399 protein-coding genes, 6 tRNA genes, 6 rRNA genes and 5 pseudogenes (2 of these 416 running past the window's edge) are annotated in these 461,373 nt (G+C 52.3%); 199 read left to right on the top strand and 217 right to left on the bottom strand.

Going from position 1 to position 461,373, the window contains the following annotated elements; genetic code table 11:
- The 7 genes from ugpE to BJJ97_RS05955 all read right to left on the bottom strand — a co-directional run.
- Positions 1 to 143 carry the beginning of a sn-glycerol-3-phosphate ABC transporter permease UgpE gene (ugpE, locus tag BJJ97_RS05985; RefSeq protein ID WP_095995326.1) on the bottom strand. 703 nt of this gene lie to the left of the window's left edge, so only the first 143 of its 846 coding nucleotides appear in the window; the start codon lies at positions 141 to 143; its stop codon lies off the left edge, out of view.
- 25 nt (positions 144 to 168) lie between these two features.
- The gene (ugpA, locus tag BJJ97_RS05980) at positions 169 to 1,056 is read right to left on the bottom strand and encodes a sn-glycerol-3-phosphate ABC transporter permease UgpA (RefSeq protein WP_095700950.1); all 888 of its coding nucleotides are present in this window, start codon (positions 1,054 to 1,056) and stop codon (positions 169 to 171) included.
- 72 nt (positions 1,057 to 1,128) lie between these two features.
- On the bottom strand, positions 1,129 to 2,463 hold the full coding sequence (ugpB, locus tag BJJ97_RS05975) for a sn-glycerol-3-phosphate ABC transporter substrate-binding protein UgpB (protein WP_095700951.1): 1,335 nt from the start codon (positions 2,461 to 2,463) through the stop codon (positions 1,129 to 1,131).
- 132 nt (positions 2,464 to 2,595) lie between these two features.
- Positions 2,596 to 3,078: a GNAT family N-acetyltransferase gene (locus tag BJJ97_RS05970; RefSeq protein ID WP_095993370.1), complete on the bottom strand. Its 483-nt coding sequence runs from the start codon at positions 3,076 to 3,078 to the stop codon at positions 2,596 to 2,598.
- Positions 3,069 to 3,347: a type II toxin-antitoxin system TacA family antitoxin gene (locus BJJ97_RS05965; RefSeq protein WP_125460916.1), complete on the bottom strand. Its 279-nt coding sequence runs from the start codon at positions 3,345 to 3,347 to the stop codon at positions 3,069 to 3,071. The genes BJJ97_RS05970 and BJJ97_RS05965 overlap by 10 nt, the downstream gene beginning before the upstream one ends.
- Positions 3,348 to 3,457: 110 nt before the next feature.
- Positions 3,458 to 3,874 carry a hypothetical protein gene (locus BJJ97_RS05960; protein WP_095993368.1) on the bottom strand — a complete coding sequence of 139 codons (417 nt, stop codon included), beginning with the start codon at positions 3,872 to 3,874 and terminating at the stop codon, positions 3,458 to 3,460.
- 103 nt (positions 3,875 to 3,977) lie between these two features.
- Entirely contained in the window at positions 3,978 to 4,196 is a 219-nt protein-coding gene (locus tag BJJ97_RS05955; RefSeq protein ID WP_095993367.1) for a SymE family type I addiction module toxin, read from the bottom strand.
- A 130-nt stretch (positions 4,197 to 4,326) separates the two neighbouring features.
- Here BJJ97_RS05955 and BJJ97_RS05950 point away from each other — a divergent pair, with 130 nt between their 5' ends.
- Positions 4,327 to 4,518 carry a toxin-antitoxin system HicB family antitoxin gene (locus BJJ97_RS05950; RefSeq protein WP_048263132.1) on the top strand — a complete coding sequence of 64 codons (192 nt, stop codon included), beginning with the start codon at positions 4,327 to 4,329 and terminating at the stop codon, positions 4,516 to 4,518.
- Between the two features lie 99 nt (positions 4,519 to 4,617).
- On the top strand, positions 4,618 to 5,244 hold the full coding sequence (locus BJJ97_RS05945; RefSeq protein ID WP_095993366.1) for a sce7726 family protein: 627 nt from the start codon (positions 4,618 to 4,620) through the stop codon (positions 5,242 to 5,244).
- Here BJJ97_RS05945 and BJJ97_RS05940 read toward each other — a convergent pair.
- The 4 genes from BJJ97_RS05940 to ygbI form a co-directional block, all read right to left on the bottom strand.
- Positions 5,227 to 6,258: a beta family protein gene (locus tag BJJ97_RS05940; RefSeq protein WP_095993365.1), complete on the bottom strand. Its 1,032-nt coding sequence runs from the start codon at positions 6,256 to 6,258 to the stop codon at positions 5,227 to 5,229. The genes BJJ97_RS05945 and BJJ97_RS05940 overlap by 18 nt on opposite strands.
- Positions 6,259 to 6,262: 4 nt before the next feature.
- Positions 6,263 to 6,805 carry an ImmA/IrrE family metallo-endopeptidase gene (locus tag BJJ97_RS05935; protein ID WP_095993364.1) on the bottom strand — a complete coding sequence of 181 codons (543 nt, stop codon included), beginning with the start codon at positions 6,803 to 6,805 and terminating at the stop codon, positions 6,263 to 6,265.
- A 2-nt stretch (positions 6,806 to 6,807) separates the two neighbouring features.
- Complete coding sequence (locus tag BJJ97_RS22245) at positions 6,808 to 7,518, bottom strand: hypothetical protein (protein WP_227003566.1); 711 nt, start codon at positions 7,516 to 7,518, stop codon at positions 6,808 to 6,810.
- A gap of 254 nt (positions 7,519 to 7,772) precedes the next feature.
- Complete coding sequence (gene ygbI / locus BJJ97_RS05925) at positions 7,773 to 8,534, bottom strand: DNA-binding transcriptional repressor YgbI (RefSeq protein WP_095993363.1); 762 nt, start codon at positions 8,532 to 8,534, stop codon at positions 7,773 to 7,775.
- Positions 8,535 to 8,872: 338 nt separating this feature from the next.
- On the opposite strand from ygbI, the gene ltnD reads away from it, so the two are divergent.
- The 9 genes from ltnD to BJJ97_RS05880 all read left to right on the top strand — a co-directional run bounded on the left by ltnD (position 8,873) and on the right by BJJ97_RS05880 (position 22,598).
- The gene (gene ltnD / locus BJJ97_RS05920; RefSeq protein ID WP_095993362.1) at positions 8,873 to 9,787 is read left to right on the top strand and encodes an L-threonate dehydrogenase; all 915 of its coding nucleotides are present in this window, start codon (positions 8,873 to 8,875) and stop codon (positions 9,785 to 9,787) included.
- Complete coding sequence (gene otnK / locus BJJ97_RS05915) at positions 9,784 to 11,058, top strand: 3-oxo-tetronate kinase (protein ID WP_095993361.1); 1,275 nt, start codon at positions 9,784 to 9,786, stop codon at positions 11,056 to 11,058. Before ltnD ends, otnK begins: the two co-directional genes overlap by 4 nt.
- Positions 11,055 to 11,711 (top strand): 3-oxo-tetronate 4-phosphate decarboxylase, encoded by a 657-nt coding sequence (otnC, locus tag BJJ97_RS05910; protein ID WP_095993360.1) that lies wholly within the window; start codon positions 11,055 to 11,057, stop codon positions 11,709 to 11,711. Before otnK ends, otnC begins: the two co-directional genes overlap by 4 nt.
- A gap of 31 nt (positions 11,712 to 11,742) precedes the next feature.
- Positions 11,743 to 12,531, top strand: coding sequence for a 2-oxo-tetronate isomerase (gene otnI, locus BJJ97_RS05905; protein ID WP_095993359.1), 789 nt, complete (start codon positions 11,743 to 11,745; stop codon positions 12,529 to 12,531).
- 184 nt (positions 12,532 to 12,715) lie between these two features.
- Positions 12,716 to 14,074, top strand: coding sequence for a GntP family transporter (locus BJJ97_RS05900; protein WP_095700957.1), 1,359 nt, complete (start codon positions 12,716 to 12,718; stop codon positions 14,072 to 14,074).
- 306 nt (positions 14,075 to 14,380) lie between these two features.
- Positions 14,381 to 16,060 carry a methyl-accepting chemotaxis protein gene (locus BJJ97_RS05895; protein WP_095993358.1) on the top strand — a complete coding sequence of 560 codons (1,680 nt, stop codon included), beginning with the start codon at positions 14,381 to 14,383 and terminating at the stop codon, positions 16,058 to 16,060.
- A gap of 278 nt (positions 16,061 to 16,338) precedes the next feature.
- A complete protein-coding gene (locus BJJ97_RS05890) occupies positions 16,339 to 18,009 on the top strand; it encodes a methyl-accepting chemotaxis protein (protein ID WP_095993357.1) in 1,671 nt (556 codons plus the stop codon).
- A gap of 680 nt (positions 18,010 to 18,689) precedes the next feature.
- A complete protein-coding gene (locus tag BJJ97_RS05885) occupies positions 18,690 to 20,360 on the top strand; it encodes a methyl-accepting chemotaxis protein (protein ID WP_095993356.1) in 1,671 nt (556 codons plus the stop codon).
- Positions 20,361 to 20,951: 591 nt separating this feature from the next.
- Positions 20,952 to 22,598: a methyl-accepting chemotaxis protein gene (locus tag BJJ97_RS05880; RefSeq protein ID WP_095993355.1), complete on the top strand. Its 1,647-nt coding sequence runs from the start codon at positions 20,952 to 20,954 to the stop codon at positions 22,596 to 22,598.
- 93 nt (positions 22,599 to 22,691) lie between these two features.
- Here BJJ97_RS05880 and BJJ97_RS05875 read toward each other — a convergent pair whose 3' ends face one another.
- The 6 genes from BJJ97_RS05875 to BJJ97_RS05850 form a co-directional block, all read right to left on the bottom strand.
- On the bottom strand, positions 22,692 to 23,882 hold the full coding sequence (locus BJJ97_RS05875) for an aminotransferase-like domain-containing protein (protein WP_095993354.1): 1,191 nt from the start codon (positions 23,880 to 23,882) through the stop codon (positions 22,692 to 22,694).
- Between the two features lie 128 nt (positions 23,883 to 24,010).
- Positions 24,011 to 24,712: a high-affinity branched-chain amino acid ABC transporter ATP-binding protein LivF gene (gene livF / locus BJJ97_RS05870; RefSeq protein ID WP_039485268.1), complete on the bottom strand. Its 702-nt coding sequence runs from the start codon at positions 24,710 to 24,712 to the stop codon at positions 24,011 to 24,013.
- Positions 24,713 to 24,717: 5 nt separating this feature from the next.
- On the bottom strand, positions 24,718 to 25,488 hold the full coding sequence (livG, locus tag BJJ97_RS05865) for a high-affinity branched-chain amino acid ABC transporter ATP-binding protein LivG (protein WP_095700963.1): 771 nt from the start codon (positions 25,486 to 25,488) through the stop codon (positions 24,718 to 24,720).
- The gene (locus BJJ97_RS05860; RefSeq protein ID WP_039485273.1) at positions 25,485 to 26,759 is read right to left on the bottom strand and encodes a high-affinity branched-chain amino acid ABC transporter permease LivM; all 1,275 of its coding nucleotides are present in this window, start codon (positions 26,757 to 26,759) and stop codon (positions 25,485 to 25,487) included. Before BJJ97_RS05860 ends, livG begins: the two co-directional genes overlap by 4 nt.
- Positions 26,756 to 27,682, bottom strand: coding sequence for a high-affinity branched-chain amino acid ABC transporter permease LivH (gene livH, locus BJJ97_RS05855; RefSeq protein ID WP_039275912.1), 927 nt, complete (start codon positions 27,680 to 27,682; stop codon positions 26,756 to 26,758). Before livH ends, BJJ97_RS05860 begins: the two co-directional genes overlap by 4 nt.
- 158 nt (positions 27,683 to 27,840) lie before the next feature.
- Positions 27,841 to 28,953 (bottom strand): branched-chain amino acid ABC transporter substrate-binding protein, encoded by a 1,113-nt coding sequence (locus BJJ97_RS05850; protein ID WP_095700964.1) that lies wholly within the window; start codon positions 28,951 to 28,953, stop codon positions 27,841 to 27,843.
- Between the two features lie 404 nt (positions 28,954 to 29,357).
- Here BJJ97_RS05850 and panM point away from each other — a divergent pair, with 404 nt between their 5' ends.
- Positions 29,358 to 29,804 (top strand): aspartate 1-decarboxylase autocleavage activator PanM, encoded by a 447-nt coding sequence (gene panM, locus BJJ97_RS05845; RefSeq protein WP_095700965.1) that lies wholly within the window; start codon positions 29,358 to 29,360, stop codon positions 29,802 to 29,804.
- Positions 29,805 to 29,887: 83 nt separating this feature from the next.
- Here panM and rpoH read toward each other — a convergent pair whose 3' ends face one another.
- From rpoH to ftsY, 4 genes and pseudogenes are all read right to left on the bottom strand, one after another.
- Positions 29,888 to 30,745: an RNA polymerase sigma factor RpoH gene (gene rpoH / locus BJJ97_RS05840; protein WP_010681389.1), complete on the bottom strand. Its 858-nt coding sequence runs from the start codon at positions 30,743 to 30,745 to the stop codon at positions 29,888 to 29,890.
- A 354-nt stretch (positions 30,746 to 31,099) separates the two neighbouring features.
- A complete protein-coding gene (ftsX, locus tag BJJ97_RS05835; protein ID WP_095993353.1) occupies positions 31,100 to 32,068 on the bottom strand; it encodes a permease-like cell division protein FtsX in 969 nt (322 codons plus the stop codon).
- The gene (gene ftsE / locus BJJ97_RS05830) at positions 32,058 to 32,729 is read right to left on the bottom strand and encodes a cell division ATP-binding protein FtsE (RefSeq protein WP_010306560.1); all 672 of its coding nucleotides are present in this window, start codon (positions 32,727 to 32,729) and stop codon (positions 32,058 to 32,060) included. Before ftsE ends, ftsX begins: the two co-directional genes overlap by 11 nt.
- A gap of 5 nt (positions 32,730 to 32,734) precedes the next feature.
- Positions 32,735 to 34,185: pseudogene (gene ftsY / locus BJJ97_RS05825) on the bottom strand (signal recognition particle-docking protein FtsY).
- A gap of 349 nt (positions 34,186 to 34,534) precedes the next feature.
- Between ftsY and rsmD the strand changes: the two are divergent.
- Together rsmD and BJJ97_RS05815 are read left to right on the top strand one after the other, a co-directional pair.
- Positions 34,535 to 35,110: a 16S rRNA (guanine(966)-N(2))-methyltransferase gene (gene rsmD, locus BJJ97_RS05820; protein WP_095993352.1), complete on the top strand. Its 576-nt coding sequence runs from the start codon at positions 34,535 to 34,537 to the stop codon at positions 35,108 to 35,110.
- A 29-nt stretch (positions 35,111 to 35,139) separates the two neighbouring features.
- Positions 35,140 to 35,415 carry a DUF1145 family protein gene (locus tag BJJ97_RS05815; protein ID WP_162274786.1) on the top strand — a complete coding sequence of 92 codons (276 nt, stop codon included), beginning with the start codon at positions 35,140 to 35,142 and terminating at the stop codon, positions 35,413 to 35,415.
- Between the two features lie 3 nt (positions 35,416 to 35,418).
- Here the strand turns inward: BJJ97_RS05815 and BJJ97_RS05810 are convergent, their stop codons facing one another.
- Both BJJ97_RS05810 and BJJ97_RS05805 read right to left on the bottom strand, forming a co-directional pair.
- Positions 35,419 to 35,778 carry a DUF2500 domain-containing protein gene (locus tag BJJ97_RS05810; protein WP_095993351.1) on the bottom strand — a complete coding sequence of 120 codons (360 nt, stop codon included), beginning with the start codon at positions 35,776 to 35,778 and terminating at the stop codon, positions 35,419 to 35,421.
- Positions 35,778 to 36,098 (bottom strand): DUF1820 family protein, encoded by a 321-nt coding sequence (locus tag BJJ97_RS05805; protein WP_095993350.1) that lies wholly within the window; start codon positions 36,096 to 36,098, stop codon positions 35,778 to 35,780. The genes BJJ97_RS05810 and BJJ97_RS05805 overlap by 1 nt, the downstream gene beginning before the upstream one ends.
- 191 nt (positions 36,099 to 36,289) lie before the next feature.
- Here BJJ97_RS05805 and BJJ97_RS05800 point away from each other — a divergent pair, with 191 nt between their 5' ends.
- The gene (locus BJJ97_RS05800) at positions 36,290 to 36,919 is read left to right on the top strand and encodes a lysoplasmalogenase (RefSeq protein WP_095993349.1); all 630 of its coding nucleotides are present in this window, start codon (positions 36,290 to 36,292) and stop codon (positions 36,917 to 36,919) included.
- A 296-nt stretch (positions 36,920 to 37,215) separates the two neighbouring features.
- On the top strand, positions 37,216 to 39,570 hold the full coding sequence (locus BJJ97_RS05795; protein ID WP_095995324.1) for a zinc/cadmium/mercury/lead-transporting ATPase: 2,355 nt from the start codon (positions 37,216 to 37,218) through the stop codon (positions 39,568 to 39,570).
- A 134-nt stretch (positions 39,571 to 39,704) separates the two neighbouring features.
- Here BJJ97_RS05795 and tusA read toward each other — a convergent pair whose 3' ends face one another.
- On the bottom strand, positions 39,705 to 39,950 hold the full coding sequence (gene tusA, locus BJJ97_RS05790) for a sulfurtransferase TusA (RefSeq protein ID WP_095993348.1): 246 nt from the start codon (positions 39,948 to 39,950) through the stop codon (positions 39,705 to 39,707).
- A 216-nt stretch (positions 39,951 to 40,166) separates the two neighbouring features.
- On the opposite strand from tusA, the gene BJJ97_RS05785 reads away from it, so the two are divergent.
- Positions 40,167 to 40,844, top strand: coding sequence for a 7-cyano-7-deazaguanine/7-aminomethyl-7-deazaguanine transporter (locus tag BJJ97_RS05785; protein ID WP_039485298.1), 678 nt, complete (start codon positions 40,167 to 40,169; stop codon positions 40,842 to 40,844).
- A 187-nt stretch (positions 40,845 to 41,031) separates the two neighbouring features.
- Positions 41,032 to 41,598 carry a DcrB family lipoprotein gene (locus BJJ97_RS05780; protein WP_095993347.1) on the top strand — a complete coding sequence of 189 codons (567 nt, stop codon included), beginning with the start codon at positions 41,032 to 41,034 and terminating at the stop codon, positions 41,596 to 41,598.
- Positions 41,599 to 41,639: 41 nt separating this feature from the next.
- Here the strand turns inward: BJJ97_RS05780 and BJJ97_RS05775 are convergent, their stop codons facing one another.
- Positions 41,640 to 42,836, bottom strand: a complete 1,197-nt coding sequence (locus BJJ97_RS05775) for an MFS transporter (protein WP_095993346.1) — start codon at positions 42,834 to 42,836, stop codon at positions 41,640 to 41,642.
- Positions 42,837 to 42,965: 129 nt separating this feature from the next.
- On the opposite strand from BJJ97_RS05775, the gene yhjD reads away from it, so the two are divergent.
- Positions 42,966 to 43,982: an inner membrane protein YhjD gene (gene yhjD, locus BJJ97_RS05770; protein ID WP_095700973.1), complete on the top strand. Its 1,017-nt coding sequence runs from the start codon at positions 42,966 to 42,968 to the stop codon at positions 43,980 to 43,982.
- 167 nt (positions 43,983 to 44,149) lie between these two features.
- A complete protein-coding gene (gene kdgK, locus BJJ97_RS05765) occupies positions 44,150 to 45,082 on the top strand; it encodes a 2-dehydro-3-deoxygluconokinase (RefSeq protein WP_095993345.1) in 933 nt (310 codons plus the stop codon).
- 67 nt (positions 45,083 to 45,149) lie between these two features.
- Here kdgK and BJJ97_RS05760 read toward each other — a convergent pair whose 3' ends face one another.
- The 6 genes from BJJ97_RS05760 to bcsE form a co-directional block, all read right to left on the bottom strand.
- Positions 45,150 to 46,667 carry a M16 family metallopeptidase gene (locus BJJ97_RS05760; protein WP_095993344.1) on the bottom strand — a complete coding sequence of 506 codons (1,518 nt, stop codon included), beginning with the start codon at positions 46,665 to 46,667 and terminating at the stop codon, positions 45,150 to 45,152.
- A gap of 360 nt (positions 46,668 to 47,027) precedes the next feature.
- A complete protein-coding gene (locus BJJ97_RS05755) occupies positions 47,028 to 48,320 on the bottom strand; it encodes a dicarboxylate/amino acid:cation symporter (RefSeq protein ID WP_039485308.1) in 1,293 nt (430 codons plus the stop codon).
- 319 nt (positions 48,321 to 48,639) lie between these two features.
- Positions 48,640 to 49,791 (bottom strand): diguanylate cyclase domain-containing protein, encoded by a 1,152-nt coding sequence (locus BJJ97_RS05750; protein WP_095995323.1) that lies wholly within the window; start codon positions 49,789 to 49,791, stop codon positions 48,640 to 48,642.
- A 368-nt stretch (positions 49,792 to 50,159) separates the two neighbouring features.
- Positions 50,160 to 51,818 carry a cellulose biosynthesis protein BcsG gene (gene bcsG / locus BJJ97_RS05745; RefSeq protein ID WP_095993343.1) on the bottom strand — a complete coding sequence of 553 codons (1,659 nt, stop codon included), beginning with the start codon at positions 51,816 to 51,818 and terminating at the stop codon, positions 50,160 to 50,162.
- A 1-nt stretch (position 51,819) separates the two neighbouring features.
- A complete protein-coding gene (bcsF, locus tag BJJ97_RS05740; protein ID WP_095993342.1) occupies positions 51,820 to 52,038 on the bottom strand; it encodes a cellulose biosynthesis protein BcsF in 219 nt (72 codons plus the stop codon).
- On the bottom strand, positions 52,035 to 53,642 hold the full coding sequence (gene bcsE, locus BJJ97_RS05735) for a cellulose biosynthesis protein BcsE (protein ID WP_095993341.1): 1,608 nt from the start codon (positions 53,640 to 53,642) through the stop codon (positions 52,035 to 52,037). Before bcsE ends, bcsF begins: the two co-directional genes overlap by 4 nt.
- 340 nt (positions 53,643 to 53,982) lie before the next feature.
- On the opposite strand from bcsE, the gene bcsR reads away from it, so the two are divergent.
- The 7 genes from bcsR (at position 53,983) to BJJ97_RS05700 (ending at position 65,939) form a co-directional block, all read left to right on the top strand.
- Positions 53,983 to 54,192: a cellulose biosynthesis protein BcsR gene (gene bcsR / locus BJJ97_RS05730; protein WP_095700980.1), complete on the top strand. Its 210-nt coding sequence runs from the start codon at positions 53,983 to 53,985 to the stop codon at positions 54,190 to 54,192.
- 2 nt (positions 54,193 to 54,194) lie between these two features.
- Complete coding sequence (gene bcsQ, locus BJJ97_RS05725) at positions 54,195 to 54,932, top strand: cellulose biosynthesis protein BcsQ (protein WP_014917066.1); 738 nt, start codon at positions 54,195 to 54,197, stop codon at positions 54,930 to 54,932.
- Positions 54,929 to 57,628 (top strand): UDP-forming cellulose synthase catalytic subunit, encoded by a 2,700-nt coding sequence (gene bcsA, locus BJJ97_RS05720; protein WP_095993340.1) that lies wholly within the window; start codon positions 54,929 to 54,931, stop codon positions 57,626 to 57,628. Before bcsQ ends, bcsA begins: the two co-directional genes overlap by 4 nt.
- Before the next feature lie 74 nt (positions 57,629 to 57,702).
- Entirely contained in the window at positions 57,703 to 60,030 is a 2,328-nt protein-coding gene (gene bcsB / locus BJJ97_RS05715; RefSeq protein WP_095993339.1) for a cellulose biosynthesis cyclic di-GMP-binding regulatory protein BcsB, read from the top strand.
- Positions 60,031 to 60,036: 6 nt separating this feature from the next.
- A complete protein-coding gene (gene bcsZ / locus BJJ97_RS05710; protein ID WP_095993338.1) occupies positions 60,037 to 61,152 on the top strand; it encodes a cellulose synthase complex periplasmic endoglucanase BcsZ in 1,116 nt (371 codons plus the stop codon).
- Positions 61,134 to 64,628: a cellulose synthase complex outer membrane protein BcsC gene (bcsC, locus tag BJJ97_RS05705; RefSeq protein WP_095993337.1), complete on the top strand. Its 3,495-nt coding sequence runs from the start codon at positions 61,134 to 61,136 to the stop codon at positions 64,626 to 64,628. The genes bcsZ and bcsC overlap by 19 nt, the downstream gene beginning before the upstream one ends.
- 303 nt (positions 64,629 to 64,931) lie before the next feature.
- Positions 64,932 to 65,939, top strand: coding sequence for a hypothetical protein (locus BJJ97_RS05700; RefSeq protein ID WP_095993336.1), 1,008 nt, complete (start codon positions 64,932 to 64,934; stop codon positions 65,937 to 65,939).
- Between the two features lie 100 nt (positions 65,940 to 66,039).
- Here BJJ97_RS05700 and ggt read toward each other — a convergent pair whose 3' ends face one another.
- From ggt to BJJ97_RS05685, 3 genes are all read right to left on the bottom strand, one after another.
- Positions 66,040 to 67,833, bottom strand: a complete 1,794-nt coding sequence (gene ggt, locus BJJ97_RS05695; RefSeq protein ID WP_095993335.1) for a gamma-glutamyltransferase — start codon at positions 67,831 to 67,833, stop codon at positions 66,040 to 66,042.
- A 77-nt stretch (positions 67,834 to 67,910) separates the two neighbouring features.
- Positions 67,911 to 68,822, bottom strand: a complete 912-nt coding sequence (locus BJJ97_RS05690; RefSeq protein WP_095993334.1) for an EamA family transporter — start codon at positions 68,820 to 68,822, stop codon at positions 67,911 to 67,913.
- 162 nt (positions 68,823 to 68,984) lie between these two features.
- Positions 68,985 to 70,193: an aldose 1-epimerase family protein gene (locus tag BJJ97_RS05685; protein WP_095993333.1), complete on the bottom strand. Its 1,209-nt coding sequence runs from the start codon at positions 70,191 to 70,193 to the stop codon at positions 68,985 to 68,987.
- A 392-nt stretch (positions 70,194 to 70,585) separates the two neighbouring features.
- Between BJJ97_RS05685 and BJJ97_RS05680 the strand changes: the two genes are divergently transcribed.
- From BJJ97_RS05680 to BJJ97_RS22450, 11 genes and pseudogenes are all read left to right on the top strand, one after another.
- Entirely contained in the window at positions 70,586 to 71,836 is a 1,251-nt protein-coding gene (locus BJJ97_RS05680) for a valine--pyruvate transaminase (RefSeq protein WP_095993332.1), read from the top strand.
- A 538-nt stretch (positions 71,837 to 72,374) separates the two neighbouring features.
- Positions 72,375 to 72,893, top strand: a complete 519-nt coding sequence (locus BJJ97_RS05675; RefSeq protein ID WP_012822145.1) for an Hcp family type VI secretion system effector — start codon at positions 72,375 to 72,377, stop codon at positions 72,891 to 72,893.
- A 91-nt stretch (positions 72,894 to 72,984) separates the two neighbouring features.
- On the top strand, positions 72,985 to 74,844 hold the full coding sequence (locus tag BJJ97_RS05670; RefSeq protein WP_095993331.1) for a type VI secretion system Vgr family protein: 1,860 nt from the start codon (positions 72,985 to 72,987) through the stop codon (positions 74,842 to 74,844).
- Positions 74,845 to 74,920: 76 nt separating this feature from the next.
- The gene (locus BJJ97_RS05665; RefSeq protein ID WP_095993330.1) at positions 74,921 to 75,361 is read left to right on the top strand and encodes a DcrB-related protein; all 441 of its coding nucleotides are present in this window, start codon (positions 74,921 to 74,923) and stop codon (positions 75,359 to 75,361) included.
- Between the two features lie 17 nt (positions 75,362 to 75,378).
- Positions 75,379 to 79,566 (top strand): RHS repeat-associated core domain-containing protein, encoded by a 4,188-nt coding sequence (locus tag BJJ97_RS05660; protein WP_227003565.1) that lies wholly within the window; start codon positions 75,379 to 75,381, stop codon positions 79,564 to 79,566.
- Complete coding sequence (locus BJJ97_RS05655; protein ID WP_095993329.1) at positions 79,563 to 80,060, top strand: hypothetical protein; 498 nt, start codon at positions 79,563 to 79,565, stop codon at positions 80,058 to 80,060. The genes BJJ97_RS05660 and BJJ97_RS05655 overlap by 4 nt, the downstream gene beginning before the upstream one ends.
- 198 nt (positions 80,061 to 80,258) lie before the next feature.
- A pseudogene (locus BJJ97_RS21845) lies at positions 80,259 to 80,750 on the top strand (RHS repeat-associated core domain-containing protein); the annotation flags it as partial.
- Positions 80,751 to 81,126: 376 nt separating this feature from the next.
- On the top strand, positions 81,127 to 81,477 hold the full coding sequence (locus BJJ97_RS05645; protein WP_095993327.1) for a hypothetical protein: 351 nt from the start codon (positions 81,127 to 81,129) through the stop codon (positions 81,475 to 81,477).
- Positions 81,478 to 81,587: 110 nt separating this feature from the next.
- Positions 81,588 to 82,325, top strand: a pseudogene (locus BJJ97_RS22410) (RHS repeat-associated core domain-containing protein); the annotation flags it as partial.
- A gap of 126 nt (positions 82,326 to 82,451) precedes the next feature.
- A complete protein-coding gene (locus BJJ97_RS05635) occupies positions 82,452 to 82,796 on the top strand; it encodes a hypothetical protein (RefSeq protein ID WP_095993326.1) in 345 nt (114 codons plus the stop codon).
- A 173-nt stretch (positions 82,797 to 82,969) separates the two neighbouring features.
- Positions 82,970 to 83,080: pseudogene (locus BJJ97_RS22450) on the top strand (RHS repeat-associated core domain-containing protein); the annotation flags it as partial.
- Between the two features lie 51 nt (positions 83,081 to 83,131).
- Here the strand turns inward: BJJ97_RS22450 and dppF are convergent.
- From dppF to dppA, 5 genes are all read right to left on the bottom strand, one after another.
- Entirely contained in the window at positions 83,132 to 84,142 is a 1,011-nt protein-coding gene (gene dppF / locus BJJ97_RS05625; RefSeq protein ID WP_095700997.1) for a dipeptide ABC transporter ATP-binding subunit DppF, read from the bottom strand.
- On the bottom strand, positions 84,139 to 85,119 hold the full coding sequence (dppD, locus tag BJJ97_RS05620) for a dipeptide ABC transporter ATP-binding protein (RefSeq protein ID WP_095700998.1): 981 nt from the start codon (positions 85,117 to 85,119) through the stop codon (positions 84,139 to 84,141). The genes dppF and dppD overlap by 4 nt, the downstream gene beginning before the upstream one ends.
- Before the next feature lie 13 nt (positions 85,120 to 85,132).
- A complete protein-coding gene (gene dppC, locus BJJ97_RS05615; protein WP_039513832.1) occupies positions 85,133 to 86,035 on the bottom strand; it encodes a dipeptide ABC transporter permease DppC in 903 nt (300 codons plus the stop codon).
- 13 nt (positions 86,036 to 86,048) lie between these two features.
- Positions 86,049 to 87,068: a dipeptide ABC transporter permease DppB gene (gene dppB, locus BJJ97_RS05610; RefSeq protein WP_010281089.1), complete on the bottom strand. Its 1,020-nt coding sequence runs from the start codon at positions 87,066 to 87,068 to the stop codon at positions 86,049 to 86,051.
- Positions 87,069 to 87,278: 210 nt separating this feature from the next.
- Positions 87,279 to 88,886, bottom strand: coding sequence for a dipeptide ABC transporter periplasmic-binding protein DppA (gene dppA, locus BJJ97_RS05605; protein ID WP_095700999.1), 1,608 nt, complete (start codon positions 88,884 to 88,886; stop codon positions 87,279 to 87,281).
- A 1,464-nt stretch (positions 88,887 to 90,350) separates the two neighbouring features.
- On the opposite strand from dppA, the gene BJJ97_RS05600 reads away from it, so the two are divergent.
- Positions 90,351 to 91,694: a 2-hydroxycarboxylate transporter family protein gene (locus BJJ97_RS05600; protein WP_095993325.1), complete on the top strand. Its 1,344-nt coding sequence runs from the start codon at positions 90,351 to 90,353 to the stop codon at positions 91,692 to 91,694.
- A gap of 756 nt (positions 91,695 to 92,450) precedes the next feature.
- On the opposite strand, the gene dcuR is transcribed toward BJJ97_RS05600, so the two are convergent.
- The 6 genes from dcuR to ibpA form a co-directional block, all read right to left on the bottom strand.
- Complete coding sequence (dcuR, locus tag BJJ97_RS05585; RefSeq protein ID WP_010281107.1) at positions 92,451 to 93,173, bottom strand: two-component system response regulator DcuR; 723 nt, start codon at positions 93,171 to 93,173, stop codon at positions 92,451 to 92,453.
- The gene (locus tag BJJ97_RS05580; protein WP_095993322.1) at positions 93,166 to 94,794 is read right to left on the bottom strand and encodes a sensor histidine kinase; all 1,629 of its coding nucleotides are present in this window, start codon (positions 94,792 to 94,794) and stop codon (positions 93,166 to 93,168) included. The genes dcuR and BJJ97_RS05580 overlap by 8 nt, the downstream gene beginning before the upstream one ends.
- A gap of 188 nt (positions 94,795 to 94,982) precedes the next feature.
- Positions 94,983 to 96,395: an anion permease gene (locus tag BJJ97_RS05575; protein ID WP_039533541.1), complete on the bottom strand. Its 1,413-nt coding sequence runs from the start codon at positions 96,393 to 96,395 to the stop codon at positions 94,983 to 94,985.
- A gap of 572 nt (positions 96,396 to 96,967) precedes the next feature.
- Positions 96,968 to 98,626, bottom strand: a complete 1,659-nt coding sequence (locus BJJ97_RS05570) for a putative transporter (protein WP_095993321.1) — start codon at positions 98,624 to 98,626, stop codon at positions 96,968 to 96,970.
- A gap of 175 nt (positions 98,627 to 98,801) precedes the next feature.
- The gene (gene ibpB, locus BJJ97_RS05565) at positions 98,802 to 99,254 is read right to left on the bottom strand and encodes a small heat shock chaperone IbpB (protein WP_095993320.1); all 453 of its coding nucleotides are present in this window, start codon (positions 99,252 to 99,254) and stop codon (positions 98,802 to 98,804) included.
- Positions 99,255 to 99,419: 165 nt separating this feature from the next.
- Positions 99,420 to 99,833, bottom strand: coding sequence for a small heat shock chaperone IbpA (ibpA, locus tag BJJ97_RS05560; protein WP_095701006.1), 414 nt, complete (start codon positions 99,831 to 99,833; stop codon positions 99,420 to 99,422).
- A gap of 267 nt (positions 99,834 to 100,100) precedes the next feature.
- On the opposite strand from ibpA, the gene BJJ97_RS05555 reads away from it, so the two are divergent.
- On the top strand, positions 100,101 to 100,457 hold the full coding sequence (locus BJJ97_RS05555; protein WP_095701007.1) for a YceK/YidQ family lipoprotein: 357 nt from the start codon (positions 100,101 to 100,103) through the stop codon (positions 100,455 to 100,457).
- A 35-nt stretch (positions 100,458 to 100,492) separates the two neighbouring features.
- Here the strand turns inward: BJJ97_RS05555 and BJJ97_RS05550 are convergent, their stop codons facing one another.
- Complete coding sequence (locus BJJ97_RS05550) at positions 100,493 to 101,773, bottom strand: DUF3748 domain-containing protein (protein ID WP_167385191.1); 1,281 nt, start codon at positions 101,771 to 101,773, stop codon at positions 100,493 to 100,495.
- 235 nt (positions 101,774 to 102,008) lie between these two features.
- Between BJJ97_RS05550 and bhsA (BJJ97_RS05545) the strand changes: the two genes are divergently transcribed.
- On the top strand, positions 102,009 to 102,266 hold the full coding sequence (gene bhsA / locus BJJ97_RS05545) for a multiple stress resistance protein BhsA (RefSeq protein ID WP_012772777.1): 258 nt from the start codon (positions 102,009 to 102,011) through the stop codon (positions 102,264 to 102,266).
- A gap of 184 nt (positions 102,267 to 102,450) precedes the next feature.
- Here the strand turns inward: bhsA (BJJ97_RS05545) and BJJ97_RS05540 are convergent, their stop codons facing one another.
- Genes BJJ97_RS05540 through BJJ97_RS05530 form a run of 3 tightly spaced genes read right to left on the bottom strand, consistent with a single transcriptional unit; the run spans position 102,451 to position 105,531 of the window.
- A complete protein-coding gene (locus tag BJJ97_RS05540) occupies positions 102,451 to 103,863 on the bottom strand; it encodes a glycoside hydrolase family 1 protein (RefSeq protein ID WP_095993318.1) in 1,413 nt (470 codons plus the stop codon).
- Positions 103,864 to 103,888: 25 nt separating this feature from the next.
- Positions 103,889 to 105,211: a PTS sugar transporter subunit IIC gene (locus tag BJJ97_RS05535; protein ID WP_039485217.1), complete on the bottom strand. Its 1,323-nt coding sequence runs from the start codon at positions 105,209 to 105,211 to the stop codon at positions 103,889 to 103,891.
- The gene (locus BJJ97_RS05530; protein ID WP_072012396.1) at positions 105,208 to 105,531 is read right to left on the bottom strand and encodes a PTS sugar transporter subunit IIB; all 324 of its coding nucleotides are present in this window, start codon (positions 105,529 to 105,531) and stop codon (positions 105,208 to 105,210) included. Before BJJ97_RS05530 ends, BJJ97_RS05535 begins: the two co-directional genes overlap by 4 nt.
- A 434-nt stretch (positions 105,532 to 105,965) precedes the next feature.
- Between BJJ97_RS05530 and BJJ97_RS05520 the strand changes: the two genes are divergently transcribed.
- The 5 genes from BJJ97_RS05520 (at position 105,966) to bhsA (BJJ97_RS05500) (ending at position 110,234) form a co-directional block, all read left to right on the top strand.
- Positions 105,966 to 107,000: a sulfonate ABC transporter substrate-binding protein gene (locus BJJ97_RS05520; RefSeq protein WP_039513853.1), complete on the top strand. Its 1,035-nt coding sequence runs from the start codon at positions 105,966 to 105,968 to the stop codon at positions 106,998 to 107,000.
- A gap of 59 nt (positions 107,001 to 107,059) precedes the next feature.
- Positions 107,060 to 108,202 carry an FMNH2-dependent alkanesulfonate monooxygenase gene (gene ssuD, locus BJJ97_RS05515; protein ID WP_095993317.1) on the top strand — a complete coding sequence of 381 codons (1,143 nt, stop codon included), beginning with the start codon at positions 107,060 to 107,062 and terminating at the stop codon, positions 108,200 to 108,202.
- A 10-nt stretch (positions 108,203 to 108,212) separates the two neighbouring features.
- A complete protein-coding gene (gene ssuC / locus BJJ97_RS05510; RefSeq protein ID WP_095993316.1) occupies positions 108,213 to 109,007 on the top strand; it encodes an aliphatic sulfonate ABC transporter permease SsuC in 795 nt (264 codons plus the stop codon).
- Positions 109,004 to 109,804, top strand: coding sequence for an aliphatic sulfonates ABC transporter ATP-binding protein (ssuB, locus tag BJJ97_RS05505; protein WP_095993315.1), 801 nt, complete (start codon positions 109,004 to 109,006; stop codon positions 109,802 to 109,804). The genes ssuC and ssuB overlap by 4 nt, the downstream gene beginning before the upstream one ends.
- A gap of 172 nt (positions 109,805 to 109,976) precedes the next feature.
- Positions 109,977 to 110,234, top strand: coding sequence for a multiple stress resistance protein BhsA (bhsA, locus tag BJJ97_RS05500; RefSeq protein WP_039513855.1), 258 nt, complete (start codon positions 109,977 to 109,979; stop codon positions 110,232 to 110,234).
- Positions 110,235 to 110,341: 107 nt separating this feature from the next.
- Here the strand turns inward: bhsA (BJJ97_RS05500) and BJJ97_RS05495 are convergent, their stop codons facing one another.
- From BJJ97_RS05495 to dgoR, 5 genes are all read right to left on the bottom strand, one after another.
- Positions 110,342 to 111,631, bottom strand: a complete 1,290-nt coding sequence (locus BJJ97_RS05495; protein ID WP_095993314.1) for an MFS transporter — start codon at positions 111,629 to 111,631, stop codon at positions 110,342 to 110,344.
- A gap of 394 nt (positions 111,632 to 112,025) precedes the next feature.
- Positions 112,026 to 113,174, bottom strand: coding sequence for a galactonate dehydratase (gene dgoD, locus BJJ97_RS05490; RefSeq protein ID WP_005976723.1), 1,149 nt, complete (start codon positions 113,172 to 113,174; stop codon positions 112,026 to 112,028).
- Positions 113,171 to 113,788, bottom strand: coding sequence for a 2-dehydro-3-deoxy-6-phosphogalactonate aldolase (locus BJJ97_RS05485; protein WP_095993313.1), 618 nt, complete (start codon positions 113,786 to 113,788; stop codon positions 113,171 to 113,173). Before BJJ97_RS05485 ends, dgoD begins: the two co-directional genes overlap by 4 nt.
- Entirely contained in the window at positions 113,772 to 114,668 is an 897-nt protein-coding gene (locus tag BJJ97_RS05480; RefSeq protein ID WP_095993312.1) for a 2-dehydro-3-deoxygalactonokinase, read from the bottom strand. Before BJJ97_RS05480 ends, BJJ97_RS05485 begins: the two co-directional genes overlap by 17 nt.
- On the bottom strand, positions 114,665 to 115,363 hold the full coding sequence (dgoR, locus tag BJJ97_RS05475; protein ID WP_039485183.1) for a D-galactonate utilization transcriptional regulator DgoR: 699 nt from the start codon (positions 115,361 to 115,363) through the stop codon (positions 114,665 to 114,667). The genes BJJ97_RS05480 and dgoR overlap by 4 nt, the downstream gene beginning before the upstream one ends.
- 337 nt (positions 115,364 to 115,700) lie before the next feature.
- On the opposite strand from dgoR, the gene BJJ97_RS05470 reads away from it, so the two are divergent.
- On the top strand, positions 115,701 to 116,072 hold the full coding sequence (locus tag BJJ97_RS05470; RefSeq protein ID WP_095993311.1) for a type II toxin-antitoxin system RelE/ParE family toxin: 372 nt from the start codon (positions 115,701 to 115,703) through the stop codon (positions 116,070 to 116,072).
- Positions 116,059 to 116,358, top strand: a complete 300-nt coding sequence (locus BJJ97_RS05465; RefSeq protein WP_010281167.1) for a helix-turn-helix domain-containing protein — start codon at positions 116,059 to 116,061, stop codon at positions 116,356 to 116,358. Before BJJ97_RS05470 ends, BJJ97_RS05465 begins: the two co-directional genes overlap by 14 nt.
- A gap of 36 nt (positions 116,359 to 116,394) precedes the next feature.
- Here BJJ97_RS05465 and BJJ97_RS05460 read toward each other — a convergent pair whose 3' ends face one another.
- The 7 genes from BJJ97_RS05460 to BJJ97_RS05430 form a co-directional block, all read right to left on the bottom strand.
- Complete coding sequence (locus BJJ97_RS05460; protein ID WP_095993310.1) at positions 116,395 to 118,194, bottom strand: ABC transporter ATP-binding protein; 1,800 nt, start codon at positions 118,192 to 118,194, stop codon at positions 116,395 to 116,397.
- Between the two features lie 39 nt (positions 118,195 to 118,233).
- Positions 118,234 to 119,142 carry an ABC transporter permease gene (locus BJJ97_RS05455; protein ID WP_095701024.1) on the bottom strand — a complete coding sequence of 303 codons (909 nt, stop codon included), beginning with the start codon at positions 119,140 to 119,142 and terminating at the stop codon, positions 118,234 to 118,236.
- On the bottom strand, positions 119,139 to 120,116 hold the full coding sequence (locus tag BJJ97_RS05450; RefSeq protein ID WP_095993309.1) for an ABC transporter permease: 978 nt from the start codon (positions 120,114 to 120,116) through the stop codon (positions 119,139 to 119,141). The genes BJJ97_RS05455 and BJJ97_RS05450 overlap by 4 nt, the downstream gene beginning before the upstream one ends.
- Complete coding sequence (locus BJJ97_RS05445; RefSeq protein ID WP_095993308.1) at positions 120,116 to 121,123, bottom strand: nucleoside hydrolase; 1,008 nt, start codon at positions 121,121 to 121,123, stop codon at positions 120,116 to 120,118. The genes BJJ97_RS05450 and BJJ97_RS05445 overlap by 1 nt, the downstream gene beginning before the upstream one ends.
- Position 121,124: 1 nt before the next feature.
- The gene (locus tag BJJ97_RS05440; RefSeq protein ID WP_095993307.1) at positions 121,125 to 122,078 is read right to left on the bottom strand and encodes a nucleoside hydrolase; all 954 of its coding nucleotides are present in this window, start codon (positions 122,076 to 122,078) and stop codon (positions 121,125 to 121,127) included.
- A gap of 103 nt (positions 122,079 to 122,181) precedes the next feature.
- Positions 122,182 to 123,066 (bottom strand): dihydrodipicolinate synthase family protein, encoded by an 885-nt coding sequence (locus BJJ97_RS05435; RefSeq protein ID WP_095993306.1) that lies wholly within the window; start codon positions 123,064 to 123,066, stop codon positions 122,182 to 122,184.
- A gap of 71 nt (positions 123,067 to 123,137) precedes the next feature.
- Positions 123,138 to 124,688: an ABC transporter substrate-binding protein gene (locus BJJ97_RS05430; protein WP_095993305.1), complete on the bottom strand. Its 1,551-nt coding sequence runs from the start codon at positions 124,686 to 124,688 to the stop codon at positions 123,138 to 123,140.
- Positions 124,689 to 124,830: 142 nt separating this feature from the next.
- Between BJJ97_RS05430 and BJJ97_RS05425 the strand changes: the two genes are divergently transcribed.
- The gene (locus BJJ97_RS05425; RefSeq protein WP_095701030.1) at positions 124,831 to 125,727 is read left to right on the top strand and encodes a LysR substrate-binding domain-containing protein; all 897 of its coding nucleotides are present in this window, start codon (positions 124,831 to 124,833) and stop codon (positions 125,725 to 125,727) included.
- 298 nt (positions 125,728 to 126,025) lie between these two features.
- Here the strand turns inward: BJJ97_RS05425 and BJJ97_RS05420 are convergent, their stop codons facing one another.
- The 7 genes from BJJ97_RS05420 to BJJ97_RS05390 form a co-directional block, all read right to left on the bottom strand.
- Positions 126,026 to 126,919, bottom strand: a complete 894-nt coding sequence (locus BJJ97_RS05420) for a hypothetical protein (RefSeq protein ID WP_095993304.1) — start codon at positions 126,917 to 126,919, stop codon at positions 126,026 to 126,028.
- Positions 126,920 to 127,219: 300 nt separating this feature from the next.
- Positions 127,220 to 128,035, bottom strand: coding sequence for a sugar-phosphatase (gene yidA, locus BJJ97_RS05415; RefSeq protein WP_010281188.1), 816 nt, complete (start codon positions 128,033 to 128,035; stop codon positions 127,220 to 127,222).
- Between the two features lie 456 nt (positions 128,036 to 128,491).
- Positions 128,492 to 129,511 carry an IS110 family RNA-guided transposase gene (locus tag BJJ97_RS05410; RefSeq protein WP_095993303.1) on the bottom strand — a complete coding sequence of 340 codons (1,020 nt, stop codon included), beginning with the start codon at positions 129,509 to 129,511 and terminating at the stop codon, positions 128,492 to 128,494.
- Between the two features lie 256 nt (positions 129,512 to 129,767).
- On the bottom strand, positions 129,768 to 131,210 hold the full coding sequence (locus tag BJJ97_RS05405) for a 6-phospho-beta-glucosidase (RefSeq protein ID WP_095993302.1): 1,443 nt from the start codon (positions 131,208 to 131,210) through the stop codon (positions 129,768 to 129,770).
- A gap of 33 nt (positions 131,211 to 131,243) precedes the next feature.
- A complete protein-coding gene (locus BJJ97_RS05400) occupies positions 131,244 to 131,585 on the bottom strand; it encodes a PTS lactose/cellobiose transporter subunit IIA (protein WP_095993301.1) in 342 nt (113 codons plus the stop codon).
- A complete protein-coding gene (locus BJJ97_RS05395) occupies positions 131,575 to 132,888 on the bottom strand; it encodes a PTS sugar transporter subunit IIC (protein WP_095993300.1) in 1,314 nt (437 codons plus the stop codon). Before BJJ97_RS05395 ends, BJJ97_RS05400 begins: the two co-directional genes overlap by 11 nt.
- A gap of 16 nt (positions 132,889 to 132,904) precedes the next feature.
- Entirely contained in the window at positions 132,905 to 133,210 is a 306-nt protein-coding gene (locus tag BJJ97_RS05390) for a PTS sugar transporter subunit IIB (RefSeq protein WP_039317538.1), read from the bottom strand.
- 211 nt (positions 133,211 to 133,421) lie between these two features.
- Between BJJ97_RS05390 and BJJ97_RS05385 the strand changes: the two genes are divergently transcribed.
- The 3 genes from BJJ97_RS05385 (at position 133,422) to BJJ97_RS05375 (ending at position 138,381) form a co-directional block, all read left to right on the top strand.
- Positions 133,422 to 134,435 carry a LacI family DNA-binding transcriptional regulator gene (locus BJJ97_RS05385; RefSeq protein WP_095993299.1) on the top strand — a complete coding sequence of 338 codons (1,014 nt, stop codon included), beginning with the start codon at positions 133,422 to 133,424 and terminating at the stop codon, positions 134,433 to 134,435.
- A 461-nt stretch (positions 134,436 to 134,896) separates the two neighbouring features.
- On the top strand, positions 134,897 to 136,900 hold the full coding sequence (locus tag BJJ97_RS05380; RefSeq protein ID WP_193438350.1) for a methyl-accepting chemotaxis protein: 2,004 nt from the start codon (positions 134,897 to 134,899) through the stop codon (positions 136,898 to 136,900).
- A 290-nt stretch (positions 136,901 to 137,190) separates the two neighbouring features.
- A complete protein-coding gene (locus BJJ97_RS05375) occupies positions 137,191 to 138,381 on the top strand; it encodes an MFS transporter (protein WP_095993298.1) in 1,191 nt (396 codons plus the stop codon).
- Between the two features lie 72 nt (positions 138,382 to 138,453).
- Here BJJ97_RS05375 and BJJ97_RS05370 read toward each other — a convergent pair whose 3' ends face one another.
- Both BJJ97_RS05370 and BJJ97_RS05365 read right to left on the bottom strand, forming a co-directional pair.
- Positions 138,454 to 138,885, bottom strand: a complete 432-nt coding sequence (locus BJJ97_RS05370) for a carboxymuconolactone decarboxylase family protein (RefSeq protein ID WP_039485143.1) — start codon at positions 138,883 to 138,885, stop codon at positions 138,454 to 138,456.
- Between the two features lie 167 nt (positions 138,886 to 139,052).
- Complete coding sequence (locus BJJ97_RS05365) at positions 139,053 to 139,484, bottom strand: GNAT family N-acetyltransferase (protein WP_095993297.1); 432 nt, start codon at positions 139,482 to 139,484, stop codon at positions 139,053 to 139,055.
- Positions 139,485 to 139,575: 91 nt separating this feature from the next.
- On the opposite strand from BJJ97_RS05365, the gene pdxR reads away from it, so the two are divergent.
- Positions 139,576 to 141,003, top strand: a complete 1,428-nt coding sequence (gene pdxR / locus BJJ97_RS05360) for a MocR-like pyridoxine biosynthesis transcription factor PdxR (RefSeq protein ID WP_095993296.1) — start codon at positions 139,576 to 139,578, stop codon at positions 141,001 to 141,003.
- Positions 141,004 to 141,139: 136 nt separating this feature from the next.
- On the opposite strand, the gene gyrB is transcribed toward pdxR, so the two are convergent.
- From gyrB to dnaA, 4 genes are read right to left on the bottom strand one after another with little or no spacing between them, the layout of a single operon-like run.
- Entirely contained in the window at positions 141,140 to 143,557 is a 2,418-nt protein-coding gene (gyrB, locus tag BJJ97_RS05355; RefSeq protein ID WP_095993295.1) for a DNA topoisomerase (ATP-hydrolyzing) subunit B, read from the bottom strand.
- A gap of 18 nt (positions 143,558 to 143,575) precedes the next feature.
- Positions 143,576 to 144,661 carry a DNA replication/repair protein RecF gene (gene recF / locus BJJ97_RS05350; protein WP_010281217.1) on the bottom strand — a complete coding sequence of 362 codons (1,086 nt, stop codon included), beginning with the start codon at positions 144,659 to 144,661 and terminating at the stop codon, positions 143,576 to 143,578.
- Between the two features lie 49 nt (positions 144,662 to 144,710).
- Positions 144,711 to 145,811, bottom strand: a complete 1,101-nt coding sequence (dnaN, locus tag BJJ97_RS05345; RefSeq protein WP_095993294.1) for a DNA polymerase III subunit beta — start codon at positions 145,809 to 145,811, stop codon at positions 144,711 to 144,713.
- Between the two features lie 4 nt (positions 145,812 to 145,815).
- On the bottom strand, positions 145,816 to 147,213 hold the full coding sequence (dnaA, locus tag BJJ97_RS05340) for a chromosomal replication initiator protein DnaA (protein WP_095993293.1): 1,398 nt from the start codon (positions 147,211 to 147,213) through the stop codon (positions 145,816 to 145,818).
- Between the two features lie 675 nt (positions 147,214 to 147,888).
- Between dnaA and rpmH the strand changes: the two genes are divergently transcribed.
- From rpmH to BJJ97_RS05310, 6 genes are all read left to right on the top strand, one after another.
- Positions 147,889 to 148,029, top strand: coding sequence for a 50S ribosomal protein L34 (gene rpmH, locus BJJ97_RS05335; RefSeq protein ID WP_005976668.1), 141 nt, complete (start codon positions 147,889 to 147,891; stop codon positions 148,027 to 148,029).
- An 18-nt stretch (positions 148,030 to 148,047) separates the two neighbouring features.
- Positions 148,048 to 148,407: a ribonuclease P protein component gene (gene rnpA, locus BJJ97_RS05330; RefSeq protein WP_010281235.1), complete on the top strand. Its 360-nt coding sequence runs from the start codon at positions 148,048 to 148,050 to the stop codon at positions 148,405 to 148,407.
- Positions 148,371 to 148,628 carry a membrane protein insertion efficiency factor YidD gene (yidD, locus tag BJJ97_RS05325; protein WP_010281237.1) on the top strand — a complete coding sequence of 86 codons (258 nt, stop codon included), beginning with the start codon at positions 148,371 to 148,373 and terminating at the stop codon, positions 148,626 to 148,628. The genes rnpA and yidD overlap by 37 nt, the downstream gene beginning before the upstream one ends.
- Positions 148,629 to 148,630: 2 nt before the next feature.
- Positions 148,631 to 150,265 (top strand): membrane protein insertase YidC, encoded by a 1,635-nt coding sequence (gene yidC / locus BJJ97_RS05320; RefSeq protein ID WP_039485128.1) that lies wholly within the window; start codon positions 148,631 to 148,633, stop codon positions 150,263 to 150,265.
- Between the two features lie 129 nt (positions 150,266 to 150,394).
- The gene (mnmE, locus tag BJJ97_RS05315) at positions 150,395 to 151,759 is read left to right on the top strand and encodes a tRNA uridine-5-carboxymethylaminomethyl(34) synthesis GTPase MnmE (RefSeq protein WP_095993292.1); all 1,365 of its coding nucleotides are present in this window, start codon (positions 150,395 to 150,397) and stop codon (positions 151,757 to 151,759) included.
- A gap of 635 nt (positions 151,760 to 152,394) precedes the next feature.
- Entirely contained in the window at positions 152,395 to 153,606 is a 1,212-nt protein-coding gene (locus BJJ97_RS05310) for an acyltransferase family protein (RefSeq protein WP_095993291.1), read from the top strand.
- 123 nt (positions 153,607 to 153,729) lie between these two features.
- Here BJJ97_RS05310 and BJJ97_RS05305 read toward each other — a convergent pair whose 3' ends face one another.
- Positions 153,730 to 154,581 (bottom strand): SDR family oxidoreductase, encoded by an 852-nt coding sequence (locus BJJ97_RS05305; RefSeq protein WP_095993290.1) that lies wholly within the window; start codon positions 154,579 to 154,581, stop codon positions 153,730 to 153,732.
- A 156-nt stretch (positions 154,582 to 154,737) separates the two neighbouring features.
- Between BJJ97_RS05305 and BJJ97_RS05300 the strand changes: the two genes are divergently transcribed.
- Positions 154,738 to 155,133 (top strand): winged helix-turn-helix transcriptional regulator, encoded by a 396-nt coding sequence (locus BJJ97_RS05300; RefSeq protein WP_095993289.1) that lies wholly within the window; start codon positions 154,738 to 154,740, stop codon positions 155,131 to 155,133.
- A 49-nt stretch (positions 155,134 to 155,182) separates the two neighbouring features.
- Here the strand turns inward: BJJ97_RS05300 and BJJ97_RS05295 are convergent, their stop codons facing one another.
- Entirely contained in the window at positions 155,183 to 155,734 is a 552-nt protein-coding gene (locus tag BJJ97_RS05295) for a TetR/AcrR family transcriptional regulator (protein ID WP_039514237.1), read from the bottom strand.
- A 103-nt stretch (positions 155,735 to 155,837) separates the two neighbouring features.
- On the opposite strand from BJJ97_RS05295, the gene BJJ97_RS05290 reads away from it, so the two are divergent.
- Positions 155,838 to 157,340: an MFS transporter gene (locus BJJ97_RS05290; protein ID WP_095993288.1), complete on the top strand. Its 1,503-nt coding sequence runs from the start codon at positions 155,838 to 155,840 to the stop codon at positions 157,338 to 157,340.
- A 122-nt stretch (positions 157,341 to 157,462) separates the two neighbouring features.
- On the opposite strand, the gene BJJ97_RS05285 is transcribed toward BJJ97_RS05290, so the two are convergent.
- The 3 genes from BJJ97_RS05285 to BJJ97_RS05275 are packed head-to-tail and all read right to left on the bottom strand — an operon-like array spanning position 157,463 to position 159,168.
- A complete protein-coding gene (locus tag BJJ97_RS05285) occupies positions 157,463 to 158,122 on the bottom strand; it encodes a DUF799 domain-containing protein (RefSeq protein ID WP_039514235.1) in 660 nt (219 codons plus the stop codon).
- Positions 158,119 to 158,478 (bottom strand): DUF4810 domain-containing protein, encoded by a 360-nt coding sequence (locus tag BJJ97_RS05280; protein WP_095701050.1) that lies wholly within the window; start codon positions 158,476 to 158,478, stop codon positions 158,119 to 158,121. The genes BJJ97_RS05285 and BJJ97_RS05280 overlap by 4 nt, the downstream gene beginning before the upstream one ends.
- A gap of 18 nt (positions 158,479 to 158,496) precedes the next feature.
- Entirely contained in the window at positions 158,497 to 159,168 is a 672-nt protein-coding gene (locus tag BJJ97_RS05275; protein ID WP_039488062.1) for a CsgG/HfaB family protein, read from the bottom strand.
- 442 nt (positions 159,169 to 159,610) lie between these two features.
- On the opposite strand from BJJ97_RS05275, the gene aegA reads away from it, so the two are divergent.
- The 3 genes from aegA (at position 159,611) to BJJ97_RS05260 (ending at position 163,086) form a co-directional block, all read left to right on the top strand.
- The gene (gene aegA, locus BJJ97_RS05270) at positions 159,611 to 161,635 is read left to right on the top strand and encodes a formate-dependent uric acid utilization protein AegA (RefSeq protein ID WP_095993287.1); all 2,025 of its coding nucleotides are present in this window, start codon (positions 159,611 to 159,613) and stop codon (positions 161,633 to 161,635) included.
- The gene (locus tag BJJ97_RS05265) at positions 161,632 to 162,153 is read left to right on the top strand and encodes a 4Fe-4S dicluster domain-containing protein (protein ID WP_095993286.1); all 522 of its coding nucleotides are present in this window, start codon (positions 161,632 to 161,634) and stop codon (positions 162,151 to 162,153) included. The genes aegA and BJJ97_RS05265 overlap by 4 nt, the downstream gene beginning before the upstream one ends.
- 189 nt (positions 162,154 to 162,342) lie before the next feature.
- Entirely contained in the window at positions 162,343 to 163,086 is a 744-nt protein-coding gene (locus BJJ97_RS05260) for a 4'-phosphopantetheinyl transferase family protein (RefSeq protein WP_095701054.1), read from the top strand.
- Positions 163,087 to 163,140: 54 nt separating this feature from the next.
- On the opposite strand, the gene BJJ97_RS05255 is transcribed toward BJJ97_RS05260, so the two are convergent.
- Positions 163,141 to 164,478: an NCS2 family permease gene (locus BJJ97_RS05255; protein ID WP_039487851.1), complete on the bottom strand. Its 1,338-nt coding sequence runs from the start codon at positions 164,476 to 164,478 to the stop codon at positions 163,141 to 163,143.
- Positions 164,479 to 164,859: 381 nt separating this feature from the next.
- On the opposite strand from BJJ97_RS05255, the gene yieH reads away from it, so the two are divergent.
- Positions 164,860 to 165,528 carry a 6-phosphogluconate phosphatase gene (yieH, locus tag BJJ97_RS05245; protein WP_095993284.1) on the top strand — a complete coding sequence of 223 codons (669 nt, stop codon included), beginning with the start codon at positions 164,860 to 164,862 and terminating at the stop codon, positions 165,526 to 165,528.
- 223 nt (positions 165,529 to 165,751) lie between these two features.
- On the opposite strand, the gene BJJ97_RS05240 is transcribed toward yieH, so the two are convergent.
- From BJJ97_RS05240 to BJJ97_RS05215, 6 genes are all read right to left on the bottom strand, one after another.
- Positions 165,752 to 166,438 (bottom strand): amino acid ABC transporter permease, encoded by a 687-nt coding sequence (locus BJJ97_RS05240; RefSeq protein WP_095993283.1) that lies wholly within the window; start codon positions 166,436 to 166,438, stop codon positions 165,752 to 165,754.
- A 1-nt stretch (position 166,439) separates the two neighbouring features.
- Complete coding sequence (locus BJJ97_RS05235; RefSeq protein ID WP_095993282.1) at positions 166,440 to 167,183, bottom strand: amino acid ABC transporter permease; 744 nt, start codon at positions 167,181 to 167,183, stop codon at positions 166,440 to 166,442.
- 95 nt (positions 167,184 to 167,278) lie between these two features.
- The gene (locus BJJ97_RS05230; RefSeq protein WP_095993281.1) at positions 167,279 to 168,115 is read right to left on the bottom strand and encodes an ABC transporter substrate-binding protein; all 837 of its coding nucleotides are present in this window, start codon (positions 168,113 to 168,115) and stop codon (positions 167,279 to 167,281) included.
- Between the two features lie 216 nt (positions 168,116 to 168,331).
- Complete coding sequence (locus BJJ97_RS05225) at positions 168,332 to 168,991, bottom strand: hypothetical protein (protein ID WP_095993280.1); 660 nt, start codon at positions 168,989 to 168,991, stop codon at positions 168,332 to 168,334.
- A 188-nt stretch (positions 168,992 to 169,179) separates the two neighbouring features.
- Positions 169,180 to 169,569, bottom strand: coding sequence for a VOC family protein (locus BJJ97_RS05220; protein ID WP_095993279.1), 390 nt, complete (start codon positions 169,567 to 169,569; stop codon positions 169,180 to 169,182).
- Between the two features lie 129 nt (positions 169,570 to 169,698).
- Positions 169,699 to 170,877: a benzoate/H(+) symporter BenE family transporter gene (locus tag BJJ97_RS05215; protein ID WP_095993278.1), complete on the bottom strand. Its 1,179-nt coding sequence runs from the start codon at positions 170,875 to 170,877 to the stop codon at positions 169,699 to 169,701.
- A 91-nt stretch (positions 170,878 to 170,968) separates the two neighbouring features.
- On the opposite strand from BJJ97_RS05215, the gene BJJ97_RS05210 reads away from it, so the two are divergent.
- Positions 170,969 to 171,535 (top strand): helix-turn-helix domain-containing protein, encoded by a 567-nt coding sequence (locus BJJ97_RS05210; RefSeq protein WP_095993277.1) that lies wholly within the window; start codon positions 170,969 to 170,971, stop codon positions 171,533 to 171,535.
- Positions 171,536 to 171,596: 61 nt separating this feature from the next.
- Here the strand turns inward: BJJ97_RS05210 and phoU are convergent, their stop codons facing one another.
- From phoU to glmU, 26 genes are all read right to left on the bottom strand, one after another.
- A complete protein-coding gene (gene phoU / locus BJJ97_RS05205) occupies positions 171,597 to 172,328 on the bottom strand; it encodes a phosphate signaling complex protein PhoU (protein WP_095993276.1) in 732 nt (243 codons plus the stop codon).
- 12 nt (positions 172,329 to 172,340) lie between these two features.
- On the bottom strand, positions 172,341 to 173,114 hold the full coding sequence (gene pstB, locus BJJ97_RS05200; RefSeq protein WP_010681437.1) for a phosphate ABC transporter ATP-binding protein PstB: 774 nt from the start codon (positions 173,112 to 173,114) through the stop codon (positions 172,341 to 172,343).
- Between the two features lie 86 nt (positions 173,115 to 173,200).
- A complete protein-coding gene (gene pstA, locus BJJ97_RS05195) occupies positions 173,201 to 174,088 on the bottom strand; it encodes a phosphate ABC transporter permease PstA (RefSeq protein ID WP_039275952.1) in 888 nt (295 codons plus the stop codon).
- On the bottom strand, positions 174,088 to 175,047 hold the full coding sequence (gene pstC, locus BJJ97_RS05190) for a phosphate ABC transporter permease PstC (RefSeq protein ID WP_095993275.1): 960 nt from the start codon (positions 175,045 to 175,047) through the stop codon (positions 174,088 to 174,090). The genes pstA and pstC overlap by 1 nt, the downstream gene beginning before the upstream one ends.
- A 162-nt stretch (positions 175,048 to 175,209) precedes the next feature.
- Entirely contained in the window at positions 175,210 to 176,250 is a 1,041-nt protein-coding gene (gene pstS / locus BJJ97_RS05185) for a phosphate ABC transporter substrate-binding protein PstS (protein WP_095993274.1), read from the bottom strand.
- A gap of 226 nt (positions 176,251 to 176,476) precedes the next feature.
- Positions 176,477 to 177,904 (bottom strand): DUF4026 domain-containing protein, encoded by a 1,428-nt coding sequence (locus tag BJJ97_RS05180; protein ID WP_095993273.1) that lies wholly within the window; start codon positions 177,902 to 177,904, stop codon positions 176,477 to 176,479.
- A 27-nt stretch (positions 177,905 to 177,931) separates the two neighbouring features.
- Complete coding sequence (locus BJJ97_RS05175) at positions 177,932 to 179,158, bottom strand: beta-ketoacyl-ACP synthase (protein ID WP_095993272.1); 1,227 nt, start codon at positions 179,156 to 179,158, stop codon at positions 177,932 to 177,934.
- Positions 179,158 to 179,889, bottom strand: coding sequence for a 3-ketoacyl-ACP reductase FabG2 (locus BJJ97_RS05170; RefSeq protein WP_095993271.1), 732 nt, complete (start codon positions 179,887 to 179,889; stop codon positions 179,158 to 179,160). Before BJJ97_RS05170 ends, BJJ97_RS05175 begins: the two co-directional genes overlap by 1 nt.
- 38 nt (positions 179,890 to 179,927) lie before the next feature.
- Positions 179,928 to 180,410, bottom strand: coding sequence for an ApeP family dehydratase (locus tag BJJ97_RS05165; RefSeq protein ID WP_095993270.1), 483 nt, complete (start codon positions 180,408 to 180,410; stop codon positions 179,928 to 179,930).
- Positions 180,403 to 181,560 (bottom strand): beta-ketoacyl-[acyl-carrier-protein] synthase family protein, encoded by a 1,158-nt coding sequence (locus BJJ97_RS05160; protein ID WP_095993269.1) that lies wholly within the window; start codon positions 181,558 to 181,560, stop codon positions 180,403 to 180,405. Before BJJ97_RS05160 ends, BJJ97_RS05165 begins: the two co-directional genes overlap by 8 nt.
- A 1-nt stretch (position 181,561) precedes the next feature.
- A complete protein-coding gene (locus BJJ97_RS05155) occupies positions 181,562 to 182,137 on the bottom strand; it encodes a DUF3261 domain-containing protein (RefSeq protein ID WP_039502539.1) in 576 nt (191 codons plus the stop codon).
- Positions 182,134 to 184,455, bottom strand: coding sequence for an MMPL family transporter (locus tag BJJ97_RS05150; protein ID WP_095993268.1), 2,322 nt, complete (start codon positions 184,453 to 184,455; stop codon positions 182,134 to 182,136). The genes BJJ97_RS05155 and BJJ97_RS05150 overlap by 4 nt, the downstream gene beginning before the upstream one ends.
- The gene (locus tag BJJ97_RS05145; protein ID WP_095701066.1) at positions 184,427 to 185,032 is read right to left on the bottom strand and encodes a LolA family protein; all 606 of its coding nucleotides are present in this window, start codon (positions 185,030 to 185,032) and stop codon (positions 184,427 to 184,429) included. The genes BJJ97_RS05150 and BJJ97_RS05145 overlap by 29 nt, the downstream gene beginning before the upstream one ends.
- Positions 185,029 to 185,451: an acyl-CoA thioesterase gene (locus tag BJJ97_RS05140; RefSeq protein WP_095993267.1), complete on the bottom strand. Its 423-nt coding sequence runs from the start codon at positions 185,449 to 185,451 to the stop codon at positions 185,029 to 185,031. The genes BJJ97_RS05145 and BJJ97_RS05140 overlap by 4 nt, the downstream gene beginning before the upstream one ends.
- 2 nt (positions 185,452 to 185,453) lie before the next feature.
- Positions 185,454 to 187,166, bottom strand: a complete 1,713-nt coding sequence (locus BJJ97_RS05135) for a glycosyltransferase family 2 protein (protein ID WP_095993266.1) — start codon at positions 187,164 to 187,166, stop codon at positions 185,454 to 185,456.
- Positions 187,157 to 187,546, bottom strand: coding sequence for an ApeI family dehydratase (locus BJJ97_RS05130; protein WP_095993265.1), 390 nt, complete (start codon positions 187,544 to 187,546; stop codon positions 187,157 to 187,159). Before BJJ97_RS05130 ends, BJJ97_RS05135 begins: the two co-directional genes overlap by 10 nt.
- Positions 187,533 to 188,888, bottom strand: coding sequence for an AMP-binding protein (locus tag BJJ97_RS05125; protein WP_095993264.1), 1,356 nt, complete (start codon positions 188,886 to 188,888; stop codon positions 187,533 to 187,535). The genes BJJ97_RS05130 and BJJ97_RS05125 overlap by 14 nt, the downstream gene beginning before the upstream one ends.
- Positions 188,885 to 189,460 carry a COG4648 family protein gene (locus BJJ97_RS05120; RefSeq protein WP_193438362.1) on the bottom strand — a complete coding sequence of 192 codons (576 nt, stop codon included), beginning with the start codon at positions 189,458 to 189,460 and terminating at the stop codon, positions 188,885 to 188,887. The genes BJJ97_RS05125 and BJJ97_RS05120 overlap by 4 nt, the downstream gene beginning before the upstream one ends.
- 15 nt (positions 189,461 to 189,475) lie before the next feature.
- Positions 189,476 to 189,724: an acyl carrier protein gene (locus BJJ97_RS05115; protein WP_095701072.1), complete on the bottom strand. Its 249-nt coding sequence runs from the start codon at positions 189,722 to 189,724 to the stop codon at positions 189,476 to 189,478.
- Between the two features lie 23 nt (positions 189,725 to 189,747).
- Positions 189,748 to 190,014, bottom strand: coding sequence for a phosphopantetheine-binding protein (locus BJJ97_RS05110; protein ID WP_039493950.1), 267 nt, complete (start codon positions 190,012 to 190,014; stop codon positions 189,748 to 189,750).
- A 19-nt stretch (positions 190,015 to 190,033) separates the two neighbouring features.
- Positions 190,034 to 190,822: a lysophospholipid acyltransferase family protein gene (locus BJJ97_RS05105; protein ID WP_095701073.1), complete on the bottom strand. Its 789-nt coding sequence runs from the start codon at positions 190,820 to 190,822 to the stop codon at positions 190,034 to 190,036.
- Positions 190,815 to 191,543, bottom strand: coding sequence for a beta-ketoacyl synthase chain length factor (locus tag BJJ97_RS05100; protein ID WP_095993262.1), 729 nt, complete (start codon positions 191,541 to 191,543; stop codon positions 190,815 to 190,817). Before BJJ97_RS05100 ends, BJJ97_RS05105 begins: the two co-directional genes overlap by 8 nt.
- A gap of 69 nt (positions 191,544 to 191,612) precedes the next feature.
- Positions 191,613 to 192,680 carry an SAM-dependent methyltransferase gene (locus BJJ97_RS05095; protein WP_095701075.1) on the bottom strand — a complete coding sequence of 356 codons (1,068 nt, stop codon included), beginning with the start codon at positions 192,678 to 192,680 and terminating at the stop codon, positions 191,613 to 191,615.
- A gap of 90 nt (positions 192,681 to 192,770) precedes the next feature.
- Positions 192,771 to 193,160 carry a hypothetical protein gene (locus BJJ97_RS05090; RefSeq protein WP_095993261.1) on the bottom strand — a complete coding sequence of 130 codons (390 nt, stop codon included), beginning with the start codon at positions 193,158 to 193,160 and terminating at the stop codon, positions 192,771 to 192,773.
- A 267-nt stretch (positions 193,161 to 193,427) separates the two neighbouring features.
- A complete protein-coding gene (glmS, locus tag BJJ97_RS05085; protein ID WP_095993260.1) occupies positions 193,428 to 195,260 on the bottom strand; it encodes a glutamine--fructose-6-phosphate transaminase (isomerizing) in 1,833 nt (610 codons plus the stop codon).
- Positions 195,261 to 195,460: 200 nt separating this feature from the next.
- A complete protein-coding gene (glmU, locus tag BJJ97_RS05080) occupies positions 195,461 to 196,831 on the bottom strand; it encodes a bifunctional UDP-N-acetylglucosamine diphosphorylase/glucosamine-1-phosphate N-acetyltransferase GlmU (RefSeq protein WP_095993259.1) in 1,371 nt (456 codons plus the stop codon).
- 325 nt (positions 196,832 to 197,156) lie between these two features.
- Here glmU and pelX point away from each other — a divergent pair, with 325 nt between their 5' ends.
- Positions 197,157 to 199,391: a pectate disaccharide-lyase PelX gene (pelX, locus tag BJJ97_RS05075; protein ID WP_095993258.1), complete on the top strand. Its 2,235-nt coding sequence runs from the start codon at positions 197,157 to 197,159 to the stop codon at positions 199,389 to 199,391.
- A gap of 302 nt (positions 199,392 to 199,693) precedes the next feature.
- On the opposite strand, the gene BJJ97_RS05070 is transcribed toward pelX, so the two are convergent.
- From BJJ97_RS05070 to asnC, 13 genes are all read right to left on the bottom strand, one after another.
- A complete protein-coding gene (locus tag BJJ97_RS05070; RefSeq protein ID WP_005976558.1) occupies positions 199,694 to 200,113 on the bottom strand; it encodes a F0F1 ATP synthase subunit epsilon in 420 nt (139 codons plus the stop codon).
- A gap of 19 nt (positions 200,114 to 200,132) precedes the next feature.
- Entirely contained in the window at positions 200,133 to 201,515 is a 1,383-nt protein-coding gene (gene atpD, locus BJJ97_RS05065) for a F0F1 ATP synthase subunit beta (protein WP_039317443.1), read from the bottom strand.
- Between the two features lie 46 nt (positions 201,516 to 201,561).
- The gene (gene atpG / locus BJJ97_RS05060; protein WP_039487788.1) at positions 201,562 to 202,425 is read right to left on the bottom strand and encodes a F0F1 ATP synthase subunit gamma; all 864 of its coding nucleotides are present in this window, start codon (positions 202,423 to 202,425) and stop codon (positions 201,562 to 201,564) included.
- 52 nt (positions 202,426 to 202,477) lie between these two features.
- On the bottom strand, positions 202,478 to 204,019 hold the full coding sequence (atpA, locus tag BJJ97_RS05055; protein WP_005976551.1) for a F0F1 ATP synthase subunit alpha: 1,542 nt from the start codon (positions 204,017 to 204,019) through the stop codon (positions 202,478 to 202,480).
- 12 nt (positions 204,020 to 204,031) lie between these two features.
- On the bottom strand, positions 204,032 to 204,565 hold the full coding sequence (gene atpH, locus BJJ97_RS05050) for a F0F1 ATP synthase subunit delta (RefSeq protein WP_039498322.1): 534 nt from the start codon (positions 204,563 to 204,565) through the stop codon (positions 204,032 to 204,034).
- Between the two features lie 14 nt (positions 204,566 to 204,579).
- Positions 204,580 to 205,050: a F0F1 ATP synthase subunit B gene (atpF, locus tag BJJ97_RS05045; RefSeq protein WP_010681466.1), complete on the bottom strand. Its 471-nt coding sequence runs from the start codon at positions 205,048 to 205,050 to the stop codon at positions 204,580 to 204,582.
- Positions 205,051 to 205,113: 63 nt separating this feature from the next.
- On the bottom strand, positions 205,114 to 205,353 hold the full coding sequence (atpE, locus tag BJJ97_RS05040) for a F0F1 ATP synthase subunit C (RefSeq protein ID WP_005976545.1): 240 nt from the start codon (positions 205,351 to 205,353) through the stop codon (positions 205,114 to 205,116).
- Positions 205,354 to 205,402: 49 nt separating this feature from the next.
- On the bottom strand, positions 205,403 to 206,203 hold the full coding sequence (gene atpB, locus BJJ97_RS05035; protein ID WP_039487786.1) for a F0F1 ATP synthase subunit A: 801 nt from the start codon (positions 206,201 to 206,203) through the stop codon (positions 205,403 to 205,405).
- 22 nt (positions 206,204 to 206,225) lie between these two features.
- Entirely contained in the window at positions 206,226 to 206,609 is a 384-nt protein-coding gene (atpI, locus tag BJJ97_RS05030; RefSeq protein ID WP_039487785.1) for a F0F1 ATP synthase subunit I, read from the bottom strand.
- Positions 206,610 to 207,232: 623 nt separating this feature from the next.
- The gene (rsmG, locus tag BJJ97_RS05025; protein ID WP_095993257.1) at positions 207,233 to 207,853 is read right to left on the bottom strand and encodes a 16S rRNA (guanine(527)-N(7))-methyltransferase RsmG; all 621 of its coding nucleotides are present in this window, start codon (positions 207,851 to 207,853) and stop codon (positions 207,233 to 207,235) included.
- Between the two features lie 82 nt (positions 207,854 to 207,935).
- The gene (gene mnmG / locus BJJ97_RS05020; RefSeq protein WP_039275941.1) at positions 207,936 to 209,825 is read right to left on the bottom strand and encodes a tRNA uridine-5-carboxymethylaminomethyl(34) synthesis enzyme MnmG; all 1,890 of its coding nucleotides are present in this window, start codon (positions 209,823 to 209,825) and stop codon (positions 207,936 to 207,938) included.
- 390 nt (positions 209,826 to 210,215) lie between these two features.
- A complete protein-coding gene (mioC, locus tag BJJ97_RS05015; RefSeq protein ID WP_039275940.1) occupies positions 210,216 to 210,659 on the bottom strand; it encodes an FMN-binding protein MioC in 444 nt (147 codons plus the stop codon).
- A gap of 89 nt (positions 210,660 to 210,748) precedes the next feature.
- Positions 210,749 to 211,210, bottom strand: a complete 462-nt coding sequence (gene asnC / locus BJJ97_RS05010; protein ID WP_010300103.1) for a transcriptional regulator AsnC — start codon at positions 211,208 to 211,210, stop codon at positions 210,749 to 210,751.
- A 152-nt stretch (positions 211,211 to 211,362) separates the two neighbouring features.
- Here asnC and asnA point away from each other — a divergent pair, with 152 nt between their 5' ends.
- A complete protein-coding gene (asnA, locus tag BJJ97_RS05005; RefSeq protein WP_095701084.1) occupies positions 211,363 to 212,355 on the top strand; it encodes an aspartate--ammonia ligase in 993 nt (330 codons plus the stop codon).
- On the opposite strand, the gene viaA is transcribed toward asnA, so the two are convergent.
- Together viaA and ravA are read right to left on the bottom strand one after the other, a co-directional pair.
- Entirely contained in the window at positions 212,352 to 213,830 is a 1,479-nt protein-coding gene (viaA, locus tag BJJ97_RS05000) for an ATPase RavA stimulator ViaA (RefSeq protein WP_095993256.1), read from the bottom strand. The genes asnA and viaA overlap by 4 nt on opposite strands.
- A gap of 5 nt (positions 213,831 to 213,835) precedes the next feature.
- Positions 213,836 to 215,335, bottom strand: coding sequence for an ATPase RavA (ravA, locus tag BJJ97_RS04995; protein ID WP_095993255.1), 1,500 nt, complete (start codon positions 215,333 to 215,335; stop codon positions 213,836 to 213,838).
- 333 nt (positions 215,336 to 215,668) lie between these two features.
- On the opposite strand from ravA, the gene kup reads away from it, so the two are divergent.
- The gene (gene kup, locus BJJ97_RS04990; protein WP_039487773.1) at positions 215,669 to 217,537 is read left to right on the top strand and encodes a low affinity potassium transporter Kup; all 1,869 of its coding nucleotides are present in this window, start codon (positions 215,669 to 215,671) and stop codon (positions 217,535 to 217,537) included.
- A gap of 166 nt (positions 217,538 to 217,703) precedes the next feature.
- On the opposite strand, the gene qseC is transcribed toward kup, so the two are convergent.
- On the bottom strand, positions 217,704 to 219,053 hold the full coding sequence (qseC, locus tag BJJ97_RS04985; protein WP_095993254.1) for a quorum sensing histidine kinase QseC: 1,350 nt from the start codon (positions 219,051 to 219,053) through the stop codon (positions 217,704 to 217,706).
- Entirely contained in the window at positions 219,050 to 219,712 is a 663-nt protein-coding gene (gene qseB / locus BJJ97_RS04980; RefSeq protein WP_095993253.1) for a quorum sensing response regulator transcription factor QseB, read from the bottom strand. The genes qseC and qseB overlap by 4 nt, the downstream gene beginning before the upstream one ends.
- A 287-nt stretch (positions 219,713 to 219,999) precedes the next feature.
- Between qseB and BJJ97_RS04975 the strand changes: the two genes are divergently transcribed.
- The 11 genes from BJJ97_RS04975 (at position 220,000) to rrf (BJJ97_RS04925) (ending at position 232,253) form a co-directional block, all read left to right on the top strand.
- A complete protein-coding gene (locus BJJ97_RS04975; RefSeq protein ID WP_095701089.1) occupies positions 220,000 to 220,395 on the top strand; it encodes a YgiW/YdeI family stress tolerance OB fold protein in 396 nt (131 codons plus the stop codon).
- Between the two features lie 474 nt (positions 220,396 to 220,869).
- The gene (rbsD, locus tag BJJ97_RS04970; protein ID WP_010300118.1) at positions 220,870 to 221,289 is read left to right on the top strand and encodes a D-ribose pyranase; all 420 of its coding nucleotides are present in this window, start codon (positions 220,870 to 220,872) and stop codon (positions 221,287 to 221,289) included.
- Positions 221,290 to 221,296: 7 nt separating this feature from the next.
- Positions 221,297 to 222,802 carry a ribose ABC transporter ATP-binding protein RbsA gene (gene rbsA / locus BJJ97_RS04965; RefSeq protein ID WP_039514210.1) on the top strand — a complete coding sequence of 502 codons (1,506 nt, stop codon included), beginning with the start codon at positions 221,297 to 221,299 and terminating at the stop codon, positions 222,800 to 222,802.
- Positions 222,803 to 222,809: 7 nt separating this feature from the next.
- On the top strand, positions 222,810 to 223,778 hold the full coding sequence (gene rbsC / locus BJJ97_RS04960) for a ribose ABC transporter permease (RefSeq protein ID WP_095993252.1): 969 nt from the start codon (positions 222,810 to 222,812) through the stop codon (positions 223,776 to 223,778).
- Positions 223,779 to 223,803: 25 nt separating this feature from the next.
- Entirely contained in the window at positions 223,804 to 224,691 is an 888-nt protein-coding gene (gene rbsB / locus BJJ97_RS04955; RefSeq protein WP_095993251.1) for a ribose ABC transporter substrate-binding protein RbsB, read from the top strand.
- Positions 224,692 to 224,762: 71 nt separating this feature from the next.
- Entirely contained in the window at positions 224,763 to 225,689 is a 927-nt protein-coding gene (gene rbsK / locus BJJ97_RS04950) for a ribokinase (protein ID WP_095993250.1), read from the top strand.
- 3 nt (positions 225,690 to 225,692) lie between these two features.
- Positions 225,693 to 226,688: a ribose operon transcriptional repressor RbsR gene (gene rbsR, locus BJJ97_RS04945; protein ID WP_205556869.1), complete on the top strand. Its 996-nt coding sequence runs from the start codon at positions 225,693 to 225,695 to the stop codon at positions 226,686 to 226,688.
- Positions 226,689 to 227,117: 429 nt separating this feature from the next.
- Positions 227,118 to 228,659 (top strand): 16S ribosomal RNA (locus BJJ97_RS04940).
- A gap of 140 nt (positions 228,660 to 228,799) precedes the next feature.
- Positions 228,800 to 228,875: transfer RNA gene (locus BJJ97_RS04935), tRNA-Glu, on the top strand.
- A gap of 232 nt (positions 228,876 to 229,107) precedes the next feature.
- A 23S ribosomal RNA gene (locus tag BJJ97_RS04930) occupies positions 229,108 to 232,017 on the top strand.
- A gap of 120 nt (positions 232,018 to 232,137) precedes the next feature.
- A 5S ribosomal RNA gene (gene rrf, locus BJJ97_RS04925) occupies positions 232,138 to 232,253 on the top strand.
- The 16S, 23S and 5S rRNA genes sit together here with 1 tRNA gene alongside, the layout of an rRNA operon.
- Before the next feature lie 189 nt (positions 232,254 to 232,442).
- On the opposite strand, the gene mobB is transcribed toward rrf (BJJ97_RS04925), so the two are convergent.
- Both mobB and mobA read right to left on the bottom strand, forming a co-directional pair.
- Positions 232,443 to 232,964, bottom strand: a complete 522-nt coding sequence (gene mobB / locus BJJ97_RS04920; RefSeq protein WP_095993249.1) for a molybdopterin-guanine dinucleotide biosynthesis protein MobB — start codon at positions 232,962 to 232,964, stop codon at positions 232,443 to 232,445.
- Positions 232,954 to 233,532 (bottom strand): molybdenum cofactor guanylyltransferase MobA, encoded by a 579-nt coding sequence (mobA, locus tag BJJ97_RS04915; RefSeq protein ID WP_095993248.1) that lies wholly within the window; start codon positions 233,530 to 233,532, stop codon positions 232,954 to 232,956. Before mobA ends, mobB begins: the two co-directional genes overlap by 11 nt.
- Positions 233,533 to 233,744: 212 nt before the next feature.
- Between mobA and BJJ97_RS04910 the strand changes: the two genes are divergently transcribed.
- The 5 genes from BJJ97_RS04910 to BJJ97_RS22510 all read left to right on the top strand — a co-directional run bounded on the left by BJJ97_RS04910 (position 233,745) and on the right by BJJ97_RS22510 (position 239,105).
- Positions 233,745 to 234,014: a YihD family protein gene (locus BJJ97_RS04910; protein ID WP_005968263.1), complete on the top strand. Its 270-nt coding sequence runs from the start codon at positions 233,745 to 233,747 to the stop codon at positions 234,012 to 234,014.
- 78 nt (positions 234,015 to 234,092) lie between these two features.
- A complete protein-coding gene (locus BJJ97_RS04905) occupies positions 234,093 to 235,079 on the top strand; it encodes a serine/threonine protein kinase (protein ID WP_095993247.1) in 987 nt (328 codons plus the stop codon).
- Positions 235,080 to 235,103: 24 nt separating this feature from the next.
- Positions 235,104 to 235,727 (top strand): thiol:disulfide interchange protein DsbA, encoded by a 624-nt coding sequence (gene dsbA, locus BJJ97_RS04900; protein WP_039542363.1) that lies wholly within the window; start codon positions 235,104 to 235,106, stop codon positions 235,725 to 235,727.
- 378 nt (positions 235,728 to 236,105) lie between these two features.
- A complete protein-coding gene (gene polA, locus BJJ97_RS04895; RefSeq protein ID WP_095993246.1) occupies positions 236,106 to 238,895 on the top strand; it encodes a DNA polymerase I in 2,790 nt (929 codons plus the stop codon).
- A gap of 162 nt (positions 238,896 to 239,057) precedes the next feature.
- Positions 239,058 to 239,105, top strand: coding sequence for a spot 42 RNA, inhibition of DNA synthesis (locus BJJ97_RS22510; protein ID WP_071892919.1), 48 nt, complete (start codon positions 239,058 to 239,060; stop codon positions 239,103 to 239,105).
- Between the two features lie 203 nt (positions 239,106 to 239,308).
- On the opposite strand, the gene yihA is transcribed toward BJJ97_RS22510, so the two are convergent.
- Positions 239,309 to 239,944 (bottom strand): ribosome biogenesis GTP-binding protein YihA/YsxC, encoded by a 636-nt coding sequence (yihA, locus tag BJJ97_RS04890; protein WP_072012453.1) that lies wholly within the window; start codon positions 239,942 to 239,944, stop codon positions 239,309 to 239,311.
- Positions 239,945 to 240,147: 203 nt separating this feature from the next.
- Here yihA and yihI point away from each other — a divergent pair, with 203 nt between their 5' ends.
- From yihI to hemN, 3 genes are all read left to right on the top strand, one after another.
- Positions 240,148 to 240,702 carry a Der GTPase-activating protein YihI gene (yihI, locus tag BJJ97_RS04880; protein WP_095993245.1) on the top strand — a complete coding sequence of 185 codons (555 nt, stop codon included), beginning with the start codon at positions 240,148 to 240,150 and terminating at the stop codon, positions 240,700 to 240,702.
- 3 nt (positions 240,703 to 240,705) lie between these two features.
- The gene (locus BJJ97_RS22125; RefSeq protein WP_162847971.1) at positions 240,706 to 240,882 is read left to right on the top strand and encodes a hypothetical protein; all 177 of its coding nucleotides are present in this window, start codon (positions 240,706 to 240,708) and stop codon (positions 240,880 to 240,882) included.
- A 146-nt stretch (positions 240,883 to 241,028) separates the two neighbouring features.
- The gene (gene hemN, locus BJJ97_RS04875; protein WP_095993244.1) at positions 241,029 to 242,402 is read left to right on the top strand and encodes an oxygen-independent coproporphyrinogen III oxidase; all 1,374 of its coding nucleotides are present in this window, start codon (positions 241,029 to 241,031) and stop codon (positions 242,400 to 242,402) included.
- A 59-nt stretch (positions 242,403 to 242,461) separates the two neighbouring features.
- On the opposite strand, the gene BJJ97_RS22035 is transcribed toward hemN, so the two are convergent.
- The 4 genes from BJJ97_RS22035 to glnA all read right to left on the bottom strand — a co-directional run bounded on the left by BJJ97_RS22035 (position 242,462) and on the right by glnA (position 246,839).
- Positions 242,462 to 242,584 carry a YshB family small membrane protein gene (locus BJJ97_RS22035; RefSeq protein WP_157910771.1) on the bottom strand — a complete coding sequence of 41 codons (123 nt, stop codon included), beginning with the start codon at positions 242,582 to 242,584 and terminating at the stop codon, positions 242,462 to 242,464.
- A gap of 143 nt (positions 242,585 to 242,727) precedes the next feature.
- Positions 242,728 to 244,140 carry a nitrogen regulation protein NR(I) gene (gene glnG, locus BJJ97_RS04870; RefSeq protein ID WP_039487448.1) on the bottom strand — a complete coding sequence of 471 codons (1,413 nt, stop codon included), beginning with the start codon at positions 244,138 to 244,140 and terminating at the stop codon, positions 242,728 to 242,730.
- Between the two features lie 8 nt (positions 244,141 to 244,148).
- A complete protein-coding gene (gene glnL / locus BJJ97_RS04865) occupies positions 244,149 to 245,198 on the bottom strand; it encodes a nitrogen regulation protein NR(II) (RefSeq protein WP_010298136.1) in 1,050 nt (349 codons plus the stop codon).
- Between the two features lie 231 nt (positions 245,199 to 245,429).
- The gene (glnA, locus tag BJJ97_RS04860) at positions 245,430 to 246,839 is read right to left on the bottom strand and encodes a glutamate--ammonia ligase (protein ID WP_014913638.1); all 1,410 of its coding nucleotides are present in this window, start codon (positions 246,837 to 246,839) and stop codon (positions 245,430 to 245,432) included.
- A gap of 369 nt (positions 246,840 to 247,208) precedes the next feature.
- On the opposite strand from glnA, the gene typA reads away from it, so the two are divergent.
- The 4 genes from typA (at position 247,209) to fabY (ending at position 251,388) form a co-directional block, all read left to right on the top strand.
- Positions 247,209 to 249,032, top strand: a complete 1,824-nt coding sequence (typA, locus tag BJJ97_RS04850) for a ribosome-dependent GTPase TypA (protein WP_095701099.1) — start codon at positions 247,209 to 247,211, stop codon at positions 249,030 to 249,032.
- 162 nt (positions 249,033 to 249,194) lie between these two features.
- Positions 249,195 to 249,806, top strand: coding sequence for a glucose-1-phosphatase (yihX, locus tag BJJ97_RS04845; protein WP_039487454.1), 612 nt, complete (start codon positions 249,195 to 249,197; stop codon positions 249,804 to 249,806).
- 64 nt (positions 249,807 to 249,870) lie between these two features.
- Entirely contained in the window at positions 249,871 to 250,308 is a 438-nt protein-coding gene (gene dtd, locus BJJ97_RS04840) for a D-aminoacyl-tRNA deacylase (protein ID WP_010281657.1), read from the top strand.
- A gap of 138 nt (positions 250,309 to 250,446) precedes the next feature.
- Complete coding sequence (gene fabY, locus BJJ97_RS04835; RefSeq protein WP_095993243.1) at positions 250,447 to 251,388, top strand: fatty acid biosynthesis protein FabY; 942 nt, start codon at positions 250,447 to 250,449, stop codon at positions 251,386 to 251,388.
- A 191-nt stretch (positions 251,389 to 251,579) separates the two neighbouring features.
- Here the strand turns inward: fabY and BJJ97_RS04830 are convergent, their stop codons facing one another.
- The 7 genes from BJJ97_RS04830 to gmk all read right to left on the bottom strand — a co-directional run bounded on the left by BJJ97_RS04830 (position 251,580) and on the right by gmk (position 260,833).
- Positions 251,580 to 253,271, bottom strand: a complete 1,692-nt coding sequence (locus BJJ97_RS04830; protein WP_095993242.1) for an AsmA family protein — start codon at positions 253,269 to 253,271, stop codon at positions 251,580 to 251,582.
- Between the two features lie 157 nt (positions 253,272 to 253,428).
- The gene (locus tag BJJ97_RS04825; protein WP_095993241.1) at positions 253,429 to 254,817 is read right to left on the bottom strand and encodes a nucleobase:cation symporter-2 family protein; all 1,389 of its coding nucleotides are present in this window, start codon (positions 254,815 to 254,817) and stop codon (positions 253,429 to 253,431) included.
- 166 nt (positions 254,818 to 254,983) lie between these two features.
- Positions 254,984 to 257,065 carry an ATP-dependent DNA helicase RecG gene (gene recG / locus BJJ97_RS04820; protein WP_095993240.1) on the bottom strand — a complete coding sequence of 694 codons (2,082 nt, stop codon included), beginning with the start codon at positions 257,063 to 257,065 and terminating at the stop codon, positions 254,984 to 254,986.
- Positions 257,065 to 257,757 carry a tRNA (guanosine(18)-2'-O)-methyltransferase TrmH gene (trmH, locus tag BJJ97_RS04815; RefSeq protein ID WP_095993239.1) on the bottom strand — a complete coding sequence of 231 codons (693 nt, stop codon included), beginning with the start codon at positions 257,755 to 257,757 and terminating at the stop codon, positions 257,065 to 257,067. Before trmH ends, recG begins: the two co-directional genes overlap by 1 nt.
- Before the next feature lie 5 nt (positions 257,758 to 257,762).
- Entirely contained in the window at positions 257,763 to 259,862 is a 2,100-nt protein-coding gene (spoT, locus tag BJJ97_RS04810) for a bifunctional GTP diphosphokinase/guanosine-3',5'-bis pyrophosphate 3'-pyrophosphohydrolase (protein ID WP_095993238.1), read from the bottom strand.
- A gap of 18 nt (positions 259,863 to 259,880) precedes the next feature.
- Complete coding sequence (gene rpoZ / locus BJJ97_RS04805; RefSeq protein ID WP_005968230.1) at positions 259,881 to 260,156, bottom strand: DNA-directed RNA polymerase subunit omega; 276 nt, start codon at positions 260,154 to 260,156, stop codon at positions 259,881 to 259,883.
- Between the two features lie 53 nt (positions 260,157 to 260,209).
- A complete protein-coding gene (gene gmk, locus BJJ97_RS04800; protein ID WP_095701105.1) occupies positions 260,210 to 260,833 on the bottom strand; it encodes a guanylate kinase in 624 nt (207 codons plus the stop codon).
- A 321-nt stretch (positions 260,834 to 261,154) separates the two neighbouring features.
- Here gmk and ligB point away from each other — a divergent pair, with 321 nt between their 5' ends.
- The 4 genes from ligB (at position 261,155) to BJJ97_RS04780 (ending at position 265,970) form a co-directional block, all read left to right on the top strand.
- Entirely contained in the window at positions 261,155 to 262,846 is a 1,692-nt protein-coding gene (gene ligB / locus BJJ97_RS04795; protein WP_095993237.1) for an NAD-dependent DNA ligase LigB, read from the top strand.
- A gap of 255 nt (positions 262,847 to 263,101) precedes the next feature.
- Complete coding sequence (gene eptB / locus BJJ97_RS04790) at positions 263,102 to 264,781, top strand: kdo(2)-lipid A phosphoethanolamine 7''-transferase (protein WP_095993236.1); 1,680 nt, start codon at positions 263,102 to 263,104, stop codon at positions 264,779 to 264,781.
- Positions 264,782 to 264,912: 131 nt separating this feature from the next.
- Positions 264,913 to 264,989, top strand: a tRNA-Pro gene (locus tag BJJ97_RS04785).
- A 450-nt stretch (positions 264,990 to 265,439) separates the two neighbouring features.
- Positions 265,440 to 265,970 carry an Ail/Lom family outer membrane beta-barrel protein gene (locus BJJ97_RS04780; RefSeq protein ID WP_039487475.1) on the top strand — a complete coding sequence of 177 codons (531 nt, stop codon included), beginning with the start codon at positions 265,440 to 265,442 and terminating at the stop codon, positions 265,968 to 265,970.
- A gap of 46 nt (positions 265,971 to 266,016) precedes the next feature.
- On the opposite strand, the gene BJJ97_RS04775 is transcribed toward BJJ97_RS04780, so the two are convergent.
- From BJJ97_RS04775 to BJJ97_RS04755, 5 genes are all read right to left on the bottom strand, one after another.
- Complete coding sequence (locus BJJ97_RS04775; RefSeq protein ID WP_095993235.1) at positions 266,017 to 267,618, bottom strand: EAL domain-containing protein; 1,602 nt, start codon at positions 267,616 to 267,618, stop codon at positions 266,017 to 266,019.
- A 211-nt stretch (positions 267,619 to 267,829) separates the two neighbouring features.
- Positions 267,830 to 268,612 carry a carboxymuconolactone decarboxylase family protein gene (locus BJJ97_RS04770; protein WP_095993234.1) on the bottom strand — a complete coding sequence of 261 codons (783 nt, stop codon included), beginning with the start codon at positions 268,610 to 268,612 and terminating at the stop codon, positions 267,830 to 267,832.
- 10 nt (positions 268,613 to 268,622) lie between these two features.
- Positions 268,623 to 269,108 carry a (R)-mandelonitrile lyase gene (locus BJJ97_RS04765; RefSeq protein WP_227003564.1) on the bottom strand — a complete coding sequence of 162 codons (486 nt, stop codon included), beginning with the start codon at positions 269,106 to 269,108 and terminating at the stop codon, positions 268,623 to 268,625.
- A 185-nt stretch (positions 269,109 to 269,293) separates the two neighbouring features.
- Entirely contained in the window at positions 269,294 to 269,452 is a 159-nt protein-coding gene (locus tag BJJ97_RS04760) for a hypothetical protein (protein ID WP_217451281.1), read from the bottom strand.
- A 42-nt stretch (positions 269,453 to 269,494) separates the two neighbouring features.
- The gene (locus BJJ97_RS04755; RefSeq protein ID WP_095993233.1) at positions 269,495 to 270,697 is read right to left on the bottom strand and encodes a BaiN/RdsA family NAD(P)/FAD-dependent oxidoreductase; all 1,203 of its coding nucleotides are present in this window, start codon (positions 270,695 to 270,697) and stop codon (positions 269,495 to 269,497) included.
- Positions 270,698 to 270,975: 278 nt separating this feature from the next.
- Between BJJ97_RS04755 and pitA the strand changes: the two genes are divergently transcribed.
- On the top strand, positions 270,976 to 272,481 hold the full coding sequence (gene pitA, locus BJJ97_RS04750; RefSeq protein WP_039487480.1) for an inorganic phosphate transporter PitA: 1,506 nt from the start codon (positions 270,976 to 270,978) through the stop codon (positions 272,479 to 272,481).
- Positions 272,482 to 272,667: 186 nt separating this feature from the next.
- Here pitA and uspB read toward each other — a convergent pair whose 3' ends face one another.
- The gene (gene uspB / locus BJJ97_RS04745; protein WP_010281678.1) at positions 272,668 to 273,003 is read right to left on the bottom strand and encodes a universal stress protein UspB; all 336 of its coding nucleotides are present in this window, start codon (positions 273,001 to 273,003) and stop codon (positions 272,668 to 272,670) included.
- Positions 273,004 to 273,560: 557 nt separating this feature from the next.
- Between uspB and uspA the strand changes: the two genes are divergently transcribed.
- From uspA to BJJ97_RS04730, 3 genes are all read left to right on the top strand, one after another.
- Positions 273,561 to 273,998: a universal stress protein UspA gene (uspA, locus tag BJJ97_RS04740; protein ID WP_095701112.1), complete on the top strand. Its 438-nt coding sequence runs from the start codon at positions 273,561 to 273,563 to the stop codon at positions 273,996 to 273,998.
- A 291-nt stretch (positions 273,999 to 274,289) separates the two neighbouring features.
- Positions 274,290 to 275,633 carry an NADP-specific glutamate dehydrogenase gene (gene gdhA, locus BJJ97_RS04735; RefSeq protein ID WP_014913653.1) on the top strand — a complete coding sequence of 448 codons (1,344 nt, stop codon included), beginning with the start codon at positions 274,290 to 274,292 and terminating at the stop codon, positions 275,631 to 275,633.
- Between the two features lie 174 nt (positions 275,634 to 275,807).
- On the top strand, positions 275,808 to 277,121 hold the full coding sequence (locus tag BJJ97_RS04730) for an NAD(P)/FAD-dependent oxidoreductase (RefSeq protein WP_095993232.1): 1,314 nt from the start codon (positions 275,808 to 275,810) through the stop codon (positions 277,119 to 277,121).
- Positions 277,122 to 277,223: 102 nt separating this feature from the next.
- On the opposite strand, the gene BJJ97_RS04725 is transcribed toward BJJ97_RS04730, so the two are convergent.
- From BJJ97_RS04725 to prlC, 3 genes are all read right to left on the bottom strand, one after another.
- The gene (locus BJJ97_RS04725) at positions 277,224 to 279,119 is read right to left on the bottom strand and encodes a bifunctional metallophosphatase/5'-nucleotidase (protein WP_095993231.1); all 1,896 of its coding nucleotides are present in this window, start codon (positions 279,117 to 279,119) and stop codon (positions 277,224 to 277,226) included.
- A gap of 158 nt (positions 279,120 to 279,277) precedes the next feature.
- On the bottom strand, positions 279,278 to 280,024 hold the full coding sequence (gene rsmJ, locus BJJ97_RS04720; protein WP_095993230.1) for a 16S rRNA (guanine(1516)-N(2))-methyltransferase RsmJ: 747 nt from the start codon (positions 280,022 to 280,024) through the stop codon (positions 279,278 to 279,280).
- A complete protein-coding gene (gene prlC / locus BJJ97_RS04715; protein ID WP_095993229.1) occupies positions 280,021 to 282,063 on the bottom strand; it encodes an oligopeptidase A in 2,043 nt (680 codons plus the stop codon). Before prlC ends, rsmJ begins: the two co-directional genes overlap by 4 nt.
- 323 nt (positions 282,064 to 282,386) lie before the next feature.
- On the opposite strand from prlC, the gene BJJ97_RS04710 reads away from it, so the two are divergent.
- The 4 genes from BJJ97_RS04710 to BJJ97_RS04695 all read left to right on the top strand — a co-directional run bounded on the left by BJJ97_RS04710 (position 282,387) and on the right by BJJ97_RS04695 (position 287,636).
- Positions 282,387 to 284,936, top strand: coding sequence for a TonB-dependent hemoglobin/transferrin/lactoferrin family receptor (locus tag BJJ97_RS04710; protein ID WP_095993228.1), 2,550 nt, complete (start codon positions 282,387 to 282,389; stop codon positions 284,934 to 284,936).
- 179 nt (positions 284,937 to 285,115) lie between these two features.
- On the top strand, positions 285,116 to 285,628 hold the full coding sequence (locus BJJ97_RS04705) for a sigma-70 family RNA polymerase sigma factor (protein WP_010296516.1): 513 nt from the start codon (positions 285,116 to 285,118) through the stop codon (positions 285,626 to 285,628).
- Positions 285,625 to 286,614, top strand: a complete 990-nt coding sequence (locus tag BJJ97_RS04700; RefSeq protein ID WP_095993227.1) for a FecR domain-containing protein — start codon at positions 285,625 to 285,627, stop codon at positions 286,612 to 286,614. Before BJJ97_RS04705 ends, BJJ97_RS04700 begins: the two co-directional genes overlap by 4 nt.
- A 200-nt stretch (positions 286,615 to 286,814) precedes the next feature.
- A complete protein-coding gene (locus BJJ97_RS04695) occupies positions 286,815 to 287,636 on the top strand; it encodes an energy transducer TonB family protein (RefSeq protein ID WP_095993226.1) in 822 nt (273 codons plus the stop codon).
- A gap of 10 nt (positions 287,637 to 287,646) precedes the next feature.
- Here the strand turns inward: BJJ97_RS04695 and BJJ97_RS04690 are convergent, their stop codons facing one another.
- Positions 287,647 to 287,940 carry a DUF2623 domain-containing protein gene (locus BJJ97_RS04690; protein ID WP_005968196.1) on the bottom strand — a complete coding sequence of 98 codons (294 nt, stop codon included), beginning with the start codon at positions 287,938 to 287,940 and terminating at the stop codon, positions 287,647 to 287,649.
- A 219-nt stretch (positions 287,941 to 288,159) separates the two neighbouring features.
- On the opposite strand from BJJ97_RS04690, the gene BJJ97_RS04685 reads away from it, so the two are divergent.
- Positions 288,160 to 289,851, top strand: coding sequence for a molecular chaperone HscC (locus tag BJJ97_RS04685; protein ID WP_095993225.1), 1,692 nt, complete (start codon positions 288,160 to 288,162; stop codon positions 289,849 to 289,851).
- A gap of 167 nt (positions 289,852 to 290,018) precedes the next feature.
- On the opposite strand, the gene BJJ97_RS04680 is transcribed toward BJJ97_RS04685, so the two are convergent.
- Positions 290,019 to 292,745 carry a J domain-containing protein gene (locus BJJ97_RS04680; RefSeq protein ID WP_095993224.1) on the bottom strand — a complete coding sequence of 909 codons (2,727 nt, stop codon included), beginning with the start codon at positions 292,743 to 292,745 and terminating at the stop codon, positions 290,019 to 290,021.
- Positions 292,745 to 293,473: a DUF1266 domain-containing protein gene (locus BJJ97_RS04675; RefSeq protein WP_095993223.1), complete on the bottom strand. Its 729-nt coding sequence runs from the start codon at positions 293,471 to 293,473 to the stop codon at positions 292,745 to 292,747. The genes BJJ97_RS04680 and BJJ97_RS04675 overlap by 1 nt, the downstream gene beginning before the upstream one ends.
- 382 nt (positions 293,474 to 293,855) lie before the next feature.
- Between BJJ97_RS04675 and BJJ97_RS04670 the strand changes: the two genes are divergently transcribed.
- The 4 genes from BJJ97_RS04670 (at position 293,856) to gorA (ending at position 298,328) form a co-directional block, all read left to right on the top strand.
- Complete coding sequence (locus BJJ97_RS04670; RefSeq protein WP_095993222.1) at positions 293,856 to 295,211, top strand: alkyl/aryl-sulfatase; 1,356 nt, start codon at positions 293,856 to 293,858, stop codon at positions 295,209 to 295,211.
- A gap of 121 nt (positions 295,212 to 295,332) precedes the next feature.
- Complete coding sequence (locus tag BJJ97_RS04665; protein ID WP_095993221.1) at positions 295,333 to 295,716, top strand: TfoX/Sxy family protein; 384 nt, start codon at positions 295,333 to 295,335, stop codon at positions 295,714 to 295,716.
- Between the two features lie 289 nt (positions 295,717 to 296,005).
- Positions 296,006 to 296,848 (top strand): 23S rRNA (adenine(2030)-N(6))-methyltransferase RlmJ, encoded by an 843-nt coding sequence (locus BJJ97_RS04660; RefSeq protein WP_095993220.1) that lies wholly within the window; start codon positions 296,006 to 296,008, stop codon positions 296,846 to 296,848.
- Between the two features lie 127 nt (positions 296,849 to 296,975).
- On the top strand, positions 296,976 to 298,328 hold the full coding sequence (gorA, locus tag BJJ97_RS04655; RefSeq protein WP_095993219.1) for a glutathione-disulfide reductase: 1,353 nt from the start codon (positions 296,976 to 296,978) through the stop codon (positions 298,326 to 298,328).
- A gap of 151 nt (positions 298,329 to 298,479) precedes the next feature.
- Here gorA and BJJ97_RS04650 read toward each other — a convergent pair whose 3' ends face one another.
- The gene (locus tag BJJ97_RS04650) at positions 298,480 to 301,251 is read right to left on the bottom strand and encodes an AAA domain-containing protein (RefSeq protein ID WP_095993218.1); all 2,772 of its coding nucleotides are present in this window, start codon (positions 301,249 to 301,251) and stop codon (positions 298,480 to 298,482) included.
- A gap of 279 nt (positions 301,252 to 301,530) precedes the next feature.
- On the opposite strand from BJJ97_RS04650, the gene BJJ97_RS04645 reads away from it, so the two are divergent.
- Entirely contained in the window at positions 301,531 to 302,436 is a 906-nt protein-coding gene (locus BJJ97_RS04645) for a siderophore-interacting protein (protein WP_095993217.1), read from the top strand.
- A 33-nt stretch (positions 302,437 to 302,469) separates the two neighbouring features.
- Here BJJ97_RS04645 and dsbG read toward each other — a convergent pair whose 3' ends face one another.
- Complete coding sequence (gene dsbG, locus BJJ97_RS04640) at positions 302,470 to 303,225, bottom strand: thiol:disulfide interchange protein DsbG (RefSeq protein ID WP_095993216.1); 756 nt, start codon at positions 303,223 to 303,225, stop codon at positions 302,470 to 302,472.
- Positions 303,226 to 303,487: 262 nt separating this feature from the next.
- On the opposite strand from dsbG, the gene BJJ97_RS04635 reads away from it, so the two are divergent.
- A complete protein-coding gene (locus BJJ97_RS04635) occupies positions 303,488 to 304,111 on the top strand; it encodes a LysE family translocator (RefSeq protein ID WP_095993215.1) in 624 nt (207 codons plus the stop codon).
- Positions 304,112 to 304,170: 59 nt separating this feature from the next.
- On the opposite strand, the gene BJJ97_RS04630 is transcribed toward BJJ97_RS04635, so the two are convergent.
- From BJJ97_RS04630 to BJJ97_RS04590, 9 genes are all read right to left on the bottom strand, one after another.
- A complete protein-coding gene (locus BJJ97_RS04630; protein WP_095993214.1) occupies positions 304,171 to 305,211 on the bottom strand; it encodes a type II toxin-antitoxin system HipA family toxin in 1,041 nt (346 codons plus the stop codon).
- On the bottom strand, positions 305,208 to 305,522 hold the full coding sequence (locus BJJ97_RS04625; RefSeq protein WP_039483284.1) for a HipA N-terminal domain-containing protein: 315 nt from the start codon (positions 305,520 to 305,522) through the stop codon (positions 305,208 to 305,210). The genes BJJ97_RS04630 and BJJ97_RS04625 overlap by 4 nt, the downstream gene beginning before the upstream one ends.
- Entirely contained in the window at positions 305,507 to 305,833 is a 327-nt protein-coding gene (locus BJJ97_RS04620) for a helix-turn-helix domain-containing protein (protein WP_095993213.1), read from the bottom strand. Before BJJ97_RS04620 ends, BJJ97_RS04625 begins: the two co-directional genes overlap by 16 nt.
- A 187-nt stretch (positions 305,834 to 306,020) precedes the next feature.
- Positions 306,021 to 307,154, bottom strand: a complete 1,134-nt coding sequence (locus BJJ97_RS04615; RefSeq protein ID WP_095993212.1) for an alkylhydroperoxidase domain protein — start codon at positions 307,152 to 307,154, stop codon at positions 306,021 to 306,023.
- Entirely contained in the window at positions 307,151 to 308,185 is a 1,035-nt protein-coding gene (locus BJJ97_RS04610; protein ID WP_095993211.1) for a putative FMN-dependent luciferase-like monooxygenase, read from the bottom strand. Before BJJ97_RS04610 ends, BJJ97_RS04615 begins: the two co-directional genes overlap by 4 nt.
- Positions 308,186 to 308,216: 31 nt before the next feature.
- Complete coding sequence (locus tag BJJ97_RS04605) at positions 308,217 to 309,905, bottom strand: dipeptide ABC transporter ATP-binding protein (protein ID WP_095993210.1); 1,689 nt, start codon at positions 309,903 to 309,905, stop codon at positions 308,217 to 308,219.
- Positions 309,902 to 310,762: an ABC transporter permease gene (locus tag BJJ97_RS04600; protein WP_095993209.1), complete on the bottom strand. Its 861-nt coding sequence runs from the start codon at positions 310,760 to 310,762 to the stop codon at positions 309,902 to 309,904. Before BJJ97_RS04600 ends, BJJ97_RS04605 begins: the two co-directional genes overlap by 4 nt.
- Complete coding sequence (locus tag BJJ97_RS04595; RefSeq protein ID WP_095993208.1) at positions 310,759 to 311,703, bottom strand: ABC transporter permease; 945 nt, start codon at positions 311,701 to 311,703, stop codon at positions 310,759 to 310,761. Before BJJ97_RS04595 ends, BJJ97_RS04600 begins: the two co-directional genes overlap by 4 nt.
- 27 nt (positions 311,704 to 311,730) lie before the next feature.
- A complete protein-coding gene (locus BJJ97_RS04590) occupies positions 311,731 to 313,368 on the bottom strand; it encodes a TIGR04028 family ABC transporter substrate-binding protein (protein WP_095993207.1) in 1,638 nt (545 codons plus the stop codon).
- Between the two features lie 319 nt (positions 313,369 to 313,687).
- On the opposite strand from BJJ97_RS04590, the gene BJJ97_RS04585 reads away from it, so the two are divergent.
- A complete protein-coding gene (locus BJJ97_RS04585; RefSeq protein ID WP_095993206.1) occupies positions 313,688 to 314,890 on the top strand; it encodes a serine hydrolase domain-containing protein in 1,203 nt (400 codons plus the stop codon).
- Between the two features lie 117 nt (positions 314,891 to 315,007).
- On the opposite strand, the gene ghrB is transcribed toward BJJ97_RS04585, so the two are convergent.
- Entirely contained in the window at positions 315,008 to 315,970 is a 963-nt protein-coding gene (gene ghrB, locus BJJ97_RS04580) for a glyoxylate/hydroxypyruvate reductase GhrB (protein WP_039483362.1), read from the bottom strand.
- 340 nt (positions 315,971 to 316,310) lie between these two features.
- On the opposite strand from ghrB, the gene BJJ97_RS04575 reads away from it, so the two are divergent.
- Entirely contained in the window at positions 316,311 to 318,272 is a 1,962-nt protein-coding gene (locus BJJ97_RS04575; protein ID WP_095993205.1) for a methyl-accepting chemotaxis protein, read from the top strand.
- A gap of 31 nt (positions 318,273 to 318,303) precedes the next feature.
- On the opposite strand, the gene BJJ97_RS04570 is transcribed toward BJJ97_RS04575, so the two are convergent.
- Both BJJ97_RS04570 and BJJ97_RS04565 read right to left on the bottom strand, forming a co-directional pair.
- Positions 318,304 to 318,765, bottom strand: a complete 462-nt coding sequence (locus tag BJJ97_RS04570; protein ID WP_095993204.1) for an N-acetyltransferase — start codon at positions 318,763 to 318,765, stop codon at positions 318,304 to 318,306.
- On the bottom strand, positions 318,762 to 319,325 hold the full coding sequence (locus BJJ97_RS04565) for a DNA-3-methyladenine glycosylase I (RefSeq protein WP_039483256.1): 564 nt from the start codon (positions 319,323 to 319,325) through the stop codon (positions 318,762 to 318,764). The genes BJJ97_RS04570 and BJJ97_RS04565 overlap by 4 nt, the downstream gene beginning before the upstream one ends.
- Before the next feature lie 261 nt (positions 319,326 to 319,586).
- On the opposite strand from BJJ97_RS04565, the gene BJJ97_RS04555 reads away from it, so the two are divergent.
- The 8 genes from BJJ97_RS04555 to BJJ97_RS04520 all read left to right on the top strand — a co-directional run bounded on the left by BJJ97_RS04555 (position 319,587) and on the right by BJJ97_RS04520 (position 329,372).
- Entirely contained in the window at positions 319,587 to 320,393 is an 807-nt protein-coding gene (locus BJJ97_RS04555) for a sulfite exporter TauE/SafE family protein (protein WP_095993202.1), read from the top strand.
- Between the two features lie 126 nt (positions 320,394 to 320,519).
- The gene (glyQ, locus tag BJJ97_RS04550; RefSeq protein WP_010296573.1) at positions 320,520 to 321,434 is read left to right on the top strand and encodes a glycine--tRNA ligase subunit alpha; all 915 of its coding nucleotides are present in this window, start codon (positions 320,520 to 320,522) and stop codon (positions 321,432 to 321,434) included.
- Positions 321,435 to 321,443: 9 nt separating this feature from the next.
- Positions 321,444 to 323,513: a glycine--tRNA ligase subunit beta gene (glyS, locus tag BJJ97_RS04545; RefSeq protein WP_095993201.1), complete on the top strand. Its 2,070-nt coding sequence runs from the start codon at positions 321,444 to 321,446 to the stop codon at positions 323,511 to 323,513.
- Between the two features lie 335 nt (positions 323,514 to 323,848).
- Positions 323,849 to 324,553 carry a DUF3053 domain-containing protein gene (locus BJJ97_RS04540; protein ID WP_080753827.1) on the top strand — a complete coding sequence of 235 codons (705 nt, stop codon included), beginning with the start codon at positions 323,849 to 323,851 and terminating at the stop codon, positions 324,551 to 324,553.
- A 436-nt stretch (positions 324,554 to 324,989) separates the two neighbouring features.
- Entirely contained in the window at positions 324,990 to 326,900 is a 1,911-nt protein-coding gene (locus BJJ97_RS04535; protein WP_095993200.1) for a PTS mannitol transporter subunit IICBA, read from the top strand.
- A gap of 61 nt (positions 326,901 to 326,961) precedes the next feature.
- On the top strand, positions 326,962 to 328,110 hold the full coding sequence (locus tag BJJ97_RS04530) for a mannitol-1-phosphate 5-dehydrogenase (protein WP_039501779.1): 1,149 nt from the start codon (positions 326,962 to 326,964) through the stop codon (positions 328,108 to 328,110).
- Between the two features lie 117 nt (positions 328,111 to 328,227).
- On the top strand, positions 328,228 to 328,794 hold the full coding sequence (locus BJJ97_RS04525) for an MltR family transcriptional regulator (RefSeq protein ID WP_157910791.1): 567 nt from the start codon (positions 328,228 to 328,230) through the stop codon (positions 328,792 to 328,794).
- 215 nt (positions 328,795 to 329,009) lie between these two features.
- Positions 329,010 to 329,372, top strand: coding sequence for a YibL family ribosome-associated protein (locus BJJ97_RS04520; protein ID WP_039483242.1), 363 nt, complete (start codon positions 329,010 to 329,012; stop codon positions 329,370 to 329,372).
- Between the two features lie 95 nt (positions 329,373 to 329,467).
- Here BJJ97_RS04520 and BJJ97_RS04515 read toward each other — a convergent pair whose 3' ends face one another.
- The 3 genes from BJJ97_RS04515 to fdhD all read right to left on the bottom strand — a co-directional run bounded on the left by BJJ97_RS04515 (position 329,468) and on the right by fdhD (position 333,355).
- Positions 329,468 to 331,360, bottom strand: coding sequence for a methyl-accepting chemotaxis protein (locus BJJ97_RS04515; RefSeq protein ID WP_095993199.1), 1,893 nt, complete (start codon positions 331,358 to 331,360; stop codon positions 329,468 to 329,470).
- 299 nt (positions 331,361 to 331,659) lie between these two features.
- The gene (sodA, locus tag BJJ97_RS04510) at positions 331,660 to 332,286 is read right to left on the bottom strand and encodes a superoxide dismutase [Mn] (protein WP_095993198.1); all 627 of its coding nucleotides are present in this window, start codon (positions 332,284 to 332,286) and stop codon (positions 331,660 to 331,662) included.
- A gap of 235 nt (positions 332,287 to 332,521) precedes the next feature.
- On the bottom strand, positions 332,522 to 333,355 hold the full coding sequence (gene fdhD, locus BJJ97_RS04505; RefSeq protein ID WP_095993197.1) for a formate dehydrogenase accessory sulfurtransferase FdhD: 834 nt from the start codon (positions 333,353 to 333,355) through the stop codon (positions 332,522 to 332,524).
- Between the two features lie 221 nt (positions 333,356 to 333,576).
- On the opposite strand from fdhD, the gene exaC reads away from it, so the two are divergent.
- Positions 333,577 to 335,112, top strand: a complete 1,536-nt coding sequence (exaC, locus tag BJJ97_RS04500) for an acetaldehyde dehydrogenase ExaC (RefSeq protein WP_095993196.1) — start codon at positions 333,577 to 333,579, stop codon at positions 335,110 to 335,112.
- Between the two features lie 221 nt (positions 335,113 to 335,333).
- Positions 335,334 to 336,326: an acyltransferase gene (locus BJJ97_RS04495; protein WP_095993195.1), complete on the top strand. Its 993-nt coding sequence runs from the start codon at positions 335,334 to 335,336 to the stop codon at positions 336,324 to 336,326.
- Positions 336,327 to 336,356: 30 nt separating this feature from the next.
- On the opposite strand, the gene xylB is transcribed toward BJJ97_RS04495, so the two are convergent.
- A complete protein-coding gene (gene xylB, locus BJJ97_RS04490; RefSeq protein ID WP_095993194.1) occupies positions 336,357 to 337,814 on the bottom strand; it encodes a xylulokinase in 1,458 nt (485 codons plus the stop codon).
- A gap of 73 nt (positions 337,815 to 337,887) precedes the next feature.
- Positions 337,888 to 339,207, bottom strand: coding sequence for a xylose isomerase (xylA, locus tag BJJ97_RS04485; protein WP_095993193.1), 1,320 nt, complete (start codon positions 339,205 to 339,207; stop codon positions 337,888 to 337,890).
- A 352-nt stretch (positions 339,208 to 339,559) separates the two neighbouring features.
- On the opposite strand from xylA, the gene xylF reads away from it, so the two are divergent.
- The 4 genes from xylF (at position 339,560) to xylR (ending at position 344,707) form a co-directional block, all read left to right on the top strand.
- A complete protein-coding gene (gene xylF, locus BJJ97_RS04480) occupies positions 339,560 to 340,555 on the top strand; it encodes a D-xylose ABC transporter substrate-binding protein (protein ID WP_095993192.1) in 996 nt (331 codons plus the stop codon).
- A 136-nt stretch (positions 340,556 to 340,691) separates the two neighbouring features.
- Positions 340,692 to 342,233: a xylose ABC transporter ATP-binding protein gene (locus tag BJJ97_RS04475; protein ID WP_095993191.1), complete on the top strand. Its 1,542-nt coding sequence runs from the start codon at positions 340,692 to 340,694 to the stop codon at positions 342,231 to 342,233.
- A gap of 28 nt (positions 342,234 to 342,261) precedes the next feature.
- Entirely contained in the window at positions 342,262 to 343,392 is a 1,131-nt protein-coding gene (gene xylH, locus BJJ97_RS04470; RefSeq protein WP_227003592.1) for a xylose ABC transporter permease XylH, read from the top strand.
- Positions 343,393 to 343,528: 136 nt separating this feature from the next.
- Positions 343,529 to 344,707: a D-xylose utilization transcriptional activator XylR gene (gene xylR, locus BJJ97_RS04465; RefSeq protein WP_095993189.1), complete on the top strand. Its 1,179-nt coding sequence runs from the start codon at positions 343,529 to 343,531 to the stop codon at positions 344,705 to 344,707.
- Positions 344,708 to 344,790: 83 nt separating this feature from the next.
- Here xylR and BJJ97_RS04460 read toward each other — a convergent pair whose 3' ends face one another.
- On the bottom strand, positions 344,791 to 345,366 hold the full coding sequence (locus BJJ97_RS04460) for a DJ-1/PfpI family protein (RefSeq protein WP_039483215.1): 576 nt from the start codon (positions 345,364 to 345,366) through the stop codon (positions 344,791 to 344,793).
- 412 nt (positions 345,367 to 345,778) lie between these two features.
- Between BJJ97_RS04460 and argG the strand changes: the two genes are divergently transcribed.
- Entirely contained in the window at positions 345,779 to 347,125 is a 1,347-nt protein-coding gene (gene argG / locus BJJ97_RS04455; RefSeq protein WP_039483212.1) for an argininosuccinate synthase, read from the top strand.
- A 267-nt stretch (positions 347,126 to 347,392) separates the two neighbouring features.
- Positions 347,393 to 348,046 carry an acyl-homoserine-lactone synthase gene (locus BJJ97_RS04450; RefSeq protein ID WP_095993188.1) on the top strand — a complete coding sequence of 218 codons (654 nt, stop codon included), beginning with the start codon at positions 347,393 to 347,395 and terminating at the stop codon, positions 348,044 to 348,046.
- Here BJJ97_RS04450 and BJJ97_RS04445 read toward each other — a convergent pair.
- The 3 genes from BJJ97_RS04445 to ftrA form a co-directional block, all read right to left on the bottom strand.
- Entirely contained in the window at positions 348,024 to 348,761 is a 738-nt protein-coding gene (locus BJJ97_RS04445; RefSeq protein WP_095993187.1) for a helix-turn-helix transcriptional regulator, read from the bottom strand. The two genes, BJJ97_RS04450 and BJJ97_RS04445, sit on opposite strands and share 23 nt — an antisense overlap.
- 379 nt (positions 348,762 to 349,140) lie before the next feature.
- Complete coding sequence (pemB, locus tag BJJ97_RS04440) at positions 349,141 to 350,343, bottom strand: pectinesterase PemB (RefSeq protein ID WP_095993186.1); 1,203 nt, start codon at positions 350,341 to 350,343, stop codon at positions 349,141 to 349,143.
- A gap of 4 nt (positions 350,344 to 350,347) precedes the next feature.
- A complete protein-coding gene (ftrA, locus tag BJJ97_RS04435) occupies positions 350,348 to 351,343 on the bottom strand; it encodes a transcriptional regulator FtrA (protein ID WP_095993185.1) in 996 nt (331 codons plus the stop codon).
- Positions 351,344 to 351,462: 119 nt separating this feature from the next.
- Here ftrA and BJJ97_RS04430 point away from each other — a divergent pair, with 119 nt between their 5' ends.
- Complete coding sequence (locus BJJ97_RS04430; protein WP_039483193.1) at positions 351,463 to 351,852, top strand: rhodanese-like domain-containing protein; 390 nt, start codon at positions 351,463 to 351,465, stop codon at positions 351,850 to 351,852.
- A gap of 43 nt (positions 351,853 to 351,895) precedes the next feature.
- Here BJJ97_RS04430 and BJJ97_RS04425 read toward each other — a convergent pair whose 3' ends face one another.
- A complete protein-coding gene (locus tag BJJ97_RS04425) occupies positions 351,896 to 352,237 on the bottom strand; it encodes a GlpM family protein (RefSeq protein ID WP_052903639.1) in 342 nt (113 codons plus the stop codon).
- Between the two features lie 201 nt (positions 352,238 to 352,438).
- On the opposite strand from BJJ97_RS04425, the gene BJJ97_RS04420 reads away from it, so the two are divergent.
- The 13 genes from BJJ97_RS04420 to BJJ97_RS04360 all read left to right on the top strand — a co-directional run bounded on the left by BJJ97_RS04420 (position 352,439) and on the right by BJJ97_RS04360 (position 366,398).
- Entirely contained in the window at positions 352,439 to 353,452 is a 1,014-nt protein-coding gene (locus tag BJJ97_RS04420; RefSeq protein WP_095701161.1) for a ketoacyl-ACP synthase III, read from the top strand.
- Complete coding sequence (locus tag BJJ97_RS04415; protein WP_095993184.1) at positions 353,449 to 354,477, top strand: NAD-dependent epimerase/dehydratase family protein; 1,029 nt, start codon at positions 353,449 to 353,451, stop codon at positions 354,475 to 354,477. The genes BJJ97_RS04420 and BJJ97_RS04415 overlap by 4 nt, the downstream gene beginning before the upstream one ends.
- Positions 354,470 to 355,276, top strand: coding sequence for an MBL fold metallo-hydrolase (locus tag BJJ97_RS04410; RefSeq protein WP_095993183.1), 807 nt, complete (start codon positions 354,470 to 354,472; stop codon positions 355,274 to 355,276). Before BJJ97_RS04415 ends, BJJ97_RS04410 begins: the two co-directional genes overlap by 8 nt.
- Positions 355,273 to 356,559, top strand: a complete 1,287-nt coding sequence (locus BJJ97_RS04405; protein WP_095993182.1) for a F390 synthetase-related protein — start codon at positions 355,273 to 355,275, stop codon at positions 356,557 to 356,559. The genes BJJ97_RS04410 and BJJ97_RS04405 overlap by 4 nt, the downstream gene beginning before the upstream one ends.
- On the top strand, positions 356,556 to 357,212 hold the full coding sequence (locus BJJ97_RS04400; RefSeq protein WP_095993181.1) for a phosphatase PAP2 family protein: 657 nt from the start codon (positions 356,556 to 356,558) through the stop codon (positions 357,210 to 357,212). Before BJJ97_RS04405 ends, BJJ97_RS04400 begins: the two co-directional genes overlap by 4 nt.
- Positions 357,213 to 357,216: 4 nt before the next feature.
- Positions 357,217 to 358,341 carry a sterol desaturase family protein gene (locus BJJ97_RS04395; protein ID WP_095993180.1) on the top strand — a complete coding sequence of 375 codons (1,125 nt, stop codon included), beginning with the start codon at positions 357,217 to 357,219 and terminating at the stop codon, positions 358,339 to 358,341.
- Positions 358,334 to 359,473 (top strand): fatty acid desaturase family protein, encoded by a 1,140-nt coding sequence (locus BJJ97_RS04390; protein ID WP_095993179.1) that lies wholly within the window; start codon positions 358,334 to 358,336, stop codon positions 359,471 to 359,473. The genes BJJ97_RS04395 and BJJ97_RS04390 overlap by 8 nt, the downstream gene beginning before the upstream one ends.
- Positions 359,470 to 360,570 (top strand): fatty acid desaturase family protein, encoded by a 1,101-nt coding sequence (locus tag BJJ97_RS04385; RefSeq protein WP_095993178.1) that lies wholly within the window; start codon positions 359,470 to 359,472, stop codon positions 360,568 to 360,570. The genes BJJ97_RS04390 and BJJ97_RS04385 overlap by 4 nt, the downstream gene beginning before the upstream one ends.
- Positions 360,571 to 360,629: 59 nt before the next feature.
- Complete coding sequence (locus BJJ97_RS04380; protein WP_095993177.1) at positions 360,630 to 361,559, top strand: lysozyme inhibitor LprI family protein; 930 nt, start codon at positions 360,630 to 360,632, stop codon at positions 361,557 to 361,559.
- A 284-nt stretch (positions 361,560 to 361,843) separates the two neighbouring features.
- Complete coding sequence (gene aldA / locus BJJ97_RS04375) at positions 361,844 to 363,283, top strand: aldehyde dehydrogenase (protein WP_095993176.1); 1,440 nt, start codon at positions 361,844 to 361,846, stop codon at positions 363,281 to 363,283.
- A gap of 72 nt (positions 363,284 to 363,355) precedes the next feature.
- Entirely contained in the window at positions 363,356 to 364,516 is a 1,161-nt protein-coding gene (gene lldD, locus BJJ97_RS04370) for an FMN-dependent L-lactate dehydrogenase LldD (protein ID WP_039463405.1), read from the top strand.
- A 103-nt stretch (positions 364,517 to 364,619) separates the two neighbouring features.
- Complete coding sequence (locus BJJ97_RS04365; protein ID WP_095993175.1) at positions 364,620 to 365,120, top strand: GrpB family protein; 501 nt, start codon at positions 364,620 to 364,622, stop codon at positions 365,118 to 365,120.
- Between the two features lie 93 nt (positions 365,121 to 365,213).
- Positions 365,214 to 366,398, top strand: a complete 1,185-nt coding sequence (locus BJJ97_RS04360) for an AI-2E family transporter (RefSeq protein ID WP_095993174.1) — start codon at positions 365,214 to 365,216, stop codon at positions 366,396 to 366,398.
- A 69-nt stretch (positions 366,399 to 366,467) separates the two neighbouring features.
- Here BJJ97_RS04360 and BJJ97_RS04355 read toward each other — a convergent pair whose 3' ends face one another.
- Both BJJ97_RS04355 and BJJ97_RS04350 read right to left on the bottom strand, forming a co-directional pair.
- The gene (locus BJJ97_RS04355; protein WP_319424411.1) at positions 366,468 to 366,878 is read right to left on the bottom strand and encodes a DUF596 domain-containing protein; all 411 of its coding nucleotides are present in this window, start codon (positions 366,876 to 366,878) and stop codon (positions 366,468 to 366,470) included.
- Positions 366,862 to 367,248 (bottom strand): hypothetical protein, encoded by a 387-nt coding sequence (locus BJJ97_RS04350; RefSeq protein ID WP_193438349.1) that lies wholly within the window; start codon positions 367,246 to 367,248, stop codon positions 366,862 to 366,864. Before BJJ97_RS04350 ends, BJJ97_RS04355 begins: the two co-directional genes overlap by 17 nt.
- A gap of 126 nt (positions 367,249 to 367,374) precedes the next feature.
- Here BJJ97_RS04350 and BJJ97_RS04345 point away from each other — a divergent pair, with 126 nt between their 5' ends.
- Positions 367,375 to 367,920: a hypothetical protein gene (locus BJJ97_RS04345; protein ID WP_095993172.1), complete on the top strand. Its 546-nt coding sequence runs from the start codon at positions 367,375 to 367,377 to the stop codon at positions 367,918 to 367,920.
- A 42-nt stretch (positions 367,921 to 367,962) separates the two neighbouring features.
- On the opposite strand, the gene BJJ97_RS04340 is transcribed toward BJJ97_RS04345, so the two are convergent.
- Positions 367,963 to 368,520 (bottom strand): hypothetical protein, encoded by a 558-nt coding sequence (locus tag BJJ97_RS04340; RefSeq protein ID WP_095993171.1) that lies wholly within the window; start codon positions 368,518 to 368,520, stop codon positions 367,963 to 367,965.
- Positions 368,521 to 368,611: 91 nt separating this feature from the next.
- Positions 368,612 to 368,839, bottom strand: coding sequence for a hypothetical protein (locus BJJ97_RS04335; protein WP_095993170.1), 228 nt, complete (start codon positions 368,837 to 368,839; stop codon positions 368,612 to 368,614).
- A 104-nt stretch (positions 368,840 to 368,943) separates the two neighbouring features.
- Between BJJ97_RS04335 and BJJ97_RS04330 the strand changes: the two are divergent.
- Positions 368,944 to 369,120: pseudogene (locus BJJ97_RS04330) on the top strand (type II toxin-antitoxin system HipA family toxin); the annotation flags it as partial.
- A 211-nt stretch (positions 369,121 to 369,331) separates the two neighbouring features.
- Here BJJ97_RS04330 and BJJ97_RS04325 read toward each other — a convergent pair.
- Entirely contained in the window at positions 369,332 to 369,658 is a 327-nt protein-coding gene (locus tag BJJ97_RS04325; protein ID WP_095993169.1) for a helix-turn-helix domain-containing protein, read from the bottom strand.
- 97 nt (positions 369,659 to 369,755) lie between these two features.
- On the opposite strand from BJJ97_RS04325, the gene BJJ97_RS04320 reads away from it, so the two are divergent.
- Positions 369,756 to 370,013, top strand: a complete 258-nt coding sequence (locus BJJ97_RS04320; protein WP_095993168.1) for a helix-turn-helix domain-containing protein — start codon at positions 369,756 to 369,758, stop codon at positions 370,011 to 370,013.
- A 15-nt stretch (positions 370,014 to 370,028) separates the two neighbouring features.
- Here the strand turns inward: BJJ97_RS04320 and BJJ97_RS04315 are convergent, their stop codons facing one another.
- Positions 370,029 to 370,346, bottom strand: a complete 318-nt coding sequence (locus BJJ97_RS04315) for a helix-turn-helix domain-containing protein (RefSeq protein ID WP_095993167.1) — start codon at positions 370,344 to 370,346, stop codon at positions 370,029 to 370,031.
- Between the two features lie 519 nt (positions 370,347 to 370,865).
- Between BJJ97_RS04315 and abiEi the strand changes: the two genes are divergently transcribed.
- Positions 370,866 to 371,390 carry a type IV toxin-antitoxin system AbiEi family antitoxin gene (gene abiEi, locus BJJ97_RS04310; RefSeq protein ID WP_095993166.1) on the top strand — a complete coding sequence of 175 codons (525 nt, stop codon included), beginning with the start codon at positions 370,866 to 370,868 and terminating at the stop codon, positions 371,388 to 371,390.
- 28 nt (positions 371,391 to 371,418) lie between these two features.
- Positions 371,419 to 372,306 (top strand): nucleotidyl transferase AbiEii/AbiGii toxin family protein, encoded by an 888-nt coding sequence (locus BJJ97_RS04305; RefSeq protein ID WP_095993165.1) that lies wholly within the window; start codon positions 371,419 to 371,421, stop codon positions 372,304 to 372,306.
- A 104-nt stretch (positions 372,307 to 372,410) separates the two neighbouring features.
- Here BJJ97_RS04305 and BJJ97_RS04300 read toward each other — a convergent pair whose 3' ends face one another.
- The 10 genes from BJJ97_RS04300 to ycjG form a co-directional block, all read right to left on the bottom strand.
- Entirely contained in the window at positions 372,411 to 373,274 is an 864-nt protein-coding gene (locus BJJ97_RS04300) for a YicC/YloC family endoribonuclease (RefSeq protein WP_095993164.1), read from the bottom strand.
- Between the two features lie 98 nt (positions 373,275 to 373,372).
- Positions 373,373 to 374,281, bottom strand: a complete 909-nt coding sequence (locus tag BJJ97_RS04295; RefSeq protein ID WP_039474568.1) for a LysR family transcriptional regulator — start codon at positions 374,279 to 374,281, stop codon at positions 373,373 to 373,375.
- 213 nt (positions 374,282 to 374,494) lie between these two features.
- Entirely contained in the window at positions 374,495 to 375,442 is a 948-nt protein-coding gene (locus BJJ97_RS04290; protein ID WP_095993163.1) for an isoaspartyl peptidase/L-asparaginase family protein, read from the bottom strand.
- A 56-nt stretch (positions 375,443 to 375,498) separates the two neighbouring features.
- Positions 375,499 to 376,320: a M55 family metallopeptidase gene (locus BJJ97_RS04285; protein ID WP_095701183.1), complete on the bottom strand. Its 822-nt coding sequence runs from the start codon at positions 376,318 to 376,320 to the stop codon at positions 375,499 to 375,501.
- Between the two features lie 26 nt (positions 376,321 to 376,346).
- The gene (locus tag BJJ97_RS04280) at positions 376,347 to 377,405 is read right to left on the bottom strand and encodes a DmpA family aminopeptidase (RefSeq protein ID WP_095995318.1); all 1,059 of its coding nucleotides are present in this window, start codon (positions 377,403 to 377,405) and stop codon (positions 376,347 to 376,349) included.
- Positions 377,406 to 377,431: 26 nt separating this feature from the next.
- Complete coding sequence (locus tag BJJ97_RS04275; RefSeq protein ID WP_010300708.1) at positions 377,432 to 378,331, bottom strand: ABC transporter permease subunit; 900 nt, start codon at positions 378,329 to 378,331, stop codon at positions 377,432 to 377,434.
- An 8-nt stretch (positions 378,332 to 378,339) separates the two neighbouring features.
- Positions 378,340 to 379,260: an ABC transporter permease gene (locus BJJ97_RS04270; RefSeq protein WP_014913740.1), complete on the bottom strand. Its 921-nt coding sequence runs from the start codon at positions 379,258 to 379,260 to the stop codon at positions 378,340 to 378,342.
- Positions 379,261 to 379,278: 18 nt separating this feature from the next.
- Entirely contained in the window at positions 379,279 to 380,820 is a 1,542-nt protein-coding gene (locus BJJ97_RS04265) for a glutathione ABC transporter substrate-binding protein (protein WP_095993162.1), read from the bottom strand.
- Positions 380,821 to 380,903: 83 nt separating this feature from the next.
- Positions 380,904 to 382,775: an ABC transporter ATP-binding protein gene (locus tag BJJ97_RS04260; RefSeq protein ID WP_095701186.1), complete on the bottom strand. Its 1,872-nt coding sequence runs from the start codon at positions 382,773 to 382,775 to the stop codon at positions 380,904 to 380,906.
- 44 nt (positions 382,776 to 382,819) lie between these two features.
- A complete protein-coding gene (gene ycjG, locus BJJ97_RS04255) occupies positions 382,820 to 383,785 on the bottom strand; it encodes an L-Ala-D/L-Glu epimerase (RefSeq protein WP_174867029.1) in 966 nt (321 codons plus the stop codon).
- 204 nt (positions 383,786 to 383,989) lie between these two features.
- On the opposite strand from ycjG, the gene rph reads away from it, so the two are divergent.
- Positions 383,990 to 384,706, top strand: a complete 717-nt coding sequence (gene rph, locus BJJ97_RS04250) for a ribonuclease PH (RefSeq protein ID WP_014913743.1) — start codon at positions 383,990 to 383,992, stop codon at positions 384,704 to 384,706.
- Between the two features lie 69 nt (positions 384,707 to 384,775).
- Entirely contained in the window at positions 384,776 to 385,417 is a 642-nt protein-coding gene (gene pyrE, locus BJJ97_RS04245) for an orotate phosphoribosyltransferase (protein WP_095993161.1), read from the top strand.
- Between the two features lie 60 nt (positions 385,418 to 385,477).
- On the opposite strand, the gene slmA is transcribed toward pyrE, so the two are convergent.
- The 3 genes from slmA to coaBC form a co-directional block, all read right to left on the bottom strand.
- Entirely contained in the window at positions 385,478 to 386,074 is a 597-nt protein-coding gene (gene slmA, locus BJJ97_RS04240; RefSeq protein WP_005967978.1) for a nucleoid occlusion factor SlmA, read from the bottom strand.
- A gap of 128 nt (positions 386,075 to 386,202) precedes the next feature.
- Positions 386,203 to 386,661: a dUTP diphosphatase gene (gene dut, locus BJJ97_RS04235; RefSeq protein WP_010285710.1), complete on the bottom strand. Its 459-nt coding sequence runs from the start codon at positions 386,659 to 386,661 to the stop codon at positions 386,203 to 386,205.
- On the bottom strand, positions 386,639 to 387,916 hold the full coding sequence (gene coaBC, locus BJJ97_RS04230) for a bifunctional phosphopantothenoylcysteine decarboxylase/phosphopantothenate--cysteine ligase CoaBC (RefSeq protein WP_095993160.1): 1,278 nt from the start codon (positions 387,914 to 387,916) through the stop codon (positions 386,639 to 386,641). The genes dut and coaBC overlap by 23 nt, the downstream gene beginning before the upstream one ends.
- Positions 387,917 to 388,069: 153 nt before the next feature.
- Between coaBC and radC the strand changes: the two genes are divergently transcribed.
- The 5 genes from radC to BJJ97_RS04205 all read left to right on the top strand — a co-directional run bounded on the left by radC (position 388,070) and on the right by BJJ97_RS04205 (position 391,454).
- The gene (gene radC, locus BJJ97_RS04225) at positions 388,070 to 388,735 is read left to right on the top strand and encodes a RadC family protein (protein ID WP_095701190.1); all 666 of its coding nucleotides are present in this window, start codon (positions 388,070 to 388,072) and stop codon (positions 388,733 to 388,735) included.
- Between the two features lie 237 nt (positions 388,736 to 388,972).
- Complete coding sequence (gene rpmB / locus BJJ97_RS04220; RefSeq protein ID WP_039278630.1) at positions 388,973 to 389,209, top strand: 50S ribosomal protein L28; 237 nt, start codon at positions 388,973 to 388,975, stop codon at positions 389,207 to 389,209.
- Between the two features lie 11 nt (positions 389,210 to 389,220).
- On the top strand, positions 389,221 to 389,388 hold the full coding sequence (rpmG, locus tag BJJ97_RS04215; protein ID WP_002208990.1) for a 50S ribosomal protein L33: 168 nt from the start codon (positions 389,221 to 389,223) through the stop codon (positions 389,386 to 389,388).
- 214 nt (positions 389,389 to 389,602) lie between these two features.
- Entirely contained in the window at positions 389,603 to 390,412 is an 810-nt protein-coding gene (gene mutM, locus BJJ97_RS04210; protein ID WP_095993159.1) for a bifunctional DNA-formamidopyrimidine glycosylase/DNA-(apurinic or apyrimidinic site) lyase, read from the top strand.
- Positions 390,413 to 390,479: 67 nt separating this feature from the next.
- The gene (locus BJJ97_RS04205; protein WP_095993158.1) at positions 390,480 to 391,454 is read left to right on the top strand and encodes a glycosyltransferase family 9 protein; all 975 of its coding nucleotides are present in this window, start codon (positions 390,480 to 390,482) and stop codon (positions 391,452 to 391,454) included.
- Between the two features lie 8 nt (positions 391,455 to 391,462).
- Here the strand turns inward: BJJ97_RS04205 and coaD are convergent, their stop codons facing one another.
- From coaD to rfaD, 8 genes are all read right to left on the bottom strand, one after another.
- Positions 391,463 to 391,942: a pantetheine-phosphate adenylyltransferase gene (coaD, locus tag BJJ97_RS04200; RefSeq protein WP_095993157.1), complete on the bottom strand. Its 480-nt coding sequence runs from the start codon at positions 391,940 to 391,942 to the stop codon at positions 391,463 to 391,465.
- A gap of 39 nt (positions 391,943 to 391,981) precedes the next feature.
- A complete protein-coding gene (gene waaA, locus BJJ97_RS04195) occupies positions 391,982 to 393,259 on the bottom strand; it encodes a lipid IV(A) 3-deoxy-D-manno-octulosonic acid transferase (protein ID WP_095993156.1) in 1,278 nt (425 codons plus the stop codon).
- An 84-nt stretch (positions 393,260 to 393,343) separates the two neighbouring features.
- Positions 393,344 to 394,111, bottom strand: coding sequence for a glycosyltransferase family 2 protein (locus BJJ97_RS04190; RefSeq protein WP_095993155.1), 768 nt, complete (start codon positions 394,109 to 394,111; stop codon positions 393,344 to 393,346).
- 144 nt (positions 394,112 to 394,255) lie between these two features.
- Positions 394,256 to 395,503, bottom strand: coding sequence for an O-antigen ligase family protein (locus BJJ97_RS04185; RefSeq protein WP_095993154.1), 1,248 nt, complete (start codon positions 395,501 to 395,503; stop codon positions 394,256 to 394,258).
- Between the two features lie 61 nt (positions 395,504 to 395,564).
- Positions 395,565 to 396,650, bottom strand: a complete 1,086-nt coding sequence (rfaQ, locus tag BJJ97_RS04180; RefSeq protein ID WP_095993153.1) for a putative lipopolysaccharide heptosyltransferase III — start codon at positions 396,648 to 396,650, stop codon at positions 395,565 to 395,567.
- Positions 396,651 to 396,667: 17 nt separating this feature from the next.
- The gene (rfaC, locus tag BJJ97_RS04175) at positions 396,668 to 397,630 is read right to left on the bottom strand and encodes a lipopolysaccharide heptosyltransferase RfaC (protein WP_095993152.1); all 963 of its coding nucleotides are present in this window, start codon (positions 397,628 to 397,630) and stop codon (positions 396,668 to 396,670) included.
- Complete coding sequence (gene rfaF / locus BJJ97_RS04170; RefSeq protein ID WP_095993151.1) at positions 397,627 to 398,748, bottom strand: ADP-heptose--LPS heptosyltransferase RfaF; 1,122 nt, start codon at positions 398,746 to 398,748, stop codon at positions 397,627 to 397,629. Before rfaF ends, rfaC begins: the two co-directional genes overlap by 4 nt.
- Before the next feature lie 23 nt (positions 398,749 to 398,771).
- On the bottom strand, positions 398,772 to 399,704 hold the full coding sequence (gene rfaD / locus BJJ97_RS04165; protein WP_095993150.1) for an ADP-glyceromanno-heptose 6-epimerase: 933 nt from the start codon (positions 399,702 to 399,704) through the stop codon (positions 398,772 to 398,774).
- 242 nt (positions 399,705 to 399,946) lie between these two features.
- Here rfaD and BJJ97_RS04160 point away from each other — a divergent pair, with 242 nt between their 5' ends.
- Together BJJ97_RS04160 and tdh are read left to right on the top strand one after the other, a co-directional pair.
- Entirely contained in the window at positions 399,947 to 401,143 is a 1,197-nt protein-coding gene (locus tag BJJ97_RS04160) for a glycine C-acetyltransferase (protein WP_095993149.1), read from the top strand.
- Between the two features lie 10 nt (positions 401,144 to 401,153).
- Positions 401,154 to 402,185: an L-threonine 3-dehydrogenase gene (tdh, locus tag BJJ97_RS04155; protein ID WP_095993148.1), complete on the top strand. Its 1,032-nt coding sequence runs from the start codon at positions 401,154 to 401,156 to the stop codon at positions 402,183 to 402,185.
- 51 nt (positions 402,186 to 402,236) lie between these two features.
- Here the strand turns inward: tdh and BJJ97_RS04150 are convergent, their stop codons facing one another.
- Together BJJ97_RS04150 and envC are read right to left on the bottom strand one after the other, a co-directional pair.
- Positions 402,237 to 403,184 carry a divergent polysaccharide deacetylase family protein gene (locus tag BJJ97_RS04150; RefSeq protein ID WP_095993147.1) on the bottom strand — a complete coding sequence of 316 codons (948 nt, stop codon included), beginning with the start codon at positions 403,182 to 403,184 and terminating at the stop codon, positions 402,237 to 402,239.
- Positions 403,185 to 403,186: 2 nt separating this feature from the next.
- The gene (envC, locus tag BJJ97_RS04145; protein WP_039483037.1) at positions 403,187 to 404,488 is read right to left on the bottom strand and encodes a murein hydrolase activator EnvC; all 1,302 of its coding nucleotides are present in this window, start codon (positions 404,486 to 404,488) and stop codon (positions 403,187 to 403,189) included.
- A 245-nt stretch (positions 404,489 to 404,733) separates the two neighbouring features.
- On the opposite strand from envC, the gene BJJ97_RS04140 reads away from it, so the two are divergent.
- The 9 genes from BJJ97_RS04140 to BJJ97_RS04100 all read left to right on the top strand — a co-directional run bounded on the left by BJJ97_RS04140 (position 404,734) and on the right by BJJ97_RS04100 (position 411,920).
- Complete coding sequence (locus BJJ97_RS04140; protein WP_039310321.1) at positions 404,734 to 405,165, top strand: rhodanese-like domain-containing protein; 432 nt, start codon at positions 404,734 to 404,736, stop codon at positions 405,163 to 405,165.
- Positions 405,166 to 405,403: 238 nt separating this feature from the next.
- Complete coding sequence (gene secB, locus BJJ97_RS04135) at positions 405,404 to 405,874, top strand: protein-export chaperone SecB (RefSeq protein ID WP_010283737.1); 471 nt, start codon at positions 405,404 to 405,406, stop codon at positions 405,872 to 405,874.
- Entirely contained in the window at positions 405,874 to 406,893 is a 1,020-nt protein-coding gene (gene gpsA, locus BJJ97_RS04130; RefSeq protein WP_039495074.1) for an NAD(P)H-dependent glycerol-3-phosphate dehydrogenase, read from the top strand. The genes secB and gpsA overlap by 1 nt, the downstream gene beginning before the upstream one ends.
- Positions 406,894 to 407,035: 142 nt before the next feature.
- Positions 407,036 to 407,857 carry a serine O-acetyltransferase gene (cysE, locus tag BJJ97_RS04125; RefSeq protein ID WP_095701205.1) on the top strand — a complete coding sequence of 274 codons (822 nt, stop codon included), beginning with the start codon at positions 407,036 to 407,038 and terminating at the stop codon, positions 407,855 to 407,857.
- Positions 407,858 to 408,162: 305 nt separating this feature from the next.
- Positions 408,163 to 408,816, top strand: a complete 654-nt coding sequence (gene pagP / locus BJJ97_RS04120) for a lipid IV(A) palmitoyltransferase PagP (protein WP_095993146.1) — start codon at positions 408,163 to 408,165, stop codon at positions 408,814 to 408,816.
- 424 nt (positions 408,817 to 409,240) lie between these two features.
- A complete protein-coding gene (locus BJJ97_RS04115; RefSeq protein ID WP_095993145.1) occupies positions 409,241 to 409,720 on the top strand; it encodes an Hcp family type VI secretion system effector in 480 nt (159 codons plus the stop codon).
- Positions 409,721 to 409,736: 16 nt separating this feature from the next.
- On the top strand, positions 409,737 to 410,453 hold the full coding sequence (locus BJJ97_RS04110; protein ID WP_095993144.1) for a hypothetical protein: 717 nt from the start codon (positions 409,737 to 409,739) through the stop codon (positions 410,451 to 410,453).
- Positions 410,454 to 410,786, top strand: coding sequence for a YjeO family protein (locus tag BJJ97_RS04105; protein ID WP_095993143.1), 333 nt, complete (start codon positions 410,454 to 410,456; stop codon positions 410,784 to 410,786).
- Positions 410,787 to 411,020: 234 nt separating this feature from the next.
- Positions 411,021 to 411,920 (top strand): carboxylate/amino acid/amine transporter, encoded by a 900-nt coding sequence (locus BJJ97_RS04100; RefSeq protein WP_039483022.1) that lies wholly within the window; start codon positions 411,021 to 411,023, stop codon positions 411,918 to 411,920.
- Here the strand turns inward: BJJ97_RS04100 and metR are convergent.
- Positions 411,826 to 412,761, bottom strand: a complete 936-nt coding sequence (gene metR, locus BJJ97_RS04095) for an HTH-type transcriptional regulator MetR (RefSeq protein WP_095701211.1) — start codon at positions 412,759 to 412,761, stop codon at positions 411,826 to 411,828. The two genes, BJJ97_RS04100 and metR, sit on opposite strands and share 95 nt — an antisense overlap.
- Before the next feature lie 104 nt (positions 412,762 to 412,865).
- Between metR and metE the strand changes: the two genes are divergently transcribed.
- The 3 genes from metE (at position 412,866) to BJJ97_RS04075 (ending at position 419,830) form a co-directional block, all read left to right on the top strand.
- Positions 412,866 to 415,130: a 5-methyltetrahydropteroyltriglutamate--homocysteine S-methyltransferase gene (gene metE, locus BJJ97_RS04090; RefSeq protein ID WP_095993142.1), complete on the top strand. Its 2,265-nt coding sequence runs from the start codon at positions 412,866 to 412,868 to the stop codon at positions 415,128 to 415,130.
- 734 nt (positions 415,131 to 415,864) lie between these two features.
- Positions 415,865 to 417,487, top strand: coding sequence for a methyl-accepting chemotaxis protein (locus BJJ97_RS04085; RefSeq protein ID WP_095993141.1), 1,623 nt, complete (start codon positions 415,865 to 415,867; stop codon positions 417,485 to 417,487).
- Positions 417,488 to 418,168: 681 nt separating this feature from the next.
- Complete coding sequence (locus tag BJJ97_RS04075) at positions 418,169 to 419,830, top strand: methyl-accepting chemotaxis protein (protein ID WP_095993139.1); 1,662 nt, start codon at positions 418,169 to 418,171, stop codon at positions 419,828 to 419,830.
- Positions 419,831 to 419,932: 102 nt separating this feature from the next.
- Here BJJ97_RS04075 and BJJ97_RS04070 read toward each other — a convergent pair whose 3' ends face one another.
- On the bottom strand, positions 419,933 to 420,760 hold the full coding sequence (locus BJJ97_RS04070) for a dienelactone hydrolase family protein (RefSeq protein WP_095993138.1): 828 nt from the start codon (positions 420,758 to 420,760) through the stop codon (positions 419,933 to 419,935).
- A 326-nt stretch (positions 420,761 to 421,086) separates the two neighbouring features.
- Between BJJ97_RS04070 and udp the strand changes: the two genes are divergently transcribed.
- Positions 421,087 to 421,857, top strand: coding sequence for a uridine phosphorylase (gene udp / locus BJJ97_RS04065; protein ID WP_010283777.1), 771 nt, complete (start codon positions 421,087 to 421,089; stop codon positions 421,855 to 421,857).
- 236 nt (positions 421,858 to 422,093) lie between these two features.
- Positions 422,094 to 422,882 (top strand): tyrosine-protein phosphatase, encoded by a 789-nt coding sequence (locus tag BJJ97_RS04060; RefSeq protein ID WP_095993137.1) that lies wholly within the window; start codon positions 422,094 to 422,096, stop codon positions 422,880 to 422,882.
- Positions 422,883 to 423,018: 136 nt separating this feature from the next.
- Here the strand turns inward: BJJ97_RS04060 and ppc are convergent, their stop codons facing one another.
- The gene (ppc, locus tag BJJ97_RS04055; RefSeq protein ID WP_095701218.1) at positions 423,019 to 425,658 is read right to left on the bottom strand and encodes a phosphoenolpyruvate carboxylase; all 2,640 of its coding nucleotides are present in this window, start codon (positions 425,656 to 425,658) and stop codon (positions 423,019 to 423,021) included.
- 240 nt (positions 425,659 to 425,898) lie between these two features.
- Positions 425,899 to 427,287: a PTS transporter subunit EIIC gene (locus tag BJJ97_RS04050; RefSeq protein ID WP_095993136.1), complete on the bottom strand. Its 1,389-nt coding sequence runs from the start codon at positions 427,285 to 427,287 to the stop codon at positions 425,899 to 425,901.
- Between the two features lie 322 nt (positions 427,288 to 427,609).
- Between BJJ97_RS04050 and BJJ97_RS04045 the strand changes: the two genes are divergently transcribed.
- The gene (locus tag BJJ97_RS04045; protein ID WP_095995317.1) at positions 427,610 to 428,809 is read left to right on the top strand and encodes a starvation-sensing protein RspA; all 1,200 of its coding nucleotides are present in this window, start codon (positions 427,610 to 427,612) and stop codon (positions 428,807 to 428,809) included.
- 3 nt (positions 428,810 to 428,812) lie between these two features.
- Here BJJ97_RS04045 and BJJ97_RS04040 read toward each other — a convergent pair whose 3' ends face one another.
- Together BJJ97_RS04040 and argE are read right to left on the bottom strand one after the other, a co-directional pair.
- A complete protein-coding gene (locus BJJ97_RS04040) occupies positions 428,813 to 429,526 on the bottom strand; it encodes a GntR family transcriptional regulator (protein ID WP_095701220.1) in 714 nt (237 codons plus the stop codon).
- A 54-nt stretch (positions 429,527 to 429,580) separates the two neighbouring features.
- Positions 429,581 to 430,732, bottom strand: coding sequence for an acetylornithine deacetylase (gene argE, locus BJJ97_RS04035; RefSeq protein WP_157910770.1), 1,152 nt, complete (start codon positions 430,730 to 430,732; stop codon positions 429,581 to 429,583).
- 202 nt (positions 430,733 to 430,934) lie between these two features.
- Between argE and argC the strand changes: the two genes are divergently transcribed.
- The 12 genes from argC to hemB all read left to right on the top strand — a co-directional run bounded on the left by argC (position 430,935) and on the right by hemB (position 442,878).
- Positions 430,935 to 431,939: an N-acetyl-gamma-glutamyl-phosphate reductase gene (argC, locus tag BJJ97_RS04030; protein ID WP_015842152.1), complete on the top strand. Its 1,005-nt coding sequence runs from the start codon at positions 430,935 to 430,937 to the stop codon at positions 431,937 to 431,939.
- A gap of 37 nt (positions 431,940 to 431,976) precedes the next feature.
- Entirely contained in the window at positions 431,977 to 432,750 is a 774-nt protein-coding gene (gene argB / locus BJJ97_RS04025) for an acetylglutamate kinase (RefSeq protein WP_039278775.1), read from the top strand.
- A 61-nt stretch (positions 432,751 to 432,811) separates the two neighbouring features.
- On the top strand, positions 432,812 to 434,185 hold the full coding sequence (argH, locus tag BJJ97_RS04020) for an argininosuccinate lyase (RefSeq protein WP_039474646.1): 1,374 nt from the start codon (positions 432,812 to 432,814) through the stop codon (positions 434,183 to 434,185).
- A 329-nt stretch (positions 434,186 to 434,514) separates the two neighbouring features.
- Positions 434,515 to 436,044: a DNA recombination protein RmuC gene (gene rmuC, locus BJJ97_RS04010; protein WP_095993134.1), complete on the top strand. Its 1,530-nt coding sequence runs from the start codon at positions 434,515 to 434,517 to the stop codon at positions 436,042 to 436,044.
- A gap of 165 nt (positions 436,045 to 436,209) precedes the next feature.
- Positions 436,210 to 436,965 carry a bifunctional demethylmenaquinone methyltransferase/2-methoxy-6-polyprenyl-1,4-benzoquinol methylase UbiE gene (gene ubiE / locus BJJ97_RS04005; protein ID WP_010283801.1) on the top strand — a complete coding sequence of 252 codons (756 nt, stop codon included), beginning with the start codon at positions 436,210 to 436,212 and terminating at the stop codon, positions 436,963 to 436,965.
- Positions 436,966 to 436,977: 12 nt separating this feature from the next.
- Positions 436,978 to 437,619 carry a ubiquinone biosynthesis protein UbiJ gene (gene ubiJ / locus BJJ97_RS04000; RefSeq protein ID WP_095993133.1) on the top strand — a complete coding sequence of 214 codons (642 nt, stop codon included), beginning with the start codon at positions 436,978 to 436,980 and terminating at the stop codon, positions 437,617 to 437,619.
- Complete coding sequence (ubiB, locus tag BJJ97_RS03995) at positions 437,616 to 439,256, top strand: ubiquinone biosynthesis regulatory protein kinase UbiB (protein WP_095993132.1); 1,641 nt, start codon at positions 437,616 to 437,618, stop codon at positions 439,254 to 439,256. The genes ubiJ and ubiB overlap by 4 nt, the downstream gene beginning before the upstream one ends.
- An 82-nt stretch (positions 439,257 to 439,338) precedes the next feature.
- Positions 439,339 to 439,599 carry a Sec-independent protein translocase subunit TatA gene (tatA, locus tag BJJ97_RS03990; protein WP_039364213.1) on the top strand — a complete coding sequence of 87 codons (261 nt, stop codon included), beginning with the start codon at positions 439,339 to 439,341 and terminating at the stop codon, positions 439,597 to 439,599.
- Between the two features lie 3 nt (positions 439,600 to 439,602).
- A complete protein-coding gene (tatB, locus tag BJJ97_RS03985) occupies positions 439,603 to 440,193 on the top strand; it encodes a Sec-independent protein translocase protein TatB (protein WP_095701227.1) in 591 nt (196 codons plus the stop codon).
- Positions 440,194 to 440,196: 3 nt separating this feature from the next.
- Positions 440,197 to 440,949: a Sec-independent protein translocase subunit TatC gene (gene tatC, locus BJJ97_RS03980; protein ID WP_095701228.1), complete on the top strand. Its 753-nt coding sequence runs from the start codon at positions 440,197 to 440,199 to the stop codon at positions 440,947 to 440,949.
- Between the two features lie 106 nt (positions 440,950 to 441,055).
- Positions 441,056 to 441,838 carry a 3'-5' ssDNA/RNA exonuclease TatD gene (gene tatD / locus BJJ97_RS03975; protein WP_095993131.1) on the top strand — a complete coding sequence of 261 codons (783 nt, stop codon included), beginning with the start codon at positions 441,056 to 441,058 and terminating at the stop codon, positions 441,836 to 441,838.
- Positions 441,839 to 441,855: 17 nt separating this feature from the next.
- Positions 441,856 to 442,878 carry a porphobilinogen synthase gene (gene hemB / locus BJJ97_RS03970; RefSeq protein ID WP_095993130.1) on the top strand — a complete coding sequence of 341 codons (1,023 nt, stop codon included), beginning with the start codon at positions 441,856 to 441,858 and terminating at the stop codon, positions 442,876 to 442,878.
- 127 nt (positions 442,879 to 443,005) lie between these two features.
- Here the strand turns inward: hemB and rfaH are convergent, their stop codons facing one another.
- Positions 443,006 to 443,494: a transcription/translation regulatory transformer protein RfaH gene (rfaH, locus tag BJJ97_RS03965; protein WP_039364226.1), complete on the bottom strand. Its 489-nt coding sequence runs from the start codon at positions 443,492 to 443,494 to the stop codon at positions 443,006 to 443,008.
- A gap of 200 nt (positions 443,495 to 443,694) precedes the next feature.
- Between rfaH and ubiD the strand changes: the two genes are divergently transcribed.
- Both ubiD and fre read left to right on the top strand, forming a co-directional pair.
- Positions 443,695 to 445,191, top strand: coding sequence for a 4-hydroxy-3-polyprenylbenzoate decarboxylase (gene ubiD / locus BJJ97_RS03960; RefSeq protein WP_095993129.1), 1,497 nt, complete (start codon positions 443,695 to 443,697; stop codon positions 445,189 to 445,191).
- A 52-nt stretch (positions 445,192 to 445,243) separates the two neighbouring features.
- On the top strand, positions 445,244 to 445,945 hold the full coding sequence (fre, locus tag BJJ97_RS03955; protein WP_095701230.1) for an NAD(P)H-flavin reductase: 702 nt from the start codon (positions 445,244 to 445,246) through the stop codon (positions 445,943 to 445,945).
- A 98-nt stretch (positions 445,946 to 446,043) separates the two neighbouring features.
- Here the strand turns inward: fre and fadA are convergent, their stop codons facing one another.
- Together fadA and fadB are read right to left on the bottom strand one after the other, a co-directional pair.
- The gene (gene fadA, locus BJJ97_RS03950) at positions 446,044 to 447,207 is read right to left on the bottom strand and encodes an acetyl-CoA C-acyltransferase FadA (RefSeq protein ID WP_095993128.1); all 1,164 of its coding nucleotides are present in this window, start codon (positions 447,205 to 447,207) and stop codon (positions 446,044 to 446,046) included.
- Positions 447,208 to 447,218: 11 nt separating this feature from the next.
- Positions 447,219 to 449,408 carry a fatty acid oxidation complex subunit alpha FadB gene (gene fadB, locus BJJ97_RS03945; RefSeq protein WP_095993127.1) on the bottom strand — a complete coding sequence of 730 codons (2,190 nt, stop codon included), beginning with the start codon at positions 449,406 to 449,408 and terminating at the stop codon, positions 447,219 to 447,221.
- 185 nt (positions 449,409 to 449,593) lie between these two features.
- On the opposite strand from fadB, the gene pepQ reads away from it, so the two are divergent.
- The 13 genes from pepQ to ytfR form a co-directional block, all read left to right on the top strand.
- Positions 449,594 to 450,925 carry a Xaa-Pro dipeptidase gene (pepQ, locus tag BJJ97_RS03940; protein WP_095993126.1) on the top strand — a complete coding sequence of 444 codons (1,332 nt, stop codon included), beginning with the start codon at positions 449,594 to 449,596 and terminating at the stop codon, positions 450,923 to 450,925.
- A complete protein-coding gene (locus BJJ97_RS03935; protein WP_095993125.1) occupies positions 450,925 to 451,536 on the top strand; it encodes an IMPACT family protein in 612 nt (203 codons plus the stop codon). The genes pepQ and BJJ97_RS03935 overlap by 1 nt, the downstream gene beginning before the upstream one ends.
- Before the next feature lie 42 nt (positions 451,537 to 451,578).
- The gene (gene trkH, locus BJJ97_RS03930; RefSeq protein ID WP_095993124.1) at positions 451,579 to 453,030 is read left to right on the top strand and encodes a Trk system potassium transporter TrkH; all 1,452 of its coding nucleotides are present in this window, start codon (positions 451,579 to 451,581) and stop codon (positions 453,028 to 453,030) included.
- A gap of 21 nt (positions 453,031 to 453,051) precedes the next feature.
- Positions 453,052 to 453,591 (top strand): menaquinone-dependent protoporphyrinogen IX dehydrogenase, encoded by a 540-nt coding sequence (gene hemG / locus BJJ97_RS03925; protein ID WP_095993123.1) that lies wholly within the window; start codon positions 453,052 to 453,054, stop codon positions 453,589 to 453,591.
- 393 nt (positions 453,592 to 453,984) lie between these two features.
- A 16S ribosomal RNA gene (locus BJJ97_RS03920) occupies positions 453,985 to 455,526 on the top strand.
- 74 nt (positions 455,527 to 455,600) lie between these two features.
- Positions 455,601 to 455,677 (top strand) — tRNA-Ile (locus tag BJJ97_RS03915).
- Positions 455,678 to 455,719: 42 nt separating this feature from the next.
- Positions 455,720 to 455,795: transfer RNA gene (locus BJJ97_RS03910), tRNA-Ala, on the top strand.
- Positions 455,796 to 456,015: 220 nt separating this feature from the next.
- Positions 456,016 to 458,924 (top strand): 23S ribosomal RNA (locus BJJ97_RS03905).
- Between the two features lie 120 nt (positions 458,925 to 459,044).
- Positions 459,045 to 459,160: ribosomal RNA gene (gene rrf, locus BJJ97_RS03900) — 5S ribosomal RNA — on the top strand.
- 52 nt (positions 459,161 to 459,212) lie between these two features.
- Positions 459,213 to 459,289 (top strand) — tRNA-Asp (locus BJJ97_RS03895).
- A 54-nt stretch (positions 459,290 to 459,343) separates the two neighbouring features.
- Positions 459,344 to 459,419, top strand: a tRNA-Trp gene (locus BJJ97_RS03890).
- 439 nt (positions 459,420 to 459,858) lie between these two features.
- Complete coding sequence (ytfQ, locus tag BJJ97_RS03885) at positions 459,859 to 460,815, top strand: galactofuranose ABC transporter, galactofuranose-binding protein YtfQ (RefSeq protein ID WP_095993122.1); 957 nt, start codon at positions 459,859 to 459,861, stop codon at positions 460,813 to 460,815.
- 190 nt (positions 460,816 to 461,005) lie between these two features.
- A protein-coding gene (gene ytfR / locus BJJ97_RS03880) for a galactofuranose ABC transporter, ATP-binding protein YtfR (RefSeq protein WP_095995316.1) crosses the window boundary here: on the top strand, positions 461,006 to 461,373 show its 5' portion. The gene runs 1,153 nt beyond the window's last position; 368 of the gene's 1,521 nt are visible here — the first part of the coding sequence; its start codon is at positions 461,006 to 461,008; its stop codon lies beyond the right edge, outside the window.

Genomic DNA, 461,373 nt, shown 5'->3' with positions numbered 1-461,373 from the left:
AGCGTCATCGGTGCCTGAAAGACTTCCTGATTATCCAGCGTGGCGGCCACAAACCCCACGTACAGCGGAAACAGTACGGCGAGAATGCCGACGATCAGCATGACGTGGCTGAAAATATCTAACCCGCGACGATTCTCAATCATTGCCATTGACCTTGTAGATTCATCTTCATTGGTAATTCACCTTCCGCTCAACAAAACGGAACTGAATCACGGTCAACCCGATAACCAGTAGCATCAGTACTACCGACTGCGCTGCCGAACTGGACAGATCCAGCCCTGCGAAACCCTCGCGATAAATCTTGTAGATCAGCGTGGTTGTCGACTGCACTGGCCCACCGGCCGTCGCGGCATCGATAATCGGGAAGGTATCGAAAAAGGCGTATACCAGATTGACCACCAGCAGGAAGAAGCTCACCGGTGAGATCATCGGCAGCACCAGATTGAAGAAGCGCCGCACGGGGCCAGCACCATCAATCGCGCCCGCTTCCACCAGCGAACGGGGGATCGATTGCAGCGCCGCGAGGAAGAACAGGAAGTTATAGCTAATCTGTTTCCAGACCGATGCCAGTACAACTAAAAACATCGCCTGACCGCTGTGCTGTGCGTGGTTCCACGTATAGCCCAGCAGCCCGAGAAAGTGGGTGATCAGCCCCAGACCGGGGTTAAACAGGAACATCCACAGTACGGCAGCAACGGCGGGGGCCACGGCATACGGCAGGATGATCAGCGTCTGATACAGGCGGCTAGCACGGATCACATAGTCCACCAGCGCGGCCAGAAAGAGTGAAATCAGCATGCCAAACCCTGCCACCAAGAAGCTGAATATCAGCGTGGTGTAAAACGAATCAAGGTAGTAAGGGTTATTAAGCAGCTGTCTGAAGTTTTCCATGCCGACAAATTCGCTGGATAATCCAAACGGATCGAGATTCTGCACCGAATACCACAGCGCCTGACCGGCAGGCCAGATAAAGAAAATTACGGTAATCAGCAGTTGGGGCAACACCAGCACGTAGGGCAACCAGCTGCTGCGAAAAACGGGGCGGGATGATGTCATGCGGTAACTCATTGCAAACAGAAAAGAAACAGGCCGATTCCCTTCGGCCCGATATTGCTCAACAGAAGCGTATTACTTCGTCGATTGCTCAAAGCGACGCAGCAGCGCGTTACCGCGTTCTACTGCGCTATCCAACGCCTGTTGTGGCGTCTTCTTATTTGTCCATACGCTTTCTAATTCCTCATCCACAACGGTACGAATCTGCGGCATGTTGCCCAAACGCAGACCTTTGGTGAACGGCAACGGTGGCTTGTTCAGCATCTGACGCGTGGCGATATCCGCACCAGGATTTTTCTCGTAGAAGCCCTGCTTCTGCGTCAGCTCGTACGCCGCAGTGGTGATTGGCAGGTAACCGGTTTTCTGGTGCCATTCAGCGGCATTTTCCGGCTCGGCCAGGAACTTCATAAACTCAGCGACGCCTTTGTAGGTCGCGGCATCTTTACCGCCCATGACCCACAAGCTAGCTCCGCCGATAATGGCGTTCTGCGGCGCGCCTTTCGCATCGGCGTCATACGGCATCATGCCGACACCGTAGTTGAACTTGGCGTGTTCACGAATGTTCGCCAGAGAACCGGAAGAGGCAGTAGTGATAGCACAATCGCCGTTGTAGAATTTCTCAGTCGGCTCATCCTTGCGCCCGAAGTAGGTGAAATCACCCTTCTTGTTCATGTCCTGCAACAGCTGGATGTGCTTAACCTGCGTTGGTTTGTTGAATTCCAACACGGCATCGGTGCCATCAAAGCCGTTATTCTTGCTCGCAACTGGCAGACCGTGCCAGGCGCTGAAGTTTTCAATCTGAATCCAGCCCTGCCAACCGCTTGCATAACCGCACTTCATCCCGGCGGCACGCAGTTTGGCGGTGTACTCGGCCATTTGCTGCCAGGTTTTCGGCGGCTGTTCTGGATCTAAACCCGCCTTCTTGAAGGCATCTTTGTTGTAGTACAGCACCGGCGTGGAGCTGTTAAACGGCTGCGACAGCAGGTGGCCGCTCTTCGCATCGGTGTAATAACCGGAGACGGTCGGTACAAACACCGACTCATCGAAATTAATGCCAGCATCTTTGAAGACTTCGTAGACTGGCTTGATGGCTTTACTTGCCATCATGGTCGCCGTACCGACTTCATAGACCTGCAAAATGGCGGGCGCATTCCCAGCACGGTAGGCCGCAATCCCGGCAGCCAGATTCTGTTCGTAGTTGCCTTTGTAGACCGGCACAATTTTTACATCGCTGTGCGTTTGGTTAAAACGGTCAGCCAGAGAATTAACTTCTTTCCCTAATTCGCCTTCCATGGAGTGCCAGAAAGGAATTTCTGTCGCGGCCTGCGCACTGGCGCTCATCAGCGCTAATGCCACACACGCCGCGGCGGTGCGAATAGCATGTGTTTTACGAATTGTGTTGTTGAACATGCCTGTCTCCTGCAATCAATTAAATGCGCCATCATCACGGCGTTTTTTATGCGAAGGTAAACATGACATGAGCGCATGACAGAAAAATAACTGGAAGATGACGGGAAAGTTACAGAGGAAGGAGGGAAAGTTCTAAATTTTAATTGGATAGAGTAGCATCAGGGGCTGCACTGGCGAGGGATCAAAAGCGAATTTAAGATAGAAATTGCGCACGTTCTCATCCAGAGCGTGAACGACTAATGCCCTCACACCCACTTGCAAAGCAATATTCTCAGTCCGAAATATCGCGTCTTTTAATAAAGCCACACCCAAACCTTTACCAGAATACGCCTGATCAATGGCAAGCCGCCCAAGGACAATGACTGGTAGTGATTCGGGGGCATTACGCCTATATGCACCAGGCGCTGTATTTCTCTGAACGCTACCTGTTGATAAACAATAATATCCAATCACCTGATGGGTGCCTTCAGTGCAAATAACATATACACGGGAAATCCCTGCACTATGATTTTTTAGCGCTTTCTTTTTTAGCCATTCATTCAAACTCGGTTCTTGGCTGCAAAATTCAGCAAGATTATGGCCGGAGGATAATGGCTCTGGTGCAGTTATTCCCATGGAGATTTACGGCTCATCAGATCGTTAATGCGAGCCTGACGCTCTGCAGTGATAGGTGCATCCAACTCGGTCAAAAATTCGTCAAACTGTTCGTTGTCCAAAATAAACAAACGTTGATCCAACAAGATGTCCTGCGCCTCGCGACAGGCGGCTTCAAGCATAAAATCGGTACGTGATTTTGATACAAGGTTTGCAGCCATATCGATCAAGTCCCGCTGGGAGGCTTTGGCCCGAATATTGATTGGCGCTTCTTTGGTTTCAGGTTTCATCATCATGCCTGTGTAGTGAATCTCTATACAACTATACATGACGTGTACAAAAATGCTACACACCGGAACATCACCCATACATTCAAACGCACTGCATACCCTACTCAGGGCTATTTTCGTATGACATCAACGATAACGGTTTTAGGATCGTTGATGATTCCTATATGTATCGTTTTATCTGAATCCGTAGACTTCCAATACTCACCCGTAGAGTCTGTGTAGCTCAGCGTAAAACCAAGCGACGCTAGATAGCCGCGTATGTTTGTCGCGTCATTGGTGTTTTGAAACGTAATATTGCTGACTTCCAGCGCAGGGCCATCAACCGTTGCATAGCCAAAATCATAGACAGGAGAAATGCGCGGGCAATTTTTAATGATATCGTCCGTAAGCATTTCATATCGTCGGGCGTCCTGTTCCGTATAGCGAGAACTCCCCTCCGTCAGAATGACTAATGCAGGCCAATAATAGATAAGCGGCAAGGCAATCAGGATCGATATACTTAGCAGTATGCTTATTTTTCTTTTCATATATCTAAAACATTCGCAGGAAGAAAGTCGTGGAAGCGACATGAACAAAGCCGTCAGCGGATTCCAGCTTCTATAACAACGAAAGCTGGAATCAGTGGCTTATTTACACATCCGATTCGATCACAGGCAACAGCGTCAGACAACCATCAGCAATCTTTACTGTCACATTTTGACCCGTTTCAAAGCCTGCGTCGCGTAGCCACTTGCCGCAAAGAATAATCTTCGGCGTACTGGTATCCCCTTGTTGCGGGCGATATCCCACAATGACCTGCCGATTGGTTCTTGAAACTCCCTTCCTTGAGGTAGAATGTCTCTCAGCCATAATCAACTCCATACTAGTTGGTGGTGGTTAGACGCTCCGATTGTGTTAGCGCACATCGGAGCGTTGACTTTAGGTGATCACGTGTTAAGGTGGCCTCCTATTAATTCAGAATACATAAATAGGTGGCCCCATGTCAATCACGACGCGTGATAAAAAGCCAAAAGGTGGCGGACAATCCCCACAATTCAAAATGCGAATAGATCCTGCGTTACGTGAGCAACTTGATGCTGCCGCTACCGAAGAAGGGATCAGCCTAGCGAATTGGTTTAAAAATCTCGCACGTGAGGCATTAAAGAAGAAAGGTGTAGAACCAAGGGGATGATTACATAATCATTCTTTATAATAAAACCCTGACAAACAACTGTACAAAAAAACAGTACAGATAGATAATACAATACCAATCATTAAGCTTTAGGTAGACATGAAAGAGCTAGCTATAAAATTAAAATTAATAGATTTTTTAGTAAAAAATTCTAGTAACGAACTAATTTTGGGTTCTGAAGTTCGTTTTAATTTTGGCTCAAGAAGAGCAGACATAGTCTCATTAGAAGAAAAAATTGCTACTGTTTATGAGATTAAGAGTGCTGGCGACTCAATAGAAAGATTAGCGAATCAAATAGATAACTATAAAGAGTACTTTGATTATTGCTACATTGTTTGCGTCGATGAGAATATTTCCTCCGTAAGAAAAAAAATAAGTAAAAGCATAGGAATAATAAAAGTAAGTGAAAGCTCAGTGATTTTCATTAGAAAGGCTAGAAAGTTCATAAAACATAGCAAAATATCTTTATCCAGCACTTTGCCATTGAATTTTTTAAAGAAAAATTCCATTGATAAGAATATTAAATCAAAATTTGAGCTATGCTTAGATATTTCAAAGCACCGTAAAACTGATGAAATAAGATTAATATCAAGAGAGAAATTAAAGGAGTCATTAGAGAATAGATATTCTTTATTTTTGAGCGAAGTCGGTGAAATAATAACTCCTGATGACATGCTAACATTAACCAGAATGCCATCAGGGAGAATATCAAGACTCCCTCAATAATACACGACTGCACATAAAATAATTCATACGAACGGCAATCCAAAAAGATGGGCTAATGCCTGATGGATTTCCTTTCGCTGCCAGCGATATTTCAAGGTCAGCCCATATATTCAAAGGCTTGTACCTTAAATCACCCAACATTTTCTGTGCACACAATTCATAACTACCAGCACTGCGTTTATTACGTTTATAAATAAAACTAGACTCTAATGAAACATCAATTCTCGGGACAAAAGTACCTCCTTTAATTTCAATCTGCTGGATATTTATTGATGCATAATCACCATATTTAACCGGAATATCTTTCGATATCTCTCTATATATTTCTTCTTCTAAAATAGGGAATTCACCCTCATTGTAACTGCCATAATCTGCTGGTGTAGAAGGAAACGATGTCATTGTGATAATTACCCCTTCTATTTTGTCATTAAATTTATTTAGGGAATTACAAGCTATCTTTATTTTTTTCTTAACATCACTAGCAATGCTCTCATCCACTTGGCCAGCATCAATAATAATAATTACCTTACTATTGTCATTCAAACTACTATAAATAGGATCAATAAATACAGAATGATCTTTTAAATCAAAAGGTAATCTAACTGCTAGTAACTCTTTCGAAGAAGACATTTCAGAGACAAATTTTTTGACTTCATCAAAGTCTTCTTCATCATAAATATGAATCATAGGTATGATATTTAGATCACTATAGATATTAATGAAATATCTCCATTCATAATATCCATCACGCTCATCTACAAGCTGCCTTATTTGCTCATTAATATATTTATCACTAGAGGTTAGATCAAGAATAAATGGCCTACCTCCTTGTATTTCTCTAATAGACTTCATCCTACGATGAATATCACCGTCAGGAGCAATACTGACCTTTCTAGACTTAGTGAGTTCGTATATAGGAAGGATTTTATCAAAAAAACGCTCAGGGAGTTTAGACATTGCCTTTAACTCAGCATCCCTAGTCTTTATAACTGGAAAATAAACATATTTATTCATATCGTTATAAGTTATGCCCTGTGAAGCCTAATTGTTGAGCTCTAATTCTAACAGCCATTGATGAAACTTGAAAGTAATTCGCTATGTCTGATACATTTCTAGATTCTGTTTCTATATATCTTGTAAACTCTTTTTCTGGCATAAGTAATTCGGCAGCAAATTTATTTGCCTCAACTTCCATTTTATTTGATTCTTCATTTCTAAAAAAAACTGTATCAACAAAAAGATCCATTTGGACTGCGTGTCTTATAAAGTGACCTATTTCATGCGCTATGGTAAATCTTTGTCTATGCGGATGATGAAGGGAATTAATAGTCATAACCCAACCACCATTTTTTTCTTTCCTCAATGAACCTGAATTTTCTCCTTCCATTGGCTCTAACCTCATAACAATCCCCAGTAATGCAGTAAGTTTAGAAACATCAAGAGGATGAGTTTTTACATTATTTTTTGACGCAAAATCCAATAAATCAGTCGCTGTCGTGAAATCTATATCTTGAATTTCTTTAACATCTTTACTTTTTATTTTCTTTGTCATAAAAGCCATAATTAAACCTTATGCCCAATAATTAATTCCTTACCATCTGTTTCATCTTTATCTAATTCCGAGACCCGTTCAGCAAGCACTTTTAACTGTCTGCGCAACTCACTATAATCAATGGATAATTTATTTATCTCTCCTACGTTACAAGTCAATATCAATTCATCAACAGTCTCTATTTGTGAAGCAAGATCTAACTGTAGTGATTTTATTTTTTCATCTAGAATAGATTTAATTTCATTATTAAAAACAATGCTCTCGATATATCTACGAACCTCACTTACGGCTTCATTTCTAGCCTCTTCCCGAGCATTTTCAATTGATGAATTTTTTATGATAAAAAAAGAAAATGCTGCAATTATAGCATTCAATGCTATGAGAACAGTTATGATTGTTTGATAAAGATTACTTTGAAAGGACCAAAAGTCATCTAAACTTAATAGCGTTCCATTCTTTACCAAACGACCAATACTCTCTAATATTTCAGGATCATTTATTAATTCTGGTTTCTTTAATACGAATTCGTTAGAAAAACCGATATAGGAATAAAAATCGGGTTTAAGTATAAAATATAAAACAAATAAAAAAATGATGCTAACCGAGAAACCAGAGAATAAAATTGATAAAAATGTTACCCATTTGCAACTACAGCGCGGGTTGTTTCTAGCAAGGCCTAAAGGGTTTGGTTCTTCTTGAGTCACTTGGCTATTTGGGGTCATATAGATGGCTCGGTAACATACTAGTTTTACTTAAATTTTATAGCATGCTTGTAAAACCTATGACAACAAATAATAGCTACTTTCTATAAAAATCTTACATACCCCTATTGAGAAACCAGTTACTTTGGGTTATATGGTAAACTTTAAAATAATTACTGCGCTAATTATTTTAAAGTAATAGTATCCTCCTGACTATATTTGACTTTGACCTATTTCCTTTTAAAAAAACACCATTTTATTAAATACAACACCCCTCACCCTGCCACCAGCACCTCAACGCCCATTTTACCTAGCGCGTCTTTGGCGGCGGCGGGTAGGCCGTCGTCGGTGATGATGCTGTCGAATACATTGAGCGGCGTGGCGAGGTGGGTGGCGATGCGGCCGTATTTTGAAGTGTCACACAGCAAGACGCACTTGCTGCTGGCGTCGACCGCCGCGCGTTTCACGACCACCTTATCTTCATTCGGCGTGGACAGCCCGCGCAGGCTCCATGAAGAGGCGGAGATAAAGGCGATATCGATAAACAGGTTGCGCAGCGCCTGCGCCACCGCTTCGCCGATGCAGGAGCGGTTCTCCCGACACAGCGTGCCGCCCGTGTGGATCATGCGACACTGGCTGGACTCAATCAGAAAAGCAGCAATCACAAAGTCGTTGGTAACAATCAGCAGATCGTCGCGCTCGGCCAGTTCGCGCGCCAGCGATAGCGTGGTAGTGCCCGCATCCAGATAAATGCAGCTATTGAACGGGATATGCTGCGCCGCCAGTTTACCAATCGCCTCTTTCTGCTGGCTGAACATCACCGATTTATCTTGATGCGACGGCTCAATCGCCAGACGTTCAGGCGAGCGCACGCCACCGGAGACGCTCAGCAGCAGGCCATCCTGTTCCAGTTTTTGCACATCACGCCGCACCGTCATATGCGACACGCCCAGCCGTTCGGTCAGTTCGTTAATGCTTACTGCGCCGCGCTCGGCGATCAGCGCCAGAATCTGTTGATGACGTTCTACTGGAATCACGCTGTCCGTTCCCTGTTTGATTGTACTGGTCTGATAAATATGGGAGCTGATAAATATTGTGAGAAACACCCCGTTTGATGACGATAATTATCATAAATTCACGTCATAAACCACGCCAGAGATAACAACCTTTCTCATAACTCAATGCCGAAATAGAAATAATCGACTGATATATAAAGATAATAAGTGAAATCATCTTCCCAGCGAGGTTCAGCTACACTGAATCATCACGACCTCAATGTTAATTTATGTGATAAAAATCACCACAATTTGTTCTGATAGTCCTTATATTTAACACAAGAGAACAAAAAATCACTAATTTTAACAAGGCAACCACCATGAAAAAGACTTCTGATTATGCTGTCGCCGTTATCGGTCTGGGTTCCATGGGCTTTGGCGCTGCGGCGTCCTGCATCAACGCTGGCCTGACGACATACGGTGTCGATATCAATCCGCAGGCACTGGAAAGATTACGTCAGGCGGGTGCGGCGCAGGCCGACACACAGATTGATACCTTCGCTGACAAGCTGGATGCCGTCGTGCTGCTGGTGGTGAATGCCGCACAGGTGAATGGGATTCTGTTCGGTGAACCGCAAGTCGCGGCGAAACTCAAGCCTGGCACCGTAGTCATGGTGTCTTCCACTATCTCCGCGCAGGATGCCAAAAACATTGAACAGCGTCTGGCTGAGCATCAGCTCATCATGTTGGATGCGCCAGTGTCCGGCGGTGCGGTGAAAGCCGCCGCAGGCGACATGACGGTAATGGCATCCGGTTCCGACCTGGCTTTTGAGAAACTGAAACCGGTACTCGACGCCGTCGCAGGCAAGGTCTATCGCATCGGTGAAGAGATCGGATTGGGTGCGACCGTTAAAATTATCCACCAACTGTTGGCAGGCGTACACATCGCCGCTGGGGCAGAAGCAATGGCGCTGGCCGCGCGTGCCGATATCCCGCTGGATATCATGTATGACGTGGTGACCAACGCCGCCGGGAATTCCTGGATGTTTGAGAACCGCATGCGCCACGTGGTAGACGGCGACTACACGCCGAAATCAGCCGTTGATATCTTCGTGAAAGATCTGGGGCTGGTTACCGACACCGCCAAATCGCTCCATTTCCCGCTGCCGCTGGCCTCCACCGCGTTCAACATGTTTACCGCCGCCAGCAACGCTGGATTCGGTAAAGAAGACGACAGCGCAGTCATCAAGATTTTTAACGGCATTACGCTGCCGGAAAAGAAGGAGGCACCATGATCAAGCTCGGTGTGATTGCCGACGATTTTACCGGTGCCACGGATATCGCCAGCTTTCTGGTGAACAACGGGCTGCCGACCGTGCAGCTCAACGGCGTACCGCCGTCCGACTTTAAGGTTGAGACGCAGGCCGTGGTGATTAGCCTGAAGTCGCGCTCCTGCCCGGCGGAGCAGGCCGTGGCGGATTCACTCAAGGCGCTGGCATGGCTGCAACAGCAGGGCTGCCAGCAATTCTACTTTAAATATTGCTCCACCTTCGACAGCACCGCGAAAGGCAACATCGGTCCGGTGACCGACGCGCTGTTAGCGCAGCTTGGCGAAACGCAAACCATCATCTCTCCGGCGCTGCCGGTGAACGGCAGAACGGTCTATCAGGGACATTTATTCGTAATGGATCAGCTGCTGTCTGAATCCGGGATGCGCCACCATCCAGTCACGCCGATGACGGACAGCAACCTGATGCGCGTCATGGAACAGCAGGCAGCCGGACGCTGCGGGCTGGTGCCGTATGCCGTGATGGATCAAGGCGCGGAGGCCGTTAAGCAGCGGCTGTCACAGCTGAAAGAACAAGGCATCCGCTATGTGGTGCTGGATACGCTGAACGAGCAGCACCTGTTAACGCAGGGCGAAGCGCTACGCGACATGAAGCTGGTCACCGGCGGTTCCGGCTTGGCGATTGGTCTGGCGCGTCAGTGGGCAGAGCCCGCGGCACAAACGGGTTCCGCAACCGAGGCGGGCAAGCCGCAATCAGGCGCAGGTGTTGTACTGTCCGGCTCCTGTTCGGTGATGACCAACAAGCAGGTTGCCCACTACCTGAAACAGGCGGCGGGTCGCGCAATTGATGTCGCACGCTGCCTAGAAAGCAATGACGCTCAGCAAGCCTACGTGCAGGAATTGGCCGACTGGGTAAAAGCGCATCGTGACGACGCACTCGCCCCGCTGCTATACGCCACCTCATCACCCGATGAACTGGCGCAGATTCAGCAGCGCTGGGGGGCAGCAGCCAGCAGCCAGGCGGTGGAGAAGCTGTTTGCCGCCGTTGCCCATCAGCTTCAGCAAGACGGCTTTCAACGCTTCATCATCGCGGGCGGTGAAACCTCCAGCATTGTGGTGCAAACGCTGGGCATTAACGCGTTCCATATCGGGCCGTCCATTTCTCCGGGCGTGCCGTGGGTGCGTTCGACCAATCATCCGCTCTCGCTGGCGTTGAAATCCGGCAATTTCGGTGATGAAGACTTTTTTGCCCGCGCCCAAAAGGAGTTTGCCGCATGAGTGAAAAACACCACAGCACCGAGGCTGCGCTAAACAGCGAACAACGCGCACGCGCGGAAATGGTCAAGCTGGGCGCGTCCTTTTTCCAGCGCGGCTACGCCACCGGTTCAGCAGGTAACCTCTCGCTGCTACTGGATGACGGCACGCTGCTAGCAACGCCGACCGGCTCCTGCCTCGGTGAACTGGATGCCGAGCGGCTGTCCAAAGTCAGCCTGAGCGGCGAATGGATCTCCGGGGATAAGCCGTCGAAAGAGGTCAGCTTCCACCTGTCGATTTACCGTAACGATCCCGAGTGCAAAGCGATCGTACACCTGCACAGCACCTACCTGACGGCGCTCTCGTGTCTGGAAGGGCTGGACACACAGGATGCCATCAAGCCGTTCACACCTTATGTGGTGATGCGCGTCGGTAAAGTGCCCGTCGTTCCTTATTACCGCCCCGGCGATGCCCGACTCGGTGAAGATCTGGCGAAGCTGGCTTCGCGTTACAAGGCGTTCTTATTGGCTAACCACGGCCCCGTCGTCACCGGCAAGGATCTGCGCGCGGCGGCGGACAACATGGAAGAGCTGGAAGAAACCGCCAAGCTGATTTTTATTCTCGGTGACCGAAAAATTCGCTACCTCACCGCTGACGATATTGCAGAGCTCTCTTGATGAGCCATTTTGCTGAACCGAGGAGTTAACCATGCCTAAGTTTGCTGCCAATCTTTCTATGCTGTTTACCGATGTGCCGTTTCTCGATCGTTTTAAAGCCGCTGCCGAAGCGGGCTTCACCTCGGTTGAGTACCTGTTTCCTTATGAATATCCAGCTCCGCTGCTGGCGGAAAAGTTGCGGGAAAATGGCCTGAAGCAGGTGTTGTTCAATACCGCGCCCGGCAATACTGCGGCAGGTGAATGGGGAGTTTCTGCCCTGCCCGACCGCATTGAAGATGCCCGCCGGGATATCGATAACGCTCTGGAATATGCGCTGGCGCTCAATTGCCCTTCGGTGCTGGTGATGGGGGGCGTTGTGCCACCCGGTGAAGACCGTGCCGCCTATCAGCAAACCTTTATCGATAACTTGCGCTACGCCGCCGATAAGTTTGCACCGCACGGCATCAACATCATGATTGAGGCGCTGAGCGCGAAGGTGAAACCGAATTACCTGTTCGCCAGTCAGTATCAGGCGCTGGAATTAGCCAATCTGATCGACCGGCCGAACGTCTATATCCAGCTGGATTTCTTCCACGCACAAATTGTCGATGGCAACCTGACGCAAATTATTCACGATTTGGCTGGCCGCATCGGACATATTCAAATTGCTTCGGTTCCTGCTCGACATGAACCCGATGAAGGGGAAATTAATTATCCGTTCATCTTTGCCGAATTGGATCGCGTGAATTATTCCGGCTGGGTTGGCTGTGAATATAACCCACGCGGTAAAACGGAAGACGGGTTGGGATGGGCTAAAAATTGGCTGGAGAAAAAACACTAATTCACTTATCCAGGAAATAATGTCAACACCAGAGACATCGTCGTTAGACGCGAATAAATAAAAAAGAATAGGTCAGACTCCTGTATATATTACAGGAGTCGAGGCACCCCTTTATTCAAATAAAACAATAACCCAATACCTTTTCAGCCTCTGAATTGAAAAATGGGTCAATGAGGATAAGAACATGGCCACCTCGCTTTTACTCTGCATCGCTATCGCCGGGGTATTACTCCTGCTACTGATGGTCATTAAATTTAAAATTCAGCCCTTTGTCGCACTTCTGGTTGTCAGTTTACTCGTTGCCTTGGCAACCGGTATTCCGACTGGCGAGGTAATGAAAGTCATTACCTCCGGCATGGGCGGTATTCTCGGTTCGGTGGCGATTATTATCGGCCTCGGTGCCATGCTGGGCAGAATGATCGAAGTATCCGGCGGCGCGGAATCCTTAGCGCACCGCTTTGCCCAATTAATGGGACCGGGATTAATGGTGGCAGCATTAACCATCGCCGCGTTTATTCTGGGTATTCCGGTCTTTTTCGATGTCGGCTTTATTATCCTCGCCCCAATTATTTACGGCTTTGCGAAAGTCGCTAAAGTCTCCCCGATTAAATTCGGCTTGCCCGTCGCGGGCGTGATGCTGACCGTACACGTCGCGCTGCCGCCCCACCCCGGCCCGGTTGCCGCTGCGGGTCTGTTGAATGCAGATATCGGTTGGCTGACCATCATTGGCCTGCTGGTGTCAATTCCTGTCGGCATCATCAGCTACTGGGCAGCTAAGGCAATGAACCGCCGCAAGTACGCGCTTTCCGTCGAAGTGTTAGAGCAATTACAGATGGCAAAGCCGGAAGATTCGACACCGAACACGGCTCCCGTGTCTGCCCCTTCGGCCGGACTGATCGCCGCGCTGATCGCGATTCCTATCGCCATCATTATGCTCGGCACCGTGTCCGCAACCGTTCTGCCTGCCGGACACCCAGTGCGTAACGTGATGTCGCTGGTCGGTTCTCCCGCCGTAGCGCTGCTGATTGCACTGGGATTAGCGTTCTGGCTGATTGCCCTGCGTCGCGGTTGGTCGCTGGAGAAAGCCAGCGGAGTGATGGGCGATGCCATGCCTGCCGCCGCGATGGTCATTATGGTGACCGGTGCCGGTGGCGTGTTCGGTAAAGTGCTGGTGGAATCGGGCATCGGTAAAGCGCTGGCGGATACGCTGACCAGCATTCACCTGCCGCTGGTGCCTGCCGCATTTATTCTGTCGCTGGCGCTGCGTGCCTCGCAAGGTTCGGCTACCGTCGCCATTCTCACCACCTGTGGCCTGCTGAGCGAAGCCGTCAGCGGCCTGAACCAGATGCAGCTGGTGCTGGTGACGCTCTCTGCCTGCTTTGGTGGACTGGGTCTGTCGCACGTCAATGACTCCGGCTTCTGGATCGTCACCAAATATCTGGGGCTGTCCGTTGCCGATGGCCTGCGCACCTGGACGGTGCTGACGACTATCCTCGGACTGGCCGGGTTCCTCTTCACCTGGGCACTGTGGCTGGTGCTGTAATCGTGTGAATTTCACAATGGGGAGGCTGCGGTTTCCCCATTGGTATCAACTGAATACTGCATGTACCTACCTCCTTTATGCTGAAAAATACGCCCTTTTTACTCCCATATTCCACATCTACCCGTTTTTATTCTGCCTTTATAATATCGCTTGGGTAAGAAACAACGCGTTCTCCTGCCCGCTCTCGCAAATCGGCATACCGCAGTATGCAATCAGAAGCGCACCCCATTCCTGACCTGTCGTAAAGGATGACCAATCTGTAAGGCAAAGCCTGCATCAATCAATGCAAAATAATAAAGGAACATTATGAATTTTCTATCAAAAATGAAACTTGGCACCATGCTGGGCGCAGGTTTCGCCGCTGTCATCATTATCGGTCTGATGGTTGCCATTCTGGGACGCGTCCATCTCGCCAATCTGGGTAAAGATATTGAATCGCTCTCTGAAAAAAATCTGGCCAACCTGCTTCTGATTCAGGACACCAAAAGTGGTTTTGAGGTTGTCGCCCGTGTTGTCCGTAATATCGGGCTCTCACAAGACAGCGCCCGTATCCAGGAAGAAAAACGCCTGTTCGATCAGCAAATTATCCGCAATAACGAAGCCCTGGCGACAGTCTATAAACAGATTTCCGAACCGGAAGCCCGTAACCTGTTGGAACAGCTCGCGCAGGCACGCCCGGCTTACCTAAGCGCGGTGAATAAAGCCATTGCATTAAGCCTCTCTGGAGTGCCCGAAGAAAAAGTGCAGGCCGCGTTAGTCATGGTCAATGAGATGCCACCGGCACAGGCAGCGGTTTTCGCGGCTCTGGACGGACTGACTGAGTTACAGAAAAAACAGACGATGGAAACGACGACCAACGCCATGCATAAAGCCAGGGACGATGGCAATACGCTGCTGCTGTTCGCGGCGTTCGCAGTCTTCATCGGGATTTTTATCTCCATCCTGATCACTCGCACGATAAAAAATCTGCTGGGTGGCGAAGTCGCTTACGCCGCACACATCGCACAAGAGGTTGCGCAGGGCAATCTGGCCGTCAGCGTCGATCTGCGCCCCGGTGATGACCACAGCGTGCTGGCAGCCATGAACGGTATGCGCCAAAGCCTGAGTGGGATTGTTGAACAGGTGCGTGAGAGCAGCGAATCGATCGCAACGGGTGCCAGCCAGATTGCCGCTGGCAGTACCGACCTCAGCCAGCGCACAGAAGAGCAGGCGGCCAACCTGCAACAAACCGCCGCCTCAATGGAAGAAATGAGCCAGACCGTGCGCCAAAACACCGATACGGTGCGTAATGCCACGCAGTTGGCGCAGGCCGCCAGCGATACCGCCGCCAAAGGGGGCAAAGCCGTCGGCAATATCGTGATAACGATGAAAGAAATCACCGACAGCTCGCACAAAATTGGCGACATCATTAGCGTCATCGACGGCATCGCTTTCCAGACCAACATTCTGGCGCTTAACGCCGCAGTAGAAGCCGCACGAGCGGGCGAGCAAGGCCGTGGTTTTGCGGTCGTTGCGGGGGAAGTGCGTTCTCTGGCGCAGCGCTCCGCTTCCGCGGCGAAAGAAATCAAAGAGCTGATCAACCACAGCGTCGAGAAAGTGGAAGCGGGTTCCGTCATGGTGAACAGCGCTGGCGTGACGATTGAAGAGCTGGTGCGCCAGGCACAGGATGTTGCCGGTCTGCTTAACGAAATTGGCGTCACCACGCAGGAACAAGAATCTGGCGTTTCACAGATTCATGATGCCGTTAACCAGCTTGATCAGGTCACGCAGCAGAATGCCGCACTCGTTGAGCAATCCGCTTCTGCCGCCGATAGCCTAAGCGATCAGGCTGCCCGTCTGGTCGAGCTGATGAAAGTGTTCATCGTTGAGGGCGGATCGTCACAGCGCATTGCACCGCCGTTGAAACGGCCTACCAGCGCCAAGCTCTCTCTCGCCAATCCTAAAAACAGCACGGGAAGCGATAGCCAAAACTGGGAGCAGTTCTAATTCTACGCGGGGGATGGATCGCGCATCCCCCACTTTGACGTTTACATCCCTTCATCGCCAGCAGCATCCATTCCCTGCGTTTCCTGTTTTTTCCTCATCCGCCTGCGGCAATATCGACAATTAAAATCAATGTTTTCGCTGCTCATGCCGATATCCTAGAGTGGACTGCTTAGTTATTCATCAGAAGGATTTAGAAACCGCAGTCGTACATTGCTCTCGTCGTGCAGAAGAAAATCCGCTTAATAACAATAAATAGTGTCAATAGTCATGAGGATAACATGCAGAATAAAAGAAAAATGAAATTGGGTACTCAGGTCGGTTCGGGTTTTGCCATTGTTATTGTTATCGGCCTATTAGTGGCCATTTTCGGCAGAATGCATCTGGTTGGCCTCGGTAATACCACTGACAGGCTGGCCAAACACCACCTTGCCAACCTCATCGTGCTACAAGAATTGAAAGATAATCTTAACGTCACGATCAAAGCCACGTTGCGTATGCTTATCGCGACCGAACAAAAGGTTCTGGAAGACAATCAAAAACTGATTGAAGCCACGAGCGCCAAAAACACGAAGCTTGTCACTCAGTTGGAAGAAAATTTACGGGCAACCGAGGTCCGCAATATTCTGGGTGAACTTCAGCAAAATCGCACTGAATTTGCCACCGTGGGCCGCCAGGCCGTCGCGCTGTCACTCAGCAACAGGCAGGCTGAATCTATTGAGTTGGTTAAAACTCAGCTTGAACCCATACAAACCAAGCTTTTTAACAATCTGAACAGCATGATTCAGTTGCAGAGAGACTACACCACGCAAACGGCAACCAACGCCATTGAAGAATCCTACTATGATGGCAATTCACTGCTGGTTCTGGCCGTCATCGCCTCCTTGTTCGGTGCAGGCATCGCCTGGCTGATTACCCGCCACATCAAGAAGCAACTGGGGGGTGAACCCGCCTATGCCACACAGGTCACACAGGAAATCGCGCAAGGTAATCTCGCGATACCGGTCGATCTGGCGTCGGGCGACAATACCAGCTTGCTGTTTGCGATGAATAACATGCGCAAAAGCTTAAGCAGCATTGTGGAGCAAGTGCGTGAGAGCAGCGAATCTATCGCAACCGGTGCCAGCCAGATTGCCGCAGGCAGCACTGACCTCAGCCAGCGCACGGAAGAGCAGGCCGCGAATCTACAACAAACCGCCGCCTCCACGGAAGAAATGAGCCAAACCGTGCGTCAGAATGCCGATACGGTGCGCAATGCCGCTCAACTGGCGCAGGCCGCCAGCAATACCGCGGCTAAAGGCGGTGAAGCCGTCGGTAATATTGTTATCACCATGAAAGAGATTACCGACAGCTCGCACAAAATTGGCGACATCATTAGCGTCATCGATGGCATCGCTTTCCAGACCAACATTCTGGCGCTTAACGCCGCGGTAGAAGCCGCACGCGCGGGTGAGCAAGGTCGTGGCTTTGCCGTGGTAGCAGGCGAAGTTCGCTCGCTGGCACAGCGTTCTGCAACGGCAGCCAAAGAGATTAAAGAGCTGATCGGCCACAGCGTCGAGAAAGTCGAGGTAGGCTCCAGACTGGTCAGCGATGCGGGAACGACAATCGAAGAACTGGTGCGTCAGGCACGTCACGTTGCCGATCTGATTAACGAAATTGGCGTCACCACGCAGGAACAAGAATCCGGCGTCTCGCAGATTCATGATGCGATTAACCAGCTTGATAAGGTGACGCAGCAGAATGCCGCGCTCGTTGAGCAATCCGCTTCCGCTGCCGATAGCCTGAGCGATCAAGCGGCCCATCTGGTCGAGCTGATGAAGACCTTCGCCGTCGAGGGCGGGTCGTCACAGCGCATTGCACCACAGCTGAAAAGACCTACCAGTGCCAAACTCTCTCTCGCCAATCCTAAAAACAGCGCGGGAAGCGATAAGCAAAACTGGGAAACTTTTTAACGGCCAGCCAAGAGAACCCCAAAACCGCTGAGCAATCGGCGGTTTTTTTTCAATAGGAAAAACAATGAATAAAGAGGAAAACCAGCAATGCGTTTTATATTAAGCGCCGTTGAATAAAATCAATAAAAACGAGGAATGGCAATTTTCGATTATAAAAACATCAAATATATGAGGGTAAAAACATCATGTTGTTCGAAAAAAAAGAATGAATAAAAAACAAACATCTTTTAACGTTGAATAAATAAGCAAAAAATCATAACCACAGCGTTTATTAACATGATCGTCAATTTAGCATTACAGCCTGACCCCAGTTTATTTTTTCTCTAACCCATAGAGATATTGCGGCTTTTACCGCCACCTTTTATACTCCTGCGCCATCATTTACCCTTATTTGTATATGTTCCACCGCACCAGACACGACGACCCCTTACCGGAAAGCGTGACAGGAAAAAGTAAACTTAGGATAAGTTTATTAGCCAAGGAAAACAGGCAACGATTACGGGAAAGGATATACCTGTCATTCTTCAAGCCGCATGTTTATTCATCTTTCTGCGACGCGAATCTTTAGGGTATCAACGTGATGGCACTTGCAAAATAAATACATTTTCGCAACGCCTATTTCACATTTAAAGCACGCCGGCACCAACCATATTAGTTCTCAACATATAATAAGGGACACAATGAATCTCATCAAAAATAGTAGCCTGGGTAAAATGCTAGGGACCGGCTTTACCCTGGTCATCGCTATCGGATTTCTAGTGGCGATATTTGGCCGCATCCAGCTCGACAAGCTCGGGGAAAACATCCAACTGCTGTCGCAGGTCCGCATTACCAATCTCCTGATAATGCAGGAGTTTAAAGACAACATTAACACCAATGCTCTTGCCATCAGAAACCTGACGATGCTGGAAGACAGTCGGCAATTGCAGGAAGAGAAAGCGCGTATTGAGGAGATGATTTCCCGCAATAACATGCTACTCAAAAAAATCCACGACAGCGCCGTCGATAAACATGCTCAGGAACTGGTCGCGGTACTCGAGCGCGTGCGCCCGGCCTATAGCAGTAGCTATACAGACGCCATCGCATTGGCAATGGCGAACAAGAACAGCGAAGCTCAACATCTGTTATTAACCGATGTGCGGGCCAAGCAGGATGCCGTCTTCAAGGCCCTGAATGACATGGTTAACTGGCAAGAAAAACTTACAGTGGAAATCGCCGACCAGTCTTTAAAGAATGCCACTAGCGCAGGTACGCTGATGGTGATTATCGCCCTGCTTTCTGTCGTACTGGGGGCAATAATCTCATGGTGGATTACCCGAACCATTAAACGTCAGATCGGGGGAGAGCCAGCCTACACGTTGGAAGTCACGCGTCAGGTTGCACAAGGGAATCTGGCCGTCTCGATTGAACTGCGCGACGGCGATACCACTAGCGTGCTGGCCGCGATGGAAGATATGCGTCAAAACCTGAGCAACCTCGTCGGTCAGGTGCATCAGAGCAGCGAATCTATCGCCACGGGCGCGACGCAGATTGCGATGGGCAACACCGATCTGAGCCAGCGTACAGAAGAGCAGGCCGCGAATCTTCAGGAAACCGCCGCCTCAATGGAACAAATGAATACCACGGTGAAGCAGAATGCTGCGACCGTACGCACCGCAACAGAACTGGCCCATTCCGCCAGCACGACGGCGCAAAAAGGCGGCGATGCGGTCAGTAACGTTGTACGCACCATGGAAGATATCACCACCAGTTCGCGTAAGATCGGCGATATTATTGGCGTCATCGATAGCATTGCTTTCCAGACCAATATTCTGGCGCTCAATGCTGCCGTTGAAGCAGCCAGAGCCGGTGAACAAGGCCGTGGCTTCGCCGTGGTCGCCGGTGAAGTACGCTCTCTGGCGCAGCGTTCCGCTTCCGCCGCGCGGGAAATCAAAGATCTGATTAGCGTCAGCGTGGCTAACGTGGAAATGGGTGAGAAGCTGGTTAACGACGCGGGCATCACCATCAAAGACATTGTCGAAAAATCTCAGCAGGTTGCCAACTTGCTCAATGAGATCGGCCTGACCACGCACGAACAGGAACAGGGCGTATCTCAGGTGAATGATGCGGTGAATCAGCTCGATCAGGTGACCCAACAGAACGCCGCGCTGGTTGAAGAATCCGCCTCCGCCGCCGACAGCCTGAGTGAGCAGGCCAGAACGCTGCTGGAATTAATGGGCGTGTTCAAAATCAGCGGCGTTCAAACACCAGCACCACGGCTGACGTCACAGGCGAAGAAGCAGACGGCACCGAGGCTAGCTCTGGCTGGTCAGTCAGGCAGCACAAGCCGTGATAACTGGGAAACCTTTTAACGAACGCGGCCAAGCGATAGATACCTAGGCCACTTAGCACACAACATAAAGCCGCTGACTCTTCAGCGGCTTTTTATTTTCCATGGATAACAAGAATAAATAATACGGTTAAAAAAACCGCGCTTATTAATAATAACAATTAAAGGTTAAAAGTTACAAAATAAATAGTAATAAGAAAAAAATCTCACTCTTATTAGGTAGAGCATCATTGATTAATATTTATTATCTATCCTGACTACGATAAGAAAATAATATTAATTCTCTAGCCGACGAATAAATCAGGGGGTTTTTGTTACGTTTATTCTGTCATCAATTCTTCACATTCTTGTCTACACTTTATTTGTCATTCCTTTGGCCTGTAAATATTCTTAACAGGCATTCCCTACGTGCATGAAAGTGACGACCTCATTCCTCCGCCAACGCAGTGACTGGAGTATCAGCGTCGCCAACACACCCGCATGAGAAAGTGCACTATGGGATAAATAGAATGATGAAAGCCATAAAACTCGTGGGGTGAATCGCATCTGTACCATCACCCTCAAAATAACGACACCTGCTGTGTCAAATTTCAATAATTAAAAAAGGTACATCATGAAGAATATAAGCTTGGGAAAAATGTTAGGAACGGGTTTTACGCTAATTATCGTCATTGGATTTTTAGTCGCCATACTGGGTCGTACTCAGTTAGAAAAACTCGGGGGAAACATTCAGATCCTGTCACAAGTCCGTATTACCAATCTTCTGTTAATGCAGGAATTTAAAGACAACGTTAACGACACCGCACGTGCCATCAGAAATATTGCACTTCTAAACGATCAACAGCAGATGAAGACGGAAAAGGAGCGCATTGAGAAATCCATCGTACGTAATAACGAGTTGCTGGCGCAAATACGTAACAACGCGGTGAGCAACGAGACTAAAGCGCTGGTTGCAGCACTGGAACAGGCCCTCCCCGCCTATATCAGCAACATGAGAAAAGCCATTGAACTGGCGATGACCAGCCAGCACGACGCGTTTCGCAACTTTCTGCTGACGGAGGTACGCGCTACACAGGCAAGCGTATTCACCGCACTGGATAAAATGGCTGAGAGGCAGAAATCTCTTACGATAGATATCGCCAACCAGTCCGAGAAAGAAGCGTTCAATGCTGGCAGCTTAATGCTGATTCTCACGCTGTGTGCCTCGCTATTGGGAGGTGTTGTCGCCTGGTGGATCACCCGTAAAATTAAGCGTCAGCTTGGCGGAGAACCGGCCTATACGCTGGAGATCACGCGTCAGGTCGCCAAAGGGAATCTTGCCATCGCGATTGAACGACGTGCCGGAGACACCACCAGTATTCTGGCTGCGATGGAAGAGATGCGCCAAAGCCTGAGCAATATCGTCGGGCAAGTTCATCAAAGCAGCGAGTCTATCGCCACAGGTGCCAGCCAGATTGCCATCGGCAATACCGATCTGAGTCAACGCACGGAAGAACAGGCCGCAAATCTTCAGGAAACCGCTGCCTCCATGGAAGAGATGAATATCACCGTGAAACAGAACGCCGACACCGTGCGTAACGCGGCACAGCTTGCCAACTCGGCCAGCGCGGCGGCCCGCAAAGGCGGAGATGTCGTTAACAACGTCGTGCGGACAATGGAAGAGATCACCGCCAGTTCGCGTAAAATTGGCGATATTATCGGCGTGATTGACGGCATTGCTTTCCAGACCAACATTCTGGCGCTCAACGCTGCTGTCGAAGCCGCCCGCGCCGGAGAACAAGGACGCGGATTCGCAGTAGTGGCCGGGGAAGTTCGCTCACTGGCGCAACGTTCCGCCTCCGCAGCACGTGAAATTAAGGACCTGATCGGCATCAGCGTAGGAAAAGTGGAAGCGGGCGAACGGTTAGTTAACGAAGCCGGCGTAACCATAGAAGAAGTCGTGGAGCAGTCGCAGCGTGTCGCCAATCTTATCAATGAAATCGGCCTGACCACCCACGAGCAGGAACAGGGCGTTTCTCAGGTCAACGATGCTGTCAATCAGCTCGATCAGGTCACCCAACAGAACGCCGCGCTGGTTGAAGAATCCGCTTCCGCCGCAGACAGCCTGAGTCAACAGGCCAAACATCTGGTTGAGTTGATGAGCGTGTTCAAAATCGACGGCATCCAGCCACAGCGTGCCGCACCACCAGTGGCGAAACTGTACAGACCCAAACTGGCGCTGGCCGGTAGTTCGAGTCACACAAACTGGGAAACCTTTTAAACACACAACCGATTAACTCGACGTTAAAAAAAGAAAAACCGCTGAAATATCAGCGGTTTTTTTTCACATTAACGGGCAATTCATTATCGGCGATTACAGCGCCCGACGCAGGCGAGCCACCGCTTCATGCATTTGCTCATCCGTTGCCGTCGCAAAGGACAGACGCAGCGTTGAGTAATCGATATTGTCTGGGAAGAAGAACTCGCCCGGCACGAAGACCACGCCCTGCTCCAGCGTCTTCTTCAGCCATTCCGTCGTGTTGAAATCGTCCTGACGGAACTTCGCCCACAGGAACATCCCGCCCTTCGGCTGGTTGAAGGTGATGACATCACCCAGTTCCTTCTCGACCAGCTGTGCCAGCAGTTCGCCTTTGTGCTTATACGCGTGGCGAATTTTCTCGATCTGCGTATCCAGACGTCCCAGCCCCAGATAGCATTCCGCGACGGTCTGCGACAGTGCGCTGGCATGCAGGTCAGCGGCCTGTTTGATAATCGCGACTTTGTGCAACAGCCAATCCGGCAGAATCGCCCAGCCGAGACGCAGTCCCGGTGCCAGCACCTTCGAGAACGTAGAGGTATACAGCACGTATTCCGTGCTACCCAGCTTCTCTTCCGCCAGTTGGAACAGCGTCGGGTTGCGCTCTTCGGTGAAGCGCAGCTCGCCATAGGGATCGTCTTCGATAATGACAAAACCGTAGCGCTCTGCCAGCTGAATCAATTTCAGGCGACGTTCATAGCTCAGCGTCACGCCGCTCGGGTTACCGAAGTTCGGAACGATATAAACGCCTTTGATGCGCTGTTTCTTCAGCAGCTCTTCCAGCTCATCGACCACCATGCCGTCGGCATCGGACGACACAGACATCACCTGCGCCTGCGCCAGTTCCAGCGTTTGCAGTGCCGCCAGGTAAGTCGGACGTTCAACGACAAACACGTCGCCCGGATCGACCATCGCACGCATGATCAGGTCCAGCGCCTGCTGCGAACCGGCCGTCACGACAATGTCATCACCGCGCGTTTTTACGCCGCGTACGGCGCACAGCTCGGCAATGCGATCGCGCAGCACGCTGCTGCCTTCAGTTAAGCCATACTGGAATGCCGTTTTCGGCTGTTCGGTAATCGCTAACTGCGTGGCCTGACTTAGCCCTTCAAAATCAAATAATGCATCTGACGGAATCCCGCCAGCCAGCGAGATAATATTTTCCATCTTGCTGTGTTTCAGCAGTTCACGGATGGCGGAACTTTTTAACTGAGCGATGCGGTGCGCTAACAACCCTTCAATGGCCATCTCTTCTTAACCCTTCTACGAAACAGGCCGGTAAACCGGCCCGATAACGATTCCCCCTGTCATCCTTCGAGCGGCATACGCGTTGGCGTTCCGCCGCTCGAATGATTTAGGGTAGATCTGCTCTAAAATTATCCGCCCAGATAGGCCGAACGTACCGCTTCATTAGCTAACAATGCCGCTCCGGTATCTTCCAACACGACATGGCCGTTTTCAAGTACATAACCCCGATCAGCCAGTTTCAGCGCCTGATTGGCGTTTTGCTCCACCAGGAAGATGGTCATCCCCTCTTCGCGCAGTTGCTGGATCGTGTCGAAAATTTGCAGAATGATGATCGGTGCCAGCCCCAGCGACGGCTCGTCCAGCAGCAGTAAACGCGGCTGGCTCATCAGCGCACGGCCAATCGCCAGCATCTGCTGTTCGCCGCCGGACATCGTGCCGGAACGCTGGGCGCGTCGCTCGAACAGACGAGGGAACAGATCGTAGACGCGCGCAATGCGTTCCTGATACTGATCGCGCTCGGCAAAGAACCCCCCCATCGCTAGATTTTCTTCTACCGTCATGCGGGAAAAGACGCGACGCCCTTCCGGCACAATCGCGATAGCTTCACGCATAATCTGCGCCGTCTGCCAGTTTGTGATGTCCTTACCGTCAAACGTGATGGTGCCTTCCGTCGCGCGCGGGTCACCGCACAGCGTGCCCAGCAGCGTGGTTTTACCGGCACCGTTCGCGCCGATCAGCGTAACAATCTCGCCCTGATTAATGTGCAGGCTCACCTGATGCAGCGCCTGAATTTTTCCGTAGTGGGCCGAAACCTGATGTAATGACAGCATAAACGTTATCCTTCACCCAGATATGCACGGATGACATCCGGGTTGTTACGAATTTCAGCTGGGGTGCCTTGTGCCAGCGGCGTTCCCTGATTGACGACATAAATCCGGTCGGAAATTCCCATCACCAGCTTCATATCATGCTCAATCAACAAAACGGACACCTGATGGCTATCGCGCAATTCCGCAATCAGCTGATTTAACTCGTCAGTTTCTTTCGGGTTCAGACCGGCAGCAGGCTCATCCAGCATCAGCAGCTCAGGTCGTGTCACCATGCAACGGGCGATTTCCAGACGGCGCTGCTGGCCGTAAGACAGATTCCCCGCCTGACGGTTCGCTAACTCTAACAGACCGATACGCTCCAGCCACACCGCGGCGCGCTCTTGCGCATCGGCTTCAGCACGACGAAAGCCCGGGGTTTTCAACAGCCCGGCAAATACGCCGCTTTTCAGGTGCTGATGCTGTGCCACTAGCAGGTTCTCGATCACCGTCATTTCACGGAACAGGCGAACGTGCTGGAATGTGCGCACCACGCCCATTCGGGCAATCGCCTGTCCGGGTAATCCTTCCAGATGACGATCGCGCAGCATGATGGTGCCGCCGCTTGGGCGATAAAAACCAGTCAGGCAGTTAAAGACCGTGGTTTTCCCCGCCCCGTTCGGGCCGATCAGCGAGACGATTTCGCCAGCATGAATATCCATTTCAACGTTGTTGACCGCCAGCAGGCCGCCAAAACGCATCATCAGACCTCTGACTGATAATAGTGGCTGCGTGCTCATGCTTGCTCTTCCTTCTTCGCGACTTTCAACTTCATCTCAGGACGCTTCATCGGCAGCAGGCCTTGCGGACGCCAAATCATCATCAGAACCATCAGCGCACCCAGCAGCAGCATGCTGTATTCATTCAGATCGCGCATCAGCTCGCGGGATACAACCAGCAAGATTGCAGCGAGAATGACCGCAAACTGCGAGCCCATTCCGCCCAGCACGACGATGGCTAGCACAAAGGCAGATTCAGCGAACGTGAACGATTCCGGGCTAACGAAGCCCTGACGCGCGGCAAACAGCGTACCGGCAAAACCCGCGAACGCGGCGCTGATGGTAAACGCGGTCAGCTTGATGCGCGTTGGGCTCAGCCCCAGAGAACGACAGGCGATTTCATCATCGCGCAGCGCTTCCCAGGCACGTCCCAGCGGCATCCGCAGCAGACGGTTAATCACAAACAGGGTTAACACGACCAGCAGCAGCGCGACCAGATACAGGAAGATGACGCGATCGCTCGGGTCATATTGCAGACCGAAGAAATTGTGGAACGTATCCCAACCACCATCGCGCGCGTTACGGCCAAATTCCAGACCAAAGAAGGTCGGTTTAGGGATCTGGCTGATGCCGTTCGGACCACCGGTAATTTCAGTGTTGTTCAGCAGCAGGATACGGACAATTTCACCGAACCCGAGCGTCACAATCGCCAGATAGTCACCGCGCAAACGCAGCACCGGGAACCCTAACAGGAAGCCGGACAGCGCCGCCACCATGCCTGCCAGCGGCAGACTTTCCCAGAAGCCCAATCCGTAATAGTGGTTCAGCAACGCATAGGTATACGCGCCAATGGCGTAAAACCCGCCGTAGCCCAATACCAGCAGGCCGGACAGGCCAACTACAACGTTCAAGCCCAGACCCAGCATCACGTAAATCAGCGTGAGCGTGGCGATATCCACCGTACCGCGCGACACCAGAAACGGCCAGGCTATAGCGGCGATAATCAATGCCGCAGCCAATATCTTCTGCCGTGGCGTACTACCATCAAAGCTCGGCAGCACCAGCGACGGTGCAGAGAATTTCTTGATGCTTTGCTGGAAGAACGGGCGAATCAACTGGAAGAAGAACACCACGATGCAGCCCGCGCCAATCCAATACCAACGGACTTCATCAGCACCGCGCACCACCAACTTGGTGCCATCCAGCGCCAACTGCATGCCCATTAAGAACGAGGCCAGCACCAGCAGCATGAACGCGGAAACCAACGCATTAAACAGGTTGAGCTGCTTCATACTTTCTCAACCTCCGGGCGACCCAGAATGCCGGTTGGCATCACCAACAGCACCACAATCAGCAGCGCAAACGACACCGCGTCTTTGTATTCCGTGCTCAGGTAAGCGGACGTCAGCGCTTCGGCTACGCCCAGAATCAGCCCACCGATCATCGCACCAGGAATACTACCGATGCCGCCCAGTACCGCCGCCGTAAAGGCTTTCATCCCGGCCATAAAGCCGATATAGGGGTTGATGACGCCGTAGAATTGCCCCAGCAGCACGCCAGCAACAGCAGCCATGAGCGCGCCAATGACGAAGGTCAGGGAGATCACGCGATCGGTGCTGATACCCAGCAGGCTTGCCATTTTCAGGTCTTCCGCACAGGCGCGACAGGCGCGACCCATACGGGAATAGCGAATAAATAGCGTCAGCGCCAGCATGGCGAGGAACGTCACGATCCAGATGGTCAACTGCATGGTGCTAATCGTCGCGGCAAAGCCATTGCTTTCGCCCAGCACCCACTGGCCGGTCACCAGACTCGGCAGTGCAACATCACGCGAGCCCTGATTCAGGCTGACGTAGTTTTGCAGGAAAATTGACATCCCGATGGCAGAAATCAGCGCAATCAGACGCTTTGACGTTCGAACCGGTCGGTAAGCCACCCGTTCGATACTCCAGCCGTAGGCGCTGGAAATGACCACGGCGGCAATGAAAGCGGCACCAATCAGGAGCCAGCCAGCATCGATACCCATCATCATCAGGGCCGCAATCACAATAAAGGAGACGTAGCTACCGATCATATACACTTCGCCGTGTGCGAAGTTAATCATGCCGATAATGCCGTAAACCATGGTGTAGCCAATGGCGATCAGCGCATAGGTGCTGCCCAACGTCAGGCCGTTGAACATCTGCTGAAAAAAGTAAAGGAACTGCTCGGACATACCTTAAACCTTAAATGCTGCCCCCGCGCCTTGCGGCAACGGGGGCTTCGGTATTGAGGGATTATTATTGGTACACACTCGGCGGGCGGAGAATGCTCTCCACGCCGAAGAGGCAGACAACGGCATCTTCACCCGTTACCCGCCTCCCAGCAGGATGATTATTTCACTGCGCTGGAAGTACCGTCTTTGTGCCACTCAAATACGCCAAATTCAAACCCTTTCAGGTCGCCTTTTGCATCCCAGCTTAATGGTCCCATTACCGTATCCACAGGATTCGCTTTCAGATCTGCGGCCAGTTTTTCCGGTTCATCGCTACCAGTACGTGCCATCGCAGTGGTCAGCGATTGCAGCGCGGCATAGGTCGTCCAAACGAACGGACCGGTTGGATCCAGTTTCTTGGCTTTCAGCGCATCAACAATCGGTTGGTTAGCAGGAACCTGATCGTAACGCTTCGGCAGCGTCACCAGCATGCCTTCAGAGGCATCGCCTGCGATGTTGGACAGCGACGAGTTACCCACGCCCTCTGGGCCCATGAATTTGGTGGTCATGCCAGCCTGACGCGCCTGACGCAGAATCTGCCCCATTTCCGGGTAGTAGCCGCCGAAATAGACGAAATCGACGTTCTCTTTCTTCAGACGCGCAACCAGCGTAGAGAAATCTTTATCACCCGCCGTCACACCTTCAAACAGCACAACATTCGCACCGGCTTTTTTCAGGCTATCCTGAACAGAGCGGGCCAAACCTTCACCATATTGCTGTTTGTCATGAACCACGGCGATACGCTGCGGTTTGATGGTTTCAACAATGTATTTTGCTGAAGTTGGTCCCTGATCGGAATCCAGCCCCGTTGTGCGCAGCACCATTTTGTAGCCGCGCGTGGTTAAGTCGGCGTTGGTTGCCGCAGGCGTAATCATGATCACGCCTTCTTCTTCATAGATATCAGACGCAGGCTGCGTTGAGGAGGAACACAGATGGCCAATCACATAACGGATACCGTCATTGATGACTTTGTTCGCGACGGCAACCGCCTGTTTAGGGTCGCACGCGTCATCATATTCAACGCCAACCAGTTTGTTACCGTTTACGCCACCTTTTGCGTTGATGTCTTCAATGGCCTGACGCGCGCCAATGAATTCCATATCGCCATACTGTGCAACTGGGCCAGACATGGCACCCACAACCGCAACCTTAATATCGGCAGCGCTGACTGCGTGACTCAACGCCGCAGCCATACAACCCATCAGCAATACTTTACCTTTACTGAATTTCATTCTTTTTACCCCATCTGTCATTATGGATATTGCCGAAAACCTGACCGCCTTCCGCCATAACCTGCTATTTTCTTATAAGTAAGAAAGGCTTAGGTTATTATTAGTAATGATTTCTAATAAGGCTTTATTTTTCATATTATTAAACAGGAATATTATGCTGCAAATCAACTCGCGCTGTCAGAAACAAGCGGAGCAAACAGCACAAAATGCCAGATGCAAAAACCAGCATTCAATTTATATATAGTCAGATATTCTGCTTTGTGCATTAATTGTTGATGGATTACTCGAAAAACAGAGAATGGGAAAAACATTTACCCTATTAACCATAACGATCAAATTACACAACTGTTCCACTACAAGACAACTACATTATTCTTCACTCATATGATGGAGTGCCGATAAAAATGAAACTAACCGTTGAATGCCTCACCCGATTCAGCCCTCAGGATAAAATTGATCTGGCAAAGATTTGGCCGCATCAGAACATTGATTTACTCGAGGAAGAACTCACCCCCGATCGGCGATTATTTGCCGCCCGTTTTAACGATCGGTTATTAGGCGGCATGCTGGTCGAGCTTGAAGGAGAATATGCGGAACTGAGCGATCTCATGGTGCGGGAAGTCACGCGGCGGCGGGGCGTCGGAAAACTCTTGATTGATGAAGTCCGCCATCAGCTTCCTGAGGTGAAAGAGTGGTGGCTGGCCACGGCCGATCATGCGGCGATCAAAGAGGAAGTGCTGGCGCGGTTTATGGTGTCCTGCGGTTTCTCACCGGTGTCCGGCGGCTGGCGCTATATTCGTAGAAAAGAAACACCGTTGATTCTTGACCAACTCAACCCAGAGAAGCCATAAACCAAGCTCTGCGGACTGACATCAGACAAAAACAAAACGACCGGGCATTACCCGGTCGCTACAGAAAGAGACGATGAGAGCGATTAGGCTTCTATCGCCGCTCGCAGTTTTTTCATCGCATTCTTTTCTAACTGACGCACACGCTCTGCGGAAACGCCGTATTGATCGGCTAGTTCCTGCAAGGTGGATTTGTTGTCATCATCCAACCAGCGGGCGCGAATAATGTGCTGGCTGCGTTCGTCCAGCCCTTCCAGCGCGTAGGTGAGCTTATCGGCCGCATGCGTTTCCCAGTTATCTTCTTCAATGCCATCGGCAAAGTCAGACGATTTATCCTGTAGGTAAAGCATCGGCGACATCGCCTTGCCGTCGTGCGAATCCTCTTCCGGCGTCGGATCGAACGTCATGTCCTGCGCCGCCATCCGGGATTCCATCTCACGCACGTCTTTGCTGGTCACACCAAGCTCACGCGCGACAAGTTCGACTTCATCCTGATTAAACCAGCCGAGGCGAGTTTTAGACTTACGCAGGTTAAAGAACAGCTTACGCTGTGCTTTCGTGGTTGCGACTTTCACGATACGCCAGTTACGCAGCACGTATTCATGAATTTCGGCTTTGATCCAATGCACGGCGAAAGAAACCAGACGCACACCAACTTCAGGATTAAAGCGACGTACCGCTTTCATCAGGCCGATGTTCCCTTCCTGAATCAGGTCCGCCTGCGGCAGGCCGTAGCCGGAATAGTTACGGGCAACGTGAATAACAAAACGCAGGTGTGACAGAATCAGGTGCTTAGCAGCCTCCAGATCGCCCTGATAATGCAGCCGTTCAGCCAGCGCCCGCTCTTCCTCCGCCGTCAGCATCGGATAGGCATTGGCGGCACGAATATACCCTTCCAGACTGCCCTGGGGAACTAAGGTGAAAGTTTGCATATCTTTGGTCATTCAACCCTCTCAGTTGCTCTACTCGTCATATTGCAGTTGGTTATCTTAGCACTGCTTCACCGCATCGTTTTGCGCGAAGATGGCAAAACACGGCACCTTAAAGCTTATTTTAAGAAAAACCTTAAAACCAGATTAATCAAATCCTAAAATCTGTCTATTCAGACTGTGATTTCGCTCGCAAGTTCCTCTCATTTTATTCACCTCATGCCAGAGATCAAGCAGGAGAAAAACGAGACATTAACGCACGAGAAACCAAGGGAAAATACAGCGGGAAGAACAAAGAAGAGATGTCGCTGAGGAAATTTCCCCTGCAATACGGTCTGAATTACAGGGGATAATTATACCAGAAAACGCTTACTGTGGTGTAAAACGGCGTAAATGTTGCACCGTTGCAAGCCAGGCGGCCAACCAGCCAATCATGCCGGCGATTAACAGCAGCAGCAGAGATTCATCCCAGCTCAGCCCTTTGACGGCAAACGTCGTACCAAAAACAGCGGCAACCTGCGCCACCACGGCATCCAGCTTCCAGACCAGCGCCTGCGATAAAATCAGCGACAGTACCGCGCCGCCCACGCCCATCGCTGCCCCACCATTCAGGAACGGACGCAGAATAAAACCGTCCGTCGCACCGATCAGCTTCATCACGTTGATGGTTTCGCGGCGGCTGAAAATACTCAAACGCACGCTGTTGCCGATCACCAAGAAGACGGCGACGATCATCAGGATGCCAATCATCGCGGAAATTTGCCCGACCAAATTGGTCAATGCCACCAGCCGTGCAAACCAGCTGTCATCCATCCGTACTTCATCCACGCCCTGCGTCGCCGCCACTCGGTCGCGCAACGTCGTCAGCGTGGTGGAATCCTGAAAACTCATTTTCGGCGTGATAATCGCCACGGCTGGCAGCGGGTTCTCTTCCAGCATATCGAGCGCGCCACCAAAACCGGACCAGTTGCGGAATTCGCCCATCGCTTCATTGCGCGACAGGTAATTGACTTTATCGACGCCGTCTTCAGATTGAAGCTGCGTGATAACCGCCTGCGCCGCGTTGTCATCCAGCGATTTATCCAGATACACCGTCAGCTGAGGCGAGGGATACCACTGTGTAGCAGCCTGACTGACGTTTTTCCATACCAGATAGCAGATGCTGGGCAACGCCAACGAAATAGCGATGACCATCACGGTCAGAAAGGTAGCCAGCGGCTGACGCAGCATATCAGCCAGCGTATTCGTCCAGGCATAGCGCCACTGTTCCTGCCAGCCACCGCGCAGCGCTTTGGCTTTTGCGACAGGCTTTTTCGCATTACGGACGTTATTCGCCATTGTGGTTTCCCCCCACCATGCGGCCATCCGACAGCGTCAGCACACGGTAATTACGGCGGGCGATCAGCCCAGTGTCATGCGTCGCCATCAGGACGGTAACGCCAACGCGATTGAATTCTTCAAACAGGCGCAAAATGCCTTCTGACAGCGCTTCGTCGAGGTTACCGGTCGGTTCATCCGCCAGTAACACCGCAGGTTTGTTCACCACCGCGCGCGCAATGCCAACGCGCTGCTGCTCACCACCGGACAGCTGGATAGGATAGTTTTTCGCTTTATCCAGCAGGCCAACCTTGTCCAGCGCGGCGGATACCCGGCGACGGATATCCTCACTGCTGGCACCCGCGATGATGAGCGGCATCGCGACGTTGTCATAGACCGTGCGTTCCATCAACAGATGGTGATCCTGAAAGATCATGCCGATCTGACGTCGCAAGAACGGGACTTCGCGTTTTTTCAGGCGGCTGATATTGTGGCCGCCAAACAAAATCTGACCCGCGCTGGGACGTTCAATGCCACAAATCAGTTTCAGCAGGGTACTTTTCCCTGCGCCGGAATGACCGGTCAGGAACGCCATTTCCGCTGGGCGCAGATGGAAATCCACCCCTTGCAATGCCTGACGCCCACCGAGGTAAGCTTTACTGACCTGTTCAAAACGAATCATCCGTTTTAATCCTCTCGGGCAAAAAGTGCCTCAATAAAATCGTCGGCCTTGAATGGCCGTAAATCTTCAATACCTTCACCTACCCCAATATAGCGGATAGGAATAGCGAACTGGTCGGCAATGGCGAAAATCACCCCGCCTTTCGCGGTACCGTCCAGCTTAGTTAAGGTAATACCCGTCAGCCCAACCGCTTCATTAAACAGCTTGGCCTGACTCACTGCGTTCTGCCCGGTGCTCGCATCCAACGTCAGCATCACTTCATGCGGCGCGTCTTCGTCCAGCTTCTTCATCACGCGCACAATCTTTTTCAGCTCTTCCATCAGGTGCGCTTTGTTCTGCAAGCGACCCGCGGTGTCCGCGATCAGGACATCAACGCCGCGCGCTTTCGCGGCCTGAATCGCATCGAAAATCACCGATGCCGAATCCGCACCGGTATGCTGCGCCACCACCGCCACGTTATTGCGCTGTCCCCAGACCTGAAGCTGCTCGACCGCCGCCGCACGGAAGGTATCCCCGCCGCCAGCATCACGGATTTGCCCTGCGCCTGGAACTGACGTGCCATTTTCCCGATGGTGGTGGTTTTACCCACGCCATTAACGCCAACCATCAGAATGACATACGGTGTTTTGCCTTCGATATTCAGCGGGGCGTCCACCTTAGCAAGAATCTCCGCCATTTCTTCTTTCAGCTTCACAAAAAGCGTATCAGCATCTTTCAGTTGGCGGCGGCTGGCGTGCTCTGTCAGGCTGCCGATGATCTTACGGGTCGTCTCAACCCCGACGTCGGCAATCAGCAACTGTTCTTCCAGTTCGTCAAACAGATCGTCGTCGATTTTCTTACCGCGAAACAATCCGATAAATCCGGAACCGAGGTTCTGGCGCGTTTTCACCAGACTACGTTTCAGACGAGCGAAGAAACCTTCTTTCGTCGGACGTTCCTGCTCTTGCGCCACGACAGGCACATCGTCTGGCTGCACCTGTTCTGGTTCTTCGTATTCTTGCTCTTCCTGCTGCGCAACGTCCGGCTCTGCATCAACCACCGTCGCGCTTTCGGCGATCTCAGTCTGCACGATCGGATCGACGACATCCCGATCGAGAACGTCATGATCGATCGGGTCACGATCGTCTGTTTCAGGAATAATGGGAGCCGATACGACGGGTTCAGGGACAGCGACGGCCGGTTCGTCAGCCGCTGCGGTAACATCACGCTCGGCGGCAGGTTGGATTAGCGCTTCCGCTTCAACCTTTATCTCTTCTTCAACGACAGGCGCTTCCGGCAGCGGTTTCTCTACCTGCTCCGGCGCGTGCTCAACGGTCTGGTGAACCGATGCAGCAGCATCTGATTCCGCCGCTGACGGCTGTTCTTCAACAACTGGCTGAGGTTGCTCTTGTTGTTTTTCTTCCTGTTTCCCTAATCCCAGCCAGGAAAAAAAACCGCGCTTCTTTTCTTTTGACATGTGCGATCGCGCTCCACGCTGCTCACCGCAGCGAATCAATCAATGAAAATCATATTTAAACAACAAGTTTAACACTTTCCTGCCGACAGCAACACGCAGCCAACGGGGGCAATGACAGACAATTCTCGGTGCTGCCGACAATCTTCGTAACGAAAGGCAATGTCCGTAACGAAGTGTGTCAAACGCCGCGCGTTATCGAAAGCCCGCAGACAGCACAAAATTTTGAGTTAAGCGCCTTAACGTCCATCTTAACATTCCCTCTACACGTAACCGCCGCTAGAATAGCGCCAGAAATTTCCTGCCCGCATCCACACCACGATGATGCGGCACAACAATAACCCTGTGAGCTATGGCTAAAAAAAATGCATCGTCAGCCGCCGGACAAATCCGAATCATCGGTGGTCAATGGCGCGGCAGAAAACTTCCGGTTCCTGATAGCCCCGGTTTACGTCCCACCACCGATCGCGTGCGGGAAACGCTGTTTAACTGGCTGGCTCCCGTTATTCAACAGGCACGCTGCCTAGACTGCTTTGCTGGCAGCGGCGCGCTCGGGCTGGAAGCCTTATCCCGTTATGCTGAACACGCCACATTATTGGAGATGGAGCGTGCAGTCGCGCAGCAGTTAACGCAAAATCTGGCGTTGCTTCGGGCGGAAAACGCCGAGGTGGTCAATACTGATGCCCTGAGCTGGCTGGCGAAGCCGGGCACGCCGTTTGACGTCGTGTTTCTCGATCCACCGTTTCGCAAAGAGCTGCTGAACAACACGCTTGCCCTGCTGGAACAACAGGGTTGGCTGGCACCCGACGCGTGGATTTACGTGGAAACAGAGGCGGAAAATGCGCAGCTGACTATCCCGGAAAATTGGCAACTGCACCGTGAGAAAATTGCGGGTCAAGTCGCCTACCGTTTATACATTCGTCAATGATCTTCGCAGCAACGTAAGGGTAAGAGATGATTTTGATTAACCTTGGCAGGCTATTGATGCTGGGCGTGTGGGGATTTTTGTTACTTAACCTGATTCAACCGTTCCCCAAGCCGTTGAATATCTTCATGACCGTGGCGATGGTGTTTATGATCCTGATGCATGGTTTTCAACTGCTGCTGTTAAAATCCAGCCAGCCGAAAGACAGCCCCGCGCTGAGCCGCGCACTTCAGGCACGCATTTTCCTTTTTGGCGTGTTTGAACTGCTGGCGTGGCAGAAAAAGCAGCCTAAACCACCGAAGTCGTAATCACTACTTCTGCTGGGGCACAAAGCGGATAAAGCGTGTGCCCTTTAGCTGCAACGACCCCTGCATGCCAGTATCAAGCTGGTGATAATCCGCATTTTCAAGGCGCAGCGTGATGGTCGCGCCGCCGGTAATCGGTCTGAACGTGACCTCATAAAGCATATCCTCTACAACCATCACCTGATGTTCGCGCGCCCGTCGACGGCTACGGGGAAATTCGCGTTTGTGTTTCACCTCAGCGGCCACGATCCGCAGCGGAGCCGCGTCATTCTGCGCTTCCCGCTGGCGTTGGCGTCGATATTGCCGCGCCGCCAGCACCAAAATCGCACCGACGGCCAAGGCCAACAGCCAGGGAAAGTCATTCATCAGGGTTTCTTGCCGGGAAGATAAGGAAATGCGGTAACGTTATCGCCTAAATCAGAAATGCGGGCGCTGCCTTTTTCCGTCACGGCATCGATGCGAATGATCGCCTGTAGAGGAATAAAACTGCGGTTAACGCCGGAGAATTCCGTTTTCAGTTTCTCGGTTGACGGGTCAACCAACACCGTTGACTGGCTATCAAACACAAAGTCGGCAATTTCAATAAAACCGAACAGGCTGCTCTGCACCAACTCACGCACGTAAAGCTGGTAATTCTTACCGTTATTTATAAATTGAATACGATAAAGCGCGGATTCATTACTCATTCAACTCAATGCTCCCTTCGAGACTTCACGGCGCCCATCTACAATAAAAACAGGCGATAACATAACATGAAGCTCACAGAAGTCGCATCCGTCTCACCCCGTGTTGTTTAACTTCCCCACAATCCCCTACACTGAACAAAGAACGGTTTATTTTTATCCTGACACAAACAAAAACACAAAAAGGACACGCTATGCTTTGGTCATTTATTGCTGTGCTTTTTTCTGGTTGGTTGTATGTGGACGCCAGCTACCGTGGTCCAACGTGGCAGCGTTGGTTATTCAAACCGGTCACCATGCTACTGCTGCTGGCTCTGGCCTGGCAAACGCCGCTGCTTGGTGTGCCGGGCTATCTGATTGTGCTGGGGCTGCTGGCCACGCTGGCCGCAGACACCCTGCTGTTGCTGCCAACTCAGCGCCTGCTTTACGCGTTTGGCGCCTATTTTCTCTCCCATCTGCTGTACACCATTAGCTTTTTTACCGGACAAATTTCACTCACGTTCTTCTGGCCGCTAGCGTTAACGCTCGTCATTCTGGCCGCAATCCTGATCGCTATTATCTGGGGACGGTTGGAAGCACAGCGCTGGCCCGCTTGCGCATTTATCATCATGACGGCGCTGATGGTCTGGATTGCTGGCGAGCGGTATTTTGCGCTGGGGACAAACGCGAATTTCTCCCTGCTGACGGGCACCGTGCTGCTGTTTATCGCCCATGCGGCCTGGCTGATTCACCATTACCGTTTTCCGTTCCGTGCCCATCAGGCGATTGTGGCAGCGGGTTATTTTGGCGGCCATTTCCTGATCGTTCGCTCCCTCTATTTCTGACGTTCGCGGCACTCACGAAAATCTGGCTAAGCATTGAGCGGCGGTGTAAAGTTCCTGATGAGAATCGTAATCACTAAGAAACTATTCCAGTAGGCGTTATTGGTGCAGCCAGTTTGGACTCGGACAGCGCGCAGAAATCGGAGCGTACAGTAGTACGTGAGGATTATTCGCTACGCTCACCCTACGGGCCGCCCCAAGGGGCGTTCAAACGCAATTGCGTTTGTTTGAGCACTGCCCAGGTTCAAAATGGCAAATGAAATAGCCCTAATGGGATTGGTTCAACAATGGAGGAAGATATGCACTCTCATCAACATAACCACAGCTCTGAGAAATCAGCCTGCTGCAATAACAGCGTTCACCACGCGCCACGCAGCGCCAAAAGCTGCTGCAACGAGCACACGCAGCATTCAAACCACGCCGACCACAGCTGCTGTTCAACCAAACACACGTCTGACGCCGTAGTGCAGAGCGCGTGTGGCACAGATCAGTCGTCGTCAGACAGCGGCGGTAGCGCGGATTCAGACGACCCCGACGGCGGAGACAGCGACAGGCCCCGATCCCACCAGCGTTTCAGTTGGAAAATCAGCGGGATGGATTGTCCCAGCTGCGCACGAAAAATCGAAAATGCAGTAAAAAATCTCACCGGAATTGAACAAGCCAAAGTGCTGTTCGCCACCGAAAAATTGGTTGTTGATGCCAACACCGATATTCGACTTCAGGTTCAACATGCTGTTCAGCAAGCGGGTTTCACCTTGCAGGACACTGCACTCCCCCTCGCCCCACCCGACACGTCAACCGTACGTCGTTTCGTACATGAATATGGTTTCTTAATACTTTTTACTCTGCTGGCTGCTGCAAGCTGGGGACTTTCCCTGCTAAGCGAGCGCGGCGGGCAGATCGCGTTTATCGCGACCACCATCATCGGGCTGATTCCGATACTGAAGAAAACGGTGCAGCTCATTCGCACGGGTACGCCCTTCGCGATTGAAACGCTGATGAGCGTCGCTTCCATTGGGGCGCTCTTGATTGGCGCCACCACCGAAGCCACCGTCATCCTGCTGCTGTTTATGCTGGGCGAACATCTGGAATCTTACGCGGCAAACCGCGCACGACGGGGCGTAACGGCGCTGATGGCGCTGCTTCCCGAAGATGCCACGGTCGTCGGCAACGGGCAGCGACGCCTCGTTCCCGTTGCCAGTTTGGTTCCCGGTGACGTGATTGAAGTCGCGCCTGGTGGACGACTCCCCGCCGATGCGGAACTCTTGAACAGCGACGCCAGCTTTGATGAAAGCGCGCTGACCGGTGAATCGGTTCCCGTTGAGCGTACGCCGGGTGAGAAAATTGCCGCAGGCAGCCTGTGCGTCGATCGAGTCGTGCAGCTGCGCGTGGTGTCACAGCCGGGCAACAGCGCTATCGACCGCATTCTGCAACTGATAGAAGAAGCGGAAGAGCGCCGTGCGCCGATAGAACGCTTCCTCGATAAGTTCAGCCGTTACTACACGCCAGCCATCATGCTGCTGTCGCTGCTGGTGATTCTGGTACCGCCGTTGCTGCTGGCGCAGCCGTGGCAAGAGTGGATTTATCGCGGCCTGACGCTGCTGTTAATTGGCTGTCCGTGTGCGCTGGTGATCTCAACGCCTGCGGCGATTACGTCCGGGCTAGCCGCCGCAACGCGTCGTGGGGCGCTGATTAAAGGCGGTGCAGCGCTGGAATCGCTGGGCAGCATCAAGACTATCGCGTTTGATAAAACGGGCACGCTGACGGAAGGCAAGCCGCAGGTGACGGACGTATTGCCCGCCGCGGGTGTTAGCGCTACGGCACTGCTGACGCGCACTGCTGCGGTGGAATCCGGTTCGCACCATCCGCTTGCCAAAGCGATCGTCCAGCATGCGCGATCCAGCAGCACGTTCCTGCCAATGGCGGAAAACCGCAAAGCGCTGGCGGGAGTCGGCGTGGAAGGCACGATAGGCGGCAAGCGGATTCAGGTCAGCGCGCCAACTCGTGTCGCGCCCGATCTGCTTGATGCCGACTGGTTGCAACGGGTTGAGACGCTGGAAAACGAAGGGAAAACCGTCGTGGTGGTGCAAGAGGACGATAACCTGCTCGGCGTGCTGGCGTTGAGCGATACGCTACGCCACGATGCACGTGAAGCGCTGGATGCGTTGCAGCAGTTGGGGATTCGTGGCGTCATGCTCACGGGCGATAACCCCCGCGCGGCGGCAGCGATTGCAGCAACATTAGGGATCGATTACCGCGCCAGCCTGCTCCCTGCCGATAAGGTCACGGCGGTCAGCGAATTGAGTCAGCAGCATCCCGTGGCGATGGTCGGCGACGGTATCAACGACGCACCGGCGATGAAGGCTGCAACCATCGGGATTGCGATGGGAAGCGGTACGGATGTGGCGCTGGAGACGGCTGATGCAGCCTTAACGCACAGCCGCCTGACCGGGCTGGCGGCGATGATTAGCCTGTCGCGGGCGACGCAGCGCAATATTCGCCAGAACATTACCATCGCACTGGGGCTGAAAGCCGTCTTTCTGGTCACCAGCATTCTGGGCATTACCGGACTGTGGCTGGCCGTGCTGGCGGATTCCGGCGCCACCGCGCTGGTCACCGCCAACGCGCTGCGGCTATTGAGAAAACAGGACTGATATTACCGTTGCTGGCTGTGAATTGAAGGATCGAGATACACGGAGCGACCACGGGGCGAGGCCTCCCTACGGGAACCTCATCCCCGTGTTTCTCCTAATCACACACATCAACGAACGATATAACGCACTGAGTACTATTGGCCTTTGCGCAGCAGATACCGATAGGGAAGCTGTTCGGTCTCCTGCGCCAGAAGCTCATGCTCCATGAACACGCAAAAACCGGGAATATCGCGGGTGGTGGCCGGATCATCGGCAATAATCAGCAGCGTTTGCCCGGTTTCCATCTGGCGTACGGTCTTACGCACCATCATTACAGGCTCAGGGCAGCGCAGTCCCTGTGCATCAAGGGTTTTATCCGGGTTGGTAAAGGGATCGGTCATCAACGTTCTCAGTACAGGAATCAAAAAACCGCCTTAGTTTACGCTGAGGATTTCCCGACGCAAGCGACGACAACGTTTGCGCATAAAACAACCATCTTTTCCTCGTAAAACACATTGCATTAACGAAGCAATTGCGTATTATGCCGCCGCGTTGCAGCATAAATCTGCACGTTATCTCTTGGGTTCCCTAACCCCAATAACCAAAAAGGTCACATTATGTATCGTTTTACTCCCCAGCAGCGGCTTACGGCGCTGATCTGGCTATCGTTGTTCCATGTCCTGATCATTACGTCGAGTAATTATCTGGTCCAGCTTCCGGTATTGATTTTCGGTTTTCATACCACCTGGGGCGCGTTTACCTTTCCGTTTATTTTTCTGGCAACTGACCTGACGGTACGGGTTTTCGGTGCGCCGCTGGCGCGTCGTATTATTCTGACCGTGATGGTGCCTGCGCTGGTGATTTCCTATCTGGTGTCATGCCTGTTTTATCAGGGATCGTGGCAGTCGTTCGAGGCATTAAGTCAGATAAATATCGTCGTGGCGCGTATCGCCTGCGCCAGCTTCATGGCTTATGTTCTTGGTCAGATTCTGGATGTTCACGTCTTCAACCGCCTGCGCCAGAAACGCGCGTGGTGGGTCGCGCCGGCTGTGTCGACCGTGTTTGGTAATTTCAGCGATACGCTGGCCTTTTTCTTCATCGCGTTTTACCGCAGCACCGATGCCTTCATGGCGGCAAACTGGGTTGAAATCGCGATGGTGGATTATGCCTTCAAGCTGTTGATCAGCCTGGCATTTTTCCTGCCGATGTACGGCGTCATGCTGAACATGGTGCTCAAACGTCTGAGCGAGCAGAAAGGCACACCCGACTATCACTCCGTCAGCAGCCACCATTAATGCCAATCGGGCGGCCATCTGCGCCGCCTTTTCTCCCGCAGTCACTCATCGTTTTGTAAAAATAACGCAGGTACTAACAACGGTTTGCAACAACAAAATGCTTGTTTTTGCTATCTGAATAGGGTGCCATACTGTTATTACCTGTTTAAAACGATTATCTGTTTCAAAAACGAGAGAAAGGGATCCCATGTCGAATGTAATCAAATACCTCGGTGTCGGCTTGCTTGTCGGCCTGCTTGCTGCCTGTGATGGCAAAACGGATGACGCTGCAAAATCGGGCGCACAAGATAAACCTGCCGCAGAAGCTGCTGCGAGCCAGAACATTGAATTAATGGGTGGCAAGATTGCGTTTACCCTGCCAGCCGATATGCGTGATCAAAGCGGTAAAGTCGGTACGCAGGCGAACAATATGCACGTTTACGCCAATGACAATGGACAGAAAGCGGTCATCGTGATTCTGGGCGACAACACTACGGAAGAGTTAACCGTGCTGACACAGCGTCTGGAAGATCAACAGCGCACGCGTGACGCCAACCTCCAGGTCGTCACCAACAAGACCATCGACGTTGACGGCAAGAAACTGCAACAGCTCGACAGCATTATCACTAGCAGCGGACAGCAGGCTTATTCCTCTGTCGTGCTGGGCAAAGTGGAAAACCAGCTGCTGACCTTGCAGATCACGCTGCCAGCCAACAATCAGCAACAGGCACAGAGCGAAGCAGAAGGCATCATCCACACTCTGAAGCTGAAGTAATCATCGTTATCGTCTGACAGTAGTCACTGAGGTGGCTACTGTTATTCGATGGCTGTGCGCTGGGTCAGTCGCCACGTCAGCGCTAAGCCGCATAGCCCCAGCAGCGCCGCCGCCAGATAAATAGAGGCGATACCGGTATAGGCCATCAGCACACCCGCCACTGGCCCGACAATGCCCAGCGATAAATCGAGAAATATCGTATAGGTTGCCAGCGCACTGCCCTGATTCTGCGGTGATACCGCCTTAACAGCGACGACGCCTAATGCCGGGAACACCAGAGAGAACCCCGCCCCCGCGAGGAACGCACCGACTTCCGCCATCAGCGGCTGCGTCGCCCCCCAGACCAGCAATAACCCGACGATTTCAACCACGAAGCACGCTATTGCCACGCGCAGTCCGCCAAACCGCTGAATACTGTTAGGAAACACCAGCCGTGCGCCGACAAAGGCAACGCTGAAAATAGTTAGCGTCAGCGCCGCACCTTCCCAGTTCCGATCCGCATAAAACAGCGTGATGAAGGTGGCGATCACACCAAAACCCGCAGAGGCAATCGCCAAAATGATGCCGTAAACCCAGACTTTCCCCAGTACTTCGCGGAAGGGAATCTTTTTCCCCGGCGCGACCTGCACCGCGGGGCGCGGCAGCGCGAGAACAATCGCCACCGCCGCAATCAGGATAATGCATACGGAAAGCAGTTTTAGCCCACCGATATGGTTGAGCCAGACGCCGAGCGGTGCGCCAATCGCCATCGCGCCATAGGTGGCAATGCCATTCCATGAAATCACGCGTCCGATGTGTCGGGAACCGACCACGCCGACGCCCCAGAGCGTCGCACCTGTACCGGCAAAGCTCTGTCCGGTACCCAGCACCACACGCCCGAGACACAACAGCAGCAGCGTGATGGCAGGCGAGGCGTCGCTAAAGGCCGCCATCAGATAAAACACCCCGCTCAGCATGACGCCAGCCAGCCCCCAGACGACGATTTTCTTCGGTCCTTTTTCGTCGGCGCTGCGGCCCGCATGCGGGCGGCTCACGAGCGTGGAGAAGTATTGCAGGCTGATCACCAGCCCAGCCCAGAATGCGCTGTAGCCGAGATGATCGTGCACATATCCCGGCAGCACCGCCAACGGCAGGCCGATATTCAGATAGCTGGCGAAGTTGAACGCCACAATCGAAACGATGCGCAGATTAAGGCGCAGACCGCTCAGCGCCGGTTCGGATGGGGAAGGTGTTGGCATGGAAAATTCACTCGCTTAACGTCCGTGTATGACGTACGTTCAGAAAAACATCGAAAAGTAACATTCTTATATTGTTGGTTATAATCAACCTTATGCTACTAAACTAATCCCGAACACAGGAGAAACGCAATGCCTGTACCGGCAGACCCGGATCGCCAGTCAACATCGTCAACCCCTGAAGGGGATAAATCACCACAGAAACGCCTCTCGTTTCTGGGCAAGAGCAAGCGTCTGGTCGCACGTATTCAGGCGATCCCCAGCGTGGCGCATCTGATTCGCGCGGGCGAACGCTTCAACGATCGGATGGGCAACCAGTTTGGCGCGGCCATTACCTATTTTTCCTTTCTGTCGCTGATCCCGATTCTCATGGTGTCTTTTGCCGCCGTGGGTTTCGTGTTGGCCTCCAACCCTGACCTGCTGACGGGGCTGATTAACCGTATCGTCAACAGCATCAGCGATCCTAATCTGGCCAATACGCTGAAAAGTACCGTTAACACCGCGGTGCAGCAGCGTACCACCGTGGGTCTTACCGGTTTGCTGATCGCACTTTATTCCGGCATCAGTTGGATGGGAAACCTGCGTGAGGCGATTCGCGCCCAGTCGCGCGACGTGTGGGAACGGAACCCGAAAGATGAAGAGAAGATTTACTTTCAGTACACGCGGGATTTCCTGTCGCTGACCGGTCTGGTCATTGCGCTCATTATTACGCTTTTCCTGACCTCCGTTGCTGGCACCGCGCAGAACATGATTGTGACCGCATTGGGGCTAGATGGCATCGAGTGGCTGCGCCCCGCGTTGACGCTGATTGCCCTATCAATCTCCATCTTCGCCAACTATCTGTTATTCCTGTGGATATTTTTCGTTTTACCGCGCCACAAACCCAAACGCAAAGCGCTCTTTCGCGGCACGCTGATCGCCGCCGTGGGCTTTGAAGTCATCAAATTCGCGATGACCGTCGCGCTGCCTAAACTGGCCAGCTCGCCTTCCGGTGCCGCGTTCGGTTCGGTCATTGGCCTGATGGCGTTCTTCTATTTCTTCGCGCGTTTGACGCTCTTCTGCGCCGCCTGGATCGCAACAGCGAACTACAAAGGCGACACCTCGACGGATAAGAATGAGCAGGAGAAAGAACCGCCCTCCGATCGCTAAAAGCAGCGGGAAAGCACTGGTTTTCCGATCTGCGTCATGAAAAAATAAAACATCGTTTCAAGACTATTGACTCAGTCTCGCGTAATGTTGAGACTGACGTTAATTTCCGCATTTTTTATACCCAATAACATCAGGTGCAGGGTACCTTTTCAAACAGGCCAAAAGTGATGACAACTACTAACATTGCCGTAATCGGCGAATGCATGATCGAACTGTCGCAGAAAGGCACGGATCTTAACCGTGGATTTGGCGGCGATACGCTGAACACTGCCGTTTACATTGCCCGTCAGGTAAACGCCGATAAGCTGGGCGTACATTACGTGACCGCACTCGGCACCGATAGCTTCAGTACCGAGATGGTGGCTGCCTGGCAGAAAGAAGGGGTGAAAACCGACCTGATTCAGCGACTGGACAACAAGCTGCCCGGTTTATACTTCATTGAAACCGACGATAGCGGCGAGCGTACGTTCTACTATTGGCGTAATGATGCTGCGGCCCGCTACTGGCTGGACAGCCCGGAAGCAGAAAAAATCGGTCAGTCGCTGGCACAATTTGATTATCTCTACCTGAGCGGCATCAGTCTGGCGATTCTGAACGCCGAAAGCCGTCAGCGTCTTCTCGCCCTGCTGCGCGCCTGCCGCGCCAACGGCGGTAAAGTGATTTTTGATAACAACTACCGTCCACGTCTGTGGCAGAGCAAGGAAGAAACGCAGCAGGCCTACACCGACATCCTGTCCTGTACTGATATCGCTTTCCTGACACTGGATGACGAAGACATGCTGTGGGGCACGAAGCCGCTGGAAACGGTGCTGGATCGGACGCACGGTTTGGGCGTTAACGAAGTGGTCATCAAACGCGGTGCCGATTCCTGCATCGTGTCTGAACGCGGACAAGCGCTGGTTGATGTTCCCGCGATCAAATTGCCAAAAGAGAAAGTGGTCGATACCACCGCCGCAGGCGACTCTTTCAGCGCAGGTTATCTGGCAGTACGTCTGAACGGCGGCAGCACGCAGGAAGCTGCACAGCGCGGCCACCTGACGGCCAGCACGGTCATTCAATACCGTGGCGCGATTATCCCGCTAGAGGCAATGCCTGCGTAAACAGGATGTCGCGTGATAATAAGTTAAAGGCCGCAATCGCGGCCTTTTCTATTTACTGATTAATGGCTTACTGTGCGGCGGGTGCCGTTTCCTGCGGTTTTGCTCCGTCAGAAACTGCGCCTTCAGATGCCGCAGCCCCAGCGCTGGCAACCGGCTCGGTCATCGGCGTCATAATCCGGTCGTAGGCTTCCTGCAACGCCTTCATATTCGCTTCCGGCTCACCGGGCTGTTGGATCAGCATCAGCGTCGTATCCTGTACCAGCTGCTGGTGCAGTTCCTGATTCAGCATATCGAGCGTCAACGCGGACAGATAAGTCTGGCGCAGTTTCTGATACTGCTCGGGAGAAATATCCACGACGCCATTCTGCTGGGAGCGCAGGCGCTGATCCATCAGGATGTCCGTGCTGGTACGCGCATAGGTCGCAAACAGCTTACTCAGCTCGTCCGTCTTGCGCGCAATCAGCGCATCAAACTCTTGCTGTGTCAGCCCTTTTTCACGCAGCGTCGCCAGCTCACGCGCCATAAACGTCACGCCCGGTTCAACGCCCTCACTATTCGGTACATCCATATGAATCGCGCACTGAGAACGGGTATAAAACACATTGCAGTCGAAGCGGAGATTGTTGCTCTTCAGTGAGCTCTTCTCCAGCGCCTGCTGTAGGTGCCAGAACATCGCTTCCCGCGTCATATCGCCCAGCCAGTAGCGAACCAGCGCCTGCGATTCGCGAATCGGGTGCCACGGGACATCCCACATCAGCGACAACGTATCCTGCTGGACGTTGTTATTCATCAGGCTGATCGCCTGTGGTGGTAGCGGGCTGAGTGTCGGCAACGGCGCTGGCGCTTCACGTTTCCCTTCCAGTGGAGAGAAGACTTTACCGATTTGCTCGATCACGCTGCGGTTATCCACATGACCGACGATGTAGAGCGTCATCGCATCTGGCGTGTACCAGGTTTTATAAAACTGCTGGAGCTGCTCGCCATTTAACGGCGGTTTGACGTCCTGAGCAGGATCGTGCGCCAGCAGGGGTGAGCCTTTCAGGCGATAGCGCCAGCTCGGATCCTGTGGGTTAATCGGAAAGGTTGCCACCTGATCGGGCACCTTCAACGCAGCCTGTAGGCTTTTTTCGTCGAACGCTATCTGCCCTGCGCTTTCCGAAAGCCACGTCAGCGCTTCTTTCAGCAGTTCGGGGCGATTATTCGGCAAGCTCAGGTTATACGACGTGAAGTCGTACGAGACAATGACTGGAGGCAGGACGCGTGAGCTGTTAGCGTCTCGCATCCACATGGAAGGTAGCTGGGCGGCGGACAGCTTATCGCCGGGCGCTAAGGCCAGACGAGGAAGAAAATGGGCAAAGCCTACCTGCTGGGCATTTTCCAGCAGCGACCCAGCATTAACAACCAGACGCAGCTCAACCCGATCGCCGGGGCGCTGTGGTGTGGTTAATAACTGCCAGGTAAAACCATTATCAAGCTTACCCTGCTGCCAGGCAGGATCGGGCTGTAGTGCTTCAGCCTGCACGCCGCTGCTGACCACGGCCAGCAACAAACCACCAACGAAAAGCGCCTTTTTGGTGCCCTGCATGTGAACCCCTACTAATAGCTATCCAACATAATAAATGTGGTTATTGTTGATCATTATGGTGGCCTTGCGTCTGCCACCGCACACTCTCGTGGATATATCACGGAAAAAATTAAGACGCGAAGTGTACCATTCCCTTAGACCGCGCGCTTTTGTCTATGTCACTCCAGAAGACGAAATAATCTGCAAAAAAGGTAAAAATAGTCATATTTAACAATATTTTTACCTTTCATGGTGGGTAAGAAAAGGAAGGGAAACAGTTTGGTTCGACGTGTCGGCAGGCAAAAAAATTCCCCACGGGGCGCTAGCGCCGTGGGGAAATAGTATAGAACACTATGTTGGTACTATAACTGCATGCTGGAATTATGACTGTGCAGTCGGTGTAATCCCGTTATCGTTCTTGTTGGTGCCAGACAGCTCAGCATCCAGTTTCTTCTCGTCCAGCTCGCGGCAGTATTTTGCTACCACGATGGTTGCCACACCGTTACCAATCAGGTTGGTCAGCGCACGGGCTTCTGACATAAAGCGGTCAATACCCAGAATCAACGCCAGACCAGCAACTGGCAGGTGGCCCACAGCAGACAGCGTTGCCGCCAGCACGATGAATCCACTTCCCGTCACGCCCGCTGCACCTTTAGAGGACAGCAGCAGAACCACCAGCAGGGTAATCTGATGCCAGATATCCATGTGGCTGTTGGTCGCCTGAGCAATAAATACCGCGGCCATTGTCAGATAGATGGAGGTGCCATCCAGGTTGAACGAGTAGCCGGTAGGAATAACCAGACCCACGACAGATTTTTTACAACCGACCTTCTCCATCTTCTCCAGCATACGTGGCAGCACGGATTCAGAAGAGGATGTGCCCAGTACGATCAGCAGTTCTTCACGGATGTAGCGAATGAATTTGAAGATACTGAAGCCCGTCGCTCTGGCAATACTGCCCAACACCAGGAACACAAACAGCACACAGGTGATGTAGAAGCAAGCGATCAGCTGTCCCAGCTGTATCAGCGTACCGACACCGTATTTACCGATGGTGAAGGCCATTGCACCGAACGCACCCAGCGGAGCCAGTTTCATGATCATGTTAATGACGCCGAAAATGACCTTGGAGAAGCTATCGATCACATCAAAAATCACTTTGCCTTTTGGCCCTAAGCGGTGCAGCGCAAAGCCGAACATCACAGCAAACAGCAGAACCTGCAAGATATTACCGCTGGCAAACGCGCCGACCACGCTCCCCGGAATCACGTCCATCAGGAACGGAATCAGACCCTGTTGCGAAGCCTGTTGGGTATAAACCGCCACCGCAGACGCATCAAGCGTACTTGGGTCGATGTTCATGCCCACACCAGGTTGTACCACGTTGACCACGACCAGGCCGATAATCAGCGCAATCGTACTCACGACTTCAAAATACAGCAGGGCGACCGCACCAGTACGACCGACCGACTTCATACTTTCCATGCCTGCGATACCGGTGACTACCGTACAGAAGATAACCGGCGCAATAATCATTTTAATTAATTTAACAAACCCATCGCCCAGCGGCTTCATTTGCTCGCCAAGCTGGGGGTAGAAATGCCCCAACAGTATCCCTATTGTAATGGCGGCAAGAACTTGAAAATAAAGACTTTTAAAAATTGATGTTTTCATACATACGTCCTATGGTGGGGAAAACACAGGAGGGGAATAGGGTACGAAAATGCCGCCTGTGATTGCGCCGGAAAGTAACATTGCAATAACAAGCTGAGAATGTTTTATAAGTTTAGTTTGTGAACGATAGGTTAAAAACAAGAGCTGAATCACGTCAGCAGGAATTATAAAGAAACATCAGTGCAATTTACTTGTAACAGATGCACATTTTTTCGGCAGACGCATCACCTTAAAAAGCCCTCAAACCCCCGCCATACGGGGAATACGCCTTTCAGGAAACCCATCTATAAAAAGTAACATTTGCGTTACCTGTGAATACTCAGGAAGGTACCGTGAGAGGATGAATACCGGATTTTTTATCACGCCGCGCCAGCTGCATAGCAAAACGTGCCTGTGATAAAAGCAGCGCCGCGTCCTCGGGTCGAGGATCGGTAATGGTGAGGATACCGACGCTGACGGCCCGCGCAGGCTGGGAGCCCGCAGGCAAAAAGGGTGAATTAATCGCCAGCATCACATTCTGCGCCCAATCTTGCGCCTGTCCGGCGGATTGCAGCTGCTTCCCGATAATAGCGAACTCATCACAGTCGAGGCGCGCCAGATAGATAGGCCCAGCCTCGTTTTGTTCTTCAATCACTGCGCTGAGCTGCTTCGCCAGCGAGTCTACCTTGCCCTGTTTGCTGGCGGAGGGATCAAGCCCGAAAACCAGCAGGCTGAACGGTGTTGCGTCGGCCAGACGCTGTTCAAGGCGTCGCATAAAGTGCGCGTTGTCCGGCAGCCCCGCGCCTTCTGTTCCGGCAGAAAGCGACTGCGCCAGCAGCTGTTGATTGCGGTTATAGCTGCGCACCAGCGCACCCAGCTCATCATCCTGATGCCAAGGCGGCAGCGTAAGCGGACGGTGGAGCATATCGTCCGGCGGTAGATTCTGTAACTCGACAATAATCCCACGCAGCGGGTGTATCAGCAGGCGGTTAATGCACCAGGTAATGGCGATCGACATAATCAGCGCCAGCAGCAGATACGTCGCCAACATGGTTGAAAAGGTGCTGACGATAAATTGATACATCCGGTAGGAATCCGCCTGCAACACCAGATGCGCCAGCGGAGCCGAATACTGCGTCTGCGGCGGCGAATAAAGCGGAATAGAGATGCGGATAGGCAGCTTAAAGACCCGTGCGATCCAGTCTGGCACCGGACGCTCTTTCGGGAAATTCGCGTGCAGCGTCTGGAAATCATCCGGCAGCAGCACATCTGCCCGGCTCAGAAAGGCAACCGGTAATAGGCTATCCAGAATATTGCCCGCCCGCTGCACTTCCCCTTGTAACACCGCATCCGTCAGCGGTTGACGCACGGAATAGGCGATGCTCTCCAACTGCTTGGCATAATCTTCACGGCGCTGATGAACAAAGTGAAAGAGCTGTATGACGATAAACAGGCTGATCGTCACCAGTGCCACTGCAGACACGGCTGTCATCTGTTTAATCGTTAATGAACGTCTGAGCCGCAAGCGCTTTCTCCGTCAACCTGTTATGCAGACCTGAATACCTGGCCCACCAAACAACAAACAGGTGGGCAATATACAACGCGAAAAATGCGCACGCGTTACACACAGCAACACGATTTACACGCGGCAAACAGTATAAGGCAGCTTATCGCCGCCTTAACGCTGTTTTCTGCTGATATTCGGGGGATTTCATCTTAATCCTAGGCTACCTTTGGCAACAGCGTTAACGCGGCCTCAGAATAGGGGATATCCCCTGCATAAGCCAGTATCGCTATTCGGGGAGCAGACTGAAGGATCGGGCAGGATGCTCGCCTGCCCGATAACGTCATGGAATGAGATTATTGCGGGTAAGGTACCCAATCTCCGCCGTTCAGACGAATGTAAGGTTTTCCCTGATATTGCATCACGATAGCGTTCTCATTTTCCGAGATCGCTTCCGTTTGCGGCAGTGCGCTCGTCAGCGTTTGCCAGTCAACAGAAGGCGCAGTGAACACTTTGCCATCCACCATTCGCACCACCAGTTCAGAAATCGCCAGATAGCTGCTCGGCGACGCAATCTCCAGCGCGTTGCCCTGATGCGGTGCCTGTAGGCCAAACAGTTTCACGCCGACAGGAATATGCGTGATGCTCGGGCTCGGAATATCGCGCAGGCCGGACATTTGCATCTTATCCCCAGCCAGCGCCGCGCCGTGCTCCGGCACCACAATCACCATGACTTTGCGGCCGGATTTTTGCAACTCGTCAAAAAACGCATCCAGTTGGTCAAACAGAATCTTCGCGCGTGGCGCATAGTCCGCCGACTGGTTGCTGCCGACAAAGCGGTTGCCGTCATGCAGCGGAATCAGGTTAAAGAAGGTCGCGTTACGGGCTGTCGTCGCTTTACCCCGCTCGCCCAGCCAGCGATTTAACAGCTCCAGATCGTTATAAATCGGCTCACCGTCGAACGACGTAATCTGGTGACTAATGCCCTCCTGCGACAGCATTGGGATCTGAATGTCGCCCTCTTCACGCACCTCACGCAGGTAATTCCCAAAGACGCCGGAATGGTCGAGCATCAGCTGTTCTTCAAAGCCTAACTTCACCAAATTACTGAACAGGTAACACTGCTGGTTCACCGGCTGATACAAATCGGTGTGGGACTGTTGGCCGCAGCTTGCGCGCAGCAGGCGAATAGATGCCGGCCCGCTATACGCGGTGGCAGAGTTAAACTGACGGAACAGAATATCGAACTTCTTCCACAGCGGATGGTTTTCCAACTGCGCCACGTCCAAATCCGACCACGACAGCGAACAGATATTGATAATCAGGAGGTCAAAAGGCTGCGCATCCTGCGGCAATGTAGCGGGGAACGCCGTGGTTCGCGTTTTTTCTCGCGTATAAAACTGGTTGAGATAAGCCGTGAGATTGGCGTTCGTTGGCGGTAAAGTCGCTTCGGGCAGCGCAGCGTCTCCGCCCGTTGGGGAAGCTGCCGAAGGGGCAGACGCCGTTGAGGCCGCTGGCATCAGCGATACCGCAGGGCCCGCCAGATTGACGATGTTTAACCACGCCAGCGCCGCCACGGTAAACACCGTAATACGAATCCACTGCGCGAAGAACAGGTAGGCAACGATAATGACCGCCGCCGCACCAACCATTTGCCAGTTAATAAAGCGATTGAATAGCTCCAGCAAGTAGGCCGCGCTAAAGCCCGCAACCTGCGACCCCTGACTGAGAATGCTGTTGATACCCGGCAGCCAGGTATCGTGGTAAAACAGCCCGATACCGAGCGGGATGGCAATAATATGACGCCAGCGGTGCAGCGTGACATTGGGGATCGGGAACAGCAGAAACGCCAAAAAGACCAGATTAAGCAGCGGATGAAAATTCAGGTAGCCAAACCATAACAGGGCAAATTTCAGCAAAAAATACACATTCCAGGCACCGAGCCCACGCCAGTAGCGCCATATATTTTGCTGTTTTTGCGTATCCTGTTGCTGCGTAGGTTTTTTTTCGTCCATTTTATTTTTTAGTCTCTGCTGAAGTCGGCTTGGTTGAGACCGTCTTTGTTGAAGAAGGGCTGCGCATCCAGACACTCGCAGGCTTCAGGTAGCGCGGTGACAACAGCCTGTTTCTCCAGTACTGAAGCCAGTGGGGAATCACACGGTGCGCCAGATAGCCAAGCGTGAAGAAAACGACCGCGCTCAATAACACCAGTTGAACGATATCAATCAGGTTCATGACGGCTCTCCCGGTGCGCGGGCCCGTAAATCGGGTGCCAATAGATCGATAGCAATCGGTTCACGCCGCAGCACCTGGCGGCTCGGCGCAGATTCGGTCTGCTGCAATTGGACATAATCGTTAATCTGCCGCTCTTGCTCCAGCGTATCGTCCTGCACCAGCGATTTAACTTCTGCCAGAATCTGTAAGTCTTGTGACCAGACAATCCGATTGCTGAACGCTTCATCCACCGGCAGGCGGAAAATGGATTTCAGCGCGATATCCAGTTCATTCAGGCGGCAATTGGACAGGAACAAAAACAGACGACCCTGCGCGATCGTGACGACATCACCAAAGCGTCGCAACGTGCACAACGTCAACGCCTGCGCCGCCCGCACGCCCGGCACGGGGCGCAATGCGACCAGCACGCCCTTGCTGCCTTCCGGCATCAGCGTGCTATCAATCAACATCTGCACAGACTGCCGAAAGATATCAGGGGGCTGGTAGCCCTTAATCTGTAGCGGCCGCATGGTGGTCAGCAAGACTTCAACATCGACAGGAACGTGTTTGGTAAAGCGCTGCCCTTGCACGCTTTCAATCCGTGTCAGGAAACGGGATAGCGGTTCGGAATGAGAGACAATAATATTCGCGCCACATGCCAATAGCAGACGCTCGTCGCTGGCGCGCAGACAAGGCTTCATTTCCCGCACCACAATCTTCAGCAACTCACCACGTTGCCGCCGCAGGCTGTGAACTTGCTTGACGAGCGTATCCACCTGACTGGTTTGATTGAGTGCAAAAACGAGGGTAGCCGCATGGGTCAGCATGCCGGTTTGTACCAAGATGGCGTTGTCGTCCAGTAGCTGCCAGTGTTCTGACAGCGCAGGTGCGCCTTCCATCACGCTCTTTTCCATCAGAAAGAGCCCATCATCATCCAGAGACGGCGTGAGGATCGGTTCCTCTTCCTTCAGCATGAACCACCCATCACTGTCGGATTGCAGCATCTGCACTTTATTCGCCCGCACGCCCCTTTCCGTTGCCCACCATGACACCAGATACTGGGCGCGATCCTGCTGCCATTGCAGGCTAGCTAAACCGTAAAGTCCGCGATGTTGGGAAATCAGCATATTCCTCAGGCGGGTTACGCCGCTGCTGTGGCTGATCACCACCAGCGTACACTGGCGTTGATGCAGCCATGTCGCGGTGTCATCGATCCAGCGCTGGAGCCTTTCCGGCGAGATATCCCGCCACAGGCTAGCTGGGGCATAAAGCACCAACAGACGATTTTTAGGGCGCAATGCGCGCATTAAATCATCGGTTAAATTCAGCAACGCGGCTTTATTTTCCGGCAATGCATAGCACGATAATTGTTTCTTTCCGGTGTTATTATTTTCTGTCGTAAACTTATTGTCTGTCGTAAACAATGCCGTCAGAAGAGAATCAGATCGTTCCCCACAGCCGATTAACGCCACTCTCGCGTCGTTATTTTGGCCGTGCATGATTTGCTGGCAAAATAATGCGGCATCAATTTGCCGATCAATATTCACCCAATAAAAGCCCGCCAACTGGAGCGTAACCAGCTCATCCCAAAGGTCACGAATACCTAATGAAAAGTTCTGCTTCATAGACTGATTTCTTTTCCGTTAATGGCAGCGTTCCACCTTAATAACACAGTCAAAATAAACTCTAGCAGCCCCCCGAGGGATCACAACTGTGCGCTATAAATTATTCCTATCCCTTGATAAATCACCGATTACTATTTTTCCCCATTCACATTGCAATCATGAATTCATTGCTATAGTTAACGGGCACACCTGACTCCTTATTAAAGACAGCAGAGGCGTAACTCTTCATCTGCCAGACTGTCTGTTCTGGGTGCAGTAAAAGACGCACCACATCTGCTATTTGGATGTTTTCCCTTTATCGATCTCAATGATAATGGATAGCCTATTTCAGAGGCATGGGATGAATAACGAACCGACTCGTATCGATACTAGCGCGCACGCCGATTTAACCGAAAATGCAAGAACCGACGACGATCTACGGGTTCTCAGTCAGGCTTTTTCTTTACCTGAAATAAACTATATCGATATCGCCCGTCAGGCGCGTCTCAGCCAAATGATGGCTCGCTGGCCGCTGCTCGATGAATTAAAAGAACCGGCCGGGAGTGACTGACGATGCCCGTGATTGCATTGCAGGGAATCCGTGGAGGCGTAGGCACTACCTCGATCGCTGCCGCACTGGGATGGGCCTTCCAACGGCTGGGTGAATCCGCACTGGTGATTGACTTTTCGCCGGACAACTTGCTGCGCATTAACTTTAATATGCCGTTTGAGCAACGCCGCGGCTGGGCACGGGCGGAAGCCGATGGCGCGCCGTGGCAAACCGGTGCCATGCAGTATCTCCCCGGTCTGGATTTTCTGCCGTTTGGTCGTCTGAATACACAGGAGATCGCGACGCTCCAGCAGCATTACCACCAACATCCCGCACTCTGGCAAAACAATCTGGCGCAGCTCAGCGCGGCGGGTCGCCATCGCTGGATACTGATTGATGTACCAGCGGACAACAGCCCGCTCACGCGACAGGCGTTAGCCACCGCGAATACCGTTTTTCAGGTGGTGGTGGCGGATGCCAACTGCCATTCGCGCTTACATCAGCAGGCGTTGCCGCGTCAGTGCCATTTTCTGGTGAATCAATTTTCTACGCTCAGTACGCTTCAGCAGGATTTGCATCAGCTCTGGCTGCACACGCTGTCACACCTGCTGCCGCTGGTGGTACACCGTGACGAAGCCCTGGCAGAATCGCTGATGCTGAAGCAGCCGCTGGGCGAATGTCGCCCGGACAGCGTGGCAGCGGAAGAGATCATGACGCTGGCAAACTGGTGCCTGATTCACGTTAAGGAAAGCGGCGTATGAGTGGCATCCTGCGCCTCTTTCTCGTCCCGCCCGCCAGACAGGCGATTCAGCAACGCTACCGCGGCTATCGTCAGCAAGGTGCCTCCGCCTTTGCCGCCTTTTTCGCCACACTGTTTGCGATACTCGGCTGGATCTTCCTGCGGCTGGAGTCTGAGGGCTGGCAACAGATTCGTGCGCAGCGAACCTACTGGTTCCCACACATTTCGCCGCAACGCCCGCGTCCGGCTGACATTCTTCGCTATCTGACGCAGGGTATTTGGCTGCTGACCATCAAAAACGGCCAGTTGCCGACATCGCGCCGCAATTACTTCTCCGCGCTCCCGCGCTGGCGGCAACGCTACATGAACGCGCAGCAAGCGCTGTTCGCCCGCTTTAGCCACGCGAATACTGACGATCGCGAAGACCTTGAGTCAGGCTCCGCCAAGACGAGCCGCTTCCAGAGGCTGGTGACGGTCGCGCTGAGCCTGCTGTGTGCGGCGCTGGCGCTGCTGTGCATCACGCAGCCGTTTGATTTGCTGTCGCAGTTTATTTTCATGACGCTGCTGTGGTGCATCGCCATGCTCGTTCGCAACATGCCGGGACGCATGCCGACGCTCATGATGATCGCCCTTTCTTTCACGGTTTCCTGCCGTTACCTATGGTGGCGCTACACTGAAACGCTGAACTGGGACGATCCGCTGAGTTTGATCTGCGGCCTGCTGCTGCTGGCGGCGGAAACCTATGCCTGGGTGGTGTTGGTTCTGGGCTATTTCCAGACGATCTGGCCGCTGAACCGCCACCCGGTTTCACTGCCAGAAGACAGCAAAACGTGGCCGACCGTCGATCTCATGATCCCGACCTACAATGAACCGCTGAGTGTCGTGAAACCGACGGTGTATGCCGCGCTAGGTATCGACTGGCCTAAAGACAAGCTCAATATTTATATTCTGGATGACGGCGGCCGCGCCGAATTTAAAGCCTTCGCAGAAGAAGTCGGCGTCCATTACATTGCCCGCGTCACGCACGAACATGCCAAAGCCGGGAACATCAACAATGCCCTGAAACAGGCAAAAGGCGAGTTCGTCGCCATCTTCGACTGCGACCACGTCCCTACCCGCTCCTTCCTGCAATTAACCATGGGCTGGTTCTTCAAAGACAAAAAGCTGGCGATGCTGCAAACGCCGCACCATTTTTTCTCGCCCGATCCGTTCGAACGCAATCTGGGCCGCTTCCGCCGTACGCCCAATGAAGGCACGCTGTTCTACGGTCTGGTTCAGGACGGTAACGACATGTGGGATGCCACGTTCTTCTGCGGCTCCTGCGCCATCCTGCGGCGTAAACCGCTGGATGAGATTGGCGGGATTGCGGTTGAAACGGTAACGGAAGATGCCCACACCTCACTGCGCCTGCATCGCCTTGGCTACAGCTCGGCGTATATCCGCATTCCGCAGGCCGCCGGACTCGCGACCGAGAGCCTTTCGGCCCACATCGGGCAGCGTATTCGCTGGGCACGGGGCATGGTACAAATCTTCCGGCTGGATAACCCACTGTTTGGCAAGGGGCTGAAGCTGGGGCAACGGCTGTGTTATGCCAACGCCATGATGCACTTTCTGTCCGGCATTCCGCGGCTGATCTTCCTGACTGCGCCGCTGGCGTTTCTCCTGCTGCATGCCTACATCATCTTCGCCCCGGCGCTGGCCATCGCGCTCTACGTGCTGCCGCACATGGTGCACGCCAGCCTGACCAACTCGCGTATTCAGGGGCGCTACCGTCACTCATTCTGGAGTGAAATCTATGAAACCGTGCTGGCGTGGTACATCGCTCGCCCGACTACCGTCGCGTTGTTTAACCCGCACAAAGGGAAATTCAACGTAACAGCCAAAGGCGGGCTGGTAGAAGAACAGCATGTTGACTGGGTGATTACGCGACCTTATCTGGTGCTGGTGCTGCTGAATATCGCTGGAGTGATGTATGGCATCTGGCGTCTGATTTACGGGCCGCCGGAAGAGATCATGACGGTGCTCATCAGCCTGCTGTGGGTTGTGTACAACATGACCATTTTAGGCGGAGCCGTCGCGGTTGCCGTAGAAGCCAAACAGGTGCGTCAGGCACACCGGGTGGAAATGTCGATGTCCGCCGCGATCCTCCGTGCCGATGGGCATCTGTTCCCCTGCGTCCTGCGCGACTATTCCGATGGCGGCGTGGGCGTTGAAGCACGTGAATCGGGCATTCTTCAGGTCGGGGACAGCGTCTCGCTGTTGTTAAAACGCGGTCAGCAGGAGTACGCCTTCCCGTTCAGCGTCACCCGCGCGTTCGACAACAAGATTGGCCTGCGCATGACCAACCTGACCATCCGCCAGCATATTGATTTCATTCAATGTACGTTTGCCCGCGCCGACACCTGGGCGCTCTGGCAAGACAGCTTCCCGCAGGATAAACCGGTCGAAAGCCTGGTTGATGTGCTGGCGCTCGGCTTTCGCGGTTACCTGCGCCTGGCCGATTACGCACCGCCCGTTATACGCAACATTATTCTGGCCTTCCTCAACATCGTGGTGTGGGTGGTGTCCTTCATCCCACGCTATGTAGGGAAACGCACCGTAACAGACCAGACGGGCGCTGCGCTGCCGGAAAAAGCCGTACATCAGGGCCAGACGCCGTCTACCCATGAAACGCGATTTGCACAAGAGAACCTGTTTACAGAAAAGACAGTGGCTTGATTGCCATTCACAGGCCGTGATCAACGGTCTTTCTCCCGACAATGAGAAAGGCCCTTAACCTTGATGATGACACGATGACGAAAAAAATAATCTGGTTCACCGCATTGGCTTTAGGCGTCAGCTCATTATCTCAGGCTGTCACCGCGCCGCACGCCCAAACACCGGCAATGGGGGACGCGACTCTGCCGCCCGCCAATGCTGCCACCGCAGCGCCAGCGACGACGATGCCAGCGATTCCTCTGGCGCAACCGGCGACCAACGCCGCCGTGCGCAACGTGGTGATGCCTTTTGCGCAAATCGCGCCTGCACCGGGCACCTTTGCGCTGCGCGGTGTCGATCCCAACGGGCAGATTGAGTTCGGCGTTCGTAGCGACGAAGTGGTCACACAGGCGTCGCTCGACCTTGAATTTACGCCGTCACCGGCGCTGATTCCCACCGAGTCGCATATCAAGGTTTACCTGAACAATGAGCTCATGGGCGTCACCACGATTAGCAAAGAGCAGATGGGGAAATCCAACCGCGTTCGCCTACCTATCGATCCGCGCTACATCACGGACTTTAACAGCCTGCAATTGGTGTTTGTCGGCCATTATCAGAACATCTGTGAAAACCCAGCCAGCACCAGCCTATGGCTGGATGTCAGCAAAGCCAGCGCGCTCAACCTGCAATTCCAGAAGCTGACGCTGAAGGACGATCTGTCACCGTTCCCTGCGCCGTTTTTTGACAGCCGCGATACCCGTCCGTTGACGCTGCCCATCGTCTTTGCCGACCAACCGGATCTGGTGCAACAGCGTGCCGCTGCGGTACTCGCCTCGTGGTTTGGCAGCAAAGCACAATGGCGCGGGCAGTCTTTCCCTGCCCTCTTCAACCAGTTGCCGAATAGTCACGGTATTGTGTTCGCGACCAACGATAAGCGGCCGGATTTCCTGCGTGATACTCCCGCCGCGAACGGCCCAACGGTATCGATCATCAGCCACCCCAACGATCCTCACGTGAAGCTGCTGCTGGTTCAGGGGCGTGATGACAATGAACTGCTTACCGCCGTGCAGGGCATCGCACAGGGGAACCCGCTGTTCCGTGGGCAAAGCGTCACCATCGATAAGGTCGAACAGCTCGCCCCACGCCAGCCGTATGATGCGCCAAACTGGGTTCGCACCGACCGCCCGATGACCTTCGCCGAACTACAGCAATATAACGAACAGCTGCAAACCGACGGTATCGTGCCCCGGCCAATTTCGCTGACCATGAACCTGCCGCCCGACCTGTTCCTGATCCGCAGTCAGGGCATCGATATGCGTCTGAAATATCGCTACACCGCACCTCAGGTTCAGGACGGTTCGCGCCTGAGCATCAACCTGAACAACCAGTTCGTACAGGCCTTCTCGCTGGCACCGGAACAGGACCAGAATTCCCTGTTGATGCGCCTGCCGCTCACGCAGGGGCTATGGGATTCCGATAAGAGCCTGTCCATTCCGGCGCTGAAACTGGGCACCACCAACCAGCTGCGCTTTGATTTCAGCTACACCACGCTGCTCTCCAGCGGCACGGCCGACCGCTGCGAAACCTATACGCCGGTCGTCAATCACGCCGTCATCGACAGCAATTCGACGATTAACTTCTCTGGCTATCGTCACTTTATGGCGATGCCGGATCTGCGTGCCTTTGCCAATGCGGGCTACCCGTTCAGCCGACTGGCTGACCTGTCACAAACGCTGGTACTAGTGAACAAGCAGCCACAGCCGGCTCAGGTCAGCGCCATGCTGAACGCCATCGGTAACATTGGGGCGCAAACCGGCTACCCGGCATTGGCGGTGCAGCTCAGCGATGACTGGACGCAGGCAGACAAGCAGGACCGCGATATTCTGATGATCGGCGCTATCCCGCCAGAGCTGCACGACAACAGCAAAATCAACCTGCTGGTCGAGCAAACGCAAAGCTGGATCAAGCAGCCAACGCGTCAGACCGCGATCCCAGACATGGGCTCACCCGCATCTGACGCGACGCCAGACAGCAAAACCACCGTCAGCGGTGACGGCGCGATGTCGGCGATTATCGGCTTCCAGTCTCCGTATCACGACCAGCGCAGCGTGGTCGCCCTGCTGGCCGACAGTCCACAGGGTTATACGCTACTCAACAACACGCTGATTGATGGCGAAAAAAGAGCCTCGTTGTTCGGTTCTGTTTCCGTCATCCGCGAATCGGGCATCAATAATCTGCGCGTCGGCGACGTTTACTACGTCGGCCACCTACCGTGGTGGGAACGTATCTGGCACGCCTTGGCGCAGCATCCCGTCTGGCTGGCGATCATATCGACCCTTACCGTCATTATTGTTGCCTGGCTGCTGTGGCGTGGCCTGAAATTCTTCAGCCGCCGTCGCCTGTCGCCGGATGAAAGGGACTAACGCACCATGCCACGCGTGCTGCGCTACCTGATCGCCACGCTGCTGTGGCTATGGGCTTCCCTGGCCACCGCCGCCGTCTGCGACTGGCCAGCCTGGGAGCAGTACAAGCAGTATTACATCAGCGAGGAAGGACGGGTGATTGATACCTCAACACCCAATAAAATCACCACGTCCGAAGGGCAAAGCTACGCCCTGTTCTTTGCGCTGGTCGCCAACGATCGCGTGATGTTTGATCGGCTGCTGAAATGGACGGAAGACAACCTGTCCGCAGGCGATTTGCGCGCTAATCTACCCGCCTGGCTGTGGGGAGAGAACACGGATAAACAGTGGACGGTGCTGGACCCGAACTCCGCATCCGATGCCGACCTGTGGATTTCCTATAGCCTGCTTGAAGCAGGCCGACTGTGGAAAGAGGCGCGCTATCAGGCGCTGGGCACCGCGCTGCTCGCGCGCATCGCCAAAGAAGAAGTGGTGACGATTCCGGGGCTGGGCGTGATGCTATTGCCCGGCAAAGTGGGCTTCGCAGAGAAAGAGAGCTGGCGTTTGAACCCCAGCTACCTTCCGCCACAGTTATTGGCACGTTTTGCTCCGTTGGACGAGAAGTGGAAAGCCATGCAGCGCACCACGCAGCGCCTCCTGCTAGAAACCGCGCCAAAAGGATTTTCGCCTGACTGGGTCATTTGGCAAAAAGACAAAGGCTGGCAACCCGATACCACCAAACCCAATGTCGGCAGCTATGACGCCATCCGCGTCTATCTGTGGGCGGGGATGATGGCCGACAGCAGCAGAGGGAAAACCGACTTGCTCAAACAGTTTCAACCGATGATTCAACAGACAATCCAGCAAGGGCTACCGCCCGAAAAAGCGGACACCGCGACAGGCACCGTCACCGGACAGGGATCGGTAGGCTTTTCCGCTTCACTGCTTCCGATGCTATCACGCCAGCCGGACGCCCTGGCCGCCCAGCGACAGCGGCTCGCCGCCAATCCACCGGGTGACGAGGCGTATTTCTCCGCTTCTCTGACGCTCTTTGGTCAGGGATGGGATCAGAAGCGCTACCGCTTCACTTCACAAGGCCAACTTTTACCGTCTCGGGGCAGCCAATGCACAACAACACCGTAAACTGGCTGAGCCTCGTGCCGTTATTGCTGATTGCGGCACCGCTGGTAACCAGCGCGGAAACCGCGTCGCCAGAACAATTTCTGATGGAACAGGTGCGTCTGGGAGAAGCCAGCAACAAAGACGATCTCGTACGTCAGTCGCTTTATCGGCTGGAGCTGATTAACCCAGATAACCCCGACGTTATCGCCGCCCGACTGCGGCTGGCACTGCGTCAAGGCGATCAGGCACAGGCGCGCCAGCAGTTGGACAAGCTGAAGACTGTGGCTCCCGATTCTGCCGTTTACCGGCAGGCAGAGATGACGCTGGCGCTGACGCAGGAAGCCACGCGTCAGCAATTACAGCAGGCGCGTTTGCTGTCTACCGCCGGGCGTTACGCGGAAGCCAAAGCGCAGTACGACACGCTCTTTCACGGCGAGCCGCCCACGCTCGATCTCGCCGTGGAGTATTGGCGTCTGGTTTCTCGTTTGCCGAATCAGGTACCCGTCGCGATTAAACAGCTGGAAGCGTTGGATCAGGTTTACCCCAACAATGTCCCGCTGCGCATGGCGTTATCACGCCTGCTCTTCGGTCAGGATCGCAACGAACAGGCCTACCCGCTGCTGAAACAGCTGTCTACCGATCCCGTCGGACGCAGTCAGGCGGCATCGCTCTGGCTGGAAATTATTGGTCGGATGACGGTTACCCCACAGAGCGTGGCGGAACTCAACCGCTTCCTGACGGTATTTGATGGCGGTGAACAGGCAGAAACCGCGCGCAAAGAACTCAACCGCCAGCAGGGAATGTTGGCCGATCCCACCTATCAGGGTCGTCTCCGCAGTCTGGCGGAGGTTGAAAGCGGCGGGGGCAACCGCGCCACGCTCGGTGAGTTAAATCAAGCGCTGGCCGTCACACCCAACGACCCCGAACTGATCGGCGCAGTGGGTCTGGTTTACCTGCGCGAAGGCGATCGGGTAAAAGCGCTGGCACAGTTCCAGAAGGCACTACAGGCGGATGTTAATCGCCTGAACAGCGGCAAATGGGAAGGACTGATTCAAAGCACGCAATATTGGACCACCATTGCGGAAGGCGACAACGCGCTAAAAGCCAATAATCTCCCGCTGGCACGCCAGAAGTATCAACAGGCACGCCAGATGGATAACACCAACCCCTATGCGCTAATTGGCCTGGGTGATGTTGCCGTTGCCAGCCAAAACGATACCGCCGCCCAGCCGCTCTATCAGCAGGCTTTACACCTTGAACCCGGCAACGATAACGCCCTGCGCGGTCTGGTCGGGATTTATCAGCGGCAGTCACCGGAGAAAGCACTCACTTACCTCAACAGCCTGTCGCGCAGCCAGCAGAACACGATGCGGGAGACGCTTACTGCGCTACAACTCAATATCCTGAAACAGCAGGCGGACCAACTTGCGGAACAGCAGCAGTGGACGCAGGCAGAAGAGAAGTATCGTCAGGCGAACCAGCAGGATCCGAACGATAGTTGGTTTGCCTATCGCTATGCCCAGACGCTGCGCCAGTTGGGGCAAATGCAGCAGGCCGACATCGTGGTACAGCGCGCGACTGCCGTGCCACCGGCCGACGCGCAGAAGAACTACGTTTACTCACTTTACCTGTCATCAACCAATCGCGATGAGCAAGCACTCGCTCACCTGAACACGCTTCCCGCAGCACAGTGGAGCGACGACATGCGCGATTTATCCCAACGTCTGACGATGCAGACCACGCTGGCGAAAGCGGAAGCGATGCGCGATGCGGGGGACGAATCCGCCGCTATCGCTTTCCTGCGCCAGCAACCGGCCGATACCCGTATCGATCTGCTGCTGGCGGACTGGGCGCTGGCACGAGGTGAATACGCGACGGCGCTGGCGGATTATCAACGCATCCGCACGCGGGAGCCGCAGAACCCCGACGCACAATTGGGTGAGATCGACGCGTTTATCGCACAGGGTCGGCAAGATGACGCGCGCCAGCGTCTGAACCAACGTCCGGCGCAGGCGGCTGATACCCTCAACGACCAGCGGCGCATAGCCAACGCCTGGCAAGCGGTCGGAAATCCGCAAAAATCGACGGCACTTTTCCGCCAGCTAAAAATCGATGCGCAGAAAGAGCCGATCGGTCAGACTCCTATCGATCAAACGACAGCATTGATCTATCGCGATGCGGCACGCGTTGAACAGCAGCAGTCTCAACCTGAGCAGGCGCAGCAAGACTATAAACAGGCGATGGTCGCCAGCAGCATCACGCCCGCTCTGCCGCAAAGTGACGATGACTACACCCGACTGACGCGCAATCAGACAGGAGACGACTGGCTACAGCGCAGTATCCGCGCCGATGCGGCGGACCTGTATCGTAAGCAGGATGTGACCGTCACGCTTGACCACGATTACTCGAGTTCGAGCGGTACTGGCGGCGTTTCCGACCTGAGCGCCCACAACACCCTGTTGCAGATAGACATGCCGCTGTACGACGGCCGCGCCTTCTTCCGCACCGATACCGTACAGATGAACGCTGGATCCTTCTCAGCGGACAGCAACGGTGCCTATCGGGAAACCTTCGGCACCTGTGCCACGCAGGACTGCTTCAGCGATAAATCGCAGAAAGCCACCGGCACCAGCGTCGCAGCAGGCTGGAAGAACGATCGCTGGTCGGCGGATATCGGTACCACGCCGCTTGGCTTTGACGTGGTCGATATCGTCGGTGGCGCAAGCTACAGCGGTGACTGGCAGCAAATCGGCTGGACCGCAACGGCATCGCGCCGCCCCATCTCCAGCTCGTTACTCGCCTTCGGCGGCACCAAAGACCCAGGCACCGGCGTTACCTGGGGCGGCGTACGTGCCACAGGCGTCAGCCTCGGGCTGAGCTACGATCGGGGCGAAGCGCACGGCGTCTGGAGTGATTTCAGCGTCCACCAGATTACGGGTAAAAACGTGGCCGATAATGACCGCGCCCGCGCGATGGCAGGTTATTACTACAAGCTGATTAACGAGGATAACCGACGCGTCACGGTCGGCCTGAACAGCATGTGGTGGCGTCACCAGAAGGATTTAAGCGGTTATTCGCTCGGTCAAGGCGGCTACTACAGCCCGCAGCAATACTTCTCGCTGGGCGTGCCGGTGAACTATCGGCAGCGGACGGAAAACTGGTCGTGGGAACTCGGCGGTTCGCTGTCGTGGTCACGTTCTTCTACCAAAGATCAGCGTCGCTACCCGCTGACCGGCCTGCTAGGTAACGCTGCGATCACCGACCGAGACGCCATCGAACAGGGCAGCAGCAGTTCCGGCTTCGGCTACACGGCGCGAGCCATCGTCGAACGCCGCCTCAGCTCACACTGGACGCTAGGTGTCGGTATCGACATTCAGCAAGCGAAGGATTACACCCCAAGCCACGGCCTCATCTACCTGCGCTACTCCGCCTCCGGCTGGCAGGGCGATCTCGACAGCCCACCGCAGCCGCTCACGCCGTACGCGGACTTTAAGTAACCTTCCCACCTAAGACCTCATTGGGTTTCCATAACATCGGAAACCCAATAATTAAGAATGAACAGCATGTCAAAATACAGTATTGTTAGTTTTACTGAATATAAAAATCTCTAGACTGTTTTATATTATTATCGTAATCAGGAACTAAAAATTAAAATAAACTAACATGGGGAATATAAAAACCAACACTCCTTATAATTGAATCTAAAAATAAGTTCGCCATTGAAAAACAACACGAGTATGATTTGTGCTCTTGCCAAGCTATTGCGGCAATAAATACACACATCAATGGAGTGAAGCACGATGTCTTTATTCATGCAGTTACGTACGCTTTTCCTTTTCATCATAACTCTCCTCGCGTTTCCCGTCCTCGCCCAACCATCATCCGCGGGGCTCAGTTGCGGGATTTATACGAGCGCTCGCGGGTTTGAAGTTCATGTCATTAATAGCCAGATATTACACAGCGTATATAAAAATGATCGCATCACAGAGCACTATATTCTGAATGATAACAAAGTTGACATGGTCTCCATGGAATCACTCATGACTTCAGACTTTGATATCTCCCCTGACCGTAAAACACTTAAAGATTTCACTGGGGAATATGTCTTAACGGAAGCCAAAGAGTGTAGTGAAAATGTAAAAAAACCGGAAAGTGATATAGGTAAACAGTGTTGGGAGAATATGTCGGCATGCTCAACGCTAATGCAGAAAGGTGATGTTAATACACTTAAACAACTATGCCTGGATAATATTTACGCCGCTTGTGAACAGTGGGACAGCATTGCTTTTGCCGGCGATCGAATAAAAAAAGCATTAGCCGCGACAACGAATCTGGATTTACCAATGCCACTCGAGCCAGAATGGATCGCTACCGTTGTTGAATCATGTCGCACTGGGTTGTCTGGGAAAATGTGTAATGAAGCCGCCAACGCATTGTGGAGTAGCGGACAATATCTTGCCGCCCGAGATGCACTACAGCGGGCTTGCGATGCGCTGGAATGGAATAGTAAAGGATGCCCAAAAGCTGAAGCTCTACAGTCACTCACGGAAAGTGACATTTCCTCCCCAGCCTCTGGTTTGCCAGTCGGGCACTATGTAACGCGCAGCGGTGGGCCGGAGCTGTTTATCGCGCAAGATGGCACGGTGAAAATGAAGGGGAATTCATCGGTTAAGGCGCATCTAGATAATGAGCTGATTCGTATTCCACGCGGCCAGAAAGATGACTTCATCTTCCGTCGTGCCGGGGAAAATAAGCTGGTCGGTATCGATAGCGAGAATACATTCAAAGTCTACGAATTGCAGAAATGAAATAAATCAGTAGCAGCACCTTTTCTCTGATTACTTCATAGCAGGGCGTTACGTCACTGACATCAGGGGAAGCGAACAGCCTCCCCTGACATTCTTTCTATCAATACCCTATCGCTGCCCCGGCCGGGCGGCGGATATCATTTGCGCCGTACAGGTAACCTTCACGCACTTTGCCAGATACCGCCGAGTCATTACCGGAATCCGCAGGCGTCACACCTGCCGCGCCCGGTAAGCCGACCAGAATCAGCTCGGCTGCGCCCCAAGGGGTCTGTTCCACCATCTTGTAGCCGCGCTGCTTCAGCAGGTTCAGCGTATCCGCAGACAGCCCGCGCTGTTCGTAATACACCTCGTCCGGCAGCCACTGATGATGGATGCGCGGTGCGTCCACCGCTTCCTGCGGAGCCATGCCGTGATCGATGATATTCAGCGCCGTTTGCAGCGTGATGGTGATAATGCGTGAACCACCGGGCGAACCGAGCACCATGAAGACCTTACCGTCTTTCGTCACCAGTGACGGGCTCATGGACGAAAGTGGGCGCTTACCGGGGGCGATCGAATTACGTTCCCCTTGCACCAATCCGTACAGGTTTTTCTCGCCAACCTTCACGGTAAAGTCATCCATTTCGTTATTGAGGAAGAAGCCCGTCCCCGGCGCGATCACCACCGAACCAAAACGACCGTTCACGGTATACGTGGTGGACACCGCATTGCCCTGATTATCCACGATGGAGTAGTGCGTCGTTTCCGGTCGCTCGTGCGGGCCAATCCCCGGCTGCACGTTCTGGGACGGCGTCGCGTTCTCCGGTTCGATTTTTTTGCGAATTTCAGCAGCGTAGTCCTTACTCAACAGGCGCTCGACGGGATTACTCACAAACGCCGGATCACCGAGGTAGGTGTTGCGGTCCATGTAGGCGTGGCGCATCGCTTCCGTCAGCACATGCACGGTGGCTGCCGAGTTAAAGCCCGTCGATTTAATGTCGTAACCTTCGACAATATTGAGAATTTCACACATCGTGATACCGCCGGAGCTGGGCGGTGGCGAAGAGACAAATTGATAACCGCGATAATTACAGGTTACGGGTGCCGTTTCGGTAATGCGGTAATTGGCAAAATCAGCCGCCGTCAGAATCCCACCGCCCTGCTTTGCCGCTTTCTCCACTGTCTGCGGGATCGTGCCCTTGTAGAAAGCATCCGGCCCTTTAGCGGCAATCGCCGCCAGCGTGTTCGCCAGATCGGTTTGCACCAGCTTATCACCCGGCTGCAACGCGCTGCCGTCAGGACGCAGGAAAATACGCGCCGCTTCAGGATCGGCTTTGAAGCGCTTGACGGTAGTGTCCAGAATATCGGTGTCTGCGCGCGTAAGCTCAAAGCCTTCACGCGCCAGTTTAATCGCCGGAGCCATCACCTGTTCGCGCGTCAATTTGCCGTATTTTTGCAGCGCGGTATCCAGTCCCAGCACCGTTCCCGGCACACCGGCGGCCAGATAACCGTACAGGCTCGCGTCTTTTTTCACACTCCCATCCGCGTTCAGATACATGTTGGCGCTGGCTGCTGCCGGTGCCGTTTCACGGAAGTTGATAAAGGTGTCTTTCCCATCGGCCAGGTGCAGCGTCATAAATCCACCGCCGCCGATATTGCCACAACAGGGGTTCACCACCGCCTGCGCGTAACCCACGGCTACAGCGGCATCAATCGCATTGCCGCCCATTTTCATGATATCGACGCCAATCTGTGAAGCCAGATATTGCGAGCTGACCACCATACCGTTTTTCGCTTCCACCGCAGGGGCCGATGCGGCCTGCGCGGTTCCACTCACCAGCAGCGCCGTCACGCTCAGCGACAACAGCCATTTTCCCGCTACCGTTCTTCCCGATACTGTGTTTCTTATTCTCATGAAAACTCCTTTATTCCATTGATTTCACTGAGTGCGTTTTATCGCACGTCCATGATCCTTAGCGGTTCGGCCTTGTGCTACAGCGGCTGGGAGCGCAGCCATAAACGCAGCCGCGCACCAAACACATTCACCAACAGGCCGACCATAATCAGCAGCGCGCCCACGATCTGTAGTCGCGAGAGCGCTTCGCCCAGAAAAACAGCGGCGCTGACCAACCCAACCACCGGCACCAGCAGCGACAGAGGTGCCACACGCCAGGTTTCATAGCGCGCTAGCAGGCTTCCCCAAATCCCATAGCCAATAATGGTTGCCGCAAACGCCAGATAAACCAGAGATAAAATCGTCGGCAGTTGGATGGCAGTTAAACTATGGACAATCGCGTCCCGACCTTCAAATAGCCAGGAGCTGATGAAAAACGGCACGACAGGCACCAGCGCTCCCCACACCACCAGCGACATGATGCGCACGTCGCGGTTTTGGCTCATGATCACTTTATTGATGATGTTGCCCACCGCCCATGACAGCGCCGCCGCCAGCGTCAGTAGCAGCGTGGTGGTGGTCATTCCGGATGACATTTGCAGCGCTGTGCGGCCTTCTGCCAGCACCACCATCCCTAGCGCCGCCACCAGAATGCCGACGACGTGATTCCAGCGCAGCTTTTCCGACAGCAAGACCGCGCCAACCAGCAGCGTAAAAAAGGCCTGAGCCTGTAACACCAGCGAGGCAATTCCCGCAGGCATGCCCAGTTTGATGGCTAAAAACAGGAAGCCAAACTGGCCAAAGCTGATTGTCATGCCATAGGCGAGCAGCCATTTCAGGGGAATACGTGGGAAAGGAACAAAGAAAATTGCCGGGAGCGCCACCAGCGAAAAACGTAGCCCTGCCAGTAAAAAAGGCGGCATGTCGTTCAGCCCAACCTTGATCACTACGAAGTTCACGCCCCATAGCACGACAACACAAAGCGCAAGCAGCGCATCTTTCAACGACATCCTCATCCCCTGATCAAATACGTAACAAATACCTTCCTCAAGGTACGCGTAAAATGAAAAAACGGATAAGAAAAGATAATTATGACGTTACGTGACAATGACTAAGCGTAACCATGACGTGAGATAGCCGACCACCAGATTCTGTGGCCGGCATAGATAACGTTACTCGATGGCGATAGGTTTTTCCGTCAGCGTGGTTTTGTTGTCACCCTGAATGGCTTTCACTTGCTGCTCCGTTTTCTGTACTGCATCAGCGCTACTCAACAGGCTATATGTCAGCTCAAATGTCGTGCTCTGGCCGGGCTGCAACTTTTTGACCCGTCCTTGTTCACGTTCAATCGTAACCGGATAGGCGTAGTTAGTGCCGGGTTCGATCCCCGTGACGTAGCCCTGTTTTTCCGTGTCCGTGTTTTTCCACAGCGTCAGCAGCGGTAGTTGATGGGTATCAAAGGCAATCGACACGCCCTTATCTCCCGCCTTGTTCACCAGCGCCGCCAGCGTTTTGCCCTGTGCATCCGTATATGGCGTAATGTTGAACACCATTTCATCAAAGTCTTTTGTCGGGCCTTTGTAGGTTTGCCAGGTTGCCAGACCTGCTTTGGCATGGTCATTAAACGGAGAAATGTCTTTTACTGGTGCGATGAAACGCGCGCCTTCTTCCAGAATCGGCGTACCAAAATTGCTGTGGTAGATAATCTGATAGTCGCGCGGGTAGTCGGCTTTGTTGGTCAGCACATCGTGCACGGTAAACGACTCGCTGCCGGGGACGTAACGCAGCTCGGTCCAGGTTTCCAGGTTCGACTTCTTAAAGCTGTTTTCCTTCAGCAGGCCGCGCACCGTAATGGTATGCGGCGCTATATCGCTGACTTCCACCACCACTTTTGAAGCTGGCGTGTTGCCCGCGCGGCCATGCAGGGTATAGATCATGCCATCACTGACGACCGGGTGCCCTGTCCATTCGAAGCCGCAGCGCACCATCATCTCATTGAAACCTTCCAGCCAGCCCAGCCCGTTACGGCTTTCCAGATTGATGGTATTCGGGTTGACGACCTCATCAACCGGTGAATCCCACCCCAAACGGATGTTTTTTCCCGTCACATGCAGCAAGTTCATCCCTCGCGTCGGGCTGAGGGCAATTTTCAGGCCGTCCTGACTGGTAATCGTGATCACTTTACTGCCTTCCTGACGTCCGCCGTGCAGGACTTTTTGCTCAATGCTGAAATGCTGATTGTTGATCTTCAGGGCATCACTGCCAATTTGCCAGTTTCCCTTTTCCACACTGCCTTCAGCATCTGTCAGCACAAACGTCTGTGCCGATAGTTGCCATGATGTCAGCGCCAGTGTAATGCCTATAGCCAGTAATTTTTTCATGTTAACCACCCCTCTCTGCTGAATTGTTTTAGCTAATGCGAGATAAAGACTACAAATCAGCGGATAGTCAGAATGTGATAGCTATCACCAGATGGAAAAATTCGGCATTGTCGCGTTATTTATCCAATTAACATCACTAATTCACCATGAATGGCATCTATAATTGCAGAATTATTGAGATATCGATCAGTAAAAGCTGAAGTCGTTTCAGCAAAATAAAGCCTACCGTCTGAAACCATTCTCACATTCATGTTCACATCAGCAATTTATTCTAAATAGTAAACGCTACGCGGGATAAAAAATTACAAGTCTGTTTTTTGACCACATTGCACCCTATTGGCGCAAGCGCTATGGTTGCCGGTAACCTGTGTACGACCACTGATAAATAAACTATGAACTTTTCTCTTTTCGGCAAGAAATTCACGCGCCACGCTGGCATCACCCAATTAATGGACGACCTGAACGAAGGGCTGCGTACGCCAGGCGCAATCATGCTGGGCGGCGGCAATCCGGCGCATATTCCGGAGATGGACAGCTACTTCAAACAGCTGTGTCAGGATATGCTGGAAAAAGGGAAATTAACGGAAGCGCTATGCAACTACGACGGCCCGCAAGGTAAGGATACGCTGCTTAAGGTGCTGGCCGAGCTGCTGAGTAATGAATTAGGCTGGCAGATTGGACCACAGAACATTGCACTGACAAATGGCAGCCAGAGTGCGTTTTTCTACTTATTTAACCTGTTTGCTGGTCGCCACAGCGATGGCAGCCTGAAAAAGGTGCTATTCCCGCTGGCACCGGAATATATCGGCTATTCGGATTCCGGGCTGGACGACGATATGTTCGTCTCCGTTCGTCCGCAGATCGAACTGCTGCCCGAAGGGCAATTTAAATATCACGTCGATTTCGATCACCTGTCGATTACCGATGAGATCGGGCTGATCTGCGTCTCCCGCCCGACCAATCCGACCGGTAACGTGCTGACCGACGATGAGCTGATGCGTCTGGATATTCTGGCGCAGCAGCACAAGATTCCCCTGCTGATTGATAACGCCTATGGCGTACCATTCCCCGGCATCATCTTCAGCGATGCCACGCCGCTGTGGAACCCGAACATCATCCTGTGCATGAGCCTGTCCAAGCTGGGTCTGCCCGGCTCACGCTGCGGTATCGTGATTGCGGATGAAAAGGTGATATCCGCAATCGGCAACATGAACGGCATCATTAGCCTGTCTCCGGGTGCGGTCGGCCCAGCACTGGCACACGAGATGATTCAGCGTGGCGATCTGCTGCGCTTATCTAACGACGTCATACGCCCGTTCTACCAGCAGCGCGTAACGGAAACCATCGCGATCATTCGCCGCTACCTGTCGCCCGAGCAGTGTCTGATTCATAAGCCGGAAGGCGCGATCTTCCTGTGGCTGTGGTTCAAGGATCTGCCTATCACGACGGAAATTCTGTACCAACGCCTGAAAAAACGTGGTGTCCTCATGGTGCCAGGTCACCATTTCTTCCCCGGCTTAGATCAGGACTGGCCGCACGCTCACCAGTGCATGCGCATGAACTATGTGCCGGAGCCGGAAAAAATCGAACGCGGTATTGCGATTCTGGCGGAAGAAGTGGAAAAAGCGATGCAGGAAGGCTAATTCGCCGCAAAAATAGACGCGTCATTAAACGACATACGGTTGGGGCAAAGAACCGCCCCACTGTTTTTACCGTCCACTTGCAGCATGCCAAGGTCAGGCATTCCCCTCTTTTTATTCACTCTCCCAGTTTTTGCCATCCTATTCTTATCGTTCATAAAATCAGGAAACTAACGATTAGTTTCTTTAATTATTTTCTGCATTTTTAATCGGTAATAACATTGATTTACCCCCAATCAATAGTTAATCCATTCCAAAAAGACGGTCATCTCACAGCCCTAACCAAAACTTTCAGTATAACTGCGCACTCTGCGCAATTTCTTGCTCACTTTCTGGTGTAAATCACTTTTTGCGCAATGTCTGCAAACGATTCACGAGGTCTGCGCAACTTCTTGCTCAAATTTTGCTTAGTAAAAATTTGAATTAGGTAAATTCATTTATAAAACAAATAGATAAATTTTGGCACATGAATTGCTATGTGAACGGCGAAGTACTAACCCTGTTCAACAACTCATTCCGTTTAACAACAAGGAGCAAGACTATGCCAACTCCATGCTATATCAGCATCGAAGGTAAAACTCAGGGCAACATCACCGCGGGTGCTTTCACTTCTGATTCTGTCGGCAACATCTATGTGGAAGGCCACGAAGACGAAATGCTGGTTCAGGAATTCAAACACATCGTCACCGTACCGACCGACCCACAGTCTGGTCAGCCGTCCGGTCAGCGTGTACACAAACCGTTCAAATTCACCGTCGCGCTGAACAAAGCGGTTCCGCTGATGTACAACGCCCTGGCGTCTGGCGAAATGCTGCCAACCGTGACCCTGAAATGGTACCGCACGTCGGTTGAAGGTAAGCAAGAGCACTTCTTCTCTACCGTATTGACCGATGCCACCATCGTTGACGTTAACTGCCAGATGCCACACTGCCAGGATCCAGCGAAGCTGGACTACACCCAGCTGATCGAAGTGTCGCTGGCCTACCGCAAAATCGATTGGGAACACACCGTTGCAGGGACTTCTGGTTCCGATGACTGGCGTGCGCCGGTCGAAGCATAAGTTTCTATTTAACCCGGGCTTGCCCGGGTTTTCTGCATTGAGCCATGGCCTACGCCATGCCTGAGTGTGGATGACAGCATCAGGAGGACGGATGGCAAACAGTACAGGATTACAGTTCACCGTTAAGGTCGGCGCATTGCCTGCATCGACCTTTTCCGTGGTGGATTTTCAGCTCAGCGAGGCGCTTAATCAGCCGTTTGCCCTGTCGCTGAATCTGGCCAGTCCCTTACCGGGGATCGATTTTGGTGCTGTTCTCGACCAGCCCTGTGAACTTTTGGTGTGGTACGAGGGTGAGCTCCAAAGGCGAGTGAGCGGCATTGTCAGCGCGTTCGCGCAGGGCGACACTGGCTTTCGCCGCACGCGCTATCAGGCAGAAATCCGTCCGGCGCTGTGGCGTTTGGGGCTGCGTACTAACGCCCGCCTCTTTCAGGCACAGAAACCGGAAGCGATTATCGGCACACTGCTGGAAGAAGCGGGCATCACCGACTACGCCTTTGCGTTGCGTAACGAGCACGCGGTGCGCGAATACTGCGTGCAGTATCGGGAAAGCGATTTAGCCTTTATTACCCGACTGGCCGCAGAGGAAGGGCTATACTTCTTCCATGAGTTTGAGGAAGGCAAACATCGGCTGGTTTTTGCCGACGATGCCGGCGCGCTGGCGAAAGGCCCTGAACTGTTTTTCAACCTTGCCACACAGGGGCTGAGCGAAGGGGCATACGTACGCCGTTTCCGTTATGCCGAGGCGGTACGGACTGCCGAGGTAGCGCTGAAGGATTACAGCTTCAAAACCCCAGCCTACGGATTACTGCACAACAAGATGAGTGGTGAGCTGGAGCACCAGCGCGAAAGCTATCAGCACTTCGACTACCCCGGTCGTTTTAAGCAAGACCCGAGCGGCAAAGCCTTTACCAGCTATCGGCTGGACGCACTGCGAGCAGCAGCGATGACCGGCTCAGGCGAATCCAATGCCGCTGAATTGATGCCGGGCAGCAGTTTTACCTTAACCGAACACCCCAATCTGGCACTCAATATCGCCTGGCAGTTGGTTGCCATCACCCACAGCGGACAGCAGCCGCAGGCGCTGGAAGAAGAAAGCGGCGGCGAACCGACCACCTACAGCAACAGCTTCGAGGTCGTGAAAGCCAGCACCACCTGGCGCGCCGACCTGCCGTACAAGCCAATGGTAGACGGCCCGCAGATCGCCACCGTCGTCGGCCCGGCGGGTGAAGAGATTTACTGCGACCAGTACGGCCGGGTGAAACTGCAATTCCCGTGGGACCGCTACGGTGCAAGCGATGACCAGAGCTCCTGCTGGGTTCGCGTCAGCCAGGGCTGGGCCGGTGGCCAGTACGGCCTGATCGCCATCCCACGCATCGGCCATGAAGTCATTGTGAGTTTCCTCGAAGGCGACCCCGATCAGCCGATCGTGACGGGCAGAACCTTCCACGCCACCAATCCCTCACCGTATCCACTGCCGGCGAACAAGACACGCACTTCACTGCGTACTTCAACGCACAAGGGCGCGGGTTTCAACGAACTGCGCTTTGAGGATCAGGCCGGTCAGGAAGAAGTGTTTATCCACGCTCAGAAAGACATGAACACCGTGGTACTGAATAACCGCAGTACAGGTGTAGGCGTCGATCATGCAGAAAACGTCGGACGAGATCAGATCAGTGTCATAGGCCGCCATCAAATTCTTAACGTCGTCGAGAATCAGGGAACAGAGATTCAGGGTGCCCAGAAAGTCATCATCGGGGCAGGCCGAGAAACCGAGGTCACGATGAACGAGAAGCTGACGGTAACGGGAAATATCACCATCACCTCGACTGGCGGCAATATCGAACTGACGACGGGAGCAGGCTCGCTGACCATTTATCAGAACGGCAATATCGATATCAAAGGCGTTAAAGTCAACGTAATCGGAAGTGAACGTATTGATTTAAATAAATAATCAGGGAATGAGCCACCATACTATAGGTGTGGTGGCTTAGCGCTTACAACCACATCATTATTCGAGACATTTTATCGTGACGACGACATCTTCTTCCCACTGCATCTTCACCGAAGGCCGCATCACACTGCCTGACGGCTACTGCGATCGCACGGTGAATGCATTCACGCCCAGTCAGGAAGGCGAACCCGCTTTTACAGTTTCACGCGATGTACTGAACGACGGAGAGGTATTGAGCGGCTATATCGATAGGCAGTTGGATCTGATGGTTCAGCATTTTAAAGGCTGGAAAACACAGGGCCGTGAAGCGATTTGGTTAGGCAATAACGTACTGGAAGGTGAAAGCCTTCAGGCGAGTTATATACGTGATGGTCAACGCATTTGGCAGCAACAGGCGGTATTCGCATTAGATAGCGCACAGATTCTGGTTTTCACCCTATCGAAAACCGCCGCGCCTTCTGCTGCCGATGAATCTCGATTCAACGCCCTGATCGGGAGCTTTACGTTTAACCAATAACGATAAGGAATATTGTTATGTTTGAAGCCGCACGCGTTGGTGATGGGATCGGGCATTCAGGTGCGTTAGCAGGCATGATTGCGGGCACCATTGTCGGTGGGTTGATTGCCGCAGTCGGTGGCATTGCTGCCGGTGCCTTATTTGTGGCGGGTCTCGCCTCCTCTTGCCTGGGCGTTGGCGTACTATTGATTGGCCTCAGTTTTGCTGTGGGTTGGGCAACTGGCGTACTGGCAGAAAAAGCGCGTGATGGCATTGCCGAGGCGGGTGCCAGCAGCATGTCAAAAGCCGGAACCATTGATACAGGCTCACGCAATGTGTTCATCAACAGTATGAAGGCCGCCCTCGCCACCCTGAGTGTGGCCAGCTGTAGCAAAGATGGGCCTTCCATGCAGGTGGCGCAGGGCTCGGAAACGGTATACATCAACAACCAGCCCGCATCCCGCCTTGGCGATAAAGTGAACTGTGGCGCCACTATCACGGAAGGTTCTTCCAATGTTTTCATCGGTGGGAAAGCCAAATCCACATTACCCATCAAACCGGAAGTTCCTGAATGGCTCTATAAAGTCTCTGATTTAACGCTGCTTTTCGCCGGACTGATTGGTGGCGTAGGCGGCGCAGCGAGCAAGATCGGAAAACTGGGTCAGCTTTTACAAAAACTCCCCGGTATCAATAAGATCCAACGCATTGCCTGCCGCTTTGGTGTGCTCATGACCGGTGTCGCGGCTGGGGGCATTATCGCCCGCCCGATAGACATCGTGAGCGGACAAAAATTTCTGTCGGATGAAGATGAACTGGATTTTGTCCTTCCCTCTCGCTTACCCGTGTATTGGCAACGTTACTGGCGTAGCGGTAACCCCAGCGATAGCGTTCTGGGAAAAGGATGGAGCCTATTCTGGGAAACAACGCTGACGCGCTATCAGGACGGTTTGGTCTGGCGTGCACCATCAGGCGATCTGATTTCCTTCCCTTTCGTTCCTATCGGCCAGCGAACCTACTGCCCGGCGGAAAAACGCTGGCTGGAGCACCATCAGGATGAGAGCTGGTCGGTTTATGGGCCAGACGGTGAAGTGTGGTATTACACTGCGCTGTCTTCGCAGGGAAAGGCCGTGCTGGCACGCATTGCCGAGCCATGTGGCAATGACATACTCCTTTTCTGGAACGACGACGACACGCTTAACACACTGACGGACAGTGCCGGGCAGCACATTACCTGCCGATATCTTGATGGTCGGTTGGAAAGCGCTTGGCTGGATGAATCGACCTGTCTCGTGCACTATACCTACAATACGCAAAGGCAGCTTGTCACCGTCACCGGGCGGGGCGGTAGCGTGCGCCGTCGTTTTACCTGGCAGGATGACGGGCTGATGGCCAGCCATGAAGATGCCAACGGCCTGCTCAGCGAATATCAGTGGCAGGAGATTGCGGATTTACCTCGCGTGGTGGCATACCGCAATAGCGCGGGTGAACAACTCACGCTGGAGTACGACTTTGCCGGACAACGGAGAACCGCCCGCAGGGAGGATGGCATCGTCGCGCAGTGGGTGCTTGACAATGATGACCACGTCGTCAGCTTTACCGATTACGATGGCCGCGTTACGGCTATGCGTTATGGCGACGATGGCGAACTGTGCGAGGTCATCCTGCCCGGCGGCGCATGCCGCAAAACCATCTGGGACGACTACGGTCGCCTGCTCAGTGAAACTGACCCGCTGGACCGTGAAACACACTACCAGTGGTATCGGCTGACAGATAATGTTGTGCAGGTGACCTATGCCGACGGCAGCCGTGAGCAGATGCTGTATGACGACCTCGATCGGCTGGTTGAGGAAACCGACGCATTAGGGAACATCACCCGTTATCACTATCCCCATGCGCAGGATAGCCTACCGGACAGCATCGCCGATGCACTGGGCGGCACCGTGACACTCGCCTGGAATCACCAGGGGCTGCTGACGGCACGTACTGACTGTTCGGGGCAATGCAGTACCTTTGAGTATGACCATTACGGACAACTGCTGGCTTCTGTCGATGCGGAAGGCCACACTACCCGCCGGGAATGGGATGCCTGCGGGCAACTGACTGGCGTTATCTACCCGGATGGTCGCCGGGAAACGCTACGCTGGAATGCCCGAGGTCAGTTACAAACATGGCGTGATGCCCAGAACAGCGAAGTACGCTGGCAGTATAACGTATTGGGCCAGCCCGTCAGTGTGACAGACCGCCTCCGCCGGACAAAACGCTGGCACTATGACACGCGCGGGCTGTTGTTGCGGTTAGAGAATGGCAACAGCGCGGAATACCAATTTGGCTATGATGCCGTCGGCCGACTGGTTAAAGAACGGCGCGTAGATGGCGTCGAGCTAACCTTTTGCTACGACGACGCAGGCCATCTGTGTCAGAGAGCACAACGCGGAAATGCGGCGAATGATGCAGCCATCACGCATATTTATCAGCATGATGCGGCCGGGCAACTGGTGCGTCGAGCACATGCACACGCCGAGTTTCACTACCAGCACAGTGACAGAGGGCGGCTGGTTGCGCTAAAACGCGAGCCTACCGAGGAAGGCCTCGCTCTGGGACTTATCGCCGATGAGGTCAGATTGACCTATGATGCCGCAGGCTATCTGTCGGGAGAGTGTGGTAGTGAGGGAGACATCGGCTATACGCGGGACGCACTGGGGAATGTGGGTACCCTGTCTCTGCCGGATGGCGACGCGCTGCACTGGCTGCGCTACGGCTCTGGACATGTCAGCACGGTTAAATTCAATAATCAGGTGGTCAGCGAGTTTACCCGTGACCGTCTGCACCGGGAGGTCACCCGTACACAGGGACGACGTGAGCAGCGACGGGACTATGACCGCCTCGGGCGTCTAACCTCACTGCGCAGCGGGCTCTGGGATGTCACGGAGCCGGAGCAGCAAATATTATCGCGGGCCCTAAGCTACACCGCATCCGGTGAACTTGCCTCGGTCAATGACACTCTGCGCGGGGACGTGCAGTACGATTACGATGCAGAAGGCCGTCTGCTGAAGCGCATTGACGTGCACTGGCAGGTGCATCACCGGGCCTACGGCTACGATGCGGCGGACAATATACAGGATGCGGGCCACTCACGTTCAGCCCCGCTTCCGCTGCCGGACAACCGCCTGCTGAACTGGCGTAATCTGTGGAATCAGTATGACAGTGAGGGCAACCTGACGCGGCGGCGTGACGGCGAAACAGAGCAATTTTACAAGTACGATGCTGATAATCGACTGCTGGAAGCACGGGGCCGGGGTCCGCAGGGCGAGTTTGTCGCCTGCTATAACTATGACGCCCTGGGCAGACGCACTCGTAAAACCGTTATTTGGGGCGAAGACGGAAAGCAGGAAGAAACACGTTTCCTGTGGGAAGGCTTCCGATTGTTGCAGGCCAAACACGCTGACCGAACAGAAAGTTATATTTATGACCCGAACGTCTGGTGGTCACCGTTAGCGCGTATCACCCAGCGCCCAAGTGATAACGAAGGCGATATCCGCTGGTTCAACACGGACCTGAACGGCGCACCGCTGGAGATGACCGATGCGGACGGCGCGGTCCGCTGGAGCGGCGACTACGGTAGCTTCGGAGCCCTCAACGGGCAGACGCAGGACAGCGAAAGGTTCCGCAACGGCAAACCGGTGGAATCCCAGCCGTTACGCTACGCCGGACAATACGCCGATGACGAAACCGGTTTGCACTACAACCTGTTCCGCTACTATGATCCCACTGTAGGACGCTTCACCACGCAGGACCCGATTGGACTGGCGGGCGGAATTAACCTTTATCAGTATGCGCCTAATCCGTTGGGGTGGGTGGATCCGCTGGGGTTGAATGGACATTGCGCATTCGGAAACAAAAGTAAGCCTCGCGCACCAAGGCCGGGAAAAGATATCGATGTTGACGCTAACGGCATGGTGAAATCTCAAGCTGACGAGCTATTACCTCAGGGTGCCTCTACTACACTGGATCCTAATAAATCACCATTAAGTGGGCATTATCATACAATTCCTAAAGGAAGCGAATTACCCGATGGTCTAGGCATTAAAGTTGATGGAAAAGATGTAATTCCTGGCTCACCTCATGCAGCAGGTCATGCTACTATTTACCCTACACGTGACATGCCAATGACTGAATTTCAAAATTTATTTGATTCAATAAATTGGCAATATGGTGGAAAGATATGACGATTGAAAATATCCACTCTGAAGAGTGGAATTCGGTAAAAGATGCCGAAAGTAATTTCTTATCTGCTAAGCATTACTTTAGAAAATCTCATGGTTTTTTTGATGACATGTTGTTAATTATTAGAAATGTATCTGAACAAGGTGCAGTTCTAAGATTTATAAGAGATGAGGATTTTGATGATTCACACCTCGAAAAATTAATACCAATAATTATTGATATCGCTGTAGATGGGAATATTGATAACTTTTCTTTTGCTAGAGATATACTAATAAAAAATTCAAAAAACAATGCTGTCAGAAATAGGTTAACATCTGTCTTTGATGAACTACTCGCCTCCCATGATGAATATATTTATAGAAGAGTTGCGGAATTATTGGTTTTTTTAAACTATAATGATTTGAGGAGAAAACTAATGAATGAATGTAAAAAAGACAACAATGATGATATAAAAGAGATTTATACTGACTTCATTAATAAATATAATATATCTTAGTGAAAAATAACCGGAAGTGATCTCAACAATCCTTCCGGATTTATTTTATCCACTATTTATTCCGTGATGCGCGATGTCAGATATTAATCTCAGTTTCAATCACTATCCTGCCCCGCTCTACCGTTATCGCATTCCGGTCATAAAGCCGACTCTTCCAAACTACAACCTTTCAGGTAAATAGCTGACGATAGGAAGCAGGAAGAAACACGTTTCCTGTGGGAAGGCTTCCGATTGTTGCAGGCCAAACACGCTGACCGAACAGAAAGTTATATTTATGACCCGAACGTCTGGTGGTCACCGTTAGCGCGTATCACCCAGCGCCCAAGTGATAACGAAGGCGATATCCGCTGGTTCAACACGGACCTGAACGGCGCACCGCTGGAGATGACCGATGCGGACGGCGCGGTCCGCTGGAGCGGCGACTACGGTAGCTTCGGAGCCCTCAACGGGCAGACGCAGGACAGCGAAAGGTTCCGCAACGGCAAACCGGTGGAATCCCAGCCGTTACGCTACGCCGGACAATACGCCGATGACGAAACCGGTTTGCACTACAACCTGTTCCGTTACTATGATCCCACTGTAGGCAGGTTTACTACGCAAGATCCGATTGGACTGGCGGGCGGGGAAAATCTGTATGCTTATGCGCCTAATCCGATTAGTTGGATCGATCCTTTAGGGCTAACCTCATGTTTTAGAACAATGAAAAAAGATGCTACAGGGAATTATGTTAACAGCCCATTAGATGGAGCTCCTAACGGCACTCAAAAAGGAGCAAGAACAGAAGGTAGTAATCCCAAACATCATGATTTTCCCGGTGTAAATAATTCGGATGCCATGGTTGGGCCGAGTTATACAGGAAAACAAGGTTTAAGTGGTAGCCAAGTTCCTTTACCTGTTGATCCTAAACGAGGTACTGTAAATGCTGTAACAGATTTGGATAAACTGCCAGATGGACTAGGAGCTATTAACGACCATGGTTCTCATATATCTATATATCCAACTAAAGATATGACATTTGGCGAATATCAAAAGCTACTTAATAAAATTGAATGGAATTAATTATAAAATGAAAAAAAAAATCACCAATGAAAAAGATGCCTTTTCTTACTTAAGGGATATAATGTATTTAAAGGATATTAAAAAATTGCAAAATTTAATGGATTTATTTTTCGAACAATTAATTAACTCTAAGTGGAACAGAGAGAGAATATATAAATTCATATTTGTATATGTAAGAAGTAATTTATCTGAAAAAGATTATGATGAAATATCTGAATATGCTTTTGATTACCTAGGCGATATAGAGTCATCTGTGATTGGTCATTGCAGTTATGATTCTATTTTAAAGTTCCCTGACGAACCAGAGAATAAAGATGAACTAATCGCGTATGTAAGAGGTGACAAATGGAGGAATTGATATTTTACAAAAATAATAAATTCACTAAAAATTATCGATTCCCAGCATAAAGAAATAACTGAAATAAAAACCGAATAATATATGTTACCTGGGGCGAAAACGGGAAGCAGGAAGCAACGCGTTTCCTGTAGGAAGGGTTTCGGCTGTTGCAGGTCAGACACGCTGACCGAACAGAAAGTTATATTTATGACCCGAACGTCTGGTGGTCGCCGTTAGCGCGTATCACCCAGCGCCCGGGTGATAACGAAGGCGATATCCGCTGGTTCAACACCGACCTGAACGGCGCCCCGTTGGAAATGACGGATGCGGACGGCGCGGTCCGCTGGAGCGGAGACTACAGCAGCTTCGGTGCAGTCAACGGACAAACGCAGGACAGCGAAGGGCTACGCCACGACAAGCCGATGGAATCCCAGCCGTTACGCTACGCCGGACAATACGCGGATGATGAAACCGGTTTGCACTACAACCTGTTCCGCTACTATGATCCCACCGTCGGACGCTTCACCACGCAGGACCCAATTGGACTAGCGGGCGGAATTAACCTTTATCAGTATGCACCTAATCCGCTGGGGTGGGTGGATCCGTTTGGGTTAAGTTCGTTAATGCTAGATCCAAAGGACATCAACTTCTCACAAACATCTGTTAATAAGAATTTTGATATACCAAAAGAAGTTGCTGATCAACTTGGGCTCTCTAAGCAAAAAGTCAATATCGATAAGTACGCTAAGGTCGGGAGTATCCCTGTCGAGGTAGTCAAAGATATCGATGAATTAAGAGAATTTAACTCAAGGCTAAAAAGAAACGGTTTACCTAATAATGGAACCAATAAATTACCATCTTGTAGGTGATAGAATGAAAAAAAAATTACTGTTAAACCAATAGATATGGTATGGCAAGATCCTCAATCATTTTGCATAACAGAGTTTATAAGGGATGAGCTTTTTTATTACTTCAAATGCTGGGATTATCAATCAATGCTTGATGGAGAAGTTGTGGATGCCGGTTTTTTAGGCTGCTTTAATGTGGAGAACATATTGGCTGTAAAACATATACGATTCACAAAAAAAGAAACCTATCCAATTTATTTTGAAAATGATTTCAAATGTTACTACTATGAAGTAAATGATTCACCATGGCTAAAAGATGTACTTAAAGAAAGAGTGAGTAACGATAAGGAGTGGGAAAAACATGACACCAATAAATATAAACACTTTGTATTAGAAAATGCAAAATATTGGATTGAAGTTGTTGGGTCTAATTTGACATTCGAAAAGAAAGAAAAAGACAAGCGTAGAATAGAATTTTGGGAAAATTTTTAAGTTACAGAGAGCTTTAATTAACTATGGGAATAGAGCTATATGTAGTTTTTGGTAACCGTGTTCTTCTTTGAGTATGGCTATCTTAAGAAATCACAAAATATATTATACCGGATATTCATTTAGTTAAGAAAAATAGGGTTCAGAAATATAGTAGCGTACCAAAGCGATAATATCATTACCTGTTCCGCTACTATGATCACGCCGTCGGACGCTTCACCACGCAGGACCCAATTGGGATAAGAGGCGGGGAAAATCTGTATGCTTATGCGCCGAATACCAATGGAATAAGCACACAATCAACGCCCCACACCGCGGTGTGGGGCGTTGAAGGTAAACTAGGCGACTGCGGTGCCCTGTTCATCCTGGTCGACGGCGAAGCAGGCGACCTGCTGTTCGCCGTAGGTTTTCAACTGCGGCTGGAACTGTGTGCAGGTGCTGAAGCAGCGCTGGCAGCGAGCGTTGAACGCGCATCCCGGCGGCGGATTCAGCGGGCTGGGCAGTTCACCCGTCAGCTTGATGCGTTCGCGGCGTAAATCCGGGTTCAGGCGCGGCGTCGCGGAAAGTAACGCCTGCGTATACGGGTGGCGCGGGTTGTTGAAAATGGCATCTTTACTGCCCTTCTCCACACAGCGGCCCAGATACATCACCATCACTTCATCAGCGATGTGTTCAACGACGGACAGATCGTGTGAGATGAAGACGTAAGACAGCCCCAGCTCCTGCTGCAAGTCCATCATCAGGTTCAGCACCTGCGCGCGAACCGACACGTCCAGCGCCGAAACGGGCTCATCGGCAATCACCACGTCCGGGTCCAGCATCAGCCCACGGGCGATAGCGATACGCTGACGCTGGCCACCAGAGAACATATGCGGGTAGCGGTCGTAATGCTCCGTTTTCAGCCCCACTTTTGCCATCATCGCCAACGCTTTTTCACGGCGTTCAGCTTTTGACAGCTCAGTGTTGATCTGGAGCGGTTCTTCCAGGATCTGACCGACTTTCTTACGCGGATTGAGCGATCCGTACGGATTCTGGAAAACGATCTGGATCTTCTGCCGACGCAGCTTCTGCGCTTCAGGATCGTGCTTCAGCAGATCCTGCCCCTGATAGTACAGCTCGCCATCAGACGGGGTTTCGATCATCGTCAACAGGCGGCCCAACGTGGATTTTCCACAGCCGGATTCCCCTACCACCGCCAGCGTTTTACCGCGTTCCAGCGTAAAGGAAACGCCGTCCAGCGCTTTCACCATCCGCTCTGGCGCGAAAAAGCCCTTTTTCACCGGATAGTGTTTCTTCAAATCAATCGCATGCAGCAAATACGGCTGCGATGTTGCGTTCAGTTCACTCATAGGGTTGGCCTCCCCGCATCATCGAGCGGTGTATGACATTTCACCTGACGACCAGGAATATCGCGCAGTGCAGGTTCTTCCTGACGGCAGCGGTCCTGCGCATAGGGGCAACGTGGGTTTAACAGACAGCCGTTCGGGCGGTCATATTTACCCGGCACCACGCCCGGCAGCGATGCCAGTCGGGATTTGTCCGCCGCAAACTCCGGCAGCGCACGCAGCAACGCCTGGGTATACGGATGACGAGGTGCGCGGAAAATATCCGCCGCCTTGCCTGACTCCACCACCTGCCCGGCATACATCACGATGATGTGGTGTGCCGCTTCAGCCACCAGCGCCAAATCGTGGGTAATCAGGATCAGCGCCATGTTTTCGCGCTGCTGCAATTCGAGCAGCAGTTCGATGATCTGCGCCTGAATGGTCACGTCCAGCGCCGTGGTTGGTTCATCGGCAATCAGCAGCTTCGGCCGACAGGCAATCGCCATCGCGATCATCACACGCTGGCTCATCCCACCGGAAAGCTGGTGCGGATACACGTCAAGACGTGAGCCCGGATCGGGAATCCCGACCAACGTCAGCAGGTCAATCGCTCGCTGACGACGGGTTTTGCGATTACCGCCCTGATGCACCTTGATAGCTTCCATGATCTGGTAGCCCACGGTGTAGCAGGGGTTCAGGCTGGTCATCGGGTCCTGGAAAATCATCGCGACTTCAGAACCCACCAAATTACGCCGTTCTTTCTCAGAAATTTTCGTTAAGTCACGCTGGTTAAATTCCAGCTTATCGGCCATCACTTTGCCGGGGTAATCAATCAGCCCCATAATCGCCAGCGAGCTGACGGATTTACCGGAGCCAGATTCCCCGACGATACCGACTACCTGACCTTCTTCCACCTGATAGCTGATACGATCGACCGCACGAAACGGCAGATCCTCATCACCAAAGTGAACCGACAGTTTATCTACATTGAGCAACGCCATCTCTCTACCTCTACTACTGCTTGAGTTTGGGGTCGAGAGCGTCACGCAAGCCGTCCCCCATCAGGTTAAACGCCAATACCGTCAGTAAGATTGCTACGCCGGGGAACGTCACCACCCACCAGGCGCTTTGCGCAAACTGCAAAACGTCCGACAGCATGGTGCCCCACTCTGGCGTTGGCGGCTGTGCGCCCATACCGAGGAAACCCAAAGCAGCCATATCAAGAATGGCGTTAGAAAAGCCGAGAGAAGCCTGCACAATCAACGGTGCCAGGCAGTTCGGAAGAATGTTGACGAACATCTGGCGTGCCGAACTGGCTCCCGCCACGCGTGAAGCCGTGACGTAGTCGCGATTGACTTCCACCAGCACCGCCGCACGGGTCAAACGGACATAGTGCGGCAATGCCACGAAGGTCAGCGCCAGCGAGGCGTTCACAATCGAAGGCCCGAAGACGGCCACCAGCACCAGCGCCAACAGCAGGCTCGGCAGCGCCAGCATGATATCGACGATACGCATGATGAGCGCATCGACCACACCGCCGAAATACCCAGCCAGCAGACCGAAGATCACGCCCAGCACCAGCGACAGCGCCACCACCAGACAGCCGACCAGCAGCGACAGGCGTGCGCCGTACATCAGACGGGACAGGACATCACGCCCGACGTCATCTGTTCCCAGAATAAACTGCCAGCTTCCGCCTTCTTGCCAGACCGGTGGACGAAGCAGCGCATCGCGGAACTGCTCAGCGGGCGCATGCGGTGCCAACACGTTGGCGCCAATGGCGATAATCAGCATCAGCACGACATACACCATGCCAACAACCGCGCCTTTGTTACGTTTAAAATAGTGCCAGAATTCCTGTAGCGGGGTCATCGGCTTCGGTGCGCTATTTACAACAGGTTCAGTGACGTGTGTCATCTTAGCCTTCCCCTTATTTCTTGTGACGGATGCGTGGGTTAACCACACCGTAGAGCACATCTACCAGCAGGTTCACCAGAATGATCATGGTTGCCACCAGCAGTACGCCGCCCTGAACCACCGGATAGTCACGACGCTGCAACGCATCGATCAACCACCGTCCCAGCCCCGGCCAGGAGAAAATGGTTTCCGTCAGGATCGCCCCAGCCAGCATGGTGCCGACCTGTAAACCGATTACCGTTACCACTGGCAGCATCGCATTACGCAAAGCGTGCACGACAATCACACGCAGACGGCTCAGCCCTTTGGCGCGCGCGGTGCGGATGTAGTCCTCACCCAGCACTTCCAGCATCGCGGAGCGCGTCATACGCACAATCACCGCCAGTGGAATGGTGCCCAGCACGATGGCAGGCAGGATCATGTGTTCAACCGCGTCGATAAAGTCGCCTTCCTCGCCCCAGAACAGGGTATCGATCAGCATAAAGCCGGTTAGCGGCATGCTGTCATCAAGGAAAATCGTATCGCTGATGCGTCCCGAAACGGGGGTAAGGTCAAGTTGAACGGAGACCAGCATAATCAGCATCATGCCCCACCAGAAGATAGGCATGGAATAGCCCGTCAGCGCCAAGCCAACAGAGGTATGATCGAAAATGGAACCGCGTTTAACCGCAGCCAGCACACCAACCGGAATCCCCACTGCGATAGCAAACATCATCGCGCAGATACCCAGTTCCAGCGTCGCTTTGAAGCGAGGCACAAATTCTTCCCACACGGGGATACGACTCTTGAGGGAGATCCCCAGATCGCCCTGCATCACACCGCCAATATAGTGGAGGTATTGCTGCCAAAGCGGCTTATCCAGCCCCATTTCAGCCAGCAATTGCGCATGACGCTCGGCGGAGATGCCCCGCTCCCCCGCCATGATCATCACCGGGTCGCCCGGAATCATGTGTACGAATGCGAAGGTTAATAGGGTGATACCAATAAACGTTGGGATAACTAACCCCAAACGCCGGAGTATGAACTGCAACATATCCCGAACTCTCTATTCATGCCCGTTGGCTCATTGGCCATCAGGCTTATCATTGCTCACAGCATAAAAAATCGTCAGGAACGATTTTAAACGTCGTGTACGACGGCCCACCATAAAATTTAACGGGCAAGAAACCCCGCCTCCACGGCTCCTCTAACGAGAAACCGCAAGGTCGGGGTTTTTAGTGTCCGTGAAAATCTAGTGGCTGACTTAATCCAACGTCACGTTGTTGAAGCTATGCACGCCACGTGGCTGAACCACATAACCTTTCACGTTTTTACGCACTGGCTCGTACACGGTGGAGTGCGCGACAATCAGCGCCGGAGCCTGATCGTGCATCACAACCTGCGCTTGTTTGTACAGCTCAATACGTTTTTCGTGATCGGAAATGGCACGCGCCGGTTGGATCAAATCTTCAAACGGCTTGTAGCACCACTTGGAGTAGTTGGAACCATTTTTAGCAGCATCGCAGCTGAACAGGGTCGCGAAGAAGTTATCTGGATCCCCATTGTCGCCAGTCCAGCCCATCAGCACGGTCTGGTGCTCGCCGTCTTTCGCACGCTTCAGATACTCGCCCCACTCGTAGGTGACGATCTTGGCTTTCACGCCAACTTTCGCCCAGTCGGACTGAATCATTTCCGCCATACGACGGGCGTTCGGGTTGTACGGACGCTGTACTGGCATTGCCCACAGGTCGATAGAGAAACCGTCAGCCATACCCGCTTCTTTCAGCAGTGCTTTCGCTTTTTCAGGATCGTAGCTGTAGTCTTTAACGTCGTTGTTGTAGCCCCACATGGTCGGCGGGATCAGGTTGGTTGCGGCTTGGCCGGCGCCCTGATAGACCGCATCGATGATGGCAGACTTGTTCACCGCATAGTTCAGCGCCTGGCGAATCTTGACGTTATCCAGCGGCTTTTTCTCAACGTTGTAAGACAGGTAGCCGACGTTCAGGCCAGGCTGTTCCATCAACGTGATGTTCTTGTCTTCTTTCATGCGAGCAAGATCGGCCGGGTTTGGATACGGCATGATCTGGCATTCGTCTTTTTGCAGCTTGGCGTAACGCACAGACGCATCTGGCGTAATGGAGAAGACCAGACGGTCAATGCCCGGCTTGGTGCCCCAGAAGCCGTCAAAGGCTTTGTACAGAATACGGGAATCTTTCTGGTACTGCTGCAGCTGGAATGGGCCTGTACCGATTGGGTTCAGGTCAATCTTCTCTGGTGTACCAGCTTTCAGCATATTATCCGCGTATTCCGCGGACAGGATGGAAGCGAAGTCCATCGCCAGGTTTGCCAGGAACGGCGCTTCAGGGCGGTTCAGCACAAAGCGGACGGTATGATCGTCTACTTTCTCGATTTTGCTGACCAGTTCTGGCATACCCATACCTTGATAGTATTCATAGCTGCCGCCAGATACTTTGTGGTACGGATTGTTGGCATCCTGCTGACGCATGAAGGAGAAAATCACGTCATCGGCATTGAATTCACGAGAAGGTTTGAAATCCTTGCTGTCTTGCCATTTCACGCCTTTGCGCAAATGGAAAGTATAGGTTTTGCCGTCTTCGCTAATATCCCATTTTTCAGCCAGACCCGGACCGGTGTCCGTGGTGCCGTCTTTAAATTCCACCAGGCGGTTATAAATAGGAATAGAGCTGGCATCAAACGTGGTACCGGAGGTGAACAGCTGCGGGTTAAAACCTTCTGGGGAGCCTTCTGAACAGTACACCAGCGTCTTTGCCTGAACGCCTGCAGCGACGGACATGGCGAGCAAGCCAAGGCCGAACTTCAACACCCTTGATTTAACCAGGGATTTTTCCATTACTTGTGCTCCATTGTGGATGATGTTGTGTGCTATACCCGCCATACTCCAAGCTGCATACGCGTTAATACTGTCGTTAAATGCACAGTGGTTAACAGCGCTGATAGTCCGTCCTGCATCTCGAAATCAATTGGGTATGGTTGGCCAGACCTGTATTTTTTACGAACTGTGGTCTGTACCCTGTCGCCCGAAGGCAAAATTCAAATAATGAGGAAGAGGAAAGGTGGTTACCAAAACCGATGGCCGCCACGCTGTTGGATATAGTCATAATAACTACAACGTATACCTTGAAGCGCCACAACCCGCTCACGGATGCTGGATGAAGACGTAGAATCATTCAGACAAGCCGCTGCTTTCCTCCTTATATCCCTATGACGCCCTCAATTTCTCAACAGATGGCGGTGACGTCAATATAAGCTGTAAGGATTTACAAAATTTCCTTACATTTTCTTAAAAGAGAAAATACACGCTCGCCACCCCAATGAAGGCAGATGTTTTGTCTTTTTATGAAAAAACAGCGATAAAAACCGATACATTGCAGACATAAAGAAATTATCACCATTAAAAAAACTATAGTCATCTGGTCTTACATGTCCAAGATTTGAGCACTATTTTTTGTTAAAAACGTTAACAACAGGTGAAAACTCTGACAGATAATAAGAAATTCTGATATTTACCACGGCACCATAAGTAGCCAAATGACTATCTACGCTACATAAAAAAACTCAATACGACATAAAAAACGTTGTTTCCCCCCTCTTTCGACGGACCGCAAGCTCGCTCTTCATCGTTCTTTATCTGTGGGATAGACGTGACCAGAGGTTTGTTGCTGGATACCTCCGCTAGATAAAGCATAGATAAAAAGGCGGTTGATACGGAGTCGAGAGCGAATTTTGTCCTACGCAGCATTGTCAGAGGTCTTACCGACGATAAAATGATATTGCTCAATAATTAGTTGGCTATTTTAGTTAAATAAATATTCTCACTAAAATGAAAACACGCTATTTACTTATTCTCATAAAGTGGTATTTTCACTCTGTGATTCACCTCTCCTTCTGTTTTAATTCCCAACACCCTCTCAATAAATTATTTTAATTACAAAAAAATAATATAAGTTATTTAAAATGGAGTTGCTGATAAGTTCACAAATACGTAATTAACGTATTATTTTTAACATTCCCTCATGCTAGATTACCCTCCAACATGATTCATTGTTAAATAACATCAAGTATTTCTTATCTTTTTGTTACTAACTGATAAAAAACAAAAAAACGTATTTTTCTGCTTTCTGATAATAAACATCCCGCCGCCATTGGCATTAGCAACGCTCGATATCCACACCGATATCGGTAAGCAAAAGCCAATAAGATGCGTCGATAACGATGCGTTACCAATATCTCAACGAGATTACACGGCAGGTATGTCATTTCTTTCTGTACCAACTGTCCTAGCAGGGTGAATATAATGAAAAAAATTGAAACTGATATTTTATGTGAGAACGATCTCGCTCTGGAAACACAAGAATCGTTTATCGGGGGATTTTTTAAAAAGAAAATCGGCTCCGTTCCCGTTGCGCTTTTTATGGCGATTGCCGCCATTGTCGCTATCGCTGCCTACGAAGGATATTTGCCTAAAAATATGATTGGCGGTTTCGCCGTCATCATGACAATGGGTTTTTTACTGGCACACATTGGCAGCAATATTCCCGTGTTCAAAGATATCGGCGGCCCGGCCATTCTGTGCCTGATGGTACCTTCCGTTATGGTGTATTTTGAGCTGTTCAACGACAACACCATGAAAACCGTCCACCTGCTGATGAAAGAGGCGAACTTCCTGTATTTCGTCATCGCCTGTCTGGTGGTCGGCAGCATTCTGGGTATGAACCGCAAAATTCTGATTCAGGGGATGGTGCGCATGTTCGTCCCGCTGGTCATCGGTACCGCAACCGCGCTGGCAACCGGTTTGCTGGTTGGTAAGCTGTGCGGCTACAGCGTTTATCACACTTTCTTCTTCATCATCGTGCCCATTATCGGTGGCGGCATTGGTGAAGGCATCCTGCCGTTATCCTTAGCTTATTCTGCCATTCTGGGAGAAAGCCCGGATGTCTATGTCGCTCAGCTAGCGCCTGCTGCCGTTGTCGGTAACATCTTCGCGATTCTGTGTGCTGGCGTGCTGTCCCGCCTGGGTATGCGCCGTAAGGATCTGAACGGCGAAGGCCGTCTGGTTCGCAGCGATGAAGACAACGCGATGTTTGCCGTAAACGAAGCACCAAAGCCGGTCGATTTTCACCTGATGGGTGGCGGACTGTTGATGATTTGTGCCTTCTTCATCGTCGGTGGCCTGTTTGAGAAACTGGTACACATCCCAGGACCCGTTCTGATGATTCTGATCGCCGTCTTCTGCAAATACGGACGCGTGATTCCAGCGATTATGGAAACTGGCGCACACAGCGTTTACAAGTTCGTATCCAGTTCTCTGGTGTGGCCGCTGATGATCGGGCTGGGCATGTTGTATATCCCGCTGGAAAGCGTTGTCGCAGTATTCTCTGTAGGTTATGTCATCGTCTGTGGTTCTGTGGTGCTGTCCATGGCGCTGGTGAGCTTCCTGATTGCGCCTTACCTGAATATGTACCCCATTGAAGCGTCCATCGTGACCACGTGCCACAGCGGACTGGGCGGTACGGGTGATGTGGCGATTCTGTCTGCCTCTAACCGTATGTCTCTGATGCCGTTTGCACAGATCGCTACCCGTATCGGTGGCGCATCTACCGTCATCGCCGCAACGCTGCTGTTGGGCTGGGTTGTCTAACCCAACCACGGTTCCCACTAACGAAAACGCCACGGTGATTACCGTGGCGTTTTTATTTATTCAGCGCTATTTATTCACAGCCTTTTATTCACAGTACTGGCGCAGCGAGTCCTGCTTTTCCGGCAGCAGCGATTGGTAATTGATTTGCTTAACGCAACTACCTAACCTTTTTGAAAATGATCAGAATCAGAGTCATACACACAGGAAAACCAATTAAAGCAACCTCAAGAACATTATCTGTGGCCTTGTAAATATTTTCTATAACAGCCTCATGATATTCGATAGTAACCACCTTCTCTTGTAGCATGGGACTCTTGTCATCTAACGGAAAAATAGCAAGAAAGATCCACAGATAATATGCAAAAGTTACTAATGTTATTCCTACCCAGCGCATAAAAGTCTTACATTCACTTGTTAACATCATGCATCCCTTCTAATAACCCACCGACAGTACCACCAAAGTAAGGTGATATTTTACCTATACCAGAAACAACCTCGGACACGACTCTTAAAGTGGTATCTTCCCTTATCGGTGTACAGTTATCAGTCTCAGGCTTAATATTTTCCCGTGGATTACGCCACAGCCCTAACCCGTGGCCGTACTGCATAAATTTATTGTGTTCCACTAAACCAGTTCCATTTGGTTTCATCGTCACTGAATTGTGTATAGCACAAGGCGGGATCGCTCCCGCCTCGTCTCTGTTTCTGCTTGCCTTATTCAGCGCTATTTATTTACCGCCTTTTATTCGCAGCCTTTTATTCACAATACTGGCGCAGAGAGTCCTGTTTTTCTGGCAGCAGACGGTATAGATAAACCGGTCGACCGGTTGAGCCGTACAGGATATTGGTGGTCAGGATGCCAGTATCAGACAGGTAGATCAGGTACTTACGGCAGGAGACGCGGGAGATACCAATCGCGTTCGCCAGCATTTCGGTAGAGAACTCAATGCCCTGATTGCCTTCAATCCACTCGCAGACGGTACGCAGCGTCAGGCTGGTCAGCCCTTTCGGCAATTTCTTACGTTCGCTAACCGTGCTACTGCTGGTACGACGAATCAGGTTATCAATATCCGACTGCCCAACAAAATCGCGGTGCTTGAACAAGTTCGCCTCTTCGCGATAGGCGGTCAGCGCCTGTTCGAAACGCGAGAACTGGAAAGGCTTAATCAGATAGTCCACCACACCGTAGTGCAGCGCTTTCTTGATGGTGTACACATCGCTGGCAGACGAGATGATGATGACGTCCGTCTTTTCACTGAATTCACGGATAGTCGGCAGCAGATCCAGTCCATTATCCTGCTGCATATAAATATCCAGCAATACCAAATCGATTTCCGAGTCAGGTTGCATAAGCAGGTTTCGCGCCTGCTGCAATGTGGGGACGGTCGCATAGCAGCTAAATCCAGAAACCTGGTTCAGATAAGATTTGTTAAGCTCTGCAACCATGGCATCGTCATCAACAATCAGTACATTAATCATGGTCAAACAGCCTTGCTTGATAAGGAATAGTAACGAAAAACTGGGTGTACACCTCAGGTTCTGATTCAAACTCGATAGTGCCGCCAATCTTCTCCAGACTCTGCTTGGTCAGGTACAGGCCGATACCGCGCCCGCTGCCTTTGGTAGAGAATCCCTGTTCATAAATGCGCGCCTGACTCTCCGGCGAAATGCCGGGGCCGTCATCCCCCACGGTACAGTGAAGGCGGCCATTCTGATGGTGGAAGCTCACGCTGATTTCGCAGTTTTCCTGCCTATCAATCGCGTCCATCGCATTCTCAATCAGATTACCCAATACGGTAATCAATTCATTCGTCGCATCGACGTCATCGGTATCCGGCAGCAGACTCTCTTCGCTGATGGAGAGCGTAATGCCGAGATCGCGTGCGCGATTGATTTTACCCAACAGGAAGCCGGCAATCACTGGCGATTTCACTTTACGAATAATCGAACCGATTTCCGCCTGATAATTATTGGCGGTCTTCAGGATATAATCTTCCAGCTGCGAGTAATATTTTAAGTGCAGCATCCCCAGGATAACGTGCAGCTTGTTCATAAACTCGTGCGACTGCGCACGCAGCGCATCCGCATAGTAGGACATCCCACTCAACCGTTGCAGCAACTGACTGATCTCCGTTTTATCACGGAATGTCGCAATCGCGCCGATAATGTCGCCCTTCACAAAAACCGGAACGGTGTTAGTCAGCAGCAGGTGGCCGTTAAAGCTAATCTCTTCATCGCGCCGCGGCGTACCACTCTCCAGTACCTGCTTCAGGTGCAGATGTTCAAGCCACTGGTCGCTGACGCGTTCAGTTGGCTTCGAAGCCGGCGTTTCACTGCCCTGTGGCTTATTCTGCCGGAAAAGCCGTCGCGCCTCATCATTGATGACCGTAATCCGACCATGCTGATCGACCGCGATAACGCCTTCTTTGATGTGTTTGAGCATCGCGTTACGCTGTTCAAACAGGTTCGAGATCTCAAACGGCTCGAATCCCAGCATAATGCGCTTGAGCACCTTCACCAGAATCAACGTGCCCAGCCAGCCGACCAGCGCCCCCGCCAATAGCGTCCAGGGAATCATCCAGCGGTTATCGCTGATCACCTTCTGCACGCTGGTTAAGGCAATCCCCAGCGCGACGACGCCAACCTGCTTATGGTTGCTGTCGAAAACCGGTGTAAAGACCCGCAGCGCGGGATCGAGCGTACCCCGGTTGATGGCGGTATTTTCCATCCCCAACAGCGCTGGGTAGATATCCCGACCGGCAAAATGCTCACCAATTCTTTCCGGTTCAGGGTGGCTATGGCGCACCGTATCCATGTCCGTGACGGTAACGAAGAGCAGCTGATTACGCTGACGAATCGTCTCCGCAGCCGCCTGCACTTCCTCAGGCCGACCAATCCCTTTAAGTTCATCAATAACCACGGGAGAGGCTGCAAATGTGCGAGCAATGGCAAAGGCTTTTTCTCGCAGATGATCTTCTGAAAGCTGATTAATACGAAAAAACAGCAAGGAATAGACCACCAGCAACACCGCGCCAAGCACAACTGACACCATCAGAAACACCGATGTTCCCAGCTTTAGCGGTGCCTTTTTCTTGCCCATGTCACTCTCCGAAACCACCATCATCACACCGTTATCTTATACTGTTTCGTCGCGTTTCGCGTGCCGTGATGCATACGCCCCGTCACAAGGACAGGGCGTAGGCTTGAAGAAAGGAAATTTGGCTTAACGTTGCGGTACATTTCTTGTGTCAGGAATGTTTCGCATCAGGAAAGCCAGCAGTACTGCGTTTACCAGAAACCGAGCAGTTTCCACCACATTCCGCCAACACCCAGCCAGATAGGGATGATGACCAGACTGACCAGGAAGCCGATCTTCCACCAGGTTCCTAGCGGCACGTAGCCAGTGCCGAACAAAATTGGTGCCGGGCCACTGGAGTAGTGAGTCGTGGACATAAACAGGTTACTGAAGATACCGAATACCAGTACGGTCAGCATCGGCGGCGCACCAGCTGCCAGCGCGATAGAGACAAAAATCGCATACATGGCGCTGATGTGGGCAATCGCACTCGCCATCAGGTAGTGGCTGTAGTAGTACACCAGCAGCAGCAGACCCAGCATTGGCAGCCAGTGCATCCCACTCACCGCATTACCGGCCAATCCGCCCAGCCAGGCAATCAGGCCCATCTTGTTGAGCTGGCCAGCCAGCGTCATCAGTACAGCAAACCACACCACGGTGTGCCAGGCTTCTTTCTCACTGACTACATCGTCCCAGGTCAGCGCACGGCTGAGCAACAGCACGCTCAAGCCCGCCAGCGCGGTCAGGGTTGCATCGATATTCAGCGTAGAACCCAGCACCCAGAAGGTCACCAGACCCAGGAACACGCCCAGCACCACCCACTCGTCGCGGGTCATTTTGCCCATTTCACGCAGTCTTTCGACGGCGATCGCACGCATTTCTGAGGTTTTCTTCAGTTCAGGCGGATAGAAACGGTAGATCAGGTAAGGAATCAGCGCCAAAGACAGGAAGCCCGGCAGCAGTGTTGCCAACGCCCAATCCGTCCAACTGATGTGAATACCAAACTGAGAAGCCAGCTTCGCCACCATCGGGTTACCCGCCATGGAGGTCATGAACATCGCGGAGGTCACGGCGTTACACTGGAAAATGGACTGCACCAGAAACGCACCAATGCGACGCTGCGTGCCTTTTTCCGGCGTGGAGTCATAGGCTTCGGCAATTGACCGGAACAGCGGAGTGATGATCCCACCGCAGCGTGCAGACGTGGAAGGCATGGCCGGAGCGAACATCAGGTCGGTAAACACCAGACCATACGCCAGACCGAGAGAGCTATTCCCCAGCTTGCTGATGAACAGCAGACCAATGCGTCGGCCAAAGCCGGTTTTGATAAAGCCGCGAGAGATAAAGAAGGCGCAGGCGATCATCCAAATGGTGGGATCGCTAAAGCCCGCCAGCACATCTTTAATGGGTAATAACCCTAATATGGCGACCGAGGTCAAGCTGAACATCGCCATCGCGCCAAGCGGGTAAGGAGAGAGAATCAGACCGACAACCGTGGCAATGAAAATCGCCATCAGATGCCAGGCATCGGGTTTAACCCCATCAGGAACCGGCAATAACCATAAGCCACCGGCAATACAAAGGATAACTAGAAGCTTTATCAACCTGCTGTTATTCGCAGACATAAGAACACCACTCTTCATTAAAACGGATTCTGTATTCCCCGTCATACTTCGAGTCACACTCAAATTATTCAGGAGATATTCACGACGGATGTCCCGTGCGGAGGAGTGGGTATTTCGTTATTCTTCCTTCGTCACCCTGCTGAAAACAACGCAACAGGAATCATCTGCGAAAAAAAAAGACGAGAAAACAAGGGTTCAGGGTGCTTCTCTCGTCTTATCAAATCAAGTGATTAATGAAGAGATAGTATTATAATGCGCCTATAAAATAGCGTAACTTTAGTTACTAAAATGGTTCATTAGTTTATTTAAGAAACTATCGCGGTTTTAATTTCCCGATAAAAAACCCTTAAAATTCAACAATAATTGACATTTAGAGAACATAAAATTAACGAAGTTAACGACAAAGCAATGATAAAAAAACCTTATATCTAACAATGGTAATATAATTCTTTTCCAGACAGTCAGTTATCCATTCCTTATTTATTCACTCAGGTATTCCTCTATTCAAAAATAAAGAAATAAATCGCCATTATTCGGCGAAAAAATATTATTTTTTATCCAGCTGATAACATTTAAAGGGCAAGGAACAACACGGCTAACAGCTGCGGCGACATAATGCGCAGAAACATCGCCAGCGGATAAACCGTTGCATAAGACAGCGCCGCCGCACCGCTGGTCGGGTGTAGCCCATTAGCAAACGCCAGCGCAGGTGGATCGGTCATGGAGCCCGCCAACATGCCGCAGAGCGTCAGGTAGTTCATCTTACCCAGCGTCCGCGCCAGTACGCCGACCAGCAGCAGCGGCACAATGGTAATCAGCGCACCATAGCCAATCCACCATACCCCATCGCCGTTCAATAACGTATCGACGAAGTCACCGCCGGATTTCAGCCCCACCACCGATAAGAACAGCACAATGCCGAGTTCGCGCAGCGCCAGATTCGCACTAGGTGGCATAAACCAGTGAAGTTTACCGATCCCGCCGATGCGCCCCAGCACCAGCGCCACGACCAGCGGCCCACCCGCCAGCCCGAGTCGCAGCGCGACGGGAAAACCGGGAATCATCAGCGGTACCGAGCCCAACAGTACGCCCAGCCCAATACCGATGAAGACAGGCAGCATCTGCACCTGCTGGAGTTTTTGCTGCGCGTTTCCCACGATATCCGCGACAGCATCGATCGCCGCTTTTCGCCCGACCAGATTCAGAATATCGCCAAATTGCAGGCTGGCTTGGTTGCTGGCCACCAGCTCAACGCCCGCACGGTTCAGGCGCGAAATCACAACGTCATAGTTTTGCTTCAGATTAAGCTCGCGAATCTTGCGTCCCAGCACCTTCTCATTCGTCACCACCACGCGTTCAACGTGCAGATCCGTGCCGCGCGTTGAGAGCGATACCTCAACTTCATTGCCGATGACCAGACGCGCCTGCTCCAGATCGTTTTTCGCACCAACCAGATGCAGATAATCTCCCAGTTGGATAAGCGTCTGCGGCGACGGCACCATCAGCTCATCACCGCGTTTCAGGCGGGAGCAGACGATGGTGTCGCGGTTCAGAATCGGCACGGCCTGAATCGCCAGCCCTTGCAGATTGCTATTCGTCACCGACACATTCATCGTGTGCAGTTGCTCGTGATGCAGACCGCTGCTGACTTCAAACTGCTTTGCCTCGTTCTCCACCGCTACGCGGAACAGAACGCGCATCAACCACATCACCAGCAAAATGCCGCAGATCCCCAGCGGGTACGCCATGGCGTAGCCCGTCCCCATCTGGTTCACCAAGGCGGTACTCGAACCGAGATCGGTCAGAATCTGTTGACCCGCGCCCAGCGACGGCGTGTTGGTCACTGCACCGGAGAAAATACCGAGGATAATGGGCAAAGGAATATTGAGCAGTTTGTGCAGCAGGACGGTCATCACACAGCCGAGGAACACCGTCAGCAGAGCAAACGCATTGAGGCGCAGGCCAGATACCCGCAGAGAGGAAAAGAAACCCGGCCCGACCTGAATGCCAATGGTATAAACAAACAGGATCAGCCCGAACTCCTGGATGACGTGCAACATGTCATCATTCAGTTGAATCTGGTACTGATGGGCAACATGCCCGACGATGATCCCACCGAACAGAACCCCGCCAATCCCTAAACCGACGCCATAAATCCGCCAGTTGCCGATCCATAACCCCAGAACCGCAACCAGCGCCAGCATACTCACGGTAAGTGCGATATCACTCATACCCGTATCCTTTGCGGACGTTTTTATTGGGAAATGTCACTGCCGCTATACTCTGTAATGAGTATATTTTGATTCTGGCAGAATGCCGGGGAAGGAAACGTGGCGGGCAACACAAAACCGCGCCCGTAATGATACGAGCGCGGGAAATCATCAAACAAATAATGCGGATATCGCGTTATGAGGCATCTTCAGCAGGCTGCTGGCTCAATGCCGGACGGTCACTATTGATGGCGATACGCTGAGGCTGCAAGGCTTCCGGCACGTCTCGTACCAGATCGATATGCAGCAGGCCATTTTCAAAGTGTGCCTCGGACACATGCAGATGCTCGGCCAGCGTGAAGCTCAGCGAGAAAGGTTTAAACACCAGCCCCTGATGCAGATATTCCACGGCTTTCTCGGACGGTGCTGGGCTGCCTTTCACGGTCAAGCGAGGGCCTTCTACTTCGATATCCAGATCGCTCTGCCGGAACCCTGCCAGCGCAAGCGTGATGCGGTAGTGGTTGTCGTCTTTCTTCTCGATATTGTACGGAGGAAAATCAATCGGTTCCTGGCTGCCCTGCATTGAGCTGGCTAATTTGTCAAAACCGATCCACTGACGCAGTAAAGGTGATAAATCGTAGTTACGCATAATATGACTCCTTCTAAGAAGCGAGATTAAGATGCCCATGCGGGCGTACCCTATGCCAGCCACGGTTCCATAGCTGGCGTCGTCCCCATTCGGCAGACGAAGCGTTCATTCATGGCATTACCTTTTCAGGCAATGCGCGATTCGTGTAAATAACGTGATGTTGGTTTACTTGATTTCAATCCGACGCGGCTTCATCGCTTCCGGCACGATACGTTCGAGATCGACGTACAGCAGCCCGTTTTCCAGATTGGCGCCTTTTACCTGAATATGTTCGGCCAGCTGGAATTTACGCTCGAAGTTGCGCTCGGCAATCCCCTGATACAGGTAGTTGCGGGCAACCTGCTCACCGGCGTGGGCACCTTTTACAATCAGTAAGTTGTCGTGCGCGGTGATGTCCAGTTCCTGCTCAGCGAAGCCCGCTACGGCAATCGCAATGCGGTATTGGTTCTCGTCAACCAGTTCGACGTTGTAGGGAGGGTAGCCGCCGTTACTCTGGGTCTGCCCGGTTTCTAAGAGATTAAACAGGCGATCAAAACCAATAGCGGAACGGTACAGTGGGGAAAAATCGGGGTTACGCATAAAACAGCCTCCTAAACATGCAGCGAGGATTTATTTTTTACCTTCCCTAAGGACAGGCTCACAGCCGAGACGGATACCCTGACGGCGTATCGTTTTCTTCCGGCTTATTATCAATATGGTGACCCCCCTCAGACTTTCAAGAGGCAAAAAGGAAAAATCGCTGGGTTTCATGCAATATTCACTTACGCTGCGGGTGTTATCACATACACTCAAGATAGGCAGGCTCTGGAACCCGCTCTGGCAGCAGGTTCTTAATGGACAGGTAATATGACCTTACTGAAAAGTGCGTTGTTCTCTTTCATCATTACCAGTAGTGGCGCAGTGGCAACCAGCGGTTGCTCCAGCGTGATGACGCATACTGGAAACGATCAGGGATACTATTCCGGCACGCGCGCCGGTGTGGATATGCTGCGCGACGACGACACCAGTTGGGCAATGATGCCGCTGGTCGCTATCGACCTGCCGTTCTCGGCGGTGGCCGACACCCTGCTGCTGCCCTACGACTACTATCGCTCAGGCAGCGATAAGCACAAACTGTCGACGCGCGAACGCATTTCACACAGCGAAGAGCAAAACCAGACCGCCAGCTCACAGCTTGCCACCGCACCACATAATCAGCTTTGATAGCCCTGCATTCACCTTGAATCAGCGCGTGTAGGTTATGCCGTCGCCACAACAAAAAGCTGATTAAAGCCGTCAATCTCCCGCATATACGCAATGTGTTTCCCATCAGGGGAAAAGACCACGGCATCCGCACTCGGTGCGCTGTCCGTCCGCGCCGTTAGCCGCACAAGCTCACCGCTTTTCGCGTCACACCGCATGATGCTGTTGTCAGACACAAACGCCAGAGAACGTCCATCCGGGTGCCAGTTAAAGGCCGACTGTACGCCGTGTTCCGTGCGCGTTACCTGTCTTGGCTCACCGCCGTTCGGGGAAAGCGTCCACAGCTGTACCACGCCTGCCTCATCCCGCATCAGGAAAGCAATCTCACTGCCGTCGGGCGAGGCTCGCAGCCAGTGGCGCGGCTGATTCGCCAGACCAGGATAACGACGCGAGTGCGTAAACGTTAAACGCCGCTGCTGCACACCCGCTGGCGGCGCAGGCATTGACGTTGCCGTCCCCGCCAGTGGCGCACCACCCGCTTTGGCGTACTCTTCCAGCGCGTCCGGCAAGTCGACAATAAAAATCTCAGGCACCGTTGTCCCGTCCGCCGCACGCGTATCGCCGATAAACGCCAGCGCCCAGCGCTGCCGAGAACCATCCTGTCGGATATAGCCCGCCGTTCCTACCCAGCCTTCTTCATAGGCGCGATTGATCTCATCGCTGCCGGGCTGCGGCTGCGGCGTCGTTCTGCTGACCAACACACAATAGTGGCTGCCGTCATATTCACGCGGATGGTGTTTCCCAACGGTGACGGCCTGTAGCGGCACGGCCACGCCCACATTGCGCAAGTTCAATGCCGGATCGCGCTCATGCTGCACATGGTCGTTATAGGTAAAGCTCAGGCGGCTGGCATCCGGGCTGAAGACATGGACATGCGTACCGCCGCGCAGCGCACCGGCCTGATAAGGCGGCGTAATAGAGAAAGCATCGAGCGTGATGGCCTCATCGCGCTGGCGATCCGCCACTATCGTTCCACGCCGATGATGAAAATCATACTGCCACTCGCCGTCTGGGTTTTCCGGCCCGTGGATAAAGACATAGCGCAGCGGCTCCTGCGGGCTACAGGTCACCACGCCCACGTGCGCCCCCGCCGTCGCCCGATAAATCACCTCGGTTTCCCGGCTTGTCAGGTGGACTCGCTCAACTGTCAGTCCTGTGAATGAAGATCCATAAGGCCTGACGTCATAAACCAGCCACTCCCCGTCATATGACCAGCAATTAATATTGGTAAGTTGATGTCCAGCAGCATTAAACGTTAGTTGTTTTTCCACAATCAAAACATCGCTCCACTCATTCAATATCAGTCAATAGTTTGTAAATAAATTTCAGTTTTTTGTATAACACATTGTTTTTTATTTAAAAAAAACAAACAACAACAGATATTATCATTCAAAAAAATAGAAAGACTATCTCAATAACATCCGTTTTTTAATTCATTAGCATCGGCGTAACATTCTTCATATCGAAAGGGCAGCCCCCTTTCACCTATCAACCAGAAAAGGATAAGACACCATGAAAAACGTAAAAACCATCGCCGCTGCTGTTGTTCTCGCTACCATGACTTTCGGTGCTTCTGCTGCTGAATATGTTGCTCCTTCACAGACACAGAACCTGGAAAAAGTCGGCGTCGTTACTGCTACCGCTCAAGACCTCAGTTCACTACAGGCTCAGCTCGCTGCGAAAGCAGAAAAAGCAGGCGCTAAAGCTTATACCATCACGTCTGCGACCGGTAACGATCAGCTGCGTGGCTCTGCGGTAATCTTTAACTAATCATTGTTTACCCTGAGTTTTTATCCCAGTTAGCTATTCTGTAAGACATCACGTATTACCCTCTTTCCGGCTTGCCTCCTCATCAGGGCAAGCCGGTTTTTTTATTTATGCGAAAGGGGTTCGTGAGAAAGTAGGAAAGGCGATGAATTCGGTGTGGCAGAGTGCCACACCGACTTGGATAGACTTACGACGTTGAACCTGGAAAGCCATTCTCGGCCGCTGTCGCCGCGAACCATTGTCCGCTTTTCTTCACCGTGCGTTTTTGCGTCGCCAAATCCAGTTGCACAAAGCCATAGCGATTCTTGTAGGCATTCGACCACGACCAGTTATCGATAAATGTCCACATATGGTAGCCGAGGCAACGACTGCCTTCCGCGATGCCTTTGTGTACATACTTCAGATGTTCACGGACAAAATCGATGCGGTAATCATCCTGAATCTGGCCGTTAGTGTCGAAACGCTGTTCGTTCTCGACACCCATGCCGTTTTCCGAAATAAAGCAGCGCGGATTGCCGTAATTCACCCGTAAGTTGGTCAGAATGTCATAGATGCCCGGCTCGTAAATTTCCCAACCGCGATAGGGATTCATTTTTCGCCCTGGCATTTCATAGCTGGAGAAGAACCACTCGGGCATAAACGGACTATCAGGATTAACCAGACTGTCGCGGCACTGAATACGGCGCGGCTGGTAGTAGTTAATCCCTAGCAGATCGACAACCCCATCGGCCAGCAGCGCACGATCGTCAGGCTGGCAATGCGGCAGTTGGCCATAGCGATGCAGCAGATCGACCAGTTCCTGCGGATACTCGCCCCTCAATGCGGGATCGAGGAAGCTGCGGTTAAACATCAGATCGGCGATGTTGGCGGCTTTAACATCGGCCGGATGTTGGGAACGCGGGTAGGAAGGCGTCAGGTTGAGAATAATGCCAATTTCCCCACCCTGAGACTGCTCGCGATACGCCCTCACCGCCAGCGAATGCGCCAGCATCGTGTGGTACGCCACCGTCGCCGCACGCTTGAAATCCACCACGTTCGGATAGTGGAAATCATACAGATACCCGCCTTCCACCGGCACCACTGGCTCATTGAACGTAAACCAGTGTTTTACCCTGTCGCCAAACAGGCGGAAGCAGGTCGCTGCATAGCCCGCATAGGCCACCACCACCGCCCGATTTTCCCAGCCGCCCAGCCGCTGCATCACCATCGGCATATCAAAATGGAACAGATTGATAAACGGCGTGATGCCCTGCGCCAGCATTTCATCAATGACCTGATTATAAAACGCGACTGCCTGCGGATTCGGTTCACCGACGCCATCGGGAATCAGCCGCGCCCACGAGATCGACGTTCGGAACGTGTTGTGATTCAGCGTCTTCAGCAACGCGATATCTTCACGCCAGTGCTGATAAAACGTGGAAGTCTCCGCTGGCCCAACCTGCTGGTGAAAACGGCCGGGCTGCGTGGCAAACCATTCGTCCCACACGGTGGCGCTTTTACCATAATTGAGGCTTTCGCCTTCCGTTTGCGGTGCTGAACTGGCGCTACCCCACCAAAAATTCGCGGGAAAGCGAAAATCGTTCTGAAGATGATCGTGCATACGTTCCTCTCTGCTTCACTCGTGTTTATGCGCTGGCGCTAGCTTCGCCCGCAGCCTGCTGTTGTTTCTCCTGCTCCTGCTTAAGCAGCGTACGCTCATAGACTTTCAGGAACGGGTAATACATCGCGGCCGACATCACCATGCAGAGCAGACACATGATCACCGGGCTGAAAGCCCAGTTCGCCGCCCATGATGCGCCAATCGGCGCAGGCGTCGTCCACGGCGTCAGGGAAACCACCTGCGCAATCCAACCGAGCTTCGTCGCCGTATAGGCAATGACGGCATTGACCATAGGCACGCAAATAAACGGCAGGAACAGCAGCGGGTTCATGATGATCGGTGCACCAAACAGAATCGGTTCGTTGATGTTGAAAAAGCTCGGTACCACGCCCATCCGGCCAATGGTACGCAGGTGAATCGCGCGGCTACGCATTAACAAAAAGGCCAGCGGCAACGTGGAACCGACCCCGCCGATCAGCAGGTAGTGATCCCAGAATCCCTGCAAATAAATATGCGGCAGCGGCGCGCCGGCCGAAAGCGCAGCCTGATTCAGCGCCAGATTGGTCATCCAGAACGGGTTCATAATTCCGGTGACGATCAGCGCGCCGTGAATCCCGGCAAACCACAGAATCTGGCAAATAAATACCGAAATCAGAATCGCAGGCAGCGAATCCGACGCCGAAATCAGCGGTGCCAGCAGGTGCATGATGGCTTCCGGGATAATCATGCCGGTTGAGGACTGGATGAACAGGTTAAACGGATGCAGCGTCGCGACGATGACCAGCACGGGAATCAGAATTTCAAACGAACGCGCCACGCCGGTCGGCACTTCTTTCGGCAGGCGGATCGTGATGTTGCGTTTCTTCAGCCAGGCATACACCTCACCCGCATAAATCGCGGTCAGAATCGCGGTGAAAATCCCCTCGCCAGAGAAGTACTGGGTGGAAATTTGCTTATCCTGATAAGGCGCGGCCACTAGCAAGAATGCCATCAGTGCCAGCAGACCAGTCATGATCGGATCCAGCTTGTAGTGCTTGCCCAAGCTGGCCCCAATCCCCACCGAGATAAAGAAGGTCATGACCCCCATACTGAGGTAGTACGGCAGCATCAGTTGTTCACGATAGGCAACGGAGAAATCGAGCCACGCGCGGGCAAATCCCAGTGTGGTATCCGGTGCAAACGGCGGGAAGATGAACACCAGCATAAACGAACCGATGATCATGAAAGGCAGCGCAGCGATAAACCCATCACGAATCGCGATGATGTGGCGCTGTTGTCCCACCACACCCGCCAGCGGGGTAATTTTTTGCTCGATGATATTCACCATCGACTGATAGAGGCCACTCATAGCGGTTGTCCTGATTTTTCGATCAGTGAAAAGGCAAAATCCAGCACGTTGTCACCGCGCTGCATACCGTAATCCATCATGTCTATCGCTGCCACGGGCACACCTTTTCCCTCGGCTTTTTCCTTGAATGACGCCAGCATATATTTCACCTGTGGCCCCAGCAGCACAACGTCATATTTCCCGACCTGCTCGTCAAATTCATGGGCGGCGTAAGCGGCAATATCAACGTCCAGACCACGTGCGCTGGCCGCCTCCTTCATCTTTCTCATTAAAAGGCTGGTAGACATCCCAGCGGAACAACAAAGCATGATCCTTTTCATTTTCAACACCCCGTCGTACGTACGTTATGAATAAAAAGCGTTATGAATAAAAAACGTCATCAATAAAAGCATCGTGAATAAACACGTCCAGTGGACATACATGCATTGGAAACACGGCCATTGGAAACAAAACGGAAACCGTTTTCCATGAAAAAAACCAATATATGAGAATAGGTTCACGAAATGATAGACATTGCGGGAAACAATGTGAGGCAGGTCATGGAAAACGTATTTCAGACGTGAAGGGCAGGTAAAGCCCACTATTGCAGCGCTTATTACGCTAAGTGCGCTGATTTCAGGCATTTTCTACTTTTGGCTATAAAAACGACAAATTGAGATTTAGAAAGCCCGCCCTCCCCCTGCTATGTTTATCACCCGATGTTGCATTTTCTCGCTGTATTTTAATTTTTCGTTATAAGGGAGAGGTCATAAGCATGTCATTGATGATGAAAAAATCGGTCACGGAAGGACGTGATGGAACAGCGCGGCAAAGCACGCCATTATGGAAAAACGTGATGGCGCGGCTGCGCCAGCTCCCCGCGATACTGGCCGCCAGCGCCCTACTGCTCGTCTCCACCGCCTATGCCCAGGACAGCGAGCCAACGCAGCTACGCGTCGGCTATCAGAAAGGTTCGGTCAGTCTGGTGCTGGCAAAATCGCACCAGTTGCTGGAAAAGCAGTTCCCCAACACCAAAATCAGCTGGGTTGAATTCCCCGCAGGACCGCAGATGCTGGAAGCACTCAATGTGGGCAGCATCGATCTAGGCGGCACCGGTGATATCCCCCCTATTTTTGCGCAGGCCGCTGGCGCTGATCTGCTGTATGTCGGCGTCGAACCGCCTAAGCCTCAGGCAGAAGTGATTCTGGTGCGGGAAGACAGCCCGGTGAAAACCGTCGCCGATTTAAAAGGCCGCAAAGTCGCCTTCCAGAAAGGCTCCAGCGCGCACAACACGCTGCTGCGGGCGCTGCAACGCGACGGACTGAAATTCACCGATATCAAACCGACCTACCTGACCCCTGCTGACGCCCGCGCGGCCTTCCAGCAAGGCAATGTCGACGCATGGGCAATCTGGGATCCCTACTATTCTGCTGCGTTGCTGGAAGGCGGCGTCCGCGTGCTGATCGACAGCAGCGGGCTGGAGAAAACCGGCTCCTTCTATCTGGCTGGCCGTCCTTACGCCGAGGCGCACGGCACCTTTATTCGTCAGGTACTGGACGTGCTGACCAAAGCGGATGCCTTAACGATCAGCGACCGAGCGCAAAGCGTCACGCTGCTGGCAAACGCGGTGGGGCTGCCGGAAAAAGTGATTGAAACGGCGCTCGATCATCGCCCACCGACCACCGTCGAACCGCTGGATGCCGCCACGATCAAAGCACAGCAATCCACGGCCGACCTGTTTTATGAAAATCGTCTGGTGCCGGTGAAGGTCAATATCGCAGAGCGCGTCTGGCGTCCTCAGGCTAACTAATCTGCCTATCACGCACCCTTTTGTTTACCCCAAACAAGACAGTTCAAGGAGTTCACACCATGAGTCTTAACGTATTCTGGTTTCTGCCCACCCACGGAGACGGTCGCTATCTTGGTAGCACCGAGGGCGCACGTCATGTTGACCACAGCTATCTGCAACAGGTGGCGCAAGCCGCCGAACGGCAAGGATTTGGCGGCGTGCTGCTGCCGACGGGTCGCTCCTGCGAAGATTCCTGGCTAGTTGCGGCATCGCTCATTCCGGTGACGCAGCGGCTGAAATTTCTCGTCGCTCTGCGCCCCGGCGTGATTTCCCCCACCATCGCTGCGCGTCAGGCCGCGACGCTGGACAGGCTGTCTAACGGCCGGGCGCTGTTCAATCTGGTGACCGGCGGCGACCCGGAAGAGCTAGCTGCCGAAGGGCTGTTCCTCAGCCATGAAGAACGCTATGAAGCCTCGGCGGAATTCACCCACATCTGGCGCAGACTGCTGGAAGGTGAAACCGTCGATTTCGCAGGCAAACACATTCAGGTCAAAGACGCCAAACTGCTTTACCCACCCGTCCAACAACCGCGTCCGCCGCTCTACTTTGGCGGCTCTTCCGAAGCGGCACAGAATCTGGCGGCAGAACAGGTCGATCTCTACCTGACGTGGGGCGAACCGCCTGAGCAGGTTAAAGAAAAGCTGGCGGAGGTCCGCGCCAAAGCGGCGGCGCAGGGGCGTGAGGTTCGCTTCGGTATTCGCCTGCATGTCATCGTGCGGGAAACCACCGAGGAAGCCTGGCAGGCTGCCGATCGGCTAATTTCCCATCTGGATGAAAAGACCATCGCCGATGCACAAGCGGCGCTGGCGCGTTTCGATTCCGTCGGTCAGCAGCGCATGGCCGCCCTGCACGGCGGCAAGAAGGACAAGCTGGAGATTAGCCCGAATCTATGGGCAGGCATTGGTCTGGTACGCGGCGGTGCGGGCACGGCGCTGGTTGGCGATGGCCCGACTGTGGCCGAGCGCATTCAGGAATATGCCGATCTTGGAATTGATACCTTTATTCTGTCCGGCTATCCGCATCTGGAAGAAGCGTATCGCGTGGGTGAACTGCTGTTCCCGCACCTCGATCTGGCGCAGCAGCCCACACCGCTGCATACGGTGAGCACTGCGGGAGAGCTGATTGCTAACCGCTATGTGCCGCGTAAAGTCTCGCAAAGCTGAGGAATCGATCATGGCAAGAACGCTCTCTTCACTGGCACAGCGCTTTGCACCTTTCCTGCTCCCCGTGACGCTGCTGGTTGCGTGGCAGATATCCGTCGAGTTCGGTTGGCTATCCAACCGGATTCTGCCTGCGCCCAGTTCGGTGATTACCGCAGGCTGGTCGCTCATCGCTAGTGGCGAACTGTGGCAGCATCTGGCTATCAGCGGCTGGCGCGCCCTGATCGGATTTGCTATCGGCGGCAGCATCGGATTGGTGCTCGGCTTTATCACCGGGCTGTCGCGCTGGGGCGAGCGTCTGCTGGACAGCTCAGTGCAGATGATCCGCAACGTTCCTCATTTGGCGCTGATCCCACTGGTGATTCTGTGGTTCGGCATTGATGAGGCAGCCAAGATCTTTCTGGTCGCGCTGGGCACGCTGTTCCCGGTTTATCTCAACACCTATCACGGCATTAAAAACATCGATCGCGGCCTGCTGGAAATGGCACGCAGCTACGGGCTGTCCGGCCTGAGCCTGTTTTCTCAGGTGGTGCTGCCCGGCGCGCTGCCGTCCATCATGGTCGGCATCCGTTTTGCTCTGGGCTTTATGTGGCTGACGCTCATCGTCGCGGAAACTATCTCTGCCAACTCCGGCATCGGTTACCTCGCCATGAACGCTCGCGAATTCCTGCAAACGGACGTGGTGGTGGTCGCCATCATTCTTTACGCCCTGCTCGGCAAACTAGCCGATGTCAGCGCTCAGGGGCTGGAACGCATTTGGCTACGCTGGAATCCGGCTTATCAAACCTCATCGGGGGACGCATCATGACCGCTTTTACCGATTCTACAACGCACGCGTATTCACCGTCGCCGCTCACCAAGGGGGCGCCGTTGGCGCTCGATGCCATCACTAAGCACTACGGCCACCGCACCGTGCTGAATGACGTGCAGTTGCGCATTCCGTCTGGGCAGTTTGTTGCCATCGTCGGTCGCAGCGGCTGCGGCAAAAGCACCCTGCTGCGCCTGCTCGCCGGTCTGGAAGCGGCCAGCAGCGGCGAACTACTGACCGGCACCGCGCCGCTCAGCAGCGCAAAAGACGACACGCGGCTGATGTTTCAGGAAGCACGGCTGCTACCGTGGAAAAAGGTGATCGATAATGTCGGGCTGGGGCTGCGCGGCAAATGGCGTGAGAAAGCGCAGGAGGCGCTGGTCTCTGTCGGGCTGGCAGATCGCGCGAATGACTGGCCAGCGGCGCTGTCCGGCGGTCAGAAACAGCGCGTCGCGCTGGCACGCGCGCTCATTCACCATCCGCGTTTGCTGCTGTTAGATGAACCGCTGGGGGCGCTGGATGCCTTGACCCGCATTGAGATGCAAAGCCTGATCGAAAATCTGTGGCTCCAACACGGGTTCACCGTACTGCTGGTGACGCACGATGTCTCCGAAGCTACTGCGCTGGCCGACCGGGTTATTCTGATTGAAGAAGGCCGCGTAGGGTTGGATATCACGGTCGATTTACCCCGACCACGGCGTCGCGGATCGGCGAAGCTGGCGGAACTGGAAGCCCGCGTGCTGGAGCGCGTGCTGGCACCCACCTCACCGCCGTTGCCTCAGCAGGCGGCAATATAGCTTTCATTCTGGCGATCGAGACGGGATAGCTTATCGCCAGATTTAACATCAAAAATATTGACAAATACTCTCAAAACACTCCGTTTTTCCTTCTCTCCGCATCGGCGTAATATCCTCTTCATCGAAAGGAAATGACCTTTCACTCCAAACAACATTGAACAGGATACATCACATGAAAAACGTAAAACTCTTCGCCGCTGCTGCCGTACTGTCTGCTCTGTCTTTTGGCACTTTCGCTGCCGATCAGGTGTCTTCACAACAGGCACAGAGTCTGGAAAAAGTCGGTGTCGTTAGCGCTACCGCACACAGCCTGGATTCACTGCAAGCGCAGCTGGCTCAGAAAGCAGAGAAAGCCGGTGCTAACGCGTTCACCATTACGTCTGCCACCGGTGATAACCAACTGCGCGGCACCGCCATTATCTACAAATAATGCGCACGAAAAGACAATCAAAAAATTAAACGGACTTTCCTCACCTAAGAGGAAAGTCCGTTTTTTTATGGTTTTGTCAGAACCCTACCGAACGCGAATGACGAGCGTTAGCCTACACGCTTCACTTCGCCCACCAATAAGATGTAAGACAGTGCGCCAACCAGCGCTACGCCAGCAATATAGGTCAGTGCCGGAGCAAAACCGTAATCCTGTGCCAGATAGCCAATAATCAATGGCACCGTGATACCGCCCAGACCGCCGACAAAGTTGAATACCCCGCCCGTCAGACCAATCAGACGAATCGGTGCCAGCGACGACACCAGCGACCAGGTGATGGAGGCAAAGCCATTACCAAAGAACGCCACTGCCATCAACGTCATAATCCATACTGGATCGTTGGTGTAGTTCGCCCCCATGATGCAGGTTGAAATCAACAGGCCACAGATAATCGGCGTTTTACGCGCCAGACCGATCGATTTTCCACTACGCACCAGACGGTCAGCCACAAAGCCGGACAGCAGCACGCCAACGAACGCCGCCAGGAAAGGCACTGTCGTCATAAAGCCTGCCGTCAGTGCGCTAATCTGTTTTTCCTGCGTCAGGTAATTCGGGAACCACGTCAGGAAGAACCACAGCGTAGAGGTCACGGCAAACTGTCCGATATACACGCCCACCAGTTTGCGGTTAAACACCAGTTTCCAATCGGCTGCCGTTAACGGCGTACGCGCTTTTTTCTCAGTCGGCGCATCGCCATCAACGATACCGCCGCCTTCGGCAATGTAATCCAGCTCAGCCTGATTGATCCCTTTGCTTTTCTTCGGTGACTGATAAACAAAGTGCCAGATAATTGCCCACACAATACCGACGCCGCCAGTGACGATGAATACCCAGTGCCAGCTCAGGATTTCCTGCAGCCAGATGAGCAATGGCGTAAGGAATGCCAGACCAACGAACTGTCCTGACGTATAGAATCCAACGGCAGAAGCACGTTCTTGCTCAGGGAACCAACTGGTCACCATACGGTTGTTCGTCGGAAACGCAGGCGCTTCAAACAGCCCGGTCACCGCACGCAAACCAATCAACGATGCCAGACCGGTGGCGAAACCTTGCAGCAGCGTGGCAATCGACCATCCCATGATGGCGATAAAATAGGTGACCTTTGAACCGACGCGATCAAGGAACCAGCCGCCGGGTATTTGGCATAACGTATAGGTCCAGGCAAACGCGGAAAAGATATAGCCCATTTGTGTTTTTGTAATGCCGAACTCTTCCTGAATATGTGCCGACGCCACAGCCAGGTTGGCGCGATCCACATAGCAGATGACGACCGTAATAAAAATCATCAGTAAGGTGAAATAACGCCGTTTTGTAGGACGGGTAGTTAATGTCATATCCATCTTATGTTCCTGTTATTTATTAAACGGGCAGCGATATTTATTGCCCGCTATTTTTGAACGATCAACAACACCAGCAGTTGGTATGCTTTATTTTTTCTAATGAAATAAATAACCGCGCATCGTCAATACATTCCTTTATTGATCATGGCGTTTTATTTTTAAAATCCCGGTGGTGGCTTACTCATGATAAATGGAAGATTACTTTCCCCGACGCGAATAAAATAAAACAGTAATCCCTCACGAAATAATGTATTTCGTGATAATCCATGATTGTTCTATTCCGTCGCGCCGGGGAAATGCGTTATGTATTACTTGTTACTCAAAACCTAACCTATTGTATTTGTTATACCCTAAATAATTCGAGTTGCAGGCAAGCCAACGCGAATGACGAGTATTACCACTCGGCGACGGCACCATCAGGATAACGCCACACCGGGTTACGCCAGTCTGGCGCATTTTTACTACGTTCAATAACCAGCTCTTCATTAATTTCCACACCGAGGCCAGGCTTATTCAGCGGATAGAAATGGCCGTCGGTCATGGCAAAGTCTTCTTTATTGATAACATAATCCAACAGCTCGGCACCTTTATTATAATGGATGCCCATACTTTGCTCCTGCAATACGGCATTACGTGCCACAAAGTCGAGGTGCAAACAGGAAGCCAGAGCAATTGGGCCTAATGGGCAGTGTGGTGCCAGCGCGACATCATAGGCTTCCGCCATGGCGGCAATTTTAAAGCATTCGGTAATACCGCCTGCGTGAGACAGGTCAGGCTGAATAATGGCCAGTCCGCCGTCTGCCAGCACGCGTTTGAAATCAAAGCGTGAGAACATACGCTCGCCCGCTGCAATCGGCAGGTGGGTTTGCGCCGCCAGACGAGGATAGTATTCCGCCTGTTCAGCCAGCACGGGCTCTTCAATAAACAGCGGACGGTACGGCTCCAGCTCTTTGATCAGGATTTTCGCCATCGGCGCATCCACACGACCGTGGAAATCCAGACCGAACTCGATGCTGTTGCCAAAGGCTTCGCGAATTTCAGCGACCACCGCCACCGCCGCATCCACTTTGCGCGAGTTATCAATGATGCCCATCTCTTCACAGCCGTTCAGCTTGAAGGTATCGAAGCCAATCTCGGTCAGCTTCTTGATGCCTGCGATCACTTCGGAAGGACGATCGCCGCCCACCCAGCTGTACGCTTTGATCTTATCGCGCACCAGCCCGCCCAATAACTGATAAACCGGTACACCCAGCGCCTTGCCTTTGATGTCCCACAATGCCTGATCGATACCCGCGATCGCACTCATCAGGATCGGGCCGCCGCGGTAGAAGCCCGCGCGGTAAAGCACCTGCCAGATGTCGTTGATACGTGCCGGGTCTTGCCCGATCAAATAGTCAGACAACTCGTGAACGGCAGCTTCAACCGTACGTGCGCGGCCTTCGATAACTGGCTCGCCCCAGCCAACAATGCCTTCATCGGTTTCAATCTTCAGGAACATCCAGCGTGGCGGCAGCCGGTACGTGGTGATTTTGGTAATTTTCATTGAACAGCGTCCTTATAGGCGTTAACAAATGCATGTGCTTTTTGCGCGGTGACGTCAACCGACTGACCGGCTCGATACAGATCGCTGCCTAACCCGGCACCGACGCAGCCCGCACTGAGGTAATCCTTCAGGTTTTCGGGCGTGACACCACCGACGGCAAAGACGGGAACGTCTTTTGGCAATACCGCTTTCAGCGCCTTGATGTAGTCCGGCCCAAACGCGGATGACGGGAAAATTTTCAGCGATTGCGCACCCGCATCCAGCGCCGTGAAGGCCTCCGTCGCGGTGGCACAGCCTGGGCATACCGTCATGCCGTAACCCACTGCCCGACGAATCACCTCGGGGGAAATGTTAGGCGTAACGACTAACTTGCTGCCAATATCCTGCAACTTGTCGACATATTCGGCTTTTAGTACCGTGCCTGCGCCAATCAGGGCGCGATCGCCAAAATGCTCTACCGCCAGTTGAATACTTTCATACGGATTCGGCGAATTCAGCGGGATCTCTACTGCATCGAATCCTGCATCCAGCAGCGCCGCGACGTGTTCCAGCACCTCGTCCGGCGTGATACCGCGCAGAATCGCAATCAAGGGAAGATTAGTATTCCAGCTCATTAACAATGCTCCTTATTCCTGCCTGAAAAGCCCGATCGCCATCCAGCTGCTGCCAGCGCAATCCAGCTTGTTGTAATGCTTTTTCGTAGCGCGCGGTCAGCGCAGGCGAGCCGATGAGTGTGATGCTGTCTCCCGCCGTCACCTGATAGTGGCGCTGCATTTGTGAGACTTCGTTGCCAATCAGCAGCCCGGACAGCCAGTCGCTCACGGCACTTTTCTCCAGACACCCCAACACATGCGCCGCACGGGTTTCAAACAGGCAGCGGATAATGTTGTCATCGGCAAAGCCCAGTTCCAGCCCTTGCTGGAAAGCATCGGGGGACGGCTGCTGTTCGGTCAGCCCCACGCCAATTAACGACTGCGTCATCAGCAGATGGTGCAGTTCACCGGTCATCACCGTGCGGAAATCCAGCACGTTGCTGTCATCGGCCCGCACCCATTTCGAGTGGGTTCCCGGCATCAAATAAAGAGAGGAAGGACATTCGCTATATGCGCCAATCAGTTGGGTTTCTTCACCGCGAATCACATTACAGTTATCGTCCTGCGCGATACTCAGCCCCGGCACGATCCAGGCGGCCAGTGGCTGGGCTTCTTCTACGCGCGTCAGGCGATGAGCGACATCCGTCAGGCGAGTCGGGCATGACAGATACGGTACGGAAAGCCAGCCCGCATTGCTGCCAATCATGCCCGCCATCACGACAGGCACGTTGTGCTGCTGCCACGGTGCAACGATCTGCTGAAAAACCTGCTGCGGCGTCTGACCGTTCAAACGCGTGACGCCCGCTTCAGATTTCACGCTATCGATACAGACGCCGTCCAGATACAGCCACGCCCGCAGATTAGTCGAACCCCAGTCAATGGCGATATAGCTTTCACTCATGTAATGTCCTTTAACCGTTTGGTCGAGCTGGCGATCATGGTCAACGCCGCCCGCTCTGCTGCTTCAATATCCTGATGCCGAATGGCATCGTAGAGATCCTGATGCTCACGCAATGTCCGTGGCATGTTGTCTTCGTCCGGCATATAGGTGCGCTCAAACACCGCACGCTGCAACGAACTGATCGCGACGCTCAACTGCTGTAGTACTGGGTTATGCACCGCCGCCAATACCGACTCATGGAAGCGAATATCCGCTTCATTAAATGCGTCGCGATTCTGATGGTTAGAAATCATGTCGTTCAGCGCCGCTTCAATCACCGCCAGCTCGCTTGAGGTCGCCCGTTCGGCGGCCCAGCGGGCAATCGTCGGTTCCACCAGATTACGCACTTCGCTCATCGCGCTGATCAGACGTGGGTCGTAATCACTTGCCAGAACCCATTGCAGAACGTCGGTATCCAGGTAATTCCACTGGTTACGCGCGGCCACAAACGCACCACGATACCGCTTCACTTCCACCAGCCTTTTCGCCATCAGCGCTCTGAACACTTCGCGAATGATGTTGCGCGAGGTCTGAAATTCTTCACACAGTTCAGCCTCTGCGGGTAACGGCGTACCCGGCGCGTATTTTCCGCCAACGATCTGTTGGCCAATATCCAGAATGATGCGGTCGGTTTTGCTTAATTCCTGCTTATTCATCATCACCTCAACGAGACAAAACGGATTGATATCACTGCACTTACTTTACCCGCCATGCCGCCTGACGTCGTCGAACTGTTGCACAATAACCGCACCCTTCCCTCTTTTCTTGGCCTGATTGTAGTACCATTTATATATGTTGTACTACAATCTGGATCACAAAACGGACAATCAATACAATTTGGCAACATCAAGCGTTACCAGATTTCAACATCCAGAGGGATTGGGCCGAGCGAGGTTGGAAGGCGGCTCCATTATTGTTAACAAGGTTTGCTTGCCAATATAGCCTGTGGGTTATAATGTATTTACAGCGTGTAGGACATGGAGGTTTTACAGATTGGCATGGGAAATAGTCACACGGGCGCTATTCGATATTTGGTTTGATGAACAAACTGAAGCGGTACAGGAAGAGGTTTTGGCACATCTCGCTATACTCGAAGAGGATGGCCCACAGCTAGGACGACCACAGGTTGATCAGATTAAAGGCTCAAAATACAAAAATATGAAGGAGCTTCGGGTTCAGGTTGGCGGCCACCCATATCGAACATTCTTCGCGTTTGACCGGACACGTAAGGCGATTATTTTATGTGCGGGAGATAAGAAAGGCGAAGATGAAAAATTGTTCTACGAACATATGATTAAGATCGCAGACGCTGAGTTTACATCGCATCTGATATCACCGGAGGCAAAAGAAGATGGCAACGCTTAAAGAAATGATGGCTAAACGTTCACCAGAGAGCCGCGCGCGCATTGAAGCGCGCACGGCTGAGATCCGTCAAGAAATCACTTTAGCGAAACTACGCGAAGAGCTGAACATGTCGCAGACTCAGCTTGCGTTAGCTCTGGGCGTCAAACAGCCATCCATTGTTAAGATGGAGAAGGTCGAGAATGACCCAAAACTGTCAACGCTGAAACGCTATGTCACTGCCCTAGGCGGCAAGCTTACGCTAGATGTGACCTTGCCTGATGGTAAGCGTATCGCGCTTACTTTGTAATTAAGTCGTTCTGGATTTTCAGTAAACACGATTCGTTCACTCCAGAACGAAATGTCCTTCTCCGACCTGCTTATAGCGGCGTGCGGGAGGATGGAAATCAGGGGCGCGTACCGGGCTGCGCAGTTCATCATTGGTGATATTACGCACCGGGCGGGTATCCGGATCCGGTACGGGCACCGCGGAAATCAGACGTCGGGTGTAGTCATGCTGCGGATTGTCGAAAATCGCCGAACGTGGCCCGATCTCCACAATTTCGCCGAGATACATCACCGCCACGCGGTGGCTGATTCGCTCGACCACCGCCATATCGTGCGAGATAAACAGGAATGACAGCCCCAGCTTCTGCTGGAGATCCAGCATCAGGTTGATGACCTGCGCCTTGACGGACACATCCAGCGCCGACACCGATTCATCAGCAATAATCACTTTCGGCTCCAACGCCAGCGCGCGCGCAATACAAACGCGCTGCCGCTGCCCGCCGGAGAACTGATGCGGGAAACGTGAAGCCATATCACCGGATAACCCCACCTGTTCCAGCAGTGCGCTTACTCTCGCATTCACATTCTGTCGGGTGGCCAGACCGTGCAGCAGCATCGGCTCGGCGATGGCTTCCCCTATCCGCATGCGCGGATTCAGGCTTTCATACGGATCCTGAAATACCATCTGAATCTGCCGCCGCGAATCCGTCAGCTCACGCTTATCCGCCGTCAGGATATTTTTTCCCAGCAGTTGGATGTCCCCGCTGACGGCGTCGTTGAGGCGAATAATCGACCGACCGGTAGTGGATTTACCGCAGCCCGACTCCCCGACCAGCGCGAGCGTTTCTCCCGGCCAGAGATCGAACGAGACATTCTCCACCGCGTGAACTCGCCCAGACAGCCGACGGAAAAAACCTGATCGGATATCAAATCGAGTAACCAGATTTTTTACCGTCAGCACCGGCTCTTCGCCCGACACGGTATTCACCGCTTCCGGCACCGGTTGGCGCTCGCCCGTTTTCAGATCGACCAACGGAAAGCGTTGCGGCCACTCGCTGCCGGACATCGAGCCTAATTTAGGCACCGCGGACAGCAGCATGCGGGTATAGGGCTGCTGCGGGTGATGGAAGATCTCCCGCGTGACGGCGTTTTCCACCATCTCGCCCTGATACATCACCAGCGTGCGGTCGGACACTTCCGCCACCACGCCCATATCGTGGGTGATAAACAGCACCGACATCCCTTCTTCTTCCTGAAGGGTTTTTATCAGCGTGAGAATTTGCGCCTGAATCGTGACGTCCAGTGCCGTCGTCGGCTCGTCGGCAATCAGCAGCTTCGGGTGGCAGGCCAGCGCAATCGCAATCACCACGCGCTGACGCATCCCACCAGAGAAGCTCTGCGGATATTCATTCAACCGTGACTTAGCCGCCGGAATACGGACTTTTTCCAGCAGGCGCACCGCTTCGGCACGCGCTTCGGCTTTCCCCATGCCGCGATGGCGTCGCAGCACTTCTGTAATCTGGTAACCAATCGGCAAAACTGGATTCAGGCTGGTCATCGGCTCCTGAAAAATCATACCGATGCGGTTCCCGCGCACATCCTGCATCGCTTTGCTGGGGAGCGACAGCAGCTCGGTGTCGCCAAAATGAATCTGACCTTCAACCCGGCTTTGGCCGGGCGGCAGCAGGCGCATGATGGATTTCGCCATCACGCTTTTCCCTGAACCGGATTCCCCCACCACGGCGACCGTCTCTTTCTCGCCAATCGTGAAGGACAAATCCCGCACCACGTTCATCCACTCACCGTTCACCTGAAAGGCGGTGGTCAGATGCGAAACGGACATAATCGGCGCTGTCATGTGTTCGTTACCCCTTATTCCTATGGGCGTTCCCACAGATTAATTCCGCGGGTTGAGGATATCGCGCAGCGCATCCCCGACCAGATTGATCGCCACAATCAGCAGCAGCAGCGTCAGCCCCGGAAAGAAGCTGATCCAGTAGTCGCCCGACATCAGGTATTCAAAACCGTTTGAGATCAGCAGCCCCAGCGACGGTTCCGTCACAGGCAGCCCGATCCCCAAAAATGAGAGAGTCGCTTCCAGCATGATGGCGTAGGCGATGCGCATCGTTGCCACCACGATCAGCGGTGCCAGACAGTTCGGTAAAATATGGCGAAACAGAATGCGGCGGTTGGACAGCGCCATGCTGCGCGCCGCGTCTACGTAGCTGCGGCGACGTTCCACCAGTGCCGAACCGCGAATCGTGCGCGCGTAGTAAGCCCACTGGGTCACCACCAGCGCCATGATGATCTTATCGACCCCTTGCCCCAGCACCGCCAGCAGGATCAGCGCAATCAGGATGGGGGGGAAACTGAGCTGGATATCCACGATACGCATGATTGTGGCATCCGTTTTTCCGCCAACGTAGGCGCTAATCAGCCCCAGCGAAGCACCAATCAGCAGCGCAAGCACCGCACTGGAGAAGCCTACTAGCAGGCTGATGCGGGTGCCGTACAGAATGGCGCTGAACAGGTCGCGCCCTTGATCGTCCGTCCCCAGCCAATACGTCATGCCCGCCATGCTCTGCGCACCCGGCGCGAGTCGGCCATCCATGATGTCGAGCTGCATCAGGTCGTAGGGATTCTGCGGCGACAGAAGCGGGGCAAGCAGCGCCAGCAGTACGAAAATCGCCAGCATGATCAGCCCACACAGCGCCAGCCGATCGTTGATCAGCGCCATCATAACGCGCATCACCGGATGGGCTGTTTTTTGCACGGCAGCGGGCTGGTGTATCGTATTCCCTGTCATCCCTTGTCTCCTCCCAGCCGCACGCGCGGATCGACCAGCACATACAGCAAATCGACCAGCAGGTTAATCACGCTGAACATCACGACGGTAATCATCAGATAAGCCAGGATGACCGGACGGTCGAGCACGGCGATCGAGTCGATAATCAGCTTGCCCATGCCCGGCCAGGCATAAATGGTTTCCGTGACGACGGCAAACGCGATCAGCGATCCCAGCTCCAGCCCCAGCACGGTAATCAGTGGAATCAGCGTGTTGCGCAGCACATGAACCAGCACAATGCGGGTTTCTGACAGCCCTTTCGCACGAGCAAACTGCACGTAATCCTGTTGCAGACACTCCATCACGCCCGCACGCATCAGGCGGATAACCAGCGAGATTTTAAACAGCGCAAGGTTAAATGCGGGCAAAAGCAGGTGTTCGAGACCATCGCGGGTCAGAAAACTGAAGGGAATACCGAAGAGATCGTGAGTATCGCCCCGACCAGAGGACGGCAGCCAGCCTAGCTTCACGCTGAACAGCATGATCATCACTAGCCCGATCCAGAACGTAGGCAGGCTAAAGCCGAGGATGGAAAAGGTCATGATGGATTTGGACACCGCGCTGTCCGGCTTCAGGCCAGCGTAGATCCCCAGCGGAATACCGACAACCAGCGCCATTACAAACGCCACCATCGCCAACTCTAGCGTGGCGGGCATGCGCTGAAAAATCAGCGTCAGCGCGGGTTGGTTAAAGATAAAAGAGTTGCCCATGTCGCCCTGAAAGGCGTTCCAGACAAATAGCCCGTACTGTTCCCAGACGGGCTTATCCAGACCAAAAGACTGAATCACCGCCAGCCGTTCCGCTGGCGTGGCCGTCGCACTCAACAGCATATCGACCGGATTACCGACCATATAAACACCCACAAACACCAGCACCGACATCACAGCCAGCGTCAGCAGCGTTTGTCCGATTCGGCTCAGCAGGTAGGCGATCATCAGCGCTCCTCAGACCCATTGATTGCTTCGGAACCATTTATTTCTTCAACATCATTGATTGCTTCAGGGCCATAGCGACGCAGGCGATCGGCAATCAGCCCGAGGAATCCTTGTTCGTCGATTTCCCGCATGATCAGCGCATTCTCCGGCTCACCCAGCTTGTGATAAAAATCGGCAAACACGTAACCCGCAGTCTTACCGGCAACTTCCACGCCTATACGAGCGCGTTTTGACTTGAACAGCTCCGGTTTCAGCAGCCATGCAATGACGGTCGCATCATGAATCGGCCCACCTTCACGGCCAAAGCGCTCAACTTCGCTACGGTCAAACATGCGCAGCAATGCGGCCATCGCCTTACCCGGCGCACCGCCGGTACGTTCGATGGCATCAACTTGTTCCGTCTGAATCAGTGCCTGAAAGGTCACATCCAGCGGCATGATGACAATGGGAACACCGGAAGAAAAAACGATTTCCGCCGCATGCGGATCGGCATAGACGTTAAAATCCGCCCACGGTACGCGATTCCCCATCGCGGTAAAGGCGCAACTCATGGACACAATCTGTTTGATGCCGCGTGCGACATCAGGATGGAAACACAGCGCCAACGCCAGATTCGTCATCGGCCCGATAGAACAAATGGTGATCGGGTTATTATCGGCTGCTGCCTGACGTGTCATCCGCACCAGAAAATCGACGGCATGTTCCTCTTCCGGCGACAGCGTGCTTTCTGGCACCCAGTCAGAGGAAAACTTACCGATATGAGCGTATTTACCGAAAACCTGATCGCGGATGAGCGGGCGCGAAGCACCGGCAAAAATCGGCACATCGGTTCTGCCCGTCACCCCCACCACGTTGCAGGCGTTCGGCAACGTCGCGGCAAGCGGCACATTACCAGCCACAATGGTAATCCCGAGTACATCCAGTTCGGGCGAGGCCAATGCCAGCCAGATGGCTATTGCATCATCAACGCCGGGGTCAGTATCAATAATTATGCGTTCTCGAACCATGTCAGACACCCTCTCCGTAGCGGCTCAGTAAGTCAGCAAACAGCTCAACAACCTGTTTGGCATCAACGCCCGTCACTACATCCACATTCGGCTGCCGATCGGTTTTTCCATACCAGTCAGCAACGGTCTGCCCCATGCACAGCTCGCTTTCCTGCTCAATGTAAACGCTGGCTTTTTCCGTCGTGAAGCAGTGCGGCGCCAGAACCCAGGCGATGACCAGTGGATCGTGTAGCGGGCCGCCGCGTGAGCCATAGCGGCGGATGTCATTGCGATCCCAAAACGCCATCATTTCACCCAATGGGGCGGAAATACGCCCAGATAGCGCAATGAAACGTGCCACCAATTCCGGCGTTAAAATCACCTGATGCGTGACATCCAGCGGTAGCGCGACGATGGAAATCGACGAGTCGAACACGACTTTAGCCGCCTGCGGATCGGCGATCATATTGAATTCAGAGGTCAGGCTGCGGTTGCCTGCTTCCCGGTATGCGCCGCCCATCATCACGATGCGTGCAATACCGTCGACAATGTCAGGAGACATACGCAGCGCCATCGCGACATTGGTTAACGGCCCTAACGTACAGAGCGTGATCGGCGTGCCGTCAGCGATCGCCTGTTTGCACTGCGCAATAATAAAACTCACCGCATGCTGCGCGTCGGCCTGTTTTTGCGGCGCAGGCAGCACCGTCTGGCCCAGTCCGCTTTCGCCGTGGAACTGGCCATGAATAGGATCACGCAGCAGCGGCCGATGGCAGCCGGCGAAAACGGGAATATCTGTGCGCTGACCCAGCTCAACAATTTGCAGCGCATTACGCACCGTTTTTTCCACAGGCTGGTTACCACACACCGCACAAATGCCGCGAATATCCAACTCTGGTGACACAAATGCACTTAATAACGCAATCGCGTCATCTATCCCCGGATCACAATCAATAATAATAGGTAAAGCGCTCATCCTTCGATGATTCCTTTTCTCTTTTTAATAGGTACTGCCGAACATCAAGGTGCAGAAAAACCCACACCTCTACAGCGTGAAAAATAACAAAATGTATTTTGCGTTAGAGGGAATCGACAGACGCCAAAACGTCAGCGATCTCCTTACGCGCCTTTTCATCCAACGGTTGCTGAGGCGGCAGCGGATCGCCTACCGCAAATCCCTGCAATTGCAGCGCCGCTTTAATACAGCCGGCAATAGAATAACGGGCAAAGATTTCATTGATGCGCCACAGCGGACGCTGAAGCTCCATTGCTCTGTTCCAGTCACCCGCACGGGCGGCTTCATACAAAGCAATACTCTGTTTGGGAACGATACATGCCGGGCCAGCCATCCAACCCACGCCGCCAATCAGCATGACGCAGGCAGGAATATGGGCAGACGCGGAGAAGACGTCCATTCGGCCACGGGTACGTTCGATGATGGAAAGCAAGCGCCCGGTATTGGTCGAGGCGTCTTTGATATAGCGGATGTTACTAACATGGCTCAGGCGTTCGATGACGGGCAAACTCAAATCGGAGCGCTGGAACTGAGGATTGGTGTAGAGCACCACCGGTTTACCCTGTGCGGCTTCGGCAATAGCGCGGAAATATTGTTCGACGCCTTCGTCTTTCAGGGGGAAATAGGCTTCCAGTACCGCAAGAATGCCATCCGCACCCAGTTCGACGTAGCGTTTCGTTTGCTCAACGGCATCCTGAATCGTTGTCGACGCGACACCAGCGATGACCGGCACACGGCCCGCCGTCGTTTCGATCACCGTTTTGACGACATCCAGACGCTGAGCCGCAGAGAGATAGGCAAATTCACCGGTGCTGCCTAACGGCACGACGCCATGTACACCGCATTGAATCAGATGTTCAGTGAGCTGTGCCAGAACAGACTTATCTACCTGACCATCAGGCCTGACGGGTGACACCAGATAGGGAAAAACACCGCTAAATGTATTCACTCCGCTCTCCTTGTTACGGATAGATAAGGGGTGAATACTCACCCCTTATTTGAATCATAAATGACAGGTGACTATTTGGCAGAGCGGACGAAGTACGGCAGCGTGTAGGCATCGGAACGGCCCACGTAGGTATACTGCTTTTTCATCGCCCAGGTGTTGGACAGGAACATCACCGGAATCACACCCAGATCGTTCATGCCAATGTTCATCGCTTCAGCCAGCAGCGCACCACGTTTGGTTTCATCCAGAGTGACACGTGCTTCGTTCAGCGTTTTATCAAAGACAGGATTGGAATAGCGACCACGATTACCCTGTCCTGCATTGGGGCCAAAGGTTTCTAGCAATGGCCCCAATACTCCAGAAGCTTCCCCGGTTTCAATCGCGGCCCCGCCCATAATCAAACTGAATTCGAGACGGGACGCACGTGAGAAGTACACACTGCCGGGCATCGTAACAACCTCGGTTTTGATACCAGCACGTGTGAACATTTGGCCAATGGCCTGAGCAATTTTAGAATCATTAGGATAACGATCGTTCGACGCGTGGAAGGTCAGCGTGAAGCCGTCGGGGTAACCCGCCGCTGCCAGTTCCTGTTTGGCTTTCTCCGGATTATAAACCGGCGCAGGAATGGAAGCGGAATAGCCTGGATACCCCTTCGGTACAAGCTGAGAGGCAACAACAGCCTGCCCCTCCATCACACGGTCGACGATTGCCTGACGATTAATAGCTAAAGACATCGCCTGGCGTACTTCTTTTTTTAGTAATGGGTTTTTACCATCAGGACCTTTGGCGAACGGTGATTCATCTCGCTGCTGGTCCATGTGAAGGTAAATAACACGATTCCCTGGTGTTGAAATCGTTTTTAACTGCTGATTTTTTTCAATATTACTGCTGTCGGCTGTTGGAACGTTTTCGATCATGTCCACATCACCGGATAATACTGCTGCTACACGTGCACTACTGTTTTTAAATACACGGACAGTAACGTTGTCCCACTCTGCTTTTCCTCCCCAGTAATCGTCATTTCTAACAAGGACTACCCGGTCGTCCGGCACCCAGGAAACAAATTTGAATGGCCCTGTACCAATCACATCTTTTCCTGAATTCAACGTTTCCGTCGGGACGTTCTCAAGTCGGGCCGGTAAAATGGAAATCCGACTTAAATTATTCAGCAGCAGTGGCGAAGCCTCTTTTGTCTTAATCCGCACCGTTAATGGATTCACTTCTATTACTTCAGCAATGTCGCTGACGTAAGGTGCGTAAGAGCTAGGGCTGTTTTTCGATGCCAGCGCAACACGCTTAATGCTGGCAATCACATCTTTAGCCGTAAAATCACTGCCGTCGTGAAACTTAACGCCAGGACGCAATACAAACTCCCACGTCTTGTCGTCAATCACTTTCCAACTGGTTGCCAGGGCAGGTGCAATCTGCTGTTTTTCATCCTGTACAACCAAACCGTCAAAAATATTGCGCGCCATTGCGCTATTCGCCCCACTCACATAAAACTGCGGATCCATTGATGTGGTGGAGGAAGCCAAACCGATATTCAGGTCCGCGCTATAAACCAAAGGTGAAGATGAAAATAAAACGGTAAACAATAACGCCAGAGTCGATTTCTTCATTCACTAATCCTCTATTCCATGATTGAGTACTGATGAAGTGTATTAAATCTTATGATTGTGAGTCTATGCGCTAGATTGGATAATGAAAAATTGCATTTTGTGTTAAATTGATAACCAAATGTTATGTTTTAAGGTGACGAGCATGCGTATCAATCCCCGCCAGGTTGAAGCCTTTCATAAAGTCATCCTCACCGGAGGCATCACCGCTGCCGCCAACATGATGTACATCACCCAGCCTGCGGTTAGCCGACTGATTAAAGACTTTGAAGACGCACTGAATCTTAAGCTTTTCGATAGGGACGGGCGCGGCCTGATTCCGCGCGCAGAGGCGATGAAGCTGTATCGCGAAGTCGAGCGTCTTTATCTGGGGTTGGATCATATAGGAATGATTGCGGATGAAATTCGCCACGCCAAGGGCAGCGTGCTGCGCATCGCCGCCGTTCAGGCACTCTCGTTTCTGTGTTCAGATCAGGTTCTCCCTACCTTACTCAAGAAATACCCCGATCTTTCCCTGTTTTTAGATATCGAAAGTAGCAGCCATATTACGAGCGCCATTTCTGAAAATCAGTATGACGTCGGCTTTATTTTCAGCCAGCCTGGCACGAAAGGACTAGAGGCCGAAATGCTGGCGGACGTCAGTGCTGTCGCGGTGTTAGCGGTGGATCACCCTCTTGCTACGGCGGATGAAATTACACTTGCCGATCTGGCCGGTACACGCGCTATTCTGCCGGGAAGAACCACACCGCTGCGGGCGCAGCTCGACATCTCCTCCAGAAAAGAGCAGATCTACCTACATAACCCCATCGAAACCTCGATGGCTAACTGCTGCGTGCTGGCATCAAAAAATGTCGGCATTGGCGTAGTCGATTTTATTACCGCCCTGAACAGCCCTTCACCCGTTATCGTTAAGCCTTTCAATCCTGACATAAAAATGGCGTATTGCGCGGTTTATCCCCCGCAAATTCCCCGCAGCCAAGTGGTTAATCACATCACTCAGGTTATGAAAGAGAAAATAGCGGATAGTCTGGCGTTGAAATAAGATTTTCACATACCAAACCAAGGATTTTAACGTTTAAAATTCCAATTATGGAAATGAAGGCTCATCACTTTCATTCAGGTAGTCATCGGTTTTTTTGTATTTAAAAAAACAGGACTGGAAGCAGAAAAAATATTCTCCACCACCAAGAATAGAAATTCGTATTTTATATCCTTAAGATTAATAAATAGACTGATGTATTATTTACCCCAGTCAAGTCTGACGTCATCATAAAGGCAAGAATCTTCTGTTAGGTAATACACCGACATCAGAAAACCCTGCCCTTACCACAAAATATTAGTTACTTAGCCCAAACGCTATACATTTGTAATTCACCAACCTGACGAATGAATTCATTATATTTTTTACTTTCCTCCTTCGGAAGAGTCATGGTGTTTTTCGCGTATATCGTGATCAAATCGCCATATAGTTGACTAACATTAGAGCTTATTTCCTCATGAGCCTTTATGTCATTATTCTCTTTTAATTTATTCACTTCGCTGATTATTTCGTCTGCTTTTTTCTGCATGTCAACGTTGATAAAACTCACCATTGGGGCATCATAGTTAAATTCGATGTTAATTGAGTCATCACCTTCATCCTTCGGCGAATCGGGCTTGAGATCTTCTTTATAAGTGTCTAATAAATATTCCAACATGTCTTTTTTATCAAAGCATTTGGATTGAATATTACCATTTGAACTACGGCCACTAATTTTGATTGATTTTGGGAACGGTTCATCTAATTGGTAAGTACATTTAAACATGTTGGCATCAATGACGGAGGCGTTTGCACTTCTGACGGGCATCTCTAACTGATGCCCATTTATCGTCACATCATAGGTTGCTGGTTTAAATTTATTTGATTTCCCTTCAACAGCATAGATTTCTGATAACGTATAATAGACATGATTATCAGGATTGATAATCCCGCCTTTATTATCATCCAAAACCATGAATGAGAAAATATCACCTTTACTATTTTCTAACTTATGCATACCTGAAGATATCTTAATTATTCCTTTAGCCCCAGGTAATACATCATAGCTTTTACCATCAAATTTAAACGTGATATTTTTCGTGGTGGGGTTGCTATATTGGAACTTTCCTTTATTGCTTGAAAAATCCAAACTATCACAAGCAGAGACGGATAGTGCAGCGATAAAAATCAATCCAAGTTTGAATGTCGCTTTCATGATATGAATCCCTAATTAAAAATATTATTCCTAATAATTATTACGCTAATGCAATGAAAATTTTAACATGTCAATCACAGCCATATATTCTGAATTAAGTAAAATTAAATGCCCGACAGCCTATAATATCTCTATAACAGATGGCGACCCCCTGCCTTTTGCAAAGACAGGCAGCGCCCGTTACTGGCTGGGTTTTGTCGAATGGATGAGTAAAGCAACCTAACGTATATACAACTTGAAGTATTACGGGTCTATAAGGCTACACGGTAGCCTTATAGGTCTTCCCATTAACGCTATCTATCAGGCATTCAATACAAATTTCTCGATCGCGTAGGCGACGCCGTCTTCCATGTTGGTTTTGGTGACGAACTGACTGGCTTCTTTCACTTCGTCGATGGCATTGCCCATCGCGACGCCGATACCCGCATAGCGAATCATCGCCAGATCGTTCTGCTGGTCGCCCAACGTCATGACGCTTTCGCGTGGAATGCCGAGGTGCTCCGCCAGCATCTTCACGCCTTCACCTTTGTTGACGCGCTTATCCAGAATTTCCAGATAGTATTCGGCGCTCTTCATAATGGTATAGCGTTCAAAGGCTTCCGGTGGCAACTGACTGATGGCGCGATCCAAGATCTCTGGCTCATCAATCATCATCACTTTCGGGAACGTCAGGCTGCGATCCATTTCCTCTACCGCGCGATACTTCAACGGCATTCCGGTCAGGTGAGATTCGTGGATGGTGTAAGGGCTGATGTCTTTATTGGCGGTATAGACGAAATTGAAGTCCAGCGCGTGGAAATGGACGCCCAGTTTGCAGGCCAGCGCTTCGAAGTAGAGATAATCGTCAAAGCTCAGCGCCGTTTGCGCCACACAGTCACCATTGACCGTACGCTGCACCAGCGCACCGTTATTGGTGATGCAGTAACAGCCTTCCTGCTGCAAATCCAGCTCCATCAGGTAGCGCTCGACGCCGATGTAGGGGCGACCGGTAGCCAGCACGACCTGCACGCCTTTCTCTCTGGCAGCAGCAATCGCGGCTTTTACCGCAGGTGAAATTTGATTTTGGGGCGTCAGTAACGTCCCGTCCATATCAATAGCGATCAGTTTTACAGACATAATTTTTCCAGCATCAAGTTATCTGTTTTCATGCTAACGCGATTCAGCGATGAAGTCGTTAGTGAAATACGGCAGGGTGACAGGCGTATGACACACAACGTAAAAAGCCGTGCGGTTAAGCACAGCTGAGATTGCTGACAAAGTCCGTAGAACGGGAGTAACGGATAGATCGTAAAGACGCTGCAAGTACCTATATGGACGCTCCCATAAATCGCAATGTTTTTCAGTAAAAAAGCGGGCAGGTATTGCAACCATATATCCGGTCTCTTGTGGGAGCCTTCGGGCTCCCCGACCATGATGAAAGCCGCCAGGTGAGTTCTCAACATCCCTTCGGGCTGTGATGCCCTCGTACTCGCTCAGAATATCTCACCTGCGGTCTTACCTGTTTTGCCATCTTACTGATTTCACATGCAACTACCGGACAACATGACATCGTTAACGTTGGTGCTGATGTCCTCAGGCTCCCGTCAGTGGACGATACTCTGTTTCATGGAAAAGCATTGACCATAAAATACGCGCGGTTTTACACGCCTGCGCCACGGCCGCGACGTTGCGGTGTTTACGCCTGACCAGCGCGGCCAGCCACGGCATCGTCTTCTCATTTTTACTGATATGCCTCAGCACGGCTCTTGCCCCGTGAACCAACAGACAGCGAAAATAACTGTCGCCGCGCTTACTTATGCCGCCGAACTTCTGTTTGCCTCCGCTTGAATGCTCCCGTGGCGTCAGGCCCAGCCATGAAGCAAACTGCTTCGCAGTATCGAATTGCCTGCCATTGCCGACGGATGCGACCAGATATGTTGCCGTCATCAGCCCCACGCCCGGCACTTTTTCTACCCGCTGGCAGGCCGGCTGGGTCCGTGCCCAGTCACTCAGCTCATGTTCGGTCTGTCGTATCCTCGTTTCCAGCGCTTTAAGATGTTCAAGCTGACGCTGTACGCTGACACGTACAAAGTGAGGCAGTTCGTTTTCTTCATCTTCCAGAATCTCAGGCACCGCTTTATAAAGTGCACTGAATCCTGTCGCCATCACACAGCCAAACTCGGCGAGCATCGCCCGCAGGCTGTTGGCGCAGCCGTTCCGCTCGCGTACCAGAAAACTGCGTTCGGTATGAAGGGCAAGCACACCCTGCTGCTCCGCTGTTTTAATCTGAACAAAGCGCATGTTCGGACGTGTGACTGCTTCGCAGATAGCCTCTGCATCAGCCGCATCCGTCTTGTTGGTTTTAACGTAAGGCTTAACATACTGTGGTGGAATGAGCTTTACCCGATGTCCGGCGTTGCTGAACAGGCGGGCAAAGTGGTGACTGGATGAACACGCTTCCATACCGATTAAGCAGGCCGGAAGCTGAATAATGAACGGGACAAACTGGCTGCGGGAAAGCTTTTTTCGCAGGACGGTTTTACCATTGTGATCTACGCCGTGAAGCACGAAGAGGTTTTTTGCGAGATCAATACCCATCGTTGATACTTGCATTTGGACGCTCCTTCTTTTGAGATTTGACACTCAAACTTTGGCACATCTGATGCCGTAAAGATGGAGCGTCCATCTCATTATCCCTGTACGCTCGGATTGCGCAGATATGAATCTCATCCCTGAGATTCACCCTTGCAGGGCCGTCGCAAGCGACGTTCAAAAACGTTCCTGACGTTTTTGTCCCTGGCGCAAACGCTTTACTCTTCTATTCCGTTACTCCCGTTTCCGTTCTACAGATAGGTTTGAAATATAGCCGTTATAGCTCAGCGCCGTTGCTGGCGATCACCTGCTTGTACCAGTCAAAGCTCTTTTTCTTCGAGCGCTTGAACGTGCCAGTGCCATCATCGTGTTTATCCACGTGGATGAAACCGTAGCGTTTGTTGTACTGGCCCGTGGTGAACGACACGCAGTCGATACAGCCCCACGGGGTATAACCCATCAGTTCCACGCCGTCTTCGACGACGGCTTTCTTCATCTGATCGATATGCGCTTTGAGGTATTCGATGCGGTAATCATCGTTAATGCTGCCGTCGGCTTCCGCCTTGTCTACCGCGCCAAAGCCGTTTTCGACGATGAACATCGGTTTCTGATAACGCTCGTAGAAGCTGTTCAGCGTATAGCGCAGGCCAACCGGGTCAATCTGCCAGCCCCATTCCGATGCCTTCACGTGCGGGTTTTTCACACCGCCGTCAAAGCCCGTGATCGCATCTTCTTTTTTCTGGCCTTTTGCTGCCAGCTGTACCGCGCTGCTCATGTAGTAGCTGAAGCCCAGATAGTCCGTGCAGCCTTCGCGCAGCGTCTGTTCATCTTCCGGCTGCATATCAATCTGATAGCCTTTGCGCGCCCACTCTTTCAGGATGTAAGACGGGTAGTAACCGCGCAGCTGCACGTCACCGAACAGATGACGCTCACGCATCGCTTCCTGTGCAAACATCACGTCATCTGGATGGCACGACCACGGATAGATCGGCACCAGCGCCAGCATGCAGCCAATTTTGAAGTTCGGGTTAATTTCATGACCCAGCTTCACCACTTTCGCACTGGCGACAAACTGGTGGTGCAGCGTTTGGTACATCGCCTGCTCTGGCTTGTCGTGATCGGTAAAAATCACGCCGGAACAGCAGTAGCCAAACAGCGGATACTGCCAGTTACGCTGGTTGTTAATCTCATTGAAGGTCATCCAGTATTTCACTTTGGACTGGTAACGTTTCATGACCACTTCGCTGTAGCGAACAAAGAAATCCACCACTTTACGGTTCAGCCAGCCGCCGTATTGCTTAACCAGATGATGTGGCATTTCAAAGTGAGACAGCGTAATCACTGGCTCGATGTTGTATTTCAGCAGCTCATCAAACAGGTCGTCATAGAATTGCAGGCCTGCTTCATTTGGCTCCAGCTCATCGCCATTGGGGAAAATACGCGTCCAGGCAATCGAGGTGCGAAAGCATTTGAAGCCCATTTCGGCGAACAGGGCAATATCCTGCTTATAGTGGGAGTAGAACTCCACCGCCTGATGGTTTGGATAACTGACACCAGGCTGTACGCCATCGGTAATCACACGGTCAACGCCGTGGGCACCGCCGGACAGGACATCGCAAATGCTGACGCCTTTGCCGCCTTGATCCCAACCACCTTCAACTTGATGCGCCGCTACCGCGCCGCCCCACAGAAAGTCTTTCGGTAATTGTTGAACAGACATGTTATTTCCTTCTCATTTCAGGTTTGCATACTATTAATTTATAAGCTGTTTAAGGGTGGAGATTTCCCGATGCAGTTGGATAAGTTCCTCCACCAGTTCACGGCATAGCATCGCGTTCATCAGATGATCTTGCGCGTGAACCAGAATCAGGTTGACCGGGATTTTCCCGCTGCCCTCATCGGCACCAATCAAGGCCGTCTGGATTTGATGGGCTTTGCGCGCGGCAACGGAAGCGGTGTTCAGCAGTTCCTCAGCCTTGTCCCAGTCGTATTTTCTGGCGGCACTCAGCGCTTCCATCGAGCTGGAGCGCGCTTCTCCCGCATAGATAATCAGTTCCATTACTGTCGTTTCATCAAGCATGGTTTCATCGCGCATCACTCACTGCCTCCTCTGCTGTACCCACTTCTTGTGCGATCAGCTGACGTTCATACATTTTGAAGAAGGGGTAATAGATTAAGGACGAGACGACGATCAGTACCCCCACTAGCACCACCGCACGCCAGTCCCATCCCGTAGACCAGGCTGCGCCAATCGGGCCCGGCGTTGTCCAGGGCGCAAGAGAAATCACGCGGTGCACCAAATCGGTTTTTAACGCGATATAGGCAAGGGTGGCGTTCACCAACGGCGCGGTAATAAACGGAATAAACATCAGCGGGTTCATCACGATAGGTGAACCAAAAATCACCGGTTCGTTGATGTTGAACATACTCGGCACCACGGCCAGCTTGCCGATGGAGCGCAGGTGAGCAGAACGGCTACGCAGATAGAGGAAGACCAGCCCCATGGTCGCTCCCGAGCCGCCCACCGTAATGAAGAACTGCCAGAAGGGTTCAATAAAGATTTTGGTGATCGGTGCGCCCGCGTTAAACGCTTCCTGATTGATCCCCAAGTTGGTCAGCCAGAACGCCTGCAAAATGCCGCCGACGATAACCGCGCCGTGAATCCCGGCAAACCACAGCAGGTGGCAGAGCAGCACCGCGATCAGGATGGCGGGGAGCGAGTCGGATGCCGAGATAATCGGCGCGAAGACGGCCATGATCGCCTGCGGTAACAGCATGCCGAATTGGCTCTGCATAAACAGGCTAAGCGGGAAGAGCGTCAGGAAGATGGCAAGAATCGGGATCAACAGATCGAAAGACTGGCGAATTTTCGGCGGTACCTGTTCCGGCAGGCGAATACCAATATTGCGCTTCTGCAAAAAATGCATCAACTCCGTCGAATAGATCGCCACAATAATCGCGGTGAAAATCCCTTCACCGCCCAGCGACCCAACCGGCAGGCTTTTGTCGATTTGCGGAGCCGCCACTACCATGAACGACATCAGCGACAGACTCGCCGCCATAAAACCGTTCATTTTATAGCTCTGCGCCAGGTTATAAGCGATGGCGCTGGTGATATACACCGCCATAATGCCCATCGTCATGTTGTAGGGCATCATGATTTGTTCGCTGTGGCGTTCCACCATCCCCAGCCACCACTGCGCAAAAGCCCATTCACTATTCGGGCTAAAAGGTGGATGAGCGAATAACATCATAAAAGAGCCGACAATTAAAAACGGCATAGAGGCAATGAAGCCATCTTTAATTGCTACAACATGGCGCTGGCTAGAGAGTTTTGCCGCAATTGGACTAATACGGTTTTCGATAACGCTGAATAATGACTCGCTTAATTTACTCATTATTCCTCCCGTTATACTAATTGATCATCGCCAAGGCATCGTTGAGGACTTTTTCCCCATTCATCATGCCGTAATCAACCATATTAATGACCGCGATCGGCTTCGCTTTCTCGTCAGCTATCACCTTGAATTCAGGTAACTTATACTTAATCTGCGGCCCCAGAAGGCAGCAATCATATTCATCAATCAACTCATTAAACTCTTCAAAACCCACGGCTTTTATCTCAACAGCGATCGCATTTTTCTCGGCGACCTTTTCCATCCGCTGTACCAGCATGCTGGTAGACATTCCTGCTGCGCAACAGAGTAAAATCTTATTCATACTGCACCTCACCGTCCGTTTTTTTATTATTCAAGCAAGACACAAAATAATATGCAACCGGTTTCATATTGTTTTTACTATTTTTTGAAGGCGATCATAAATAGCGCAAGTGAGGAATATTTTTATCCCCCTATTCTGTATTGATGATAAAAAGAGAGGAAATATCCCTATAATGACGACATCAGGCAGTACAGGAGAACGGGAAAGTACGATGGTAACCATGCTCGATGTAGCGAAAAAAGCCGGTGTATCCAAAGCCACCGTATCACGCGTGCTGACAGGGAATAACTACGTCAGTAAGACCACGCGAGATCGGGTATTCAAGGCGATTGAAGAGATTGGCTACCGGCCCAACCTGCTGGCGCGCCAGCTCGCCACGAGCAAGTCGCAAATCATTGGTTTGGTTGTGACCAACACGCTGTACAGCGGCCCCTATTTCAGCGAATTGCTGTTCCAAACGGCAACCATGACGGAGAAATACGGGCGGCAGCTCATCATGGCAGATGGCAAGCACAGCGCGGAAGAAGAGCGCGAAGCGATCCAGTTCCTGCTCGATTTACGCTGCGATGCCGTCATTATCTATCCGCGTTTTCTTTCCACGAATGAGCTGGAAGAGATTATCGAACAGCACGATCAACCAATCATGGTCGTGAACCGCACACTGCATCAACACGGCGATAATGGCATCTGTGCCAATCACCAGCAGCACTGCCATGATGCCGTCAATTACCTGATTGCACAGGGCCACCGTGATATCGCTTTTGTCTGCGGAGCGGCGAACTCCCCTACCGGCACAAGCCGACTGGCTGGCTACCGGCAGGCGCTGGAGGAAAACGGGGTTCCCTATAATGACAGGCTGGTTGCGCCAGGTGACTGGACCCATGACAGCGGCTATACAGCGGCACAAATCCTGCTTCAGCGGAATGAAACCTTCAGCGCACTGGTCGCCAGCAATGACGATATGGCGATTGGCGCGGCCAAAGCGCTGCGTGAACACGGCCTCACGATTCCGCAGGATGTCTCGCTGCTGGGGTTCGATGATTTACCGATGGCATCATGGTTCTATCCACCCCTGACTACCGTGCATGTGCCCGTCGCCGAGATGATCAGCTATACCCTTGAGAAACTGCTGTGCCGGCTGGAGGGTGAAACCGTCGCGCCTGCACCAGCCTTCAAAGGCGAATTGATTATCCGCGATTCCGTCAGCAAAGGCCCCGCCGCCTAATCCTCACTCACACAGTGAGGCACCCTGCCTCACTGTTCTGTCCGTTCACATCGATACCGATTTATGTCCCTCGCCGATTTGTGACATTTTCGTGAACAACCTAAAGAGATATTGTTTCCCGCCGATAATTTATTTGTGACTTACATCACAAATAATGACGAGTCGCGCAAGGGAATGACCCAAAAACAGAAAGGAAGACAATCGATTGATTCTTTTTATAAAAAAAGTACCTATAGACTCTAAATAATTCGAGTTGCAGGAAGGCGGCAAGCGAGGGACAAATTCGTCGGGAACGAATTTGAACAGCCAACGGCTGGCCTTCGGTGAGAGACAGGACGTCTCTCATTTCATCCCGATGAGCTTACTTGAGTAAGTGATTCGGGTGAGCAAGCGCAGCCAACGCATATGCAGCTTGAAGTATGACGGGTATAGGCGCTTATATCCCAGGGGATATTACGCATATGTCTACAACACTGTTACCGGTTAACCACAGCAACCCATCCATTCATGCTTCGCCAGCCACGTTAAAAAGAAAGCTCAGCACACGTATGCTGATGCTCATGGCGGGCGTCACCACTATCGCACTCGGTTTTATTCTCACCATCGGCCTGCTGATTTGGCAATCTGGCCAGCAGCAAAAGACCATCGCACAGCAGTATCTTGAGCAAACGGCGTATACCAACAGCTACCTGATTCAGCAAAAGCTGGATGTCGCGCTACATGCGGCACGTAATCTGGTGCAGAGCGTTGTCAGTCTGCAAGAAGCAGGCAACGCCGACCGAAAAACCGCGGAGACACTGCTGAAGAATGCGCTAAAGAGTCATCCTGATTTCCTTTCGATGTCGCTGGCGTGGGAACCCGATGCGTTTGACGGCAAAGATCGGGATTACGTCGGTCAACCCGATCAAGACCCGCAAGGTCGCTTCGTCCGCTACGTTGACCGCGATACCGCAGGCAACGTTGCCCTGCATAATCTAGTGGATTATGAAACGCCCGGCAGCGGCGATTACTATCTGCTGCCGAAGAAACTCCAGAAAGAGGTGATTCTGGAACCGTATAGCTACCCTTACAACGGCGTCGATGTTCTGCTGACCTCCATTGCCGTGCCCATCATTATCAACAACAAATTTTACGGATCCGTCACCGCGGACTTTTCTCTGGATACGCTGCAACAGCTCACCAACAACATCAAGCCCTATGAAGGCACGGGCTACGCGCAACTACTGTCCCACACCGGTGCCTACATTTCTCATCCCGACAAGACTCGGATAACCAAGAAAATTGCAAACGACCCAACGCTGCTTGAGCATGTCACCACAGGTCAGCCGTATCAGATCGAACGTGATAATGCTGTGCTGAACACGCCAGCTTTTAACGTGTATGTGCCAGTAAAAATCGGCAATACCGGTACGCCCTGGATGCTCGGCCTGTCCGCGCCCGTCAATGTGGTGATGGCGGAAACCGCACAGCAGCGCAACGTGGGGCTGCTGCTTATGGTACTGAGTATCGTGGTGGTTTCCGGCGTGTTGGGCATCATTTTTAACCGCAAGGTTGCGCGTCCTATCGGTGGCGAGCCCGCTCAGGCCGCGCAGATCGCTCTGTCCGTAGCACAAGGGGATTTAACACAGACCATCCCTGTGCAACCGAAGGACGACAGCAGTATTTTTTACGCCATGAACGCCATGCAGACGCAGTTGAGAGATATCGCCGAGCAGCTGATTAGCACCAGCGAATCCGTCAGCCACGGTGCGACGGAAATTGCCGCAGGCAATACCGATCTGGCTTCCCGCACCGAGCAACAGGCGGCGGCGTTGGAAGAAACCGCCGCCAGCATGGAACAGATTACGGCGACGGTGAAACAGAATGCGGATAACGCCCATAACGCCACGACGCTGGCACAGAATGCCGCGCAGATCGCTCAGAAAGGCGACAAGATAGTCGGTCAGGTTGTTCACATTATGAGTGAGATCGACGACAGTTCGAAGAAAATTGCCGACATTACCAGCATCATCAACGGCATCGCGTTCCAGACCAATATCCTCGCACTCAACGCGGCGGTGGAAGCCGCCAGAGCGGGCGAACAAGGGCGCGGTTTTGCGGTCGTTGCCAACGAGGTGCGTAACCTGGCGCAGCGTAGCGCCAGTGCCGTAAAAGACATCACCGCGCTGATTACGGAGTCCGCCAGCCGTGTTGATAGCGGTGTCACACTGGTTCAGAACGCCGGTGAGACCATGCAGGAAATGCTGAGTGCCGTCACGTCGGTAAAAGACATCATGGACGAGATTGTCTCTGCGTCGGATGAACAATCGCGCGGAATCAGCCAAGTGACGCAGGCCGTTCACGAGATGGACGGCGTTACCCAGCAGAACGCCGCGCTGGTACAGGAAGCCACGGCAGCAGCCGCGTCGCTGGAAGAGCAAGCCAGACAGCTCGCGCAAACGGTGCTGGTATTTAAGCTCTCGTAATCACCACTCTTCACCAACTCCCCCGCACGGGCCGGAAACGGCCTGTGCTTTATTCCCAGCGTGGGCAGCAATCCTCGAACGAATCTGACCACATAAACACCCACCCAAATACGATTTGATCGTTATGCCGTTCTCTCCCTATTCTGCCGAAAAGGCAGGTATCAATATTCGCCATAGATGATATAAGTAATATGCTAACCTTATGATCCCTTTGCCAGGGAGTGACGCCCTGTTCCTGCGCCAGCTCTCACGATAATAAAATCTACAGACCTGTAAGCTGCAAAAACAACATGAAATTCATAAAACTACCGTTACTGGCGCAAATCTCATCAGCGCATCTGGTGAGTCATTTCCATATGATGGTGCTGCCCGCGCTCATTCCGCTGCTGTCAGCTCAGCGCGATATCAGCTTTGTTGAACTCGGGTTTGCACTCAGCGTATTCAACATTGTCTCCGCCTGCGTGCAGACGCCGATTGGTTTTATGGTGGACCGCATCGGCGCGCGACGCACATTAACCGCAGGGATCACGCTCGGGAGCCTCTGTTTTCTCTCGCTCGGCTTTTCAGGCAGCTACGTTTGGCTGGTCGCCGCGATGGGCCTCGCTGGGGTAGCGAACGCGGTTTATCATCCGGCGGATTACGCTTTGCTGTCGCGTGGGATTGATGAGAAACGCATGGGCCGCGCCTTCTCCGTGCATACGTTTTCCGGTTTTCTGGGCACGGCCATTGCGCCCGGTATTTTGCTGTCCGTTGCCGCCTTTTCCGGCATCAGTAGCGCATTCATCGTTTCCGGCGTCCTCGGCTTACTGACGATACCGCTGCTTCTGACGGATCGCGATGAGCCTATCCGAGTAAAACCTACGGCGGCAACAGGTACCCAGCCAAGCAAATCGCGCGCACCCGTTTTCACGCTGCCGATTCTGGCGCTGCTCATTCTGTTCCTGCTGTTGAATTTAAGTACGGGCTCGATCCAGAACTTCTCGGTAACGGCGTTAGTTACGGGCTACGATTTGTCCCTTTCACAGGCTAACGTGGCGCTGACCGCGTTCCTGTTCGCCAGTGCCTTTGGCGTATTGGCTGGCGGCTCACTGGCGGATAAAACCAAGCGCCACGGGCTGGTGGCGACGGCGGCGCTAGCCGCAACCGCCGTGCTGGTCAGTATCGTTGCCATGTATTCCTTACCGACTATCGTGCTCGTGCCATTGTTGGCTGCTGCCGGTTTCCTCTCCGGCATGATTGCCCCTTCTCGGGATATGCTGGTGCGTGCCGCGTCCCCACCGGGGGCGGAAGGACGGGTGTTTGGGATTGTCTCCACCGGCTTTAATCTGGGTGGCGCAGCGGGGCCAGTGCTGTTCGGCTGGCTGCTGGATAACGGCCATCCTCATGCCATTTTCTGGTCTGCCGTCATCTTTATGCTGATTACATCTTTCATCACGCTGCTACAGGAAATGCGCAGCGCCAAACGACGCGCGCTGGCCTGATGAAAGGCGGTGAAGAGACACGGTACATACTCAAACGGCGGATGGCGGCAAAGCCATCCGTATACCCACGTCTTACTGACGCATGCCTATCGCCAAGCGATTGAAGGCGCTCATCAGCGAGATGGCAAAGCTCAGGTCGGCAACTTCCGTATCGCTGAAATGTGCCTTAAGTGGTTCGAAATCCTCATCAGGTGCGTGGCTACGAGCCACATCCACCAGCGATTCCGTCCAGGCCAACGCCACGCGCTCGCGTTCACTGAAATGATCGCTCACACGCCAGCCAGCCAGGCTGTCTAGCTTAGCATCCGGTACGCCGCCAGCACGCAAGGCCGCTGCGTGCATCTCCAGGCAGAAGGCGCAGCCATTGATTTGCGAAATCCGCAAATAGACCAGTTCGATCAATGGTTTTCCAAGACTGCTCTTGTCCAGCGCTTTCTTGGTAAGGGTAAGCCCTTGGTAGGCTTCAGGCGAGAGAGTTTGGTAAGGCAAGCGAAGTGTGCTCATGGAAGGTCTCCGGTAGGAAGTGAAAGAACAAGAAACGAAATCAACGCATGGCGTGTTTTGGCCAATGCTTCGGACAGCTCTGCAAGTACACGAGCTGCATGTTGCGAATACCCATGACGGACAGGTCGGTATTCCAGAAAAAGGTGTGGATGCATCGTTCGTTGTACCTATAACGCTTGGCTAAAATGCAACCCTTTGGACAGCAGACCTTGGCGGAAATAGAAACGTTGCGCCAGGGCATTCCCCAAGGCGGTATCGAGCACCAGATGAGCACAGTCTTGCCGTTGAGCTTCCTCACGCAGCGCCTCGATCAGCATGCCGCCCAGACTCTGACGGCGGGCTCCCGCAACGGCGACCAGATCATCGACGTAGAGGAACCGTCCATACAGCAGGTTTTCCTGGATGCGATAACCCGCCACCGCCATGACCCGATCGCCCTGCCAAGCTGCCATCAGACGATAGCCTTGCTGGGCTTGGCGGCGAACCTGTGCCACGAATGTGGCAGCATCGAGAAGATGAGGTCGCAGTTCGTGCATGGTGTCAAAACAGGCCAAGTAGTCCTGCTCGCTGTCAATAAGGCTCAATCGGAAGTGGCTCATGTCGATCTCCTTGTCATGGAATCCGTACTTTAGGAAAATAATGACCTAGTAAAAAGGTGCAAAAACTGAATAAACAAATAGGACATGGCATATGAATATTCAGCCGTTGAGGCCAAGCCGAAAGCACGATGCGCCGCTCTATTTACAGTTGTATCGACGCTACCGAGACGCGATTGCTGCCGGAAAACTCCATCCAGGTGATCGCGTACCTTCCGTACGCAGCCTCGCCAGTGAACTGAATCTGGCACGGGGTACGGTCGAAATGGCTTACCAGATTCTCATCAGTGAGGGCTATTTTCTGGCACGTGGCCCGGCGGGTACGATCGTTTCGCCCCATCTGGACAGTCTTGGCGAGTCACTGCCTGTCACGGTGTCCCAACCTGCCGCCAAGGCGCATTCTCAGCCGAAAGCGCTGGCGGTCGATTCCCCCCAGCCTTTCCAACTGGGTTTGCCGGCACTAGATGCGTTTCCACGCAAGGTTTGGACACGTTTGTCCGGCCACAATCTTCGCACTCTGGATACGGTAGCCATGAATTATCCCGACCCTGTGGGATACGAACCTCTGCGCCGATCCATTGCGACCTATCTCGCTATCTCACGTGGCATCACTTGCACGCACGAGCAGGTATTCATTACACCCGGCTACCGGGGTGCGCTGGAACTGGTATGCCGCGCATTATTACAACCCGGTGATGTTGGGTGGTACGAAGATCCTGGCTACATTTTCGCCCGCCAGTTTCTGGAGCGTGCGAGCATGAATCTGGAGCCTGTGCCCGTAGATGAAGACGGTTTGAATGTAGACATCGGCCAACAGCGAGCTGCCGATGCACGTTTTGCCTTGGTGACACCGACGCACCAAAGTCCGATGGGGGTAGCACTATCCCTGCCAAGGCGGTTACAACTACTGGAATGGGCTAGCCACCGCCAAGCGTGGATCATTGAAGATGACTACGACAGTGAGTTCCGTTACCACGGACGACCACTACCACCGCTAAAAAGTCTGGATCGCGACGGACGCGTGCTTTACACAGGCACCTTCAGCAAGGTGCTGTTCCCAGGTTTGCGTCTGGCCTATCTGGTTGTTCCTGAACCACAGGTCGAGCTGTTTAGGGACGCAGCAAATCACCTTTGTGGCCCCGGTTCGATTCTGCCTCAGGCAACGGTGGCCGATTTCATGGATCAAGGGCACTTTGCTCGCCACCTACGAAGGATGCGCTCGCTTTATGCAACGCGACGCGGCTATTTGGTCGATGCACTCTTGCAGGCGTTAGGTTCACGTCTGGACATCCAGCCGCAGGCAGGTGGTATTCATGTACTCGCGAAGCTGGCTCCGCGGGAAGATGACAAATCGCTGGCTGCGGCGGCCCAATCTAACGGCCTTGCCATTCAGGCTCTGAGCCAGTGGCAAATTCGCAGGACATCACACAGTGGGCTACTGATGGGATTCGCCAACGTGACCGAACCGGAGATGGCGAAAACACTGGTCTGCCGATTGATGGCTGCCATTCAGTCACAGTGAAAGCGCTAGCCAACGGTTAGCCAGCACTGCTGCCTTCTCTGTAGCGGGATCGACTGCGGATTTGGTGAGTTTAGTGACGTAAAAAAGCCAGCTCCACAGGGAGCTGGCTCAGATAACGATAACAACGTAGATCGAATTAGATATCGATATTCATCGCTTTCAGGGCGTTCTCTTCGATAAACGCACGACGCGGTTCAACGGCATCACCCATCAGCGTTGTGAACAGCTCATCGGCAGCAATGGCGTCTTTAACTGTGACACGCAGCATGCGGCGGCTGGTCGGATCCATCGTGGTTTCCCACAGCTGATCTGGGTTCATTTCACCCAGACCTTTATAACGCTGTACGGTCAAGCCACGGCGGGACTCTTTCACCAGCCACTCCAGCGCCTGTTCAAAACTGGCAACGGGCTGACGACGCTCACCACGTTCGATGTACGCATCTTCTTCAATCAGGCCGCGCAATTTTTCGCCCAGCTGATTCAATTTGCGGTATTCGCTACCCGCGACGAAGCCGGCACCCAGCGGATAATCGGTATCCACACCGTGCGTACGCACGCGCAGCGCCGGTTCAAATACGCTGCGCTCTTCATCGTGATGGATGACAAAGCTGTATGTGCTACCGTGAATCTCGTTTTCGTTCAGGCTGCTAACCAGCGATTCCGCCCACGCCTGTACTTTTTCACGCTCGCCCAAATCGGCGTCAGCCAATGTTGGTTGATAAATCAGACGGTTCAAGAACGCACGCGGGAAGCGACGCTCCATACGGCCAATCATCTTCTGTACGGCGTAATGTTCAGAAACCAGTTTCTCCAGCGGTTCACCCGCCAGCGCAGGAGCCTGTGCATTGGTATGCAGCGTCGCGCCGTCTAGCGCCAGTGCGATCTGGTACTGATCCATCGCTTCATCATCTTTGATGTACTGTTCCTGCTTGCCTTTTTTCACCTTGTACAGCGGCGGCTGCGCAATATACACGTGACCACGCTCAACAATTTCAGGCAGTTGACGATAGAAGAAGGTCAACAGCAGAGTACGGATGTGCGAACCATCCACGTCAGCATCGGTCATGATGATGATGTTGTGGTAGCGCAGTTTGTCCGGGTTGTATTCATCACGGCCAATGCCGCAGCCCAACGCGGTGATCAGCGTCGCGACTTCCTGTGAAGAAAGCATCTTGTCAAAACGGGCTTTCTCAACGTTCAGGATTTTACCCTTCAGCGGCAGAATCGCCTGGTTCTTACGGTTACGCCCCTGCTTAGCAGAGCCGCCCGCTGAGTCCCCTTCCACCAGGTACAGTTCAGACAGCGCGGGGTCGCGTTCCTGACAGTCCGCCAGTTTGCCCGGCAGGCCAGCCAGATCGAGCGCACCCTTACGACGCGTCATATCACGTGCTTTACGCGCCGCTTCACGGGCACGGGCAGCATCAATAATTTTACCGACCACGATTTTGGCATCCGATGGATTTTCCATCAGATAATCCACCAGCTTTTCGTTTACCAGCGATTCAACAGCGGTTTTCACTTCGGAAGAAACCAGCTTGTCTTTGGTCTGCGAGGAGAATTTCGGATCTGGCACTTTCACGGAAACCACGGCAATCAGCCCTTCGCGCGCATCGTCACCGGTGGCGCTAATTTTGGCTTTCTTGCTGTAGCCTTCTTTATCCATGTAGTTATTCAGCGTACGGGTCATCGCTGCACGGAAGCCGGCCAGGTGCGTACCACCGTCACGCTGCGGAATGTTGTTGGTAAAGCAGTAAATGTTTTCCTGGAAGCCATCATTCCACTGCAACGCCACTTCCACGCCGATGTCGTCTTTCGTCATCGAGAAATAAAACACGTTCGGGTGAATTGGCGTCTTGTTACGGTTCAGGTAATCAACAAACGCCTTGATGCCGCCTTCATAATGGTAATGATCGGCTTTATCTTTCTCACGCTCGTCGATCAGGCGGATAGACACGCCGGAGTTCAGGAACGACAGCTCGCGCAGACGCTTGGCCAGAATCTCATACTCGAATTCCACCACGTTGGTGAACGTCTCATGGCTCGGCCAGAAGCGCACCGTCGTACCGGTTCTGTTGGTTTCACCCGTCACAGCCAGCGGAGCCTGCGCCACGCCGTGTTTATAGGTTTGTTCGTGAAGTTTGCCGTCGCGGTGAATAACCAGTTTCAGTTTTTCCGACAGGGCGTTAACCACGGAAACCCCTACGCCGTGCAGGCCGCCGGAGACTTTATACGAGTTATCATCGAATTTACCGCCCGCATGCAGCACGGTCATGATGACTTCGGCGGCGGAGATACCTTCTTCTTCGTGAATGCCGGTCGGAATACCACGGCCATCATCCTGCACCGATACCGAGTTATCAGCATGGATGGTGATGATAATGTCTTTACAATAGCCAGCGAGTGCTTCGTCGATAGCGTTGTCCACAACCTCGAATACCATGTGATGCAGGCCGGTACCGTCGTCCGTATCGCCGATATACATACCTGGGCGTTTACGTACCGCATCCAGCCCTTTCAATACCTTGATACTTGAGGAGTCATAAGAATTCGACATCAACGTTTCTCGCTCATTTTAGTCCTGTGATTGAACCGTTATTTTACCCTGTTCTACGCGGAACATCTTGCCCTTTTCACCAACCATGTCTTCTATCTGTTCAGCGCTGACTGCACTGACAAAAACCTGTGCATGGGTGGCTTTTAACCGTTCGGCTAGCAAACGGCGGCGGGTACTATCCAGTTCGGAAGCAAAATCATCGATCAGATACAGACAGCGCAGTCCGTTCTGACGGGTGAGAAATTCACCCTGAGCCAGCCTCAGCGCACACATCAGCAGCTTGAGCTGACCACGGGACAGCATATCCTCGACGGCCACGCCGCTGGCGCGGATGCGGAAGTCGGCTTTATGCGGCCCCAGCGCCGTATAACCTAACATACGGTCGCGTTCGAACTGCCGTTCCAGCAGTTCTGCATACTCACTTTCTTTATCCCAGCCGCGCTGGAAAGAGAAACTGAGAGAAAATTCAGGCAAAAATTGCGTACAGGTCGTGGCGATATCATTGGCAATCGCCGCGCTGTATTGCGCACGCCATTCGCTGATACGTTCCGCCAGCGGCACCAGTTCCTGATCCCAGGCTCTGAGTTGCCCATAGTGACTCACTTGGCGCAGCGCCGCATTACGCTGGCGCAACAAACGCTTCATGTTGCTCCAGGCCGCGAAAAAGCCGGGCTCATTATGGAAACAGCCCCAGTCGAGAAAGGCACGACGAAATTTCGGGCCGCCGTTGAGCAGGGTAAATCCTTCCGGGGTGATCAGCTGTATCGGCAGCAGTTGCGCCAGTTCAGCAACTTTATGGCCGTCGCTGCCGTCAATCCGCACCTTGCTGTCGCCCTGACGGTTTTTGCTTAACCCAACGGATCGCTCCGTTTCCGTACCGTCAATACGACCATGTAGTACAAATTCCGGCTGATCGTGACGAATCACGCGCCCCGCCTGAATGCTACGAAACGCCCGCCCGTGCCCTAGCGTATAAATCGCTTCCAACACGCTGGTTTTACCACTGCCGTTGGCACCGACTAAAAAATTAAAGCCGGGAACCAGCGCCAGATCGGCCGCCTCGATATTGCGGAAATCTTTGATGAGAAGACGAGTAAGAGCCATGTTGCAGTTATCTTAATGATGAAAGGGCAAGTAAACTTGCCCGATAATTCTACAACCGCATTGGCATGACGACATAAGCCGCCGCCCGGCTGGCGCTATCTTCGATTTGCACGCTGGAAACGGAATCGGTCAGCAGTAAACGTACACCTTCGCATTTCAGCGCGTTTAGCACATCCAGTACGTAGCTAACGTTAAAGCCGATTTCCATCTCGGTGCTGTCGTACTGCACATCCAGAATCTCTTCCGCTTCTTCCTGCTCTGGGTTGTTAGCAGTAATTTTGAGCTGATTCTTAATCAGATGCAGACGCACACCGCGGAATTTTTCATTCGATAAAATCGCCGCACGGGAGAAGGCCTGCTTGAGCAGATCGCAGCTGGCCTCCAGCGTTTTATCCGGATTCTTCGGCAATACGCGGCGATAATCAGGGAAACGACCATCAACCAGCTTTGACGTGAAAATGAAGTCACCGACATGCGCACGAATATTGTTGCTGCCGATTTGCAGCTGCAGCGGGGTATCACCACCATCCAGCAGACGCACCAACTCCATCACGCCTTTACGCGGCACGATCACCGAATGTGACGGTAAAGATTGACCAACCGGCATGGAGCAAACCGCCAAACGGTGACCATCGGTCGCGACCGTGCGCAGCTCTTCACCTTCGGTTTCAAACAGCATACCGTTGAGGTAGTAACGGACATCCTGATGCGCCATCGAAAACTGCGTCGCTTCGATCAAACGCTTCATCGTCGCCTGCGGTAGAGAGAATTCAACCTCGCTCTGCCAGTCGTCCAGATTAGGGAAATCCACTGCGGGCAGCGTGGACAGCGAGAAACGGCTGCGGCCAGAGCGCACCAGCATGCGATCGCCATCCAGCATAATCGTGATTTCCGCGCCTTCCGGCAGACCCCGGCAAATATCAAACAGTTTGCGGGCAGGGACGGTCGTGGCACCCGGTTCATGCGCCTGCGTCAGCGCAACCTTCGCCACCATCTCCATTTCCAGATCGGTACCGGTCAGCGACAGCACACCTTCCGTCACCTGAATCAGCAGGTTGCCCAGAATCGGTAAAGTTGGTCGGCCGCCCAGCGGGCTGCTGACCTGTTGTAATGGCTTTAACAGACGTTCGCGTTCAACAATAAATTTCATAGTGTTATGACGATAGAGTTCTGATTAAATTGGAAAAATCTTCTTTGATGTCGTGGCTTTCTTCACGCAACTGCTCAATCTTGCGGCAGGCATGCAACACCGTCGTATGGTCACGCCCGCCAAAGGCATCGCCGATTTCCGGCAGGCTGTGATTCGTCAGTTCTTTCGCCAACGCCATCGCCATCTGGCGCGGACGCGCCACCGAGCGGGAACGACGTTTAGACAGCAGGTCGGCTACCTTAATTTTATAGTATTCCGCCACGGTCTTTTGAATATTGTCGATAGTAACCAGTTTTTCCTGCAACGCCAGCAGATCGCGCAGCGCTTCACGCACAAAATCAATGGTGATCGAGCGGCCAGTAAAATTGGCATTCGCGATAACGCGGTTCAGTGCGCCTTCCAGCTCACGCACGTTAGAACGCAGGCGTTTGGCAATAAAGAACGCCACTTCGCCAGGCAGACGAATGTCGTTTTCATCCGCTTTCTTCATCAGAATCGCCACGCGGGTTTCCAGCTCTGGCGGTTCAATCGCGACCGTTAATCCCCAACCAAAGCGGGATTTCAGGCGATCTTCCACGCCGTTGATCTCTTTCGGGTAGCGGTCAGACGTCAGGATGATTTGCTGGTTGCCTTCCAGCAACGCATTAAAGGTATGAAAGAACTCTTCCTGCGAACGCTCTTTATTAGCAAAGAATTGGATATCATCGATCAGCAGCGCATCAACAGAACGGTAGTAGCGTTTGAATTCTTCAATCGCATTGTTCTGCAACGCTTTAACCATATCCTGCACGAAACGCTCGGAGTGCATGTAAACCACTTTTGCGTTGGGCTTGCGGGCAATGATGCCATTCCCCACCGCGTGCAATAAGTGCGTTTTACCCAAGCCAGTGCCGCCATAAAGAAACAGCGGATTATATGCGCCACCAGGGTTATCGGCCACCTGACGTGCCGCTGCACGGGCCAACTGGTTCGATTTACCCTCAACGAAGTTATCAAACGTATGCTTGGGGTTCACATTCGAACGGTAGGTATGCTCTGCCTGTACAGGCGAGTTATCCCAGCTTGGCCGTACTGGTGCCATACGCACCGGCTGTTGCCGCGCAACGCTGACAGGATTGTGGTGCGACTGCGCAGGCTGGCTTACCGTCTGCACCAACGGTTTGCTCCCTACTTCGAAACGCAGTAAAGGGGCATCCATCCCGCAGAAATCATTCAGCAGAACATTGATATTATTTAAGTATTTATCACGGACCCAATCCAGCACAAAACGATTGGGGGCGTAGAGCGCCAGAGTGTTATCACTCAGCTCCGCCTGCAACGGGCGTATCCACATACTGAATTCTGTGGCAGGTAACTCATCCTGCAAACGGGCAAGACACTGCTGCCAAAGCGAAAGTGACACGGCGGACTCCACTCGAACAAGAACGATCAAAAAGAAAAGAATAAGACGTTATTTATGTGACTCATGATTTTTTGGCGCCTGCGTCATCCACGATTGTTTCATTCACAATTCAGACAGCAGACACACCACGTAGCGCGGCGGTTTACTCCGACGATCCCGTCAAAAGGATCGCTAACGGAACCGCGGATCATAACCTAATCCGCCGAAGAGATCTTCCCCTTCTGCACAGTTTCGATCCTTTTTATCCACAGGCTATTCTTATCGCCACACCCCGCAACACGGCAGAGGGGCGGCTAGCACACATTTTAGCCGCTTACGGTAAAGCGCACCCAAGCATACTCTCGGAGACACGATCGTTACGGTGACATCGATCATGATCTTGTGGGACAGATCGTTGGAGGATCCTTGCGCTTTGCAACAGAGTCCGTATAATTCCCTGCCCGCGCGTCTACGCCTTTTCTGTGCTCTGGCAGGCAGAAATTCCAAAAATAATCGGAATGGCTGGCGTGTTAAGTGTGATGTTAATTGACTCAGGACTGTACAATTATTACAATCCTGCCTCTTTCCGTTATATAGCTGTGATATGCGATTGAGGCGTCGGTCATTTTTTCACGCCGAACAGCCAAACGCGTTTACTGTGAAGTTATAATTTTCCAAGTTTAGGTAGAAATCGCCATGAAACGCACTTTCCAACCGTCCGTATTGAAGCGTAACCGTAGCCATGGTTTCCGTGCTCGTATGGCCACCAAAAATGGTCGTCAAGTTCTGGCCCGCCGTCGTGCGAAAGGCCGTACTCGTCTGTCTGTTTCTAAGTAATAAAAGCTAACCCACCGAGTGGTTAAGCTAGCATTTCCCAGGGAGTTACGTTTGTTAACTCCCAGTCATTTCACTTTCGTCTTCCAGCAACCACAACGGGCTGGCACGCCGCATATCACCATTCTCGGCCGCCTGAACTCGCTGGGGCATCCCCGCATCGGTCTTACCGTCGCCAAAAAGCATGTAAAACGTGCTCATGAACGCAATCGGATTAAACGCCTGACGCGCGAAAGCTTTCGCCTGCACCAACATTCATTGCCTTCAATGGATTTTGTCGTGCTCGTGAAAAAAGGGGTGTCTGAACTGGATAACCGTACCCTGACGGAAGCATTGGAAAAACTATGGCGTCGGCATTGTCGTTTGGCTCCCGACTCCTGATCGGGTTGATACGCGGTTATCAACTCGTTATCAGCCCGTTGCTCGGACCGCATTGTCGGTTCCGGCCAACGTGCTCGCAATACGGTATTGAAGCAATACGCAGGTTCGGCATGATAAAAGGCTGTTGGTTGACGCTTAAACGCGTATTAAAATGCCATCCTTTGAACCCTGGTGGTGATGATCCCGTACCGCCAAAAACCGACAATAACAGAGAACATTAACGATGGATTCGCAACGCAATCTTCTTCTCATCGCTCTGCTATTCGTAACCTTTATGCTTTGGCAGGCTTGGGAGACGGATAAAAATCCGCCAGCAACCACGCAGGCCATACAGCAGGCGACGAACGCAGTGACCGGTGATGCTACCAACCAGGGCGTACCAGCCAGCGGTCAAGGCAAACTGATCACAGTGAAAACCGATGTGCTGTCGCTGACAATCAACACGCGTGGCGGCGACATCGAGCAAGCGCATCTGCTGGCTTACCCGGACACATTGGGTTCAGATAAACCTTTCCATCTGCTGGAAACTACATCCGAGTTTGTCTATCAGGCTCAGAGCGGTTTGACTGGCAAAAACGGCCCGGACAACCCAGCTAACGGCCCGCGTCCGCTGTTTACCACCACGCAAGATAGCTTCGAGCTGGCGGATGGTCAGAGCGAACTGCGTATTCCGATGACATACACCGCAGCTGACGGCGTCACCTACACCAAAACGTTTGTTCTGAAACGTGGCGACTATGCGCTGAACGTTGACTATAGCGTCAACAACACCAGCGCTCAGCCTCTGGAACTCACGCTGTTTGGTCAGTTAAAGCAGTCTATGGAATTGCCTAAGCACCGCGATACCGGCAGCAGCAACTTTGCACTGCACACTTATCGTGGCGCGGCGTTCTCTTCCAGCGAAGACAAGTACAAAAAGTACAGCTTCAGCGACATGGACGAAAACCTGAACATCACCACCAACGGTGGCTGGGTAGCGATGCTGCAACAGTACTTCGCAACCGCGTGGATCCCAACTACGGCAGGCGCTAACACCTTCTATACCAGCAAGCTGGGTAACGGTCAGGCCGCTATTGGCTTCAAATCCGCTCCGGTTGTGGTTGCCGCAGGTAGCCAGCAGGATCTGAAGACCACCCTGTGGGTTGGCCCAGAAATTCAGGACAAGATGGCTGCAGTCGCACCTCATCTGGATCTGACTGTAGATTACGGCTGGCTGTGGTTTATTTCTCAGCCGCTGTTTAAGCTGCTGAAATTCCTGCATAGCTTTATCGGCAACTGGGGCTTCTCCATCATTGCCATTACCTTTATCGTGCGCGGTATCATGTATCCGCTGACGAAAGCGCAATACACCTCTATGGCGAAAATGCGTTTGCTGCAGCCTAAGCTGCAAGCGATGCGTGAACGTATTGGTGATGACAAACAGCGCATGAGTCAGGAAATGATGGCGCTGTACAAGTCAGAGAAAGTAAACCCGCTGGGCGGCTGCTTCCCACTGCTGATTCAGATGCCGATCTTCCTGGCACTGTATTACATGCTGATGGGCTCCGTTGAACTGCGTCACGCGCCGTTTGCTCTGTGGATTCATGACCTGTCCGCACAAGACCCGTACTACATTCTGCCGATCCTGATGGGCGTGACGATGTTCTTCATTCAGAAGATGTCACCAACCACCGTGACCGACCCAATGCAGCAGAAGATCATGACCTACATGCCGGTCATCTTTACCGTCTTCTTCCTGTGGTTCCCGTCAGGTCTGGTTATGTACTACATCGTCAGCAACCTGGTTACCATTCTCCAGCAGCAGTTGATCTACCGCGGTCTGGAAAAACGTGGCTTGCATAGCCGCGAGAAAAAATAATCCGGTTGATGGCTAACCGATAGAAAGCGTAAGGCGGTCATTGACCGCCTTATTTTTTTAATGGCTGTTTTATCAGCCAACGATACGTAAAATAGCCTGCCAGACAGGCATCAATGCAGAGAGAACATCATGAGTAATACCGACACCATCGTCGCCCAAGCCACGCCACCGGGACGCGGAGGCGTGGGTATTTTACGCATTTCAGGACAGGCGGCCGCAGACGTGGCGCATGCCGTTCTGGGTAAGCTCCCCAAGCCGCGCCACGCCGATTACCTGCCGTTCCGTGATGCCAACGGCACCACGCTCGATCAAGGTATCGCCCTCTGGTTTCCTGGCCCGAACTCCTTTACCGGTGAAGACGTATTGGAGCTTCAAGGTCACGGCGGTCCGGTTATTCTTGATTTGCTCCTGCAACGTATTCTGACGCTATCTACCGTGCGGATTGCGCGTCCTGGCGAATTCTCTGAACGTGCCTTCCTGAACGACAAACTCGACCTCGCGCAGGCGGAAGCCATCGCCGACCTGATTGATGCCAGCTCGGAACAGGCTGCCCGCTCAGCGCTAAACTCTCTGCAAGGCGTATTTTCGACCCGTATAAATCAGTTAGTGGAAGCACTCACTCACCTGCGAATCTACGTCGAGGCTGCTATCGACTTCCCAGATGAAGAGATCGACTTTCTCTCCGATGGCAAAATTGAAGCACAGCTCAATGGCGTGATGGCCGATCTGGATGCCGTCAGAGCTGAAGCGCATCAGGGGAGCCTGCTGCGGGAAGGGATGAAAGTGGTGATTGCGGGTCGTCCTAATGCCGGTAAATCCAGCTTACTCAATGCGTTAGCCGGTCGTGAAGCCGCCATTGTGACGGATATCGCGGGAACAACACGCGACGTACTACGCGAGCACATCCATATAGATGGCATGCCGCTGCATATCATCGACACCGCCGGGCTGCGCGATGCCAGCGACGAAGTAGAACGCATTGGTATTGAGCGAGCCTGGCAGGAAATCGAACAGGCCGATCGCGTGTTGTTCATGGTAGACGGCACCACCACGCAGGCGACTGAGCCTGAGCAAATCTGGCCAGAATTTATGGCACGCCTGCCAAAAGCGCTGCCGATTACCGTGGTACGCAACAAAGCTGACGTGACTGGCGAAACGCTTGGCATCGAAGAGGTGAATACTCACTCACTTATCCGACTGTCCGCCCGTACGGGTGAAGGCATCGATACGCTACGCGACCACCTCAAGCAAAGCATGGGATTCACCAGCAATACAGAAGGCGGTTTCCTGGCTCGACGTCGCCACCTGCAAGCACTGGAGCTAGCAGCACAGCATCTGATTCAGGGGAAAGAACAGCTGGTAAGCGCCTACGCAGGCGAACTGCTGGCAGAAGAACTGCGGCTAGCGCAGCAGTCCCTGAGTGAAATTACCGGCGAGTTCACCTCTGACGACCTGCTAGGCCGTATTTTCTCGAGTTTTTGTATTGGGAAGTAACGATTAATTTATTCTAATCGCTCCATGCTAAGCCACTGACTGCTACGCTACGCAGTCAGTGGCTCTTTACACCACTAACCGTCGATATCAATTCACTGAGCAACAGCCCGAAAATCTGCTCACCTTATCGCCCAGGGTCCGACGTCATTAAATAAATTATCATTTTTTTAACAAAAGATTTGATAAAAAATAAAATGTGTTGTATTAATCAATAATAAAAAAAGAATTAGTCATAATAAGAATATCCTCTGTCTCCCTGCCGTTTCCGATGATTGAATTGGCTATCAACAGCCTGGTGGCATTGATGAGGCCATCTGTCATCAACATAATGATTAATATAAAACACGCTAGAATAACCGAAAGACACAGTAATCATTAACTGGCTATCCTTTTATATTGGATGATTAGCCTGATTCTCACGATCACATGATTTATTTTAAATAAAATTAAAATAGAGCGAGTTACCCCCCCAGTGAAATATTCCTTTTAACTGGCATGGTTTTACATTGAAATTTAATAACAACATTATCATTAGCTAAATTTCATTTTCATTACAACACCTGGTACTTAGACGTTATCTATAGCCGTAGCATTTTATTTTTTGTTGATGTTATATTTTAACTATGAGGTGGAGAATGAATAGTAACACGACCAATAACGCTGGGGGACTATCTTCTCACAGCGCAACGCAAGATGTCCCGATAGTAGCAAAAACCGTTTCCCCCAATCTGCCATCACTGAACGGGATACGCATGATTCTGGCTCTTTTCGTCTATCTTTTTCATACGTCGTTAGACAACATGCTCAGCCCATTTTCTGATCCAGAAATCAATACTGCCTATGCATTCTTACTTAGCAAATCAGGCTGGGTAAGCGTTTCTTTCTTTTTTATATTAAGCGGATTTGTCATGAATTGGTCATCAAAACCAGTTGGCAACACGCTTACTTTCTATAAGAAGAAATTTGCCAGAATATACCCGGTTAATATTATCGTCATGTTACTGCTTGTTGCGACAGGATTGATTAATATCAGCAGGGTTGATATTTGGTTACCTAATACCTTGCTGATACAAACCTGGCTGCCTGATGGGGAAAATTACGTCGGGGGAAATACACCCAGTTGGTTCCTCTGCACGATAGTTTTATTCTATCTATTATTTCCTTTTTTACAGAGGGTGATCAGATCAATCCCGACTGCTAATTTATGGAAATCCATCGGTTTTTTATACCTCATCATGATTGCCACACAAATCATCATCGCCTTATATACACCCGCAACACCCTATATTGAAGGGTGGCCCTTATTGATTAGTGAATCCCGATGGTGGCTTTCTTATACCTTCCCCCTCACTCGCCTGCCCGAACTGATTATTGGCATGTTACTATCACGAATTATTCTGGAGGGTAAATGGATCCCCGTATCAATCACAACCAGCCTAATATTAACCGCTGTAACATATTTTATTGATCTCTTTATACCGCTTCAATTCAGTTTCAATCTGATTACGCTCATCCCTTTACTACTCGTAATTGGTTCACTGACCGTTAGTGATATCAATCAACGCCGCTCTTTTTTACACGCCAGACCCATGCAATGGCTAGGGAATCTCTCTTTCGGGTTCTATATGATTCACTTCTTAGTGCTAAACCTCATTATGTTATGGGCTGACGGCTCTAAATATGATGTCCCAGAAGCGATTTTAGTGATTGTTGCCGGAATGGTGCTGAGCCTTTTTGGTGCCTGGCTGTTGTATAAATTCGTTGAGCTACCAGCCAGCAAATGGATTACCTCAAAAACATGGCTCAACTTTCGTCGTAGCCAACAAAAAACGGGCGCGACATCCTGATAAACAACGAGGCATCGCCGCTTAAGCGGCGATGCCTCAGTAAAGAGGGAACATTACTTAACGTGAGCACTCACTTACATTACGTTCACATTCAAGTGCCTTTTCCCTCCGTGCTTTACTCTATTACTTCAGCGTCGCTTTCACGACGGCTGACAGCGGCGTCGTTGGGCGACCGATCAGACGGCTCAGTTGCTTACCGTCATCAAACAGACCGCCTTTGGATGCACCGGTGTCTGAATCGGCAATGATCTGCGCGAAACCCTCAGGTAGCCCGGCTGAAACCAGCACGCCAGCAAACTCTGCTTCGGACAGATTTTGATAACCGATATTTTTGCCAGACTGCTTGCCGATCTCTGCTGCCAGCTCTGCCAGCGTGTAAGGCTCATCACCAGCCAGTTCGTAAACCTTGCCAGCCTGCCCGTCCTGCGTCAGCACCGCGACCGCAGCAGCAGCGAAATCTTCGCGCGTTGCTGAGGCAATTTTCCCCTCACCTGCGCTACCGATAAACACACCGTGTTCCAGCGCAGTAGGGATGCTGGCCGCGTAGTTTTCGGTATACCAGCCGTTGCGCAGCAGGACATGCGGTAAGCCAGACGCTTTCAGAAGCGCTTCGGTCTGCTGATGTTCTGCCGCCAGCGCCAGAGGCGATTTATCCGCGTGCAGCAGGCTAGTATAAGCCACCAGTTTCACACCGGCTTTCACCGCCGCATCGATGACATTGCGGTGTTGTACCGCACGCTGACCCACTTCGCTCGAAGAGATCAGCAGCACCTTATCCACACCTTGCAGCGCGGAAGCCAGCGCTTCTGGTTGATTATAATCCGCTGCTTTCACCTGCACGCCTTTTGCAGACAGATCGGCCACTTTATTGACATCACGCACCAGCGCCACGATGTCGCTCGCCGGAACCTTCTCTAACAGTTGTGCGATAACCAAACGGCCCAGTTGGCCGGATGCACCAGTAATAGCAATCATCTCGAGCTCCTTTTGTTGACTGTCTTTTATTAACCGTCTTTTGTTAACTGTCTTTTGTTAACTGTCTTTTGTTAACCGTCTTTTATTAACAGATACTGGCTGGCATAATATCGTCAAAACTAACTTTAAGTAAGTACATACATAAAGGTAAGTATAGTGAGTCAACCCAAAACACCCATCGATTTATTGCCACCCATTCTGCCAACCGGCAATGTCTTCGCTGAGAAATGTCCATCTCGCCAGATACTTAACCACGTCACCAGCCGCTGGGGCGTACTGATTCTGATCGCATTACTTGATGATACGCATCGCTTCAGTCAACTGCGTCGACGGATTGGCGGCGTGAGCGAGCGCATGCTGGCGCAGACCCTGCAATGGTTGGAAAGTGATGGTTTTGTCCTGCGAACGGCCTATCCGGTTGTCCCGCCACATGTTGAGTATAGCCTCACCCCACTAGGCAAAGAGGTGGGTGTGCGGGTAAAAGAGCTGGCGATATGGGTCGAAGGGAATCTGGACGACATTATGGCGGCACAGCAGTCAGGCGAACAATAATCCACCAAACCATAATCAATTAATATGCCTCATGGGCAGAGGTGCTTACTCAGGAAGCAGTGCGCTCGGGTAGCAGGCGGGAAATATCAGAGAAAATGGCTTTCCAGGTCTCATCATCGACCGTCATAAAGCCAAAATAGCGCAGCAGGAATGCCCCTTCGGAGGCCAGAAACGCCAGTCGAGCATCTCGCCCTTCCTGCGAATTCAGATCAAGCCCAGCCAACTGGCTGTCATACCACGCCTGCGATCTAGCAAGGTGCTCAGGCGTATTCAACAACGAAGCCATCATGCCCGCCGCCCGATCGCCTTCTGCGGCATCCGTCCGATAAGTGATGTCAACGTGCGCACGTACTCTGGCTTCCCGACTATCATCCGTACCGATGCACACGGCAGCCATCTCATCAAACTCATCTTCCCAGCGCTGATACATCGCGTGAATCAGTTCATCTTTCGTCCCGAAGCACGACTGAATACCGCCTTTTGTCACGCCCGCCGCTTTAGCGACCGCATCGATCGTCAGCGCAGCCGTTCCCTGCGTACGGACAATCTGCTCCGCCGCATCCAACACGCACGCACGATTAATGCTCTTATGACGCCCCATATCTTCACCAATTTAAAATACGTTTGTATTTAAAAGGCAATTCTATATCATCAGAACGCTATCCAACAGATGAAAAATAGAAGTTCAAGGTAGAGATCCTGCTATGCAATCACCAAAAAAGTGGCTGATCCTGGCCATTGTTTCCAGCGCACTGTTCCTGATTGTTATCGACATGACGGTGCTGTACACCGCACTCCCCACACTGACTCACGACCTGCACGCCTCTGCATCGGAAAAACTGTGGATCGTTAATATCTATGCGCTGGTTGCCTCCGGTTTACTGCTGGGGATGGGGACGTTGGGCGATAAGTTGGGCCATAAACCTCTATTTATTTCCGGACTGGTGGTCTTTGGTGCAGCGTCACTGTTTGCCGCTTATTCGCCTACACCCAGTATGCTTATCGCTGCCCGCGCGCTGCTCGCGGTCGGTGCCGCAATGATGATGCCCGCCACACTGTCGATTATTCGTCTGACCTTTACTGATGAACGGGAACGCGCATTGGCGATCGGTATCTGGGCTGCGGTGGCCTCCGGCGGCGCGGCGTTTGGCCCCGTGATGGGCGGGATACTGCTTGAGTACTTCTGGTGGGGATCGGTTTTCCTCATTAACGTACCAGTCGTTTTACTTGCACTCATCATGGGAATTACCGTGATTCCACACCGGCCGGGCAACGCTTCCCACCGCTGGGATTTCATCGGCTCTCTATTGATTATGGTGGGTTTGATTGGTATCACCTATGCCATAAAAGAGCTGGGCAAGCGGATTCCGTCTTATGAAGATGCGCTAATCGCTCTGCTTATCGGCGTGGCTTTTATTACCCTGTTCGTTCGGCGTCAGCGTAACAGCAAGCATCCTCTGGTCGATTTCTCTCTCTTCCGCCTGCGGCCTTTCAGCGCGGCTGTGGCCGCAGCTATCGTGGCCGCTGCCGCCTTGATCGGAATGGAGCTGGCTTTCACCCAGCGATTGCAGCTAGTCGTCGGGCTGTCTCCGCTAGAAGCGGGGCTGTTCATTTTACCGCTATCGCTGGCGTCCTTTATCTCTGGCCCGTTAACCGGAAAGATACTGCCGCGCGTGAATAGCGGGACAATGCTAGCCGCTGGCCTGTTGATTTCGGGACTCGGAATGGGAAGCTATCTGCTGCTGCACAATGCACCCACCATTATACAAATCATCAGCCTGACCGTTATTGGCGCAGGCGTGGGCTCCACCATGACGGCGGCATCGAGCACGATTATGCAGGTTGCGCCAGCGTCAAAAGCGGGTATGGCAGCGTCAATCGAAGAAGTGTCGTATGAATTAGGGGGCGCAACGGGCGTGACGCTGATGGGCAGTTTGCTGTCTTTCGCTTATTCCGCAACGTTTATGCTGCCCGCTGGGTTTGCCGCACCGGACACCGCCTATGACAGTCTGGACGAGGCGTTAATTTTTGCCGAATCCTTACCGGAAAATATGCGGCAGATACTCACCACACAGGCCCATTCCGCCTTTGATTCCGGGTTTTCCATTGTGCTGGCCGCGGCCACGCTGATCCTGCTGCTGACCGCTGCCTTCGTCTGGACAACCCGCCATAATAAACCGCATCGTCATCAAGCCGCTGATGTATAGCACAACTGACTCATCGGTTAAGACAATAAAAAACGCCGTTCAATTACGAACAGCGTTGATGATTTAGCGACGTATTACACTATAACGACGTACTGCAAGGTAACGATGTACTACCTGGAAACTTAGTAGGTTTCTTTACCGTATTGCAGTGAACGAGGTCCATACAGCATACCGCGTGAATTTCCCGCGGCCAGCAGGCGCGCGCTGGTCACGCCAGCAATATCGTGGCCTTTGTCAGAGATCGTGTGCGCAATCTGGTTTACTGCAGCCTGCACCAGAATACCGATGATGCCGCCGTTAGCGTTTGATTGTTGCTCGTTGCTAGAAGCCGTTGCGCTCCCACTCCACAGCAGTTTTCCGGTACGCAGATCAACCAGGCGAGCATCCGCAGAAACGCGGGTTTCGCTATTAATCACGATGTATGACGTGCCGTACTCTTTTACGTCCAAATACAGCGCAGCATCAGCACCAAAGATTTGTTGCAGCTTCGCGGTACTCAGCGCATGAATATCCGACGCCGTCACCAGACCATTCTGTTTGAATGTCTCTTCTACAACCGCGACAGGGAATACGTAGTATCCCGACTCCGCCAGCGGATACGTGACCTGAGAAAGCAGGCTATAGCTCGCTTTCACATCTGGGGAATGGTTAACCGGCGGCAATACCAGAATGGACTTAGGCTTGCTCTGCTTAAATGCCGTGTAGTCATAAGGCACGGGTTTAGCACAGCCGGTCAGCACCAGCGCAAAAACCAGACCACATAATCCTAAGAAACGATTCATTTAATGCTCCCTTTATTTTTACTCAACAGGAAGTCCATAAAAGGTGCTGATTCAGGGAATTTCGCTTTTTCAGTTTCAAACTGTTGGCGAGCTTCGCTATCACGGCCAGTATTGGCGTACAGCAACCCAAGTTGAGCATAGAGTCCCGGCGGGACAGGTTTGTTTGCGGCTTTCGCTTTTTCGATCGATTCATTCAAAGCAAGAATCTGCTGATCGGGGCCGACTTTATCCTGTTGATAATAATCATAAAGTGCAGGCTGGTATTTATCCCAGCTGTAAATCGTTTTTGGCGCGGATGCACAGCCTGCTAATACTGTCGCTGCCAGTAGCAGGACAATTTTCTTATGAGATAACATTGTTATATTCCTATTCCATTAGTTCGCTGGGCGCCAGGCACCGCTTTCAATTCCCGTAACCAAATTATTAACAGCCTCACGAATCGCCAAATCCAGCACTTTGCCGTTCAGCGTCGAGTCATAGCTGGCCGTACCGCCAAAACCGATAATTTCACGGTTGGACAAGGTGTACTCGCCCGCACCCTGTACGGAATACACCACTTCAGAGGTTTGTACGTTTACCACGTTCAGCGTGGTTTTTGCGTAAGCAACCTGTGTTTTACCGCGACCCAGGATGCCCCACAGCTGATGATCACCCACCTCTTTGCGGCCAAACTCGGTCACATCGCCAGTAATCACATAGCTAGCGCCTTTCAGCGTCTGCGTTTGTCCTTTAATACCCGCTTCCGCTTTCAGCTCTTCCATGTTGGTACGATCCAACACATTAAAGCGGCCGCTCTGCTGGAGATGGCTAACAAGAATGGTTTTAGATTGATTACCTAAACGGTCAACGCCATCAGAAAAAATACCGTTCATATAGTTAGAGCGGTTTTCAAATTTTCCGATGGAAATCGGGCTGCGAACACCCTGATAAGGCGTACTGTAAGAAGTGACTTTCTGTGCTTCTACGGTACGGGAAGACTCTGTGGCACATCCGCTCAATAACGCAGCTGACATGAATACAGAACAAAGAACGACTTTTTTATTCATAACACTATCCCTTAGTGACAATCCATTAACCTGAGCAACGCCCTGTTATTGATTCATAATGAAAATGCCGTAAACACACTATTTAGCTGCAACATTGTTTTGATGCAACAATGTTTTGCTGCATGTAAATAGCGCCCAACATTATGAGGGGAGTAAGTAAAAGTAACGAGTTATTTCATGGGGAAATTAACAAGAATAATGAAAACCAGAATGTTTACCCGAGATAAACCACTGTAAACCAGACAAAAAACAAGGTTATATGCAACCAGACCATTACTTTCGCATAACATCACAACTTACTGAAACGATTCAATAATTTTATTAGCAACACGAGCGAGATTTAACATTAACCGACTTTTTACCTGCTCTATATCAAGGTCAGGGTGTTATCCAACTATTAGGATAAAGGCCACGATCGAGGGATCCAGAGTGGGAAAAGGTAATGAACCGATTTGTTATTGCCAGTACTCAAGACTGTATGGGGTGCCATGCATGCGAAATCGCCTGTGTCATTTCACACAATGACGAGCGCTATCCAGATAGCGCTGCGGTGTTTCAGCCCAGAATCAAGGCATTCAATACGCCAACGCTGCGGGCTGCTGTGACCTGCCGTCACTGTGAAGATGCCCCCTGCGCCAGCGTGTGCCCAACGCAGGCCTTGATCAGAAAAGACAATAGCATTCAGCTCGTTCAGGAAAAGTGCATCGGCTGCAAAAGCTGTGTACTGGCTTGCCCGTTCGGCGCAATGTCCATGGTGACAAGCCCTGTAGACAACAGCGCCATCGCCCACAAATGCGATCTCTGCGCCGATCGTCCAGAAGGGCAAGCGTGCGTAGAAGCCTGCCCGACTCAGGCCTTACAGCTCGTCAGCGAGCAAACGTTAGCGGCCCGCCGTCAGGAGAAACAGCAGGCGATGGCGCTGCGTTCCTCCGCTCACTGGCAGCGTGAAACGCCCGTGCTGAAAACGCTGACGACCCATCCGCTCAGCAAAAGAAAAAACTGGCCGCGCCGGGATGCCGAGAAAAAGCCGCTGACCCAGAGAACATCCACATTTGATGAAATCTATCATGGCTTCTCCATGCAGCAGACGGAAGATCAGGCCGATCGCTGCCTTTCTTGCGGCAAACGTGCAATCTGCGAGTGGACCTGCCCGCTGCATAACAATATTCCCGAACTGCTGAGTCTGGCAAAACAGGGGCGCATTCTTGAAGCCGTAGAACTGTCGCACCAAACCAGCAGCCTGCCGGAAATCTGTGGCCGAGTGTGCCCGCAGGATCGGTTATGTGAGGGAGCCTGTACGCTGGGCAAGGAGTACGGTGCGATTACCATCGGTAACGTTGAGCGTTACATTACCGATACTGCGATAAAAATGGGCTGGTCGCCCGATATGACGAATGTTGTTCCCAGTGGCAAACGCGCGGCGATCGTCGGTGCTGGCCCGGCAGGGCTAGCCTGTGCCGATGTGCTGGCCCGCAACGGTGTGCAGGCCGTGGTGTTCGATCGTCACCCGGAAATTGGTGGGCTGCTCACATTCGGGATTCCGTCGTTCAAGCTGGATAAAGACGTCCTGATTCATCGTCGTGAAGTGTTCAGCGCCATGGGAATCGAATTCCAGCTGAATACCGAAGTGGGGAAAGATATTTCTCTGGCTCAGTTGCTGGACGAGTATGACACCGTGTTCCTCGGCGTAGGCACCTACCGCTCCATGAAGGCCAACATTGATAATGAAGAAGCTCCCGGCGTCTTCGATGCGCTGCCGTTCCTGATCGCCAATACCAAACACGTCATGGGGCTACCTGAATTAGAGGATGAGCCTTATATCTCGATGGCGGGCAAACGCGTCGTGGTGCTCGGCGGTGGGGATACTGCGATGGACTGCCTGCGCACGTCCGTTCGGCAGGGCGCAGCATCCGTCACCTGCGCGTATCGTCGCGATGAAGCCAATATGCCTGGATCGAAAAAAGAGGTGAAAAACTCCCGCGAAGAAGGCGTGGAGTTCCTGTTTAACGTTCAGCCACAAAAAATCTGCCTCAATGAACAGGGCGAAGTATGCGGCATTAGTCTGGTTCGCACCGAACTGGGCGAGCCTGACGCCAGCGGCCGCCGTCGTCCGCGCCCTATTCCTGATTCAGAATTCGTGCAACCTGCGGAAGCCGTGATAACCGCATTTGGCTTTCAGTCACACAACATGCCGTGGCTGGAAGACGCCAACGTCGGTCTGGATAACTGGGGATACATCACCGCCCCGCTTGATAGCCAGATACCTTGCCAGACCAACCATCCGCGTATTTTTGCCGGTGGCGATGCCGTACGCGGTGCCGATCTGGTGGTGACCGCCATTGCCGACGGGCGCAAAGCCGCATTGGGAATGATTGCGACGATGGGGCTGACCGCTGTCACGGGAGCCATTCCCGCACACCCGCAGCGCCCCGAAATGAACGCAACCCGCGAGGAGCTTCGCTCATGAATCAATTTGTTATCGCCGAAGCAGAAAAATGTATCGGCTGCCGGACCTGTGAGATCGCCTGCGCGGTCGCCCATAGCGGTGGCCAAAGTGCACAGCTGCGGCCTTCTCACTTCTTTCCCCGCCTGAAGGTCGTTAAAAGCGCCAGCGTCAGCGTCCCCGTTCTTTGCCGCCAGTGTGAGAACGCGCCTTGTGCCAGCGTATGTCCGAATGACGCACTGGTGCGCGATCGGGATAGCATCCAGGTTATTCAGTCCCGCTGCATTGGCTGCAAAAGCTGCGTCGTTGCCTGTCCTTTCGGAGCCATCAATGTGGTGACAAAAGCGTCGAATGACGAGGGGGAAGCGCACCTCATGCAAAGCGAGGTTCACAAATGTGATTTATGCGTGGATGTTGCCCAGAGCCCTTCCTGCGTCAGCGTGTGTCCGACATCGGCGCTGCGATTAGTGACAGCGGATGAGTTGCGCAAACAGACGCTGGAAAAACAGCGGCGTTCCGCACTGGGGTGGCCGAGCCATTAAAACAGACTGGAATGTGGCGGACAGGGAAGGATCGCCACAAAACACACGATGCAGAAAATTCGGTGTGCCTAATTAATAATTATCGCCGATTTATCCATCGATTTTTCTTTAGATCACATATTAGTCTGATAATATGCATCGGTAATGCCTGATAGGTTCCCATCTTTTATCACGATCACGGAGTGAACAATGACCTGCCATTTTGTCAGGTGGACAAGCACGGAAGCGCTTCCTGACTTACAAAGACTGCCCGATAGGCTCATCTCATCAACACAAGGTTTTTCAGCCAAACGCCGCGAGCGTTATCTGAAGAGTCGAGTGCTGCTGGCTGAGATGATGTTCTATTTTTTCGGCTATCCGCTGTTGCCCACGCTACTCGTATCCCCTGAAGGACGCCCTTATTTTGCCGATCCCAATATGCCCAATTTCAGCATCGGCTATGCAGGCAATACTATCGCCATCCTCCTGAGCGAAGAAGGCAGCGTCGGTATGGATATCGAAATCGTTCATGTCAGGCCAACGAATCAGGTCGTCCCACAGATGCAGGCGCAGACACAGGCCGAACAGGCGTGGATCGACGCGCAGCGCGATCCGCTGGAAGCAGCAACGCAGCTATGCACCATCCGCCAGTCATTGATGAAGATCCCTGGCGTGAACAGCCACCCTCCCAATAACCTGAAACTCCACCCCGCCTCTGGCAGGCTACGTTCAACCTGCACCCCCGCCGTAGAAGTGATGAGCGATGTTGATGATTACCTTGCCTGGGCCTGCGCCCATATCCCCACACTTAACCGATTGATCATGTGGAAATACACGTCAGCAACGGGCATGAGAAAGTCGGGGGAAATACTACAGCAGCAGCGCCAGTCTTTACGCTATATGAAATTAACCAGCCATACGATAGAAAAAGCCACCTCTACCGCCTCACAGTAGCCAGCCGCCTTGTCGCAGGCTGAGGCTCCGGGAAAGCCCGGAGCCACGAACACATTAATGCCCGTCGATAAACACGATTTTCAGCAGGAACAGCAGCGCAACCACGACCACGCAAGGGCTGATTTCACGCCAGCGGCCCGTCGCCAGCTTCATCACACAGTAAGAAATGAAGCCCAGCGCGATCCCTTCAGTAATAGAGAAGCTGAACGGCATCATCACCGCGGTAATAAAGGCCGGAACGGCTTCCGTCAAGTCATCCCACTTCACGCGTGCCAGGCTGGACGTCATCAATACGCCCACGTAAATCAGTGCGCCAGCGGCCGCATAGGCAGGCACCATACCCGCTAACGGCGACAGGAAGATGACCAGCAGGAACAGCAGACCCACAACCACAGCCGTCAGGCCGGTACGTCCGCCCACGGACACGCCAGAGGAGCTTTCAATATACGCCGTAACGGATGACGTTCCGATAAACGAACCGGCTACAGAGCTGATGCTATCGACATACAGCGCCTGCTTCATGCGCGGGAACTTACCGCGAGCATCAACCAGACCGGCTTTATCCGTCACGCCAATCAGCGTACCGGAGGAGTCAAACAGGTTAACCAGCATGAAGGAGAAAATAATGCCGGACATCCCGAGGTTCAGCGCCCCAGCTAGATCAACCTGACCCACCACCGACATGACGCTCGGCGGCATAGAGAACACGCCAGAATACGTCACATCGCCCAGCAGCAGGCCAATTGAGGTGGTCACCACGATGGAGATCAGTACCGCGGCGTGAATATTACGTGAGGCCAGCGCCACAATAATGAAAAAGCCCAGCGCACCCAGCAGCACGCTGTGTGACGTCAGGTTACCAATCGTCACCAGTGTTTCAGGGTTAGGAACGATAATGCCGGCGTTTTTCAGGCCCATCATGGCAATGAACAACCCGATACCGCTGGCGATACCCAAACGCAGGCTAAGCGGGATATTGGCGATCATCCAATAGCGAATCTGGAAGATAGTCAGCAACAAGAAACCGATTGCGCCCCAGAAAATAGCACCCATCGCAACCTGCCATGGCAGACCCATCGCACCGACGACGACGAAAGCGAAAAACGCATTCAGGCCCATTGCAGGTGCCAGCGCCACAGGCAGGTTAGCCAGCAGCCCCATCAAAATGCTGCCGAATGCCGCAATCAGACAGGTGGTCACAAAGACCGCTTTGGTATCCATCCCCGCCACACCCAGAATCTGCGGGTTAACAAAAACGATGTAGACCATCGTCAAAAACGTCGTGAAACCGGCAATCGTTTCCGTACGTGCTGTCGTGCCGTGTTGTTTAAGTTTAAACACGCGCTCCAGCAGGCCTTGCTCGGTAGCAAGACCGGGTTGTGATTTATTCATTAGTAACAATCCAAAGAAGGGAATAACTGTCGTCGGGTATCCTATAACAAAACGCTGCGTTTTTACGTTGATCCCACGTTTTTTTTCATCGAATAAGAAGAACCTATTAACGTTATATCTATTGCGCCACCATCCCTCGGTTGAAACCCCTTAATTTTACGCAAGATCGCTCTGAAAATGGCTTTGTATTCTCTAAATAATTCGAGTTTCAGGCAGGCGGCAAGCGAGGGAGTCCCGATGAGCTTACTCAAGTAAGTGATTCGGGTGACTGAACGCAGCCAACGCACATGCAACTTGAAGTATGACGAGTATAGGTCGCAATATCGGGTCAATTGGTTAAAGTAGGAGCTTCATCTTTTATTTCATCGATAAGGATTGGTCATGCCCCGTATTGAATGCGTCTTCTTCGACTGTGATGGCACGCTGGTTGATAGCGAAGTGCTGTGTTGCCAGGCTTATGTGAATATTTTCATCCCGTATGGGGTGAACTTATCGCTGGAGGAGGTGATAAAAACCTACAAGGGCGTGAAGCTATACGAGATTATTGCCCGCATCAGCCAGCAGCATGGCTTAACCGTATCGGTAGACGATGCGGAGCGTCATTTCCGGCAAGAGGTAAAGCGTCTGTTCGATGAGTCCCTGCAACCTATCGAGGGTGCACGTGATCTAGTGCAGTCGATTACCGTCCCGATGGCCGTGGTGTCCAATGGTCCGGTCAGCAAGATGCAGCATTCGCTCGGCCTGACGCACATGCTCGATCTGTTTGGCGACCATCTCTACAGCGGCTACGATCTGAAAAAGTGGAAGCCCGACCCGGCGGTGTTGTATCACGCCGCCGAGCAGTTACAGCTTCCTATTGAGCACTGTATTCTGGTTGAAGATTCCGCCGCTGGCGTACAGGCTGGCATCGCTGCGGGCATTCCGGTGTTCTATTACTGCGCCGATCCCCACAACCAGCCGATCCATCACCCGCTGGTCACGATGTTCGATGATATGCGTGAACTGCCGCAAATCTGGCGCGAAAAAGGCTGGAATATCACTGCGCAGTAGCAGCCATTCAGACTTATGTCAGACCGTCGGAAAATCTATTTACGGAACGAAAACGGTGGTAATGGAATAGAAGAGTAAAGCGTTTGCGCCATGGATGGCGCAAACCGAGCGTACACGGACGTATTCACAGCGTCTTTACGATCTATCCATTACCACCGCACAACGCACGTGATCTTCATCCTCAGGCTGGCTTATTCCGCCACCACAGAATACGGCGTTTCGGCTACTTTTCCTGCTGGTTAAAGCGGGCATTAACCCCGTTCGCCAGCAGCTCCAGCGACAGACAAAACACAAAGTAGACCAGCGCGACAAACAGGAAAACCTCCATCGGGTAGACCATGCTGCGGTTATTAACCTGCGTAGCGAGAAACGTCAGCTCGCCGACGCCGACAATATAGGCCAGTGAAGTGTCTTTAATCAGGGAAATCCATTGGTTGATGAAGGAAGGCACCATCATCCGCAGCGCCTGCGGCAGGACAATCTGCCACAACACCTGCCAGCGGCTTAATCCCAGCGAGAGCCCAGCCTGCCACTGACCGCGCCCAATCGCAACAATGCCCGCCTTCACGCCATGCGCCAGATACGCCGAGGCGATCAACGCCAGCGCACACACCACGGTCGTGATTTCAGGGATATCGACACCAAAAACGATCGGCAGAAGGAAGTAGGTCCAGAAAATCAGCATGATGACGGGAATTGCACGGAAGAACCCCAGCACCATCGCCAACAGCGCACTCCACCATCCCCGGGACATCGCCAGCGCCACGCCCAAAATCGTACCCAAAACAGCAGAGGCTACGCCAGCCAGCAGGCTCATCACCAGCGTCAGCGCCGCGCCACCCAGCGGGCCATCCGGGAACGTGCCCCACATCAAATAGTCGATGTTATCGGTGATAACGGTAAAATCCATCTTAGTGTCTCTCCGCCAGACTACGCTGCTGACGCCACATGCCCCAGCCTTCCATCACCGCAATAATCACGATGTACAACACCGTCGCCACGCCAAACGCCTGAAACGTGCGCAAGGTTTCCGTCTCCACCTGACGTGACGCGTAGGACAATTCAGCAACGCCAATCGCCATCGTTAACGACGAATTCTTAACGATATTCATGTACTGCCCAAGCAGCGGCGGCAGGGCGATTTTTAGCGCCTGCGGCAATACCACATAGCGCATGGATTGCCAGCCGGTTAATCCCAGAGCATGCGCCGCGTACTTCTGCCCGCGCGCGACGCCACGGATACCGGAGCGGATTTCCTCCGCAATAAACGCGCTGGAATAGAGCGTCAGCCCGGCCAATCCCGCCAGAAACTCAAAAGAAGGCCACGCTAACGTCGTGCCCAACAGCGAAATAACATGCGGGGTGTTCAGCCATTGCATCATACCTGAGGGAAAAAGCTGCCCAGCCCCGAAATACCAGAAAAACAGCTGTACCAGCAGCGGTGTATTACGAAATAACGAGCTATACGCCACCACAATGCCGCGCAGAACACGAATCTGGCTGTCTCTGGCCGCCGCCAACAGAAAGCCCAACACGGTAGACAAAACGATCGTACTCAGGGAAATGCCCAGCGTGATCAGAAAACCGTGCCACAGCCAGATGAGGTATTGAGGAGCCAACAGCCACGATTCAAGCGATTGCAGCGCCGTATCCATGCGTTTTATCTCTCTTTGTCATTGCTACGAGATACAAATAGAAATGCCCCCTGCAATGCAGAGGGCTGGGATCATAATACTGAAGGTGTCAGCTATCAGGATTTAGGTTGTTGATCCAACGGGGCAAAGGTGAAATCGCCGCGCGGCTGGGATGACTTCGTGCTCGGCCCAAACCAGCGATCGTAAATCGTCTTCGCTTCACCCTGTTTTTCCAGATTAATCAGCGTGTCGTTAATTTTCGCCGTCAGACGCTCTTCGCCCTTCGGAATCCCGACGCCCTGATACTCTTTGGTAATGCTGAACGGAGAGATTTCAAACTCAGCCTTCTGTGCATCAGGCACGTTAGCCAGCAAGCCGACTAGTTTGGCATCATCCTGCGTGATGGCCTGAACGTTGCCGTTACGCAGCGCGGCGAAGGCCAGCGGCGTATCGTCGTAGGAAATCACTTTGGCGGTCGGGTAATGTTCACGCAGGGTAATTTCCTGCACAGTGCCTTTATCCGCGCCAATACGCAGCGTTTTGATGTCTTCCGGTGTTTTCAGTACGCCTTTACGGGCGATGAATTTTTGCCCGGTAGCAAAGTAAGGAATACTAAAGTTAACCTGCTTGGCACGCTCATCGGTGATAGTGAAGTTCGCGGCGATCAGATCGACTTTCTGCGAGCTTAATAGCGGGATACGGTTAGCCGGATTAGTTGCGCGCAGCTCAACCTTCACGCCCAGCGCCTTACCAATTGCCTCGGCGATGTCCACGTCATAACCCACCAGCTTTTTGCTCTGCGGATCGACATAGCCAAACGGCGGATTACTGTCGAAGACGGCAATTTTCACTACGCCCGCCTTCTGAATATCATCTAATTTATCTGCCTGTGCAGCACCAGAAACGGAAGCCAACCCGGCCAATAAAGTCACTGTCAAAATATGCTTTTTCATTCCCTGCCCCTTAATTATTGCTGTATTAACCGCAGGCTATCAGCAGGGCGAAAACGCGGGAAATAACATAAATAGCTATAATATAACCTTATGTTACTTCGGTATTCTGGCAGATTATCCTGATTCAGGTACAGCTAGGTAGATTGATGGAAAGCGACAGGAAATCTCCTATTCAGACTTTTTCGGAAGAGATAACGACAGCCAGGCACAGTATTACTACGGTTTAAGTGTAAGGAGCGGGAGCAACATCTGATTGTTTTGCATCCACTCAACCGAATGTTCGCACCGGTACGCAATAATTCTTTTTATCGTTGCGAAATCATCCAGCAGGTTCCGGTTGATTATAGGTTCGTGATGAGCAATGCGGTTACGCAGTTTTCTTACAGTTTCTAAATCATTATAGAGATTCTGACGCAACTGCGCGGCACTCAGGCCCTGGGCGACGGCATGAGGGAAAGCGGTTAGTATGTGATTGTTCCATAAGCGAGTATCAAATCTTCCGGTCAGCATTTTTTGCCAGAAAACAAACTTTAGTTCAGGGATAACTTTTCCCGTCGTTGGCTGATTTCGCCGCCCAGTAATCAGATCATCTTTTGGTTTATAGCCATGGATAGGGATCGGTAGGCTTCTCTCAAAACCAATGGACCAAGGCCACCTGTCCCCGTATACCGCTTCAATGACCTCAGAAATAGCATTGCGCGTGAGGACTTCGCACACATGAAGAGGAACAAAAAAAGCGGCTGAGATTTGCGCATTCCACATGTAAAGCTTTAAGGCTTTTTCTGTCTGAAGCAAGCCAGTCGGTCCGCCGACGATATTTTCATACGTTCCTATTCTGGCCGCAGAGAGGCTATCCTTTATGCTGTTTGACGACATCGTCAATGATCCTTATACTGATATCACTAGCCACGGGACTTGTTAGCAGCAATGCTTCCCCCGAGGACAACAGAAGTCGCTATACAAAAAAGGCTCGCCATATGGTGAGCCTTTTTTGCTTTCATGCTAGTCCGAGTGAGCTAGCCTATACATTCTATTTACCATAGGCCTATAAAGCGCTGTCAAGGTTATTCCCACTGCCGGTTCTGGATAACAATCCTGTACCCATCATGATCATGAAAAGTCACACCATCTTTATCCCAGTAAGGATTGAACGAGCTGACTCTAGCAAATCCGGCCTCGTCCATTCTTGAACATGCCTCGTCCCATAACACCTTATCCACGATGTACAGAACCAGTAAATCCTCATCCGATGGAGAAGGTGATACCGGATGGTGATGGCACTGCGTAAATTCAAGGTGCCAGCCTAAATCACTACACCCCAACATAGCTCCGCTAAAACCTTCATGGTCTGAAAATGAACCTAATTTTTTTAGATCAAGCCCACGACAGTACATTTCACAACTGAGCTTCAGATTGCTTACTGGTCGTGCTATACGCAGATGGTGAAAATTCATGAAGCCTCCGTTGTAATAAATCCATATTTAACACAAGGCTATATTGCCCACACTACCTCAACCAGAAACACAGAGTATCCCATTTAAGACACATTGCGCTCTCGTGTGTTTTCCTTTGCGCATTTAGCTCTAACTCTTTTCCCTTACTGACAAAATAAACCAGGTCATCATCCCCCCAATCAGTCCCCAAAATGCCGCACCAATTCCCCACAGCGTCAATCCAGAAGCGGTAATCAGGAAGGTGACCACCGCGGCATCCCGCTGTTTTTCATCCAGCAACGCGCGATACAAACTGCCTGAAATAGTGCTGAGCAGCGCCAAACCGGCGATAGCGTGAATCAGCGGCTGCGGCAAAGCTGTGAAAAGCTGCCCGATAGAACCGCCAAAAACGCCCGCCAGCAGATAAAACCCACCAGCAGCAACGGCAGCAAGATAGCGTTTCTTCGGATCGGGATGCACGTCCGGCCCCATACAGATCGCGGCGGTAATCGCGGCGATACACACGGAAAAACCACCGAACGGCGTCAAAATCAGCGCGATTAATGCAGTAATGGTAATCAGCGGTGATATGGGAACCTGATAGCCCGCCGCTTTCAGCGTGGCAACGCCCGGTGCGTTCTGCGATGCCATGGTGACAATGAAAAACGGAATACCTACACCAAGCAGAGACGCCCACGAAAAATGCGGTGTAATGAATTCCGGCGCAGCGAACACCAGCGGCGAATCAGAAACCGCAATTTGCCCACGAAATAAGGCCAGCAGCAGGCCAGCAAGCAGCGTCAGCACAATAGCAAAGCGCGGCAGCAACCGACGGCTGAGCAAATAGGTTACGCACATCGCAAAAGCCAGCCAGAAATCCTGTTGCAGGGAAAGAAAGGCATCAGCGCCAAAGCGCAGCAAAATACCCGCCAGCATTGCGGCAGAAATGGCCTGCGGAATCACATTCATCAGGCGGGCAAAAAGACCAGTGATCCCACAGATAAAGATAAGCGCGGAGGCAAACAGAAATACGCCGATCGCCTCATTGAGCGACGTACCCGGCAGGCTGGTGACCAGCAGAGCCGCCCCCGGTGTTGACCACGCCGCCAGTATCGGCGCACGGTAGTACAGCGACAGGCTAATCGATGCCAGCCCTTGGGCAATCCCCAACATACTTAACCAGCCGCCGATCTGCACCGCACTGGCACCCGCCGCTTCCGCTGCCTGAAAAATGATGGCGGCCGAGCTGGTGTAGCCCACCAGCACCGCAACAAAGCCAGCGATGAGGGTCGAAAAGGTGACATCTTTTAGCGCAAATGACGCAGGCATGGTATACCTTCACTTTTGTTGTGCGTTATAACGCACAGAAAGCGTTAACATAGCAGCGTGCGCTATAACGCACAAGCAGGAGCCAATATTGATGTCTGATGAGCTAACCAGCCACATTGGCAATACGTTGAAAACGTTAAGGCAAGAGAAAGGCTGGAGCCTCACGCGGGCGGCAGAAGAGACGGGTGTGAGCAAAGCAATGCTCGGCCAGATCGAGCGCGGTGAATCCAGCCCGACGGTCGCCACTCTGTGGAAAATTGCAACCGGCATGAATGTCGCGTTCTCTACCTTTATCGAACCGACGCTCGCGGATGAAGACGTGACCTATCGCTCGGGTGCGGGATCGTCATTCAGGGAAGACGAAGCGGGAATGCACGTGGTTCCCCTCTTCCCCTTCGACGAAAAACTACGTTTTGATATGTTGGTGATTGAGCTGGCGGCGGGTGCCAGCAGCACCTCATCGGCGCATGAAAACGGGGTGATCGAGCATATTATTGTGTTGGAGGGACAACTGGAGATGACCGTTGATGGGCAGACGCATGTGTTGTCCGCCGGGGATGCGCTACGCTTTGCCGCCGACAGAGAACACCGCTACCACAACCCTGCCGACACCACGGTGCGCTTCCACGATTTGATTCATTACCCTGATAAAAACTAAATCCTGATAAAAAATAACGCCCTGCAAGCAGGGCGTCAGCATGATAAGCGTAAGAACGGGCTTACTCTTCTTCTTTCTTATCTTTCTGCGCCAGCAGCTTTTCCAGCGCATCGCCGCCGAGGTGGCGGAAATCCTGACCTTTGACGAAATAGAAGATAAATTCGCAGATGTTCTGGCAACGGTCACCGATACGCTCGATAGAACGAGCGCAGAACAACGCCGTCAGTACGCTTGGGATGGTGCGAGGATCTTCCATCATGTGGGTCATCAGTTGACGCACAATCCCTTCGTACTCTTTATCCACTTTTTTGTCTTCGCGATAAATACGAATCGCTTCGTCCAGATCCATGCGGGCAAACGCATCCAGCACATCATGCAGCATCTGTACGGTGTGGCGCCCTAATGACTCCAGACTCACCAGCAGCGGCTGATGCTGATGGGAGAATTTCTCCAGCGCGGTGCGACAGATTTTATCCGCCACGTCACCGATACGTTCCAGCTCGGAGATGGTTTTGATGATCGCCATCACCAGACGCAGATCGCTGGCGGTAGGCTGGCGCTTCGCAATAATGCGCACGCAGGCCTCATCGATCGCCACTTCCATCATGTTAACTTTGGCGTCGCCTTCAATAACCTGCTGAGCCAGATTCGCGTCCTGATTATGCATCGCGGTAATCGCGTCACTCAGTTGTTGCTCCACCAGCCCGCCCATGGTCAGGACCTGCGTGCGGATGTGTTCCAGTTCGGCGTTAAACTGACCGGAAATGTGTTTGTTCAGATTCAGATTATCCATGATGCTTCCTAATCAACCGTAACGGCCGGTGATGTAATCTTCAGTCTGTTTCTGCCGTGGAGCAGTAAACAGGGTATCAGTATCGCTGAACTCAATCAGCTCACCCAAATACATAAACGCCGTATGATCTGAACAACGCGCTGCCTGCTGCATGTTGTGCGTCACGATGACCACGGTGTAGTCTTTTTTCAGTTCGGAGATCAGCTCTTCAATACGGCCGGTAGAAATCGGGTCGAGGGCTGAGCAAGGTTCATCCAGCAGCAAGACATCCGGGCGAATCGCGATACCGCGCGCAATACATAAACGCTGCTGTTGACCACCGGACAGGCTATAGCCGCTCTGGTGCAGTTTATCTTTCGTCTCTTGCCACAGCGCCGCTTTAGTCAACGCCCACTGGACACGCTCATCCATATCAGCACGAGACAGCTTTTCAAACAGGCGCACACCAAACGCGATGTTGTCGTAAATGGACATCGGGAACGGCGTCGGCTTCTGGAACACCATGCCGACTTTGGCGCGCAGCAGCGCGATATCTTGCTTATCCGTCAGGATGTTATTGCCATCCAGCAGGATGTCGCCTTCGGCGCGCTGCTCAGGGTAGAGCTGATACATTTTGTTCAGCGTACGCAGCAGCGTGGATTTACCACAGCCGGACGGGCCGATAAACGCGGTAACCTGATTCGCGGCAATATCCAGCGTAATATTTTTCAACGCATGGAATTTTCCGTAATAGAAATTCAGATCGCGTACCTGGATTTTGTTGGATGTCTCAGTAGCCATACTCATCAAGACTTCTCTCTTTTTCCTGGCGCTGCCTGGCAGCACCTTGAATTTATTTAATGTTTCTCAGAAAACGACTATTTCTTAGCGAATTAGTGCTTCTTGGCAGAGAAAATAACGCGCGCCAGAATATTCAGCAGCAGCACACACATCGTAATCAGCAGTACACCCGCCCAAGCCAGCTGTTGCCACTCCACAAACGGGCTCATGGCAAACTTAAATATGGTGACTGGCAGGTTAGCAATCGGATGCATCATATCCGTGCTCCAGAACTGATTCGACAGCGACGTAAACAGCAGCGGCGCGGTTTCCCCAGCGATACGCGCGATGGCCAACAATACCCCGGTGATGATGCCCGATACCGATGCCTTCAGCGTAATTGCAGAAATCATTTTCCATTTCGGCGTACCCAGCGCATAAGCCGCTTCACGCAGGCTATCCGGCACCAGTTTAAGCATGTTCTCGGTGGTACGAATCACAATCGGTACCTGCAACAGCGCCAGCGCAATCACGCCTGCCCAGCCGGAGAAGTGCTGCATTTTTGCCACCACAAGCGTGTAGACAAACAGACCCACCACAATCGACGGTGCAGACAGCAGAATGTCGTTGATGAAACGAATCACTTCGGCGATCCAGGATTTACGACCGTATTCCGCCAGATAAATGCCCGCCATAATCCCCAGCGGTGTACCCAGCAGCGTTGCCCACAGAATCAGTAATCCGCTCCCGACGATGGCATTCGCCAACCCGCCACCCGCCGTATTAGGCGGCGGCGTCATTTCGGTAAACAACGCCAGAGACATGCCATCCACGCCTCGGGTCACGGTCGAAAACAGAATCCAGACCAGCCAGAACAGGCCGAACACCATCGTGGACATGGATAAGAACAGCGCAATCCGGTTTTTCTGGCGACGCCAGGCCTGCATTTTACGCCGCGAACGCTCCAGAGCAGCGTCTTGCTCTATGCCTAATGTAGCCATTAGCGCGCCCCCTCATTTTTAGCCAGACGCATAACCATCAGCTTTGAACATGCCAGAACAATAAAGGTAATCACAAACAGAATCAGCCCCAGCTCCATCAGCGCCGCCGTGTGCAGGCCGGATTCCGCTTCAGCGAATTCGTTCGCCAGCGCAGAAGTAATACTGTTGCCTGGCATATACAGTGACGCGCTGTCGAGCTGGTAGGTGTTACCGATGATAAAGGTCACCGCCATGGTTTCCCCCAACGCGCGTCCCAGTCCCAACATCACCCCGCCGATCACACCGTTTTTGGTGTAAGGCAGCACAATGCGCCAGATGACTTCCCACGTCGTACAGCCAATGCCGTAAGCGGACTCTTTCATCATCACCGGCGTTTGCTCAAACACATCACGCATCACCGCCGCAATGTACGGGATAATCATGATGGCCAGAATGACACCAGCAGCCAGAATACCGATCCCGAATGCTGGGCCGGAGAACAGCGAGCCAACAATAGGAATACCGGACAGGACGTTGCCCACCGGCTGTTGGAAGTATTTGGCAAACAGCGGAGCGAAAATGAACAGCCCCCACATGCCATAAACAATACTCGGTATGGCCGCCAGCAATTCAATCGCCACGCCAAGCGGACGCTTCAACCAGGCTGGTGCCAGTTCTGTCAGAAATAGCGCAATCCCGAAGCTAATCGGAATCGCAATAGTCAGTGCAATCAGTGAGGTAACGATGGTGCCGTAAATCGGAACCAGTGCACCAAACTGCTCTGCGGGCGCATCCCACTCTTTCGTCCACAAGAAGGCAAAACCGAACTTCTCGATGCTAGGCCAGGACGCCACAATCAGGGAAACAATGATGCCACCCAATAGCAGTAGCGTGACCAGCGCCGCCAGTTTTACCAGCGCGCTGAAGAGGATATCGCCATACTTTCCCGGGGCTTTGATAGTTGGCTTGTACTCCGCCATACGTCTCTCTTCTCGTTTTAACTACATTTGATAAGCTATTGAAGGCAGAGAGGTTGCTATCACCTCTCCGCCCCGATACGACTTGTTATTCCACTACGTATTTCCCAGAACCTGACAACCTCATCACGCTCTGGGTATCAACACGACGTGTCGATACAATAATTAGTACAGTGCTTTACCGCTGCTGTCTTTTACCTGAGTTTTCCAGGCAGCACGGATTTGCTCAACCACTTCTTTTGGCAACGTGGCGTAATCCAGCGCTTCAGCTTGCTCACCGCCTTTTTTGAACGCCCAGTCGAAGAATTTCAACACTTCAGTGCCCTGCTCAGGTTTTTCCTGTTTGGTGTGAACCAGGATGAACGTGGTTGAAGTGATCGGCCATGCATCAGCGCCTTTCTGGTTCGTCAGATCCTGAGCGAAAGACTTGCTCCAGTCGATCTCTTTAGCTGCGTTGCTGAAGCTTGCGCCAGTTGGGCTAACTGCTTTGCCATCGGCAGAAATCAGTTTGGTGTAAGCCAGGTTGTTCTGCTTGGCATACGCGTATTCTACGTAGCCGATAGAACCAGGCAGACGCTGTACGAACGCCGCGATACCATCGTTACCTTTACCGCCCAGACCGGTTGGCCAGTTCACGGTAGAACCTGCGCCAATCTTCTCTTTCCACTCTGGGTTCACTTTTGCCAGGTAGCTAGTGAACACGAAAGACGTACCAGAGCCGTCAGCACGACGAACCACAGCGATGTCCTGATCCGGCAGCTTGGCATTCGGGTTCAGTTTAGTGATTGCTGGGTCGTTCCATTTTTTGATGTTGCCCAGGTAGATATCACCCAGCGTTTTACCATCCAGCGTTAAATCGCCAGATTTGATACCAGGAACGTTCACTGCCAGCACCACGCCACCGATAACGGTTGGGAACTGGAATAAACCATCCTGTGCTAATTTTTCGTCAGCCAGAGGCGCGTCAGAAGCACCGAAATCGACCGTTTTAGCGATAATCTGTTTTACACCGCCAGAAGAACCGATGCCTTGATAGTTAACTTTATTACCGGTTTCTTTTTGATAGGAGTCAGCCCATTTGGCATAAACAGGCGCAGGGAATGTCGCACCGGCACCGGTGAGGTTAGCAGCAGCTAAAGCAGAAAATGCCGTCAGAGAAAGAGTTGCCGCAACAACACTGGCAAGAGTGGTACGCATCGGTTTCATAATCCCTCCTGTGGGATACTCAAACGTGTCGACGTAACGTCGTTATCTATCAGAGTTATCAAATCAGAGTTATCAAATCAGAGTGTAGTTCGCAGGAGGAAAAATAGGACAATTCGGTGACAGTAAAATGTACGTAATATGACAGTTTTATGACAAAGACACAGAAGGCTGGGAAATTCAGGTGCCACCAGCCAGAACAGGCGTTCTGACTGGGGAAGGAAAGAGATCAGTGAGTCTGGCTATGGCTCAGCAATTTGTAAATTGTATCAGGCTTATAGCTATCGCCCTGATAATAAATCGCCCAGTCGGTTACCCACGATATATCAATAGAGTAAACACCGCCTTCCTGCATATCCTCAACGTAGAACGGATGATTGATTAATGTCCCGGTGACGACCGCGTCGTCGATTTTTTCGGGCACAAACCACATGTGTTCACGCTCTTCTCCCTCTTCGCCATGAGGAATGCCAAACTTCACCATAAAGCGCCATTCACTTTCGACAGGCTCAGGTGCTTTTTTGAGTAGTTTCGCTAAAAAACCCGGCTTAGCGGGTTCGTCACTCACGTGGTAGTTTTTAAACATATTGACGAAATAGTGCCAGCGCAGCTGTGCCTTACGTGACATTTCTGCCGTTTCCGCATTCGTGCGCCAGAACATGATGGCATTCTGCTCATCAAATCCTTTAAAGAACGTTTGCAGTACAGGGTTTTCTTCATTGGTACGAAACAGCATACAGGAAGGCTCCTGATGCACGTCATCCCGATCGGCGCAATCGCCCAGAAACACGCCTTCCGGCGTCCCTTCCAGATCGTAGCGCATGTCTTCCAGAGGCCGCAGTTGGTCAATCGGCGTGGATTGATTCACATGCCGTAGCCCTTCTTCAAACGGCAACGCCACCAGATATTCATAGCCACTGTCCGTTTGCCCACACAGAATCGGTTCGTTAAAGGTAATTTGCTGATTTTGAATGGCATTATTGACAAAACTTCTGAATAAATCCGGGATGCCATAATACGAGCTGAGCGTCTCGGGAATGACTAATTCAGCCTCTGTCAGGCCACATCGCGCCAGACCATGCGAGTGGAACCAGAATGTCGTTGGCGGATCGTTCTCGGTGTCGTACACGGCGTGAATGGTATACAGCGATTCAATTTCCGGCAGGACATCATCTTCCAGCTGAAAACGTAGCCATTCACGGGTAAACACATTACCAGCAGCGGAAATATCGATGCCCAGGAGAAAATCCGGTATCGCAGCGCTTAATAAACGAAGCTGATGAACGTAGTCTTCCAGCGGATTCTGCCCAAAAATACACTCAACCATCACTTCTTGCGTCGCCGCATTCGCCTGTGCCAGTAGCTCGGGCGAAATCGGGTCGGTTGAATACACTGGCGCGATTTGGTTCTCGGGATCGCGCTCTGAAATCTCAAGATAAAAGGTCAGCTCGCGATCATGATGACGACAGGTATAAAAGAATCCGCCCTGTTCCTGCTCGGTATAGCTTACTTCGCCATCGGTGAAAAATGATTGCGCCTCTAACAGGCTTTCCAGCAGCGGATAATTCATCTCTCGTGAGGAAAAAGCCACCATCGTTGAAGGCGCTTTTTCACCCTTCCCTTCAGCGATATCCAGGTATTGTTGTTTGTTATTCATCATGAACCCGTTAACGTTCTCAATCCATTATTGCCAACGGCGGAAAATCAGCGACGTATTGATGCCGCCAAAGGCAAAGTTATTAGACTGGATGTAATCCGTCTCAATATGGCGTGGCTCACCCATGATGTAATCCAGCTCGCCACAGTCTTCTGCAGGTTGCCGTAAATTAAGCGTCGGTGCAAACCAACCTTCACGCATCATTTCAATACTCATCCATGCTTCAAGTGCACCACAGGCGCCCAGCGTATGGCCGAAATAGCTTTTTAGCGATGAAATCGGCGTGGATTTACCGAACACGGCAGCGGTAGCCAGACTCTCCGCGACATCACCCCGATCGGTTGCGGTACCGTGTGCGCTGATATAACCCACATCGCTAGGCTGCAAACCCGCGCAGCGCAGCGATCCTTCAATACAAATCTGCATGGTTTCACGCTGGGGTTGTGTAATATGTGCCGCATCACAGTTGGTGTAAAATCCAACCAGTTCAGCATAAATCGTCGCCCCACGCGCTAATGCATGCTCAAGCTCTTCAAGCACTAACGTCCCCGCGCCTTCGCCGATAACCAGACCGTCACGGCGGGTGTCAAAAGGCGACGGCGTCGTTTCCGGCGCATCGTTGCGTTGGCTGGTGGCAAACAGCGTATCAAACACGGCCGCCTCTGACGGGCACAGTTCTTCCGCACCGCCCGCTACCATGACTGTCTGATAGCCATGACGAATCGCTTCCCAAGCGTAGCCAATCGCCTGACTTCCCGACGTACAGGCGCTGGACGTCGGAATCACACGGCCGCGCAGGCCGAAAAACAGGCCGGCATTTACCGCTGTGGTATGCGGCATCATCTGCACATAGGTCGTACCGGTAATATTATTGGTGTGCTTCTCGGTCAGCATGGTGGCAAATTCGCTCACCGGCCCTGTGCTGCCCGTAGAGGAGCCGTAAGCAATGCCGGTTTCTCCGTTAGTCAGCACCGGATGACCAATCAGCCCAGCCTGTTCCAGCGCCAGTTCGGTTGCTCGGGTTGCCATCAGAGACACGCGCCCCATCGAGCGAATGCGCTTACGCGTGTAGTGTTCTGGCAGACTGAAGTGATCAATCGGCGAGCCCAACTGCGTATTCAGGCCATCATAAATCTGCCATTCGGGCATCTTACGTATCGCATTACGACCAGCACGCAACCCGTCAGACACGCTTTCCCAGGACTCACCAAACGCGGTGACGCCGCCCATTCCCGTTACCACAACACGACGCATCACAGCATCCCTCCATTAATAGAAATGACCTGACGCGTGACATAACTCGCGATATCGGACATAAGATAACTCGCCAGCCCTGCGACTTCTTCCGCCTGCCCCATGCGCTTCATGGGAATCATCTTCATGGCTTCTTCAACGGCTACCGGCTCCATTTGAATCATGCCAGTATCAATCAAACCGGGTGCGATACAGTTAACGGTGATTTTTCGCTTCGCCAGTTCAATCGCCAGCGCTTTCGTTGCGCCGATAATGCCCGCTTTCGCGGCGCTGTAGTTAACCTGCCCCCGATTTCCCATGATCCCGGAAACCGAAGATAGCGTGATAATGCGTCCACCGTTACGCAGGCCGATCATCGGCATCACACAAGGATGAATCACGTTATAGAAGCTATCGAGATTGGTGTGAATGACGCTATCCCACGCCTGCTCGTCGAGGGCGGGAAAAGCGCCGTCACAGGTGATACCGGCATTACTGACCACGCCATAATAGGCACCGTTCGCCTCAATATCCTGTTCGATCACGGTGCGACACGTTTCCCGAGCGGCAATATCGAAGCTGACGATACGGCCAGAACCGTTTTGCGCCGTAATCTGGCGTAAGGTTTCCTGCGCCCCGTTTTCATCACGGTGATAATGCACCACCACAGTAAAACCATCCGTCGCCAGACGCAGCGCAATGGCTCGACCAATCCCTTTGCTGGCACCCGTCACTAACACAGAACGCGTCATGCTTGTTTTTCCGGTTGTCATAGCCGTTCTTCCGGTTGTCATAATAGCTTTCCCTGTTCTAGAAGTGCTTTTAACTCATGTTCGTCAGGCTGATAGGTGTTCAACCGGCCAGAGGCATACGTCTCTCCGGCTATCGCGATCTCACCCTCAAAGCTACCAATTTTATCGTCACGCATCAGCAGCGTAACGGTTACATCAAGTAGGGAGCCGGCAGGAAAATTATCCTGCTTGCAGCGATAACCCCGCCCGCCCAGCAACATACCGGGACGTGGCTTATCTTGTAGCCCACTGATTTGACGCCCGTGCCAGCCAGACCAGACCCCGACCGTTTGAGCAATAATTTCGATACCAAACCAAGCTGGCAGATGTCCCTGCGCATTCAGAAACGGTGCCAAAATGCTCTCGCGGCTGACCACGACACGACAGTGTGCGTGTTCATCATCAACGTGGATCACCTCGTCCACCAGCACCATAGGGGATGAATGGGGCAGATAAGCTGCCGCAGACAGATACTCATTCATGATTCGTCCCCAGAATCAGACACGTATTGTTGCCGCCAAACGCAAAAGAGTTAGACAGAATGACCGGGCGTGCAAGCGGAGCAGGCGCACTGAGCAAGCCGCATGACGGCAGTGAGGCATCGGGGTGACTGCATGAGAAATCCTGCGCAGGCAAAGGAAGATCCCGTGTCAGAAGCAGCCAACAGATCGCGGCTTCACTAATCCCCGCCGCGCCCAGCGTATGACCGGTAAGGTGTTTGGTTGAGCTACAAGGCACGCGATCGCCAAAAACGGCGTGAACCACGTTGGCTTCAATCTGGTCATTCAGGCGCGTAGCGGTACCGTGTAAATTGATATAACCCACGTCCTCAGGCTGCAATCCCGCTTGCGACAACGCCATATTGATCGCGCGAATCGCCCCTTCACCTTCCGGGTGCGGTGCCGACATATGGTGAGCATCGGATGACTCCCCGACGCCCAATATCGCCACGCGAGCGGGTTGCCGCCCAATCAGCATAAGCGCCACGCCTTCACCGATGGTGATCCCGTTACGTTCTTCGCTGAACGGCTGGCAGCGCGTTGAAGCGAGTGATTCAAGGCTATCGAAGCCATTTAGCGGCATACGGCTCAGCGTATCCGCGCCGCCGACGATAGCGACATCCACCAACCCGGCATCAATCAATCGCTTACCGCTGATCAGCGCTCTGGCACTGGAGGAGCAGGCGGTTGATATGGTGTAAGCCGGACCATTTAACGCCAAATAGGCAGCCAGAAACCGGGAGGGATCGCCAAGTTCCTGCTGCGCATAGTGATAAGTGGAAAGATTTTCGCTGACATACCGATCGGCTTCATCCAATCCTGAGGTACTGGTACCCAGAATCACCGCGACCCGTTCGGAGCCAAACTGCGCGATAGCTGCGTCAACCTGAGGCCGAATTTGCTCCAGTGCAGCCAGCAAAAGCTGGTTATTACGACTGTTATGCGCCGCCAGCTCCACCGGAATAACCGGTAATTCCGCATCCACATTCCCTGTCCAACAGGGCTTATCGTGCAGTAGCCATCCGGTATCAGGGCGCATGCCCGGCGCATTGCCGCTGGCAAGGTTGTTGGCAATCTCATCCAGATTATTGCCCAGCGCATTCAGCGCCCCGACGGCGTTAATGTAAATCATGCTAGCTATCCAGATGTTGAATCACGATGTGATAACCAAAAACGAATTGCTGAACGCTCATCGGCACGCGCTGGTTATTTCGCGTCATATAGCGAATTTCCGTAATCAGCGTGCCGCGATCGTCACGCAGTTGTCTCTTGTCATCGCTATCTTTCAGCGTCCAACCGGCTGGCAGCTGCGTCTGCCACACGGCGATCGGCCAGTGGCTCAGCATGATATCCGCCAGAACCTGACTGGCTGGCGGCAGCTGTGGCAGGACGATGGACTGTTCCGTATGAACACCCTGCGCATCATAGGTGACCTTAAACAGACGAATACCGATAGAGGAAAGCCCGACCAGTGAAAGCTGCTTATCATCGGCACTCAACATCACCAGCAGCGATTGCTGCTTACCGTCAAAGGTTCCCGTCAACAGTTGCTGTTCGTTGACCGACGGAGTAATCGCAGGGGCGGGTAGCGTGACTTTCACACCCGGTTTGAGCCACGCCTGTGGACGATTATCATCATGCTGTTTGCTGGCACAGCTGCTGAGCAGCAGTACGCCAATAAGCAGAAGCCCACGTCGCAATAATGTCATTTTCGTTTCCCTTTTGAATCAGGCAACGCCAGAGGCGCCAGCAAGAAGGCGATAAAAATACCGCTACAAAGCACAATCCCGAAGCTGCTAATGGCCTGAGTGCTGCTGAAAACCAGCATACCCAGCGTCAGCAGGGCGACGCACATCGCCAGCGTCACCGCCAGCAGCGAAGTCATCGGCGTACCGCGTGGGTTGCTGAAAAACAGCGTGTAATTGATGCCGATCCCCAGTACCAGAACCAGCGCCAACAATGAGAACAGGTTCAGCGAATGACCGCTCAACGCCAGCACCGCCAGTCCGCCGCCCAGCGACAGCACCGACGGCACCACATTGATGACGCCACGACGCAGCCCAAGACGGATCACGTAGCTCAGCGCAATCACGACCAGCGCAGCCGCCAGCAACCATCCCAGCATGGCGCGATAGAAACCGAACAGGGCATCGAATGTCCCTTTTCTGTCGATCCACTCCACGCCCGGTAACGTTTTAGCCATCTGTCCCAGCGCAGCGCTATCGCTCACGCCGCTGACCGGAACCAGAACACCGCTTTTCCCATTGGGTAACGTCAGCCACAGCAGCCGCCACCCTTCACTTATCGGGCTATCGAGCCAGCGCTCCGGCGTAACCGGCATCGGTCGCAGGTCTGGCATAGCCACATCAACGCCCGTGTCTTTGAGCCGTTCGATAACCGCAGGCGCGGCCGACGCAATAAGCTGACTATCGCGCTGTTGCTGTGCCTGAGAAGAAAGCGGCAGCAGCCGGTACTGCTTTAGCCACGCCTGTTGCTGCGCGTCTCGCAGTTTAGGCGCGAGCTGTTCCAGACGCCGCAATGTCTCCTCTGCGCTATCGCCGTAGACCACGAACCAGGTTTGATCGGCGCTCTGTCCCGTTAATGCCGTCAACTGCCGCTCTTGTTGCATCAAATCCTGCGGCAGCGCCTGTAGCTGGGAGATATCATCATTGACCTCCAGCCGCAGTAGCCCCACGACAGAAAGCACCAGCAGCGCCAGTGGAATCCCCAAACGCACGACACGCTGACGCCGCCACGCCGCCAGCCAGCGCCCCATCAGCACCATCGCGGGCACGGGCCTGACTGGCAGTCCCTTAACCAGAAAAGGATACCAGCACACCACAGTCAAACAGGAGGCTGTCAGCCCGGTTGCGGCGAACACCGCCAGCTGCTGTAAGCCGGGGAACGGTGCCAGCGCCATGATCAGGTAGGCGACAACTGCCGTTCCCAGCGCGAGCAGAAGCGCGGGCAGCACTTTTTTAAGGCTTTCCATCGCCGAAACATGGCCGCCGTGCACCATCCGTTCGGTCAAATAATAGAGCGTATAATCCGCTGAAATCCCAACAATGCTGATGCTCATCACCAGCGTCATCAAATGTAGCTCACCGAACAGCAGCAGGGTAAAGACCGTGCCTGCCAGCGCACCGATGCCCACCGATAGCCCACATAGCAACAGCGGGCGTGGTGAGCGAAACACAAAGAAGATCAGCAGCAGAACACCCACCACAGTGGCGACGCCGAGAGTAGAGACATCCTGTCTGGCCTGTTGGCTGGCATAGTTGCTGAACAGTACCGTCCCGCGAGTGAGCACCTCGGCATCAGGGAATGCGGCCTTGAGATCGCGCTCAAGGACACCCAATTTATCAACCAGTTGCTGGTTACGCGCCATGTCAAACGAGCCAGTACTGAGCTCACCGTGCAGGAAATACCAGGTGCGGCCTTGCGTATCTTTTGCCGTTAACCAGCCTTGTGACAGCCCCAACTGGCTGGCATTTTGCTGCAACGCCAGTTGCGATCCACGCACCAGCATCAACGGGTCGTGATTTAGCTCTTTGCCGCTCACGCCGGCAAACGCGGAATAAAGCTGTGCCAGCACCCAATCGGCCTGCGCCGCGCCGCCATTCTCTAATCGCGCGCGCGTAACGGGATCGACCAGACCATTGCGATGTTCAAAAACGAATTTCCCCCATCGCTGCTGCTGTTCGGCATCAATAGGGCCATTAACCTGCTGTAGATCGGGAAGCGCACGCAGGTGTTTCAGCCACCAGTCCGCGACCGCAGAATCCGCCTGCTTGCCCGGCGTCACCAGCCACACCATCTGCCGATCGAGGCGCTGCATAAAACCTTGCTGTAACTCAGGGGGAAGTTCGCCCATCGACTGCTTGGGCAGCAGCGCCAATACGCTACTGTTGATCTGCGCCTTCGGCAGCAGCAGCGCCAGCGCGGCGATCAGCACGACACAGCAGCCAATCCAAACCCGCGCCGCACGACGAATGCCGTCAGAAAACGAAACGCTGTTGCTCATCATCGCTCAACATCCGGGGTTCGATTCGCTGATTGCTCAGCGTAATTCGGGTCATATCGCCTTGGCGGTCATCCAGCGCAATGCCGTCAAGAAACTCACCGCCGTTCAGCGTAATCGAGTTAAACAGTTTATCTAACGGCGACGTTTTGGGCGTCAGCACCAGTTTCCATTGCTGCTTACCGAGATCGGTGAAATCAATGGAAAAATTCTGCTCTAATACGAGGCGATCGGCCTGAAACAAGGCGCGTAACAGGTGGTTAAACTGAAACATCTGCGGATTGCTTTCCGCTGTGACAATCTGCGGCGCTTGCCCGTTCATCACCTGAACCATACGCGTTTCATCCAACACCATCGTCAGTGGAAACGGCGTGGCCTGATGCCACCACAGCCCTTTGTCCTGCGCGATCAGCAGTTGTCCGCCAGATTTCAGCGGCTTTGCCATGCCCTTTATTTCACGCAGTTGGGTGAAATCAGCCCGCACGACAGGCTGGCTGCTGAACCGCTGTTGTAAATCATCCAGCGTAACGGCCTGCGCCACACCGCTCAACAGCACAAAAACCGCGACAATCAGTCGTATCATGGCGTCACTCCAAGGCGCTCAAACAAAATGGGGGGAGAAACAAAACTCAGCTCACGGCATCCTTCCTGTACCGCGACCTGAATCGTATAGCCGGTCGTGGCACGTTGGCCGCTTTTGGCATCAAAAATCTGGTAGGCGATGCGCAAACGATTCTCGACTTCCTCGATAGTGGCGCGAATGCGTATACGCTGCTCGTAAGTCAGTGCCGCACGGTATTTCACCCGCGTATCGACCACAGGCCACACATAGCCAGAGGCCTGCATTTCGCGATAGCCATAGTTAAATTTGCTCAGCAGCGCCTCGCGCGCCACTTCGAAAAAACGAAAATAGTTACCGTGCCACACCACGCCCATCGGATCGCAGTCATGGAAAGATACTGTTAGTTCAACTTCATGGCTTAAGCGAGAATCGTTTAGCACCCTTACTCCTTTTTCCCAGCAGCTTGGCCGTCATCATCAGGCAGGCTCCAGAAATCAAAAAAATTAAACCAGTCGAGCGGGGATTTCAGCGCATAGTGCGCCAGCCGTTCGGCATAGCGATCGACGACCTGCTGTAAGGCTTGCTGTCGGGTTGGACGCGGCAACGCAATGCTCTCGGCAAAGGGCTCGCAGTAGACGCGCAGCTTTTTCTGCTCGCGAATGACAAACATCAGCAGCACGGGGCAACGCAGCGCCGCCGCCAGAATAAAAGGCCCTTGAGGAAAAGGCGCTTCTTTTCCCAAAAACGGGCTCCACACCACGCGTCGCACTCCGCCGCGCTGACGATTGACCGCCGTGCGATCGCCGACAATCGCCACCCATTCACCGGCATCCAGCTTTTCTTGCAGCATGATGGCGGTATCCGGCCCGATGTCGCTGACGGGGATAAGGTTCACACCGGCCTGCGGGGCAATCTCTTCCAGCACCTGCTTAAAACGCTGGGCGTTTTCAGTAAACACCAGTGCGTTAATCACCAGCCCGCTCACCTGCTGCGCCAGCGCCCGGCACACCTCGATATCACCAAGGTGTGAAGCCAGAATCAGTTGCCCTTTCTGTCTGCTTTGTTCAATGGTTTGCAGAGCGCCGGGGGCAAAATCAATATCGCGGCCCCAGTGTAGATCGCCGCGCCAGCTGGCGATTTTATCCAGCATCGCCTGACCAAAACGGAGGAAATGGTGATAGCTGTTGAGCGGTTTAGGCAGCGGGATATCGTGCTGACGCGCATAGTCCCCGACTTGCCGCAGCCATGACTGAGACGCCTGACGCGCGGTACGGCCAGTCAGCCAGTAAAACGCAATCACAGGCCAGAGAAACAGCGTAAACACCCCGCGACCTAACCGTTGATATACCGCCAGCATGAACCGCATACCGAGCAGGCCTTTGCGCTCCGACACGCCAGCCCAGTGTTGCTGACGTTGCCGCATTAGCAGCAGGGGAATGCGCGGAAGCATGCCGAAAAACAGGCGGGTATGCATCCAGGAAATCCGCAGGTTATCGTGCAGCGCATCGAAATGAGACAGGCCGTTTTCTGGATACGTCACCGCCGTTTCAATAAAGCGGCTGGGCGTTCCCGCCCAATACAGACGCACCATAATTTCCGTATCGAAATCCATACGGTGACCGAGAGACTTGCGGGAGAGAAGAGAGACCGTGGCGGCAACCGGATAGACACGAAAGCCGCACATGCTGTCCTTGATGGAGAGGGATAGCGTTTCAATCCAGACCCAAACATGGGTGACATAACGCCCGTAAAGGCGTGATTTCGGTACAGAGGCATCATAACGCGGTCGACCGGAAATCAGACAATGCGGGTGCGTTTTTGCCTCATCCAGCAGAAGCGGTGCATCTTCAATTTGATGCTGCCCGTCGGCATCAACCTGTAAAGCATGGCTAAAGCCAGCCTGCGCGGCGGCGTCGATACCACGAATCACCGCCGCACCTTTGCCGCGGTTGTGCGCTAATCGAATCAGCGTCACACCGTCATGTTCCGTGGCAAGCTGAGCGAGAACGTGTTGCGTTGCCGCATCGCTTCCATCATCAACAATAAAAACGGGCAGCGCTAGCGGTGCCAAACGCGCCAACACCGACGCCATCATGGCACCGTGGTTATAACAAGGGATCACCACGCAGGGCGAGAAGGCGCCATTTACTGACATGAGCGATCTTCCATCATCGGCGTGAGCTTTATTTTCCCGCTGCTAGCCGTGCGCTCAGTCTCGCCATCCAGAAGGGTGTAGCTAAAGGTCAGCTGTTGCTTTCCAGCGTTCCAGACCAGCACCAGACGCAGCGTTTTGCCGGGCAAAATCGGCTGCTGGAATTTAATGTTCTCAATGGACAAGAACGTCCACCCTTGCGCCAGCACCGTCGTTGCGTAATGCATGACCCAATCTAGCTGTGCCACGCCAGGCAACAGAGGCTGGCCCGTAAAGTGCCCCTTGAACCAGAACAGTTCAGAATCAGCCTGTAGCATCAATTCAATCTGAGACGTTTCATCCGTCTTTTTTACATCGTGCCGGGCAAGCTCAACGGGCAACATGAAACAATTCCTGTATCTGCGGCCAGGCACGTTTACTCTGGCTATTGTGGGGAATAACGTCGACAACGCGCCAGAAACGCGGCATCGCTAACGGCTCCAGCCATTTTTGCAATTCATGCCGCCATTGGCGTTTCAAATTCGGTAAGTCATCGGCCTTATTGGGAGTATTCAACACCAGTACCACACCAATACCACTCCGCTCCGGGCGCGTCACCTGAAGCGCAACCGCATCAGCAATGTCGGGCAGATCGAGTAAACGCCGTTCTATCTCGCTTAGCGAGATGCGCTTATCTTCGATCTTCACTACGCGGTCGTGTCGGCCGCACAGCTGAAAATGCCCCGCGTCATCAAACGCCAATCGATCATCCAGCTTGTGCCCCAGAGCATGTGGAATCAGCGCCGACTGCACCCACCAGTTATCTTGTTCATCGCGCCTCAGCGACACGCCGGGGAACAGTTGCCACGGCACGGTATCCGTCTCGCGCGAGCGCCATGCTAAAACGCCCGTTTCTGTACTGCCGTATATCTCATTGATGGGTTGCCTAAACCACGCCGCAGCCGCTTCAGCATGCAGCCAGGGCAAGGTTCCCCCCGCAGAGACGATCAGCGAACACAAGGGAGCGGGGAGCGCACGATCGATACGGCGTAAGAATGCCGGGCTACTGATAAACACGTAACGCCGCTGACGCTGTTGTGAAGTAAGCTGTTCGGTATAAAGCAGTTGGCGGCTATCAAAGCGCAGCCCCAGCGCCATCGGCAGCCAGATGCGAAACGTCAGCCCATACAAATGCTGGTGGGTGACGGAAGCTATCACATCACAGCCTTGCAAACGTGTGCCCCAGCGATCCGCCAGCCAACGCGACTCTTCATCCAGACAGCGTACCGGTTTAACAATCTGACGAGGCTTTCCGGTGGAGCCTGACGTGAACAACACGACACAGGCATCATCCGGTATAGAGGGCAACACGGCATCAGCGACGCTCTCCGTCTCCGCCGTCAGGCCAAACACCGGGCAATCCAGATTCAGGGACACATCGGTCAACACTCCGTCAAATTCATCCGCCTGTTCTTCTAATACGGATTGGCGGCAATGGCCGGGGATGACTGGGGTTTTTCCCGCATGCAGAGCAGCCAGAAGCCCGATAGTGAAGCGATAGCTGTCTTCAAAACACAGCGCCCAGCGCGTCTCCTGTCGCAGACTTAGCTGCTGACAAAGTGCGATCACCTGCGCTTTCAACGACCCCAGCGTAAACGTACTGGCACCATTACTGGCAACAATGCGCTGAAGGGAATCATTTCCCGCCAGCCAGTCATTGACGGCGCGGACAGTCGACCCGTTCATACGCGCTTCCTCAGACGCTGGCGTATCAACCACTCTCCCCCCATCAACAACCCCATAAGCACATAGCTGATCACGCCGTTCCATAACGTCCACCAATGAAGATTGCCGACAAGACAGGTCAGCACGGCGATACTGCCGTTAAAAATAAAGAACCAACACCAGACTTTCGTCACGCGACGCGTATAGGCAATGGCCTGAGCAGGGAGTTCTGGTTCCTGAAGGCGGGCAAGGCGCTCGACAAGCGGCATACCGCGATAAAGCGAGCCACCAAACAGCATCAACATGACGCTATTTACCGCAACGGGATACCACAGCAGCCAACCGCCATCACGCAGTAATAAACTGGCAACGGAAAGCACCACCCCAGCAGCGGCCAGCCACAGCGCAGTCCCTTTAAATGCCTTGTTTTCAAATAAATTGTTCTCATCACGCAACGTAGCGAAACGCAGAACAAACATCAGCGCCAATACCGCGAGTAACCAGCGATGCTCAGGGTGCGTAATGCTAAACCAGGCCAGAAAAGGCCAGGCAAGCGTCATTAAGATGTTCAGACTACTGATCAGCACACGCATCACTTGGCGAACTCATCAACCTTCACGGAGTAGGTCTTCTACCGCATCAACCACATCCTGCACGGTACGCACCGATTTAAAAATTTCCGGCGATATTTTTCGCCCGATGCGTTTTTGCAGGTGAACGACCATATCCACCGCATCGATGCTATCTAGCTCAAGATCTTCATAGAGGCGGGATTCAGGTTTGATATCATCAGCATCCAGTTCAAACAGCTTGACCAGTAAGCCTGTAATTTCCTGATAAATTTCGTTTTTATCCATCATCAACTCATTTTATTTTACTATCAGGCACTCACGGCGCGCTGAGTGTTGATAAAAGCTGCAAGGGTTGCAACGGAAAAGAAGTGCTGGCGTACCTCTTCACTTTCCGCAGAAAGCACGACGCCATAACGGTTTTTTACCGCTAATCCCAGTTCAAGTGCATCGATAGAATCCAGACCAAGACCTTCGCCAAAAAGCGGGGCGTCCGTTTCTATTTCATCAACGCTGATATCTTCAAGATTAAGAGAGTCGATAATCATCTCTTTGATTTCAACAAACATACTTTCCATATGTATTTCCAAATGGTGATCAGCTTTCTGGTGTTAAAGATTGCTGCAAAAGGCGATTCAAACGGCGAGCCGCCAAGGATCGCGCCTCTTCAGGCGCCATAAAAGTGTCGTTATTGATGCGTTCGCGTACGCTCACCGTGAAACACGGTTTTTCAGGCGGAATGTGATACCAGCGACTTTGTTTTCCCAATGTTTTTTGGCTACAGCGAATATGCACGACCCGTAAATCACAGCCGCAACGCACCGCAATATTTGCGGCACCGCGTTGCAGAACAAGGGGTTCGCCATAACGCGTACGTGTGCCTTCAGGAAAAATAATGATCGCATCGCCGTTATCAAGCCGTCGCTGACAGTCCGGCAATAGCGCATCAGACTGGCTGTTAAGCAGGTAATCCGCCGCACGAATGACGCCGCGGAAAAACAGGTTTTTCTGTAAATCAGCCTTCACCAGACAGTCGGCATCTGGCATGACGGATGCCAGCAAAACATAGTCAATTAACGTCGGGTGGTTGGCGACAATCAAACAGCTGCGATCGCGCTGTAAGGTTTCGATGCCGTCAATGTGGTAATCCAGCACCCCTAATCTGCGGGCACTGCATAAAAAAAAGCGGAAGCTGGCGGAAATGCTGCGGCGAGCCAACTGGCGGCGGCGAGTGGTATCACGCTGAATCAGCAACACATTGAACCACACCAGAGAAAGCAGTAAACCGCCAACGCCAAACATGGCAAAACACACGCCGGTCATCATTAATCGCCATAAACGATTCAGATAAGTCGAAGAACGAAGCACCAGCGATGACTCAGACATCCCTTCTCTCCCACGTCCAGTCAACGCGTTCGCCAGATAGGGAAAAAATCGGTTTCTCGGCAAGAAAAGCCTGCAAGAACAACAGGCTTTGTGGTGAATCGCCGCGGTGAGATTCCACCTGAGGTCGCGATTCACACACCATGTCATCACCCTCCCCTAGCAATAGGGCGACGGCGTAGGGGTAACGAGGCATATCTGCCGAAACATGTGGGTGGTAGAAATCAGGGATCGCGCCATCAAAATCAACCAATAGAACATTGCGGTATCCCGCAGCCTGTAATGCCTTCGCTTCGATAAGGCCTTGCTGGAAAGAGTCCATTCCTGCGGCAATCGACGTAGAAACCAGCGGGGCTTTCGCCGTAATCGTCAGACTTCCCACTGCCGCGTTGTGTACCGACATCGCAAAATCAGTAGGAGAAATATTATCATTTTCTGACAGCGCCTTCAGGATATTCAGGTTGCGTTCCAGCTCGCCGTGGCGCGAGGTGAAGACAATGGCATCCACCGACTGGCGACGCAGTAGCGCTAACCCACTATCGACCGCCAAACGGCTCCCTTGATTGAGGCGACGGGCCATCATCATGGGTAAATGTCGACATTTATCCAAAGGTTGCTCAGCATTGATAGCAGCAGACACCCGCGACCAATTCAGCCAATCGTCCGCGCTGCTGAGGCCCGGCGCGCTGGCCTGCCAATCAATGATTGAAAATGCTAATCTCATACTGCCTTCTTCCAGTCCGACCTATTTCGGCGTTATCGCTGCAATTTCCCGTTTACGTCCGCTATTTTATTATCGCTTTTTACAGATCAGCAGCGTGTGACCAATACCAATATTATCGATTTGATTTTCAACGATAAATCCAGCCTGCTCTAGTAAAGGTAAAAATCGTCTGGCCGCATAGAAACGGCTGGTGCCATTGGCAAGACAGGTAAAGTAGAGCGACGAAGCATTCAGGCTAAAAGCCCCAGCTTCCCACCGTTGACGATCCCAAAAAATTTCCAAAATGCAGACCCTGGCATCCGGCTTCATTACGCCAGCGATTTTACGCAGGATAGCCACGATTTGTTCTTCGCTAAAACAGTCGAGGAATTGGCTCATCCACCATATATCCGCTTCACCTGGCAACGGGCAATCGGAGAGCATATCGACAGCACAGCCCTGAATACGATCAGATTTCCCTGCTTCTGCAATATTTTCTGTCGCCAGCGCAATTTGCTCCGGCAAATCCAAAATCGTCACGTTCACATCACGATCGTAGTCATAGCAGCGCATGGCCCATTTACCGGTATTCCCGCCGACATCGTAGAGATGTTTTGGCTTTAGCTGGAATACATGCGGCAAGGCAGCATCAAATGCGGCATCGGAATAGAAATGATCGAACGCAAACCAACTCGACTTTGCCTGCGGCGGCAGCTGGCTTAACGCTGGATATATTGTCGGCCACTCACCAAAGACTTTTAATCCAGAAGGTTCATTTTTTGCCAACGCCTCATCAAGGTAAAACATTCCCTGATAACAAACATCCTGAGTAAAATCCATGTTGACGCGCGTCATGCGGTCATGGAGCAGATAATGACCAATTTTAGCCAGCGCGTAGGTTTCCTCTTTCTGGATAATAATGCGGCCACTCAGCCCGACATCCAGCAGCAGTTCAACGGCGTAACGATTTAATGAGGTAATGGCAACGATGTCATCAAGATTGGCTCCCTGATGACCGCGCTTATCCAGAAAATCTAAAATACCGTGGTTACGCAGATTGATAGCGGCCTGAAACAGCATGGGAGCAAACGCAATTCGCTGCGCTTCGGTAATAGCATCCAGCGCGCTGACATTATCTTTGTCATATCCGTAATACACTGACTTTTCCCTTGAGGTCGGACAAAAACGATCAGAAAAGAACAACAAAAAATAGAGTCGGATAGCAATGAAGATATCCGACTATTAAAATTATTTAATCTGTTGACCGGCAAGTGTTAATTGAATTTCATGATCCAGACTTTTTATCCAATTATTATAATTTCGGTGAATCTTCCCACCTCCCGCCAACAAATTCTCACTTCCAACATAGCTGATAGAATAACTGGTTTGCGAATAGGTAATGCGAACATTTGCCACATGGCTACGCTGAACCAGACGGCCATCAATCGCACCGACATAAGCCTGAGTCATCGCCCACTTACGCTTTTGCCCTGCTTCAATAATGGCATTCTTTACCTGTTCAGTGGTGTGCTGCCCAGCGATGGACTGTGTCACATTCGCTACCGGAACCGTACGCTCAGCACAACCCGTCAATATAAGAACAGAGACTAAAGCGGCGAAAATAATCTGTTTTTTCATAAAATCCCTATCAAACAAAAACATCACTGCCAAAAAAGAATTCGTCTCTGATGCAAGATGTAAAATTAATGCATCATTAAAACTATTTTACACAAAACAGAGATAACCTGACAAAAGAAACATGGTTCCCTGCCTCAGGTTTTTATCAAACAGATATCTGTAGTGTGAGGCAGGACAATAATCACAATTAAAAAATGGATATAAAAAAATCCGCCTTATGCTTTGCGACATAAGGCGGACGATCGTGACGAACAAAATACCGGAGAGTTACTCTACCGTAACGGATTTCGCCAGGTTACGTGGCTGATCGACATCGGTGCCTTTAATCAGCGCGACGTGATAAGACAGCAGCTGCAACGGCACCGTATAGAAGATTGGCGCAATCACTTCTTCGATATGCGGCAGTGGAATAATCTTCATATTTTCGCTGCTGGTGAAACCCGCATCTTCGTCAGCGAAGACATACAGCTCACCGCCGCGCGCACGAACTTCTTCGATGTTGGATTTCAATTTCTCCAACAGCTCGTTGTTCGGTGCCACGACGACAACCGGCATATCCGCATCAATCAGCGCCAGCGGGCCGTGTTTCAGCTCTCCTGCCGCATAGGCTTCCGCGTGGATGTAAGAGATCTCTTTCAGCTTCAGCGCCCCTTCCATCGCGATCGGGTACTGATCGCCACGGCCGAGGAACAGCGCATGGTGCTTGTCAGAGAAACCTTCCGCCAGAGCTTCGATCAGCTTGTCCTGAGACAGCATCTGCTCAATACGCGCTGGCAACGCCTGCAAACCATGAACAATTTCATGCTCAATTTTTGCATCCATACCGCGCAGGCGGCCAACACGCGCCACCAGCATCAGCAGAACGGTAAGCTGAGTAGTGAAGGCTTTAGTTGAGGCCACGCCAATCTCTACACCTGCTTTGGTCATCAGCGCCAGATCGGATTCACGCACCAGCGAGGAGCCCGCAACGTTACAGATAGCCAGCGATCCCAGATAGCCCAGTTCTTTGGACAAACGCAGTGCTGCCAGTGTATCGGCCGTTTCACCGGACTGAGACAGGGTAATCATCAGGCTGTTCTTACGCACGGCAGGCTTGCGATAGCGGAATTCGGAAGCAATCTCCACGTCGCACGGAATCCCGGCCAGTGCTTCAAACCAGTAACGGGAAACCATACCGGAGTTGTAGGACGTCCCGCAGGCAATAATCTGAACGTGTTCAACCTTCGCCAGCAGCTCATCCGCTTTCGGGCCTAACTCAGACAGATTGATCTCGCCGTGGCTGAAACGCCCTTCAAGGGTGTTCTTGATCGCCATCGGCTGTTCGTAGATCTCTTTCTGCATGTAGTGACGATACGCGCCTTTGTCACCAGCATCGTAATTCACTTTTGATTCAATTTCTTCGCGTGCGGCAAGCTGACCGGATTTATCAAACACGCGCACATCACGGCGGGTGATTTCTGCGATGTCGCCTTCTTCCAGGAACATAAAGCGACGCGTCACAGGCAGCAGCGCCAGCTGATCGGAGGCAATGAAGTTCTCTCCGACACCACGGCCAATCACCAGCGGGCTACCAGAACGTGCGGCAACCAATACGCTTGGGTCGCGGTTATCCAACACCACCATGCCATACGCACCGCGCAGCTGTGGGATCACGCGCTTAACGATTTCAACCAGCGTTCCGCCATTCTGCTGCTGTTCGAAATGAACCAGATGGGCAACCACTTCCGTATCGGTTTCGGAGACAAAACGATAGCCGCGACCGATCAGCAGTTCGCGCAGCGGCTCGTGGTTTTCGATAATGCCGTTATGAACGATAGTGATATGTTCAGAAACATGCGGGTGTGCGTTCTCTTCAGAAGGTTCGCCGTGCGTTGCCCAACGGGTATGAGCAATGCCGGTACCGCCGTGCAGTTCATGCTCTTCGGCTGCCTGAGACAGCACCTGCACTTTCCCCAGACGGCGCAAACGGGCGACATTTCCTTCGCTGTCAACAACCGCCAGGCCCGCAGAGTCATAGCCGCGGTACTCAAGACGGCGTAAACCTTCCAACAAAATTTCAGCAACATCACGTTGCGCAACTGCGCCTACAATTCCACACATCGATGGTATTCCTATAAAAGTGACATATTGTGTCACCAGGGATGTCTTAGACCTGATTGTTCCGGTTTTTCCGGGTTCCCCGAGCCTTGTAGAGAGTTGGGGATTATTATGTTTTGTTCTGTACTCTGGGATCGCCCCTACAGGGGGATCGGCCAAAGCACAGGACAAAACTGCCTCCGCCACTGCGGAGGCATTAAATATTATTTCTTTTTCACCGGACGTTGCCAGCCGGAAATATGCCGTTGTTTCACGCGACCGACCACCAGCTCATTCTCTGCCACGTCGCGCGTCACCGTCGTTCCCGCGCCGATAGTCGCACCGCTGGCAACGCTAACGGGTGCCACCAGTTGACTATCCGAACCGACAAAGACATCGTCACCAATAATCGTTTTATGTTTATTCGCGCCGTCATAATTACAGGTGATCGTTCCCGCGCCAATATTAACACCGGAACCGATATCCGCATCACCCAAATAGCTAAGGTGACCCGCTTTTGATCCTTTACCTAAACGCGCTTTTTTCAGTTCGACAAAGTTGCCAACATGCGCGCCCTCAGCCAGTTCAGAGCCTGGACGCAGGCGGGCAAATGGGCCAACGGTACACTCTGCTTCTAACATCGCGTCTTCCAACACAGAGTAAGGGCTGATCTCACAGTCATCGCCAATGATGCAGTTTTTGATCACGCAGCCAGCACCGATTTTCACTCGGTTACCCAGCTTAACATTACCTTCTACGACCACATTGATATCAATCACGACATCGCGACCATGAGTCAGTTCGCCACGTAGATCAAATCGTGCCGGATCGAGCAGCATCACACCGGCCAGCAGCAGCTTATCTGCCTGTTCACGCTGATAAACTCGCTCCAGCGCCGACAGTTGCAGACGGTTATTGACGCCCTCAACTTCGCTCAGTCGCTCGGGATGGACCGCTTCGACACGCTGACCTTCTTCCGCTGCCATCGCAATAATATCGGTGATGTAAAACTCGCCCTGTGCGTTGTTGTTATTTAACTGGCTTAACCAACGCTTCAGATCCTTGCCGTTCGCGATCAGAATACCGGTATTGATCTCGTTAATCTGGCGCTGTTCTTCGCTGGCATCTTTGTGCTCGACGATCCCGACGACGGCACCGTTTTCACGCACAATTCTCCCATAGCCCGTCGGATCGTCCAGCTTCACCGTCAACAGGCCGATACCGCCCTGCGGCTTAGCCTCACGTAAACGCCCCAGCGTTTGCGATGAAATCAGCGGCACATCGCCATACAACATCAAGATATCTTCATCATCAGCAAAATGAGGCGCGGCTTGCTGCATAGCATGCCCGGTTCCCAGCTGTTCCGCCTGCAATACCCAGTTCAATGCCGGATCGGCCAATTCACGTTTTAGCAAATCGCCGCCGTGGCCATAGACCAGATGAACGTGCTGTGCGCCTGTTGTCATGGCAGCATCAATAACGTGCTGAACCATCGGCTTACCCGCCAGTTTATGCAACACCTTGGGAAGGTCGGAATACATACGGGTTCCTTTACCCGCAGCAAGGATCACCACACTCATCGCACTATTTGACATAAGTATCCTGACAGTACAGAGCCACCGCTCCGCAAGAATAAAATGACCAGCCTGTTACGGCATGAATAACCAGAGTTTACCGAAACTCATGCTTAACGCGGATACTTTTTGGTGAGTTTTTTCTGAAAATCTCGCTCAAAAACGACGAATGTTCACGAGAAGAAGATACAAGCACCATACTCTCAACCTAAACAGAAATGACACAGGGTTTCATAAAAAACAGACTTTGTTTTTAAGTATTTCCATTTGTGACATGCACAAAAGAAACAGCGTTTCATTTATAGCAATATACGCGGGCAAATAATTCAATAACGAAGGAGATACAATGAAACGTTGTTCTTCACAAAAATGTGATTCATTACGGAAACACCGTTCTTCACGCCTCGCAGCCGTCGCGTTGACGAATGCATTACTCTTTAGCTTTAGTACACACGCCGCGACAGAATCAACCCCTGTCTGGCACGGCATCGCCTTTGGTCAATCAACAGACGTAAACTTCTCATCCAATGTCCTGCCGGAAAAAATTGGCGTCAACGACGTCACCATTAACGGCAAAAAATTAGCGCCGGGCGATAACGCTGATTTGTCCGCACCTATCACGATCGAAAGCCGTGGCGGAAAGATTGCCAACACCCATGACGGGCTGACGTTCTTCTATACGCAGCTGCCTGCGAATGTGAATTTCACGCTTCAGTCTGATATTACCGTGGAACAGTTTGGGCCAGAAAACGGCGCCAAGCCGGCGGCTCAGGAAGGGGCGGGGATTCTGGTGCGCGACATTATTGGCGTGCCACGTCAGGAACCGCTGAAAGAAGGGTATGAGGAATTCCCTGCGGCATCCAACATGGTCATGAACGCCATCATGACGCAGGATAAGAAGTCTCATACCGAAATCAAGCTGCAGGCTATTTTGCGTAATGGCGTCACACAGCCGTGGGGCAATGCCGGCGCGAAAATTACCAAGACCAGCTACCAGGAAAATGTGAATCTGGAGCAAACGCCAACGTTCCGTCTGAAACTGGAACGTACCAACGACGGCTTTATTACCTCTTATGCACCGAAAGGCACAGATAACTGGGTATCAAAAGAAGTCAAAGGCGCGGACGTCGTCACCAAGCTGGATAAAGACCACTACTACGTCGGTTTCTTTGCTTCCCGTAACGCCAAAATCACCGTCAGCAATGCACAGTTGACTACAACGCCAGCGCAAACCAAAGCCTCACCGGAATTCAAGGCTAAGGCCTATGATCCTTTGCTCCAGGTGATGTCATCGCCTAAAACCACCAGCGAGCACTATGTGGTTCAGGCCAGAGCCAATTACGATGGCACGATCGCGGTTTCACAAGATGGTAAATCTCTGGGTGATGCGAAGCAGGTAAAAGCGGGAGAAACCTTATCTCTGCCAGCGAAAATTGCCGCTAACGGTGCTGAGTTCAAAATTGCCTACCAGCCTGCGGAAGGCGATGATAAAGCAGTAAAAGAGAGCACGTTCAAGGTTGAAAGAGTGGCTTATGCAGACGCTAAAAATCTGTATGTTTCGCCACAAGGTTCAGCCAGCAATGACGGCAGTAAAAATGCACCTATCGATTTAGCCAGCGCCGTCGCCGCTCTGCCAGCTGGTGGCACAATCTGGCTCAACGATGGTGATTACAGCGCAACTGAAATCCCTGTCAGCGCCAGCGGTCAGCAAAAAACCGTTAAGAACCTGTTTGCTGTCGGCAATAAAGCCGTGATTCATGGCCTACAGCTGAAAGCGAGCCATTGGCATGTTAAAGGGATTGAAATCACAGAGAAACCGTTCCGTATCGAAGGAAGCTACAACACCATCGAACGCGTTCTGGCGCACCACGCTGACGATACCGGTATTCAGGTGACCTCGACTGGTGATGTGGGTAGACCACTGTGGGCCAGCCATAACCTGATTCTGAATTCAGAATCTCACAGTAATCAGGATCCAGGCAAAATTAACGCCGACGGCTTCGCAGTGAAAATGCGTGTGGGTGAAGGCAACGTGATTCGCGGCGCGTTCTCACACAACAACATCGATGACGGCTTTGACCTGTTTAACAAAATTGAAGACGGCGCAAACGGCGTTGTGGTGATCGAGAATTCAATTGCCATGAACAACACCAGCAACGGCTTCAAAATGGGTGGCGAAGGCCAGCCAGTGGCGCATCAGGTCAAAAATAGCATTGCTGTGGGCAACAAACTTGATGGTTTCACTGACAACTTCAACCCTGGTGCATTGATCGTTGAAGACAACATCGCGTTAGATAACGAACGCTTTAACTTCATTTTCCGTCCAAGCCCTTACTCTGGCCCGGAAAAACAAGGCGTCTTCAAGAACAACGTTTCGCTGAAAACCAAAGCGGGTAAATATGATGATGCGGTTGTCGGCAATATCGATAACACCAACTATTTCATCAAAGGCGATCGTTCGGTTAACGCGCAAGGTAAGGAAATCACCGTAAATAATTTCGTGTCAGTAGCTATCCCTGAGACGTTTACGCGTGATGCCAAAGGCAATCTGGTACTTGGCGACTTCCTGAAGAAAAAATAAGGTACTAAATAAACCCCGCCTAAGAAGGTGGGGTTGCTAATAAAACGCGTCGAGCGCGGTAGTAACGGATAGATCGTAAAGACGCTGTAAACACATCCGTGTGCGCTCGGCTTGCGCCATCCCTGGCGCAAACGCTTTACTCTTCTATTCCGTTACTACCGTTTTCGTTCGGTAAATAGGTTTGTCTACGATCTGAATGCCTGCTCTCGCAGCATTTTTTATCTCGGCGTATAACATCACCTTAAATGAAAAAGGCCAGTCAGTGTGAACTGACTGGCCTTCAATTATTGCAAGCTTATCTGTTACATCGCTTTTCTGGTCAGCTCGATAACTCGCAGCTTCGCAATCGCTTTAGTCAGCTCTGCGGAAGCCTGAGCATAATCCACATCGCCATGCGAATTGCGGATATGATCTTCAGCTTTGCGTTTCGCTTCCAGCGCACGTGCTTCATCCAGATCCTGCCCACGGATAGCGGTATCAGACAGTACGGTGACCATATTCGGCTGCACCTCAAGGACGCCGCCAGAAAGATAGATATACTCTTCTTCACCGTGCTGCTTAACGATACGAATCATACCCGGCTTAATGGCAGTGAGCAGAGGGGCATGTCCCGGATAAATACCCAGTTCGCCTTCGCTCCCCGTTACCTGGATCTTCTGCACCAGACCGGAGAACATTTGCTGTTCTGCACTCACGACATCCAGATGGTAAGTCATAGCCATGTCACCCTCCTACAAGGCGTTACAGTTTCTTGGCTTTTTCCACGACTTCTTCAATGGAACCAACCATGTAGAACGCCTGCTCTGGCAGGTGGTCGTATTCGCCTTCCATAATCCCTTTAAAGCCACGGATAGTGTCTTTCAGGGAAACGTATTTGCCCGGAGAACCGGTAAATACTTCCGCTACGAAGAACGGCTGAGACAGGAAGCGCTGAATCTTACGCGCACGGGATACTACCAGCTTGTCTTCTTCAGACAGCTCGTCCATACCCAGAATCGCGATGATGTCTTTCAGTTCCTGGTAACGTTGCAGAATAGACTGCACGCCACGAGCAACATCATAGTGTTCCTGACCAACAACCAGCGGATCCAGCTGACGGCTGGTGGAATCCAGCGGGTCAACGGCCGGGTAGATACCCAGAGAAGCGATCTGACGGCTCAGTACCACGGTTGCATCCAAGTGAGCAAAGGTGGTGGCTGGTGACGGGTCAGTCAAGTCATCCGCAGGAACGTAAACGGCCTGAACGGAGGTGATAGAACCGGTTTTGGTTGAGGTGATACGTTCTTGCAGAACGCCCATCTCTTCCGCCAGCGTCGGCTGATAACCTACCGCAGAAGGCATACGACCCAGCAGTGCGGATACTTCCGTACCAGCCAGGGTATAACGGTAGATGTTATCGACGAACAGCAGTACGTCACGGCCTTCATCACGGAATTTTTCCGCCATGGTCAGACCGGTCAATGCTACGCGCAGACGGTTACCCGGCGGCTCGTTCATCTGGCCATACACCAGTGATACTTTATCGATTACGTTGGAGTCGGTCATTTCGTGGTAGAAGTCGTTACCTTCACGGGTACGCTCACCTACGCCTGCAAACACGGAGTAACCGGAGTGCTCGATCGCGATGTTACGGATCAACTCCATCATGTTTACGGTTTTACCTACGCCCGCACCACCGAACAGACCCACTTTACCGCCCTTGGCAAACGGACACATCAGGTCGATAACCTTGATGCCGGTTTCCAGCAGTTCCTGTGAGTTTGACAGCTCTTCATAGCTCGGAGCTGAACGGTGGATAGCCCAACGCTCTTCTTCGCCGATGTCGCCTTTCATGTCGATTGGGTCACCCAATACGTTCATGATACGACCCAACGTTGCTTTACCTACCGGTACTTCGATCGGGTGGTCCAGGTTATTCACGTTCAACCCGCGACGCAGGCCGTCAGAAGAACCCATTGCGATACAACGAACAATGCCGCCGCCCAACTGCTGCTGCACTTCCAGCACCAGTTTTTCAGCGCCGTTCTCTACCTCAAGCGCATCGTACACTTTCGGTACGGCATCTTGCGGGAACTCGACGTCCACCACGGCGCCGATTACCTGGATAATCTTTCCAGTAGCCATCTTGAATCCTCTACGTAATTCGACAATACGTAATTCGTAAACCTGCTTAAACCGCGGAGGCTCCCCCGACGATTTCGGTGAGTTCCTGGGTGATGCTGGCCTGACGAGCCTTGTTGTATACCAACTGCAGCTCTTTGATCAGGCTACCGCCGTTATCGGTCGCGGCTTTCATCGCAACCATTCGCGCGGCCTGCTCACTAGCCAGATTTTCTACGACGCCCTGATAAACCTGAGATTCTACATAACGGCGCAGCAGGGTATCCAGCAGCGACTTAGGATCGGGTTCATACAGGTAATCCCAGGCTTTCTTCTTCAACTCACCGTCATCCGAAGGCGGTAACGGTAACACTTGAACAACAAGCGGTTCCTGAGACATGGTATTAATAAACTTGTTGCTGACGATATACAGCTTGTCCAGACGACCTTCGTCATAGGCTTGCAGCATAACTTTAACCGGGCCGATCAATTCTGATACGGAAGGGTTATCCCCCATACCGGTAACCTGAGCAACAATGTTTCCGCCTACCGAACCGAAGAAAGAAACCGCTTTGGAACCAACCAGCGCTAAATCAGTTTCAACGCCTTTGTCGCTCCAGGATTTCATATCAGCCAGCAGTTTCTTGAACAGGTTAATGTTCAAACCACCGCACAGGCCACGGTCAGTAGACACCACCAAATACCCAACGCGCTTAACGTCGCGTTCTTCCAGGTACGGGTGTTTATATTCCAGATTTCCTAACGCAAGGTGACCAATCACATTGCGTATGGTTTCCGCATAAGGACGGCTGGCCGCCATACGATCCTGCGATTTACGCATTTTGGAAGCGGCGACCATTTCCATTGCTTTGGTGATCTTCTGCGTATTTTGGACGCTTGCGATCTTACTACGTATCTCTTTTGCGCCGGCCATCTTTGCTTCTCCTCAAAGCCTTGCGGCCTGCTTTACAGCAGGCCACCGGGCGTTACCAGGACTGGGTTGCCTTAAAAGTATCGAGGATGCCTTTAAACTTGCCCTCGATCTCATCGTTATAAGCGCCAGTCTGGTCGATTTGTTGCAGAAGTTCGCCATGCTCACGGTCAGCATAAGCCAACAGTGCCGCTTCAAAGCTACCGACTTTCGACAGCTCAACATCTTCCAGATAACCACGTTCCGCCGCAAACAGAACCAGAGACTGCTGTGCGACAGACATCGGCGCATACTGTTTCTGTTTCAACAGCTCGGTCACTTTCTGACCGTGGCTCAACTGCTTACGGGTTGCATCATCAAGATCGGAAGCGAACTGAGAGAACGCTGCCAGTTCACGGTACTGTGCCAGCGCGGTACGAATACCACCGGACAGTTTCTTCATGATCTTGGTCTGTGCTGCACCACCCACACGGGATACGGAGATCCCTGGGTTAACCGCAGGACGAATACCGGCGTTAAACAGGTTGGATTCCAGGAAGATCTGACCATCGGTAATAGAAATTACGTTGGTCGGAACGAACGCAGAAACGTCACCCGCTTGTGTTTCGATGATCGGCAGAGCGGTCAACGAACCGGTTTTCCCTTTCACTTCACCCTTGGTGAATGCTTCAACGTAATCGGCGTTAACACGCGATGCACGCTCCAGCAAACGGGAGTGGAGATAGAAAACGTCACCCGGATAAGCTTCACGACCTGGCGGACGGCGAAGCAGCAGAGAAATCTGACGATAAGCAACGGCCTGTTTAGACAGGTCATCATAAATAATCAGCGCATCTTCACCGCGGTCACGGAAGTACTCGCCCATTGCACAACCAGCATACGGTGCCAGATATTGCAGAGCCGCAGATTCAGACGCGGTAGCAACAACAACAATGGTGTTTTCCAGTGCGCCGTGCTCTTCCAGTTTACGTACCACGTTAGAAATCGTGGAGGCTTTCTGGCCGATAGCGACGTACACACATTTGATGCCGGAATCACGCTGGTTGATGATGGCATCGATGGCCAGTGCGGTTTTACCCGTCTGACGGTCACCGATAATCAGCTCACGCTGACCACGACCAATTGGAATCATGGCATCAACGGACTTATAGCCCGTTTGTACTGGCTCATCAACGGACTGACGTTCGATAACGCCAGGCGCAATCGCTTCAACCGCAGAGAAACCGTCGTGATCCAGTGCGCCTTTACCGTCAATCGGTGCGCCCAGTGTGTTGACCACACGACCCAGCAGGCCGCGGCCAACGGGAACTTCAAGAATACGGCCGGTGCATTTTACTTTCATGCCTTCAGCCAGATCCGCATACGGACCCATAACTACCGCACCAACGGAGTCGCGCTCTAGGTTCAGTGCGATCGCATAACGGTTACCCGGCAGAGAGATCATCTCTCCCTGCATCACGTCTGCCAGACCGTGGACGCGGATGATTCCGTCGCTGACGGAAACAATAGTACCTTCATTGTGAGCTTCGCTCACCACATTGAACTGAGCAATGCGCTGCTTGATCAGTTCGCTGATTTCGGTGGAATTCAGTTGCATGCTCCAGTCCCCTTAAGACTGCAAGACGTCTGCCAGACGTTCCAGACGACCGCGAATGCTGCCATCTATAACCATATCGCCCGCGCGGATAACCACGCCGGCCATGACAGACTTATCAATTTTGCAATTCAGCTTCACTTTGCGTGACAGACGTTTTTCCATAGCGGCAGCGATCTTTGATTGCTGCTGCTCACTCAACGTGCTGGCAGAAATCACATCGACGTCAACCGTCGATTCCAGAGTTGCCCGCAGTTGAATAAATTGTTCCAGTACTTCAGGAAGCACTGGTAAACGTCCGTTTTCGGCCATCACCTTAATCAGGTTCTGACCGGCTTCATCAAGTTGATCACCACAAACGGCAATAAATGTTTTCGCCAGCTCAATCGGTGCAACTGCACCAGAAAGCAACTCGGCAATCTGCTCATTGCGCGCCACTTCGGCCGAAAATGCCAGCATGTTCTGCCAGCGATCCAAGGCCTGATTCTCAACCGCAAAGTCAAAAGCTGCTTTGGCGTAGGGGCGAGCTACCGTGACAAATTCAGACATCAGCCCCTCCCTCCTTACAGTTCAGCGACCAGTTTATCAACGATGTCGCTGTTAGCAGCTTCATCCACGGAACGTTCAATAATTTTCTCGGCACCGGCAATCGCCAATACGGCAACTTGCTTACGCAGCTCTTCACGAGCACGTTTACGTTCGGCTTCGATTTCAGCCTGCGCCTGCGCCACAATCTTGTTACGTTCAGCTTCCGCTTCAGCTTTCGCCTCATCCAGGATCTGAGCACGGCGTTTGTTCGCCTGCTCGATGATAACCTGAGCATCCGCTTTGGCTTTCTTCAGTTGATCTGTCGCATTGGCCTGAGCCAAGTTCAAATCTTTTTTGGCACGTTCAGCAGAAGCCAGACCGTCAGCAATTTCTTTTTGACGTTTCTCGATGGCTGCCATCATCGGCGGCCATACATACTTCATGCAGAACCAGACAAACAGGACGAACGCAATGGCCTGGCCGAGGATTGTTGCATTAATATTCACAGCACAATGCCTCTTTCAAAGTTAAATAAGTTGATGTTTTAACCTCAGCAGAAAACATTCTGCTTAGGCCACCGCAAACATCACATACAGCCCCAGACCAACAGCGATCATCGGGATGGCGTCAACCAGACCCATGACGATAAAGAACTGTGTACGCAGTAAAGGAATCAGGTCAGGCTGACGAGCAGCACCTTCCAAGAATTTACCACCCAGAATGCCGATACCGATCGCAGCACCGATTGCCGCCAAACCCATCATTAACGCGGCAGCCATGTACAGCAGATCCACACTCAGGTTTTCCATGACAGTCTCCAGTTTGTTTCAGTTAAAAACGTTATTTGTTGAAAGAAAATCAATGCTCTTCAGATGCCATCGAGAGATAAACAACCGTCAGAACCATGAAAATAAAAGCCTGAAGCGTAATAATCAAAATGTGGAAAATAGCCCAAGGCACATTTAACAGCCATTGTGACCACCACGGCAACAGACCGGCAATCAGGATGAAGATCAACTCACCCGCATACATATTGCCAAACAGTCGCAAGCCTAAGGAAATAGGTTTGGACAGCAGGCTGACACCTTCAAGAATCAGGTTGATAGGAATAAATACTGGATGGTTGAACGGCTGCATGGTCAGTTCTTTAACAAAACCACCGAGACCCTTCATTTTGATGCTGTAGAACAGAACCAGAACAAACACCCCAAGCGCCATCGACAGCGTGATGTTCACGTCAGCCGTCGGCACAGCACGCAGATAAGCATGCGCCGGATCGTATCCCAGCAGGCTATAGATACCCGCCCAGGCTTGTGGCAACAGATCGATAGGCAGCAGGTCCATCAGGTTCATCAGGAAAACCCAGACGAAAATGGTCAGTGCCAGAGGAGCAATCAGTTTGCTTTTGCCATGGAACATATCGCGTACGGTGCCATCAACGAAACCGATAATCAGTTCGACAGCCGTTTGCAGCTTACCTGGCACACCGCTGGTCGCACGTTTCGCTACGCGGTGAAAGATAACCAGAAAGAGGACCCCAAGAGCGATGGAGAAAAACATCGAATCGACGTTGATCGACCAAAAACCCGTCCCGACCTGCAAATGCTGCAAGTGGTGACCGATATACTCTTGCGGAGTAGAGATTTCTCCAGCAGCCATGATGTCTCTTACCCTTTTGTTGTTAATTACGGTAACGATTAATTACGGCCGGTGCCACGATCTGCATAACCAGCACCGATAAATAAGTCAGGCCAAGCGGAAAGAATGCCGCTTTAAACACGCCTAACGCCACCACTAACAGCGCAATGGTGATAAATACCTTGAGCGCTTCGCCAATCGCGAATGACCAGGCCACACGCCCATCAGCAGGCTTGTGTGACTGATGACGCAAGGCAAACAGCACAAACAACACATTCGGTAACCAGGCTGCCAATCCTCCGCCTAATGCAGAAGCAGCAGCGTTGACGCTATTGAGGCTGAAAGCAGCACTCAACAAAGCAAAAGTCACTAACTGTAGCAACAGCAGCCTTAAGGCTACTTTTCCGCTGTAAAGGGATACAGGCATGACGTTTGCTCTCTCCGTACCTTTTCAGAGGTATACCGAATGACGTATAAAACTGCCTTTACACCACTGAGTCAAGCAGCAAAAAACGAGCAAATTATACGGGTCATACCTGCGAATTCAATCGATAAGTAGCGAAAAGGTGAACAATTATTTAAATTTCTTTCTGAAGCCCCGTTTTTACTAACAATCCTCACGACTCATGTCTGGTGTCATTAATGACTAAAGGCCTCCAATCTGTGATATGACTCACATAAAAGGGCTTACGAATATTTACAACAGGATGTGTCTTTTTTTGTCCTTAGCAATAAAACGTATTTATTTTGTTTTATTTCAATTAGTTAATAAAAACCCTATCCCAAAAGCGCAATAAACAACGTTTCAACCACCTATTGACATTATTGATATCGTTTTTTTACTCAATTAACACAAAAATAACTAAATTTTCATGCCGATGATTTATTTTCGCTCGTTATTATTCAGTGCGAAAGTAAAAGGACAACGCTGAAAAAACGAAGATGTAAAATTTCAGTGATCGCGATGCGTTCTGGGACAATGCCACCGATAGATGAGATGGCATCCTGACACGCAATATTTAGTTATAATTTTTTTGATAAAAAACAAAATTAGTTTGGTTTAAGCACGACCAAATGGCGCTCACCTTCCAGATCGGGAACGGATAAGCGAACAACCTGATCCAATAGAACACCTTGTGGCAAGGATGACAGCTCATCCTCTGGAAGTACGCCTTTTAGAGCATAAAACCGCCCTGTCGGTCTGGCCGGAAGGTGGCTACACCAGCTGATCATGTCCTGCAAAGAGGCAAATGCCCGGCTGATCACGCCATCAAAAGGCGGTTCTGCTGGAAACGCCTCAACGCGACTCTGCACTGGCGTGATATTTTCAAGCTGTAGTTCATGCTGAACCTGACGCAGAAAGCGCACACGCTTACCCAGGCTATCCAGCAAAGTGAAATGCGAATCAGGGCGAACAATTGCCAATGGAATTCCCGGTAATCCAGGCCCGGTACCCACATCGATAAAACGCTGCCCATGTAAATGTGGCTCAACCACGATACTGTCCATGATGTGGCGGACAAGCATTTGCTGCGGATCGCGTACCGACGTCAGGTTATAAGCTTTGTTCCACTTATTCAGCATGTCAACATACTGTATCAGAAGGTTTTTTTGCTTATCTGAAATCACAATACCAGCCGCGTTTAGCAGATTATCGAGTGTGTTGCGCACAATAAGATCCCGATGAAAAATATGAGGTTAATAATAAAAATAGCCGGAGAACCGGCTATTTAGGGGATAAGTTTACCTTAAATCAGGCGCTGCGACGCAGCAGACCCTGTTTTTTAAGCCAGATCAGCAGAATGGAGATCGCCGCAGGCGTAATGCCAGAAATCCGTGAAGCCTGACCGATCGATGAAGGTTTATGATCGTTCAGCTTGGCAATCACCTCATTGGACAATCCACTCACCTGTTTGTAATCCAGATCGGCAGGCAGCAGTGCATTTTCATTACGCTGCTGTTTCTCGATTTCATCCTGCTGACGAGCAATATACCCTTCGTATTTGACCTGAATTTCAACCTGTTCGGCAGCCTGCTCGTCGGTTAATCCTGGGGCAAACAGCGGTAGCGCAGTAAGCTGGACGTAATCCACTTCTGGGCGACGCAGCAGTTCTTCACCATTCGCTTCACGGGACAACGGGGTCTTCAGCAGTGAATTGATTTGATCTAACTGCTCAGATTGCGGGTGAACGTGAATGTCGCGCAGGCGCTGACGCTCTTTTTCAATACTCTCGAGCTTCTCGTTGAAACGTGCCCAGCGATGATCGTCGACCATTCCCAGCTCACGACCCATTTCAGTCAAACGCAGATCGGCGTTATCTTCACGCAGCATCAGACGATATTCAGCGCGTGAGGTAAACATCCGGTAGGGTTCTTTCGTCCCCAGCGTACAGAGATCGTCAACCAACACGCCGAGGTAAGCTTGATCGCGACGTGGTGACCAGCCTTCCTTATCGGCAGCCAGTCGAGCCGCATTCAGCCCAGCCAGCATGCCCTGTGCGGCCGCTTCTTCATAACCTGTTGTTCCGTTGATCTGTCCGGCGAAGAACAGACCATGAACAAATTTGTTTTCCAGCGTAGGTTTCAGATCGCGAGGATCGAAGAAATCGTACTCAATCGCATAGCCAGGACGAACAATGCGCGCATTCTCCATCCCTGCCATTGAGCGAACAATCTGCCACTGGACGTCAAACGGCAAACTGGTTGAGATCCCGTTAGGATAGATTTCGTTGCTGGTCAGTCCTTCTGGTTCAAGAAAGATCTGATGTGTATTTCGATCGGCAAAGCGCATGACTTTGTCTTCGATCGACGGGCAATAGCGTGGGCCGATCCCTTCGATGATCCCGGCATACATCGGGCTACGATCCAGATTGTTACGGATCACATCATGGGTCTTCTCATTGGTATGCGTGATGTAGCACGGCATTTGTGCCGGATGCTGGCTCGCGTTCCCCAGGAATGAGAAAACTGGCATCGGGTTGTCACCGTGCTGTTGAGCCAGCACGCTAAAATCGATCGTTCTGGCGTCAATTCGTGGCGGAGTGCCGGTTTTCAGGCGGTTGACGCGCAGAGGCAGTTCACGCAGGCGGCGCGCGAGGGGAATGGAAGGCGGATCGCCTGCACGCCCACCGCTGTAGTTATCCAGCCCAATATGAATTTTGCCATCAAGGAAAGTGCCTACCGTCAACACCACGGCTTTTGCACGGAATTTTAGTCCCATCTGGGTAACGGCACCGACGACGCGATCGTTTTCCACGATCAGATCGTCAACAGCCTGCTGGAAGATCGTCAGGTTTGGCTGATTCTCCAGTGCGGTGCGAACAGCCTGACGATAGAGCACGCGATCCGCTTGTGCGCGCGTTGCTCTGACGGCCGGGCCTTTACTGCTGTTTAGTATCCTAAACTGTATACCTGCCTGATCGACGGCACGCGCCATCAAGCCTCCCATGGCATCGATCTCTTTAACCAGATGACCTTTCCCAATACCGCCGATCGCCGGGTTGCAAGACATTTGTCCCAGCGTGTCGATATTGTGTGTGAGCAAAAGCGTCTGTTGGCCCATTCGGGCAGAAGCCATTGCTGCTTCTGTTCCGGCATGACCGCCACCGATCACGATGACGTCAAATGGATCTGGATAAAACATGGTACTGCTCCTCGCATTATCGCGAATGATGAGTGGCGAACGATCGTTATTTGCCCTGGGGAGGGGATTCTACTCAACTTTGAGCCAACGACCAAGTCCGTTGGATCCTCGTTAATTAAAGAAAGATCTTTTTATTTAAAGATCTCTTTATTAGATCTCTTATTAGGATCGTCATGTTGTGTGGATAAGTGATTATTCATATTAAAGATCAAGAGAATGGAGATGATCCTTACCTGTGAATGATCGGTGATCCTAGCCAGTATAAGCTGGGATCTGAATGCGGAGTTATGCACAGGACAAAAAACATACTCGGGTTGTTATTGGGATAACTACTGCTTTTACACCTGAAATAAGCATAGTTATCCACATTCAACTGCCGAATATTTCATCTTATTTGAGTAAATTAACCCACGATCCTAGCCATTCTTCTGCTGGATCTTCTGGAATTTGATGCTGGGTGATGTCGATCTCGAGGATTTCACCGATCCGTTTGGCCCCTAATTGAGCAAGTACACGATCCGCTGTTTGGATCGCGCCACAGAACGTGTCGTACTCTTTACTACCGATCCCCACTGCACCGAAACTCACCTGAGAAAGATCGGGCTTTTGCTGTTCCAGCTGTTCAAACAGTGCTTTCAGGTTGTCAGGGAATTCCCCTGCACCGTGTGTAGACGTCACCACCAGCCATACACCGCTTTCAGGCAGTGCATCAAGCGTGGGGCCATGGAGAGTTTCAGTGGAAAAATCATCCTTCTCCAGCAGTTCAGCCAAATGCTCTGCAACATATTCGGCACTGCCAAGGGTACTGCCACTGATTAAGGTAATGTCTGCCATAGCGATCCCATCCGATAAAAGACGGGACATTGTACGCTGTGATCTGGCTGGGATCTACCTGTGGATAATATGGGTATAGGAAAAAAGCATTACGGCGCGATCGTCCGCATGATGGGGTTTTGCAGGGAGATCAGCGTTTCAGTGGACTGAATTTCATCAATTGTTTGGATCTTGTTGATAAGCACATGTTGCAGCGCCTCGATCGAGCGGCACATGACCTTAATAAAGATGCTGTAATGCCCGGTGGTGTAGTAGGCCTCGACCACTTCTTCCAGATTGTTTAGCTTCTCCAGCGCAGAGGGATAATCTTTGGCGCTTTTCAGAATGATGCCGATAAAACAACATACGTCATAGCCCAGCTGTTTTGGATTCACATCCAAACGCGTGCCGACAATGATGCCCGCCTGCTTCATTTTTTCCACCCGAACGTGGATCGTGCCTGGACTGACGGAAAATTGTTTTGCCAGTTCGGCATAAGGCGTGCGTGCATTTTCCATTAAGGCGGAAAGAATGCCGCGATCGAGATTATCGATCTGATAAATTTCTGCCACTTTGAGCCCCCTATTTTATCGAATAATGATTTTATACCGCTATAAAATGACGGATTAAAAGCACAAGTGCAATTTATCCATAAGATTATTGAATGACTGGTGGTTTTTATTGCTTAATGAATAACTAAATACGATGAATAAGAGACGCGGCAATGAAAAAGCAGTACATCGAAAAACAACAGCAAATCAGCTTCGTTAAGTCTTTCTTCTCCAGCCAGCTGGAGCAGCTTCTGGGATTGATTGAAGTCCAGGCTCCGATTCTCAGCCGTATCGGCGACGGTACGCAGGATAACTTGTCCGGTACGGAAAAAGCGGTGCAGGTTAAGGTTAAAGCCCTGCCAGATGCCACATTTGAAGTGGTTCACTCACTGGCGAAATGGAAACGTAAAACGCTAGGTGCGTATGATTTTAGCTTCGGTGAAGGCATCTATACCCACATGAAGGCACTGCGTCCGGACGAAGATCGTCTGAGCCCTATTCACTCGGTCTATGTCGATCAGTGGGACTGGGAGCGCGTGATGGGGGATGGCGAGCGTCATGCGGAGTATCTGAAATCGACGGTGACGCGTATTTATCAGGGCATTAAAGCAACGGAAGCGGCGGTACATCAGGCGTTTGGCATTCAGCCTTTCCTGCCGGAACAGATTCACTTTGTGCATACCGAAACGTTGCTGCAGCGCTACCCCGATCTGGATGCCAAAGGGCGTGAGCGAGCTATCGCTAAAGAACTGGGTGCAGTCTTCCTGATTGGGATTGGCGGTAAGCTGTCCAGCGGACACTCTCACGATGTGCGTGCGCCGGATTATGATGACTGGACGACGCCGGGCGAGCAAGAACTGGCGGGTCTGAACGGCGATATCGTCGTGTGGAACCCGGTTCTGAACGATGCATTTGAGATTTCATCCATGGGCATCCGTGTTGATGCTGAAGCCTTAACACGCCAGCTAGCGCTGACGCAGGATGAAGAACGTCTGAAGCTGGAATGGCATCAGGCGCTGCTGCGCGGTGAAATGCCGCAAACCATCGGTGGGGGAATCGGTCAGTCTCGCCTGGTCATGCTGTTGTTGCAATTGCCGCACATTGGTCAGGTTCAGTGTGGCGTATGGCCACAGCCGCTGCGTGAGTCAGTTTCCGGCCTGCTTTAATAAGCCTTGCCGTGCTGCCAACGGCGCATTAAGCGGCTTTTTAACCCGGTATCAAAGCGCCAGATATGGTCAAAGATGTGCATGATGCCGGGTTTGCCATGATCGGACATCGCTACAGCATGGAAACGATGCTGTAGCTGCTTCTGACGGCTTTTCACCTTATTCACTACCTCATCCGGCAACCGCTGGGCGATAAAATCCGAAATCACCACCGCGTCGGCATCATGCCAGAGTGCATCATCCATCTTATCCAACAATGCTGACAGACAGGCGCTCATATCCGTGCCGCCGCGGAAGGACTGGCTGAGAAAACGTATCGCCTGCTCTAACCCGTCCGCAGACGTGAGCTCGTATTTCACCACGCCGGTAGAAAACAGCATGATGTAGCAACGGCGGTTGTCGGCGAGCGCGATGCGCATCAGCGCCAGACAGAAAGCTTTGGCACAGCGCTCATTAAAGCCGCCCATGGAACCTGACGTATCAACGCAGACGATAAACGGGCCACGCGGCTGCTGTTCGTTTTGCTGATGCACCACGGGGCGCTCGGTGATTTTCTCGCGCCAGCTCTCCCCCTGTAAGCGATAGGTCAGCAGCCGATGTTCCAGCAGGCGACGATAGAATTCATATTCCAGTTCGCTAATACCCAGCGTGACCAGCTCCGTCGGCATCAAACGCAAAATGTCATCGCTCTGATGCACGCCGCTCACCTGCTCAGGCACGGTGGCAGGTTCCCGTACTCTGACCCGGAAGGCTTCTTTCGGTGCTTCCTGCGTGAGAATGGATTTGGTTTCGCGGCTGCGGCCTAAGCGTTCCGCCAGTTTTTGTAATGCAGGCTGGCGTTGCAGGAAAGCGCCGAAGTCCAGTAACGGACGGGGATCGGTGTGAATACGCTGTGCTGCGCTGAGATCCCAGAGCCGCCCGGCCGCATTTTCGTTTTCGGCCAGAATAGGTTCGAGTTTGCCGCTGAGGGTCAGGCGTTGTTGCAGTTCATCCAGCAGAATTTCCCGCTCTTGATCCATCAATTGCTGATGAAGTGAAACAGTTTGCAGAGTGAGGCTTAGCCGCCAGCGCTGAAGAAAGAGCGCGTGAAGCCCGCTCGTGATCTTCTGCCCTAAGGTTCTCTCTGGAGAGGCCATGAGCTGTGAGGCCTGCGTCAGAAAAGGGGATTCTACGGTGTTCAGCATATCCATAATCGCAGGCAGGCGCGTCTGAAAAGCCTGATTGTCGATCGATTGCGAACGCTGGTAGCAGCTAAATTCTTTTTCCAGCTCCGGCGGTACCTGCGTGGCACGCAGGCGCAGTTTTAAGGTTTCTTTCCAGTGAGGCAAGTCGTTGAGTAACGCGGACTTCAGGCTGGGATACTTTTCAAAGAAGAAAGCGAGCTGAGGCGTCGCCAGCAATGTGACGACAAGATCGTCTAACAGCTCGTTTTCATCGATAGACAGCAGCATCTCCAGTGATTCCAGCGTGATCATCGGCGTTAGTCCTGTTGCTCTGATTGCTGGATTTGCTCGGCGACCTGTTGCAGGCTGGCTTCTATTTTGGCCAGCCACTCACTGGGGACGAACAGGCAAGGCTGATGCTGGCTGAATAAGCGGCGTTGTTCGCGCAACTGCATGTTCAGCTTTTCGTATTCATCGATAATGTCAGCAGGAAGTGCACAGTCGCGTTTTTCTGGCAGAGAAAGAATGGAGGATTGCAGGCTGATATCGCGAACCGTCAGATGCTGGCGATCGTCCACCAGCAGATCGAGACGTTGGGTGAAGCCGATGCCGTTGAGCTTGCCCCGGATTTCTCCCCCTTTTTGCAGCCAGCCTTGTAAAGCATGCTTCTCAATGATCAGGTGGTTAACTTCAATATCGTGCAGGATCAGCGGGCGTTGCAGCACCAGATCCAGTGTTTCGGCGGCGATCGCGTCAGGCAAGGTGTAATGGAATTTTCGGCCAAGGAAGTGCCCCTGTTTCTCCACCGAAAATGCCTGTAATTCGCTTTGTTCACGCTGGTATTGCTGACGCCGGGTGTTCACCTGTTGCAAGCGGAACAGCAGACTTTTCTGCTGGTAGGCGTGTTCGGTAATCAGCAATTCAAGCTGGTGCTCGATGAGCGTCAACGTGCTTTGGTCATGCCAGAGACAGTCTTTCAGCAGAATGATATCAATCGGTGTTATGGCATCCCGTCCGCAGAAAAATGCGCTGGCTTGAAGCAAGCGCAGGGCTTTTTTCCAGCGTCGATCGGAAATGTAAGGGGCCTGTTCCAACGCATCGAGCTGTTGGCGCAGCGTGTAAATCAGCTCAAAGCCTGCTTCCGGCAACGCGACGTGCTCAATATCCTTCTGCCACTGTTGGTATTCTTCATTGCTGACGCTGAGAGCGGGCGGGACGGGGTTATCGCGTTCGCTGCTGTTATTCACGAGCAGCGCACGGAAATTCTGTTTTTCCTGCACGCGATCGAGCCACAGACGGATGAGCATTCGGTCATAGAGCGCTTCCAGACCGCCATCCGCTTCCGGCAGTTCATTCGACGCGGCGACCAGCAGGCGCATTGGGATGGTGTCTTCGCTGTTGCCATTACGGAAACGCCGCTCGTTAATGGCCGTCAGCAGGGTATTCAAAATGGCGGGGCCCGCTTTCCAGATCTCATCCAGAAACACGATTTCGGCTTCCGGCAGGTAACCCGCGGTCAGACGCTGATAGCGGCCTTCGTCTTTTAATGCCTGAATAGAAAGGGGACCGAATACCTCTTCCGGGGTGGAAAAGCGGGTCATCAGGTACTCGAACGCGTTCGCATGACGAAAAGCGAATTTAAGACGTCGTGCGATCATACTTTTGGCTATACCCGGCGGCCCCAGGAGAAAAACACTTTCTCCGCTTAGCGCTGCCAGCAGACAGAGACGAATGGCGTGCTGTCTTTCGTAGAGTCCGTGCTCTAGCGCATGACTGAGACGAGAAATTCTTTCAGCCAATGCCGCGGTTTGACGCATAATTAATCCGTTAGTCCCATGATGTGATGTACCGAAATCGTTTATTTTTGAATCTGGTTGCTCGACTGAAAGCGGTGTCTCAGAAAAACCCTACTTTCAGAAAGACAATAGTAATAATAAACGGCAGATCACAGTTTTTTATTAGAATACTTTTACGGATTATTCACCCTAACGGGGTAAGTAAGCAATAAACCACCTTTTACAGGATGTTTCGTATACAGGTGACCGCACAATAAAAATGGGTTTTTACCCTGATTTGTGCATACTGTGCGCTCTTGGACGAGTTGCTGTGAATGACGCGCTTCGCGGACTGATTAACAACAGAAGATAGATATGAGCTCAGAACATAAACGTTCGCTTCCGGCTGTCACGCTGGCGGCCATCGGGGTGGTTTATGGAGATATAGGAACCAGCCCTCTTTATACGTTAAGGGAATGTTTATCAGGGCAGTTTGGTTTTGGGGTCGAACCTGACTCGGTCTTTGGCTTTCTTTCACTGATCTTTTGGCTGTTGGTCCTTGTTGTTTCGCTGAAATACCTGACCTATGTGATGCGTGCCGATAACGCAGGCGAAGGTGGGATTCTGACATTAATGTCATTAGCCGGGCGCAATACCTCCGATCGCATGACGTCCGTGCTGGTCATCATGGGGTTGATTGGCGGCAGCTTCTTCTATGGAGAAGTGGTCATCACGCCGGCCATCTCGGTGATGTCGGCGATGGAGGGGCTAGAAATCGCCGCGCCGTCGATGGACAGCTATATCGTTCCACTCTCAATTGTCGTTCTGACATTACTGTTTATCATTCAAAAACACGGTACAGGTAGCGTCGGCAAGCTGTTTGCGCCCGTGATGCTGATTTGGTTTTTGACGCTTGGCGTACTGGGTGCGCGCAGCATCATTGCGAACCCCGAAGTCTTACAGGCGTTGAACCCGATGTACGCTGTGCGCTTCTTTATCGAATATAAAGCGGTGTCGTTCTTCGCGCTGGGCGCTGTAGTGCTGGCGATTACCGGGGTCGAGGCACTGTATGCTGATATGGGCCACTTCGGTAAATTCCCCATTCGTCTGGCCTGGTTTACGGTGGTGCTGCCATCGCTGGTGTTAAATTACTTCGGGCAGGGCGCGTTGCTGTTAAAAGATCCTGAAGCCATCAAGAACCCCTTCTTCCTGCTGGCGCCAGACTGGGCGCTGATTCCGCTGATGATATTGGCCACGCTGGCGACAATCATTGCCTCGCAGGCGGTGATTTCCGGTGTTTTCTCCCTGACTCGTCAGGCGGTGCGGCTGGGCTATTTGCCGCCGATGCGTATCGTACACACGTCAGATATGGAATCCGGTCAGATTTATATTCCTGCTATTAACTGGATGCTCTATATCGCGGTCGTCATCGTGATTGTCAGCTTTGAGCATTCAAGCAACCTGGCAGCGGCTTACGGGATTGCGGTAACGGGTACGATGGTGATTACCAGCATTCTGTTCTGTACGGTGGCGGTGAAGAATTGGCTCTGGAATCGCTATCTGGCGTGGGTGTTGCTGGCGGGCCTGCTGATTATTGACGTGCCGATGTTTTTGGCAAACGTGGTCAAGATCCTCTCCGGCGGCTGGCTGCCGCTGGCGTTGGGTATGGTGATGTTTATCATCATGACGACGTGGAAAAGCGAGCGCTTCAGGCTGCTGCGCCGGCTGCATGAGCATGGTAATTCGCTGGATGCCATGATTGCCTCGCTGGAGAAAACGCCGCCGACGCGTGTGCCGGGGACCGCCGTGTATTTCTCGCGCGCGACTCGTGTAATTCCATTCGCGCTGCTGCATAACCTTAAGCACAATAAAATCCTGCATGAGCGCGTGGTGCTGTTGACCATGCGAACAGAGGATGCGCCCTATGTGCTGAACGCGCGTCGCGTGACGGTTGAACAGCTTTCGCCGACGTTCTGGCGCGTGATTGCCAACTATGGCTGGCGTGAGACGCCGGATGTGGAAGAGGTCTTTCAGCGCTGCTGGCAGGATGGGTTAACCTGCCAAATGATGGAAACGTCTTTCTTTATGTCCAATGAGTCGCTGATTATCGGTGAGCGCCCGTGGTATCTGCGCTTGCGCGGTAAGCTATTCATGATGCTCAGCCGCAATGCGCTGCGGGCGGCGGATCAGTTTGAAATACCGCCGAACAGGCTGATTGAGTTAGGGATACAGGTCGAGATTTAAGTGATCCCACTATTAGGGCGTTATGTTGGGATAAGATCGAGATACACGGTCGACCACGGGGCGAGGCGTCCCTGCGGGAACCTCATCCCCGTGTTTCCCTAATAACAAACAACGAGTCGCTGTTGGTTGGTTGGGCCATGTTGCTTAATGGTAGAGAGAATAGCCTTTACCAATTTATGGCGACAACCAGCCCGCCTTTTGGCTGATTGGTGAACGTGACCCGCATGTGGTGCAGTTTGGCGATGTTGTTCACGATAGAAATCCCCAGACCGCTGCCGGATTTCTCCTGCCCCGGCGGACGATAAAAGCGTTCGCCAATTCTTGCCAGCACCTCCTCGCTAATGCCCGGTCCGTTATCGGCAACCTGAAAGCCGCGCTCTGTCAGCGTCAGGCTTACCGTTCCTCCTTCATGGCTGTAGCGAATAGCATTATCCAGCAGATTGCGTACCAGCAGAGTCAGCAGCAGCGGGTGGCCCTGCCGGATAACCGGAGTATCCGGTAAATCCAGCGTCAGCTCGATACCCGCGGTTTGCGCCGTGTGGTAATGCGCGATCACCGCCTGTTGCAGTAGTTCATTAAACTGGATGGGCTGCATCCCTGCGGGGGACGATTCGGCATCCAGCCGCGACAGCGTCAGGAGCTGATCCACCAGCCGTGTGGCCCGATCGATGCCTTTATCTAGATTGACCAACGCATGATGCCGCATGGCTTCATCATCATGCGCCAGCTGTGCGACTTCAGTTTGAACTTTCAACGCTGCCAACGGGCTACGTAATTCGTGAGCTGCATCGGAGGTAAAACGACGTTCACGAACCAGCATGTCGCTGATGCGGGAAAACAGGTGGTTTAATGCGTTGACCAACGGGCGAACTTCTTGCGGGATGTGCTGCGTCGCCAGCGGCGTGCTTTCATCTGGTGAACGCTGTTGAAGCTCGGCGGTAATGCGTTTTAGCGGTGAGAGTTCACGCGTGACCAGCCAGAACAGCAGTGCCAGCATGATCGGCAGGGCGAACAGCCAAGGCATCAGGTTAGTTTTTACAATATCCAGCGTCATGTCCTGACGATATTCCCACTCCTGCCCGACGGCAACCACATAGCGATTATCCGCTGTCGTCAGCCAGACGATGCGCCAGGCGTCATTGTCATCGCGTAGCCTGCCGTCGGTAAAGCCGTTGCGCGTATAGTTAAAAATGAAATCCTTGCCGTTATCACCATCGTTCAGCACCATTTTCCCATCGCGGGTAAAAATGGCGAAGGCCAGCGCATCATCTTCCTGCTTTCCCTGATTCTCATGTACCAGACTTTTGGTTTTGGGCAGAGAAACTGACTGGATTCGCAATTCATCAGGATTCATGGTGGCCAGGTGTTTGGCAAACAGCATTTGCTGGGTATCAAATAGCTCATTGATGTTATGGCGTGTTTGATGCCACGACAGCAGACTGGCTACGCCCCAGCAAAGTAATGTCAGCAGCGTAAAACCTGCAATCAGGCGTAAACGCAGACTGAGTCGATTCATGGCGCCTCTCCCAGAATATAGCCAACGCCATGTACGGTTCGGATAAACCCGCTGCCCAGCTTTTTACGCAGGTGATGGATATGCACTTCTACCGCATTGCTGGAGACATCATCGTCCCACCCATAGAGCTTTTCCTCCAACTGCGCGCGTGTGAGTATGCGGTTCTGATTGAGCAAAAACAGTTCCAGTAACGCCAGTTCGCGAGATTTTAGTATCAGTGGTTCGTTGTTAAGCGTGACGCTCCGCGATCCGGGCTCAAGGGAAACTGCGCCGTGCGTTAATGTCGGTTGAAGTTGGCCGTGACGGCGGCGAATCAGCGCCTGCAGGCGAGCGGCCACTTCTGTCAGTGCAAAGGGCTTACATAAATAATCATCGGCACCTCGCTGCAGACCTTCCACACGCTGTTCCAGCGCATCGCGGGCGGTCAGAATCAGTACCGGTTCGTCATGCCCAGCCTGACGCCACTGGCGCAGAATATCCATCCCGTCCATGCCCGGCAGGCTGAGGTCGAGCACCACCGCATCATAGGGTGCCGCCTTCAATGCCGCGGCACCCGCTTTACCTTCCATAAACCAGTCGATATTAAAGCCCAGTTTGTTCAACCCAGCTTTCAGGCCGTCACCAATCAAGCGATCGTCTTCGATTAACAATATTCTCATGGCTGTCTCGCAGGGAATGCTACGGTTGTACTTATGCCTTTTCCGGTTTTATACGAAATAGAGAGGCGGTGTGTACAGGCCAAATCACTGAAACTGGGCAATATCCGGCAATATAAAAAAACAACAATGCGAGAACTGACGCTTTAAGATTCCGTTAAGAAAAATTTGTTTTACTCTTTTACGAAGACCGATAGCTCCCGCAGGTTGACTGCGAAACCATTGACTGTGAAACAGTTAACTTTGAAACGTTTAATTGTGAAACAACAGGCAAAAAAGGAAGGGTGAACATGAAAAAAGTCGCTGCGTTACTCGTTATTACTGCTCTGGTTTCTGCACCAGTATTTGCTGCACAAAGTGGCGGTGGTTTTGTCAATCCAGAAACACCAGCTACTGGTTCACATCAAGGGGGATTCACCGATTCGCAGAGTTCCCTCACCACGGTAGATAAAGCTAAAGATTTGCGCGATGACAGTTGGGTGACGCTGAGAGGGAACATTGAAAAACGACTCGGCGATGAAAACTACCTGTTCCGCGATTCAACGGGCACGATGGAAGTCGAGATCGACCACAAACGCTGGAATGGCCAGATGGTTTCACCTACCGATAAAGTGGAAATTTCAGGCGAGTTGGATAAAGAATTCAACGCTGTCGGAGTGGATGTGAAGCAGATTCGTAAACTCTAACGTATTATCCTCTGTTCCTTATTGGCGGGCTTTTGCCCGCCATTTCTCTATTTATCAATCTCCTATATCCGTCATTCTTCAAGTTGTATGTGCGTTGGCTTCATTCAAATACTCGGCCCGTCGTGGGCCTCGCCCTGAAGGGCCGCTGCAAGCAGCGTTCAAATCTGCTCCCGACAGATTTGTCACCCGAGTCACTTACTTGAGTAAGCTCATCGGGATGAAATGAGAGACATCCTGTCTCTCACCGAAGGCCAGCCGCTGGCTGGTCAAATTCGTTCCCGACGAATTTGTCCCTCACTCGCCGCCTGCCTGAAACTCGAATTATTTAGGGTCTATAATGACCTATCGTTTCCTTTCTTTTTTTGTTAGCGAAACGTTTCGATGGTGATCACATTTTTTTTATCTCTTCATTGCCTTTCTTGCTTCTTTTTCTAGAATGTTATTAGCGAAACGTTTCGCTGGTGGGGTGAGAAGATGAAAAAAGCAGCATTATTGAATTCAGATATTTCTTCCGTGATTTCTCGACTGGGACATACCGATAGCCTTGTGATTGGTGATGCCGGTTTACCGATTCCTGAAACGACGACCCGTATCGATCTGGCGTTGACGCATAACGTGCCGACGTTCTTGCAGGTGGTTAGCGTTGTCACCAGCGAAATGCAGGTCGAGGCCGCTATTCTGGCGGAAGAGATTATTGAAAAGAACCCCGCCGTCCATGACGCATTACTCGATCAATTGAAGCAACTTGAACAACACCAGGGAAACTCAATTGCATTGCACTATGTCAGCCATGAAGAATTTAAAACCCAAAGCGGCAAAAGCCGGGCCATCATTCGCAGCGGAGAGTGTTCTCCGTATGCCAATGTCATCCTTTGTGCTGGCGTAACGTTCTGAGGTATCAATGCAACCTTTACTGCAACTGCAAGGCATCACGAAATCTTTTCCCGGCGTTAAAGCGCTTTCCGGTGCGGCACTCAACGTCTATCCGGGAAAAGTGATGGCGCTGGTGGGCGAGAACGGTGCGGGCAAGTCCACCATGATGAAAGTCCTGACCGGGATCTATCGTAAAGATGCCGGCAGCATCCATTTTCTGGGGAAAGAGGTGGATTTCAGCGGGCCGAAAGCGTCCCAGGAAGCAGGTATCGGTATTATCCATCAGGAACTTAACCTGATTCCCCAACTCACGATTGCCGAGAATATCTTCCTTGGTCGTGAATTTACCAACCGCTTCGGTCGTATCGACTGGAACAAGATGTATGCGGAAGCCGATAAGCTGCTGAAACGCCTTAATCTGCGCTATGACAGCCGTCGTATGGTCGGGGATTTATCTATTGGCGATCAGCAAATGGTAGAAATTGCCAAGGTGCTGAGCTTTGAATCGAAAGTCATCATCATGGATGAACCGACCGACGCCCTGACGGATACCGAGACTGCTTCGCTATTCAGCGTGATCAAAGAGCTGCAATCTCAGGGATGCGGCATTGTCTATATTTCCCACCGTCTGAAAGAAATCTTTGAAATCTGCGATGACATTACCGTGTTCCGCGATGGTCAGTTTATCGGCGAACGTCCGGTCAGTGACTTAGAGGAAGATACGCTGATTGAAATGATGGTCGGCCGTAAGCTGGAAGATCAGTACCCGCGTTCGAATAAAGCGCCGGGAGAGGTTCGCCTTAAGGTGCAGAACCTGTCAGGGCCGGGCGTCGATAGCGTCAGCTTTACGGTGCGGAAAGGCGAAATTCTGGGCGTCGCAGGGCTGATGGGCGCGGGCCGTACCGAACTGATGAAGATTCTTTACGGCGCGCTGCCGCGAACTGGCGGTAATGTGACGCTGGATGGCCGTGACGTAGTGACCCGTAAACCGCAGGATGGCTTGGCGAACGGCATCGTTTACATTTCCGAAGACCGCAAGCGCGATGGCCTGGTGTTGGGCATGTCAGTAAAAGAAAACATGTCGTTAACTGCACTGCGCTATTTCAGCCATGCGGGTGGTCGTCTGAAACACGCCGAAGAGCAACTGACGGTTGCCGACTTTATTCGCCTGTTCAACGTGAAAACGCCTTCGATGGAGCAGCCTATCGGCCTGCTTTCCGGCGGTAATCAGCAGAAAGTGGCGATTGCCCGTGGCCTGATGACGCGCCCAAATGTCCTGATCCTTGATGAACCGACGCGCGGCGTCGATGTCGGGGCGAAGAAAGAGATTTACCAGTTAATCAATCAATTCAAAGAAGAAGGGCTGAGCATCATATTGGTGTCATCCGAAATGCCCGAAGTCTTGGGAATGAGCGATCGCATCATTGTGATGCATGAAGGGCGCTTGAGCGGGGATTTCCCTATTGAGCAAGCAACCCAGGAAGCACTGATGGCCGCGGCCGTTGGTAAGCAATACGGCGCAAAGCAGGAGTAAGTCAGACATGAGTTCTCAATCTATCGCGGCAAAACGCTGGTTCAGCAAAGAGTGGTTACTGGAGCAGAAATCGCTGATCGCGCTCCTGATCCTGATTGCGGTTGTTTCCGCTATGAGCCCTAACTTTTTTACCCTGAACAACCTGTTCAATATTCTTCAGCAGACGTCGGTTAACGCCATCATGGCCGTCGGCATGACGCTGGTGATTCTGACCTCGGGCATCGATTTGTCAGTGGGTTCACTGCTGGCATTGACTGGTGCCGTGGCGGCTTCCATCGTCGGGCTTGAAGTCAATGCGCTGGTGGCGGTGTTTGGCGCGCTGGCTCTGGGGGCGCTGATAGGTGCGGGTACGGGGATCATTGTATCTAAAGGCAAAGTGCAGGCGTTTATTGCCACGTTGGTCATGATGCTGTTACTTCGCGGTGTGACGATGGTCTATACCAACGGTAGCCCGGTTAATACCGGTTTTTCTGACGTGGCAGATGCGTTTGGCTGGTTTGGTATCGGTCGTCCGCTGGGGATTCCGACGCCAATCTGGATCATGGCTATCGTGTTCGTGGCGGCCTGGTACATGCTGCACCATACGCGTCTGGGGCGCTATATCTATGCGCTGGGCGGCAACGAGTCTGCTACCCGTTTGTCCGGCATCAGCGTTGATAAAATCAAGATTATTGTCTATTCCCTGTGTGGGCTGCTGTCTGCCCTGGCGGGAATTATCGAAGTCGCACGTTTGTCCTCTGCACAGCCAACGGCGGGTACAGGGTATGAGCTGGATGCTATCGCGGCTGTAGTATTGGGCGGCACCAGTCTGGCTGGAGGAAAAGGGCGTATCGTTGGTACGTTGATCGGCGCGCTTATCCTTGGCTTCCTCAACAACGGACTGAATTTATTAGGTGTTTCTTCTTACTACCAAATGATCGTTAAAGCAGTCGTCATTTTGCTGGCGGTTCTGGTAGATAACAAAAGCAGTAAATAACCTTCATTCACACAGGAATTGAGTTATGAATATGAAAAAGCTGGCTACTCTGGTTTCCGCTGTTGCGCTGAGCGCGACTGTCAGTGCTAATGCCTTGGCCAAAGATACGGTTGCTCTGGTGGTTTCTACGCTGAATAACCCGTTCTTTGTTTCAATGAAAGAGGGTGCACAGAAAGAAGCTGACAAGCTGGGTTACGAGCTGATTGTACTGGATTCCCAGAATAACCCAGCAAAAGAACTGGCTAACGTTCAGGATTTGACGGTGCGTGGAACCAAAGTTCTGCTGATCAACCCGACTGATTCTGATGCAGTAGGTAATGCGATCAAAATGGCTAACCAGGCCAAGATCCCTGTTATTACACTTGACCGCGTTGCGAGCAGTGGTGAAGTTGTAAGCCACGTGGCTTCTGATAACGCCTTCGGCGGTAAAGTTGCCGGTGATTTCCTTGCCAAGAAATTGGGTGAAGGTGCCAAAGTGATTCAGTTGGAAGGCATCGCTGGAACGTCTGCCGCGCGCGAGCGTGGGGCTGGCTTCATGAAATCTGCTGAGAAAAATAAATTCGTTATGCTGGCCAGCCAGCCAGCTGACTTCGACCGTACTAAAGGGCTGAACGTGATGCAGAACCTGCTGACCGCGCACCCTGACGTTCAGGCCGTATTTGCTCAGAACGATGAAATGGCGTTGGGTGCACTGCGTGCACTGCAAACTGCAGGTAAAACAGATGTGCTGGTCGTTGGTTTTGACGGCACTCAGGATGGCGTGAAGGCCGTTGAATCAGGCAAGCTGGCTGCGACTGTTGCTCAGCGTCCTGATCAGATCGGTGTGATCGGTATCGAAACCGCTGCGAAAGTGCTGAAAGGCGAAAAAACGCAGGCCATCATTCCGGTTGACCTGAAGCTGGTCGCAAAATAATTAAAGAATAAAGCAGGGCTCGCGCCACCCGTTTGTGGTGGCGCATTATTAACGTAGCGGGATTCGACATAATGAAAACGGGTAAGCTGGTGGTGCTGGGCAGTATTAATGCTGACCATATTCTCAATCTTGAGCAATTTCCCCGCCCGGGCGAAACGGTGATCGGTGAGCAATATAGCGTTGCTTTCGGTGGGAAAGGTGCCAATCAGGCCGTTGCTGCGGGTCGAAGCGGTGCAGACATCGCCTTTATTGCCTGTGTTGGAGAAGATGATATCGGTGCCCGTATTTGCCAGCAGTTATCCAAGGACAATATTGATGTTTCCGCCGTTGAGGCTATCTCCGGGGAAACAACCGGCGTCGCGCTGATTTTTGTTAACGCCGACGCTGAGAACATGATTGCGATTAACGCAGGCGCGAATGCTGCTGTGACGCCTGATTACCTTCATCGTCATCAGCAACACATTATTGATGCTTCTGCGTTGCTTATGCAGCTTGAGTCCCCGTTGGAAACGGTTATTGCAGCCGCTAAACTGGCGCATGAACACCAAACTAAAGTGATTCTGAACCCCGCCCCAGCCCGTGAACTACCCGATGAACTGTTATCGCTGGTCAATATGATCACGCCGAATGAAACCGAAGCACAGTTCCTGACGGGAATTACCGTTGAGACGGAAGACGATGCGGCTCGCGCAGCACAGGTTCTGCACGATAAAGGTATCGAAACGGTGCTCATCACATTGGGTAGCCGTGGCGTATGGTTAAGTGAAAACGGCCAAGGGCAGCGAATTCCGGGATATCGTGTAAAAGCCGTGGATACTATCGCCGCCGGAGACACGTTTAATGGCGCGTTAGTGACTGCATTGCTGGAAAATAAACCCATGTCCTCCGCAGTAAAATTTGCCCATGCGGCAGCTGCGATAGCCGTTACTCGCCGAGGCGCTCAGCCCTCTGTCCCGTGGCGTGAAGAGATCGACGCATTTTTGCAAACCCAGGGGTGATCTTTGGCCACCATGAAAGATGTCGCCCGTCTTGCGGGCGTTTCTACTTCTACCGTATCTCACGTCATTAATAACAATCGCTTTGTCAGCGATACCATTCGCGAAAAAGTGATGAAGGCCGTTGAGGATCTCAACTATGCGCCGTCTGCGCTAGCCAGAAGTCTGAAAATAAACCAGACTCGCACCATCGGCATGTTGCTCACTGCCAGTAATAACCCGTTTTATGCCGAAGTGGTGCGTGGCGTAGAGCGTTGCTGTTATGAACGAGGCTATAGCCTGATTCTGTGCAACACCGAAGGCGACCGCGACAGAATGAGCCATAGTCTCGAAACGCTGCTGCAAAAGCGAGTCGACGGTGTACTGTTGATGTGCACCGAAAGCCATCGCCCTTTGCCTGAAATGATGAGTCGCTATCCTTCTATACCTATGGTCATGATGGATTGGGCACCTTTTGAAGGCGTTATGGACGTCATTAAAGATAACTCCCTGCTCGGTGGAGAGATCGCGACCAATTACCTCATTTCTCGTGGCTATAAAAAGATAGCCTGCATTGCGGGTCCGAAAGATAAGACGACAGCCTATAACCGATTAGAAGGTTATCGACAGGCGATGAAGCTCGCTGGGCTATTCGTTCCCGCTGATTATGAAATTTTCGGTGATTTTGAGTTTGAAGCGGGCTACCGCGCTATGCAGCAGTTGTTAGCGCTGGAGGATAAACCTGAAGCGGTGTTCACCAGTAACGATGCGATGGCCGTTGGCGTTTACCATGCACTTTATCAGGCTGGACTTTCTATTCCGCAAGATATGGCAGTTATTGGTTACGATGACATTGAGCTGGCCCGCTATATGTCTCCACCTCTTACTACCGTTCACCAACCTAAAGATGAACTCGGCGAATTAGCGGTGGATACACTTTTATATCGTCTGGAACATCCTAATACCGCGCCAAATGCGTTGGTGCTGACGCCGGAATTGATGGTGCGTCAGTCTGTCCGGTGAGGATTTCGCCCAATTAGCGGCGAAAAATCCGGCATAACGGCGTCTTTTAATTCGCTTTGCTGAAAAAAAAATCACTCGGTAACTTTTTTGCATTTAGCGCTTGTCAGCGTGCGAGAAGTCCCTATAATGCGCATCCACTGACACGGCAACAGCGATACGCAGTTGTGGTGACAGCAAAAAGATTCAACGAAGCAGTCAGTAATGACTTGACTTCACAGCGGAAAAGCATAGTATATGCAGCCCGCGCCACCGATGAAGTGGCACTGCTCTTTAACAATATAATCAGACAATCTGTGTGGGCACTCACAAGACCGTATCTTAAACGATATAAAAAGTCTTGAAGAGTGAACAACAGTAAAATTCATTACGAATAAACAGTTACTAATTCTTTGAGCATCGCTGACGAGTTCAGCAAATCAAACAAATCTTAAATTGAAGAGTTTGATCATGGCTCAGATTGAACGCTGGCGGCAGGCCTAACACATGCAAGTCGAGCGGTAGCACAGGAGAGCTTGCTCTCTGGGTGACGAGCGGCGGACGGGTGAGTAATGTCTGGGAAACTGCCTGATGGAGGGGGATAACTACTGGAAACGGTAGCTAATACCGCATAACCTCGCAAGAGCAAAGAGGGGGACCTTCGGGCCTCTCGCCATCAGATGTGCCCAGATGGGATTAGCTAGTAGGTGAGGTAATGGCTCACCTAGGCGACGATCCCTAGCTGGTCTGAGAGGATGACCAGCCACACTGGAACTGAGACACGGTCCAGACTCCTACGGGAGGCAGCAGTGGGGAATATTGCACAATGGGCGCAAGCCTGATGCAGCCATGCCGCGTGTGTGAAGAAGGCCTTCGGGTTGTAAAGCACTTTCAGCGGGGAGGAAGGCGATAAGGTTAATAACCTTGTCGATTGACGTTACCCGCAGAAGAAGCACCGGCTAACTCCGTGCCAGCAGCCGCGGTAATACGGAGGGTGCAAGCGTTAATCGGAATGACTGGGCGTAAAGCGCACGCAGGCGGTCTGTTAAGTTGGATGTGAAATCCCCGGGCTTAACCTGGGAACTGCATTCAAAACTGACAGGCTAGAGTCTTGTAGAGGGGGGTAGAATTCCAGGTGTAGCGGTGAAATGCGTAGAGATCTGGAGGAATACCGGTGGCGAAGGCGGCCCCCTGGACAAAGACTGACGCTCAGGTGCGAAAGCGTGGGGAGCAAACAGGATTAGATACCCTGGTAGTCCACGCTGTAAACGATGTCGACTTGGAGGTTGTGCCCTTGAGGCGTGGCTTCCGGAGCTAACGCGTTAAGTCGACCGCCTGGGGAGTACGGCCGCAAGGTTAAAACTCAAATGAATTGACGGGGGCCCGCACAAGCGGTGGAGCATGTGGTTTAATTCGATGCAACGCGAAGAACCTTACCTACTCTTGACATCCACAGAATTCGGTAGAGATACCTTAGTGCCTTCGGGAACTGTGAGACAGGTGCTGCATGGCTGTCGTCAGCTCGTGTTGTGAAATGTTGGGTTAAGTCCCGCAACGAGCGCAACCCTTATCCTTTGTTGCCAGCGATTCGGTCGGGAACTCAAAGGAGACTGCCGGTGATAAACCGGAGGAAGGTGGGGATGACGTCAAGTCATCATGGCCCTTACGAGTAGGGCTACACACGTGCTACAATGGCGTATACAAAGAGAAGCGACCTCGCGAGAGCAAGCGGACCTCATAAAGTACGTCGTAGTCCGGATTGGAGTCTGCAACTCGACTCCATGAAGTCGGAATCGCTAGTAATCGTAGATCAGAATGCTACGGTGAATACGTTCCCGGGCCTTGTACACACCGCCCGTCACACCATGGGAGTGGGTTGCAAAAGAAGTAGGTAGCTTAACCTTCGGGAGGGCGCTTACCACTTTGTGATTCATGACTGGGGTGAAGTCGTAACAAGGTAACCGTAGGGGAACCTGCGGTTGGATCACCTCCTTACCAAAAAAGATGTGTGTTACGTGAAGTGCTCACACAGATTGTCTGATGAAAATACTGAGCAAGCGCACCTGTTGATGTCATGAGTGTAGACTCATGCTGACGCGAGCGTGCCGGGTTTATGACCTGGTGCGGATTTTTGTGTCCCCATCGTCTAGAGGCCTAGGACACTGCCCTTTCACGGCTGTAACAGGGGTTCGAATCCCCTTGGGGACGCCAATCCGATAATGAGTGAAAGACATTATCATGAATATCGTAAAGATGATTCTCTGGAGTCATGTTTACGATATTGCTCTTTAACAATCTGGAACAAGCTGAAAATTGAAACATGACAGCTGAACACACCTTGATACCTGCGGGTAGGAAGGGCGTGTCAGTGTGTCAATGAGTATCTCAAATAATCGCAGCGCGACAGTGACTTTGATTTATCAAAGACACCTTCGGGTTGTGAGGTTAAGCGACTAAGCGTACACGGTGGATGCCTAGGCAGTCAGAGGCGATGAAGGGCGTGCTAATCTGCGATAAGCGTCGGTAAGCTGATATGAAGCGTTATACCCGACGATACCCGAATGGGGAAACCCAGTGTGTTTCGACACACTATCATGATGTGAATACATAGCATCATGAGGCGAACCGGGGGAACTGAAACATCTCAGTACCCCGAGGAAAAGAAATCAACCGAGATTCCCCTAGTAGCGGCGAGCGAACGGGGAGGAGCCCAGAACCTGAATCAGTTTGTGTGTTAGTGGAAGCGTCTGGAAAGTCGCACAGTAAAGGGTGATAGTCCCGTACACAAAAATGCACAGGCTGTGAGTTCGATGAGTAGGGCGGGACACGTGACATCCTGTCTGAATATGGGGGGACCATCCTCCAAGGCTAAATACTCCTGACTGACCGATAGTGAACCAGTACCGTGAGGGAAAGGCGAAAAGAACCCCGGCGAGGGGAGTGAAATAGAACCTGAAACCGTGTACGTACAAGCAGTGGGAGCCTTGATTAATCAGGGTGACTGCGTACCTTTTGTATAATGGGTCAGCGACTTATATTCTGTAGCAAGGTTAACCGAATAGGGGAGCCGCAGGGAAACCGAGTCTTAACTGGGCGTTAAGTTGCAGGGTATAGACCCGAAACCCGGTGATCTAGCCATGGGCAGGTTGAAGGTTGGGTAACACTAACTGGAGGACCGAACCGACTAATGTTGAAAAATTAGCGGATGACTTGTGGCTGGGGGTGAAAGGCCAATCAAACCGGGAGATAGCTGGTTCTCCCCGAAAGCTATTTAGGTAGCGCCTCGTGAACTCATCTTCGGGGGTAGAGCACTGTTTCGGCTAGGGGGTCATCCCGACTTACCAACCCGATGCAAACTACGAATACCGAAGAATGTTATCACGGGAGACACACGGCGGGTGCTAACGTTCGTCGTGAAGAGGGAAACAACCCAGACCGCCAGCTAAGGTCCCAAAGTCATGGTTAAGTGGGAAACGATGTGGGAAGGCACAGACAGCCAGGATGTTGGCTTAGAAGCAGCCATCATTTAAAGAAAGCGTAATAGCTCACTGGTCGAGTCGGCCTGCGCGGAAGATGTAACGGGGCTAAACCATGCACCGAAGCTGCGGCAGCGACACTTAGGTGTTGTTGGGTAGGGGAGCGTTCTGTAAGCCGTAGAAGGTGGCCTGTGAGGGCTGCTGGAGGTATCAGAAGTGCGAATGCTGACATAAGTAACGATAATGCGGGTGAAAAACCCGCACGCCGGAAGACCAAGGGTTCCTGTCCAACGTTAATCGGGGCAGGGTGAGTCGACCCCTAAGGCGAGGCTGAAAAGCGTAGTCGATGGGAAACAGGTTAATATTCCTGTACTCGGTGTTACTGCGAAGGGGGGACGGAGAAAGCTAGGTTATCCGGGCGACGGTTGTCCCGGTTTAAGCGTGAAGGTGGATGACTTTGGTAAATCCGGGTCGTCATTAACACTGAGGCGTGATGACGAGTCACTACGGTGATGAAGTAACCAATGCTACGCTTCCAGGAAAAGCCTCTAAGCTCCAGGTAACATCAAATCGTACCCCAAACCGACACAGGTGGTCAGGTAGAGAATACTCAGGCGCTTGAGAGAACTCGGGTGAAGGAACTAGGCAAAATGGTGCCGTAACTTCGGGAGAAGGCACGCTGATGGTAGGTGAAGTGACTTGCTCACGGAGCTGAAATCAGTCGAAGATACCAGCTGGCTGCAACTGTTTAATAAAAACACAGCACTGTGCAAACACGAAAGTGGACGTATACGGTGTGACGCCTGCCCGGTGCCGGAAGGTTAATTGATGGGGTCAGCCGCAAGGCGAAGCTCTTGATCGAAGCCCCGGTAAACGGCGGCCGTAACTATAACGGTCCTAAGGTAGCGAAATTCCTTGTCGGGTAAGTTCCGACCTGCACGAATGGCGTAATGATGGCCAGGCTGTCTCCACCCGAGACTCAGTGAAATTGAACTCGCTGTGAAGATGCAGTGTACCCGCGGCAAGACGGAAAGACCCCGTGAACCTTTACTATAGCTTGACACTGAACCTTGAGCCTTGATGTGTAGGATAGGTGGGAGGCTTTGAAGCGAGGACGCCAGTTCTTGTGGAGCCAACCTTGAAATACCACCCTTTAATGTTTGATGTTCTAACGTGGGCCCGTAATCCGGGTTGCGGACAGTGTCTGGTGGGTAGTTTGACTGGGGCGGTCTCCTCCCAAAGCGTAACGGAGGAGCACGAAGGTTAGCTAATCCTGGTCGGACATCAGGAGGTTAGTGCAAAGGCATAAGCTAGCTTGACTGCGAGAGTGACAGCTCGAGCAGGTGCGAAAGCAGGTCTTAGTGATCCGGTGGTTCTGAATGGAAGGGCCATCGCTCAACGGATAAAAGGTACTCCGGGGATAACAGGCTGATACCGCCCAAGAGTTCATATCGACGGCGGTGTTTGGCACCTCGATGTCGGCTCATCACATCCTGGGGCTGAAGTAGGTCCCAAGGGTATGGCTGTTCGCCATTTAAAGTGGTACGCGAGCTGGGTTTAGAACGTCGTGAGACAGTTCGGTCCCTATCTGCCGTGGGCGTTGGAAGATTGAGAGGGGTTGCTCCTAGTACGAGAGGACCGGAGTGAACGCACCACTGGTGTTCGGGTTGTGATGCCAATTGCATTGCCCGGTAGCTAAGTGCGGAAGAGATAACCGCTGAAAGCATCTAAGCGGGAAACTTGCCTCGAGATGAGTCTTCCCTGGGCACTAGATGCCCCTGAAGGGCCGTTGAAGACGACGACGTAGATAGGCTGGGTGTGTAAGCGTAGCGATACGTTGAGCTAACCAGTACTAATGACCCGAGAGGCTTAACCTTACAACACCGAAGGTGTTTTGAGACGACTCAAAAAACGATACTCAGCTTGTTCAAAGATTGGTTCTGATGGTTGTGCGAGCGCGTAAGCAACGTATAACGGTTAGAATGAAACAGAATTTGCCTGGCGGCGATAGCGCGGTGGTCCCACCTGACCCCATGCCGAACTCAGAAGTGAAACGCCGTAGCGCCGATGGTAGTGTGGGGCTTCCCCATGTGAGAGTAGGGAACTGCCAGGCATCAAATAAGTGGAAAGCCCCTGTCGAAAGACAGGGGCTTTTTGCTATGGGAAATTGGGTGGATTTACAAAAGCCTGCAGATCACATGCTGGATACAGCGCATGGGAAAGTTTGTTTTTTTGGGTTCAGAAGCCCATTTTCTACCAGACATTACCTAATGGTTCAGAGTGAACGGTAGCCTATTCCGCACTACAGATTATTATTTTTGAGCCATTGGTGGATAAAAGTAGCAACCTGCTCTGGTTGATTGATATCAAGCACTGGAAGCGTGGTGTCGATCTCACCATCTGCTGCAATCGCGATGACATACTCATCGATCAAATCACTTAATTCTCTACCCAACGATTGGCGAAATAAGGCTATTTTAGCGATCTTCTCATGTTTGAACCCCTCAACCAGCACCAGATCGAGAGTAGACGCATCCATTTTTTCAGCTAGATGGTAAATATTGGGTTCTTCCTGATCAGGAGTCTCCGTCATCAGCGCCCACCTTTGGCTGCTAGCAACAATCGTTTGTGCTGCGCCTGCCTTACGGAGCTCATAGCTATCTTTACCTGGCGTATCAATATCCATCTGATGATGCGTATGTTTAATGAGTCCGACTCGAACACCATGATGAGTCAGTAGCGGGATGACGTGTTTAAGTAATGTCGTTTTACCTGTACCGCTATAAGCAGCAATAGCGAGCAAGGGGACACGATTAGGATTCACAGTGTTGATCCTCCCAATTGGATAAATCTTCAGGTGAATTCATATTGCGAAAGGCTTTAGGCTGCTCGCTAAATGAAACGGCGTTTGCTCCAACCTGTTCGATAAATAGCATCAGCTTACGGTTTCCAAGAAGCAGGTAAGCTTCCAGCGGCTCAATAAGGTTTCTATTGATTAAGAGTAATGTGGGATGTGGACGTTCTCCGTCTGTGGCATAAGTCGCATTTGCTTCCCCACGTGCTTGCCACAAGCGGTGCACCAGATCGAGGGGGAGTGCGGGGACATCGCAAGGGACAAATACGACCCATTCGGATGGAGAAGCATGTAACCCACTCAGAATGCCCGCCAACGGGCCTGGAAAGCTTGCATCAAAGTCACCAATAATGCGGCAGCCACTTTGTGCATACACAGCCTGATTGCGATTAGCGCTGATCATGACCTCATCGACCTGTGCTTTAAGCCGAGACAGAACGTGCTGGTATAGCGGTACACCGTTCAGTGCTATCAGACCTTTATCGTGCCCGCCCATGCGGATTGCCCGTCCGCCTGCGAGAATAACGCCAGTAATCATTTTACTTTCCAAGTATCTATGCTCACTTTCTTCTGTTCTGAATGTTTTGAGGGATAAACCATGCGTTATTCTCTAAAAACTTTCACTGAAGACCAAGTTCTTTCCTCATGTGCACAAGGCTGTTATTTTTATCACTATATGCTCAATATCGTTCAAGCGGCTTCCGGCATATTGAAATTTATTGAGTACAAATCGTTTTTAAGGAGAAAAAAATGAAATGCCATCGCGTTAATGAGCTGATTGAACTGCTGCATCCAGCTTGGCAAAAAGAACCCGATTTAAATCTGGTGCAATTTTTACAAAACCTTGCACAGGAGGCGGGGTTCGAGGGGCAGTTAAATGAACTGACTGATGATATCCTTATTTACCATCTAAAAATGCGTGATGCAGATAAAGAACAAGTCATCCCCGGTTTGAAGAAGGACTACGAAGAAGATTTTAAGACAGCTTTGCTTCGTGCCCGGGGAGTTATTAAAGACTAGTGGAAAGGAATAACACGTTCATGATGCTAACTATTGCACGCATATCTCTTACGTCGCCTCTAACCATTTGTGGCCGTGATGAATAGTTCGATATTTAATTTCCAGACGCTATTCCCCGATCTGATCGTGGATGCCTTGCTGGATGTTGGGCTGCGCGTTGATTCTGGTTTGACGGCATTAAACAGTTATGAGAATCGGGTGTACCAGTTTGCGGATGAAGATCGTAAACGATTCGTGGTGAAATTTTATCGCCCGGAACGGTGGAGCACAGCGCAGATTGAGGAAGAGCATATTTTTGCCCAGCAATTGGCAGAAGATGAAGTCCCTATTGTCGCGCCCGTCTCGCTTAATGGGCAGACGTTGAATGTCTATGAAGGATTTCATTTTGCCGTATTCCCCAGCGTGGGCGGGCGGCAGTATGAAATGGACAATGAAGACCAGCTAGAGTGGGTTGGCCGTTTTCTCGGCCGGATTCACCAGACGGGTCAGAAATCGTTATTCACCGAGCGTCCTACGATCGGGGTAAATGAATATCTGCATGAACCTTATCGGCTGTTGGAGACATGTCCGCTAATACCGAAAATACATCGACATGATTTTTTACAGGCGACCCGTCAACTGATTGATACAGTTGAAACTTATTGGCATAACGACTGGCGACCACTGCGTCTGCATGGGGATTGTCATCCAGGCAATATTTTGTGGCGTGATGGTCCGTTATTTGTAGATTTGGATGATGCCCGCAATGGTCCAGCAATTCAGGATTTATGGATGCTGTTGCATGGTGACCGTCGTGAACAACGTATTCAACTGGATATCTTGTTAGAAGCCTATAGCGAATTTGCGGAATTTCAGGAGAAAGAGCTCGCGCTGATTGAGCCTCTTCGTGCGATGCGGCAGGTTTATTATCTAGCCTGGGTTGCTCGTCGCTGGGAAGATCCTGCTTTTCCAAAAAATTTCCCCTGGATGACGGATGCTGATTTCTGGTTGAAGCAAACGGCAATATTTATTGGGCAAACTCAGCTGTTGCAGGAACCTCCTCTACAGCTAATGCCAATGTACTGAAATTAAATGGAGAGAGTGAAATTTATGAAAAGATTATGGCTTGCGCTGATTGGCGTTGTTCTGGCATTTAGTGCTTCTGCTGCAGAGTTTTCTGATGGCAAGCAATATGTAGAATTAGATAAACCTGCAACCCAAGAGCCTCAGGTTCTTGAGTTCTTCTCATTCTATTGCCCGCACTGCTATCAATTTGAACAGGTTTACCATGTTCCAGATGCAGTAAAAAAAGCGTTGCCAGAGGGTACGAAGATGACACGCTATCACGTGGACTTCCTGGGCCCATTGGGTAAAAACCTGACGCAGGCATGGGCTGTCGCTATGGCGCTGGGCGTTGAAGATAAAATTACCCCGCTGATGTTTGATGCTGTTCAGAAAACACAGACCGTACAAAAGCCGGAAGATATTCGCGAAGTCTTTGTGAAAGCTGGCGTGAGTGCGGAAGAATTTGATGGTGCTCTGAATAGCTTTGTTGTGAAATCTTTGGTTGCTCAGCAGGAAAAAGCGGCCGCCGATTTACAATTACGCGGCGTTCCAGCCATGTTCGTTAACGGTAAATATATGATCAAGAATGATGGTCTTGATACCAGTTCAATGGATGGGTATGTAAAACAGTATGCTGACGTGGTGAAGTTCCTCATTACCAAGAAGTAATTATTTAATAAGTCATGCGGGTAAAACCGCATGACTTTATACCTTCCCGTTTTTCATCTTCTTATCTTTTATATCTCATCAGTCCGCAATATTTATTTATCTTTTTGTTTATATCCACAAATTGGATGACGGTTTTTCATGCCTTAAAAACAAACAGGTTATATTATAACTTCATGAAATTAATGAATATAAAAAAATAGCTTAAGATAATAGGAAAAATTAGCAATTAAGCGGGGGAAACTATTCACAAAGTTATCCACAGGAAGATCTTGCGAGGATCCATGCAAAATCAGCCAATATCTCACGTTAAGGATCGTCTCTTTCCCTGACCTATGGCATGCTTAGCGCTATGACAGACAACAACGATCACGGCAGGCTATGGCTCAGATTGCAGAAAACCCTTTAATACTGGTAGACGGTTCATCCTATTTGTATCGTGCTTATCACGCTTTCCCTCCGTTAACAAACAGCGCGGGAGAAGCAACCGGTGCAATGTATGGCGTGCTGAATATGCTACGCAGTTTGCTGTTGCAATATCAGCCCAGCCACGTTGCCGTTGTTTTTGATGCGAAAGGGAAAACGTTTCGCGATGAATTGTTCGAAAATTATAAGGCTCACCGTCCACCTATGCCGGAGGACCTACGCGAACAGATAGAGCCTCTGCATCAGATGGTGAAAGCGATGGGGCTGCCGCTTCTGGCGGTTTCCGGCGTAGAGGCTGACGATGTGATCGGTACGCTCGCGGTGCAGGCGGAAAAAGTGGGTAAGTCGGTGCTGATTAGTACCGGCGATAAAGATATGGCGCAGCTAGTGACCCCAAGCGTGACGCTCATTAATACCATGAATAACTCTATTCTTGGCCCACAGGAAGTGTGTGATAAGTACGGTATCCCTCCTGAGCTGATTATCGATTTTCTTGCGCTGATGGGAGATGCATCGGATAACATTCCTGGTGTACCTGGCGTGGGTGAAAAAACGGCTCAAGCGCTATTGCAAGGGCTCGGCGGGCTGGATTCGCTATATGCCAATCTTGATAAAATTGCCGGGCTTTCCTTCCGTGGTGCGAAAACCATGGCGCCGAAGCTTGAACAGCACAAAGACGTGGCCTACCTCTCTTATCAGCTTGCCACCATTAAAACGGATGTTGAGCTGGAGCTTACCTGCGATCAGCTCACCGTTAACGAGTTGGATGTGGATGAGTTGCATCGTCTTTTTTCCCGTTATGAATTTAAGCGCTGGTTATCAGATATTGAATCAGGCACCTGGATGCAGGGTAAAAAGAGCAGCCAGCCTGTTCAGGCGGCGAGTAACGTGGTGGTTGAGCAAGTCGCCGAAGAAGATAGTGCGCCTACGCTTTCTGCTGACGGTTATGTCACGATTCTTGATGAGAAAACGCTGCTCGATTGGGTTGAGCGTTTAAAAAAGGCTGAAGTTTTCGCTTTTGATACGGAAACCGACGGGCTGGATACACTCACGGCTAATCTGATTGGCTTGTCATTTGCGATTAAGCCGGGTGAAGCGGCTTATTTGCCATTGGCACATGACTATCTGGATGCGCCGGAACAGTTGGATCGCACCAAGGTATTGGCCTTGTTCAAACCGCTGCTGGAAGATGAGAAGCTGCTTAAGATTGGCCAGAATCTCAAATTTGATAAAGGCGTGATGCAGCGGTATGACATCGATTTACGCGGCATCGCGTTTGATACCATGCTGGAATCTTATGTGCTCGACAGCGTGGCGGGCCGCCATGATATGGATAGCCTGGCCGAACGCTATCTGAAGCATAAAACCATTACCTTTGAAGAGATCGCGGGTAAGGGAAAAAATCAGCTGACGTTTAATCAGATTGCGCTGGAACAGGCTGGGCCTTATGCCGCCGAGGATGCGGACGTTACGCTGCATCTGCACCAGAAGCTCTGGGGTAAACTCCAGCCGCATGCCGATCTGTGTCAGGTCTTCCAGACTATCGATATGCCGCTGGTGCCGGTTTTATCCCGCATCGAGCGTACAGGCGTACTGATCGATCCCGTGATTCTGGCAGAACATTCAAAAGAGCTCACAGCACGTCTGGCGGAGCTGGAAATCCAAGCGTATGAGCTGGCGGGTGAAGAATTTAATCTCTCATCGACCAAGCAGCTACAGGGTATTCTGTATGAAAAGCAAAAGCTGCCGATTCTGAAGAAAACGCCAAAAGGCGCGCCATCAACCAATGAGGAAGTGCTGGCTGAACTGGCGCTGGATTACCCTCTGCCGAAGCTGATTCTGGAATATCGTGGGTTGGCCAAGCTGAAATCTACTTACACCGATAAGCTGCCGCTGATGATCAATCCAGCGACGAAGCGTGTTCATACGTCTTATCATCAGGCTGTTACTGCGACCGGGCGTTTGTCTTCCAGCGATCCGAACCTGCAAAACATCCCGGTGCGTAATGACGAAGGGCGCCGTATTCGTCAGGCATTCATTGCGCCTAAGGGCTACAGCATTGTTGCGGCTGACTACTCGCAGATCGAACTGCGCATCATGGCGCACTTATCGGGTGATAAAGGGCTGTTGAACGCATTCGCGAACGGGCTGGATATCCACCGGGCAACGGCGTCAGAAGTGTTTGGTATCGAGCTGGATAAGGTGACATCCGAACAGCGTCGCAGTGCTAAAGCGATCAACTTCGGCCTGATCTACGGCATGAGCGCGTTTGGCCTGTCGCGTCAGTTGAATATTCCGCGTAGCGAATCGCAGAAATACATGAACCTGTATTTTGAGCGTTACCCTGGTGTGCAGGATTACATGGAGCGGACGCGCCAACAGGCTGCGGAGCATGGCTATGTGTCCACTTTGGATGGTCGCCGTCTCTACCTGCCAGATATCCATTCTCGTAATGCGATGGCGCGTAAAGGCGCAGAACGTGCGGCGATTAACGCCCCAATGCAGGGCACTGCTGCTGATATTATTAAGAAAGCGATGATCGCAATTGACGATTGGCTACAGAAAGACACGCCGAAGGTGAAGATGATCATGCAGGTTCACGATGAGTTGGTTTTCGAGATTCATGATTCGGTTATTGAAGAATCCATTAGTAAAATCAAAGCATTAATGGAAGGTTGTATGCAATTGAATGTCCCGTTACAGGTAGACATCGGTACGGGCATGAACTGGGATGAAGCACATTAATGGCCGATTTTTATGCTATTTCTGTAATTAAATAACAGTATTGTGTGACCTGGTTTAACTTTGTGTAATCGATAACCATTTTCTATGAAAGTAAACAACAAAAAAGCCTTTGTTCCCGTGAAAAAATAGGGTAGAGTTAACGACGTAGGGTACAGAGGTAAGATGTTCTATCTTTCAGACCTTTTACTTCACGTAATCGGATTTGGCTGAATATTAGCCGCCCCGCTCAGTTTTGAGCGGGGCGTTTTTTATGGGCTTTATCCAAGGTTTTTACCCTCAAAACGGCAGTAACTGCCTGACAGACAGCAGTGGGTCAGCACGGTTTCGAGTGTGAAAAACGTCTCTGGTGGGCGATCATTGCGGGAAGGTGGGGGCGTGATGCGAGTGATGATACACTGCACCACGTGAAAGGATTATTCTGCTTCTTGTTCTTCTTCAGCGTGTGGCAGCGTGCTGAACCAGTTGTCCAATTTCTGCTGTAGTTTATCGACGCCGAGTTTTTTCAGTGACGAAAATGCTTCGACCTGAATATCACCCATAAATGGCAGGACAGCCTCGCGAACCATATTCAACTGTGTCTTACGTGCGCCTGAAGCCAACTTATCGGCTTTGGTCAGCAGCACTAAGACTGGAAGTTCAACATCGACAGCCCACTGAATCATTTGCTGATCGAGATCTTTCAGCGGATGGCGAATATCCATCAGCACAACCAGACCCTTAAGGCTGTTACGCTTTTGCAGGTATTCACCGAGCGCACGTTGCCATTTGATCTTCATTTGCTCCGGCACTTCGGCATAGCCATAGCCGGGAAGGTCGACCAAACGTACGCCGTCTACCACCTGGAACAGGTTAATCAACTGAGTACGGCCTGGTGTTTTACTGGTTCGTGCCAGGTTTTTCTGGTTGGTCAGCGTGTTCAGTGCGCTGGATTTTCCGGCATTAGAGCGCCCAGCAAAGGCCACTTCAATACCGCTATCTGTTGCCAGATGGCGAATATCCGGGGCGCTGATGATAAAACGCGTCATGTGGTAGTTATATTGCTGGGTCACGGTGGTTATCTCTATCTGGATCTCTGTCTGGTTGGGGATTATACCTGTAACTGACAATAAAGGCGGCTTTATCTGTCTCGAAATGCAGCAGACTGATGCGAAAAGAAAAGCCCAGCTGTCTGATGTGGACGCTTTTTTATTCGCGGGCTTTCTGCTAGATTCCGCCGCACTTCCCTTATATCTGTGTACCTGAGAACAATATTATGAACCGACCTGTCAAAGGGGCTGCCGATCAGGCAGGGAAACCCAAAGTAAAAAGAAAGACCCGCGAAGAGCTGGAGCGTGAAGCGCGCGAGCGGAAAAAAGATAAAAAGCATCGTGGCCACGCGTCGGGCAGCCGAACTCAGGAAAAAGCATCTGCCGAGCAGCGCTCTGGTCAGCGTAAAGTCGCTGATCCGCGTATCGGCAGCAAAAAGCCTGTACAGCTTGGCGTGTTGGATAGCGATATCGCTAAGTCGAAGCCTAAGTCGAAGCCTTCTGAGCCTGTGGAGAAAGTCGTTGCTGCCAAGCCGACGATGTCACCGGAAGAAGAGCTGGAAATGTTAGAAAACGATACGCGTCTGGATGCCTTGTTGGATCGTCTTGATAGCGGCGAGACGCTGAGTGCCAAAGAACAATCATGGGTTGATGAAACGCTGGATCGTATCGACATCCTGATGGAAGAGCTTGGAATCGAGCTGGGTGATGATGACGAAGAAGAGCAGCAGGAAGATATGTTGCAGCTTTTGAAGCGTAATAACCCGAAAGACACGTTCTAATCAATGAAATGGCTGTTTCTGTTCCTGATATTGCTGGTTGCGTTTTATCTGCTCTGTCTGTTCAGTAAACTATGGCTATTGTCGAAGCGTAAGCACCGGTTGCATCGCGCCCTGTTTAACGGGCGCGTGAATCAGGTGCGACGCCTACGCCCGAGACAAAAACGCCGGGAGCGTTTTTGAACGTCACAACGTGACGGCCCTTAGGGCGAGTCTCAGCGATGAGACGAGTAACAAAACGCCGGGAGCGTTTTTGAACGCCATTTTTTGGTGATCGGAAGGAGGGGAAGGATAACCCACCGAGTAAAAACTGGAAGGAGTGAGCGAATATGTCGATACCGTCCGTTGACTGGGATCTGGCCCTGATTCAAAAATATAACTATTCTGGGCCGCGTTATACGTCTTATCCCACAGCGTTAGAATTCAGTGAAGCTTACGATGAGCCTGCGTTTCAGCATGCCATTGCCCGTTATCCGCAGCGACCGCTGTCGCTGTATATCCACATCCCTTTTTGCCATCGGCTGTGCTATTTCTGCGGCTGCAATAAGCTGGTTACGCGTCAGCAGCATAAAGCGGATGAATACCTTGATGTGCTGGAGCTGGAGATTCGCCAGCGTGCGCCGCTATTCGTTGGACGAACGGTGACGCAATTGCATTGGGGTGGCGGTACACCAACCTACCTGAATAAAGTACAAATCAGTCGGCTAATGTCTCTGCTGCGTGAGCTGTTCTCTTTTTCCGATCAGGCTGAGCTGTCGCTTGAAGTCGATCCGCGAGAAATTGAGCTGGACGTCCTCGATCATCTGCGTGCTGAAGGATTCAACCGCCTTAGCATGGGCGTGCAGGATTTTAATAAAGACGTTCAGAAGCTGGTCAATCGTGAGCAGGATGAAGACTTTATTTTTGCTCTTATTGAGCGGGCAAAAGCGCTTGGCTTCACCTCAACCAATATTGATTTGATTTACGGCCTGCCGAAACAAACGCCGGAAAGCTTCGCGTTTACGCTACAGCGCGTTGCGGAATTAAGCCCGCACCGGCTTAGCGTCTTTAACTATGCGCATTTACCCAGCCTGTTCGCGGCACAGCGCAAGATTAAAGAGGCGGATTTACCGAGCGCGGAACAAAAGCTGGATATTCTGCAACAGACGATTGGATCGCTGACGCAGTCAGGCTATCAGTTTATCGGTATGGATCACTTTGCTCGGCCGGACGATGAACTGGCGGTGGCACAGCGAGAAGGGAAGCTGCATCGCAATTTCCAGGGCTATACGACACAGGGTGATAGCGATCTTCTCGGTATGGGTGTGTCGGCGATTAGTATGATCGGTGATAGCTATGCTCAGAACCAGAAAGAGCTGAAGCAGTATTACGCGCAGGTTAAAGACCAAGGAAATGGCTTGTGGCGTGGGCTACAGCTGACACGTGATGACTGCCTCCGCCGCGATGTGATTAAGACGCTCATTTGTAATTTCCAGCTCAGCTATGCGCCCATTGAAGCGGAATACGCTATCGATTTTAAAACCTACTTTGAGCAGGATTTAGCGCTGCTGGCACCGCTGGTGGCTGATGGACTGGTCGATAGTCATGAAGACGGGCTGGTGGTGACACCGAAAGGACGGTTGCTGATCCGCAATATTTGTATGTGCTTTGATGTTTATCTACGTAGCAAGCTCAGAACGCAGCAATTTTCCCGCGTGATTTAGCCAAAAAAAACAGCCAGTCGGTGCAAACATCGACTGGCTGTTCTCGAACGCTTATTGGATTAACTAAAGAAGTTAATCAGTGCAGCACACAAAACGGCGGCAATAGCAGCCTGCGGCGAATGGCTTGCCGCGGAGCCAATTTCAGCGCCATATGTTGCCGCGGAAATCAATGAGTCCAGCATGGTGTTCCTCCCGAATCAGCGACACGATCATACTGCTGACTCGAGGCAAGTAAAGTACAAATTAATGACAATTTCGTGCGCCAGATTGTATTTTTTATCACCAAATTACTTGTTAACAATTGAGCAATAAAAAAGCAATCTCGCTACTCCATTCCCAGCTCTTTTAATTTACGCGTCAGGGTATTTCTGCCCCATCCGAGTAATCTTGCCGCTTCCTGTTTATGCCCCTGCGTGTGCCGCAGTGCCGTCGTCAGCAATGTCCTTTCCATTTCCGGCTGGGCTTCTGCCAACAGGTTTTGATGACCGGAACGCAGCGCGCGATCGGCCCATTGTGCCAATAGCGTGGCCCAACTGTCCGGCAGAATATGCACGGTGGAATCCGGTGCGGTGGTCTCGAACAATTCAGGCGGCAGATCCTGAATCAGCACTTCCTGACCGGCGGCCATGACTGTCAACCAGCGACAGGTGTTTTCCAATTGGCGCACGTTGCCGGGCCACGGTAAACGGGTTAGCGCTGTTTCTGCTTCTGAATGTAGATTCTTCGGCTCGACGCCCAGTTCTTTGGCCGTAGCCTGCAAGAAATAACGTGCCAGGCGAGGGATATCTTCCCGACGTTCACGCAGCGGTGGCAGATGAACGCGGATCACATTCAGGCGGTGAAACAGGTCATCGCGGAATTTGCCTTCCTGCACGCGTTGTTCAAGATTTTGGTGCGTTGCCGCGATAATACGAACATCCACTTTTACCGCGGCATAACCGCCAACGCGATAAAACTGTCCATCTGCTAATACGCGCAACAGACGTGTTTGTACGTCTAGCGGCATATCGCCGATTTCATCCAGAAACAGCGTACCGCCATCAGCCTGCTCAAAGCGGCCCTGACGAATCTGGTTTGCGCCCGTAAACGCGCCTTTTTCATGGCCGAACAGTTCTGATTCGATCAGATCCTTGGGAATGGCCGCCATATTCAGCGCGATAAAAGGGGCTTTGGTACGCGGGCTGTGGCGATGCAGGGCATGTGCCACCAGCTCTTTACCGGTTCCCGATTCGCCATTAATCAGCACGCTGATCGACGAGCGAGACAGGCGGCCGATGATGCGAAAGACATCCTGCATCGCGGGGGCTTCGCCAATAATATCCGTTGTCGGGCCGTTGATCGGCTGGTTGCGTACCGGCTGTTGCTGTTCCAGATAATGGCTGATCGCGCGCTCAACCAGCGCAACGGCTTCATCAATATCGAACGGCTTCGGCAAATAGTCGAACGCACCCTGTTGATAAGCGCTGACGGCGGCATCCAGATCGGAATGTGCCGTCATAATGATGACCGGGAGCATCGGGTGGCGCTGTTTGATTTGCTGTAAGAGCGCTAATCCATCCATCCCTGGCATACGGATGTCGGACAGCAGAACGTCGGGCGTTTGTGTCGCCAGCGCATGCAGTACCTGATTTCCGTTCTCAAACGTTGCGCAGGTTAAACCCGCACCAGCAAGCGCGCGCTCAAGCACCCAACGGATGGAGCTATCGTCATCGACAATCCAGACTATCCCTCGTTGCATTGTGAACCTCACTGGCGAATGGGCAGGTAAACCGAGAATTCGGTGTGTCCTGGCCAACTGTTAAATTCAATTTTACCGGAGTGCTGGTCGATAAGACTGCGGGCGATGGAAAGCCCTAAACCGGTTCCCCCTTCGCGTCCGCTCACCATCGGGTAAAACAGTGTGTCCTGTAGTTGAGCAGGTACGCCGGGGCCGTCATCTTCCACGTCAATACGAGCGGCGAGACGATAGCGCACACCGTGTAACGTGAGCTGAAAAGCCGTGCGGGTACGTATCGTAATCGTTCCGCCTTCCTCGCCCAGCGCCTGTAGCGCGTTGCGGGTAATATTCAGCAGTACCTGTTCAATCTGATCGGGGTCGTGCGTCAGCTCTGGCAGGCTGGGGTCATAGTCTTTCACCAGCGTCACGTTATCCGGCTTCTCCAGTGAGACAAGCTGGCAAACGCGTTCAGCGACCTGATGGATACTTTGGGTGACGTGCAGGCCGGGCTGCTGTGGCCCGAGCAGGCGATCAACCAGATTACGCAGGCGATCCGCCTGTTCGATAATGACCTTGGTGTATTCCGTCAACGCTGGGTCAGGCAGTGCTTTAGCAAGCAACTGCGCGGCACCGCGCAATCCGCCAAGCGGATTTTTTATCTCATGCGCCAGACCTCGGACCAAATCACGGGCGGCCTGCTGTTGTGCATGTTGAAGCTGTTCCTGACTGAGACGGCGCTGGTTATCCATCGGCGCCATTTCCAGTAGGATAAAATCGTTCTGTACCCGCTGAGCGGTGAGCGACATGATGTGCGCTTTGCCATCTACGACGATGGTGACTTCGTTATCCGTAAAACCTTGCCCTGAATCCAGACTTTCACGCAGTAAATCGATATTCAGAGAAAAATATCCCAGCAAATCGGGCAGCGGCGTGCCGGATAGTTTACGCGAACTTTGTGCCAGTAATTGCTGTGCTGCTGGGTTGGAATAGTGAATCGCCAGATCGTTATCCAGCAATAAGATGCTGTTTATCAGGGAATTTAGGATCTGCCCAGCATCGGGCAGCGTGCCTGTTGCCATAACGCAGACTCCCGCACCGTCGTGGTGCATTGTAGTGTGGATGATGGATGTTACGTCGCAACGGCCAATGCCGGTGGTGAAAAAAGCCCATCCGAAGATGGGCTGAAGCGTTTCCACGGCAACAAAACAAACTTCTTAGTATTCTGTTGTTTATCGGTCATGGTCGGGTATCAGCACACCCAACCACGCCGAGGTAGAGATTAGACGCTGTAGTTATTAGACGCTTAGCTATTAAACGCTGTAGTACAGTTCGAACTCAACTGGGTGCGGCGTCATACGAACGCGGTCAATCTCAGATTTACGCAGTTCGATATACGCTTCGATAGCGTCGTCGGTGAACACGCCACCACGGGTCAGGAACTCGCGGTCTTCGTTCAGTGCAGCCAGGGCCTCGTCCAGAGAACCTGCAACTTTTGGAATCTCTGCTTCTTCTTCCGGCGGCAGGTCGTACAGGTTTTTGTCCATTGCATCGCCAGGGTGGATTTTGTTGATGATGCCGTCGAGGCCAGCCATCAGCAGTGCAGCGAAGCACAGGTACGGGTTAGCAGCTGGATCCGGGAAGCGCGCTTCGATACGACGTGCTTTCGGGCTAGCAACCACTGGGATACGGATTGAAGCAGAACGGTTACGGGCAGAGTAAGCCAGCATAACAGGTGCTTCGTAGCCTGGGACCAGACGCTTGTAGGAGTTGGTGGTCGGGTTCGCCAGGGCGTTGATGGCTTTAGCGTGCTTGATAACACCGCCGATGTAGAACAGCGCCATTTCAGACAGGCCGCCGTATTTGTCGCCAGCGAACAGGTTAGTGCCGTCTTTAGACAGAGACATGTGGCAGTGCATACCAGAACCGTTATCACCGAACATAGGTTTTGGCATGAAGGTCGCGGTTTTACCGTAGGCGTGAGCCACGTTGTGCACGACATATTTGTAGATCTGAATTTCGTCAGCTTTTTTGGTCATGGTGTTGAAGCGGGTAGCCACTTCGTTCTGACCAGCGGTAGCCACTTCGTGGTGGTGAGCTTCAACAACCAGACCCATTTGCTCCATGGTCAGACACATAGCAGAACGAATGTCCTGTGATGAATCGACTGGTGGAACTGGGAAGTAGCCGCCTTTCAGACCTGGACGGTGACCTTTGTTACCGCCTTCGTATGCTTTACCGGAGTTCCAGTAAGCTTCGACATCGTCGATAGCTACGTGGGAACCGGAAGTGCTGCTGCCGAAACGGATGTCATCGAACAGGAAGAATTCTGGCTCAGGCCCGAACAGGACGGTATCGGCAATGCCGGAAGAGCGCAGGAAATCTTCCGCACGCTTCGCGATAGAACGCGGGTCGCGGTCATAACCTTGCATTGTGCCTGGCTCGAGGATGTCACAACGAATGATCAGTGTAGAATCTTCGAAGAACGGATCGATCATTGCGGTGCTGGCATCGGGCATCAGAACCATGTCTGACTCGTTAATACCTTTCCAGCCGCCAATCGAAGAACCATCAAACATTTTACCTTCTTCGAAGAAGTCGGCATTGACTTGATGAGCCGGAATGGTGACGTGCTGCTCTTTACCTTTAGTATCAGTGAAGCGTAAATCAACAAACTTCACTTCGTGCTCATTCAGCATCGTCAAAACATGTTCTGCGGACATACTTGGTTCTCCCGATTGGTCATTTATCGTCGTGGAACGAATATCGTTGTGGATTGATGTTGTTGCCGTGAGTAGACTAAAGCTAAAAGTGTGCCAACTTTTTAAATGTGTGCAATGTGTTGCTCCTTGGGGCTTTCTCACGTAAACCCACTGCACCATTATAGTCTAAAGCACCAAAATGGTGCTCCATATGTGAATTATTGCACTTATTTGGTGCATTCATGTTCGCTTGTAGCGCTTTTGCACCGTGAAAGGGATCACAAAGCAGGCAGCTCTAGGTTGTTTATCATAGATGCTTGTGATCTTGTTTAGTCCCTCGATTAATACGTGTACAATAGCGCGCTATTTCTAAATGCCTGAGGCAAAGCTGTGATCGAAAATTTGCGTAACATCGCCATTATTGCGCACGTTGACCATGGGAAAACCACCCTGGTTGACAAGCTGTTGCAACAATCCGGAACGTTCGGTGAACGTGTCGAAGCAACCGAGCGTGTAATGGACTCCAACGATTTGGAGAAAGAGCGTGGAATTACCATCCTCGCAAAAAATACCGCCATTAATTGGAAAGACTACCGTATTAACATCGTAGATACCCCGGGACACGCCGACTTCGGCGGCGAGGTTGAGCGTGTAATGTCGATGGTTGACTCGGTACTGCTGGTTGTTGATGCGATGGATGGCCCGATGCCGCAAACGCGTTTCGTGACCAAAAAAGCATTTGCCAACGGTCTGAAGCCAATTGTGGTTATCAACAAAGTTGACCGTCCTGGTGCGCGTCCTGACTGGGTTGTCGATCAGGTATTCGACCTGTTCGTTAACCTGGATGCGACTGACGAGCAGCTGGATTTCCCGATCATTTATGCTTCTGCGCTGAATGGTATCGCGGGTCTTGACCATGCTGACATGGCGGAAGATATGACTCCGCTGTATCAGGCGATTGTCGATCACGTTTCTCCGCCTCAAGTTGAGATGGATGCGCCGTTCCAGATGCAGATCTCTCAGCTGGACTACAACAACTATGTTGGCGTTATCGGTATCGGCCGTATCAAACGCGGTAAAGTTAAGCCTAACCAACAAGTCACTATTGTTGATAGCGAAGGCAAAACCCGTAACGCTAAAGTCGGTAAAGTCCTGACTCACCTGGGTCTGGAGCGTATCGACGCGACTGAAGCGGAAGCAGGCGATATCATCGCGATCACCGGTCTGGGCGAGCTGAACATTTCCGACACCATCTGCGATCCGCAGAATGTCGAAGCGTTGCCAGCACTGAGCGTCGATGAACCTACCGTTACCATGTTCTTCAACGTTAATACTTCACCATTCTGCGGTAAAGAAGGTAAGTATGTCACGTCGCGCCAGATTCTGGAGCGTCTGAACAAAGAGCTGGTGCACAACGTTGCCCTGCGCGTTGACGAAACCGAAGACGCTGATGCGTTCCGCGTTTCTGGCCGTGGTGAATTGCACCTGTCAGTTCTGATCGAAAACATGCGTCGTGAAGGCTTTGAACTGGCCGTATCACGTCCGAAAGTTATCAACCGCGTTATCGACGGTCGTAACCAAGAGCCGTTTGAAAACGTGACGCTGGACATCGAAGAACAGCACCAGGGTTCAGTCATGCAAGCCATGGGTGAGCGTAAAGGTGATGTGAAAGACATGATCCCAGATGGCAAGGGTCGTATCCGTCTGGATTACCTGATCCCTGCTCGTGGCCTGATCGGTTTCCGTACCGAATTCATGACCATGACGTCTGGTACTGGTCTGCTGTACTCCACGTTCAGCCACTACGATGACGTGCGTCCAGGTGAAATCGGTCAGCGTCAGAACGGCGTGCTGGTTTCCAACGGTCAAGGTAAAGCGGTCGCGTTTGCACTGTTCAGCCTGCAAGATCGCGGTAAGCTGTTCCTCGGACACGGTGCAGAAGTGTATGAAGGCCAGATCATCGGTATTCACTCACGTTCTAACGATCTGACAGTAAACTGTCTGACCGGTAAGAAACTGACCAACATGCGTGCATCGGGTACCGATGAAGCAACCACACTGGTTCCGGCGATCAAAATGTCTCTGGAACAAGCGCTGGAATTCATTGATGACGACGAACTGGTTGAAGTTACGCCACAGTCTGTCCGTATTCGTAAGCGTCACCTGACCGAAAACGATCGTAAACGCGCTAGCCGCGGCAGCAAAGACGTCTAATTTCAGACGGATTTGTCTTGTTACGCAACAGGGCACCTTCGGGTGCCCTGAATTTTATGCGCTTTCTTCCACTTTAACCTTTCCTTTATATTTCCTCCCTGTTCAGTTTCTCCATTTCCCGCTACAGTGAAAATCCTACGATTACGTCAGGAGGTCACTGCCATGCTGTATATCTTTGATTTAGGCAATGTCGTCATAGATATTGATTTCAATAGAGTATTGGGTGTCTGGAGTAATCTGAGCAGCGCGCCGCTCGCGACGTTGCAAGAGCGTTTTGTCATGGGCGAAGCGTTTGAACAGCATGAGCGAGGTGAGATCAGCGACGAGGAATTTGCCACCAGACTGTGCCAGGAAATGGGCATCGCTCTGAGCTTCGAACAATTCACCGCTGGCTGGCAGGCTATTTTTGTCGCGTTGCGTCCTGAGGTTATCGACATCATGCAACGCCTGCGCCAGGAAGGGCACCGCGTGGTGATTCTGTCGAATACCAATCGTCTCCACTGTTCACACTGGCCTGCGCTATTCCCAGAAGTGGCGACAGCGGCCGACAAGCTCTACCTGTCGCAAGATATTGGATTACGTAAGCCGGAGCTGGCGATTTATCAATATGTCCTGACAGAGGAAGGCGTTCCGCCTGCACAAGCCGTCTTTTTTGACGATAATGCCGCGAACGTCGATGCGGCACAAAGTCTGGGTATTCACAGCATTCTGGTGACCGATCGTCAGGTGGTGCCGGATTTTTTCGCTATGCAGGCGACGACGGCTAAAGCATGATTTATATCGTAGGGGCGGACATCGCCCCTATTGGGAATGATAACATCAGGAGTAGTTGGGTTTTATGATTGCGCTAATTCAACGAGTATCCAGCGCCAGCGTTACGGTAGAAGGCAGTGTGGTTGGGGAAATCGATAAAGGTTTACTGATCTTGCTGGGCGTTGAGCAGGGCGATGACGAACAAAAAGCCACGCGACTCTGCGAACGCGTGTTGGGTTACCGCATATTCGGTGACGATGACGGGAAAATGAATCTCAATGTTCGTCAGGCTGGCGGCAATGTGCTGGTGGTTTCACAGTTTACGCTAGTTGCCGATACGCAGCGTGGCATGCGGCCTGGTTTTTCTCGCGGTGCGCATCCCTCAGAGGCCGATCGCCTCTATCAATATTTTGTCGGACAGTGTCGTGAGCAAGGCGTTCACACGGAAACGGGGCAGTTTGCGGCAGATATGAAAGTGGCATTGGTGAATGACGGCCCAGTGACGTTCTGGCTACAGACATAGTGTTGTCGCGTCATTGGTCTGTAACGTCATGGTGTTGTAACGTGCTATCACCGTTGCCGTCCCGCTTATAAATTTGCTTCAACAGTCTGATTTCATGAACCCTGATGCAATGAGGCATCTCGGTATAGAGGAAGGGTTATGTATCATTTGAGAGTACCTGAAAGCGCGGAAGAACTGGATGCGTACTATCAATTTCGCTGGGAAATGCTGCGTAAACCTCTGCACCAGCCGCTGGGCTCCGAACGTGATGCCTATGATGCTCTGGCACATCACCAAACTGTGGTGGATGAACAGGGAAGGCTGGTTGCGATTGGGCGTCTTTCTATCAATGCGGATAATGAAGCGGCAATCCGTTTTTTAGCTGTTCACCCCGACGTCCGAGGGAAAGGGTTAGGCACGCTGCTTGCGATTACTCTGGAGTCAGTCGCGCGTCAGGAAAGCGTCAAGCGTGTGGTCTGTAGCGCCCGTGAAGACGCAATAGATTTCTTCTCCAAGCTGGGTTTTGTGAATCAGGGAGAGATCACCGCGCCACAAACCACACCTGTGCGGCACTTCCTGATGATTAAACCGGTGGCGACGCTGGATGACATTTTGCATCGTCCTGACTGGTGCGGACAGTTGCAGCAGGCGTGGTACGAGCACATTCCCCTGAGTGAAAAAATGGGTGTGCGGATAAGCCAGTACACTGGAAAGCAATTTATTACCACCATGCCTGAAACTGGCAACCAGAACCCGCATCACACGCTTTTTGCTGGTAGCATGTTTTCTCTCGCTACGCTCACCGGGTGGGGATTAATCTGGCTGTTGCTGCGTGAACGACACCTCGGTGGAACGATTATTCTGGCAGATGCGCACATTCGTTACAGTACGCCGGTGAGTGGCCGCCCGAACGCCATCGCTGATTTAGGGTCGCTCAGTGGCGATCTGGATCGCCTCGCGCGTGGGCGTAAGGCGCGTGTGCAGCTCAATGTTGAGCTCTTCGGTGATGACAATAAAGGGGCGTTGTTCGAAGGGGTTTATATCGTGCTGCCTGCTCAACCGGACGCGCCGCTGGAAGAAGGTGGGTCAGTAGTGGATTAACCCTAATCTCGATCGCTTAAAGATCGAGATACCGGGGGCTACCACGGTGCGGGGCATCCCTGCGGGAGCCTCATCACCGTGTTTCCCCCTAAAACTATACTTCACTGACCAACATGAGAGCTTACCCTGTCGTTTCAGCAAACCATGATGCTGCAGTTGTTTTGCCCGCCCGTGTTTTGAAAACGTAATAATTACGGCGTTTCTGTCACGGTTCCCTGATGCATTTGCTGTCTGATGGGATGATCATTGCTATCTACACCTTGAAGCGTGCCGTTTAGTGTCGGCTTCAGTGGCGTATCGGCGGCAAGTCGCCCATTCAACTGCAATTGCAGATTCGTGTTACCTGTCGGTGCGGTTGCGGGTTCTGGCCATCCCCAACGCGTCAGAACATCCAGCGGTACGGCGCGTCCTGTCAGTGACAGGGAGAAATTGCGAGTAGGTTGCTGGTTGATCGTTGCCTTGGCATCCAGCATGCCATTTTGCGTAAACGCGCTGAGTTCGTTAATGGCGATCTGATTATCGTCGGCTACCAGTGCCATTGAAGGACGGCGGACATCGACTTTATTAAACGTCGCGTCGCTGGCATTAAGATTCAACGATCCTGTCCACATTCCCCACTGGTGGTTGCGAGCCAGCAGCAAATCGCTGCCGTAGCCATCCAATGCGGTTAGCTGGAAGGGGAAGTCTGGGTTGATATCGATTATCAGGTTGCGGTTCGCCGTGAATTTTCGCACATTCACTTCTGCCAGCCATGATGGCAATGTCGCTTGCCACCGCTGACGCCAGTCGCCGGGGAGCGTGTATTCCATCCCTGCGACAACAAATTCATTCAGCTGTAAACGGTGGTTACTGCGCTGCCAACTGCCGTTTGTTCGCAGTAAACCGCCTTCCCAGCGCGTAGAGAACTGCTTGATGTTAATGCCTGCCGGTGACAAATCCAGATTCACGATAGGGTCGATAAGGTGCATGTTGCCGTTCACAATGTCGGTCGCATTGAATGACAGCGTTCCCCCTTCGCTCTGCCAGTCATTCTGCTTGAACGTGACATTTTGCAGCGCAACATCGAGGTCAATAAACGCCCATCCCGGCCCTTCAATACGGGCATCAATCAGATCAAAGCGGTCAACGGTAACAGAAGGCAGTTCGGTAACGGGCTGCCAGAAGGCCTCCGGCGTTCTCTGCGTTTGCAAACGGACATTACTGAGTCGCAGGCTACCGATCTGCCAGCTGCCGTCTTCTGCGCGGCTGGCATTGCCTGTTAGCTGCCCTTGAGCGACGTCCGCGCCGAAATTGCTCAGAATCAGCTGGTTATGGTTGATTTCGCCCTGAACCAATACCTGACTGGCGGGAATATCGTTGAGTTCGAGTGAACGTGCGCTGAGCTGGAACTGTCCCTGTTTACCCAGCAGATAGCCGGCTTCGGGCTGCCACGGCATCATTCCGCCGTTGATCTGTTGACCATTCAGACGCCAATCGCCGTCCTTTGCCTGCAGCGCCATGGTACGCAGCTGTAGCACATCGGCTTCGATAGGGAGTGTGGCGGCCTGTGAGGAAAGGTTTAGCGTACCGCCTTCCAGTTCGAGGCTGGCGAAATGGCGCGGTTCGGTAATTTGACGGGCGCTAAACCCGGCTGAAATCTGCTTTGCAGTGAGTGTCGGCGGCTGATTCTTCTGGCCAAAACTGACATCGGTGAGTTGGATATGATCGGCTGTTGACCAGTCATGATTAATTTTGCCCAGTGACAACTGGTAGTCGGTATTCTGGTTTACCCAATTACTTACCCAGCCTGCTGCCCAACTGGTTTGCAGTAATACATATACGACCACCAGCGCTAAAAAGGCCAGCAGCAGTAGGGTCAGCAATAATTTCCCGATAAATTTCATCGTGTCAGTCCATGCCAATCGTCAGGGAGAACTGTTCTTATGCCGCAATTTCCCTGAAGGCTCAATAGGTAATGCTGTTACAGACAGTAAAAAGCGAGCGGTGTTGCATCACCGCTCGCTTTTACATGAACTGAACTGAAATTATTGCGGGCTGGCGCTATTTTTCTTCGTGTGGGAAGACGATATTCAGCACGATTGCGGTAATCCCGCCAGCGGCGATACCGGAAGACAGTAATGTTTTAATCCAATCCGGCGCGAATTGCAGAATCAGCGGCTGCTGCGATACGCCAAGACCAACAGCCAGCGACAGCGCAATAATCATGATCGCACGACGATTCAGCGGCTCACGGGACACAATGCGCACACCAGAAGCGGCGATCGTACCAAACATCACGATAGTGGCACCGCCCAGAACTGGTTCTGGAATATGCTGCACAAATCCACTAACGGCAGGGAACAGCCCCAGCGCGATCAGCATCAGTGAAACCACGAAGCCTACATAGCGGCTGGCAACACCGGTAAGCTGGATGACGCCGTTATTCTGGCCGAAGCAAGAGTTAGGGAAAGTATTGAATACGGCAGAAAGGCAAGAGTTCAAGCCGTTTGCCAGCACGCCGCCTTTTAAGCGTTTCATGTACAGCGGGCCTCTGACTGGCTGCTCAGAAACGTCGGAGGTTGCGGTGATGTCACCGATGGTTTCTAACGATGTCACCATGAAGACCAGCATCAGCGGAATCAACAGGTTCCAGTCAAAGCCTAGACCGTAATGCAGCGGCGTAGGCACCATAATAATCGTGTCATTTTGAGCTGGGGCGCTTTCCGGCAGCATTCCCATCAACCAGGCACCCAGGTAACCCACCGCCATGGCAATCACCAGCGAGGCGACGCGCAGGTAAGGGTTACGTTGGCGGTTAAGCAGAATAATAACCAGCAGCACTGCACCCGCTAATAGTAAGTTCTTGGGCGCGCCGAAGGTGTTATTACCCATTGCGGCATAGCCGCCGCCGATGGAGGTCAGGCCGACCTGAATCAGTGACAGCCCAATGATCATCACCACAATGCCGGAAACCAGCGGGGTAATGATGCGGCGGGTTAAATGCAGGAAGCGTGAAAGAATGATTTCGGTGAAGGAAGCGACCATCAGCGTACCGAACAGTGCTGCCATCATCGTGGGAACATCTGCTCCGCCGTTTTTCAGCGCCAGTCCACCCATAATCAGCGGCGTCACGAAGTTAAAGCTTGTGCCCTGAATAGACAGCAGGCCAGAACCGACAGGACCCCAGGTTTTAATTTGTAGAATAGAGGCCAGACCGGAAGCGAAAAGCGACATGCTGATGATGCGCTGCGTATCCTCCGCGGGTAAACCTAATGCCTGGCAGATCAGTAGCGCGGGGGTAATCACCGCAACAAACATGGCAAGCAGGTGCTGGCTGGCGGCGAACAGCGTTTGCGGCAGCGGCGGTCTGTCTTCAAGATGATAGATGAGTTCACTGCGCTGAGGTGCGGCAACAGCTTCTGTTTGGGACGTTTCCGTGGTGGTAGTCATGATGTAAGTTGGCGTTCCTGAAACGACAAAGAGCGCATTTTAATGATCTCTTTGCTGAAAGCAAACGTTTGCTAACTCATCTTTTCGATATGAATTTTGTCTGACATGCAATGCCTTATTATTTAAAGGGATACTTTTAAGAAAAATGAAGAATGCGCTGCTGTGATTAGGCGTTGGTGTACCGTGCGCGCTCTGGTAGCCAGCGTTCGATTAGCGCAATGGCATGCTCGGGATAGTGTTCGTGCAGGTGGCGAGCAACGCGCTGCACCTGTGGAATCAGATCCTGATCGCGCAGGAGGTCGGCGACTTTAAACTCGGCGTTGCCCGTCTGGCGCGTACCTAATAATTCACCCGGCCCGCGAATTTCTAGATCGCGCTGCGCGATAACAAAGCCATCGTTGCTGTCGCGTAGAACCTGAAGCCGTTTTTGTGCGGTCTTGCTCATTGGCGTTTTGTAGAGCAGCACACAGTGAGATGCCACCGCACCGCGACCTACACGCCCGCGTAACTGGTGCAGCTGCGCCAGACCCAGACGCTCCGGGTTTTCAATGATCATCAGGCTGGCATTGGGTACATCTACACCCACCTCGATGACGGTAGTCGCCACCAGCAGTTGCAGCTCGCCCTGTTTGAAGGCCTGCATTACTGCCTGCTTTTCCTGTGCTTTCATGCGACCGTGGACCAATCCGACCTTGAGATTCGGCAGGGCTGCCTTCAGTTCTTCGCTGGTGGCTTCTGCTGCTTGTGCTTCCAGAAGGTCGGATTCTTCGATCAGCGTACACACCCAATAGGCCTGCCGTCCTTCCTGCTGGCAAGCATTGCTCACGCGCTCGATAATGTCGCTGCGGCGTGAATCCGGTATCGCGACCGTAGTGACTGGCGTTCTGCCCGGCGGCAGTTCATCAATGACGGACGTATCCAGATCGGCATAGGCCGTCATCGCCAGCGTACGGGGAATCGGTGTCGCGGTCATAATCAATTGATGGGCATGAAAGCCCTGTTCTTCGCCTTTTTCCCACAGCGCAAGGCGTTGATGCACGCCAAAGCGGTGCTGTTCGTCAATGATGACCAATGCCAGCCCGTTGAATTTCACCTGCTGCTGAAAAATAGCGTGCGTCCCGACAACCATGGAAACCTGACCGTTGGCGATGGCATCCTGCTGCGCCTGACGCGCTTTCCCTTTTTGTTTGCCAGCTAGCCAGCCCACTTCAAGCCCTAGCGGTTCAAACCACTGACGGAAATTATGGGCGTGCTGTTCGGCCAATAGCTCTGTTGGCGCCATCAACGCAACCTGTTTGCCGTTGGCAATGGCACGTAATGCTGCCAGCGCAGCGACCAGCGTTTTTCCTGAACCGACATCGCCCTGCACCAGACGCATCATCGGGAAGTCTTTCGCCATATCCGTTTCAATTTCGGTTACGACACGTTCTTGCGCCTGTGTGGGTTTGAACGGCAGGGCATCGAGCAGCCTTTGCTTCAAGCCATCTTGAGCCTGTAGCGGCGAGGCTTTATGCCGCTGCTCCCCTGCCCGCACGGCGAGCATACTCAGGTTATGCGCCAGCAGTTCTTCCATAATCAGCCGCTGTTGCGCCGGGTGTTTCCCGTGCTCAAGCTCGCTGAGCTGCATATCCGGCGGGGGACGATGTAACGTGCGCAATGCGTCCTGCAAGCTAATGAGCGATCGGCTCAGGGATTCAGGCAGCAGCTCATCGATGTGGTTTGCATCGAGCAACGCCAGCGCCTGATCGGTGAGTTTGCGGAGCGTGGCCTGACGAACGCCCTCTGTGGAGGGGTAAACCGGCGTGAGCGATTCTTGTAACTCGACCTGCGTACTATCCCCCTGAACACGATATTCAGGATGGATGATTTCCGCACCGATTTTGCCACGCTTGATTTCGCCATAAGCGGTAACGCGCTGTCCCGGTGCGAGGCTGTTTTTCATCGCGGCGCTGAAATTGAAGAAGCGCATGGTCAGCATGCCGCTGCCATCGCTGATTTGGCAGGTCAACATGCGACGGCTGCCAAAGGTGATGTCATTGCGTAGGATTTCACCTTCCACGGTGGCATACATACCGGGGAGGAGGTCGCCAATCGGGTAAAGATGCGTGCGGTCTTCGTAGCGCAGAGGTAAGTGCAGCAGAAGGTCCTGCACGGTTTCCAGCCCAAGTCGTGCGAGCTTCGCTGCCTGACTTGCACCCACGCCAGTAAGTGTACTCAGCGGTTGGGTGTTCAGCAGGCGGCCTTTCATCAGCACTCCGACGATTGCATCGCGGCCCACCACGGGGTATCCGCTACAATCTGACCCTGATGGTCAATATAAGGGCGAGGCAGCCCTTTACGTTTTGCGACGCGCGCCAGTACCGGGTAGCCCCCTTCAAAAAGCAGGCGCTGCTGCTCTTCTTCATCAAGCGGGCTGTCTTCACGCTGGTACATACCGGCGATTTGGCGCTGGCGCTGGGCTTCATACAGGATCAACGCCGAGGCTACAGACACATTCAGCGACTGCACCATGCCAGTCATCGGAATGATGATATCCCGATCGGCCAGTTTGAGCGCTTCGGCTGTAATACCGGTTTTTTCTTGTCCGAGCAGAATACAGGTCGGGCGGGTGTAATCAATTTCCCGAAAATCGACCGCGTGCTCAGACAAATTGGTCGCCAGAACCTGCATGCCTTCGGCCTTCAGGTGGCCAACCGCATCACCTATGTTGCGATGGGTTTTAACCTGCACCCAGCTATTGCTGCCTGCGGCGGAGGAGACCAGCGTTTTCATCCGGCTGGTGGGCCAAATCGCATGGACTTCATGCACTCCGACGGCATCCGCCGTACGGATAACCGCAGAAACGTTATGAGGCTTATGCACCTGCTCCATGCAAATCGTCAGATCGGGCTGACGGCAGTTGAGCATTTCTTTTATGCGTGCATAACGTTGAGGAGTCATGACGATTAATTTCGGTTACGGTTAACTTTGATGACATCCGGCATTACGCGAATTTTACGCATAATATTGGCCAGATGAACGCGATCGAGGGTAGTGAGGCGGATGAAGACGCTGTATACGCGGCCGTCTCTCTCTTCCGTGTTGATGCTCTGAATATTGGAGTTTGCAGCGTTGATCGCGGCCGTCAGATTCGCCAGTGCGCCCTGATGGTTGAACATATCCACTTTTATTTCGGCGATGAACTCTTGTTCCGTCACCTTATCCCACTCTACCGCCATGAATTTTTCAGGTTCTTTCTGATAGCCGCGAATGTTACGGCAGGATTCATGGTGAATAACCAGCCCTTTACCGGGGCTGACGTGGGCAATAATCGGGTCGCCAGGGATAGGGCGGCAGCATTTGGCAAATGAGATCATGACGCCATCTGCGCCCTTGATCGGCAACTTTCGCAGCCCGGTTGTGCCCAGTTCAGATTGTTCGTTCAGCAGATTTTTCGCTACAACGACGCTCATGGCATTACCCATACCAATTTCCGCCATCAGATCGTCCAGCGTGGCGAGCTTCATGCGCTCAAGCTCAAGCTGAACCGACTTTTCAGGGATGTCGGAGAGTTTGCGGCCATTGCCTAATGCATGGTTCAGCAAACGGCGGCCGAGACTCACGGAATCATCACGCTTGAGGTTTTTCAGCATCTGGCGAATTTTGGAGCGCGCTCTGGAGCTAACCACAAAGTTAAGCCACGCGGCATTCGGTCTGGCGCCAGGTGCGGTAATGATTTCAACGGTTTGACCGCTGGTGAGCGACTGTGACAGCGGGTAAGGCTGGCGGTCGACGCGTGCGCCGACGCAGGCGTGGCCAATATCGGTGTGTACTGCGTAAGCGAAGTCGACGGGCGTCGCGCCTGCGGGGAGTTCCACAATACGGCCTTCTGGCGTAAAGACGTACATCTCGTCAGGGAAGAGATCGGACTTAACGCTTTCGATAAATTCAAACGAGCTACCGGCACTTTGCTGGAGTTCTAGCAGGCTTTGCATCCAGCGTTGGGCGCGTACCTGTGCGGTAGTGCTGCTTTCACCTTCTTTATAGGCCCAGTGCGCGGCGACACCCATTTCTGCCATTTGATCCATATCATCGGTGCGAATCTGCACTTCGACTGGCACGCCGTGCGGGCCAATTAGAGAAGTATGCAGTGATTGATAGCCGTTGGCTTTGGGAATGGCAATATAGTCTTTTACCCGACCTGGGCGGGGTTTATACAGGCTGTGAACCTGGCCGAGCACGCGATAACAGGTGTCCTGTTCTTTCACGATGACCCGAAACGCGTAAATATCCATGATGGAATGAAAACGCTGCTCTTTCAGGTGCATTTTGCAGTAGATGGAGTACAGGTGTTTTTCGCGACCGCTCACGCGGCAGGCAATCCCGGCTTCAGTCAAACGTCCTTCGATTTCCGACAGGATTTTCTGAATCATTTCCTTGCGGTTACCGCGTGCGGCCTTGACGACCTCTTTAATGACGCGATAACGGTTCGGATACAGCGCCTCAAAACCCAGCTCTTCCAGCTCGGTTTTGAGGTGATGTATACCCAATCGGTGTGCCAGCGGGCTGTATATTTCCAGCGTTTCGCGGGCAATGCGGCGGCGCTTGTCCGGGCGCAATGAGCCCAGCGTGCGCATGTTATGGGTACGGTCTGCGAGTTTGATCAGGATGACGCGAATATCTTGCACCATCGCCATGATCATTTTGCGAAAGTTTTCAGCCTGCGCTTCTTTCTTATCGCGGAACTTCAGCTTGTCCAGCTTGGACACGCCCTCTACCAGTTCAGCAACGCTTTTACCGAAAAGCTGTTCCATGTCCTGATAGGTGGCGGGGGTGTCTTCTATGACATCATGCAGCAGTGCTGCCATCAGCGTTTCGTAATCGAGACGCATCTCCGCCAAAATACAGGCGACGGCAACGGGGTGCGTGATATAGGGTTCACCGCTGGAGCGAGTCTGCCCCTCGTGAGCATCACGTGCAACTAAGTAAGCCTGCTGTAAACGTTTGATCTGATCTTCTGGCAGATAACGTTGAATCAGCAGATTAAGGCTTTCGAAAATGTACAAGGGCGACTCGTGGTGTGATTAACGACGGCCTTCAGCAATCGCGGTGACCGCCTGAATCTCTGCGGCTTCCTGCTCTTGCTGTTCCTGACGGTCACGAACATCCAGAATCTGGTTGTTGATCAGACCTTCTTCGATTTCACGCAGTGCGATCACGGTGTACTTATCGTTTTCTTCAGGAACCAGCGGATCTTTGCCGCCAGTCTGGATTTGACGGGCGCGACGAGCAGCCACCAACACCAGATCAAAACGGTTACCAATTTTCTCTACAGCGTCTTGAACAGTTACGCGTGCCATAATGTGCTACTCCACAGGAAATAAAATGACTGGGCATCATACTGAAAGAGGCGTCAGTCTGCCAATAGTTTGGTGATTAATGCATCATGCCGAACCTTTTGTCTGCTCAAACGCAGACGTTCGGCGCGAATAATGGTTTTTAGATCGAGCAGCGCCAGATCAAAATCATCATTCACAATCAGGTAATCATACTCGCCGTAGTGCGTCATTTCAGCCACAGCCTGAGACATACGACGGGCAATGACTTCATCGCTGTCCTGTCCACGGCCACGCAGGCGGCGAGCCAGTTCTTCTTTTGACGGCGGCAGGATGAAAATACTGCGCGCGTGCGGCATTTGGGCGCGGATTTGCTTGGCACCTTGCCAGTCGATATCCAGAAAAACATCAACGCCAGTCGCTAATACCTGCTCAATTGCTGGCCGAGATGTACCGTAGTAATTACCGAAGACCTCAGCGTGTTCCAGAAATTCACTGTTCTGAATCATACGCTTGAATTCATCGACTTCGACGAAGAAATAGTGTTCGCCGTGGTTTTCTCCCGGTCGTTTAGCTCGCGTGGTATGCGAAATCGATACCTGAGTGTCGTAAAGCGGCTGAGTTTTTAATAACGCCTGAATCAGGCTGGATTTCCCAGCTCCACTGGGAGCAGAAACGATATATAACGTGCCTTGAGCCATAATGAAGTTTTATTAACGGTTACGATGGTGAATGGTGATATGCAGCAGAAAAATGCGCATTTCCCCGCATTATACACGCCTATATGTCATCAGTCGCGCTGCGATAAATTCTCCGGTGACTGTTTTTTCGTTATGCCATCGGGAAAACTTTTTGCCAACGTGTCTTTTTTAGATTGCGAAGCGTGTTCCCGTCTTTTTTATTGCTGCTGCAAACGATGAATCATCTTGCGGCGCGTTTGGCATTTCTCCTTTTTCCACCTCGTATTTTTCTCTCCGTTGCTATGTACTGCGGCCATTCGCTAATGGATGGCAGGAGGTTTTATGTGGCTCAGGATCCGCACATTTTTGATCATCATCGTCGTTGGGGGTATCAGCAGTTTCCCAACTGTGGCCGCGGTGTGCCCTGATTGGGATAACACACGGGCTGGCAAAGAAATTGATGCATTGCGTCAGCAGTTAGAACAGTGGGATGACGTGTATTACACCGAAGGGAAAAGCCCGATAGAAGATGACGTTTATGATCAGCTGCGGGACCAGTTAAACCAGTGGTTAGGCTGTTTTCAGCCCCAAAACTCGATTCCCGTACGGTTACCCGATAATGGCAAGCAGCTTCATCCTGTTGCCCATACGGGACTGAAAAAATTGTCCGATCGTCGGCAACTGGTGCAATGGATCGCACAGCGTGAGGATTTATGGATTCAACCAAAAGTCGATGGTGTAGCCGTCACGCTCGTCTATCAGCACGGCAAGCTCGTGTCCGCGGTTAGCCGGGGTAACGGTCTGCAAGGTGAAGACTGGACGGAAAAAGCCCGCCAGATTCCGGGAATTCCTCATCTATTAACCGATGCGTCTTCCTCATTGGTATTACAAGGGGAACTTTTCCTGAAGATGACCGATCATCGGCAGCGTACTCAGGGCGGCGTTAATGCCCGTTCGGTCGTGGCCGGTGAAATGCGTCGTCATCAGCCATCTTCTGTGTTGTCGCAAATTGGTCTGTTTGTCTGGGAATGGCCGGATGGACCAAAGACGATGCCCGAGCGTCTGGAGAAATTGAAGGAAATGGGGTTTGCGATGACGGCGGACTATACCCATGCTATTGGGTCATTCGCTGACGCGGAGAAATGGCGTCATCACTGGTACCACAACCCACTGCCTTTTGTGACGGATGGTGTGGTTGTCCGCCAGACTAAAGAGCCGCAGGGGCGCTATTGGCGTAATACATCAGCCGACTGGGCGATCGCATGGAAATACCCGCCTGTTAATCAGGTTGCGGAAGTGGCTGATGTGGCGTTTTCTGTCGGACGGACGGGTAAGATCGCCGTGGTGTTAAAACTCCATCCTCTTAAATTGGATGACAAATCGGTCAGCCGGGTGAATGTGGGCTCGCTGTCTCGTTGGAAACAGTGGGACGTGTTGCCTGGCGATCGGGTGAGTGTCAGCCTGGCGGGGCAGGGGATTCCACGTCTGGATAATGTGGTATGGCGTGGCACTGAGCGGCCAGCCATCGTTTTTCCCAGTGAACATGATTTCCATGCTTTTAGCTGTTTTCGGTATAGCGCGGTTTGCCAGCAGCAATTTCTGGCGCGCTTAGTCTGGTTGAGTGGAGAGCATGGATTAAATCTGGCGGGAGTGCGTGAAGGGATGTGGTTGCGCCTGATACAACATGATTTACTGGAGGATATGCTGTCATGGCTATCTCTGACGGAGGCGCAGCTTAATGCGGTCAATGGCATGGGCGATAAGCGGGCGCGAGATATCTATGATAGCTTACAGTCGGCACGGCAGATGCCGTTATCCCGCTGGCTGCTTGCGCTGGGTATTCCCGTTCCTCGCTCCGCCATTAGCGCATTGGATGATGTGGATTGGCTGGCGTTACAGCAGTGGACGGCGCAACAGTGGCGACAGTTCTCCGGCATTGGAGAACGACGTGCAGAAGAGATTATGGCGTTCCTGAAGCATCCTATCGTGGTGGAATTAATGACCCGATTAGATCGTGAAGGCATACATCGATAAGCGGTGATGATTTTTCAGAATCGATTGGGATCGCATCTTTTATTTTTTCGTGGATTCATTCACATAAAAGGACAATTTTTTTCTGTTCTCTCTACTTAATCATAAGTAAAATTTACGAATTAAAGTTCTAAGCCTATTTGCTGTTTTGCGATATAGAAATGCCTGATAGCCTGATTATTTCCATTGAACTCAGGCATACGGATGTTGTCGTATATCTTCAGATAATAAGAAAGGTTTGTTGGAGCACTTGTCATAATGAAGTTTGTAGCATCTTTTTCGCAACCCAGATTATCGTTTGTCCTGGCAGTCTATATTGGTCTTTTTCTCAATATCTCAGTGTATTATCGCCGGTTTGATTATTTTTCACTCTCTGCTGGTAGCCAGGTTCCAACGTTTATTCCCGCTCTTGTCGAATTGACCGCGAGTATCTTATTTACCTTTTTCCTGATGAGGATTATTTCACTCGGGGGACGTCGTTTTTATCGGATAGTCGCTTCTCTCTTGGTGCTGATTTCCGTTGCCGCCAGCTATTACATGACGTTTTTTAATGTCGTAATTGGCTATGGCATTATTGCGGCGGTCATGACTACGGATATTGATCTTTCTAAAGAAGTTATTGGTTTTCGTTTTTTCCTGTGGATGCTGGTGGTGAGTGCGCTGCCACTATTTTTGATCTGGAAAAATTCGCTGCGTCATACGCTGATCGAACAGCTTAAATCACCGGGAAAGCGTTTGATTCCTCTTCTGGTTCTTGTCGCTGTCGTTGCACTGGTTTGGATGCCGCTTCGCTATATGGACAACGTTCAGTCAGTGTCCGAGCGAGAATCCAATGTGGATTTGCCCAGCTATGGGGGGGTAGTGGCGCACTCGTATCTGCCTTCTAACTGGTTGTCTGCATTAGGATTATTTGCATATACCAAGTATGACGAGAACCAGGATTCCTCCAATCTTTTCGATCCAGCTCAGCATTTTACCTATGTCCCGCCGAAAGGCATTGACGATACCTACGTGGTTTTCATTATCGGCGAAACAACCCGCTGGGATCATATGGGGCTGTTAGGCTACGAGCGAGACACGACGCCGAAGCTATCAAAAGAAAAAAACCTGGTCGCATTCCGTGGTCAGTCGTGTGATACCTCAACCAAGCTTTCCATGCGCTGTATGTTTGTGCGAGAAGGCGGTACGGAAGACAACCCGCAGCGAACGCTGAAAGAACGGAATATCTTTTCCGTACTGAAAGAGCTGGGCTTTACCTCTGAGCTGTTTGCTATGCAAAGTGAGGTATGGTTTTACAATAGCATCGAGGCAAACAACTATTCTTTCCGTGAAATGATTGCGTCAGAGAAACACAATGACGGCAAGTCGGTGCAGGATATGTTGCTGGTCGATGAAGTTAAGGAATCGCTGGCACGCTACCCCAAAGGTAAACACTTGATTGTGCTGCATACCAAAGGTTCTCACTACCTGTATTCCATGCGATATCCCCGCAGCTATGCGCGCTATCAGCCAGAATGTATGGGTGTTGATGCCTCCTGTACGCGTGAGCAGTTGATTAATGCTTTCGATAATAGCGTGCTCTATACCGATAGCTTTATTGATAGCGTGATCGACCAGGTGCGGGATAAGAAAGCGATTGTGTTTTATGCCTCCGATCACGGTGAATCTATCGATGATAACTATCATCTGCACGGCACGCCGCGTCAGATGGCACCGCCTGAACAGTTCCGTTCACCGATGATGGTTTGGACATCGGATAAGTTTCTGGCTGACGCCGATAATCAGCATGCGTTCGAGCAGTTGAAAGCTCAGCAGCGCGTTGGCAAAACACATCGCCATGAAGAGCTGTTTGATACAATTCTTGGATGTGTGGGATACACATCGCCTGACGGCGGTATTAACCCTAAAAATAACTGGTGCCAGAAACCAGCTAATTGACATGAATCACGGACAAGGACGTCGGTTTCAGGCTGTAAATACAAGAGATGGACACTTTAACGGCAGCTGAAATCCTTTTGCTAAAAAGGTATTGACGCTCTAATAAGGTAGCAGTAATATGCGCCCGCATTCGGCGAGTAGCGCAGCTTGGTAGCGCAACTGGTTTGGGACCAGTGGGTCGGAGGTTCGAATCCTCTCTCGCCGACCACCACCCTCCTTCAGTGAATCATTCTCAGCTTTTCTCCTGTTTTAATTATCGTCTGCTCACACTATGTGTTTAAAAAAACACTATCTGTTTAAAAAATAGTCTCACTTAAAAAACGTTTCGTTTAAAAAATAGCCGATTGTAAGAAACCTTTATAAACCTAGGGTTTATTTCAATATTCTTTGGCGTCGAAAATTTCCTCATTCCCTTTATATTCAGTTCGGAATCTTCCCAAAAATATCGTGAAAAATCGCGCGTTAATTATCAATAATAATATCTATATTTTTGTTTTTTAATGGTTTTTTTTGAAATAAATCTCAGTTGTTTAAAAATAATACTGACTTTACCTCTCTGTATTTAAATGTAAGTTTATGTGCGGGCAACATTCGCGATACTTATATATTCGCTCTGTTGAAACCGTCTTTTTATTCAAATATGGAAGATGTTTCGATCATGAAAAAAACAACACTGCTACTCTCCACTTTGATTGCTTGTGCCATGGGAATGTCTGCTGCTCAGGCGACACAAACGGTGTCTTTGGGTTATGCTCAGGCGAAAATCGATGACTTTAAAGATCCAAAAGGGATTACGGCCAAATATCATTATCAGGGCGATTCTGCACTTGGTATTATCGGCTCTTTCACTTATCTGGGAGCAAAAGAAGATTATTATGATCGTGACTTCAACTCCAACGATACGACTAAAATTAAATACTACTCCTTGATGGCTGGGCCATCTTACCGTTTTAATGATGTCGTCAGTGTTTATGGCCTGGCGGGCATTGGTCATGGCAAAGTGGATTGGAAATACGATTACGGTGCTTTTGCTGATTCTGGTAGTGAGAAGGAAACGCGCTTTGCTTACGGTGCCGGTATTCAAATCACACCAGTAGCAAACTGGGCGATTGATATTGGCTATGAAGGCACGAAGATTTATGAAACGCGTATAGATAGCTTTAATATTGGCGTCGGTTACCGTTTCTGATTTGCCGATTATTGAATACCGGTGGACAAGTTTCTGCCGGTTATTACTACTTTTTCCCTTCTTTGTTTTTATTTATAAAGCTCTCAATCGATTTATTGCCATTATAGTGAAGCCAGACCAGCAACGATTCATTGTCCATTGGCTTGGCATAAAGGAATCCCTGTATATATTTGACGCCGCGCCGTTGTAAATACATGAGCTGTTGTTCGGTTTCCACACCTTCCGCGACGGATTGAAGCTTGATGCGATGGCTTAAAGCAATAATGGCATCAAGAATAGGAGCTTCTTCATCTGGTGATGAAACCGCGCCGACGAATCCCTGATCTATTTTCAGGCAATCCAGTGGAAAATTTTGCAGGTAAGAAAGTGAACAATGCCCGGTGCCGAAGTCATCAATGGCAATCATAAAGCCATCTTCACGCAGCTGATGCAGGCGCTGTATGATTTCAGGACCGTTGCTGATGAGGTTACGTTCTGTCAGTTCCAGCGTAATGCTTAATGAATGAGCGGCGACTTTCTCTGCGAAGCGGTGTACGTCTGAGACGAAACTCGGGTGATGCAAATGCTCTGCTGCAACGTTGAGCCCCAGATGGAATCCCGGTTTTACCTGCCAACTGGCGATATCTGATGCCACCAGATCAAATAAATGCCGAGTGATGGGAATGATCATACTTTCTGCTTCGGCGGCAGAGATAAATATATCGGGTCTAATCCACTGCCCATCGCTACGTCGCCAGCGTAGTAGCGTTTCTACTCCGGTACAGGCTCGTGATTCCGTGTCATAGATCGGCTGGTAATAGACGGAAAATTCGCCGTTAGCGATGCCCTTACGGATTTCTTCGCGGAAGAATAACTTACGTTTTTGCCAGTACCACATCGCCGTAGTGAAAAGCAGAGAGAGAATAATGGCCAGTGGCAGAAACGTGAAAAATGCCTGCTTCCAGTTGGTGATTTCTTGGGTGGCGGGGGCAGTAACATTGAGAGTAAGCGGAAAGCGGCTCGACTTGATTTCAAGCGCAGAGGTAGAAAATAGGCTTCTATGGGGCGTAATGGTTGGGCCCGTTTGAATCGGGTGACCGTTATCCATTTGCAGGATAAGTTGATAGCCGCGAATCTTGCTAATCGCAGTCATGAGGTCGATCAGATATTGCGCATCGACCATGGCGTAAGCGCCGTATCCCGTAGGAGGCATCTGGACGAAGATCAGCGCCGGGCGTTCTTTCACGTTGTCTGAACCGGCAATCGACAGGCTCCAGCGTTCAGAATAGGTCTCTGGTAGCGGCTGTTGAATGACGCGGCTGAGTGGCGTCAGCGTGCTGCCAAATGTTGAAGAGCAATAGACGTCGGTATTATGGATAACGCCGATAGCGCGGAAGTAAGAAAAGACCGAACCAAGACGTTGCAGTTCATCGCCGATGACGTCGCAGGGCTGACCATGAAAGCGCTGGAGGCGATCTACCATCTGCCATGCCTGTGTCGAAATATTCTCGGCATGATTCATTGCGATTTGCGCAGTGGATTCCAAATCGCGCTTTACCATTAATCTGGACTCAACAAAAGTGAACAATAATCCAAGCAGCAGTGGCAGCATGCCTGCAACCAGTAACAGCAATATGTTGATTTTATGTTCGCTACGTCTGGTGCTCATCCACATCTCCTGTCTGGCAGCAGAGGCCTATGTAGAGACGTCCTTTTCTCCGTGAATCAAAGGAGAGTGCTGAATAGAGATTATTATAGTGGTTATTTGCTGAAAGAGATTCGGCGACAATAAAGTTTGTAGCCTGAATAAGCGGGGGTTGGATTACTGTTCACACGAGCTGAATGTTGCCCTGTGCATTACACAGGGCATCTTGCGATCATCAATTTCCGTTACGGGACGTGATGACCTCTTTAAATACCGGTAATGCGGCAAACACTTTCGGCCAGCCAGCAATAAAGGCCAACTGGGTAAGCGTTTCAGAAGCCTGCTCTTTGGTGAGCCCACTATCCATTGCCCGGTTCAGGTGGTAAGGCAGTTGGGCTGACTGGCCCTCAGTGATGAGTGAACTGACCGTGATCAAGCTACGGTCTCGTGGAGCCAGCCCCGGCCGCAGCCACAGATCGCGGAAAAGGGCCTCAGTGGTGTACTTCTCCACGCCAGGCGCCAGATTGCCCAGGCTTTCTGATGCGAGCTTGACGCGTCGGGCTTCGGCAGCTTCATCAATTTGAAGCAGTGTGACGTCAATACCCGGAAGCTGCTCTGAGCGGATCCCCCGGCTGGCAAACACGCTGCTTGTGACCACCGCAGCTGAGGATGCGTTAGGCCAGCCAGCATAAAACGCCAGATGCGTAAGCAGCTCTGAAATTTCGGACGGCTTCACGCCATTATCCAGCGCCACATTCAGGTAATGAGGTAGAAGGGTGGTATTGTCGCGGGTAACAAGCGCGGCGAGAGTGACCAGACTACGATCGCGGGCGGAGAGCTGCTGTCGCTGCCAAAGCTCGCCATCGGTCAGCTTTTGTGTATAAGCGCTCATGGCGGGTGCCGCTGTGCGAACGGCAGTATTAACGTCTGGTTGAGCAGGGAAAGTATGCTGCCCTTGTGTCGCGCAACCAGACAGGAAAAACGCGGCGGCGATCAGTGAAAGGGATGTTTTTTTCATCGCGTTCTCCTTAATGTCCGTACTGCTCGTCGGAAACCTTCTCCATCCACTGAACGTTTTTCCCTTCAGCGTCGCTTTCCTGAATCGCAAGATGCACCATTCCGGTTGTTGCGGTCGCGCCGTGCCAGTGCTTCACGCCCGGTGGGCAGGAAACCACGTCACCTGCGTTGATCACTTTTTTCTCCCCGCCCCACTGTTGAACCCAGCCGGTTCCAGAAGTGACCACCAGCGTCTGGCCTAGAGGGTGGGTATGCCAGGCCGCGCGTGCGCCGGGCTCAAAGGATACGTAAGCGCCTGTCGTGCGCTGAGGCGACTGCGCTTTGATGAATAGCGGATCAATCCAGGCTCTGCCGGTGAAATTGGCGTCCGGGGCGCGGATAAACTCTCGGCTTCCACTTTCAGAAATCGTCATTTGGGCGTCTGCCGCCAGAGCCGTTGGTACAGCAAAGGCTGAGAACAGAAATGCACCAGCGATCGAAGAGGTTTTAAAATTCATCACTAACTCCGTTAGAGGGAAAAGAAATAATGGGGCGGATATTTATGAAATTAAGTTTTGTACTACCCCAGTGATATTTAGCAGAGTTGGTATGAAAGATAATTAATGAAAATCGATAGCCTTTATGAGTTTATCTCATCAATCAGGCGGGTCTGTGCGAACGTTTTGGTGAGGATTGGTTTAAGTTATGACCGCATACCCGATGGGGAAGTCTGCTCGCGCAGGGCGGTAATCTCTTTCTTGGCTGGAACGCCGAATAAACGGCGGTATTCGCGGCTGAATGGCGAAGGGCTTTCATAACCCACTTTGGAAGGATGACTGCTGTTGAGGCTCGCAAGGTACATTGAACCGTTTACCTTGCTCGCCTTACATCCATTCTATGTCTATCAGCTTTTTACAAAAGGCAGCGCCTGCGCGCACGCCCATGCTGAGCTCCACGCCCATTGGAAGTTATAGCCGCCGAGCCAGCCGGTTACATCGACCACTTCACCGATGAAATACAGCCCCGGCACCGCGCTGGCTTCCATGGTTTTGGAGGACAGCGCGCGGGTGTCAACGCCGCCGATGGTGACTTCGGCCGTGCGATAACCTTCCGTACCGTTTGGCTGCACGCGCCACTGTTGCAGGCTCTGTTCAATCTGCGTTTGCTGTGCGCTGTTGAGCTGTTTCAACGTGACGTCCGGCAGTTGTCCTAACTCCTGTAGGCATTCAACCAGTCGTTTAGGTAGCCACTGTGCCAGCGTGTTTTTCAGGCTTTGGTTCGGGTGAGCGGCGCGCTCGTCATTAATGAGCTGGGTAAGATCGCGGTCAGGCAGCAGATTGATGGTGACGAATTCACTAGCCTGCCAGTAGCTCGAAATCTGCAAAATAGCGGGGCCAGACAGCCCACGGTGCGTAAACAGAATGTTTTCACGGAACGTTACGCCGTTTTCTGCGGTGACGACAGTCGGCACCGAGACGCCGGAGAGCGTTTGCAGCTGTTCGAGCAGCGGTTTGTGCAGCGTAAAGGGTACCAGTGCAGCGCGAGTTGGGAGCACGTTGATACCGAACTGTGCGGCCAGCTGGTAACCGAACGGCGTCGCGCCTAGGCCGGGCATCGACAGGCCGCCGCAGGCAACGACTAACGATGCGCTCTGGAATGATGTGCCGTTGCTTAGCTGGACGGTGAACAAATCGTCTGATTTCTCCACCGAGGTCACTTCACTGCGCAGACGGAGGGTGACGTTCGCCCGTTCGCACTCGGTGACCAGCATGTCCACGATTTGCTGTGCGGAATCATCGCAGAATAGCTGACCGAGCGTTTTCTCGTGATAAGCGATGCGGTGGCTGTTGACCAGACTGATGAAATCCCATTGGGTATAACGCGCCAGTGCCGATTTACAAAAGTGAGGATTGTGAGACAGATAGGCCGCGGGCTCTGCATACATATTGGTAAAGTTGCAGCGACCGCCGCCGGACATCAAGATTTTCCGGCCTGCCTTCTTGCCGTTATCGAGCAGTAGAACACGCAGTCCGCGTTGTCCTGCCTGTGCTGCACAAAACATGCCTGCTGCACCGGCACCGATGATGACAGCGTCAAACTGTTCCACAATGCATTTCTCCGATGAGTGATTTTATCTTCTTGGATTGCCGCAGGCCGATAAGCCGTAGGGCGGCAAATTGTAGTGTTGGTTTTTGTTCGATACCAGCGTAACAATTTGCATATTTTAGTAAAAATATATAATTATTTGATTTTTATTGATTAAGTGCTTTGTTCACCGATCGTCGTCACATATTAAGTCAAAAAAATGTCATATTTCGCTTTTCCAGACCCCTGCTTGTCGCCGATAATGCGCCGCGTTCATGACCACTAAATGGCCTAACGTTTATGCTACATTTATTTGCCGGTTTGGATTACTACACTGGCCTGATGTTGATATTGGCTTTGTTGTTTGTACTGATGTATGAAGCCATCAACGGTTTTCACGATACTGCGAATGCCGTTGCCACTGTTATTTATACCCGAGCTATGCGCGCCGAGTTTGCCGTTGTTATGGCGGGTGTCTTTAATTTCTTCGGTGTATTGCTGGGCGGCCTGAGCGTGGCCTATGCAATTGTTCACCTTCTCCCCACGGATTTATTGCTGAACGTGAGTTCGGCGCACGGTCTGGCGATGGTCTTTTCCATGCTGCTGGCTGCCATTATCTGGAATCTGGGTACCTGGTATTTCGGTATTCCTGCCTCCAGTTCTCACACGCTGATCGGCTCCATTATCGGTATTGGTTTGACCAACGCGCTGTTGACGGATACCTCCGTTGTGGATGCGTTGAACGTGCCGAAAATGATCAGCATTTTCCTGTCGCTGTTGCTCTCGCCGATTGTGGGGATGGTGGTTGCAGGCCTGCTGGTGCTGGTGCTGCGTCGGTTCTGGAACGACAGTAAAAAACGCAAACGCGTGCATCTGACGCCTGTCGATCGCGAAAAGCAGGACGGCAAACGTAAGCCGCCGTTCTGGACGCGTACCGCGCTGATTTTATCGGCGATTGGGGTGAGTTTCTCTCACGGTGCAAACGACGGTCAGAAAGGTATCGGCTTGATTATGCTGGTGCTGATTGGCGTCGCGCCAGCTGGCTTTATTGTCAACATGAATGCGTCTGGCTATGACATCAGCCGTACCCGTGATGCTGTTGTCAATTTGCAGGAATACTACAAGCAGCACGGCGACGCGCTGACGCACGTTATCGACCTGTCTCCGCCAGTGATTCCTACGCCAGAAAGCACGATTCCTGGCAACGGTCAGAAAGAGTTTCACTGTGACAGTTCACGCGTGATGATTGCGATTGACCGTACACAGGGCCTGCTGAATAACCTGAAAAGTTACGACCAGTTGAACCCTGACGATCGTAGCAGAGTACGTCGTTTGCTGATGTGTATCTCTGACACGATGGATCGGGTGATCAAGCTGCCAGAAACGTCAGGCGAAGATAAGCGCTACCTGAGCAACCTGCGTAAAGACATGCTGCAGACGGTTGAGTATGCGCCTCTTTGGATTATCGTCGCTGTCGCATTGGCGCTGTCTCTGGGCACCATGGTGGGCTGGAAACGCGTTGCAGTGACCATCGGTGAGAAGATTGGTAAGAAAGGCATGACCTACGCACAGGGCGTTTCGGCGCAGGTGACGGCGGCCTTGTCGATTGGCGTTGCCAGCTATACCGGTATGCCGGTTTCCACCACGCACGTATTGTCCTCGGCGGTTGCCGGGACGATGATTGCGGACGGTGGGGGCGTACAGGGCAAAACGATCAGAAGTATTCTGCTTGCCTGGGTGCTTACGTTGCCTGTCTCAATGCTGATGTCCGGTACGCTGTACTGGCTGGCGTTGAAGCTGATCTAACGGCGGTAACTCATCACGCATCAAAAAACGTAGGGAACGTTTTTCAACGTCGCTTACGTTATAAAAAAGGCGATTCTGTGGGGAATCGCCTTTTTACTTTTTATCGACGTTCATGGTTGTCATACCAATGAGGGTGTTAATAACAATGGCTATGTTAATACCAGAGAATTGTGTCAGTACCCGCGTTTAATACCATATTGTCATCGCAAACAGACTGATGACGATAAGGCCACACAGAGCGGTCGTAAGTAGAAACTGTCCCCGCACTCGCTCGCAACGGCGAATAAACTCAGGGTCGTGATGATCAAGATAGCGTTGCGCGTAGATATAGCGTACCAGCCGGATTTGTTTACTTGGCTGGCCGTGCGATGTAAAGAAGCCACCCCCGTCAACGTATTGGTAAAGCAGCGGGTCACAGTCACGCAAAATCAGCAGTAACACGCGTAATGAAGAGTAGTACCTCGCCATATTAATGATGCAGACGATACATAAAGCCCAGAAAAGCGCAAATGTACTAATCATGCTTCCCTCCCGGTCGTTCTATTCGTCAGATACGATGGCCATGTCTTCCGATTGCCCACCTGTCACCGATGATAAGCGCTACTCTTTATTTATCCGCGACGCTTATCGACGACGTTTGTCTGTGACATTTTTCTACGAATAGTTATGCCACGCGCTTGCGCACGATTTTATTGTCATTTTGGATAGCCAACGGCATCACGGCTAGCCCCATTCTCGTTTTCCATCCCAGGGTGCAGCGGACAGGCTCACCGCGCCCTACTTCTAGTGTAGAAGAAGAATGTTCGTTTGTGCCAGAGAGGCAGGCGCAATCGGCATGAAGGACGATTTTCGACGAGATAATGCCCTTTCTGAAAGGAGAAGCTGCGCGATTTAACTGTGAAAAGGAGCAGTTTCTACTACACTTATCAATAGAATTAACAGGTTTGAAAACAGGTTGTGATCGACTGAACATACCGATAGCGCGGACGAGTGCTATCCTATAATCCGCTGTTAAGTATCAGATTGGCAGGAGAAATATCTGCTAACCCTTAATTAGTCTTTACGGAAGGAGTCTTATTATGGCTTACAAACACATCCTTATTGCTGTTGACCTTTCTCCAGAAAGCAAAGTGTTAGTGGAAAAAGCGGTTTCAATGGCAAGACCGTACAATGCGAAAGTGTCGTTAATCCACGTCGATGTGAACTACTCCGATCTCTACACCGGGCTGATTGACGTCAATCTGGGTGACATGCAACAGCGTATCTCCGAAGAAACCCAGAACGCCTTGGCTGAGCTGTCCGAGAATGCGGGCTACCCTATCAGCGAAACGCTGAGCGGCAGCGGCGATTTAGGGCAGGTGTTGGTTGATGCGATTAAGAAATACGATGTCGATCTCGTGCTGTGCGGTCACCATCAGGACTTCTGGAGCAAACTGATGTCTTCTGCTCGCCAGCTGATTAATACCGTACATGTCGACATGCTCATCGTGCCGTTGCGCGATGAGGAAGACGAATAAAAATTAGCTTTTTTTGCATTTTTTTTCAGTGACGAAAGGCACGGCTTCTTAGCTGTGCCTTTTGTTATATAACAAAAACTTATAGCAAATTTCTCTGCTCAAATCGCCAAAAAACCCTTCCTATCCCATTGGATTATAACGTTTATCTGAAAAGAAAACGCTTGCTTAAATATCCATCGCCAGTGTTATAGTCCAGAGGACACAACATCATTTTCACCGATCCCACAAGCTTCTGCGTGTCTAAAAATAAAGAAGCAGACGGGAACTTATTCGTTCAATCAGGAGCTGTTCATGGCACAAATCGTATCTCTGGCAAGTTTTCTTGATTCTGTTCAACAACGCGATCCGCATCAGCCTGAGTTTCTACAGGCCGTTAATGAAGTCCTTTCCACTCTGTGGCCTTTTCTGGAGCAGAACCCTCACTATGCGGATTACAGCCTGCTGGAACGATTGGTAGAACCGGAACGCGTGATTCAGTTCCGCGTCGCATGGACGGACGACAAAGGCCAGGTACAGGTGAACCGCGCCTGGCGTGTCCAGTTCAGCTCCGCGATCGGCCCATACAAAGGCGGCATGCGTTTCCACCCGTCCGTTAACCTGTCGATTCTGAAATTCCTCGGATTCGAGCAGACCTTCAAAAATGCGCTGACGACGCTGCCAATGGGCGGCGGCAAAGGCGGTTCGGACTTTAACCCGAAAGGGAAAAGCCAGGGCGAAGTCATGCGCTTCTGTCAGGCGCTGATGACGGAGCTGTATCGTCATCTGGGCGCGGATACGGACGTTCCGGCAGGCGACATCGGCGTGGGCGGCCGTGAAGTCGGTTTCATGACTGGCATGATGAAGAAACTGACCAACAACACGGCGTGCGTCTTCACCGGTAAAGGATTGTCGTTCGGCGGCAGTCTGATTCGTCCTGAAGCGACGGGCTACGGCCTGATCTACTTCACGGAAGCGATGCTGAAACGCCACGGTTTGGGCTTTGAAGGCATGCGTGTCGCGGTATCCGGTTCCGGTAACGTGGCGCAGTACGCGATTGAAAAAGCGATGGAACTGGGTGCGCGCGTGGTTACGGCATCGGATTCTAACGGCACGGTGGTGGATGAGAGCGGGTTTACCCCAGAGAAGCTGGCGCTGCTGGAAGAGATTAAAAACAAACGCTATGGCCGCGTGGAAGATTACGCGCGCGAAGCGAAACTGACCTACCTCGCAGGCAAAACGCCGTGGGAAGTACCGGTAGACATCGCGCTGCCGTGTGCGACGCAGAATGAGCTGGATTTGCCTGCGGCGCAGACGCTGATTGCTAACGGTGTGAAAGCCGTGGCAGAAGGTGCCAATATGCCAACCACGATCCCAGCAACCGACGCGTTCCTGGATGCTGGCGTGCTGTTTGCGCCGGGCAAAGCGGCTAACGCGGGCGGCGTGGCGACATCCGGTCTGGAAATGGCGCAGAACGCAGCACGTTTGGGCTGGAAAGCAGAGAAGGTGGATGCGCGTCTGCACCACATCATGCTGGATATTCACAATGCCTGTGTGCAGTACGGCGGTGAAAACAGCCAGACTAACTACGTGCGCGGTGCCAACGTGGCGGGCTTTGTAAAAGTGGCCGACGCGATGCTGGCGCAGGGCGTCGTGTAACGCCTTAGTTCTTCTGAGCGCCTGTATTCGCAGGCGCTTTGATTTCTCACTTATTTATCTAAATTTTAGCGACATTTCTTGCTGGACACCGCTTCCTGCCTTTCTTTATCTTAATCAGCATTGTGTATCGTCAGTCTTCTGGTACAACCCGTTCTCTTCAAGGCTTACACCACTGTGAAAATCAAACATCTTCCTTTCGATCAGAATCGTAATGGCTGGTCGGCAGATCTTATCGATAAACCGAATTACCCGCAGCAGCGTGGAAAAACAAAGGCGGACTGGCTGGTGATCGGCGCTGGCTATGCGGGGATTGCCTTTGCACAGCGTCTGGCTGAACAGCGCCCAGATAAACACATTATCCTGCTGGATGCGGGTGAGATTGGCGACAATGCCTCCGGGCGTAACTCCGGTTTTGTCATCGATTTGCCGCACAACATCGGTAGCTCGACGGCCGAGCTGGAAAAAGCGGCGGCGTATCGTCGCCTGTTGCAGTCCGGCGTCGCGCATCTGAAAGAGAAGGTGGATCGCCATGCGATTGCGTGCGACTGGAGCGTGGCGGGGAAATATCACTGCGCCGTCAGTTCAACGTTTAACGGCCTGATCGATACCTATGTCCGCGAATTGAACGATCTTGGCGAACCCTATCAGGTGGTGGAAAAAGACGAGCTTGCACGCCGCCTTGGCACATCTTTCTATCATCGCGCTGTGTACACTCCCAATTGCATTCTGCTAAACCCGGCGGCGCTGGTGGTCGGGTTGGTGGCGAATTTGCCGAAGAACGTGACGGTTTACGCCCATTCACCTGCGCTGAATATCGAAACCGGATCGCGCATCCGCGTGGAAACGCCGTACGGTGAGATTCAGGCAGATAAGCTGATGATGGCGATTAACGGCGCGGCGCGCGGCCTGCCGCTGTTCAATGGTCGGGTGTTTGCCGTGGCGACCTTCGCGACGCTGACGGAGCCGCTGAATGCGGAGCAGATAGCACGCATGGGTGACATGCCGGACTGGGGGCTGACGCCGGTCAATGCGCTGGCCAGTGCGACGTTGCGCTATACGCGCGATCATCGCTTCCTGATTCGGGAGCATGTGAAATTTACCCCAGAGCTGGTCAATAGCGCGGTAGAAACCGGACGCCATGCGCGTCGTCACGCCGCTATTTTTGCCCGGATGTTCCCGCAGTTGAGCGATGTGAAGATGGCGCATACCTGGTCAGGTTTGATTAGTGTAACGCGCAACGGCGCGCCAATTTGGGGGCAGCTAAGCGACAATGTGTACGCGTCCGCTGGCTGTAACGGGGCGGGGCTGTCGAAGCAAACCGCGGCTGGGCACATTCTGGCGGATTTGGCGCTCGGTGAAGACAACCTGCTGATTGGCGATATGCAATCGCTCGGACAGGCGAACTACCTGCCGCCACGTCCTTTCCTGGATGTCGGCGTGAACGGCTACCTGACGAGCGAACGCTGGAAAGCCCGCAGCGAGAGATAACACAGCCTGCCAATGGCAGACTGTGCAGCGTCTTTACGATCTATCCATTATCACCGCTCGACGCACGTTGTCAGCGGTCTTGGATTCCCGCTGAGGCGTCGGTTAGTTAATGGCCGCGATAATCGTCAGCTGATCGTTCAGCCGCTGTTTGGTCAACGTGTTGGTGGCGCTGTCGCGCTGTTGCGTCAGTTCCGCTACGCGTTTCTCCCTCTGCGCAGCATCCGGCAGCAATAATGCTTTCACGTTGATGGATTGCACGTTGCTGTAGCGGCCATCATCTGAGGTCGGTACGCTAATCTTTCCGCTATTGAGCAGCGATTCGACGATGTGGCGTTCGCGCTCATAGCCCTGCAATCCCGCCAGCTTCCAGCGCTGCGGCACCGTACCCTCGTATTGGCCTTTTTTCACCTCGGTCAGATAACGGATGGTCAGGTTACGAATCGTGCCCGCCTCTTCGCCATATTTCGCTTTGGTATCCGACAGCACCGGGAACTGCATGCCTTCCAGCACGCCGCCTTTCTGCGTCAGGTGGCCCATGCGGTAACTGTTCATGCCCAGACGAATCGGCATGTCGTCGGTAACGGGCATGCCGTTATTCATTTTCAGGTCGGTGATGCGCTGTCCGGCGGGTTTCGTCAGGTCGATGGTGTACGTCACGCCGTCGAAGAAATCGTTGGTGGAATACTTGGACGCGCGGCGCTGCGGATTGAAGCTATAAGTCACATCGCCGTCCTGTAGTTGGTTGAAGTAACCCGCTGACCATTCCATGTATTTCTTCAGCTCTTTACCGGTGAGCTGATAAACCGTGATCTCGCCGCCAGCGTATTGATAGTTAAAGGCAATGTCCTTCGCGGCGATGGTGCCGACGTTCAGCTTGGGCCGATCGTTATCAATTTGCAGTGCGATAACCTGCGCTTTAGGAGCGTAATAGCGGCTGGCTTCCTGGAACAGGGCGCTGATACCGGTGTCCTGAACGTGTACCTGAGGAATGCCTTTCACGGCATCTTGCGGCACCAGATCGTGCCCGAGGAGCTGCGCAATCGGACGGTTAGCGTTGGCGCGCAGGGTATTGTGATAAGGCTCGTAGATGTCTTCCATCTTGCGGTCAGAATCCACGTCCTTGATCGAATAGGTATAGCTGTCTTTGTTAATCAGCACGTACTTGCCGTTCTGCTGCTCAAACTGCAAATCGATGCGCGACAGTGCGCGACCATATCTGTCAGGTTCGGTGACGATCACGCCATTTATCACCTCTTTATCCACTTTTACGTGCATATGGCCCGCGACGATGGCGGCTAATTCAGGGTTAGCGCGAGCGATATCACCGACGCCAGTGCCCGGTCGCTGGTTTTCGTTATCGATGCCCATATGGGCGACCAGCACGATGGCATCCACTTTGCCGTGGAGTTGCTGGATAACGGTTTTTACTGCCCCGACAGGATCGGTAAAGTTCAGCCCTTTCACGCGGTCAGTGCCTTTGGCGAATTCCGCGGTCATCGGCGTATCCATACCGATGATGCCAATCTTCACGCCCTGCCGTTCGACAATTTTATAGGCGGGTAAGTAAGGTTTACCGCTCTCCCAAAAAATGTTGCCTGCCAGCGCGGTGCCTTTGAATTGGTCAAGCGAGGTGGAAAGCACGTTCAGGCCGAAATCGAACTCGTGGTTGCCCAGTACCCAGACATCATAATTCAGGGCGTTAAAACCGAGGATCATCGGGCTGGTGTTGTCATTCTTAAAGGTTTCGACAAAGTTGCCCTGAATGGTATCGCCCGCATCAACCAGAATCACATTCGGCTGCTGTGCGCGAACCTTATGCACCTGCGTGGCGATTTGACTCAGGCTGCCAGCCATGTTGGCGGTGTCGGTGGCGTAATCCCAGGGAACAAAGGTGCCATGCAGATCGGATGTCCCCAGAATCGTAATATTGACGGGTTCTTGAGCGGCCATAGCAGAAGTACTCAAACAAAGCAGAAGTGACAGAAGCGTTTTTTTCATTATGTCATCTTAGTGTCATAAATGGTGATAGCGCGGAATTATGCGATTTGCTTCCCATTTGTGCTACAGACTTTGCAAAAACAGCATAGAAAATGCGAAGCAGGGTAAGTTTTTAGCCGCCGATGCGCTTAGTGGCACAGCGGCACAGCGGCGAGAGGTCAGGCGGGAAGGTAGAAATCGAAGCGGTGGCTTTTGGTTTCCAGCATAGACTGTGCCGGTACGCCAGCCAGTGGCGGCGCATAGTCTGGTCGCTTCACCACGACGCGTTTTTTCGCCAGCGCGCGGGCGGGTTCCAGCAGCGCATCGGCGTCGTCATCTGCACCAACCAGCGACTGAAACACGCGCATTTCTTTCTTCACCAGCGCGCTCTTTTGTTTGTGCGGAAACATTGGATCGAGATAAACCACATCCGGTGGCGGCGTGATATCACGCAGTGCGGTCATACTCGACGCGTGCAGCAGCGTTAGCCGCTCCCGTAGCCACGGGCCAATTTCTGCGTCCTGATAGCCACGCTGCAACCCGTCATCCAGCAGTGCCGCAACCACCGGATTGCGCTCCACCATACGTACGTGACAGCCTAATGCGGCCAGCACAAAAGCATCGCGCCCTAGTCCAGCCGTCGCATCCACGACATCCGGCAGGTAATCTTTTTTGATACCGACAGCTTTGGCAACAGCCTCGCCGCGTCCGCCGCCAAAGCGACGACGATGCGCCATCGCCCCACCAATGAAATCGACGAAGATAGCACCAAGCTTCGGTTCGTCCTGCTTGCGCAGTTCCAGACGTTCCGCAGTCAGCACTAGCGCCATGACCGCATCGGGATCGGAAACCAGCCCCCAGCGTGCGGCCAGAGAAGATAAGGCGCCACTATCGGCGCCTTCTTCTGCGATTAAGCAGATGCTCATCCTTTGATGCCGTAATGCGCGAGCATGGCATCCAACTGCGGTTCACGGCCACGGAAGCGTTTGAACAGCTCCATCGGCTCTTCGGAACCGCCGCGGGTCAGGATGTTATCCAGGAATGACTGACCGGTCTCACGGTTGAAGATACCTTCTTGCTCGAAGCGGGAGTAAGCATCCGCCGCCAGCACGTCCGCCCACAGATAGCTATAGTAGCCTGCGGCATAACCGCCAGCGAAGATGTGGCTGAACGCGTGCGGGAAGCGGCCCCAGCTTGGGCTTGGCACCACGGCCACCTGCGCTTTGATTTCAGCCAGCGTCGGCAGAATCTGTGCGCCTTTCGCAGGATCAAACTCGGCATGCAGGCGGAAATCGAACAGGCCGAACTCCAGCTGGCGCAGAATGAACAGCGCAGCCTGATAGTTCTTCGCTGCCAGCATTTTATCCAGCAGTTCCTGTGGCAGCGGTTCACCGGTTTCGTGGTGGCCGGAGATAAAGGCCAGCGCTTCCGGTTCCCAGCACCAGTTTTCCATGAACTGACTCGGCAGTTCGACTGCATCCCACGGTACGCCGTTGATGCCCGCGACACCGGCGGTATCGATCTGGGTCAACATGTGGTGCAGGCCGTGACCGAATTCGTGGAACAGCGTGGTGACTTCGTCGTGAGTGAACAGGGCTGGTTTGCCGTTGACCGGACGGTTGAAGTTACAGACCAGATAAGCGACCGGTTTTTGCAGTTCGCCGTTGCCTTTACGCAGTTTACCCGCGCAGTCGTCCATCCAGGCTCCGCCGCGCTTGTGTTCGCGGGCGTACAAATCGAGGTAGAAGCTGCCGCGCAACTCACCGCTTTCATCGAACAGATCGAAGAAGCGAACGTCCGGGTGCCAGACATCGACGTCTTTACGCTCTTTGGCCGTGATGCCGTAGATGCGTTTAACCACTTCGAACAGGCCGTTCACCGCGCGTTCTTCCGGGAAGTACGGACGAAGCTGCTCATCGCTGATGGAATACAGATGTTGCTTCTGCTGTTCGCTGTAGTAGGTGATATCCCAGGCCTGCAATTCATCCACGCCGTAGTGTTCTTTGGCGAAGGCACGCAGCTGCGCGAGTTCTTCTTCAGCCTGTGGACGGGCGCGTTTAGCCAGATCGGTCAGAAAATCGAGTACCTGCTGCGGGTTTTCCGCCATTTTGGTCGCCAGCGACTTGTGCGCATAGCTGTCGAAGCCCAGCAGCTGTGCCAGCTCGTGACGCAGTGCCAGCTCTTCCGCCATCACCTCACTGTTGTCCCATTTGCCTGCGTTCGGTCCCTGATCGGAGGCGCGCGTGCCGTAGGCGCGGTACATCTCTTCACGCAGCGCCTGATTGGTGCAGTAGGTCATCACTGGCAGGTAGCTTGGGATATCCAGCGTCAGCAGCCAGCCGTCTTGTTCTTTGGCTTCGGCCTGCGCTTTGGCTGCTGCCAGTGCGCTTTCCGGCATGCCATCCAGCTCGGCGACGTCGGTAATCAGCTTGCTCCAGCCCATGGTGGCATCCAGCACGTTGTTGCTGTATTGCGAACCGAGTTCGGACAGACGAGCGGAAATTTCGCCGTAGCGTTTCTGTTTTTCTGGCGACAGGCCGATACCGGACAGCTCAAAATCACGCAGCGCGTTATCAACGGATTTCTTCTGTGCCACGCTCAGTGCGGTGTAGTGCTCGCCGTCGCGCAGGCTGCGGTAAGCCTGATAGAGTCCCGCATGTTGGCCGACCCAGGTGCTGTGCTCGGACAGCAGCGGCAGACATTCTTCATAAACCGCACGCAGCTCTGGGCTGTTTTTCACCGCGTTCAGGTGGCTGATGGGTGAGAAGATGCGGCCAAGACGATCGTCGCTGTCTGCCAGCGGTTGGCACAGATTATCCCATGTAAACGGCCCCGCTTGCGCCACCACGCGTTCTACCGTCTCGCGGCATTCATCCAGTGCGGACTTCACCGCAGGGACAATATCTTCCGTTTTGATACTGGAGAACGGGGGCAGGGTAAATGAGGTCAGTAATGGATTCGTCATGGTGCCGTCCTGATAATTGTGGGTGATCTCGTTGCCGGTAAGTGAAATCCGTTGCAGAGAGAAACCGGCAAGGCGGATATCTATTGCGGATTAATCACTAAGATGAGGTCAAGCGCCGTGAAAATCAATGGCGGAGGGGATGCCGTTCGTGACCGAAGGTGCGTTTTTCGGCCGAAGAGAAGCCCCGTTTGTCACCTGAACACGGCTGCTTACATCGCATTGAAGAGGTTTTCCTGAAAATTTTTGCACTTTTTCTGCCCGATTTGGTTTTTCGCGTGACCTACCTGATGTGTCTTTTTTTTCAATACTTCAGGGGAATGACAATGGCGATAAATAATCATAATGGCGGGCGCATCGCGCACAAACCCGTCTTGACGGTGGTGCGGGCAGTGCATCTGGCACTGTCTGGCGTGTTGATCTTGGGTGCCGGGACGGTTGGCTCGGCGCTGGCGGCGGAAACGACCGCTTCTGCCACAGCACCGACAGTGGTGTTTTCCATTCCGGCGGGGCCGCTCGGAACCACGCTACAGGCCGTTGCCAGCCGTGCCAATGTCATTCTCACGTTTTCTCCCGATCAAACACAGAATAAAACCAGCGGGAGCGTGCAGGGAACCTACACCGTTCAGGCCGCTTTTGCGGCTGCACTGGCCGGAACGGGGCTGAGTGCGGTCCAGACGGCCACGGGCTATCGGCTGGAATCCGCGCTTGCCGCCGAGGGAAGCGACGGCAGCCTGATCATCCCGACGCTTTCGGTTGTTGGCGGCACATCGGACAGCGCCGCCGCCGGACGTTCCGTGCTGCGTCAGGCCGATGTTGATCGCGTGCAGGCCGATAATATTGCTGGCCTGCTCGATAAACTCCCCGGCGTGTCGATGGCGGGTTCTCCCCGTCCGGGGGGCCAAAGCCTGAATATCTGGGGCATGGGCGATATGGAAGACGTCAAAGTCGTGTTGGACGGTGCGCCAAAAGGCTTTGAGAAATACCGCCAGGGTTCGGTATTTATTGAGCCTGAGCTGATTAAACGGATCGATGTCGATAAAGGGCCGCATGATATTCGCAGCGGCAACGGCGGCTTCGGCGGCACCATTCACGTTGATACCAAAGACGCCAGCGATCTGCTGATGCCGGGAGAAAATTTCGGTGGGATGGTCAAATACAGCTATCACACCAACGATCGGCAAAATATCTACAGCGGCGCGCTGTATGGCCGCACGGAAGAGGGAATGGCTGATGGCCTGCTCTATATGAGCAAGCGTGATGGCGACAACATCGAACGCCCTGACGGTACGCGCTTTGCCTACTCGACCAGCGATATGGCGTCCTATTTACTGAAGACCAACATCTATCTGACGGATGCTCAAACGCTGACGCTCTCTGCGATGCGCTCCGAATCTGACGGCTGGCAGCCGTTTGCCGCTAAGCGTGACGACATGGCGTCGCCCACACAGGCGGAAATTACTCGCTACGGCTGGGAAGAGGCCTGGCGGCGTAAGCTGGTTTACCGCGATCAGGTGGATAAGAACTACTCCCTGAAATGGAATATTGCACCGGAGGATCAGCCGTGGCTGAATCTGACGGCGTCATTTGCTACCTCAAAAACTGAACAGCATGACCGACGCCCTGATTCAGCTTCACAGAGTAGCTATCTGGGATCGCTGGGGAACGAAAGCTGGGTGAGCTACAAGGATCAGCTCGCGGAGGTCAGTAATGAAAGTCGTTTCAGCACCGGCCCGCTCGATCATAAGCTGCTGGTGGGTATGCGCTGGCATCAGCATAAGCGCGACACGCTGATCTACTATCCATCCGGTAAGAATAACGCCGAGTATAACTACGGCTATTTCCAGCCTTACTATATGCCGGCAGGGGAACAGGAAACCCGCAGCCTGTATGTACAGGATGCGGTGACGCTGGGCAGCGTAACGATCACGCCGGGCGTACGTTATGACCACGTGACGAACACGGGGAAACCCAACGCGGCACCACGTTATAACAGCAGCATTCCGGCTGCAGGGCATGACTACAGCAGCGTGACCTACACCGGCTGGTCGCCGCGCATTGGTGCGCTGTGGAAGGCGACGGACAATCTGTCGCTGTTTGCCGATGCCAGCCGTACCTGGCGCGCGCCTGTCGTCGATGAACAGTATGAAGTGCAGTCTGCCGCGTCCAGCGTGCCGGGAACCAGCCGTAATCTGCAAGTGGAAAGCATCAAAGCATTTCGTCTGGGCGCGATTCTGGACTTCAACAACCTGATGCTGGAAGAAGACAGTCTGCAAATCCGCACCACGCTGTTCCGTAACCGCGGTAAAAACGAAATTTTCTACCGTCGCGGTATCTTGTGTGAAGCGCAGACGCAGAGCGGTACGTCATCATCTTGTGGGCAGCCGCTCTCTAACTACCGTAATCTGCCGGGCTATACGATTGAAGGGGTAGAGATTGAATCCTTCTACGACAGCCGCTGGCTGTTTGGCAGCCTGTCCTTCTCCTCAATTCGTGGCGAGCGCGATGCGTCACCGCGTAATCCGTGGGGCAATAAAACCTGGATCGCCGAGATTCCACCGACGACAGCACACGCCACGCTGGGCACCAAAATCCCAAGTCTGGATATGGCGGTAGGCTGGACGGGTGATTTTGTGCGTAAGCAGGATCGTTCACCTGCCGATGGCGATCCACAGGCCGATATTTGGGCGTTGCCGAAGAGTAAGGGATACGTGCTGCATGGCCTGTTCGCCAGCTGGCAGCCGCAGGCAATAAAAGGATTTGAAGCACGTGTGACGGTCGATAACCTGCTGAATACCGATTACTACCCGTACCTGGGCGAATCTGTGTCCGGTGTGGGACGTAACGTAAAAATCAGCGTGTTACAGCGTTTCTAATCGTGGTGCTCGGGGCGGATATCCTTGCCGCCCCGTTAGCGGATGATGTTGCATGGGCGTAATGTAAATTCAGCAAATTTGAATAATTTTCGTTTCGGAACTTGACAGTCAGAGGGAAAAAACATAAATAAGAACGATTATCATTCTTATGTTTAAATAGTGCTCTGGGGTAAAGTTCGATGGTGAGGAAAGCAACGGCCAGCGTTAATGACTTTGCCCAACAGCTCTATTTCGATCACCACCGCTGGTTGTGTAACTGGCTGCGCCATAAACTGGACTGCGCCCAGCATGCGGAAGATCTGGCACAGGACACCTTCCTGAGCGTGCTGATGAACCCAGAACTGCTCACGATTCGCCAGCCGCGCCCGTTTCTGGCTACCGTGGCTCGTCGTTTGGTCGCCAATCATTATCGTCGTAAAAAGATTGAAGATGCCTATCTGGATGTGCTGAGCACGCAGCCGGATGCCTGTATGCCATCCCCGGAAACGCGTCTGCTTACCCTCGAAATTCTTGAACAGCTTGATGCCGCGTTGGACGGCTTGCCAGCACCGGTCAGGGAAGCGTTTCTGCTCGCGCACCTCCACGGCATGCGCTACAGCGATATCGCCGAACGCTTGCGGGTTTCCAGCAGTTCGGTGAAACAGTATCTGCAACGCGCCAACCTCCAGTGTTTCTTTGCGCTGCCGCTATGAACGATCGCACTTTTTATCGTGACCGACAGGGCCAGCCGATTCAGCCAGACAGCGCGCGTGAAGCCGTGGCGTGGCTGACGCAACTGATGTCCGACAGCGTTACGGAACAGGATCGCCGCGAGTGGCAGCGTTGGCGGGACGCCTCGCCGGATAACGAACAGGCGTGGCAGCATATCGAATCCGTGTGTGCCAATCTGGGTCAGCTTAATGCACGGGCGGCACACCAGAGCCTATCAACACTTAACGGTATGCAGCGTCGTAGCGTACTCAAAGCGTTGGCGATTCTCTGTCTGATCGGAGGCGCTGGCATGGCGGGATCGCGTACCGACCTCTGGCAGTCGTTGACGGCGGATTACCAGACGCAGGTGGGCGAACAGCGCCATGCGCTATTGGACGATGGCACGACGCTGTTGCTGAATACGCAGACGGCGCTGAATGTGGCTTACGGTGACGATCTACGCCAGCTCACGCTGATTCGTGGTGAAGTCATGATCGAAACCGGTCAGGCGGAGAAGGCCGCGTTGTATCCACGTCCTTTCATTGTGACGACGGCACAGGGAAAAGTGCAGGCGTTGGGGACGCGCTTTAGTCTGCGAGTGCAGGATGAATACACGCAGGTGGCGGTGTATGACGGCGCAGTGAGGCTTCATCCGCAGCGTAACGGTCAGGATGTACAGGTGGTGAAAAGCGGACAGACTGCGACGTTCTCTACGCAGCGCTGCGGCCAGATCGAGACGGCGAGGGCAGAGCCTGCGTGGGTGAAAGGACAGCTGCTGGCGGATAATCAGCGTCTGGTGGATTTTGTTGATGAACTGAGCCGCTATCGCAGCGGTGTCATTCGTTGCCAGCCCGAGGTGGAGAGCCTGCGGTTTTCCGGCGTCTTCCCACTGTATGATACCGATAATATTTTAGCGGCGCTGATGGAGGCACTGCCTGTACAGGTGCGTTATTTCTCTCGCTATTGGGTTCAGATTGCTGCGCGATAAAATATCCTGCTAAAACGTAATAACATTACTTTTTATGCTGTTTTCACTTTTTTTCTGCCCGATCCTCGTAGCTGAACGACCTACTATTATCTGCTGCCGTTTTATACCTAACGATGTGATGAAGAACGCATGATGACCTCCTCGGAACCCCATTCATTGAGAGTGCTACTCCTGTCTCCACGGCGAGGGGCGGTAGGCTAATGGCTGCACAGACGCTGAAATATAATACGGTTCAGCCCGCCACGACGGTTCGTTGGGGGAGCGGCTGGCTGCTGGCATTGGCGCTGCACGCAGGGCTGATTGTCTGGGTTAGCTACCATGCGCTTGATTCCTCCATTGAAGCACCGCCGCCTGCCATGATGTTAATGGTGGCGGATAGCGTGCAATCGACTCCCAGCCCTCAGGATGCGCCTGTCGGCCCGCAGCAGACGCTGTCCACGCCGCAAGAAGCGACGGCTCAACCAGAAAAAATGACGCAGGATGCGCCGCCGCTTGCACCCGCACCGAAACCGGTGATAACGGCAGCGCAAAAGGAAAAGCCGCAGCCGCAGAAAAAAGTGCAGAAAAAAATGGAAAAGCCGGTGCAGGAGACGACACCACAGGAAGAGATTGCGCCATCGGAAAAACCGCCCGCTCCTGTTACCAGCGCGCCACTGCCGGGCAGCAGCCAGCAAGTTGCTGCGCCGTATAACAGCGATGCCGCCCAGATGCGTAAAGGGGTGGCGGACTGGAGCAGCCAGCTACTGGCACACCTGAGCCGCTATAAACGTTACCCGGCGCAGGCGGTGCGGCAGCGATTGCAGGGCGTCGCCCAGATTCGTGTGACGTTGGATCGGGCGGGGAATGTGCTGGCCGTCTCGTTAGCCAGCAGCAGCGGTGTGATGCCGCTGGATAAGGAATCTGTCGCCTTGCCGCAGCGTGCTCAGCCGCTTCCGGCTCCGCCAGCAGAGGTGATAGGGGATAACACGCAGCTCACGATCACAATCCCCATTAGCTTTGATTTACGGGATGTGCGCCGCTGATTAGCATCAGCTAGCGCGGCGTGTGCGCATCATAGCCCGCATAAAAAAACCGAATCGCATAAGGGTTGCCTTGTTCGGTAAAGAACTCTGCGACTCTCTCTCGCTCCAGCCCATAGCGGCGTGACAACAATCCTGCCTCGAAGGCGGCCTGCTGGCGGTCGCCTTTGGTTTCCGCCAGATTGTGGGCATAGCCACAGATATAGCCGCGCCGATAGTCGTAGCAGTAGGGATTAATGTCGTTGGTGGATTTTGGATTGGCCGATCTCAGCCCTGCGAGGACGCCCCGCTCAAAATGGTTTCCCATGATAATGCTCCGTGAATGATCGTTATATAGTAAATAATATAACGCTTATTTATCACTCACCAGATCTGTTGAAAAATATTCCTGAATCCGTCGTGCGCGGTCTTTTCCCAATCAAGATGTATATACTGTTGCCTGCTCGCCGAACGGGCTAGCGATCTGCGCCTGATGGGCACTCTGGGAATAGTTAGTGTACGGAATGGTTAAATAAGGAATAACAGCATGACGCACCCGCAAGACGCTTCTCTGGCGATTGGTATCGATCTGGGCACGACGAACAGCCTGATTAGCGTTTGGCAGAATGGCGAGGCCCGCCTGATACCGAATGCGCTGAATGATAACTTCACTCCCTCGGCCGTCAGTATTGATGAAGACGGCAGTATTCTGGTCGGCAAACCCGCGATTTCCCGTTTGACCACGCACCCGCAGGTGTCGGCGTCGCTGTTTAAGCGCTACATGGGGAGCAAGAAAGCCTTCCGGCTCGGGGATAAAACGTTCTCTCCCGCCGAACTGTCGGCCATGGTGTTGAAATCGCTCAAAGCCGATGCAGAAAGTTACCTAGGGCATCCCATCAAGGACGTGGTGATCTCCGTGCCAGCCTATTTCAGCGATGAGCAGCGTAAGCAGACGCGTTTTGCGGCAGAACTGGCAGAGCTGAATGCGGTTCGTTTAATCAATGAACCCACCGCTGCTTCTATGGCTTACGGCTTACACACGCAGGAACTGGGGCGTACGCTGGTCTTTGATTTAGGCGGCGGCACTTTTGACGTCAGCGTGTTGGAATACGCGTTTCCGCTAATCGAAGTGCACAGCTCGGCGGGCGACAACTATCTGGGTGGAGAAGATTTCACGCAGGCGATGGTGAAAACCTGTCTGAATGCGTGGAAACTTGAGGATGCGGCGATTCCTGCGACGGATCTGGCACGTCTTTACAGCCATGCAGAAGCGCTGAAATGTCAGCCCGGCTTTCCTTCCCAATTGAATGAGCTGGTATGGCACTGGCGCGAGGAAGAATGGCGCATCGTACTGGATAATGAAGAAATCGAAGCGGCTTGGCTGCCGTTGATGAACCGCATTCGCGCACCGATAGAACAGGCGCTGCATGATGCCCGCCTGAAACCGGAGCAGCTAGACCACGTGGTGCTGGTCGGCGGGGCATCAAAGATGTCGATTATCCAGAAGCTGGTGGTCAGGCTGTTTGGCAAATTACCTTATCAGCATCTGGATGCAGATACCGTTGTCGCCAAAGGCGCGGCGGTGCAGGCCGCTTGTCGGCTGCGTGAGCAGGATATCGAAGAGGTGATCCTGACGGACGTTTGCCCGTACACCCTCGGGATTAAAACCGCTAACGATAAGCAAAATGGCCTGTTTTCCCCGATACTCGAGCGCAATACGGTGGTGCCGACCTCGCGGGTCGAGACGTTTTCCACGGGTTCCGCCGGACAGGACAACATCTGTATCGCGATCTATCAGGGGGAAAGCCCTTACGTCGATAACAACGTGTTTATCGATGAATTCACCATGCCGATAAAAGCGAAAACGTATAAGCAATCCATTGAGGTACGTTTCAGCTATGACATCAATGGGCTGCTGGAAGTGGATGTTAACCTGCCGGACAGCGGCGATAATTTCACGAAAGTGATCGATCGCAGCCCGACGGGGCTAAGTGCTGAACAGCAGCAGAAAAGCCACCAAAAGCTGCAAGCACTGAAGATTCACCCTAGAGACAATCTGATGAACCGCAACCTGCTGGCGCGGCTGGAAAAAGCCTGGGCGCAGACGCGTCTGGAAGAGCGGGAGCAGATCGGATTCTGGCTGCGGGATTTTGAACAGGTACTGGCGGGGCAATACGCCCCGGCGATTGACGAAACGCGGCAGCGTATTGAGCAGTATCTGGATGAGGTATCTCGTTAAATATACCCGTCATCTTTCAAGCTGCAGGTGTGTTGGCTTCGCTTACTCACCCCAGTCACTTACTTGAGTAAGCTCCTGGGGATTCCTGCGCTTGCCGCCGTCCTGCAACTCGAAATCTATTGGGTATATGCATGCGTATAATTGCTACGCCGCCCGAGTTATTTTCGTCAGCTAGGCATGGTGTCCGTTTCGGCTTTCTTGCCAGATGGTGGTGGCCCGAATTGGTTCCAGCGGTTAAGACTCGGTGTCAGCAAAGGGAGCAGCAGAAACAGCGGTATGAGTAGGGTGAAGAAACTCATCACCCACGGCATATTGGAACCGATATCGTTATAGCGTCGACGCGTCGCACTCAGCAGATTGAGCACGATGAGCACCATCAGCAGCCCTTGAATAGACGCCGGTGGCGACCCGATCCAGTCACTCGCGCGATAGAGAAAATAGCTTCCCAACCCAGCCTGCATCAGAAAACCGAGACGCCCGATGCGAGCGTCCGTGCGCCAGAGTTGCCACCAGTAGCTCTTTTTAGCCTGTGATGCCTGGAACTGACGTTCGCGCCGATCGGCACATTGCAGCAGCACTTTCGACACCAATCTTAGCGTAGCGTCTCCGTGCGGATAGGACAGATGCTCGGTTAGAAATTCCTGATCGCTGTTATCGAATAAGGACGTATCATCCTTCGCACAGTTCTGAATAAGCTTGCCGATGAGCGTGACCCGTTTGTCGTCGGAGAGCTGTTTTAGCTGTTTATCCAGTTCATCCGACCCTTCGGTAAAGGCGGTACGGATCGCATCTTCCTGCTCCGTTTCTACGGGAATAGCGGCAAGCCGCTCAAGGTGTTGCTCTGCCTGTCCTTCCTCTCCCACAAGGGCATAAAACGCGTGGAAAAAGATCTGGTAGATGATGGGCGATTTCGCCAGTTCCGCCTGCCAATGCTCATCGGTAAGATAAAAATGGCTTGCAGCAGACTCGCTGTAAGTCTCTCTGCTGCCGAGATACTCCTCAATAGAAACGGGGAAGTTCATCCAGCAGTGATAGTGCAGCGGATCGGTGAGTTCCAACTGTTTTTTCAACGGCGTCACCGCATCCCCATCGTGGCATTCTGCCTTGCGGAAGAATCGAGAGAGCGAATGTGCAGGGTGGCTTAAGGCCAGTTCAGGCAGCACCGACTGACGCGGTAAACCCAGACAAGACGCTGGATCGGTCATCATTAATGCGATCAGCATAGCCTGTCTCAGTTCCTCTTTAGCGCTGAGATCCTGCGGTTTCTCCACCCCTTGCGGCACCAGAGACACATCGCACCGGTAGCGTGCGGACAGCTCGACCAGACAATCGTTGATCGGGTCGATTTCCTCCGTATGTATGCCGCTGCTATAGAGCTTGTTAAGCTGATTCAGCGATAGCGGGCGCCATTGTCGCAGCCAGGTTTGCGCTTGTAGCCAGGCGGATGACTTCTGGTTAGTGAACACGTTGGGCAACGCCTCTTCTGACGGCGAATACAGCCATTCCGTGAAGGCGTGAATCGCGTCGGAGGTGTCCAGCCAGGATAGGCGCTGTGTCGCCTGAAACTGTAATCCCTGTAAGATCAACGCATACAGCGGTTCCTCGGGCAACGGCTGCGCCAGAATGTCCTGCAACAGACGTTCATTACCCACGGTTAGCATGCTGGCGTGCCAATACAGGCGATCCTGAATCGTGTCTCCGCTGTGTAGCAGCAGGTGTCGGTAGATGCCCTGCAAATCCTGTTTGCCCAGCTTCCAACGGGCATAGCTTTCTGCCATCGGCGAAAGCGACAGCTTCAGCGCTTCTCCCCAGCGTATCAACATTTGGGTGTTGTGCTGAGAAATGAAGAAACGCTGGCGCGGATCGTCCAGCGCTAACCCTGTCAGGTCTGGCGCTGGCGTATTGTTGAACGACTGAATCAGTAAGGGAAGCGCATCTGGCTGATGCTGTTTACACCAGTTAATCAGCCAGTGTTCCGCTTGTGCATGGCGGGTTTGCTGATAAAGCGTCAGCCACAGCGTGAAGGCTTGCTCGTTTTCTCCGGTAAGCGAACAAAGGTTGGCGCTGAGTTCGAGCCATTCTGTGTCTTTCGGAGCCGCATCCAACTGTTGTAGACAGTAATCGCGCAGGATGGCGTTGGGCACACCGGCGTGGCTGTGCCAGCGCGCGAGCTTTTGCATCAGCGTCGGGCTATCGGGCCAATAAATCGCGGCCGGGGTGCGCAGCAGCGTGCCCAACATAAATGCGGGTCGATTCCAGTACATCCCATTGGCCTGCTGGAAATAGAAGATGGTTTCCAGCTGTGCGGGCAGATTCAGGTGCGATAGCAGGGAAAAATCGAACAGATCTTCATAGCCGAGCGAGTCGAGGAAGTGGCGGACATCTTCCACCCCGTCGCCGGACAGTTCCCCTTGTCGCTGCTGCCAGCGCAGGCGTTCGGCCAGTATGCGGACACAGAGGATTGAGATACAAGATTCGCGCATCAGGCGCTTAAGCAGCGGCCAGCGAAGGCGATCGATCACTTCGAAATCCTGCTGATTCAACAACTGAATGTAGCGCTCCCAGTGCAGTGGAACGAACCGTTCGGCCGGGTTGCTTAACAGCAGCTCAAACGCGTTAACCAGCGCTTCTGACTGGGGATCGGCCTGTTCGGCGGAGGCATTTTCAGTTGCCGAGGGGGCGTGTGATTCGGTGGCAGTATGTGCTTCATCATCCGACGGCACGGGATTTTTCGCCAGCTTACAGGCGGTATCGTACGCGTCGCGCAGCTGTTTAAAGCCCTCGGGGTCGGTTTCCGGGTGAAACTGCGGCACTTTCTGACGATAAGCCTGACGGATAACATCCAGATCCTGAGTCGGCTCAATGCCTAGCCGCTGCCAGCACAGTGTGTCCATTATATTTCCGCTTCTGGTAAGGACTCGGGCTTATCCATTTCTATCGGATCAACATCCCAGTCGAGGTCATGAATCGGGCAGTCTGGGTGGGTATAGAGCGTGCCGATCTGGTCAATGTAGTCAGGAATCTGGCTACAGTTGCTGAAAATGTAGCGCTGGCATTCTGGATCTTCCTCATCCGAGCCGAGCCAGTAGGTGCGGCCGATCAGGAATGCGGCGTAATAATTTTCCCAACTGCGGTAATAGTAACGCGCCCTGTCGGCCAGCCGGGTGTGAATCCACAGGTTCTCTTTTTCGCTAATCCAGCCGTTGAGTAATCCGATGCGGCTCAGGAAACTCATACGTCCCAGATCCCAGGCGCGGATCCCGCCTTCACCGCACAGCGCGGCCGTTTCGGTCACTAGCACGAGTGCACCCTGTACGTCTTCAGATTGATTGGCGCAGTGCTGCTGCCATTCGGATGCCGTCAGGTGGTGCCAAAGGTGATAGTAATATGCCAGACGCTCGGCGTGACCGCCGTCCGTCATATCGTTAATCATTGCGATCAGGCCTTCGCGGGAAGTGATGCCCCAGCTGTTGCTCAGACTGATGGGTTCACCGGGCTCATAAAAGGTCGGCTCGCAGAAGCGGGCGCCGTACTTGATATTGAGTGCGACCATCGGGGCGGAAAGCGCCATCAGCCAGCGCTGATATTCAGGTTCCATCAGAATAACGTCCAATTCCATCATGGTTAGCGTGCGATCGTACTGTATGTGACCCGTCTGGGAAACGAAAAATATCCCACGCTAAAGCGGTTTTTTATACAGATTGGATTTTTATACAAGTTGAAATCAGCCGCGCAATGGGCACGTTTTCCAGACTCCAGAGTAAGGTGATTACGCCTGTCAGGTGAAAGCTCGAAACGGAACGCTCCTCTCACTACCCCCTCTCACTTATGAGAAGTGGACTGTCATTTATGACTATACCCTTTTGGCTCTGCTGCTTTTATGCTGCGGGGATTACGGAACCCTGCCAATTCGCTAGGTTTTGCGCGGGTTTTGTTCCTGTCCCTCCCGTTTTTGATACATGAATCAGAAATGGGACTCAGAGTCGTGAATTGACGGAGAAAAGATGACACAGTATTTCGACGGAAAACTGAGGAAAGCGACATTGTTGCTCACAACGGTTATGGCACTGACGGCGGCAGGCTACGCAGGCGCGCATGAAGAAACGGCGGGTGCAAAAACGCTGCTCGCACATAATGCAGATTTTCAGAAGCAGATAGTGGAAGTTGCAAAAGGCGTTTATGTGGCCGTTGGGTATTCGGCTGCAAACGTGACCCTGATTCAGGGAAAAGAGGGTGCGATTATCGTGGATACGTCGGCGAACCCTGTGGATGCAAAAGCGATCATTGAAGCATTTGGCAGCCGTATGGTTCGGCCTGTGCAAGCGATCATTTATACACATAACCACCCCGACCACTCCGGCGGCGCGACGGTTTTTGCCGGTAATGACAAGCCAGAAATTATCAGCCACCGCCTTTTGGTTACAGCAAAACCGGATACTGGTCGTGGAAAGCGTGAGGGCGGTGATGCTTTCGGGACTTCCTTGCCTGATGACCAATTTATCAATGCGGGCACGCAGCTTGAATACGGTCGTAAAACGCCACACACCCGTGAAGGTTTTCTGCCACCGACCCAAACATTTGACGGTGACAGCAAGAACCTGACCCTTTCAGGCGTAAAAATGGAACTTCTCCATACGCCGGGTGAGTCTGACGAAAACACCGCGGTCTGGTTGCCTGAGCAGAAGGTCTTGCTGGCGGGTGATAATTTTCTGAAAACCTTTCCGAACATCGCCCCGCTGCGTGGTCTGCCAACTCGCAAGATTGATGAGTGGATTGCCAGTCTGGACAAAATAATTGCACTGAACGCAGAGCACCTCATTCCTGGGCACATGCAGCCAGTCAGCGGTGCCGCCGACGTCAAGGCTGCGCTGACCGCTTACCGTGACGGTATCAAAAGCGTCTGGGATCAGACGATGGCTGGTATCGCCAAAGGAATGACGCCGGATGAACTGGTACAGACGGTGAAACTGCCGCCGGAACTGGCAAAAAATCCTTATCTACAGGAATATTACGGCACGGTGGCGTTTACCGTACGCGGTATTTACGCGCAGCAGGCGGGCTGGTTTGACGGCAATGCCACACACATCTATCCGCTGACTGAGAAAGATCGTGCCACACGGTTACTGGCTATGACCGGAGGTCAGGCGAACATGCTTAAAAGCGCGGAGAAAGCCCTGTCGTCCGGCGATTTCCAGTGGGCTGCCGAACAGGCGGATTACGTGCTGGCCGTTGAACCCCATCATTCAGAAGCCAGAAAGATTAAAGCGGATGCGCTGACCGAGTTGGGCGAACGTCAGGATAATGCGACTGCGCGTAATTATTATCTGACCGCGGCGCAGTATCTGAAGAAAAATCCCTAACCTGCTACCCTTGCTTTAATACGTTTATCGAATGCCGGATTTATCCGGCATTCTGCTTTCATTAACGCCTGTTTAGGTGCCTGTAAAACTCGGCCAGCGTACCGCGTAAAAGGAGACTGATATGAATATTTCCGGAGAGTTGACCGCGTTCATTATGGATCAGCTCTCACCACTCGGTCGTTTTGTTCCGCGTAAGATGTTTGGCTGTCTGGCGATTTTTCACGATGGCTTAATGGTTTTACTTATCAACAATCAGGGTGATATTTTCGTTAAAACAGACGACCAGAATCGCAGTCTTTTTGATAAGGCAGGGTGCCAGCCGTTCACCTACACCCGCCGTGGAGAGGATGGCAAGCTCAAAACCATTTGCCTGTCTTTCTCACAGCTGCCGGATGACGCGATGGAAGAGCAGGAAACGTTTGTCCGTTGGGTGGCATCTGGCATTGAGGCCGCACGACGCACTGCGCTCCCGAAAGGTAAATCTACCCACGCGCCAACTCCGTGAATGTTTTTAGCTGTCCGTAAGAGGTTACCGAGCAAAACGCAGCCCTGGCGTGGTTGATTTTCCAAGTGCTACGGTGCCCCTTTATCTGCCTGAGTATCGGTAGCTTTCAATCGAATGAAAAACGGCCATGTTTCTCAATTTACTGATTTAAGACGATAAAAATGGCTGGTTTGCGGGGTGGCTCGCAGGGTGAGGTGTTGTTTCGGTATTGAGGGGATATTTTCCGTCGCAGACGGTTATACTGTCGGTTAATCGACGTTATTTATAAAAACTTCACCGGAAAGCAAGCATGCTAAGTTACCGCCACAGTTTCCATGCCGGCAATCACGCCGACGTGCTGAAACACACCGTTCAGAGCCTGATCATCACTGCCCTGAAAGAGAAAGAGAAACCTTTCCTGTATCTGGATACCCACGCGGGTGCGGGTCGCTATCAGCTCAGCGGCGAACACGCCGAGCGCACGGGCGAGTATCTGGATGGCATCGCGAAAATCTGGCAGCGTGACGACATTCCGGCTGAACTCGAACCTTACATGCAGGCCGTGCACACCTATAACCACAATGGGCGGCTGCGCTATTACCCCGGCTCCCCGCTGATTGCCCGCCAGCTGCTGCGCGAACACGACAAGCTCCACTTGACCGAGCTGCACCCCAGCGATTTCCCGCTGCTGCGTAATGAATTCCAGAAAGATTCGCGTACCAAAGTGCTGCGTGACGATGGCTACCAGCAGTTGAAATCACAGCTGCCGCCGCTTTCCCGTCGGGGATTTGTGCTGATCGACCCTCCTTATGAGCTGAAAACGGACTATCAGGCCGTGGTGAAAGGCATTCAGGAAGGGCATAAACGTTTTGGCACTGGCGTATTTGCGCTGTGGTATCCGGTGGTGCTGCGTCAGCACATCAAGCGCATGCTGAAAGAGCTGGAAGCCACGGGCATTCGCAACATTCTGCAAATTGAGCTGGCGGTGCGGCCGGACAGCGATCGCTACGGCATGACGGCGTCTGGCATGATTGTGATTAACCCGCCGTGGAAGCTGGCATCTCAGATGAAGAGTGTGCTGCCGTGGTTGCATAGCGTGCTGGTACCGGAAGGCACCGGGCATACGCTGGTGGAGCAGATTGTACCGGAGTAATACGCATGGTGCGGTGGGCGACGCGGTCGGTTTTTCCTATCGCAACCATAGGCATAACCTTTATTCGGCGTATGGCTCTGGCGTTACACTCTAGGCAAATTTTATTCACTTAAGCATGGATACACTGATGACCAAACACTATGACTACCTTGCTATTGGCGGCGGCAGCGGCGGTATCGCGTCTATCAACCGCGCGGCGATGTATGGACAAAAATGTGCGTTGATCGAAGCAAAATATCTGGGCGGCACCTGCGTCAACGTCGGCTGTGTGCCGAAGAAAGTGATGTGGCATGCGGCGCAGATTGCCGAAGCGATCCATCAGTACGGGCCGGATTACGGATTTGATACCACGGTAAACCAGTTTAACTGGGGCACGCTGGTTAAGAACCGTAGCGCCTATATCGATCGCATTCACCAGTCGTACGACAACGTGCTGGGTAAGAATAAGGTCGATGTTATCCACGGTTTTGCCCGCTTTGTCGATGCGCACACGGTGGAAGTGAACGGCGAAAAAATTACGGCTGACCATATCCTGATCGCGACGGGTGGTCGTCCGGTTCATCCTGCTATTCCCGGTGCGGAATACGGTATCGATTCCGACGGCTTCTTTGAGCTGGATGCGTTGCCGAAGCGTACCGCGATTGTCGGTGCAGGCTATATCGCGGTAGAGATTGCCGGCGTGCTAAACGGGCTGGGCTCTGAAACTCACCTGTTTGTGCGTAAACACGCGCCGCTGCGCAGCTTCGATCCGCTGATTGTCGATACGCTGGTGGAAGTGATGAACACCGAAGGGCCGACGCTGCATACCGAGTCGATCCCGAAAGCGATTGTGAAGAATGCCGATGGCAGCCTGACGCTGGAACTGGAAAACGGTCAGTCACAGACTGTTGACTGCCTGATTTGGGCGATTGGTCGTGAACCCGCGACGGATAACCTGAACCTGAGCATCACGGGCGTAGAGCTGAACGATAAAGGCTACATCAACGTCGATAAATTCCAGAACACCAACGTTCCTGGCATTTACGCGGTAGGCGATAACACCGGTGCCGTCGAGCTAACGCCAGTTGCTGTTGCGGCAGGGCGTCGTTTGTCCGAACGTTTGTTTAATAACAAGCCGGACGAGCATCTGGATTACAGCAACATCCCGACCGTCGTCTTCAGCCATCCGCCGATTGGCACTGTCGGGTTGACCGAACCGCAGGCGCGTGAACAGTATGGCGACGATCAGGTGAAAGTGTATAAATCTGCCTTCACCGCGATGTACACCGCCGTCACGCAGCACCGCCAGCCGTGCCGCATGAAGCTGGTCTGCGTGGGTAAAGAAGAAAAAATCGTCGGCATCCACGGCATCGGTTTTGGTATGGACGAGATGCTGCAAGGCTTCGCGGTCGCCGTCAAAATGGGCGCAACCAAGAAAGACTTCGACAACACCGTCGCCATTCACCCGACTGCGTCAGAAGAGTTTGTGACGATGCGTTAATTCCTCGCTTCTTGAAAAGCCTTAATCAGGCCAGAAATCACTCTGGCCTGATAGGGAAAGAAACTCGCCCCCCCCCCGCTTCTAAATCAATATTTTTCTTATTTCGAGCCGCCAGCTCAAACCAATTACTAATAAGGTATTAGAACACCGGCTAATGTTTTTCCGTATCAGATTCCGGTATGAACGCGATAATCTCTTCTAGTGCTTTACGAATTTTTTTCTCTTCCTCGCTTCCTGTTGTTGGAAAGCGCAATAATGGGATTCCTAACTTAAATAGAATACTGTTTTTCTTCGCGTCCCGCGCTAATTGCTTAGGATCGAGGGCGTGGGTCTGGTGGCCATCGACTTCTATTGCAAGCACAGGGAGTTTATCCAGTTTGTTGCAAATCAGGAAATCTATGTGGCTATTCGGATTCTGGGCAAACTGCTGCTCAGCCTCAGTGAGTATGCTGAAATCCTTTATCAGCAAACCTAGCGTATAATTATTTTTGTACATGAATGAGGTAAACATCTTATCAGCAAGGATTTTTTCCAATAGCGTAGCCATTAGATTTTCAGAATCAAACTGAGATATAATTTTCATCCTGATTTTAAATTCTTGTAAAATAGGTGAAAACTCGTTATACAAACAGTCGAATATTGAGACTATTTTACTTTCAAAGATGTTAGGTGACATAGATTGGTATTCTATGTGCCGTATTAAATCACCGATATTCGTACCTTGCTGTTTGAATAAATTAGCTGACATTACCATAATGAATTGTTCTTTTGCTCGCGATACGGCGACATTAATTAAATTCGGACTGTCATTAAATGTATCTGCCCAGTTCGCGGTGGGGCTATATATGATGATGTCTTTTTCACGTCCTTGAAACTTGTGTGCGGTATCTATTTTTATCTTTTTTCCATCAATAAGACCGTTAGCTTGCTCAACCTGTGCACGATAAGGCGTAACGATACCGATTTTTTCCGGACCTACATTGGCTAAATCGGCTTCAAGTACTTCTTGTTTAATCACGTCCAACTCGCGAGAGTTGATTTGGCTTTTGCCGCCAGGTGCTTTGCGGGTGTGATTGCCTGGCGTTGTTTTGAAAATCTTAAATGGCTCAGTGTCTGAATGCGTCATGATGACAAGCTGGCCGTTGTAATATTTTTGATTACAGAAGTCGATGATCCGAGGGTGGCAACGATAATGCTCTTTGAGCAGCGTGGAGGGCGCGTTTTTATCGAACACTTTGTTTACAGATGACAAGAGGCTTTCTGTTCGATAACTATAATTAGTAGGGATATCAAATTGCGTGTCAATATCGGGCTGAGCAGCGATGAGCGACTTGTTTGGAATGTGGGGGATTTGTTGCAAGTCACCGACGACAATCATATTTTTGGCGCTGGCCATAGCTAGCACGCCAGTGAGCAGGTTGACTTGCGACGCTTCATCAACAATGAGATAGTCAAAGAGTTCATTATCACCCTTATTGTTAATGATGGAATCGGTTGTGCTCAGGACAACAGGAAAACGCTTAACAAAGTCGGCGAAAAGATTTTTATACGATCTGTAAGTGAATTCAACGTGATGCATGTGGTGATGGGTTGAGAAAATGTGGTGCCTGAATAGCGCCATCGAACAATTAGTATACTGCTTTAGCTGTTCATCGAAATTATGCTGCCCTAATTTTTTATCTATTGTCCGTTTTTTTTCTGCAAGCTCTTGTCTTCTTCTTCGATAATACTCAGAAATGAGTCCTTTGAACAATTCACCAGAAAGGACGTTGAGATCCTTGAATTTGTAAATTCCATATTTTAATAGCCAGGTAAACTTGCGTGACCACGACAGCGTTTCTTTTTCTGAGAAGTGCTCCACCTCAGCCATAAATTTCATCAGATTGGGTGTTGACCAACGGTTGCCAAAAGACCACTTAGACGGGTTTATCGGGTCGGCAGAGAAATACTTATCAAAATATTTTCTTTCGATATCAAGCCTGCTGATTAATTCTCTGACTCTGGCCTGCTCATTTTGCAGATCAAGTAACTCGGAAATCAATGTGTCAGTGTTGGCAATAGTCTCTCTGTTTTTTATCAAGTCATTTTCAGAAAGCACCCAATGAGAAAGGTCAGGGATATTATTTTCTTTAGCAAAAAATTCATTCTGTAATTCTTTGCTACCAAGACTGGCTGAAATAAATGGGAAGCCTTTTTCTTCTAATTTATCATAGATATTTTTTGTTGCTTCATTGTTTCCTGAAACTACAGCAATGGTCTTATTTTGGTAGACCAGATTGGCAATTATATTGAGTATGGTCTGTGTTTTTCCTGTGCCGGGCGGGCCTTGAATAATGCTTATTTTTGATGTTAGCCCCTTAATGACGGCTTCACGCTGTGATGGGTTTATCCCAAAAGGAAAGAGGGGTAATGAGCAATGTTCTGTTGATAACTTAGATGGGTTAATATAGTGGCTCAGTACGGAGTCGTCTCTTATATGATTGAGTTTTTTTTCATAATAGTAGTGTGCTGATTCAGAAATATCCGAGTCTTTTAAAAATTTGGCGATATGCCGGTAATAGTTGATCAGGTGCTTTGTGTCTTTTTTGTGCGCGATATTGGGGATTATTTCAACATCAGCGAGGGGGAGAACTTCGCTATGTCCATTGTCGAATAAAACGAAATATTGTTCATCAAAAATAAATGCTTCATCCCATTTTTTTATTGATCTTTTTTTGCATGTAATAATGTAATCTTCAGTGCTAATAGCTTCTGGGTTTGTAAAAAAACGAACATTTTTTCTGTTATAGGGGAAAGGATTACCATTCCGGAAAGTGACACGCATTTTGTCGCCTGCTGGCGTGACATCAATGACTTCTTTTGTCGTATTTTTGAATTCACTTTGCTTGCTTCTAGTCAGAACCAAGAACTTCCGCTCATCCATGAATCACTTATCCTTTTTTGGTAAAACAATACAGTCCTGAATATTCTAACCTAAAAATTACAGGGCTATAAGAGAACAGCTGTGATACTGGACGGGGAATGGTGCCATCGAAATCACTCGGTGATACAGCGTGTCGCGACACTCAATACCGCGTATATCACGGCATTCATCCGAATGGTGATAATGATTATCGTTAGTGTTTTGTTTATGGTAAGTTGCGGTGAATGGGTTTTATCCCGTGGACTGATTTTTCCTTACAAAACATGCGGTTTTCTCACTATGTCTTTAGCTACCCGTACAACGTCTTCCGCCTATCGGCTGTTCAACTTACGCTTAGAGAGTAAGACGTTACTCTCGCCTTCATTGGTTCGCTGTGTGTTCATCGGCCCGGAAGTGCGCCAGATGAAACTGGACGCGCCGGATCAGCGCATCAAGCTGCTGCTCGCTAGTGAAAGCGGGGAACTGACCCCAATGGCCGTGAGCGATACCTGGTATCAGGACTATCTGGCGCTGCCGCGTGAGCGTCGTCCAATTTTGCGCACCTATACGCTGCGTTCCGTCTCACGCGAGTCACAGCAGGCAACAATCGATTTTGTGCTGCACGGTGATAGCGGACCTGCTTCAAGCTGGGCGGGCCATGCTAAGCCGGGTGATGCGCTACAGATTGTCGCGCCCAATGCAGAGGCCGATGGCGACAGCGGCGGCTATGAATGGGCACCGCACGAGGGCGTTGAGCAGGTTCTGCTGATTGCGGATGAAACGGCGCTGCCAGCGGCAATGGGAATTCTTGAGCAACTGGCTACCCAGCCTTCTCCGCCGTCGGTGCAGGCTTTTTTTGAAGTACCAAAAGTGGCTGACTGCGTGACATCAAGCGACTTCCCGTTTGCGCAGATTCACTGGCTGCCGCGTGAGGAAACGGGCAGCACAGTATGGGGCGAACGCCTGCTGACTGCGGTGCAACAGGACGTGAAGATTCCCGCCAGTGCTTGTACCAACCGGAATGAGATCGCACAGGAAACGCCAGAAGACGAGCTACTGTGGGAACGGGCAACGGCGCATCGGCCGTTTTACGCGTGGGCGGCGGGAGAGTCTTCCGCCATCAAACGGCTGCGCCGCTATCTGCTCGACGAGCGGCACCTCGATAAAGAGACGATCAACTTTATGGCGTACTGGTCGCATCGCTAAGAGAAACGTCAGGAGGGAAATTCCCTCCTGTGTTTATTTCCCCATCATCTCCGCTAGCTGCTGTTCGTCCGGTAGCCCGACCACTTGCTGTAGCTCATTCTTATCATTCAGGTAATAGATGGCAGGCGTGACGTTTGCACCTAGTTCATCCATTAGCCGCTGATTATGCTGAATATTATTCCAGATATCGCGTGATGAGTCTTTGGGGAACGGGGGCACCGTTTTGCCGTTCGACAGTTCATATTCATGCCAGGCTTTGGCCGGATCGCTGGCGGCAAGAATCGCGGCGGCATAACGCCCGCTTTCTGGTTTAATGACGCCGACCAGCAGCGTTTGCAGTTGGACTTTCCCTGCTTTTACCCACGGCTGTGCCTGCTGCCAGAACTGTTTGCAGTACGGGCAGAATGGGTCGGCAAAGACGATGATTTTACGCGGCGCATCCTTCGCCCCTTCGGTGATAAACGGCGCCTGCTGTAATTTCTGCCACATCTCCCGACCGGCAGGCACATACACTTCCTGCTGAATCAGCGCTTCACTCAGGTTGTTGCCGTGTTCGTCATACATATAGCCCGAAATGGCATGCTTACCGTCTGGCGTTAAGTAGATGGTCACCCCTACACCCTGATAGCTACCCAGCCAGCCTTGCACGCCACCGGGTGCAGTGAACGGCTTGATGATCGTAATACCTTGTTTTTCGATGCTCTTCACTGCATCTGGCAGAGCATCTTGCGCCAGTGAAGACGCGGAAAGCGTCAATAAAGCGAGCGTGAGGAAGAAGCGTTTTATCATGGTATTGCGCCTGTATCGTGAGTCATTGCCTGCCGGATAGCGTAGCGGAAGGTAACCAATCGGGGGAGTTTATTTACGCTTTTTGAATCTGGGCCTGATGTGAGCTGTCGCTATGCGATCTGGTTGAAGAGAGGTGTTGGGTAGGGTCAGGCTCATATATTACGTGGCGCGTAATTAGGATTACTTGTCGGTTGTCTTGCACCATTCTTCTCGCAGAGAAGGATGCTTTTTGTGATTTTCCCTACTGGAGTGATGAATTACCGTGACGTTGACCGAATCGCTGATTGCTTTTACGTTTGCCGCAACGCTGCTGACCCTGACGCCGGGTTTGGACACGGCGTTGATTTTACGTACCGCTACCGTTGAAGGCAGTAAGAAAGCCTTTCATGCCGCGTTTGGTATTCAAGTGGGCTGCCTGATTTGGGGCGCGATGGTGGCGTTTGGTCTAGGGACGTTGATTGCCGCGTCGGAGCTGGCCTATAACATTCTGAAATGGTGCGGTGCGGCGTATCTCTGCTGGTTGGGTCTGCAAATGATCCTGAAACCCAGAACTGAAGTGGTGATGGCGGCCCCACAAGATGCACCGAAGCAGCAGAACTGGTTTCTCCGTGGCATGCTGGGCAACGTGTTAAATCCAAAAATCGGCGTGTTTTACGTTTCATTCCTGCCGCAGTTTATCCCTGCCGGCCATTCGGTTGTGCTGTGGACTTACCTGCTTGTTCTTATTCATGTCTTTATCGGCACGCTGTGGTCGTCCACGCTGATTGCCGCCACGCGTCCGCTGTCGCGTTTTTTGCGTCGTGGTTCCGTAGTGAAGTGGATGGACCGAACGACAGGCGTTATCTTTCTAGCATTCGCCGCACGTCTGGTTTTGTCCCGGCGGTAAGTTTTGCGCCACTGCACCGATACCTGCAGTGACGCAGCAAGACGTTTGATTCTGAAGCACTAAATCCGTTCTGCATCGAGAATGCTCATAAGCTTCAGGCGGTGTCGATAGCACCGCAGCGTTGTCTCAATAGCATCCGCAGGCATAAAGGAATCCCGATAGGTTGATTCAACACATTCAGCTTCTTTGAGAAAGTCTGCCAGTAGTTTTTTGGTCAGGTTTTCACTCAGCCCGATACGTTGCCCGAATAGAATGAAATCCATACCAAGGTATTCTCCGTATGCGGTTTCAAATCCTGGCGCGAGTGCTTCATCCCCCTCTTCTTGAATCAGCAGCGGCAATGCCATGAAGCAGGAAGAAAAATAGGTGGGATAGGGGGCGACGGAAACAAAATCATAAATGGGAGCCAGCATTAACGAACCTGAGCGCGAATGTATCAAACCAAAATTACGCAGGTGCATGTCGTTGTTACCCAGCATGTAGGCGTAAGCGATACGGCGAAACAGATCTATTTTGAAGACGATATTGTCATTAACGTGTTTGCTAAGGAATGAAGCCAACCGCTCATAACTGACGTATTGTCTGCCATCCGTGTGTATTTTACCGAATTTTTCACCGACCCCCATCGCACCGTCCAACTGTTCCTGATGGATAGGGTGACCCGTTTTTTCGTCGCGGTCGAAGCGCTTAATAACGAAAGCAAACTCAGGTTCGTCATCAGCCTGCTCCGGTTTAAAACGGAGTAACCCGTGTGGTGGAACGGCAAATCCCAGGCGTGCCATTAATGTCATCGTGGCGTGTTCGTTTTCTGCCAAATGGGGAAATTCAATCGGAGAAGGCTTGAGGATGCACAGCCCTTGATGATCAACGACGGTAAACGCCCGTTCTTCTAATACCATCTGAATTTTGGGCTGATAGCCAGAGATGCTCATGCCTTTCTGTGCTTGTGGCAGGTCGTGCATAAATTGCTGGCGGGTGAAACGTAAGGTCGAGGAGGCATGCGTTGATCCCGTCAGATGCTTTAACCCTTTACGGCTATAGCCTGTGGCGATTTCTTCTTCGTGTGTCAGCGGTGTCAGCAAAATTCGACATCTTGTCATGACTTATCCTCCGCGATCAGTTGCACGGCACCGATCAGGTTCTTACCATTTTGAATGAGGATGCCAAATAAATCCTTCTCATCCAGATGCTGAAGCTGGCTGTACTGTCGCCGCAGCCAGCCTTCGGGAGCTAACGAGGCAAAGTAGGGCGGTAATGTTTTGCTGTGAAATGTGCCGGTCTGTATCGGTAGGCTCAATGATAATGGCGGGCCGATGTAGGACTTTTTATATTCAAACAGATAACCTTCATCGTCCTGACTTAACTGGCCGATGTGGACACCGTAAAGATAGACCTTTACTTGACGGCGCATAGCTTTATCCCTAACGCGGAACAAACGCTATAAACCGTGGAAAACTTCACCTGAGAGGGATCGTTGAATAAACGTTTTAACGTGGAGATGGATACACCTGTCTGTAGCTCTAGCGTAGTGAGTTCGATGCCCAACGCTTTACGTCGCGTATTTAGCTGAATGCCAAATACATCCAGCGAATGAATGTGATCTTCCAGCATAACCTCTTTGCTGGAGGCATCGCTACGCGCGAGTTCGTGCCGGAGCTCGTCGATAGCTTCGCTAATGGCGTCGAGCTTTAGTAATGTTGGTGCAGTAGTGGGTGCGTTCATAAATGGACTCTACTTTTGAATTTAACCCGTTAATGGGTTAAGTATAGTCCGTGAATTTTCTTAATGTCCATCTGTAATACTTATTTGTTGATTTTTACTTAATTTGGCTCATTTATGACACTGAAAATAAATCACATCAGGCGACGCAGATGTGGTGTCGCCTGATTTGCTATCGCACAAGATCGATTTAATGCTCCGGCCAGAACGGTTCACCTAGCGTGAGCATCAGTCGGTTGGCCCATGAGAAGAAGGCGGCGGACTGCACCACATCGACAATCTCTAGCGTATCCAATCCCTGTTCTTGCAGCAGCTTCAGGTCGTTTGCGTTGACCTGCGCGGGCGTGGCGGAAAGGCGTGCCGAAAAATCGATAATCGCCTGCCAGCGCGGGCTTTGGCCGATGCTCAAATCCCCGCCGGGGACGACGTCCAGTAGCCGTTGTACGTCGCTGTCCTGTTTGGAGAGCTGGCTGGCTTTACGCGCGTGCACCGAGGCGCAATAGATGCAGCCGTTGACCTTACTGGTGACGGCGGCAATCAGTTCGCGCTCTTTGCGTGGCAGGCCGCCAGCGGTATAGAAAATCCCTTTATCCGTCAGCGTACGCTGTTCCAGCACCGGGAGATTGCGCCCTAACAGACGGAAATAGTCCGAATCCGTGTGGCCGAAGCGTGCCAGAACCGCCTGCTCATCCGCATTGAAGGCGGCCAGCGGTTTGGGCGCGATCCACGGTTCCCATCCCAGTTCTGCCTGAGTAAACGCCTGCGGTGCAGACTTGCCGCTGTGCGTCTGCGGTTGGGTATGCCACTGACCTGCGACAGCAGCCTGCGAATGCGGTTGGCTGACGCGATGACCGGCAATCAGGCGATAGCCGCGTAGCAATCGGCTTTGAAAATTCACAAATGCAATGAGCTGCGACAGCGTCACGATGTCGTCTACCGACCAGCCCGCCTTCTCCAGCGCGTTGACGTGGGACGCCGAGGCTTGCACGGGCGTTTTCGTCAGGCGTTCGGCATGATCCAGCGCCAGCTGTAGCGCGGGTGTCAGCGCGGGCTCCGGGAAGTCCGTCAGTCGCTCGGCATAAAAATGCTGTAGCTGCTCGTCCTGCTGCCAGCCGCTGATTTTGGTCGCAAACCAGAAGCGCAGCGATAACGGTAATGTCGCGCTGTCTGCGGCGTCGGCGTTAAACAGCGCGTCGTAGCTGCCTTGGGTGTGGCGGGTTGCCGCATCACGGGTTTTTCTGGCGGCGGCGAGGGCGGAATCCGGGCTGATTTCGGCCAGCGCATCCAGTACGTCATGGGTGTGTAACGTGTTAGCGTGCGTCATGCAATCTCCTGCCCGATAGGGCTTTTCTGTTTGACGGCGGGCTTCCAGCCCAAAGCGGGGGCAACCTGAGTGGCTATCAGTTCAAGTGAACGCAGAATCAACTCATGCGGCGGATCGATGGAATGCACCTGGAATGTCACATCGGTCGCACGCTCCAGCGAACTGTCTGCCCGCAGTGACGCGATGACATCCTGCGCGGTGCCAACATGGCTATCGAAGGAGGCGATCAGTGCCTCTACCGAGTCGTGAGGGATCGGGCGGAACGTGCCGGAACGGGCGGCGGAACGATTAAGCCCTTTCTCTGCCAGATTCAGCGCTACTTGACGATCGTCAGCCACGAAAACGCTGCGTGAGCTGAGGATGCGCGGTGCGACGCCAGCGGGCAGCGCAGCCAGATAGGCGTCGATCATCGGATTTTGCAGATCGGCGAGCGTGGCATCTGGGAAGTGTTCCGGGCGTGGCTGGGTGCGAGAGAGCATCAGGCCATCGCCTGCTTTACCGGCTCGCTCTGCGCCTTCAAGAGAAAACGTGGCCTGCCAGACGCGCTTATCCAAATGCGGCGCGGCAGGGTAGAGCTGATTACCGTCCTCGCTCAAGGCTTCCCCCCGCCACGCGGCGCGCAGTTTTTCCAGATAGCGCCCGAGGATCTGCCCGCGCTGTGCGCTGTCGTGACCGAAGGCGGCAAATGAGGACGGCGTGCCGCCGGAACCTACACCGACTTCCAGCCTGCCGTTGCTGAGTAAGTCGAGCACGGCGGTATCTTCCGCCACGCGCAGCGGTTCTTCCATCGGCAGCGTAATCACGCCGGTACCGAGTTGGATGCGCTGAGTACGGGCGGCGACCAGCGCCAGAAACACCAGCGGTGAAGGCAATCCGCCTTCATCGGCATGAAAGTGGTGCTGCGCGACCCAGGCGCTGTCGAATCCTAATTGCTCGGCTTTGACGATCTGTTCCGTCGCCAGCCGATAGCGCTGCTGGGCGGATACGTCATCCAGCAATCGCGTGAAAAATCCCAGCCGTTTCGTTGTCATTCTACAGTCCTTGGTTTCGTGCGACTTTTTTTCAAAGTGAATGTGTTTCAGTGTGAATGTGAGCGTGGTGCGAGCGGGCAAAAGCCGGGTGTTGCTGCCCGGGGATAGCCTCGATGAGTTCACGGGTGTAGCGATGTTCGGGCTGGGCGAAGATCTGCTCCACCGGGCCGGATTCAAGCTGCTTGCCGTGGTACAGCACGGAAACGGTGTCGGCGATTTGGCGTACCACCGCTAAATCGTGCGAGATGAACAGGTACGTTAGCCCGAGTGATTCCTGTAGCTCGGCCAGCAAACGCAGAATCTGCGCCTGCACGGTGACATCCAGCGCCGAGACGGCTTCGTCCAGCACCAGAACCTGGGGTTCCAGCACCAGCGCGCGGGCGATGGCGACACGCTGGCGTTGGCCGCCAGACAGTTCACGCGGCTTGCGTGACAGCAGCGCGACTGGCAGGGCAACGCGCTCGAACATCTCATGAATTTTTCGTTCCCGCTGCGCGGCGGTATGGCGATTAAAATTGCGCAGCGGTTCTTCGACGATGTCGTATAGACGCTGTGACGGATCGAGCGAGCTAAAAGGGTTTTGATAGACCAACTGGATTTTTTGCCGGAACTGACGCAGCGCTTCACCTTTCAGATGCGTGATGTCGGTGCCGTCGATCAGAATGCGCCCCGCACTAGGATGATGGAACCCGAGCAGGCTACGCGCCGTGGTGGTTTTACCGGAACCGGACTCGCCAACAATGGCGTGTGTTGTGCCGCGCGCCACACTGAAAGAGACGTCATCCACTGCCCGAAAATGTTCCCCTTTACGACCCGACAGAGGGAAGGTCTGCACCAGATTTTCAACCGAGACAATAATGTCAGGAACCGATGCATTGGCACGCTGTGGTCGCGGGTTGGAGTTGAGCGACGGAACATTCGCCAGCAGCGTGCGGGCATAGTGGCTTGAGGGCGCGCTGAGCACTTCAAGCGTTGGGCCCTGTTCCTGAATGTAGCCGTTCTGAAAAACCAGCAGCCGATCGGCGCGTTCGGCCGCTACCCCCAGATCGTGAGTGACGAACAGCACCGCCGTGCCATTTTCGCGCCGCAGTTCATCAAGCAGATCGAGAATACGTTTCTGCACCGTGACGTCCAGCGCACTGGTGGGCTCATCGGCAATAATCAGCGCGGGTTTTAGCGCAATCGCAATCGCGATCAGGACGCGCTGTTTCATACCGCCGGACAGCTCGTGCGGATACTGCTTCGCCCGCAGATCCGGCTGGTTTAGTCCCACGCGTTCCAGCAGAGCCAGCGTTTTCTGGCGGGTTGTCTGGCGATCTTCCCGCTGATGAATACGCAGAATCTCGTCCACCTGCTCGCCGATGGTTTGCACCGGATTCAGGGAGCTAGTGGGATCTTGCGGGATCAGGCTGATCTGTGCACCGCGCACGCTATCCAATCGCTTTTGCGACCAGCCGCTGATATCCACACCGTTTAGCCGAATGGCACCGCGCGTTAACCGACCGTTCTCGGCGAGTAAACCGATGACGGCCTGCGCAGTGGTCGTCTTCCCTGAACCCGATTCCCCCACCAGCGCTACCACTTCACCGGGCTGAATATGGAAAGAGACGCCTTCGACCACGGTCTGCTCGCGGTCATCGCTGCGATAGGCAATCGTGACATTCTCCAGAGCCAGTACGGGCACGGCCGCGCTGGTTTGTAAGCTGGCTGACAGGCTCATCGTTCCGTCCTCCTGATCGACTGGCTGATACGGTTAGCGGATAGCACAACGAGTACGACAATCAGGCCGGGGAAGGTGGTTAGCCACCAGGCGGTTGCGATGTAGTTGCGGCCTTCGGCGATCAGCAGCCCCCATTCCGGCGTGGGCGGTGGTGCGCCGTAACCGAGGAAACTTAGTGTGGAAATAGCCAGAATCGCGCTGCCGAATTGCAGGGCGGCAAAGGCGAAAACGGTGGTCAGTGAGTTCGGCAGAATGTGTCGCCACAGCACGCTGAAAAAGGTGCCGCCGCTGCCATAGGCCGCTTCGACATAGTCGCTGTGGCGCACGCGCAATACTTCTGAACGTACCAGTCGGGTGAAACTGGCGACGGAGGTGACGCCCACGGCAATAGCGGCGTTAACCGTGCCGAAACCCAACAGAATGATGACGCTTAGCGCCAGCAGCAGGCTGGGAATGGCTAGCAACACATCAATGCTGCGCATCACGACGCTATCCAGCCAGCCGCCGACTGCGCCTGCCAATAGGCCGAACAGGCTGCCGAGCACCAGACCCAGCCCGACGGCAATAACGGCACCGGAAAGTGAATGTACTGCGCCATAAACGATGCGTGCATAGAGATCGCGCCCCAGTTGGTCGGTGCCGAGCCAGTAGTCGGCGTCAGGTGCCAGCCGCTGTGCGCCTGCGATGCCTTCCGTCGGGCTATAGCCGGTAAACCAGCCGGGAAACAGCGCCCAGAGTGCGACGGTCAGCATGACCAGCCAGGCCAGCGCCAGCCCCGGCTGAAAGGCGTAGCGACGCAGAAGCGGTCGCTTGCGCAGAAGAGGAAACGTGATTTTTTCCAGCGATACAGTAGTCATAGCGTGGCTCCTGGCGTTCTTTTCAGGCGCGGATCGAGAAGGGGATAGAGCAGATCGACGGCCAGATTGACGACAACAAAGGCGGCGGCAGAAATCAGCACGATGGCCTGCAATACGCTGCTGTCCTGATAGTTCACGGCTTCCTGCGTCAATTGGCCGAGCCCGTTACGGCCAAACACGGTTTCGGTAATCAGTGCCCCTGCAATCAGTTCACCCAATAGCAAACCGGCAATGGTCAGCGTGGGCAGCATCGCGTTACGGGCGATATGTCGCCAGAGCACGCCGCTGCGGCTAGCTCCTTTGGCTCGAGCGACGGCAACAAACGGCTGGGTTTGCACCTGATCGATGCTGCGCATCAGCACCTGAGCAAGCGGGGCAGAAATCGGCAGCGCCAGCGTGAGAACCGGCAAAATCAGTCCTTCCCACTCGCCGGGGTTAATCACCGGAATCAGCCCCAGACGGAAAGAGAAAATCTGAATCAGCACGATGCCCAGCCAGAAGGTCGGCACGGAAATAAACAGCGACGGCAATGATTGCAGCGCGGTTCGCAGCCACTGGAACGGCGTTAGCGTCGATAAGAACGCGAGGGCAAACGCCAGCAGGCCGGCAGCAATAAAACCCAGCACTGCGAGCAGCAGCGTAGGCGGCAGATTTGCAGCAATCAGCTCGGTGACTGGCACGCCAGCCTGAAGAGAGAGGCCGAGATCGCCACGCAGTATCTGGGCTATCGCATGAAAATATTGCGTGAGCACCGGTGTATCGGCACCGTAGGACAACCGTAGCTGCGCGATCTGCTCGGCGCTCAGGCCGAGCTCTGGGTTTTGGAATTTGATCAGTACCGCATCACCCGGCATCGCCTGAAGCAGGATGAAAGACAGGGTAAATGCCGCCCACAGGACGAGCAGTGCCTGACCGATGCGCAATGCCAGATATCGGTTCATGATGACCTCCTCCTTCTTTCTTCTGTGTTACTTATCCAGCCAGGTGTTGTAGAAGCTGGGGCGACCAACGGCTTCAAACGCGATGCCTTTTGTGGTGGGTGCGCCCGCAAACACCTGTGGTTCTTCAAAAATAGGAATGACGTAGGCCTGATCGATCAGGTAGCTCTGCACCTCTCCAACCAGCGCCAGCCGCTTGTTGCGGGCGGTTTCCGCCGCGATGCCATCCAGCAGCGTATTCAGATGTGAATCTACAAAGGTGTTCACTTTGTCGCTGGAACCGCCTTTTTGCAGCAGGACGTTACGTACCGTCGGGTAATACTGGCTTTTCAGCACATCCGGGTCGGCACGGCCTACCATCGCAGGAGCCACACCGGTTTTCAGCGGATCGAGGCTATCGACGGTCTTGCTGCCTGCATCGCCCGCCAGCACGTTCAGCTTCACGCCGACTTTTGCCCACTGTTGAGAAACCAGCTGTAAGGTTTCTTTATTCTGTGGCTGCGGCAGGGATTCATAAGCGGTCAGTTCCAGCGTTTTGCCGTCTTTTTGCCGCAATCCTTGTGAACCAGTTTTCCAACCTGCGTCATCTAACAGTTTGTTGGCCTGCGCGGGATCGAACGTGAGCTTGCTGGAGAGATCGACATAGCCAGCGGCGGTTTTAGCCAGTGGTGACGTAGCCTGCGGGTAGTTGCCAGAGAACAACGTATCGATGATCTCTTTAGTGTTGGTGGCGTGCAGTAGCGCTTGGCGCACGCGGATATCGGCGACCAGTGGGTTATCTGGGCGGAAAACCACGCTGTTATTGACGCCGCGCGTCGGTGGGGCATAAAGATTGAAGCCCTGACTCTGTACCCGCTTCTCATCATAGGCCTGAATCTGACGAATGAAGTCAGCCTGACCCGAGACCAATGCGCCAATGCGCACGCTGTCTTCTGGGGTGACCAGATAGGTAATGCCGTCCAGATAGGCGCGCCCCTGGTGCTTCGATTTAACCGGAGCCCAGTTGTAATCCTTACGGGCGGTCAGTTTCAGTTCGCGTCCCAGTTTCTCGCTGCTCACCACGAACGGGCCGGAGCCAATAATGTTTTTAGCATTGCCTAACTGATTGAAATTGCGCTCCAGCGTACTGAGAGATACCAGACCGGAACCGATGGTCGCAGTACCTTGCAGGAAGCCCGGAGACGGCTTCTTAAAGTAAAACTTCACCGTGAGCGGATCGATAACTTCACTGCGCAGGTAGTTATTGATGACCTCGGAAACCGGCTGGTTAAGCGCCGTGTTCCCCAAGCCATAGGTATCGAAGTTTTTCGCTACTGCGTTGGCATCCAGCGGCGTGCCGTCAGAGAAGCTGACGCCGGGACGAATCTTGAACGTGTATTCGGTGTTATCCGCGTTAATGGTCCAGGATTCTGCAATCCACGGCTCGACCTCCAGCGTTTCGGGATTCTGGTACGTCAGTTTATCGGTAATCTGATTGAGGATGCCGCCGTTCGGGTAAAACCCGCCCGCAGGCGTATAGAGATTGGTGTGCGCCTGCTGCTCCAGATAAATCAGCGTGCCGCCGATTTTCGGTGCGTCGTTCGCAGCCTGTGCGCCCAACGCACCACCCAGAAGGAGCAATGAGGCAAAAAGAGTGAGTTTCTGATGAGGATGCAAAAAAGTCGCCACGATGGTTTTCCCTACATGTGATGGTTTTTATTAAATTTGTTTTTTATCAGGTGAATATGCGTATCGATTACGTCCTGAAACGGGGAATACAGCAGAAGACGTTAACCGTTCGTTACAGCCGATACTTCCATAGGAGGTAGGAAACAGCAAAGAACAATACCGGTATTGGTTATCCAGTTTTAGGTAGAAAGAAAGGGAATAACGCGAATAAATTGGGACAGAGTGAAGTGGGGGAAATATATTAATAGTGCTTTTTGAATGAACCTTTTAAGATCGAAAAAATTCAACGCCCGTATAGTCAATTTAAGATATTTTTATTATGCGTTTACGCTTTCGATTTACGCTGTGCATGGCAGCACTATTGATGCTTTCAGGGTGTGGTGCATTATCAAATATGTCTATTGATGAATCGGATGCCGATGTTCTGCGGCTTGCCTGCTATCAGGATTTAACTGCCGAGGTTGATCGTCTGGCCGTTCCTTTCCTTAAACAAAAAGCGATACCGGGCTTGGTTGTTGGGGTGCTAACTGCGGATGGAACGATGCGTAGTTGGGGATATGGCTTTACGGATAGCGATCACCGTTATCCCATTACGGGCGATACCCTGTTTGCCGTGGGGTCGGTGAGTAAAGGGTTTATGGCGGAAACCACGGGCATTCTGGTAAAGCGAGGCGTATTACGCTGGGAGAATACGCTTGAAGAGCTCCTGCCTGGTCATATTCTCTTAAGCGACAGCGCAAAAAAGATCACGTTACTACAATTGGTTACCCACACTTCGGGCTTACCTCGCCAGATGATGGATATGCAGATGCTGGGGCTTTTTGCCGAGTATCTCTTTACTGGGAATAACTTCTATACGCTATTGGATGACGATCGGGTATTGGATTATTTGGCTGACTTTACGGTACCGACGAATCCAACGCCGACGTATTCAAATCTTGGCTATGCCATTCTGGGGTATGTCCTACAGCTGAAAACTGGGGAATCCATTGATCGGTTGGTTAATGAAAATATCATCGACCCCCTCAGACTGGAAAACACCAGTTTTACCCCACAAAAATTAACGCGCTTTCCCTACCGAGCGATTGGTCATGCTGGCGATCAGCCCAAATTTATTATGCGCGGTAAGCCGATACCTGACTGGCACTTTTCTTCCAATATGGTAGGCGCTGCCAGTTTGTACACCAGTGCCAATGACCTGTTGAAATTTGCCCGTGCACATATTTATCCGACGGGCTATTACGCGCTGGACGAAGCTATAAACGATTCAATGAAAACCTATTACAACCGCACCAAACAGGCTGCCAATATTGCCTGGATTACTGATGAAGTCGGCACGCAGCATATTACCTATCAGGTGGGATATATTGGCGGTTATTCAAGTTATATCGGGTTAGATCGCCAGAATCGTATTGCCGTGGTTGTTCTGCAAAACAGCTTCAATTGGGATAATAACCTCGGCCATACTCTTATCTCGCGTATGGGTCAGGCAATGCATTATCAGGGCGTGTGTAAGATTTAAAAAATCGGTTTTCTACATAAGTTCCGACCCGCACGTCTCCAGAAACGCAGCAAACATCGTGACTGGAGCGTGAAGGGCGTTTTGCAAGCAAACGCTTATGTCATATACGATTTAAGGCTATTTCAACACCTGCGGATTTACGCAGTTTTCTTTTACCTGACCGCTCAGGGCGGCAATCAGGTTGTCAACGGCGCAGGCGGCCATGCCGTAACGGGTTTCGTGCGTGGCAGAACCGATGTGCGGCAGTGCCACCACGTTAGGTAAATCCAGCAGTGGAGAATCGACGGGCAGCGGTTCTTTGACAAAAACATCTAGCCCTGCGGCCTGAATTGTTCCTTTCACCAAAGCTTCCGTCAGTGCTTCTTCATCCACAACGGCACCACGACCGATATTAATCAAAATGGCGCTGGGTTTCATTTTCGCCAGCTGTTCGCGGCCGATGAGATGGTGAGTTTCTGCCGTGAGCGGCAGCGTGATACAGAGGAAATCAGATTCGGCCAAGAGCGTATCGAGATCGCAGTGACGGGCATTAAAGCGCTGCTCCGCTTCGGCGTGATGGCGGCGTGCGTTGTACAGAACCGGCATGCTGAAGCCAAAGTGGGCGCGCTGTGCGACGGCCAGACCAATGCGGCCCATCCCCAGAATACCGATGGTTTTATGGTGAACGTCGGTACCAAACCAGTCGCTGCCGACCCCCTCTTTCCATTCGCCCGCCTTGACCCGCTCGGCCACTTCTACGACCCGGCGGGCGCTGGCGAGCATCAGTGCCAGAACGGTATCCGCCACCGTTTCCGTCAGCACAGTCGGGGTGTGCATGAGAATCACCCCTTTTTCATTCAACGCGTCGACGTTAAAGGTGTCGTAACCGACAGAAATGGTGGAGGCTGCGCGTAAACGCGGGGCGTGTTGCAGGAAGTCTTTATCGACTTTACCGCCGGAACCAATGATGCCTTCGGCCGTTGCCAGAGCAGGGTGGTCGAGTGAGGGAAAGGCGTCAAGTTCAGTGACGGTGAAGTGTTGGTCTAAACGAGCGCGTAGGTCGTCAGCAATTTTTTTATACAGGATAACGCTAGGTTTCATCACAAACTCCAGCAGATTAAGGAAGTTAACGTAGAAATAGCTCATCGAATAATCGCGTAGCTGGCGAGAGACTGCAAGCGATACCGCCCCCGCATCTGCCCAAGGTTAACCGCGATTAATGGGGGATTTGCACGATTGGGATGATGAACGATCGCATACAGACGCACCACCGCCGCATGTGGGATGCCCCGCGAGCGGCGCGAGGCTTCTTTATGGCTAATTGATTAATATATTTCCTTTGTGATTATTATCACTCGTTTTCAGGTAAAGCATTACCGTAAAAAACCGATAACCCTATCTACGGGGATGTTTTAGGCATGGTTTTTTAATGGGGGCGGAAATGCATTTTTTTACCAGGATTATGAGTAACCTCAAAGTTTCTCATAAGCTGTACGGCGGTTTCGGGATTGTCCTGTTGTTGGTCATGATCGCGTCTGGCGTTGGCGCTGTACGATTTTTTATCATCCACGATCTGTATGTTAAAACGACAATTTTGAATGAAATGAATCACTATCTCGATCAGTCAAAAATGGCGAGGGTAAAATATTCATTCACCTTTGCGGATGACAATATCAAGAATCTCAATACCTACATTAATCAGGCAAGCCAGCAAAAAGAAAAAGCGAAAGCACTCACGTGGGAAGCAGAATATCTCTCTGATTTTAATAAACTTGATCAAGATTTTGCAGATTATGATACCGATCTGAATACCATGAAAGCTGCCGCAAATGCGGTGGTCGAGACGGCAAAGAAAATCAGCCAGATGAATGCCTCCGATGCGTTAACGGCATTTATGACCCATCTCTCTGTCGGCGCGGATGAAAATGCGTTGTCTATGCAGAAGGAAGCCCTCTCACTGCTGTTCCTGAAACTAGTCAACAGCACCTACACCTTACAAAGAGAGAATAGTGAAGCGGCGTTTAACGCGCAGAAGCAGGTCTATGCTGAATCTAAGACATCCTACGATGCATTAGCCTCGTCGGTCAGCGACGATCGCCGTCGCGTAGTGGATTCATTTTGGCAAGCATTTGAAAATTATCATCAAACGGCAGAGCAGTATTACGCGCAGTTGGGGCAGTTAAAAGCCACAGATGTTAAATTCCGGGCAACCGGAGACAGAATGACGAGCGATATCGGCAGTATTCTGCAAAAGCTCGGTGCGAAGAATGATGACATTATCAATAGCTCCGTACTGCAAACGCTGATTTTAGGGGCGATTGCCATCGTATTCGGTTTATTGATCGCATGGTCTGTCACCCGACAAATTACCCGACCCATTATCACCAACCTGAAACTGGCGGAACGGATTGCGGGTGGCGATCTTTCAGCGAATGTCACGGTGGAACGTCATGATGAGTTGGGACAATTAACGACGGCCATGATGGTCATGACGGAGAAATTACGTCATTTAATGACTGATATTCGTCAGAGCGTGTACAGCGTTGAGAGCGCTTCTTCTGACATCGCATCGGGCAATAATGATTTGTCATCGCGTACCGAGCAGCAATCAGCGGCGATTGTAGAAACGGCAGCCAGCATGGAAGAGTTAACGGCTACCGTGAAGAACAACGCCGATAATGCCCGACATGCCAGCCAGATTGCCGGAGAAGCCTCAACCAATGCCAATCGTGGCGGGGATATTATTAACCGCGTGATTAATACTATGAGCGATATTTCAGGGAGTTCGAAGAAGATCGCTGATATCACGACGGTCATTAATAGCATCGCGTTCCAGACCAACATTCTGGCATTGAACGCGGCGGTGGAAGCGGCCCGAGCCGGTGAACAAGGACGAGGCTTCGCGGTGGTCGCCAGTGAAGTTCGTAGCCTTGCTCAGCGCAGTTCACAGGCGGCAAAAGAGATTGAAAGCCTGATCTCAGAATCGGTTTCGCGCGTCGATACCGGAACCGAGCTGGTTTCTCGGGCGGGAACGACGATGGATGACATTGTGGCTTCCGTGAGCCGCGTGAATGACATCATGGGCGAAATTTCCTCCGCATCGGATGAACAGAGCCGTGGTATTGCGCAAATCGGTAGTGCGGTGGCTGAAATGGATACCACTATCCAGCAGAATGCCTCTATGGTGAGCGAATCCTCTGCCGCGGCGAATTCGTTGCAGGAACAGGCCTCGAAGCTGGCAAAACTGATGTCGGTTTTCCGCATATCTGATTCGGATGTTGCCGGTCTGCCAAGGTTGCAAGGTTCGAACACCGGCAACGGGAATGCGGGCAACAAGGCTGCGCCTCGTCTGCCGACGCTCGCGTCGCGGGATAACGGGAACGATAACTGGACAACGTTCTGATATCCCGTTGAGTCGATGGCTCAGAGATGATCTATTGAACCGGAGGGAGTGGCGTCGCTGCTCCCTCGTTCGCCCACTGCATGATCAGCGCCGTGGCCTGTGTATCCTGATTGATGTTTTCCTCCACGATGATAAATCCCTGCTTATGGTAGAACCGACAGGCGCGCGTATTCTGCTGATACACTTCCAGACTGAGTAAGGGGTACTGTGCCTGAACATGTTGGATCAGCGCCGTGCCAATCTGCTTTCCATAATAGGCTTGTTCCACAAACAGCGCGCCAATGAACCGTTCCTCCAGCACGCTGATAAAGCCGATGAGGCTTCCCTGCTGCTCATAAACCCAGGTTTGCGACTGGGGAATATAGATCTCACGTACCGCGCTGGCACTTTCTTGCCAGTAATCTTCACGAATAAACGGATGTGCCAGCGTGGTGCTCTTTAGCCAAAGCTGCATCAGCGGGGCAAGATCGGGGTCGCGGTAAGGTCGAATCATGAGGTGCTTTCCTGATGACAAAAGCAGTCGGTGACATGGTCGTTGACCAATCCACCCGCCTGCATGAAGGCATAACAGATGGTTGAACCGATAAATTTGAAGCCGCGTTTCTTCAGGGCTTTGGACATGGCATCCGAAATGTCGGTTTTGGCTGGTACTTCTGCGAGCGAAGTGGGGTGATTGAGACGCGGTTGGTGTTCGACGAAAGACCAAATGAAGTGCGAGAAGCTTTCACCCTGACTTTCCATCGCCACCCACACTTTTGCATTGGTGATAATCGCCTCGATTTTTCCGCGATGGCGGATAATGCTGCTGTCCTGCACCAGCCGATCCACGTCATCCTGCGTCATCTGTGCCACTTGCTCAGGATCGAACTGGTGGAAGCAACGACGATAGTGTTCGCGTTTTTTCAGGACGGTGATCCAGGAAAGACCTGCCTGCTGACCCTCCAGACACAGTAACTCAAACAGCTTCTGGCTGTCGGTGCAGGGCTTCCCCCACTCGTTATCGTGGTAATCCTGATATAAGGTGTCTTGTGTAACCCAGCCGCAGCGTTGCATACCTTTCTCCTGATTAGGGTGAACCGTTCATTGTAAGGCGGTCTGTCGCAAGTAGGATTCGATCATGGCACTTATGCTGCTGTATATGCAACCAGTGTTTTGCGGGCGTGCTCGCAGATATGAAAGGTCGTTTGCGGATGGGGCAGAAAGTCGTCGCGGAATCATGAATAATGTTTTGCCAACAGCTCAGGGCTATTTATTCGCTCAAGGCTGTTCAATCGATCATAAGAAAAACATAGACAAGAGACAGGGGTACAGGGAATGGCAGTAGAGTGGGTAGCAGCCTATCTGGCATTAGGTGCGATAGTCGGTTTTATGGCGGGATTGTTGGGCATTGGCGGTGGCGGCATTATGGTGCCAGTGCTAACGGCGCTGTTTGCCGCGCAGGGTGTGGATAATACGCATTTGGTGCATCTGGCGTTGGGAACGTCAATGGCGGCCATCGTCGTCACGGCAATTTCCAGCCTACGTACCCATCATCAACATCAGGCGGTGCTTTGGCCTGTGGTGGTGAGGATTACGCCTGCCATCCTGATAGGGACATTCGCAGCCACCTGGCTGGCGACGCTGCTACCGACGCGGACGCTGGCGATCTTTTTCTCCTGCTTTATGGCCTACGTTGCGCTGCAAATGGTGCTGAATATCAAACCAAAACCGCAGCGCCAGTTGCCCGGTACGGCAGGCGTTTCGCTGGCGGGATTGGTGATTGGCGGTATTTCGGCGCTGGTGGCTATCGGCGGCGGGTCACTCACCGTGCCGTTCCTGACGTGGTGTAACGTCCGTATTCAGCAGGCGATTGGCACATCGGCGGCGGTGGGGTTACCCATTGCCCTTTCCGGTGCGCTGGGCTACATGATTAACGGCTGGTCGTCGACTGGGTTGCCTGACTACAGCGTCGGCTATGTCTCTTTGCCCGCTGTTCTCTTGATTTCTGCCGTCAGCTTCTTCACCGCGCCCGTTGGGGCTCGTTTGGCGCACCGTCTGCCTGTGGCGACGCTGAAGAAGGCCTTTGCCGCGCTGCTGTTGCTGCTGAGCCTGAAGATGTTGCAGACCGTTTTTTCAGGCTGATCCTGAAATTTGAAAGATGATGGCGGGGATTTGCACTTGTTGCCGCATTCTGGCTGTATATCTTGCGGTCAGAGGGTATACTGGCGAATTCCTTATAAATCCACTTGTATCGCGCGCGAATCCAACATGCAAAAGTTTGATACCAAGACCTTCCAGGGCCTGATCCTGACGTTACAGGATTATTGGGCTCGCCAGGGCTGCACCATTGTTCAACCATTGGACATGGAAGTCGGCGCAGGCACTTCACACCCTATGACCTGCCTGCGGGCACTGGGACCGGAGCCGATGGCTGCCGCCTACGTGCAGCCTTCTCGTCGTCCGACCGATGGGCGCTACGGCGAAAACCCGAACCGCTTACAGCACTATTACCAGTTTCAGGTCGTCATTAAGCCATCACCGGAAAATATTCAGGAGCTGTATCTCGGTTCTCTGAAAGAACTGGGCATGGATCCGACCATTCACGATATCCGCTTCGTGGAAGACAACTGGGAAAACCCAACGCTGGGCGCATGGGGCCTGGGCTGGGAAGTCTGGTTGAACGGTATGGAAGTCACGCAGTTTACCTACTTCCAGCAGGTTGGCGGTTTGGAATGTAAACCAGTGACCGGTGAGATCACCTACGGCCTGGAACGCCTGGCGATGTACATTCAGGGCGTTGATAGCGTTTACGATCTGGTCTGGAGCGATGGCCCGTTAGGGAAAACCACCTACGGCGACGTGTTCCATCAAAACGAAGTTGAGCAATCGACCTACAACTTTGAACACGCTGATGTCGATTTCCTGTTCAGCTGCTTCGAGCAATATGAGAAAGAAGCGCAGCACCTGCTGGCGCTGGAAAAACCGCTGCCTTTACCGGCTTACGAACGCATTCTGAAAGCGGCGCACAGCTTTAACCTGCTGGATGCGCGTAAAGCGATCTCAGTTACCGAGCGCCAGCGCTACATTCTGCGTATTCGTACCCTGACCAAAGCGGTCGCGGAAGCCTACTATGCCTCGCGTGAGGCGCTGGGTTTCCCGATGTGTAATAAGAAAGAGAGCTAAGAGGCAGCCATGACTGACAAGACTTTTCTGGTGGAAATTGGCACGGAAGAGCTGCCGCCGAAGGCTCTCCGTAATCTGGCAGAATCCTTTGCCGCTAATTTCACGGCGGAGCTGGATGCCGCCAATCTGGCACACGGTGACGTAAGCTGGTTTGCCGCACCGCGCCGTCTGGCGCTGAAAGTGGCACGCTTAAGCGCCTCTCAGCCCGATCGTGAAGTAGAAAAACGTGGTCCGGCGATTTCACAAGCGTTTGATGCTGAAGGCAAGCCGACCAAAGCGGCAGAAGGCTGGGCGCGTGGCTGTGGTATCACCGTTGAGCAAGCTGAACGTTTGACGACCGATAAAGGCGAGTGGCTGCTGTATCGTGCCCACGCGAAAGGCGAACAGGCACAGGCGCTGCTGGCTGGCATGGTAAGCACCGCATTATCGAAGCTGCCGATTCCAAAATTGATGCGCTGGAGCGACAAAGAAACGCAGTTTGTGCGTCCGGTGCACACGGTAACCATGCTGCTGGGTGAAGAACTGATCCCCGGTCAGGTGTTGGGTATCAATTCCGCTCGTACTCTTCGCGGCCACCGCTTTATGGGCGAAGCTGAATTTACGATCGATAACGCCGAGCAGTATCCGCAGATTCTGCTGGAACGCGGTAAAGTCGTCGCCGACTACGATACGCGTAAAGCCAAAATCAAAGCCGATGCAGAAGAAGCCGCACGCAAGATTGGCGGCAATGCCGATCTGAGCGAGAGCCTGCTGGAAGAAGTCACTTCGCTGGTGGAATGGCCAGTGGTGCTGACTGCGAAATTTGAAGAAAAATTCCTCGCTGTGCCGTCCGAAGCGCTGGTTTACACCATGAAAGGTGACCAGAAGTATTTCCCGGTTTACGACAACAGCGGCAATCTGCTGCCAAACTTCATCTTTGTTGCCAATATCGAATCCAAAGATCCACAGCAGATTATTTCCGGTAACGAAAAAGTGGTGCGCCCGCGTCTGGCTGATGCTGAATTCTTCTTCAATACCGACCGTAAGAAGCGTTTGGAAGATCACCTGCCGCGTCTGGAAACTGTCTTGTTCCAGCAGCAGTTAGGTTCATTGCGCGACAAAACTGACCGTATTCAGGCGCTTGCTGGCTGGGTTGCTGATCAGATTGGTGCTGATGTGAATCACGCGACGCGTGCGGGTCTGCTGTCCAAGTGTGACCTGATGACCAACATGGTGTTCGAATTCACCGACACGCAGGGCGTGATGGGGATGCACTATGCGCGTCATGATGGCGAAGCGGAAGATGTTGCCGTTGCGTTGAATGAGCAGTACCAGCCGCGCTTTGCGGGTGACGAGCTGCCGTCTTCTGCGGTGGCCTGTGCGCTGGCGATTGCTGACAAAATGGATTCGCTGGCAGGGATTTTTGGCATCGGCCAACACCCGAAAGGTGACAAAGACCCGTTTGCGCTGCGTCGTGCCGCCCTCGGTGTGCTGCGCATCATCGTCGAAAAACGTCTGCCGCTGGATTTGCAGACGCTGGCCGAAGAAGCGGTGCGTTTGTATGGCGATAAGCTGTCTAATGCCAAGGTTGTGGATGACGTGATTGAGTTTATGCTCGGTCGCTTCCGTGCCTGGTATCAGGAAGAAGGCCACAGCGTGGATACCATTCAGGCGGTATTGGCACGTCGTCCTACCCGTCCGGCTGATTTCGATGCTCGCGTGAAAGCCGTCAGCCACTTCCGTTCGCTGGATGCCGCCGCGGCGCTGGCAGCGGCTAACAAACGCGTTTCCAACATTCTGGCGAAGTCTACCGATACGCTAAATGAAAGCGTTAATGCTGCCGTATTGAAAGACGCGGCGGAAATTACTCTGGCCACGCACCTTGTTGTGCTGCGCGACAAACTGACGCCGCTGTTCGCTGAAGGTCGCTATCAGGAAGCGCTGGTTGAGCTGGCCTCACTGCGTGAGCCTGTCGATGCGTTCTTCGATCAGGTGATGGTCATGGCGGAAGATGAGCAGGTTCGAGTGAACCGCCTGACGCTGCTGAGCCAACTGCGTGAGCTGTTCTTGCAGGTTGCAGATATTTCCGTCCTGCAATAACGACAATAGCGTTACGTAATCCCAACCCCCGAGTCGGTTCGCCCGTTCGGGGGTTATTTTTTTCCGCATTACAGATGTCCCCACCCCGTGGTTTCGATCCGTATCGACCAACGACTCCGTTGGCAAAATCCGATGGTCGTCCCGCGTCTCTCGATGCTTAAACAATCGGTATTCGTTGTCAGACCTGGCCTTTTCCTGCACAGCCAGCCTGATTCGACTATGCTTATGTCGTAGAAAATCTTGTCATGGAAAATCCGTCGTCAGCGTGTTTTTGTCTGAGTAAAGCACGGCTGGCGGGGCAGTAAGCATAACAGGAGTAGGGAATGAGAAGGCTGATGACGTACCGTTCACGCTGGCTGTTGCCAGTTCTGGTTATTCTGGCGGCATTGCAGTTGGCTGCCTGTGGTGACAGCGAAGCCGATCAGCGGAAGGCATTCGTTGCATTCCTGCAAAGCGTGCAGTCGCAGCAGGATGGAAAATTGCCGACACTGACGGAAGAGCAGAAGAAGAATTTTGGCAATTTCACCAACGATTACGCGATTTTAACTACCTTTTCTCAGCAGTTTAATCAGGCGGTGTCCGGCAGTTTGACGCCGATGCTGGGGCAAATTTCCCGTATTCGCGTCCCTAAAGACTATCTGACGCAGCGTGACGACCTTCGCCAATCCATCGGGGCAATGAACCTGTTGAGCCAGCATGTGCAGGCGGCGAAAGTGCAGGCGGACAACGCCCATCGGCTGCTAAAACAGCCCGAAGAGGTGCAGATACCCTATGAGCGGTTGTATGCACGCACGGTAATACAGCCCACCAACGCGCTGTTACCCGCCATTCCGAATGCGATTGCCTTCGCACAAAGCCTGATTCAGATCGGCGATTTCCTTCAGGCTCAGGGCGATCAGGCCGTGTTTAATGGCTCGTCTGTGCAATTCCGTACGCCGCAACAGGTGGCGCAATATAACAGCATGGTGGCAGCGTTACCTCTACAGCAGCAGAATTTAATGAATGCGCTCAGAGGAATAACTGGTGTGAATTATCCCTAGTCGTGTCGTGCCCCGACGCTTTAGCGATGCGATAGGGCAGAGAGGCATTCTGGGTAAGATGCGTGTGGCTGGTGAGAGGGTAAAAATAAATTGTGATTAACATCACATAAATAGAACAAATACATGCCTGAGAAATGTGACTTGAATCACATATAGGGCGCAGTGTTTGTCTAAAAATCTGTTTAGTTTTTCATTTTTAACGGTTTTTTGTGAAGTAAATCACCTATTTGTATCGTTGATGTAGGGTGGTTGTGTGATTTTTGTCACGTTACCGCCATGGAGTTGCGGTATGAAAACAGCGTGTTAGAGTCCGCGCTGCATACAGTAATAATGACGGAAGTCTTCTTGTGGTAATCGGTGTTTTTATTGCCACGCCGTCTCACGATAATTACCACGCGCTCTTATTGTCAGCGCGTTTCAATAGGGGTGTGTTTTTATGCTTTCACCAGATATTAAGATCAAGGTGCAAAACTTTGGTCGCTTCCTCAGTAATATGGTGATGCCCAACATTGGCGCATTTATCGCCTGGGGTATTATTACCGCGCTGTTTATCCCTACTGGCTGGTTCCCCAATGAAACATTGGCGAAACTCGTCGGTCCGATGATTACCTATTTGCTGCCATTGCTGATTGGTTATACCGGCGGACGTCTGGTATTCGGTGAGCGTGGCGGTGTGGTGGGTGCCATTACGACGATGGGTGTGATCGTCGGGACGGATATCCCGATGTTCCTCGGTGCCATGATTGTGGGCCCGTTGGGCGGCTGGACGATCAAACGTTTTGACCGCATGGTCGACGGTAAAATCAAGAGCGGCTTTGAAATGCTGGTCAACAACTTCTCTGCCGGTATCATCGGTATGTTGTTGGCAATCCTGTCGTTTTTGGCAATTGGTCCGCTGGTTGAAGTCTTCTCTCAGGTGCTGGCCTCCGGCGTTAACCTGATGGTACAGAACAACCTGCTGCCGCTTACGTCCATCTTCGTTGAACCGGCGAAAATTCTGTTCCTGAACAATGCCATTAACCACGGTATCTTCTCACCGCTGGGTATTCAGCAGGCGACGGAAACCGGCAAGTCTATTTTCTTCCTGATCGAAGCGAACCCAGGCCCGGGTATGGGCGTGCTGATGGCTTACATGTTCTTCGGTCGTGGTAACGCGAAAGAGTCAGCGCCAGGTGCGGCGATTATCCACTTCCTGGGCGGGATTCACGAAATCTACTTCCCTTATGTGCTGATGAATCCGCGTCTGATTATTGCGGTGATTCTGGGTGGGATGACCGGCGTGTTTACGCTGAGCGTGCTGGGTGGCGGTTTGGTTTCTCCTGCGTCTCCAGGTTCCATTCTGGCGGTGCTGGCGATGACGCCAAAAGGCGCTTACTTCGCTAACCTCGCGGCCATCGCAGCGGCTTTCGCGGTGTCCTTCCTTGTGTCGGCGATTCTGCTGAAAAGCACCAAGCAAAAAGAAGAAGACCTGGGCGATGCAACGCGCCGCATGCAGGAAATGAAAGCGTCTTCTAAAGGCACGGCGACTAACGCTGGTGTCAGCGGTGATATGAGCACCGTGCGTAAAATCATCGTAGCGTGTGACGCCGGTATGGGTTCCAGCGCGATGGGTGCGGGTGTGCTGCGCAAGAAAGTTCAGGATGCCGGGCTGACCAACATTTCGGTGACTAACAGCGCGATCAATAGTCTGCCGGACGATGTCGATCTGGTGATTACGCACCGCGATCTGACCGAGCGTGCGATGCGTCATGCGCCGCAGGCACAGCACATTTCTCTGACTAACTTCCTTGATAGCGGTCTGTATAGCGATCTGGTGGCACGTCTTACCGCAGCACAGGGTGCCGTGAAGTCTGAAGCCGTCGCGACGCCAGCACCTGCTGCTGTAGCCGACGCACAGACTAACCTGTTCCAACTGGGTGCAGGCAATGTGTTCCTGAATCAGCATGCGACAGACAAAGAGCAGGCAATCCGTTTCGCCGGTGAGCAACTGGTGAAAGGCGGTTATGTCGAGCCTGCGTATGTTGAAGCGATGCTGGAACGTGAAAAGCTGACCTCTACCTATCTGGGCGAATCGATCGCCATGCCGCACGGTACGATTGAAGCGAAAGACCGCGTGCTGAAAACGGGCGTTGTTTTCTGCCAATATCCTGAAGGCGTTCGCTTTGGCGATGAAGAAGATGAGGTTGCGCGTCTGGTTATCGGTATTGCCGCTCGCAACAACGAACATATTCAGGTCATCACCAGTCTGACCAACGCACTGGATGATGATGCCGTCATTGAACGTCTGGCACAGACCCTGGATGTTCAGGAAGTACTCGACTTACTCTCCGGTAAAAAGAGTGCTTAATTGATGTGGCTAGGGCCGCCTGCGGGCGGCCTCTTTTTATGTTTTTTTAAGGTTATGTCTCATGAAAGCATTACATTTTGGCGCGGGTAATATTGGCCGTGGGTTTATTGGGAAATTGTTGGCCGATGCCAACGTCGAACTGACATTCGCTGACGTCAATCAGCCACTGTTGGATGCCCTGAACAGCCGTACAAGCTATACGGTGCGGATTGTCGGCGATAACACGCAGGTTGATACCGTTAGCAACGTTAGCGCCGTTCACAGCGGCAGCCAGGATGCCGTCGCGCTGATTGCCGTGGCCGATCTGGTGACGACCGCTGTGGGGCCGCAGATTCTGGAAAAAATCGCCGGAACTATCGCTCAGGGGCTGGTTAAGCGTCATAACGACGGTAATACCCGGCCGTTGAACATTATTGCCTGTGAAAATATGGTGCGTGGCACCAGCCAGTTAAAACAGCATGTGTTGAAACTGCTGCCAGAAGGCCATCAGGAATGGGTGGTTGAGCATGTGGGATTCGTGGATTCCGCCGTGGATCGCATCGTTCCTCCTTCCGAAGCCGGTAGCGACGATGTGCTGGCGGTGACGGTAGAAACCTTCAGCGAATGGATTGTTGATAAAACTCAGTTCTGTGGTGAGCCGCCAGCGATTCCTGGTATGGAACTGACCGACAACCTGATGGCGTTTGTCGAGCGTAAGCTCTTCACGCTGAACACGGGCCATGCGATTACGGCCTACCTCGGCCAGCAGGCGCGTCATCAAACGATTCGCGATGCGATTCTCGACCCGAAAGTCAGAGCCGTGGTCAAAGGCGCAATGGAAGAGAGCGGTGCGGTACTCATCAAACGCTACGGTTTTGATGCAGAGAAGCACGCTGCCTATATCAACAAGATTCTCAGCCGCTTTGAAAACCCGCATCTACACGATGATGTAGAGCGCGTTGGCCGTCAGCCGCTGCGCAAGCTGAGTGCAGGCGACCGTTTGATCAAGCCGTTGCTCGGCACGCTGGAATATCATTTGCCGCATGACAACCTGATTACCGGCATTGCCGCCGCGATGCATTATCGCAGTGAACAGGATCCGCAGGCGCTGGAACTGGCTGAGTTAATCCGTACTCAGGGGCCGCAGGCGGCGCTGGTGCAGATTTCTGGTCTGGATGCTGACAGCGAGGTTGTCGCGCAAGCAGTGAATGTGTATAACGCCATGCAGTAATCGGCGTGTCTCGTCATCAGGCAGGTGTGGTCTTTTCGACACGGTGTAAGGTATACGGGCGACGTCGGGGATAGGATGTCGCCACACCTGCCGGTAAGCATGCTGCCGAGATGGGGGATGCTGTGGGCGGGGTTAAAAGGTCGAGAAGTGACGATGGAAGAAACACAGGCGTTTGAAAACCGGGTTCTGGAAGCGCTGAACTCAGGGAAGACCGTGCGCGACTTTATGCTCTGCGCCGTTGAGCTGCTGGCTGAAGCGGTCAGTATCCTGATGTTGCAGGTGTTCCGTAAAGATGATTATGCGGTGAAATATGCCGTTGAACCCCTGATGACGGGAACGGGCCCGCTGGGCGACCTTTCCGTGCGCCTGAAACTGATTTATGGCCTGGGAATGATCAGCCGTAAAGAGTACGAAGATGCGGAGCTGTTAATGGCGCTGGGCGAAGAGCTGGCACATGACGATCGGCATTACCGTTTTACCGATGATGAAATTCTGGGGCCTATCGGCGAGCTGCACTGTGTGGCGGCGTTGCCTACAGAGCCTGCCTTGCCGCCGGTGGCCGACGCCGCCGATCCGCTTTTGGTGAGTATGCAGCGGCAGCGTTATCAGCAGATGGTGCGTTCCACGCTGGTGCTATCCCTGACCACCTTAATTGCGCAAATCAGTCTGAAAAAGGCGTTTTAATCCCCACTCTGTTTTATTACGTCACTGCGTCATGTCAGGCGTTTATAGTAGCTATCCTTCACGCGGCATAGGTGTGGCTGGTCTTACCCAACTCAGTCACTTACCCGAGTAAGCTCCGGGGGGCGTGCGGTTCCCGCCTTCACGCAACTCGAATTATTTAGCGTATAGTGTATGCTGTGCCCCGCATTATTCTCCCGTTATATAGGTTATCTTTTATGAAAGAGCAGGAAAAAGCAGAGATCAAACGCCTTAGCGACCAATTGGATAAGCTGACGCATAAGCAGACCACGCTGCTGGAACAAGGTGATGCTGAAGCCATCGCCCTCAATCTGGAGGCCTGCGAGAAGCTAACGGCTGAAATCGAGCGCCTGCGTAACGTGAGAGAACAGAAGCTCAGCAAAGAAGCACAGAAACTGGCGAACCTGCCTTTCAAACGTGCGATTACTAAAAAAGAGCAAGCTGATATGGGAACGTTGAAGAAAAGCGTTCGCGGTTTGGTGGTAGTGCACCCGATGACGGCTCTGGGGCGCGAGATGGATTTAAAAGAGATGACAGGCTTCGCGCCGAAACCGTTCTAAGGTTTCTTCTCTGCGCAGACCGATGCTGGTGATAGATTCGTTGATGAAGCCCCTGTTTAACAGGGGCTTTGTCGTTTTTGGTACGTTTGTTGATATTAGCGCGGCGCGTGCAGACGATGCGTTTGGTCGGCAAACGCGATACCCGCTGGGGTGTCATCATGCTGCGAGTTTGCCAGACGGAAGACGGAAACCGCTTGCTTCAGCAGTCTTGCCTGCTCTTCCAGCGAGTCGGCAGCGGCAGAGGATTGTTCAACCAGCGCGGCGTTCTGCTGCGTGGTGCTGTCCATCTCAACAATCGCCTGGCTAACCTGGCTAATTCCCCGGCTTTGCTCATCCGATGCGGTAGCAATTTCACCCATGATGTCATGCACCTGCGTGATAGAGGTGACGATATCATTCATCGTTTTACCGGCATTGCCAACCAGCGTCGCTCCGCGTGATACCTGAGTAACCGATTCAGAGATCAGGCCTTCGATTTCCTTCGCGGCCTGAGAACTGCGCTGGGCAAGGCTACGGACTTCGCTGGCAACAACGGCAAATCCACGGCCTTGCTCACCGGCGCGGGCGGCTTCCACCGCGGCGTTCAATGCCAGAATGTTGGTCTGGAAGGCGATGCTGTTGATGACGGACGTGATTTCCGCGATACGCTTAGAACTGCTCTCAATCGCCGTCATGGTTTGCACCACGTTATTCACCTGCTCACCGCCTTGTTTTGCGGTTTGAGATGCGCTGATTGCCAGCTTGTTGGCGTGGTGTGCGTTATCTGCGTTTTGCTTAACCGTCGCGGTGAGCTGCTCCATGCTGGCGGCGGTTTGCTCAACGGCAGCGGCCTGCTGCTCGGTACGTGATGACAGGTCCGTGTTACCCGCGACGATCTCGCTGGACGCGTTAGAAATCTGGCTGACGCCGACGCGAATGTCATCGATCATATTGTGCAGGTTGTCATTCATTTTCGACATCGCACTCATCAACTGACCCAGCTCATCCTTACGAGTTGTGTTGATGGACATGGTGAGATCGCCTGTTGCGATTTTCTCAGCCATGCTCAATGTGTTGCCAAGCGGTGTCGTGATCTGACGTGAAATAAACCAGGAAATCAGCAGACCAAGCAGTAGCGTAATCAGCGCGGCGATGCTCATTTGCAGCGTGGCATTGCGAATGTCTTCCTGCGATGCCGCCAACTGATCGCTGAGCAGGGATTTAACTACGTCGTTTAACTGTCCGGCGACAACCTGCATTTGCCCCGCCTGCGCCATTTCCTCCTCATAGGCCGGCATATAGGCCAGAACCTGCTCTTCATAATTGTTCATTATTGCCAGAACGGGTGTCAGTGTTTCACGCTGTTCGGCAGACAGGCTTTGATACAGGAAGGTCAATGACGTTTGTGCTGCGTTGATGGCATCCGTCAGCTTTTCTTCAGATTCTTTATTGGTAGACAGTAATAACCCACGAACGTGGTAGCGGACGGCAATTAGTTTTTGGTTCAGATCAGAAAGTAATAATTGAAGGTTAGCGCTGTTATTGTCCGTCTTTAATTGATCGTTGAGCTGTTCTAGGGGTTTTTCTGTTGTTGAGATATTCCAGCTTTTTCTGACGGCATCCTTTTTTCCCACTGCATTAATATAATTACTTTGTTTTTCCTGATAGCTGGTAATTAATGTTGGGATACTGGCTATTTTCTTGGCGTCGCTTTCCGGCCAGTGAAATTCTTTTGCTTTTTCAGCGAGTTTACTAACATTGGCAATGTGTTCAACGTTCTTTTTTATATCATCAGGATTATAGGTGGTGCCATATAATGCGCGGTAATATTTAGCCTGATTAATTTCATCATTGATATCGTTGCTTAAATTAACTTTATCAATACTGTCTTTCAGCGAGCCAATATGCATAATGCCCGCACCAGCAATCACCATGGTCATCAGCAGAATCAGGAAAAAGCCTAATCCTAATTTTTTACCGACTTTTAGATTGTCAAAATTCATAGCCATCACATCCCACCACTATATCGTATTGAGTCGAATTCACTATCCTGATGCACACTTGCTTAGCGGTGTTAGCATCTCGGATTACCGCTTACCAAGCTTATCCCTGCACAACAACATGATAAAAACCCGCAGTAGATATCGGCACGCTACTCCGAAACTTTATGCGTTAGTGAGAGAGGAATGCCAGCGTACATGCGGCTCGAGGTCTAGAGAGGGATAATAAAAAACTGGAATAACAGACTGTTATTCCAGTTTATATTCAAACGCAGAAGAGGCCTGATGGTATCAGGCACTCAACGGTTTTATTTTTTCGCGCTAGCGAAACGTGCAGCGGCTTCGTCCCAGTTCAACACGTTCCAGAATGCTTTAGCATAAGCTGGACGAAGGTTCTGATATTTCAGGTAGTAAGCGTGCTCCCATACGTCCAGACCGACGATTGGGTAGCCAGACGCACCAGAAACGGCTTCACCCATCAGCGGGCTGTCTTGGTTTGCAGTAGACACGACGGCCAGTTTGCCGTCGTCTTTCAGTACCAGCCACGCCCAGCCAGAACCGAAGCGGGTTGCTGCTGCTTGCTCAAATTTCTCTTTAAATGCATCAACGCTGCCGAAATCACGTTCGATGGCGGCTTTTAGATCGCCAGTCAGCGTCGTGCCTACTTTCAGGCCTTTCCAGAACAGGCTGTGGTTAACGTGGCCACCTGCGTTGTTACGCAGTGCAGTTCTTTTCTCCGCAGGAACTTTATCCAGTTGAGCGATCAGCTCTTCAGCAGACAATGCAGCCAGTTCAGGCAGAGATTCCAGCGCGGCGTTAGCATTATTGACGTAAGCCTGATGGTGTTTGGAATGGTGAATTTCCATCGTTTCTTTGTCGAAATGCGGTTCCAGTGCGTCATAAGCATAAGGCAGCGATGGCAGTGAATAACTCATGTTTAGCATCTCCATGGTAAAAAAAATGTTACGGCACTGTGTTGTTAGTACCGCGTAAGCAATACCTTCATTATAGTTAATTAAATGATATTGAAAATGATTATTCTCGAACGTGTGGCATGAATCAGATTGCTTTACTTCATGATAACAAACGCTTATGTCGTTATTGCACTATGTAAAAACAAATTAATCTATACCCGTCGCCTGCAAAATGCCGCTGTTCTGGTGGTGCTTCTTACGCGCTTAGACGCTGTGGATGCGTGTAGATAGTCGCATGTCCCGGCCGACAAAAACCGACCAGCGTCAGGTTGCAACGCTGTGCGACCTCTACGGCCAGCGAGGTCGCCGCTGAGACTGCAAACAGGATTTCCACGCCACACATGGCGGATTTTTGGACCATCTCATAGCTGGCCCGGCTGGAAACCAGCGCTGCGCCTTGCTGCCACCCCTGTTTTGCTCGGGTACCCAGCAGCTTATCCAGCGCGACATGGCGGCCGACGTCTTCACTCCCCCCGGACAGTGTGCCGTCTGGCGCGACCCAGCTTGCGGCGTGGGTGCAACCCGTCACCTGACCGATCTTCTGCACATCGCGCAGCCGCACCAGCGCATTTTCAAGTTTGCTAATGGAAAATGTCTGCGTGAAGGGCAGAGGTGCGATCGGTTTGCCGATTTCCGCAAGTTGCTCTACGCCACATACGCCGCAGCCTGTGCGGCCATCCATCGCCCGGCGGCGTTCTTTTAGCCCAACGAAGCGTCGGCTCGAAAGCTCAATCTGTACTTCGATGCCGTTACAGGCGGTCTGTACATCAATGCCGTAGATATCAGCCGGTGATTGAATAATGCCTTCAGATAAGGAAAACCCGAGAGCGAACTCCTCCAGTTCCTTCGGTGAGGCCATCATAACGACATGCGATATGCCGTTATAAACCAACGCAACAGGCACCTCTTCCGCCAGCCAGTCAGACTGTGGCTGATGCAGCGAATCGGGATGATAGACTGAATGTTGCGTTGCGCCTTCAAGGGCGGCATCCGCTGGTAAATGAACCCCTTCCACCTGAAATACCTGCATGTTAGTAACCCTGGAAATTAAAAGTATTATTTCACCGCGCCTGAAGGGATGCGACTTTTTCTCGCAAGAAACTGTGCGTCAACTCGAAGAGTTGCCTTCTTCTCTGGCCGAATCCTGTCGCTAACCCCATACCCCGTATAGGCTTAATTTAACTGCTTACTGTTTGCCTCTTTTTTTCACTGCGGCATGGCCGCTCACCCGGAAATGAAAAGGAGACTGAAATGGCGCACGATAATCTCGAAGGCCGATCCGCATCTGGCGAATACGGCTCTCTTAATCTGAAAAAACGCTATGACAATTTTATCGGCGGAGCCTGGGTACCACCTGACGCTGGTCAGTATTTTGTCAATTTGACGCCAGTAACTGGCCAACCGCTGTGTGAAGTAGCCAGTTCGTCAACGCGAGATATTGACCACGCGCTGGATGCCGCTCACAAGGCAAAAGCGGAATGGGGTGGCCTGTCGGTGCAGGAACGCGCGTTGGTGCTTAACCGAATCGCGGACCGGATGGAGCAAAATCTTGAGCTGCTGGCGCAGGTGGAAACCTGGGATAACGGTAAACCGATACGCGAAACCAGCGGGGCAGACGTACCGCTAGCTATTGACCACTTTCGCTATTTCGCGGCCTGTATTCGCGCACAAGAAGGAGGGATTAGCGAAATTGATGGCGATACCGTGGCCTATCATTTTCATGAGCCTCTCGGCGTTGTCGGGCAAATCATTCCCTGGAATTTCCCGCTACTAATGGCCTGTTGGAAGATGGCGCCAGCGCTGGCTGCCGGTAACTGTATCGTGCTGAAACCCGCCAAACTGACGCCGATGTCAGTGCTGATTTTGATGGAACTGATTCAGGATCTGCTGCCACCAGGCGTCATCAATGTCGTTAATGGGTCGGGCAGTGAAATTGGTGAATATCTGGCGACATCGAAACGCGTTGCGAAAGTGGCATTCACCGGATCGACCGAGGTGGGCCAGCAGATCATGAGCTACGCGGCGCAGAACGTGACACCGGTAACGCTGGAACTGGGTGGCAAATCGCCGAACATCTTCTTTGCCGATGTGATGGATAAGGAAGACAGCTTCTTTGACAAAGTGCTCGAAGGCTTCACGCTGTTTGCCTTCAATCAGGGCGAGGTCTGTACCTGTCCGAGCCGCGCACTGGTGCAGGAATCTATCTACGATCGTTTTATGGAACGGGCAATCAAGCGCGTTGAAGCTATCCGCATCGGTAACCCGCTGGATAGCAAAACGATGATGGGGGCGCAGGTGTCCGCAGGCCAGCTTGATACCATCCTTAACTACATTGATATTGGTAAGAAAGAGGGCGCACGCGTGCTCACAGGTGGTCAGCGCAAGGCGATGCCGAACGGGCTTGCGGAAGGGTATTATCTGGAGCCGACAATATTGTTCGGTAAAAACAGTATGCGTGTCTTCCAGGAGGAAATTTTCGGACCGGTGCTGGCAGTTACGACCTTCAAAACGATGGATGATGCACTGGATATCGCCAACGATACGGAATACGGTCTGGGAGCTGGCGTGTGGAGCCGTAACGGTAACATTGCTTACCGGATGGGACGCGGTATTCAGGCCGGGCGCGTCTGGACCAACTGCTATCATGCCTATCCGGCACATGCGGCGTTTGGCGGCTACAAGCAGTCCGGTATCGGGCGTGAAAACCATAAAATGATGCTGGAACACTATCAGCAAACCAAGTGCTTGTTGGTGAGTTACTCTGATAAGCCGATGGGGCTGTTCTAACACCATACTCCGTAAGATCCTGCGCGCGTTTGCCACTGGGGTGAGCGCGCATCGCTTTAAATTCATGCGGGTTTTCCGTATGAACCTGCCCTTATCACTCAGACTGTCCCGATTGTTGAGCGCTGGTTGTGGATAGTTGCCGGTTGTTAATAATCGATTGTGTCAGCGCTTAACAACGGTTACGCTGTTTTGAATAGCGCTTTTCTTTCAAGAGGTTGTGCATGACGGATAAGATCGGCTGGATTGATAACCTGCGGGCGCTGGCCTGCATGATGGTCGTTCTGATTCATAGCACAACGTACTATATTACGGCGGGTGGCACGCCGGGCGACGGGCACTGGGATGTGGCGAATATCCTGAATTCTGCCTCGCGCGTCTGCGTTCCGCTGTTTTTCATGATCTCGGGCTATTTATTCTTTGGTGAACGTCGAGCGGGGAAGACGCATTTTCTGCGTATCGGCTTATGTCTGCTTTTCTACAGTACGGTCGCGCTGATCTATATTGCGACGCTCACGCCGATTAATGGCCTGAATTCACTGCACCATGCGCTGCAAAAACCGATCTTTTATCACTTATGGTTTTTCTACGCCATTATCGTGATTTATCTGCTTTCTCCGCTTATTACCATTAAGCCGGTATCAGGTAAGTATTTAGCTGTCTTGATTATCTTGCTGGCTGTTGTCGCTAACCCCAATACGGGGCGAGTGGAATTTGAAGGGTTTAAATTACTGCCCGTTAATCTCTATATTTACGGCGATACGTTTTACTACGTGCTGTACGCCGCGCTGGGGCGTGCGCTGGGCGTGCTGGAAGTACCAAAGAAAGTCGTGCTAGCTGCTATCCCCTTCTTCATTGCGTGTGTCGCGTTGATTGCGATGGGAACGAAGCACCACACATTACTGAACGATACGTTCACCCAGACATTTTACATCTACTGCGGCCCGCTGGTGTTTCTGGCTGCGGTCAGCCTTCTGGTGGTGTTTAAGCATTACGGTAGCCAGCGGATTTTACCGGGCTTTGCCACTATTTCGCGCCACTCGCTGGCGATTTACGGTTTCCACGCGCTGATCATTCACTATCTGCGCACGCATGATGTGATGTTGCCAACTCATCCGGTTCTCAACATCTTCTCTGTTTTCGCCATCGCGCTGGGGGCCAGCCTGCTGCTTTCGATGGCGCTACAGAAAATCGATGTGCGACGTTGGGTGAGTTGACGATTCGTCCGGCGCATAGGACAAACGGTGCTACATCAGCGGACTAAGCTGCTGGTAGAGTGTTTTAAATATACGTCTCCGTTCGGCATAGTCGGCGTGACGCTGGGGATCCGGTTGATGCACCTGTTCCAGTGGTAGCGGTGGCAGAAGGTCTGCCAGTGGCGTGTGTGGATGCATGGCAATTTGCGCCAGACGCGCGGCACCTAGTGCAGGGCCGACATCCCCTCCCGTGCGGTACTCCAGCGTTTGACCACTGATATCCGCCAGCATTTGCCGCCAGTAGGCGCTACGTGCGCCGCCGCCAATCAGCGTAATACTATCGGGCTTGAGCCCCGTCATATGCAGTGCATCCATGCCGTCGGCAAGCGCAAAGCCCACACCTTCCAATACGGCTTTTGCCAGTTCCGGGCGGCCATGCTGATGGGTGAGCCCCCAGAATGCGCCTTTGGCATCGGGATTATTGTGCGGCGTGCGTTCGCCGGAAAGATAGGGCAAGAACCACACTGGCGTTATCTTGTCATCGACTGGCGTCGAGGCAATTTCCTGCAACATCGCGGGTACGCTCTCTGCGTGCGTCAGGCGGGCGACCCAGTCGAGGCAGGACGCGGCGCTTAACATCACGGACATTAGGTGCCAAGTATTTGGCAGCGCGTGGCAGAAACTGTGTACGGCATGTTGCGGGTTGCTGAGAAAGCCGTCGCTGACGGCGAAGTAAACGCCGGATGTGCCGAGAGACAGCATCGCCTGACCGGTTTGATACAGCCCGACGCCAATCGCGCCTGCTGCGTTATCCCCACCGCCAGCAATGACGGGGACGGGCTCCATACCCCAGCGGCTGGCGATGTCAGCTCGCAGATAGCCGGTAATCTGGCTGCCTTCATACAGCGTGGGCATATGTTTGCGGTTCAGCGAGCAGGCTTCCAGTAGGGTATCGCTCCAGTCTCGTTTGGCAACGTCTAGCCAAAGCGTTCCAGCCGCATCGGACATATCGCTGGCAAATTCCCCTGTCAGACGCCAGCGGAGATAGTCTTTCGGCAGCAGAACTTTGTCGATTTGACGAAAGATATCACTTTCGTTTTCTTGCACCCATTTCAGCTTGGGCGCGGTAAAGCCCGGCATCATCAGGTTGCCGGTAATCTGACGCGATGTTGGTACCAACTGTTCCAGCGTTCGGCATTGAGCCGCGCTGCGTCCGTCATTCCAAAGAATCGCGGGTCGCAGTACGTTCTGGCGAGCATCCAGCAAGGTCGCCCCGTGCATTTGCCCGGTCAACCCCAGCGCTTTCACGGCACGAAGGCTATGTGCTGCCGCCAACCCCTGTAATGCTTGGTCGGTTGCTTGCCACCAGTCTTCTGGCGCTTGCTCTGACCAGAGCGGATGTGGGCGGGAAATACCCAGCGCGGCGCTATGGCTGGCAACTACCTCGCCTGCTTCATCCAGCAGGATGGCTTTCACACCGGAAGTACCCAGATCAATACCGATATACATAGTGGCTCCTGATAAGCCTCTGCGACAGGGTTTAGTCTGTCGCAGTAGGTGTGGCGTAGATGAGCGTACCGTTTTAGCCAAATAGGTGGCGGTTAACCAGATTTTCCAGCAATTCTTGCTGGCCACTCTGGTGCTGTGGTGCCAGTTGATGGTTTTCCGCATAGCGGGTAAGCGATTCCAGCGAGGCCTTACCTTGTAGGATTTGCTGACCCAGTTCCCCGTTCCAGCCCGCATAGCGTTTAGCGACCAGCTGATTGAGCTTATCATCTTCAATCATTCTGGCAGCAGCCTTGAGCGCCAGCGCCATCGTATCCATCGCGCCGATATGAGCATGGAAAAGGTCATAGCGATCGGTGCTCTGGCGGCGAACTTTGGCATCAAAGTTCAGCCCACCCGTTGTGAAGCCACCCGCTTTGAGAATTTCGTACATGATCAGCGCGTTCTCTTCCACGCTGTTAGGGAACTGATCGGTGTCCCAGCCGAGCTGCGGATCGCCGCGGTTTGCATCGACAGATCCGAAAATGCCCAGTGCGACAGCGGTGGCGATTTCATGATGGAAGGAATGGCCTGCCAGCGTAGCGTGGTTGGCTTCCACGTTGACTTTAATCTCTTTTTCCAGCCCAAACTGCTTCAGGAAGCCATAAACGGTGGCGACATCATAATCATATTGGTGTTTGGTCGGTTCCTGCGGTTTCGGTTCGATGAGCAGCGTGCCCTGAAAACCGATTTTGTGTTTATGTTCGACGACCATCTGCATGAAGCGGCCGATCTGTTCACGTTCCTGACGCAGGTCGGTGTTGAGCAGGGTTTCATATCCCTCACGCCCGCCCCACAGCACATAGTTTTCGCCCCCCAGTTTTTTGGTCGCGTTCATGGCAGTGAACACCTGCGTGGCGGCCCAGGCAAAGACGTCTGGGTCAGGATTGGTGGCCGCGCCTGCGCCGTAGCGGGGATGAGTGAAGCAGTTAGCGGTACCCCACAGCAGCTTCACACCGCTATCCTGTTGTTTTTCCGCCAGTACATCAGTAATGACCGCAAAGTTATGCAGATACTCTTTCAGTGAGTTCCCTTCCGGTGCAACATCGACGTCATGAAAGCAGTAGTAAGGCACGCTGAGCTTTTGAAAAAATTCGAATGCGATATCTGCCTTGCGCTTCGCCAGCTCCAGCGCGTCTCCTGACTGCTGCCACGGACGAGCAAAGGAGCCGACACCGAACATATCCGCGCCGTTCCAGCAGAACGTGTGCCAATACGCGACGGCAAAACGTAAGTGGTCCGCCATACGTTTACCGAGTATTTCCTGATCGGGGTTGTAGTGACGAAAGGCGAAGGAATTGTTGCTTTGGCTACCTTCATAACGGACTTTTTCGATCTGTTCAAAATAGGCTTGCATCGTTAACTCCTTAGAAACCACCCAGACGGAAGAGACGGGAATGTGATTAATTTTCGGAGTGGATGAGTGTTTCCTCAATTACGTTATTTCACACTGAAATTCAGAGAATTATTAAATGTGCGCTGTGTCGCAAAAATAACGGCGTTTTACTCTGAATACACTTCGCAATAGGTAACAAAATGAAAATGTTACTCGACAATAAAATATGACCCGTATCAAAAAACGGAAATTAAACCAAAAAACATAATTGGAGGATAAAAATCTGTAATTGATGGAGGGATGTTTAGCGACAATACTTTGCTGGCGATTGGTGTCTTAGGCCCTGCATCTTAAATAAAAAAGGTACTCTATGATGAAAGTTAACCATTTTTTACTCTCAGCTTGTGCCGTATTCATTCTTGCTTGTCAGCCCGGATTCGCTAAGGACGTTAAAATAGGCATGGCGATTGATGATTTGCGTCTCGAACGCTGGCAGAAAGATCGCGATCTTTTTGTTGAGCAAGCCAAAAAGCAGGGTGCTGATGTTTTTGTTCAATCAGCAAACGGCAATGAAGCGACACAAATTTCTCAAATAGAAAACATGATCAATCGCGGTGTCGATGTATTGGTGATTATTCCTTATAACGGTCAGGTACTTGGTAATGTTATTGCGGAAGCAAAACGTGAGGGAATAAAAGTGCTTGCTTACGATCGCATGATTAATAATGCGGACGTGGATTTTTATATTTCATTTGATAATGAGAAGGTTGGAGAACTGCAGGCGAAATATCTCGTCGATAAGGTGCCTGGCGGGAACTATTTCTTAATGGGCGGCTCTCCAGTCGATAATAATGCGAAGCTGTTTCGCCAGGGGCAAATGAAAGTGCTCACGCCGTTGATCGAGAGTGGGAAAATAAAAGTGGTCGGCGATCAGTGGGTTGATGCCTGGCTACCAGAGAATGCGCTGAAAATTATGGAAAATGCGCTAACGGCGAGCAGCAATAAGATTGATGCTGTTGTGGCGTCGAACGATGCCACGGCGGGCGGGGCGATTCAGGCGCTTGCCGCACAGGGATTGGCAGGGAAAGTGGCGATTTCCGGTCAGGATGCCGATCTGGCTGCAATCAAACGTATTGTGGCAGGCACGCAAACCATGACGGTCTATAAGCCGATCAGCAAGCTGGCGAAAGACGCCGCAGATATCGCCGTGGCACTCGGCTCCGATAAAACCCCGGAATCCAACGCTAAATTAAACAATGGGTTGAAAGACATTCCTTCCTTCTTACTGACTCCAATTCCCGTCGATAAATCTAATATCGATTCCACCGTCATTGCCGATGGCTTCCACAAAAAAACGGATGTGTATTAACGCACTCCACCGCCAATATACCCTAAATAATTCGAGTTTCAGGATGTAGGAAAGAAGGTTACCGAGCCACGACATAACGTTGTGGCTCGCCACTGTCGCAGGCGAGGCCTGAGACACCTGAATCACGGAGGCCATGATGCCGCATCTGTTGGAAATGAAAAACATCACCAAGGCGTTTGGCGCGGTGAAAGCCGTGGACAACGTTAGCCTGATGCTGGACGCGGGTCAGGTTTTGTCGCTGTGTGGCGAGAATGGCTCAGGGAAATCCACCTTAATGAAGGTGCTGTGTGGTATTTACCCGTATGGCAGCTATGACGGGCAGATCGTGTTCTCTGGTGATGAGCTGCGCGCTAACCATATTCGCGATACGGAGCAAAAAGGCATCGCGATCATTCATCAGGAACTGGCGCTGGTGAAAGAGATGACGGTGCTGGAGAACCTCTTTTTGGGCAACGAGTGGACGCGTTTTGGCGTGATGGATTACGACAATATGTACCTCCGCTGCCAGCGCATGCTGGAGCAGGTCAAGCTGGCTGTTGACCCGAATACTAAAGTGGGCGAGCTTGGGTTAGGCCAGCAGCAACTGGTGGAAATCGCCAAAGCGCTAAACAAGCAGGTGCGTCTGCTGGTGCTGGATGAGCCAACGGCCTCATTGACCGAGCGGGAAACCGCAATCCTGCTGGAGATCATTCAGGATCTGCGCGATCACGGTATCGCCTGCATCTATATCTCGCACAAGCTCAACGAAGTTAAAGCCATTTCCGATGTGATTTGCGTGATTCGCGACGGGAAGCCGATTGGTACGCGTCCGGCTGTTGAGCTGAGCGAGGACCAGATCATTGCCATGATGGTAGGGCGTGAACTGACGGAGCTTTATCCCAATGAACCGCATGTCGTTGGTGAAGAAGTGCTGCGCGTAGAACACCTGACCGCCTGGCACCCTGTGAATCGCCACATTCGTCGGGTGGATGATGTCTCGTTTGCTCTGCACCGAGGTGAAATTCTCGGCATTGCTGGGCTGGTTGGGTCAGGGCGTACGGAAACGGTGCAGTGCCTGTTTGGTGCATATCACGGCCATTGGCAGGGCGACATCTTTATTGACGGTAAGCCAGTGACCATCAGCAATTGCCAACAGGCGATGGCACTGGGTATTGCGATGGTGCCGGAGGATCGTAAGAAGGACGGCATAGTCCCGGTGATGAGCGTGGCGCAGAACATGACGCTGGCGGCCCTCGACCAATTCACAGGGGCGTTTTCCATGCTGGATGATGCCCGTGAGCAGGACATCATCCGGCAGTCTCTAGCGAACCTGAAAGTGAAAACCTCCAGCCCGGAACTGGCGATTGCCCGATTAAGCGGCGGCAACCAGCAAAAAGCGGTGCTGGCGAAATGTCTGCTGTTGAACCCTCGCATTCTGATTCTCGATGAACCCACGCGCGGCATCGATATCGGTGCCAAATATGAAATCTATAAGCTCATTAATGCGCTGGTAAAACAGCACATTGCCGTCATTGTTATTTCTTCTGAATTGCCCGAAGTGCTGGGGTTGAGCGATCGGGTATTGGTGATGCATCAGGGGCGGATCAAAGCGGATTTGGTCAATCGTGATTTAACCCAGGAACAGGTTATGGAAGCTGCATTGAGGAGTGAACATCGTGCTGAAAACATCGCAGTCTGAACAACAACATATCGCTGGCTCTGCCTCGATGCTGCAACGGTTGAAAAGTATCAATCTTCAGGTCTACGTGATGATTGCCGCCATCATCGCCATCATGCTCTTTTTCACCTACATGACCGACGGGGCGTATCTCAGCGCGCGTAATCTCTCCAATCTGCTGAGGCAAACGGCGATCACCGGCATTCTGGCGGTCGGTATGGTGTTTGTCATTATCTCCGCTGAAATCGATCTGTCGGTCGGCTCGATGATGGGGTTACTGGGCGGGGCGGCGGCGATTTTTGATGTCTGGTTTGGTTGGCCCTTGCCGTTGACCATCGTCGTGACGCTCGCGCTGGGACTATTGCTGGGCGCGTGGAATGGCTGGTGGGTCGCCTACCGGAAAGTCCCTTCGTTTATCGTAACGCTGGCCGGGATGCTGGCTTTTCGCGGCATTCTGATCGGCATCACCAACGGGACCACGATTTCCCCAACCAGCGAGGCAATGTCGCAGATTGGGCAGAGCTATCTGCCTTCTGGCATGGGTTTTATGTTCGGTGCCATCGGTCTGATGGTGTTTATTGCCTGGCAGTGGCGTCGGCGCAGCAGTCGCGCCCGATTAGGGTTACCGATAAACCCACCCGCAGGCGATATTGGCCGTCAGACATTTACGGCACTGGTGGTGCTGGGCGCGATTTATCTGCTGAATGACTATCGCGGTGTGCCAACGCCGGTTCTGGTGCTGACGCTGTTGATGCTGGGCGGTATTTTTCTGGCGACGCGAACCGCATTTGGCCGCCGCATCTATGCCGTGGGCGGGAATATCGATGCCGCTCGCCTATCGGGCGTGAATGTCGAGCGCACCAAAATGGCGGTGTTCGCGATTAACGGCCTGATGGTTGCGGTTGCCGGGCTGATTCTCAGTTCACGACTGGGGGCCGGGTCGCCATCTGCCGGGAATATTGCCGAGCTGGATGCAATTGCCGCCTGCGTGATTGGCGGCACCAGTCTGGCGGGCGGCATTGGTAGTGTCGCGGGCGCGGTGATGGGGGCATTTATCATGGCGTCGCTGGATAACGGGATGAGCATGCTGGATGTGCCGACGTTCTGGCAATACGTCGTTAAAGGCGGAATCCTTCTGTTGGCGGTGTGGATGGATACCGCAACAAAGCGTCGTGTGTGACGCGACGTCGAGTCTGCGAAGGAAATACGTGGCGGCTCGCAATAATCAGTAAATTATTTTGGCCTCTTGGGGCGCTGTGCTATTCAAGGAAGAAGACTTTATTCAAGGAACTTGCGATTAATGAGCGCCAACTGCCATGTTTGAAAAACGCTATCGCATCACGCTGCTGTTCAACGCTAACAAAGTGTATGACCGTCAGGTGGTTGAAGGGGTTGGCGAGTATTTACAGGCCTCTCAGTGCGACTGGGACATCTTCATTGAAGAGGATTTCCGGTGCCGCATTGATAACATCAAAGAATGGCTTGGCGACGGCGTGATTGCCGATTTTGACGATGGCGAGATCAAGCGGCTACTACAGGATGTGAATGTTCCGCTGGTGGGTGTGGGCGGTTCTTACCATCAGCCCGAGGATTATCCGCCCGTGCATTATATCGCGACAGATAATTATGCGCTGGTGGAAAGCGCGTTTATGCACCTCAAAGAGAAAGGGCTGAATCGCTTTGCTTTTTATGGCCTGCCGGCATCGGGCGGGAAAGGTTGGGCGCAGGAACGGGAGCATGCTTTCCGGCAGCTGGTTGCGGCAGAAAAGTATCAGGGTGTGGTGTATCAGGGAATGGAAACCTCGCCGGATAACTGGCAATACGCGCAAAATCGGCTGTCTGACTGGGTGCAGGGGTTACCGCCGCAGACGGGGATTATTGCGGTGACGGATTCCCGCGCGCGCCATTTGTTGCAGGTCTGCGAACACCTGAATATTGCCGTACCGGAAAAGCTGTGCGTCATCGGGATCGATAACGAAGATCTGATCCGCTACCTTTCTCGCGTTGCGCTCTCGTCAGTCGCGCAGGGCACGCGCCAAATGGGGTATCGCGCGGCGAAACTGCTGCACCAGCTGCTGTTGAATCAGTCTGATGTACCGCTACAGCGTATTTTGGTGCCGCCAGTTCGGGTGGTTGAACGTCGCTCAACAGATTATCGCTCTGTGCACGATCCTGCTGTGATTCAGGCGATGCATTTTATCCGCTATCACGCCTGCAAAGGGATTAAGGTTGAGCAGGTGCTGGATGCGGTAGGGATTTCCCGCTCGAACCTGGAAAAACGCTTCAAAGACGAAGTCGGCCAGACTATTCACGGCATGATTCATGAGGAGAAGTTGGATCGGGCGCGTAACTTGCTAATATCGACCTCACTCTCGATTGGTGAGATCTCATTGATGTGTGGCTACCCTTCGCTGCCCTATTTTTATGCCGTCTTTAAGAAAGGGTATGACATCACGCCGAAAGAGTACCGCGAGCGTTATGGGGAAGGTTATTAAGGCTATCTATAAAAGAAGGTCATGCTGGAAGGTCACACAGGAAGGCGCGAGGGTGCGCGCCTTATCATTAGGTTGGTGAACGGTTACGCTGGCACGCGCCAGTAATCGTAATCGATGTGCTCAACCTGGAAGTTGGCGTTTTCTTTGTCACCGGTCAGACGGCTGGCGATGGTAAAGGCAAAGTCGAATGTGACCCCCAGCCCCTTGCCGCTGATCAGATTGCCGTCTTCCACGACTTTCTCGTCAACATAAACGCCATCGGTCACGTCCTGCCATAAATTCCCGGAGCAAACGTAGCGGCGGCCTTTCAGCAGTTTGTTACCCCCCAGCACGCGAGCGGCTGCGGAGCACAGTGGGCAAATCAGTTTCCCCGCGTCGTCGTGGCGACGGATAAACTCGACGACCATCGGGTTTGCGGCCAGATTTACCGTTCCCTGTGGGCCGCCAGGAATGACTACGGCATCAAACAGCGTGTCCTGGCTTCTTTCCAGCAGAGCATCGGCAAACATGCGAATATTGTGATAACTGTGCAGCTCCAGTCTGTCATAGCATGACAGCATGGTGACTTCTATCTTCATACGGTGCAGTACATCAATCACCATAATCGCTTCTGCTTCTTCAAACCCAGGAGCCAGCAGAACGGCGACTTTCTTAGACATAGCATCTCCAGCAATATGCAAGGGAAGGTGTTAACCGCAAGAGAATAGCAAAGAAATATCGCCAAAATGAAACGATGTTTTATTAATGTCGAGTGGGTCGCGTAAACGATTTTTGCTGCTTAGCTTGAAGAGAAGATAGCGCTATACTTGCTAACTTGGTCGTGAATTAGCCACGAATTTTTTTGCATGAAAGTATGACTCTTCTCTTCCTGTCCCGCCAAAAAGATGTTTAAATTATCACTCACTTATTTTGCATAAATATGCATTTGTGAGTGTGTCGATGTTGGTCATCGACCGGCCCGTTTGATGCAGGATGTGCACAGGGCCCGAGCGCTCATGAGTGTATGGCGTAACATAATGGTGTGGGCGACTCAGCTTATATCCAGAGATCTTTCGAGCAGGGATTATATATATGACAACGATTCTCAAGCATCTTCCGGTTGGTCAGCGTATTGGTATTGCGTTCTCGGGTGGTCTGGATACCAGCGCTGCACTGCTTTGGATGCGTCAAAAAGGCGCGGTGCCTTATGCGTATACCGCGAACCTGGGGCAGCCAGACGAGGATGACTACGAGGAAATCCCACGTCGGGCTATGGAATACGGTGCAGAAAATGCTCGCCTGATCGATTGCCGCAAGCAACTGGTTGCTGAAGGTATCGCTGCGATTCAGTGTGGCGCATTCCACAACACGACGGCAGGCGTGACCTATTTCAACACCACGCCGCTGGGCCGTGCGGTTACCGGTACGATGCTGGTTGCTGCAATGAAAGAAGACGGCGTAAACATCTGGGGCGACGGCAGCACCTATAAAGGCAACGATATTGAGCGTTTCTATCGTTACGGCCTGCTGACTAATGCTGAACTGAAGATTTACAAGCCGTGGCTGGATACTGATTTTATTGATGAGCTGGGCGGCCGTCAGGAGATGTCCGAGTTTATGTCACAGGCAGGGTTCGGCTATAAAATGTCGGCCGAGAAAGCCTATTCCACCGATTCCAACATTCTGGGTGCGACGCATGAAGCGAAGGATCTGGAATTCCTGAACTCCAGCGTCAAAATCGTTAACCCGATTATGGGCGTGAAGTTCTGGGACGAAAACGTCAAAGTGCCAGCAGAAGAAGTGACCATCCGTTTTGAACGCGGTCACCCGGTTGCGTTGAACGGCAAGACCTTTGCCGATGACGTTGAACTGATGCTGGAAGCGAATCGCATCGGCGGTCGTCACGGTCTGGGCATGAGCGATCAGATCGAAAACCGTATCATTGAAGCGAAAAGCCGCGGCATCTATGAAGCGCCGGGAATGGCACTGCTGCACATTGCCTATGAGCGTCTGGTTACCGGTATCCACAACGAAGACACCATCGAGCAATACCACGCCAATGGCCGTCAGCTGGGTCGTTTCCTGTATCAGGGACGCTGGTTCGATTCTCAGGCTCTGATGCTGCGTGATTCTTCTCAGCGTTGGATCGCCAGCGCCATCACGGGTGAGGTTACGCTGGAGCTGCGTCGTGGTAATGATTACTCCATCATGAACACCGTGTCTGACAATCTGACCTATAAGCCAGAACGTCTGACCATGGAGAAAGGCGACTCGGTCTTTTCACCTGATGATCGTATCGGCCAACTGACCATGCGCAATCTGGATATTACCGACACGCGTGAAAAACTGTTTAATTATGCTGAAACGGGCTTGCTCTCTTCCTCCGCCAGCACGGGTTTGCCGCAGGTAGGGCAACTGCAGGATAAAGCAGAGAAATAACGCACAGATTGAGCAATATAAAAATCCGGAATCGTCTCGCGTTTCCGGATTTTTTTTATCTGTTTATCATATGGTTATATTGGATTTTCTCGCGGTGTTTTTTTGTTTATGAACTCTTGCTGACAATGCAGGTTGCATCTGTACAACCGCCGTGGAAAGCGACAGAATACAATGACAATAAGCCGAGGATTTTAAAAGGCAAAAGAACGTATTGGATGGTGTATCTGTTTTTGTGATGTCTAGCTGCAAATTTTTAATGGAGGAAAAATGTTAGAGATATTCGATGTAAGTTACACACTATTGTCGGAAAAAAAATCGGAAGAATTGTTTACGCTCAGAAAAGAAACGTTTAAGGACCGGCTAAATTGGGCGGTAAAATGTATTAATGGGATGGAGTTCGATCAATATGATGATGATAACGCGACCTATCTTTTCGGCGTAGAAGATAATCAGGTCATTTGCAGTTCCCGGTTAATCGAAACAAAATACCCTAATATGATTACCGGCACATTTTTTCCCTATTTTGATAAAGTAGATATTCCCGAAGGGAACTATATTGAGTCGAGTCGCTTTTTTGTAGATAAAGCTCGGTCGAAAACTATTTTAGGTAATACTTATCCCGTTAGCACGATGTTCTTTTTGGCAACGGTGAATTACTCAAGAAGTAAAGGATATGATGGTGTTTACACAATCGTCAGCCATCCTATGCTCACAATATTAAAGCGTTCTGGCTGGAAAATTTCTGTTGTTGAACAAGGATTGTCAGAAAAGCAGGAAAGGGTTTATCTACTGTTTTTACCTGTCGACAAAGAAAGCCAGGATGTGTTAGTTCGTCGTATAAATAACAATCAAGAGTTCGTTGAAAGTAAGCTACGAGAGTGGCCACTGTCTTTCGAGCCTATGACTGAACCGGTCGGATAAGTTGTAATTCGATGCCAAGTCTGATGGCATGTTTGGCATTTAATACACCGAGTTTTTTTACAACATTGCCGATGTGGAATTTAACGGTTCCTGTTTTAATACCTAATATCAGTGCGATTTCCTGATAGGTTTTTCCCATGCTGGCCCAGTAAAGAATTTCATTTTCTCGTTGAGAAAAAATATCTTTATCATTTGACCTTTCATCCTCTTTGTTTCTGATCATCTCTCTGTAAAGAGAGATGGTTTCTGAATGGATGTTCATCAACGTCATTTGTAATTTATCTTTATTACTCTCGATGACCTCATCAATGTTACTCACATTAGATTCATCAATCATGATAGATAACATAACCAGATTGTTAGTGTGGTCATGAAGCACGAAAGTATAGCCGTTGGTGATGTTATGCTCTTTGGATAAGTTGAAGATCTTTGACATCTTCAGTTGTGTGCTGACAAGTAAATCTTCGTCCCAAGGGAAAGGTGTGATTTTATTAAGTGCAGCAATGACTACAGGATCGATGTGTTGATAGTTATTGGCTCGGTATATCTCTCTCCACTCGTCATGGTGATTTGAAATGATAAGAATTTCTGTAGGTTTTTTCTTATTTAATACCATATAGGAATATTTGATGTCGCCATAGTGACTTAATGCTGTATCGAATTGATTTTTTATTACTCTGCTTATAGTTTCATTGTTGGAGAATAATTGCGACATCTCATGACCTCAACCTGAAAACTCAACATCCTGTAGTAGAAAAAGTATATACCTATACCTATAGGTATATCTATAGGAACCTATACCGATAGCCTAACCTATACCTTAGTATAGCTTTTCTTTGAGGTGGAAAAACATACAATTATACGACAATGTTAAGGGCGTAAAGTAAAAGAAACAAACACCGCTCAGGATAAGCGTGATGATTGGCTAACATCAGGGAATGCTAATTAAGCGAGATTTATCAATAGTATAATAAAAATAGCTTTTTCTCCTCTATGGCCTGTATTGTTTTACAGGCCCATCAGGTCTCAATTACATTAATTGTCTTCATGAGTTGCATCCGCCTTTCATATTTTGTTATCCCTTTCGCTGTACCTTACGCTTCGTCGATATTGTGGTATTCCCACAGCCGATTGAAATGCACATCGTCGAGATTGCGGGCTGAATCCGCGTTACCCGTAAAGGGCCGTGCGGTGGTTGCCGCAGCGCCCCACGGCCGTTCTCTGTCATAGCTGGCGTCAATCGTGCTGTCGCGAATCACTAACTGGCCGTTTGCCGTCTGGCCCGGCTGATATCCCGTCTGCCTTGCTCCCTGATCCCAGGCGCGCCCCAGTTTGGCCTTTCTTTCTCCGCTGAAACCTTCGTCTCCCGTAAAACGACACGCCACTGCCAGAAAGCCATATTGTACCCACGGCATGCTGTCGGGCGCGAAGACGTGAATATCTTTCGCCCCACGGCTGGAAACCGTATGAAAGTGGACGCGCTCGAATACCGCGGTCGCGCGCCCAAAAACGTAATCGACATCGCCCTCAATGTAGCTGTCTTTAATGTAGGCCCGGCTGTAGCGGTCCGTGACGTACTCATTCTGAAGGTTGCTGGTATTGACGAAAAACGTATCCTGACGACCGATGAGGTGAACCTTTTCAAGCTGAACCTTGTCGCCATCGGTGCGCAGCGCGACGGCCTGATGTGCTCGGCTGTCTACCGAATCCAGCAAGGTATTCACCACCGTCAGGTTCTTCATCTGGAAATTGTCGCTTTGCGACCAGACCACGGCGGCACAAATGGTATCAATCGTCGCGTTCTGTTTTGATGCACAGAGATCGTACAGGTACCAGGCGGGGTCACCGGGCTGATATTCGCCGTGCGAATTTACCGTTTCCCGGTAGGTTGTCGGTGAAAACATCGAATCCAACGCGAGTTGAATCACTACGTCATTCGGTTGTTCTCCCGCCCCAAACAGCGTGAGCGGTGGGGCATCGGCGGGGATATAGACCGTGCCAGTATAGGTGCCCGGCAGCAATTTAATCTCAATACGCGCTCGACCATTCTGCGCCCGCAGTGCGGCGTTCACCGCCTGTTGAACATGGGTGTGCGTTGCGCCATCCACCCCGAGCTGTGGCCCGACAACCCAGGGCGTCGCCGGATCGATCTCAATCGGTGCGGGCTGCCAGATGTCAGTTTCTGCCTGATCATCGTGTCCAGGCCGCGTGAAATAGTGTGGGAGCGTGAAGTGTTCGGCTTCCTGCGAGGAGAGAATGGGGCGATGAATCGTGCCGGGATACGTCGTTTTTGTCATGATCTTATCCTCTCTTAGCGGCAAGATTCTCTGGGATATCATCGGCTCTCTGCCCGAAGCGCAACCGATAGGTTGAGGGCGTGAGATCGAGCTGCTGGCGAAAATGGTGGCGTAACGAGGCTGCGGTACCGAATCCCACCGTTTCGGCGATTTTTTCGATCGATAAGCGCGTGTTTTCCAGTAAATCGCGTGCGGTATTCAGCCGTTCGGCCAGTAGCCAGCGCGCTGGCGTCGTACCCGTAGCGGCAGAAAAACGGCGAAGGAACGTGCGTGGGCTCATACAGGAAATTGCCGCCAGCTTCGTAACGGAATACTCTTCCGCGAGGTTGGCTCGGACATGATCGATAAGCGGCCCGAGTCGCGAGCGTTCGTAGTCTACAGGTACCGCTTTTTCAATATACTGTGCTTGCCCGCCATCACGATGCGGTGCGACCACCAGTCGGCGAGCCACTTGATTGGCTGCTTTGCTGCCGTAATCCCGACGTATGAGATGCAGCCCCAGATCGATACCCGCAGCACTTCCGGCTGACGTAAGAATCGTTCCTTCATCAATATAAAGCACGTCTGGCTCGATGTTGATGTCAGGATATTGCATTTTTAACGTGTCGCTGTAGCGCCAATGCGTCGTCGCGCGTCGCCCGGAAAGCAGGCCTGTCGCCGCGAGGACAAAAACGCCAGAACAGATAGAGAGCAGCCTGGCACCCTGCTGATGTGCCTGGCGTAATGCATCGACCAGATGTGCAGGGACGGGCACATCACTGCCTTTCCAGCCGGGAATGATAATCGTTCCTGCCTGTGTTAACAGCTCAAGGCCACCATCGGCAACCACATGGATGCCACCCGTTGCCCGCATTGCGCCACTGTCTAAACCCGCAACGGCAAACTGATACCAATTTTCACCCATTTCGGGGCGAGGAAGGCCGAAGACTTCAACAGCGATACCAAATTCGAATGTACACAAGCCATCATAAGCGAGTACGACAACAAGCGGATTGAACATCGGTTTCCTCACCTCAATAACTTGTCATGATATTGACGATATATGGCAATAATGCCATCTGCCAGCCTTTATGTATCCGTTTTATAGTCGAGCCTCATTCCAATCAATGAGAAAAATCGATGAGTTACGTGACTGAATATCCCTTTGCTGCTTCTGATATCGCCCTATCCCATTTTTCACGTCGTCTGTCTGTGGAAACGGACTGTGCGGATGTAGCGGGGTCGCTCTCTGACACTCAGCAGGACTTTGTGTTATTGCATGTGGTGGGATCGACGAAGCACTTTAGCGCGCGCCATATACCGGGGGCGATTCATCTGCCGCACCGTGAAATCACACCTGAGCGTATGGCCGAGTGGCCTGATGACACGCGGTTTGTCGTCTATTGCGCGGGACCGCACTGCAATGGTGCCGATCAGGCGGCATTAAAGCTGGCACAACTCGGTCGCCCGGTAAAAATTATGATAGGGGGAATCACGGGATGGGAAGATGAAGGCTTCGCCTTCGCCTGATATCACCTGCCTATGGCAGAGGGGCCATCCCTTCTGCCAACACCTAATTCCCCTGATACCACGTCCAGATTTTGACCAACAGTGCCGCTGATATACTCCAACACACGACTGCCGCGAGCAGTGCCTGGGGCAATTTCATCCACGCGGTAAAGTAATAAAGCGAGATGAGATAAACCAGATAAGGAATCACGGACCAGATGCCAAACAGGATGGTGGCGCGCAGCGCTTCCAGCCCACGTTCGGTACCAACGATATAATGTGCGATCAGCGCGAACGTGGGAAATAACGGCACCAGCCCGGCAATATAATAGTTTCGGCTTTTCGCCAGTACGCTGATGAGCAATACGATCAGCGCGCCAATAACTGATTTGATAAACAATGACATAAGTATAACTTCTGGCTTAATTAAGCATCGCGAATGCACAGAGAATAGCGAAAAAGTGTCGGGATGGAATAGGGCGACCGCACAGCTTAAGATTTCAATTTGTGGTGATTTCGTTATTCTTAGCAGCAGAATGAATAAATACCGTACGTGATAGCCTGCTCAGTACGGGTAAAACGATAATAAATCTGGAAAGGATTGAAGTTGAAGACGCAAAGTCATGCAGTCACTCAGGGATTGGTTCCACTCAAGATTATTTCTACCGGCAGCGCGCTTCCTGCGCAGCGGGTGACGTCGGCTGAATTAGATGTGCGGCTCAATAAGCCCGCTGGTTATGTCGAAAGCCGTTCAGGCATTATTTATCGCCACCATGCGGATAATCATGCTAGCCAGGCGGAACTCGGTGTGGCGGCGTTAGATGACGCGCTGGCGCGGGGCGTTATTCCGCCAGCGTCCATCGATCTGCTGCTGTTTGCTTCCGCGATTCCGATTCAGGCGCTGCCTTATAGCGCCAGCCACTTATTAAAAGCGTCGTCTCTGCCAAAAGGGACGGCCAGTTTCGATATTAACAGCAGCTGCGTCAGCTTTATTTCCGCGCTTCAGGTGGCGGCCGGGCTGTTAAATACCGGTGCCTATCGACGCATTGCCATCGTCTCTACCGAACTGGCTTCGCGCGGTATCGATTGGGATGACGAAGAGTCGTCGCTGATTTTTGGCGATGGTGCCGCGTGTGCCATTGTCGAACGCGGCGATGGGCGCAGCGGCATTGCGGCGTGTCTGCTGGAAACCTACCCGAAGGGCAACGAACTGTGCCAGATCCGCGCAGGCGGTACCTTGCGTAACCCGCGAGCGGGGATGGAACTGCATGATTTTCTGTTCCATATGCAGGGAAAACGACTATTCAGGCAGGCTTCTGCCCTGATTGAGGGCTATCTGCAACGGCTGCTGGATGCCAGCGGTTATTCGCTGGACCAGATGGCGGCGGTGGTTCCGCATCAGGCCAGTCACCTGTCGCTGGAACATATGCGTAAGCGGCTGGCGATCCCGACCGAAAGGCTGATTGATATTTACCGCTATCACGGTAATCAGGTGGCGGCCTCGATTCCGACGGCGCTGCATCATGCCATCGTGACGCAACGTCTGCCTGAGGGTGAACCCGCGATGCTGGTCGGTACGGCCGCCGGGTTGACGCTGGGCGGCATGGTATTGATCCCATGAGAGTCTTCGTCACGGGCGCGACCAGCGGGCTGGGGCGTAACGCGGTGGAGTGGCTGCTTCAGACTGGGCATCAGGTGCTGGCCTGCGGGCGCGATCGCTCGGTGGGGCAACAGCTTGAAGCGCTGGGCGCGCAGTTTGTCGGTATCGATTTGGTGGAAACCTCGGTAGACCAGTTTCGAACGCTAATGGCGGGCTGTGATGTGGTCTGGCACTGCGCCGCGAAATCATCACCGTGGGGTCAATATAATGATTTTTACCAGAATAATACTGAGGTAACGGCACGGCTGGCCGACGCCGCCGGTCAGTTGGGTATCTCGCGCTTTGTACACATATCCACGCCCGCGATTTACTTCGATTTCCAGCACCACCTGAATATCGATGAAAGTTACCGCGCGGCGCGTTTTGCCAATCACTATGCACAGACTAAATTTCTGGCGGAAGAACGCCTTCAGACGCTGACGGCGCGCTACCCGCAAACCACCTACGTGATTCTGCGCCCGCGTGGCCTGTTTGGCCCGCACGACCGCGTGATTCTGCCGCGAGTTCTGGAACAGATCGCGGTGGGCGGTGGCGTGTTGCGGCTCCCGCGCGGTGGTGAAGCGCTGCTGGATCTGACGTTTGTCGGCAACGTCGTGGAAGCGATGGTGCTTGCCAGCCAGCGTATGGGTCTGGTGTCTGGCTCGGCGTACAACATCACTAATCATGAGCCCACACGCCTTGCAGAGATGCTTGAGCAGCTGCTGATCGGGCCGCTAGGGATGAACTATCGCGTCAGGGCGGTGCCGTATCCGCTGCTGCATGCGGTGGCGGGTGGCATGGAGCTGTTTTCGTGGTTTAGCCGGAAAGAGCCGCTGCTGACGCGCTATAGTGCGGGAGCGGTGAATTTCGATATGACGCTCAGTGCGGAGAAAGCCAAGCAGGAGCTGGGATATCAGCCGCGTTTCTCCCTTCAGCAGGGCATCGAGCTAACGGGTAACTGGTTCAATGCGCACCTTGCACAGCGGAGGACTGACGGACATGGCTAATATTTCAACGTTTGAAGTCGGGTACTGCCTGCATCCCGGCTGCATGGCGCTGCGTGGTGCGGGATGGAAAGTGTGCCGTTTTCCGGCGCGCGTCTGGATGCTGGAAAGTCAGGGCAAGCGCTGGCTCTGGGACACAGGCTATGCCCAGCATTTTACCGATGCCACGCAATCCGGCCTGTTCCAGCTGTACCGCAGAATGACGCCAGTGCATTTTGAGACAAAAGATGCGCTGATTCACCAGCTACACGGGCAGGGGATTCAACCTGCGGACATCGACGGCCTGATTATTTCCCATTTTCACGGCGACCATATTGCGGGGTTGCGGGATTTCCCTAACGTGCCGTTTATCTGTTCGGCGCTGGGATGGCAGCAGACGCGGAATCTGCGCGGTTTCGCGGCCTTGAAGCGGGCGTTTGTGCCCGCGCTGATCCCTGAACATTTTGAGCAGGCGCTTCAGTTTGTTGAGAACTTCCCGCTTACCGATCTGCCAGCCGAGCTGGCGCCGTTTACGCAAGGCTATGCGTTGCCGGGTAGCGATAAAGAGATCGTGCTGGTGCCGTTGCCCGGCCATGCTGCCGGACACCTCGGCGCGTTTGTACTGACGGAAAACGGCTGGGTGCTGCTGGCAAGCGATGCTGCCTGGTCGCCGCACAGCTATCGCGAAGGGCGTGGGCCGTCGCGCTTGGCGAATCTGGTGATGGACGATCCAAAAGCCTATTACCACACGCTGGATCAACTGCACCAGTTGCACCTGAACGGGCAAGTCGAGATTCGGCTGTGTCACGAGGGTGACCTATGATTCCGCTGATGACGATCTGGCACTATTTCCGCGCCAGACGCCTGACCTTTTCTACTCGTCAGGCGCTTGAACGCCATCAGCAGCGCCAGCTTTCTCGTTTTGCACGGCGCGTGCTGGCGCGCAGCCCCTATTTCCGGCCTTACTGCCAGCTACCCATGACATCCTGGCCGATGATGAATAAAGCCGTGATGATGGCCGAATTCGATCGGATGAACACCGCCGGGCTTAAGCGGGATGAACTGCTCGCTTGCGCGCGCCGCAGTGAGGAAGATCGCGACTTCACGCCGAATGTGGGCGGGTTTAGCGTCGGGCTGTCGTCCGGCACCTCTGGGCAGCGTGGTCTGTTTGTCGTCAGCCCGCGTGAACAGCAGGTATGGGCGGGAGGCATGCTGGCGAAAATGCTGCCGGACGGGCTACGTGTCGGTGAGCGGGTTGCGCTGTTCCTGCGAGCTGATAACAACCTGTATCACAGCGTGGATAACCGCTGGCTCAGCCTGTCGTTTTACGATCTCTTTGCGCCATTTTCTGAGCATTTTTCGCGGCTGGAAGCGTGGTCGCCATCGATTATCGTCGCCCCTGCACAGGTGCTGCGCGAGCTGGCGCTGGCGGTACAGCGTGGTGAGCTACGGCTGTCGGTCAAAAAGGTGATTTCCGTGGCCGAGGTGCTGGAACCGCAGGACAAGCAATTGCTCCGGCAGGTCTTCGGACAGGTTGGGGAAGTGTATCAGGCGACGGAAGGCTTTCTGGCATCGACCTGCGAGCACGGTACGCTGCATCTCAACGAAGAATTTATTCACATCGAGCCGCAGTGGCTGGATGACGAACGCTTTACGCCCATCATCACCGATTTCACCCGCAGCACCCAGCCGATTGTGCGCTATCGGCTGGACGATGTGTTGGTGAAGCAAAAAACGCCCTGTGCGTGTGGTCGAGTGACGATGGCGATTGCCCGCATTGAAGGGCGTAGCGATGACAGTCTGCAACTGCCGGACAGTAACGGCGAGCCTCAGACCGTGTTTGCGGATCTCTGTAGCCGGATTATTGCCAATGCGCTGCCGCTGCATGCCGACTATCGGTTGGTGCAGCAGGGCGACGCGACGCTGCATTTATCCGCCGCGTGCAGCCTGCCGGAGCTGGAAGCCTGTCGGGATAGTCTGTCACAGCAGTTTGCGTTGCAGGGCATTGATGCGTCGCGGCTACGGTGGCATCTCACCGCCAGTGAGATTGCGCCAGAATTTACGCAAAAGCGCAGACGGATTACCCGCCTAAAGGAGAGTGCATGAGGCTATTTCCTCAAGAAACGCTGCTGTTGCGACTGAAAGCGCTGCTCTTCGGCTGGGGAACGGTCGGGCTGGTATATCAACTGAGTGCGCAGTTTCAGGGGCAGGGAACGGTGCTGCCGACGTCGTTTGTTGATGAGTGGATTCCGTTTAGCGCCTCGGCGATCTGGCTGTATCTCTCGTTTTTTATCATCGTGCCGCTATCTTATTTATCCTGCCCGATTACGCGTCTGGCAGGATTACGCCGGGCAACGCAGCTGACTGCCTTGATCGCGGGTGCGGTGTACCTGATTTTTCCGACCACGATGGTGTATCCGCAGGTCGTCGGGGACGATCTCTCTACTCGTGTGCTACAGCTTTTGCTGCGTATCGACTCGCCGCAGAATTGCCTGCCGTCACTGCATATTGCGCTAACGGTGCTGGCGGTGTGGGCGATGAGTGATGGCCAGCAGAAGGTAAAAACCAGTTTGTACCTTCTGTGGGGAGCGGCGATTGCCCTTTCTATCCTGCAACTGCGCCGACACCTGTTCATCGATCTGGTGACCGGCGCGATGCTGGCAGGGATCGCAGGCTGGGTCTTTCTGCGTAGCCGAGAGGCGGTGAAGGCCATTTCCTCAGCGACTCCGCTGCCTAACGATAAGCGCCATCAGGAATGACATCATGATCGATTTGGCATTACCCATTGTCTTCATGCTGGTTGTGGTAATTGGCGAAGCGCTGGTTCTACAGTGGATGCAGCGTGAGACGGTGAACTGGCATGACGTGGTTTTTAACCTGAATTCAGGGCATATCATGCTGTGGCTTTTTCGCAGCGTGGAAATTTTTTGCTATGGCTATGTCGCGGCGCATTTCAGTTTTGGCTGGGTAGAAACCTGGCCGCCGGTGCTGATGTGGCTGTTCGCGCTGCTCGCCTGGGATTTCGGCTTCTATTGGCTACATCGCCTGCACCATACCTTCGGCGTGCTGTGGGCGGTGCATGTGGTTCACCATCAGGGTGAACATTTTAATCTGTCGCTGGGCGTGCGTAACTCCTGGTATTCCTCGCTGACCTCGATTCCGTTCTTCCTGATTTTGGCGCTGCTCGGCGTTCCACTGTACGTGTTCGTTACCGTTTCCATCCTGCATTACAGCGTTCAGCTCTTTAACCATAATGCGATGACGCCCAAACTGGGCTGGCTGGAAAAGGTGTTGGTGACGCCCGCACATCATCGCGTGCACCACGTGAACGACCGTGCGTACGCCGATAAGAACTTTGGCGGCACCTTCATTTTTTGGGACAAGCTGTTTGGCAGCTTTTGTCCGCAGCTGCCTGACACGCCTTTTCGCTACGGCGCAGGCAAAGAAACGCCATCGAACAATCCGTTTTGGGCCAGTAACCTACCTTTTCTGTCGTACCTGAAACTGTCGGTGCGCCGCACGCGTCAGGCGACGTTTCGCTGTACGCCGATGGCGTTGATTGCTGGGGCGATGCTGCTGTTTGCGCTGGTGGTGGGCTACGTTTATCTGTATGGCTACGGCTATGATTCCGCCGATCTGTCGCAGGCGGCGCTCTTTCTGCTACTGGTGACGGGTGCGGTCGCGCTGGGCGGGATTTCCGAAGGGCGACGCTGGGCCATTTACGTTTGGCTCGTGGTGGTGCTGCTATTCCCAGCCGTGTTTCTTGTCTATCTGGGCTGGGAAGCGCTCTACTGGAAGATCGCGATGCTGATGCTGGCGCTGCACGGGCTGGCAATGGCGGTCGGCTGGGGCCGACGTCCTCTGACCGAGGAGCCTGAAAATGTCTAATGTGCTTCCCACCAAACCCTATCCCGCCAAGGGCGAACAGGCTTTTCATCGGGCATTACAGCGGGAAACGTCGGCCTATCTCCGCGCGAATCACGATCATCGTTTTGCCGATAGCAGGCAGTTTGTTAAGGCCGGATTACTCTTTTTATGCTGCATCGCCTGTTATGCCGTTTGCTTAGTGCAGCAGACGGCGTGGACGTTCTTCCTGAGCTATTTTGCTTTCATCATGCTGTCGATGTTATTGAATATCATCGTTAATCATGACGCCTCCCATAATACCTTTTTCCGCAATCGAACACTGAATCGCGTGGTCGGGCGCATCGTCACGTTACCGTTAGGCATCGATCCCGATTACTGGCGTTTGCGCCATGTGGACTTCCACCACATCTATCCGAATGTGGAACATTACGATCTGGATACAGAAGAGAATGGGGTTTTTCGCCAAACGCCTTTTCAGCGCCACCGTTCCTACATGCGTTATCAGCATCTTTACTGGCCGCTGGTGGCCGCGTTCTCGCTCCCTTATATCGCCTGGATTTTTGATTGGGCCGATCGCTTGGGTAAAACCCCCGTCAATGCCCGTTCAGTACAGTTAGGCTACCGCGGATGGATGATTTTTATCGGCAGTAAAATCGGTCATGTCCTGCTGTTACTGGTGATTCCCATTATGGTGGGGGCGGCACACGGCATTAGCCCAGGCATCGTGCTATTGAGCTATTTGTTGGGGCAGATGCTGGCCTCGTTGCTGGTGGTATTTTTGCTGCTGGGCACACACTGGGCTGAGGCTGAGTTCTATACCATTACCGATACGGAAACGATGCCTCAGGGCTGGTATCAGCACAACTTTGCGACAGCCTGTGACTGGCTGCCGACGCCGCGCTGGCTTGAGCGCTGGACGGGAGGGCTACACTTACATCTGACGCACCATCTTTTTCCGGGATGGCATCATCGCCATTATCCTGCGTTAGCCGATATCTTACGGCGCGTGGCCGCCGAGCATGGCATGAACTACCGCTGTATTACCTATCGTGAGCTACTGGCCAGCCAGCGCCGGTTTTTAAAATTGATGGGCGAAGGTAACGATCAGCGGACTGCGCAATGTGTCGTCAAAGCGGGAGCAGAGGAAGAATGACGCTCGCCCCGCTAAAGCCGCTCCGCTATGAACAAGGTCGCGATCTGGCGTTGCATCGGGCGTTGATGAAGGCTGCGAATGACTATCTGGCGGAAACGGGCGACCACCGTTTTGCCAATGCCGGGTTTATCGGCAAGATGCTGTTTCTGGTGGGGCTGTGTCTGACGTTTTATGGTTTCAGCCTCCGGCAGACGACGCTATGGGGTTTTGCTGGCTGCTATTTTGGCTTTATTTTTACCGCCATGTTTCTGGCGGTGAACGTGGTGCATGACGCCTCGCATAACGTCTTTTTCCGGCGGCCGTGGGCGAATCGTCTGCTCAATATCGTGGTGAGTATTCCGCTCGGCATGGATTCCGACTGCTGGCGAGTGCGGCATGTGATTTTTCATCATGCGCATGTCAATGTGCAGCACTACGATCTGGATATCGAAGAGAATGGCGTTTTGCGGCAATCGCCCTATCATCGGTTTCGCTTTTTTATGCGCGCCCAGCGTTACTACTGGCCGATGGTGGCGTCGCTGACATTCCCCAGCATCATCTGGTTCTTTGACTGGCTGGATCGTGCGGGGAAAACGCAGGTGACGCGCAATATGACGCTTCAGGGCGCTAAGGGCTGGGGTATTTTTCTGTTATCAAAAGCGCTGCATGCCCTGCTGGCACTGGTGATCCCCTATTGGCTGTTGTCGCCGACCCCCGTCAGTGCTGGTGCGCTGTTGCTGGTTTATCTGCTGAGCCAAATGCTGTCATCGCTGATTTTTGTTGTCCTGATTCTGGGGTCGCACTGGGCAAAAGGCACGTTCTATCAGGCACCGGACGATGGCCTATTCAGGCATGGGCGCTATCAGCACGTCTTTTCCACCACGGTGGACTGGGCGACTCGTCCTGCCTGGCTTGGCTACTGGCTGGGGCAGCTTAATATGCACCTGACTCACCATATTTTCCCCAACTGGAATCATCGACACTACCCTGCGTTATCGAAAATTATTGCAGACGTCGCCCCACGTTATGGCATTGATTATCAATGTATTACGTTGAAAGCGATTTTGGTTGAGCAGCAGCGTTTTCTTAAAAAGATGGGAAATGGCAGCAAGCAATAACCCGTTATCCATTTTATCAATCAGTTAGGTTTCATCTGTTTTTCAAGGAGCGATACTTCATGCGTTATTTATCTCTGGCCGCTTCATCCCTGCTGTTCTTTTGCACCTCGTCCGTCTGGGCAATAGATTGCAGCAAGGCCAGCACAGACACTGAGAAAATGATTTGTGCCAGCAGCCGTTTACAGCAGCTTGATACGGTATTAAACAAGGCCTATCAGGGGTACGCGAAAAAAGAGGGCAAAGCGCAGGCGCTCCTGACGCAGCGCGCGTGGCTGGCCGAGCGTGACCGCTGTAAGGATGACGTTTGTCTGGGGAATGAGATGGTTTCCCGTATTCAGGCGCTTTCCGGTAGTGAAAATATCTCTCTGATTACTCAGGCATCAGACCAGTGGGACTTCGTTCTCAGTGTGGCGACGTGCACGCTCGACCCTTCTTACTCAACCTGCGAAGGCCCCGGCACGCTGGATATCTTTAAGAAAGGACGCGGTGATCTGTTCCAGCGTATCACGATGGAAAATATGTTCATCGAGCTGAACAATAAGGGTGAAGTAACAGCGAATCTGGTCGAGGTCTATGGTGAGAACAACAGCGGACTGGTGATTGATGACGCTAACTTCGATCACCACGCGGATATCATGCTGCGTAATGGCAATAACGGCGCTTACGGCGGGCCGTCTTACGATGTGTACCTGTTTGATGTGGAAAAGCAGCAGTTTACCCAGAACGCGCCGCTGACCGAGTTAGCCAGTTCCAACCTCGGCCTGTTCGAGATTGATGAGAAAAGTAAGACCATCACGACGTTTACCAAAAGCGGCTGCTGCTGGCACCAATGGTCTACCTATCAGATAGCGAATAATAACCCTGTCCTGATTGTCGAAAGCACGGAAGCCTACTCCGAAGAGAAGCAGGCGATGGTCGCTACCACCCGCGAACTGGTGGGCGGCAAGTGGAAGGTGAAGGAAGAGATCGTGAAAGTCGACGAACCGTAAGGTTCCCCCTGATTCACAGACAGACGCTGTAGGCTGGCGTCTGTCACCGCCTCGCTCTCGCCACACTCTCGTTATTCCCCGCCAGTTTCCGATACTTTGCAAAAGTGTTACGTCAGACGTTCTCAGCATGACTTTTTTGCCACTTGCCAGACCGAAATGGCAGCGATGAAAAGGTAAATGCCGCGCAGAACGCGCAGCATGGCAAAACTTCACAAAAAAAACGTGTTTTGTTAACAACTCGTTTATGCGTGGTATTCCCTTACCCTACTTTGGAGACGCCTGACATGAGCACCACCCAGAAACGTATGTACATCAACGGTGAGTTTGTTGAAAACAGAAGCGGGAAGTGGATTGATGTGGTGAACCCGGCCACAGAGCAGGTTATTTCACAGATCCCGGAAGGCTCCGCTGATGATGCGAAGAGAGCGATAGAAGCGGCAGAAGCCGCACAGCCGGGCTGGGAAGCGCTGCCAGCGGTTGAACGTGGCGTCTGGCTGCACAAGATTGCCGACGGTATCCGCGAACGCGAAGCCGAACTGACCGACACGATCATCGCGGAAGGCGGCAAGACGCACGGTCTGGCGCAGACGGAAGTGCTGTTCACCGCTGACTATCTTGACTACATGGCGGAGTGGGCGCGCCGTTACGAAGGCGAAATCATTCAGAGCGACCGCCCGAATGAGAACATCTTCGTCTTCCGCAAAGCGATTGGCGTGACGACGGGTATTCTACCGTGGAACTTCCCCTTCTTCCTGATTGCGCGTAAAGCGGCACCGGCACTGATTACGGGCAACACCATTGTTATCAAACCGAGCGAAATCACGCCCAATAATGCGGTGATTTTCGCCGAAATCATTCACAAGATCGGTCTGCCGAAAGGCGTCATCAATTTCGTTACCGGCTACGGCCCGACGGTCGGGCAAGAGCTGGCCGCGAACCCGAAAGTCGGCATGGTCAGCCTGACCGGCAGCGTGGCCGCGGGCATTGCGACCATGACAGCGGCGGCGCAGAACGTGACGAAGGTGTCGCTGGAACTGGGCGGCAAAGCGCCCGCTATCGTGATGGACGACGCCGATCTCGATCTGGCAGTGAAAGCGATTGTCAGTTCCCGTGTCATCAACAGCGGGCAGGTGTGTAACTGCGCCGAGCGCGTTTACGTACAGAAAGGCATTTACGACGAGTTTATTTCCCGTATTAAAGCCGCGATGGAGCAGGTGACTTTCGGCAATACGGCGGAGAAAAAGGCGCTGGATATGGGGCCGCTGATCAGTGCGGCGGCGCGACAGCGCGTAGAAGACAAAGTGGCGAAAGCGGTATCGCAGGGTGCGAAAGTGTTGCTCGGCGGCCAGAGTGCAAGCGGTACGGGCTATTTCTATCCGCCTACGCTGCTGGTGGACGTCAAACAGGACATGCCGATCATGCACGAAGAGGTGTTTGGTCCGGTGCTGCCGGTCGCGACCTTCGACACGCTGGAAGAGGCGATTGCGATGGCGAACGACAGCGAATATGGCCTGACGTCGTCGATCTATACTCAAAACATCAACACCGCGATGAAGGCGCTGAAAGGGCTGAAATTCGGCGAAACCTACATCAACCGTGAGAACTTTGAGGCAATGCAGGGCTTCCATGCGGGCTGGCGTAAATCCGGTGTGGGTGGGGCGGACGGCAAGCACGGCTTGCAGGAATATCTGCAAACGCATGTCGCGTACCTTCAATTTCACTAAAAGCAGCTTCACTCGCGGTCATTCCACTTACCGTAACAGTGGCACAAACAAGAAGAAGGATGGGAAAGGACGATGATCATCTCTGCTTCAACGGACTACCGAGCGGCGGCGCAGCGTAAGCTGCCGCCGTTTCTTTTCCACTACGCCGATGGCGGTGCGTATGGCGAGCACACGCTCAGGCGTAATACTGCCGATTTGGCGGATATCGCGCTGCGCCAGCGCATCCTGAAAAATGTCTCCGACCTGAGCCTGGAAACGCAGCTGTTTGGCGAAAAACTGGCGATGCCGGTGGTGCTGGCACCCGTTGGCCTGACCGGTATGTACGCCCGACGCGGCGAGGTACAGGCTGCCCGTGCGGCAGCGCAGAAGGGCATTCCCTTCACGCTGTCTACTGTCTCCGTCTGCCCGATTGAGGAGGTCGCACCCACTATCGATCGGCCGCTGTGGTTCCAGCTCTACGTGTTAAAAGACCGCGGCTTTATGCGCAATGTGCTGGAACGCGCGCAGGCGGCAGGGATCAAGACGCTGGTGTTTACCGTGGATATGCCGACGCCGGGCGCGCGCTATCGCGATGCCCATTCCGGCATGAGCGGCCCGAATGCGGCGATACGCCGTGTGTTGCAGGCGATGGTGCATCCACAGTGGGCATGGGACGTTGGCCTGAACGGTAAACCGCACGACCTGGGGAATGTTTCCGCCTACCGCGGCACGCCGACGACGCTGGAAAACTATATCGGCTGGCTGGCGGAGAATTTCGATTCCTCTATTTCGTGGCAGGATTTGGCGTGGATCCGCGAGATGTGGAAAGGGCCGATGATCATCAAAGGCATCCTCGACCCAGAGGATGCCAAAGAGGCGGTGAAATTCGGCGCGGATGGCATCGTGGTCTCCAACCACGGTGGTCGACAACTGGACGGCGTGCTATCGACGGCACATGCGTTGCCAGCCATCGCCGATGCGGTGAAAGGTGATATCACCATTCTGGCAGATTCTGGTATTCGTACCGGGCTGGACGTGGTGCGTATGATCGCACTGGGTGCGGACGGCGTGATGCTCGGGCGCGCGTTTGTCTACGCGTTAGCGGCAGCGGGCGAGGCTGGCGTGGTTAACCTGCTGAACCTGATCGAAAAAGAGATGCGTGTAGCGATGACGCTCACCGGTGCCAAATCCATTGCCGACATCACCACGGACTCACTGGTACACGCGACCCAGCGGCGGTTGGATGGCCTGTAAGCACGAATCACGCGGTGAGAGGCATTTACCGCGTGATGGCTTTGAACCTTCCCCTGAACGTTGGTAGCCTTTGCACGATAAAGCTGCGTTGGGGGATAGGTGAATGGGTGGGCGAACAATTACTGTGGTGGATTACGATCCACAGTGGGCAACGAAGTATGAAACGGCGGCGTGTGCGATAGCACAGGCGCTTGGTGAGGTTGCGGTGAGGCTTCATCATATCGGTAGCACGGCCGTGCCGGGATTACCCGCCAAACCAGTGATTGATATGCTGCTGGAAGTGATTTCGCTGTCCGATTTGGACCGATTGGATCATGTCATGGTCGATTTGGGCTATCGTCCCCGTGGAGAAAATGGGATCGCGGGGCGTCGTTACTATACTAAGGGCGGCGATGATCGTACGCATCACCTGCACGCCTTCGTGGTGGGTGATGAGCATATTCAGCGGCACTTGGCTTTCCGTGATTATCTGCGGGCAAATCCTGCCGTGTGTGCGGAATACGCGGCAATAAAACGCGCTGCCGCGCTGGCATGTGACAACAATGCTGCGGTATACAGTCAGCTAAAAAATGACTTTATTGCCACACATGAGATGCGCGCCTAGCCATTTCCTTTGCGTCATGTGCTTTTTCCTATATTGCAAACGCCCCACTTCGTTCTATATTTCGAGAGCAGATTGAACGAAGGGGAAATCGTTGTGAATATTAAAGGGCTTACGAAGGGATTCTTCATCCTTATCTTATTTATCGTCACGTTGGCGTTTTTTGACATCCTGGCACCGTATTATTCCGCCATCTTGTGGGCGGCGGTGCTGGCCATTATCTTCCATCCGCTGAAAAGCAAAATTCGGCAAAAATTGAACGATCGCAACGGCATTGCCTCGTTGCTGACCGTCCTGATCATCTTCCTGCTCGTCTTCATTCCGTTGGGGATCATTGTTTCCTCGCTGGTGGTTGAAATTAACGGGGTTTACACCCGATTGCAGGACAGTAATACGCAATTTCCGGTGGTGCTGGCGGAGCTGATTCAGCATCTGCCGAAGTGGGCACGACATTTCCTCGCGGAACACAATCTGGATAACGCCGCCAAAATACAGCAAGAGCTTTCTCAGGTTGTGCTGAAAGGTGGGCAATATCTGGCGGGAAGCGTGCTGCTGATTGGCAAAGGCACATTCACCTTCTTCATTGGTTTCGGGGTGATGCTCTACCTGCTTTTCTTCCTCCTGAAAGACGGAGCCTATCTGGTTAACCTGATTCTGGAATCGCTACCGCTTTCCACCCATGTTAAGCATCACCTGCTGGTGAAGTTTGCCGCCGTATCTCGGGCGACAGTGAAAGGCACCGTGGTTGTGGCGATTGTGCAGGGGACTCTAGGCGGGATTGCGTTCTCCATCGCAGGAATAGAAGGCAGCCTGCTGTGGGGCTCGCTGATGGCGTTCCTGTCGCTTATTCCCGCAGTGGGGTCGGCGATTATCTGGGTGCCTGCCGCTATCTTCCTGTTCGCGACGGATATGCTCTGGCAAGCCATCTTCATTGTCGCGTTCTTCGTGCTGGTGATTGGGCTGGTGGACAACATTTTGCGCCCGCTGTTGGTGGGGAAAGACACCAAAATGCCGGATTACCTGATTCTGATCGCCACGCTGGGCGGCATGGAAATCTACGGCATCAACGGTTTTGTGATTGGCCCGCTGATTGCTGCGCTGTTCATCGCCTGTTGGAACATCCTCTCTGGTCGCGATAATCAGGAAAATATTGAAGGTATCGACGAAGATTTTATCGAGGAAGGTCGGCAGCATCCGAGTATGGCGAAGCCGGAACAGAATGAGATGCTAGAAAATCAGGCAGCGGAAGGTCAGGAGGTTGAACGTAAGACCACGGAGTAAGTTCGCTGCTCGTGTTAGTGATATTTGGTCGTGAGTAAGAGGAATTGGCTCTGGTTTGGCTGATTCCTCTTACGTCCAACTCTCTTGCCCTTCGGGCGTGATCCACACGACGCCAGCGGGGGCTTTGGCTAAGAACCACAGGCCATATTCGTCGACATCATCAAATTCATCATCGGATATTTCAGGTGGAAAGGCATGGCGGAGCCGATCGACCTGATGTTTCGGGTCGCCTTGCAAATAGTCTCCCTGACTGGCAAGCCTGATTCTGCCTTCCTCGATGAGCCGTTCCAGCAGCGTAAAAAACAGCACCTGACGCTGGGCGTAGGTTCTGGGATTGCCCCGACACTCCACCGCAATATGTTGCCATATCGCACCCATCGACAGCCCGTATGCGCTAGTCGCAACAGCATCGTAAATGTCGTTGTCGTCCATACTCGCTTCTCTCTTCAGCATTCTCGCTGGCTCAGCGCGTTGGGTCATAAGCCTGTGCCTCGGCGTCCCACGGTATGCCGCGATCGTCAACCGCGACGTGCCATTCACAGTGTGTTAGGGCGGTGCGGATTTCGGATAAACACTGGCACCAGTGCTGTACGCCAATCCAGGTGGCATCTTCATCGCTATCGGGGAGTTTGGTCGAACCTGAGAACACGATTCCTTTTCTGAAAACGTTACCGATTTTCACGTTGAGGGCGAAATTAAATGATTCCCAGTTTATGCCGTCGCCGGTCGTCAGATATTTCTCAATGTGTTCATTAACGGAATGGCGTTGGACAATCTCCTTCACGGCAGATATCTCTTTTGGGCTCAGGGATTTTTTACGTCGTGCGGTGTAATAGAGAGAAATTGCCACGTTGCCTCGTTTATCATTAGTGTTTAAGGTGAGGTAATGCTTTAAGGTAATACAACATAAATTTTCGAATAAAAAGCGGCGTAAAATAATCAGGATGTTCTGATTTTATAAAGGTAAGGGATGGTTATGTTTGGGAAAATGCTTCTGATAGGAATAAGTGCGGTATTACTCAGCGGATGTTCGGTTGCGACCTATAGTCATAAACTGGAGGATTATCAGGGTGCTGAACGCGTGGGTATGACGTTCGATAACCGCAATCTCGACTATGTTCGCGTTTATCCGACGACCGACAGATGTATTAATATTGATGCACCAGAAAATGGCTATACCAATAATGCGTTTGGGTTCCAAACTAAACTCAATAATAAAGAACTCGGCTTCCCTGAAATCCCAGAAACGCCAACGATGATTCGTGAATTTTGGGTCAGCGCGCAACACAATATTGCGGTCAGAATGATTGCTGCCAATGGCGGATTTAGTACCGTCACGTTTAAACCTGTGGTCGGAAATTACTATTATGTCACCGGCGAGTTTGCTGGTGCTTATTCGCCACGTCGCCTCGAAGTCTACGAAGTGTTCAAAACCGAAAAAGGCTACTACGACCGCCGACCCGTCAAAGATTTGATGCTGAAGAACTGCGGACAATTTTCTTCCAGAATGCAGAAATTCTAATGCTTGGCCAGACAGTGATGCTGTCTGGCCGTCTCACCGAACTTACGTTAGCTGTTTTCCAGAAAACGTGCCGGCATACCAGGCATCCATCACCGATAGCAGGTTTTTCACTTCATCCACGGTCAGGCCATACGAGTCGGCGTTTTCATGGGGTTTAACGACGAGTAGCTGAACATCGGCACGCGTATGCAGATAATCGAACTGATATTGCACTTCCTTGTTGTCGTACAGACTTCCGCCAACGTTTCCAGCTTTGCGTAACTGAGTGATCTGTTTATCCTTCGCGGCCGGATCTTCCGCCCAAATCAGGAAATCACGCAGCGGCTGTGTCTGCCGGGCAAAATCATCACGCGTGAAGCCAAAATAGGCGTAACGCTTTCTGACCACTAACGCGATTTTGCTCTTATCATCGGATATCTTGACGTCAAAAGATCGCTTACCCACGGTACAGTCGCGGAATTTAGGCTTGTAATCGCAGGCGGAAAGGTTCTCGGCTTCATAAACTTCGTAAAGACGCAGCGTGGCATATTTATCGAAGGTGGTAACCGCCTGACAGCCGGTTAAGACAAGAAGGAGAAAGGGGAGGACGAGATAACGCATGTCGGTTGTTTTTCCCTGTTTTGTTGCGGGTGTGGATGTTCTAAAGATGGTGTTCAGTGGCGGCTTTTGACATAGACACTGTTGATAACCATCATAATTCTCCATTGAACATGTCGATAGTTTCGTCTTTATTCAAATCATTAAAATTATCTGGGGCTGAAACCTGAGCTCTCATAAAACCAATGCGTGGTACTTGCTCGATAACGGGAGGAGGAACGATAGCGCTGTGGGCGATCAGATTGTCCTCACTCGTTTCAGGTACCCGATTGATAATTTTAGAGAAATATGGTTTTCCCTCATGATGATTAACCTTTTCCATTAATCCCCCAAAGCGTTGATCCGGATTTTCAAAAAAGCCGATTTATATGAACGAGCCTACTGATGGTGAAAAAATTGGTCAATCATCTGACGGATGAAAATGTAGGCTGGAAGTTATCGCCAGCATACGATTTGAACCCGATAGTGGGTAAACATGGCTTAGATCTCAACATTTCCGATACCGTTAATGAACTCGACTCTGCACTGGCTTTCGAAGTGATCGATTTCGTTCGCTTAAGCCGTAGCGAGCAACTTGCCAAACAAAAGGCGTTTAATGTGTAGGGCTGGTCGGTTTTATTGGCGTGTGTTGATAAGGACAGAATAGCGGTAAGTGTCTCTATGTTTAGGCGGAATAAGGACAAAACGCCAGCCAATAAGGACAGTTTGTAGGAAAGTTGTCCTTATTGGGCTCTGATAGGGACAATTTAGGTGAGGTTTGTGGTGCGGTAACAAAATCTAAAGCAGAGTCTAGGGATAACAACTTAACAGTCTGTCATGCGTTTCTTTCATTTTTCACCAACGCCAAAACTTCCGCCCTTTTCTCTGGTGGCAATGCCAAAAACGTCAGCATCATTTCGGCTAACTCATCGTTCTCTGTATAGAAGTAGGCGAGCGGCACGTCTAGTGCTTCTGCTAACTGCTGTGCAGTCTCAATGCTTGCTTGGTGAACGCCTTTCTCATAGCGGTTGATTCGTGTGCTAGCGACGAATTCATCGATACCAGCAGCAATGCCGAGTTTTTTCTGCGATAAGCCTTTCGCCAAGCGAGCCTGTTTTAGTCGTTGGCAGAAAACGTCATGGTAATTTTGTCTTGTTATCATGACTACGAGAATCGTAGTTTTTTCTTGAGCTAGATACTACGAATAACGTAGTATTCGTGGTGCATGTTCCTTTAATGATGAACAGTTAGGAGGTTAGATGAAAAAGGATTGGCACAAAGCGGATATTATTGCTGCCTTACACAAAAAAAGTACCTCAATGGCTGCGCTTTCACGTTCTTTAGGTTTGAGTTCGTCAACGCTGGCAAATGTATTGACGCGTCCTTGGCCTAAAGGCGAATGGCTGGTTGCAGGCGCACTTGGCGTACATCCCGCCGAAATATGGCCGAGTCGTTATTACGATACGGAGGGGAGCTTGCTTGATCGAAAAGCGAAAATAAGGGGTGATAAGACGTAATGAACGTCTGGCAGACTATTTATTTTCCAGCGAGTTGAGTAGAGTCATTTGCTCTGCTGCGGATAGCTCTGAGAATGTCAGAATCATTCTTGCCAGATTATCATCAGTGGCATAGAAATAGGCGAGGGGAACATCCAGTGCCTCAGCCAAACGGCTGGCGGTGACGAGGTTGGCTTCATGCACGCCTTTCTCATAACGGTTAATTCGGGCGCTTGCTACGAATTCATCAATTCCGGCTGCGATACCCAGCCCTTTCTGAGACAGCCCCCTTAACAATCGGGCATCCTTGAGACGTTGACTGAAAATATCACGATGTTGCTGACGAGTATTCATAGCTACGATATTCGTAGGTATGAAAGGTCTTAGATACTACGCATATCGTAGTCTCTGGTTTTGGTTAGTGATAAAAAATGAAAACTCACCTTCTCAGAAGGTGAGTTTGGTTGAACCGATTATTCGGTGAAAGACGTCTATAAGGAAGCCTTGACGGTATCACATGCAGGAGAGGGGGAAGGGAAATAACGCGACAAAAACGCTCTGAGCGTTGTATCTAATACTGGCCACTTATCAAACATAGTGTGAGCGCACCTTGCGCTCTTCAAAATAAGCACCCAAAAGAATGCCTCGCCCATTCAAAATGGATATCACCGTGTCCAAATTCTATAAAAATGCTCAATATGGACATAGTGGTGTCCCTGGCTGGCGATATACAAGAGTCGAGAGAGAAGGTTACTCAAGTTTAATAGGTCTACACTAAGTTACTTTTTACGTAACAATCTGTAGACCTTTTCTTGCGCAGGTCTAGCATCAGGTCTACACTACATTACTTATTTGGTAATGTAGTGTAGACCTATGGCTAAATCTGATGAGCTATTAAACGCGTTGGCTAAAGCAGTGAACGCTGGTGGTGGCATTCACAGTGTAACAGAGCTGGCTTTTATGCAGGGTGTGCCTTGTGACTCAGCCTTTAGAAAATTCCTGGCAGATTGCGTAAAGAAGGGGTTGCTAAGACGAGTGGTGAAAGGCTTCTATGAAAGTGTTATTACACCACCTGAACCTGAGACTGCCATTTATAAAATCATCAAAAAGTTGCGCAGCGGCGTATTGAGCTACATCAGCTTAGAAAGTCAGCTCAGTCATACCGGTGATATTTCACAAGTTGTGATGGGTAGAGTCACTGTGGTGACTAAAGGTCGAAGTGGTTGTTTTGATACGCCTTATGGCGTGATCGAGTTTACCCATACTAAAAAGCCAGTCGAGCAAATTGCACCTAATTTGTACTATGACCCCGACATCAAAATGTATCGCGCATACAAGGAACAAGCGATTGCAGATCTAAAACACTGCCAGCGCAATCTACATATGTTGGAGAGCTAAGCATGGGGGAGTGTATGGGAGATAACGTATGCTGAAGCAACAAATTCGCCAAATTGTCCAGTCAAACCCTGACTATGCCGCAGTGACACCCGTCATAGAAAAAGAGATCTTGCATCATGACATTATCGATGTGCTGATCAAACAGGGCGTCATGCAGCGGTTAACGTTCATTGGCGGCACCTCATTACGAATGTGTTACAACAGCAGCAGGCTATCAGAAGATCTTGATTTCAATGGTGGTCATGATTTCAAGCCCTCAGCGTTTGAGGGGCTGGAGTCCGAAATCCAAACCTATATTCAGAACAAGTATGAAACCGAGGTTTGGGTAAACAAACCTTCTGGCGAGCAGCAAGGGGATACCGTTTCTTGGAAAATTAGTATCGTAAAAGAAGCTAATCGTCCTGATTTGCCACGGCAAAAAATGCATATTGACGTCTGTGCTATTCCGTCATTTGATCTTGAAAAGCGCCCGCTAATCAATCATTACGACATTGTTGTACCGACTGAAGGGATCTTGGTCCCGGTACAGTCGTTACAAGAAACATTGGCTGATAAGCTGATCGCGTTAGCGTATCGGGCAAGACGTATTAAACCTCGTGATATCTGGGATATTATTTGGATTAAGCAGCGCGGTATTGATTTATCCAAGACACTGGTTGAAAAGAAGCTCACCGCCAGACAGAAGCAAACAGAAGACTTTCGACAGGCGCTGTCTATTCAGTTAGCCAAGCTGATGTCGGAAGATGAAGTCCGTGACGACTTCAATATGGAAATGAGCCGCTTTATCCCTAAGCCAATTAAAGAGAGAACTCTCGATAATCCTGAATATTGGGCTTATGTTCAGGGCGAGGTGCATGCCATCGCGTCTGAGTTACTGAATGACGGAGCACCAAAAAATCCATTTGATATGGGTTAGCCCCATGTTTTTCTCCCTCCATCATAAAACAAAAAAGGCCATGATTTACAATGGCCTTTTGTCCTGATACGACTTAGTGAGACAACACGAGATCGTGTGAAACCTTACTCAATATTCTGAATCTGTTCCCGCATTTGCTCGATCAGCACTTTCAGTTCAATGGCTGAAGCGGTGACGTCGGCGTTGATGGATTTCGAGGCCAGCGTGTTCGATTCGCGGTTGAATTCCTGCATCATGAAGTCGAGGCGGCGGCCGACGGCTTCTTCTTTTTTCAGGATTTTGTAGGTTTCTTTGACGTGGGCGTCGAGGCGGTCCAGTTCTTCCGAGACGTCGACGCGTTGTGCCATCAGAACCAGTTCCTGTTCCAGACGGTTATTTTCCAGCTGTACCTGTGCATCTTCCAGCTTGCTTTGCAGGCGCTCGCGCTGCCATAGCAGGATGTTCGGCATCTGGGCGCGGACTTTGACGACTTCGGCGCTGACACCAGCCAGACGCTGTTCGATCATCCCTTTCAGCGCATCACCTTCGCTTTCACGGGCGGCGATGAAATCATCCAGCGCGCCTTCCAGTGCTGTCAGCAGTTCGGCGCTGATGGCGTCCAGATCCTGCTCTTCCGCCGACATCACGCCGGGCCAGCGCAGGATATCAACCGGGTTGATTTCCCCTTCGTCGCTCTGCATCTTGACCCAGTTGGCGGCATTAACCAGCTGTTTAGCCAGCTTTTCGTTCAGGATCAGCGCACTTTGTGCACTCGGGTCGAGCTCAAAACGCAGGTTGCATTCGATTTTGCCACGGGTTAAACGGGCGCGGATGCGCTCACGTGCAACAGGTTCGAGGCTGCGGAATTGTTCCGGTAAACGAAGATAGGTTTCCAGATAGCGCTGGTTAACGGAACGCAGTTCCCAGGCTGCGCTTCCCCAGTTGCCCTTGATCTCTCGGCGGGCGTAAGCGGTCATGCTGCGAATCATTGGTGCATACCTGTAAAGCAAATGATGAGAAGGATTATAGCGTTGAGTTCCGCGCAGGGGATAGAAAAAACCGCCTGCCCGGCGCTGCCCGTCGAGAATCAGGCGGCGTAAAGCAGCGTCTCGTTCTGTCTGGCGATGTCGCGACAGCGGTTTTTCATCATCTGTTTCAGTTGCAGCGTCGCCTGTGATTGTGGGTTATCGCGGCGGCTGATCAGCGTGACTTCAAAAGGCAGCGGCTGGTCGATAGGGACGATCTTGAGCTGGTCGGCATAGCGACAGGCGGTAAAGAGATCGACGATGCCCGTACCGCCGCCCGCCAGCACCATGTCGGCAATCACCGAGTAGGTTTTAATGTAGAGCGAAGCCGCTGGCTGTAGCGCTCTGTCGCGCAGCGCACGGTGTAGCACCTGACCGAGCGGATCCTTATGCTGCATCATCAGCAGATTGTTGTTGCACAGCCATTCCAGCGAGACAGGGCCGTTTATCGGGCTGTCTTTCGGCAATAGAGCAACCATAGTGGACTGGAACAGCGGTTCTGCCAGCAGCTCGGACGGCACCTGCTGACCAAAGATCAGCGCGAAATCGAGCTGGTTTTGCAGGATGTTCTGGCACAGCGTGCTGAAGTGCTCGGTGACGAGTTCAACGTTAACCAAGGCTGCCTGCTTATGAAATTCCACCAGCGTCGGGGCCACGATCATCTGCCCGAATGCGTGCGCGGCACCCAGCCGTACGGAGTGGGCCTTGCTGGTTTTGATTTGTTCGGTGAGTGAACTGATGCTTTGCAGATGGCTGAAAAGTTCCTGAACTTTCGGTATCAGGCGCAGTCCTTCTTCGGTGGCGATCATTCCCTGTGTGCGACGTTCAAACAGGGAAAAACCGAGCTGCTGCTCTGCGTGATTCAATACCCGGCTGACGTTCGGCTGCGACACGTTGAGCAAGCGGGCCGCGCCGCTGATGGTGCCTGCCTGAACAATGGCCTGGAAAATTTCAATATGGCGTAATCGCATGAGTGCAGGCTCCGGCTGATGCTTTCTAATGAGCATCGTATGAGTAATAACCAAAATGCCTGCAATTATTACGCCAGTTTCTAATTTTTTTCCTGCGCGGCCCGCGGCGTTTCCTAATGATTAGGATGCACAATTATGGTGCGCAATGCTCCATAATTGTGCGTCATGGTCGAAGATGGTGCAATTCGACCTGTGTATGATAGCGCGACAGATTTAGCGATAAATATCGGCGACGGGTTCTTCACCGACATAGCCATAGCCGCGGTACATCCCTTCGCTGTTAAACGGCAGAGCGATGTTGCCCGCTTTATCGACGGCAATCAGTCCGCCGCTGCCGTCCATCTGCACCAGTTTCTCCATCACTACGCGATCGCTGGCCTGCTGTAGCGTGAGTCCGGCATATTCCATCAGCGCCGAGACATCATAGGCGGCGACGGCGCGCATAAAGACTTCACCGGTGCCGGTGCAGGAAACGGCTACCGTCTGGTTATTGGCGTAGCAGCCTGCGCCGATGATCGGGCTGTCGCCCACGCGTCCGGCCTGCTTGTTGGTCATGCCACCCGTCGAGGTTGCTGCCGCGAGGTTACCCGCGCTGTCGAGTGCTACTGCGCCGACTGTGCCGAATTTACGGTCGGGATCGATAGGGTCGTTCTGGCCGTCATGGTCGAGGATGACGCGGCCTGAACCTGCCTGCGCGTTATGCAGCTGTTGGCGGCGCTCGTCGGTGGAGAAAAACGTAGGATCAACCATCTCCAGACCGTGCTGCTGTGCAAAGGTTTCCGCGCCGTCGGCGGTAAACATCACATGCTGACTGGCTTCGAGTACGGTACGCGCAGCTAGAATCGGGTTACGAATATGGCTGACGCAGCTCACCGCGCCTGCATCCAGCGAACGTCCGTCCATGATGCTGGCGTCAAGTTCGTGGGTTTCCGCGTGGGTGAAGACCGAGCCGTGTCCGGCATTGAATAACGGACACTCTTCCAACAGGCGAACGGCTTCCGTTACGGCATCTAGCGCGCTGCCGTTTTCAGCCAGAATGCGTTGTCCGCTGGCGACAATCTCGGACAGCGCCGCCAGATAGCGTTGCTCTTTTTCAGCACTCATAGCTGAGCGGGTCAGCGCACCTGCGCCACCGTGGATCACAATCACGGGCTTTGTCATGCGATAAATTCTCTTTTCAGTCGGTTTACGCCCCGGAATAAGGGGCGAATAGGCCATCAGTTTTGCGTTGTCGCCAGATAGGAGAAGGCACCCAGCAGGCTGGTGATTTCCCGCATGCTCTGCGCCGTATAACCTACGGTTATGGCATCCAAACGTTCAACATTCGGCAGCAGACAGAATAGATCGGCCAGTACCGGTTTTGCCACCATCAGTTCAAGACGGTAGGGTGCCTGAATCCGCGAGTTCAGCGTCCGGTGCGCTTTTTCCACCGCCGCTTTTGCCGCGTCACGAATCACCTGACGCGCCTGTTCAGTGCTGAGAGATTCGGCTGCGTGCTGCGAAATAGCGCGTTTGACGCAGGCGTAGTCGGTAGCAGGGTAGTAGTGGGCGATCCAGCTTTGGAGCGTGTCGTCACCGCTGACCAGCCAGAGCGGCGTCTTCTGTTCCACACCGGCGGCAGCGTAGATGTCGCTTTCGCCCATGATTTCACCGTTGATACGCACGCGGTAGAACGCCCGACCGTTGATGGTATGCGACAGCACGCCGAACTCGCCCGCCGCGCTGTGATAACCGATGAACATCAGGCCGTCGAACTGCTGTTGCTCCAGTCCTTCGACCATCGAGTAGCCGCGCGGTTTGCCCTGTACCAGTCGGGCGCGAGCGTCGATGTTCTCCGCGCGCAGATTGACCATTGCCGCATGGCTGTCGGCGACCACCACCTCTGTTGCGCCACCCGCGAACGCGCCGTCAATCGCGGCGTTCACTTCCTGTTCCATCAGGCCGCGTGCCAGTTGATATTCCGCGGTGCCGGGGCTGCACTGTTCTGGGCGCATCACGCCAGCGATCCCTTCGATATCAGCAGAGATAAACACTTTCATCATCAGTTTCCTACGGGAGAATTTGCTTATGGATAAAGAGTCGCAGCCAACCGATCCAACGCCTGTGGCAGCGTCGGGCGATGATGGCCGCGAAAACCGGTAACGGCGTCTGCCTGAAGCATGGCGTCGAGCACTGCGTGTTCAGTCGCGTCGGCGGCGGCGCTTAACAGCGATTCAAGCTGCGCATCCTCCGGCGGTTGTGGTTGCGGGCAGGTGGAGAACGCGACGGCAATATCGCCGGAACCGTGTCCCCAATAGCTACCGAGCCGGCCTAATCCAGCGCCAGCACGCTTGGCGATGCGCTTGAGCTGACGGGCATCGAGTGGGGCATCCGTCGCCATGATAATGATGATCGATCCCGCATCCTGCTGCGGCGCGAGCTCCGGCAGGATAGGCGCGATAGCATCGCCCATCTGCACGCCGTCCAGCGTCAGTGAGGAAAGCGTGCCGAAGTTTGCCAGCACCAGTACACCGAGCGTGGCGCTCAATTCTGGAATCAGGCGCGATGCGGTGCCGATGCCGCCTTTCAGACTAAAGCAGCTCATGCCGCGTCCAGCGCCGACGCTGCCGCGTGCGAAGCTCTCTGCCGCATTGTCCAGCGCCTGTCGCGCCATGTGTTCCGTCACCGCCAGCGCCTGAATGTCGTTCAGCCAGCCGTCGTTGCACTCCAGCGCCAGCGGGTTCACCGTCGGCAGCGTGCGACCCAGTTCAGGATTGCGGGCAATGGCATCGCGCACCAGCGTGGTAAACAGCGTGCCGGTTGCCAGCGTGTTGCTGAGCAGGATGGGCGTTTGCAGTAATCCCAATTCTTCGATCTGTACCAGTCCTACGGGTTTGGCGAAGCCGTTCAGCACCGCCGCGCCGCATGGCAGGGGCTGGGTGAACAGGTTCTCACCGGGAGGCACAATTGCCGTGACGCCAGTTTGCACTTCGCCTGCCGCCAGCGTGCAGTGGCCGACGCGTACGCCCGCCACATCACTGATACTGTTATGCGGCCCGCTGGCCGAGCGCGGCGTACCCAACTGCCGCGTCGTTTTCCAGCGTTTTAGCAACAGCGCCTGCTGCTGTTGCTGATAGTCGTTCATCTGGTGATCGCCGTGCATCGCCTTCCTCAGCTTTTCAGTTTGGGATCGAGCGTATCACGCAGCGCATCCCCAAGCAGGTTAAACGCCAGCACGGTGAAGAAGATCGCCAGACCTGGGAACACGCTAACGTGCCAGGCGCCCGCCATCATCAGGCTGCGGCTCATCGCCAGAATATTGCCCCATTCCGGTACGTCCGGCTCTGGGCCAAGGCCGATGAAACTCAGGCCTGCTGCGGTCAGGATGCTAGTGCCGATACGCATGGTGAAATAGACGATCACGTTAGGCAGCGTGCCGGGCAGGATGTGGCGCATCAGCACGATGCGATCCGGCGCGCCGGCGCAGCGTACCGCTTCTACATAAGCTGCCTGTTTCAGCGACAGCGTAGAGGCACGCACGATGCGGGCGAAGACCGGTACGCTGAAGACCGCCACGGCGATAATCACGTTATTCAGGCCGGGGCCGAGGATCGCGACGACCGCAATCGCCAGCAACATGCCGGGGAAGGCGAACAGCACGTCGGAACCGCGCATGATCAGCGTATCTACCCAGCGGCCGTAGTATCCGGCCAGCAGGCCGAGCACGATGCCGACCAGCATGCCCAGCGTGACGGAAAAGATGCCGATATATAACGAGATGCGTGCGCCGTAGATGATACGGCTCATTACATCGCGCCCGAGATCATCGGTACCCATCCAGTGCGCCGCTGAAGGCGGTGATGCCAGCGATGCCCAGTCAGGCTCCATCGGGTTCCACGGTGCCAGCCAGGGGGCGAAAATGGCGACCAGTACCAACAGTAGGACGAAGCCGCTGGAAACCAGCGCCATCGGGTTACGGATAAAGACCTGAACGAAGTCGCGCCACGGCGAACGTATCGTCTCTTCATCAAGCGTGGCAACGGCCACGACGGGTTCTGGAGGAAGGTTCATCGTGTCTCCTAACGTAGGCGAATCGCCGGATTGACCACCGCGTACAGCAGGTCCACCAACAGATTAATGACAATAAATTCAAACACGAACAGCATCACCAGCGCCTGAATGACTGGCTGATCCTGCGTCTTGATCGATTCAATCAGCAGCCAGCCGAGACCCGGCCAGCTAAACACGCTTTCGACCACGATGGAGCCACCGAGCAGGAAGCCGAATTGCAGCCCCAGCATGGTGATGACCGGAATCAGCGCGTTACGCATCACGTGCTTCCAGGTGACTAGCCGATTGCGCAGCCCTTTGGAGCGAGCGGTACGGACGTAGTCTTCCTGTGCAACTTCCAGAAACGCGGAGCGGGTAAAGCGTGCCATGACGGCAGCCACCGATGCCCCGAGCGTCAGCGCGGGCAGAATGATGTCGCTGGGCTGATTAAAACCGCTGACGGAAAAGACGCCGAACGGCATGGCGACAAACTGAATCAGCAACAGGCCGAGCCAGAACGGTGGCATGGAAATCCCGCCGACCGCGAAGCTCATCAGCGTCCAGTCCTGCCATTTGCCCCGCTTGAGCGCGGAAACCACACCAATCAGTAGACCGAGCAGCACTGACCAGACAAAGCCCGCCAGCGCCAGCCACATGGTGGGCATAAAGCTCTTGCTAATGACGTCGATAACCGGCTGCTGCGTGCGGTACGTCACACCCAGATCGCCGCTGAACAGGCCACCTAGCCAGTGGACATACTGCTGCGGCAGCGGGTCGTTCAATCCTAACTGCTGACGGGCGGCTTCCACCGCCTCAATGGTCGCGTCAGCACCGGCGTAAATACGTGCCGGGTCACCCGGCAACAGTTTTATAAAACCGAACACTAACAGGGAGACCACCAGCAGAACCGGGATCATTTCCAGCAAACGTCGGACGATATAAGCAAACATGGCGTTCTCCCTGACCGATTACTTAAATTCAGCCTGATCGAAGATCAGTGAGCCATCAGCCAGCATGTACACGCCGTTGAGGTTCTTGGTTTTGCCGACAACGTTGTCCGGCGAACCCAGGAAGACCACAGGTGCATCCTGCCAAATTTGACGCTGTGCATCAGCGTAAGCCGCGGCACGTTTGTCGGTATCGGCCGTCGCCAACCCAGCGGTAATCGCTTTATCCGTTACCGGATTGCTGTAGTAGGAAACGTTATATGCAACTGGAACCCAAGACTCTGTCGCGAACAGCGGACGCAGCGCCCAGTCAGCATCACCGGTAGACGGAGACCAGCCGTTGTAGAACAGGTCAAATTCGGCGTCTTTCGGATCTTTTACGCCAAACAGCTTGGCGTTACGCATCCCGGAATCCATCGGGGTGACGGTGACCTTGATGCCGACCTGCTCTAACTGCTGTTTGAAGAACTGCGCGCTACGGATGTAGTCGGTGCGGTTCGTCGTCCACAGCTTCAGGCTCAGGCCATTGGCGTAGCCTGCTTCTTTCAGCAGCGCCTTGGCTTTTTCTGGGTTATAGGTGTAGTTCGGTGAGCTCTGGCGTGCGAAGAACTGCACGTCTGGTGCCATCGCAGAAGAGGCAGGAACGCCCATGCCGGCAAAGCCGACTTTCAGCCAGATGTCGCGGTTGATGGCGTAGTTGAGTGCCTGACGCACGCGGATATCGTTCAGCGGCGGACGCAGGTTGTTCATCGCCAGCCAGAATTGATAAATACTCGGGTCGCGCTGAATCGCCAGCTTGCTGTCGTTTTGTACGGTGCCGATCAGATCGGAAGGCAGCGGATAAACGGCATCGACCTGACCAGATTTCAGTGACGCCACGCGGGTGGAATCTTCCGGCGTCGGGTAGAAGGTCACGCTGTCGACTTTCGGCCAGCCTTTCTGCCAGTAGTTGTCGAATTTCACCAGCTTCACGTCTTTACCCTGCTGCCATTCGGTGAATTTGAACGGACCAGTACCGACTGGGTTCACGCGCAACTGTGCTTCGTCTGGGTATTTCTTCAGTGCTTCCGGGCTGTGCATAACGGCAGACGGGTGTGCCAGCGTGTTCACAAAGGCACCGAAAGATTTGTTCAGCTCGATTTTGACCTGCGTCGGCGACAGCACGGTGACGGTTTGCACCATGTTAAACAGGCTGTTGCGCTTTAAGCCCTTGCTCTGATCGGCCAGACGGTCGAGGTTAGCTTTAACGGCGTCGGCGTTGAACGGCGCGCCGTCCTGGAAGGTGATGCCTTCGCGCAGCGTAATGACGAATTCGGTGGCGGCGTCGTTGCTGGTGTAGCCCGTCGCCAGACGCGGCACCAGCTTCATTTTATTATCGAACTGGAACAGACGCTCGAAGATGCCGCTCTGAATGGAGTAGCTCAGCGTGTCCGAGGTATCGTGCGGGTCGAGCCCGGTGATATCGGCATAGATAGAAATACGAAGGTCTTGCGCCTGGGCTACAGCCGCCAGACACAGTGAGAGCCCGAGGGCAACGGCAGAGCGGCGAACGAATGGCTTCATGGTTTCTCTCCTGGTCAGTTATGAACGTGTGTTGTGTTTTATGGCTATTTTTTGTGGCTATTTTTTTGTCATGACGTCGTGTTTCAGGCTGCCGATTCGTTGTCGGCGACCCAGTGCTGCGGTGCGACCTCTCGGTAGCGCGTTTTGGCGACGGCCTCGCCTGCTTTACGCAAGGGGGAGGGGATTTCGCTGTCGTCAAACTGGCGTGTGCCGCGACGGGTTGGATCGGCAATCGGAACCGAGGCCAACAGGCGGCGGGTATACGGATGCTGCGGGTCGTTAAACACCGACTGACGCGGGCCGATCTCTACAATCTGGCCGAGATACATCACCGCGACGCGGTTGGCGATGCGCTCGACAACCGCCATATCGTGCGAGATGAAAATCCACGACACGCCAGTTTTCTTCTGGAGATCCATCATCAGGTTGACGACCTGTGCCTGAATCGACACATCGAGCGCCGAAACGGCTTCGTCAGCAATGATGACCTGTGGCTGTAGCGCCATCGCGCGGGCAATCGCAATACGCTGACGCTGCCCGCCGGAAAACTCGTGCGGATAACGGCGCGCGTGCTCTGGCAGTAGACCGACGCTTTTTAACAGCGCCTGCACCTGCGGTGTCGCTTCTTCCAGCGATTTCACCAGCCCGTGCAGCAGCAGCGGTTCGGCGATAGTGAAGCCGACCGTCAGGCGCGGGTTGAGCGAGGCGTACGGGTCTTGAAACACCATCTGCATTTCCCGGCGCAGCGGCTGGAAATCCCGCTCTTTCATCTGGGAAATTTCGTTACCCTGAAAATGAATGCTTTCGGCTTGGCTCTGTACCAGACGCAGCAGGGCACGTCCGGTGGTGGATTTGCCACAGCCGCTTTCCCCCACGATAGCCAGCGTTTCACCCGGCCAGACGTTGAAATCAATCTGCTCTACCGCATGAACGTGGTGAGTGATGGTGGATAAAATCCCGCTGCGAATGGGGTAATAAACCCGCAACCCGCGAATATCCAACAGCGGCTCGGCGTCATAACGGGCGGTAACCTGCTCACTATTTTCTGGATCGGCAGCCTGCCCTAGTAAAGGAAAGCGCTTTGGCCAGAGGCTATCGCGCATGTCGCCCAGCTTCGGTACAGCGGCCAGCAGCGACTGGGTATAAGGATGCTGCGGCGCGGCAAAAATCTGCTCGACGGTGCCTTGCTCCACGATCTCGCCGCGGTACATCACCACCACGCGATCGGCGATTTCCGCCACCACGCCCATGTCGTGGGTGATAAACAGCACCGACATGTCGCTCTGCTGTTGCAGGTCACGCAGGATTTGCAGAATACGTGCCTGCACGGTGACGTCCAGCGCAGTGGTCGGTTCATCGGCAATCAACAGTTGCGGATCGCAGGCCAGCGCCTGTGCAATCATCACACGTTGACGCATTCCGCCGGACAGCGAGTGCGGGTAGCTTTTCATTACGCGATCGACGTCTGCGATGCGCACCTTGTGCAGCAGCTCACGGGCTTTTTTGTCCGCGCTGGCGGCATCGCAAATTTTGTGGTCAAGCAGCGCTTCGGTGAGCTGATCGCCGACTTTCAGCACCGGATTAAGCGAAGTCATCGGCTCCTGAAAAATCATGGCGAGATCGCGACCGCGCAGCTTACGACGCGCTTCCGCTTTCATGCTCAGCAGGTCATGTTGCTGGCCGTCGCGTGCGGTGAAACGGAGCGCACCGCGTTCGATGTTGGCAGAGTCCGCCAGTAGCCCCATCACGGCGAGTGACGTCACAGACTTGCCTGAACCACTTTCGCCGACCACGGCGACCACTTCCCCTTTATTCACGGTAAAGGAAATGCCTTTTAGCGCCTGATGCGTACCAGAACGGCCGCTAAAGCTGACGCTCAGATCGTCGATTTCCAGTACAGGCCTGGGGGCGTTACCGGGTGCTGTGGCGGCACCCGCGTGCATGATATCCGTCATGGTCACTCCGGTTGATGATTTGATGGTTACGGCGGTTGATGGCGTCATAGCCAAATTCGGCCAAGGTTGTAGGTCAGATAAGGCGAACTGTCGGCGGCCAGCCAAATAGGGCCGTCGAGATCGACGTGTTCGGCATCGGCGGCGACGGGCAGGGCGGCTTCCATCGCCATTGACGAGCCCAGCGTGCAGCCGACCATAATGCGCAGGCCGTGAAAGTGGGCTTCGCGCACCATCGCCAGCGCTTCAGTCAGTCCGCCACACTTGTCCAGCTTGATGTTGATCATGTCGTAACGACGGCGTAGCCCGACGATGTCACCGCTGTGGCGGCAGCTTTCGTCCGCGCAGATCGGAATCGGGTGAGAAAACCGCTGTAAATCCTCGTCCTTACCGACAGGAAGCGGTTGCTCAATCATGGCGACCTGATAAGGCAGCAGAGCGGTGGACAGGCTATGTAAATCCAGCCCGCTCCAGCTTGCCCTCGCGTCGATAATCAATCTGGCGTTAGGCGCGGCAGCACGAATGGCGGCAACCTTCTCCAGAATCAATTCGCGATCCAGTTTGATTTTCAGCAGCAGTGCGCCGTGGGAAACGGCATTGGAGGCGGCGGCGGCCATTCTCTCCACGCTGTCGAGCGCCAACGTTTGCGCACAGACCACGGATGTGGGGGGATGAATACCGATGCGCTGCCACAGCGTCTGTTTTTCCAATGCGGTGTTGAGCCGCCATAGTGCGCAGTCCAGCGCATTTCTGGCCGCACCCGGCGATAAGTCTTTCTGGAGCTGTTCGATGGTCAGGCCGTGTTCTATTGCCTCACGGACCGCAGAGAGCTGGCGACATACGCTGTCGGCGGACTCGCCATAATGGGCGACTGGCGTACATTCGCCTTGTCCAATAAATCCTTTTTCTTCCAACGCGACGCGGATAACGGTAACCGCGCGACGCGTCCCGTTTTCAGCCGCCATAGGACGGGCTAGTGGCAGATTGACCGTTTCAATTTGCATATGCCGCATCATGATTTTTTCTCATCAACGCTCAGGGGATGAACGGACTATTTCATGATGCATCATCACTGACGAATACTTGTTCATCAGTAGGGTATAACCTCAGGTTATACCATAAGTTCAAGGTATGGCTTTCTGATGCCGCTTTCCCGCAACGCGAGTGATTTCGTGTATAATACGCGGCAGTTTTCATTGACCCACCGGAGATGAGCCATGCGCCCAACAGGCCGAAGTGCACAGCAAGTACGCCCCCTTACATTCACCCGTCATTACACGAAACACGCTGAAGGTTCCGTTTTAGTCGAATTTGGCGATACCAAAGTGTTATGCAATGCCACGGTAGAAGAGGGTGTTCCGCGCTTTCTGAAAGGCCAGGGACAAGGATGGGTCACCGCCGAATACGGCATGCTGCCGCGTGCGACGCACAGCCGTAACTCGCGTGAAGCCGCCAAAGGTAAGCAGGGCGGTCGGACGCTGGAGATTCAGCGCCTGATTGCACGTTCCCTGCGTGCGGCAATCGACCTGAAAGTGCTCGGCGAATACACCATTACGCTCGACTGTGATGTCTTGCAGGCGGACGGCGGCACGCGTACGGCGTCCATCACCGGTGCCTGCGTGGCGCTGGCCGATGCGCTGAACCAGATGGTTGCCAAAGGTAAGCTGAAAAAGAACCCGATGAAAGGCATGATCGCCGCCGTTTCCGTCGGCATCGTGAACGGTGAAGCGCTGTGCGATCTGGAATACGTGGAAGATTCCGCTGCGGAAACCGACATGAATGTGGTCATGACCGAAGACGGCCGCATGATTGAAGTACAAGGGACGGCCGAAGGCGAGCCGTTCAGCCACGAAGAATTGCTCACCCTGCTGGCGCTAGCCCGAGGGGGAATTGATACCATCGTTCAGGCGCAGAAAGCCGCCTTAATCGATTGATTTTATAAGCGACCAATTGGTCGCTTTTTTTATGTCTGTGACCAACAAGTAAGACGAGGAGATGCAGTAATGAAAGCCTACCAGCGCCAGTTTATTGAGTTTGCACTCAGCAAGCAGGTATTGAAGTTCGGCGAGTTCACCCTGAAATCCGGGCGCATTAGCCCCTATTTCTTCAACGCCGGGCTGTTTAATACCGGACGTGACCTGGCCTTACTGGGTCGTTTTTATGCGGCAGCGCTGGTGGATTCTGGCGTGGAGTTCGATTTGCTGTTCGGGCCAGCTTACAAAGGCATTCCGATTGCGACTACCGCTGCTGTCGCGCTGGCAGAACATCACGATCGTGACCTGCCGTACTGTTTCAACCGCAAAGAAGCTAAAGACCACGGTGAGGGCGGCAGCCTGGTTGGTAGTCCGTTACAGGGCCGCGTGATGCTGGTGGATGACGTGATTACGGCCGGTACGGCGATTCGCGAATCGATGGAAATCATCGGTGCACACGGGGCGACGCTGGCGGGGGTGATGATTGCACTGGATCGTCAGGAACGTGGCCGCGCCGAGCTGTCCGCGATTCAGGAAGTGGAACGCGACTATCAGTGCAAGGTGATTTCGATTATTACGCTGACGGATTTGATCGCCTATCTGGCGGAAAAACCAGAGATGGCAGCGCATCTGGATGCGGTGAAAGCCTATCGTGAGCAGTACGGGATTTAACGTTGTGAGTTATGAACCCGCCAGAAACGTCTGGCGGGTTTTAATATCTAAGAGCGGCGTTTAGTTCAGCTGTGCAGCCAGCAGCGGCCAACGGGTGTCGAATTCCTGCGTTGGACGATAGCGGAATTCAGAGCGAATGAAGCGCGACAGCATCCCTTCGCAAAACGCTAACAGCTGGCTGGCTAGCAGCGTTTCATCATGCTGGAAACCTTTGCCATCGCGTAGCTTGTGCTCGCGCAACACCTGACGCAGCTGCGATTCAATACGTTCAAACAGCTGGTTAATACGCCCTTGCAAGCGATCCTGTTCAAACATCAGCGCGTGGCCAGTCATGATGCGAGTCAGCCCTGGGTTCCGCTCCGCAAAGCCTAAAATAAGCAGCAAAATCAGACGAAGACGATTAAACGTTTCTTTTTCGTCTTGCAGAATCAGGTTAATGCGGGTGGTTAGGCTGTCCTCAATAAATTCAATCAGGCTATCAAACATCCGCGTTTTACTGGGGAAATGCCGGTAGAGCGCTGCTTCGGACACGCCGACGTTCGCCGCCAGTTTTGCCGTGGTGATGCGTTGGCTGCCGTCGCTGGATTCCAGCATCTGCGCCAGCGCCTGCAAAATTTCCTCGCGGCGATTCCTTTTCGTATTTTCTTTTTCTGCCATGTCTGAAAAGACCCTTGCTAAATATTTGACTGACAAGCACCCGTTAGCGCCACAGTAGCCGTTTCTTTTTGGATAGATAGGCGCTGTGGCTTATAGGAATTTTTTACACTATGGGTGGCTGGATCGCGTTAGCTACGGCCGGAGTGGCCGAAGCCGCCTTCTCCACGTTCGCTGCCGACAAAATCTTCGACCAGATTGAATTCGGCCTGAACGACGGGCACAAAAACCATCTGTGCGATGCGCTCGCCCGGTTCAACCGTAAACGTTTGTTGACCACGGTTCCAGACGGAAACCATCAGTTGTCCCTGATAGTCCGAATCAATCAGTCCCACCAGATTCCCCAAGACCACGCCGTGCTTATGGCCCAGCCCGGAGCGAGGCAGGATCACCGCCGCCAGCCCGGTATCGGCAATGTGAATCGCCAGCCCGGTTGGAATCAGCGTGGTTTCCCCTGCTTTGAGTTCAATCGCCTGATCCAGACAGGCACGCAGATCGAGCCCAGCAGAACCCGGTGTGGCATAGGTTGGTAACGGGAATTGTTGCCCAACGCGTGGGTCAACAATCTTAACGTCGATTTTTTTCATCATAACGGCTGATAATCTCGTCGATTAATTTTTGGCCAAGAAGACGCTTGTCGCACTGCGGCAACGGCGTGTCACCACCTTGCCAGAAAAGGTGTAACGCATTGGTTTCACTGTTAAAACCATGCCCGAAAAGAGAGACATTGTTCGCGCAAATCAGATCCAGCTTTTTACGCGCCAGTTTTTGTCGGGCGTATTCTTCCACATTCTGGGTTTCGGCAGCAAACCCGACAACATAAGGACGATTTTTCGTCATGGCTGCGACACCGGCGATAATATCTGGATTTTTGACCAGAGTGAGAGTCATTTCATCGCCCTGCTGGTTCTGTTTTTTAATCTTCTCATCGGCGATGTGTTTGGCGCGGTAGTCGGCAACCGCCGCACAGCCGATAACAATGTGCTGCTGCGCCGCGTGTTCCATCACCGCGTGCTCCATCTCCAATGCGCTGCCGACATCAATGCGTGTGACGCCCTGCGGTGTGGCGAGCGAAACGGGGCCGCTGACCAGTGTGACATTCGCACCACGGGCGGCAGCGGCCTGTGCGATAGCAAAGCCCATTTTCCCGGAGCTGTGATTGGTAACAAAGCGAACGGGATCCAGCGCTTCCCTCGTCGGCCCGGCGGTGACCAGAATGTTCAGATGTTGCAGATCGTTGATGGCAGAAAAATGACGCTGCGCCAGCCCGACAATCTCCATTGGGTCGATCATGCGACCCGGCCCAACGTCGCCACATGCCTGACTGCCGCTATCTGGCCCCCAGATCGGTAAACCGCGCGTGGCCAGCGTGCGCAGGTTGTCCTGCGTGGGCTCTGCGCGATACATCTGCTGATTCATCGCAGGGACAACGGCGATAGGGGCGGATGTCGCCAGACAGATCGTGGTCAGCAGGTCATTCGCCATGCCAGCAGCAACTCGAGCGATCAGATCGGCAGTCGCCGGGGCGAGAATGACTAAATCAGCCCATTTTCCTAACTCGATGTGGCCCATTGAGGCTTCAGCCGCAGGGTCGAGCAGGTCGTCTGATACCGGGTAGCCAGAGACGGCTTGCAGCGTCAGTGGCGTGATGAAAGCTTTAGCGGCAGAGGTCATGACAACTCGTACGTCGGCTCCGCCATCGCGCAGGCGTCGCACCAGTTCCGGGCACTTATACGCGGCGATGCCGCCGCTGATACCCAGCACGATTCGTTTGCCGGAGAGTGCATTCAGGCTGGAAAATTCCGTCATCATCATGGTCCGATTGAAAGTCAGAAGATGCGCCATTTTACCATAACCTTGCGGGCAGATAGGAATCTTAAGGTGGTTACCATGGTTTCCCTAAGAAGATTGCGAAGCGCTTCGCAGCCTTTTACCGCCGGTGTCGTCCTGTTTTTACGGGCGTGACATGATGCCGTTGAGCGGTATAGGGAGAAGGTGATGGGCTGGGAAAAAGGATTGGCACCGCGTGAAAAACTGGTGCGCTTAGGGGCTGAATCACTGACGGATGTTGAATTGCTGGCGATTTTTTTGCGCACGGGGCTACCGGGCGTGCATGTGATGCAGCTGGCAGAAGACTTATTGGCGCATTTTGGCTCGCTCTATCAACTGATGGCGGCCGACCAGGCAGCGTTTCATCATGCCAGAGGCGTGGGGATATCAAAATATACGCAGCTCAAGGCGATCGCAGAGCTGTCGCGGCGGCTATTTTTCTCTCGCCTGGCGAAAGAGGATGCCATGCTGAACCCGGAAGCGACCGGTCAATATTTGCAGCTACTGCTGTCCCGACGTGAGCGTGAAGTTTTTTTAGTTCTATTTTTGGACAATCAGCACCACGTTATTCGCCATCAGGAGATGTTTGTTGGTACGATTAACAGCGTAGAAGTCCACCCGCGTGAGATTGTGCGTGAAGCGCTAAAAGCAAATGCTGCCGCGCTAATACTGGCGCATAATCACCCGTCGGGAAAAGCGGAGCCGAGTCAGGCTGACCGTGCGATAACCGAACAGATTGTCAAAGCCTGTCTGTTAATGGAGATCCGCGTGCTCGATCATTTGGTTATTGGGCATGGCGAATACGTTTCTTTTGCCGAGCGCGGCTGGATTTGACAGATATTTCCGCGATCCAATGGGATCTTTAGCTGTTCGGGACTTGAGCACTTACGCTTCAGAGCGTATACTACGCCACCTTTGAGAATCTTGGGTGTGGCGTTAAGAGCCTATCTCAGCAGGTTTATCCTGATGACAGAGTCTTTTCAGTGAAGTTGCTGAGATGGGCTCTAAAGCCTGACGAGGCGGCCAAACCCTATACGAAGCTCGAGCTGATTTGATTTTTGGAGAATAGACATGTCCCGAGTCTGCCAAGTTACTGGCAAGCGTCCGGTGGCCGGTAATAACCGTTCCCACGCAATGAATGCGACCAAACGCCGTTTTCTGCCGAACCTGCACTCACACCGTTTTTGGGTTGAAGGTGAAAAACGCTTTGTAACGCTGCGCGTATCTGCGAAAGGTATGCGTGTTATCGATAAGAAGGGTATTGAGACGGTTTTGGCCGATCTGCGTGCCCGTGGTGAAAAGTATTAAGGAACTGAATCATGGCTAAGGGTGTTCGCGAGAAGATCAAGCTTGTTTCTTCTGCTGGTACTGGTCACTTCTATACCACTACGAAGAACAAACGTACTAAGCCGGAAAAATTGGAATTGAAGAAATTCGATCCAGTTGTCCGTCAGCACGTTCTCTACAAAGAAGCTAAAATTAAGTAATTTCTGCTTCTTGATAAAAACCCGGCCTTGGTCGGGTTTTTTTTCGCCATATGCCAGCCAGATGTCGATTTTTTTTAACTGCTTTGTGTTAAATATTGCGGGTAAAATAGGCTAGCCGTTGCCTTGTTTCCCGCGGCATCCCCTGTCTTGCGGGCTGTCACTGATGGTATCCTGCTGTTGATGCTAATGTAGCCACCTTTATCAGGAGACGCACATGCCTGAATTACCTGAGGTTGAAACCAGCCGTCGTGGGATTTCGCCGTATCTTATCGGCCACACCATTCTTTATGCTGAAGTGAGAAACTCACGTCTGCGCTGGCCGGTATCGGCTGAGATTCTTTCGCTGAGCGATGAGCCGGTGCTAAGTGTGCGTCGGCGGGCAAAATATCTGCTGATTGAGCTGACTCGTGGCTGGATTATTGTGCATCTCGGCATGTCTGGCAGCCTGCGGGTGTTGCCGGAATATAGCGAGCCGGAAAAACACGATCACGTTGATTTGGTTATGGACAGCGGTAAGGTGCTGCGTTACACCGATCCCCGACGTTTTGGTGCCTGGCTGTGGACGGATAATCCGGAAACTTGCTCGGTATTGGCGCATCTCGGGCCAGAACCCTTAGAGGCTGAATTCTCTGCCGATTATCTTTATCAGGCCTCACGCGGTAAAAAGACGGCAATCAAACAGTGGATTATGGATAACAAAGTCGTCGTCGGCGTAGGCAATATTTACGCGAGTGAATCGCTGTTTGCGGCGGGTATCCATCCTGACAGAACGGCTGGATCGCTAAATGAAAACGACGCAGCCATATTGGTGGGCGTGATTAAACAGGTGCTACAGCTTTCAATTGAGCAGGGTGGCACGACACTGCGTGACTTCTTGCAATCAGATGGCAAACCCGGTTATTTCGCGCAGGAGCTGCGAGTCTATGGCCGCAACGGTGAACTTTGTCGGACATGCGGAACGCCGATAGAAATCGCGAAGCATGGGCAGCGCAGCACATTTTTCTGTCGCCGCTGCCAGAAGTAATCGGTATTGTGGATAAAAATTCAGATAAGTAACAAATGGCGATAATGCTTATTAAGGGAAAAGAAGTATGCAGCGCATTTTGTTGATAAGAATCGATTTTCTGGGTGATATGGTATGCACTACAGCGTTGATTCACTCTCTGAAAAGAAAATGGCCGACTGCTGAAATCCATGTCTTAGGGAACAAGTATAATTCATACGCGCTTGAAGATAATCCAGACATAAAAGAAGTACATCATTATGTTTACAGCAAAAGTCGAGAGAGAAATAACCGCAGTGGTTTAATCAGCTCATTGATCGATAAGTTTCTGTTGATTACTCGCTTAAAGCGTTTGAATTTCGATTTGCTGATTATTCCTAATGGTGGGGTGAATAAGAATGCGATTCAGTTCGCTAGATGGATGAATATTCCTGATAAGCGTTGGCACACGGCTGAGACAGAATTTGACGATCGCAACATCAAACATATTACTAACCGGCCAATAAAGCATGAAGTCTTAGCGGGGTATGATTTGGTGCCCGAGCTTGGTGTAACGAGCACTGACGATCTAAAGCTTTATATTTATCCTAACCCAGAATTAAAAAAGCAATGGTCAGAAAAATTAGAAAATAACGGCAAAGTGAATATCGGATTTTTTATATCAAATAAAGCACATGAACGTCGCTGGCCGTGGGAAAACTGGTACTCACTTGCTAAGTTACTTGGCAATAATTTCAATATCATTATTTTCTCTAGTCCAGGTGAGAAGCCGGAGCAAGATGCGCTTAATGGCATTACGGTTCAGTGTATCGATACTGAAACAGTGCCTGACCTTATTGCAGCGATGAGCCAATTAGATTTGGTGGTTTCGGCTGATAGTGCACCAGTTCACCTTGGTGCGGCGTTGCAGATACCCGTTGTCGGTTTATTTGAAGCAAGACCAGAAAAATATTTGCGTTGGTATCCGATCGGTGTAAATCACGTCTTGCTGCATTCAGGAAAATGCATCGATAGTATCAGTGTGGCTGATGTCAAAGAGGCTGTCATTTCTCTAATCCCGTAAACGGATGATCAGCGGAGCTTTTCCATTAAGGCACTAACGATGGCATCGGGCAAGAAATGCGATACGTCACCGTCGTGACGAGCCACTTCTTTGACCAGAGAAGATGAAATAAACGACCACTCTTCTGATGGCATCAGGAAGACGCTTTCGAGAGTCGGCATCAGGTGGTGATTCATTTTTGCGAGCTGGAGTTCATATTCGAAATCGGCAACGGCTCGCAAACCACGTACAAGAATATTGGCTTTTTGCTGTTGTGCGAAGTGCACCATGAGATCGCTGAAACCGACCACTTCGACGTTCGATAAATGCTGCGTCGCACCCTTTGCCAGCGCCACACGTTCATCCAGAGTGAAAAGCGTATGCTTGCTCGGGCTGGCAGCAATGGCCAGCACCACATGGTCGAACATGCGTGATGCACGCGTCAGCAGATCCAAGTGACCATTGGTTAATGGATCGAACGTTCCAGGATAAATCGCTTTGGTTGTCATCACGTCAGCCCTTCATTCACTGTCTGGGTAGCTACTGCTTTACTGTGTCCGCTGGGGCAAATAAGGTTCCAGTAGCGTAAGCAGCATCTGTAGTGCGCCCTGGTTTTGGTGTAACACTTCCACGGCATGTCGACCATAGTAAAGACGATAATCTTCGTCAGCGAGCAGTTTCCCGACTTCTTTCCCCAGTGAGTCTGCATCGGTCACGGTAATCAGCCCGTCGGCCTGATCGAGTTTGTTGCAGATGTCTTTGAAATTGAACGTGTGTGGCCCCATCAATACCGGGATCGCATGAGCTGCCGCTTCTAGCGGATTATGTCCGCCGCGTTCAACCAAACTCCCACCGACAAAAGCCAGATCGGCGATGCCGTATAACAGCATCAGCTCGCCCATGGTGTCCCCAATGACGACCTGTGTGTTGGCAGGAGGCTGTTCACCGCTGCTGCGCAGCGTGTAGGTGAATCCTAGATTTTCTGCCAGCGCCTGCGTGGTGGAGAAACGTTCTGGGTGGCGAGGCACAAGAATGAGTAGTAAGTCAGGGTAGGTGGCAAGCAGTTGTCGGTGAGCGGCTAGAACGATCGCTTCTTCACCTTCGTGCGTGCTGGTGGCTATCCATACTGGACGGTGTGGTGCCCATTGTCGACGTAATGTAATGGCCCTGGCCGCCAGTTCTGGCGTCACGGAAATATCAAATTTGAGGCTACCAGTCACTTTCAGGCTGGAGCGCTTCAGACCAAGATCGATAAACCGATTACCATCTTCCTGATTCTGTGCGGCGACGAGGGTAATGCGCTGCAAGATATGGCGCATAAGCTTACCGATCTTTTTATAACCCGCAGCAGAGCGTTCTGACAGTCGTGCATTGGCAATGACCAGCGGAATGTCGCGTTTATGCAGCTCTGCGATCAGGTTTGGCCACAGCTCGGTTTCCATAATGATGACGATTTTTGGACGAACCTGGTCAAAAAAACGCTTCAGAGCACAGGGTAAATCATAAGGCAGGTAAACGTGATAGACCGTGTCGCCAAACGCTGAACGCACGCGCTCGGAACCGGTTGGCGTCATGGTGGTTACCGTGATCGGCAGATTGGGATAACGATGGCGCAATGCTCTCACTAAGGGAATTGCGGCTAGCGTTTCACCCACGGATACCGAATGTAGCATGATACCGTCTGGCTTGACCTTCTCTGCACAAAAACCGTAGCGTTCACCCCAGCGTCGACGATAGGCCGGAGCCTTACGGCCACGAAGCCACAGGCGAAGCCAAATCAACGGTTGGATGAGGTACAGGATAATGGTGTAGAGAGTTTGTAGCATAAGGTTTACTGTTATCGGTTATCGCTGGGGTGATTTTATCGGGTTAGTGAGGATAAGGCTATGTTTGGTGGTATCACCTATTCCTCACAACTTTATATTATTACGGGACCATAACCCAGCGTATTTATTGAATGTGTACTGCGCATTAATAATCGCGAGTAGAAAACCGTATTTCCCATCCAAAAAACCAGCACGTAATATCCAGGTTTTTAAGAATGTCGAAGCCGTATGCGTAAGGATACTCAGGTAGTGACATTTTTTTCCCTGACGGTGTCGTTCTTCCGCCCAGTCTGAAGCATAGCGTAGCTGTTTCTGTTGAAAAACGGCTAAATCTCGGCAGGTTAAATGTAATAAATCGCCTGATAGATGGCTCAATGTGGCGGAGCCATAGTCAAGAGACTCGTGCACACTGTTGTCATTATAACGGTAGTGCTGGTTTGCATAGAGGCGGATAACCTTGTCGGGATACCATCCGCTATGCTTCATAAAACGACCAAGGAAAAAATTGCGTCGTGAGCAGCAGTAAACCGTATTAGTGTCTGAGGCAGTAAGCACGGATTCGATGGATTGCCGTAGTTCAGGGGTCACTCGTTCGTCAGCGTCAATCATGAAGATATAATCACCGCTGGCGTAGCTCTGTGCGCGCTGCCGCTGCTTGCCATACCCCGGCCAATCATCGTGCTGATAGACTTTTGCACCGTATTGATACGCGATCTCTACCGTATTATCTGTGCTGCCAGAATCGACGACAATAATTTCATCTGCCCACGAGACAGACTTCAGGCAATCGGCGATCAGTTCCGTTTCATTTTTGGTAATCATGACGACGGATAAACGTTTATGCGCGTTCACTCTATGTCCTATGGTGCTGAAAATGATGAAACAGACGAGAGAGGCGTTCTCTTGCCGTCTAAGCGTTGAACCCAATGGCACCGAGATTTTTTAAGTGCCATTGGGTGAGCAGCATGATTCTAGCGTAACGCTATTCTGGCATAACTATGATGGCCTGCTGGGCAGTGGTGATTCATCTTTCTTACGTTGCACAAGCGGAATATGCTTCGCCAGAAGGAGCGCGGTCAGAATGACAAACAGGTGTCCTTCCGTTGAATCCAAAAGGAATGAGTTAAAGAGATTACCACTTAAATAAATGACCAGAAGAGTAATAAAAATGCTTTTCTCTCGCGAAGGTTGCTTCCAGGCAGCAATCGCAAAACTGGCCATCCATAGTAAGAAGATGACAAGGCCGACTGCACCATTCTGTATCGTTTCCAGTAAATACTGGTTGTGTGGGTTATTTACGCTGTAACCTGTTTCTGGGTTGTGATACCAGAAGCTTCCTGCGCCATTGCCCAACAGCGGAGCCTGCTCAATTAATTGTGTAGCCTGTAAAATAAACGCGGTCCGTTGCCCCATTGAACTGTCACAAGCAGAATATGCATCGCCAGTTTTTTGCTGTAGACAGTTTTGTATTTCGTGGACGCCAAGCGTAATTCGTTCAGCTGCACGGTTAGGAATCGTAAATAACAGGAAAATGACGACAACGCCAGAGCCTAGCGTGAGCAGGGCCTGACGCGGTTTCAGAGAGAGTAATGCCCAAGCACCAATACCTGCAATAAGAGTGATGTACCCGATTCTTCCTTGCACCATAAACAGTATATTGCAGCAAGCGGCTAGCGCTAATAGTAGGTAACCGATCCGTCCAGCGCCTTGGCTGATTCTGGCCCGTTCTAGCCAGAGAAATACGGCCATGGCCATAAAAAAGTTATGCGTAATCTGTAACTTAAAAACGGTCGGATTAGCAGGGTCGATATGTTCAGGAAATAGATGAAATAAACCGCCAGCTAGACTCAGTACAAGCACAAGACCATTTCCCAAGAGAAAGCCGCTGAATAACGCTTTGCTCTGTGCTGAATGGAGCAAAAAGAATAAAGCAAGAGGCAGTACATACAGTAACTTCTTGTATTTCTGGACCATTTCCGGCCCTGCCTCATGATAATGAGTGAGCAGGGAAAGTGCTAATAAGCCGGTCATTAGCGCAGGCAGAATAACCATCGGATGGACGATCAGATTACGCAAATACTTCATATCCCGGTATCGCAAGACGCAGAGTAACGCCAGTATCAAGGCGACTTTCAGAAGTTGATTCGAAAGCGGAAGAGAAAGCCCAAGCAAGAAGGCGGTAATGGTCGGGAAATTTCTCTTATCGGCGTCCGTAAGGATCGCGGGAAAAAAATCAAGTTTCATACAATCTCACTGGTGTAAAAAGCGACTTGTTGGCGTCTTCTTAATTTACATATCAATAGGTTTAGGAAAGCCATTTTCTGGTCGCAGCGATCACGTCAGAGACCGGAATGGCATCAAGGTAACGCTCCTGTGTATTAGTATCAATTTCCTCGGGCTTGGGGAGTGGGCGATAGTCGCCAGCCCATAATAATGTGTGTGGTGCCTGCCATGGATGCCACTGTTTCAGGTTACTCGGGCCAAATAGCGCAACAGACGGGGTTTGTCGTGCCGCGGCCATGTGCATAGGTACAGAATCAACACCAATAAATAACGTTGCTTTATCAATCAGTACCGCGAGCTGAGGTAATTCCAGCTGTCCGGTCAGATTCACGACCTGCGCTGGGTTTGCCACGTGATTAAGAATGGTTGTGGCTAGCTGCAATTCTTCGGCTGATGGTCCGCCAGCAAGCACGATGCGTTGTCCTTTATTTGCCAGATGATCAATCAAGGCAGCGAAGGAGAGTGCAGACCAGGTTTTGAACGCCCAGCGAGCGCCCGGGTGGATCAATATATAGTCAGGTAAGCTGTGTTGTTCGAGTAATTGGTTAACATACTTTTCATCTTCTGGTAGCCAGCACATATTCACTGAGGTGTCCGTGTCAGGAAGACTCAGAGGCGATAGGATGAAAAGATTATTTAAAACAGTATGTTGCTCATTATGCTGCGTAGTTTCAACCAACATATCATGGCAAGATTTCCATAAGATGTTGTCCCTCTTTGGCCAATTGAAGCCAATGCTGACACCAGAAGTGAGAAACTTACAGTAAAGCGCAGCACGCCATTGATCGGAAAGGTTGATGATGAGGTCGTATTGTTGCGCCTTCAGCGCTTTCCAAAGCGTACCTTCTCCACGCAATTGTGCACGGATGCCTTCATGTTTGAGATTCCTATCAACCGTAAAACAGGTATTAACCGCTGGATTACCGGAGAGCATGACCTCTGTACCGCGATAAACCAGTACATCAATCTGAGCACTCTCGTAATGCTGTTTCAGCGTCCCCAGCAGCGGGGTGGTCAACAAGACGTCACCGAAATGTCGAAGTTTGATTACGAGAATTCGCTTAACGCGTTCTCTGGAGAGCCGTTTTTCTTTCGAATGCATCTGCATTGCCAAAAACTCGTTGGTTATATAAGAGATTGTAATTGTTGAAAGATTGTTTGGGACGAAATGGTATCCATGGAATTGTCACCAGACATTTCCACCACCTGATTCATCCCGTAGCCGCCGATCAGTCCTGGGTCGGTTGGTCCGTATAGGGTGATATTCGGACGATCCAGTGCCGCCGTCAGGTGGCTAAGCCCGGTATCAACGGAGACAACCGCACTGGCGCCCGCGAGCACCTCGGCGACCTGTTGCAGCGTGAGGCGTGGTAAGACTTCAACGTGTGGAAAGCCTTCCGCCAGCCGTAATGCGCGCTGGTGCTCATGCTCTGCTCCCCAGGGGAGTTTGATGTGTAATCCACTCGGTGCTAATAGAGCAATCAGTTCACGCCAGTGTGCTTCCGGCCAGTGTTTTTCATCACGCGTCGTGGCGTGGAGAAACACCAGATAGCGATTAGCATCTGCGGGCGACTGGGAGAGAAAACGCGAGGCAATCGCATAGTCGCCGCGCTCGGTGGGTTTCCGATAGTTCAGACTGGCAGCAAACAGCTCCCGTACGCGCTCGACGGCATGTTGTTGACGACTGATCGGGTGGCGATAGTTATAGAACCAGCTTGCCAGCGGTTCACGCGCACTTTTGCAATCCAATCCGTGCTTCTTCCCGTTGGCGAGTCGTGTAACCAGCAGCGCGCTTTTAATCAGCCCTTGCGCGTCGATAACCGCATCGTAGCGATACTGGCGTAGCTGGCGTGTAAATTCCGCACGTTCCTGACGTATCGGGGCACTGAACCAACTTTTGCGCCAGCGGCGTATTGCTACCGGAATGACGCGAGAAACCGCCGGGTGCCAGCTGGGAATCTGCGCAAAGCCTTCTTCAACCACCCAGTCAAACTGGATTCCGGGAATAGCCTGCATCGCGTCGGTCAAGGCTGGCAAGGTGTGCAGCACATCGCCCATTGACGACGTTTTTACGATCAGCACTCTCATGCGTCTGCTCCCGGCACCCGATTTTCTCCTGGAACGAGACTTTCTCTTGGCGTGAGACTTTCTTTTGGAATGAGATTTTCTTTTGAAATTAGATGGTTATCCAGTGCGCTGAGCACACGTTCGGGCTGAATGTCGATCAAACTCTGGTGATAACCCTGTTCAGCATCCCCCTTGCGCACCCGGTGATAGCCAGTAATCAGGCGAATCACCTCGGCCTGATGGGACAGCGGCGGGGTAAAGTCAGGGCTGCTCGGACCGTAAAGTGCGACCAGCGGACGGTGAAGTGCCGCCGCAACGTGCATCAGCCCAGAATCGTTGCTGACGACGGCGTGGCAGGCGGCAATCAGCACCACCGCCTGTTCCAGCGAGGTTTTCCCTGCCAGATTAGCGCAATGCTGTCGTGCGTCTTCCGTCAGTCCTTGAAGGATATCGTCACAGGCCGAGCTGTCATTGGCAGAACCGAACAGCGAGATCTGGTAGCCGCGTTCAATCAATGATTGTGCCAACGCCGCATAGTGATAATGCGGCCAGCGTTTGGCGGGGCCGAACTCGGCACCGGGACAAAAGCCGATGATGGGGCGTGCATCGCTGAGGTCAAACGTCTGCGTCATGTCCGCAATCTCGGTCTGATTGACCTGTAACTGTGGCCACAGTAACGGCTGCGGTAAATCTTCGGCACGACGGATACGGCTACGATCATAGGCTAACGCGGCATAGCGCTGAACCATCAGCGGAAATGCCGCTTTATCCAGCACACGTACGTCGTTCAGCAATCCGTAACGCATTTCGCCACGCCAGCCTGTACGCTGCGGAATGTTGGCAAAGAAGGGGACCAGCGCGGATTTAAAGGAGTTAGGCAGCACGTAAGCGCGATCGTAGCCCGCATCGCGCAGCGATACGCCAAGACGGCGACGCTCGCCCAGCTCAAGTGCACCGTGACCTAGCGGCATGGCTAACGCCTGATTGACTTCCGGCATCCGTGCCAGCAGCGGACGGCACCAGGCTGGCGCCATCACGTCAATGACCGCTTCCGGGTGTTCAGCCTTCAACGTGCGATAAAGGCTGTGCGACATCATCATATCGCCGACCCAGGAAGGGCCGATGACCAAAATTTTCATACCGCTTATGAATCCTTATCCGATTAAACGGTACGGTTCAGCCAGGCCATATATTCCGCCACGCCTTCGGCGACGGTTTTGAACGGCTTGTCATAGCCTGCGGCACGCAAATTGGTGAGGTCGGCTTGTGTATAAGCCTGATAGCGGCCTTTCAGTTTCTCGGGGAACTCGATGTATTCCACGCTGCCTTTTTGATGGAAGGCGAGGGTGGCGTCCGCGACAGCCTGGAAGGATTCTGCGCGACCGGTACCGCAGTTGAAGATGCCGGAAACACCGTTTTGCCAGAACCACAGGTTTACAGCGGCGACATCACCGACGTAGATGAAGTCACGTTGGAAGTTCTCGCTACCGGAAAACAGCTTCGGATTTTCACCCTGATTAATCTGGTTATTCAGGTGGAATGCGACGCTCGCCATGCTGCCTTTGTGGCCTTCGCGTGGTCCGTAGACGTTGAAATAGCGGAAACCACAGATCTGTGATTCAGCTTCTGGAAGAATTTCACGCACGTACTGGTCGAACAGGAATTTAGAGTAGCCATAGACGTTCAGCGGCTGCTCGTATTGACGCTCTTCGATAAAGTTATCGTTGCGACCACCGTAGGTTGCGGCAGAAGAGGCGTACAGGAACGGAATGTTGCGATCGAGGCAGTAATGCAGGATATCTTTAGAATACTGATAGTTGTTATCCATCATGTATTTGCCATCCCACTCGGTGGTGGAAGAGCAAGCGCCTTCATGGAATATGGCATCGATATCGCCCAGATCGTCGCCTGCAACGATGCTGGCGATGAAATCTTCTTTATCCACGTAATCTGCGATATCCAGATCGACCAGATTGGCGAACTTGGTGCCGTCTTTCAGGTTATCGACAACCAGAATGTCCCGATAGCCGATGTCATTCAGAGATTTTACGATATTGCTGCCGATAAAACCGGCACCGCCAGTAACGATAATCATGGGCGCGACCTTTATTAATCTTGCCGGTGAGGCACCGCGCCCCACACTGTTTATGACCGCTATAATAGCATTTCATTTTACCGCAAGCAGCCAGAGCTTAATTTATCCCGTGTTGCTCCCACGTTTTTAAGATGATTCAGGCCGTGACGAAGCCAGCATTTTCAGACTGTTTACCCCGCATTTCTGCCGACATCCGCTAGCTTAAAAACCATAACGCAATCTTTTTATGGGAGAGTGACGCTATGCCTGCCGCGTTTTATCAACAACTTACTACACAAATTATGGCTGCACGCACCGAAGGGGTGTTCAAGGAGGAGCGCATCATTACCTCTGCGCAGCAGGCTGAAATAGAGGTGATGGACAGCGACCGCCTGCTCAATTTCTGTGCCAATAATTATCTTGGTTTGGCGGATAGTCCCGAGATGATTGCCGCTGCAAAAGCCGGATTGGACAGCCACGGTTTTGGTATGGCGTCGGTGCGCTTCATCTGTGGAACGCAGGATATCCATAAAGAGCTGGAGCGTAAGCTGGCGGATTTTCTGGGCATGGACGACGCGATTCTCTATTCCTCCTGTTTTGATGCTAACGGCGGGCTGTTTGAAACGCTGATGGGGCCGGAGGATGCGATTATTTCCGATGCGCTCAATCATGCCTCAATCATCGACGGTATTCGGCTATCGAAGGCGCGGCGCTACCGCTATGCCAATAACGATATGAGCCAACTGGAAGCACAGCTGCAACTGGCCAGAGCGGAAGGGGCAAGACACGTCATGATCGCCACCGATGGCGTCTTCTCAATGGATGGCGTCATTGCGGATTTGCAGGGGATTTGCGATCTGGCGGATCGCTATGATGCGTTAGTGATGGTGGATGATTCCCACGCGGTGGGATTTGTCGGTGAACAAGGGCGCGGAACGCATGAACGCTGCGGCGTGATGGAGCGCGTCGACATCATCACTGGGACGTTAGGCAAGGCGCTGGGTGGCGCATCGGGCGGTTATACGGCGGGCAAGCATGAGGTGATCGACTGGCTGCGTCAGCGCTCTCGACCCTATCTTTTTTCCAACTCGCTCGCCCCTGCCATTGTCACCGCGTCGCTCAGGGTACTGGATTTGCTGGAACAGGGCGGAGAGCGGCGTGAGCGTCTGTGGGCAAATGCCCGTCTGTTCCGTGAAAAGATGACAGCCGCAGGGTTCACGCTGGCGGGAGCCGATCACGCCATTATTCCCGTCATGTTGGGTGAAGCGCAGCTGGCACAGGATTTTGCGCAGGCGCTACAGCGGGAGGGTGTTTATGTCGCCGGCTTTTTCTATCCCGTTGTCCCCCTCGGTCAGGCGCGTATTCGTACCCAAATGTCGGCCGCCCATACGCCGGCGCAAATCGAATTCGCCGTCGAGGCTTTTATCCGCGTGGGTAAACGTCTGGGTGTGATCATCTGAGGAAACCATCATGAAAGCATTGGCAAAATTGCGGCCAGAAGAAGGCATCTGGATGGTGGACTCGCCCACGCCGGAGCTCGGGCATAACGACATCATGATTAAAATCCGCAAAAGCGCGATCTGTGGAACGGATGTGCATATCTACAACTGGGATGAATGGTCGCAGAAGACCATTCCTGTTCCGATGGTCGTTGGGCATGAATACGTGGGTGAGATTGTCGCTATCGGTCAGGAGGTTAACGGTTTTCATATTGGCGATCGGGTCTCTGGCGAAGGGCATATTACCTGTGGCTACTGTCGCAACTGCCGTGCCGGCCGGCGTCATTTATGCCGAAATGCTATCGGCGTCGGGGTCAATCGTCCCGGTTCGTTCGCGGAATATCTGGTAATTCCCGCCTACAACGCGTTTCGCATTCCCGACAATATTTCTGACGAATTGGCCGCCATTTTCGATCCCTTCGGTAACGCCGTGCATACCGCACTGTCCTTCGATCTCGTGGGAGAAGATGTGTTGATTGCCGGCGCGGGGCCGATAGGCATGATGGCGGCGGCGGTATGTCGTCACGTTGGTGCGAGGAATGTCGTGATTACCGATGTGAATGCGTACCGTCTGGATCTTGCCAGTAAAATGGGGGCCACGCGCGCCGTCAATGTGGCGCAGGAAAATCTGGCGGATGTGATGATCGAGCTGGGTATGACCGAGGGATTTGATATTGGCTTGGAGATGTCGGGCGCGCCATCGGCCTTTCGCGCCATGCTGAAAGCGATGAATCACGGTGGGCGCATCGCCATGCTGGGTATTCCGCATGAACCGATGTCGATTGACTGGGGAGAGGTGATTTTTAAAGGTTTGTTTATCAAAGGTATCTATGGAAGAGAAATGTTCGAAACCTGGTACAAGATGTCGGCGCTGATTCAGTCCGGGCTGGATTTATCTCCGATTATCACCCACCGCTTTCACATTGATGAGTTTCAGAAAGGGTTCGATGCGATGCGTTCGGGTCAGTCGGGCAAGGTTATTCTCAATTGGGATGAGTCATAACCCTGCCGTGGCGAGTTCGTGCGATGGCAAAAGGAAAACGCGAGCTCGGTGTTACGGCTGTTTGTGCGTTTCGGCCTCGGCTGGAGCAATCCAGGTTTGCCAGCGGTGCTTGATAAACATCACCGGTGCGCTTTCCCGAATGCTGCTGCTCACCAGCTTGAAGAACACATCGTTCTTCACCGGTTCTGGCGGCTGCTTAACCTGACACTGTTGTATACCGCGGAACGGATTACGCGGTTTGGTTGGCTGCTGCGGCTGAGGTTCATACTGCCGCGTCGGCTCATTCAGCAACTGGCTGGGGCGGACTAAGACAATATCGGCATCCAGCGTCGGCAACATCTGCTGTAAGACGCGGATGGTTGAAGGATGTGGATGCCCGATAGCGATGGCGGAACCGCTGCGGCGGGCGATTTGCACCGCGCGGGTAAACTGTTTGCGAATCTCAGCTTCGTTTTGCGAATCATCCAGAAAGACTTTGCGTTTGATGACTTTGACGTTCGTTCCTGCCGCGGCCTGGCTCGATTGGCTGCTGCCAATGGTCATGCTATCGAGGAAATAGAGCTGGTAGGCGCTCAGCGCCTGCATGACTTTTTGCATGCCGGGTAGGCTGGCGGTCATCGCGCTGCCCATATGGTTATTCAACCCCACGGCGTAAGGCACGTTATTGACCGATTGGCGGATAATGCGCTGAATTTCTTCGCTGCTCATGTCCGGGCGTAACGTATCGCGCTCCAGCGGTTGCTTGCTCATCGGTGCCATCGGCAGATGGATCAGCACTTCTCGCCCTTGCTGGTGGGCTTTGGTTGCCATTTCACGGGCGTACGGCGCGTTGGGTAACACCGCGATGGAAATCGCCGTCGGCATTGCCAGAATCTGGTTCTCATTATGCGGGCGATAGCCGAAATCATCGATGACGATAGAAAGTTTTCCGGCCAGAGCCAAAGGAGACAGGGCGAGCAGACTCAACGCCAGTAATGGTGTTTTGGTTAAATAAGACAAGACTATCTTCCCAGCCAAGGTTGTGGATTGACCGCCTGACCCTGGCGACGGATTTCAAAATACAGCCCGGGCTGACTCTGCCCGCCGCTGGTGCCGACCAGCGCGATGGGTTGGCCTGCCTTGACCTGAGCGCCAACGGAAACCAATGCGCTCTGGTTATAACCGTACAGACTCATGTCACCTTTACCATGCTGCACAACCACGACCAGCCCGTAGCCCTGTAGCCAGTCGGCCATCAGTACGGTTCCATCGGCGATCGCCTTCACTTCTGTCCCTTCCGGTGCGGTAATCACCATGCCCTTCCAGCGCAGTTCGCCCTGTAACGGTTCACCGAAGCGGTGCTCTATGCGACCATTAACAGGCCAGATGGCTTGACCAGAAGGTCGCCCTAAACCGCCGGTTCGGGCCATAAGTGAGCGTTCACCTTCGGTCGGTTTGTAGCTGCTGCCGCTGCGTTTGGCCTGTTCTTCTTTAGCGCGAACCTTGGCAGCTTCGCGTGCTTCCCTCTCCGCACGGGCTTTCGCTTCTCGCTCAGCGCGGGCGATCTGATCGCGCAACCGAGTTTCATTCTGGCGCAGTTCCGTCAACTGCTGCTGATCTTTTTCCAGCGAACTTTCCAGCGTTGACAGCGTTTTCTTTCGGTCGGACTGTGCTTGCTCCAGCGTCTGCTGTTGCTGCTGTTGGTCGCCCAGCAGCGTTTTTTGCTGTGCCTGTTTTTGTTCCAACTGACGCTTTTGGTCAGCCAGCTCTACGCGAGTTTGCTGCAATTCGTTGATGGATTTCTGCCGCGCTTCATTCAGGTAACCAAAGTAGGCGAGGATGCGCTCGTTGCGCTGGCTTTCTTCTCCGCTCAGCATTAATTGCAGTGCGCTGTGCTGACCTTGCCGGAAGGCGGCGTCAAGCTGACGGGAAAGTAGCGTTTGTTGCTTATCCTGCTGAGATTGCAGTTTTGCGATAGAGGCGCTGAGGCTGGTTAATTCTTTATTGAGCGTGGACAGCGTATTGCGCGTTTCATGCAGTTGACGACTGGCCTGAGAGATGGACTGCTCCTGCTTTTTCAACTGCTGAACTAAGGTACTGCGCTGTTTTTGTTGTTCTTGAACGCTTTTTTCTTTCGCGGCGATATCTTGTTGCAGAGTCTTAAGCTGTGCCTGATTATCTTCAGCCTGGCTGAGCGCGGGCAACAGCAAAACGCCAACGCAGAGTGCGCTGACGCAGCGGGTGAGCAGCCTTTGTAATGCGGATAAATGGCGATCGGCGCTACATGCCACTCGACTCTGTACCAATAACGCGTTTTTACTCATAGCGGTGAATTATTCCACGATGAACAGCGGCTTACCAGTTGTCTCTTGTCTGATTTCTATTTCCAGACGTGACAAGCATGGCACAAAGGTGGGCGTCTGGGCGCATCAATATATAGATAAATGGAAAGCTCGCCGCAGATTCGATACGCTATATTGGCTTACTGGCTGTAATTGCCGTATCGCGCAGGTATACTCAGGAACCTTATATTTTTGTTGCTTAACTGATCCGGGAGTCGTTACACCCCATGCAAGAGATTATGCCATTCGTTAGCAAGAACCCTATTTTGAGCATCGCCTGGGTTGCGCTGTTGGTTGCGGTAATTGTACTTACTGTGAAGAGTAAACTGTCGAACGTAAAAGAAGTGGTTCGCGGTGAAGCGATCCGACTGATTAATAAAGAAGATGCTGTCATCGTTGATATCCGTAACCGTGACGACTATCGCCGTGGCCATATTGCCAACGCATTTAACCTGTTGCCGAACGACATTAAAAACGGCAGCGTAGGTGAACTTGAAAAACATAAGTCGCAGCCGATTATCGTGGTATGCGCCAACGGTCTCTCTTCACGTGAAGTGGCCGAGAATTTGCACAAAGCCGGTTTTGAGCGTGTGCAGGTACTGAAAGATGGTCTGGCTGGCTGGAGCGGTGAGAATCTGCCTTTAGTCCGCGGCAAATAAAACGGTTTGTGGTAAAACTATCCTCATCGTGCCATGTGTGGTTAGTCATCATGTGATGAGCCATACACAGCGAAAATGGCAACGATTTTGCAGGATAATCGGCAGGCTGATTGCAGTACTAAATTGATTGCAAATACTACAGTGATTGCAGTATGACAATGACAGAAATGTACTGACGTCCGCCCACTTATGACGACGGAAGACGTCAAGAAAATCTAACAAAAGGGTATTACTTAACATGTCTGAACAAAACAACACAGAAATGGCTTTCCAAATCCAGCGTATCTACACCAAAGATATCTCTTTTGAAGCGCCGAATGCGCCTCAGGTGTTCCAGCAGGAATGGCAGCCAGAAGTAAAACTGGATCTGGATACGGCTTCTAGCCAACTGGCTGATGACATCTATGAAGTCGTACTGCGTGTGACCGTAACGGCTTCTCTGGGTGAAGAAACTGCATTTCTGTGTGAAGTTCAACAAGGTGGTATCTTTACCGTTGGCGGTATCGAAGGAACTCAACTGGCGCATTGCCTGGGTGCATATTGCCCGAACATTCTGTTCCCTTACGCGCGTGAGTGCATCACCAGCCTGGTTTCTCGCGGTACCTTCCCGCAACTGAACCTGGCGCCAGTTAACTTTGATGCACTGTTCATGAATTACCTGCAGCAGCAGACCGAAGGTGAAGGTGCTGCGCAGCCTCAGGATGCCTGATGAACGCGTCTGACGCTTCAATGACTGTCATCGGTGCCGGCTCGTACGGCACCGCATTGGCCATTACGCTGGCGCGTAATGGCCATCGAGTCGTGCTGTGGGGTCACAACCCTGTGCACATTCAGGCGTTACAGGCCGCTCGCTGTAATCAGGCATTCCTGCCGGATGTGCCTTTCCCCGATTCGCTACAGCTGGAAACCAATCTGGCGCAGGCGCTTGCTGCCAGCAGAAACGTGCTGGTCGTTGTGCCGAGCCATGTGTTCGGTGATGTTCTGCGCCAGTTGAAACCTCATTTGCGTGCTGATGCGCGTATCGTGTGGGCGACTAAAGGGCTGGAAGCGGAAACGGGACGCTTGTTGCAGGATGTCGCACGCGAAGCGTTGGGCGAAACCATTCCGCTCGCGGTGGTATCTGGCCCGACATTTGCCAAAGAATTAGCCGCTGGCATGCCGACGGCGATTGCTCTGGCATCAACAGACAGCGAATTTGCTGACGACCTGCAACGGTTGCTGCACTGTGGGAAGAGCTTCCGCGTTTACAGCAACCCCGATTTTATCGGCGTGCAGTTGGGCGGCGCGGTGAAAAACGTCATTGCTATCGGTGCCGGGATGTCTGACGGCATTGGATTTGGTGCGAATGCACGTACTGCGCTGATCACCCGCGGGCTGGCGGAAATGACCCGGCTTGGCGCGGCGCTAGGTGCGGATCCTACCACCTTCATGGGGATGGCAGGGCTTGGCGATCTGGTGCTGACTTGTACTGATAATCAGTCCCGTAACCGGCGCTTCGGCATGATGCTGGGACAGGGAATGGATGTACAGAGCGCGCAGGATAGCATTGGTCAGGTTGTTGAAGGGTACCGCAATACGAAAGAGGTTCTGGCATTAGCGCAGCGCTATGGCGTTGAAATGCCGATTACTGAGCAACTCTGGCAGGTGCTGTATTGTGGGAAAGACGCCCGAGAGGCGGCGCTGAGCCTGTTGGGCCGTACGCGTAAAGACGAAACCGCCAAGTTATAAAACACGTCGTTCTATGCTGAGCTTCCTAATCTGGGAGGCTCATAGTATCTTCATTTTCTTGTATACGAGCGGTAGCGCTAATAAGCCTGCCGTTTGAGAACAGATATACGTTGTGGTGTGTGGTATCTCGGAGAGTAAGGCAATGTCGACAGAAGAACTGGAACTGGTGTGGACCAATATCAAGGCGGAAGCGCGCAGTCTCGCGGACTGTGAGCCGATGCTGGCCAGCTTTTTTCATGCCACATTGCTAAAGCACGAGAATTTGGGCAGCGCACTGAGCTATATGCTGGCAAACAAGCTGGCAAACTCGATCATGCCTGCGATCGCCATTCGAGAGGTGGTGGAAGAAGCCTATCGTGCCGATCCGCAGATGATTGTTTCTGCCGCGCGCGATATTCAGGCCGTCTGCCTGCGCGATCCGGCGGTGGATAAATATTCTACGCCGCTGCTCTACCTGAAAGGGTTTCATGCATTGCAGGCCTATCGTATTGGTCACTGGCTTTGGTCGCAGGATCGTAAAGCGCTGGCGGTCTATTTTCAGAATCAGATCTCGGTTTCTTTCGGTGTCGATATTCACCCTGCGGCGAGAATCGGCTGCGGGATCATGCTCGATCACGCAACGGGCATTGTGATCGGCGAAACCGCTGTTGTCGAAAATGACGTCTCTATTCTGCAATCCGTGACGCTGGGTGGTACGGGTAAAACGAGCGGCGATCGTCACCCTAAAATTCGCGAAGGCGTGATGATTGGCGCAGGCGCAAAAATTCTGGGGAATATTGAGGTTGGCTGTGGCGCGAAAATCGGTGCCGGATCTGTCGTGTTGCAATCGGTGCCTCCACATACGACGGCGGCAGGTGTTCCGGCTCGTATCGTCGGTCGCCCGGAAAGTGACAAACCGGCTATGGATATGGATCAGTATTTCAACGGGGTCAATCGCGGCTTCGAATATGGCGATGGTATCTAATCCCACAGCATAGGCGATTCGCCATCTTGCTATCTATTTGGATCGGGTCTCGGACAGAATATAAACCACCGATAAATAAGGTGGTTTTTTGTTATTTCGGCTAAGAAACGTCTGAAAGCACCTTTGAACCCACTATCTATTTAAGTACAGTTGCTCTTTATCCCTTCATAATAGGCTGCTTTAGTTTCCCGTCTATATGGGCAGATTACGTAAACTGAACTATATATTTTGGTAACAACCAAAATAGTTTTGTTTGGATCACCTTTGTTTGAATGGAATCGTGACGCTGTTACAGAGAACCTTATATGTATTTTAAGCGAATTTTAATCACGTTAAGTTTGATTACACTACCTATTGTTCCTTTTTTGAGCTACGCAGCAGAAAGCATAAATAATGTAGGGACAAATAATACGAGCAGCACAGCAAGTTCCACACCTGCTGCGCTTGACTCCAATGATTCAGCGTCGGATAAGCAGGATGAAAGCTGGTGGCAGAGAAGTAAAAATAATCTGTCTACGACCTGGAATTCGCCGCAGAGTCACGATATTTATATCCCGACGATCACCTGGCATAACCGCTGGACGTACGATAAAGAAAAGACAGACAAATATAATGAAAGGCCGTGGGGTGCGGGCTACGGCGTTTCCCGTCTGGATAAGGATGGGGATTGGCACGGGCTCTATATCATGGCGTTTAAAGACTCCTATAACAAATGGGAGCCTATCGGTGGCTATGGCTATGAAAAGCGCTGGCGACCAACCAGCGATCAGGATTTTCAACTGGGTCTGGGTTTTACGGCTGGCGTAACGATGCGCGATAACTGGAATTACATTCCGATCCCAGTCTTGCTGCCTATGGCATCAATAAGTTACAGCAAGCTCTCTTTCCAGGCGACTTACATTCCCGGAACATACAATAACGGTAATGTTTTCTTCGCCTGGTTCAGATGGCAGATTTAATGGTCTTTCCATCTCTGAATATTTTGGTGGATAGAAGAAAATTCTAATTACGTTGTCAACGATCCCATACTTTGGGATCGTTGTTGCTATTTTTATGGTCTGTATATCGATGTTATATTAACACGAAGAGCGACATTATCCCTACCAATGCCTTTCTAACTATTTATATCTAATAATACTATTGCCATTTTCATTATAAGGCTCATCCATTGAAGTTTTCATATCAATGAAACTATAATCAGAAATTGATTTTTTAATTTTATAATGAAATATATATCAGGCTATTATTCTTTATTTGTGGTAGTGCGGTTTTTATAATTTATGGGGATGTGTAATCTATTTTTTATGTGGAAGGATAACGTATCCCTGTTACTGATAACATTTATTATGATCTTATGGACTAAATTAGATAAAGGGATTTTATATGGCGAATAATATTTACTTAACGTTAACGGGTAATCAGCAGGGGAACATCTCAGCTGAGTGTGGCACTGTTGACTCGATTGGGAATAAGTATCAGATAGGACACAAAGATCAAATATTTGTGTTGCAATTTGATCACGCTATCAGCCGAAACCAAAATATTAATCATCGACCTATAACGTTTTGTAAGCCTATCGATAAGTCCTCTCCGCTTTTGGGAAATGCCATCTCAAACAACGAAAAGCTCGAACTTTTATTCGATTTTTACCGTACCGCGCAGACTGGCACGCAAGAGAAATATTATTCTGTCAAACTCATTGGGGCAGTGATAAGGAACATCGCCGTTTCCTATCCACATGCTTTGACCCATGCAGAGAACCAGCCAGAAGAAATGATATCTGTTGCGTATCAAAGCATCGCTTGGCAACACCATATCGCTGGAACGGGTGGTTACAGTTTATGGGAAGAGCAAGTGTACTAATATAAAGGGTACGGTTATGGCAGATGATAGTATCGTACGAAACAAATTTTGTGATATTTCTAAGATTAGATTTAGAAAATGGGATGAGATTGATGCTCTTTTCTGGAAGTTTTGCAAAAGTAATCCTGAAAGGAAGAGTGGAGGATATTATTTAAACGCATATAAAGATGCCTATATTCATTACAACAAAGAAAGAATAATAAAGTATGCTAATCAGGCTGGCATTCTTCCTGAGTTGCTCGGTGGTGTTGCCTGGATTGAGTCAGGCGGAATGCCAGAAGAATATAAGTTTCAGGTGTTTGAGATAAAAAGGTTTCTGGGACTAAAGTCGTCTCCCGAAAATAAAACCTCTTTTGGCTCTGTTGCTATGCAAATTCAGGTTGCCGCTAGAACTTTGGGATTAGACCCTGATATTTTGACAACGCGAGATCAGCTTGAATTAGCAACTTGCCTGGTGGAGGATGATTTTCACCTCTGGCTTGTTGCACAGCACCTAAGAGATATGATCCTCTATGATTATCCGAGTGTAGCGGCGCTTTACTTGACTGATGAACAGTACATGATGGCGGGAATCCGTTACAACCGGGGTATACAAAGAAAATTGAGAGAGTTTATTCATTTTATCGACGCTAGGCCGGAACGTGGTTCTATAGAATTTGACTACATTTCTTATGGCGTACGGTTACTACAGATTAGAAGCCATGTAAGAAAACTGCTGGGACTTAATACCTGAATGAATATAAGCAAGGAAAAGATCGTCGATGCTATCTCTATGGCGGGATATGTTGTATTCGCCTATTTTGCGATGGGTTTACTCTCGATCAACAAATATGACTGGATGATGGAGTCGGGAGACTCTATCTGTAGTATTCCCCATCAGTCTCTCAGTAACCGTATCTTACAGGCGGGTGTGGCGGCTTTATTTTTACTAACGCCCTTACTCATTGCCTTAGCGCGCAATATTTACATGAAAAATCGCTATAAAACAGTCTACTACACGGTTGGAATACTGTGTGTCACTCTGTACGGCGGGTGGTTTTTCTTTGGTCGATTTGCTTTATGCTAATTGACTGATTCCATCAAAATGATCCGATATTATTGTAATTAATGACCATTTTAAAATCCGTGTTCAATACCTTATGAATATCAAGGTAATAGCGGTTTACTCTCAGTGGATAAATTTATGAGTATCTGATGCTTTCACTTGGCCATTATTCACCCTGATGTAAACCATATTGACTGAAATTCATTCAGTCATCTCCGTTACAATGGCGATACTTTTTCCTAAGCGGATGTTGTCGTGCCATTACTCACTATCACCACTATTTTGTGGGCATTTTCATTCAGCCTGATTGGCGAATATCTGGCGGGTCAGGTTGATAGCTGGTTTTCTGCGATGTTCCGTCTGACGGCCGCAGCCGTGGTGTTTTTGCCATTCTTACGCCTGCGGGGTTACACGCCGCGCGTCATTTTCTTGTACATGTTAGTGGGTGCTTGCCAACTGGGTATCATGTACCTGTTCGTATTCCAGGCTTACCTGTACCTGACCGTACCTGAGTTCTTACTCTTCACAGTGATGACGCCGCTGTACGTGACGCTGATTTACGATCTGCTTGCCCGACAGCGTCTGCGCTGGGGTTACGTGATGAGCGCGCTGCTGGCGGTATTCGGGGCGGCGGTGATCCACTATCATGGCGTGAGTGAACATTTCTGGTGGGGATTCCTGCTGGTTCAGGCGGCGAATGTGTGTTTTGCCGCGGGTCAGGTGGGTTATAAGCGCCTGATGGAGCTCCATCCCGTGCCGCAGCACTGCGCGTTTTCCTGGTTTTATCTGGGGGCTGCGATTGTGACGATAGTTGCGTGGCTGCTCTTCGGTAATCTGGATAAGTTACCCACTACAACCTTGCAGTGGGGCGTGCTGGCCTGGTTGGGGATTGGCGCTTCTGGCCTGGGTTATTTTATGTGGAACTACGGCGCAACTCAGGTAGATGCCGGAACGCTTAGTATAATGAACAACTTTCACGTGCCGGCCGGACTCTTGGTTAACTTCGCTATCTGGCATAAAACGCCAGATTGGCTGAGCTTTATCGTGGGGACGATAATTATTACGTCCTCACTGTGGGTACACCAGCGTTGGGTCGTGAAGCGTCCTTTACAAACGGTAAGTGCTCACAAGCGTGCTGACGCGCCGAACGAATAAACGCATCAATCACCGGTTGGCGCTGCTCTCCGTCACGGACGGCGGCGTACAACCGGCTCCACAGCCCGTCACCCAGCGATTTAGTCACAATCAGCCCCTGACGCTCGAAGCTTTCCACCACCCAGTGCGGTAGCGCGGCGATGCCCATACGGGCGGCGACCATCTGAATCAACAGCAGCGTATTGTCCACGCTTTTCAGCGTAGGACTGACGCCTGCCGGTTGTAAAAAGTGACGCCAGACGTCCAGCCGTTGCCGCTGTACCGGATAGATCATCAGAGTTTCGGCGGTGAAATCTTCCGGTTCGATTTTCTCTTTTTCTGCCAGCGGATGGTCAGGAGCCAGCACCAATCTGACTTCAAAATCAAACAGAGGCGAATAGTGCAGACCGCTGCGCGGCATGATGTCGGAGGTCATGACCAGATCCAGCTCGCCTTGTTGCAGTGCTGGCTGAGGATCGAACGTCACGCCTGATTTAAAGTCCATCGCAACCTGCGGCCAGTGCTGATGGAACTCGTCTAGCGCAGGCGTCAGCCACTGAATACAGCTATGACACTCAATAGCCAGACGCAGCGTGGTTTGGTGCGGCTCATGGCACGACTGCAACGCCTGCTGGATTTGCGGTAACACCTGCTCTGCCAACTGCAACAGAATTTCTCCCTGAGGCGTAAAGCGCAGCGGCTGGCTTTTACGCACGAATAGCCTGAACCCAAGGCGCTGTTCCAGATCGCTGAACTGGTGGGATAACGCCGATTGGGTTTGGTGAAGTGCAGCGGCAGCGGCGGCTAACGATCCAGTATTGCGCAGTGCTTGCAGCGTTCGCAGGTGTTTAAATTCGATCATGAGAGTCCTTCACAGTGACAGTGAATAAATTGCGCTTGTGATTACTACAGTACCTGCGGATTATGGATGTGTAAACATCTGGACGGCTAAATGAGGAATTAACGATGGCGATTGTGAATCACACACTGGGTTTTCCGCGCGTTGGATTACGCCGTGAACTGAAAAAAGCGCAGGAAAGCTACTGGGCAGGTAATGCAACACAGGAAGCGTTGCTGACCGTTGGCCGCGAGCTACGTGCGCGCCATTGGCAACAACAGAAGGATGCTGGCGTTGATCTGCTGCCAGTGGGTGATTTCGCCTGGTACGACCATGTGCTGACCACGAGTCTGTTGCTGGGTAACGTACCTGCTCGCCATCAGAATGAAGACGGCTCGGTCGACCTGGATACGCTGTTCCGCATTGGCCGTGGACGTGCGCCAACCGGTCAACCTGCTGCTGCGGCAGAAATGACCAAGTGGTTTAACACTAACTATCACTATATGGTGCCGGAATTCACCAAAGGGCAGCAGTTCAAGCTGACCTGGACACAGCTGCTGGATGAAGTCGATGAAGCACTGGCGCTGGGCCATAACGTGAAACCTGTCCTGTTAGGCCCGGTGACCTACCTGTGGCTGGGCAAAGTGAAAGGTGAGCAGTTTGACCGTCTGTCTCTGCTGCAGGACATTCTGCCAGTTTACCAGCAGGTGCTGGCTGAGCTGGCGAAGCGCGGCATTGAGTGGGTGCAGATTGATGAACCTGCACTGGCGCTGGAACTGCCGCAAGAATGGCTGGCCGCATTTAAACCCGCTTACGATGCACTGCAAGGTCAGGTGAAACTGCTGCTGACGACCTACTTCGATAGCGTTAGCCAGAATCTGGAAACGATCAAAACGCTGCCGGTTCAGGGGCTGCATATCGATCTGGTTCACGGTAAGGATGATGCCGCGACGTTGAGCGCCCAACTGCCTGCTAACTGGGTCCTGTCTCTGGGGGTGATTAACGGTCGTAACGTATGGCGTGCTGACCTGAGCAGCTGGTTCGAGCGTCTACAACCGCTGGTGGGGACGCGCGATCTGTGGCTGGGCAGCTCATGTTCACTGCTGCATAGCCCTATCGATCTGAGCGTGGAAGTGCGTCTGGATGATGAAGTGAAGAGCTGGTTTGCCTTTGCCATTCAGAAATGTGCGGAGCTGTCACTGTTGTCTCAGGCACTGAACAGCGGCAACGGTCAGGCACTGGAAGCCTACAGCGCGCCGATTCGCGCTCGCCGTACCTCGACGCGTGTGAATAACGCGGCTGTTACACAGCGTCTTGCGGCGATTACCGCACAGGACAGCCAGCGTCAGAACGTATATTCGGTTCGTGCGGATGCCCAGCGCGAGCGCTTTAATCTGCCAGCATGGCCGACGACTACGATTGGTTCTTTCCCGCAAACCACCGAAATTCGTGGCCTGCGTCTGGACTTCAAACAGGGTCGTCTGGATGGCAATAACTATCGCACCGGCATTTCCGAGCACATCAAGCAGGCCGTGGCTGAGCAAGAGCGTTTGGGGCTGGACGTACTGGTGCACGGTGAAGCCGAGCGTAACGACATGGTGGAATACTTCGGTGAGCATCTGGATGGGTTCGTCTTTACCCAGAACGGCTGGGTGCAGAGCTACGGTTCTCGCTGCGTGAAACCGCCAGTCATCATTGGTGATGTGAGTCGTCCAGAAGCGATTACCGTTGAGTGGGCGAAATACGCACAGTCTCTGACCGACAAGCCGATGAAAGGCATGCTGACAGGTCCGGTGACGATCCTGTGCTGGTCTTTCCCACGTGAAGACGTCACGCGTGAAACCATCGCTAAGCAGATTGCACTGGCGCTGCGTGATGAAGTGGCAGATTTGGAAGCCGCAGGCATTGGTATCATCCAGATTGACGAACCGGCGCTGCGTGAAGGTTTGCCACTGCATCGCTCTGACTGGGATGCTTATCTGGCCTGGGCAGTGGATGCCTTCCGTCTGAACGCCGCGGTAGCTAAAGATGATACGCAAATCCATACCCATATGTGTTATTGCGAGTTCAACGACATCATGGATTCTATCGCCGCGCTGGATGCCGACGTGATTACGATTGAAACCTCGCGCTCCGATATGGAATTGCTGGAGTCGTTTGAAGAGTTCGAGTACCCGAATGAAATCGGCCCGGGCGTTTATGATATTCACTCCCCGAACGTACCGAGCGTGGAATGGATGGAAGCCTTGCTGAAGAAAGCGGCGCAGCGTATCCCTGCTGAACGCCTGTGGGTGAACCCAGATTGCGGTCTGAAAACCCGTGGCTGGCCTGAAACGCGTCAGGCTCTGGCGAATATGGTTCAGGCAGCACAACGTCTGCGTGAAACCCAGTAATCGTTAATGGCTGATGCAATCAGGGAGGCGATGGCCTCCCTGATTTTTTATATACCCGTCATACTTCAAGTTGCATGTGCGTTGGCTGCGCTCACTCACCCGAATCACTTACCAGTGTAAGCTCATCGGGATGAAATGAGAGACGTCCTGTCTCTCACCGGAGGCCAGCCTTTGGCTGTTCAAATTCGTTCCCGACGAATTTGTCCCTCCCTTGCCGCCTTCCTGAAACTCGAATTATTTAGGGTATAGCTAACGAGTAGATAAAAATACGTACTATTTTTCGTCGTATCTCGACTGTTTATTATTTCTACCCTACAAATTTTCTTCCTTCCTGGAAATTAACTATATTGTCTTTCCTTTAATAAAATCGCCGCGCTATCCCCCTTGTTTTTCTGCATCGACTGGTAGGTTATTTGTCGAAAAGGATTATTTATCCGCTATCAATATATTTATTGTTCGGTGGGGTTAATCGATACCGTCATAAAGCTAGGGAATATTGTGCCGATAAGGTAGACGGCATGGAGGCAGCTCTGGATGTACCAATAGAGTGAGGTTGTTTGTATTTTTTAACGTTTTACTTATGTTGAAAGTGCACCTGCAATTACTCATTTATGGGTATTAATATACACCCATAAAGCATATTTATTTTCCCGAAAAAAACGATAATTCCCCACTCTGCGGCGTTATTAGACGAGCAGTAGTCATTATTATGTATTACCTAAAAGGAGTGAGACATGAGTTTAGCGAATTGGCGAATTGGCTATCGATTAGGAGGCGGGTTTGCCATCTTGATTCTGATGCTATTTACCGTGAGTATTTTTTCTTTGTCTAAATTGTCATCCTTTCAGGATGGTGCCAGAGATATCGTCAAAGAGGTTTATCCGCAAACGGTAGATGCTAATGATCTCATCGATAACGTGAATGGGCATTTTGTCGCTTATTTACAGATGCTGCTGGTATCCGGTCAGGAACAGCGTCAGGGATATGTCGATCGGATTATGGCGTACCGCAAGGAAATTAGCCGTCTGCTCGACAATCTGGAAAACAATGCCTCAGGCGAGCTTGCCCGCAAGCAGGTGGCGGTTGTTCGTGGGTTTCGTGCCGAGTTCATCAAGTCTGGCGATAAAATTATTAGTGATGCGCTGGCGGGTAATAACGACGTCGCTGTCTCGGAATTCAATAACACCCTGAACGTGATTCAGCGCAATTACCGTGACTCGGTGAAGCAGCTGGTGAATTACCAAAATGATGCGATGGATAACTCTGTCGAGACCATGGCTGCGGTATACAACAATACCCGCATTATTTTACTGATTATTTTGGCGCTGGGTGCCGTGTTTGGGGCGCTGATTGCCTGGGCGATCACGCGCAGCGTAACTCGCCCAATAGAGCAGGCTTTGCAAGTCGCAGACAGAGTGGCGCAGGGCGATCTGACTTCACACATCACGGTGACCAGCAAGGATGAAACTGGATTGCTGTTGCAATCGTTGGATCGCATGAATACCAGCCTGAGCTCGATTGTCGGTCAGGTGCGTGATGGCGCGGAAACGATCTCGACAGCGGCGTCACAAATTACGGCCGGTAACCAGGATCTGTCATCGCGTACCGAAGAGCAGGCCAGCTCGCTGGAAGAAACCGCTGCCTCAATGGAGCAACTGGCATCCACCATTAAAAACACCGCAGAAAACACCCAACAGGCGACGGAGATTGCCAATAAGGCGACCGGTGCTGCGAAACAAAGCGGTGATGTCATGCTTTCCGTGACGCAGAAAATGCGCGGCATTCGTGATTCATCCCAGCGTATGGCGGAAATCATCGGTGTGATCGACGGCATCGCTTTCCAGACCAATATTCTGGCGCTGAACGCCGCTGTTGAAGCCGCGCGTGCGGGTGAACAAGGGCGTGGTTTTGCCGTAGTAGCGGGAGAAGTGCGTTCTCTGGCACAGCGCAGTGCGACCGCTGCACGGGAGATCAAGGATTTGATCGACGACTCTGTAAGCAAAATTCGTGAAGGCATGGAGCTTGTTGATACCGCTGAAGAAACGATGGGTGGATTAACGGCCCACGTGAAGGACGTACACGACATTATCAGCGAGATTTCGCAGGCCAGTCGTGAACAGAGCGACGGGATTAACCAGATGAATCTGGCGATTGGACAGATTGATACCACGACCCAGCAGAATGCGGCTCTGGTTGAAGAGTCGGCCTCTGCGGCACTGTCTCTGCAATCACAGGCTTCCGTTCTGGCGGAAGCGGTGAGCGCGTTTAAAATACAGTCGTACAGTAGTCACACTGGGTCTTATGCGCCGATGTCGATGAGCACACCCGCGCTGTCTCTGGCGTTGGCAAGAAAATAGTAAATTGACTGCCATCGTTTGACGGCGTTGTAACGTAGCGCCTATTGCCACAGGGAGGCGACAGCCTCCCTGATTCTTTTCATGTGCTACGTAGCGTAAATACGATTTTTCCCCTTCTTATTCAGTTTGTTATCCTTTACTAAGAAATATTCTCACCTCTTTATTTTTAATATCAAATATATCTGACTATCCTTTTATGTAATTGGGGCGTTATTTCTGTTAATGGCTCGTAGAGTAATATGTGTTTTTTCCGATCGAAATTAACTATTTGATAGTCGGTGGCTATTTATTATTTACTTTTGAATGATTTAAACGATCAAATGATAAAGATCATGGGCGGTGTGCCGATAAGATGGATAACACAGGAGCGGCCATGTCTGCATGAGTTCGGAGAGGGAAGGCCATTATTATCACCTCAATAACGTCTCTGCGGTCTTATCCGTTGTATTTGTAGCATTGTTAGATTTATTTCCACTATTTGCACCTCAACACCTGAGGGAAACGACTTGATAGCGCCTCTCATGCTGAGAGCGTGCGTAAAAATGCCTGCCTTAAGGTATCTCTGGCGCGTCAGAAGGCTCGTTCCCTTCGGATCGCCAACCATTCTCCGCCCTGTGGTTCCATCAATCTGCGACATGTGCGCAATTGACATTGCTATGCATTACCTAAAAGGAGTGAGACATGAATTTAGCGAATTGGCGTATCGGCTATCGACTGGGGGCTGGGTTTGCTGTCCTGATTTTGATGTTGTTTGTCGTGAGTATCTTTTCCCTGTCTAAGCTATCCGGTTTCCAGGATGGCGCCAGAGACATTGTGAAAGAGGTTTATCCACAAACGGTTGATTCAAATAGTCTTATCGATAATGTGAACAGCATTCTGGTGGCGTATCAGCGGCTGATGCTGGTTTCAGGTGAGGATAAAATCAAAGAAAACGTCGATCGTGTAAATGGATTCCGCCAGGAAATTGGCCGCCTGCTGGATAAGCTGGAAAGCCAGACGGTTGAAGAGCGTTCAATCTCTCAGCTGCGTGCGATTCGCGCGATCCGTACCGAGTTTTTGAAATCCGGTGACAAAATTATCAGCGAAGTGGTGGCTGGCAATCGGGACGCGGCGATTGAGGAGTTCAACAACAACCTGAATGTTGTCCAACGTCAGTACCGTGATGCGGTAAGACAATTGGTTAACTATCAAGATGATGCCATGGATACCTCCGTTGAGGCGATGGCTGAGGTATACAGCAATACCCGCATGATTTTGTTGCTTATTTTAGCGCTGAGTGCCGTATTTGGTGCGCTGATTGCCTGGTCAATCACGCGCAGCGTAACCCGACCGATACAGCAGGCTTTGCAAGTGGCAGACAGAGTGGCACAGGGTGACCTGACCTCACGTATCACTGTTACCAGCAAAGATGAAACCGGATTGCTGCTGCAATCGTTGGATCACATGAACACCAGCCTGAGCACTATTGTTGGGCAGGTACGTGACGGGGCGGAAACGATCTCGACGGCGGCCTCGCAAATCGCCGCGGGTAATCAGGATTTATCATCGCGCACCGAAGAGCAGGCCAGCTCGCTGGAGGAAACGGCGGCATCGATGGAGCAGCTGACGTCTACCATTAAAAACACGGCGGAAAATACTCAGCAGGCCACAGACATTGCGAATAAAGCCTCTGGTGCGGCGAAGCAAAGCGGCGAGGTTATGGTTTCCGTGACGCAGAAAATGCGCGGCATTCGTGATTCATCCCAGCGTATGGCGGAAATCATCGGCGTGATTGACGGCATTGCGTTCCAGACCAATATCCTTGCGCTGAACGCCGCGGTTGAAGCGGCGCGTGCGGGCGAGCAAGGACGTGGTTTTGCGGTAGTAGCAGGGGAAGTGCGTTCTCTGGCACAGCGCAGTGCGACCGCTGCGCGTGAGATCAAGGATTTGATCGATGACTCTGTGAGCAAAATTCAGGAAGGTATGTCGCTGGTGGATACCGCTGAAGAAACGATGAGCGGATTAACGGGCTATGTGCGGGATGTGAATGAGATCATCAGCGAAATCTCACAGGCCAGCCGTGAACAGAGCGATGGGATTAACCAGATGAATCTGGCTGTGGGGCAGATTGATACCACGACCCAGCAGAATGCGGCTTTGGTTGAAGAGTCGGCCTCTGCGGCACTGTCTCTGCAATCACAGGCCTCTGTGCTGGCGGAAGCGGTAAGCGCGTTTAAGTTGCAGTCATATGGCAGCGGCAAAACCGCTTCTTATGCATCGGCACCAACGCGTACGCCAACGCTGTCTTTAGCGCCAGCAGCGGCGAAAAATAAGGGCAATGACGGCGACTGGACGACGTTCTAAGGCAGTCTGTCTCTGTAAAACCGTCAAAAGGTAAAACACCAACGCCACCGTTATTCGGTGGCGTTTTAGATCGTGGAATAAGATGCAAAACGTGTGAAGGTGTTATGCCACGCCGTTTTTCTGGAACCATGCCAGCATACGCTGCCAGCCGTCGCGTGCGGATTCTTCATGGTAGCTGGGGCGGTAATCGGCATGGAAAGCATGCCCGGCATCGGGGTAGACGATGATGTCTGCCGCCGCGTTGGCCGCACGCAGCGCCTGCCGCATGGTATCGACCTGTTCCAACGGAATCCCTTCGTCTTTCGCGCCGTACAACCCCAGTACCGGGGCTTCTAATTCCGTTGCGATATCGACCGGATGTTTAGGGTTATTCAGCGTTTTCTCACCCGTACACTTGCCGTACCAGGCAACGGCCGCCTTGAGCTGTGGGTTGTGTGCAGCGTACAACCAGGTGATGCGTCCGCCCCAGCAGAAACCCGTTATCGCCAGCTTACTGGCGTCACCGCCCTGTTTAATCGCCCAGTTGGCTGTGTGATCAAGGTCGGACAGCACCTGCGAATCAGGAACCTTATAAACCAGCTCGGTCAGGATTCGCTGAATATCGTTATATTGGCTGGGGTCGCCCTGACGAAAATACAGCTCTGGCGCAATGGCCATGTAGCCCTGTTTGGCTAGCCTACGGCAAACATCCTGAATGTGTTGATGAACGCCGAAAATCTCCTGCACCACCAGAACGATAGGGAGTGGCCCGTCGTGGTTTGCCGGTCTGGCGATATACGCGGGTAGCTGTTCACCTTGAGAAGGAATGGTGGTTTCACTGGCAACGATACCGACAGAATCCGTGGTAATGATGGAGGCGGTCTGCGGTTCTACTGCCGGGGTTAGCCCCTGTGGAAGATGTTTGAAGGTTGTCTGTTCATCAGTCTTCATTACGCGCTCTCCTGTTATCGGCCAGCCGGTTTTCATGTGAAAGAGGGGTTTCAAAATCGCTATGATAAATACTATCAATGATTAAAGAATCTACACTAGAAGACAATTAATCGGCAAAAATGAATTCCTCACCCAATAAATAGTGATTTAAGTCACATTTTTTATGTATGTTGATGTTTGTTTCTTTTTCATCGGTGACTCTCGTCACTTAAAAAAACGTAATGATGCGCTAGAGTCTTTTTATTGAACGGACGCTTACAGACTGCGTTGATGAGGCGTTCGGCGCGATTTCTCTGAATACCCAATTGATTGCCCGGGAGGCAGTTATGTCTACATCTGATGTGTTCCATCTTGGTCTGGTCAAGAACGATTTACAGGGCGCGACGCTGGCTATCGTCCCCGGCGATCCTGAGCGTGTTGAAAAAATTGCTCGCCTGATGGATAACCCGGTACATCTGGCATCACACCGTGAATTTACGTCCTGGCGTGCAGAGTTGGATGGCAAGGCGGTGATTGTTTGCTCGACCGGTATCGGCGGCCCGTCAACATCAATCGCGGTAGAAGAATTGGCACAGCTCGGCATCCGTACTTTCCTGCGTGTCGGCACGACGGGGGCGATTCAATCCGGCATCAATGTCGGCGATGTGTTGGTGACCACCGCAGCTGTCCGCCTTGATGGAGCGAGCCTGCACTTCGCGCCAATGGAATTCCCGGCCGTTGCTGATTTCGGCTGTACCACCGCGCTGGTGGAAGCGGCGAAGGCATCGGGTGCGGCGTTGCACGTGGGCATCACCGCATCTTCCGATACGTTCTATCCCGGTCAAGAGCGCTATGACACCTTCTCTGGACGCGTTGTCCGTCGCTTCCGCGGCTCGATGGAAGAATGGCAAAGCATGGGCGTGCTGAACTATGAAATGGAATCGGCCACGCTGTTGACCATGTGCGCCAGTCAGGGGCTGAAAGCGGGCATGATCGCGGGCGTGATCGTGAACCGTACCCAGCAGGAAATCCCGGATGCGGCGACCATGAAGCTGGCCGAAACCACCGTCATCAAGGTGTTGCTGGATGCCACTCGCCGTTTGTTAGCCGCTGAATAAGCACAAAAATTGATGGTATTTTGGGCTGGTCATCACCGATGCCAGCCCGTATCCTAATATACCCGTCATTCTTCAAGCTGCATGTGCGTTGGCTGCGTTCACTCACCCGAATCACTTACTTGAGTAAGCTCATCGGGATTCCCTCACTTGCCGCCTTCCTGCAACTCGAATTATTTAGGGTATACACTGAATAACTCAAGTTGCCTTGCTCGCCTTTCAACCTCGCAAGGAGATGTATGACCGAACCAACGTTGCTTCATCCTTCTTTATTACCGCTGGACGGCGGAATCAACTTCCGCGATTTAGGCGGTAACCGCGCTGCTGATGGGCGGCTTATCCGACACGGTAAACTTTTTCGCTCCGGCTCGCTGGATCTGCTGAGTCAGGCTGACTGCGAACACCTTGCTGGCGTGCCGATTTCTCACGTGGTGGACTATCGGGATGCCGATGAAATTGCGCAGAAGCCCGATATATTGTGGATCGGAGCCAACTACCACGCCTATCCGGCCAATCCATTACGCCACGAAGTGACCGCCAATCTGGATTCGCTAGAGTCCGATGTGTTGGCCGCGTTTGATTCCCGCGCGTTTATGTTGGAACTCTACCGCCGTCTGCCTTTCGATAATTCTGCCTATAAACAGCTGGTATCACTGCTATTGCGGCCGGATGAGGGCGGGCTGGTGCAGCACTGCGCCGTCGGTAAAGATCGCACCGGTATCGGTTCGGCGCTGGTGATGTTTGCGCTGGGTGCGGATGAACAGACGGTGATGGAAGATTACCTGCTCACCGAGACGACGCTGACGCCATTCCGCCAGCAGCTACTGGCGCATTTATCAAAAACGCTGAATGAGAAAGCGCTGGGACAGTTCTCTTATGTGCTGTCGGTGCAGGAAGAGTTCATCGTGACGGCATTGCAGGCCATCTACGAACGACACGGTTCGATCGATAGCTGGCTTGAAGTGGAATACGGTCTGGATAATCGCGCGCGGAATTATTTGCAGGATAAATACTTGGTTGCAGGATAACTATCTGGCGCAAGGTACTCACAGCGGCTTTACGATCTATCCATTATCACCGCGTGACTGATTTTTCCGCAAAAGAGGCCGGTCAACTGACCGGCCCTTGTTTTTGCTGTCTGTGTAGTTTTTGCTGACTGCGCAATTAGCCCGTATTACGCATACCCGCCGCGACACCAGCGATAGTCACCATCAGCGCCAGTTCCAGATCGGCATCCGGTTCTTCCTGCTGACGTGAACGATGCAGCAATTCGGCCTGCAACACGTTCAGAGGATCGGTATAGACGTTACGCAATGCGATCGACTCGGCGATCCACGGCAGATCCGCCATCAGGTGATCGTCGTTGGAGATCGCCAGCACGACATTGATATCGGCGGCCAGCTGATCGCGTAGTTGTTTCCCTAACGGCCACAGCTTCTCTTCTACCAGACGCTGATCGTAATACTCCGCCAGCCATAGGTCGGCTTTGGCGAACACCATCTCCAGCATACCGATACGCGTCGAGAAGAACGGCCAGTCGCGACACATGGCTTCCAGCTGTTCCTGCTTGCCGTCATCCACGACTTTCTGCAACGCGGCACCAGCACCCAGCCAGGCTGGCAGCATCAGGCGGTTCTGCGTCCAGGCGAAAATCCACGGGATAGCACGCAGGCTTTCCACGCCGCCGTTCGGACGACGCTTGGCCGGACGTGACCCCAGCGGCAGTTTACCCAGCTCCAGCTCCGGCGTAGCGGCGCGGAAGTAAGGCACGAAATCTGGGTTCTCACGCACGTAGCCACGATACATATCGCAGGACACGCGAGAAAGATCGTCCATCACCTCGTGCCATTCCTGTTTTGGTTCCGGCGGCGGCAGCAGGTTCGCTTCCAGAATCGCACCGGTATACAGTGCCAGACTGCTGATGGTGACTTCCGGCAGGCCGTATTTAAAGCGGATCATCTCGCCCTGTTCTGTCACGCGCAGGCCACCTTTCAGGCTACCCGGCGGTTGTGACAACAGTGCCGCATGAGCCGGTGCGCCACCGCGACCGATGGAACCGCCGCGTCCGTGGAACAGCGTCAGTGCGATACCCGCTTTCTCGCAGGTTTTGATCAGCGCGTCCTGTGCACGGTACTGCGCCCAAGAGGCGGCCATCACGCCCGCGTCTTTTGCGGAGTCGGAATAGCCGATCATGACCATCTGCTTGCCTTGAATAAAGCCGCGATACCAGTCGATACTCAGCAATTGCGTCATGACATCATCAGCGTTGTTCAGGTCGTCCAGCGTTTCAAACAGTGGCGCGACCGGCAAGGCAAACGGGCAACCCGCTTCTTTAAGCAGCAGGTGAACGGCCAGCACGTCGGAAGGCGTACGTGCCATTGAAATGACATAGGCTGCGACTGAACCGACTGGCGCTTTGGCAACGACACGACAGGTATCCAGTACTTCTTTGGTATCCGCACTCGGCTCCCAGTAGCGCGGCAGGAGCGGGCGCTTAGAGCTGAGCTCACGGATCAGGAAGGCTTGCTTATCGGATTCCGACCAGCTTTCGTAGTCGCCCAGACCCAGGTAACGGGTAATCTCGGCCAGCGCTTCGGTGTGGCGGGTACTTTCCTGACGGACATCGATGCGTACTAAAGGCACACCGAAGCAGCGCACGCGACGCAACGTATCCAGCAGGCGACCATCGGCGATGATGCCCATGCCGCAGGTTTTCAGTGATTGGTAGCAGGCGTGGAGCGGTTCCCAAAGCTGTTCATTGGTAATCAACAGATCTTTAGGCGGCAGACGCTCCTCACCCGTCAGGCGAGCTTCCAGATAGCTCAGCGTACTGCTCAACTGCGAACGCAGCGACTTCATGATGGCGCGGTACGGTTCCTGTACTTCGCTGCCGCCGGCCAGCTCCAGCAGTTCCGGCGTACACTCGGACATCGACAGCTCGGAAACCAGCACTTGAATATCACGCAGGAACAGATCGGCCGCTTTCCAGCGGCTGAGTAACAGCACGTGGCGAGTGACTTCCGCCGTGACGTTCGGGTTACCGTCGCGGTCGCCACCCATCCAGGACGTAAAGCGCACCGGAACCGCATCAACGGGCAGACGATAGCCGAAAGCCTGTTCCAGCTGTTCATCCAGCTCGCGTAAAAACGCAGGCACACCTTCCCACAGGCTGTTTTCCACCACGGCGAAGCCCCATTTGGCTTCATCTACCGGAGTAGGGCGAATTTTACGGATTTCATCGGTATGCCAGGACTGCGCGATCAGTTGGCGCAGGCGGCGCATGATCTGATTGCGTTCATAATCAGCCAGATCGTTGTGGTCGAGCTGCTTGAGGCAGGTATTCACTTCTACCAGTTTGTGGATCAGCGTCCGACGGGTAATTTCGGTCGGGTGTGCGGTCAGCACCAGCTCGATCGACAAGGATTCTACCGCGTCACGGATGTCACGTTCGGTCAGATCTTTATTTTCCTTCAGGCGTTCAAACGCGTGGGAAAGCTGTGCCGGGTTACTCGCGGCTTCACCGTGCGGTGAAATCGTATGATATTGCTCAGCGGTATTGGTCAGGTTAAGGAACTGGCTGAATGCGCGGGCAACAGGCAACAGTTCATCGTTAGACAGGTTTTGCAGCGTGGTCAGCAGCTCCTGACGATGTTTTTCATTACCTGCGCGGGAAGACTTTGACAGCTTGCGGATTGTTTCGACTTTATCAAGGATGTTTTCACCCAGCGCTTCCTTGATGGTATCGCCGAGAAGCTTGCCGAGCATACTGACGTTACTGCGCATTGCGGAATATTGTTCGTTCATAGTTACCCTGACCATCCCTACCATTTTTGTAAGTTTATTTCACTTGACATATTTTGACGCACTGCCTCCATCTAGCCACGATAAGGCGGGTTCGTCAATTGACGATTCTTTCTTCTCCTTATTCTTTGTACTTGCATTGAGGTGGGCTTGGCAATTTGTGAAATTTAATTACAGAGGCGCGGATATTAGGGTTGCTAATTAGCGGGGGGATGGCGGGGCGCAAAGGCCCCGCGAGTGCGGTTACGCCTGTTTGGACGCTCTGACGACCAGAATATAAGTCAGCGTGAAAGAAAGCACGATAGCGATGGCCATGCCGGATACCGCGTAGCTAAAGTACGGGCCGATATAGGCTGGCAGGCTGAAAATACTCGACAAGATGTAGCCATACAGCCGGACACCGAAGTACGCGATAAAGGCCGAGGCGATGGAGCTGGCAATAGTCGCGGAGATAAACGCTTTTTTATACTTGGTCAGTACGCCGAAGAGTGCAGGTTCGGTAATACCGAGCAGCGCGGAAACCCCAGCAGACAGCACGACAGATTTGTCCTGACGGGTTTTGGCATGGAAGTAGATGGCAAACGTGGAACCCGCAATCGCCATATTAGCCATACACATCATTGGCATCAGCATATCAAAGCCCTGATTGCTGAAATTTTGCAGCGCAATAGGCGTCATCGCGTGATGCATGCCAGTCAGAATCGCGACAGGCCGAATCGCACCGACCACGAAACCAGCAAAAATAGACGACACATCGAACAGGCTCTGAATAAACAGTGCCAGCAGTTTACCGAGGTAGATCCCAAATGGCCCGATAACGGTGAGCGACACCAGTGCGGCGATAAACAGCGTCAGCGTTGGGGTAAACACGGTTTTCAGCACCGAAGGCATGATGCGGTCGACCCAACGATGGATATAGCTCAGTGCCAGCACGGAGAAAATCACCGGGATGACGCTGGCAGCATAGTTAAACACTGGAATGGGTAGCACACCGATGAAGTAAAAGGCGCTGACTGCATTAGGGCTATTGCTGGCTAGTGCCTTCGCCGCTTCTATCAACGACGGGTACATCAGGCAAGCTGCAACAGCCGCTGCCAGATATTCGCTTGTTTTAAATATCCTGGCTGCGGAGATGGCGAGGAAGAAAGGTAAGAAATAGAACACACCGCTGGCGATCAGGTCGAGGACGATCACGGTATCGGTTTTGGCAGAGACCACTTTCAAGGCGATCAGCCCTGCCAGCAGCCCTTTGATCATCCCGGCACCCGCGATGGCAGGGACGATCGGACCAAATACGCCGGAAACGGTATCCATGAACAGCGAAATCAGCCCCTTCTTCTGCTTCTGCACGTCTGGCTGCGATGTCGCTGTAGGCGAAAGCGTTGTGGAGGAAAGCTGGGCGTTCAGCAGTTCGTAATACTCATTGACCTGCGGCCCGATAATAATCTGAAACTGTTCACTCTGGTGTTGTGCACCTAATATACCGGGCAGATTCCTGATCGCCTCGGTTTGCACTTTACTTTCATCAATTAAATCAAACCGAAGCCGCGTCATGCAGTGCCAGGCTTTATTAATGTTTTCGCTTCCGCCAACCAGTTTAATGATTGACTGAATAACGTCATTTTTTCCCATGAAATAAACTCCCCGCATAGCCTTATGTTATTTTTGGCCGAATTATTTCCACCGATAGTAAAAACTTAAAGAAGAAAAAACAAACCAATAAAACATGAAGTTCGTCACATGGTTAGTCTATAAGGGGCTTTTTGTTGCCATTATTCGATAATTGGTCTGGTTTTTTAATCAATTAGATGGCTTTTCCAAACCAAAATAAATCTTTTAAATAAGAGGTTTACAATAAAAGAAAAAATAAGTAGAAAACAAAAAAAGAAACTGATTTTAGACTGTGTTTTTGCCGGATAACGCTATTCCGGTAAATGCTCTGGAGGATATTTTTGTGTTGCCGACAATCATTACTGACATTGAATGTCTTGTTACTCGCCCCGACCGTCATAATTTAGTGACGGTGGTGGTTCACACGGATAAAGGCGTGACGGGCTATGGATGTGCGACCTTCCAGCAGCGCCCGCTGGCCGTCAAGGCGATGGTGGACGAGTACCTCAAACCGCTGCTGCTAGGACGAGATGCTAACCACATTGAAGATCTGTGGCACATGATGATGGTCAACGCCTATTGGCGTAACGGGCCGGTGATCAACAATGCGGTGGCGGGTGTCGATATGGCGCTGTGGGACATCAAGGGTAAGCTGGCGGATATGCCGCTCTATCACCTGTTTGGTGGGAAGTCTCGCGATGCCATTGCCGCTTACAGCCATGCTGCCAGCGATACGCTGGACGGGCTGTATCAGGAAGTGGATCGGCTGTATGCGCAGGGCTATCGCCATATCCGCTGCCAGCTAGGATTTTATGGCGGTAATCCCGATGCGCTGCACAGCACGCGGCAGCCGACGGAGGGAGCCTATTACGATCAGGATCAGTACATGGCCAACACGCTCGCCATGTTCCGTGCGCTGCGTGAGAAATACGGCGATCGCTTCCACATCCTGCATGATGTTCATGAGCGTCTGTTCCCGAATCAGGCCGTACAATTCGCCAAAGCGGTAGAAGTGTATCGTCCTTATTTTATCGAAGACATTTTGCCGCCTGCGCAAAATGAGTGGCTGGCGCAGATCCGCAGCCAGAGTGCGGTGCCGCTGGCGACCGGGGAGCTGTTTAATAACCCTGCCGAGTGGCAGAATCTGGTGATTAACCGTCAGGTTGATTTCATTCGCTGCCATGTCTCACAGATTGGCGGGATCACACCAGCACTGAAGCTGGGCGCGTTTTGTCAGAACTTTGGTGTTCGTCTAGCGTGGCACTGCCCGCCGGATATGACGCCTATCGGCGCGGCGGTTAACATTCACCTGAATATCCATTTGCACAATGCCGCCATTCAGGAGTTTGTCGCTTACCCAGAAAATACCCGCAAGGTCTTCCCGCAGGCGGTGGAGCCGGAGAAGGGTTACCTGTATCCGATTGAACGCCCCGGTATCGGCGTTGGGATCGATCTGGATGCGGCACGGGAATTTCCCGTCGTCTATCGTCCGCACGAGTGGACGCAAAGCCGCCTGCCGGATGGCACGATGCATACGCCCTGAGTCTTACGGCGACTGGCGGAAGGTCAAATTATCGAGATTTAAGGGGATGACGTAGGTACAGGTGTAGTTGATGTCGATGATATCGCTCGATTCGTACACGCGACCGCCCTGTAAAATACCGCGATTAAGAATATGCATCGCCGCCGTGCCTTTCTTGCAGCCCAGTAGCTCAGCCTGTGCTTTCGTGACGTTAACCGCCTGATAATGCGTCAGATAGTGTGAAATCGCATAGCCCTTGCTGAGCACATACTGCTGGATAGAACCTTCAATAATCTTCTGGCTCATGTCTGGGAAATCCGCAGCAGGCATTTTCGAGATCTCGATCTGTACTTTGCGGTTATCGACATAACGTAACCGACTGAATTCCCAGATGAACGCATTTTCTCCGATCGCAAATACCTGCTGCTCCTCTCGATTCGGTAGCCGTTTATGTAGGCTAAGCAGGCGAGATGAAATCTGAGTGAATTTCTTTTCGGTAATCGAGTTATACACCAGCGGATTGCTGCGTACGCCCTGATTAATGAAGTTACCCGAGCCTTGCACCATATGGATCGCGCCAATGCTGGCGAGCTTTTCCAGCGCCTGACGGATGGTAAAGCGCGACACGCCGTATTCTTCCGCCAGTTGGCGTTCCGGCGGCAGCTTTTCCGGCAGCGGATCGGTGTGCTGATAGATTTTGCTCAGTAAATCCTGCGCGATGAAGTCTTTCTTTTTCATGAGCTGTCTCAAAATAGCCTTGCCAGCGTGACTGACAAGGCCGCTTGCATCGGATCAGTGGTGGCAGAAGTGATGAATCACCTGCGAGATCAGCTCCCGCGTTGGTTTGATAAACGCGGTATCAATATATTCATCCGGCTGGTGCGCCTGTTCGATCGATCCTGGCCCCAGAACCAGCGTCGGGCACAGCGTCTGAATAAACGGTGCTTCGGTACAGTAGTTCACGATTTCCGTTTTCGTCCCCAGCAGCTTCTCTACGACTGACACCAGACGGTGATCGGGCGGGCATTCATAGCCAGGAATCGGCGGATGCAGCTCGCTGATGGTCAATCGGCCCGGCCAACGCTGGCTGACGGGTTCAAGCGCTTCTGACAGCAGTCCGTCCAAATCGTTAAGCGTAATGCCCGGCAGCGGACGGATATCCATATGCAGTTCACAGCAGCCGCAGATGCGGTTAGCGGCATCGCCGCCGTGAATGTGGCCGAGATTCATGGTCGGATGAGGAATGTGGAAAATCGGGTTGTGATAGCGTTCCTGTAGCGTGTTGCGCAGCACCAGCAGGTGAGAAATCGCTTCGTGCATCAGCTCAATCGCGTTCACGCCGCGCGACGGATCGCTGGAGTGGCCGGACTGCCCCTGAATGCGGATCGCGTTGGACATATGGCCCTTGTGGGCGCGCACCGGTTGCAGCGACGTCGGCTCGCCGATGATGGCGCAGTCCGGGCGAATCTGCGTGGATTCGGAGAAATACTTGGCACCGGCCATCGTCGTCTCTTCATCTGCCGTTGCCAGCACATAGAGCGGTTTCGTTAGCTTGGTCGGATCGATATCGCGTAAGGCATCCAGAATAAAAGCAAAGAAGCCTTTCATATCCGCCGTACCCAGGCCGTACAGCTTGTTGTCGTGTTCAGTCAGCGTGAACGGGTCGCGCGTCCAGCGGCCGTCGTCGAACGGGACGGTGTCGGTGTGGCCTGCCAACAATAAGCCACCTTTTCCTTCACCAATCCGCGCCAGCATATTAAATTTATTGAGGGTGCCGGGGACGGGTTGGACTTCCACGTGGAAGCCGAGATCGCCGAACCAGTCGGCCAGCAGGTTGATTAAGGTATGATTACTTTGATCGAGCGCGCTGTCGGTGGCACTGATGGACGGTGTGGCTATCAATGCCCGATATAGCTCAATAAAAGGGGGTAAATTCATCTTCACTGTTGACAGCCTCTGGTTAGGATAGTATCAATATTCATGCATTTATTTTGAATAAAAATACAATAATGCTCGGCGAAAGGAAACCCAAAGGTACGGCGATGACGATTCGTCACTTTCACTGAGTTTCGCGGGTGAACAGCGTACCGACGCTGGTGAGCCCTGTTACCTGTTCCATAGATAAGTAAGAAGGTATACGGATCCCATGCTGAATACGCTGATTGTTGGTGCAAGTGGTTATACCGGCGCTGAGCTTGCGCTCTACCTGAACCGTCACCCACAGATGAACATAACCGCTTTGATGGTTTCTGCGCAAAGTGTCGATGCAGGAAAATTGATTTCTGATTTACATCCGCAGCTCAAAGGTATCATCGATGTTCCGGTAAAACCGCTGACCGATGCGGAAGAAGCGGCGAAAGGCGTGGATGTCGTTTTTCTGGCGACCGACCACAAAGTTAGCCACGATCTGGCCCCTGTTTTTCTGGCGGCAGGCTGCACCGTTTTTGATCTGTCCGGCGCGTTCCGCGTACAGGATGCCGAATTTTATCGTCGCTATTATGGCTTTGAGCATCAGCACCCTGACTGGCTGGCAAAAGCGGTTTACGGGCTGGCCGAATGGCGTGCTGAAAGCGTAAAACAGGCGCAGCTGATTGCCGTGCCAGGCTGTTATCCAACGGCTGCGCAACTGGCACTTAAACCGCTGCTGGATGCCCAACTGCTGAACCCGGCGCAGTGGCCGGTGATTAACGCCGTGAGCGGCGTGAGTGGGGCAGGACGTAAAGCGTCTATGACCAATAGCTTCTGCGAAGTCAGCTTTCAACCGTACGGTATTTTCAACCATCGTCATGAACCTGAAATTTCAACGCACCTCGGCACGCCGGTCATCTTCACGCCGCATTTAGGCAACTTCGCTCGCGGTATTCTGGAAACCATCACTTGCCGCCTGCAACCGGGCGTCACGCAGCAGGATGTCGCCGAAGCCTATCACAATGCCTATCACGATAAGCCATTGGTTCGCCTGTATGATAAGGGCGTTCCGGCGCTGAAATCCGTTGTCGGCCTGCCGTTCTGCGATATCGGTTTCTCCGTCGATGGCGAGCACCTGATCGTGGTGGCAACCGAAGATAACCTGCTGAAAGGCGCGGCGGCACAGGCTGTGCAATGCATGAACATTCGTTTTGGTTTCCCTGAAACCCAATCGTTAATTTAATGACTACTGGTCCCGACATTTCGAGGCGCGAAGCATAATGAATCCGTTAATTATCAAACTAGGTGGCGTTTTACTGGATAGCGAAGAAGCACTGGAGCGTCTGTTCACCGCGCTGGTGGCTTACCGTCAGGAACATCAGCGTCCGCTGGTGATTGTGCACGGCGGCGGCTGTCTGGTTGATGAGCTGATGAAGAAGCTGGCGCTGCCTGTCGTGAAGAAAAACGGCCTGCGCGTCACGCCTGCCGATCAGATCGACATCATCACTGGTGCGCTGGCGGGTTCCGCCAACAAGACGCTGCTGTCATGGGCGAAGAAGCATGATATCAACGCAGTCGGCCTGTGTCTGGGCGATGGCGGCAGCACGACGGTCACGCAGCTCGATGAGTCTCTGGGCTTTGTGGGTAAAGCGGAAGCAGGATCGCCTGCGTTGCTGAACACGCTGCTGTCTGCGGGCTATCTGCCTGTCGTCAGCTCCATTGGTATTACGGCGCAGGGCGACCTGATGAACGTCAACGCCGATCAGGCGGCGACGGCACTGGCGCAAACGCTGGGCGCGGATTTAATCCTGCTGTCTGACGTGAGCGGCATTCTGGACGGTAAAGGCCAGCGTATTGCCGAAATGACGGCAGAGAAAGCCGAGCAGCTGATTGCTCAGGGCATCATCACCGACGGCATGATTGTTAAGGTCAACGCCGCGCTGGATGCCGCGCGTGCGCTGGGGCGTCCGGTTGATATCGCCAGCTGGCGTCATGCCGAGCAGCTACCTGCGCTGTTCAACGGCGTGGCGATTGGTACACGTATTCTGGCGTAAGTCGTTTCTGGGTATGGCATGATGCGATACCAACATGAATTAAATTCTGGGAGTAATCGTTATGGCTTTGTGGGGCGGTCGGTTTAGTCAGGCAGCAGATCAGCGTTTTAAACAATTTAATGACTCACTGCGGTTTGATTACCGTCTGGCGGAACAGGACATCGTTGGCTCGATTGGCTGGTCGAAAGCGCTGGTGACGGTCAACGTGCTTAGCGAGCAGGAGCAGCAGCAGCTGGAACAGGCGCTGAATGCGCTGCTGGTTGAGGTTCAAGCTGATCCTGAGATGATCCTGCAAAGCGATGCAGAAGACATTCATAGCTGGGTTGAACTACGTCTGATTGAGAAAGTCGGCGATTTAGGTAAAAAGCTGCATACCGGTCGTAGCCGTAACGATCAGGTCGCGACTGACCTGAAACTGTGGTGCAAGGCGCAGATTGCAGAACTGCTGCTGTCGGTACGCCAGCTGCGTCAGGCGCTGGTCACGACGGCGGAAGCGAATCAGGATGCGGTGATGCCGGGTTACACCCACTTGCAGCGTGCGCAGCCGGTGACGTTTGCACACTGGTGCTTGGCTTACCATGAAATGCTGGCGCGTGATGAAAGCCGTCTGGAAGATACGCTGAAGCGTCTGGATGTCAGCCCGCTGGGCTGTGGCGCGCTGGCGGGAACGGCTTATCCGATCGACCGTGAGCAACTGGCGGGCTGGCTGGGATTTGCCTCAGCCACGCGTAACAGTCTGGATACGGTTTCCGATCGCGATCATGTGTTGGAACTGTTGTCCGATGCCTCGATCGGCATGATCCACCTGTCGCGTTTTGCCGAAGATCTTATCTTCTTCAACAGCGGTGAAGCGGCGTTCGTTGAGCTGTCTGACCGTGTGACATCCGGTTCTTCCCTGATGCCGCAGAAGAAAAACCCGGATGCGCTGGAGCTGATTCGCGGTAAATGCGGTCGTGTACAGGGCGCGTTGACCGGCATGATGATGACGCTTAAGGGTTTGCCGCTGGCGTATAACAAAGACATGCAGGAAGACAAAGAAGGGCTGTTTGACGCGCTGGATACCTGGCATGACTGCCTGATGATGGCGGGCCTGGTGCTGGAAGGCATTCAGGTTAAACGTCCGCGCTGTAAAGAAGCGGCCGAGCAAGGCTACGCGAACTCGACAGAGCTGGCGGATTATCTGGTCGCGAAAGGCGTTCCGTTCCGTGAAGCGCACCATATCGTAGGTGAAGCGGTGGTTGAAGCCATTCGTCAGGGCAAAGCATTGGAAGCGTTGCCGCTGGCCGATCTGCAAAAATTCAGCGCCGTGATTGGCGAGGATGTGTACCCGATTCTGGCGTTACAATCCTGCTTGGATAAGCGTGCTGCACAAGGTGGCGTGTCACCGCAGCAGGTCGCTAAAGCGATCAGTGATGCGAAGCAGCGCTTAGCCTAAGAATCTATCCATTAGGCTATTTTATTTGCCAGTTTGAACCTGGGCAGTGCTCGAAATCCTCACGTACTACGTGTACGCTCCGGTTTCTGTGCGCTGTCCGAGTCCAAACTGGCTGCACCAATAACGCCTACTGGAATAGATTGAAGCTGTACCTTCCGTTCCCCCAACGTTACCGATCTGATTCTTCTGCAAATTATCATCTATCCATTTTCATATGGAATGCGGCTCGCATTTCTCTGCTCAGCGTCTTCCCCACCAGAATTGTTTCTGGACATCCATACAGTATCATTTTACCTTGACCGACAGCGTGAAAGGCCTGCGGAGGCAAAGTGGATATCAGCATATTTTATGGTCTGGGCGGCAGTGCAGTGGGTCTGTTGGTCGGGTGGTTAATTGCCAGCCTGATTCATCAGCAGAAGCTGTCGCGGCATGACACCGAACAGCAATTGCTGGCGCAGACATTGCAGCAGACTCAGCAGTCGCTCAGTGAACAGCAGCAGGCAAAGCAGCAGGACGAACAGCGGCTACGGCAAAACGAGCTGGAGCTGCGCACGGTTCACGCTCAGCTCTCTGCCAGCCATGAAAAGCTGCAACAGCTTAATGAACTTCGCGCGGAGTGCGTGCAGCTCAATCAGGAACTGCGAACGCTACGTGAAATCAACAGCGCGCAGGAAGCGGAGCTGCGGGAAGTTACCATTCGGCTGGAAGAAACCCGTATGGCGGCAGAAGAGAAGCAGCGGCTGCTGTCAAACAGCGAACAGCGGTTGACGACGCAGTTTGAGAATCTGGCGAACCGGATTTTTGAACACAGTGGCCGCAAAGTGGATGAACAAAATAAACAGAGTCTGGATAAGCTGCTGATGCCGCTGCGTGAGCAGCTTGATGGCTTTCGCCGTCAGGTGCAGGACAGCTTTGGCGCGGAAGCGCGCGAGCGTCACACGTTGGCGCATGAAATCCGCAATCTGCAACAGCTGAACGCGCAGATGGCACACGAGGCCATCAACCTGACGAAAGCACTGAAGGGCGATAATAAAACGCAGGGCAATTGGGGCGAAGTGGTGTTAAGCCGCGTGCTGGAAGCCTCCGGCCTGCGTGAAGGATATGAGTACCAAACACAGGTCAGCGTGCAGACGGGGGCAAATAGCCGCCTGCAACCGGATGTCATCGTGCGCTTACCGCAGGGCAAAGATGTCGTGATCGATGCCAAGATGTCGCTGGTGGCCTACGAGCGCTATTTCAATAGTGACGATGACGCAGAGCGTAGTGTGGCGTTGAACGAGCATTTGCTCTCGGTTCGCAGCCATATTCGGCAGTTGAGCAGCAAAGATTATCAGCAGCTTCCCGGCCTACGTTCGCTAGACTACGTGCTGATGTTTATTCCGGTCGAGCCTGCTTTTCTGGTTGCTATCGATCGCCAGCCCGAATTGATCAACGAGGCGCTAAAGCACAATATTATGCTGGTCAGCCCGACCACGCTGCTGGTGGCATTACGCACCATCAACAATTTATGGCGCTATGAACAACAGAGCCGCAACGCACAGCAGATCGCCGAGAAAGCCTCGCGGCTGTACGATAAACTGCGATTGTTTGTCGATGATATGGAAGCGCTGGGGCTGAGTCTGGATAAAGCGCAGGGCACTTATCGTCAGGCGATGAATAAACTTTCCTCTGGGCGTGGTAACCTTATTGGCCAGGCTGAGGGGTTCCGTGCGCTGGGTGTAGAAATCAAACGCACAATCAGCCCGTCATTAGCAGAAAAAGCAACGGCCCATGAGCACGCTGAACGCGATGAATTACCGGATTCCGTAGCACCCGACGCTGTTTCGCCAACCGTGAAAACGGAGGGCGAAGAAGGGTAAACCCCTTTCGCTACCCGTACTGATTCGTACTAAATAGGTATGAATTTCGTGGGCTTGGGCTCCATGCTATGCGAAATTAGTGCAGTGGGGTTTTTATACGGGTCTGGTACACTCTCACCATTAATGGGTAGACCCGAAATTTGACTGAAATAGTAGGCGGATAAGATGGCAAGTGAGCAGGAGAAAACGGCCGACTTTGGTTTTCGGACTGTCGCCAGAGATGAAAAAGAAGTCATGGTGGCTGAGGTTTTTCATTCTGTAGCAGCAAAGTATGACTTGATGAATGACCTGATGTCCTTTGGTATCCACCGTGTCTGGAAGCGTTTCACTATCGAATGTAGTGGAGTAAGACGTAACCAGCGAGTTCTGGATCTTGCCGGAGGCACAGGGGATTTAACCGCTAAATTCTCCCGCATGGTTGGCGAAGGTGGTGAAGTCATTCTGGCGGACATCAATGCATCCATGCTGAAAGTGGGCCGCGAAAAACTGCGTAACAAAGGCATTATCGACAACATCAACTACGTGCAGGCCAATGCTGAAGCGCTGCCGTTCCCTGATGACTTCTTCGACTGCATTACTATCTCCTTTGGTCTGCGCAACGTGACGGACAAAAACAAAGCGCTGCGCTCAATGTACCGCGTGCTGAAGCCGGGTGGTCGCTTGCTGGTGCTGGAGTTTTCCAAGCCGATCATTAAACAGCTGAGCACCGTTTACGATGCGTATTCATTTCATATCCTGCCGAGGATTGGCGAAGCCGTGGCGAGTGATGCCGGGAGCTACCGCTATCTGGCGGAATCTATCCGCATGCACCCCGATCAGGAAACGCTGAAAGGGATGATGATCGATGCCGGTTTTGACAGTGTTAACTATTTCAACCTCACTGGTGGAATCGTTGCGCTGCATCGTGGGTTTAAATTCTGATTGGAAACGCCAATGCTGATAACGTCTTTTCTGACTGCTACGCTGGAAACCGCGCTGAATCAGCTTCTTTTTCACGATACGGTTTCTTGCGATCGTGGTTTTTCGTGTGATCGAAGTATGAAGTCTGCTCGCCAGCGCTTACAGGGAAAAACACTCCAGATCGAGCTGGCTGAACTGGATATGCCTTTGGTGCTGGTGTTTAACGAACAGCGGCTGGACGTGATCAGCCAGTGGGGCGAGCCAGCGGATTGTTGCCTGAAGACACGCGTTCCGGTTCTGATGAAATTACGCGATCGTCAGCAGCTCTCGTCGCTGATGCGCAGCGGCGAGCTGGTGATAGAAGGCGATATTCAAGTCGTTCAACAGTTCATCGTGCTGGTTGATCTGGCGGAGTTCGATCCGGCGGAGTGGTTGTCCCCCTATCTGGGCGATATTGTTGCTCAGGGCCTTACCCAAACGGCACAGAAAACCCTGAGTTTCCTGAGACGCTCATTACATCAGCAGCAACATTTCTTGTCTGAGACGCTAACGGAAGAGTGGCGACTGGCGCCGGGAAAACTGGAAAACGCCTGGTTCCATGAGGAAATTGTTGCGCTGGATAAATCCGCCGATACGTTGTCCGAACGGCTGGCGAAGCTGGAGGCTTTACGATGACGCCCAGTGAATTACGCCGCCTTTACAGCATTGTGCGTGTGCTGTTGAGCTATGGTCTGGACGAACTTATTCCTAAAATGCGTCTGACGCTTCCGCTACGTGCGGGCCGTCGTCTGCTGTTCTGGTTACCCAATCGTCACCGCACTAAGCCTTTAGGGGAACGTCTGCGTTTGGCGCTTCAGGAACTGGGGCCCGTGTGGATTAAGTTCGGACAAATGATGTCTACACGCCGCGATCTGTTCCCACCGGCTATCGCCGATCAACTGGCGATGTTGCAGGATAAGGTTGAGCCGTTTGATGGCAAATTGGCGCGTGAGCAAATTGAGCTGTCGATGGGGGGAATCCCTCTTGAAGAGTGGTTTGATGATTTTGACATTAAACCACTGGCCTCAGCCTCGATTGCACAGGTGCATACCGCATGCCTGAAAAGCACGGGCAAAGAGATCGTTATCAAGGTTATTCGCCCAGATATTTTGCCTGTCATCAAGGCGGATATGCGCCTGATGAAACGTCTGGCGGGTTGGTTGCCTCACCTGTTGCCGGATGGTCGTCGTCTGCGTCCGCGCGAAGTGGTGCTGGAATATGAAAAAACGCTGCTTGATGAGCTGAACTTGCTGCGAGAAGCGGCAAACGCCATCCAACTGCGGCGTAATTTTGAGAACAGCCCGATGCTGTATGTGCCGGAAGTTTATTCGGATTATTGCAGCGAAAGCATGTTGGTGATGGAGCGAATCTACGGTATTCCGGTTTCTGATGTCGATGCGCTGACAGCCAATGGTACTGATATGAAGCTACTGGCAGAACGTGGCGTTCAGGTTTTCTTCACGCAGGTGTTCCGCGACAGTTTCTTCCACGCAGATATGCATCCCGGCAATATCTTTATCAGCTACGAGCACCCAGAAGACCCGCAATACATTGGTATTGATTGCGGTATCGTCGGTTCGTTGAATAAAGAAGATAAGCGCTATCTGGCTGAGAATTTCATTGCCTTCTTCAACCGTGATTATCGCAAAGTTGCCGAATTGCATGTGGATTCGGGCTGGGTGCCTGCGGACACGAATGTTGCAGATTTTGAGTTTGCTATTCGTACGGTCTGTGAGCCGATCTTCGAGAAGCCGTTGGCAGAAATTTCGTTCGGTCATGTATTATTGAATTTGTTTAATACGGCGCGTCGTTTCAATATGGAAGTACAGCCTCAGCTAGTGTTGCTACAAAAAACGCTGCTGTATGTCGAAGGCGTGGGTCGGCAGCTTTATCCGCAGCTCGATCTGTGGAAAACCGCCAAGCCGTTTCTGGAAAACTGGCTGAAACAACAGGTCGGTTTGCCTGCGGTTTTCCGTGCGCTCAAAGAAAAGGCACCGTTCTGGGCTGAAAAATTGCCGGAAGTCCCTGAGCTGTTTTATGACGGGCTACGTCAGCATAAGATGTTAAAGCAAAGCGTCGATAAGCTGGCCTATGAGTTAAAGACGCAGCAGTCTCGTCAAGGACAGTCACGATATCTTTTGGGTATTGGCGCAACGCTGCTAATCAGTGGTACGTTGTTACTGATCAGCCGTGTTGAAGCCGATATGGTTCCCTCAGGGTTGATGGCCGCAGGAATTGTTGCCTGGATTATCGGTTGGCGTCGAACTCGTTGAAGCAGATCATGATGCACGCCAGAATTACCCGATATAATTACGGGAATTCTGTCGTTCCCCTTTTTGAAAAGAGGTAAATGTTATGGGTGGTATTAGTCTCTGGAACCTGTTGATTATCGCAGTCATCGTCATCTTACTGTTCGGAACCAACAAGCTGAGAACGCTGGGTTCGGATCTGGGTGCATCCATCAAAGGCTTTAAGAAAGCGATGGGTGACGATCAACCGTCCACTAGCGCAGACAAAACGCAGCCAGATGCCGATTTCTCTACCAAGTCTATCGCTGACAACCAATCAGACGTCAAGCCGGGCGAAACGAAGAGCCAGCATAAAGAGCAGGTGTAATCTGTGTTCGATATCGGTTTTGGTGAATTGCTATTGGTGATGGTTCTCGGCCTGATTGTTCTCGGGCCGGAGCGTTTGCCTGTGGCAGTCAGAACGGTTGCAAGCTGGATCAGGACGCTGCGTTCGCTGGCGTCTACGGTTCAGAATGAACTGTCGCAGGAGCTGAAACTCCAGGAGTTTCAGGAAAGCCTGAAGAAAGTCGAAAAAGCCAGTTTGCAGAATCTGTCGCCTGAGTTGAAAGCCTCAATGGATGAACTCAAAGAAGCGGCGGAAGCGATGAAACGCGGCTATACCGAGACAGTGTCGCTGCAAAAGACAGAGCACCAAACGCCAGAGGGTCATAGCCCGACGGTGGAACCGCAGCACAACATCCCGCTGAGCGATCCTGAAGCAGCCTACGATGGGGTGATTGAAGCGGAAACCGCAGTACGTCCGGCAGTCAGTCAGCCTAAACCTGAAAGCGCTGCTGTGGCTGAACATCACCATGATGATCGCAACGCCACGAGTGATAACGCTGTCGGCAACGATAATGTCAAACCTGAGCAGTCCCAGTCTTCTGCTGTTTCTGCCCGCCAACCGAGTGATAGTCGTTAGTTTATGGCCGATGAAGAGACTCAACCGCTAATTAGCCACCTGATTGAGCTACGTAAGCGGCTACTGAACAGCATTATCTGTGTGCTGGCGGTATTTATTGCGCTGGTGTACTTTGCCAACGACATTTATCAACTGGTTTCTGCACCGCTCATTGAGCAATTACCTGCGGGTGCCAGCATGATCGCGACCGATGTCGCCTCGCCTTTTTTTGCGCCGATAAAACTGACGATGATTGTCTCAGTGTTTGTCGCTGCGCCGCTGGTGCTGTATCAGGTGTGGGCATTTGTCGCTCCAGCCCTGTATAAACACGAGCGTCGCTTAATGATGCCGTTGCTGGTCTCCAGCAGTTTGCTGTTTTATATGGGCATGGCGTTTGCGTACTTCGTGGTGTTCCCGCTGGCGTTTGGCTTTTTTGCGAAAACCGCGCCTGTTGGCGTGCTGATTGCGACGGACATCAATAACTACCTCGATTTTGTTATGGCGCTGTTCATGGCGTTCGGGATATCGTTTGAAGTGCCAGTTGCCATTGTGCTGCTCTGCTGGAGTGGCGTGGTGACGCCGGAAGAGCTGAAAAGAAAGCGCCCTTATATTTTGGTCGGCGCGTTCGTTGTCGGTATGTTGCTAACGCCGCCGGATGTTTTCTCGCAGACGCTGCTGGCGATTCCCATGTATCTGCTGTTTGAAATCGGCGTCTTCTTCTCACGGTTTTATGTTGGCAAAGGCCGACGCGCTGAAACCGAAGAGCCATCGCAGTAACGCACGGTTTCCTGCGGTAGAACGGTAAAATGACCTCTCTTTGAGAGGTCTTATTTTTTTATTCGCCGGCGTGAAATCGGCGAACGGTCACGGGCAGGTGAGAGTCATGTTTGATATCGGTGTCAACCTAACCAGTTCCCAGTTTGAAAAAGACAGGGAGCAGGTCGTCATCCGGGCAAAGGAAGCGGGTGTCAGCGGCATCTTGATCACAGGAACAAACGCTCAGGAAAGCCATCAGGCCATGTTACTGGCGCAAGCCTACCCCGATTACTGTTGGTCAACGGCAGGTGTTCATCCGCATGATGCCAGCCAATGGAATGACACTATTGCCGAACAGGTTCATCACATGGCAAGCGCCGACTGCGTGGTTGCCATCGGCGAATGCGGGCTGGATTTCAACCGTAACTTTTCGACGCCAGAAGAGCAGGAACGGGCATTCAGTGCGCAGTTAGCGATAGCGGCCGAACTGTCCATGCCGGTTTTCCTTCACTGTCGTGATGCCCATTCCCGATTTATCTCCCTGCTGACGCCGTGGCTGAGTCAGTTACCTGCCGCCGTCGTTCACTGCTTTACTGGCAATCGTCATGAATTGGATGAGTGTCTGGCTGTGGGGCTGATGGTTGGCATTACCGGCTGGGTTTGCGATGAGCGTCGCGGGCTTGAGCTGCGCGCCTTACTGCCGCATATTCCTGCCGATCGGCTGTTGGTGGAAACCGACGCACCTTATCTGTTACCGCGGGATTTACGCCCTAAACCGGCCTCCCGCCGTAACGAACCCTGTTATCTGCCTCATATTATTCGCCAGATTGCGGAGTGGCGTGGAGAAGATGCCACATGGTTGGGACAGACAACAGATGAAAATGCCCGCCGGGTTTTCCGGCTGGCCTGATTCAGGAGAATAATGACATGAGCACTGCTTTTCCCGGCACTTTCCCCGGCCGACGTATGCGTCGCATTCGCCGCCATGATTTCAGCCGTCGCCTTGTTGCTGAAAATCAACTGACGGTGAATGATTTGATTTATCCCGTTTTCGTGATGGAAGGGACAAATCATCGTCAGGAAGTTCCCTCAATGCCGGGGGTATACCGGATGACTATCGACGTGCTTCTGAAAGAAGCCGAAGAGATCGCTAAGCTCGGCGTTCCGGTGCTGTCGCTGTTCCCCGTTATTGAAGCGGATAAGAAATCGTTATATGCCGAAGAAGCCTATAACCCGGATGGCCTGGTTCCTCGCACAATCCGCGCGTTGAAAGACGCTGTCCCAGAGCTGGGTTTGCTGACGGATGTGGCGCTCGATCCCTATACCACGCACGGGCAGGACGGGATTATCGATGCGGATGGTTATGTGATTAACGACGTCACCAAGGAGATTTTGGTGCGTCAGGCGCTGTGCCACGCTGAAGCTGGAGCCGAAATTATTGCGCCTAGCGACATGATGGACGGTCGCATCGGTGCTATCCGCGACACCCTTGAAGCACAAAACCTGATCAATACCCAGATCATGGCGTACTCGGCTAAGTATGCATCGTGCTATTACGGGCCTTTCCGTGACGCTGTGGGCTCAGCGGGTAACCTGAAAGGTGGCAACAAGAAAACCTACCAGATGGATCCGGCCAACAGCGATGAAGCTTTGCAGGAAATTGCGCAGGATTTGCAGGAAGGCGCGGATATGGTGATGGTCAAACCGGGGATGCCTTATCTGGACGTAGTGCGTCGCGTCAAAGACACCTTCGGCGTGCCGACGTTTGCTTATCAGGTATCTGGTGAGTACGCGATGCACATGGCGGCGATTCAGAATGGCTGGTTGCAAGAACAGCCAGTAGTGATGGAGTCTCTGCTGTGCTTTAAACGCGCAGGTGCCGATGGGGTGCTGACCTATTTTGCCAAACGTGTCGCACAGTGGCTGCACGATCAGCATATGCAACGCTAAGCTTGTTCTCATCCGGCGCGGGATAAACGCGCCGGGTAGGGCAAACAGACAAGGAACGTCGGACTACGTTTTTCGAAGGGCTATGTCTTCAAAGGACTATGCTTTCAAAGGACTAGTTTTCAAAGGATTAGGCTTTGCGAAACTCGCGGTTATCGATGCTTTGTCTGACCTGTTTGTTCAACATATTCAGTAATAGCATCGAGCGGGCTTCGCCGTCAGGTTCGGTATAGATAGCCTGAAGACCAGAGAAGATACCGTCGGTAATGACCACGCTATCGCCGGGCTGTGGCGTCAGTGGGTCAATGATTCCCTGAATAGGGCGAAGTGATAATTCATCGATAACCTGCTGCGGAATGGTCGCAGGCAGTGCACCGAATCGCACAAAGTTGCTCACCCCACGCGTCGCGCTGATGGTGGTGGTGTGGATGCGTTCGGGGTCGAACTCCACAAACAGGTAGTTCGGGAACAGCGGTTCACACACTTCCGTTCGTTTACCACGAACGATCTTATCTAGCGTGATCATCGGGCTCACGCAGGTGACATCCTGACGTTCCAGATGCTCTTTCGCTCGCAGCAGTTGACCACGTTTACAATACAGTAAGTACCAGGCTTCCATAATTTCGCAGACTTATGATTCCGACGAGCAAGCATAACAAAAGCGAGCACGGATAAAAAATTTTCGGCAGATATTTTTGTTACCACATTTTGGCGATCGGATTCTTGATAGTGAGCAGATTCTTACCATAAATAGGCGTTGCAGGAAGCGACAGGTTGGCGAAGAGACTTTATAATAGCCAGAACGATAGACTGCCCCCGATGAATAGCATGAAATACCGTGACTTACGCGAATTCCTCTCACTGCTGGAAGAGAGAGGGGAGTTAAAACGCATTACCCAGCCCATCGATCCCTACCTTGAAATGACGGAAATTGCCGACCGAACGCTGCGTGCGGAAGGCCCAGCGCTCCTGTTTGAAAATCCCAAAGGCTATGACATGCCGGTGCTGTGCAATTTATTTGGCACGCCGAAACGTGTTGCATTGGGAATGGGGCAGGAAGACGTCAGCGCATTGCGCGAGGTGGGCAAGCTGTTGGCGTTTCTGAAAGAGCCGGAGCCGCCCAAAGGGTTCCGCGATCTGGTGGATAAAATGCCGAAGTTCCGTCAGGTATTGAATATGCCGACGAAGCGTCTGTCTTCTGCGCCGTGTCAGGAACAGATTTGGCAGGGGGATGACGTTGACCTGCGCCGGATTCCAGTGATGCAGTGCTGGCCGGAAGATGCCGCACCGCTGATTACCTGGGGGCTCACTGTGACGCGCGGGCCGCATAAAGAGCGGCAGAATCTGGGGATCTATCGCCAGCAGGTGCTGGGTAAAAACAAACTGATTATGCGCTGGCTATCTCATCGCGGCGGCGCGCTGGATTTCCAGGAGTGGTGTCAGGAAAATCCCGGGCAGCGTTTTCCCGTGTCTGTCGCATTGGGCGCTGACCCTGCGACGATCCTCGGTGCAGTGACGCCAGTCCCTGATACGTTATCGGAATATGCCTTTGCGGGTTTGCTGCGCGGGCATAAGACCGAGGTGGTGAAGTGTCTGTCGAACGATTTGGAAGTCCCCGCCAGTGCGGAAATTGTTCTGGAAGGCTATATTGAACCGGGAGAAATGGCAGCAGAGGGCCCTTACGGCGACCATACCGGCTATTACAATGAAGTCGATCACTTCCCAGTCTTTACCGTCACACATATTACTCAGCGCCAGAATGCCATTTATCACTCGACTTACACTGGCCGGCCGCCGGATGAACCTGCCGTGCTGGGCGTGGCGTTGAACGAAGTTTTCGTGCCGATCCTGCAAAAGCAGTTTCCTGAGATTGTCGATTTTTATTTGCCACCGGAGGGTTGCTCTTACCGTCTGGCGGTCGTTACCATGAAGAAGCAGTACCCTGGCCATGCTAAACGCGTCATGATGGGCGTTTGGTCTTTTTTACGCCAGTTCATGTATACGAAATTTGTCATTGTCTGCGATGATGACGTCAATGCGCGTGACTGGAACGACGTCATATGGGCGATCACGACGCGTATGGATCCGGCGCGCGATACGGTATTAGTAGAAAATACGCCGATAGATTACCTTGATTTTGCCTCGCCGATTTCTGGTCTGGGCTCCAAAATGGGTCTGGACGCCACCAATAAATGGCCTGGCGAGACGCAGCGTGAGTGGGGTCGCCCCATCAAGAAAGACCCACAGGTTTGTGCCCGCATTGATGAAATATGGGACGAACTGGCCATTTTTAGTGACAGAGAGCCTCGGCGTTAAGGGCTGCTGCTCTGTTCTCAGTTTTGCTTTTATGACCCTATAGAGGGAATGCATGACAACATTGAGCTGTAAAGTGACTTCGGTCGAAGCCATAACCGATACGGTTTATCGCGTTCGTTTGTTACCTGAAGCGCCGTTTTCCTTTCGGGCTGGCCAGTATTTGATGGTGGTGATGGGCGATCGAGATAAACGTCCTTTTTCACTGGCATCGACCCCGATGGATAAAAACTTTATTGAATTGCACATTGGGGCGTCCGAACTGAATCTTTACGCGATGGCCGTGATGGAACGCATTCACAAGGAAAAAACCCTGACGGTCGATATCCCGCATGGCGAAGCCTGGCTGCGGGAAGAGAGTACGCGCCCGCTGGTGTTGATTGCGGGGGGAACCGGATTTTCGTATGTGCGTTCTATTCTGCTGACCGCGCTGGCACAGCAACCCGAGCGCGATATCGCCATTTACTGGGGCGGACGTGAATCCCAGCATTTGTATGACTTAACCGAACTTGAAGGCTTTGCGGCCAAGCACTCCAATCTACGTGTAGTGCCGGTAGTCGAACAGCCAGAAGCAGGATGGGATGGTAGAACGGGGACCGTTCTGAGTGCGGTATTACAGGATTACGGCTCACTGGCAGAGCAGGATATCTATATTGCTGGTCGTTTTGAAATGGCGAAAATTGCACGTGAGCGTTTTTGTAACGAACGCGGCGCGCTGACAGCGCATATGTTCAGCGATGCGTTTTCGTTTATTTAAAGTCGTCGGTAGCAGTAAGACATAAGTAGTAAAAATAAAAATCCCACGGCTGTGGGATTTTTGGTTTCTAGTCTTGCTCTGGCAGAGCTTTCCTGTGTTTAGACGCGCTCAAATACCGTCGCAATGCCTTGTCCCAGCCCGATGCACATCGTCGCCACGCCAAATTGAACGTCGCGGCTTTCCATCAAATTAATCAACGTAGTAGAGATGCGTGCGCCTGAGCAGCCAAGCGGGTGACCCAGCGCAATCGCACCGCCATTGAGATTGACCTTTTCATCCAACTGTTCCAGCAGCCCCAGATCTTTAATGCAGGGTAGCGTCTGGGCGGCAAATGCTTCATTCAGTTCAAAGAGGCCGATATCGGCCAGACTTAGCCCTGCCCGTTTCAGCGCCAGTTTGGTCGCCGGGACGGGGCCGTAGCCCATAATTGAAGGATCGCAGCCAACGACGGCCATCGCCCGAATGCGAGCCCGTACGGGTAAGCCTAACGATGCCGCGCGGGATTCGCTCATGATTAACATGGCTGCGGCGCCATCGGACAACGCTGAGGATGACGCGGCTGTTACCGTACCGTTAACCGGATCGAATGCTGGCTTGAGCGCGGCAAGGCTATCGACGGTGGTGTCTGGGCGAATGACCTCGTCATAATCGAAGCGTTGCAGCGTGCCGTCTGCGTCATGGCCCGCCGTGGGGACGATTTCATTACGGAATGCCCCTGACTGGGTAGCGCTGTGGGCGCGCTGGTGTGAACGTGCGGCGAACTGATCCTGCATATCTCGACCAATATTGTGCATGCGTGCCAGCATCTCAGCCGTGAGTCCCATCATACCCGCCGCCTTCGCCGTGGTGCGGCTTAGTCCCGGATGAAAATCGACGCCATGATTCATCGGCACATGCCCCATATGCTCAACTCCGCCAATTAAGCAGACATTCGCGTCGCCAACCATAATGGCACGTGCTGCATCGTGGAGAGCTTGCATGGAGGAACCGCACAGCCGGTTAACCGTGGTCGCAGGGACACTCATCGGAATTTCTGCCAGTAAAGCGGCATTGCGGGCGACGTTGAAGCCTTGCTCCAGCGTCTGTTGCACACATCCCCAATAGATATCGTCGATCTCTCGGGCGTCCAGCGCCGCGTTACGGCTCAACAGGCTACGCATCAGGTGTGCGGACAGATCTTCGGCTCTCACCTGGCGGAAGGCGCCGCCTTTGGAGCGTCCCATCGGCGTACGTACGGCATCAACAATCACTACCTTTTCCATATTTCCTGTCCTCATGCCGGTTGACCGTAAGAAACGTCCGCGTGTGGCGCGACCGATGGATAATAGCCTTTATTGCTTTTGGCTTTTTGCTGCAAGCCGTCTGGCACCTGATAGATGGCGCCGAGGTGAGCCAACTGCTGTGCCATCTCGACATAGCGTTCGCTGCCCAAGGTATCCAGATAGCGGCAGGCTCCGCCGTGGAAGGGAGGGAAACCTAGCCCGTATACCAGCGCCATGTCTGCTTCGGCGGGGCTGGCGACGATACCTTCTTCCAGACAGCGCGCGACTTCATTAATCATTGGGATCATCATACGAGCGATAATCTCTTCTGCGCTGAACGTTTTTTTCGGCTGGCTGATGTCCTGAAGAATCGCATCTACAGCCTCATCCTGTTCTTTACGCAGCTTCCCTTTGCTATCCGTTTGATAGCGATAGAAGCCGTGGCCATTCTTCTGTCCGAAGCGCTGGTGTTCAAACAGAGCATCAATCGCATCGCGATAGTCTTTCGCCATGCGTTGTGGGAAGCCCTCAGCCATCACGGCCTGAGCATGGTGAGCGGTATCAATACCAACAACGTCCAGCAGATAGGCCGGGCCCATCGGCCAGCCGAATTTTTTCTCCATGACGTTATCGATATCGCGGAAGTCGGCACCGTCTCTGAGCAATAAGCTGAACGCAGCAAAATAGGGGAACAGCACCCGATTCACGAAAAATCCGGGGCAGTCGTTCACGACAATCGGCGTTTTGCCCATCTTGCTGGCGTAAGCCACCACGCTGGCGATGGTGCTGTCGCTGGTTTGAGGGCCGCGAATAATTTCGACCAGCGGCATACGGTGTACCGGGTTGAAGAAGTGCATACCACAGAAGTTTTGCGGTCGTTTTAGCGACGCAGCCAGTGAAGCAATCGGGATCGTTGAGGTATTTGACGCCAGAATCGTATTCTCGCTCACGTGCGATTCGGTTTCTGCCAACACGCTGGCTTTGATTTTCGGGTTCTCAACCACGGCCTCAACGACGATGTCGGTGCGCTCGAACCCGGCGTAATCCAGCGTTGGCTGAATACTGGCTAGAATCGTCGCCATTTTCATTCCGTCCAGCTTGCCGCGTTCCATCTGCTTATTCAGGAGCTTGGCTGCTTCATTCATCCCCAGTGCGAGCGGCTTCTCGTTGATATCTTTCATCCGAATCGGCACGCCTTTGAATGCAGATTGATAGGCAATGCCGCCGCCCATAATGCCTGCCCCCAGCACGGCGGCCTGCTGCGGTACGGACGTCTCGCCAATCAGCTTCTTCGCTTTGCCTTTAACATATTGATCGTTGAGGAAAATACCAACGAGCGCGCGAGCTTCATTTGAACGTGCCAGTTGAACGAAGTGCTGCGTCTCAAGCTGCAATGCGTCATCACGCGTCATGGTCGCGGCTGCTTCGATGGTTTTTACCGCTAGCATCGGTGCCGGATAGTGTTTGCCCGCAGTTTGTAGCACCATCGCTTTGGCGGTGGTAAAGCTCATCATGGCTTCGATCTTATTGAGCTTCAGCGGTTCAAGTTTCGGCCGTCGGTAAGCCTGCCAGTCCAGTGAGCCGTTAATCGCCTGTTTCAACATCTTGATGGCGGCGGGAACCAGCTTGTCATTGGCGACAACGGCCTGCACCAGCCCCACTTTTAAGGCATCGGCTGCGCTGATGTCTTTGCCTGCGGCGATAATCTCCAGCGCGCTGTCCGCACCCAACAGGCGTGGTAGCCTGACCGTGCCGCCAAAGCCCGGCATGATCCCCAGTTTGGTCTCAGGCAACCCGATGCGTGCATCCGTCGTTGCCAGCCGAAAATCAGTCGCCAGCATACATTCACAACCGCCGCCCAGCGCATAGCTATTAATCGCGGACAGTGTGGGAACGGGCAAGTCCTCAAGACGGCTGAAAATTCGGTTGGCGAAGACAAGCCATTCATGCAGCTTTTCGGCCGGTGCGGCAAAAAGAGAAAGGAATTCTGTGATATCGGCACCGACAATAAATGCCGGTTTATCAGAACGTAGCAGTAAGCCCTTCAGGTTCGGCTGTTCCGCCAGAACGTCCAGCGCCTTACCCAGGCTGGCAACCGTGCGGGTATCTAGCTTGTTTACGGAGCCAGGGGCAGAAAATACCAGCTCGGCAATGCCGTCCTCAAGCCAGTTAAGGTAGAGGGATTCACCTTGATAAAGCATGTTTATCTCCGCTGTTTGTGTGAGTAATCTGGTATGACCAGATAATCGAATTGTGGTTTTAATGTTAACGTTTTGCAAACGAGAGATTAATTTTTTGCCGAATCGATCACAAAGCACCGGACGCTGCCCTTGGGGAATGCCTGTGTTAAAATGGAGAGATCATGTCGTGACGTACAAGGATACTCATGGAAAAGCTGGCTTCTTTATATCATCACCATCTGGCTACGCTGCAAGCGCGTGCTCAGGCGGTTTTAGCGCGCCATCAGCTTGACGCATTACTGATTCACTCTGGTGAGCTGTTGACCGTTTTTCTGGACGATCACGACTATCCTTTTAAAGTTAACCCGCAATTTAAAGCTTGGGTGCCCGTTACGCAGGTGCCGAACTGTTGGCTATGGGTTGACGGCGTTAATCCGCCGAAGCTGTGGTTCTACTCGCCGGTGGATTACTGGCATAACGTTGCACCGGTTCCCGAGAGTTTTTGGACTGAAGAGATCGATATTACCGTGCTACGGAATGCTGATGATATTGGACAACTGCTTCCCTCACAGCGCGAGCGTGTTGCTTATATCGGCTACGCCTCGCAGCGTGCGCAGGATTTGGGGATTCGTGCAGACAACATTAACCCTCAGGGCGTGCTGGATTATCTGCACTACCATCGGGCTTATAAAACCGATTACGAGCTGGCCTGCATGCGTGAAGCGCAGAAGACTGCCGTTATCGGTCACCGGGCGGCGCATGAAGCGTTCCTGTCCGGCATGAGCGAATTTGATATTAATCTGGCGTATCTGACGGCCACCGGTCATCGCGATATCGATGTTCCTTACGGTAATATCATTGCGTTAAATGAGCACGCTGCGGTGTTGCACTATACCCAGCTCGATCATCAGGTGCCTTCCGATGTCCGCAGCTTTCTGATTGATGCGGGTGCGGAATATAACGGCTATGCCGCCGATCTTACGCGTACCTATTCCGCACAGAGCGATGGTGCGTTTGCCTCGCTGATTAAAGATCTCAATCAGGAAATGCTTTCATTGATTGATACCGTTCAGGCGGGAGTGCGTTATACCGATTACCACCTTCAGATGCATCAGCGGATTGCGAAGCTGCTGAAATCACATCAGCTGGTGCGGGACATCAGCGAAGAGGCCATGGTGGAGCAGGGGATGACATCGCCTTTCCTGCCGCACGGCCTTGGCCACCCGCTGGGCTTGCAGGTGCATGATGTCGCCGGATTTATGCAAGACGATCGCGGTACACATCTGGCGGCACCGTCGCAGCATCCTTATCTGCGTTGTACTCGCGTGCTTGAACCCGGTATGGTCATGACGATCGAACCGGGCATCTATTTCATCGAATCCTTGCTTGCTCCGTGGCGTGAGGGAGAATTGAGTCAGCACTTTGACTGGCAAAAAATCGATGCGTTGAAACCGTTTGGCGGTATCCGTATCGAGGATAATATTGTCATTCATGAAGGGCGCGTGGAGAACATGACGCGCGACCTGAATCTGGCCTGATGCAAGCGTATCCCATTCCTGCTGCGCCAGTGAGCTTCAGCGAGGAAATCAAGAAAAGCCGCTTTACGACGATCCTGGCGGCAACGCCGGGAATCGATGCGGCAAAAGCGTTTATTCAGCACGTCAGGGAAGAGCATGCTTCGGCGGGTCACCACTGCTGGGCGTTTGTTGCGGGTGCGCCTGACGATTCCCAACAGCTTGGCTTTTCTGACGATGGCGAGCCTTCCGGCACGGCGGGTAAGCCGATGTTGTCGCAGCTGATGGGAAGCGGTATCGGTGAGATTACGGCCGTGGTCGTGCGCTACTATGGCGGAATCCCGCTGGGCACGGGTGGACTCGTGAAGGCTTATGGCGGTGGCGTTCAGCAAGCGTTGAAGCTGCTATCGCTGCAAGAGAAAGTATTGCAAAAAGAGTATGGCTTACAATGTGACTATGCACTGTTGCCCCAGGTGGAATCATTGATCTTCCAGCTTGGTGGAAAAGTTCTGCATAGCGAGTATGGCGTGGAAGTCGTATTGCGCTTCTCTATCCCCATTAGGGGAATTGAGGAGGCGGCAATGAAATTACGTGATTTAAGCCGCGGCGCGTTGCATTTATTGCCGATTCCATAATAATCCCAGCGCTTTTTATGAATCATTAAGGAATTCCCTGCGATGCACTTGCGCGCCATAACTCGTATTGTCGGCCAGTTGGTTATCCTGTTTTCGGGGACGATGGTTATTCCCGGACTGGTGGCGTTAATTTACCGCGATGGCGCAGGCCGGGCGTTTACACAGACATTTATTGTCGCGCTGGCGATTGGCATCATGCTGTGGTTACCAAACCGCAAACAGAAGCATGAACTGAAATCTCGTGAAGGATTCCTGATCGTTGTCCTCTTCTGGACGGTGCTGGGAAGCGTCGGTGCGCTGCCTTTCCTATTTGCGGAACATCCTAATCTGGGCGTAACGGATGCTTTTTTCGAATCGTTCTCTGGGTTAACGACGACGGGGGCGACTACGTTGGTCGGGCTGGATTCACTGCCTAAAGCCATCTTGTTTTATCGACAAATGCTGCAATGGTTTGGTGGGATGGGGATCATCGTACTCGCCGTTGCCATCCTGCCGATTCTTGGTGTCGGTGGGATGCAGCTTTATCGTGCGGAGATGCCGGGGCCGCTGAAGGAAAACAAAATGCGCCCGCGTATTGCCGATACGGCAAAAACGCTGTGGCTGATTTATCTCTTACTGACGATTGCCTGTGCCGTCGCGCTTTGGCTGGCCGGCATGCCGGTATTCGATGCGATTGGTCACAGCTTCTCTACGGTGTCCGTCGGAGGGTTCTCTACCCACGACGCCAGTATCGGCTACTTCAACAGCCCAACAATCAACACCATCATCGCGATATTCTTGCTGATTTCCGGCTGTAACTTTGGTTTGCACTTTGCCCTGCTGAGCGGCCGCAGCCTGAAGGTATACTGGCGTGACCCGGAATTCCGCATGTTCATCTTTGTTCAGTTGTCGCTGGTGGCCGTGTGTACGATTGTCCTGTGGTTCCACCACGTTTATGACAGCGGAATGCAGACGATCAATCAGGCGTTCTTCCAGGTTGTCTCTATGGCGACAACGGCAGGGTTTACCACGGATAGCATTGCATCGTGGCCGCTTTTCCTGCCGGTTTTGCTTCTGTGCTCCGCATTCATCGGCGGTTGTGCGGGCTCAACCGGGGGCGGCCTGAAAGTGATTCGTATCCTGCTGCTTTTCCTACAAGGATCGCGTGAGCTTAAGCGTTTAGTGCATCCGAATGCGGTTTATACGATTAAGCTAGGTCATAGGGCGTTGCCAGAACGCATCCTGGAAGCCGTGTGGGGATTCTTTTCTGCATATGCGCTGGTTTTCATTATCAGCATGCTGGCCGTCATTGCGACAGGCGTTGATGATTTCTCCGCGTTTGCGGCGGTCGCAGCCACACTGAATAACCTAGGGCCGGGGCTGGGCGTTGTCGCTGAGAATTTTACGTCGATGAATGATACGGCGAAATGGATTCTGATACTGACGATGTTGTTTGGTCGTTTGGAAGTCTTCACGCTTTTAGTGCTGTTTACGCCAACCTTCTGGCGGGAATAGTCCCCATAAGGATAAAGAACAATGAAAGCTTTGATCGTGTTTTCGAGTCGGGATGGGCAAACAAGAGCGATTGCCTCCTATATTGCAAATACGCTGAAGGGAACCTTGGAGTGTGATGTTGTTAACGTACTCAATGCGAATGATATCGATCTGAGCCAATACGATCGGGTTGCGATTGGGGCATCGATTCGATACGGGCGCTTTCATCCTGCGGTAAATCAATTTATCCGTAAGCATCTGACTTCTCTACAGCAGCGACCCAGCGCATTCTTCTCCGTGAATCTCACCGCACGTAAACCAGAAAAGCGCACAATACAAACCAATGCCTATACGCGTAAGTTCCTGCTGAATTCCCCTTGGCAGCCAGATTTGTGCTGTGTGTTCGCTGGTGCCCTACGTTATCCACGTTACCGCTGGTTTGATCGGGTAATGATTCAACTCATTATGCGTATAACGGGTGGGGAAACGGATAGCACTAAAGAGATTGAATACACTGACTGGCAGCAGGTTGCCCGTTTTGCTCAGGATTTCGCTCAATTAGCGGCGAAAAATCCGGCATAACGGCGTCTTTTAATTCGCTTTGCTGAAAAAAAAATCACTCGGTAACTTTTTTGCATTTAGCGCTTGTCAGCGCCCGAGAAGTCCCTATAATGCGCATCCACTGACACGGCAACAGCGACACGCGGTTGTGGTGACAGTAAAAGATTCAACGAAGGCAATCAGTAATGACTTGACTTCACAGCGGAAAAGCATAATATATGCAGCCCGCGCCACCGATGAAGTGGCACTGCTCTTTAACAATTTAATCAGACAATCTGTGTGGGCACTCACAAGACCGTATCTTAACGATATAAAAAGTCTTGAAGAGTGAACAACAGTAAAATTCATTACGAATGAACAGTGACTAATTCTTTGAGCATCGCTTCTCGAGTAGAAGCAAATCAAACAAATCTTAAATTGAAGAGTTTGATCATGGCTCAGATTGAACGCTGGCGGCAGGCCTAACACATGCAAGTCGAGCGGTAGCACAGGAGAGCTTGCTCTCTGGGTGACGAGCGGCGGACGGGTGAGTAATGTCTGGGAAACTGCCTGATGGAGGGGGATAACTACTGGAAACGGTAGCTAATACCGCATAACCTCGCAAGAGCAAAGAGGGGGACCTTCGGGCCTCTCGCCATCAGATGTGCCCAGATGGGATTAGCTAGTAGGTGAGGTAATGGCTCACCTAGGCGACGATCCCTAGCTGGTCTGAGAGGATGACCAGCCACACTGGAACTGAGACACGGTCCAGACTCCTACGGGAGGCAGCAGTGGGGAATATTGCACAATGGGCGCAAGCCTGATGCAGCCATGCCGCGTGTGTGAAGAAGGCCTTCGGGTTGTAAAGCACTTTCAGCGGGGAGGAAGGCGATAAGGTTAATAACCTTGTCGATTGACGTTACCCGCAGAAGAAGCACCGGCTAACTCCGTGCCAGCAGCCGCGGTAATACGGAGGGTGCAAGCGTTAATCGGAATGACTGGGCGTAAAGCGCACGCAGGCGGTCTGTTAAGTTGGATGTGAAATCCCCGGGCTTAACCTGGGAACTGCATTCAAAACTGACAGGCTAGAGTCTTGTAGAGGGGGGTAGAATTCCAGGTGTAGCGGTGAAATGCGTAGAGATCTGGAGGAATACCGGTGGCGAAGGCGGCCCCCTGGACAAAGACTGACGCTCAGGTGCGAAAGCGTGGGGAGCAAACAGGATTAGATACCCTGGTAGTCCACGCTGTAAACGATGTCGACTTGGAGGTTGTGCCCTTGAGGCGTGGCTTCCGGAGCTAACGCGTTAAGTCGACCGCCTGGGGAGTACGGCCGCAAGGTTAAAACTCAAATGAATTGACGGGGGCCCGCACAAGCGGTGGAGCATGTGGTTTAATTCGATGCAACGCGAAGAACCTTACCTACTCTTGACATCCACAGAATTCGGTAGAGATACCTTAGTGCCTTCGGGAACTGTGAGACAGGTGCTGCATGGCTGTCGTCAGCTCGTGTTGTGAAATGTTGGGTTAAGTCCCGCAACGAGCGCAACCCTTATCCTTTGTTGCCAGCGATTCGGTCGGGAACTCAAAGGAGACTGCCGGTGATAAACCGGAGGAAGGTGGGGATGACGTCAAGTCATCATGGCCCTTACGAGTAGGGCTACACACGTGCTACAATGGCGTATACAAAGAGAAGCGACCTCGCGAGAGTAAGCGGACCTCATAAAGTACGTCGTAGTCCGGATTGGAGTCTGCAACTCGACTCCATGAAGTCGGAATCGCTAGTAATCGTAGATCAGAATGCTACGGTGAATACGTTCCCGGGCCTTGTACACACCGCCCGTCACACCATGGGAGTGGGTTGCAAAAGAAGTAGGTAGCTTAACCTTCGGGAGGGCGCTTACCACTTTGTGATTCATGACTGGGGTGAAGTCGTAACAAGGTAACCGTAGGGGAACCTGCGGTTGGATCACCTCCTTACCAAAAAAGATGTGTGTTAAGTGAAGTGCTCACACAGATTGTCTGATGAAAATAACGAGCAGAAATACCTTAATAGGCTTGTAGCTCAGGTGGTTAGAGCGCACCCCTGATAAGGGTGAGGTCGGTGGTTCAAGTCCACTCAGGCCTACCAACTCTTCCATGAGTGGTATTTAAGGTATCTGTAAGCAACGATGGGGTTATAGCTCAGCTGGGAGAGCGCCTGCCTTGCACGCAGGAGGTCTGCGGTTCGATCCCGCATAGCTCCACCATCACTACTCGCTATATAGAAAACTTCAGAGTGTACCTGTTTGGGTGCACTGCGAAGTTTTGCTCTTTAACAATCTGGAACAAGCTGAAAATTGAAACATGACAGCTGAACATGCATTGATGCCTGCGGGTATGAATGGCGTGTCAGTGTGTCAATGAGTCTCTCAAATAATCGCAGCACGACAGTGACTTTGATTAATCAAAGACACCTTCGGGTTGTGAGGTTAAGCGACTAAGCGTACACGGTGGATGCCTAGGCAGTCAGAGGCGATGAAGGGCGTGCTAATCTGCGATAAGCGTCGGTAAGCTGATATGAAGCGTTATACCCGACGATACCCGAATGGGGAAACCCAGTGTGTTTCGACACACTATCATTATGTGAATACATAGCGTAATGAGGCGAACCGGGGGAACTGAAACATCTCAGTACCCGAGGAAAAGAAATCAACCGAGATTCCCCTAGTAGCGGCGAGCGAACGGGGAGGAGCCCAGAACCTGAATCAGTTTGTGTGTTAGTGGAAGCGTCTGGAAAGTCGCACAGTAAAGGGTGATAGTCCCGTACACAAAAATGCACAGATTGTGAGTTCGATGAGTAGGGCGGGACACGTGACATCCTGTCTGAATATGGGGGGACCATCCTCCAAGGCTAAATACTCCTGACTGACCGATAGTGAACCAGTACCGTGAGGGAAAGGCGAAAAGAACCCCGGCGAGGGGAGTGAAATAGAACCTGAAACCGTGTACGTACAAGCAGTGGGAGCCTTGATTAATCAGGGTGACTGCGTACCTTTTGTATAATGGGTCAGCGACTTATATTCTGTAGCAAGGTTAACCGTATAGGGGAGCCGTAGGGAAACCGAGTCTTAACTGGGCGTTAAGTTGCAGGGTATAGACCCGAAACCCGGTGATCTAGCCATGGGCAGGTTGAAGGTTGGGTAACACTAACTGGAGGACCGAACCGACTAATGTTGAAAAATTAGCGGATGACTTGTGGCTGGGGGTGAAAGGCCAATCAAACCGGGAGATAGCTGGTTCTCCCCGAAAGCTATTTAGGTAGCGCCTCGTGAATTCATCTTCGGGGGTAGAGCACTGTTTCGGCTAGGGGGTCATCCCGACTTACCAACCCGATGCAAACTACGAATACCGAAGAATGTTATCACGGGAGACACACGGCGGGTGCTAACGTTCGTCGTGAAGAGGGAAACAACCCAGACCGCCAGCTAAGGTCCCAAAGTCATGGTTAAGTGGGAAACGATGTGGGAAGGCACAGACAGCCAGGATGTTGGCTTAGAAGCAGCCATCATTTAAAGAAAGCGTAATAGCTCACTGGTCGAGTCGGCCTGCGCGGAAGATGTAACGGGGCTAAACCATGCACCGAAGCTGCGGCAGCGACACTTAGGTGTTGTTGGGTAGGGGAGCGTTCTGTAAGCCGTAGAAGGTGGCCTGTGAGGGCTGCTGGAGGTATCAGAAGTGCGAATGCTGACATAAGTAACGATAATGCGGGTGAAAAACCCGCACGCCGGAAGACCAAGGGTTCCTGTCCAACGTTAATCGGGGCAGGGTGAGTCGACCCCTAAGGCGAGGCTGAAAAGCGTAGTCGATGGGAAACAGGTTAATATTCCTGTACTCGGTGTTACTGCGAAGGGGGGACGGAGAAAGCTAGGTTATCCGGGCGACGGTTGTCCCGGTTTAAGCGTGAAGGTGGATGACTTTGGTAAATCCGGGTCGTCATTAACACTGAGGCGTGATGACGAGTCACTACGGTGATGAAGTAACCAATGCTACGCTTCCAGGAAAAGCCTCTAAGCTCCAGGTAACATCAAATCGTACCCCAAACCGACACAGGTGGTCAGGTAGAGAATACTCAGGCGCTTGAGAGAACTCGGGTGAAGGAACTAGGCAAAATGGTGCCGTAACTTCGGGAGAAGGCACGCTGATGGTAGGTGAAGTGACTTGCTCACGGAGCTGAAATCAGTCGAAGATACCAGCTGGCTGCAACTGTTTAATAAAAACACAGCACTGTGCAAACACGAAAGTGGACGTATACGGTGTGACGCCTGCCCGGTGCCGGAAGGTTAATTGATGGGGTCAGCCGCAAGGCGAAGCTCTTGATCGAAGCCCCGGTAAACGGCGGCCGTAACTATAACGGTCCTAAGGTAGCGAAATTCCTTGTCGGGTAAGTTCCGACCTGCACGAATGGCGTAATGATGGCCAGGCTGTCTCCACCCGAGACTCAGTGAAATTGAACTCGCTGTGAAGATGCAGTGTACCCGCGGCAAGACGGAAAGACCCCGTGAACCTTTACTATAGCTTGACACTGAACCTTGAGCCTTGATGTGTAGGATAGGTGGGAGGCTTTGAAGCGTGGACGCCAGTCTGCGTGGAGCCAACCTTGAAATACCACCCTTTAATGTTTGATGTTCTAACGTGGGCCCGTAATCCGGGTTGCGGACAGTGTCTGGTGGGTAGTTTGACTGGGGCGGTCTCCTCCCAAAGCGTAACGGAGGAGCACGAAGGTTAGCTAATCCTGGTCGGACATCAGGAGGTTAGTGCAAAGGCATAAGCTAGCTTGACTGCGAGAGTGACAGCTCGAGCAGGTGCGAAAGCAGGTCTTAGTGATCCGGTGGTTCTGAATGGAAGGGCCATCGCTCAACGGATAAAAGGTACTCCGGGGATAACAGGCTGATACCGCCCAAGAGTTCATATCGACGGCGGTGTTTGGCACCTCGATGTCGGCTCATCACATCCTGGGGCTGAAGTAGGTCCCAAGGGTATGGCTGTTCGCCATTTAAAGTGGTACGCGAGCTGGGTTTAGAACGTCGTGAGACAGTTCGGTCCCTATCTGCCGTGGGCGTTGGAAGATTGAGAGGGGTTGCTCCTAGTACGAGAGGACCGGAGTGAACGCACCACTGGTGTTCGGGTTGTGATGCCAATTGCATTGCCCGGTAGCTAAGTGCGGAAGAGATAACCGCTGAAAGCATCTAAGCGGGAAACTTGCCTCGAGATGAGTCTTCCCTGGGCACTAGATGCCCCTGAAGGGCCGTTGAAGACGACGACGTAGATAGGCTGGGTGTGTAAGCGTAGCGATACGTTGAGCTAACCAGTACTAATGACCCGAGAGGCTTAACCTTACAACACCGAAGGTGTTTTGAGACGACTCAAAAAACGATACTCAGCTTGTTCAAAGATTGGTTCTGATGGTTGTGCGAGCGCGTAAGCAACGTATAACGGTTGGAATGAAACAGAATTTGCCTGGCGGCGATAGCGCGGTGGTCCCACCTGACCCCATGCCGAACTCAGAAGTGAAACGCCGTAGCGCCGATGGTAGTGTGGGGCTTCCCCATGTGAGAGTAGGGAACTGCCAGGCATCAAATTAAGCAGTAAGCCGGAGCGATCTGGTGGTTGTAGAGAAATTCGGTGGAGCGGTAGTTCAGTTGGTTAGAATACCTGCCTGTCACGCAGGGGGTCGCGGGTTCGAGCCCCGTCCGTTCCGCCACTTATTAAAAATTATGCCTGCTAACTTTAGCAGGCATAATGTTAAGCGTAATTTAGGGGCGTAGCTCAGTTGGTAGAGCACCGGTCTCCAAAACCGGGTGTCGCGAGTTCGAGTCTCTCCGCCCCTGCCAAATAAAACCCTTCACGATAGCGTGAAGGGTTTTTTTTGATCTGTACTTTATGCTCGATCCTGTCTTGTACCCCTCTTTCCAATTTCTCCGTTATTTCTCCCCTCTGGATACCTAATTAATCTAACGTGTTGTTATTTAATAGATAAAATTCGCTGATGTGCTGCTGACAGATCGTGCTGATTTAGCTGTAAATATGCACAAAATCACCGTAATACCAGGTTGTGAACTTGCTCATTCATCTTGTTCGATATTTGAACTAAAACTATCTACAACCTGAGTGGAGGGAAATTATTTTTCATAGTGATCCTTCAGGTTGCATTCACTTGTTAGTGGTATCTGCCAACATCACATCGATAGCGCTATAGCAGAAATTCGTAGCGCTATGCTGTACCTGAAATCTGACTAAGTAGCTGTAAGACTACACAGAAGGAGTTTAAGTATGTACAGACGTTTACTGGTAGCTGTTGCTGTAAGCACGGCGTTATGTAGTGCCGTACAGGCAAAACCCTTAACGGTTGGGTTTTCCCAGATTGGTTCAGAATCAGGATGGCGCTCTGCTGAAACTAAAGTGTCAAAGCAGGAAGCTGAGAAGCGTGGGATAACGTTAAAAATAGCTGATGCCCAACAGAAGCAGGAGAATCAGATTAAGGCTGTGCGGTCATTCATCGCCCAGGGTGTCGATGCCATATTTATTGCGCCAGTCGTTGCTACTGGCTGGGCACCGGTCTTACAGGAAGCTAAAGAAGCAAAAATCCCAGTGTTCTTGCTTGATAGAACGATTGAGGTAAGCGATCCATCGCTATATACCGCTGCTATCGCCTCTGATAGCGTCTATGAAGGAAAAGTGGCAGGGGAGTGGCTTGTGAAAGAGGCCGCTGGCAAACCTTGTAATGTTGTTGAATTACAGGGAACGGTTGGGGCTAGCGTTGCTATAAACCGTAAGAAAGGGTTTGCTGACGGTATAGCTTCAGATTCACAGATAAAAATTATCCGTTCACAGTCGGGAGACTTTACTCGCAGTAAGGGTAAAGAGGTCATGGAAAGCTTTATTAAAGCTGAGCAGAACGGAAAAAATATCTGTGCGGTTTATGCGCATAATGATGACATGGCAATAGGCGCCATTCAGGCAATTAAAGAAGCTGGCCTGAAACCTGGTTCACAAATAAAAGTTGTCTCTATTGATGGTGTCCCTGATATTTTCAAAGCTATGATGAATGGCGAAGCTAATGCCACCGTTGAATTAACACCTAATATGGCTGGGCCTGCTTTTGATGCTTTATTGGCGATGAAGAAGGACGGCAAACAGCCTGAGAAATTCATTCAAACCGAATCACGTTTATTACTGCCTGACACGGCAAAACAGGAATATGAAACCAAGAAAGACCTTGGTTATTGATATTTATATTGTGGATTTATCATTGATATAAATTTTGCTAAATACCTGGCAGAAATATGAATATGGGAAAGTGGGTTTGCGATGTTTTCTGCACCGTTCAATCACGGAACAGTGAATATTGTCAGCCTACTTACCATAATATTGCTCAGGTGTGATGTAGCCTTGTTAAGTTGTCGTATAGGTGATGCTGATGGAAACGACACGGTTGTTAGATATTCGGGGCATGAGCGTTGAGTTTCCGGGGGTAAAAGCATTAGATCAGGTAGACTTCACGCTTAATCGCGGCGAAATAGTGGCGCTATTAGGAGAGAATGGCGCAGGGAAGTCGACGTTGATTAAGGCATTGACTGGCGTTTACCATCGCTCAACGGGTGAAATTATCCTCGATGGTATTGCGATTAATCCTGTCAATACGGCCCATGCTCAGTCATTGGGTATTGGTACGGTCTATCAGGAGGTCAATCTATTACCGAATCTGTCTGTTGCGGCAAATCTATTTATTGGCCGTGAGCCCACACGCTGGGGCATCGTTGATCAACATAAAATCCTGCGTCAGGC

This window comes from Pectobacterium polaris, from assembly GCF_002307355.1.
Lineage (GTDB): Bacteria > Pseudomonadota > Gammaproteobacteria > Enterobacterales > Enterobacteriaceae > Pectobacterium > Pectobacterium polare.
Note: the sequence above shows the minus strand (reverse complement) of the source record. Positions and strands in the feature narration are given on the sequence as shown.

Bases quoted from the DNA above. Each gene is read 5' to 3' on its own strand.
- ugpA (WP_095700950.1), bottom strand. From the start codon at position 1,056: ATGACATCATCCCGCCCCGTTTTTCGCAGCAGCTGGTTGCCCTACGTG.
- ugpB (WP_095700951.1), bottom strand. From the start codon at position 2,463: ATGTTCAACAACACAATTCGTAAAACACATGCTATTCGCACCGCCGCG.
- BJJ97_RS05970 (WP_095993370.1), bottom strand. From the start codon at position 3,078: ATGGGAATAACTGCACCAGAGCCATTATCCTCCGGCCATAATCTTGCT.
- BJJ97_RS05965 (WP_125460916.1), bottom strand. From the start codon at position 3,347: ATGAAACCTGAAACCAAAGAAGCGCCAATCAATATTCGGGCCAAAGCC.
- BJJ97_RS05960 (WP_095993368.1), bottom strand. From the start codon at position 3,874: ATGAAAAGAAAAATAAGCATACTGCTAAGTATATCGATCCTGATTGCC.
- BJJ97_RS05955 (WP_095993367.1), bottom strand. From the start codon at position 4,196: ATGGCTGAGAGACATTCTACCTCAAGGAAGGGAGTTTCAAGAACCAAT.
- BJJ97_RS05950 (WP_048263132.1), top strand. From the start codon at position 4,327: ATGTCAATCACGACGCGTGATAAAAAGCCAAAAGGTGGCGGACAATCC.
- BJJ97_RS05945 (WP_095993366.1), top strand. From the start codon at position 4,618: ATGAAAGAGCTAGCTATAAAATTAAAATTAATAGATTTTTTAGTAAAA.
- BJJ97_RS05940 (WP_095993365.1), bottom strand. From the start codon at position 6,258: ATGAATAAATATGTTTATTTTCCAGTTATAAAGACTAGGGATGCTGAG.
- BJJ97_RS05935 (WP_095993364.1), bottom strand. From the start codon at position 6,805: ATGGCTTTTATGACAAAGAAAATAAAAAGTAAAGATGTTAAAGAAATT.
- BJJ97_RS22245 (WP_227003566.1), bottom strand. From the start codon at position 7,518: ATGACCCCAAATAGCCAAGTGACTCAAGAAGAACCAAACCCTTTAGGC.
- ltnD (WP_095993362.1), top strand. From the start codon at position 8,873: ATGAAAAAGACTTCTGATTATGCTGTCGCCGTTATCGGTCTGGGTTCC.
- otnK (WP_095993361.1), top strand. From the start codon at position 9,784: ATGATCAAGCTCGGTGTGATTGCCGACGATTTTACCGGTGCCACGGAT.
- otnC (WP_095993360.1), top strand. From the start codon at position 11,055: ATGAGTGAAAAACACCACAGCACCGAGGCTGCGCTAAACAGCGAACAA.
- otnI (WP_095993359.1), top strand. From the start codon at position 11,743: ATGCCTAAGTTTGCTGCCAATCTTTCTATGCTGTTTACCGATGTGCCG.
- BJJ97_RS05900 (WP_095700957.1), top strand. From the start codon at position 12,716: ATGGCCACCTCGCTTTTACTCTGCATCGCTATCGCCGGGGTATTACTC.
- BJJ97_RS05895 (WP_095993358.1), top strand. From the start codon at position 14,381: ATGAATTTTCTATCAAAAATGAAACTTGGCACCATGCTGGGCGCAGGT.
- BJJ97_RS05890 (WP_095993357.1), top strand. From the start codon at position 16,339: ATGCAGAATAAAAGAAAAATGAAATTGGGTACTCAGGTCGGTTCGGGT.
- BJJ97_RS05885 (WP_095993356.1), top strand. From the start codon at position 18,690: ATGAATCTCATCAAAAATAGTAGCCTGGGTAAAATGCTAGGGACCGGC.
- BJJ97_RS05880 (WP_095993355.1), top strand. From the start codon at position 20,952: ATGAAGAATATAAGCTTGGGAAAAATGTTAGGAACGGGTTTTACGCTA.
- BJJ97_RS05875 (WP_095993354.1), bottom strand. From the start codon at position 23,882: ATGGCCATTGAAGGGTTGTTAGCGCACCGCATCGCTCAGTTAAAAAGT.
- livF (WP_039485268.1), bottom strand. From the start codon at position 24,712: ATGCTGTCATTACATCAGGTTTCGGCCCACTACGGAAAAATTCAGGCG.
- livG (WP_095700963.1), bottom strand. From the start codon at position 25,488: ATGAGCACGCAGCCACTATTATCAGTCAGAGGTCTGATGATGCGTTTT.
- BJJ97_RS05860 (WP_039485273.1), bottom strand. From the start codon at position 26,759: ATGAAGCAGCTCAACCTGTTTAATGCGTTGGTTTCCGCGTTCATGCTG.
- livH (WP_039275912.1), bottom strand. From the start codon at position 27,682: ATGTCCGAGCAGTTCCTTTACTTTTTTCAGCAGATGTTCAACGGCCTG.
- BJJ97_RS05850 (WP_095700964.1), bottom strand. From the start codon at position 28,953: ATGAAATTCAGTAAAGGTAAAGTATTGCTGATGGGTTGTATGGCTGCG.
- panM (WP_095700965.1), top strand. From the start codon at position 29,358: ATGAAACTAACCGTTGAATGCCTCACCCGATTCAGCCCTCAGGATAAA.
- rpoH (WP_010681389.1), bottom strand. From the start codon at position 30,745: ATGACCAAAGATATGCAAACTTTCACCTTAGTTCCCCAGGGCAGTCTG.
- ftsX (WP_095993353.1), bottom strand. From the start codon at position 32,068: ATGGCGAATAACGTCCGTAATGCGAAAAAGCCTGTCGCAAAAGCCAAA.
- ftsE (WP_010306560.1), bottom strand. From the start codon at position 32,729: ATGATTCGTTTTGAACAGGTCAGTAAAGCTTACCTCGGTGGGCGTCAG.
- rsmD (WP_095993352.1), top strand. From the start codon at position 34,535: ATGGCTAAAAAAAATGCATCGTCAGCCGCCGGACAAATCCGAATCATC.
- BJJ97_RS05810 (WP_095993351.1), bottom strand. From the start codon at position 35,778: ATGAATGACTTTCCCTGGCTGTTGGCCTTGGCCGTCGGTGCGATTTTG.
- BJJ97_RS05805 (WP_095993350.1), bottom strand. From the start codon at position 36,098: ATGAGTAATGAATCCGCGCTTTATCGTATTCAATTTATAAATAACGGT.
- BJJ97_RS05800 (WP_095993349.1), top strand. From the start codon at position 36,290: ATGCTTTGGTCATTTATTGCTGTGCTTTTTTCTGGTTGGTTGTATGTG.
- BJJ97_RS05795 (WP_095995324.1), top strand. From the start codon at position 37,216: ATGCACTCTCATCAACATAACCACAGCTCTGAGAAATCAGCCTGCTGC.
- tusA (WP_095993348.1), bottom strand. From the start codon at position 39,950: ATGACCGATCCCTTTACCAACCCGGATAAAACCCTTGATGCACAGGGA.
- BJJ97_RS05785 (WP_039485298.1), top strand. From the start codon at position 40,167: ATGTATCGTTTTACTCCCCAGCAGCGGCTTACGGCGCTGATCTGGCTA.
- BJJ97_RS05780 (WP_095993347.1), top strand. From the start codon at position 41,032: ATGTCGAATGTAATCAAATACCTCGGTGTCGGCTTGCTTGTCGGCCTG.
- BJJ97_RS05775 (WP_095993346.1), bottom strand. From the start codon at position 42,836: ATGCCAACACCTTCCCCATCCGAACCGGCGCTGAGCGGTCTGCGCCTT.
- yhjD (WP_095700973.1), top strand. From the start codon at position 42,966: ATGCCTGTACCGGCAGACCCGGATCGCCAGTCAACATCGTCAACCCCT.
- kdgK (WP_095993345.1), top strand. From the start codon at position 44,150: ATGACAACTACTAACATTGCCGTAATCGGCGAATGCATGATCGAACTG.
- BJJ97_RS05760 (WP_095993344.1), bottom strand. From the start codon at position 46,667: ATGCAGGGCACCAAAAAGGCGCTTTTCGTTGGTGGTTTGTTGCTGGCC.
- BJJ97_RS05755 (WP_039485308.1), bottom strand. From the start codon at position 48,320: ATGAAAACATCAATTTTTAAAAGTCTTTATTTTCAAGTTCTTGCCGCC.
- BJJ97_RS05750 (WP_095995323.1), bottom strand. From the start codon at position 49,791: ATGACAGCCGTGTCTGCAGTGGCACTGGTGACGATCAGCCTGTTTATC.
- bcsG (WP_095993343.1), bottom strand. From the start codon at position 51,818: ATGGACGAAAAAAAACCTACGCAGCAACAGGATACGCAAAAACAGCAA.
- bcsF (WP_095993342.1), bottom strand. From the start codon at position 52,038: ATGAACCTGATTGATATCGTTCAACTGGTGTTATTGAGCGCGGTCGTT.
- bcsE (WP_095993341.1), bottom strand. From the start codon at position 53,642: ATGAAGCAGAACTTTTCATTAGGTATTCGTGACCTTTGGGATGAGCTG.
- bcsR (WP_095700980.1), top strand. From the start codon at position 53,983: ATGAATAACGAACCGACTCGTATCGATACTAGCGCGCACGCCGATTTA.
- bcsQ (WP_014917066.1), top strand. From the start codon at position 54,195: ATGCCCGTGATTGCATTGCAGGGAATCCGTGGAGGCGTAGGCACTACC.
- bcsA (WP_095993340.1), top strand. From the start codon at position 54,929: ATGAGTGGCATCCTGCGCCTCTTTCTCGTCCCGCCCGCCAGACAGGCG.
- bcsB (WP_095993339.1), top strand. From the start codon at position 57,703: ATGACGAAAAAAATAATCTGGTTCACCGCATTGGCTTTAGGCGTCAGC.
- bcsZ (WP_095993338.1), top strand. From the start codon at position 60,037: ATGCCACGCGTGCTGCGCTACCTGATCGCCACGCTGCTGTGGCTATGG.
- bcsC (WP_095993337.1), top strand. From the start codon at position 61,134: ATGCACAACAACACCGTAAACTGGCTGAGCCTCGTGCCGTTATTGCTG.
- BJJ97_RS05700 (WP_095993336.1), top strand. From the start codon at position 64,932: ATGTCTTTATTCATGCAGTTACGTACGCTTTTCCTTTTCATCATAACT.
- ggt (WP_095993335.1), bottom strand. From the start codon at position 67,833: ATGAGAATAAGAAACACAGTATCGGGAAGAACGGTAGCGGGAAAATGG.
- BJJ97_RS05690 (WP_095993334.1), bottom strand. From the start codon at position 68,822: ATGTCGTTGAAAGATGCGCTGCTTGCGCTTTGTGTTGTCGTGCTATGG.
- BJJ97_RS05685 (WP_095993333.1), bottom strand. From the start codon at position 70,193: ATGAAAAAATTACTGGCTATAGGCATTACACTGGCGCTGACATCATGG.
- BJJ97_RS05680 (WP_095993332.1), top strand. From the start codon at position 70,586: ATGAACTTTTCTCTTTTCGGCAAGAAATTCACGCGCCACGCTGGCATC.
- BJJ97_RS05675 (WP_012822145.1), top strand. From the start codon at position 72,375: ATGCCAACTCCATGCTATATCAGCATCGAAGGTAAAACTCAGGGCAAC.
- BJJ97_RS05670 (WP_095993331.1), top strand. From the start codon at position 72,985: ATGGCAAACAGTACAGGATTACAGTTCACCGTTAAGGTCGGCGCATTG.
- BJJ97_RS05660 (WP_227003565.1), top strand. From the start codon at position 75,379: ATGTTTGAAGCCGCACGCGTTGGTGATGGGATCGGGCATTCAGGTGCG.
- BJJ97_RS05655 (WP_095993329.1), top strand. From the start codon at position 79,563: ATGACGATTGAAAATATCCACTCTGAAGAGTGGAATTCGGTAAAAGAT.
- BJJ97_RS05645 (WP_095993327.1), top strand. From the start codon at position 81,127: ATGAAAAAAAAAATCACCAATGAAAAAGATGCCTTTTCTTACTTAAGG.
- BJJ97_RS05635 (WP_095993326.1), top strand. From the start codon at position 82,452: ATGCTTGATGGAGAAGTTGTGGATGCCGGTTTTTTAGGCTGCTTTAAT.
- dppF (WP_095700997.1), bottom strand. From the start codon at position 84,142: ATGAGTGAACTGAACGCAACATCGCAGCCGTATTTGCTGCATGCGATT.
- dppD (WP_095700998.1), bottom strand. From the start codon at position 85,119: ATGGCGTTGCTCAATGTAGATAAACTGTCGGTTCACTTTGGTGATGAG.
- dppC (WP_039513832.1), bottom strand. From the start codon at position 86,035: ATGACACACGTCACTGAACCTGTTGTAAATAGCGCACCGAAGCCGATG.
- dppB (WP_010281089.1), bottom strand. From the start codon at position 87,068: ATGTTGCAGTTCATACTCCGGCGTTTGGGGTTAGTTATCCCAACGTTT.
- dppA (WP_095700999.1), bottom strand. From the start codon at position 88,886: ATGGAAAAATCCCTGGTTAAATCAAGGGTGTTGAAGTTCGGCCTTGGC.
- BJJ97_RS05600 (WP_095993325.1), top strand. From the start codon at position 90,351: ATGAAAAAAATTGAAACTGATATTTTATGTGAGAACGATCTCGCTCTG.
- dcuR (WP_010281107.1), bottom strand. From the start codon at position 93,173: ATGATTAATGTACTGATTGTTGATGACGATGCCATGGTTGCAGAGCTT.
- BJJ97_RS05580 (WP_095993322.1), bottom strand. From the start codon at position 94,794: ATGGGCAAGAAAAAGGCACCGCTAAAGCTGGGAACATCGGTGTTTCTG.
- BJJ97_RS05575 (WP_039533541.1), bottom strand. From the start codon at position 96,395: ATGTCTGCGAATAACAGCAGGTTGATAAAGCTTCTAGTTATCCTTTGT.
- BJJ97_RS05570 (WP_095993321.1), bottom strand. From the start codon at position 98,626: ATGAGTGATATCGCACTTACCGTGAGTATGCTGGCGCTGGTTGCGGTT.
- ibpB (WP_095993320.1), bottom strand. From the start codon at position 99,254: ATGCGTAACTACGATTTATCACCTTTACTGCGTCAGTGGATCGGTTTT.
- ibpA (WP_095701006.1), bottom strand. From the start codon at position 99,833: ATGCGTAACCCCGATTTTTCCCCACTGTACCGTTCCGCTATTGGTTTT.
- BJJ97_RS05555 (WP_095701007.1), top strand. From the start codon at position 100,101: ATGACCTTACTGAAAAGTGCGTTGTTCTCTTTCATCATTACCAGTAGT.
- bhsA (WP_012772777.1), top strand. From the start codon at position 102,009: ATGAAAAACGTAAAAACCATCGCCGCTGCTGTTGTTCTCGCTACCATG.
- BJJ97_RS05540 (WP_095993318.1), bottom strand. From the start codon at position 103,863: ATGCACGATCATCTTCAGAACGATTTTCGCTTTCCCGCGAATTTTTGG.
- BJJ97_RS05535 (WP_039485217.1), bottom strand. From the start codon at position 105,211: ATGAGTGGCCTCTATCAGTCGATGGTGAATATCATCGAGCAAAAAATT.
- BJJ97_RS05530 (WP_072012396.1), bottom strand. From the start codon at position 105,531: ATGAAAAGGATCATGCTTTGTTGTTCCGCTGGGATGTCTACCAGCCTT.
- BJJ97_RS05520 (WP_039513853.1), top strand. From the start codon at position 105,966: ATGTCATTGATGATGAAAAAATCGGTCACGGAAGGACGTGATGGAACA.
- ssuD (WP_095993317.1), top strand. From the start codon at position 107,060: ATGAGTCTTAACGTATTCTGGTTTCTGCCCACCCACGGAGACGGTCGC.
- ssuC (WP_095993316.1), top strand. From the start codon at position 108,213: ATGGCAAGAACGCTCTCTTCACTGGCACAGCGCTTTGCACCTTTCCTG.
- ssuB (WP_095993315.1), top strand. From the start codon at position 109,004: ATGACCGCTTTTACCGATTCTACAACGCACGCGTATTCACCGTCGCCG.
- bhsA (WP_039513855.1), top strand. From the start codon at position 109,977: ATGAAAAACGTAAAACTCTTCGCCGCTGCTGCCGTACTGTCTGCTCTG.
- BJJ97_RS05495 (WP_095993314.1), bottom strand. From the start codon at position 111,631: ATGGATATGACATTAACTACCCGTCCTACAAAACGGCGTTATTTCACC.
- dgoD (WP_005976723.1), bottom strand. From the start codon at position 113,174: ATGAAAATTACCAAAATCACCACGTACCGGCTGCCGCCACGCTGGATG.
- BJJ97_RS05485 (WP_095993313.1), bottom strand. From the start codon at position 113,788: ATGAGCTGGAATACTAATCTTCCCTTGATTGCGATTCTGCGCGGTATC.
- BJJ97_RS05480 (WP_095993312.1), bottom strand. From the start codon at position 114,668: ATGAGTGAAAGCTATATCGCCATTGACTGGGGTTCGACTAATCTGCGG.
- dgoR (WP_039485183.1), bottom strand. From the start codon at position 115,363: ATGAATAAGCAGGAATTAAGCAAAACCGACCGCATCATTCTGGATATT.
- BJJ97_RS05465 (WP_010281167.1), top strand. From the start codon at position 116,059: ATGGCAACGCTTAAAGAAATGATGGCTAAACGTTCACCAGAGAGCCGC.
- BJJ97_RS05460 (WP_095993310.1), bottom strand. From the start codon at position 118,194: ATGACAGCGCCGATTATGTCCGTTTCGCATCTGACCACCGCCTTTCAG.
- BJJ97_RS05455 (WP_095701024.1), bottom strand. From the start codon at position 119,142: ATGACAGGGAATACGATACACCAGCCCGCTGCCGTGCAAAAAACAGCC.
- BJJ97_RS05450 (WP_095993309.1), bottom strand. From the start codon at position 120,116: ATGATCGCCTACCTGCTGAGCCGAATCGGACAAACGCTGCTGACGCTG.
- BJJ97_RS05445 (WP_095993308.1), bottom strand. From the start codon at position 121,123: ATGGTTCGAGAACGCATAATTATTGATACTGACCCCGGCGTTGATGAT.
- BJJ97_RS05440 (WP_095993307.1), bottom strand. From the start codon at position 122,078: ATGAGCGCTTTACCTATTATTATTGATTGTGATCCGGGGATAGATGAC.
- BJJ97_RS05430 (WP_095993305.1), bottom strand. From the start codon at position 124,688: ATGAAGAAATCGACTCTGGCGTTATTGTTTACCGTTTTATTTTCATCT.
- BJJ97_RS05425 (WP_095701030.1), top strand. From the start codon at position 124,831: ATGCGTATCAATCCCCGCCAGGTTGAAGCCTTTCATAAAGTCATCCTC.
- BJJ97_RS05420 (WP_095993304.1), bottom strand. From the start codon at position 126,919: ATGAAAGCGACATTCAAACTTGGATTGATTTTTATCGCTGCACTATCC.
- yidA (WP_010281188.1), bottom strand. From the start codon at position 128,035: ATGTCTGTAAAACTGATCGCTATTGATATGGACGGGACGTTACTGACG.
- BJJ97_RS05410 (WP_095993303.1), bottom strand. From the start codon at position 129,511: ATGCAAGTATCAACGATGGGTATTGATCTCGCAAAAAACCTCTTCGTG.
- BJJ97_RS05405 (WP_095993302.1), bottom strand. From the start codon at position 131,210: ATGTCTGTTCAACAATTACCGAAAGACTTTCTGTGGGGCGGCGCGGTA.
- BJJ97_RS05400 (WP_095993301.1), bottom strand. From the start codon at position 131,585: ATGCGCGATGAAACCATGCTTGATGAAACGACAGTAATGGAACTGATT.
- BJJ97_RS05395 (WP_095993300.1), bottom strand. From the start codon at position 132,888: ATGAGTAAATTAAGCGAGTCATTATTCAGCGTTATCGAAAACCGTATT.
- BJJ97_RS05390 (WP_039317538.1), bottom strand. From the start codon at position 133,210: ATGAATAAGATTTTACTCTGTTGCGCAGCAGGAATGTCTACCAGCATG.
- BJJ97_RS05385 (WP_095993299.1), top strand. From the start codon at position 133,422: ATGGTAACCATGCTCGATGTAGCGAAAAAAGCCGGTGTATCCAAAGCC.
- BJJ97_RS05380 (WP_193438350.1), top strand. From the start codon at position 134,897: ATGTCTACAACACTGTTACCGGTTAACCACAGCAACCCATCCATTCAT.
- BJJ97_RS05375 (WP_095993298.1), top strand. From the start codon at position 137,191: ATGAAATTCATAAAACTACCGTTACTGGCGCAAATCTCATCAGCGCAT.
- BJJ97_RS05370 (WP_039485143.1), bottom strand. From the start codon at position 138,885: ATGAGCACACTTCGCTTGCCTTACCAAACTCTCTCGCCTGAAGCCTAC.
- BJJ97_RS05365 (WP_095993297.1), bottom strand. From the start codon at position 139,484: ATGAGCCACTTCCGATTGAGCCTTATTGACAGCGAGCAGGACTACTTG.
- pdxR (WP_095993296.1), top strand. From the start codon at position 139,576: ATGAATATTCAGCCGTTGAGGCCAAGCCGAAAGCACGATGCGCCGCTC.
- gyrB (WP_095993295.1), bottom strand. From the start codon at position 143,557: ATGTCGAATTCTTATGACTCCTCAAGTATCAAGGTATTGAAAGGGCTG.
- recF (WP_010281217.1), bottom strand. From the start codon at position 144,661: ATGGCTCTTACTCGTCTTCTCATCAAAGATTTCCGCAATATCGAGGCG.
- dnaN (WP_095993294.1), bottom strand. From the start codon at position 145,811: ATGAAATTTATTGTTGAACGCGAACGTCTGTTAAAGCCATTACAACAG.
- rpmH (WP_005976668.1), top strand. From the start codon at position 147,889: ATGAAACGCACTTTCCAACCGTCCGTATTGAAGCGTAACCGTAGCCAT.
- yidD (WP_010281237.1), top strand. From the start codon at position 148,371: ATGGCGTCGGCATTGTCGTTTGGCTCCCGACTCCTGATCGGGTTGATA.
- yidC (WP_039485128.1), top strand. From the start codon at position 148,631: ATGGATTCGCAACGCAATCTTCTTCTCATCGCTCTGCTATTCGTAACC.
- mnmE (WP_095993292.1), top strand. From the start codon at position 150,395: ATGAGTAATACCGACACCATCGTCGCCCAAGCCACGCCACCGGGACGC.
- BJJ97_RS05310 (WP_095993291.1), top strand. From the start codon at position 152,395: ATGAATAGTAACACGACCAATAACGCTGGGGGACTATCTTCTCACAGC.
- BJJ97_RS05305 (WP_095993290.1), bottom strand. From the start codon at position 154,581: ATGATTGCTATTACTGGTGCATCCGGCCAACTGGGCCGTTTGGTTATC.
- BJJ97_RS05295 (WP_039514237.1), bottom strand. From the start codon at position 155,734: ATGGGGCGTCATAAGAGCATTAATCGTGCGTGCGTGTTGGATGCGGCG.
- BJJ97_RS05290 (WP_095993288.1), top strand. From the start codon at position 155,838: ATGCAATCACCAAAAAAGTGGCTGATCCTGGCCATTGTTTCCAGCGCA.
- BJJ97_RS05285 (WP_039514235.1), bottom strand. From the start codon at position 158,122: ATGAATCGTTTCTTAGGATTATGTGGTCTGGTTTTTGCGCTGGTGCTG.
- BJJ97_RS05280 (WP_095701050.1), bottom strand. From the start codon at position 158,478: ATGTTATCTCATAAGAAAATTGTCCTGCTACTGGCAGCGACAGTATTA.
- BJJ97_RS05275 (WP_039488062.1), bottom strand. From the start codon at position 159,168: ATGAATAAAAAAGTCGTTCTTTGTTCTGTATTCATGTCAGCTGCGTTA.
- aegA (WP_095993287.1), top strand. From the start codon at position 159,611: ATGAACCGATTTGTTATTGCCAGTACTCAAGACTGTATGGGGTGCCAT.
- BJJ97_RS05265 (WP_095993286.1), top strand. From the start codon at position 161,632: ATGAATCAATTTGTTATCGCCGAAGCAGAAAAATGTATCGGCTGCCGG.
- BJJ97_RS05260 (WP_095701054.1), top strand. From the start codon at position 162,343: ATGACCTGCCATTTTGTCAGGTGGACAAGCACGGAAGCGCTTCCTGAC.
- BJJ97_RS05255 (WP_039487851.1), bottom strand. From the start codon at position 164,478: ATGAATAAATCACAACCCGGTCTTGCTACCGAGCAAGGCCTGCTGGAG.
- yieH (WP_095993284.1), top strand. From the start codon at position 164,860: ATGCCCCGTATTGAATGCGTCTTCTTCGACTGTGATGGCACGCTGGTT.
- BJJ97_RS05240 (WP_095993283.1), bottom strand. From the start codon at position 166,438: ATGGATTTTACCGTTATCACCGATAACATCGACTATTTGATGTGGGGC.
- BJJ97_RS05235 (WP_095993282.1), bottom strand. From the start codon at position 167,183: ATGGATACGGCGCTGCAATCGCTTGAATCGTGGCTGTTGGCTCCTCAA.
- BJJ97_RS05230 (WP_095993281.1), bottom strand. From the start codon at position 168,115: ATGAAAAAGCATATTTTGACAGTGACTTTATTGGCCGGGTTGGCTTCC.
- BJJ97_RS05225 (WP_095993280.1), bottom strand. From the start codon at position 168,991: ATGTCGTCAAACAGCATAAAGGATAGCCTCTCTGCGGCCAGAATAGGA.
- BJJ97_RS05220 (WP_095993279.1), bottom strand. From the start codon at position 169,569: ATGAATTTTCACCATCTGCGTATAGCACGACCAGTAAGCAATCTGAAG.
- BJJ97_RS05215 (WP_095993278.1), bottom strand. From the start codon at position 170,877: ATGCCTGCGTCATTTGCGCTAAAAGATGTCACCTTTTCGACCCTCATC.
- BJJ97_RS05210 (WP_095993277.1), top strand. From the start codon at position 170,969: ATGTCTGATGAGCTAACCAGCCACATTGGCAATACGTTGAAAACGTTA.
- phoU (WP_095993276.1), bottom strand. From the start codon at position 172,328: ATGGATAATCTGAATCTGAACAAACACATTTCCGGTCAGTTTAACGCC.
- pstB (WP_010681437.1), bottom strand. From the start codon at position 173,114: ATGAGTATGGCTACTGAGACATCCAACAAAATCCAGGTACGCGATCTG.
- pstA (WP_039275952.1), bottom strand. From the start codon at position 174,088: ATGGCTACATTAGGCATAGAGCAAGACGCTGCTCTGGAGCGTTCGCGG.
- pstC (WP_095993275.1), bottom strand. From the start codon at position 175,047: ATGGCGGAGTACAAGCCAACTATCAAAGCCCCGGGAAAGTATGGCGAT.
- pstS (WP_095993274.1), bottom strand. From the start codon at position 176,250: ATGAAACCGATGCGTACCACTCTTGCCAGTGTTGTTGCGGCAACTCTT.
- BJJ97_RS05180 (WP_095993273.1), bottom strand. From the start codon at position 177,904: ATGAATAACAAACAACAATACCTGGATATCGCTGAAGGGAAGGGTGAA.
- BJJ97_RS05175 (WP_095993272.1), bottom strand. From the start codon at position 179,158: ATGCGTCGTGTTGTGGTAACGGGAATGGGCGGCGTCACCGCGTTTGGT.
- BJJ97_RS05170 (WP_095993271.1), bottom strand. From the start codon at position 179,889: ATGACGCGTTCTGTGTTAGTGACGGGTGCCAGCAAAGGGATTGGTCGA.
- BJJ97_RS05165 (WP_095993270.1), bottom strand. From the start codon at position 180,410: ATGAATGAGTATCTGTCTGCGGCAGCTTATCTGCCCCATTCATCCCCT.
- BJJ97_RS05160 (WP_095993269.1), bottom strand. From the start codon at position 181,560: ATGATTTACATTAACGCCGTCGGGGCGCTGAATGCGCTGGGCAATAAT.
- BJJ97_RS05155 (WP_039502539.1), bottom strand. From the start codon at position 182,137: ATGACATTATTGCGACGTGGGCTTCTGCTTATTGGCGTACTGCTGCTC.
- BJJ97_RS05150 (WP_095993268.1), bottom strand. From the start codon at position 184,455: ATGATGAGCAACAGCGTTTCGTTTTCTGACGGCATTCGTCGTGCGGCG.
- BJJ97_RS05145 (WP_095701066.1), bottom strand. From the start codon at position 185,032: ATGATACGACTGATTGTCGCGGTTTTTGTGCTGTTGAGCGGTGTGGCG.
- BJJ97_RS05135 (WP_095993266.1), bottom strand. From the start codon at position 187,166: ATGTCAGTAAATGGCGCCTTCTCGCCCTGCGTGGTGATCCCTTGTTAT.
- BJJ97_RS05130 (WP_095993265.1), bottom strand. From the start codon at position 187,546: ATGTTGCCCGTTGAGCTTGCCCGGCACGATGTAAAAAAGACGGATGAA.
- BJJ97_RS05125 (WP_095993264.1), bottom strand. From the start codon at position 188,888: ATGAACGGGTCGACTGTCCGCGCCGTCAATGACTGGCTGGCGGGAAAT.
- BJJ97_RS05120 (WP_193438362.1), bottom strand. From the start codon at position 189,460: ATGCGTGTGCTGATCAGTAGTCTGAACATCTTAATGACGCTTGCCTGG.
- BJJ97_RS05115 (WP_095701072.1), bottom strand. From the start codon at position 189,724: ATGGATAAAAACGAAATTTATCAGGAAATTACAGGCTTACTGGTCAAG.
- BJJ97_RS05110 (WP_039493950.1), bottom strand. From the start codon at position 190,014: ATGGAAAGTATGTTTGTTGAAATCAAAGAGATGATTATCGACTCTCTT.
- BJJ97_RS05105 (WP_095701073.1), bottom strand. From the start codon at position 190,822: ATGTCTGAGTCATCGCTGGTGCTTCGTTCTTCGACTTATCTGAATCGT.
- BJJ97_RS05100 (WP_095993262.1), bottom strand. From the start codon at position 191,543: ATGAGATTAGCATTTTCAATCATTGATTGGCAGGCCAGCGCGCCGGGC.
- BJJ97_RS05090 (WP_095993261.1), bottom strand. From the start codon at position 193,160: ATGAAAAAACAGATTATTTTCGCCGCTTTAGTCTCTGTTCTTATATTG.
- glmS (WP_095993260.1), bottom strand. From the start codon at position 195,260: ATGTGTGGAATTGTAGGCGCAGTTGCGCAACGTGATGTTGCTGAAATT.
- glmU (WP_095993259.1), bottom strand. From the start codon at position 196,831: ATGTCAAATAGTGCGATGAGTGTGGTGATCCTTGCTGCGGGTAAAGGA.
- pelX (WP_095993258.1), top strand. From the start codon at position 197,157: ATGAAACGTTGTTCTTCACAAAAATGTGATTCATTACGGAAACACCGT.
- BJJ97_RS05070 (WP_005976558.1), bottom strand. From the start codon at position 200,113: ATGGCTATGACTTACCATCTGGATGTCGTGAGTGCAGAACAGCAAATG.
- atpD (WP_039317443.1), bottom strand. From the start codon at position 201,515: ATGGCTACTGGAAAGATTATCCAGGTAATCGGCGCCGTGGTGGACGTC.
- atpG (WP_039487788.1), bottom strand. From the start codon at position 202,425: ATGGCCGGCGCAAAAGAGATACGTAGTAAGATCGCAAGCGTCCAAAAT.
- atpA (WP_005976551.1), bottom strand. From the start codon at position 204,019: ATGCAACTGAATTCCACCGAAATCAGCGAACTGATCAAGCAGCGCATT.
- atpH (WP_039498322.1), bottom strand. From the start codon at position 204,565: ATGTCTGAATTTGTCACGGTAGCTCGCCCCTACGCCAAAGCAGCTTTT.
- atpE (WP_005976545.1), bottom strand. From the start codon at position 205,353: ATGGAAAACCTGAGTGTGGATCTGCTGTACATGGCTGCCGCGTTAATG.
- atpB (WP_039487786.1), bottom strand. From the start codon at position 206,203: ATGGCTGCTGGAGAAATCTCTACTCCGCAAGAGTATATCGGTCACCAC.
- atpI (WP_039487785.1), bottom strand. From the start codon at position 206,609: ATGCCTGTATCCCTTTACAGCGGAAAAGTAGCCTTAAGGCTGCTGTTG.
- mnmG (WP_039275941.1), bottom strand. From the start codon at position 209,825: ATGTTTTATCCAGATCCATTTGACGTCATCGTGATCGGTGGCGGTCAT.
- mioC (WP_039275940.1), bottom strand. From the start codon at position 210,659: ATGGCAGACATTACCTTAATCAGTGGCAGTACCCTTGGCAGTGCCGAA.
- asnA (WP_095701084.1), top strand. From the start codon at position 211,363: ATGAAAAAGCAGTACATCGAAAAACAACAGCAAATCAGCTTCGTTAAG.
- viaA (WP_095993256.1), bottom strand. From the start codon at position 213,830: ATGATCACGCTGGAATCACTGGAGATGCTGCTGTCTATCGATGAAAAC.
- ravA (WP_095993255.1), bottom strand. From the start codon at position 215,335: ATGCGTCAAACCGCGGCATTGGCTGAAAGAATTTCTCGTCTCAGTCAT.
- kup (WP_039487773.1), top strand. From the start codon at position 215,669: ATGAGCTCAGAACATAAACGTTCGCTTCCGGCTGTCACGCTGGCGGCC.
- qseC (WP_095993254.1), bottom strand. From the start codon at position 219,053: ATGAATCGACTCAGTCTGCGTTTACGCCTGATTGCAGGTTTTACGCTG.
- qseB (WP_095993253.1), bottom strand. From the start codon at position 219,712: ATGAGAATATTGTTAATCGAAGACGATCGCTTGATTGGTGACGGCCTG.
- BJJ97_RS04975 (WP_095701089.1), top strand. From the start codon at position 220,000: ATGAAAAAAGTCGCTGCGTTACTCGTTATTACTGCTCTGGTTTCTGCA.
- rbsD (WP_010300118.1), top strand. From the start codon at position 220,870: ATGAAAAAAGCAGCATTATTGAATTCAGATATTTCTTCCGTGATTTCT.
- rbsA (WP_039514210.1), top strand. From the start codon at position 221,297: ATGCAACCTTTACTGCAACTGCAAGGCATCACGAAATCTTTTCCCGGC.
- rbsC (WP_095993252.1), top strand. From the start codon at position 222,810: ATGAGTTCTCAATCTATCGCGGCAAAACGCTGGTTCAGCAAAGAGTGG.
- rbsB (WP_095993251.1), top strand. From the start codon at position 223,804: ATGAATATGAAAAAGCTGGCTACTCTGGTTTCCGCTGTTGCGCTGAGC.
- rbsK (WP_095993250.1), top strand. From the start codon at position 224,763: ATGAAAACGGGTAAGCTGGTGGTGCTGGGCAGTATTAATGCTGACCAT.
- mobA (WP_095993248.1), bottom strand. From the start codon at position 233,532: ATGATTACTGGCGTTATTCTCGCAGGCGGACGGGCAATCCGCATGGGC.
- BJJ97_RS04910 (WP_005968263.1), top strand. From the start codon at position 233,745: ATGAAATGCCATCGCGTTAATGAGCTGATTGAACTGCTGCATCCAGCT.
- BJJ97_RS04905 (WP_095993247.1), top strand. From the start codon at position 234,093: ATGAATAGTTCGATATTTAATTTCCAGACGCTATTCCCCGATCTGATC.
- dsbA (WP_039542363.1), top strand. From the start codon at position 235,104: ATGAAAAGATTATGGCTTGCGCTGATTGGCGTTGTTCTGGCATTTAGT.
- polA (WP_095993246.1), top strand. From the start codon at position 236,106: ATGGCTCAGATTGCAGAAAACCCTTTAATACTGGTAGACGGTTCATCC.
- yihI (WP_095993245.1), top strand. From the start codon at position 240,148: ATGAACCGACCTGTCAAAGGGGCTGCCGATCAGGCAGGGAAACCCAAA.
- BJJ97_RS22125 (WP_162847971.1), top strand. From the start codon at position 240,706: ATGAAATGGCTGTTTCTGTTCCTGATATTGCTGGTTGCGTTTTATCTG.
- hemN (WP_095993244.1), top strand. From the start codon at position 241,029: ATGTCGATACCGTCCGTTGACTGGGATCTGGCCCTGATTCAAAAATAT.
- BJJ97_RS22035 (WP_157910771.1), bottom strand. From the start codon at position 242,584: ATGCTGGACTCATTGATTTCCGCGGCAACATATGGCGCTGAAATTGGC.
- glnG (WP_039487448.1), bottom strand. From the start codon at position 244,140: ATGCAACGAGGGATAGTCTGGATTGTCGATGACGATAGCTCCATCCGT.
- glnL (WP_010298136.1), bottom strand. From the start codon at position 245,198: ATGGCAACAGGCACGCTGCCCGATGCTGGGCAGATCCTAAATTCCCTG.
- glnA (WP_014913638.1), bottom strand. From the start codon at position 246,839: ATGTCCGCAGAACATGTTTTGACGATGCTGAATGAGCACGAAGTGAAG.
- yihX (WP_039487454.1), top strand. From the start codon at position 249,195: ATGCTGTATATCTTTGATTTAGGCAATGTCGTCATAGATATTGATTTC.
- dtd (WP_010281657.1), top strand. From the start codon at position 249,871: ATGATTGCGCTAATTCAACGAGTATCCAGCGCCAGCGTTACGGTAGAA.
- fabY (WP_095993243.1), top strand. From the start codon at position 250,447: ATGTATCATTTGAGAGTACCTGAAAGCGCGGAAGAACTGGATGCGTAC.
- BJJ97_RS04830 (WP_095993242.1), bottom strand. From the start codon at position 253,271: ATGAAATTTATCGGGAAATTATTGCTGACCCTACTGCTGCTGGCCTTT.
- BJJ97_RS04825 (WP_095993241.1), bottom strand. From the start codon at position 254,817: ATGACTACCACCACGGAAACGTCCCAAACAGAAGCTGTTGCCGCACCT.
- recG (WP_095993240.1), bottom strand. From the start codon at position 257,065: ATGAAAGGCCGCCTGCTGAACACCCAACCGCTGAGTACACTTACTGGC.
- trmH (WP_095993239.1), bottom strand. From the start codon at position 257,757: ATGACTCCTCAACGTTATGCACGCATAAAAGAAATGCTCAACTGCCGT.
- rpoZ (WP_005968230.1), bottom strand. From the start codon at position 260,156: ATGGCACGCGTAACTGTTCAAGACGCTGTAGAGAAAATTGGTAACCGT.
- gmk (WP_095701105.1), bottom strand. From the start codon at position 260,833: ATGGCTCAAGGCACGTTATATATCGTTTCTGCTCCCAGTGGAGCTGGG.
- ligB (WP_095993237.1), top strand. From the start codon at position 261,155: ATGTGGCTCAGGATCCGCACATTTTTGATCATCATCGTCGTTGGGGGT.
- eptB (WP_095993236.1), top strand. From the start codon at position 263,102: ATGAAGTTTGTAGCATCTTTTTCGCAACCCAGATTATCGTTTGTCCTG.
- BJJ97_RS04780 (WP_039487475.1), top strand. From the start codon at position 265,440: ATGAAAAAAACAACACTGCTACTCTCCACTTTGATTGCTTGTGCCATG.
- BJJ97_RS04775 (WP_095993235.1), bottom strand. From the start codon at position 267,618: ATGAGCACCAGACGTAGCGAACATAAAATCAACATATTGCTGTTACTG.
- BJJ97_RS04770 (WP_095993234.1), bottom strand. From the start codon at position 268,612: ATGAAAAAAACATCCCTTTCACTGATCGCCGCCGCGTTTTTCCTGTCT.
- BJJ97_RS04765 (WP_227003564.1), bottom strand. From the start codon at position 269,108: ATGAATTTTAAAACCTCTTCGATCGCTGGTGCATTTCTGTTCTCAGCC.
- BJJ97_RS04760 (WP_217451281.1), bottom strand. From the start codon at position 269,452: ATGTACCTTGCGAGCCTCAACAGCAGTCATCCTTCCAAAGTGGGTTAT.
- pitA (WP_039487480.1), top strand. From the start codon at position 270,976: ATGCTACATTTATTTGCCGGTTTGGATTACTACACTGGCCTGATGTTG.
- uspB (WP_010281678.1), bottom strand. From the start codon at position 273,003: ATGATTAGTACATTTGCGCTTTTCTGGGCTTTATGTATCGTCTGCATC.
- uspA (WP_095701112.1), top strand. From the start codon at position 273,561: ATGGCTTACAAACACATCCTTATTGCTGTTGACCTTTCTCCAGAAAGC.
- gdhA (WP_014913653.1), top strand. From the start codon at position 274,290: ATGGCACAAATCGTATCTCTGGCAAGTTTTCTTGATTCTGTTCAACAA.
- BJJ97_RS04725 (WP_095993231.1), bottom strand. From the start codon at position 279,119: ATGAAAAAAACGCTTCTGTCACTTCTGCTTTGTTTGAGTACTTCTGCT.
- rsmJ (WP_095993230.1), bottom strand. From the start codon at position 280,024: ATGAGCATCTGCTTAATCGCAGAAGAAGGCGCCGATAGTGGCGCCTTA.
- prlC (WP_095993229.1), bottom strand. From the start codon at position 282,063: ATGACGAATCCATTACTGACCTCATTTACCCTGCCCCCGTTCTCCAGT.
- BJJ97_RS04710 (WP_095993228.1), top strand. From the start codon at position 282,387: ATGGCGATAAATAATCATAATGGCGGGCGCATCGCGCACAAACCCGTC.
- BJJ97_RS04705 (WP_010296516.1), top strand. From the start codon at position 285,116: ATGGTGAGGAAAGCAACGGCCAGCGTTAATGACTTTGCCCAACAGCTC.
- BJJ97_RS04700 (WP_095993227.1), top strand. From the start codon at position 285,625: ATGAACGATCGCACTTTTTATCGTGACCGACAGGGCCAGCCGATTCAG.
- BJJ97_RS04695 (WP_095993226.1), top strand. From the start codon at position 286,815: ATGGCTGCACAGACGCTGAAATATAATACGGTTCAGCCCGCCACGACG.
- BJJ97_RS04690 (WP_005968196.1), bottom strand. From the start codon at position 287,940: ATGGGAAACCATTTTGAGCGGGGCGTCCTCGCAGGGCTGAGATCGGCC.
- BJJ97_RS04685 (WP_095993225.1), top strand. From the start codon at position 288,160: ATGACGCACCCGCAAGACGCTTCTCTGGCGATTGGTATCGATCTGGGC.
- BJJ97_RS04680 (WP_095993224.1), bottom strand. From the start codon at position 292,745: ATGGACACACTGTGCTGGCAGCGGCTAGGCATTGAGCCGACTCAGGAT.
- BJJ97_RS04675 (WP_095993223.1), bottom strand. From the start codon at position 293,473: ATGATGGAATTGGACGTTATTCTGATGGAACCTGAATATCAGCGCTGG.
- BJJ97_RS04670 (WP_095993222.1), top strand. From the start codon at position 293,856: ATGACACAGTATTTCGACGGAAAACTGAGGAAAGCGACATTGTTGCTC.
- BJJ97_RS04665 (WP_095993221.1), top strand. From the start codon at position 295,333: ATGAATATTTCCGGAGAGTTGACCGCGTTCATTATGGATCAGCTCTCA.
- BJJ97_RS04660 (WP_095993220.1), top strand. From the start codon at position 296,006: ATGCTAAGTTACCGCCACAGTTTCCATGCCGGCAATCACGCCGACGTG.
- gorA (WP_095993219.1), top strand. From the start codon at position 296,976: ATGACCAAACACTATGACTACCTTGCTATTGGCGGCGGCAGCGGCGGT.
- BJJ97_RS04650 (WP_095993218.1), bottom strand. From the start codon at position 301,251: ATGGATGAGCGGAAGTTCTTGGTTCTGACTAGAAGCAAGCAAAGTGAA.
- BJJ97_RS04645 (WP_095993217.1), top strand. From the start codon at position 301,531: ATGTCTTTAGCTACCCGTACAACGTCTTCCGCCTATCGGCTGTTCAAC.
- dsbG (WP_095993216.1), bottom strand. From the start codon at position 303,225: ATGATAAAACGCTTCTTCCTCACGCTCGCTTTATTGACGCTTTCCGCG.
- BJJ97_RS04630 (WP_095993214.1), bottom strand. From the start codon at position 305,211: ATGACAAGATGTCGAATTTTGCTGACACCGCTGACACACGAAGAAGAA.
- BJJ97_RS04625 (WP_039483284.1), bottom strand. From the start codon at position 305,522: ATGCGCCGTCAAGTAAAGGTCTATCTTTACGGTGTCCACATCGGCCAG.
- BJJ97_RS04620 (WP_095993213.1), bottom strand. From the start codon at position 305,833: ATGAACGCACCCACTACTGCACCAACATTACTAAAGCTCGACGCCATT.
- BJJ97_RS04615 (WP_095993212.1), bottom strand. From the start codon at position 307,154: ATGACGCACGCTAACACGTTACACACCCATGACGTACTGGATGCGCTG.
- BJJ97_RS04610 (WP_095993211.1), bottom strand. From the start codon at position 308,185: ATGACAACGAAACGGCTGGGATTTTTCACGCGATTGCTGGATGACGTA.
- BJJ97_RS04605 (WP_095993210.1), bottom strand. From the start codon at position 309,905: ATGAGCCTGTCAGCCAGCTTACAAACCAGCGCGGCCGTGCCCGTACTG.
- BJJ97_RS04600 (WP_095993209.1), bottom strand. From the start codon at position 310,762: ATGACTACTGTATCGCTGGAAAAAATCACGTTTCCTCTTCTGCGCAAG.
- BJJ97_RS04595 (WP_095993208.1), bottom strand. From the start codon at position 311,703: ATGAACCGATATCTGGCATTGCGCATCGGTCAGGCACTGCTCGTCCTG.
- BJJ97_RS04585 (WP_095993206.1), top strand. From the start codon at position 313,688: ATGCGTTTACGCTTTCGATTTACGCTGTGCATGGCAGCACTATTGATG.
- ghrB (WP_039483362.1), bottom strand. From the start codon at position 315,970: ATGAAACCTAGCGTTATCCTGTATAAAAAAATTGCTGACGACCTACGC.
- BJJ97_RS04575 (WP_095993205.1), top strand. From the start codon at position 316,311: ATGCATTTTTTTACCAGGATTATGAGTAACCTCAAAGTTTCTCATAAG.
- BJJ97_RS04570 (WP_095993204.1), bottom strand. From the start codon at position 318,765: ATGATTCGACCTTACCGCGACCCCGATCTTGCCCCGCTGATGCAGCTT.
- BJJ97_RS04565 (WP_039483256.1), bottom strand. From the start codon at position 319,325: ATGCAACGCTGCGGCTGGGTTACACAAGACACCTTATATCAGGATTAC.
- BJJ97_RS04555 (WP_095993202.1), top strand. From the start codon at position 319,587: ATGGCAGTAGAGTGGGTAGCAGCCTATCTGGCATTAGGTGCGATAGTC.
- glyQ (WP_010296573.1), top strand. From the start codon at position 320,520: ATGCAAAAGTTTGATACCAAGACCTTCCAGGGCCTGATCCTGACGTTA.
- glyS (WP_095993201.1), top strand. From the start codon at position 321,444: ATGACTGACAAGACTTTTCTGGTGGAAATTGGCACGGAAGAGCTGCCG.
- BJJ97_RS04540 (WP_080753827.1), top strand. From the start codon at position 323,849: ATGACGTACCGTTCACGCTGGCTGTTGCCAGTTCTGGTTATTCTGGCG.
- BJJ97_RS04535 (WP_095993200.1), top strand. From the start codon at position 324,990: ATGCTTTCACCAGATATTAAGATCAAGGTGCAAAACTTTGGTCGCTTC.
- BJJ97_RS04530 (WP_039501779.1), top strand. From the start codon at position 326,962: ATGAAAGCATTACATTTTGGCGCGGGTAATATTGGCCGTGGGTTTATT.
- BJJ97_RS04525 (WP_157910791.1), top strand. From the start codon at position 328,228: ATGCTGTGGGCGGGGTTAAAAGGTCGAGAAGTGACGATGGAAGAAACA.
- BJJ97_RS04520 (WP_039483242.1), top strand. From the start codon at position 329,010: ATGAAAGAGCAGGAAAAAGCAGAGATCAAACGCCTTAGCGACCAATTG.
- BJJ97_RS04515 (WP_095993199.1), bottom strand. From the start codon at position 331,360: ATGGCTATGAATTTTGACAATCTAAAAGTCGGTAAAAAATTAGGATTA.
- sodA (WP_095993198.1), bottom strand. From the start codon at position 332,286: ATGAGTTATTCACTGCCATCGCTGCCTTATGCTTATGACGCACTGGAA.
- fdhD (WP_095993197.1), bottom strand. From the start codon at position 333,355: ATGCAGGTATTTCAGGTGGAAGGGGTTCATTTACCAGCGGATGCCGCC.
- exaC (WP_095993196.1), top strand. From the start codon at position 333,577: ATGGCGCACGATAATCTCGAAGGCCGATCCGCATCTGGCGAATACGGC.
- BJJ97_RS04495 (WP_095993195.1), top strand. From the start codon at position 335,334: ATGACGGATAAGATCGGCTGGATTGATAACCTGCGGGCGCTGGCCTGC.
- xylB (WP_095993194.1), bottom strand. From the start codon at position 337,814: ATGTATATCGGTATTGATCTGGGTACTTCCGGTGTGAAAGCCATCCTG.
- xylA (WP_095993193.1), bottom strand. From the start codon at position 339,207: ATGCAAGCCTATTTTGAACAGATCGAAAAAGTCCGTTATGAAGGTAGC.
- xylF (WP_095993192.1), top strand. From the start codon at position 339,560: ATGAAAGTTAACCATTTTTTACTCTCAGCTTGTGCCGTATTCATTCTT.
- BJJ97_RS04475 (WP_095993191.1), top strand. From the start codon at position 340,692: ATGCCGCATCTGTTGGAAATGAAAAACATCACCAAGGCGTTTGGCGCG.
- xylH (WP_227003592.1), top strand. From the start codon at position 342,262: ATGCTGCAACGGTTGAAAAGTATCAATCTTCAGGTCTACGTGATGATT.
- xylR (WP_095993189.1), top strand. From the start codon at position 343,529: ATGTTTGAAAAACGCTATCGCATCACGCTGCTGTTCAACGCTAACAAA.
- BJJ97_RS04460 (WP_039483215.1), bottom strand. From the start codon at position 345,366: ATGTCTAAGAAAGTCGCCGTTCTGCTGGCTCCTGGGTTTGAAGAAGCA.
- argG (WP_039483212.1), top strand. From the start codon at position 345,779: ATGACAACGATTCTCAAGCATCTTCCGGTTGGTCAGCGTATTGGTATT.
- BJJ97_RS04450 (WP_095993188.1), top strand. From the start codon at position 347,393: ATGTTAGAGATATTCGATGTAAGTTACACACTATTGTCGGAAAAAAAA.
- BJJ97_RS04445 (WP_095993187.1), bottom strand. From the start codon at position 348,761: ATGTCGCAATTATTCTCCAACAATGAAACTATAAGCAGAGTAATAAAA.
- pemB (WP_095993186.1), bottom strand. From the start codon at position 350,343: ATGACAAAAACGACGTATCCCGGCACGATTCATCGCCCCATTCTCTCC.
- ftrA (WP_095993185.1), bottom strand. From the start codon at position 351,343: ATGTTCAATCCGCTTGTTGTCGTACTCGCTTATGATGGCTTGTGTACA.
- BJJ97_RS04430 (WP_039483193.1), top strand. From the start codon at position 351,463: ATGAGTTACGTGACTGAATATCCCTTTGCTGCTTCTGATATCGCCCTA.
- BJJ97_RS04425 (WP_052903639.1), bottom strand. From the start codon at position 352,237: ATGTCATTGTTTATCAAATCAGTTATTGGCGCGCTGATCGTATTGCTC.
- BJJ97_RS04415 (WP_095993184.1), top strand. From the start codon at position 353,449: ATGAGAGTCTTCGTCACGGGCGCGACCAGCGGGCTGGGGCGTAACGCG.
- BJJ97_RS04410 (WP_095993183.1), top strand. From the start codon at position 354,470: ATGGCTAATATTTCAACGTTTGAAGTCGGGTACTGCCTGCATCCCGGC.
- BJJ97_RS04405 (WP_095993182.1), top strand. From the start codon at position 355,273: ATGATTCCGCTGATGACGATCTGGCACTATTTCCGCGCCAGACGCCTG.
- BJJ97_RS04400 (WP_095993181.1), top strand. From the start codon at position 356,556: ATGAGGCTATTTCCTCAAGAAACGCTGCTGTTGCGACTGAAAGCGCTG.
- BJJ97_RS04395 (WP_095993180.1), top strand. From the start codon at position 357,217: ATGATCGATTTGGCATTACCCATTGTCTTCATGCTGGTTGTGGTAATT.
- BJJ97_RS04390 (WP_095993179.1), top strand. From the start codon at position 358,334: ATGTCTAATGTGCTTCCCACCAAACCCTATCCCGCCAAGGGCGAACAG.
- BJJ97_RS04385 (WP_095993178.1), top strand. From the start codon at position 359,470: ATGACGCTCGCCCCGCTAAAGCCGCTCCGCTATGAACAAGGTCGCGAT.
- BJJ97_RS04380 (WP_095993177.1), top strand. From the start codon at position 360,630: ATGCGTTATTTATCTCTGGCCGCTTCATCCCTGCTGTTCTTTTGCACC.
- aldA (WP_095993176.1), top strand. From the start codon at position 361,844: ATGAGCACCACCCAGAAACGTATGTACATCAACGGTGAGTTTGTTGAA.
- lldD (WP_039463405.1), top strand. From the start codon at position 363,356: ATGATCATCTCTGCTTCAACGGACTACCGAGCGGCGGCGCAGCGTAAG.
- BJJ97_RS04365 (WP_095993175.1), top strand. From the start codon at position 364,620: ATGGGTGGGCGAACAATTACTGTGGTGGATTACGATCCACAGTGGGCA.
- BJJ97_RS04355 (WP_319424411.1), bottom strand. From the start codon at position 366,878: ATGACCCAACGCGCTGAGCCAGCGAGAATGCTGAAGAGAGAAGCGAGT.
- BJJ97_RS04345 (WP_095993172.1), top strand. From the start codon at position 367,375: ATGTTTGGGAAAATGCTTCTGATAGGAATAAGTGCGGTATTACTCAGC.
- BJJ97_RS04340 (WP_095993171.1), bottom strand. From the start codon at position 368,520: ATGCGTTATCTCGTCCTCCCCTTTCTCCTTCTTGTCTTAACCGGCTGT.
- BJJ97_RS04335 (WP_095993170.1), bottom strand. From the start codon at position 368,839: ATGGAAAAGGTTAATCATCATGAGGGAAAACCATATTTCTCTAAAATT.
- BJJ97_RS04325 (WP_095993169.1), bottom strand. From the start codon at position 369,658: ATGATAACAAGACAAAATTACCATGACGTTTTCTGCCAACGACTAAAA.
- BJJ97_RS04320 (WP_095993168.1), top strand. From the start codon at position 369,756: ATGAAAAAGGATTGGCACAAAGCGGATATTATTGCTGCCTTACACAAA.
- BJJ97_RS04315 (WP_095993167.1), bottom strand. From the start codon at position 370,346: ATGAATACTCGTCAGCAACATCGTGATATTTTCAGTCAACGTCTCAAG.
- abiEi (WP_095993166.1), top strand. From the start codon at position 370,866: ATGGCTAAATCTGATGAGCTATTAAACGCGTTGGCTAAAGCAGTGAAC.
- BJJ97_RS04305 (WP_095993165.1), top strand. From the start codon at position 371,419: ATGCTGAAGCAACAAATTCGCCAAATTGTCCAGTCAAACCCTGACTAT.
- BJJ97_RS04300 (WP_095993164.1), bottom strand. From the start codon at position 373,274: ATGATTCGCAGCATGACCGCTTACGCCCGCCGAGAGATCAAGGGCAAC.
- BJJ97_RS04295 (WP_039474568.1), bottom strand. From the start codon at position 374,281: ATGCGATTACGCCATATTGAAATTTTCCAGGCCATTGTTCAGGCAGGC.
- BJJ97_RS04290 (WP_095993163.1), bottom strand. From the start codon at position 375,442: ATGACAAAGCCCGTGATTGTGATCCACGGTGGCGCAGGTGCGCTGACC.
- BJJ97_RS04285 (WP_095701183.1), bottom strand. From the start codon at position 376,320: ATGAAAGTGTTTATCTCTGCTGATATCGAAGGGATCGCTGGCGTGATG.
- BJJ97_RS04280 (WP_095995318.1), bottom strand. From the start codon at position 377,405: ATGAACGACTATCAGCAACAGCAGCAGGCGCTGTTGCTAAAACGCTGG.
- BJJ97_RS04275 (WP_010300708.1), bottom strand. From the start codon at position 378,331: ATGAACCTTCCTCCAGAACCCGTCGTGGCCGTTGCCACGCTTGATGAA.
- BJJ97_RS04270 (WP_014913740.1), bottom strand. From the start codon at position 379,260: ATGTTTGCTTATATCGTCCGACGTTTGCTGGAAATGATCCCGGTTCTG.
- BJJ97_RS04265 (WP_095993162.1), bottom strand. From the start codon at position 380,820: ATGAAGCCATTCGTTCGCCGCTCTGCCGTTGCCCTCGGGCTCTCACTG.
- BJJ97_RS04260 (WP_095701186.1), bottom strand. From the start codon at position 382,775: ATGACGGATATCATGCACGCGGGTGCCGCCACAGCACCCGGTAACGCC.
- ycjG (WP_174867029.1), bottom strand. From the start codon at position 383,785: ATGCGGCATATGCAAATTGAAACGGTCAATCTGCCACTAGCCCGTCCT.
- rph (WP_014913743.1), top strand. From the start codon at position 383,990: ATGCGCCCAACAGGCCGAAGTGCACAGCAAGTACGCCCCCTTACATTC.
- pyrE (WP_095993161.1), top strand. From the start codon at position 384,776: ATGAAAGCCTACCAGCGCCAGTTTATTGAGTTTGCACTCAGCAAGCAG.
- slmA (WP_005967978.1), bottom strand. From the start codon at position 386,074: ATGGCAGAAAAAGAAAATACGAAAAGGAATCGCCGCGAGGAAATTTTG.
- dut (WP_010285710.1), bottom strand. From the start codon at position 386,661: ATGATGAAAAAAATCGACGTTAAGATTGTTGACCCACGCGTTGGGCAA.
- coaBC (WP_095993160.1), bottom strand. From the start codon at position 387,916: ATGGCGCATCTTCTGACTTTCAATCGGACCATGATGATGACGGAATTT.
- radC (WP_095701190.1), top strand. From the start codon at position 388,070: ATGGGCTGGGAAAAAGGATTGGCACCGCGTGAAAAACTGGTGCGCTTA.
- rpmB (WP_039278630.1), top strand. From the start codon at position 388,973: ATGTCCCGAGTCTGCCAAGTTACTGGCAAGCGTCCGGTGGCCGGTAAT.
- rpmG (WP_002208990.1), top strand. From the start codon at position 389,221: ATGGCTAAGGGTGTTCGCGAGAAGATCAAGCTTGTTTCTTCTGCTGGT.
- mutM (WP_095993159.1), top strand. From the start codon at position 389,603: ATGCCTGAATTACCTGAGGTTGAAACCAGCCGTCGTGGGATTTCGCCG.
- BJJ97_RS04205 (WP_095993158.1), top strand. From the start codon at position 390,480: ATGCAGCGCATTTTGTTGATAAGAATCGATTTTCTGGGTGATATGGTA.
- coaD (WP_095993157.1), bottom strand. From the start codon at position 391,942: ATGACAACCAAAGCGATTTATCCTGGAACGTTCGATCCATTAACCAAT.
- waaA (WP_095993156.1), bottom strand. From the start codon at position 393,259: ATGCTACAAACTCTCTACACCATTATCCTGTACCTCATCCAACCGTTG.
- BJJ97_RS04185 (WP_095993154.1), bottom strand. From the start codon at position 395,503: ATGAAACTTGATTTTTTTCCCGCGATCCTTACGGACGCCGATAAGAGA.
- rfaQ (WP_095993153.1), bottom strand. From the start codon at position 396,650: ATGCAGATGCATTCGAAAGAAAAACGGCTCTCCAGAGAACGCGTTAAG.
- rfaC (WP_095993152.1), bottom strand. From the start codon at position 397,630: ATGAGAGTGCTGATCGTAAAAACGTCGTCAATGGGCGATGTGCTGCAC.
- rfaF (WP_095993151.1), bottom strand. From the start codon at position 398,748: ATGAAAATTTTGGTCATCGGCCCTTCCTGGGTCGGCGATATGATGATG.
- rfaD (WP_095993150.1), bottom strand. From the start codon at position 399,704: ATGATTATCGTTACTGGCGGTGCCGGTTTTATCGGCAGCAATATCGTA.
- BJJ97_RS04160 (WP_095993149.1), top strand. From the start codon at position 399,947: ATGCCTGCCGCGTTTTATCAACAACTTACTACACAAATTATGGCTGCA.
- tdh (WP_095993148.1), top strand. From the start codon at position 401,154: ATGAAAGCATTGGCAAAATTGCGGCCAGAAGAAGGCATCTGGATGGTG.
- envC (WP_039483037.1), bottom strand. From the start codon at position 404,488: ATGAGTAAAAACGCGTTATTGGTACAGAGTCGAGTGGCATGTAGCGCC.
- BJJ97_RS04140 (WP_039310321.1), top strand. From the start codon at position 404,734: ATGCAAGAGATTATGCCATTCGTTAGCAAGAACCCTATTTTGAGCATC.
- secB (WP_010283737.1), top strand. From the start codon at position 405,404: ATGTCTGAACAAAACAACACAGAAATGGCTTTCCAAATCCAGCGTATC.
- gpsA (WP_039495074.1), top strand. From the start codon at position 405,874: ATGAACGCGTCTGACGCTTCAATGACTGTCATCGGTGCCGGCTCGTAC.
- cysE (WP_095701205.1), top strand. From the start codon at position 407,036: ATGTCGACAGAAGAACTGGAACTGGTGTGGACCAATATCAAGGCGGAA.
- pagP (WP_095993146.1), top strand. From the start codon at position 408,163: ATGTATTTTAAGCGAATTTTAATCACGTTAAGTTTGATTACACTACCT.
- BJJ97_RS04115 (WP_095993145.1), top strand. From the start codon at position 409,241: ATGGCGAATAATATTTACTTAACGTTAACGGGTAATCAGCAGGGGAAC.
- BJJ97_RS04110 (WP_095993144.1), top strand. From the start codon at position 409,737: ATGGCAGATGATAGTATCGTACGAAACAAATTTTGTGATATTTCTAAG.
- BJJ97_RS04105 (WP_095993143.1), top strand. From the start codon at position 410,454: ATGAATATAAGCAAGGAAAAGATCGTCGATGCTATCTCTATGGCGGGA.
- metR (WP_095701211.1), bottom strand. From the start codon at position 412,761: ATGATCGAATTTAAACACCTGCGAACGCTGCAAGCACTGCGCAATACT.
- metE (WP_095993142.1), top strand. From the start codon at position 412,866: ATGGCGATTGTGAATCACACACTGGGTTTTCCGCGCGTTGGATTACGC.
- BJJ97_RS04085 (WP_095993141.1), top strand. From the start codon at position 415,865: ATGAGTTTAGCGAATTGGCGAATTGGCTATCGATTAGGAGGCGGGTTT.
- BJJ97_RS04075 (WP_095993139.1), top strand. From the start codon at position 418,169: ATGAATTTAGCGAATTGGCGTATCGGCTATCGACTGGGGGCTGGGTTT.
- BJJ97_RS04070 (WP_095993138.1), bottom strand. From the start codon at position 420,760: ATGAAGACTGATGAACAGACAACCTTCAAACATCTTCCACAGGGGCTA.
- udp (WP_010283777.1), top strand. From the start codon at position 421,087: ATGTCTACATCTGATGTGTTCCATCTTGGTCTGGTCAAGAACGATTTA.
- BJJ97_RS04060 (WP_095993137.1), top strand. From the start codon at position 422,094: ATGACCGAACCAACGTTGCTTCATCCTTCTTTATTACCGCTGGACGGC.
- ppc (WP_095701218.1), bottom strand. From the start codon at position 425,658: ATGAACGAACAATATTCCGCAATGCGCAGTAACGTCAGTATGCTCGGC.
- BJJ97_RS04050 (WP_095993136.1), bottom strand. From the start codon at position 427,287: ATGGGAAAAAATGACGTTATTCAGTCAATCATTAAACTGGTTGGCGGA.
- BJJ97_RS04040 (WP_095701220.1), bottom strand. From the start codon at position 429,526: ATGAAAAAGAAAGACTTCATCGCGCAGGATTTACTGAGCAAAATCTAT.
- argC (WP_015842152.1), top strand. From the start codon at position 430,935: ATGCTGAATACGCTGATTGTTGGTGCAAGTGGTTATACCGGCGCTGAG.
- argB (WP_039278775.1), top strand. From the start codon at position 431,977: ATGAATCCGTTAATTATCAAACTAGGTGGCGTTTTACTGGATAGCGAA.
- argH (WP_039474646.1), top strand. From the start codon at position 432,812: ATGGCTTTGTGGGGCGGTCGGTTTAGTCAGGCAGCAGATCAGCGTTTT.
- ubiE (WP_010283801.1), top strand. From the start codon at position 436,210: ATGGCAAGTGAGCAGGAGAAAACGGCCGACTTTGGTTTTCGGACTGTC.
- ubiJ (WP_095993133.1), top strand. From the start codon at position 436,978: ATGCTGATAACGTCTTTTCTGACTGCTACGCTGGAAACCGCGCTGAAT.
- ubiB (WP_095993132.1), top strand. From the start codon at position 437,616: ATGACGCCCAGTGAATTACGCCGCCTTTACAGCATTGTGCGTGTGCTG.
- tatA (WP_039364213.1), top strand. From the start codon at position 439,339: ATGGGTGGTATTAGTCTCTGGAACCTGTTGATTATCGCAGTCATCGTC.
- tatC (WP_095701228.1), top strand. From the start codon at position 440,197: ATGGCCGATGAAGAGACTCAACCGCTAATTAGCCACCTGATTGAGCTA.
- tatD (WP_095993131.1), top strand. From the start codon at position 441,056: ATGTTTGATATCGGTGTCAACCTAACCAGTTCCCAGTTTGAAAAAGAC.
- hemB (WP_095993130.1), top strand. From the start codon at position 441,856: ATGAGCACTGCTTTTCCCGGCACTTTCCCCGGCCGACGTATGCGTCGC.
- rfaH (WP_039364226.1), bottom strand. From the start codon at position 443,494: ATGGAAGCCTGGTACTTACTGTATTGTAAACGTGGTCAACTGCTGCGA.
- ubiD (WP_095993129.1), top strand. From the start codon at position 443,695: ATGAATAGCATGAAATACCGTGACTTACGCGAATTCCTCTCACTGCTG.
- fre (WP_095701230.1), top strand. From the start codon at position 445,244: ATGACAACATTGAGCTGTAAAGTGACTTCGGTCGAAGCCATAACCGAT.
- fadA (WP_095993128.1), bottom strand. From the start codon at position 447,207: ATGGAAAAGGTAGTGATTGTTGATGCCGTACGTACGCCGATGGGACGC.
- fadB (WP_095993127.1), bottom strand. From the start codon at position 449,408: ATGCTTTATCAAGGTGAATCCCTCTACCTTAACTGGCTTGAGGACGGC.
- pepQ (WP_095993126.1), top strand. From the start codon at position 449,594: ATGGAAAAGCTGGCTTCTTTATATCATCACCATCTGGCTACGCTGCAA.
- BJJ97_RS03935 (WP_095993125.1), top strand. From the start codon at position 450,925: ATGCAAGCGTATCCCATTCCTGCTGCGCCAGTGAGCTTCAGCGAGGAA.
- trkH (WP_095993124.1), top strand. From the start codon at position 451,579: ATGCACTTGCGCGCCATAACTCGTATTGTCGGCCAGTTGGTTATCCTG.
- hemG (WP_095993123.1), top strand. From the start codon at position 453,052: ATGAAAGCTTTGATCGTGTTTTCGAGTCGGGATGGGCAAACAAGAGCG.
- ytfQ (WP_095993122.1), top strand. From the start codon at position 459,859: ATGTACAGACGTTTACTGGTAGCTGTTGCTGTAAGCACGGCGTTATGT.